The sequence below is a fragment of the Burkholderia pyrrocinia genome, from assembly GCF_022809715.1.
Lineage (GTDB): Bacteria > Pseudomonadota > Gammaproteobacteria > Burkholderiales > Burkholderiaceae > Burkholderia > Burkholderia pyrrocinia_C.
This window is the reverse complement of record NZ_CP094460.1, coordinates 2512178-2968397: the sequence shown is the minus strand read 5'-3', so window position 1 is coordinate 2968397 and position 456220 is coordinate 2512178. Positions and strand designations below refer to the sequence as shown.

The 456220-nt window shown below is 66.3% G+C and carries 424 protein-coding genes, 14 pseudogenes and 2 riboswitches (1 of these 440 only partly in view); of the genes and pseudogenes, 195 read left to right on the top strand and 243 right to left on the bottom strand.

Annotation, left to right across the window (positions count from 1 at the left end; genetic code table 11):
• Positions 1-166: 166 nt before the first annotated feature.
• Together MRS60_RS30240 and MRS60_RS30235 are read left to right on the top strand one after the other, a co-directional pair.
• Entirely contained in the window at positions 167-706 is a 540-nt protein-coding gene (locus tag MRS60_RS30240) for a GNAT family N-acetyltransferase (protein ID WP_105392316.1), read from the top strand.
• A gap of 242 nt (positions 707-948) precedes the next feature.
• Positions 949-1662 carry a riboflavin synthase gene (locus MRS60_RS30235; RefSeq protein WP_034185131.1) on the top strand — a complete coding sequence of 238 codons (714 nt, stop codon included), beginning with the start codon at positions 949-951 and terminating at the stop codon, positions 1660-1662.
• Positions 1663-2387: 725 nt separating this feature from the next.
• Here the strand turns inward: MRS60_RS30235 and MRS60_RS30230 are convergent.
• The 13 genes and pseudogenes from MRS60_RS30230 to MRS60_RS30170 form a co-directional block, all read right to left on the bottom strand.
• On the bottom strand, positions 2388-2906 hold the full coding sequence (locus MRS60_RS30230) for a GNAT family N-acetyltransferase (RefSeq protein WP_243566847.1): 519 nt from the start codon (positions 2904-2906) through the stop codon (positions 2388-2390).
• A complete protein-coding gene (locus MRS60_RS30225; RefSeq protein WP_243566222.1) occupies positions 2906-3523 on the bottom strand; it encodes a shikimate kinase in 618 nt (205 codons plus the stop codon). Before MRS60_RS30225 ends, MRS60_RS30230 begins: the two co-directional genes overlap by 1 nt.
• Positions 3524-3593: 70 nt before the next feature.
• Positions 3594-4834 (bottom strand): annotated as a pseudogene (locus tag MRS60_RS30220) (voltage-gated chloride channel family protein).
• 79 nt (positions 4835-4913) lie between these two features.
• Positions 4914-5016, bottom strand: a riboswitch (Fluoride riboswitch).
• 82 nt (positions 5017-5098) lie between these two features.
• Complete coding sequence (locus MRS60_RS30215; RefSeq protein WP_034185129.1) at positions 5099-6118, bottom strand: chemotaxis response regulator protein-glutamate methylesterase; 1020 nt, start codon at positions 6116-6118, stop codon at positions 5099-5101.
• A complete protein-coding gene (locus MRS60_RS30210) occupies positions 6115-8409 on the bottom strand; it encodes a hybrid sensor histidine kinase/response regulator (protein ID WP_243566221.1) in 2295 nt (764 codons plus the stop codon). The genes MRS60_RS30215 and MRS60_RS30210 overlap by 4 nt, the downstream gene beginning before the upstream one ends.
• On the bottom strand, positions 8406-9113 hold the full coding sequence (locus MRS60_RS30205; protein ID WP_034185127.1) for a chemotaxis protein CheW: 708 nt from the start codon (positions 9111-9113) through the stop codon (positions 8406-8408). Before MRS60_RS30205 ends, MRS60_RS30210 begins: the two co-directional genes overlap by 4 nt.
• 46 nt (positions 9114-9159) lie before the next feature.
• Positions 9160-10557, bottom strand: coding sequence for a CheR family methyltransferase (locus tag MRS60_RS30200; RefSeq protein ID WP_243566220.1), 1398 nt, complete (start codon positions 10555-10557; stop codon positions 9160-9162).
• Entirely contained in the window at positions 10554-11066 is a 513-nt protein-coding gene (locus tag MRS60_RS30195; RefSeq protein ID WP_243566219.1) for a chemotaxis protein CheW, read from the bottom strand. The genes MRS60_RS30200 and MRS60_RS30195 overlap by 4 nt, the downstream gene beginning before the upstream one ends.
• Positions 11063-12739: a methyl-accepting chemotaxis protein gene (locus tag MRS60_RS30190; protein ID WP_243566218.1), complete on the bottom strand. Its 1677-nt coding sequence runs from the start codon at positions 12737-12739 to the stop codon at positions 11063-11065. The genes MRS60_RS30195 and MRS60_RS30190 overlap by 4 nt, the downstream gene beginning before the upstream one ends.
• Before the next feature lie 126 nt (positions 12740-12865).
• Positions 12866-13999 (bottom strand): hybrid sensor histidine kinase/response regulator, encoded by a 1134-nt coding sequence (locus MRS60_RS30185; protein ID WP_279388972.1) that lies wholly within the window; start codon positions 13997-13999, stop codon positions 12866-12868.
• A gap of 475 nt (positions 14000-14474) precedes the next feature.
• Positions 14475-16058, bottom strand: coding sequence for a Na+/H+ antiporter (locus MRS60_RS30180; protein ID WP_175746400.1), 1584 nt, complete (start codon positions 16056-16058; stop codon positions 14475-14477).
• A 230-nt stretch (positions 16059-16288) separates the two neighbouring features.
• The gene (locus tag MRS60_RS30175; protein ID WP_034185121.1) at positions 16289-17722 is read right to left on the bottom strand and encodes an aldehyde dehydrogenase family protein; all 1434 of its coding nucleotides are present in this window, start codon (positions 17720-17722) and stop codon (positions 16289-16291) included.
• Between the two features lie 29 nt (positions 17723-17751).
• Positions 17752-19392: an acetolactate synthase large subunit gene (locus MRS60_RS30170; protein WP_243566216.1), complete on the bottom strand. Its 1641-nt coding sequence runs from the start codon at positions 19390-19392 to the stop codon at positions 17752-17754.
• Between the two features lie 349 nt (positions 19393-19741).
• On the opposite strand from MRS60_RS30170, the gene MRS60_RS30165 reads away from it, so the two are divergent.
• The 4 genes and pseudogenes from MRS60_RS30165 to MRS60_RS30150 all read left to right on the top strand — a co-directional run bounded on the left by MRS60_RS30165 (position 19742) and on the right by MRS60_RS30150 (position 21321).
• Positions 19742-20059: a type II toxin-antitoxin system RelE/ParE family toxin gene (locus MRS60_RS30165; RefSeq protein ID WP_243566214.1), complete on the top strand. Its 318-nt coding sequence runs from the start codon at positions 19742-19744 to the stop codon at positions 20057-20059.
• Between the two features lie 3 nt (positions 20060-20062).
• Complete coding sequence (locus MRS60_RS30160; protein ID WP_034185118.1) at positions 20063-20362, top strand: addiction module antidote protein; 300 nt, start codon at positions 20063-20065, stop codon at positions 20360-20362.
• 356 nt (positions 20363-20718) lie between these two features.
• Positions 20719-21006, top strand: a pseudogene (locus MRS60_RS30155) (type II toxin-antitoxin system RelE/ParE family toxin).
• A 12-nt stretch (positions 21007-21018) separates the two neighbouring features.
• Positions 21019-21321, top strand: coding sequence for a HigA family addiction module antitoxin (locus MRS60_RS30150; RefSeq protein WP_034185116.1), 303 nt, complete (start codon positions 21019-21021; stop codon positions 21319-21321).
• A gap of 33 nt (positions 21322-21354) precedes the next feature.
• Here the strand turns inward: MRS60_RS30150 and MRS60_RS30145 are convergent, their stop codons facing one another.
• The 5 genes and pseudogenes from MRS60_RS30145 to andAc all read right to left on the bottom strand — a co-directional run bounded on the left by MRS60_RS30145 (position 21355) and on the right by andAc (position 26048).
• Positions 21355-22641 (bottom strand): DUF445 domain-containing protein, encoded by a 1287-nt coding sequence (locus MRS60_RS30145; RefSeq protein ID WP_243566213.1) that lies wholly within the window; start codon positions 22639-22641, stop codon positions 21355-21357.
• A 91-nt stretch (positions 22642-22732) separates the two neighbouring features.
• Positions 22733-23952 (bottom strand): annotated as a pseudogene (gene andAa / locus MRS60_RS30140) (anthranilate 1,2-dioxygenase system ferredoxin--NAD(+) reductase).
• Positions 23942-24268 carry an anthranilate 1,2-dioxygenase ferredoxin subunit AndAb gene (andAb, locus tag MRS60_RS30135; RefSeq protein ID WP_034185113.1) on the bottom strand — a complete coding sequence of 109 codons (327 nt, stop codon included), beginning with the start codon at positions 24266-24268 and terminating at the stop codon, positions 23942-23944. The pseudogene andAa and the gene andAb overlap by 11 nt, the downstream one beginning before the upstream one ends.
• 17 nt (positions 24269-24285) lie before the next feature.
• Positions 24286-24762 carry an anthranilate 1,2-dioxygenase small subunit AndAd gene (gene andAd / locus MRS60_RS30130; RefSeq protein WP_014900133.1) on the bottom strand — a complete coding sequence of 159 codons (477 nt, stop codon included), beginning with the start codon at positions 24760-24762 and terminating at the stop codon, positions 24286-24288.
• Between the two features lie 14 nt (positions 24763-24776).
• Complete coding sequence (gene andAc / locus MRS60_RS30125; RefSeq protein ID WP_034185205.1) at positions 24777-26048, bottom strand: anthranilate 1,2-dioxygenase large subunit AndAc; 1272 nt, start codon at positions 26046-26048, stop codon at positions 24777-24779.
• Positions 26049-26259: 211 nt separating this feature from the next.
• On the opposite strand from andAc, the gene andR reads away from it, so the two are divergent.
• Complete coding sequence (gene andR / locus MRS60_RS30120) at positions 26260-27219, top strand: anthranilate 1,2-dioxygenase regulatory protein AndR (RefSeq protein WP_243566212.1); 960 nt, start codon at positions 26260-26262, stop codon at positions 27217-27219.
• A 150-nt stretch (positions 27220-27369) separates the two neighbouring features.
• Here the strand turns inward: andR and MRS60_RS30115 are convergent, their stop codons facing one another.
• The 3 genes from MRS60_RS30115 to MRS60_RS30105 form a co-directional block, all read right to left on the bottom strand.
• Entirely contained in the window at positions 27370-27681 is a 312-nt protein-coding gene (locus MRS60_RS30115; protein WP_131948026.1) for a hypothetical protein, read from the bottom strand.
• Between the two features lie 89 nt (positions 27682-27770).
• Entirely contained in the window at positions 27771-29411 is a 1641-nt protein-coding gene (locus tag MRS60_RS30110) for a methyl-accepting chemotaxis protein (protein ID WP_432207857.1), read from the bottom strand.
• A gap of 337 nt (positions 29412-29748) precedes the next feature.
• Positions 29749-30639, bottom strand: coding sequence for a LysR family transcriptional regulator (locus tag MRS60_RS30105; RefSeq protein WP_034185110.1), 891 nt, complete (start codon positions 30637-30639; stop codon positions 29749-29751).
• A gap of 91 nt (positions 30640-30730) precedes the next feature.
• On the opposite strand from MRS60_RS30105, the gene MRS60_RS30100 reads away from it, so the two are divergent.
• The 3 genes from MRS60_RS30100 to catC are packed head-to-tail and all read left to right on the top strand — an operon-like array spanning position 30731 to position 33133.
• Entirely contained in the window at positions 30731-31864 is a 1134-nt protein-coding gene (locus MRS60_RS30100; protein WP_243566211.1) for a muconate/chloromuconate family cycloisomerase, read from the top strand.
• A gap of 32 nt (positions 31865-31896) precedes the next feature.
• Positions 31897-32799: a catechol 1,2-dioxygenase gene (gene catA, locus MRS60_RS30095; RefSeq protein WP_131948029.1), complete on the top strand. Its 903-nt coding sequence runs from the start codon at positions 31897-31899 to the stop codon at positions 32797-32799.
• 43 nt (positions 32800-32842) lie between these two features.
• Positions 32843-33133, top strand: a complete 291-nt coding sequence (gene catC, locus MRS60_RS30090) for a muconolactone Delta-isomerase (RefSeq protein ID WP_034185107.1) — start codon at positions 32843-32845, stop codon at positions 33131-33133.
• Positions 33134-33270: 137 nt separating this feature from the next.
• Here catC and MRS60_RS30085 read toward each other — a convergent pair whose 3' ends face one another.
• Positions 33271-34050 (bottom strand): NAD(P)H-dependent oxidoreductase, encoded by a 780-nt coding sequence (locus MRS60_RS30085; RefSeq protein WP_243566210.1) that lies wholly within the window; start codon positions 34048-34050, stop codon positions 33271-33273.
• Positions 34051-34136: 86 nt separating this feature from the next.
• Here MRS60_RS30085 and MRS60_RS30080 point away from each other — a divergent pair, with 86 nt between their 5' ends.
• Positions 34137-35030: a LysR family transcriptional regulator gene (locus tag MRS60_RS30080; protein ID WP_243566209.1), complete on the top strand. Its 894-nt coding sequence runs from the start codon at positions 34137-34139 to the stop codon at positions 35028-35030.
• A gap of 220 nt (positions 35031-35250) precedes the next feature.
• Positions 35251-35661: a DUF2471 family protein gene (locus MRS60_RS30075; RefSeq protein ID WP_034185087.1), complete on the top strand. Its 411-nt coding sequence runs from the start codon at positions 35251-35253 to the stop codon at positions 35659-35661.
• A 105-nt stretch (positions 35662-35766) separates the two neighbouring features.
• Here the strand turns inward: MRS60_RS30075 and MRS60_RS30070 are convergent, their stop codons facing one another.
• Positions 35767-37800 carry an NADPH-dependent 2,4-dienoyl-CoA reductase gene (locus tag MRS60_RS30070; protein WP_243566208.1) on the bottom strand — a complete coding sequence of 678 codons (2034 nt, stop codon included), beginning with the start codon at positions 37798-37800 and terminating at the stop codon, positions 35767-35769.
• 74 nt (positions 37801-37874) lie between these two features.
• On the opposite strand from MRS60_RS30070, the gene MRS60_RS30065 reads away from it, so the two are divergent.
• On the top strand, positions 37875-38957 hold the full coding sequence (locus MRS60_RS30065; RefSeq protein WP_243566206.1) for an AraC family transcriptional regulator: 1083 nt from the start codon (positions 37875-37877) through the stop codon (positions 38955-38957).
• A 24-nt stretch (positions 38958-38981) separates the two neighbouring features.
• On the opposite strand, the gene MRS60_RS30060 is transcribed toward MRS60_RS30065, so the two are convergent.
• The 3 genes from MRS60_RS30060 to MRS60_RS30050 form a co-directional block, all read right to left on the bottom strand.
• A complete protein-coding gene (locus tag MRS60_RS30060) occupies positions 38982-39431 on the bottom strand; it encodes an aconitase X swivel domain-containing protein (RefSeq protein ID WP_243566204.1) in 450 nt (149 codons plus the stop codon).
• On the bottom strand, positions 39424-40671 hold the full coding sequence (locus tag MRS60_RS30055) for an aconitase X (RefSeq protein ID WP_217589867.1): 1248 nt from the start codon (positions 40669-40671) through the stop codon (positions 39424-39426). Before MRS60_RS30055 ends, MRS60_RS30060 begins: the two co-directional genes overlap by 8 nt.
• Positions 40672-40893: 222 nt before the next feature.
• On the bottom strand, positions 40894-41322 hold the full coding sequence (locus MRS60_RS30050; RefSeq protein WP_243566202.1) for a MarR family winged helix-turn-helix transcriptional regulator: 429 nt from the start codon (positions 41320-41322) through the stop codon (positions 40894-40896).
• 112 nt (positions 41323-41434) lie between these two features.
• On the opposite strand from MRS60_RS30050, the gene MRS60_RS30045 reads away from it, so the two are divergent.
• The 7 genes and pseudogenes from MRS60_RS30045 to MRS60_RS30015 all read left to right on the top strand — a co-directional run bounded on the left by MRS60_RS30045 (position 41435) and on the right by MRS60_RS30015 (position 48104).
• A complete protein-coding gene (locus MRS60_RS30045; protein ID WP_034185081.1) occupies positions 41435-42355 on the top strand; it encodes a LysR family transcriptional regulator in 921 nt (306 codons plus the stop codon).
• Between the two features lie 107 nt (positions 42356-42462).
• The gene (locus MRS60_RS30040; RefSeq protein ID WP_175746462.1) at positions 42463-42894 is read left to right on the top strand and encodes a MarR family winged helix-turn-helix transcriptional regulator; all 432 of its coding nucleotides are present in this window, start codon (positions 42463-42465) and stop codon (positions 42892-42894) included.
• Positions 42895-42958: 64 nt separating this feature from the next.
• On the top strand, positions 42959-44053 hold the full coding sequence (locus MRS60_RS30035) for an HlyD family secretion protein (protein WP_243566201.1): 1095 nt from the start codon (positions 42959-42961) through the stop codon (positions 44051-44053).
• A gap of 13 nt (positions 44054-44066) precedes the next feature.
• Positions 44067-45639 (top strand): annotated as a pseudogene (locus MRS60_RS30030) (DHA2 family efflux MFS transporter permease subunit).
• Between the two features lie 10 nt (positions 45640-45649).
• The gene (locus MRS60_RS30025) at positions 45650-47092 is read left to right on the top strand and encodes an efflux transporter outer membrane subunit (protein ID WP_243566199.1); all 1443 of its coding nucleotides are present in this window, start codon (positions 45650-45652) and stop codon (positions 47090-47092) included.
• 211 nt (positions 47093-47303) lie between these two features.
• The gene (locus tag MRS60_RS30020; RefSeq protein ID WP_131948055.1) at positions 47304-47735 is read left to right on the top strand and encodes an STM2901 family protein; all 432 of its coding nucleotides are present in this window, start codon (positions 47304-47306) and stop codon (positions 47733-47735) included.
• 3 nt (positions 47736-47738) lie between these two features.
• On the top strand, positions 47739-48104 hold the full coding sequence (locus MRS60_RS30015) for a DUF1493 family protein (RefSeq protein WP_131948056.1): 366 nt from the start codon (positions 47739-47741) through the stop codon (positions 48102-48104).
• Between the two features lie 58 nt (positions 48105-48162).
• Here the strand turns inward: MRS60_RS30015 and MRS60_RS30010 are convergent.
• The 3 genes and pseudogenes from MRS60_RS30010 to MRS60_RS30000 all read right to left on the bottom strand — a co-directional run.
• Positions 48163-48285, bottom strand: a pseudogene (locus tag MRS60_RS30010) (glutathione transferase); the annotation flags it as partial.
• A gap of 120 nt (positions 48286-48405) precedes the next feature.
• Positions 48406-48816, bottom strand: coding sequence for a TIGR02594 family protein (locus tag MRS60_RS30005; RefSeq protein ID WP_243566845.1), 411 nt, complete (start codon positions 48814-48816; stop codon positions 48406-48408).
• A 234-nt stretch (positions 48817-49050) separates the two neighbouring features.
• Positions 49051-50094: a hypothetical protein gene (locus tag MRS60_RS30000; protein ID WP_243566197.1), complete on the bottom strand. Its 1044-nt coding sequence runs from the start codon at positions 50092-50094 to the stop codon at positions 49051-49053.
• A gap of 338 nt (positions 50095-50432) precedes the next feature.
• Between MRS60_RS30000 and MRS60_RS29995 the strand changes: the two genes are divergently transcribed.
• The 3 genes from MRS60_RS29995 (at position 50433) to MRS60_RS29985 (ending at position 54038) form a co-directional block, all read left to right on the top strand.
• The gene (locus MRS60_RS29995; RefSeq protein WP_243566195.1) at positions 50433-51344 is read left to right on the top strand and encodes a LysR substrate-binding domain-containing protein; all 912 of its coding nucleotides are present in this window, start codon (positions 50433-50435) and stop codon (positions 51342-51344) included.
• 123 nt (positions 51345-51467) lie between these two features.
• Complete coding sequence (locus MRS60_RS29990) at positions 51468-52784, top strand: MFS transporter (protein ID WP_034182178.1); 1317 nt, start codon at positions 51468-51470, stop codon at positions 52782-52784.
• A 12-nt stretch (positions 52785-52796) separates the two neighbouring features.
• Positions 52797-54038 carry a metal-dependent hydrolase family protein gene (locus tag MRS60_RS29985; protein ID WP_243566194.1) on the top strand — a complete coding sequence of 414 codons (1242 nt, stop codon included), beginning with the start codon at positions 52797-52799 and terminating at the stop codon, positions 54036-54038.
• 244 nt (positions 54039-54282) lie between these two features.
• Here the strand turns inward: MRS60_RS29985 and MRS60_RS29980 are convergent, their stop codons facing one another.
• The gene (locus tag MRS60_RS29980; RefSeq protein WP_243566193.1) at positions 54283-54570 is read right to left on the bottom strand and encodes a hypothetical protein; all 288 of its coding nucleotides are present in this window, start codon (positions 54568-54570) and stop codon (positions 54283-54285) included.
• A 779-nt stretch (positions 54571-55349) separates the two neighbouring features.
• Here MRS60_RS29980 and MRS60_RS29975 point away from each other — a divergent pair.
• From MRS60_RS29975 to MRS60_RS29965, 3 genes are all read left to right on the top strand, one after another.
• Positions 55350-56300: a hypothetical protein gene (locus MRS60_RS29975; protein ID WP_243566192.1), complete on the top strand. Its 951-nt coding sequence runs from the start codon at positions 55350-55352 to the stop codon at positions 56298-56300.
• 6 nt (positions 56301-56306) lie between these two features.
• Positions 56307-56846, top strand: coding sequence for a hypothetical protein (locus MRS60_RS29970; protein WP_243566191.1), 540 nt, complete (start codon positions 56307-56309; stop codon positions 56844-56846).
• A gap of 158 nt (positions 56847-57004) precedes the next feature.
• Complete coding sequence (locus tag MRS60_RS29965) at positions 57005-58435, top strand: hypothetical protein (protein WP_243566190.1); 1431 nt, start codon at positions 57005-57007, stop codon at positions 58433-58435.
• 230 nt (positions 58436-58665) lie between these two features.
• Here the strand turns inward: MRS60_RS29965 and MRS60_RS29960 are convergent, their stop codons facing one another.
• The 6 genes from MRS60_RS29960 to MRS60_RS29935 form a co-directional block, all read right to left on the bottom strand.
• Complete coding sequence (locus MRS60_RS29960) at positions 58666-59454, bottom strand: hypothetical protein (protein ID WP_243566189.1); 789 nt, start codon at positions 59452-59454, stop codon at positions 58666-58668.
• Between the two features lie 104 nt (positions 59455-59558).
• Entirely contained in the window at positions 59559-61421 is a 1863-nt protein-coding gene (locus MRS60_RS29955; protein WP_243566188.1) for a methyl-accepting chemotaxis protein, read from the bottom strand.
• Between the two features lie 157 nt (positions 61422-61578).
• Positions 61579-62247: an OmpA/MotB family protein gene (locus MRS60_RS29950; RefSeq protein ID WP_243566187.1), complete on the bottom strand. Its 669-nt coding sequence runs from the start codon at positions 62245-62247 to the stop codon at positions 61579-61581.
• A gap of 39 nt (positions 62248-62286) precedes the next feature.
• Entirely contained in the window at positions 62287-63051 is a 765-nt protein-coding gene (locus tag MRS60_RS29945; RefSeq protein WP_175960529.1) for a flagellar motor protein, read from the bottom strand.
• Between the two features lie 13 nt (positions 63052-63064).
• Positions 63065-64303 carry a cyclic nucleotide-binding domain-containing protein gene (locus MRS60_RS29940; protein ID WP_243566186.1) on the bottom strand — a complete coding sequence of 413 codons (1239 nt, stop codon included), beginning with the start codon at positions 64301-64303 and terminating at the stop codon, positions 63065-63067.
• Between the two features lie 238 nt (positions 64304-64541).
• A complete protein-coding gene (locus MRS60_RS29935) occupies positions 64542-65204 on the bottom strand; it encodes a glutathione S-transferase family protein (RefSeq protein WP_243566185.1) in 663 nt (220 codons plus the stop codon).
• A gap of 289 nt (positions 65205-65493) precedes the next feature.
• On the opposite strand from MRS60_RS29935, the gene MRS60_RS29930 reads away from it, so the two are divergent.
• Positions 65494-66852, top strand: a complete 1359-nt coding sequence (locus MRS60_RS29930) for a polyhydroxyalkanoate depolymerase (RefSeq protein ID WP_243566184.1) — start codon at positions 65494-65496, stop codon at positions 66850-66852.
• A 121-nt stretch (positions 66853-66973) separates the two neighbouring features.
• On the opposite strand, the gene MRS60_RS29925 is transcribed toward MRS60_RS29930, so the two are convergent.
• The 13 genes from MRS60_RS29925 to kdpF form a co-directional block, all read right to left on the bottom strand.
• A complete protein-coding gene (locus MRS60_RS29925; protein WP_034182164.1) occupies positions 66974-67444 on the bottom strand; it encodes a DUF3761 domain-containing protein in 471 nt (156 codons plus the stop codon).
• A 62-nt stretch (positions 67445-67506) separates the two neighbouring features.
• Positions 67507-67644 carry an HHHH-motif protein gene (locus MRS60_RS29920; RefSeq protein ID WP_217588953.1) on the bottom strand — a complete coding sequence of 46 codons (138 nt, stop codon included), beginning with the start codon at positions 67642-67644 and terminating at the stop codon, positions 67507-67509.
• 344 nt (positions 67645-67988) lie between these two features.
• Positions 67989-68423: a cupin domain-containing protein gene (locus tag MRS60_RS29915; protein WP_034182163.1), complete on the bottom strand. Its 435-nt coding sequence runs from the start codon at positions 68421-68423 to the stop codon at positions 67989-67991.
• Between the two features lie 205 nt (positions 68424-68628).
• Positions 68629-69396 (bottom strand): ABC transporter ATP-binding protein, encoded by a 768-nt coding sequence (locus tag MRS60_RS29910; protein WP_217588952.1) that lies wholly within the window; start codon positions 69394-69396, stop codon positions 68629-68631.
• A 24-nt stretch (positions 69397-69420) separates the two neighbouring features.
• Positions 69421-70134, bottom strand: coding sequence for an ABC transporter permease (locus MRS60_RS29905; protein ID WP_243566183.1), 714 nt, complete (start codon positions 70132-70134; stop codon positions 69421-69423).
• Positions 70131-70820, bottom strand: a complete 690-nt coding sequence (locus tag MRS60_RS29900) for an ABC transporter permease (RefSeq protein ID WP_105389654.1) — start codon at positions 70818-70820, stop codon at positions 70131-70133. The genes MRS60_RS29905 and MRS60_RS29900 overlap by 4 nt, the downstream gene beginning before the upstream one ends.
• Before the next feature lie 175 nt (positions 70821-70995).
• Complete coding sequence (locus MRS60_RS29895) at positions 70996-71769, bottom strand: ABC transporter substrate-binding protein (RefSeq protein WP_034182159.1); 774 nt, start codon at positions 71767-71769, stop codon at positions 70996-70998.
• Between the two features lie 309 nt (positions 71770-72078).
• Positions 72079-72801, bottom strand: coding sequence for a response regulator (locus tag MRS60_RS29890; RefSeq protein WP_034182158.1), 723 nt, complete (start codon positions 72799-72801; stop codon positions 72079-72081).
• Complete coding sequence (locus tag MRS60_RS29885; protein ID WP_243566182.1) at positions 72798-74477, bottom strand: DUF4118 domain-containing protein; 1680 nt, start codon at positions 74475-74477, stop codon at positions 72798-72800. The genes MRS60_RS29890 and MRS60_RS29885 overlap by 4 nt, the downstream gene beginning before the upstream one ends.
• 80 nt (positions 74478-74557) lie before the next feature.
• The gene (gene kdpB, locus MRS60_RS29880) at positions 74558-76606 is read right to left on the bottom strand and encodes a potassium-transporting ATPase subunit KdpB (protein WP_243566844.1); all 2049 of its coding nucleotides are present in this window, start codon (positions 76604-76606) and stop codon (positions 74558-74560) included.
• A 47-nt stretch (positions 76607-76653) separates the two neighbouring features.
• Positions 76654-77364 carry a potassium-transporting ATPase subunit KdpC gene (gene kdpC, locus MRS60_RS29875; RefSeq protein WP_243566181.1) on the bottom strand — a complete coding sequence of 237 codons (711 nt, stop codon included), beginning with the start codon at positions 77362-77364 and terminating at the stop codon, positions 76654-76656.
• 10 nt (positions 77365-77374) lie between these two features.
• The gene (gene kdpA, locus MRS60_RS29870) at positions 77375-79078 is read right to left on the bottom strand and encodes a potassium-transporting ATPase subunit KdpA (RefSeq protein WP_105389658.1); all 1704 of its coding nucleotides are present in this window, start codon (positions 79076-79078) and stop codon (positions 77375-77377) included.
• Between the two features lie 138 nt (positions 79079-79216).
• Entirely contained in the window at positions 79217-79297 is an 81-nt protein-coding gene (gene kdpF / locus MRS60_RS35245; protein WP_063835069.1) for a K(+)-transporting ATPase subunit F, read from the bottom strand.
• A gap of 335 nt (positions 79298-79632) precedes the next feature.
• Between kdpF and MRS60_RS29865 the strand changes: the two genes are divergently transcribed.
• The 3 genes from MRS60_RS29865 (at position 79633) to hutC (ending at position 82115) form a co-directional block, all read left to right on the top strand.
• Entirely contained in the window at positions 79633-79947 is a 315-nt protein-coding gene (locus tag MRS60_RS29865) for a hypothetical protein (RefSeq protein ID WP_243566180.1), read from the top strand.
• Between the two features lie 162 nt (positions 79948-80109).
• The gene (locus MRS60_RS29860; protein WP_243566179.1) at positions 80110-81237 is read left to right on the top strand and encodes a porin; all 1128 of its coding nucleotides are present in this window, start codon (positions 80110-80112) and stop codon (positions 81235-81237) included.
• A gap of 182 nt (positions 81238-81419) precedes the next feature.
• Positions 81420-82115 carry a histidine utilization repressor gene (gene hutC, locus MRS60_RS29855; protein ID WP_011548284.1) on the top strand — a complete coding sequence of 232 codons (696 nt, stop codon included), beginning with the start codon at positions 81420-81422 and terminating at the stop codon, positions 82113-82115.
• A 9-nt stretch (positions 82116-82124) separates the two neighbouring features.
• Here hutC and MRS60_RS29850 read toward each other — a convergent pair whose 3' ends face one another.
• Entirely contained in the window at positions 82125-83366 is a 1242-nt protein-coding gene (locus MRS60_RS29850; RefSeq protein WP_243566178.1) for a glycosyltransferase, read from the bottom strand.
• 95 nt (positions 83367-83461) lie between these two features.
• On the opposite strand from MRS60_RS29850, the gene MRS60_RS29845 reads away from it, so the two are divergent.
• Entirely contained in the window at positions 83462-84082 is a 621-nt protein-coding gene (locus MRS60_RS29845) for a TetR/AcrR family transcriptional regulator (RefSeq protein ID WP_243566177.1), read from the top strand.
• A 139-nt stretch (positions 84083-84221) separates the two neighbouring features.
• On the opposite strand, the gene MRS60_RS29840 is transcribed toward MRS60_RS29845, so the two are convergent.
• On the bottom strand, positions 84222-84836 hold the full coding sequence (locus tag MRS60_RS29840) for a TetR family transcriptional regulator (RefSeq protein WP_034182152.1): 615 nt from the start codon (positions 84834-84836) through the stop codon (positions 84222-84224).
• A gap of 390 nt (positions 84837-85226) precedes the next feature.
• Here MRS60_RS29840 and MRS60_RS29835 point away from each other — a divergent pair, with 390 nt between their 5' ends.
• The 3 genes from MRS60_RS29835 (at position 85227) to MRS60_RS29825 (ending at position 88046) form a co-directional block, all read left to right on the top strand.
• A complete protein-coding gene (locus MRS60_RS29835; RefSeq protein WP_131945649.1) occupies positions 85227-85889 on the top strand; it encodes a DUF3313 domain-containing protein in 663 nt (220 codons plus the stop codon).
• A 34-nt stretch (positions 85890-85923) separates the two neighbouring features.
• Positions 85924-87516 carry an intermembrane transport protein PqiB gene (locus MRS60_RS29830; protein ID WP_243566176.1) on the top strand — a complete coding sequence of 531 codons (1593 nt, stop codon included), beginning with the start codon at positions 85924-85926 and terminating at the stop codon, positions 87514-87516.
• A 179-nt stretch (positions 87517-87695) separates the two neighbouring features.
• A complete protein-coding gene (locus MRS60_RS29825; protein WP_034182150.1) occupies positions 87696-88046 on the top strand; it encodes a hypothetical protein in 351 nt (116 codons plus the stop codon).
• Between the two features lie 37 nt (positions 88047-88083).
• Here the strand turns inward: MRS60_RS29825 and MRS60_RS29820 are convergent, their stop codons facing one another.
• From MRS60_RS29820 to MRS60_RS29805, 4 genes are all read right to left on the bottom strand, one after another.
• Positions 88084-88914, bottom strand: a complete 831-nt coding sequence (locus MRS60_RS29820; RefSeq protein ID WP_217588949.1) for an alpha/beta fold hydrolase — start codon at positions 88912-88914, stop codon at positions 88084-88086.
• A gap of 109 nt (positions 88915-89023) precedes the next feature.
• A complete protein-coding gene (locus tag MRS60_RS29815; RefSeq protein WP_034182148.1) occupies positions 89024-89941 on the bottom strand; it encodes a LysR family transcriptional regulator in 918 nt (305 codons plus the stop codon).
• Positions 89942-90125: 184 nt separating this feature from the next.
• On the bottom strand, positions 90126-90371 hold the full coding sequence (locus tag MRS60_RS29810; protein WP_034182147.1) for a DUF3717 domain-containing protein: 246 nt from the start codon (positions 90369-90371) through the stop codon (positions 90126-90128).
• Between the two features lie 262 nt (positions 90372-90633).
• On the bottom strand, positions 90634-92169 hold the full coding sequence (locus MRS60_RS29805) for an amino acid permease (RefSeq protein WP_243566175.1): 1536 nt from the start codon (positions 92167-92169) through the stop codon (positions 90634-90636).
• 586 nt (positions 92170-92755) lie between these two features.
• Here MRS60_RS29805 and MRS60_RS29800 point away from each other — a divergent pair.
• From MRS60_RS29800 to MRS60_RS29780, 5 genes are all read left to right on the top strand, one after another.
• Entirely contained in the window at positions 92756-94303 is a 1548-nt protein-coding gene (locus MRS60_RS29800; RefSeq protein ID WP_034182145.1) for a GGDEF domain-containing protein, read from the top strand.
• A gap of 155 nt (positions 94304-94458) precedes the next feature.
• Complete coding sequence (locus MRS60_RS29795) at positions 94459-95529, top strand: FUSC family protein (RefSeq protein ID WP_243566174.1); 1071 nt, start codon at positions 94459-94461, stop codon at positions 95527-95529.
• A gap of 329 nt (positions 95530-95858) precedes the next feature.
• Positions 95859-97193 carry an argininosuccinate synthase gene (gene argG, locus MRS60_RS29790; protein WP_243566173.1) on the top strand — a complete coding sequence of 445 codons (1335 nt, stop codon included), beginning with the start codon at positions 95859-95861 and terminating at the stop codon, positions 97191-97193.
• A 217-nt stretch (positions 97194-97410) separates the two neighbouring features.
• The gene (locus MRS60_RS29785) at positions 97411-97908 is read left to right on the top strand and encodes a shikimate kinase (protein ID WP_243566172.1); all 498 of its coding nucleotides are present in this window, start codon (positions 97411-97413) and stop codon (positions 97906-97908) included.
• Between the two features lie 97 nt (positions 97909-98005).
• Positions 98006-98302 (top strand): hypothetical protein, encoded by a 297-nt coding sequence (locus tag MRS60_RS29780; RefSeq protein WP_243566171.1) that lies wholly within the window; start codon positions 98006-98008, stop codon positions 98300-98302.
• Between the two features lie 91 nt (positions 98303-98393).
• Here MRS60_RS29780 and MRS60_RS29775 read toward each other — a convergent pair whose 3' ends face one another.
• Together MRS60_RS29775 and MRS60_RS29770 are read right to left on the bottom strand one after the other, a co-directional pair.
• On the bottom strand, positions 98394-99704 hold the full coding sequence (locus tag MRS60_RS29775; RefSeq protein ID WP_243566170.1) for an MFS transporter: 1311 nt from the start codon (positions 99702-99704) through the stop codon (positions 98394-98396).
• Positions 99705-99887: 183 nt separating this feature from the next.
• Positions 99888-100970, bottom strand: a complete 1083-nt coding sequence (locus MRS60_RS29770; RefSeq protein ID WP_243566169.1) for a tartrate dehydrogenase — start codon at positions 100968-100970, stop codon at positions 99888-99890.
• 108 nt (positions 100971-101078) lie between these two features.
• Between MRS60_RS29770 and MRS60_RS29765 the strand changes: the two genes are divergently transcribed.
• The gene (locus tag MRS60_RS29765) at positions 101079-101999 is read left to right on the top strand and encodes a LysR substrate-binding domain-containing protein (RefSeq protein WP_243566168.1); all 921 of its coding nucleotides are present in this window, start codon (positions 101079-101081) and stop codon (positions 101997-101999) included.
• A gap of 289 nt (positions 102000-102288) precedes the next feature.
• Here MRS60_RS29765 and MRS60_RS29760 read toward each other — a convergent pair whose 3' ends face one another.
• The 3 genes from MRS60_RS29760 to MRS60_RS29750 all read right to left on the bottom strand — a co-directional run bounded on the left by MRS60_RS29760 (position 102289) and on the right by MRS60_RS29750 (position 104741).
• Positions 102289-103281 carry a LysR family transcriptional regulator gene (locus tag MRS60_RS29760; protein WP_243566167.1) on the bottom strand — a complete coding sequence of 331 codons (993 nt, stop codon included), beginning with the start codon at positions 103279-103281 and terminating at the stop codon, positions 102289-102291.
• Positions 103282-103408: 127 nt separating this feature from the next.
• A complete protein-coding gene (locus MRS60_RS29755) occupies positions 103409-103828 on the bottom strand; it encodes an ATP--cob(I)alamin adenosyltransferase (RefSeq protein WP_243566166.1) in 420 nt (139 codons plus the stop codon).
• A gap of 112 nt (positions 103829-103940) precedes the next feature.
• Positions 103941-104741 (bottom strand): AraC family transcriptional regulator, encoded by an 801-nt coding sequence (locus MRS60_RS29750; protein ID WP_034182130.1) that lies wholly within the window; start codon positions 104739-104741, stop codon positions 103941-103943.
• Between the two features lie 169 nt (positions 104742-104910).
• Here MRS60_RS29750 and MRS60_RS29745 point away from each other — a divergent pair, with 169 nt between their 5' ends.
• From MRS60_RS29745 to MRS60_RS29735, 3 genes are all read left to right on the top strand, one after another.
• Positions 104911-105537 carry a LysE family translocator gene (locus MRS60_RS29745; protein ID WP_105389673.1) on the top strand — a complete coding sequence of 209 codons (627 nt, stop codon included), beginning with the start codon at positions 104911-104913 and terminating at the stop codon, positions 105535-105537.
• Between the two features lie 13 nt (positions 105538-105550).
• Entirely contained in the window at positions 105551-106312 is a 762-nt protein-coding gene (locus MRS60_RS29740) for a class I SAM-dependent methyltransferase (RefSeq protein ID WP_105389674.1), read from the top strand.
• A 98-nt stretch (positions 106313-106410) separates the two neighbouring features.
• Positions 106411-106992 (top strand): nuclear transport factor 2 family protein, encoded by a 582-nt coding sequence (locus MRS60_RS29735; protein ID WP_243566165.1) that lies wholly within the window; start codon positions 106411-106413, stop codon positions 106990-106992.
• A 51-nt stretch (positions 106993-107043) separates the two neighbouring features.
• Here MRS60_RS29735 and MRS60_RS29730 read toward each other — a convergent pair.
• Positions 107044-107220, bottom strand: a pseudogene (locus MRS60_RS29730) (sigma 54-dependent transcriptional regulator); the annotation flags it as partial.
• 122 nt (positions 107221-107342) lie between these two features.
• On the opposite strand from MRS60_RS29730, the gene MRS60_RS29725 reads away from it, so the two are divergent.
• The 5 genes and pseudogenes from MRS60_RS29725 to MRS60_RS34990 all read left to right on the top strand — a co-directional run bounded on the left by MRS60_RS29725 (position 107343) and on the right by MRS60_RS34990 (position 111419).
• Positions 107343-108566 carry an RtcB family protein gene (locus tag MRS60_RS29725; RefSeq protein ID WP_034182126.1) on the top strand — a complete coding sequence of 408 codons (1224 nt, stop codon included), beginning with the start codon at positions 107343-107345 and terminating at the stop codon, positions 108564-108566.
• A 2-nt stretch (positions 108567-108568) separates the two neighbouring features.
• Positions 108569-108697: pseudogene (locus MRS60_RS34995) on the top strand (nucleotidyltransferase); the annotation flags it as partial.
• Positions 108698-108955: 258 nt separating this feature from the next.
• Positions 108956-110104, top strand: a complete 1149-nt coding sequence (locus MRS60_RS29720) for a DUF1176 domain-containing protein (protein WP_243566164.1) — start codon at positions 108956-108958, stop codon at positions 110102-110104.
• 260 nt (positions 110105-110364) lie between these two features.
• The gene (locus MRS60_RS29715) at positions 110365-111315 is read left to right on the top strand and encodes an XAC2610-related protein (RefSeq protein WP_243566163.1); all 951 of its coding nucleotides are present in this window, start codon (positions 110365-110367) and stop codon (positions 111313-111315) included.
• On the top strand, positions 111294-111419 hold the full coding sequence (locus MRS60_RS34990) for a hypothetical protein (RefSeq protein WP_279388971.1): 126 nt from the start codon (positions 111294-111296) through the stop codon (positions 111417-111419). Before MRS60_RS29715 ends, MRS60_RS34990 begins: the two co-directional genes overlap by 22 nt.
• 15 nt (positions 111420-111434) lie before the next feature.
• On the opposite strand, the gene MRS60_RS29710 is transcribed toward MRS60_RS34990, so the two are convergent.
• The gene (locus tag MRS60_RS29710) at positions 111435-112103 is read right to left on the bottom strand and encodes an O-methyltransferase (RefSeq protein WP_131947100.1); all 669 of its coding nucleotides are present in this window, start codon (positions 112101-112103) and stop codon (positions 111435-111437) included.
• A gap of 148 nt (positions 112104-112251) precedes the next feature.
• Between MRS60_RS29710 and MRS60_RS29705 the strand changes: the two genes are divergently transcribed.
• The gene (locus tag MRS60_RS29705; RefSeq protein ID WP_243566162.1) at positions 112252-113547 is read left to right on the top strand and encodes an O-acetylhomoserine aminocarboxypropyltransferase/cysteine synthase family protein; all 1296 of its coding nucleotides are present in this window, start codon (positions 112252-112254) and stop codon (positions 113545-113547) included.
• Positions 113548-113565: 18 nt separating this feature from the next.
• Here MRS60_RS29705 and MRS60_RS29700 read toward each other — a convergent pair whose 3' ends face one another.
• On the bottom strand, positions 113566-114069 hold the full coding sequence (locus MRS60_RS29700; RefSeq protein WP_034182122.1) for a hypothetical protein: 504 nt from the start codon (positions 114067-114069) through the stop codon (positions 113566-113568).
• A 66-nt stretch (positions 114070-114135) separates the two neighbouring features.
• On the bottom strand, positions 114136-114411 hold the full coding sequence (locus tag MRS60_RS29695; protein WP_034182121.1) for a DUF4148 domain-containing protein: 276 nt from the start codon (positions 114409-114411) through the stop codon (positions 114136-114138).
• Positions 114412-114552: 141 nt separating this feature from the next.
• Between MRS60_RS29695 and MRS60_RS35090 the strand changes: the two are divergent.
• A pseudogene (locus MRS60_RS35090) lies at positions 114553-114723 on the top strand (porin); the annotation flags it as partial.
• A gap of 206 nt (positions 114724-114929) precedes the next feature.
• Here the strand turns inward: MRS60_RS35090 and MRS60_RS29690 are convergent.
• Entirely contained in the window at positions 114930-115337 is a 408-nt protein-coding gene (locus MRS60_RS29690) for a hypothetical protein (protein WP_243566161.1), read from the bottom strand.
• Between the two features lie 133 nt (positions 115338-115470).
• Between MRS60_RS29690 and MRS60_RS29685 the strand changes: the two genes are divergently transcribed.
• Positions 115471-115755, top strand: coding sequence for a DUF4148 domain-containing protein (locus MRS60_RS29685; RefSeq protein WP_105389681.1), 285 nt, complete (start codon positions 115471-115473; stop codon positions 115753-115755).
• Positions 115756-115837: 82 nt separating this feature from the next.
• Here the strand turns inward: MRS60_RS29685 and MRS60_RS29680 are convergent, their stop codons facing one another.
• The 5 genes from MRS60_RS29680 to MRS60_RS29660 form a co-directional block, all read right to left on the bottom strand.
• Positions 115838-117244, bottom strand: coding sequence for a heavy metal sensor histidine kinase (locus MRS60_RS29680; RefSeq protein ID WP_243566160.1), 1407 nt, complete (start codon positions 117242-117244; stop codon positions 115838-115840).
• Positions 117241-117924, bottom strand: a complete 684-nt coding sequence (gene irlR, locus MRS60_RS29675) for a heavy metal response regulator transcription factor IrlR (protein ID WP_006490455.1) — start codon at positions 117922-117924, stop codon at positions 117241-117243. Before irlR ends, MRS60_RS29680 begins: the two co-directional genes overlap by 4 nt.
• Entirely contained in the window at positions 117924-121145 is a 3222-nt protein-coding gene (locus tag MRS60_RS29670; protein ID WP_243566159.1) for an efflux RND transporter permease subunit, read from the bottom strand. Before MRS60_RS29670 ends, irlR begins: the two co-directional genes overlap by 1 nt.
• Before the next feature lie 149 nt (positions 121146-121294).
• Positions 121295-122764: an efflux RND transporter periplasmic adaptor subunit gene (locus MRS60_RS29665; RefSeq protein ID WP_243566158.1), complete on the bottom strand. Its 1470-nt coding sequence runs from the start codon at positions 122762-122764 to the stop codon at positions 121295-121297.
• Between the two features lie 26 nt (positions 122765-122790).
• Entirely contained in the window at positions 122791-124104 is a 1314-nt protein-coding gene (locus tag MRS60_RS29660; RefSeq protein WP_175746536.1) for a TolC family protein, read from the bottom strand.
• Positions 124105-124405: 301 nt separating this feature from the next.
• Between MRS60_RS29660 and MRS60_RS29655 the strand changes: the two genes are divergently transcribed.
• On the top strand, positions 124406-125122 hold the full coding sequence (locus MRS60_RS29655; RefSeq protein ID WP_217588929.1) for a M35 family metallo-endopeptidase: 717 nt from the start codon (positions 124406-124408) through the stop codon (positions 125120-125122).
• Between the two features lie 15 nt (positions 125123-125137).
• The gene (locus tag MRS60_RS29650) at positions 125138-125587 is read left to right on the top strand and encodes an OmpA family protein (RefSeq protein WP_175746538.1); all 450 of its coding nucleotides are present in this window, start codon (positions 125138-125140) and stop codon (positions 125585-125587) included.
• A 16-nt stretch (positions 125588-125603) separates the two neighbouring features.
• On the opposite strand, the gene MRS60_RS29645 is transcribed toward MRS60_RS29650, so the two are convergent.
• The 6 genes from MRS60_RS29645 to MRS60_RS29620 all read right to left on the bottom strand — a co-directional run bounded on the left by MRS60_RS29645 (position 125604) and on the right by MRS60_RS29620 (position 133448).
• A complete protein-coding gene (locus tag MRS60_RS29645) occupies positions 125604-126776 on the bottom strand; it encodes a phosphotransferase enzyme family protein (protein ID WP_243566157.1) in 1173 nt (390 codons plus the stop codon).
• 36 nt (positions 126777-126812) lie between these two features.
• A complete protein-coding gene (gene pnuC, locus MRS60_RS29640) occupies positions 126813-127445 on the bottom strand; it encodes a nicotinamide riboside transporter PnuC (RefSeq protein ID WP_034182113.1) in 633 nt (210 codons plus the stop codon).
• Between the two features lie 59 nt (positions 127446-127504).
• Positions 127505-129736, bottom strand: a complete 2232-nt coding sequence (locus MRS60_RS29635; protein ID WP_243566156.1) for a TonB-dependent siderophore receptor — start codon at positions 129734-129736, stop codon at positions 127505-127507.
• Positions 129737-130339: 603 nt separating this feature from the next.
• Positions 130340-130543, bottom strand: a complete 204-nt coding sequence (locus MRS60_RS29630; RefSeq protein WP_034182111.1) for a DUF2970 domain-containing protein — start codon at positions 130541-130543, stop codon at positions 130340-130342.
• Positions 130544-130664: 121 nt separating this feature from the next.
• On the bottom strand, positions 130665-132737 hold the full coding sequence (locus tag MRS60_RS29625) for a pyridoxamine 5'-phosphate oxidase family protein (RefSeq protein ID WP_243566155.1): 2073 nt from the start codon (positions 132735-132737) through the stop codon (positions 130665-130667).
• Positions 132738-132773: 36 nt separating this feature from the next.
• Positions 132774-133448, bottom strand: a complete 675-nt coding sequence (locus MRS60_RS29620; RefSeq protein ID WP_243566154.1) for a glutathione S-transferase family protein — start codon at positions 133446-133448, stop codon at positions 132774-132776.
• Positions 133449-133575: 127 nt separating this feature from the next.
• Between MRS60_RS29620 and MRS60_RS29615 the strand changes: the two genes are divergently transcribed.
• A complete protein-coding gene (locus tag MRS60_RS29615) occupies positions 133576-134541 on the top strand; it encodes a LysR family transcriptional regulator (RefSeq protein WP_243566153.1) in 966 nt (321 codons plus the stop codon).
• A 261-nt stretch (positions 134542-134802) separates the two neighbouring features.
• The gene (locus MRS60_RS29610) at positions 134803-135066 is read left to right on the top strand and encodes a fucose-binding lectin protein (protein WP_034182107.1); all 264 of its coding nucleotides are present in this window, start codon (positions 134803-134805) and stop codon (positions 135064-135066) included.
• A gap of 318 nt (positions 135067-135384) precedes the next feature.
• On the opposite strand, the gene MRS60_RS29605 is transcribed toward MRS60_RS29610, so the two are convergent.
• Complete coding sequence (locus MRS60_RS29605; RefSeq protein ID WP_105389692.1) at positions 135385-136041, bottom strand: TetR/AcrR family transcriptional regulator; 657 nt, start codon at positions 136039-136041, stop codon at positions 135385-135387.
• An 88-nt stretch (positions 136042-136129) separates the two neighbouring features.
• Here MRS60_RS29605 and MRS60_RS29600 point away from each other — a divergent pair, with 88 nt between their 5' ends.
• From MRS60_RS29600 to MRS60_RS29590, 3 genes are read left to right on the top strand one after another with little or no spacing between them, the layout of a single operon-like run.
• Positions 136130-137032 carry an SDR family NAD(P)-dependent oxidoreductase gene (locus MRS60_RS29600; RefSeq protein WP_243566152.1) on the top strand — a complete coding sequence of 301 codons (903 nt, stop codon included), beginning with the start codon at positions 136130-136132 and terminating at the stop codon, positions 137030-137032.
• Positions 137029-138612, top strand: coding sequence for a flavin-containing monooxygenase (locus MRS60_RS29595; RefSeq protein WP_243566151.1), 1584 nt, complete (start codon positions 137029-137031; stop codon positions 138610-138612). The genes MRS60_RS29600 and MRS60_RS29595 overlap by 4 nt, the downstream gene beginning before the upstream one ends.
• 7 nt (positions 138613-138619) lie before the next feature.
• The gene (locus MRS60_RS29590) at positions 138620-139606 is read left to right on the top strand and encodes an alpha/beta fold hydrolase (protein ID WP_175746552.1); all 987 of its coding nucleotides are present in this window, start codon (positions 138620-138622) and stop codon (positions 139604-139606) included.
• Positions 139607-139660: 54 nt separating this feature from the next.
• Here the strand turns inward: MRS60_RS29590 and MRS60_RS29585 are convergent, their stop codons facing one another.
• Positions 139661-140059 (bottom strand): carboxymuconolactone decarboxylase family protein, encoded by a 399-nt coding sequence (locus MRS60_RS29585; protein WP_034182102.1) that lies wholly within the window; start codon positions 140057-140059, stop codon positions 139661-139663.
• A gap of 365 nt (positions 140060-140424) precedes the next feature.
• On the opposite strand from MRS60_RS29585, the gene MRS60_RS29580 reads away from it, so the two are divergent.
• Together MRS60_RS29580 and MRS60_RS29575 are read left to right on the top strand one after the other, a co-directional pair.
• Positions 140425-142491 carry a collagen-like triple helix repeat-containing protein gene (locus MRS60_RS29580; protein WP_243566150.1) on the top strand — a complete coding sequence of 689 codons (2067 nt, stop codon included), beginning with the start codon at positions 140425-140427 and terminating at the stop codon, positions 142489-142491.
• Between the two features lie 120 nt (positions 142492-142611).
• A complete protein-coding gene (locus tag MRS60_RS29575; protein ID WP_034182100.1) occupies positions 142612-143895 on the top strand; it encodes an isoprenylcysteine carboxylmethyltransferase family protein in 1284 nt (427 codons plus the stop codon).
• Positions 143896-144234: 339 nt separating this feature from the next.
• Here the strand turns inward: MRS60_RS29575 and MRS60_RS29570 are convergent, their stop codons facing one another.
• A complete protein-coding gene (locus tag MRS60_RS29570; protein ID WP_146120793.1) occupies positions 144235-144483 on the bottom strand; it encodes a hypothetical protein in 249 nt (82 codons plus the stop codon).
• On the opposite strand from MRS60_RS29570, the gene MRS60_RS29565 reads away from it, so the two are divergent.
• On the top strand, positions 144482-145108 hold the full coding sequence (locus MRS60_RS29565; protein WP_243566149.1) for a histone acetyltransferase: 627 nt from the start codon (positions 144482-144484) through the stop codon (positions 145106-145108). The two genes, MRS60_RS29570 and MRS60_RS29565, sit on opposite strands and share 2 nt — an antisense overlap.
• 97 nt (positions 145109-145205) lie before the next feature.
• Positions 145206-145778 (top strand): NADPH-dependent FMN reductase, encoded by a 573-nt coding sequence (locus tag MRS60_RS29560; protein WP_243566148.1) that lies wholly within the window; start codon positions 145206-145208, stop codon positions 145776-145778.
• Positions 145779-145818: 40 nt separating this feature from the next.
• Here the strand turns inward: MRS60_RS29560 and MRS60_RS29555 are convergent, their stop codons facing one another.
• The 5 genes from MRS60_RS29555 to MRS60_RS29535 all read right to left on the bottom strand — a co-directional run bounded on the left by MRS60_RS29555 (position 145819) and on the right by MRS60_RS29535 (position 151954).
• Positions 145819-146445, bottom strand: coding sequence for a DUF2894 domain-containing protein (locus MRS60_RS29555; RefSeq protein WP_243566147.1), 627 nt, complete (start codon positions 146443-146445; stop codon positions 145819-145821).
• Complete coding sequence (locus tag MRS60_RS29550; RefSeq protein WP_175746564.1) at positions 146442-147086, bottom strand: OmpA family protein; 645 nt, start codon at positions 147084-147086, stop codon at positions 146442-146444. The genes MRS60_RS29555 and MRS60_RS29550 overlap by 4 nt, the downstream gene beginning before the upstream one ends.
• A gap of 3 nt (positions 147087-147089) precedes the next feature.
• Complete coding sequence (locus tag MRS60_RS29545; protein ID WP_243566146.1) at positions 147090-150137, bottom strand: DUF802 domain-containing protein; 3048 nt, start codon at positions 150135-150137, stop codon at positions 147090-147092.
• A 12-nt stretch (positions 150138-150149) separates the two neighbouring features.
• Positions 150150-150923: a DUF3348 domain-containing protein gene (locus MRS60_RS29540; RefSeq protein WP_243566145.1), complete on the bottom strand. Its 774-nt coding sequence runs from the start codon at positions 150921-150923 to the stop codon at positions 150150-150152.
• A 392-nt stretch (positions 150924-151315) separates the two neighbouring features.
• Positions 151316-151954: a LysE family translocator gene (locus tag MRS60_RS29535; RefSeq protein ID WP_034182094.1), complete on the bottom strand. Its 639-nt coding sequence runs from the start codon at positions 151952-151954 to the stop codon at positions 151316-151318.
• 248 nt (positions 151955-152202) lie between these two features.
• On the opposite strand from MRS60_RS29535, the gene MRS60_RS29530 reads away from it, so the two are divergent.
• Positions 152203-152781 (top strand): hypothetical protein, encoded by a 579-nt coding sequence (locus tag MRS60_RS29530; RefSeq protein WP_243566144.1) that lies wholly within the window; start codon positions 152203-152205, stop codon positions 152779-152781.
• Between the two features lie 300 nt (positions 152782-153081).
• Entirely contained in the window at positions 153082-154467 is a 1386-nt protein-coding gene (locus MRS60_RS29525) for an FAD-containing oxidoreductase (protein WP_243566143.1), read from the top strand.
• A gap of 124 nt (positions 154468-154591) precedes the next feature.
• Here MRS60_RS29525 and MRS60_RS29520 read toward each other — a convergent pair whose 3' ends face one another.
• On the bottom strand, positions 154592-155485 hold the full coding sequence (locus MRS60_RS29520) for an SDR family oxidoreductase (protein ID WP_034182225.1): 894 nt from the start codon (positions 155483-155485) through the stop codon (positions 154592-154594).
• Positions 155486-155580: 95 nt separating this feature from the next.
• Between MRS60_RS29520 and MRS60_RS29515 the strand changes: the two genes are divergently transcribed.
• Both MRS60_RS29515 and MRS60_RS29510 read left to right on the top strand, forming a co-directional pair.
• Positions 155581-156438 carry a helix-turn-helix transcriptional regulator gene (locus tag MRS60_RS29515; RefSeq protein WP_243566142.1) on the top strand — a complete coding sequence of 286 codons (858 nt, stop codon included), beginning with the start codon at positions 155581-155583 and terminating at the stop codon, positions 156436-156438.
• Positions 156439-156641: 203 nt separating this feature from the next.
• Positions 156642-157871 (top strand): cyanate transporter, encoded by a 1230-nt coding sequence (locus MRS60_RS29510; RefSeq protein ID WP_243566141.1) that lies wholly within the window; start codon positions 156642-156644, stop codon positions 157869-157871.
• Between the two features lie 244 nt (positions 157872-158115).
• Here the strand turns inward: MRS60_RS29510 and MRS60_RS29505 are convergent, their stop codons facing one another.
• Entirely contained in the window at positions 158116-159414 is a 1299-nt protein-coding gene (locus tag MRS60_RS29505; RefSeq protein ID WP_243566140.1) for an NAD(P)/FAD-dependent oxidoreductase, read from the bottom strand.
• Positions 159415-159818: 404 nt separating this feature from the next.
• On the opposite strand from MRS60_RS29505, the gene MRS60_RS29500 reads away from it, so the two are divergent.
• Complete coding sequence (locus tag MRS60_RS29500; protein ID WP_243566139.1) at positions 159819-160277, top strand: hypothetical protein; 459 nt, start codon at positions 159819-159821, stop codon at positions 160275-160277.
• A 162-nt stretch (positions 160278-160439) separates the two neighbouring features.
• On the opposite strand, the gene MRS60_RS29495 is transcribed toward MRS60_RS29500, so the two are convergent.
• The 3 genes from MRS60_RS29495 to MRS60_RS29485 form a co-directional block, all read right to left on the bottom strand.
• Positions 160440-160823, bottom strand: coding sequence for a hypothetical protein (locus MRS60_RS29495; RefSeq protein WP_034182088.1), 384 nt, complete (start codon positions 160821-160823; stop codon positions 160440-160442).
• 130 nt (positions 160824-160953) lie between these two features.
• Positions 160954-161157 (bottom strand): hypothetical protein, encoded by a 204-nt coding sequence (locus tag MRS60_RS29490; protein WP_243566138.1) that lies wholly within the window; start codon positions 161155-161157, stop codon positions 160954-160956.
• A gap of 97 nt (positions 161158-161254) precedes the next feature.
• On the bottom strand, positions 161255-162145 hold the full coding sequence (locus MRS60_RS29485) for an IclR family transcriptional regulator (RefSeq protein WP_243566137.1): 891 nt from the start codon (positions 162143-162145) through the stop codon (positions 161255-161257).
• Between the two features lie 294 nt (positions 162146-162439).
• Between MRS60_RS29485 and MRS60_RS29480 the strand changes: the two genes are divergently transcribed.
• The 8 genes from MRS60_RS29480 (at position 162440) to MRS60_RS29445 (ending at position 170738) form a co-directional block, all read left to right on the top strand.
• Positions 162440-163522: an ABC transporter ATP-binding protein gene (locus MRS60_RS29480; RefSeq protein WP_047901618.1), complete on the top strand. Its 1083-nt coding sequence runs from the start codon at positions 162440-162442 to the stop codon at positions 163520-163522.
• A complete protein-coding gene (locus MRS60_RS29475; protein WP_131946899.1) occupies positions 163523-164473 on the top strand; it encodes an ABC transporter permease in 951 nt (316 codons plus the stop codon).
• On the top strand, positions 164470-165264 hold the full coding sequence (locus MRS60_RS29470; protein ID WP_072442145.1) for an ABC transporter permease: 795 nt from the start codon (positions 164470-164472) through the stop codon (positions 165262-165264). The genes MRS60_RS29475 and MRS60_RS29470 overlap by 4 nt, the downstream gene beginning before the upstream one ends.
• Positions 165264-165611, top strand: coding sequence for a (2Fe-2S)-binding protein (locus MRS60_RS29465; RefSeq protein WP_131946900.1), 348 nt, complete (start codon positions 165264-165266; stop codon positions 165609-165611). Before MRS60_RS29470 ends, MRS60_RS29465 begins: the two co-directional genes overlap by 1 nt.
• Positions 165608-167041, top strand: a complete 1434-nt coding sequence (locus MRS60_RS29460; RefSeq protein WP_131946901.1) for an NAD(P)/FAD-dependent oxidoreductase — start codon at positions 165608-165610, stop codon at positions 167039-167041. The genes MRS60_RS29465 and MRS60_RS29460 overlap by 4 nt, the downstream gene beginning before the upstream one ends.
• On the top strand, positions 167034-168185 hold the full coding sequence (locus MRS60_RS29455) for an NAD(P)/FAD-dependent oxidoreductase (protein ID WP_243566136.1): 1152 nt from the start codon (positions 167034-167036) through the stop codon (positions 168183-168185). The genes MRS60_RS29460 and MRS60_RS29455 overlap by 8 nt, the downstream gene beginning before the upstream one ends.
• Positions 168182-169228, top strand: a complete 1047-nt coding sequence (locus MRS60_RS29450; RefSeq protein ID WP_131946903.1) for an ABC transporter substrate-binding protein — start codon at positions 168182-168184, stop codon at positions 169226-169228. Before MRS60_RS29455 ends, MRS60_RS29450 begins: the two co-directional genes overlap by 4 nt.
• A 166-nt stretch (positions 169229-169394) precedes the next feature.
• Positions 169395-170738 carry an MFS transporter gene (locus MRS60_RS29445; RefSeq protein ID WP_131946904.1) on the top strand — a complete coding sequence of 448 codons (1344 nt, stop codon included), beginning with the start codon at positions 169395-169397 and terminating at the stop codon, positions 170736-170738.
• Positions 170739-170860: 122 nt separating this feature from the next.
• On the opposite strand, the gene MRS60_RS29440 is transcribed toward MRS60_RS29445, so the two are convergent.
• Positions 170861-171871: a 3-hydroxybutyryl-CoA dehydrogenase gene (locus MRS60_RS29440; RefSeq protein ID WP_131946905.1), complete on the bottom strand. Its 1011-nt coding sequence runs from the start codon at positions 171869-171871 to the stop codon at positions 170861-170863.
• Positions 171868-172974 (bottom strand): NAD/NADP-dependent octopine/nopaline dehydrogenase family protein, encoded by a 1107-nt coding sequence (locus tag MRS60_RS29435; RefSeq protein WP_131946906.1) that lies wholly within the window; start codon positions 172972-172974, stop codon positions 171868-171870. Before MRS60_RS29435 ends, MRS60_RS29440 begins: the two co-directional genes overlap by 4 nt.
• 149 nt (positions 172975-173123) lie before the next feature.
• On the opposite strand from MRS60_RS29435, the gene MRS60_RS29430 reads away from it, so the two are divergent.
• On the top strand, positions 173124-174098 hold the full coding sequence (locus MRS60_RS29430; RefSeq protein ID WP_243566135.1) for an AraC family transcriptional regulator: 975 nt from the start codon (positions 173124-173126) through the stop codon (positions 174096-174098).
• Between the two features lie 46 nt (positions 174099-174144).
• Positions 174145-175131 carry a LysR family transcriptional regulator gene (locus MRS60_RS29425; protein ID WP_243566134.1) on the top strand — a complete coding sequence of 329 codons (987 nt, stop codon included), beginning with the start codon at positions 174145-174147 and terminating at the stop codon, positions 175129-175131.
• Between the two features lie 41 nt (positions 175132-175172).
• Here MRS60_RS29425 and MRS60_RS29420 read toward each other — a convergent pair whose 3' ends face one another.
• Entirely contained in the window at positions 175173-176291 is a 1119-nt protein-coding gene (locus tag MRS60_RS29420; protein WP_243566133.1) for a porin, read from the bottom strand.
• A 410-nt stretch (positions 176292-176701) separates the two neighbouring features.
• Here MRS60_RS29420 and MRS60_RS29415 point away from each other — a divergent pair, with 410 nt between their 5' ends.
• From MRS60_RS29415 to MRS60_RS29405, 3 genes are all read left to right on the top strand, one after another.
• Entirely contained in the window at positions 176702-178099 is a 1398-nt protein-coding gene (locus MRS60_RS29415) for a spinster family MFS transporter (RefSeq protein ID WP_131946910.1), read from the top strand.
• A 3-nt stretch (positions 178100-178102) separates the two neighbouring features.
• On the top strand, positions 178103-178279 hold the full coding sequence (locus MRS60_RS29410; protein WP_243566132.1) for a hypothetical protein: 177 nt from the start codon (positions 178103-178105) through the stop codon (positions 178277-178279).
• A gap of 94 nt (positions 178280-178373) precedes the next feature.
• The gene (locus MRS60_RS29405) at positions 178374-179366 is read left to right on the top strand and encodes a PDR/VanB family oxidoreductase (RefSeq protein ID WP_243566131.1); all 993 of its coding nucleotides are present in this window, start codon (positions 178374-178376) and stop codon (positions 179364-179366) included.
• Positions 179367-179399: 33 nt separating this feature from the next.
• On the opposite strand, the gene MRS60_RS29400 is transcribed toward MRS60_RS29405, so the two are convergent.
• Positions 179400-180320, bottom strand: a complete 921-nt coding sequence (locus MRS60_RS29400) for a LysR family transcriptional regulator (protein WP_243566130.1) — start codon at positions 180318-180320, stop codon at positions 179400-179402.
• A gap of 139 nt (positions 180321-180459) precedes the next feature.
• Here MRS60_RS29400 and MRS60_RS29395 point away from each other — a divergent pair, with 139 nt between their 5' ends.
• The 3 genes from MRS60_RS29395 (at position 180460) to MRS60_RS29385 (ending at position 182695) form a co-directional block, all read left to right on the top strand.
• The gene (locus tag MRS60_RS29395) at positions 180460-181743 is read left to right on the top strand and encodes an aromatic ring-hydroxylating oxygenase subunit alpha (RefSeq protein ID WP_131946913.1); all 1284 of its coding nucleotides are present in this window, start codon (positions 180460-180462) and stop codon (positions 181741-181743) included.
• Positions 181740-182243, top strand: coding sequence for an aromatic-ring-hydroxylating dioxygenase subunit beta (locus tag MRS60_RS29390; RefSeq protein WP_131946914.1), 504 nt, complete (start codon positions 181740-181742; stop codon positions 182241-182243). Before MRS60_RS29395 ends, MRS60_RS29390 begins: the two co-directional genes overlap by 4 nt.
• 65 nt (positions 182244-182308) lie before the next feature.
• A complete protein-coding gene (locus tag MRS60_RS29385; protein WP_131946915.1) occupies positions 182309-182695 on the top strand; it encodes a tautomerase family protein in 387 nt (128 codons plus the stop codon).
• An 89-nt stretch (positions 182696-182784) separates the two neighbouring features.
• Here the strand turns inward: MRS60_RS29385 and MRS60_RS29380 are convergent, their stop codons facing one another.
• On the bottom strand, positions 182785-184338 hold the full coding sequence (locus tag MRS60_RS29380) for a sensor histidine kinase (RefSeq protein ID WP_243566129.1): 1554 nt from the start codon (positions 184336-184338) through the stop codon (positions 182785-182787).
• 172 nt (positions 184339-184510) lie between these two features.
• Between MRS60_RS29380 and MRS60_RS29375 the strand changes: the two genes are divergently transcribed.
• The 5 genes from MRS60_RS29375 (at position 184511) to MRS60_RS29355 (ending at position 188673) form a co-directional block, all read left to right on the top strand.
• Complete coding sequence (locus MRS60_RS29375; protein WP_243566128.1) at positions 184511-185704, top strand: acyl-CoA dehydrogenase family protein; 1194 nt, start codon at positions 184511-184513, stop codon at positions 185702-185704.
• Between the two features lie 102 nt (positions 185705-185806).
• Positions 185807-186184, top strand: a complete 378-nt coding sequence (locus tag MRS60_RS29370; protein WP_011660268.1) for a hypothetical protein — start codon at positions 185807-185809, stop codon at positions 186182-186184.
• Positions 186185-186192: 8 nt separating this feature from the next.
• A complete protein-coding gene (locus tag MRS60_RS29365) occupies positions 186193-186714 on the top strand; it encodes a nuclear transport factor 2 family protein (RefSeq protein ID WP_243566127.1) in 522 nt (173 codons plus the stop codon).
• A gap of 31 nt (positions 186715-186745) precedes the next feature.
• The gene (locus MRS60_RS29360) at positions 186746-187870 is read left to right on the top strand and encodes an amidase (RefSeq protein ID WP_243566126.1); all 1125 of its coding nucleotides are present in this window, start codon (positions 186746-186748) and stop codon (positions 187868-187870) included.
• 59 nt (positions 187871-187929) lie between these two features.
• Positions 187930-188673, top strand: a complete 744-nt coding sequence (locus MRS60_RS29355) for an SDR family NAD(P)-dependent oxidoreductase (protein WP_131946920.1) — start codon at positions 187930-187932, stop codon at positions 188671-188673.
• Positions 188674-188761: 88 nt separating this feature from the next.
• Here MRS60_RS29355 and MRS60_RS29350 read toward each other — a convergent pair whose 3' ends face one another.
• Entirely contained in the window at positions 188762-189394 is a 633-nt protein-coding gene (locus MRS60_RS29350; protein WP_044845365.1) for a response regulator transcription factor, read from the bottom strand.
• Positions 189395-189745: 351 nt separating this feature from the next.
• On the opposite strand from MRS60_RS29350, the gene hpaC reads away from it, so the two are divergent.
• Positions 189746-190309, top strand: a complete 564-nt coding sequence (gene hpaC / locus MRS60_RS29345) for a 4-hydroxyphenylacetate 3-monooxygenase, reductase component (protein ID WP_243566125.1) — start codon at positions 189746-189748, stop codon at positions 190307-190309.
• Between the two features lie 11 nt (positions 190310-190320).
• Here hpaC and MRS60_RS29340 read toward each other — a convergent pair whose 3' ends face one another.
• Positions 190321-191571, bottom strand: a complete 1251-nt coding sequence (locus tag MRS60_RS29340) for a YbfB/YjiJ family MFS transporter (RefSeq protein WP_105389710.1) — start codon at positions 191569-191571, stop codon at positions 190321-190323.
• 479 nt (positions 191572-192050) lie between these two features.
• Between MRS60_RS29340 and MRS60_RS34985 the strand changes: the two genes are divergently transcribed.
• The gene (locus MRS60_RS34985) at positions 192051-192173 is read left to right on the top strand and encodes a hypothetical protein (protein WP_006479692.1); all 123 of its coding nucleotides are present in this window, start codon (positions 192051-192053) and stop codon (positions 192171-192173) included.
• A gap of 58 nt (positions 192174-192231) precedes the next feature.
• The gene (locus tag MRS60_RS29335) at positions 192232-193185 is read left to right on the top strand and encodes a leucyl aminopeptidase (aminopeptidase T) (protein WP_034182078.1); all 954 of its coding nucleotides are present in this window, start codon (positions 192232-192234) and stop codon (positions 193183-193185) included.
• 16 nt (positions 193186-193201) lie between these two features.
• Here MRS60_RS29335 and MRS60_RS29330 read toward each other — a convergent pair whose 3' ends face one another.
• On the bottom strand, positions 193202-193711 hold the full coding sequence (locus MRS60_RS29330) for a GNAT family N-acetyltransferase (RefSeq protein ID WP_243566124.1): 510 nt from the start codon (positions 193709-193711) through the stop codon (positions 193202-193204).
• Positions 193712-194204: 493 nt separating this feature from the next.
• On the opposite strand from MRS60_RS29330, the gene MRS60_RS29325 reads away from it, so the two are divergent.
• Both MRS60_RS29325 and MRS60_RS29320 read left to right on the top strand, forming a co-directional pair.
• The gene (locus MRS60_RS29325; RefSeq protein WP_243566123.1) at positions 194205-194537 is read left to right on the top strand and encodes a type II toxin-antitoxin system RelE/ParE family toxin; all 333 of its coding nucleotides are present in this window, start codon (positions 194205-194207) and stop codon (positions 194535-194537) included.
• Positions 194534-194863, top strand: a complete 330-nt coding sequence (locus tag MRS60_RS29320; RefSeq protein WP_006752118.1) for an addiction module antidote protein — start codon at positions 194534-194536, stop codon at positions 194861-194863. The genes MRS60_RS29325 and MRS60_RS29320 overlap by 4 nt, the downstream gene beginning before the upstream one ends.
• 24 nt (positions 194864-194887) lie before the next feature.
• Here the strand turns inward: MRS60_RS29320 and MRS60_RS29315 are convergent, their stop codons facing one another.
• Both MRS60_RS29315 and MRS60_RS29310 read right to left on the bottom strand, forming a co-directional pair.
• On the bottom strand, positions 194888-196906 hold the full coding sequence (locus MRS60_RS29315; RefSeq protein WP_243566122.1) for a VTT domain-containing protein: 2019 nt from the start codon (positions 196904-196906) through the stop codon (positions 194888-194890).
• A gap of 102 nt (positions 196907-197008) precedes the next feature.
• Positions 197009-197461, bottom strand: coding sequence for a hypothetical protein (locus MRS60_RS29310; RefSeq protein ID WP_034182074.1), 453 nt, complete (start codon positions 197459-197461; stop codon positions 197009-197011).
• Positions 197462-197784: 323 nt separating this feature from the next.
• Here MRS60_RS29310 and MRS60_RS29305 point away from each other — a divergent pair, with 323 nt between their 5' ends.
• Entirely contained in the window at positions 197785-198432 is a 648-nt protein-coding gene (locus MRS60_RS29305) for a response regulator (protein WP_243566121.1), read from the top strand.
• Positions 198429-200216 (top strand): sensor histidine kinase, encoded by a 1788-nt coding sequence (locus MRS60_RS29300; RefSeq protein ID WP_175746594.1) that lies wholly within the window; start codon positions 198429-198431, stop codon positions 200214-200216. The genes MRS60_RS29305 and MRS60_RS29300 overlap by 4 nt, the downstream gene beginning before the upstream one ends.
• Before the next feature lie 115 nt (positions 200217-200331).
• Here the strand turns inward: MRS60_RS29300 and MRS60_RS29295 are convergent, their stop codons facing one another.
• The 3 genes from MRS60_RS29295 to MRS60_RS29285 form a co-directional block, all read right to left on the bottom strand.
• Positions 200332-200607, bottom strand: coding sequence for a YlcI/YnfO family protein (locus MRS60_RS29295; protein ID WP_034182071.1), 276 nt, complete (start codon positions 200605-200607; stop codon positions 200332-200334).
• A gap of 93 nt (positions 200608-200700) precedes the next feature.
• A complete protein-coding gene (locus MRS60_RS29290; protein WP_243566120.1) occupies positions 200701-202011 on the bottom strand; it encodes an MFS transporter in 1311 nt (436 codons plus the stop codon).
• Between the two features lie 110 nt (positions 202012-202121).
• On the bottom strand, positions 202122-203138 hold the full coding sequence (locus MRS60_RS29285) for an ABC transporter substrate-binding protein (RefSeq protein WP_243566119.1): 1017 nt from the start codon (positions 203136-203138) through the stop codon (positions 202122-202124).
• Between the two features lie 238 nt (positions 203139-203376).
• On the opposite strand from MRS60_RS29285, the gene MRS60_RS29280 reads away from it, so the two are divergent.
• A complete protein-coding gene (locus MRS60_RS29280) occupies positions 203377-204042 on the top strand; it encodes a response regulator transcription factor (RefSeq protein WP_034182068.1) in 666 nt (221 codons plus the stop codon).
• Positions 204029-205450: a sensor histidine kinase gene (locus MRS60_RS29275; RefSeq protein ID WP_034182067.1), complete on the top strand. Its 1422-nt coding sequence runs from the start codon at positions 204029-204031 to the stop codon at positions 205448-205450. The genes MRS60_RS29280 and MRS60_RS29275 overlap by 14 nt, the downstream gene beginning before the upstream one ends.
• A 191-nt stretch (positions 205451-205641) precedes the next feature.
• On the opposite strand, the gene MRS60_RS29270 is transcribed toward MRS60_RS29275, so the two are convergent.
• From MRS60_RS29270 to MRS60_RS29255, 4 genes are read right to left on the bottom strand one after another with little or no spacing between them, the layout of a single operon-like run.
• Positions 205642-206406 (bottom strand): ABC transporter ATP-binding protein, encoded by a 765-nt coding sequence (locus MRS60_RS29270; protein ID WP_243566118.1) that lies wholly within the window; start codon positions 206404-206406, stop codon positions 205642-205644.
• Positions 206403-207260 (bottom strand): ABC transporter ATP-binding protein, encoded by an 858-nt coding sequence (locus tag MRS60_RS29265; RefSeq protein WP_243566117.1) that lies wholly within the window; start codon positions 207258-207260, stop codon positions 206403-206405. The genes MRS60_RS29270 and MRS60_RS29265 overlap by 4 nt, the downstream gene beginning before the upstream one ends.
• An 11-nt stretch (positions 207261-207271) precedes the next feature.
• Positions 207272-209083, bottom strand: coding sequence for an ABC transporter permease (locus tag MRS60_RS29260; protein ID WP_243566843.1), 1812 nt, complete (start codon positions 209081-209083; stop codon positions 207272-207274).
• A gap of 38 nt (positions 209084-209121) precedes the next feature.
• Positions 209122-210315 (bottom strand): ABC transporter substrate-binding protein, encoded by a 1194-nt coding sequence (locus MRS60_RS29255; protein ID WP_034182063.1) that lies wholly within the window; start codon positions 210313-210315, stop codon positions 209122-209124.
• A gap of 355 nt (positions 210316-210670) precedes the next feature.
• Here MRS60_RS29255 and MRS60_RS29250 point away from each other — a divergent pair, with 355 nt between their 5' ends.
• The 4 genes from MRS60_RS29250 to MRS60_RS29235 are packed head-to-tail and all read left to right on the top strand — an operon-like array spanning position 210671 to position 214271.
• Entirely contained in the window at positions 210671-211684 is a 1014-nt protein-coding gene (locus MRS60_RS29250) for a LysR family transcriptional regulator (protein WP_243566116.1), read from the top strand.
• Positions 211681-213105, top strand: coding sequence for an NAD(P)-binding domain-containing protein (locus MRS60_RS29245; RefSeq protein WP_243566115.1), 1425 nt, complete (start codon positions 211681-211683; stop codon positions 213103-213105). Before MRS60_RS29250 ends, MRS60_RS29245 begins: the two co-directional genes overlap by 4 nt.
• 45 nt (positions 213106-213150) lie before the next feature.
• A complete protein-coding gene (locus MRS60_RS29240) occupies positions 213151-213681 on the top strand; it encodes a CMD domain-containing protein (protein WP_243566114.1) in 531 nt (176 codons plus the stop codon).
• Positions 213678-214271 (top strand): peroxidase-related enzyme, encoded by a 594-nt coding sequence (locus tag MRS60_RS29235; protein WP_243566113.1) that lies wholly within the window; start codon positions 213678-213680, stop codon positions 214269-214271. Before MRS60_RS29240 ends, MRS60_RS29235 begins: the two co-directional genes overlap by 4 nt.
• Positions 214272-214310: 39 nt before the next feature.
• Here MRS60_RS29235 and MRS60_RS29230 read toward each other — a convergent pair whose 3' ends face one another.
• Entirely contained in the window at positions 214311-214742 is a 432-nt protein-coding gene (locus MRS60_RS29230) for an Lrp/AsnC family transcriptional regulator (RefSeq protein ID WP_006479718.1), read from the bottom strand.
• A gap of 295 nt (positions 214743-215037) precedes the next feature.
• On the opposite strand from MRS60_RS29230, the gene MRS60_RS29225 reads away from it, so the two are divergent.
• Together MRS60_RS29225 and ctlX are read left to right on the top strand one after the other, a co-directional pair.
• Entirely contained in the window at positions 215038-216117 is a 1080-nt protein-coding gene (locus MRS60_RS29225) for an ornithine cyclodeaminase (protein ID WP_105389726.1), read from the top strand.
• 59 nt (positions 216118-216176) lie between these two features.
• Complete coding sequence (gene ctlX / locus MRS60_RS29220) at positions 216177-217178, top strand: citrulline utilization hydrolase CtlX (protein WP_243566112.1); 1002 nt, start codon at positions 216177-216179, stop codon at positions 217176-217178.
• Between the two features lie 153 nt (positions 217179-217331).
• Here the strand turns inward: ctlX and MRS60_RS29215 are convergent, their stop codons facing one another.
• From MRS60_RS29215 to MRS60_RS29200, 4 genes are all read right to left on the bottom strand, one after another.
• Positions 217332-220133 (bottom strand): Hsp70 family protein, encoded by a 2802-nt coding sequence (locus MRS60_RS29215; protein WP_243566111.1) that lies wholly within the window; start codon positions 220131-220133, stop codon positions 217332-217334.
• Positions 220134-220138: 5 nt separating this feature from the next.
• Positions 220139-221980 carry an Hsp70 family protein gene (locus MRS60_RS29210; protein ID WP_243566110.1) on the bottom strand — a complete coding sequence of 614 codons (1842 nt, stop codon included), beginning with the start codon at positions 221978-221980 and terminating at the stop codon, positions 220139-220141.
• Positions 221977-222564, bottom strand: coding sequence for a DUF2760 domain-containing protein (locus tag MRS60_RS29205; protein ID WP_034182056.1), 588 nt, complete (start codon positions 222562-222564; stop codon positions 221977-221979). Before MRS60_RS29205 ends, MRS60_RS29210 begins: the two co-directional genes overlap by 4 nt.
• A 260-nt stretch (positions 222565-222824) precedes the next feature.
• Positions 222825-223265 (bottom strand): Rrf2 family transcriptional regulator, encoded by a 441-nt coding sequence (locus tag MRS60_RS29200; RefSeq protein ID WP_034182055.1) that lies wholly within the window; start codon positions 223263-223265, stop codon positions 222825-222827.
• A 141-nt stretch (positions 223266-223406) separates the two neighbouring features.
• Between MRS60_RS29200 and MRS60_RS29195 the strand changes: the two genes are divergently transcribed.
• Complete coding sequence (locus tag MRS60_RS29195; RefSeq protein WP_034182054.1) at positions 223407-224321, top strand: NAD(P)/FAD-dependent oxidoreductase; 915 nt, start codon at positions 223407-223409, stop codon at positions 224319-224321.
• A gap of 19 nt (positions 224322-224340) precedes the next feature.
• Here the strand turns inward: MRS60_RS29195 and MRS60_RS29190 are convergent, their stop codons facing one another.
• Positions 224341-224523 (bottom strand): hypothetical protein, encoded by a 183-nt coding sequence (locus MRS60_RS29190; RefSeq protein WP_243566109.1) that lies wholly within the window; start codon positions 224521-224523, stop codon positions 224341-224343.
• 91 nt (positions 224524-224614) lie between these two features.
• Between MRS60_RS29190 and MRS60_RS29185 the strand changes: the two genes are divergently transcribed.
• The 4 genes from MRS60_RS29185 (at position 224615) to MRS60_RS29170 (ending at position 228665) form a co-directional block, all read left to right on the top strand.
• The gene (locus tag MRS60_RS29185) at positions 224615-225574 is read left to right on the top strand and encodes a LysR substrate-binding domain-containing protein (RefSeq protein ID WP_131946321.1); all 960 of its coding nucleotides are present in this window, start codon (positions 224615-224617) and stop codon (positions 225572-225574) included.
• A 181-nt stretch (positions 225575-225755) separates the two neighbouring features.
• On the top strand, positions 225756-226835 hold the full coding sequence (locus tag MRS60_RS29180; RefSeq protein WP_432207856.1) for a DSD1 family PLP-dependent enzyme: 1080 nt from the start codon (positions 225756-225758) through the stop codon (positions 226833-226835).
• 111 nt (positions 226836-226946) lie between these two features.
• Entirely contained in the window at positions 226947-227918 is a 972-nt protein-coding gene (locus tag MRS60_RS29175) for an ornithine cyclodeaminase family protein (RefSeq protein WP_131946323.1), read from the top strand.
• Positions 227919-227942: 24 nt separating this feature from the next.
• A complete protein-coding gene (locus MRS60_RS29170) occupies positions 227943-228665 on the top strand; it encodes an HAD family hydrolase (protein ID WP_243566107.1) in 723 nt (240 codons plus the stop codon).
• Between the two features lie 127 nt (positions 228666-228792).
• Here MRS60_RS29170 and MRS60_RS29165 read toward each other — a convergent pair whose 3' ends face one another.
• Both MRS60_RS29165 and MRS60_RS29160 read right to left on the bottom strand, forming a co-directional pair.
• Complete coding sequence (locus MRS60_RS29165; RefSeq protein WP_243566106.1) at positions 228793-229410, bottom strand: glutathione S-transferase family protein; 618 nt, start codon at positions 229408-229410, stop codon at positions 228793-228795.
• A 104-nt stretch (positions 229411-229514) separates the two neighbouring features.
• Complete coding sequence (locus MRS60_RS29160; RefSeq protein ID WP_175746635.1) at positions 229515-229883, bottom strand: YciI family protein; 369 nt, start codon at positions 229881-229883, stop codon at positions 229515-229517.
• A gap of 81 nt (positions 229884-229964) precedes the next feature.
• Between MRS60_RS29160 and MRS60_RS29155 the strand changes: the two genes are divergently transcribed.
• A complete protein-coding gene (locus MRS60_RS29155; RefSeq protein WP_243566105.1) occupies positions 229965-230432 on the top strand; it encodes a MarR family winged helix-turn-helix transcriptional regulator in 468 nt (155 codons plus the stop codon).
• Positions 230433-230462: 30 nt separating this feature from the next.
• Here MRS60_RS29155 and MRS60_RS29150 read toward each other — a convergent pair whose 3' ends face one another.
• Positions 230463-231056, bottom strand: a complete 594-nt coding sequence (locus MRS60_RS29150; RefSeq protein WP_034182047.1) for a TetR/AcrR family transcriptional regulator — start codon at positions 231054-231056, stop codon at positions 230463-230465.
• 118 nt (positions 231057-231174) lie between these two features.
• On the opposite strand from MRS60_RS29150, the gene MRS60_RS29145 reads away from it, so the two are divergent.
• Positions 231175-232233, top strand: coding sequence for a saccharopine dehydrogenase family protein (locus tag MRS60_RS29145; RefSeq protein WP_243566104.1), 1059 nt, complete (start codon positions 231175-231177; stop codon positions 232231-232233).
• Complete coding sequence (locus MRS60_RS29140) at positions 232220-232981, top strand: isocitrate lyase/PEP mutase family protein (protein WP_034182045.1); 762 nt, start codon at positions 232220-232222, stop codon at positions 232979-232981. The genes MRS60_RS29145 and MRS60_RS29140 overlap by 14 nt, the downstream gene beginning before the upstream one ends.
• A 141-nt stretch (positions 232982-233122) precedes the next feature.
• Here MRS60_RS29140 and MRS60_RS29135 read toward each other — a convergent pair whose 3' ends face one another.
• Positions 233123-234022 (bottom strand): LysR family transcriptional regulator, encoded by a 900-nt coding sequence (locus MRS60_RS29135; RefSeq protein ID WP_175746640.1) that lies wholly within the window; start codon positions 234020-234022, stop codon positions 233123-233125.
• A gap of 104 nt (positions 234023-234126) precedes the next feature.
• Here MRS60_RS29135 and MRS60_RS29130 point away from each other — a divergent pair, with 104 nt between their 5' ends.
• Complete coding sequence (locus MRS60_RS29130) at positions 234127-235005, top strand: aldo/keto reductase family oxidoreductase (RefSeq protein ID WP_243566103.1); 879 nt, start codon at positions 234127-234129, stop codon at positions 235003-235005.
• A 49-nt stretch (positions 235006-235054) separates the two neighbouring features.
• Here MRS60_RS29130 and MRS60_RS29125 read toward each other — a convergent pair whose 3' ends face one another.
• Entirely contained in the window at positions 235055-236257 is a 1203-nt protein-coding gene (locus MRS60_RS29125; protein WP_243566102.1) for an MFS transporter, read from the bottom strand.
• Positions 236258-236327: 70 nt separating this feature from the next.
• Here MRS60_RS29125 and MRS60_RS29120 point away from each other — a divergent pair, with 70 nt between their 5' ends.
• Positions 236328-237377, top strand: a complete 1050-nt coding sequence (locus tag MRS60_RS29120; protein ID WP_034182041.1) for an AraC family transcriptional regulator — start codon at positions 236328-236330, stop codon at positions 237375-237377.
• A gap of 245 nt (positions 237378-237622) precedes the next feature.
• Here MRS60_RS29120 and MRS60_RS29115 read toward each other — a convergent pair whose 3' ends face one another.
• Entirely contained in the window at positions 237623-237790 is a 168-nt protein-coding gene (locus MRS60_RS29115) for a hypothetical protein (protein WP_165948046.1), read from the bottom strand.
• Positions 237791-237846: 56 nt separating this feature from the next.
• Entirely contained in the window at positions 237847-239733 is a 1887-nt protein-coding gene (locus MRS60_RS29110) for a DUF3857 domain-containing transglutaminase family protein (RefSeq protein ID WP_243566842.1), read from the bottom strand.
• 253 nt (positions 239734-239986) lie between these two features.
• On the opposite strand from MRS60_RS29110, the gene MRS60_RS29105 reads away from it, so the two are divergent.
• Complete coding sequence (locus tag MRS60_RS29105; protein WP_161785064.1) at positions 239987-240145, top strand: hypothetical protein; 159 nt, start codon at positions 239987-239989, stop codon at positions 240143-240145.
• A 6-nt stretch (positions 240146-240151) separates the two neighbouring features.
• Here MRS60_RS29105 and MRS60_RS34980 read toward each other — a convergent pair whose 3' ends face one another.
• A complete protein-coding gene (locus tag MRS60_RS34980; RefSeq protein WP_258170474.1) occupies positions 240152-240277 on the bottom strand; it encodes a hypothetical protein in 126 nt (41 codons plus the stop codon).
• Between the two features lie 21 nt (positions 240278-240298).
• Positions 240299-242269 carry an APC family permease gene (locus MRS60_RS29100; protein ID WP_243566101.1) on the bottom strand — a complete coding sequence of 657 codons (1971 nt, stop codon included), beginning with the start codon at positions 242267-242269 and terminating at the stop codon, positions 240299-240301.
• A gap of 457 nt (positions 242270-242726) precedes the next feature.
• Between MRS60_RS29100 and MRS60_RS29095 the strand changes: the two genes are divergently transcribed.
• Positions 242727-243590: a crotonase/enoyl-CoA hydratase family protein gene (locus MRS60_RS29095; RefSeq protein ID WP_034182038.1), complete on the top strand. Its 864-nt coding sequence runs from the start codon at positions 242727-242729 to the stop codon at positions 243588-243590.
• Positions 243591-243642: 52 nt separating this feature from the next.
• On the opposite strand, the gene pdeR is transcribed toward MRS60_RS29095, so the two are convergent.
• The 4 genes from pdeR to MRS60_RS29075 all read right to left on the bottom strand — a co-directional run bounded on the left by pdeR (position 243643) and on the right by MRS60_RS29075 (position 252241).
• Positions 243643-245646 (bottom strand): cyclic di-GMP phosphodiesterase, encoded by a 2004-nt coding sequence (gene pdeR, locus MRS60_RS29090; RefSeq protein ID WP_034182037.1) that lies wholly within the window; start codon positions 245644-245646, stop codon positions 243643-243645.
• Between the two features lie 686 nt (positions 245647-246332).
• On the bottom strand, positions 246333-249971 hold the full coding sequence (locus MRS60_RS29085) for a hydantoinase B/oxoprolinase family protein (RefSeq protein ID WP_243566100.1): 3639 nt from the start codon (positions 249969-249971) through the stop codon (positions 246333-246335).
• Positions 249972-250092: 121 nt separating this feature from the next.
• Complete coding sequence (locus MRS60_RS29080; protein WP_105389740.1) at positions 250093-251391, bottom strand: MFS transporter; 1299 nt, start codon at positions 251389-251391, stop codon at positions 250093-250095.
• A 76-nt stretch (positions 251392-251467) separates the two neighbouring features.
• A complete protein-coding gene (locus MRS60_RS29075; RefSeq protein ID WP_243566099.1) occupies positions 251468-252241 on the bottom strand; it encodes a putative hydro-lyase in 774 nt (257 codons plus the stop codon).
• 205 nt (positions 252242-252446) lie between these two features.
• On the opposite strand from MRS60_RS29075, the gene MRS60_RS29070 reads away from it, so the two are divergent.
• Positions 252447-253379, top strand: a complete 933-nt coding sequence (locus MRS60_RS29070; RefSeq protein WP_034182220.1) for a LysR family transcriptional regulator — start codon at positions 252447-252449, stop codon at positions 253377-253379.
• 72 nt (positions 253380-253451) lie between these two features.
• On the opposite strand, the gene MRS60_RS29065 is transcribed toward MRS60_RS29070, so the two are convergent.
• The 6 genes from MRS60_RS29065 to MRS60_RS29040 all read right to left on the bottom strand — a co-directional run bounded on the left by MRS60_RS29065 (position 253452) and on the right by MRS60_RS29040 (position 259602).
• Entirely contained in the window at positions 253452-253778 is a 327-nt protein-coding gene (locus MRS60_RS29065; RefSeq protein WP_034182033.1) for an antibiotic biosynthesis monooxygenase family protein, read from the bottom strand.
• A 66-nt stretch (positions 253779-253844) separates the two neighbouring features.
• Positions 253845-254819 (bottom strand): YkgJ family cysteine cluster protein, encoded by a 975-nt coding sequence (locus MRS60_RS29060; protein ID WP_034182032.1) that lies wholly within the window; start codon positions 254817-254819, stop codon positions 253845-253847.
• The gene (locus MRS60_RS29055) at positions 254813-255613 is read right to left on the bottom strand and encodes a MetQ/NlpA family lipoprotein (RefSeq protein ID WP_432207855.1); all 801 of its coding nucleotides are present in this window, start codon (positions 255611-255613) and stop codon (positions 254813-254815) included. Before MRS60_RS29055 ends, MRS60_RS29060 begins: the two co-directional genes overlap by 7 nt.
• 8 nt (positions 255614-255621) lie before the next feature.
• Positions 255622-256677: a formylglycine-generating enzyme family protein gene (locus tag MRS60_RS29050; RefSeq protein WP_175746650.1), complete on the bottom strand. Its 1056-nt coding sequence runs from the start codon at positions 256675-256677 to the stop codon at positions 255622-255624.
• Positions 256678-256776: 99 nt separating this feature from the next.
• Positions 256777-258735, bottom strand: coding sequence for an arylsulfatase (locus tag MRS60_RS29045; RefSeq protein ID WP_105389743.1), 1959 nt, complete (start codon positions 258733-258735; stop codon positions 256777-256779).
• 147 nt (positions 258736-258882) lie between these two features.
• A complete protein-coding gene (locus tag MRS60_RS29040) occupies positions 258883-259602 on the bottom strand; it encodes an SDR family oxidoreductase (RefSeq protein WP_034182218.1) in 720 nt (239 codons plus the stop codon).
• Positions 259603-260105: 503 nt separating this feature from the next.
• Here MRS60_RS29040 and MRS60_RS29035 point away from each other — a divergent pair.
• From MRS60_RS29035 to MRS60_RS29025, 3 genes are all read left to right on the top strand, one after another.
• Positions 260106-260570 (top strand): hypothetical protein, encoded by a 465-nt coding sequence (locus tag MRS60_RS29035; RefSeq protein ID WP_081938493.1) that lies wholly within the window; start codon positions 260106-260108, stop codon positions 260568-260570.
• Positions 260567-260770, top strand: a complete 204-nt coding sequence (locus MRS60_RS29030; RefSeq protein ID WP_243566098.1) for a hypothetical protein — start codon at positions 260567-260569, stop codon at positions 260768-260770. Before MRS60_RS29035 ends, MRS60_RS29030 begins: the two co-directional genes overlap by 4 nt.
• A 178-nt stretch (positions 260771-260948) precedes the next feature.
• Positions 260949-261695 (top strand): lysozyme inhibitor LprI family protein, encoded by a 747-nt coding sequence (locus MRS60_RS29025; RefSeq protein WP_235212516.1) that lies wholly within the window; start codon positions 260949-260951, stop codon positions 261693-261695.
• Positions 261696-261751: 56 nt separating this feature from the next.
• Here MRS60_RS29025 and MRS60_RS29020 read toward each other — a convergent pair.
• Positions 261752-261955, bottom strand: a pseudogene (locus MRS60_RS29020) (EamA family transporter); the annotation flags it as partial.
• 252 nt (positions 261956-262207) lie between these two features.
• Positions 262208-263119, bottom strand: a complete 912-nt coding sequence (locus MRS60_RS29015; RefSeq protein ID WP_034182028.1) for a LysR family transcriptional regulator — start codon at positions 263117-263119, stop codon at positions 262208-262210.
• Positions 263120-263246: 127 nt separating this feature from the next.
• Here MRS60_RS29015 and MRS60_RS29010 point away from each other — a divergent pair, with 127 nt between their 5' ends.
• Together MRS60_RS29010 and MRS60_RS29005 are read left to right on the top strand one after the other, a co-directional pair.
• Positions 263247-264266, top strand: coding sequence for a zinc-dependent alcohol dehydrogenase family protein (locus MRS60_RS29010; protein WP_243566097.1), 1020 nt, complete (start codon positions 263247-263249; stop codon positions 264264-264266).
• A gap of 8 nt (positions 264267-264274) precedes the next feature.
• Positions 264275-264673 (top strand): annotated as a pseudogene (locus tag MRS60_RS29005) (LysR substrate-binding domain-containing protein); the annotation flags it as partial.
• An 81-nt stretch (positions 264674-264754) separates the two neighbouring features.
• On the opposite strand, the gene MRS60_RS29000 reads toward MRS60_RS29005, so the two are convergent.
• The 8 genes from MRS60_RS29000 to MRS60_RS28965 all read right to left on the bottom strand — a co-directional run bounded on the left by MRS60_RS29000 (position 264755) and on the right by MRS60_RS28965 (position 273885).
• Complete coding sequence (locus tag MRS60_RS29000) at positions 264755-267070, bottom strand: TonB-dependent receptor (protein ID WP_243566095.1); 2316 nt, start codon at positions 267068-267070, stop codon at positions 264755-264757.
• A 212-nt stretch (positions 267071-267282) separates the two neighbouring features.
• Entirely contained in the window at positions 267283-268500 is a 1218-nt protein-coding gene (locus MRS60_RS28995) for an MFS transporter (protein ID WP_217588854.1), read from the bottom strand.
• The gene (locus tag MRS60_RS28990; RefSeq protein ID WP_243566094.1) at positions 268497-269573 is read right to left on the bottom strand and encodes an ABC transporter substrate-binding protein; all 1077 of its coding nucleotides are present in this window, start codon (positions 269571-269573) and stop codon (positions 268497-268499) included. The genes MRS60_RS28995 and MRS60_RS28990 overlap by 4 nt, the downstream gene beginning before the upstream one ends.
• A gap of 34 nt (positions 269574-269607) precedes the next feature.
• Positions 269608-270018 carry an ExbD/TolR family protein gene (locus MRS60_RS28985; RefSeq protein ID WP_243566093.1) on the bottom strand — a complete coding sequence of 137 codons (411 nt, stop codon included), beginning with the start codon at positions 270016-270018 and terminating at the stop codon, positions 269608-269610.
• The gene (locus tag MRS60_RS28980) at positions 270018-270734 is read right to left on the bottom strand and encodes a MotA/TolQ/ExbB proton channel family protein (protein ID WP_243566092.1); all 717 of its coding nucleotides are present in this window, start codon (positions 270732-270734) and stop codon (positions 270018-270020) included. Before MRS60_RS28980 ends, MRS60_RS28985 begins: the two co-directional genes overlap by 1 nt.
• A 41-nt stretch (positions 270735-270775) precedes the next feature.
• Positions 270776-271588: an energy transducer TonB gene (locus MRS60_RS28975; protein ID WP_243566091.1), complete on the bottom strand. Its 813-nt coding sequence runs from the start codon at positions 271586-271588 to the stop codon at positions 270776-270778.
• 33 nt (positions 271589-271621) lie between these two features.
• Positions 271622-272668: an ABC transporter substrate-binding protein gene (locus tag MRS60_RS28970; protein WP_217588844.1), complete on the bottom strand. Its 1047-nt coding sequence runs from the start codon at positions 272666-272668 to the stop codon at positions 271622-271624.
• Between the two features lie 44 nt (positions 272669-272712).
• Positions 272713-273885: an LLM class flavin-dependent oxidoreductase gene (locus MRS60_RS28965; RefSeq protein ID WP_243566090.1), complete on the bottom strand. Its 1173-nt coding sequence runs from the start codon at positions 273883-273885 to the stop codon at positions 272713-272715.
• Positions 273886-274337: 452 nt separating this feature from the next.
• Between MRS60_RS28965 and MRS60_RS28960 the strand changes: the two genes are divergently transcribed.
• Genes MRS60_RS28960 through MRS60_RS28945 form a run of 4 tightly spaced genes read left to right on the top strand, consistent with a single transcriptional unit; the run spans position 274338 to position 278178 of the window.
• Positions 274338-275414, top strand: coding sequence for an ABC transporter substrate-binding protein (locus MRS60_RS28960; protein WP_243566089.1), 1077 nt, complete (start codon positions 274338-274340; stop codon positions 275412-275414).
• A gap of 31 nt (positions 275415-275445) precedes the next feature.
• Positions 275446-276552 carry a PhnD/SsuA/transferrin family substrate-binding protein gene (locus MRS60_RS28955; RefSeq protein ID WP_217588839.1) on the top strand — a complete coding sequence of 369 codons (1107 nt, stop codon included), beginning with the start codon at positions 275446-275448 and terminating at the stop codon, positions 276550-276552.
• Positions 276552-277367 (top strand): ABC transporter permease, encoded by an 816-nt coding sequence (locus MRS60_RS28950; protein ID WP_243566088.1) that lies wholly within the window; start codon positions 276552-276554, stop codon positions 277365-277367. Before MRS60_RS28955 ends, MRS60_RS28950 begins: the two co-directional genes overlap by 1 nt.
• A 22-nt stretch (positions 277368-277389) precedes the next feature.
• Positions 277390-278178, top strand: a complete 789-nt coding sequence (locus MRS60_RS28945) for an ABC transporter permease (RefSeq protein ID WP_217588837.1) — start codon at positions 277390-277392, stop codon at positions 278176-278178.
• On the opposite strand, the gene MRS60_RS28940 is transcribed toward MRS60_RS28945, so the two are convergent.
• Both MRS60_RS28940 and MRS60_RS28935 read right to left on the bottom strand, forming a co-directional pair.
• The gene (locus tag MRS60_RS28940) at positions 278169-279287 is read right to left on the bottom strand and encodes a sigma-54 interaction domain-containing protein (RefSeq protein WP_217588836.1); all 1119 of its coding nucleotides are present in this window, start codon (positions 279285-279287) and stop codon (positions 278169-278171) included. The two genes, MRS60_RS28945 and MRS60_RS28940, sit on opposite strands and share 10 nt — an antisense overlap.
• 120 nt (positions 279288-279407) lie before the next feature.
• Positions 279408-280088: a class II aldolase/adducin family protein gene (locus tag MRS60_RS28935; RefSeq protein ID WP_217588835.1), complete on the bottom strand. Its 681-nt coding sequence runs from the start codon at positions 280086-280088 to the stop codon at positions 279408-279410.
• A 391-nt stretch (positions 280089-280479) separates the two neighbouring features.
• Between MRS60_RS28935 and MRS60_RS28930 the strand changes: the two genes are divergently transcribed.
• The 3 genes from MRS60_RS28930 (at position 280480) to groL (ending at position 283917) form a co-directional block, all read left to right on the top strand.
• Positions 280480-281763, top strand: a complete 1284-nt coding sequence (locus MRS60_RS28930) for an alpha/beta fold hydrolase (protein WP_217588834.1) — start codon at positions 280480-280482, stop codon at positions 281761-281763.
• 210 nt (positions 281764-281973) lie between these two features.
• The gene (locus MRS60_RS28925; protein WP_011694564.1) at positions 281974-282264 is read left to right on the top strand and encodes a co-chaperone GroES; all 291 of its coding nucleotides are present in this window, start codon (positions 281974-281976) and stop codon (positions 282262-282264) included.
• A 12-nt stretch (positions 282265-282276) separates the two neighbouring features.
• Complete coding sequence (gene groL / locus MRS60_RS28920) at positions 282277-283917, top strand: chaperonin GroEL (RefSeq protein WP_034182026.1); 1641 nt, start codon at positions 282277-282279, stop codon at positions 283915-283917.
• A gap of 149 nt (positions 283918-284066) precedes the next feature.
• Here the strand turns inward: groL and MRS60_RS28915 are convergent, their stop codons facing one another.
• A complete protein-coding gene (locus MRS60_RS28915; RefSeq protein WP_034182025.1) occupies positions 284067-285218 on the bottom strand; it encodes a porin in 1152 nt (383 codons plus the stop codon).
• A 768-nt stretch (positions 285219-285986) separates the two neighbouring features.
• On the opposite strand from MRS60_RS28915, the gene MRS60_RS28910 reads away from it, so the two are divergent.
• The 4 genes from MRS60_RS28910 (at position 285987) to MRS60_RS28895 (ending at position 288238) form a co-directional block, all read left to right on the top strand.
• On the top strand, positions 285987-286358 hold the full coding sequence (locus tag MRS60_RS28910) for a DUF6697 family protein (RefSeq protein ID WP_034182023.1): 372 nt from the start codon (positions 285987-285989) through the stop codon (positions 286356-286358).
• Positions 286359-286416: 58 nt separating this feature from the next.
• Entirely contained in the window at positions 286417-286635 is a 219-nt protein-coding gene (locus MRS60_RS28905; protein WP_235212515.1) for a hypothetical protein, read from the top strand.
• Between the two features lie 139 nt (positions 286636-286774).
• A complete protein-coding gene (locus tag MRS60_RS28900; protein WP_051983746.1) occupies positions 286775-287296 on the top strand; it encodes a PTS sugar transporter subunit IIA in 522 nt (173 codons plus the stop codon).
• 48 nt (positions 287297-287344) lie between these two features.
• Entirely contained in the window at positions 287345-288238 is an 894-nt protein-coding gene (locus tag MRS60_RS28895) for an acetylglutamate kinase (RefSeq protein ID WP_347814847.1), read from the top strand.
• A 64-nt stretch (positions 288239-288302) separates the two neighbouring features.
• On the opposite strand, the gene MRS60_RS28890 is transcribed toward MRS60_RS28895, so the two are convergent.
• The 13 genes from MRS60_RS28890 to MRS60_RS28830 all read right to left on the bottom strand — a co-directional run bounded on the left by MRS60_RS28890 (position 288303) and on the right by MRS60_RS28830 (position 301516).
• Complete coding sequence (locus tag MRS60_RS28890) at positions 288303-290315, bottom strand: family 2A encapsulin nanocompartment cargo protein cysteine desulfurase (protein WP_243566086.1); 2013 nt, start codon at positions 290313-290315, stop codon at positions 288303-288305.
• Positions 290290-291222 carry a family 2A encapsulin nanocompartment shell protein gene (locus MRS60_RS28885; RefSeq protein ID WP_006479760.1) on the bottom strand — a complete coding sequence of 311 codons (933 nt, stop codon included), beginning with the start codon at positions 291220-291222 and terminating at the stop codon, positions 290290-290292. Before MRS60_RS28885 ends, MRS60_RS28890 begins: the two co-directional genes overlap by 26 nt.
• A gap of 131 nt (positions 291223-291353) precedes the next feature.
• Positions 291354-291575 carry a helix-turn-helix domain-containing protein gene (locus MRS60_RS28880; protein ID WP_034182019.1) on the bottom strand — a complete coding sequence of 74 codons (222 nt, stop codon included), beginning with the start codon at positions 291573-291575 and terminating at the stop codon, positions 291354-291356.
• Positions 291576-291583: 8 nt separating this feature from the next.
• On the bottom strand, positions 291584-292522 hold the full coding sequence (gene epsC / locus MRS60_RS28875) for a serine O-acetyltransferase EpsC (RefSeq protein ID WP_034182018.1): 939 nt from the start codon (positions 292520-292522) through the stop codon (positions 291584-291586).
• A gap of 28 nt (positions 292523-292550) precedes the next feature.
• Positions 292551-293021, bottom strand: coding sequence for a rhodanese-like domain-containing protein (locus MRS60_RS28870; RefSeq protein WP_034182017.1), 471 nt, complete (start codon positions 293019-293021; stop codon positions 292551-292553).
• Between the two features lie 441 nt (positions 293022-293462).
• Positions 293463-294863, bottom strand: coding sequence for an amidase family protein (locus MRS60_RS28865; RefSeq protein WP_243566085.1), 1401 nt, complete (start codon positions 294861-294863; stop codon positions 293463-293465).
• Positions 294864-294937: 74 nt separating this feature from the next.
• A complete protein-coding gene (locus tag MRS60_RS28860; protein ID WP_243566084.1) occupies positions 294938-295729 on the bottom strand; it encodes an alpha/beta fold hydrolase in 792 nt (263 codons plus the stop codon).
• 88 nt (positions 295730-295817) lie between these two features.
• Positions 295818-296144: a DUF4148 domain-containing protein gene (locus tag MRS60_RS28855; protein WP_217588824.1), complete on the bottom strand. Its 327-nt coding sequence runs from the start codon at positions 296142-296144 to the stop codon at positions 295818-295820.
• Positions 296145-296423: 279 nt separating this feature from the next.
• Positions 296424-296960 (bottom strand): cytochrome P460 family protein, encoded by a 537-nt coding sequence (locus MRS60_RS28850; RefSeq protein WP_243566083.1) that lies wholly within the window; start codon positions 296958-296960, stop codon positions 296424-296426.
• Positions 296960-298003 carry an alpha/beta fold hydrolase gene (locus MRS60_RS28845; protein ID WP_243566082.1) on the bottom strand — a complete coding sequence of 348 codons (1044 nt, stop codon included), beginning with the start codon at positions 298001-298003 and terminating at the stop codon, positions 296960-296962. Before MRS60_RS28845 ends, MRS60_RS28850 begins: the two co-directional genes overlap by 1 nt.
• Positions 298004-298261: 258 nt before the next feature.
• The gene (locus MRS60_RS28840) at positions 298262-299641 is read right to left on the bottom strand and encodes a tripartite tricarboxylate transporter permease (RefSeq protein WP_105389756.1); all 1380 of its coding nucleotides are present in this window, start codon (positions 299639-299641) and stop codon (positions 298262-298264) included.
• On the bottom strand, positions 299641-300138 hold the full coding sequence (locus tag MRS60_RS28835; RefSeq protein WP_243566081.1) for a hypothetical protein: 498 nt from the start codon (positions 300136-300138) through the stop codon (positions 299641-299643). The genes MRS60_RS28840 and MRS60_RS28835 overlap by 1 nt, the downstream gene beginning before the upstream one ends.
• A gap of 91 nt (positions 300139-300229) precedes the next feature.
• Complete coding sequence (locus MRS60_RS28830) at positions 300230-301516, bottom strand: hydroxymethylglutaryl-CoA reductase, degradative (RefSeq protein WP_243566080.1); 1287 nt, start codon at positions 301514-301516, stop codon at positions 300230-300232.
• Between the two features lie 163 nt (positions 301517-301679).
• Between MRS60_RS28830 and MRS60_RS28825 the strand changes: the two genes are divergently transcribed.
• Positions 301680-303065: a PLP-dependent aminotransferase family protein gene (locus MRS60_RS28825; protein ID WP_243566079.1), complete on the top strand. Its 1386-nt coding sequence runs from the start codon at positions 301680-301682 to the stop codon at positions 303063-303065.
• 58 nt (positions 303066-303123) lie between these two features.
• On the opposite strand, the gene MRS60_RS28820 is transcribed toward MRS60_RS28825, so the two are convergent.
• Both MRS60_RS28820 and MRS60_RS28815 read right to left on the bottom strand, forming a co-directional pair.
• The gene (locus MRS60_RS28820) at positions 303124-304401 is read right to left on the bottom strand and encodes an epoxide hydrolase family protein (RefSeq protein WP_034182008.1); all 1278 of its coding nucleotides are present in this window, start codon (positions 304399-304401) and stop codon (positions 303124-303126) included.
• 198 nt (positions 304402-304599) lie between these two features.
• Positions 304600-305304 carry an SDR family oxidoreductase gene (locus MRS60_RS28815; RefSeq protein WP_105389760.1) on the bottom strand — a complete coding sequence of 235 codons (705 nt, stop codon included), beginning with the start codon at positions 305302-305304 and terminating at the stop codon, positions 304600-304602.
• A 135-nt stretch (positions 305305-305439) separates the two neighbouring features.
• Between MRS60_RS28815 and gcvA the strand changes: the two genes are divergently transcribed.
• On the top strand, positions 305440-306333 hold the full coding sequence (gene gcvA, locus MRS60_RS28810; RefSeq protein ID WP_243566078.1) for a transcriptional regulator GcvA: 894 nt from the start codon (positions 305440-305442) through the stop codon (positions 306331-306333).
• Positions 306334-306349: 16 nt separating this feature from the next.
• Here the strand turns inward: gcvA and MRS60_RS28805 are convergent, their stop codons facing one another.
• The 6 genes from MRS60_RS28805 to MRS60_RS28780 all read right to left on the bottom strand — a co-directional run bounded on the left by MRS60_RS28805 (position 306350) and on the right by MRS60_RS28780 (position 311733).
• The gene (locus MRS60_RS28805) at positions 306350-306946 is read right to left on the bottom strand and encodes a pyridoxamine 5'-phosphate oxidase family protein (RefSeq protein ID WP_243566077.1); all 597 of its coding nucleotides are present in this window, start codon (positions 306944-306946) and stop codon (positions 306350-306352) included.
• 97 nt (positions 306947-307043) lie between these two features.
• Entirely contained in the window at positions 307044-307235 is a 192-nt protein-coding gene (locus MRS60_RS28800; RefSeq protein WP_217588809.1) for a hypothetical protein, read from the bottom strand.
• A 12-nt stretch (positions 307236-307247) separates the two neighbouring features.
• Positions 307248-308447, bottom strand: coding sequence for a PLP-dependent aminotransferase family protein (locus MRS60_RS28795; protein ID WP_243566076.1), 1200 nt, complete (start codon positions 308445-308447; stop codon positions 307248-307250).
• Between the two features lie 249 nt (positions 308448-308696).
• Positions 308697-309665, bottom strand: a complete 969-nt coding sequence (locus MRS60_RS28790; RefSeq protein WP_243566075.1) for a hypothetical protein — start codon at positions 309663-309665, stop codon at positions 308697-308699.
• A gap of 106 nt (positions 309666-309771) precedes the next feature.
• The gene (locus MRS60_RS28785) at positions 309772-311415 is read right to left on the bottom strand and encodes a DUF2334 domain-containing protein (protein WP_243566074.1); all 1644 of its coding nucleotides are present in this window, start codon (positions 311413-311415) and stop codon (positions 309772-309774) included.
• A 12-nt stretch (positions 311416-311427) separates the two neighbouring features.
• Positions 311428-311733 carry a hypothetical protein gene (locus tag MRS60_RS28780; protein ID WP_243566073.1) on the bottom strand — a complete coding sequence of 102 codons (306 nt, stop codon included), beginning with the start codon at positions 311731-311733 and terminating at the stop codon, positions 311428-311430.
• A 953-nt stretch (positions 311734-312686) separates the two neighbouring features.
• On the opposite strand from MRS60_RS28780, the gene MRS60_RS28775 reads away from it, so the two are divergent.
• Together MRS60_RS28775 and MRS60_RS28770 are read left to right on the top strand one after the other, a co-directional pair.
• Positions 312687-314645 carry a glycosyl transferase family protein gene (locus tag MRS60_RS28775; protein WP_243566840.1) on the top strand — a complete coding sequence of 653 codons (1959 nt, stop codon included), beginning with the start codon at positions 312687-312689 and terminating at the stop codon, positions 314643-314645.
• Positions 314642-316336, top strand: a complete 1695-nt coding sequence (locus tag MRS60_RS28770) for a bacteriophage N4 adsorption protein A (protein WP_131947807.1) — start codon at positions 314642-314644, stop codon at positions 316334-316336. Before MRS60_RS28775 ends, MRS60_RS28770 begins: the two co-directional genes overlap by 4 nt.
• 35 nt (positions 316337-316371) lie before the next feature.
• Here MRS60_RS28770 and MRS60_RS28765 read toward each other — a convergent pair whose 3' ends face one another.
• Both MRS60_RS28765 and MRS60_RS28760 read right to left on the bottom strand, forming a co-directional pair.
• Complete coding sequence (locus MRS60_RS28765) at positions 316372-317319, bottom strand: hypothetical protein (protein WP_051983756.1); 948 nt, start codon at positions 317317-317319, stop codon at positions 316372-316374.
• A 324-nt stretch (positions 317320-317643) separates the two neighbouring features.
• Entirely contained in the window at positions 317644-317844 is a 201-nt protein-coding gene (locus MRS60_RS28760) for a hypothetical protein (RefSeq protein WP_243566072.1), read from the bottom strand.
• 374 nt (positions 317845-318218) lie between these two features.
• On the opposite strand from MRS60_RS28760, the gene MRS60_RS28755 reads away from it, so the two are divergent.
• The 8 genes from MRS60_RS28755 to MRS60_RS28720 all read left to right on the top strand — a co-directional run bounded on the left by MRS60_RS28755 (position 318219) and on the right by MRS60_RS28720 (position 325058).
• Entirely contained in the window at positions 318219-318728 is a 510-nt protein-coding gene (locus tag MRS60_RS28755; RefSeq protein WP_034181997.1) for a hypothetical protein, read from the top strand.
• A 517-nt stretch (positions 318729-319245) separates the two neighbouring features.
• Positions 319246-319758, top strand: coding sequence for a hypothetical protein (locus MRS60_RS28750; protein WP_034181996.1), 513 nt, complete (start codon positions 319246-319248; stop codon positions 319756-319758).
• 332 nt (positions 319759-320090) lie between these two features.
• Positions 320091-321239, top strand: coding sequence for a cytochrome c oxidase subunit II (locus MRS60_RS28745; protein ID WP_243566071.1), 1149 nt, complete (start codon positions 320091-320093; stop codon positions 321237-321239).
• Positions 321240-321261: 22 nt separating this feature from the next.
• Positions 321262-323019, top strand: coding sequence for a cytochrome c oxidase subunit I (gene ctaD / locus MRS60_RS28740; protein ID WP_243566070.1), 1758 nt, complete (start codon positions 321262-321264; stop codon positions 323017-323019).
• Positions 323016-323627 carry a cytochrome c oxidase subunit 3 gene (locus MRS60_RS28735; protein WP_105389770.1) on the top strand — a complete coding sequence of 204 codons (612 nt, stop codon included), beginning with the start codon at positions 323016-323018 and terminating at the stop codon, positions 323625-323627. Before ctaD ends, MRS60_RS28735 begins: the two co-directional genes overlap by 4 nt.
• Positions 323624-324331: a heme-copper oxidase subunit III family protein gene (locus tag MRS60_RS28730; protein WP_034181992.1), complete on the top strand. Its 708-nt coding sequence runs from the start codon at positions 323624-323626 to the stop codon at positions 324329-324331. Before MRS60_RS28735 ends, MRS60_RS28730 begins: the two co-directional genes overlap by 4 nt.
• A gap of 8 nt (positions 324332-324339) precedes the next feature.
• A complete protein-coding gene (locus tag MRS60_RS28725) occupies positions 324340-324681 on the top strand; it encodes a cytochrome C oxidase subunit IV family protein (RefSeq protein ID WP_034181991.1) in 342 nt (113 codons plus the stop codon).
• A gap of 56 nt (positions 324682-324737) precedes the next feature.
• Complete coding sequence (locus MRS60_RS28720; RefSeq protein WP_243566839.1) at positions 324738-325058, top strand: high-potential iron-sulfur protein; 321 nt, start codon at positions 324738-324740, stop codon at positions 325056-325058.
• Between the two features lie 182 nt (positions 325059-325240).
• On the opposite strand, the gene MRS60_RS28715 is transcribed toward MRS60_RS28720, so the two are convergent.
• Positions 325241-327541, bottom strand: coding sequence for an NADP-dependent malic enzyme (locus MRS60_RS28715; RefSeq protein WP_034181990.1), 2301 nt, complete (start codon positions 327539-327541; stop codon positions 325241-325243).
• 136 nt (positions 327542-327677) lie between these two features.
• Here MRS60_RS28715 and MRS60_RS28710 point away from each other — a divergent pair, with 136 nt between their 5' ends.
• Positions 327678-328649 (top strand): LysR substrate-binding domain-containing protein, encoded by a 972-nt coding sequence (locus MRS60_RS28710; protein WP_243566069.1) that lies wholly within the window; start codon positions 327678-327680, stop codon positions 328647-328649.
• A gap of 178 nt (positions 328650-328827) precedes the next feature.
• Here the strand turns inward: MRS60_RS28710 and MRS60_RS28705 are convergent, their stop codons facing one another.
• The 10 genes from MRS60_RS28705 to MRS60_RS28660 form a co-directional block, all read right to left on the bottom strand.
• A complete protein-coding gene (locus MRS60_RS28705; protein WP_034181988.1) occupies positions 328828-329322 on the bottom strand; it encodes a GNAT family N-acetyltransferase in 495 nt (164 codons plus the stop codon).
• Positions 329323-329409: 87 nt separating this feature from the next.
• Positions 329410-329853 carry a hypothetical protein gene (locus MRS60_RS28700; RefSeq protein ID WP_034181987.1) on the bottom strand — a complete coding sequence of 148 codons (444 nt, stop codon included), beginning with the start codon at positions 329851-329853 and terminating at the stop codon, positions 329410-329412.
• Between the two features lie 84 nt (positions 329854-329937).
• Positions 329938-330165, bottom strand: a complete 228-nt coding sequence (locus MRS60_RS28695; RefSeq protein ID WP_243566068.1) for a hypothetical protein — start codon at positions 330163-330165, stop codon at positions 329938-329940.
• A 126-nt stretch (positions 330166-330291) separates the two neighbouring features.
• The gene (locus MRS60_RS28690) at positions 330292-330672 is read right to left on the bottom strand and encodes a VOC family protein (RefSeq protein WP_105389774.1); all 381 of its coding nucleotides are present in this window, start codon (positions 330670-330672) and stop codon (positions 330292-330294) included.
• Positions 330673-330775: 103 nt separating this feature from the next.
• Positions 330776-331621 carry a GNAT family N-acetyltransferase gene (locus tag MRS60_RS28685; RefSeq protein ID WP_131947814.1) on the bottom strand — a complete coding sequence of 282 codons (846 nt, stop codon included), beginning with the start codon at positions 331619-331621 and terminating at the stop codon, positions 330776-330778.
• Between the two features lie 413 nt (positions 331622-332034).
• Positions 332035-333207 carry an NAD(P)/FAD-dependent oxidoreductase gene (locus tag MRS60_RS28680; protein WP_034181984.1) on the bottom strand — a complete coding sequence of 391 codons (1173 nt, stop codon included), beginning with the start codon at positions 333205-333207 and terminating at the stop codon, positions 332035-332037.
• A complete protein-coding gene (locus MRS60_RS28675) occupies positions 333204-333371 on the bottom strand; it encodes a hypothetical protein (protein WP_243566067.1) in 168 nt (55 codons plus the stop codon). The genes MRS60_RS28680 and MRS60_RS28675 overlap by 4 nt, the downstream gene beginning before the upstream one ends.
• A gap of 28 nt (positions 333372-333399) precedes the next feature.
• On the bottom strand, positions 333400-334551 hold the full coding sequence (locus MRS60_RS28670) for a branched-chain amino acid ABC transporter substrate-binding protein (RefSeq protein ID WP_175746688.1): 1152 nt from the start codon (positions 334549-334551) through the stop codon (positions 333400-333402).
• Between the two features lie 419 nt (positions 334552-334970).
• On the bottom strand, positions 334971-335162 hold the full coding sequence (locus tag MRS60_RS28665) for a CsbD family protein (protein WP_243566066.1): 192 nt from the start codon (positions 335160-335162) through the stop codon (positions 334971-334973).
• Between the two features lie 140 nt (positions 335163-335302).
• Positions 335303-336868 carry a helix-turn-helix transcriptional regulator gene (locus MRS60_RS28660; protein WP_243566065.1) on the bottom strand — a complete coding sequence of 522 codons (1566 nt, stop codon included), beginning with the start codon at positions 336866-336868 and terminating at the stop codon, positions 335303-335305.
• A gap of 360 nt (positions 336869-337228) precedes the next feature.
• On the opposite strand from MRS60_RS28660, the gene MRS60_RS28655 reads away from it, so the two are divergent.
• From MRS60_RS28655 to MRS60_RS28645, 3 genes are all read left to right on the top strand, one after another.
• Positions 337229-337393 (top strand): hypothetical protein, encoded by a 165-nt coding sequence (locus MRS60_RS28655; protein ID WP_165948116.1) that lies wholly within the window; start codon positions 337229-337231, stop codon positions 337391-337393.
• A gap of 55 nt (positions 337394-337448) precedes the next feature.
• Positions 337449-337808, top strand: coding sequence for a BON domain-containing protein (locus MRS60_RS28650; RefSeq protein WP_034181981.1), 360 nt, complete (start codon positions 337449-337451; stop codon positions 337806-337808).
• Positions 337809-337872: 64 nt separating this feature from the next.
• Positions 337873-338070: a CsbD family protein gene (locus tag MRS60_RS28645; RefSeq protein ID WP_034181980.1), complete on the top strand. Its 198-nt coding sequence runs from the start codon at positions 337873-337875 to the stop codon at positions 338068-338070.
• 339 nt (positions 338071-338409) lie between these two features.
• Here the strand turns inward: MRS60_RS28645 and MRS60_RS28640 are convergent, their stop codons facing one another.
• Complete coding sequence (locus MRS60_RS28640; RefSeq protein WP_034181979.1) at positions 338410-339438, bottom strand: DUF1338 domain-containing protein; 1029 nt, start codon at positions 339436-339438, stop codon at positions 338410-338412.
• A gap of 224 nt (positions 339439-339662) precedes the next feature.
• On the opposite strand from MRS60_RS28640, the gene MRS60_RS28635 reads away from it, so the two are divergent.
• Complete coding sequence (locus tag MRS60_RS28635; protein ID WP_072438447.1) at positions 339663-340610, top strand: LysR family transcriptional regulator; 948 nt, start codon at positions 339663-339665, stop codon at positions 340608-340610.
• Positions 340611-340636: 26 nt separating this feature from the next.
• On the opposite strand, the gene MRS60_RS28630 is transcribed toward MRS60_RS28635, so the two are convergent.
• Both MRS60_RS28630 and MRS60_RS28625 read right to left on the bottom strand, forming a co-directional pair.
• A complete protein-coding gene (locus MRS60_RS28630; protein WP_243566838.1) occupies positions 340637-341098 on the bottom strand; it encodes a hypothetical protein in 462 nt (153 codons plus the stop codon).
• Between the two features lie 87 nt (positions 341099-341185).
• Positions 341186-343315: a TonB-dependent receptor gene (locus MRS60_RS28625; protein WP_243566064.1), complete on the bottom strand. Its 2130-nt coding sequence runs from the start codon at positions 343313-343315 to the stop codon at positions 341186-341188.
• 938 nt (positions 343316-344253) lie between these two features.
• On the opposite strand from MRS60_RS28625, the gene MRS60_RS28620 reads away from it, so the two are divergent.
• Positions 344254-345882, top strand: a complete 1629-nt coding sequence (locus tag MRS60_RS28620) for an NADP-dependent glyceraldehyde-3-phosphate dehydrogenase (RefSeq protein WP_175746692.1) — start codon at positions 344254-344256, stop codon at positions 345880-345882.
• Between the two features lie 73 nt (positions 345883-345955).
• Here MRS60_RS28620 and MRS60_RS28615 read toward each other — a convergent pair whose 3' ends face one another.
• A complete protein-coding gene (locus MRS60_RS28615) occupies positions 345956-346588 on the bottom strand; it encodes a LysE family translocator (protein ID WP_243566063.1) in 633 nt (210 codons plus the stop codon).
• Between the two features lie 592 nt (positions 346589-347180).
• Here MRS60_RS28615 and MRS60_RS28610 point away from each other — a divergent pair.
• From MRS60_RS28610 to MRS60_RS28600, 3 genes are all read left to right on the top strand, one after another.
• Positions 347181-347504: a hypothetical protein gene (locus MRS60_RS28610; RefSeq protein WP_034181973.1), complete on the top strand. Its 324-nt coding sequence runs from the start codon at positions 347181-347183 to the stop codon at positions 347502-347504.
• Positions 347505-347716: 212 nt separating this feature from the next.
• Positions 347717-348202, top strand: a complete 486-nt coding sequence (locus MRS60_RS28605; protein ID WP_105389780.1) for a hypothetical protein — start codon at positions 347717-347719, stop codon at positions 348200-348202.
• Positions 348203-348444: 242 nt separating this feature from the next.
• On the top strand, positions 348445-349911 hold the full coding sequence (locus tag MRS60_RS28600) for a PepSY-associated TM helix domain-containing protein (RefSeq protein ID WP_243566062.1): 1467 nt from the start codon (positions 348445-348447) through the stop codon (positions 349909-349911).
• A 114-nt stretch (positions 349912-350025) separates the two neighbouring features.
• Here MRS60_RS28600 and MRS60_RS28595 read toward each other — a convergent pair whose 3' ends face one another.
• Entirely contained in the window at positions 350026-351270 is a 1245-nt protein-coding gene (locus MRS60_RS28595; RefSeq protein WP_243566061.1) for an NADH:flavin oxidoreductase/NADH oxidase family protein, read from the bottom strand.
• Positions 351271-351347: 77 nt separating this feature from the next.
• Between MRS60_RS28595 and MRS60_RS28590 the strand changes: the two genes are divergently transcribed.
• The 3 genes from MRS60_RS28590 (at position 351348) to MRS60_RS28580 (ending at position 352608) form a co-directional block, all read left to right on the top strand.
• Complete coding sequence (locus MRS60_RS28590) at positions 351348-351806, top strand: MerR family transcriptional regulator (RefSeq protein WP_243566060.1); 459 nt, start codon at positions 351348-351350, stop codon at positions 351804-351806.
• A gap of 104 nt (positions 351807-351910) precedes the next feature.
• Entirely contained in the window at positions 351911-352102 is a 192-nt protein-coding gene (locus MRS60_RS28585; protein ID WP_243566059.1) for a hypothetical protein, read from the top strand.
• A gap of 53 nt (positions 352103-352155) precedes the next feature.
• Positions 352156-352608 (top strand): hypothetical protein, encoded by a 453-nt coding sequence (locus MRS60_RS28580; RefSeq protein ID WP_243566058.1) that lies wholly within the window; start codon positions 352156-352158, stop codon positions 352606-352608.
• Between the two features lie 587 nt (positions 352609-353195).
• On the opposite strand, the gene MRS60_RS28575 is transcribed toward MRS60_RS28580, so the two are convergent.
• Both MRS60_RS28575 and MRS60_RS28570 read right to left on the bottom strand, forming a co-directional pair.
• Positions 353196-353870, bottom strand: coding sequence for a DUF7019 family protein (locus tag MRS60_RS28575; protein ID WP_243566057.1), 675 nt, complete (start codon positions 353868-353870; stop codon positions 353196-353198).
• 73 nt (positions 353871-353943) lie between these two features.
• A complete protein-coding gene (locus MRS60_RS28570; RefSeq protein WP_243566056.1) occupies positions 353944-355620 on the bottom strand; it encodes a hypothetical protein in 1677 nt (558 codons plus the stop codon).
• 705 nt (positions 355621-356325) lie between these two features.
• Between MRS60_RS28570 and MRS60_RS28565 the strand changes: the two genes are divergently transcribed.
• Complete coding sequence (locus tag MRS60_RS28565; RefSeq protein WP_243566055.1) at positions 356326-356646, top strand: DUF1330 domain-containing protein; 321 nt, start codon at positions 356326-356328, stop codon at positions 356644-356646.
• A 19-nt stretch (positions 356647-356665) separates the two neighbouring features.
• Here MRS60_RS28565 and MRS60_RS28560 read toward each other — a convergent pair whose 3' ends face one another.
• On the bottom strand, positions 356666-357502 hold the full coding sequence (locus tag MRS60_RS28560; protein ID WP_034181965.1) for an NAD-dependent epimerase/dehydratase family protein: 837 nt from the start codon (positions 357500-357502) through the stop codon (positions 356666-356668).
• 101 nt (positions 357503-357603) lie between these two features.
• Between MRS60_RS28560 and MRS60_RS28555 the strand changes: the two genes are divergently transcribed.
• Positions 357604-358707, top strand: coding sequence for a LacI family DNA-binding transcriptional regulator (locus tag MRS60_RS28555; RefSeq protein ID WP_105394013.1), 1104 nt, complete (start codon positions 357604-357606; stop codon positions 358705-358707).
• A 66-nt stretch (positions 358708-358773) separates the two neighbouring features.
• Here MRS60_RS28555 and MRS60_RS28550 read toward each other — a convergent pair whose 3' ends face one another.
• A complete protein-coding gene (locus MRS60_RS28550; protein WP_243566054.1) occupies positions 358774-360066 on the bottom strand; it encodes an MFS transporter in 1293 nt (430 codons plus the stop codon).
• Positions 360067-360386: 320 nt separating this feature from the next.
• Between MRS60_RS28550 and MRS60_RS28545 the strand changes: the two genes are divergently transcribed.
• Positions 360387-361880 carry a DNA-3-methyladenine glycosylase 2 family protein gene (locus MRS60_RS28545; RefSeq protein WP_243566053.1) on the top strand — a complete coding sequence of 498 codons (1494 nt, stop codon included), beginning with the start codon at positions 360387-360389 and terminating at the stop codon, positions 361878-361880.
• Positions 361877-362410 (top strand): methylated-DNA--[protein]-cysteine S-methyltransferase, encoded by a 534-nt coding sequence (locus MRS60_RS28540; protein WP_072438421.1) that lies wholly within the window; start codon positions 361877-361879, stop codon positions 362408-362410. The genes MRS60_RS28545 and MRS60_RS28540 overlap by 4 nt, the downstream gene beginning before the upstream one ends.
• Before the next feature lie 28 nt (positions 362411-362438).
• Here MRS60_RS28540 and MRS60_RS28535 read toward each other — a convergent pair whose 3' ends face one another.
• Positions 362439-363257 carry an AraC family transcriptional regulator gene (locus MRS60_RS28535; protein WP_034181961.1) on the bottom strand — a complete coding sequence of 273 codons (819 nt, stop codon included), beginning with the start codon at positions 363255-363257 and terminating at the stop codon, positions 362439-362441.
• Positions 363258-363334: 77 nt separating this feature from the next.
• On the opposite strand from MRS60_RS28535, the gene panB reads away from it, so the two are divergent.
• A complete protein-coding gene (gene panB, locus MRS60_RS28530) occupies positions 363335-364186 on the top strand; it encodes a 3-methyl-2-oxobutanoate hydroxymethyltransferase (RefSeq protein WP_105393339.1) in 852 nt (283 codons plus the stop codon).
• A gap of 10 nt (positions 364187-364196) precedes the next feature.
• On the opposite strand, the gene MRS60_RS28525 is transcribed toward panB, so the two are convergent.
• Positions 364197-364688, bottom strand: coding sequence for an Lrp/AsnC family transcriptional regulator (locus tag MRS60_RS28525; protein ID WP_034181959.1), 492 nt, complete (start codon positions 364686-364688; stop codon positions 364197-364199).
• A gap of 156 nt (positions 364689-364844) precedes the next feature.
• On the opposite strand from MRS60_RS28525, the gene glmS reads away from it, so the two are divergent.
• A complete protein-coding gene (glmS, locus tag MRS60_RS28520; protein ID WP_243566052.1) occupies positions 364845-366674 on the top strand; it encodes a glutamine--fructose-6-phosphate transaminase (isomerizing) in 1830 nt (609 codons plus the stop codon).
• Positions 366675-366909: 235 nt separating this feature from the next.
• Here glmS and MRS60_RS28515 read toward each other — a convergent pair whose 3' ends face one another.
• The 3 genes from MRS60_RS28515 to MRS60_RS28505 are packed head-to-tail and all read right to left on the bottom strand — an operon-like array spanning position 366910 to position 368923.
• The gene (locus tag MRS60_RS28515; RefSeq protein ID WP_152865529.1) at positions 366910-367407 is read right to left on the bottom strand and encodes a TPM domain-containing protein; all 498 of its coding nucleotides are present in this window, start codon (positions 367405-367407) and stop codon (positions 366910-366912) included.
• Between the two features lie 2 nt (positions 367408-367409).
• The gene (locus MRS60_RS28510) at positions 367410-368243 is read right to left on the bottom strand and encodes a TPM domain-containing protein (RefSeq protein WP_243566837.1); all 834 of its coding nucleotides are present in this window, start codon (positions 368241-368243) and stop codon (positions 367410-367412) included.
• 17 nt (positions 368244-368260) lie between these two features.
• On the bottom strand, positions 368261-368923 hold the full coding sequence (locus MRS60_RS28505) for a LemA family protein (RefSeq protein ID WP_034181955.1): 663 nt from the start codon (positions 368921-368923) through the stop codon (positions 368261-368263).
• Between the two features lie 398 nt (positions 368924-369321).
• On the opposite strand from MRS60_RS28505, the gene MRS60_RS28500 reads away from it, so the two are divergent.
• From MRS60_RS28500 to MRS60_RS28485, 4 genes are all read left to right on the top strand, one after another.
• Complete coding sequence (locus tag MRS60_RS28500) at positions 369322-369576, top strand: DUF2933 domain-containing protein (RefSeq protein WP_081938508.1); 255 nt, start codon at positions 369322-369324, stop codon at positions 369574-369576.
• A complete protein-coding gene (locus tag MRS60_RS28495; protein WP_034181954.1) occupies positions 369560-370216 on the top strand; it encodes a methyltransferase family protein in 657 nt (218 codons plus the stop codon). Before MRS60_RS28500 ends, MRS60_RS28495 begins: the two co-directional genes overlap by 17 nt.
• A gap of 72 nt (positions 370217-370288) precedes the next feature.
• Positions 370289-370543 (top strand): DUF5676 family membrane protein, encoded by a 255-nt coding sequence (locus MRS60_RS28490; protein ID WP_105393332.1) that lies wholly within the window; start codon positions 370289-370291, stop codon positions 370541-370543.
• A gap of 241 nt (positions 370544-370784) precedes the next feature.
• The gene (locus tag MRS60_RS28485) at positions 370785-373232 is read left to right on the top strand and encodes a heavy metal translocating P-type ATPase (RefSeq protein WP_414856213.1); all 2448 of its coding nucleotides are present in this window, start codon (positions 370785-370787) and stop codon (positions 373230-373232) included.
• 237 nt (positions 373233-373469) lie between these two features.
• On the opposite strand, the gene MRS60_RS28480 is transcribed toward MRS60_RS28485, so the two are convergent.
• From MRS60_RS28480 to MRS60_RS28430, 11 genes are all read right to left on the bottom strand, one after another.
• Positions 373470-374282: a hypothetical protein gene (locus MRS60_RS28480; protein WP_243566051.1), complete on the bottom strand. Its 813-nt coding sequence runs from the start codon at positions 374280-374282 to the stop codon at positions 373470-373472.
• A 279-nt stretch (positions 374283-374561) separates the two neighbouring features.
• Entirely contained in the window at positions 374562-375650 is a 1089-nt protein-coding gene (locus MRS60_RS28475; protein ID WP_243566050.1) for a porin, read from the bottom strand.
• Positions 375651-375848: 198 nt separating this feature from the next.
• On the bottom strand, positions 375849-376184 hold the full coding sequence (locus tag MRS60_RS28470; RefSeq protein ID WP_081938489.1) for a Rieske (2Fe-2S) protein: 336 nt from the start codon (positions 376182-376184) through the stop codon (positions 375849-375851).
• Between the two features lie 3 nt (positions 376185-376187).
• On the bottom strand, positions 376188-376499 hold the full coding sequence (locus MRS60_RS28465; protein WP_072438385.1) for a YciI family protein: 312 nt from the start codon (positions 376497-376499) through the stop codon (positions 376188-376190).
• 4 nt (positions 376500-376503) lie between these two features.
• Positions 376504-377373 carry an intradiol ring-cleavage dioxygenase gene (locus MRS60_RS28460; protein ID WP_243566049.1) on the bottom strand — a complete coding sequence of 290 codons (870 nt, stop codon included), beginning with the start codon at positions 377371-377373 and terminating at the stop codon, positions 376504-376506.
• A 34-nt stretch (positions 377374-377407) separates the two neighbouring features.
• Positions 377408-378475: a maleylacetate reductase gene (locus MRS60_RS28455; protein WP_243566048.1), complete on the bottom strand. Its 1068-nt coding sequence runs from the start codon at positions 378473-378475 to the stop codon at positions 377408-377410.
• Positions 378476-378482: 7 nt separating this feature from the next.
• The gene (locus MRS60_RS28450; RefSeq protein ID WP_217588758.1) at positions 378483-379949 is read right to left on the bottom strand and encodes an aldehyde dehydrogenase family protein; all 1467 of its coding nucleotides are present in this window, start codon (positions 379947-379949) and stop codon (positions 378483-378485) included.
• Positions 379950-379993: 44 nt separating this feature from the next.
• Complete coding sequence (locus tag MRS60_RS28445; RefSeq protein ID WP_034181947.1) at positions 379994-381013, bottom strand: hydroxyquinol 1,2-dioxygenase; 1020 nt, start codon at positions 381011-381013, stop codon at positions 379994-379996.
• 42 nt (positions 381014-381055) lie between these two features.
• On the bottom strand, positions 381056-381550 hold the full coding sequence (locus MRS60_RS28440; protein WP_034181946.1) for a hypothetical protein: 495 nt from the start codon (positions 381548-381550) through the stop codon (positions 381056-381058).
• Positions 381551-381664: 114 nt separating this feature from the next.
• On the bottom strand, positions 381665-382594 hold the full coding sequence (locus MRS60_RS28435; protein ID WP_175746732.1) for a LysR family transcriptional regulator: 930 nt from the start codon (positions 382592-382594) through the stop codon (positions 381665-381667).
• 148 nt (positions 382595-382742) lie between these two features.
• The gene (locus tag MRS60_RS28430) at positions 382743-383996 is read right to left on the bottom strand and encodes an MFS transporter (protein ID WP_243566047.1); all 1254 of its coding nucleotides are present in this window, start codon (positions 383994-383996) and stop codon (positions 382743-382745) included.
• 752 nt (positions 383997-384748) lie between these two features.
• Between MRS60_RS28430 and MRS60_RS28425 the strand changes: the two genes are divergently transcribed.
• The 6 genes from MRS60_RS28425 to MRS60_RS28400 all read left to right on the top strand — a co-directional run bounded on the left by MRS60_RS28425 (position 384749) and on the right by MRS60_RS28400 (position 393708).
• Positions 384749-387517 carry a type VI secretion system Vgr family protein gene (locus MRS60_RS28425; RefSeq protein WP_243566046.1) on the top strand — a complete coding sequence of 923 codons (2769 nt, stop codon included), beginning with the start codon at positions 384749-384751 and terminating at the stop codon, positions 387515-387517.
• A gap of 142 nt (positions 387518-387659) precedes the next feature.
• A complete protein-coding gene (locus MRS60_RS28420; protein WP_432207854.1) occupies positions 387660-389834 on the top strand; it encodes a T6SS effector phospholipase Tle3 domain-containing protein in 2175 nt (724 codons plus the stop codon).
• Positions 389831-391312, top strand: coding sequence for a virulence factor (locus MRS60_RS28415; protein WP_243566044.1), 1482 nt, complete (start codon positions 389831-389833; stop codon positions 391310-391312). Before MRS60_RS28420 ends, MRS60_RS28415 begins: the two co-directional genes overlap by 4 nt.
• Positions 391313-391383: 71 nt before the next feature.
• The gene (locus MRS60_RS28410) at positions 391384-391641 is read left to right on the top strand and encodes a PAAR domain-containing protein (RefSeq protein ID WP_081938507.1); all 258 of its coding nucleotides are present in this window, start codon (positions 391384-391386) and stop codon (positions 391639-391641) included.
• Positions 391642-391659: 18 nt separating this feature from the next.
• Complete coding sequence (locus MRS60_RS28405) at positions 391660-391965, top strand: TrfB-related DNA-binding protein (protein ID WP_034182204.1); 306 nt, start codon at positions 391660-391662, stop codon at positions 391963-391965.
• A 264-nt stretch (positions 391966-392229) separates the two neighbouring features.
• Positions 392230-393708: an aminotransferase class V-fold PLP-dependent enzyme gene (locus MRS60_RS28400; RefSeq protein ID WP_243566043.1), complete on the top strand. Its 1479-nt coding sequence runs from the start codon at positions 392230-392232 to the stop codon at positions 393706-393708.
• Positions 393709-393876: 168 nt separating this feature from the next.
• On the opposite strand, the gene MRS60_RS28395 is transcribed toward MRS60_RS28400, so the two are convergent.
• Positions 393877-394674, bottom strand: coding sequence for a helix-turn-helix transcriptional regulator (locus MRS60_RS28395; protein WP_131949073.1), 798 nt, complete (start codon positions 394672-394674; stop codon positions 393877-393879).
• 110 nt (positions 394675-394784) lie between these two features.
• Here MRS60_RS28395 and MRS60_RS28390 point away from each other — a divergent pair, with 110 nt between their 5' ends.
• Complete coding sequence (locus MRS60_RS28390) at positions 394785-395864, top strand: alcohol dehydrogenase catalytic domain-containing protein (protein ID WP_034181940.1); 1080 nt, start codon at positions 394785-394787, stop codon at positions 395862-395864.
• A gap of 83 nt (positions 395865-395947) precedes the next feature.
• On the opposite strand, the gene MRS60_RS28385 is transcribed toward MRS60_RS28390, so the two are convergent.
• The 10 genes from MRS60_RS28385 to MRS60_RS28340 form a co-directional block, all read right to left on the bottom strand.
• Positions 395948-396379 carry a hypothetical protein gene (locus tag MRS60_RS28385; RefSeq protein ID WP_063835067.1) on the bottom strand — a complete coding sequence of 144 codons (432 nt, stop codon included), beginning with the start codon at positions 396377-396379 and terminating at the stop codon, positions 395948-395950.
• Between the two features lie 43 nt (positions 396380-396422).
• Complete coding sequence (locus tag MRS60_RS28380) at positions 396423-398279, bottom strand: S10 family serine carboxypeptidase-like protein (RefSeq protein ID WP_131949074.1); 1857 nt, start codon at positions 398277-398279, stop codon at positions 396423-396425.
• A 704-nt stretch (positions 398280-398983) separates the two neighbouring features.
• Positions 398984-400795 carry an ExeM/NucH family extracellular endonuclease gene (locus tag MRS60_RS28375; protein WP_243566042.1) on the bottom strand — a complete coding sequence of 604 codons (1812 nt, stop codon included), beginning with the start codon at positions 400793-400795 and terminating at the stop codon, positions 398984-398986.
• Between the two features lie 216 nt (positions 400796-401011).
• Positions 401012-401953, bottom strand: a complete 942-nt coding sequence (locus tag MRS60_RS28370; RefSeq protein ID WP_243566041.1) for a CopD family protein — start codon at positions 401951-401953, stop codon at positions 401012-401014.
• Positions 401950-402330, bottom strand: coding sequence for a copper homeostasis periplasmic binding protein CopC (gene copC / locus MRS60_RS28365; protein WP_034182202.1), 381 nt, complete (start codon positions 402328-402330; stop codon positions 401950-401952). Before copC ends, MRS60_RS28370 begins: the two co-directional genes overlap by 4 nt.
• A gap of 14 nt (positions 402331-402344) precedes the next feature.
• The gene (locus tag MRS60_RS28360; protein ID WP_131949125.1) at positions 402345-402692 is read right to left on the bottom strand and encodes a copper-binding protein; all 348 of its coding nucleotides are present in this window, start codon (positions 402690-402692) and stop codon (positions 402345-402347) included.
• Positions 402693-402766: 74 nt separating this feature from the next.
• Entirely contained in the window at positions 402767-404062 is a 1296-nt protein-coding gene (locus MRS60_RS28355; protein ID WP_072438338.1) for a multicopper oxidase family protein, read from the bottom strand.
• A 1-nt stretch (position 404063) separates the two neighbouring features.
• On the bottom strand, positions 404064-405548 hold the full coding sequence (locus tag MRS60_RS28350) for a TolC family protein (RefSeq protein WP_243566040.1): 1485 nt from the start codon (positions 405546-405548) through the stop codon (positions 404064-404066).
• Complete coding sequence (locus tag MRS60_RS28345) at positions 405545-405841, bottom strand: hypothetical protein (RefSeq protein WP_243566039.1); 297 nt, start codon at positions 405839-405841, stop codon at positions 405545-405547. Before MRS60_RS28345 ends, MRS60_RS28350 begins: the two co-directional genes overlap by 4 nt.
• 88 nt (positions 405842-405929) lie before the next feature.
• Entirely contained in the window at positions 405930-406286 is a 357-nt protein-coding gene (locus tag MRS60_RS28340) for a hypothetical protein (RefSeq protein ID WP_034181933.1), read from the bottom strand.
• 267 nt (positions 406287-406553) lie between these two features.
• Here MRS60_RS28340 and MRS60_RS28335 point away from each other — a divergent pair, with 267 nt between their 5' ends.
• Together MRS60_RS28335 and MRS60_RS28330 are read left to right on the top strand one after the other, a co-directional pair.
• Positions 406554-407225 (top strand): heavy metal response regulator transcription factor, encoded by a 672-nt coding sequence (locus MRS60_RS28335; protein WP_034181932.1) that lies wholly within the window; start codon positions 406554-406556, stop codon positions 407223-407225.
• Positions 407222-408640: a heavy metal sensor histidine kinase gene (locus tag MRS60_RS28330; protein WP_243566038.1), complete on the top strand. Its 1419-nt coding sequence runs from the start codon at positions 407222-407224 to the stop codon at positions 408638-408640. Before MRS60_RS28335 ends, MRS60_RS28330 begins: the two co-directional genes overlap by 4 nt.
• 26 nt (positions 408641-408666) lie before the next feature.
• Here the strand turns inward: MRS60_RS28330 and MRS60_RS28325 are convergent, their stop codons facing one another.
• Positions 408667-409875, bottom strand: coding sequence for an MFS transporter (locus MRS60_RS28325; RefSeq protein WP_243566037.1), 1209 nt, complete (start codon positions 409873-409875; stop codon positions 408667-408669).
• 348 nt (positions 409876-410223) lie between these two features.
• On the opposite strand from MRS60_RS28325, the gene MRS60_RS28320 reads away from it, so the two are divergent.
• From MRS60_RS28320 to MRS60_RS28310, 3 genes are all read left to right on the top strand, one after another.
• Positions 410224-410970: an SDR family oxidoreductase gene (locus MRS60_RS28320; protein WP_105392745.1), complete on the top strand. Its 747-nt coding sequence runs from the start codon at positions 410224-410226 to the stop codon at positions 410968-410970.
• Between the two features lie 149 nt (positions 410971-411119).
• The gene (locus tag MRS60_RS28315) at positions 411120-411974 is read left to right on the top strand and encodes a DJ-1/PfpI family protein (RefSeq protein WP_217588727.1); all 855 of its coding nucleotides are present in this window, start codon (positions 411120-411122) and stop codon (positions 411972-411974) included.
• A 126-nt stretch (positions 411975-412100) separates the two neighbouring features.
• Complete coding sequence (locus MRS60_RS28310; protein ID WP_034181928.1) at positions 412101-412583, top strand: YybH family protein; 483 nt, start codon at positions 412101-412103, stop codon at positions 412581-412583.
• Between the two features lie 54 nt (positions 412584-412637).
• Here the strand turns inward: MRS60_RS28310 and MRS60_RS28305 are convergent, their stop codons facing one another.
• The 4 genes from MRS60_RS28305 to MRS60_RS28290 form a co-directional block, all read right to left on the bottom strand.
• On the bottom strand, positions 412638-413585 hold the full coding sequence (locus MRS60_RS28305; protein WP_243566035.1) for a GlxA family transcriptional regulator: 948 nt from the start codon (positions 413583-413585) through the stop codon (positions 412638-412640).
• Positions 413586-413818: 233 nt separating this feature from the next.
• Positions 413819-416332 carry an EAL domain-containing protein gene (locus MRS60_RS28300; RefSeq protein WP_243566034.1) on the bottom strand — a complete coding sequence of 838 codons (2514 nt, stop codon included), beginning with the start codon at positions 416330-416332 and terminating at the stop codon, positions 413819-413821.
• A 389-nt stretch (positions 416333-416721) separates the two neighbouring features.
• Entirely contained in the window at positions 416722-418035 is a 1314-nt protein-coding gene (locus tag MRS60_RS28295; RefSeq protein WP_243566033.1) for an EAL and HDOD domain-containing protein, read from the bottom strand.
• 216 nt (positions 418036-418251) lie between these two features.
• Positions 418252-419967 carry a methyl-accepting chemotaxis protein gene (locus tag MRS60_RS28290; RefSeq protein WP_243566032.1) on the bottom strand — a complete coding sequence of 572 codons (1716 nt, stop codon included), beginning with the start codon at positions 419965-419967 and terminating at the stop codon, positions 418252-418254.
• A 363-nt stretch (positions 419968-420330) separates the two neighbouring features.
• A riboswitch (yybP-ykoY riboswitch) is annotated at positions 420331-420507 on the top strand.
• Positions 420508-420580: 73 nt separating this feature from the next.
• On the opposite strand from MRS60_RS28290, the gene MRS60_RS28285 reads away from it, so the two are divergent.
• Positions 420581-421591, top strand: coding sequence for a sodium:calcium antiporter (locus MRS60_RS28285; protein ID WP_034181923.1), 1011 nt, complete (start codon positions 420581-420583; stop codon positions 421589-421591).
• A 121-nt stretch (positions 421592-421712) separates the two neighbouring features.
• Here MRS60_RS28285 and MRS60_RS28280 read toward each other — a convergent pair whose 3' ends face one another.
• The 6 genes from MRS60_RS28280 to MRS60_RS28255 all read right to left on the bottom strand — a co-directional run bounded on the left by MRS60_RS28280 (position 421713) and on the right by MRS60_RS28255 (position 429389).
• Positions 421713-422081, bottom strand: coding sequence for a copper-binding protein (locus tag MRS60_RS28280; RefSeq protein WP_243566835.1), 369 nt, complete (start codon positions 422079-422081; stop codon positions 421713-421715).
• Positions 422072-425278: an efflux RND transporter permease subunit gene (locus tag MRS60_RS28275; RefSeq protein WP_243566031.1), complete on the bottom strand. Its 3207-nt coding sequence runs from the start codon at positions 425276-425278 to the stop codon at positions 422072-422074. Before MRS60_RS28275 ends, MRS60_RS28280 begins: the two co-directional genes overlap by 10 nt.
• Positions 425275-426807 (bottom strand): efflux RND transporter periplasmic adaptor subunit, encoded by a 1533-nt coding sequence (locus MRS60_RS28270; protein WP_131949090.1) that lies wholly within the window; start codon positions 426805-426807, stop codon positions 425275-425277. Before MRS60_RS28270 ends, MRS60_RS28275 begins: the two co-directional genes overlap by 4 nt.
• Positions 426808-426818: 11 nt before the next feature.
• Positions 426819-428111, bottom strand: coding sequence for a TolC family protein (locus tag MRS60_RS28265; RefSeq protein WP_243566030.1), 1293 nt, complete (start codon positions 428109-428111; stop codon positions 426819-426821).
• Between the two features lie 92 nt (positions 428112-428203).
• Complete coding sequence (locus MRS60_RS28260; protein ID WP_243566029.1) at positions 428204-428596, bottom strand: hypothetical protein; 393 nt, start codon at positions 428594-428596, stop codon at positions 428204-428206.
• 160 nt (positions 428597-428756) lie between these two features.
• A complete protein-coding gene (locus MRS60_RS28255; RefSeq protein WP_034181918.1) occupies positions 428757-429389 on the bottom strand; it encodes a glutathione S-transferase C-terminal domain-containing protein in 633 nt (210 codons plus the stop codon).
• Positions 429390-429525: 136 nt separating this feature from the next.
• On the opposite strand from MRS60_RS28255, the gene MRS60_RS28250 reads away from it, so the two are divergent.
• The 4 genes and pseudogenes from MRS60_RS28250 to MRS60_RS28235 all read left to right on the top strand — a co-directional run.
• On the top strand, positions 429526-429918 hold the full coding sequence (locus MRS60_RS28250) for a winged helix-turn-helix transcriptional regulator (RefSeq protein WP_243566028.1): 393 nt from the start codon (positions 429526-429528) through the stop codon (positions 429916-429918).
• A 33-nt stretch (positions 429919-429951) separates the two neighbouring features.
• Positions 429952-430320 carry a hypothetical protein gene (locus MRS60_RS28245; protein ID WP_034181916.1) on the top strand — a complete coding sequence of 123 codons (369 nt, stop codon included), beginning with the start codon at positions 429952-429954 and terminating at the stop codon, positions 430318-430320.
• Between the two features lie 43 nt (positions 430321-430363).
• Positions 430364-431233: an XAC2610-related protein gene (locus MRS60_RS28240; protein WP_243566027.1), complete on the top strand. Its 870-nt coding sequence runs from the start codon at positions 430364-430366 to the stop codon at positions 431231-431233.
• A gap of 111 nt (positions 431234-431344) precedes the next feature.
• Positions 431345-431524 (top strand): annotated as a pseudogene (locus MRS60_RS28235) (MFS transporter); the annotation flags it as partial.
• 76 nt (positions 431525-431600) lie between these two features.
• Here the strand turns inward: MRS60_RS28235 and MRS60_RS35085 are convergent.
• Positions 431601-431681, bottom strand: a pseudogene (locus MRS60_RS35085) (cupin domain-containing protein); the annotation flags it as partial.
• 194 nt (positions 431682-431875) lie between these two features.
• Here MRS60_RS35085 and MRS60_RS28230 point away from each other — a divergent pair.
• Positions 431876-432742: pseudogene (locus MRS60_RS28230) on the top strand (helix-turn-helix transcriptional regulator); the annotation flags it as partial.
• A 206-nt stretch (positions 432743-432948) separates the two neighbouring features.
• Positions 432949-433160, top strand: a pseudogene (locus MRS60_RS28225) (arginase family protein); the annotation flags it as partial.
• On the opposite strand, the gene MRS60_RS28220 reads toward MRS60_RS28225, so the two are convergent.
• Positions 433161-433565, bottom strand: a complete 405-nt coding sequence (locus tag MRS60_RS28220) for a nuclear transport factor 2 family protein (protein ID WP_034181912.1) — start codon at positions 433563-433565, stop codon at positions 433161-433163. It abuts the pseudogene before it with no gap.
• Between the two features lie 219 nt (positions 433566-433784).
• Positions 433785-434570: a trans-aconitate 2-methyltransferase gene (tam, locus tag MRS60_RS28215; RefSeq protein WP_243566026.1), complete on the bottom strand. Its 786-nt coding sequence runs from the start codon at positions 434568-434570 to the stop codon at positions 433785-433787.
• Between the two features lie 138 nt (positions 434571-434708).
• Between tam and MRS60_RS28210 the strand changes: the two genes are divergently transcribed.
• The 3 genes from MRS60_RS28210 to MRS60_RS35235 all read left to right on the top strand — a co-directional run bounded on the left by MRS60_RS28210 (position 434709) and on the right by MRS60_RS35235 (position 436237).
• Positions 434709-435605 carry a LysR family transcriptional regulator gene (locus MRS60_RS28210; RefSeq protein WP_034181910.1) on the top strand — a complete coding sequence of 299 codons (897 nt, stop codon included), beginning with the start codon at positions 434709-434711 and terminating at the stop codon, positions 435603-435605.
• A gap of 192 nt (positions 435606-435797) precedes the next feature.
• Positions 435798-436022 carry an NUDIX hydrolase N-terminal domain-containing protein gene (locus MRS60_RS35240; RefSeq protein WP_207921146.1) on the top strand — a complete coding sequence of 75 codons (225 nt, stop codon included), beginning with the start codon at positions 435798-435800 and terminating at the stop codon, positions 436020-436022.
• 20 nt (positions 436023-436042) lie between these two features.
• Positions 436043-436237, top strand: a complete 195-nt coding sequence (locus MRS60_RS35235) for an NUDIX domain-containing protein (RefSeq protein ID WP_207921147.1) — start codon at positions 436043-436045, stop codon at positions 436235-436237.
• A 265-nt stretch (positions 436238-436502) separates the two neighbouring features.
• Here MRS60_RS35235 and MRS60_RS28205 read toward each other — a convergent pair whose 3' ends face one another.
• From MRS60_RS28205 to MRS60_RS28190, 4 genes are all read right to left on the bottom strand, one after another.
• Complete coding sequence (locus MRS60_RS28205; RefSeq protein ID WP_131949099.1) at positions 436503-437405, bottom strand: LysR family transcriptional regulator; 903 nt, start codon at positions 437403-437405, stop codon at positions 436503-436505.
• Between the two features lie 181 nt (positions 437406-437586).
• Positions 437587-438603, bottom strand: a complete 1017-nt coding sequence (locus tag MRS60_RS28200) for an NADP-dependent oxidoreductase (protein WP_243566025.1) — start codon at positions 438601-438603, stop codon at positions 437587-437589.
• Positions 438604-438660: 57 nt separating this feature from the next.
• Positions 438661-439092, bottom strand: a complete 432-nt coding sequence (locus MRS60_RS28195) for a DoxX family protein (protein WP_243566024.1) — start codon at positions 439090-439092, stop codon at positions 438661-438663.
• Between the two features lie 55 nt (positions 439093-439147).
• On the bottom strand, positions 439148-440101 hold the full coding sequence (locus tag MRS60_RS28190) for a pirin family protein (protein WP_243566023.1): 954 nt from the start codon (positions 440099-440101) through the stop codon (positions 439148-439150).
• On the opposite strand from MRS60_RS28190, the gene MRS60_RS28185 reads away from it, so the two are divergent.
• On the top strand, positions 440100-440993 hold the full coding sequence (locus MRS60_RS28185) for a LysR family transcriptional regulator (RefSeq protein ID WP_131949101.1): 894 nt from the start codon (positions 440100-440102) through the stop codon (positions 440991-440993). The two genes, MRS60_RS28190 and MRS60_RS28185, sit on opposite strands and share 2 nt — an antisense overlap.
• A gap of 86 nt (positions 440994-441079) precedes the next feature.
• Here MRS60_RS28185 and MRS60_RS28180 read toward each other — a convergent pair whose 3' ends face one another.
• Positions 441080-441682: an NADPH-dependent F420 reductase gene (locus MRS60_RS28180; protein ID WP_243566022.1), complete on the bottom strand. Its 603-nt coding sequence runs from the start codon at positions 441680-441682 to the stop codon at positions 441080-441082.
• Between the two features lie 381 nt (positions 441683-442063).
• Between MRS60_RS28180 and MRS60_RS28175 the strand changes: the two genes are divergently transcribed.
• Positions 442064-442675: an FMN-dependent NADH-azoreductase gene (locus tag MRS60_RS28175; protein WP_131949103.1), complete on the top strand. Its 612-nt coding sequence runs from the start codon at positions 442064-442066 to the stop codon at positions 442673-442675.
• 757 nt (positions 442676-443432) lie between these two features.
• Here the strand turns inward: MRS60_RS28175 and MRS60_RS28170 are convergent.
• From MRS60_RS28170 to MRS60_RS28160, 3 genes are all read right to left on the bottom strand, one after another.
• The gene (locus MRS60_RS28170; protein ID WP_034181908.1) at positions 443433-443900 is read right to left on the bottom strand and encodes a nucleoside deaminase; all 468 of its coding nucleotides are present in this window, start codon (positions 443898-443900) and stop codon (positions 443433-443435) included.
• A gap of 114 nt (positions 443901-444014) precedes the next feature.
• Positions 444015-444485, bottom strand: a complete 471-nt coding sequence (gene cynS, locus MRS60_RS28165) for a cyanase (RefSeq protein ID WP_072438272.1) — start codon at positions 444483-444485, stop codon at positions 444015-444017.
• A gap of 30 nt (positions 444486-444515) precedes the next feature.
• Entirely contained in the window at positions 444516-445175 is a 660-nt protein-coding gene (locus tag MRS60_RS28160) for a carbonic anhydrase (RefSeq protein ID WP_243566021.1), read from the bottom strand.
• A 113-nt stretch (positions 445176-445288) separates the two neighbouring features.
• Here MRS60_RS28160 and cynR point away from each other — a divergent pair, with 113 nt between their 5' ends.
• Entirely contained in the window at positions 445289-446221 is a 933-nt protein-coding gene (cynR, locus tag MRS60_RS28155; RefSeq protein WP_243566020.1) for a transcriptional regulator CynR, read from the top strand.
• A gap of 37 nt (positions 446222-446258) precedes the next feature.
• Here cynR and MRS60_RS28150 read toward each other — a convergent pair whose 3' ends face one another.
• Both MRS60_RS28150 and MRS60_RS28145 read right to left on the bottom strand, forming a co-directional pair.
• Entirely contained in the window at positions 446259-446459 is a 201-nt protein-coding gene (locus MRS60_RS28150) for a hypothetical protein (RefSeq protein ID WP_243566019.1), read from the bottom strand.
• Between the two features lie 29 nt (positions 446460-446488).
• Positions 446489-447808 (bottom strand): DUF3422 family protein, encoded by a 1320-nt coding sequence (locus MRS60_RS28145; protein WP_243566018.1) that lies wholly within the window; start codon positions 447806-447808, stop codon positions 446489-446491.
• A gap of 128 nt (positions 447809-447936) precedes the next feature.
• Between MRS60_RS28145 and MRS60_RS28140 the strand changes: the two genes are divergently transcribed.
• Positions 447937-448812: a LysR family transcriptional regulator gene (locus tag MRS60_RS28140; RefSeq protein ID WP_034181902.1), complete on the top strand. Its 876-nt coding sequence runs from the start codon at positions 447937-447939 to the stop codon at positions 448810-448812.
• Here MRS60_RS28140 and MRS60_RS28135 read toward each other — a convergent pair whose 3' ends face one another.
• On the bottom strand, positions 448813-449373 hold the full coding sequence (locus MRS60_RS28135; RefSeq protein WP_034182198.1) for a hypothetical protein: 561 nt from the start codon (positions 449371-449373) through the stop codon (positions 448813-448815).
• 145 nt (positions 449374-449518) lie between these two features.
• Positions 449519-449869 (bottom strand): hypothetical protein, encoded by a 351-nt coding sequence (locus MRS60_RS28130; RefSeq protein ID WP_131949106.1) that lies wholly within the window; start codon positions 449867-449869, stop codon positions 449519-449521.
• 326 nt (positions 449870-450195) lie between these two features.
• Here MRS60_RS28130 and blaOXA point away from each other — a divergent pair, with 326 nt between their 5' ends.
• Both blaOXA and MRS60_RS28120 read left to right on the top strand, forming a co-directional pair.
• Entirely contained in the window at positions 450196-451017 is an 822-nt protein-coding gene (gene blaOXA, locus MRS60_RS28125; RefSeq protein WP_432207842.1) for an OXA-1043 family class D beta-lactamase, read from the top strand.
• Entirely contained in the window at positions 451014-452153 is a 1140-nt protein-coding gene (locus MRS60_RS28120) for an acyltransferase family protein (RefSeq protein ID WP_243566016.1), read from the top strand. The genes blaOXA and MRS60_RS28120 overlap by 4 nt, the downstream gene beginning before the upstream one ends.
• Positions 452154-452285: 132 nt before the next feature.
• Here MRS60_RS28120 and MRS60_RS28115 read toward each other — a convergent pair whose 3' ends face one another.
• The 3 genes from MRS60_RS28115 to MRS60_RS28105 form a co-directional block, all read right to left on the bottom strand.
• A complete protein-coding gene (locus MRS60_RS28115; protein ID WP_034181898.1) occupies positions 452286-452876 on the bottom strand; it encodes a class I SAM-dependent methyltransferase in 591 nt (196 codons plus the stop codon).
• Between the two features lie 283 nt (positions 452877-453159).
• Positions 453160-454881 (bottom strand): ubiquinone-dependent pyruvate dehydrogenase, encoded by a 1722-nt coding sequence (gene poxB, locus MRS60_RS28110; protein ID WP_243566015.1) that lies wholly within the window; start codon positions 454879-454881, stop codon positions 453160-453162.
• Positions 454882-455118: 237 nt separating this feature from the next.
• The gene (locus MRS60_RS28105) at positions 455119-455646 is read right to left on the bottom strand and encodes an Lrp/AsnC family transcriptional regulator (protein ID WP_105392719.1); all 528 of its coding nucleotides are present in this window, start codon (positions 455644-455646) and stop codon (positions 455119-455121) included.
• 149 nt (positions 455647-455795) lie between these two features.
• Between MRS60_RS28105 and mdeB the strand changes: the two genes are divergently transcribed.
• Positions 455796-456220 carry the start of an alpha-ketoglutarate dehydrogenase gene (mdeB, locus tag MRS60_RS28100; RefSeq protein WP_243566014.1) on the top strand. It continues 2311 nt past the right edge of the window, so 425 of the gene's 2736 nt are visible here — the first part of the coding sequence; the start codon lies at positions 455796-455798; its stop codon lies beyond the right edge, outside the window.

Below are 456220 nucleotides of genomic sequence, written 5' to 3'. Positions count from 1 at the left end.
ACCGGATTCGGATCGAGGCCGTGCCGACGCACGGCCTTTTTCGATGATTCACGACCTTCCGGGGTCGCGGCAGCGACTGGCGGCATTCGGCCGGGAAGATGGATTCAACCGGGCGGCACAAATGGCCGACAATTCGATGGAAATGATGAACGCACAGAGGTGAACGATGCTATGTCCGCATGAGATTCATATCGAATCGGCCCGGCTTTCGATCAGGCCGTTCTCTTCCAACGACGCCGATGCGGCGTTTCAGTGCATCACGCCATCGCTTACTCGCTTTATGGCTTGGGAACCCCCGGCCGACAGGGAGAGCTTCGATCGCGTCTGGCAGACTTGGCTACCTGCAATAGTCGAAGGCTCGGACTACGTGTTCGCGATTCGTCAACGCGATAGTGGAGCGTTCCTGGGCTTGGTGGGGTTTCATCACGTCAACGATGTCAGCCCGGAATTAGGCGTTTGGATCCGCGAAGATCGGCATTACGAAGGTATCGGACGCGAGGCGGTCAGACTCGTCGTGGAATGGGCATGTCTTACGCTCGGCACTCAGTGCTTTACCTATCCCGTTGCCGAAGAAAACTACCCGAGCCGACGTATCGCCGAGTCTCTCGGCGGAACTGTAACAGGCCGTCGCGAGACTCCGAAATACCAGTCGGTCATTTACCAAATCCCGCCTCGATTGATACGCGAAAACACCAGAAATGCATAGTCGATCCACCATACGCGGTCGACTATGTTCGCGGCGATGCTGCCATGTGAAGCCGCTTCAAGAAAATTTGTCCGCCTCTCACGGGCCGCACAGCGACATCCATTGAAATCGGCGAAGAACCTTTGATCGACGGCAGGATTTCACGGATGTCGCTTGCCGTTCCGAAGCCGCCCCCTCGCGACGACGCCTCTCCCCGGATCACTTATCATGTCGACCAGGAAATTTGCGACGAGGGTTCGACCATGTTTACAGGCATTGTGCAGGGCGTTGGCGTCATCAAGGCCATCAAGGATCACGGGGAGCTGAGAACCTTCAGCATCGAATTCCCCGAGCGGTTTACCGACGACATCGAGATCGGCGCCAGCGTCTCGGTCGACGGCGTGTGCCTGACGGTGACGACCATCCATTCGCCGGAGCTGATCGACTTCGACGTGATGCTGCCGAGCCTGAAGATCACCACGCTGGCCGACCTGGCGACTGGCGCGCGGATCAACGTGGAGCGGGCCGCGAAGGACGGCGCGGAGATCGGCGGGCATCCGCTGTCCGGCCATGTCGACTTCCCGGGGACCATCCTGCACATCGCGTCGTCCGAGCACAACCGGATGATTCGCATCGGCGTGCCTGCCGAATTCAAACGATATGTGTTCGCGAAGGGCTATATCGCGATCAACGGCTGCAGCCTCACCGTTTCGGACGTCAATCGAGACGAAGGCTGGTTTGAAATCTGGCTGATTCCTGAAACGCGACGCGCGACGACCTTCGATGCGAAGGGCGTCAACGACAAGGTCAACATCGAGATCGAGCGCAGCACGCAGGTCGTCGTGGATACGATCCGGGAATCGGTCAAGGAAACGCTAGGCGAATTGACCGGCATCGTCACGACGCTGCTGGCGGAAAAAGGCGTCGATATCGAGGAACTGCTGGCGCGCAATGTCGCGCGACTGCCGAAGAAGTAACGTAAGCCGGCGTGCCAGGTGATCCGCTGGATCACCGAGTACCGGCTTCCGTCGGCAAACACCTCGACCCACGGTTCCGATTCCTCGAACGTCCAGCGTACGAGATCGAAGCCGAACGGTTCGTCCCCGTCGTCGTCGGGCCAGCACATGTTCCACCCGCCCGCGACGGCGACCACCCCGCCCGGGTAGAGCGGGCATTGCGCCATCCATTCACGCTCGTAGTCGTGCGCTGCGACGCCATTGAAGTTGCTGTTGAATCCCCAGTCGCGCTGCCAGCCGTGTGCGCTCAGGTATTCATCGAGCGAGGCAGAGCCGAAGCGGAACAACGCTTCGATCGGCGGGAGAGACGTTGCATCGGATCGGCACAGCGGGCCTTCGGAGCGGACGGGTTCAACGGAAGTCTCCACGCGACCTGATTGACCGTCCTCGTCGAGAGATACGTTCAACCATGTGCCGTCGCGCTCGAAGGACATGCACAACGCGCCCGCGTCGACGCCATGCCAGTATCCGGTGACGGGTTCTCCGCCATCCGCGAAACGGTATTGACGGCATGGCCTGGCGAGGCGATTCGCTTCGGTCAGAAAGTCGTCCAGTGTCATCGAATGTCTCTCACCCGGTTTCCGGCACCTTGTATACCGCATCGGCGCACGGTCGACGGGAATGAATGGCGGCCCTGTTCAATCGTATGCGCCCCCGGCACACGGCATCGGCCCGCCAGGCGAGCATCAACCGACGGCGCGCTCCATCACGATCGCCGCCCCAGTAAAGCCGGCGCTTGCTTTGCGATACAACTCGACAAATCCCTCTCGGCGCCAGAATGCCAGTGCGCGTGTATTGGTCTCGATGACGGCAATGCGCATGACGGAACAGCCCCACTCCGTCGCCATCGCCTCGAGCAAACGGAGGACTTGCGGCCCGTGCGACTGGCCTTGAGCCGTTTCGACCAGCAGCAAGAGCCCGATAAATGCCGTGCGCGCCTCAGGATAGCCGCGCACAAAATCCACGCAACCGATCGCGCCGGCTTGCGAGCGAATCTCGAATACAAATTTGTCGGCAGCGGATTTCGCGGGCGGCAGCGCCTCGAACATCTCCTGCGCCGCGGACGACGACGGCAACGCCCCTGATACCGTCACGCCGTATGCCGGCGCAGCCTCAAGGATGTGCTGCAGCGCAGCGACATCTGCTGCGTCGCAAGCCTCCAGTTGTCGAAGAACGTATTCCGTCATTTGAGGGTAGATCACCATCAATCCCCGGATTGCGGGCAGCCGTGATGCATCCAGCGACTGCGCGTAAGCGAATGCGAACGACATTCAATCGACGGCAAGGACGCCACGATAAAGCGTTCGATATCGGCCGCAATGTGTTCGAGTGCGCCGCTGCTCGCAAACCGCCTGCAGCTCAAGTGCATGAACTCAGGAAATCGATCTCGTATTTTTCGCATCTCGCTTGCCTCATCGGCGTTCAGATACGGCCTCGACATTTGACGGTCCACAATCAGTTTCGCGCAGCTTTCAAGATCGAACGCAGGTAACAGGAGTGCCGTGAGCATGTCCTCCTCGATACACCGACGAACTGCCGGATAGGTCGGCGTGACATCCTCCGGATACAGCATGAAACCGGACGAAACCGCGCAAATCGCGGGCGCTGAAATACCGCGTTTGAGTTGCTCGTATAGGTGGACGTTGCGTGCTGCGTATTCGACATATCCGTGGTTCCGGATGAAGTCGGCGATGTTCCCGTGCGACGCCAGGAAGCATTGATCCACATCGAGAAACCGCCAGTTCAAGCGATCTGCAATGATTGCCCCAACGGTTGTTTTGCCGGCGCCTCCCGGCCCGATGAGATGAGCAAGCAACGACACGTTCAACCTCCGACATCGCATGGTTCAAGTTTCCGGAAGATTCGCGACGAATCTACTTTCCACGCCCGCCTCACTCCCCCTCGGCCTGCGCTCCCTTCCCCACCGCCACGCGCTGCGCGCGATAAATCCCCGCGTGCCCCGAAAACAGATACGCGACGACGCACGCGACGATCGCATACACGCCGATATCCGCGCCGAACAGTTCGATCGCCATGATCGTCGACGCGATCGGCGTGTTGGCCGCGCCCGCGAACACCGCGACGAAACCGAGCCCCGCGAGCACGGGCACCGGCAGCGCCAGCACCTGGCCGAGCGCGTTGCCGAGCGTCGCGCCGATGTAGAACAGCGGCGTCACCTCGCCGCCCTTGAACCCCGACGCCAGCGTGACGACGGTGAACGCGAACTTGCCCGCGAAATCGTAGAGCGGCAGCGGGCCGTGAAACGCGGCCTCGATCGTCGGAATGCCGAGGCCGAGATACTGCGGCACGTTCAGCACGGTGGCCGCCGCCGCGACCAGCAGACCGCCGAGCACCGGCTGCAGCGGCGCATAGCAGATTACGCGCCGGAACCACGCGGTCAGCGCATGCGTCGCAAACGCGAACAGCCGGCCGACGACGCCGAACGCGATGCCCGCGACGACCGTCACGGCCAGCCCCGTCGCCGACACGGCCGGCACGAACGGAATCGCATAGGCCGTGTGATGCACGCCCCACGCGCGGCACACGACGTCCGCGACGATCGCCGACGCGACGCAGGTCAGCAGCGCGTCGTACCGCACGCGCCCGATCGCGAGCACCTCGAGCCCGAACACGGCGCCCGCGAGCGGCGTGCCGAACACCGACGCGAAACCGGCCGCGATGCCGCCCATCAGCAGCACGCGGCGATGCTCGCGATCGAGGCGGAACACCTGCGTGACGCGATCGGCGAGCGCGCCGCCCATCTGCACGGCGGTACCCTCGCGGCCGGCCGAGCCGCCGAACAGGTGCGTGACGACGGTCGCGACGAGCACGAGCGGCGCCATCCGCTTCGGCACGAGCGCCTTCGGGTCGTGGATCTCGTCGATCAGCAGGTTGTTGCCGCGCGCGACCGACTGGCCGAAACGATGATAGATCCACCCGGTCGCGAAACCGGCGGCCGGCAGCCCCACAGCAGCCACGGATGCGTCATGCGCGTGCCGGTCGCCCAGTCGAGCGCGATCAGGAACAGCGCGGAAGCCGTGCCGGCCAGCGCGCCGAGCAGGGCCGAAAGCGCGAGCCAGCGGCACACGTAGCGCACGGTCGCGAGCAGGTCGGCAGAAGTCGTGAAAAACATGATTTCCAGATTCGACAGAACATCAAAACCTGGGCGGCAGAATACCGCATGGACGGCCTGCGACCTCCTGACAACCCAGGAACACGCAGGCATCATCAGCCGGGCAAACCGGCGGTTGAGGGCCGCGCCGCGCGCAACGCGCCGCAACGACCGCAGGGAGGCATGCCATCTCCGCAGGCCGCAATTGTACGCGACGCCGCGCATCGCACGCAATGCAGCGCCGGCGCACCGGGCCGGAACGGCGTCGCGCTCCCCGGCGTGCCGTCAGTCGCGCGGCGCGCGCGCGATGCGCGAGATCAGTTGCGGCGCGATCCGCTCGAGCGGCAGGATCGCCGATGCCGCGCCGATCGCCGCGGCCGCTTTCGGCATCCCGTAGACGGCGCTGGTCGCCTCGTCCTGCGCGATCGTGTAGCAGCCTTTCGCGCGCATCGCCTTCAGGCCGAGCGCGCCATCGCGCCCCATGCCCGTCAGCAGCACGCCGAGCGCCTCGCCCTGCCAGCCGTCGGCGACGCTGTTGAAGAACACGTCGATCGACGGCCGGTACGGCGTCTCCACCGGATGCCGCGTATAGCCGAGCACCCCGCGCGGCGACAGGTACAGGTGATCGTTGGTCGCCGCGAGCAGCACCTCGCCGGCCTGCGGCACGCTGCCCTGCCGCGCGACGCGCACGGGAAGCCGCGTGTAGCCGTCGAGCCATTCGGCCATCCCGAGCGCGAACGCCTGGTCGACGTGCTGGACGATCACGATCGCAGCCGGGAAATCGGCCGGCAGCGCGCGCAGCAGCGCGGTGAGCGCGGTCGGCCCGCCCGCCGACGCGCCGATCGCGACGAGCGTCGGCTGGCCGCGCGCGGGCGTCGGCCCCGGCGGCACGAGCGCCGCGGTACGGCTTTCGAGCAGCCGGCCGATCTGGTCGATCTTCCCGAGCAGCGCCTGCGGCGATGCGTCGGTCGACAGCCCCAGCGCAAGCGTCGGCGTGTCGACCGCGTCGAGCGCGCCCGCGCCCATCGCCTCGTAGACCGACGACGTGTTCGCGCTGACGCTGACCGTCACGATCAGGATCGCGCACGGTGCGCGCGCCATGATCTGCCGCGTCGCCGCCACGCCGTCGACCTTCGGCATCACGAGATCCATCAGCACGAGATCGGGCGGATGGGCGATGCAGAAATCCACGGCCTCGTCGCCGTCGGTCGCGACCCACAGCACGCGGTGGTCCGGCCGCAGCGCAAGCACGCGGCGCAGCGCCTCCACGGCCAGCGGCAGGTCGTTGACGATGCCGATGTTCATCCGCGCGCACCCCCGATCAGGTCGTGCACGGCATCGAGCAGCGCCTCGTCGTGGAAGCTGCTCTTCGCGAGGTAGTAGTCGGCGCCGGCATCGAGCCCGCGGCGGCGATCCTCGTCGCGATCCTTGTACGACACGATCATCACCGGCACGCGCTTGAGCATCGGATCGCCCTTGATCAGCGTGACGAGCTCGATGCCGTCCATCCGCGGCATGTCGACATCAGTGACAACGAGATCGAATGCATCGCTGCGCACCGCGTTCCAGCCGTCCATCCCGTCGACCGCGACGGTCACGTCGTAGCCGCGCTTTTCCAGCAGCTTGCGTTCGAGCTCGCGCACCGTCAGCGAATCGTCGACGACGAGCACGCGGCGGCGCCGGTCGACGAGCGCGAACTGCGGGTCGCGCTTGAGCCGCGCGAGCTGCCCGCCGCGCACGAGCTTGTCGACCGAGCGGATCAGGTCCTCGACGTCGACGATCAGCACGGGGTCGCCGTTCTCGAGCAGCGCGCCGGCCGCGATGTTCTGGATCTTGTGCAGGCGGCTGTCGAGCGGCTGCACGACGAGCATCCGTTCGCCGAGGAAGCGGTCGACGGCGACGCCGTACAGCTCGGGCTCGCCGCCGACGACCACGACCGCCGTGCTCCCGCGCGCCCCGTTGGGTTCGCCCGCATCGAGCAACTGGTGCGCGGCGACGAGGCCCGCGCGCCGGCCGTCGAACGGAAAATGCGGCTGCCCTTCGAGTACGTCGATATCGTCGTGCGCGAGCTCGAGCGTGCGGCGCACGTGTGCGAGCGGGAACGCATACGGTTCGCCACCGACTTCGACGAGCAGGCTGCGGATCACCGACAGCGTGAGCGGCAACTGCAGCACGAAGCGCATGCCCGCGCCCGGCTCGTTGAAGATCCGCACCGCGCCGCGCACGCCGCGCACCATCTCCTGCACCGCGTCGAGGCCGACGCCGCGACCCGATACGTCGGTCACCGCATCGCGCATCGAGAAGCCCGGCAGCAGCAGGAATTCGAGCAGTTCGGGATCGGACAGCCGCGCGGCCGTCTCGTCGTCGGTCAGGCGCTGGCGCACGACGGCCGCGCGCAGCGCGTCCATGTCGACGCCCGGCCCGTCGTCGATCACGCTGACGAGCAGCGAGCCGGCGCTGTGGCGCGCCTCCAGCGTCACGCTCGCCTCGGCCGGCTTGCCGCGCGCGAGCCGCGCGTCGGGCGACTCGACGCCGTGGTCGATCGCGTTGCGCAGCAGGTGGCCGAGCGGCGCGTCGAGCAGGTCGAGGATGTCGCGGTCGACCTGGGTGCCCTCGCCGACGATCGAGAAGCGCACCTGCTTGCCGAGCGAGCGCGCGAGATCGCGGACGATGCGCGGATACGCGCGCGTCGCATCGCCGAACGGCCGCATCCGGCATTGCAGCGCCTCGTCGTAGAGCTGCTCGGCGATATGCGTGCTGCGCCGCTCGAAGCGATCGAATTCGTCCATGCGCTCGGCGAGCGAACGCTGCAGGTCATTGAGCATGTGCCGCACTTCGTTCATCGACGCGAGCATGCCCGCGTCGAGATCGTCGGCGAACTGTTCGTACATCAAATCGAGCGAACGGGCGGCGTCGCGCTGCGCACGCTTCACGCGCAGCATCGATTCGGCGAACGGCTTGAGCCAGCGCGATTCGACCAGCGATTCGCCGGACAGGCTCAGCAGCCGGTTCAGCGTATCGGCGCGCACGCGGCGCATCGCGCCGGCGCCGGCCACGCGGCCGGCCTGGACCGGATCGGGCACCGTGCCCGACACCGCGAGCGGCGGCACCGTGGCGCCGGCCCCGACGGACTCGTTCGCGGCGCCGTCGTGCTCGCGATACGGCACGGCCGACGGCGGCACGACGGCCGCCTGTATCGTCTGCGCGGCATCGGCGCCCGTCAGCGCCGCCGCGAACACGTCGATCTCGGTCGGCGACACGGGCGCCCCTTGCGGATCGCCGACGCGCACCAGCAGGTCGACGCCGGCGAGCAGCACGTCGACGTGCGTGGCCGTCAGCGCGATCGTGCCGGCCTGCGCGGCGACGAAGCATTCTTCCATCCGCCCCGCGATGTCGACGCCGAGCGGCACGCCGACGATGCGCGCGGCGCCCTTCAGCGAATGCGCGGCGCGCATGCACGCCTCGAGCGCGACGGCATCGGGTTCGCCCGATTCGAGCGCGAGCAGCCGCTCGGACAGCGCCTGGGTCTGCGTGCGCGTCTCCTCGCGATACAGCTCGAGCAGCGACAGGTGGCTCAGATCGTCGTCGCCGCTCATCGCATGCTCCGTGTCACGGCATCGAACAGGCGATCGTCGTCGAGCAGGCCCACCGACTTGCCGCGCCACGACAGCACGCCGCGCGACAGGCCGGCGCTCGCACGCCCGACCGTCGCCGGCACGGGCACCCAGTCGGATGCGCCGAAGCGCAGCACGCCTTCGACTTCGTCGACCGGAAACACGACCGGTTCGCCCTGGTGCGCAGCCACCAGCAGCCGCGTGAAACGGCCGTCGCCACCGCCGTTGCCGCCCTTGCCTGCGTCGAGGCCGAGCAGCGCGCCGATCGAGATCGCGATGCGCAGCGTGCCGCGGATGTTGACCACGCCGCGCACGGCCGAATTGCGGCGATGCGGCAGCGAATGGATCGGGCGCGTGCCGGCGATCTCGCGCAGCACGCCGATCGGCAGCGCGAGCCATTCGTCGGCCACGCGAAACGCCAGCGCCGCGTGGCGCGTATCGCCGTCGTCGTCGCGCACGCTCGTCGCGCGGAACGCGCTCATCCGGCGTGTCGCGTCGGCCATCTCGGCGTCGCCGAGCGGACGCTCGAGCAGCTTCGCCGCGTGATACGCGTAGACCGGGCAGTTCAGGCAGCGCTGGCAGTCGGCCAGCCGCTCGCACGAGCGGTCGCCGTGCGTGCCGATCCGGTTCCAGCAATCGTCGACGTCGATCGTCGTGTCGTCAGTGGCAGCGGCGTCGCGGTTCATGGGTTCCTCTGGTCATCGCGGTGTCGGTCCCGATCCCGTATTCGTGTCAGCCGGCCGAGCGCCGTGCGCGCTCGAGCAGCCATTGCGCGCCCGCGCGATCGCCGCCGACGTCGAGCAGCGTCGCGAGATGGGTCAGCGCCTCGTGGTGCGTGGGCCGCAGGTACAGCGCCTTCCGGTAGAAGTCGCCGGCTTCCGCCGCGCGCCCGCGCGCATCCGCGATCAGCCCGTTCAAGTAGAACGCGTCGGCATGCGGCCCGACGCGCGCCGAGAACTGCGCGAGCACGCGTTCGGCCTCGTCGAACGCGCCGGCGTTCGCGAGCGCCTGTGCCTCCTCGAGCGTCGGCGCGACGTCTTCGGCGACCGGCGCGGCCGCTTCGACCGTCGCCACCGACCGGTCGGCCCGTGCATCGAGCGCGGCCGTGCGCACCGCGGGCGACGGCGCCGCGAACGGCTGCGGCCTGCCGCCGAGCCAGACCGGCGGCGCGACGGCCAGCACCGGGCGCGTCGCCACGAGCGGCGCAACGGTAAAGCGCTCCGTGCGCCGGTCCGCCGCCGCGGACAACGGCGCCGCGGCCCGGGCCGCGCTCGCCTCGGCCGCCGCACCGGCAGACTCGCGATGAAATGCGAACGCGAGCGGCACGCGCGCCGAGCGCATCCCGTGCCGCATCGCGACGCCCGTTTCGGCCGGCCCGACGAACAGCATGCCGTCGTCGGCGAGGCACGCGTCGAGCGAGCGGATCACGCGATCCTGCGCGTCGCGGTCGAAGTAGATCAGCACGTTGCGGCAGAACACGAAATCGTAGCGAAAGCCCGTATCGGCGATCGGTTCGACGAGGTTCGCGTGCCGGAACTGCACGCACGCGCGCACGCGCTCGTCGAGCAGCCAGCCGTCGGCGGCCGGCGTGAAGTAGCGCGCGCGAAATTCCGTCGCGGTGCCGCGAAACGCATTGCGCCCGTAACAGCCGAGCCGCGCCTGTTCGATCGCGCGCGCGCTGAGGTCGATCGCGTCGATCGTGAAGCTGGCCGGTCCGAGCCCCGCGTCGAGCAGCGCCATCGCCGCCGAATACGGCTCCTCGCCCGTCGAGCACGGCGCGCTCAGTACGCGAATCACGCGGCCGGGCGTCGCGGCGAGCCGTTCGGCCGCCAGCCGCGCGAGCGTCGCGAAGGCCTCGCGGTCGCGGAAGAACCACGTCTCGGGCACGACGAACAGCTCGATCAGCGCACGCCGCTCGTCGGCCGACGCGTTGAGCTGCTGCCAGTACGCATCGAGCGCGTCCTGCGTCACGGGCGGCCGCGCCGCCGACGGCAGGCGCTCGCCGTCCGCCTGCAACGCATGCACACGCTCCGTCAGCGCACGGATCAGAAAATCGTTGCCGAGCGAATCGGGGTCGATGCCGGTCTCGCGCAGCAGCCAGCCGCGAAATCGCGATTCGGACTCTTTCATGCGGACTCCTTCCCGTGGCCCGGCAGGCCATCGAACAGATACAGGCGCGCAACGTCGTCGATCAGGTCGGCTACCGACACCTGCTGCACGACACCGGCGGGCGTGTTCGCGACGAGCCCGAGCCAGCGCGTGCGCGCGGTCGAGATGCCGCTCGCGCGGAATGCCGCGCGATCGATCCGCATCGTCTGCGTCGCGCGCTCGACGATCAGGCCGATCACGCGCTCGCCGTCCGCGTGGCCCGCGCGATAGCGCACCATCACGAGCCGCGTCGAGCGCAGCGCATGCGCACGCCGCCCGAGCGCGAGCATCGGCACGTCGATCACCGGCACCGGCTGGCCGCCGCGCATCAGCAGCCCGGCGATCCATTCGGGTGCGCCGGGCACGGCATTCGTGATCGCGAGCGGCAGCACCTCGTCGATGCCGGCCGCGTCGAGCGCATAGCGCCCGCCGTCGAGCTCGAACATCAGGAACAGCGCGTGTGCGCCGTTCTGCGGATCGGCGCGCGTCACGCGTCGACCTTGAAGCGCGACACGCTGGTGCGCAACTGGTTCGCGACGAGCGTCAGGTCGTCGATCGCCTGCGACGACTGGCGCAGCGACTCGGCGGTCTGCTGCGCGGCTTCCGACAGCTGCGACAGCGCCTGGGTGATCTGCTCGGCGCCGTTCGCCTGCGTCTGCATCCCTTCGTTGACCATCTGGAAGCGCGGCGCGAGCGTCTGCACCTCGGCGATGATCTGCGACAGCTGCCCGCCGACCTGCTGCACGTCGAGCATCCCGCGGCGCACTTCCTCGGAGAACTTGTCCATCCCCATCACGCCCGCCGACACGGCCGACTGGATTTCCTTCACCGTCTGCTCGATGTCGTAGGTCGCGACGGCCGTCTGGTCGGCGAGGCGGCGGATCTCCGTCGCGACGACCGCGAAGCCGCGGCCGTATTCGCCGGCCTTCTCGGCCTCGATCGCCGCGTTCAGCGACAGCAGGTTGGTCTGGTCGGCCACCTTGGTGATCGTCGCGACCACCTGGTTGATGTTCAGCGCCTTCTCGTTGAGGATCGCGAGCTTCGCGTTCACCGAACCGGCCGCGTCCATCACGCTGCGCATCGTCTCGCCCATCCGCGTGAGCCCGCTCTGGCTCACGCCCGCGAGCGTCGCCGACTGCTCGGCCACGCCGGCCACCTCGTTCATCGTGCGCAGCAGGTCGCGCGACGTCGCGAAGATCTCGCGCGAGGTCGCGCCGATCTCGGTCGTCGTCGCCGCGGTTTCGTTCGCGGTCGCCTGCTGCTCGCGCGACGTCGCCGCGATCTCGGCGACCGACGTCGTCACCTGCAGCGACGACTGCTGCGCGCGAGAGACGAGTTCGGTCAGCTCGTCGGCCATCCGGTTGAAGCCCGTCTCGAGCGTGCCGAATTCGTCGCGGCGGCGCAGGTCGAGGCGGCGCGTCAGGTTGCCGGTGCGCATCACGTCGTGCACCTCGACGAGCCGCGCCATCGGCACGGTGACCGAACGGTACAGCACGTAGCCGAGCCCGAGCGCGGACAGCAGCATGATCGCCAGCGCGGTCGCGAGCACGACCTCGGTATCCTGCACGGATTCGCGGATCAGCTTCGCGGACTGGTCGGCGAACTTGCGGTTTTCCTGCACCAGGACGTTCGCGTTGCGCACGACCTCGCCCCACACGGGCTGCACCTTCGCATAGGCCGCAACGGCCTCGTCGCGCGACATGCGGTGTTTCTGCACGGCTTCGTTCAGCAGCGGCAGGTAGCGGTCGTAGGAGCCGCGAAACGTCGCGAAGCGCTGACGGTCGTCGTCGCGGAACGTCGTGTTCTGGTATTCGACCGACAGCGACTCGACTTCCTTCAGCGCTTCGGAAATTTTCGCGAGATCGCGCTGCACGCCTTCGGGATCGGTGTCGACGAACGTTGCCTGCTGCAGCAGCGTGAACGATTCGTTCACCGAGCCGCGCAGCGACGACGCGAGGTAGACGCCGGGCAGCGAGTCGCGCTCGATGCTGACGGCTTCGCTGTTGATCGCGCGCAGGCGCTCGTACGACACGCCGGCTGTCACCAGCATCAGCACGAACAGCACGCCGAAGCTGAGCAGGATGCGATTGCCGAGCGTCAGCCGGGCAGCGCCGATCGTCGGATGCAGGCTTTCATTGGTCGCACGGGGCGTCACGGTGGCCATGTTCGTTATGGGCTTTCTAAAATCAGCGTTGAAAAAATCCACGCCCGCCAGCGCGCCGGACGGCGCGCCACGAGCGCCTCGTGGTCGGAGGCGGACGACGCGGCGCCGGCGGGCCGCGCCGCGAAATCACCGCTCCGCTTGCGCCGGCAGTCGAAGCGCGACCATGAAGCCGCGCGCCGTATTGCGCATCAAAATCTGGCCGCGATGCCGCGCCGCCGTCGCGCGGACGAACGCGAGCCCGAGGCCGAAGCCGCTGCGCGCCGCGCCATGCGTGGATTCGAGCTGCACGAACGACTCGGTCGCGGCCGTGCGCTGCTCCGGTGCGATGCCGGCGCCGGTATCCTCGACGCCGATCAGCCAGGCGCCGTCCTCGCCGCTCAGCGTGCAGTGCACGTCCGTGCCGGCCGGGCCGTACTTCAACCCGTTGTCGATCAGGTTCGCGACCGCGCGCGTGAGCATCATGCGGTCGCCCATCGTCACGCACTCGGTATCGGGCACGTGCGCGACGACCCGGCTGCCGCACCCGGCCGCCTTCTCCCAAAGCTGGTCGACGGCATCGAGCACGATCTCGTTGAGACTCACGACCTCGTGCGCGCGGCGCTCGGATTGTGCGCGGGTCAGGTGGATGAAACCGTCGGCGAGCGCAAGCGCACGCCGCGCATGGCCGGCGATGCGCTCCATGATCGCCGGCATGTCGCCGTATTCGGTCCGGTAGACGTCGAGCAGCGCGAGGATCGACGTCTGCGGCGAACGCATGTCGTGCGACAGGAAATCGAGCGCCTCGTCGCGCTGCCGCGACATCAGATACGAATTCGAGTGATAGCGGATCCGCGCGGTCAGCTCCATTGCGTCGGGGAGCTTCACCAGATAGTCGTTCGCGCCGGCGATGAACGCCTCGCGCTTGACGATCGGCTCCTCCTTCGCGGACAGCACGATGATCGGCACCCGTGCGGTGCCGGCGTTTGCGCGCCATGCGCGAACGAGATCGAGGCCGTCGATGTCCGGCATCACGAGATCCTGCAGGATGACCGTCGGCTTCACGTCGCGCGCGACCGTCATCGCCCGGTGCGCGTCGGTGCACACGTGCAGGTCGATGTCGTGTTCGCTGCGCAGCGCGCGGCGGATCACTTCGCCGACGAACGGTTGATCGTCGACGAGAAGGACCGAAAGCCCCGATTCAAGACAATCCGGGGCATTATCACCGCTCGATTCTTTCATAAATACAGTTTCAAACGCCGAATCTCCAATCGATTCTTTCATAGGAGTTGTTTATCCGACTTGGACACTATCTTATATTGGCGGCTGATAAACCCCGCCTGATTCTGCCGATTTGGCCTGTCGGCACTGCCTTGCGGGGCGTCGGGCGCCGATTTTCCCCGTCGACGACCGCATTACCTCCGCATTCTTTCTCTCAATAAACATAACCGGCTGATTCTAAATGAAATTAGAACACAGCATCTATCTCCTTCCGGTTTAGTTTTGCCAAATATGCGGAAAGAGCCGCAATCAGATAAATCGGATCATTTCCGGATTCGAAAGACGATAACGTTTGCGCGGCCGGCACGGCGAGGTTTGCATGCGCTGCAAGGCTCGGTCGCGACACGTATTGGGGCCCGATGCAAATGCATCGAATCGGCCGGAGGAAGGGAGAAAAAATGCGGCGCGCGGGCGAGGATCGCCCCGTACGCGCAGCGGGCCGGCGGAAGCCGGCCCGCGTGATGGCGGTGCGGCCCGCCTACCCGCGCGCGTGCTGCGCGGACACTTCCTGCAGGTCGAGATCGCGTTCGAGCATGTGCAGCATCTCGTCGTGGATGCGGCCCGAACGATGCAGACGCAACAGTTCCGCGCGCCCGGCCTTGATCGCGGCCAGCACCACGTCGTAGTGCGCAATGCGCACTTCCGCCGGATACGCGGGTTCGTTCTTCGTCCGCTCGGTCAGTTCCGCGCGATACGTGTATTGCTCGAGCAGGCGCGGATGGATCACCACGCCGTTCTCGTCGTGCACGAGCGGCTGGATCGCCGCGAGTTGCGCGGCCTCGACGTACGCCCACGTCTGCGGCTCGGTCAGGTGATGCGCGGCGCGCTCTTCGCGTTGCGGCAGGCGCAGCAGCCGGATCAGCGGCCCGATCGTCGTACCCTGCAGCAGCACCGTGACGAGGATCACCGCAAACGACGCGACCAGGATCACGTCGCGGCCGGGCATCGCCTCCGGCAGCGACAGCGCGATCGCCAGCGTGACGACGCCGCGCATCCCGGCCCAGCTCATGATCGTCGCGGCCTTCCAGTCGGGCGCGTCGCCGCGCCGCGCGATGCCGCGCACCGGCCACTTCAGCGCCTCGACCGCGTAGATCCACACGAAGCGCGACACGATCACCGCCGCCAGCACCGCGAGCACCGGCGGCACCATCGTGGCGAGCACCTGCTCGAAGCCGCCGAGCCGGTGCATCGCGCCGCGCAGCGACAGCCCGATCAGCACGAACACCATCGCTTCGAGCAGGAACACGATGACCTGCCAGAACGCGGTGCCGCGCGTGCGCACGGCCGCCGAGAACACCTCGTGCTGGTGCCAGCCGATGATCATGCCGGCCGTGACGGTCGCGATCACGCCCGACACCTCGACCATTTCGCCCGCGATATACGCGATCCAGCCGGCGATCACCGCGACGGTGATCACGAGATAGTCGTCGTCGAGCAGCTTCAGGAACCACACGACGAGCCTGCCGACCACGAAGCCGACCACCACGCCGCCGAGCCCGAGCTCCGCGAAACGCACGACCGCGTGCTCGAGGCTGAACGCGCCGGTCAGCGCGGCCGCGACCGCGAAGCGGAACAGCACGAGGCCGGCCGCGTCGTTCAGCAGGCTCTCGCCTTCGAGCAGCACCATCAGCCGGCGCGGCAGCGCGACACGTTCGAGCACGGCCTTCGCGGCGACCGCATCGGGCGGCGACACGATCGCGCCGAGCGCGAAGCACGCGGCCCACGGCAGCGCCGGCACGACCCAGTGCACGGCGAAGCCGACCGCGAACGTCGTGAATACGACCGCGCCGATCGCGAGCAGCAGGATGCCGCCGACGTTGCGCTTGAACTCCTCCCACACGGAGAAGTACGCGCCGTCCATCAGCAGCGGCGGCAGGAACACCAACAGCACCAGTTCGGGATCGAGGTCGATCGGCGGCAGGCCGGGAACGAACGCGATGCCGATGCCGCCGATCAGCAGCGCGGCCGCGGGCGGCAGCCGCAACCGCTTGGCGATGCATTCGAGCGCGACGATCGCCAGGAATGACAACAGAACCAGCTTGAATGCCGAGACGGGAGACATGAATCGACCTCGTGAAGAATGAATTCGCGCTTTCCGGCGTCGTACCCCGGTCGGCAGTTTGGCGCGATTACATCACGATGCGATGCCCGCAGTCGAGCGCGTTCGGGAGGCCCGCCACGCGGCACGGGCTCGATGCCGGCCCGGTGCGCGCGCCGCGATGGAAAACGGCACGCGGGCCGGCACGATCGCCCGCCCGCGTGCCGTCGCGGCACCGCGCTGCCCGCCCCGCGTTACCGGCGCCGCACGACCATCAGCCGCGGCTCGGTCATGTCCTCGATCGCGTAGCGGATCCCTTCGCGGCCGAGACCCGAATCCTTCACGCCGCCGTACGGCATGTTGTCGACGCGGAACGACGGCACGTCGTTGATCACGACCCCGCCGACCTCCAGCTCGTCCCACGCGCGCTGCGCATGCGTGAGCGAATCGGTGAACACGCCGGCCTGCAGCCCGAAATCGCTGTCGTTCACGCGCGCGAGCGCGTCGTCGAACCGGTCGAACTTCTCGAGGATCGCGACGGGGCCGAACGCCTCCTTCCGGTACAGGTCCTGCTCGCGCCCGACGTTTTCCAGCAGCGTCGCCTCGAACATCGCGCCGTCGACCTTGCCGCCCGCGACGATCTTCGCGCCCGCCGCGACGGCCGCATCCATCCAGCCCGACAGCCGGCGCGATTCGGATTCGGAAATCATCGGGCCGACGAACGTCGACGGATCCTTCGGATCGCCCATCTTCAGCGAACGCGTCTTCGCGATCAGCTTCTCGCGCAGCGCATCGTAAAGATCGGCATGCACGAGGATCCGCTGCACGCCGATGCAGCTCTGGCCCGACTGGTAGTACGCGCCGAACGCGAGACGCTCGACCACGTAGTCGAGCCGGTCGCGCTGGTCCGCATCGACGATCGCGGCCGCGTTGCCGCCGAGCTCCAGCACGACCTTCTTCTTGCCGGCCTTCTCCTTCAGCGCCCAGCCGACGGCCGGCGAGCCCGTGAACGACAGCAGCTTGAAGCGCTCGTCGGTCGTGAACAGATCGGCGCCGTCGCGATGCGCGGGCAGCACCGAGAACGCGCCCTTCGGCAGGTCGGTTTCCGCGAGCACCTCGCCGATGATCAGCGCGCCGATCGGCGTGCGGCTCGCGGGCTTCAGCACGAACGGGCAGCCGGCCGCTAGCGCGGGCGCGACCTTGTGCGCGGCGAGGTTCAGCGGGAAGTTGAACGGCGAGATGAACGAGCACGGGCCGACCGGCACGCGCTTCGTGTAGCCCGTATAGCCCTGCGCACGCGCGGAGATCTCGAGGTTGATGATCTCGCCGTCGATACGCACCGATTCCTCGGATGCGACGCGGAACGTATCGATCAGCCGCGTCACTTCGCCCTTCGAATCGTTGATCGGCTTGCCGGCCTCGATGCACAGCGCCTCGGCCAGCTCGTCGAAACGCTCGCGAAAGCGTGCGACGCAATGGTCGAGCACGGCCTGCCGCTTGAAGGCCGGCAGCTCGCGCATCGGCTTCGCGGCGTCGACCGCCGCGCCGATCGCCGCATCGATCGCCTTCGCGTCGGCCAGCGCGACGCGCGTTGCGACCTTGCCGCTGAACTTGTCCGTCACTTCCAGATCGGTGTTCGCGTAGACGGCCTCGTTGGCGAGGTAGTACGGATAGGTATCCTTCAACATGGAACGACTCCTTCCTGTGAACGGGGAATTCAGAGTTGCGCCGACAGCCGCTTGATCTCGCGGTTCAGCACGCGCTCGTTGTCCGAATAGTCGATCGGCACGTCGATCACGTGCACGCCCGGCGCCGAGAAGCACTCGCGCAGCAGCGGTTCGAGATCGTCGGCCGATTCGACGCGATGCCCGTGCGCGCCGTAGCTTTGCGCATACGACACGAAATCGGGGTTCTGCAGCGTCATCGCGAAATCGGGGAAGTTCATGTTCTCCTGCTTCCAGCGGATCATCCCGAATGCGTCGTCGCGCAGGATCATCACGACGATGTCGAGCTTCAGCCGCACGGCCGTTTCGAGCTCCTGCGAATTCATCATGAAGCCGCCGTCGCCGCACACGGCGATCACCTTGCGCTGCGGATGCACGATCTTCGTCGCGATCGCCGACGGCAGGCCCGCGCCCATCGATGCGAGCGCGTTGTCGAGCAGGAGCGAGTTCGGCTCGTGTGCGCGCCAGTAGCGCGCGAACCAGATCTTGTACATGCCGTTGTCGAGGCAGACGATCCCGTCGGCCGGCAGCGCGTCGTACAGGTCGTTGACGATGCGCACCGGGTACATCGGGAAGCGCGGGTCGCGCTGGCCCTTCTGCAGGTGCGCGTCGAAATGCTCCTTGATCATCGCGAAGCGCACGAAATCCCAGTGCGGCTGCGGGACGATCGCTTCCGTCATCTGCCACACCGCGTTCGCGATGTCGCCAACCACCTCGATCTGCGGAAAATAGACGGGATCGACCTGCGCACCGAGGAAGTTCACGTGGATCACGGTCTTGTCGTCCGCGTGCATGAAGAACGGCGGCTTCTCGATCACGTCGTGGCCGACGTTGATGATGCAGTCCGCATGCTCGATCGCGCGGTGCACGAAGTCGCCGTCGGACAGCGTAGCGTTGCCGAGCCACAGCGGGTGCGTCTCGTCGATCACGCCCTTGCCCATCTGCGTCGTGAAGAACGGGATACCCGTCTTGTCGACGAATTCGCCGAGGATCTTGCGGGTCGTCTTGCGATTGCCGCCCGCGCCGATCATCAGCAGTGGATGGCGCGCGGCCTGGATCGCGTCGACCGCGTGCGCGACCGCCTTCTCCTCGGCCACCGGCCGCCGGCTGTAGCTGCGCGGGATCGGCTTGCCGTCGCCTTCCTCGTGCGCGATGTCTTCCGGCAGCTCGAGGTGCGCGGCGCCCGGGCGCTCTTCCTCGGCGCGGCGGAACGCCTCGCGCACGGCCGACGGGATGTTGCCGATCGACACGATCTGCCGCGTGAACTTCGTGAGCGGCTGCATCATGCCGACCACGTCGACGATCTGGAAGTGACCCTGCTTGCTTGACTTGATCGGCTTCTGCCCGGTGATCATCAGCATCGGCATCCCGCCGAGCTGCGCATACGCGGCGGCCGTCACGAGGTTCGTCGCGCCGGGCCCGAGCGTCGCGAGACACACGCCGGTGCGGCCCGTCAGGCGGCCGTAGGTGGCGGCCATGAAGCCGGCCGCCTGCTCGTGCCGGGTCAGCACGAGCTTGATCTTCGATCGCCGCAGCGATTCGAGCAGATCGAGGTTCTCTTCGCCGGGAATGCCGAACACGTACTCGACGCCTTCGGCTTCCAGCGCCTTCACGAACAGATCCGATGCTTTCATGGGGGACTCTCGGTTATGCCGCCTGCCCGGCCTACGGACACGCGGCGTACATGACGCGCGCCGGCCTACGGCACGCGGACGCTTTACCTACTGGACACAGACCACGGCACTTCCCGCCGCGCAACACGCAACGCGCGGCGGTGCCTCCGGATACCGGAGGACGAACAGACCCGCCCGTATGCGGCAGGCGCGCACGGGCGGCAAAGACGTTTTTGATTGTAGACGGATTCGAAAGATTTCGACTTCGGCCGAACGGCCATTTGGCGCCCAAACGAAGCAGGCGGCCCTAATGTGGCGACTACGGAATAGCCCGATACATCTGTGAACCATGGTTGACATACTGCAATCAATGCCCTACAGTGCGCCTACGTATAGCATCCGGACCACCGACGTCTTCGACGCATGGTTTGCCGGCCTGCAGGATCGCGTCGCGAAGCGCCGCATCCAGGCGCGCATCGACCGCCTGTCGATGGGCAATCCGGGCGACTGGAAATCCGCCGGCTCGCCGGTCGTCGAGATGCGTATCGACCATGGCCCCGGTTATCGCGTCTACTACGTCCGGCGCGGAACGATCTGGGTCATCCTGCTCTGCGGCGGCGATAAATCGACGCAACCAGCCGACATACGCGCCGCGCACGCGATGCTTGCGCATCTCGACATGGAGTGATCGATGGACAAGATCAGCACCCGGCCATGGGATTCGGCCGACCATCTGCAAACCGAAGACGACATGGCCGATTACTTCGAGGCCTGCCTGCAAGAGGCCGGCGACGATCCGGCCTTCATCGCGCACGCGCTCGGCGTGATCGCACGCGCTCGCGGCATGTCGCAGGTCGCGCGCGATGCGGGCCTGTCGCGCGAAGGGCTGTACAAGGCGCTGTCGCACGACGGCAACCCGAGCTTCGGCACGATCCTGAAGGTCATCAAGGCGCTCGGCCTGCAACTGCACGGCTCGAAAGCGCGCGCGTGATGCACGGGCGCGCGGCATCGCGCCCTTTCCGCGATGTCCGTGGCCGCATCAATGCAGCCACCCGGCCGCCCAGCGCGGCACCAGCGACACCAGATACAACCCGAGCCCGATCAGCCGTCGACGCAATGGGTCGTCCGAATGGCATAGCGGCCCCGTAAAGACAATGTGCGCCCCTATACTCGTCGGGACGACAGAGACCAGCCCGCATGCATTGGCGATGCCTGTCATCACGCGTTGACCTCACCCATTCCCGATCATTCAGGTTTCCTATTGGTCGTTTCTCGCGACGGCGCTTCGACGTACGCATCGTCGAAACCATTTCACCCTTATTGACGTATTACGCAAAACGTAATACGATGCCCGTAATGATCAGATCGTTCCGATGCAAGGATACCCAGTTGTTGTTTGCTGGAGCATCGCCCAGGCATTTCCGCACGATCGAAACCGTTGCCACCCGGAAACTGCAAATGGTCGCCGCTGCGAAAGAACTGCGCGATTTACGGGCGCCTCCTGGCAACCGGCTCGAAGCGTTGCAAGGCGATCGGGAAGGCCAGCACAGCATCCGCATCAACGAGCAATAGCGGATCTGTTTCGAATGGAGCGACGATGGCCCCACCCAGGTCGAGATCGTCGACTATCACTGACTGGAGCCTCGCATGCTCAAGAATGGAATGCGCCCGATTCATCCGGGTGAAATCCTGCGGGAAGAGTTTCTCGTGCCGCTGGAAATGAGCGTCAACGCGCTGGCGCTCGCGTTGAACGTGCCGGCGACACGCTTGCACGAAATCGTCAAGGAACGGCGTGGAATCACGGCCGATACGGCTTACCGGCTCGCGCGCTACTTCGATACGTCGCCGGAATTCTGGCTGAACCTGCAAGCCGCTTACGATCTCAAGACGCTGCCAACGCGCAGCGAGATCGACCGCAAGGTCGAACCGCGCGAACGCACGCACGCGTAAGCACACCGGCCGTCGTTCGCGGGCGTGGCCGCATCAATGCAGCCACCCGGCCGCCCAGCGCGGCACCAGCGACACCAGATACAACCCGAGCCCGATCAGCCCGCCGACCAGCGTGCCGTTGATGCGGATGTACTGCAGATCCTTGCCGATGTTCAACTCGATCTGCCGCGACATCTCGCGCGCATCCCAGTTGCGCACCGTGTCGCGAATGTGACGCATCAGGAAATCGGCGAAATCCGGCGCCATCTCGTGCACGGCCTTCTCGATATGCTCGTTCAGCGACGCGCGCAGTGCCGGGCTCTCGGCGAGCCGCGCGCCGAGCCAGCCGCCGAGCGTCGCGGCCTGCCGGTGCAGCGTCGAATCGGGGCGTGCGAGATCGGCCTTCAGCCATGCGCGCAACTGGTCCCACAAGTCGCGCGCATACTCGTTGAACGCATCGCCGTCGCGGATGTAGCGCCTGATCTCCTCGCCCTTTTCGATGAACGCGGGATCGTGCTTCAGCCGCTCGGTCAGCCGCGCGACCGTCCGGTCGAAGCGCTGCCGCAACTCGTGCTCGGGATCGGCCGCCACGCCTTCCAGCACGCGGCTCACCGCACTGGCGAGCATCCGCGCGCCGTTCTCGCCGAACCACTGCGTCGGCATGATCTTCTCGACCTTCGGGTACTGCGTCTTCAGCCATTCGACGATGAAGCCCGCGATCACCTCGCGGTTCTCCTCCTTGTCGAGCACGTCGACCACCTGTTCGATCGCATCGTCGAGCAGCGCCTGGTGGCGGCCGTCCTTCGTCAGCGTGTCGAGGATCGCGCCAACCGATTGCGACAGGTCGACCCGGTCGATCACCGCGCGAAACGCGTCGTGGACGAACGACTGGATCCGCGCGTCGTCGGTCATGTCGAGTGCGAAGCTCATCAGCTTCGTCACATAACCGCCGAGCGCGTCGGTGTTCGCCGGCTCGCCGAGCCACGCGCCGAGTTTCTGCGCGGGATCGTGCTGGCGGATCTGCGCGGCAAGCGCGTCGGGGCCGAGGAACTTCTCGCGCACGAACACCGCGAGGTTGTCGGCGATCTTGTCCTTGTTCTTCGGGATGATCTCGGTATGGCGCGACACGAACGGGATCGGCACGCGGCGGAACAGCGCGACGACCGCGAACCAGTCGGCGAGCGCGCCGACCATCGCGGCCTCGGCCACGGCCTTGAAGCCGTCGACCCACGGGCCGCGCGGCAGCAGGATCGTCGTGACGAACACCGCGACCGCGGCCAGCAGCAGCCATAGCGCGCGGCGCTTGCTTCGTTTCAGTTCGAGGGCTTTGTCTGGCGGCATGGAGGACGGGCGGATCGGCGATGCCGCTAATATCCCCGATTTCGCGTCAACCGACAAACGCGCGAGCCGAGCCGGCCCGCGCGCCCGGCCGTTACAGGAACGTCTTCAGGTTCACCGCCGGATCGGCGAGTTTCACCGGATCGGGCACCGCCCCGCCGCGATCAGCCGGCGCGATGCGCCGATGTCGCGCCCCAGGTTCGCCGCGGCCACCGCGACGATCTTGCCGTCGTCGCCCAGCCCGAACACCGTGAACGGCCCGCTCGCCGGATCGCCGCGCACGACGGTCGTGCGTTCGCTGCCGAACAGCCCGAGCATCTGCAGGTTGCAGTCGTACTGATCGGACCACAGCCACGGCAACTCGGCATAGGCTTCGTCCGCGCCGAGCAGGTTCGCGGCCGCGACGGCCGGCTGGTTTTCGGCGACCTGCCACGATTCGATCCGCACGTGACGCCCGAGCAGCGGATTGAAGTGCATCGTCACCTCGCCCGCTGCGAAGATCGCGGGATCGGTCGTACGACAGCCCGCATCGACGCGTATCCCGTTGTCGACGTCGAGCCCGGCCGCCTGTGCAAGCTCGACATTGGGCACGACACCGATGCCGACCACGACGATATCGGCCTGCACGTCGCCGCGATCGGTCTCGACGATCGCACCGCCGGACGGCGCACGACGAATCGCACGCGGCAGCGTCGCCACCTGAAACACCACGCCGCGCGCGTCGTGCAACTGACGCGCATACGCGCCGACGACTTCCGGCAACGCACGTTGCAGCAATCGGGGAGCAGGATCGATCACCGTCACGTCGCAACCGAGCTGGCGCGCCGCTGCCGCGACCTCGAGGCCGATGAACCCGCCGCCGAGCACCGCGACGCGGCGGCCCGGCGCAAGCTTCGCGCGCAACGCACGCGCATCGTCGACGGTGCGGACGTAATGCGGCTCGACACCTTCGTCGATCGCGCCGCCGAACGTGCGCACCCGCGAACCCGTCGCGAGCACGAGCCGCGCGTACGGCAGCGTCGTACCATCATCGAGCCGCACGCGCTGTGCGTCGCGCTCGATCGCCTCGACACGTGTGCCGAGCCGCAGCTCGATGCGCTGCGTGTCGTACCACGCCGCGTCGCGCACGAACGCGCGCTGCTCGCCGCCGTCGCTCATCAGCGCATCCTTCGACAGCGCGGGCCGGTCGTACGGCAGCTCGCGCTCCGCGCCGATCATCACGATGCGCGCGGCGGCATCGCGTTCGCGCAGCGCTTCGGCCGTGCGCCGGGCCGCGTGGCCCGCGCCGACGATCACGAACGGATCAGCCGACATTGACTTCCACCTGCCCGTCGACGATCCGGAGCGGATAGGTCCGCACCGGCTCGGTGATCGGCGCGCATTTCGGCGCACCGGTGCGGATGTCGATCAGCCCCTGGTGCAGCGGGCATTCGACGCAACCGTCCTCCACATAACCTTCGGACAGCCGCGCATGGCCGTGCGTGCACAGGTCGTGCATCGCGAACAGTTCGTCGCCGATCCGGAACACGGCGATCGGCTTCTGGCCGGCGACACGCGCTGCCGGCTCGTCTTCGGAGAATTCGTCGAAAGCGCCGAGTGGATGCCACTCGGCGAGCGTTGCTTCGGTCATGTCGGTTCCTTGCTTCGTCAGATCGGGGTTGCGAGCAGCGTCTGCACGCGCGACGTGTCGTAGATCACGCGCTTGGTCTTGTAGCGCAGCCCGTCGGGCGTGCGCACGACCGTGTCGTAGTACTTGCCGGCCTGGTATACGTTCGACTCGCCGTTGCTGCGCGTCTGCACGACCACGTAGTTGCTCTCGGTGTCGATCTCGCCGTCGCGTTCCGCGACGATCGTCAGGCCCGACGTCATGTGCCGGTACGTGTGCTCCTCGAAGATGTTCGCGTGCCGCAGCGACACCACGCGGTCGCGCAGCATCCGCTGGTTCGTGCAGTGGACGATCCCGACCGGCAGCCCGAGATCCGCGTTCTCCTTCGGCACGATTTCGTATGTGCAGTCCTCGGTGAACATTTCCGGCCAGTGTTCGAGCCGGTCGTTGTCGAGGTGCCCGATGTAGCGGTTCTGGAGCATGTAAATCTCGAACCACGTCTTCATGTCTTCCGTCATTTCTCGCTCCCGCTTCAATAGCCCATCAGCTTCTGGTAGCCGACCCAGAACTTGCGGATCAGGCTTTCGGTGATCACCGTGTCCTGCTGGTCCGGATTGCCGCGCGACATCTCGATCACCGACGTCGCATCGCCGTCGCGCACGGTGCCGCGCTGCACGAGCTCGGTCGCCTCCGTATCCTCCATCGAGATATAGCCGGCCGGCCCGACGAGGTTCGCCTGCTTGATGCGCAGCGCGCGCAACTCGGGCGTGTCGTCCGCATAGCCGAAGAAATGGAAGATCAGCTCGAAGTTGTCGGGGCCCTTCGGCAGGATCTGTCGCGCGACCAGCGTGTTGTGGATCTGCTGGATCACGAGCTGCGGGAAGATCGGCTGGATATGGTTCGTGCAGTCCTCGTCGTATTCCGATACGAGATCGAGGATCGATTCGTCTTCGAGGTGGAAGCCCTCGTCGAACGAACGGATGTTCTGCTGCTTGTACGCGGCCGACGTGTCGTCGTTCGTCTTCGTCACCGTGATGATGCTGTGCAGCCCGTGGTTCGCGTCCGGAATCGAACGCGCCTTCATCCCGACGCGGAAGATGTTGAAGGTCGTATGGAACAGGTGCAGCATGCTCGCGTGATACGGGTCCTTCACGTTCTCCATGTACAGCTTCCAGTTCGACTTCGAATACTGGCGCGTGCAGCCGAGATACTCGATCGGCTTGTGGAAGATCCGGTCGATCCACGGGCGCATCTGTTCGCCGAGATAGTCGGGCAGCGGCATCACGTCGTCGCTGAAGGTCGCGAACACCAGCCCGCGATAGCTGTCGACGCGCAGCTTGCGCAGCCCGTGCTGCTTCGGATCGAAATCCGCCGGCATCCCGGTCATTCCCTTCTGGCCGCGCCGGAACGGCACGCCGAGCAGGTTGCCCGTGTTGTCGAAGCTCCACTGGTGATACACGCACGTGTGCGAGGTCGCGTTGCCGCGCGACTTGCGGCACACCTGCGCGCCGCGGTGCGCGCAGCGGTTCACCCATGCGGCAAGCGTGCCGTCCTCGGCACGCGTGACGACCACCGGCGTGTCGCCGACGAACGTGCTCTTGAAGTCGCCGGCGTTCGGGATTTCCGCCTCCAGTGCGACGAAGTTCCACGTCGGCCCGCGGAAGATGCGTTCCTGCTCGCGGTCGTAGACGGCACGCGAGCTGAACACCTTGTACGGCACGCGCGAGCCGTCGTCGTGCGGAAAGCTCACGTCGGATGCGTCGTCGCGCGCGGCGAACACGACGGGCGATTCTGTCTGCTCCATGTCGGACTCCTGGTCGTTCCGTTTCATTAACAAGATGGGGTCCATTTTTGGAAGGCTAATATTCGCCGTCTATCCGGAAAGTGCGATTGCGGCGATGCAATATCCACTTTCGGCGGATTTCTGAGCTAGCATGACGGCACATACGATGCGGCACTTGATCGAGACCCATTCGTCGGATCGAAGTGCGCCGTCCACAATCAGGCTGATGCCCATGTCCCCAACGTCGTTCGAGCCGCTCGCGCTGCGCGCGCACCGGCTGTTCGAATCCCGCGATCTCGACGAGACGCGCGAGCGGATCTCGCGCGTGATGCAGCCGCACGCGCTGCTGCCGAACGGCCGCGTGCACGGCGCGTCGCACATGGATTTCGTCAAGCTCGGCGGGCTCGGGATCGGCACGATCGCGTTCGGCGACGCGATGCGCGTGCAGGTCGACGCGGTCGATGGCTATTACCTGCTGATGTTCTGCCTGTCCGGCCAGGCCGAGGTGCGTGCGATGGGGCGGCAGCTCGGCGTCGACGGCCAGACCGGCGTGCTGTGCGCACCCGGCGAGCGCTTCGACGCGGTGCTGTCCGCCGATTGCGAGCAGTTCGTGCTGCGCATCGACGCGGCGACCGTCGGCTCGCTGACCGGCGACCCGCGCGCAATGCTCGACCCCGTGCTGCACATCAGCGACGCCGCGCTCGCCGCGTGGCGCCAGCAACTGATGCTCGTCGCGCGTTCGCCCGAACTGCTCGAACGCGCGAACGCGAACCCGCGCGTCGCGTCGCAGCTCGAGCACCTGCTGATCGACCTGCTGATCGAAGGCCACCCGCCGTCCGTGCTGCACGCGTCGCACCGCGACCCGGCGCCGGGCTTCGTGCGGCGCGCGCAGGAATTCGTGAACGCGCACTACGCACAGGCGCTGCAGCTCGCCGATATCGTCCGCGCCGCCAACGTGCCGGAACGGACGCTGCGCGACGCGTTCCTGCAGTTCCGCGGGATGAGCCCGATGCAATACCTGCGCGCGACGCGGCTCGACCATGCGCGCGAGCTGCTGCGCGGTGCGGCGTCCGACCGGCGGATTGCCGATGTCGCGCTCGATTGCGGGTTTACCCACCTCGGGCGGTTCGCGATCGCGTACCGGGAGAAGTTCGGGGAATCGCCGTCGGAGACGCTCGACGGGAAACGGTGACGCCGGAACCGCATCGGCACGCGCTCGTATCGCTCCACGCGGCTCGTTGTATTTCCCTGGACGTCTTGCCGATCGCCATCGGCACAACTCGCGTCTTCCACCCGCGCCGGAATTGACGGCCGGTTGCATGTTCTGCGGTAGCCCCGACGCTCACCCCGGCAGTCCGCGCCCCGGCGCGGCGTCGTACGCGGCATCCGCAGACGGCCGGCGCACGTTGTCGAGCCGGGCCGACGCGCACGCCAGCGCGCGTTCGACCTGCTCGATCATCGTACGGGTAGCCTCGCTGCACGGACTCGCGCGCAACAAAAGCCCCAACCACTCCAACCGCCGGGCGAGCATCGGCACGATCAGCGTTCGAACGATCAGCCGCTGATCCCGGTCCGACGGATTAAAACGCGCACATGCGTCGACGAGCGCATCGAGGGTGAGTGCGGCACGGGTCGGACACGTCAAGACGTTCATGGGTGGATACTCCCCGTCGCAGCAGGGTGCGGACCGCTATCCCGATCAAAAGGCATTCCATTCCGCGGACCCGCCCGGCATCTGTGCGGTCAGCGCCCCGCCAGTGGCGCAACCACGGGCGGTTTCGCGGGCACGGGCGAACGCGCCGGCGCGGACACCATCGTGGCGGTCGCATCGACGGGGTTCGGGGCGAGCTTGAACGCCGACATCGCGTCCTGCAGATGGCCGGCCTGCTCTTCGAGCGAATGCGCCGCCGCGGCCGCCTGCTCGACGAGCGCCGCGTTCTGCTGCGTCACCGTATCCATCTGCTCGATCGCCAGATTGACCTGCTCGATCCCCTGGCTCTGCTCCCGCGACGCGGCCGCGATTTCGGCGACGATATCGGACACCTGCTTGATCGCCAGCTTCACCTGCCCCATCGTCGCGCCAACGCCCGTGGCCTGCTGCGCGCTGTCCCGGATCATCGACACCGACGCGCCGATCAGCTCCTTGATCTCCTTCGCGGCCGCCGCCGAGCGCTGCGCGAGGCTGCGTACCTCGCTCGCGACCACCGCGAAGCCGCGCCCCTGCTCGCCTGCGCGCGCCGCTTCCACCGCGGCGTTGAGCGCGAGGATGTTGGTCTGGAACGCAATGCCCTCGATCACGCCCGTGATGTCGGAAACCTGGCTGGAGCTGCTGCTGATCTGCTCGATCGTCGCGACCATCTTCTGCATGGCATCGTTGCCGGCATCGGCCATCCCGGTCGCGCGCGTCGCGAGCGTATTGGCCTGCTGTGCGTTGTCGGCGTTCTGCTTCACGGTCTCGGTCAGTTGCGTCATGCTCGACGCGGTTTCCTCGAGCGACGCGGCCTGCTCTTCCGTGCGGGCCGACAGATCGGAATTGCCGCTCGCGATCTGGCGCGACGCGACCGCAACCGCTTCCGCGCTGCGCTTGATGCCGCGCACCGTCGTACCGAGCTGTCGATCCATCGTCGCCAGCGCACCGAGCAACCGGCCGAATTCGTCGTGCGAATCGATGTCGATCCGGTTGTCCAGCGTGCCGCCGGCGATTTCGTCGGCCACGCGTACGGCCTTTCCGAGCGGAGTCGAGATGTGCCGCAGCAGGTGCGCGGACACCCACACCGCGATCAGCACGCCGATGCCGATCAGGCCGATCGCAATCCATAAAATGATCCTGAATGTCGACGCGCTATCGTCGACGAACGATTTCGCCTGGTCGATGTTCAGTGCAATGTCGTCGTCGAGCGCCTGCTTGAGCGCGCCTGCGGCCGGCGACAGCCTGTCGATCGCCGCAGCGGCTGCGTCGTAGTCCCCGCCGCTCATAGCTGTGACCGCTTCGCCCACACCCGCTCCGAAGCGCGGCAGCACGCCACGGATCCGGTCCGCGATCTGACGCTCCTTGTCGCTCGTGATCGATTCGCCGTAGTAGCGGTTCCAGATCGTGTCGAGACGGCCTTGCTCGGCACGAATCTCGTCGATCCCTCTGCGGGTCCGCTCGGGATCGCGCGCGGCCTGCACCCGGCGCATCTGAAGCTGCATCCCGAATGTGGCGGCGCGGATTTCCGATAATTCGCTGATCGGCAGCGTATTGCCTGCATAAGCGCTATGGACGTTCGAATTCAGCCTCGACAGGCCGAATATGCCGAACACGCCGATTGCCGCCATTAACGCGACGCACGTAGCGAGCGCGAAAAAAATCCTGAACTTGATGCTTCTTTCAAATCGGCCCACGTTGCTCTCCTTGTAATGCTCCAGGTCGGTGCGGAACGGGAAACCCGTTCTCCAACCCTTGTTTACGGAAGGCAACACGGCCGATTTATCGGTCGATGATGGGATAGTAAAAACCATGCGCGGCAATAATCGAAATGCGCGCCGATAATCTTTTTCTCGTTAATCTGACCTCGAAGCATTCCGCGAGCACGCTTTTAAATTGATTCATGCAGGAAACAAACGCGGCCCGGCGTGCTGAATATCCTGAATAACGTGACATCGCGCCCCCTTCACCAAATTCGAATGGGGCATCGGGATAGACCGTTAGTTGCGGCAACTTGTGCCCGGACGGCAGCCCTTATGCCGCCGGCACGATCATCTCCCGCGCGATCGCGCAGAACGCGGCCGTCGCCGCGCTTTCGCCGTGCAGCCGGCGGCTCATGATGATCGGCGACGTCGCGGCCGGTTCCGGCAGCCGCCGGTAGACGACGCCCCTCACGCGCACGCCCTCCACGCTCTCCGGCACCAGCGACACGCCGACCTGCGCGGCGACGAGCCCGAGCGCCGTCTGCAATTCGCGCACCTCATGGACGGCCGCCGGCACCAGCCCGCCGTCGCGCAATGCGGATAACTGCTGATCGGCGAAGCTCGGCCGCGGCGTGCTCGGATAGACGATCAGCGTCTCGTTCGCGATATCCGCGAGCACGAGCGGCCGGTCGGGATCGGCAAGCGGATGCCCGGCCGGCAGCGCCGCGATCAGCTTTTCCTCGATCAGCGCCTCGCGCACGACCTGGTCGTCGTCGAAACGCAGGCGGCCGAACCCGACGTCGATCCGCCCGCCCTTCAGCGCACCGAGCTGCTCCAGCGTGAACATTTCGATCAGCGACAGCTCGACGTCCGGCTGCGCCTCGCGAAACGCGCGAATCACGTCCGGCAGCGCGCCGTACAGCGTCGACGGCACGAAGCCGATCACGATCCGCTCCGACAGCTGCGCGAGCCGCCGCGTCAGCGGCCCGAGCTCGTCGGCCTGGTCGACGAGGCGCTTCGCCTGCGTATAGAACACGCGCCCGGCGTCCGTCAGCTTCAGCGGCCGCGCGCCGCGCTCGAACAGCGGCAGCCCGATCTCGTCCTCGATCGCCTGGAGCTGCCGGCTCAGCGGCGGCTGCGTCATGTGCAGCCGCTCGGCAGCCCGCGTGATGTTCATTTCCTCGGCGACGGCGATGAAGTAGCGGAGCTGACGCAATTCCATTTCATGCCTCAAAGGTATGGAAGTAGTCGGAAAGAGTGTTGGACGACGCGGGGCGGGAATTCCTACCATGTGCACCAACAGGAGGAATCGCATGATAGCAACTGCCGCCACCATCGAACGCATCGAGACGCTGCTCGTCGACGTGCCGACGATCAGGCCCCACAAATTGTCGGTCGCCACGATGAATTGCCAGACCCTCGTATTGGTCCGAGTTCGATGCACGGACGGTATCGAAGGCGTCGGCGAGGCGACGACCATCGGCGGCCTCGCGTACGGCGAGGAGAGCCCCGAAAGCATCAAGGTCAACATCGACACCTACTTCGCGCCGCTGCTGCAAGGCATGGACGCGACGCGCCCGGGCGCCGCGATGGCGCGGGCGCGCAAGCTGTTCCAGGGCAACCGCTTCGCGAAGTGCGCGATCGAGACCGCGCTGTTCGACGCACAGGCGCAACGTCTCGGCGTGCCGCTGTCCGAGCTGTTCGGCGGCCGCAGGACCGATGCGGTGGACGTCGCCTGGACACTTGCGAGCGGCGACACGCAGCGCGACATCGCGGAAGCCGAAGCGATGCTCGAAGCGCGCCGCCACCGCGCGTTCAAGCTGAAGATCGGCTTGAACGCGGTCGCCGACGACGTCGCGCACGTGGTCGCGATCAAGCGCGTGCTCGGCGAGCGCGGCGACGTGCGGGTCGACGTGAACCAGGCGTGGAGCGAAACCGACGCGATCTGGGCCGGCGCACGGCTCGCGGAAGCCGGCGTGAGCCTGGTCGAGCAGCCGATCGCCGCGACCAACCGCGCGGGGCTGAAACGCCTCACGCAGCTCGCGCAGGTTCCGATCATGGCCGACGAGGCGCTGCACGGCCCCGTCGATGCATTCGCGCTCGCGCAGGATCGCGCGGCCGACGTGTTCGCGGTGAAGATCGCGCAATCGGGCGGCCTGCAGGGCGCGGCGAGCGTCGCGTCGATCGCGGCGGCGGCCGGCATCGAACTGTACGGCGGCACGATGCTCGAAGGCGCGGCCGGCACGATGGCGTCCGCGCAACTGTTCAGCACGTTCGACTCGCTGAAATGGGGCACCGAGCTGTTCGGCCCGCTGCTGCTCACCGAGGAAATCCTCGTCGAGCCGCTGCGCTACCAGGATTTCAAGCTGCACCTGCCGGCTGCGCCCGGCCTCGGCATCACCTTCGACTGGGCCCGCATCGAACGGATGCGACGCGACGCCCGCTGATCCCCACACGACAACCGAAACCGGAGACACAGATGAACAAGCAAGCCATCGACGCCCTGCTGAAGACCTTCGACGACGCTGCCGAGAAGCCCGGCAACCCGCGCGTGCGCGCGATCGTCAACCGGATCGTGAAGGACATCTGCTACACGATCGAGGACTTCGACGTGCAGCCGAGCGAGTTCTGGACGGCGCTGAACTACCTGAACGAAGCCGGCCGCGAATTCGGGCTGATCGCCGCGGGCCTCGGCCTCGAGCGCTTCCTCGACGTGCGGATGGACGAGGCCGAGGAAAAGGCCGGCATCCAGGGCGGTACGCCGCGCACGATCGAAGGGCCGCTGTATGTCGCCGGTGCGCCGGAGTCGGTCGGCCATGCGCGCCTCGACGACGGCACCGATCCGGGCCAGACGCTCATCATGCGCGGCCAGGTGCTCGGCACCGATGGCGCGCCGATCGCGAATGCGCTGGTCGAGGTATGGCACGCGAACCATCTCGGCAACTATTCGTACTTCGATCAATCGCAGCCCGCGTTCAACCTGCGCCGCTCGATCCGCACCGATGCCGAAGGCCGCTACAGCTTCCGCAGCGTGCTGCCGGTCGGCTACAGCGTGCCGCCGGGCAGCAAGACCGAGCAGCTGCTCGACCAGCTCGGCCGCCACGGCCATCGTCCGGCGCATATTCACTTCTTCGTTTCGGCGGACGGTTATCGTAAGCTGACGACGCAGATCAACATCGAAGGCGATCCGCACATCTGGGACGACTTCGCATTCGCGACGCGCGAAGGGCTGATCCCGAAGATCAAGCAGGCCGAAGGCGCGCAAGGCAAGCCGTACGGTGTCGACGGGCAGTTCGCGCTGATCGACTTCGATTTCTCGCTGCTCAAGGAAAAGCAGGACGTGCCGGCGAGCGAAGTCGAGCGGGCCCGCGCGCAAGCCTGAGCGGCCTTCCCGTTCGACGAATCGATAACGCAAGGAGTACAGGATGCTGTTTCATGTGGAAATGACGGTCCGTCTGCCGGCGGACATGGATCCGGTCAAGGCGGCGACGCTGAAGGCGGAAGAAAAGGCGATGTGCCAGCGGCTGATGAACGAAGGGATCTGGCGGCATCTGTGGCGGATCGCCGGGCGCTATGCGAACGTCAGCATTTTCGACGTCGAGAGCGTGCAGCAGCTGCATGATCTGCTCAGTCAATTGCCGCTGTTTCCGTATATGGAACTCGAGGTGCGGGCGCTGTGCCGGCATCCGTCTTCGGTGCGGGAAGACGATCGGTAAATCAAGGTGAATCGCGGCCGTTATCCACGACCGTGAGACGGGCGACACTGGCAGCCGGCGATTTCTCGCAGGGCACCCGTGTCGTTTTGCATTCGGCGGTTGCGGGTACCGCATCGCATCGGGATGCGCGGCTCCTGTCACGCGACCAGATGCGCCGCAAACCCCGCCTTTCCCGGCGCGACATCCTCCTTCAGCGTCAACGCCGGAATCTCGTAATCGCCCGCGTTCTGCCGCCGGAACGGAATCGGCTGCGTGGTCCACAGATCGTCGAGACGCCTGCCGAGCGCCGCGCGCGTTTCCTCGAAGCGCGCGTCGTTCATCTTTCCCGTCCGGTAGATCACGAACGGCGGCAGCACGTCGAAACCCGGGTAATACAGAATCCCGTGCTGGATCGGGAACAGCACGTCATCGATCGGCCCGTTGATGCCGCGCGGGCTGTAGTGCGATTCCCACCCGCCTGCCGTGACGATCACCATCGCCCGCTTGCCGGCAAGCGAACCTTCGCCGTAGCGGTTTCCCCAGCGCGTGTCCGAATGCTCGCCGACGCCGTAGGCAAAGCCGAACGCATATACGCGCTCGACCCAGCCCTTCATGATCGCCGGCATCGAGAACCACCACAGCGGAAACTGCAGGATCACCGCATCGGCCCACTTCAGCTTGTCTTGCTCGCGCGCAATGTCTTCACTTTGCGTGCCGGTCGCGAACGCGTGCTTCGAATCGAGCGACGGATCGAAACGCGCATCGGGCGCGCGATCGGTCACGTCGTTCGCGTCGAACGCCGCCTTCCAGTTCATCGCATACAGATCGGTCACCTGCACGCTGTGGCCGGCCGCTTCGAGATGCCCGACGGCAAGGTCGCGCAGCGCGCCGTTCAGCGAACGCGGTTCCGGATGGGCATAAACAATCAGCACATTCAAGTTCGTCACTCCGTTGATTGAATGACTGCAGGATGCCGCCTCCAAAGGTATATTTGAAATGAATTCCTGATATTCCAGGTATAGCCATGAATAATCTCAGGCGACTCGACCTGAACCTGCTCGTCACGCTGGACGTGCTGCTCGCCGAGCACAACGTCACGCGCGCGGCCGAGAAGCTGAACATGTCGCAGCCGTCGGTCAGCGTGCAGTTGCAGAAACTGCGCGACCTGTTCGGCGATCCGCTGCTGCTGCCGGGGCCGCGCGGGATGCGACCGACCGCGCGTGCGGAAGCGCTGCGCGAGCCGTTGCGGGACGCGCTCGAAGCCGTCGAACGCGCGGTGATTCCCGCCACGCCGTTCGATCCCGCGACCGCGACGAACACGTGGCGTGTGGCCGCGACCGACTACGGCGAATCGACGATCGTGCTGCCCGCGCTGAACACGCTGCGGGCCGCCGCGCCCGGTACGCGGCTGGCGGTCGTCGAGCTCGTGCCGCCGCGGATCGAGCAGGATGCCGAGCGGAACGGCATCGATCTGTCCTTCCATACGACCGAGGGTTCGCCGGCCGGCATGCGGCGCCTGCCGCTGTTCGTCGAGCGCTACGTGCTCATCGGCCGCGCCGGGCATCCGAAGCTGAAGCGGCGCCCGACGCTCGCGCAGTTCGGCACGCTCGAACACGTGATCGTGTCGCCCGACGGCGGCGGCTTCTTCGGCGTGACGGACGAAGCGCTCGCGAAAGTTGGCGCCACGCGGCGCGTCGTGCTGTCCGTGCCGCATTTCCTGTTCGTGATGTCGGCCGTCGCCAGCACCGATCTCGTCGCGATGCTGCCCGAGCGGCTGGTGCACGACGTGCCCGCGCTGCGTGTCGTGGAAGCGCCGGTCGAGGTGCCCGGCTATGAAATGTCGATGCTGTGGCACGAGCGCGTGCATCGCGATCCGGCGCATCGGTGGCTGCGGGAGACGATTGCAGCATCGGTATAAGCCAACGACGGCGGCCGGATTCGGCACGGCGGGGAACGGCGTGCCAGACGGCGCCCGATTGCCGGTTTCGGTCGCCTTCGCCAGGACCGCCCGGCCCTGCTGCAAGATTCTTCATTCGGGACTTGAAACCGCCTCGAACACTGTATATATTTACAGTGTTTTTGCACCATTTGACCCGAATTCCGTCACCCATCGACGGACGGATTTTTGTGAGGCGACCATGTTCCAGTCATCCGCATTCGATCCCGAGCAACCCGGTTTCAACCCGATCCACTTCGAGCGCGCCGCGCGGCAGGCGGTCGTCGATCTTCAACGCGTCGTCGGCGCCCCCGCGCAGCGGGCGCTCGGCCTGCGACGCCGCAGCCATCCGGCCGCGGTCCGCACGATGAGCTGGCAGGCGCTGTTGAATGTCGAGGAGCTGGCGTTCTCGAACGCCGGTTTCCTGAACCGCAACGATCCGACCGTCGTCGATGCATTCATCCGGCTGCGCGACAGCCGAATGGTCGCGGCGGACATCGAGGAAGCCGTCGACTGGAAGCGCGACGACGACGATCTACCTGCCGTCTATCTGATCGTCAAGGCGATGCTCGAGGCGGAAGAGACAGAGGCACAGCGCGTCGAGATGGAATGACCCCGGCGGCCGGCGCGGCCTTCCGGTCAGGCCGCGCCGGCGCAAGCGCCGCATCCTGGGACAGCGCATGCCATCGCGGTCACGCGCAGCCGCGCCATCGAGCAATCAGAGCCGCGCCGCGAGCCGCGCGCCCTGATCGATCGCGCGCTTCGCATCGAGTTCGGCGGCCAGTTCCGCACCGCCGATCAGGTGCACCGAGCGCCCGGCCGCCTGCAGCGGCGCGAGCAATGCGCGCTGCGGCTCCTGCCCCGTGCAGAGCACGATCGTGTCGGCTTCGATTACTTCGTGATCGGTGCGCTGCTCGCCGTACGACACGTGCAGCCCGCGCGCATCGATCAGCTCGTAGTTCACGCCGCCGATCATCTTCACCTGCTTCATCTTCAGCGTCGCGCGGTGAATCCAGCCGGTCGTCTTGCCGAGCCCCTTGCCGAGCGGCGCGGCCTTGCGCTGCAGCAGCGTCACTTCACGCGCGGGCGCCGCAACCTGCGCACGCGTCACGCCACCGCGCGTCGCGGCCGGGTCGGTCACGCCCCACTCGGCCTTCCATTCTTCCAGATCGAGCGCCGGTGACTCGCCGTCCTGCACCAGATACTCGGCGACATCGAAGCCGATCCCGCCCGCGCCGACCACCGCGACCCGCCGGCCGACCGGCTGCTTGCCGGCGAGCACGTCGATATAGCTGAGCACATTCGGGCCGTCCTGCCCGGGAATCTTCGGGTCGCGCGGCGCCACGCCGGTCGCGAGCACGATCTCGTCGTAACCGCCCGCGATCAGGTCGCTCGCGTCGACGCGGCGGTTCAGGTGCAGGTTCACGCCGGTCAGCTCGACCTGGCGGCCGAAGTAGCGCAGCGCTTCATGAAACTCTTCCTTGCCCGGAACCCGCTTCGCCATGTTGAACTGCCCGCCGATCTCGGCCGCGCCGTCGTACAGGTCGACCTGATGGCCGCGCTGCGCGAGCACGGTCGAGCACGCGAGCCCGGCCGGCCCCGCGCCGACCACCGCGATGCGCTTCGGCTGCGGCGCGGGCGTGTATTTCAGCTCCGTCTCGTGGCACGCACGCGGATTCAGCAGGCACGACGCGATCTGGTTCTTGAACGCGTGGTCGAGGCACGCCTGGTTGCAGCCGATGCAGGTGTTGATCTCGTCGGCGCGGCCCTGCGCGGCCTTGACGACGAACTCGGCATCCGCGAGCAGCGGGCGCGCCATCGACACCATGTCCGCGCAGCCATCCGCGAGAATCTGCTCGGCCACTTCCGGCCGGTTGATCCGGTTGGTCGTCACGAGCGGAATGCCGACCTCGCCCTTCATTTTCTTCGTCACCCACGCGAACGCGCCGCGCGGCACCGACGTCGCGATGGTCGGCACACGCGCCTCGTGCCAGCCGATCCCCGTGTTGATGATCGTCGCCCCCGCACGCTCGACGGCCTTCGCGAGCTGCACGGTTTCGCTCCAGTCGCTGCCGTCCGGAATCAGGTCGAGCATCGACAGCCGGTAGATCAGGATGAAATCGCGGCCGACCGCTTCGCGCGTGCGCTCGATGATCTCGATCGGCAAGCGGATGCGGTTCTCGTACGAACCGCCCCACTGGTCGGTGCGCTTGTTCGTATGCATCGAGATGAACTGGTTGATCAGGTAGCCCTCGGAGCCCATGATCTCGACGCCGTCGTAACCGGCTTCGCGCGCGAGCTTCGCGCAGCGGACGAACGCGCGAATCTGCCGCTCGACGCCGCCCGCGCTCAGTTCGTGCGGCGCGAACGGTGAAATCGGCGACTTGATCTTCGACGGCGCGACCGCGAACGGGTGATAGCCGTAGCGGCCGGTATGCAGGATCTGCAGCGCGATCTTGCCGTCCTCCGCATGCACGGCGCCGGTGATCTCGCGATGCCGCCGCGCAGCGGCCGACGTCATCAGCGTGCCGCCGAACGGCTTGGTCCAGCCGGCCACGTTCGGCGCGAAGCCGCCCGTCACGATCAGGCCCACGCCGCCGCGTGCGCGTTCGGCGAAATATTCGGCGAGCCGCGGCAGCGTCTTGCGGCTGTCCTCGAGGCCCGTGTGCATCGAGCCCATCAGCACGCGGTTCTTCAGCGTCGTGAAGCCGAGATCGAGCGGCGCGAGCAGGTGGGGAAAGGTGGTCGTCATGGTGATCCTGCCGGTAAGCGATGCCTGCATCGTAGGCGTGCGCCGCCTTGAACGTGAGGGGGCAAACAGCCATAATGCTTGTCATTTCCGGCCAAAATGACATGACCTCCCCACTCGCCAAGGACCGCCTCGGGCTGCGCCGGCCGACGATTCCGGTCGCCTATACGCGCCTGCTGCTGCAGGCGCTGGCCGCGCGCGGCGTCGACCTGGCCGCCGTGCGCGCCGGCACGGGCCTGCGCGACGCGGTGCTGGCCGAACCCGACGCGCGTGTCGCGCCGTCGCAATGGGGGCGGCTCGTGCTCAACGCGATCGAGATCGGCGGCGATCCGGGCATCGGGCTCGCGTTCGGGCTGTTGCTGAAGCCGACCGTGCACGGCTTTCTCGGTTACGCGACGCTGACCGCGCGGGACATCCGCGAAGCGCTGTCCGTCACGCAACGCTACTTCCGGATGCGCAACCGCCAATATCGGCTGACCTATGCAGAAGACGAACGCGGCGCGACGCTCGAACTGCACGGCGTTCAGGCCAGCCCCGTGTTGCAGCATCACGTGATGTTCGAATTCGTGCTGACCGGGCTCGCGCAGAACATCTCGCAATGGGCCGGACGCGCGTCGCCGCCGATCACGCTGCAATTCGCGTGGCCGGAGCCCGCGTATTTCGCGCGCTATCGCGACCAGTTGCCGCCGGTCGAATTCGGTTGCGCGGCAAACGCGCTGTGGATCGCGCGCGACGTACTCGACTGGCCGCTGCCGCTCGCCGACGAAGTCGCGCACCGGCAGGCGCTCGTGCAGGTCGAGCGCGAGTACGCGCAGGTGCGGCAGGAGGAAGGCGATCTGGTCGAGCGCGTGCGCGCGGAACTGGCGAAAGCAACCGGCGTTTATCCGGGGCCGGAAATGCTCGCCGACGCGCTGCTCGTGTCGACGCGCACGCTGCGGCGCCGCCTAGAGGAAGCCGGTTCGAGCTATCGGCTCTTGCTCGACGAAGCGCGGTTTCGTGACGCGAAGCAATTGCTGGCCGCATCGGATCTCGACCTGAAGACGATCGCCGAGCGGCTGCAATTCACCGATCCGGCGAATTTCACGCGCGCATTCCGGCGCTGGGCCGGGCAGACGCCAAGTGCGTATCGGGAAGCGGCCGGCGGCCCGTCACACGAGTAAATCGGCTGGCTGGCGCACGACGCGTCAGCCGCCGACGTAGATCCGCGCGCCGCCATCCCCGTCGCCCGCATCGATCCGCACCTCGCCGGTTGCGGCGACGATCGCGTCATACACGTCATCGGTCACGCACACCACCGGCACCGCGATCGCATACAGTTCGGCGGCGACGATCGCGCCGATCGAGATGATCAGGTCGCGCTCCTTCAGCACGATCGCGACGGGCCCCGTGCCGTTGCGCACGGCCTCCGCGAGCACGCTGCTGCTCGAGCTCGAACCCTTCGCGTGCGGCATCACCATCACCTTGCCGGCAAGACTCGCGCCGGCCTGCGGATGCCCGCGATCGACGATCCTGCCTGCGCCGGAATCGTAGCCGCCCCAGAAGCTGAGCGGCTTGTCGAGCACGAACGCGCTCGCGCATGCGCTGCCCGGCACGAGCGTGTCGCCCGTCAGTACTTTGCCCGTCGCGTCAGTCATCGAATCGCACCTTTCCTTCGTACGCCGAACGCACGCATTCGCGCATGCTGCCGTATGCGACCGTCACGCCGATGTTCGCGGGCGCATACGACGCCCATTTCCCCGAGTTGGTCATCACCAGCCCCGACAGTTGCTTCATCACCGGCGTGATGTACGTGCAGGTATCGACGACGATCTGAATGCCGCGCGCGGCGAACTTGTCCGCGAGGCCGGCTTCGCCCAGCTCCCACAAGATGAAGCGGCTCGTGTTCACGTAGAAATCGCAGGCCGGCTTGCCGTCGTACGCATCGAGCAACGCATCGAGCGTGCGGAATTCGGCCAGCGAGAAATGCGGCGTGCCGAGCGCCACCGCGACGAGCGCGTCGCCGGCCGCGCCGTGGTTCAGCGTGCGGCGAATCTCGTCGAGATCGGCCATCGCGACGTCGACCGTGCGCTGCGCCGCGCGCCCGTGCAATGCGGCGTCGAGCGTCGGCGCCTCGGGCGTCACGCCCACCGCATGGAACAGCGCGACGGCCCCGCTCGATGCGGCGGCCGCGCCAAGCGCCTTGAGTTCGTCTTCGGTGGTATCCGCCGGCAGCCCGACGATCGCCGGCACGATCGCGCCCGCGATTTTGCCAACAGCCAGGCCGAGTGCAGCGAAATAGATGTCGCGCGACGGCAGGCGGCTGAAGTCCGGCGCGTTGAACACGATCCGCGCGGCGCGGTTCGCTTCGACATGCAAACCCGCGTACGGCGCGCGCCCGGTAATCGCGGCGGCCAGATCGAGAAAATCGCCGTACCGGCTCGTACGCGCGCCGAGCACCGAGTTCGCGAACACGATCGCATTCGATTCGGCCCACGCGATCTGCTCGCCTTTGGCGGGACGGTTCTTCAACTGATACGGCGCGCACGTGAAGCTCGATTCGCAGCCGAGTTGCAGATGCGCATCCATCAGGCGCTGCGCATCGCGCTGGATCGTACGGTCGCCGTGGTACAGCTCGGGATGGATCAGGTCGAGCGACCCGACGTTCAACGTGGTCGGCACCGCGACCTTCGCGCCCGTGTCGACGAAATACTCGACGAAGTCGAGGCTCGTCTGGCCGTGATAAAGACAGCCGTCGATATGCGCTGACGTGATGTCGATCAGGTGCGGCGCGGACATCACTTCCGCCGTGCGCGCGACGATCCGCATCGCGCGGGCGACGCCGTCGCCGAAATCCCCGCGCAACATCGCGTCGTCGCGGTCGCTCAACTGCAGCATCGGTTGCTCCTCGTGACTCGTGCCGGCGGCGCCGGCGCGTGAAATCCGTCAGAGGACTCTACAACTGGAAATAAAAACTGTCCAGATCACCATCTATCCGGACAGCTTGAAAACCAATTTTCGGTAATGGAGGCCGTGCTTCCGCGCCTCAAGCTCTACCAACGCGGTCGATGGCTCGAAATCCGCTCCAGTTCGACGCAACGCGCCAGCCACCTGCCCCGCCTAGCGCTCCGCGGTCAGACTGAACAGTTCATCGCGCAGCGCCTTCGCGCGCCCCTCGCCGAACTGCGTCTCGAATTCGTCCTGCGCGGCCTGCCACGCGACCAACGCCCGCGCGAACGTGCGCTCGCCGAGCTTCGTGAGGCTCAGCGCATGCGCGCGCGCATCGTGCTCGGATGCGGCCGTCGCGACAAAGCCGTCGCGCTGCAGCGGCTTCAGCGCGCGCAGCAGCGTCGTGCGATCCATCACGAGCGATTCGGCGAGTTCGCTCATCAGCAGGCCGGGCCGACGCGTCAGGTTCGCCATGATCGAGAACTGCGCGGGCGTGACGCCGACCGGGGCCAGATGGCGTTCGTACAGTTGCGTGACGAAGCGCGCCGCCTGACGCAGCGCAAGGCAGTTGCACGCTAAGGCAATCGGGTTGTCGTTCATGCTCCGCAATTTATATGTGCATATGCATAAAGTCAATGTACACTCCGCCGTAACGGAGCCGGCGGCCGGCCAGGAGTGTCCGGCGCCCCGCCATCGCGTCAAGGAGACGGACATGGACTACATCGACAAGCTGCGGATTTTCCGGTCGGTGGTCGAGATGCGCAGCTTCACGCGCGCCGCCGACATGCACGGCCTCGCGCGGCCGGTCGTGTCGCGTGCTGTTGCCGATCTGGAGGCGCGCTTCGGCAGCCGGCTGCTGCACCGGACCACGCGCCAGGTGTCGCTGACCGAAACCGCCGAGCGCATCTACGAGCGCTGCGCGGCCGTGCTGGACGAACTCGACGCGCTCGAAGCGGACGCGCAGACGCAGACGCGCGAACCCGAGGGCCTGCTGCGTCTCGTCGCGCACACGACGGCCGCGCTGAACCGGCTCGTGCCGCTGATCGCCGGCTTCAAGAGCGCGCATCCGAAAGTGCGCCTCGACGTCACGCTGACCGAGCGCCCCGTCGATCTCGTCGGCGAAGGCTACGACATCGGCATCGTCGTGCCGTACATGCTGACGAGCGAGACGACCGTCGTGCGACTGGTCGAGCGCATTCCGGTCGTGATCGTCGCGACGCCCGCGTATCTGAGCGCACATTCGCGCCCCGAGACGCCGGCCGACCTGGCCGATCATCCGTTCGTGCCGATATCGCCGTCGCTGCGCCGGCCCGCGCTGTCGTTCCGCGTCGACGGCGACACGCTGACCGTGCCGTACCGCTTCGACATCTCGTCGAACAGCCCCGTCTTCAACCGCGAAATGGTGATGCACGACTTCGGCATCGGCGTCGTGCCGAGAACGCTCGTCGAAGCCGAACTCGCGTCGGGCGCGCTCGTGCAGTTGCTGGAGGGCGCCGACCTCGTCGACGCGTTCGTCGAGATCAAGCTCGCGTACGCGAACCGCGCGCTGCTGCCCGCGAAGGTGAAGGCGTTCATCGACTACACGGCCGCCTATTGCGACCGCGTAGGCGGGATTGTTCCTGCGGCAGCCTGACCCGGCGCGCGAACGCGCCGGCCTGACGCCGATTGGTACAGCCACGACACCAATCTGATCCTGCTCCGCCCATCGCTTCACCCCGCGCTGCACCCTAACATGTGCACATGCACAAGACCACGCTCACCGATGACGATTGCTTCGCGGTCCGGCAAGCCGCCCGCCGGCTCTCGCAGTTCTACGAGCGTTACCTGTCGCAGGCGGGCGTCACGCCGTCGCAATACAGCATCCTCGCGCTGCTGCGTGACCGTCCGGGCCTGACGATGGCGGCGCTGTCGGCCGTGCTGGTGATCGAACGCACCGCGCTGCTACGCGCGCTCAAGCCGCTCGTCGGCGCGGCGCTGGTGACGGGCCGGATCGAGCCGCCGTATCGCCGCCAGACGTTCGCGCTGACCGCGCACGGCGAAACGAAGGTCGCCGACGCGCACGTGCACTGGCTCGCCGCGCAGGAAGCGTTCGAGCAACGGTTCGGGCCGACCCAGGCGGCCCGCCTGAGAGACGAGCTGTTCCGGATCGCGCACAACCTGCCGGAGCGCTAACCCCTTCCCCGATCGACGCGACGTCGTCGGTCGTTTTGATAAGTGCATATACATAGGTGAATCGATGGAAACGACCCAAGAAGCCGCTGCTTCCCGCGAGGCAGCCACAATCGACCGGCCCGCGAAGCAGCGGCGCCGCGTGCCGTGGATGCGCATCGCGGTGATCGCCGTCGTCGTCGTGGTGGCCGCGGCCGCGCTCGACTGGCTGTTCGTGCTGCGCTTCCAGGAGAGCACCGACGACGCGTATGTCGGCGGCGACGTGACGGTGCTCGCGCCGAAGGTCAACGGCTTCGTCGACCGGATTCTCGTGACCGACAACCAGCGCGTGAAGGCCGGCGACGTGCTCGTGCAGCTCGATGCGCGCGACTACGATGCGAAGCTCGCGCAGGCCAGCGCCGAAGTCGACAGCGCGCGCTCCGCCGTGACCGAACTCGAAGCGAAGCAGCAACTGCAATTCGCGGTGATCGGCCAGCACGCGGCGGACAAGAACGCGTCGTCGGCCGAGCTGACGCGCGCCGCATCGGACCGCGTGCGCTATCGCGAGCTCGTCAAATCCGATGCCGTGTCGAACCAGATCGTCGAACGCGCGGACGCCGATTATTCGAAGGCCGGCGCGGCCGTCGAACGCAGCGACGCCGCGCTGCTCGCGTCGAAGCGGCAACTCGACGTGCTCGGCGCGCAGCTCGCCGATGCGCGGGCCCGCGTGAACACCGCGCTCGCCGCGCAGCGCGTTGCGGCGCTCAACGTCGAATACACGACGATCCGCTCGCCGGTCGACGGTTACGTCGGCAACCGCACCGGCCGCGTCGGGATGCTCGCGAACGTCGGCGTGCCGCTGCTGACGGTCGTGCCGGCGTCCGGGCTGTGGATCGACGCGAACTTCAAGGAAGACCAGCTTCGCAAGATGCGCGCGGGCGATCGTGTCGACGTGTCGCTCGATGCGTCGAGCACGCGCCTGCACGGCCGCGTCGACAGCGTCGCGCCCGCGACCGGCGCGACCTTCAGCGTGCTGCCGCCCGAGAACGCGACCGGCAACTTCACGAAGATCGTCCAGCGCGTGCCCGTGCGCGTGCATCTCGATCCGCAGCCGGGCCTCGATCACGTGCTGCGCCCCGGCCTGTCCGCGGTCGTGACCGTGCATACCGACCACGCGAACTGAGCGGGAGCCGACCATGACCACCGCGTTTTCCGGCGACCCCGCGTCGCAACCCACCAGGCAGCGCGTCTTCGCGTTCGCGCTGATGTGCGTCGGCTTCTTCATGGCGACGCTCGACATCCAGATCGTCGCGTCGTCGCTGCGCGACATCGGCGGCGGCTTGTCCGCGAGCCGACGAGCTGTCGTGGGTGCAGACCGCCTACCTGATCGCCGAGATCATCGTGATCCCGATGTCGGGCTGGCTGTCGAAGGTGATGTCGACGCGCTGGCTGTTCGTCGCATCGGCCGTCGGCTTCACGATCACCAGCATGCTGTGCGGGCTCGCGTGGGACATCAACTCGATGATCCTGTTTCGCGGGCTGCAGGGCGCGCTCGGCGCCGCGATGATCCCGACCGTGTTCACCACCGCGTTCGTGCTGTTCCCCGGCAAGCAGCGGCTGATCGCGTCGACCACCATCGGCGCGCTCGCGTCGCTCGCACCGGCGATCGGCCCCGTGATCGGCGGCTGGATCACCGACCAATGGTCGTGGCACTGGCTGTTCTACCTGAACCTCGTGCCGGGCATCGCGGTGGCCGCACTCGTGCCGCGCTACGTGCATATCGACGAACCCGACCTCAGCCTCATCAAGCGCGGCGACTATCTCGGCATCGCGCTGATGTCGGGCTTCCTCGGCTGCCTCGAATACGTGCTGGAAGAAGGCCCGCGCAAGAACTGGTTCGGCGACGATGCGATCGTCATCTGCGCATGGATCTCCGGCATCTGCGGCTTCCTGTTCATCGTGCATGCGCTGACCGCGGAAGATCCGATCGTCGACCTGCGCGCGCTCGCCGTGCGCAACTTCGGGATCGGCAGCCTGCTGTCGTTCGTGACCGGCATCGGGATCTTTGTGACCGTGTTCCTGACGCCGCTGTTTCTTGCGCAGGTGCGCGCGTTCAGCTCGCTGCAGATCGGCCTGGCGCTGCTGTCGGTCGGTGCGTTCCAGTTGCTCGCGCTTGGCGTGTATGCGTTCGCCGCGCGCTACTTCAGCATGCGCGCGCTGCTCGTGTTCGGGCTGATCTGCTTCGGCCTCGGCTGCTACCTGTACACGCCGATCACGCACGACTGGGGCTGGCGGGAACTGCTGCTGCCGCAGGCGCTGCGCGGCATCGGCCAACAGTTCAGCGTGCCGCCGATCGTGACGATGGCGCTCGGCTCGCTGCCGCAATCGCGGCTGAAATCGGCGAGCGGGTTGTTCAACCTGATGCGTAACCTCGGCGGGGCGATCGGCATCGCGGTAAGCGCGACGATGCTCAACGACCGGCTGAATTTTCACTACCTGCGGTTGAACGAGCATGTGAGCGCAGGCGAGCCGCAGATCGCGTCGCTGCTCGACCATCAGGCCGCGTACTGGACGGCTGTTGCGGGCAATACGCTGAATACCGCGCAGGCCGGGCTCTCGAACCTGCATCGGCTGATTTATCGCGAAGCGCTGACGCTCACCTACGCGGATGCGTACTACGCGCTGTCGCTGTGCTTCGTCGTCGCGCTGCTTGCCGTCGTGTTTTCCAAACCCATTACTTTGAACGCGCCGCCGCCGGACGCGCACTGAGATCTTCATCATGAAAAAGCTACTCGTCGCCGTTGCCGTCAGCGTGTTCGCCGCAGGGTGTGCGGTGCAGCCCGCGCAGCATCCCGCGCTGCACGAATCCGTTCAGACGCTCGCGCCCACTGCCTGGGATACCGACGTGCCGCGCGCGGACATCGACGCCGCCGCTTGGTGGGCGCAATTCCACGATCCCGTGCTCGACCGGCTGATCGCGACCGTGCTCGACGGCAACCTCGATCTGCAGGCCGCCGCCGAACGCGTGAAGCAGGCGCAGGCGTTGACCGTGCAGAAGCGCGCGGCGCTGCTGCCGGAACTCGACGCGACCGCGCATGCGGCCGACGCGCGGCAGAACACGCCGCCGCCGCTTGGGTATGTGCGGCAGGCCGGCGTTGGGCTCGCGCTGAGCTGGTCGCCCGATGTGTTCGGCGGCGAACGGCTCGATCTGCTCGCCGCGCAAGCCGAACTCGTCGGGCAGAAGCATGCGGAAGATGCGATGCGGCTCGCGCTTGCGGCCGATGCGGCATCCGCGTATGTCGACCTGCGCTGGGCGCAGCAGGAACTGAAGATCCTGCAGGACAACGCGAAGATCCGGCAGCACGCACTCGAACTCACGCGCAAGCGGCAGGCGTTCGGGCTGTCGACGGAACTCGACGTCACGCGCGCGCAAAACCAGCTCGATGCGCTCGAAGCGCGGATTCCGCCGACGCAGGCGCAGATTTCGCATCAGCTCAATCTGATTGCCGTGTATTCGGGGCGGACGCCGGAATCGGTCGATCGGCTCGTGTTGGCGCAGGCTGGGGAAATTCCGGCGCCGCCGGTTGGTGCGCCGGGGACGTTGCCTTCGCAGGCGTTGTTGCGGCGGCCTGATGTGTTGACTGCCTATGCGCAGGTGGAGCGGCGTGCGGCGCAAGTGGGCGTCGCGAAGGCCGAGCGGTATCCGAAGTTTTCGCTGAATTTGGCGGACGGGATTCTGGCGGCGTCGTATCTCGGGTTGCCTACGTTGACCGACAATTTGTTCAGTGCGGCGTTGAGTGCGACAAGCCCGATCTTCAATGCGGGGCGTATTACCGCCGATATCTCGCAGAGCGAAAGCCGGATGCGCGAGTCGGAACTCGGGTTAAGGCAGACGATGCTGCAAGCGTTGAGGGAGGTCGAGGATGCGCGTGCGAATCTCGTCAGTTCCGATGAGGCTACGCGGCGGCTCGATAGTGCGCTTTCTGCGTCGGACAAGGCGCTTGGGTTGGCGAATCAGCTCTATAAGGGGGGCGCGACGGATTTTCTCGACGTGCTGTCAGCGCAGGAGGTTTATCTAAGGGACTCGGATTCGCTCAATCAGGTCAAGCGCGAGCATGCGCTGGCGGCAGTCGCGCTTTATCGGTCGCTTGGGGGTGGGTGGAGCAGGAATGAGGCGGCGGGTGGGACGCAGACGGAAACCGAGGCTGTGGCGAAGAATTAGGGGGGATCACGACGCGGCGCCGGCTTCCATACTGCCGGCGCCCCGCTCCTCAGCCGCACGATGAGGATCGGTCCGAGCACATTCATCGCGAATCAGTTGGGACCGGTCAGCGGTACCGGCCAGGCTGTTCTGGGTGATGCGGTAAAGTATCGCCTTCGCGAGGGGCACACGCTGAGAGAGCAGCGCCCTTGCCGGATCAGGAGAACAATGAGTGAGTGAAAACCGGTACACCTACGGCACTTGGCAGAATCTACGGCCCGTCGACGTCTTTGCCCTGGTGGCGTTCGACGAGACGCGCAAGCAGTTGGGCCTGGACGATCTGGCAGCCGCGTCGGCAATGCTGCTCGGTCAGGCTGACGTCCCTGTCGCCGGCAAGTTCGCAGGGGCTACGCCGGGCACCTCCGTCGCCTCGCTTGCTGCCCGCAAGCTGTTCCCGCAGACGCTACCGTTTCGCCTGCCGATGATCATGGGCGTTGGGTTGTCCGGTATTCGAATCTCCTTCACCCACCGCCTCGGCGCATGGGTCGGCCGGACGATTCCCGTCGTAGGCGAGGTGTTTCTGGCTCGCGATGCCTTCCTGATCATGCGCAACACCGTGACGACCTACAACCGACTCGTGAAGCCCGAAGATCGGGTGCTCTGAGCCATGAAAGACGATACCTGGGAACGTTTCGAAGCCTTCACCCGTCAGGAGCTTGGCCGGCCGTTGTTCGGCGGCAAGCTGAACCTTCAGCCGGAATCACGGCTTGAGGAGGATCTCGGCATCACTGGCCTCGACGGGGTCGAGTTTATCGACAAGTGGGCCGAGACATTCAACGTCGACGCCAAAGGGTTCCCGTACCGACGCTACTTTGGCCCGGAAGGTCAGGAACTGCTGTCGTCACTCATGGGGCTATTCGTGAAACGACTCCGACCGCCAAAGCGCCACCCGCTGACGCTTGGTATGCTGGCCGAGGCAACGCGACGCGGGAAGTGGGACACAGACGCGATCGAGGCGGCTACAGGGGAATGATCGTAATTGGCTGGGTCGGTCCGCGGCGGCGGCGTTCAAATTACAGCGGCGGACGATTGCCGAGATCGACGGTTACCAGTTCGTACGGCAGCGATTTTTCCTCGAACGCGACGAAGACCGACATCGCGTAAGGGCTCGTGCATCGCGCATCCGCGTAGAGGCGGAGATTTCCGGTTGGCACTGCTGTCTCCTTGTGGGGACGGAGCCCGTCGCTGCGCAGGCGCGCACCGACGAGCTCCGGGTGGGTCAATGCGGCGGTAACGGCCGCGTTCTGGATTTTTTGTGTGCTTGCCGCCATGGGTCACTCGGCGGACGGCCAACGATAGCCGATCACTTCGTTCAGCGGATACGCGAGTTCGCGAACTTCTTCCAGTTGGTTGCCGCCGAACACGTGGACGTGCTTATCGTCGTGGCGCAGGTAGAAACCGACGTGCCCTTTCCAGCTCGCGGGATCATCGCGCGTCAGGATGGCGATGCAGCCGTAGACCGGGCGTTCCAGCGGGCGGCCCCATTCGAGCCACGAACGCGCGAGCGCGGAGCCCGTGCCGCGAATGCCGGCGTGTGTCATGCACCAGTTGACGAACGACGAACACCAGGAAATCTTGTCGTCATAGCCGACCAGGTTCGTCTGGTTGTTGTATTCGACGATGCGCGGGTTGATGCTGCCCGGCGGGTGGCGGCGGATGCCGAGTTCGGCCAGCGCGACGGACATCCACGGCGGATGGCCAGCTTTCGGTTTGCTCTCAGGGTTTGATAGGGTCACGTCGTTCTCGGGCGAGTGTCAGTGAGATTTCGCTCAATCTTCGCATGAATGCCGCGTAGCGACGAGTGTTCCCCGGTAAAGCGACGCCGCATGTCACGCGCTCCATGCGCTATACAAGACTGCTGGAAACTGGATGACCCGTGGTCGGTGGCATCTCCCATCCGAGAATCTGGGAGATTCGTATCACTGCTTGATCGCAAGTTGATCGGCCTTGATCCATCGAAGCAAGTGTTTCCCGGAAGCATTCGCGTAATCCACGTAGGCCCAACCAGCCGGAGACTGCTTCAATACGGCGACGACATCATCCTGGACGAGATAGGCTCGACTCGCGCCCGCTTCATCAGGGGCAGTGTAAAGCGTCGCTCTTTGCACAGATACGGTCGCGGTTCGACGTGTGGCTTCCGTTCCTTGCTGCGCTGGCGTACCAACGGAGTCGCCGACGGCTTTGGAAAGCGCGGCATCGATCAGTAGTGCATCAAAGCGCGCCCCTGCCGCCGTTAAGGCTCCCGCAATTTTACGATAGGACTCGCGATTGGCCGAGGAAAGCGGGTCACACCGCAAGAGATTGTCGGCCCCCGAATCATCGCGAATTACCAGGTCGGCTGGCTGCCCTGCGTTGATGTAACTTAAGAAGTTGCTTGCCGACGGGCGGTCGCGCTTCAGCATCGCCGCCGTTTGCGAGTCTGTTCCCCACTGCGCACTTTGACCTGGTTGCCAGCCCGCTCCACATATCGCGCCGGTTTGATCGGCGGTAATACAGCCTGTTCGTATCTCAATCATGGAACAGTACTCCCGGCTCAACACAGTCTCCGGTTGTCCTGATCCCATGAATACGGTTCCCCGATCGTTTCGCATAACGATCACATATTGACCGGACGGGGAAATATTCGCATCGTTCGGAGGTTCCATTTGCGTCCCACCACCGGCGTTCGACTCCCCAGCTCTTGGCAGCAGGCCAAATGTAGCTCCGTTCGGGAAATAGAAAACCGCCTTCTTCCAGGCACGATTGGACAATGAATCTCGAGGGTTCGCAGCATTGCTAAAGAGCACTGCTGCGCCACCCGGTAAAGCAAAGCGGAGAGTTGATTGTGGCGCAGCGGCTGCAAGACTAGCCCAAAGCATGGTCATCACGAGCACCGATCCGATACGCGCAATATGCGTGGAAGGCGAACCGATCCGAAACGACGGAGTACTTTGGTTCAGAACTTTTAAGGTAGAGGCTTTCAAGATTACATTCCCAAAGCTTGTGCCAATTTCTGATAACACGCAGGTGCGACCGATACCCCGTTTACCTTCGCAATATCGCGGGATGGCCCGTAGTCTTGCACAATACTCGTTTCGTATGTGTTCCTACCTGTCACGACCGCAACAACGCAATAGCCGTCCCTCAAATGTTAGGGGCAGCAAGCATGACTCGAGACATGAGGGCATGCTTAGTCGTCAGCGGGGAAAGCGCGCGAAAGTGATGAGATACCAATGCGGGGCTGGCAGCGCCCTTCCCGCCTTGTGATTTCCTTTCAATCCCCCCGTATCATGTCGGCAGCGCCATCGACTCCCTGCCCGCCATGCGCATCACGCCCCTGCCGCCCCTTCAGTGCCTCGTCGCGTTCGAAGCCGCCGTGCGGCACGCGAGCTTCACGAAAGCCGCCGCCGAACTGCACCTGACCCAAAGTGCGATCAGCCGCCAGATCCAGCAGCTCGAGGAATTCCTCGGCCGCTCGCTGTTCGTCCGCGAGCATCGTTCGTTGCGGCTGACGATCGCCGGCGAGCAATACGCAGCGCAGGTCCACCACCTGCTCACGCAATGCGCGGAAGCAACGCACGATGTGATGAAGCCGTACGGCGATCTCGAACTGACGATCGCGTGCTCGTCCGGTGTCGCGCTACTGTGGCTTACGCCACGCCTGCCCGAGTTTCGCACCGCGTATCCGAACATCAAGCTGCGCCTGATCGTGCGCGATGGTCTTGCGTCGATGTCGCCGGCGGAGTTCGATGTCGGCGTCTACTACGTGCGTCAGCAAGCGCCGGCCGAATACACCGCGCGCCGGCTGTTCGACGAGGAAGTGTTTCCCGTCTGCGCGCCCGGCTATCTGGCCGGCCGCACGCTCGACGCGGCCGATCTCGCGAACGAGACGCTATTGCGCCTCGAGGACGGGCAGCGCCAATGGATGTCCTGGTCCGAATGGTTCGACATGAATGACGTCGACCGGCAGAAGGCGCAGCCGCAGGACATCATGATCAACTCCTATCCGCAGATCGTGCAGATGACCATTCTCGGCCAGGGTGTGTCGCTCGGCTGGCGCTACATGATCGACGCATGCATCGAGGCCGGCCTGCTCGTGCGCGTGACGGAAGCGTCCGCGAGCCACGGCGGCGGCTATTACGTGATCTCGCCCAACGACCGCGCGCAGAACCAGGCCGCCCGCCTGTTCACGCGCTGGCTGTTCGAACAGGCGGAGAAGCAGACCGCGCCCTGAGCGCGATGCATGCGCGCAGCGCATGCGTGCATGCGAATCTTTCGTTTCAGAAAAAAATCCGGCTGTCCTTAGCATGGGATTCACGCGGGGCAGCCGTCCCGTCTTCTGACAGAGGAAGAGACCATGCAAGGAACGCTTTCCCCACGCGCCGCGCCTTCCGTCGATGCGGCAGTGCAGCAGCGCCGCCGCGCCATCGTGGCGACCGTGATCGGCAACGGCCTCGAATGGTTCGACTTCACCGTCTACAGCTTCTTCGCGGTGATCATCGCGAAGCTGTTCTTCCCGACCGGCAACGAACTGACGTCCGTGCTGCTCACCGTCGCGACGTTCGGCGTCGGCTTCTTCATGCGGCCGGTGGGTGGCATCGTGCTCGGCGTCTATGCCGACAAGGTCGGACGCAAGGCCGCGCTGTCGCTCACCATCCTGCTGATGGCCGCCGGCACCGCGCTCATCGGGATCGCGCCGACCTACGAACAGGCCGGCATCGCCGCGCCGCTGCTGATCGTCGTCGCGCGACTGCTGCAAGGCTTCTCGGCCGGCGGCGAGATGGGTGGCGCCACCGCGTTCCTCACCGAATACGCGCCGCCGGAGAAGCGCGCTTATTACTCGAGCTGGATCCAGTCGAGCATCGGTTTCGCGGTGCTGCTTGGTGCTGCGACCGGCACGTTCGTCACGACGTCGCTCGACGCGCAGGCGTTGCATAGCTGGGGCTGGCGTCTGCCGTTCCTGCTCGGGATCATCGTCGGGCCGGTCGGTTACTTCATCCGCAGCCATATCGACGAGACGCCCGCGTTCAGCGCCGTCGAAGCGCAAGCGAAGGAAAGCTCGCCGCTGAAGGAAGTGCTGTCCACCTACCCGCGCGAGACGTTTGCGAGCTTTTCGATGGTCATTCTGTGGACCGTCTGCACCTATGTGCTGCTGTTCTATATGCCGACGTATTCCGTGCGCACGCTGCATCTGCCGCAGTCGACAGGTTTCGCGGCCGGGATGGTCGGCGGGCTGATGATCATGTGCTGCTCGCCGATCGTCGGCCGACTCGCCGACGTGTGGGGACGGCGCGTGTTCCTGTCCGGCTCTGCGCTCGCAATCCTCGTGCTTGCGTGGCCGATGTTCGCGTGGATCAACCATGCGCCAGGGTTCACGTCGCTGATCGTGTTCCAGGCCGTGTTCGGCGTGCTGATTGCGACCTATACGGGGCCGATTCTCGCGGCGTTCGCCGAGTTGTTCCCGACCAAGGTGTTGTCGACCGGGCTTTCCGTTGCGTACAACTTCGCGGTCACGATCTTTGGCGGGTTCGCGCCGTTTTTGATTACGTGGCTCATCGCACGCACGGGCAGCAACATGGCGCCTGCCTTCTACGTGATCCTCGCGGCGGCAGTCAGTTTCGTCGGGACGCGTTTCGTGAAGGATGCGAAGCGTGGCGCCTCCATGACTCGATAAGGATATTTCCCCATGACCATTACCGTGCTTCAAGGCGGCAACGTCCTCGACCTCGAACGAGGCGTTTTGCTTGAACATCATCATGTCGTAATCGAAGGCGAGCGGATTGTCGAAGTCACCGATCGGCCGGTGGATTTGCCGAATGCGCAGGTAGTCGATGTGCGCGGCAAGACCGTGATGCCGGGGTTCATCGATTGCCACGTGCATGTGCTGGCTTCGAATGCGAATCTTGGTGCCAATGCGACGCAGCCGAATATTCTCGCGGCGATTCGGTCGTTGCCGATTCTCGATTCGATGTTGTCGCGTGGGTTTACGAGTGTGCGGGATGCGGGTGGCGCGGATTGGAGTTTGATGCAGGCTGTCGAGACGGGGCTGGTTTCAGGGCCGAGGATTTTTCCGTCGGGGAAGGCGTTGTCGCAGACCGGCGGGCATGGGGATTTTCGGCCTCGGGGGGATTTGCTGGAGCCCTGCTCTTGCTGTTTTAGGACGGGGGCGATTGCGCGGGTCGTGGATGGAGTTGAAGGTGTGCGGCTCGCCGTGCGTGAAGAGATTCAGAAAGGCGCGACGCAGATCAAGATCATGGCTTCTGGTGGGGTTGCTTCGCCGACTGATCCGATTGCGAACACGCAGTATTCGGAGGATGAGATTCGGGCCATCGTCGATGAAGCCGAGGCGGCGAATACTTATGTGATGGCGCATGCGTATACGGGGCGAGCGATTGCGCGGGCTGTGCGATGCGGCGTGCGGACGATCGAGCACGGGAATCTCGTGGATGAAGCGGCCGCGAAGCTCATGCATGAGCATGGAGCGTTTGTGGTGCCTACGCTCGTTACTTATGACGCGCTTGCCAAACATGGGGCGGAGTTCGGGATGCCGGCTGACTCCGTGGCGAAGGTGGCTTCCGTGCAGCAGAAAGGTCGCGAGTCGCTGGAGATCTATGCGAAGGCCGGCGTGAAAATGGGGTTTGGGTCGGATCTGCTTGGCGAGATGCACGCGTTTCAGTGTGGGGAGTTTCGGATTCGGGCGGAAGTGCTCGGGAATCTGGAAGCGCTCAGGTCAGCGACGACGGTGGCGGCGGAGATTGTCAATATGCCGGGGCAACTGGGCGTCGTGGCCGCCGGTGCGATTGCCGACATGGTCGTGCTCGACGGAAACCCGCTCGACGATATCGGCGTTGTGGCCGGTGAAGGCGAGCACATCGCCTATGTGCTGCAGCGTGGGCGGATCGTGAAGGCGCGGGACGGCGGACGTTGACGCGTCGTTTGTGCACGCACGTGGACATTCAAGGTCATCGCTTGAATCCGGATGCATCCGATCGTTTCGACACGCGCGGCGTGGCCTCACGGGCCTTGCGGTCGTGACAGTTGTTGACGGTGGTTGTGAGCGCGAATCGCACTATTCGAGACCATGGCCGGGGCAGTTGCGCCCCGGCAGTCAGTCGCGTTCGTGCAAAGCTTGCAATGCACCCGCGAGTGCCACGCAAAGCGGCCCTTGCTGTTTATGCCTCGTCGTCTTCCTGGGCAGCCTGACCGTAAGGCTGCTCTCGCCAGTTCAGCGCGCTGTGGTCAGGCGTGATGGTGACCTTTCGGAGATCGAAATTGAACTCGAGATAGACGTGATCGCCCGGTTTGAATCCGAACATCTCGAAATGCGCGTCGATGGCGCGCATCCATCGCATGTACGGTTGACCTTCCTGGGGAAGGTCAGGCTTGCTGTCGAGGGTCAGCTCAACCTCGGGGTACCGTTTGAGCTTCTTGGGACGTGACTTACTATAGGCGTTAGCCATTTCCGACTCCTTGTGCGAGTTGGTGGTGGTCAGCGGGTCGTATGGGTTGCCGCCCATGCGGCCCGCGCTTTTTTGTTGCCGTGGATTTCCCTTCTCTCTCCTCCCTTCGCTGCGTCTTGTTGGGCAAGACGGACTTTTTTCGACCATCGGTGCGAAGGGTGCTGCGATCTACTCCCGATGGCGAGAAGCAAGGCTTCATGACCAGTGTAGTCGCGCTGGCATCTCAGAAATGGAGAGTTGAAGGGGATTGGCCGTTAGGTATAGGGATGGGCGGGACGCTGGGCCGGTGTTGCGGGTAGGTCAATTTGCGATCTTTTGTACCTGTCGAATCGCTTAGCCGGCCGGTTCAGAGTCATTTCAATCGTGCGAAACGGCCTCGACCACCGCCCTTCTCAAGTCCTATAGCACGCGACCGCTAACGTTCTCCGCGTTGATGTCGATAGACCACTAGTGGTGCGAAAACTGACCGCTCTCATTCTCCAGAAGTTCAATGAACACAACGTCCAGCCACATGGGACCAACTTCTATTTCTTAGGCAGCGATATTTCTAAGTTGTTAGGGTTCCTTGACGATACCACAGAAGTGGAGTTCAAAAATTCCGGTGTATTGACCGAGTTGCACTATTCCGGTTCGCTGGCCATGGCACAATGCCTCCACGGATGAGTGTCGCCTGTTCCCGTTTGGAAAATATGACGACCAAGTGGATGACGCTGCACGGACGTTCAACAGTCTGCTGCAGCATCAGGCAGGGATATTTACATGATCCACGGAGGAGTTATATGGAAATAGATCAAGAGAAAGGGCCGCAGCGGGCGTACAAATATCGATATGAAGGCGCAAAATTTCCTGACAACTGCGCATACTGCGAATACAGCAAAGGCGAAATAAAACCTCTAAATCGGCGAGGGCACGTAATATCGGGGTTTGTATTCAAGGCAATCAGAGATGCACGAAAAGCAAGAAATCGAGAGATCAATAAATTTCACGTCTACGATGCTGATGGATATCGCATGCCAGCACAGGACGGCATGAAATTTAAGCATCTTTGCAATGATTGTGAGAATCGCTTCAGCGAATGGGAGACACATTTCAGAAAATTTCTCAACAATTCATATTCTGAAAATAAAACCACAAACCTAGATTTCATCGCTTTATCATTCGCCCTGAGCATAGCGTGGAGAATTATCTATAGCAATTCAATAAGATCAGGGGATGGAGCTGAATATTTCCGCCGGAGATTTTCTGGTTGGCTGGAGCACATACCTAGAAAGATTGACAATATCGACGAGCCAGGAGGATATGATACGTACTTCTTTTCTGGTGAATCGGTCGTGCAAACCGAGTCAGCCGTGCAAGCCGATGATGAGATGCTCTGGCGATTGGAGAATGATTACCTATTCAGCGTTATACAACACTTTTCCGAGCCCCAGCTTGTCGTTGGTATAAAAGGAAGTCAGCGGGGTTTCCGTTGTGGAGGGTCTCCGGTGCTTTATGTGCAGCTGGGTTCATATCATCTACTATTTGCACCCGCTGGATATTTTAAAGAATCAATTGTGCGCCTTGAGAAAATTTTAGAAAACCTTTACTCCATATCTGACGTTAGAGATATGAAGGCTCTGGGCGCAATTTACGGACGCATTGGTTCGGACAATTGGTGTAGAGATGCCTACTTAGAGCGCCATATCTATCCGGCTAGCGGCCCCAAGAATTTACCACTCAAATCAACTTGATATTAAATGATCACAATTTCGCCAGAGCTTCTATCCTGGGTGGATTTACTTGCCAAGATCGGACAATTTCTGTTTGGCCTTTGCACTCTCGCACTCGCCATTTGGGCTACCACAGTCAAGCGCAAGGATTTCTTTCGGTCAGAATTAAATAAAAAACAACTAGAGGAGCTTGGCAAAGTACGAGCTGATCTGCATTCAATATTTTTCGATCTCCACTACATTCCAATAACTACGGAGATGATGAAAAACATGGCGTGGAATACGGATAAATTAAAGGAAATTGACCCTGAATCCTGGGAACAAATTCAGCGATATAAACGAACATCATTGGACATTTTCTACAAATTTTCCGGAGAAAACTACTACCTATTCCCGGAATGGATTGATCGAAAGAGAATGAGACAGTTTGCAGAAGCAATGAAATCCTTTGCGCCATTCACACCGAATGCTACAACTTCAAAGAGTCAATCAGAGAGAGAAGCTTACGCAAATGAAATCCTGGGAATCAAGGATCACTTTGATGTTGTTCTCCGCGCGCATGCCTAACAACACATTCACGCCGCCGCGGCTTTGTTGGTCGGCTTAACTCACTTGCGGATTCAACTCGTCGATGCAACGGCAGTTTCCTAGGGTGTGACGATCATTCATCGGATAGGATAGACTTTTTTAGAAATTTAAGCGTCACTCACTAATGGAGACGAGCAATGAAAGTTTGGGAATGGGAGTGCTTGACTGCTTACTTGTCGACGTGCTCTGTTGTTGAATACGGGCCGCTCTACGGACCAATCAAACAATTCAAACTGACGCGCGACGAAGACCTGAAATTGGTCTTGGAGACTGTCTCGGCGACGGAAAGCAGCAGCAAGGCCCAGCCAATATTGACCGGAACAGTCCAAATGTCGGTTGAGGAAGTTCGGTTCGCCGGATACTCTGGCGATGCCGCCGTCGCTCGGGGTGTAGTGCCATACAGTCTCAGCCACTCCCATGGGACATCTCCGTCGGACTCGTTGAAAACTGAACAATCGCAAGTTCATATCGTGGAGTGGACGGCAGCGGGCGAACGGGGAACTGCGCACACTATACAGTGGCTCGAAAATATGCCAGATCACTTCATCTGGCCACATTCCGCCAATCGAAAAAGCACCGACGAGAAGACAGTAAAATATCGTGGCGATGGCCTCGATATTGAATTAAACGACTCTTCAGATTCCGAAGGATTTAGCCGTTCCTGCGTGCATCTTTCACTATCTGGATTGGAATTTTTTGTGGTTAAGGTGCAAGGCTTGGATATCGACGGTATTCGCTCACCTGGATTCGTCATATACAAAGGAAGTCCCAGCGATGAAGATCAGGCCAAGATTAAGGATATCCTATCGTTTTGCTTAGGTCAATTTCTTGTCGATCTTGGTTTCACGTATTTTGATTCACATTGGCGGCCAGTCTACTTCAAAGCTAGGAGTGCACACACGATGCATGGATCGGCATTCAAGTTGATTACTTTGCCGCCCACGTTACTGAGTAGTCGATCCTATAATGAGATCGACAAGGACATGCTTGAAGGCATGATGAAGGCGCTATGGAACATTTACGATTTATTCGACCTTCAGAGTGTTCTTTGGGCATACTGGCATGCTGTGGCAGCACCTGCGCACATTGCCGCCGTCCACTACGGCGCAGCGATTGAATCTCTTCAGCGAAAATACGCGGAGCAGCAGGGGACAAAATTCAGGACCACATTGCTTGACGCCAGCCCTTGGAAAACACTTTCAACTCAAATCGAAAATCTCATAAGCGATTCAAATAGTGACGACAAGACAAAGGCGTTGTTGATTCGAAAAATACAGTCTTTAAATTTTGCGCCGCAAAGTACGGTAATGGAGCGGTTTCTCGTCGAATTGGGAATCGAAGGAGGTGCGGTTGAATTGTCCGCATGGAATAAACGTAACCGAGCTGCTCATGGAAGCAAGATTCCAGAAGATAAGTTCGTCGAAATCATTCGAGACAATAAGGCGCTAATGATTCTATTGAATCGTATCTTGCTGGCGATTTCTGGCGCATCGGGGCAGTACTGTAACTACTATACCGTTGGGCATCCAGTCTCTGCATTGGCTGCACCTATACCGGTCGATGGTTAGCCGCTTCGCAACACTGCTTTCTGCTAGGCCCAACTTGCATTCCGGCGCAGGAGCTTGAACGAAGCCGACCTGAGTGCCAGTTCCGTTTCACCAACGAACAACTCTCCATGGCCGAATCCGGTCATCGAGACATCGCCTCCCCGTAATGCAACGAGCTGCGCAACTAGAGAGCCTATGGCAGCAATCAAGTGCATTCCCAACACGGGCTGCCGACGTCGGCGAACCGTTCCCTATTGAACGACTTCATCCACCATCGCCTGTGCCTCCATCACAAGTCGTGAATAGCTCTTCTGCGTGGGCAAGTGCTTCGCGAAACACTCCTGCTGCTTCTCCTCTGCCACCCGCCCCGCTCCACAAGCCACAATCCCCAGAACCATCACATCCCTCCAGAGGATATAAACTCTTTCCCCCTGCCTAACCGACACCGCCAACGTACGCGGCCCTTCCGGCACACCATCCTGACTTTCGCCTAGCAGCAACGCCTTCACCGCCACATCAGCCGGCTTCCGCTTCACCGGCAACTCGGCAAACCGGTACGCCGCGGCATCATCAGCAAACACGTCCGTATAAAACGTCTCGTTATCGAAGATAACGGCAACATCATCCGACGGCTTGAGCCCTGCATCCGCCGTCTTCGCCCAAGCCTTCAAAAGCGGAACCGTCGTAACAAGAAGATTCACCTTCCCGTCATCCGACTTGAGGAACAACCCGTTCGGCCCCGGCGTCATCCCGTCATCGGCGATAGCACTATGCAAGTTACTCCCCACCTTCCCGGAAAACCTTTTCGCCTTGACCGTCCCGACAAGCTTTACCAGGTTCGCATTCAACTCGGCGGTATATTTCTTGTCCAAATCCGCCCGATCTTCCATCGGAGTCGCATTCACTGCCTCGGCAGCTTTCTTCCGATCCGCGAGATAAGAATCAGTCGGCGTCGTAACCGCCTTCGCCCCGACAACAGCGATCAGAGCCAGGAGCGCGACCACTCCCATCCCGGCTTTCAGTTTGGAAATGATTTTCATTCTTGTATGACGTCCCCGAACCCAAGCCCGAATGCAAAACGGCTGCCGCGAACCCACGGCAGCCGTCCCTCAGAAACGCCTCGTTCTAAAACGCGACTCAGACCTTACTCATCCACCTTGAAAGCCGACACGAGCTTCGTCAATTCCGCCGCCTGCTGCTTCAAACTCTCTGCCGCCGCCGCGCTTTCCTCCACCAAAGCCGCATTCTGCTGCGTCATCTGATCCAAAGACTGCACCGCATCCCCAATCTGATCGATCCCGGCACTCTGCTCCAGGCTAGCCTCGGCAATCTCGCTCATCATCGCGCTGACGCCTTGAACCTGCGAGACAACATCACTCATCACCTTCCCCGCCTCGCTAACCAACCGCGACCCGGTATTCACCGTCCCCGCGCTGTGTTCGATCAGCGCCTTGATCTCCTTCGCAGCCTGCGCGCTTCGCTGCGCCAGATTCCGCACTTCCGAAGCAACAACAGCAAACCCACGCCCCTGCTCCCCCGCCCGCGCCGCCTCCACCGCCGCATTCAGCGCAAGAATATTCGTCTGAAATGAAATACTGTCGATCATCACGATGATCTCTGAGATCCGCTGCGACGCGTCGCTGATCTGCTGCATCGTGCTAACAACCTCACCCACCACCTGCCCGCCACGCGCCGCCGCATCCGACGCGCCAGTAATCATCTTCGCAGCAGTAGTCGCCGTCTCGGTGTTGTTCCGCACCACGGCCGTGATCTCTTCCATCGACGAAGCCGTCCGCTCCAGGTTGCTCGACTGCCCTTCGGTGCGTTCGCTCAAATCCGCATTCCCCGAAGCAATCTGCGCCGACCCGGTCGCAATCGAAGCAGAAGCCGCCCGAATCCGATGAACAAGCGTCGACAACGACGACACGAACCGGTTGAACGCATCCGACAACTGCCCGATCTCGTCCTGGCTCTCGACCGTCATCCGGCGCGTCAGGTCACCCTGGCCACTCGCAATCTCCGACAGCAACGTAGCCGCACGCCGAATCGGCGCGGCGATCGCACGCCCAACCAGCCAGATGACGATCAGCGCAACCCCAAGCCCCACCACCGCCGCAACCAGCGCCGCACTACGAATCGCACGCGTCACCGGCCCAAGCAGTTCCGCCTGCGGCACCTCGACGACGACATACGCATTCAGCTCCGGAATAAACGACGTCGCGATGAAGCGCGCGCCGCCGTCGCCGTTGTAGCTCAGGTACGCATACGGCTTGCCGGCCAGCAGCGTCGACGACGCATCGTCAGGCAGACCAAGCTGGTCCTTGAGAAAATGCTTGCCGTCGATCAGCGACGTATCGCGATGCATCATGATCGCGCCGTCCGGACGCACGAGATACGCGAACCCGGTCTCGCCGATCCGGTATGCCGAGATGCCCTTCGCGAGCGCATCGACGGACAGGCTCATGCTCGCCGCGCCGATCGGCACGCCGTCGAGTTCCACGCGGCTGTTGATGAACATCATGTAGCCGCCAACGGTCACCTCGCGATCCATGTTCACGTCGAACGCCTTGCCGGACGACAGGAAGCTGGTCAGCCACTGATCCTTGTCGGTGACCTTCCGCTGCAGGCCGGCTTCGTTGTAGTAGTTGCCGCTCTTCACCGACACCCACTGCACGGACGCGGCCTTCTGCTCGTCCTTCACGTTCTTCGCGAGCTGGATCCAGTTGCGCGTGCCGGCGTCCGGTTCGCCTTCGGCTTCCCATTGCAGCAGGAACGCATCGCGCGCGAGAATGCGCGACGCGGCGATCGGCCCGGCCATCTGCCGCTGCACGTCGGCGCGAATGCCGTTCACTGCGGTCGGCAACTCTTCGCGGACGACGCGATCGCTCACCGCGTTGCCGATCAGGCGAATGCTCAGCCCGCTCGAAATCGCGACGAACACGAGCAGGCAACTCGTCATGCTGAGAATCAGCTTGTTCTGAATGGAAAGCTTGCGCCAGAAATGCATGGGAACCCTCGGTAACCGCTCGGTCTGAGCCAGTTTGAGTTATCGGCATGCACGCACAGAAGCGCATCGCTGATTTCAGATATCTGTCATTCGAGATTCGTTATGTCGTTGACAGGCGGGCATATGCGGCCGCCTATACGCGCACGATCAGCGCAAATCAATACGCAACGAAGATCGTCACGCGCCGATTCCGCGCTCGCGCGGCAGCGTCGTCGCCCGCCACAAGCGGCTGCGTATCGGCCCGCCCGATCGCCGCAAGCCGATGCGGCGCCACGCCGCGCTCGGTCAGGTAGCGCACGACGCTCCCCGCGCGCGCCGACGAAAGCTCCCAGTTCGATTCGTATTTCGCGGTCGCAATCGGCACGTTGTCCGTATGCCCTTCGACGAGAATGTCGCCGGTCGCATGCTCGCTCAGTGCCTGCGCGATCTGGTTCAGCACGGGCGACGAATCGGGCAGCAAGCGCGCATCGCCGACGTTGAACAGGATCTTCGCGTCGATGCCGATCTCGACGCCATGCGGCGCCTTCACCAGCGAAATCCGCCCGTTCGTCTTCAACTTATCGAGCAACGCGAGCCAGGCCGGCGCGCGTTCGGGTGTTACGACATTGGCCGTACTCGCAGCGCCGCCGGCATGTCGCGCGAGCGTCTGGTATCGCGCGTCGAGCGCGTTGTATTTTGCGAGCTGGAGCACGTACAGCGCGAGAAACAGCACCATCAGCGTCGTGATGAGATCCGCGTACGAAATCAGCCAGCGTCCGGACTGCGTGCCTTCGAGTTCGTGGTCATCGCGATCCGCGGCGGTCGTACCGTCAGCTCGGGCTGTCATACCGAAGATCCCTGTTTGTCGTACCGCATACGCAGCACATCACGCGAGCGACTCGGCCGCACGCCCACGCACATCACCGGTCAGCCGCGTTTCGATCGTATGCGGCGACTCCTTGCGCGAGATCGCGAGCAAACCGTCGAGATACAGCTTGCGAAACCGCAGCTCGCTATCGATCTGCGCGCGCAGCTTGCCGTAAAGCGGCAGAAACACGAGGTTCGCAAACGCCAGCCCGTACAGCGTCGCGATGAATGCAACCGCGATGCCCGGCCCGAGCTGCGCCGGTTCGAGAATATGGCTCGTCACCTGCACGAGCCCGAGCACCGATCCGAGAATGCCGAACGTCGGCGCATACCCGCCCGCCTGCTGCCACACGCGCACGGCGGCCAGGCGGCTGCGCTCGTATGCGTCGAGTTCGCGCTGCAATGCATCCTCGAGCACGGCGGTCGACACGCCGTTCGCCAGCAGTTCGAGCCCGCGGCGCGCGAACGGATGGATGCCGCTCACGTCCATCGATTCGAACGCGAGCAGCCCGTCGAGCTTTGCACGATCGCCCCATTCGAGCAGGTCGGACAGGTGCTTGCGATCGACCTCTCTCGCGCGCACGAACGCAAGCCGCAACTGCTTCACCGCGTCGAAGAAGCGTGCCCAGGTGTTCTGGATCATCACCGCGCCGAGCGTGCCGCCGAGCACGATGACGAGCGCCTCGAACTGGAACAGCATCGAAAAATGCCCGCCTTCCAGCGCGAACCCGAACACGATCGCCGCGCCGCCCAGCACCACACCGGCCAAGGTCAACAGATCCATACACCTCCCCGTGTCACGCATCCGACGCGACGGACGCCGCACCCGTCGCCGGCGCCTTGGCCGCGCGCACGGCATCCAGCACGCGCTGCTCGATATCCTCGATCTCGATCGGATCGAGCTTGAGCTCGCGGCGCATCACCCACGACACCTCGTTGCGCCGCGCCTCGGTCATCACGGAAAACAGCTTGTCGGCCACCGCGCGATCGTCGAGGTTCGCGATCAGCTTCGCGAGATCGTACGTATCGAACGCGCTGATCACGTCGAACAGCGTGCGCTGGTCGACCCACACGAGATCCTCCAGCGAACGCACGTCGCCACCGCGACGCCCATTGCGCCGCGAGAAATACGCGACGCCCTTTTGCTCGACGTAACTGAGTACCTTCGATTTGCGGAACGCGAACACTTCGTCGGCTATCTCGCCGTTCGACAGCTTGTTGAGCAACAGCGTCTTCTCGACGCCGATCAGCGATTCGAGATCGGCCAGCTCGATGAGCTCGAGTTCGCTGTTGATCGACACGTCGAGATCGTGATCGGCAACCTGCTGCGCGCGATCGATCACGCGCGCGGCATCGAATGTGACGACCTGGCGCGCATCCGACGAAGCCACATAGTCGGCTGCGCCGCCGACATGGTCGGCCTGCGCGGCTTCGATCGTGACGAGATTGAGCTTCTCCATGCGTCGCAGCATCGCGAGCACGTGCGGCCGCGAGTGGCCGGCAATCGCGCGGCATTTGCGGATCACTTCGGCGAGCGGCACCGAGGTTTCGGTCGCATGGGCCTGCATCGGCCGGCGCGCCCACCCGTCGCCAGATTCGCGCGCATCGGCGCCGGCCATCAGCGACAGCACATGCGCATACGACAGCACGCCGGGCATGAAGTCCGCATGCGTGTAGGTCGCGAGCTGGTCGTCCTTGCGCTTCACGCGCCGGATCATCGTTCGCACGATATGGCGCAGCAGCGCCGACACGCGCTCGATTTCTTCATCGAGCATGCCGGCCGGCACGACCGTGAGCTGACAGAACGAAAGCGCCTTCGCGGTATGGGCGCGCGGCTCGGCGGCGAGCAGCGCCGATTCGCCGAAGAACTCGCCGCGGCCGAGCGTCGCGACGATGACGCGCTTGTCGTCGCACCGCGTGGACAGCTCGACCTTGCCGTCGGTGATCAGAAAGATCACGGGCTCGCCCGCGAAGCCCTCCGAGTAAATGATTTCTCCGGGCGCCGCTGTACGCGTCCACGATTGCTGACGATTCACGTCGATTCCCCTGCTGCGCTGGTTGTTGCAGACTGCGCGCCGCACGTCGAAAGCATGCGTGTCGCGAGTCGTCCCCGTGACTCGTTTACGTCATCGGGCTCAACATCCTTTAGGGAATTCGCACTCGGTTTAACCCGAAATCAAGGTAAAACGTTTGCGCATTGCGCAGCAGCATAGAGAACCCCATTTCGATGCTTGCGCGTGTAGTGCAATTGAAAGCACGCCGAGATCGCGCGCATCAAAACTCCATGTCGAGTTCATCGATGTCTTCCTGCTCCGCCTTCGCCGCGTCGATCCACTCGGCGACGAACGGATGCGCGAGCACGCGCATGCAGTATTCGGCAATTTCCGGCTCCAGCTTCACGTCGTAGGTCATGAAGCGCGTGACGACCGGCGCATACATCGCGTCGGCGACACCGATCTCCGCGCCGAACAGCCAGGGCCCGCCATACGCGGCCAGGCACTCGTGCCAGATCGTCACGATCCGCTGGATGTCGTGCTGCGCGCGCGACCAGATCCGGAAGCCGGGGAAATGCGCGCGCAGGTTCATCGGCAGCGCGGAGCGCAGCGCGCTGAAACCGGAATGCATCTCGCCGCAGATCGACCGGCAATGCGCGCGCGCACGCCGGCCTTCAGGCAGCAGCCGCGCCTGCGGCCGGATTTCGTTCAGGTATTCGGCGATCGCGAGCGTATCCCACACCTTGTTGCCGTCGTGCGTCAGGCATGGCACGAGAATCGACGGCGACAGCAGCAGCAGCTCCGCGCGCGACGCGGCATCGATCGGCACGCTGACGGTGTCGAACGCCAGGCCGCTGAGCTTCGCGAGCAGCCAGCCGCGCATCGACCACGACGAGTAATTGCGGCTGCTGATGGTCAGCGTCGTCTGTCCGGTTGATTCCATGTCGCTCCCCTGCTGAAAGCCGTTCGTGCCCCTGCACCGAAAGCGGACACCGCACCCGTCACCCGCACCATGTGCGTGCGGCGCATTCGCAGAACTGGCGCAGCGCCGCACCGTCTCGCGGCACGCGCCGCTCGCGACGACCGGCGCGGCAACGCATCGCGTTCGGCTGACGGTCGTGGCGTGCCGCCCAAGCCGCCACGCTCCCTGACCGCGTGCAACCTGCGTGCCAGCCGCATGCTGGCACACGGCTTGCCTTGTTCAATACAACGCAGCGCAACGAGCGACGGCCATGAACCTGTTTGCCTATCCGTTTTACCAATGGTCTGCCGAATGCCTGCGCCCGGCGCGCGCATGGGCCGCGACCACGCGCGCGACGATGTCGCTGTGGCCCCCATCCACGTCAACGCCGACGGGTCGCATGGTCGACGCGCTGTGCGAGCTGCTCGAATGCTGCGCGTTCTCGCATCGGCGTCCGCCGTTCGGGATCGCGTCGATCGTCGTCGACGGAGAAACGGTGCCGATCGTCGAGGAGGCTGCCGCGGCCACGCCGTTCGGCACGCTGCTGCATTTCCGCAAGGCGCTGCCGGTCGCGCGCCAGCCGCGCGTGCTGATCGTCGCGCCGATGTCCGGGCATTTCGCGACGCTGCTGCGCGGCACGGTGCACACGATGCTGGCCGACCACGACGTGTACATCACCGATTGGCACAACCCGCGCGACATCCCGCTAACGGCCGGGCGCTTCGGTTTCGACGAATACGTCGAGCATGTGATCGACTTCATCCGCCAGATCGGCCCGGACACGCATGTGCTCGCGATCTGCCAGCCGACCGTCGCCGCGCTCGCGGCGGTCGCGCTGATGGCCGCCGGCGGCGATCCGGCGCAGCCCGCGAGCCTGACGCTGATGGCGGGCCCGATCGACTGCCGCGTGAATCCGACGAAGGTCAACGCGCTCGCCACGAGCCAGACGATCGAATGGTTCGCGAAGAACCTGATCAGCGTGGTGCCGGCCGGCTTCGTCGGCGCGCAGCGGTGCGTGTATCCGGGCTTCGTGCAGGTCGGCGCCTTCATGTCGATGAACCCCGATCGGCATGCGGCTTCGTTTGCCGATATGTATTACCAGCGCGCGAAAGGCGATCCCGCGAAAGCCGACACGCTGCGGCATTTCTACGACGAATACTTCGCGACGGCCGACCTCACCGCGGAGTTCTATCTGGAAACGGTCGAGAAGGTGTTCCAGCAATACGCGCTCGCGCGCGGCGAACTGACGGTGGGCGACAGGCTCGTCGAACCGGCGGCGATTCACCGCACCGCGCTGCTGACGATCGAAGGCGAGAAGGACGATATCTGCGCAGTGGGCCAGACGGTGGCCGCGCAGGAGCTGTGTTCGGGGTTGCCGCCGTATCTGAAGACGCACCATGTGCAAACGGGTGCTGGCCACTACGGCGTGTTCAACGGCAGCCGCTGGGAAACGCAGATCTATCCGATCGTGCGCGCGACGATCCACGACAACGAACCGTACGATCGCATCGCGGATGCGGAAGGCAACGCGAGCGGCACGCACTACGTCACGCTGCGCGCGCTGCTCGATGCGCGCGCAACCGAACACGATGCGGGGACCGTCGAACCCTCATCGCATCACGCCCACTGAATCCGGGCAACGACGCAACGACCGGCATCGCAAATGAATCGCCCCGCCGGGATGGCGGGGCGTGATTTCCAGCAGCCTTCAGGCGACGCGCGAGCGAATGAACCCGCGCGCCCGGCTTGCGTTACGAACAGGCCTTGCCGTGCGACGCGTGGAAGCCTTTCGCCTTCGCATCCGCTTCCGACATGTAGCTGCCGTGCTTCGTCTTGCCGTAGTACTTGTCGGTCGAGCAGTGATAGACCTTCGTGCTGTCGTTGGCCCACACCTTGCCCGCGCCACCGCCCGGCGCAGCTGCGGCGGTCGTCGCGGGGGCGCTCTTCGCCGGCGCGGCACCGGATGCAGCGGCAGCGGACGCCGCCGTTGCCGGCGCCGTCGCGGCCGGCGCGCTGGCTGCTGCCGCCGAAGATGCGCCGTACCAGGTCTTCACGCCCTTGTGGCCCGCACATGCGCCCTTCTTCGATGCGCCCGAGTAGAACGAACCGTCCTTGCACAGACCGGTCGTGCCGGCCGGCGCGCTGGCCGGAACCTGCGCGAATGCACCGATCGACACACCCATGCCGGCGACGAGCGCGGCGATCAACATCGTCTTTTTCATAGTCCTCTCCTGATTTGCCTGAATGATCAATGCGTCCCGGGCGTACCCGAGGGAAATCCCGGTTACCGCACCCAGCGGCACATGCGATGGTGGTGATGGTCGTAGTGGCACACACGGTGCGAATGGGCTTCGGCAAGCGCCGGAGCGAGAATGGCGCATGCCACTGCGGTGGCCGTCAGGATCTTCGCGATGCGCTTCATGGATTTCTCCCGGGTAGGTCAGCCGGTGATCCGGCTGGTACCTCCTTAACGCCGGCCGTCGACAGGCCGTGCACCGCGCAGCCCGCAATTGACGATCTTTGACACCACGTAACAGTCCGTCACGCGAAGCTGACGAATATCTTTCCTTTCTTTCCGGATCTTCAGCTTCGCAACCCTTCGGAATTCGAATGAATGGATCGATAGGGAAAGCAGGTCGCGGGTATCAGAAGAGCACGCGGAGGATTCCGGGACGCATCAACGAAAAAACCGCCCGAAGGCGGTCTGTCGCAAACGTGCGCACGATGCGCGTCGGTCGGCACATTCGCACCTCGGGAAACCGCCAGCTACGCACCCGTCTCGCCCCACGGCGTCGGCGGTGGCACGGCGCAAGGCCCTTCAACATCGATCGACTTGAAATCGGCGGGCCCGACGATCTCCAGATACTCCATGTCCGGCGAGTAGTCGAACAGGTAGTGGACGATCCCCGGCGCCTGATGCACGCAGTCGCCGGCGGACACCAGCGTTTCCTGCTCGCCGTACATGAAGCGCGCCCACCCCTTCAGCATGTACACAATATGGAACTCGGCCTCGTGACGGTGCCAGCCGGTGCCCGCCGTCGGTGCATGATTCGCCCTGACGAGTTGCGCGACGACCTTGCCGTTCGTCGCGGCCGCGATGCCGAGATCGCGATACAGGAAGAAGTCGCGCAGGCCTTCGCCTTGATACGCGGTGTCCTGCGGCTTCACGTGGGAAAAATGGGTGGTTGTCGGTGTGCTCATCGTGGTGCTCCTTCATCGAAAGGATCAAGCCTGACAAGCACTTAGCGTTCCAGTTTGCGACGGCGCGAAGCCGTGCAGGTTACCGCTCGTGCGTGTCGCGCAGCGGCCTTTGACGGATGCGCTCGCGCAACTGTAAGCGTACTTCAATCTCCACATCGCCCGGGACGCCATTGCGGCTTCACGGGCGATGCGCAACGCTGCCTGCTTACTTCAACCGCCCCGACAAGAACTGCCCGAGCCGTTCGCTCTTCGGATTCACGAGAATCTCCTGCGGATTCCCTTCCTCCTCGATCTTCCCCTGATGCAGGAAGATCACGTGATTCGACACGTTGCGCGCGAAGCCCATCTCGTGCGTGACGACGACCATCGTGCGGCCCTCCTCGGCGAGCTTCTGCATCACCTTCAGCACTTCGCCCACCAGCTCCGGGTCGAGCGCCGACGTCGGCTCGTCGAACAGCATCACTTCCGGCTCCATCGCCAGTGCGCGCGCGATCGCAACACGCTGCTGCTGGCCGCCCGACAGGTGCGACGGATACATGCCCTCGACGCGCGGCGCGAGGCCGACCTTCTCCAGGTACTGGCGCGCCCGCGCGATGGCCTCGTCCTTGCCGATCCCGAGCACGGCCATCGGCGCCTCGATCACGTTCTCGAGCACCGTCATGTGCGCCCACAGGTTGAAGTGCTGGAACACCATCGCGAGCTTCGTGCGCATCCGCTGAAGCTGCTTCTGGTCGGCCACGCGCAGCGCCCCGTTGCGATCGCGCGTGGTCTGGATCGGCTCGCTGCCGATCGTGATCTGCCCCGAGCACGGCTGCTCGAGGAAGTTGATGCAGCGCAGGAACGTGCTCTTGCCGGAGCCGCTCGAGCCGATGATGCTGATCACGTCGCCGGCCTTCGCCTTCATCGACACGCCCTTCAACACCTCGTTGTCGCCGAATTTCTTGTGCAGGTTATCGACTGTGAGCTTGTACATGCTTGGTCCTTCGTTGCGAATGCATTAATGGCCGCGCGGCGAGAGGTACGCGAGCCAGCGCGTCTCGAGCTTGCGGAACGCCCAGATGAGTGCGAACACGACGGCGGCGTACAGCACGGCTGCGATGCCGTAGGCCTGGAACGACATGTACGTCGCCGAGTTGACGTCGCGCGTGACCTTCAGGATGTCGGGCACGGTCGCGGTGAACGCGAGCGTGGTCGCATGCAGCATCAGGATCACCTCGTTGCTGTAGCTCGGCAGCGAGCGGCGCAGCGCGGAAGGCAGGATGATCCGCGTATAGAGCTTGAAGCGCGACATCCCGTAGGCCTGCCCGGCCTCGATCTCGCCGGCCGACGTCGCCTTGATCGCGCCCGCGAAGATCTCCGTCGCATACGCGCATTCGTTCAGCACGAACGCGAGCAGCGTGCAGTTCATCGCGTTGCGGAAGAACGTGTCGAGCAGCACGTGGTTGTGCACGACCTGCAGGCTGTAGATGCCCGTGTAGCACATCAGCAGCTGCACGTAGAGCGGCGTGCCGCGGAACACATACGTATAGAGCCATACGGGGCCCGAGATCCAGCGGTTCGACGATGCGCGTGCGATCGCGAGCGGCACGGCGAGCGCGAAACCGAGCGCGATCGACACGACCAGCAGCCACAGCGTGATCGCGAGGCCGCTGAAGCGGTAACCGTCGGTATACAGATAGCTTTGCCAGTATTGGCCGATGAGTTCGATCACAGTGCGAGCCTCCGGACGCCGACGGAATAACGCTTCTCGAGGTGATGCAGCACGACGTTGGACACCGTCGTGATCGCGAGGTAGATCGCGCCCGCGGCCAGCGTGAAGAAGAAGAAATCGAGCGTGCTCTTGCCCGCGTCCTGCGACGCCTTGACCACGTCGGCGAGGCCGATGATCGACACGAGCGCGGTGGCTTTCACGAGCACCTGCCAGTTGTTGCCGATGCCGGGCAGCGCGAAGCGCATCATCTGCGGGAACAGGATGCGATGAAACACGCGCCAGCCGCCCATCCCGTACGCGAAGCCGGCTTCGAGCTGGCCGCGCGGCACCGCGAGGAACGCGCCGCGGAACGTCTCGGTGAAGTACGCGCCGTAGATGAAGCCGAGCGTCACGACGCCGGCCGCGAACGGGTCGATGTCGATCTGGTCCCAGCCGATCAGGTCGGTCGCGTTGTTCAGCAGGATCTGGATCCCGTAGAACAGCAGCAGCATCAGCACGAGGTCCGGCACCGCGCGGATCAGCGTCGTATAGAAGGTGCCGATCGACTTGAGCACGCGGTTGGTCGACAGTTTCGCGCCCGCGCCGGCGAGCCCCAGCACGAGCGACGCGGCAAGCGACAGCACCGCGAGCTTCACGGTCTCGACCGTGCCGGCCCACAGCAGCGGGCCAAATCCTTGGAAGATCATATAAGGGGTCCAGAACGATGTGGCTGGATTGTCAATAGCCATTAACCGCGCATCAAACGATATCTACGCACTACCTGATGCAACCTGCTCATCAAGCCCGACGCATCCCGTGACGCGGGCGGCGCCCGGCAACAGACGCGGCGCGCACCGCAGCCGATGCGCGCCGCATGGACGGTCAGCCGCCGTAGACGTCGAACGCGAAGTACTTCTTCTCGAGCTTCTTGTACGTGCCGTCCTTGATGATGTCGGCGATCGCGTGGTCGATCTTCGCCTTCAGGTCGGCATCGTCCTTGCGCAGGCCGATGCCCGCGCCGTTGCCGAGCGTCTTCGGATCGTCGATATCCTTGCCGGCGAAATCGAAGTTCGCGCCGCGCGGCGTCTTCAGGAAACCGATGTCGGCCTGCACCGCGTCCTGCAGCGCCGCGTCGAGGCGGCCGGACATCAGGTCCTGGTACACGCCGTCCTGGTTCTGGTAAGGCACGACCTGCACGCCCTTCGGCGCCCAGTACGCCTTCGCGTAGGTTTCCTGAATGGTTCCCTGCTCGACGCCGACCGACTTGCCCTTCAGCGATTCGGCCGTCGGCTGCAGGTTCGCGCCTTTCTTCGCGACGAGGCGCGTCGGCGTGTTGAACAGCTTGTCGGAGAACGCGATCTGCTCGGCGCGCGCCGGCGTCATCGACATCGACGACAGCACGCCGTCGAACTTCTTCGCCTTCAGCGCCGGGATCATCCCGTCGAAGTCGTTCTCGATCCACACGCATTTCGCCTTCAGGCGAGCGCAGATCTCGTTGCCGAGATCGACGTCGAAGCCGACCACCTTGCCGCTTGCGTCCTTCGATTCGAACGGCGGATAGCTGGCGTCGACGCCGAACCGGATCGTCGACCAATCCTTGGCGTGGGCACCGACCGCGATGCAGGCAAGGGCAATACTGAGCGCGAGTTTCTTCATGGAATTCCTGTCAGAGGCGAACTGGGCCGGGGTCACGTCGGGCGGCCCGCACCGGCGCTGCCGGCACGGCGACTCCGCCGCGAACCCTTCCAACCCGGAAATCGCGCTGCCTAGCGACGCTCCAAGTTGTACATACAACTTTGCCTTTTCAGAGGCGTCGCCAGCAATCCGTGTTTATCTCTAATTGTCGGATCATTAGGGTCGCCGGCCGAGATTTTCCTTAAATTTCAATTAACTATGGATTACACGACACTGAATCCCGGCTTTCTCGATGCGTAAGGGAGCGGCCGGAAGGCACGCAACACCTGTCTAGACCTCACGCGTCGCGCCGACCGTTTCCAGCCCGACCAGCCGGTAGCCGAACTGCAGCTCCGTCAGCAGGTGCCGCGGCCTCGCCGGCACCGGTTCGAGTTTCTGCCGCAGGTTCGTCATGTACACACGTACGTAGTGCGCGCGATCCGCGTCGTGAATGCCCCATACCTCGGCCAGCAGTTGCCGCGCGGCAATCACGCCGCCGCGCGCGCGGATCAGCGCGGCGAGCAGCCGGAATTCGAGGCGCGTCAGATGGACGGGCTCGCCGCCGCGCACGACTTCATGCCGGCCGAGATCGACGGTCACGTCGCCGAACCGCACGATCGACGACGCTTGCCCGTCGGCCGACACGAACGCCGCGCGCCGCAACAGCGCACGCGCCCGCGCGAGCAGTTCGGGCACGCCGAACGGCTTCGCGAGGTAATCGTCCGCGCCCGCGTCGAGCGCGGCGACCTTCTCCACTTCCTGCTGCCGCGCCGACAGCACGATCACAGGCACCGTCGACCACTCGCGCAGCTCGCGGATGAACGCCTTGCCGTCGCCGTCCGGCAGCCCGAGATCGACGATCACGAGATCGGGCTTGCTGCTCGACGCATACATCCGCGCCTCGCGGGCCGTCGACGCCTCGCAGGCGTCGAGCCCTTCCTGTTCCAGTGCCATCCTGACGAAACGGCGGATGTCGGATTCGTCTTCGACGATAAGTACGCGCGACCTGATCATGTGTGGCTCTCATGTTCGATATCGGGCGGCGCGCCCAACGGCAGGCGAATCTCGAACCGCGCGCCGTGCGGATCGAGCGGCACCGCGCGGATCGACCCGCCGTGCGCGTTGACGATGCTGCGGCACAGCGCGAGCCCGAGCCCCACGCCGCTGATCGACGACTCCTTGCGTTCGCGCTCGAACGGCTCGAACAGCGGCTCGGTATTGCGCGCGACGAATCCAGGCCCGTCGTCCTCGACGAACACGTACAGCGTTTCGCCGAACACGCGTGCGCGCACCGACACGGCCGCATCCGCGCCCGCATACTTCGCGGCGTTGTCGAGCAGGTTCATCAGCACGCGCTCGATCAGCAGCGCGTCGACGTCGATCAGCGGCAGGTCGGCGGGCAAGTCGGCGCTCACGTCGCGGCCGGCCAGCACGCCGGCCGAATGCGCGAGCGCGCTGCCGACGATCTCGTCGAGCATGTGCCACTCGCGATTCAGCCGTACGCCTTCGCTCTGCATCCGCGCGAGATCGAGCAGGTTCACGACGAGCCCGTGCAGTGCCTCGGCCTGGTTGCGGATGCCGTGCGCGAGCGCGGCCGGCTGCCCGTCCGCCAGACGTTCCGGCCGCTCCAGCGTCTCGGCGAGCCCGCGGATTGCGGTGAGCGGCGTCTTCAGGTCGTGCGACACGGCGGCCAGCAACGCGTTGCGCAACCGCTCGCCTTCGATCCGCACGAGCGTGTGCTGCGCGACGTCGACGTAGTGCACGCGTTCGAGCGCCATCGCGATCGACGAGCACAGCGCGTCGATCAGGCGGCGATCGTCGGGGTCCGTCGGCACCGGCTGCGCGTCGCCGAACAGCACGAGCACGCCGCGCACGCGCATCGGCGCCTTCAGCGGCAGGTACTGCGCGGCCGCGCGCTCGAACGGCGCCATCCCGCACCCGGCACCGCGCACCTGCTCGTATGCCCAGCGCGCGATCGGCGTTTCCACGAACCCTGCGTGTTGGGTCGGCATCAGCCGGTCGTTCTCGTCGGGCAGCACGAGCGCGATGCGCACGCCGAGCAGCGGCGCAATCGTGCCGGTGCAGATCGATGCGATCTGCTCGGTCCCGATCGCGGCCGACAGATCGTGTGCGACCCTCGCGAGCGCGGCCGAGCGTTTCTCGTTCGCGCGCGCGGCGCGGGCCTCCGCGCGCAGGCGCGCCGCGAGTTGGCCGATCGCGAGCGCGACGGCCAGCATCAGCGCGAACGTGAATACGTATTGCGTATCGGACACCGCGAACGACAGCCGCGGCTCGACGAAGAAGAAGTCGAAGCAGCCGACGCAGACGAACGCGGCCCACGCGCCGGCCAGCCGGCCGAGCCGCAGCGCGATCAGCACGACGGTCATCAGGAACAGCATCACGACGTTCGACAGGTCGAACACGCGCAGCAGCGCGCTCGCCGCAAGCGTCGCCAGCGCGCAGACGAGCGTGGCCCACAGCAGCGGCGCCGCGTACTGCGACATCCATACGTGCGCGCGCGGGTGCGCTTCCCGCACGGCGAGCGTCGGCCGCGTGTCGGGCCCGGCGCCCGCGATGCGCTCGGCGATGCCCGCGCACGCGCGCAGCAAGAGCTGCCAGCGGCCGCGGCTCGACGCGGTTTCCAGCGGCACCCTCGCCCGTCGATTCGCTTCGTTCACGTTCACATCCATGATCGCTTCCGGCAAATGAAACGCCGAACGGCCCCGCGCACGCCGCGAAAGCGTGAGCGGGGCCGCGACGGCGCGTTCGGTCAGATAAACGGCGTCAGCAGCATGTCGATCAGCTTGATGCCGATGAACGGCGCGACGATCCCGCCCACGCCGTAGATCAGCAGGTTGCGCCCCAGCAGCGTCCCGGCCGGCTCCGCGCGATACTTCACGCCCTTCAGCGCGAGCGGAATCAGCGCGACGATGATCAACGCATTGAAAATCACCGCCGACAGGATCGCCGACGTCGGGCTGTGCAGCCCCATCACGTTCAGCGCGCCGAGCGCCGGATACGTTGCGACGAACGCGGCCGGGATGATCGCGAAATACTTCGCGAGATCGTTCGCGACGCTGAACGTGGTCAGCGCGCCGCGCGTCATGATCATCTGCTTGCCGACCTCGACCACCTGCATCAGCTTCGTCGGGTTGCTGTCGAGGTCGACCATGTTGGCCGCTTCCTTCGCCGCCTGCGTGCCGCTGTGCATCGCGACGGCCACGTCGGCCTGCGCCAGCGCGGGCGCGTCGTTGGTGCCGTCGCCCGTCATCGCGACGAGATGGCCCTTCGCCTGGTGCTCGCGGATCAGCCGCAGCTTGTCCTCGGGCGTCGCTTCGGCAAGGTAATCGTCGACGCCTGCTTCCGCCGCGATCGCTGCCGCGGTCAGCCGGTTGTCGCCGGTGATCATCACGGTCTTCACGCCGACCTTGCGCAGCTCGGCGAAGCGCGCGGCGATCCCGTGCTTGACGATGTCCTTCAGCTCGATCGTGCCGAGCACGCGCAAGCCGTCGGCGACGACGAGCGGCGTGCCGCCGCGCCGCGCGATGTCGTTGACGGCCGTCTCGACCGCGTGCGGAAACGCGCCGCCGAGCGCATCGACGTGCGCGCGGATCGCGGACGCCGCACCCTTGCGCACCTGCCGCTCGCCGATATCGAGGCCGCTCATCCGCGTGCGTGCGCTGAACGGCACCGCGATGCTGCCGTCGCTCGCGGCCACCTCCAGCGAGAAGCGCTGCTTCGCGAGCGCGACGATCGAGCGCCCTTCGGGCGTCTCGTCGGCCAGCGACGACAGTTGCGCGGCCTCGGCCAGCGCACGCTCCTCCACGCCGGGAGCCGGCCGGAACTGCACGGCCTCGCGGTTGCCGAGCGTGATCGTGCCGGTCTTGTCGAGCAGCAGCACGTCGACGTCGCCGGCCGCTTCGATCGCGCGCCCCGACGTCGCGAGCACGTTCGCGCGCATCATGCGGCTCATCCCGGCGATGCCGATCGCCGACAGCAGCGCGCCGATCGTCGTCGGGATCAGGCAGACCAGCAGCGCGATCAGCACGGTCAGGCTCACGGCCGCGCCCGACGCGTTGAGCAGCACGCTGAACTGCGAGAACGGCAGCAGCGTCACGCACACGAGCAGGAAGATGATCGTCAGCGCGACGAGCAGGATCGTCAGCGCAATCTCGTTCGGCGTCTTGCCGCGTTTCGCGCCTTCGACCATCGCGATCATCCGGTCGAGAAACGCTTCGCCGGGTTGCGCGGTGATCTTCACGACGATCCAGTCGGACAGCACGCGCGTGCCGCCCGTCACCGACGAGAAATCCCCGCCGGATTCGCGGATCACCGGAGCCGATTCGCCGGTAATTGCCGATTCGTCGACCGACGCGACGCCGTCGATCACTTCGCCGTCGGCAGGAATCGTGTCGCCGGCCTCGACGAGCACGATGCTGCCGGCGGCGAGCTCGTCGCTCGGCACGCGATGGCTGGTGCTGCCGTATTGCTTCGGCTCGTCGAGCACCTTCGCGTACACGCGCTTGCGCGCCGCGCGCAGCGCGTCGGCCTGCGCCTTGCCGCGCCCTTCGGCCAGCGCCTCGGCCGCGTTCGCGAACAGCACGGTGAACCACAGCCAGCACGCGACCGCGAAGATGAAGCCGGCCGGCGCATCGCCGGTGCCGGTCAGCGCCTGCAGCCACAGCGCGGTCGTGACGATGCTGCCGAGATAGACGACGAACATCACCGGGTTTTTCAGCTGCACGCGCGGCGAGAGCTTGCGGACCGCCTCGCGCAGCACGGCGGTCCAGCGCATCGGCGGCACGCCGCCGATCGGCATGGCCGCGGGGTTGATCGGGGTTTCGATATGGGACATGAGTGACTCCGTTATTCCTGCTCTTTCTGCGCGCCGGCTGCGTGGCCGAATGCATGGTCGAGCGCGAGGTTCAGGTCGAGCACGCGCACGCGCGGTTCGCCGAGCACGCCGAGCTGGCGCGGTGCGGCGATGCGATCGACCAGCGCCGTGACCTTCGCGGCATCGATGCCGCGCGCATGGGCGACCCGCGCCGCCTGCAGCCGCGCGTTCGCGACCGAGATCTCCGGATCGAGCCCCGACGCGGACGCGGTGACGGCGTCCACCGGCACCGGCGTGCCGTCGGCGAGCGCGTTCTGCTGCCGGTACGCACGCACACGCTGCTCAATATCCGCGAGCAGCTTCTTGCTGGTTGCGCCCTGGTTGCTCGCGCCGCTGCCGGCCGCGTTGTACGGCTGGTCGACCGTCTTCGACGGATCGGCCGGATCGGTGCCGACCGTCGCGCTCGGCCGCGCATGGAAGTAGCCGGCGCGCGTGAAGTCCTGTCCGATCACCGCGGAGCCGATCGTCGTGCCGTCACGCTGGACGAGACTGCCGCGCGCCTGCGCCGGGAACAGCACGTTCGCGACGCCCGTGGTCAGCAGCGGATACGCGATGCCGGTGACGAGCATGAACAGCACCGACGATGCGATCACGGGCCGCACGAGGCCGCGCGTCGCCGCGCCGAACGAAGAACCGGGTGCCGGCGCGGCGACGGCCGCTGCCTGGCGATTGCGTTGCATCATGATGTTTCCCTCAGAACAGTTGGCCGCCCGACATCAGCAGGTGCTCGACGACCGGGCCGAGCGCGAGCGCGGGCAGGAACGTGAGACCGCCGACGACGAGGATCACGAAGATCAGCAGGCCGGCGAACAGGCCGGTCGACGTCGACAGCGTGCCGGCGCTTTCGGGCACGCTCTTCTTCGCGGCGAGGCTGCCCGCGACCGCGAGCATCGGCAGCAGCGTCAGGTAGCGGCCGATCAGCATCGCGAAACCGATCGTCGTATTGAAGAACGGCGTGTTCGCGTTCAGGCCCGCGAACGCGGAGCCGTTGTTCGCCGTGCCTGACGTGTACGCGTACAGCACTTCGCTGAAACCGTGCGGCCCGAGGTTCGCGAGGCTGTTCATCGTCGCAGGCAACATCGCGGCCAGCGCGGTGAAGCCGAGGATGCTGAACGGATGTGCGAGCACCGCGAGCATCACGAGCTTCATCTCGCGCGCCTCGATCTTCTTGCCGAGAAACTCCGGCGTGCGGCCGATCATCATCCCGACGAGGAACACCGTGAGGATTGCGAACGTGAACAGGTTGATCAACCCGACACCGTCGCCGCCGAACACGTTGTTCAGCATCATCTGCGCGATCGGCACGAGCCCGCCGAGCGGCGTCAACGAGTCGTGCATTGCGTCGACCGAGCCGGTGGTCGCGGCCGTCGTGACGGTCGCGAACAGGCTCGTCTGCGCGATGCCGAAGCGCATCTCCTTGCCTTCCATGTTGCCGCCCGGCTGCACGGCGCTCATCTGCTGGTCGACGCCGAGCCCGGTCAGCAGCGGATTGCCGTGCTGCTCGGCCTGGTAGATCACGGCGAGGAAGCCGACGAACATCACGACGAACGCGCCGAGGATCACCCAGCCCTGGCGGCGCCGGCCGATCATCGTGCCGAGCGTATAGGTCAGCGCGGACGGAATCAGCAGCATCGACAGCATATGCAGCGTGTTGGTGAGCGGCGTCGGGTTCTCGAACGGATGCGCGGCGTTCATGCTGAAGAAGCCGCCGCCGTTCGTGCCGATGTGCTTGATCGATTCGAGGCTCGCAACCGGCCCCATCACGATCTGCTGGCGCGCACCTTCGAGCGTGGTCGCCCACGCGTCGGACGCGAGCGTCTGCGGCATGCCCTGCCACACGTACACGAGCGCCATCACGAAGCTGAGCGGCAGCAGCACGCGGTAGGTCACGCGCGTGAAATCGACCCAGTAGTTGCCGATGTCGGCCGCGCTCTTGCGGCTCAGCCCGCGAATGAAGCCGCCCGCGGCCGCGATGCCGGTCGCGGCGCTGACCATCATCAGGAACGTGATGACGGCCATCTGCGAGAAGTTCGACAGGCTGCTCTCGCCCGCATACGCCTGCCAGTTCGTGTTCGTGATGAACGACGCGGCCGTGTTGAATGCGAGGTCGGGGCTTTGCGCGGCGCGCTGCAGCGCATCGAACGGCAGCGCGTCCTGGATGCGCAGCAGCAGATAGCCGAGCAGCATCATCGCGGCATTGCCGAGCAGCAGCACCATCCCGTAGCGCTGCCACGACATCGCTTCGTCGGGATTCACGCCGAGCAGCGCATAGGTGCGGCGTTCGACCCACGCGTGGCGCGGGCTCGTAAAGGCGTGCGCCAGCCATTTCCCGACGACGGGCACCAGCGCCAGCATGATCGCGAGAACGATCGCGAATTGAATCAGATTGTTGAACATGTCGACACTCGCTCAGATCCGGTCGAGACCGGTGATGAAACCGGCCGTCAATGCGAAGAACGCAAGCGTGAACAGTACGAAAAGCAGATCGCTCATGACATTCACCGATATTTTCGAATTCCTGTTGAATCGTGCCGATCAATACCGCTCGGGCTTGATCAATGCATGAAACAGATAGATAAAGAGCGCGATCGATACCGCGCCGGTGATCCACAACATGGCTTTCCCCTTTGTTCGTATGCGCGGAATATCCACGCGATCGTCTGCGTATCGGGCCTTGCCGCGTCGGCGCGGGCCCGAGTGACGCCCCCATGCTCATCTGGAGAATGGGATGCGACAGTGTAGAAATCCGCGTATCAAAGCGGTGTTCAATTTCCTTACGGGGAATAAAAAAGCTGTAAAGACGAAAGCCGGCTGGCGGAGTGTTTTTATGCGTTCTTTTCAGCGGCGGTGCGAGTCTATACACCGTATCGTCACGGCGATTCCTAGAATGAGAGCCATGTCCACACGAGATCTCCGCGGTGCGGAGCACGATGCGACCCGGGGATGAACGCATGAAACCGACCAGAACCGAATCCGCCGCCTCACGCGATCTGCCGCCGGTTCGTGCGCGGCGCCGGTGCCCCGCGGACGACCTCGTGCTGCTGTCGATCCGCGTCGAATCGGACAATCTCGCCGTCGTGCGGCGCCTGCTGCATCAGGCTGTCGGCGCCGCGCTCAATTTCTATACGGCCGCGCTCGACAAACGCACCGGGCGCGCGTGCATCGAGCTCGAAGTCGCGCGGTCGCAGGCATCGCCGGCGATCATGGCGATCCTCCGCCTGCTGCCGGCCGCCGAGTTCGGCACGATCCGCCTGTTGCAGCACTAGCCGGCAGCCGTTTCGGCCGCGCGACGCCTCCCTTTCATCGATTCGAACGCACGCATCCGGCACGAACGGGCGCGGTTCTTCACGAACCGAACGCGTTCGCGCCGGCGCGCGCGACGGATCGTCGTTCCCGTCGTTACGGGCCTTTCCCAGGAAGCACAAACAATGAAAAAAGCAGTCGTCGGTACCCTCTCCCTCGCGTTCTTCGGCGCCGCCGCGCATGCGCAAAGCAGCGTCACGCTCTACGGGATGCTGGATGCCGGTATCGCCTATACGAACAACCAGTCGGGCAAAAGCGTGTGGCAGCAAGGCAGCGGCCTGCTGTCGAATACGGTCTTCGGGCTGAGCGGCAACGAGGATCTCGGCGGCGGCCTGCATGCGCTGTTCCGCCTCGAGAACGGCTTCAACCTGAACAACGGCACGCAGTCCTACCGGAACACGATGTTCGGCCGCCGTGCGTACGTCGGCCTGCAAAGCGACCAATACGGCGCGCTGACGCTCGGCCGGCAATACGACTCCGTGGTCGACTATCTCGGCCCGCTGGCAATGGCGAACAACGGCGACGGCAACAACCTCGCGTCGCATCCGTTCGACAATGACAACATCGACGATTCGTTCTACATCGACAACGCGGTGAAATACACGAGCCCGACGCTCGCCGGCTGGCAGTTCGGCGGCCTGTACGGGTTCAGCAACGCGGCCGGTGGCTTCGCGAACAACCGCGCGTACAGCGCGGGCGTGTCGTATGCGAACGGGCCGGTCAGCCTCGGCGCGGCGTACCTGCAGCTCAACCGCGGCGGGCTGACGGCCGGCGGTGCGCTGTCGACGAACGATGCGCCGAACTTCCCCGCCGTGCGCCAGCGCGTGGTGGGCGCCGGCGGCAGCTATGCGTTCGACCGGCTGACGGTCGGTGCACTGTGGACGCATTCGATGTTCGACGAAACGGCCGCGTCGTCGCTGCCCGGCGCGCTGAACGCGCTGCGCTTCGACAACTACGAGATCAACGCGCGCTATGCGCTGACGCCGGCGGTCTCGTTCGCGGGCGCCTATACGTTCACCGAAGGCCGCTACGACGACGCGACCGGCAGCCACCGGCCGAAATGGCACCAGGTAACGCTGATGGCCGACTACGCGCTGAGCAAGCGCACCGACGTGTATGCGGAAACCGTGTACCAGCACCAGTTCGGCGTGCCGTCGGGCGCGCCGCTCGGGTTCGCGAACGTCACCGGGCTCGCGGCTTCGTCGACGAATACGCAGGTGGTCGCAACGGTCGGCATCCGGCATCGGTTCTGACCGCGCACAGGCCATCGAAGGCCGGCCGCCCTGTGCAATCCCGCATGGACGCGCGCCGGCCGAACAGGGATCATTCGGGGAATCCGGGCCCGCGCGCCCGCGAAACCGGTACACTCGGCGCCGGGCGCGCGCCGGATCGGCATTCGGCGGCGGGCCGCTGCCGACTCTCGAATCGCGATCCCATGACTACACCGATCTATCAGGAAATCAAGGACTTCATCCTCGCGCGGATTCATGCCGGCGAGTGGGCGGAAGGCGACCAGGTGCCGTCGGAGAACGAGCTCGCGCGCGAATTCAACGTCGCGCGGATGACCGTCAACCGCGCGCTGCGCGAGCTGACGGCCGAACAGGTGCTCACGCGCACGCGCGGCTCGGGCACGTATGTCGCATCGCCGAAGTACGAATCGACGCTCGTCGCGATCCGCAGCATCTCCGACGAAGTCGCCGCGCGCGGCCACGGCTATCGCGCGCAGGTGCTGCAGGTCGGCGCGGCCGTCGCCGATGCGAAGCTCGCCGACGAGCTGCAGCTCGACACCGGCAGCCCGATCTTCCATTCGCGCGTGTTGCATTTCGAGAACGACACGCCCGTGCAGCTCGAGGAGCGCTGGGTCAATCCGGCCTGCGCGCCCGAATACGCGTTGCAGGACTTCACGACGACGACGCCGAACCAGTACCTGACGCGCGTCGCGCCGTTGCAGCGCGTCGAATACCGGATCGAGGCCGCGATGCCCGACGCCGAAACGCGCCGCCATCTGACGATGGACGACCGCGAACCGTGCCTGCTGTTGCATCGGCGCACGTGGTCGCAAGGGTTGGTCGCGTCGGTCGCCAATCTGTGGCACCCGGGCAGCCGTTACCGGTTCACCGGGCATTTCTGACGCGCGACCTCACCGCGCGCCGGGGCGCGCCCATCGCTCGATCATGCCGACCGCCAGCTTCAAGCCGTCCTCTTGAGCGATGCGCTCGCCTAGTTCCATTGCACGCGCTTTCGTGTCGGCGCGCTCGGCAAACGCGATAGCCCGCGCAAGCGCGGCACCGTCCACGCGCCGCCCCGCGACCGGCGCATCCGCGACGCCGAGCCGCCGCAGCCGGTTCGCCCAGAAGAACTGATCGCCCGCGAACGGCACGACGATCGACGGAATGCCCGCCCGCGCGGCCGAATGCGTGGTGCCCGATCCGCCGTGATGGATCGCCATCGACACGCGCGGGAACAGCCAGTCGTGCGGCGTGTCGCCGATCACGCGGACGTGCGCCGGCAGCAGCGACGCATCGATGCCGCTCCAGCCCGGATAGAACAGCGCGCGCCGGCCGTCGAGCGCACGCACCAGCGCGTCGGCCATCGCCGCGCGGTCGAAGCCGGCCATGCTGCCGAAGCCGATGTACACCGGCGAATCGCCCGAATCGAGAAAGGTGGAAAGTTCAGGCGACGGCGCCCATGCACTTGCATCGATACGCCATTGCCCGCATGCAAGCACCTGCGACGGCCAGTCGGCCGGGCCGAATAGCAGCGCCGGCGATACGCCGTACAGCATCGGATGATCGGTCCACACCCGCTTGCGCGGCGGCAGCCCGCATACGCTTGCGCGCGCCGCATTCGTCGCTTTCCTGAATGCCTGCCACAGCAGTGCATTGACGAACCGGTGGCTCGCGCGGTTCAGCCAGCGCGGCAGCTTGCCCGGCGGCAGGAACGGCGACGCGAATTCGGCGGTCGGCGTGATCGGGATCATGCCGGTGCCGATCGCCGGCACGCGGCGATATTCGGCGACCGATAACCCGACGAACGACGCGAGCCCGGACACGAGGATCGCATCGCAACCGGCCGATGCGTCAGCGATTTCGCGCATCCATGCGGCCGTGTTCGCATTCGCGATCGCCGCGAGCGCCTTCGACGTGTCGTTGAAACCGCCGCGCCCGCGCACCGCGTCCGACAACGCGCCGTCCGGTGCGATCGCGCGGCGGATATCGCCGGACAACGGCGCCGACGGCACGCCGAGCGCGTCGGCCGAACCGAGCGTCGCGGCATCGGCCAGCAGCCGGACATCGTGGCCGGCATCCATCAGCGCGCGGCCGAGCGCCGCGAGCGGGCGCGTATCGCCTTCGGTGCCGTAGGTGGCGATGACAAGCTTCATGCGTGACTCCTCGTTCCATCGACGGGAACTGGTGGATCTCAAAAAATGCACGTCGTATACTAATGCAATTCATGCACTTTCAGCAGATCCCCATCATGCCGATTCCGACCGAAGATCCGGGCCGCCGCGCGCGCAAGCGCATCCAGATGCTCGCGCATCTCGCCGCCACCGGCGCGCGCCTGTTCGATGCGCACGGCTACGAAGCCGTCACGATGGAACAGATCGCCGCGCAGGCCGATGTCGCGAAGCGCACGCTATACAACCACTTTCCGACGAAGGAAGCCGTGCTCGCGCACTGGCTCGAAGGCGAGCTCGCGCGTGACCTCGCGCATCTGCAGCGCGACGTCGCGCGGCGCAAGACCTTTGCGTCGCGCATCGGCTGCGTGCTCGACGCGTCGGCCGCATGGTGCGAGCAGCATCCGGTGTACCTGCTCGCGTATCTGCGGCACCGCTTCCTGAGCATCGGTGCTGTCGAACCTGAAAACGGCGGGGAGAACGGCAGCGATATCGCACTGGTGTGGCAGCAACTGATCGCCGCGGGGCAGCAGTCCGGCGAACTGAACGCGACGCTGCGGGCCGACCAGCTTGCGACGTGGTTCCATCACCTGTATCTCGCGGCGATGCTGCGCTGGCTGACGGTGCCGGGGCTGTCGCTGAAACGGGAGTTTCAGTCGGTCGCGAAATTGTTTATTGAAGGCGCGCAAGCGCAACGCTGAGCGGTGCATGGCGCCGGTCGGGCGCTCACAAGCTCACCGGCTCACGACTCACCGGCGGCTCACAATCGCCCGAGCACGACCGCGAGCAGCGAGCGCCCGAAACGGGCGACCGCCGCACCGCATGCGACGAACGCGCGCTTCATTTCTTCCGCGACGCTTTCGCCGCCGGCGCACCGCGCTTCGCGGCATTACCGCCGCCCGACGGCCATTGCGTCTCGTCGAGCAGCCGGTCGAACAGCCGCGCGCGCTCGTCGGCCGACAGCGGGCACAGCCCGAACATCGCCGATAGCGCGAGCCCCCAGGCCGCTTTCCATCGCAGCAGCGCAAGATCGGGATCGTCGGATTCGGCCGCGATGCGCTTCGCGTTCTCGCCGTCGGTATCCCGAACCTGCTGCAGCGGCGCGGGATCCTCGACCAGCGCCGCCATGATCGCGAGCGCGGCCGACGGCTGCTGGTCGATCACTTCGCGCATCGTCGCGATCTGCGCGGACAGCGTCGGCTGCGCTTCGCGCGGATCGCGCGCGGCCAGATAGTCGCGCTGGAATCGTTGATAGTAGTCCTGCTGATGTTCCATCAGCGCATTCAGCACATCGCCTTTCGTGCGGAACTGATGCATCAGCCCGCCCTTGCTGATGCCGCTTTCGCGCGAGATCGCATCGAACGTGAGCTTGCCCGGGCCGTCGCGCTCGAGGATCGCGAGCGCCGCCTGGATCGCGGCAGTGCGCGTTCGCTCGGAACGCGTCGGGTTATCCATGAACTTTCCCCGGTATGAAGTGATGCAACACGGCCGCACCGGACCGGCACGATCGTATGAAGGAAGTGCGCGGAGTCTATCACAAACAAACCGCCTGGTCGGTTTACATCCGGAAATGGCGGTGCTACGATCGGCTCCCGCATCGGCCCCGGCCGGATGACGGGCCGCGTCGCGCACCGCATGGCGCGGCGCGAATGTCGCCTGTGGCACGGCTGTCCGGCCGATAAACGCTGCCGGCCGGTCTGCCGCTCCGTCGATTCATGCGGTGATTGCGCGTCAAAAACAAACCGTCTGGTTGGCTTTTTTCCAGAACCCCGAGCGGCGATGCCGCCCTGTTGCACCACCCTTCGCACCGGCTCTACCGGCGCGAACCCCGACCCGGAGCATCAAATGAACCGATCGATCAAGCCCAGCCACCTGCTCAACGCCGCGCTATGCGTCGCGCTCGCCGGATGTGCCGGCGTCCAGCCCGCCCGCTACAGCGGCATCGAATCGTCGCCCTACCTGCGCAGCGATCCGCAGGACAAGTCCGGGCGCGTGCCCTATCGCTACGCGCTGCCGGCGGACTGGCACAAGTACCGGAAGCTGATTCTCGACCCGGTGGCCGTCTATCGCGGCACCGACCATCAGTTCGGCAACCTGAACGACCAGGACAAGTCGACACTCGCGACATACATGGGCGACACGTTCGCGAAGAAGCTCGGCAAGCGCTTCGAGTTGACGAGCACGCCGGGCCCCGACACGCTGCGCGTAAAGCTGACGCTGACAGGCGCCGTGACGACGACGACATTTGCCGGCGCATTCGCGCATTTCGATCTCGCGGGCAACGTGTACAACGGCGTGCAGGCAATCCGCGGCCGCGAAGGCGCATTCACGGGCTCGGTCATCTACGCGGTGGAGATCCGCGATGCATCGACGAACCGGCTGATCAGCGCGTACGTGACGAAGCAGTATCCGAATGCGATGAACATCGGCGCGAGTTTCGGCGCGCTCAGCGCGGCAAAGACCGGGATCGACAAGGGTGCCGATGCACTCGTCGCGCAATTCGACTGACGACCTTCGGCGCACCCTGGCGCGTTTCAGGAGGGTGCGCACGCTCTGGCCGCGAGCGGCGATCTTCTGGGTCGCGCCGCTCGCGGCCGCCGCGTTCTGTATCGCGTGGGGCGTCTCGTCGGTCGACAGCCGCGGGCCGACGATCTCAATTGCGTTCGCGACAGCCGACGGGCTGGAAGCCGGCCGATCGACGCTGCGGCTGCGCAATGTCGAAATCGGTCGCGTCACGCGCGTTCGCGTATTGCGCGGGCAGCCCGGCGTGATGATCGATGTGCGACTGGACACCGACGCTCAAGCGCTGGCGGTTGCGGACACACGCTTCTGGATCGTGCGGCCGCGCATCGGGCCCGGCGGCCTCTCCGGTCTCGATTCGGTGCTGTCCGGTTCGTATATCGCGGCCGCACTCGGCAGTTCGCGCGAACCGCGCACGACGTTCACCGGGCTCGATGCGCCGCCCGTCAACGAAAGCGGCGGCCGTCACTACACGCTGCGCGCGACGTCGCTCGGCTCGGTCGCCATCGGTTCGCCGGTCTATCATCGGCGCGCACGTGTCGGTCAGGTCGCCGGTTATACGCTCGATGCCGACGGACGCAGCGTATCGATCGACGTGTTCGTCGCCGCGCCATTCGATCGATACGTCGACGTCGATGCGCGCTGGTGGCAGGCGGGCGGCCTCGGCCTGCGGCTCGATGCGGGCGGCATGAGGCTCGACACGCCGTCGATCACCGCGCTGCTCGCCGGCGCGCTCGCGTTCGCCGCGCCGCCCGGTCGCACCGCGAACGTCGCGGCGCCGGACGGTGCGCGCTTTCGCGTGGCCAACGACGAAATCGACGCAATGCGCACGCCGAATGCACCGGCCGCGCCGGTCGTGATGCATTTCGACCGTTCGCTGCGCGGGCTCGATGTCGGCGCGCCGGTGGATTTTCGCGGCGTCGAACTCGGCAACGTGACGGCCGTCGGCACCGAATACGACGCGGCACGCGGCAGCGTCACGATGCGCGTGACGGTCGCGCTTTACCCCGATCGCCTCGGGCAGCGCTATCGCAGCGCGCTCGGCAACGGCGACACCGATGCCGGCAAGGCGCTGCTGCGCACGCTCGTCGCGCGCGGTTTGCGCGGCCAGTTGCGCGTCGGCAATCCGGTCGCGAACCGCTCGTATGTCGCGCTCGACATGTTTCCGCACGCGCCGCCCGCCTCGGTCGATACGGATCGCATGCCGATCGTGTTGCCAACCGTGCCCGGCACGCTCGACGTGCTGCGCGTACGCATTGCCGATATCGCCGGAACACTTTCCCGGTTGCCGCTCGACCGCATGGGCACGGATCTGAACGCAACGCTCATGCGCACCAATGCGCTGTTCACGCAACTCGATACCGAACTCGCGCCGCATGCGCGCGATGCGCTCGGCACCGCGCGACAGGCGTTCACGGCCGCGCAGGCGATGCTCGCGCAACAGGGTGCGAACACATCGAACGTCCACCGTACGCTGACGCAAATCGCACGCACGTCGAGCGCACTGCGCGCATTGGCCGGGGACCTGGAACAGCATCCGGAGTGGTTGCTGCCGAATGCATCGGGCGCCACGCAACCGGCCGACATGCCGCATCCGGCGAGTGCCGCACGTTGAATGCGTCGCGCACCGCATACGGTTTTCCACGACGAATGCACGCACTGCATGCCAAATGTGCCGCGCAGCAGTATGCTGGTGTCGAACGGCTGCGCACGGTGCATCGGGTAATCCCGTAATTCGCACGTTGTCGCGCCGCCGTCGCGACCGCAACCCTGCGTTGCAAGGAGGGATTCGTGATGGCTACCACGCATCAGCACTTCCACCTCGAACTACGGCACGCCACCGCGCCGACCTATTTCATCAGCTACCTGTTTCCCGCCTTGCTGTTCATTTACGAACTGCTGCGCGTCGGCCAGTGGATCCGCGATCACGGGATGCAATTCGCCGCGTTCAAGCAGATGGGTTATGAGTATCTGCTGATGCTGCTGTTCGTCGGGCTGCAGATCGTCGTCGAGGCGATCTTCCTGCTCGGTGCCGCGATGCGTCGCGATCGCGACTTCGAGCATCGGCTGCCGAACGTGATCCTCGGCATCGGCTGCTCGATCGCGCTGCTCGCGATCGATCTCGCGATCCAGCTGGCGTTCTGACGGCCGGCGGGCACACGCCCGCCGGTTGCCCGCACACTCAGGCGTCCGCGTTGCGCAGGAACGTCGCCACCGCGGCCAGCACGTCGTCCGTGCGCTCGCGGTGCGGCATGTGCCCGCATTTGGCGAGCAACAGGAACGACGACGGCCCCGCGACGCGCGCGGCGATCCGCTTCGGATGCACGTCGGAGCCGTATTCGTCGTCTTCGCCGTGAATCGCGAGCGTCGCGCATTGCACGCGCGGCAAGTCGTCGTCGAGATTCCAGTCGCGAAACGCCGGCGACAGCCACGTGTCGACCCACGCGCGCAGTACCCACTCGGCCTTGTCGCCGTGATAGCGCGCGAGCCGGTCGAGCTGGCCCGGTTCGTCGAACAGCAGCCCAGCGTCGCGAATGCCGGCCAGCGTGCGATCCTCGACGAACGCCTGCGCGGCGACCGTCACGAGTGCGCGGCAACGCCCCGGATGCGCGGCGGCGCAGCCGACCGCCATTCCGCCGCCGACGCTGTGCCCGAACGCGACGAACGCGTCGACACGCAGTTGCTCGAGCACTGCATCGAACGATCGATCGGCCTCGTCGCGCACGAACGTCGTGCCGAGCTTCCCCGGATGACGATCCGAACGGCCGAAACCGAGGCGGTCGTATGCGATCACGTCGCGTTGCGTGGCGTTCGCGAGCTGCGCGGGAAAGTCGCGCCACAGGTCGACGCAGCCGAGCGAATCGTGCAGCAGCACGATGGGCGCGGCCGGCTTAGGCGCGGCCGCCACGGCCGTGCCCGTCTCATCTTGCACCGGACGAGCGCGCCAGCGTTTCGCGAAAAGACGCCCTTGCGGCGTCTCGACGATTGTCTCCTCGATCAGGCTATCGGTCATGTGTCGGTCGTCTGCATAAAAGCGGCCGCACGTCGGCGGCCCCATCGGATCCCCGCATGTTGGCCTGCCCGCGCGCGCAGCGTCAAGCAAGCCCCCACCGCCCGCGCGCTCATTCGGGCTGCGGCGGCAGATACTCCATCTGCGCTTCGTCGTACAACCGGTAGATCAGCGCCTGCATCGCGCGGATGTCCTCCGATTCGTCGAGCATCCGCATGCTCATGATGATCGGCGACACGAGGTTCGGATCGTCGAGCGGCTTGTAGCTGATGTCGTCGCGCTTCAGCCCGTACACGCTGTGCGGCACGACCGACACGCCCTCGCCCATCGCGACGAGGCCGAGCGCGATCTGCAGTTCGCGCGTCTCGTAGATCCGCCGCGGCTGCAACGCGCGATCGTGAAAGGCCGCGAGCACCTGGTCCGCATAGCTCGGGCGCGGCGCCTTCGGGAAGATGATCAGCGTGTCGTTCACGAGATCGTGCAGCGACAGCACGGGCTTCGCGCTGTCGAGCGGGTGGCCGACCGGCAGCGCGACGATCATCCGCTCTTCGCGCAGCACGACGCGCCGCACGCTCGGATCTTCATGGCGGATGCGCCCGAACCCGACGTCGATGCGCCCTTCCTTCAGCGCCTTGATCTGGTCCATCGTCGACATCTCGTGCAGGCTCAGCTCGACGGCCGGATACTCGCTGCGAAAGCGCCGGATGATCTTCGGCAGCATCCCGTACAGCGTCGAGCCGACGAAACCGACCGACATGCTGCGCTCGATCTTGCCGACCCGCTTCGTCATCGATTCGAGCTCGGCCGTCTGCGCGAGCAGCTGCACCGCGTGCGAATAGAAGAAGCGCCCCGCGTCGGTCAGCTTCAGCGGCCGTGCATTGCGCTCGAACAGCGGCACGCCGAGCGCCTCCTCGAGCTGCTGGATCTGCCGGCTCAGCGGCGGCTGCGCGATATGCAGCCGTTCCGCCGCACGCGTGAAATTCCGCTCCTCGGCAACCGCGACGAAGTAGCGGAGGTGTCTCAACTCCATTTTCGATGCCTCCCGGACAGCGCCCCGACGTCAAACCACGGCCGGACGATGTCGTCACGATACCGCAGGCGGCGCAAACCGCCACGCACACGGCCGCGCGCCGCCCAATGCAAAACGGGAAGCCTGAAGGCTTCCCGTTTCCCGATCGACGCCGGCCGTGTCGCGGCAGCGTCGCGACCGCCCGTCACACCTCGGTCGCGTAGAGCGCGTCGCGCTGCTCGTTACTCAGCGAGTCGAGCGGCACGTCCGGCAGCCGATAGCAGATCATCGTGCCGTACAGCTCGGCGAGGCAATTGCTGCCGGCGTCGAGCGCGTAGCCGTCCTCGCCGTCCGGTGCCGGCGGGTACACTTCGCGCCACGCGTTGATCGCGGCTTCGATTCGCACGATGGAAACGGGTCCGGCCTTCCGCTCGGCGGGTGATGCGCTCATGGATTCCTCTGGGTTGCGCGCTCCGCGGGCCGTGCCGGCCCGGATGGAACGATGAAAACGCCGGGCGCCGCCGGCCGCCGCGCGCCATGCGCGCCGGATGCCGATCCGCGCTGCGCGTGTCGCGCCGGCCGGGCCGTGGCCCGGTAGGGTCGGGCAATATAACCGGCTTTGACCCCGTGCAGGCAAAAGCCGGGCAAAAAAAACGGGAAGCGCAAGGCTTCCCGTTTCATCGCACGTCGCGCGGCCGCCTGCCGCACGCGCGTCAGCCCGCGGTTTCGCGATTCGCCACCGGCTGCGGCTGCGCGCCGCGGCTCGCGGCGATCCACGGCGCGATCTCCATGTCTTCGTAGCGCACGAAGCGGCTCTTGTTCAGGAGCCGGAAACCGAGCCACACGACGACGAACAGCGGAATACCGATATAGGTCGCGGTCACACCGGCCCAGTCGATCTTGTTCGCGAGGAACGCCTGATAGTCCTGCCCGAGCGCGATCACGAGGCACAGCACGAACGCGAACAGCGGGCCGAACGGGAACCACTTCGACTGGTACGGCAACTGGTCGAGAGAATAACCCTGCTTGACGTAGCCCTTGCGGAACCGGTAATGGCTGACCGCGATGCCGAGCCAGGCGATGAAGCCCGTCATCCCCGACGTGTTCAGCAGCCACAGGTACACCGTCTTGTCGCCGTACAGCGACGTGAAGAAGCACAGCGCGCCGACGGCGGTCGTCGCGTACAGCGCATTGCGCGGCACGCCGCCCGGCGACAGCTTCGCGAACAGCTTCGGCGCGCGGCCTTCGGTCGCGAGGTTGTAGAGCATCCGCGTCGACGCGTACATGCCCGAATTGCCGGCCGACAGCACGGCGGTCAGGATCACCGCGTTCATCACGCCGGCCGCGAATGCGAGGCCCGCGTGGCGGAACACCAGCGTAAACGGGCTCACGCCGATGTCGGTCACGTCCGTCTTCAGCAGGTTCGGGTCGGTGTACGGGATCAGCACGCCGATCACGAAGATCGCGAACACGTAGAACAGCAGGATCCGCCAGAACACCTGGCGCACCGCGCGCGGGATCGTCGTGCGCGGGTGCTCCGATTCGCCGGCCGCGACGCCGATCAGCTCGGTGCCCTGGAACGAGAAGCCCGCGATCATCGCGACGCCCATCAGCGCCGGCAGGCCGCCCGCGAACGGCGCGTCGCCAATCGTCAGGTTGCCCCAGCCGTTGCTCGGCGCGCCTTTCAGAATGCCGAAGATCATCAGCAGGCCGACGCCGATGAACGCGACCACGGTGACGACCTTGATCAGCGCGAACCAGTATTCGGCCTCACCGAACCCGCGCACGGTGAGCGCGTTGAGCAGGAACATCACGGCGAGGAAGGCCGCGCTCCACCATACGCCCGGCACGTCCGGAAACCAGTAGTGCATCACGAGCTGCGCGGCGACGAGCTCCACCGCGATCGTCACGGCCCAGTTGTACCAGTAGTTCCAGCCGAGCGCGAAGCCGAAGCCTTCGTCCACGTATTTCGCGCCGTAGGTCGCGAACGAACCCGACACGGGCATGAACGCGGCCATCTCGCCGAGGCTCGTCATCAGGAAGTACACCATCAGGCCGATCAGCATGTACGCGAGCATCGCGCCGCCGGGGCCGGCCTGCGAGATCGATGCGCCGGACGCGACGAACAGGCCCGTGCCGATCGAGCCGCCGATGGCGATCATCGTCAGGTGGCGCGCCTTCAGCGCGCGATGAAGCTTGGGTGGGTTCGCGGACGAACCGGGTTGGTCGGATTTCGGAATTGCGGACATAAACGAGACGAACGTTGAGCGGGCCGGCATCCGTAGCCGGCGCATGCGGAATCGGAGCGCGGTACGCGTCCTGCGATGCATTCGATGCGGCCCCGATACGCGTTGCGCGGCGGGCGCCTGCGGCGAAGCGCGGATTCTACCTGATTCGCCATGGGGGGAGCTCAGGCGCACACGCCCGCCGCGGCCGCAGAGATTTCGCAGAATCAAGGAGTTGGCCGCACCGGCGCAACCGCAGCCGCCTGCCGGCGCCAAAACCATGGGTATCCCGGGGTTATTCGGCTTTTCATTCCGACCGGTAAACGGGTAATCCTGTCTCGATCCGCCAAATACCGCGCCGATACGAAAAATCGACCGGTCATCGCACCATTAATCAGACAAAACGACCGATACTGATAATTGATTCAAATCAAATCACCCGCGCGCTATGCGGTAATGATGCGTAATCGTTTCGAATTGCTGTTTCCGCATGCATGTTTTGCATGCGCACACGAATTGCAGGAATTCGCGAGATAATGCGGGTTAATTCGAAATAATCAGCGCGCGGAACCGTCGCAACGCGAGTATCCGCCGCCCGTCGCCCCCGAGGATGAAGTCACTCCCGCTGCCCGCCACGCTGCGCCGCCATACCGCGTCGATCGTGGCACGCATTCTGTCGCCCCGCGGCGTACTCGTCGCGGGCATCGTCCTGCTGATGTTCAGTTGGGGACTTTCGACGTCGCTTTTAATCGAGGCGCGACGCGACGCGTATGAGCACGCGGTCGAAAATGCGCGCAACCTGATGCTGCTGATCGAACGCGATATCGCGCGCAATATCGAACTCTACGATTTGTCGCTGCAAAACGTCGTCGACGGCGTAGCCGATCCGGAACTGATGACATTGCCGCCGCGCCAGCGCCACCGGCTGCTGTTCGACCGCGCCGCCACCGGTGCGTATCTCGGGTCGCTTTTCGTGATGGATGCGCACGGCAATATCGTGATCGATTCGAGCGTGTCGCCCGCGCGGCAAGGCAACTATGCGGACCGCGACTATTTCACCGTGCACCGCAACGGGCTCGCGCAGGGCCTCTATATCAGCCGCCCCTACGCGTCCCGGCTGCGCGGCGGCGCGCTGACGATCGCGCTCAGCCGCCGGATCACGCTGTCCGACGGCACGTTCGGCGGCGTCGTCGTCGGCACGCTCAGCATCGACTACTTCCGCGCGCTGCTCGACGGCCTCGCGGTCGGCAAGCACGGCAGCGCGGCAATCGCCGAGCTCAACGGCATGCTCGTGAGCCGCCTGCCTTACGACGCGCGCGTGGTCGGCCTCGACCTGCGTAATTCGCAGCTGTTCATCGAGGCGCTGCGCCGCCGCGAAGGCGTGCTGTCGGGCATCGGCAGCATCGACGGCGTGCGGCGCATCTATGTTTACAAGCATCTGCCCGGCCTGCCGCTGATCGTCGACGTCGCGCCGGCCGAGATCGACGTCTACGCGCCGTGGCACCACCGCGCGATCTGGACCGTCGTGCTGATGTGCCTGTTCACCGGGTTCATCGCGTGGGGCTCGCTGGCGCTGTCGCGCGAACTGGGACGCCGGCAGATCGCCGAATCGAAGCTGTACCGGCTCGCGCACACCGATTCGCTGACGGGCCTCGACAACCGCGGCACGTTCGACACGGTGCTCGCGAAAGAGGCGCAGCGTGCGGCGCGCAGCGGCCGCCCGCTGTCCGTGCTGTTCGTCGACGTCGATCACTTCAAGGCGTTCAACGACTATTACGGCCACCCGGCCGGCGACGACGTGCTGCGCCGCGTCGCGCAATCCGCGTCGCGCTGCCTGCGCCGCGAAGGCGACCACGTCGCGCGCTACGGCGGCGAGGAATTCGTCGTCACGCTGCCCGACACCGACGCGCAAGGCGCGGCGACCGTTGCCGAAGGCATCCGGCACGCGATCGCGGAGCTCGGCATCGAGCACGTGAAGAGCCCGTACGGGCGCGTCACGGCCAGCATCGGCACGGCAACCGCCGCCGACGGCCGCACGAATGCCGCAACGCTGCTGCGGCGCGCCGACGAGGCGCTGTACCGCGCGAAGTCCGGCGGACGCAACCGCGTGTCGGACGCGCAGCCGAGCACGGCCGACGCATGGCGTGACATGGCGTGACGTGTCGTCGCGACACGATGCGGCAGCCGGCCACCCCGGACAGCCGCGCCGTGGACAGCCCGCGCGCGTTCGGCTAGCGTTACGTCTGCTGCGCATGCGGCGCGGCGCCGCCCCGCGCAAGCCGCCGTGCGCGTTCCGGCCACTCCAGCTCCGTCATGACCGCCTCGCTCCCTACCCGGCTGCCGCCACTCCTGCGCCACGCGCTCCGTCCGCTGCTCGATCCGTACCGCCGCTACCGGCACGCGAAGCTGATCCATGCAGCGCGCGTCGCGCTCGCGATTCTCGTGTCGATCGCCCTGTCCACCGGCCTGCGCGTGCCGCACGGCGAATGGTCGACGATCACCGTGCTGATCGTCGTCGGCGGGCTGCAGCATCACGGCAACATCCGCAAGAAGGCGGCCGAACGCGCGCTCGGCACGTCGATCGGCGCGCTCGCGGGGCTCGGGCTGATCCTGCTGTATTCCGCCGCGCACGCACCGATCGCGATCTACCTGCTGATGTCGGTTGCCTGCGGCATCTGCGCGTATCACGCGATCGGCAAGGCCGGCTATATCGCGCTGCTGTCGGCGATCACGATGGTGATCGTCGCCGGGCACGGCGACAACGAGATCGTCGACGGCCTGTGGCGCGCGGTGAACGTGCTGATCGGCATCGCGATCGCGCTGGCGTTCTCGTTCGCGCTGCCGCTCTATGCAACCTACTCGTGGCGCTACAAGCTCGCCGACGCGCTGCGCGCGTGCGCGGCCGTGCATGCGCGGGTCGCCGGCGACCGCCAGGTCGGCGACGACACGCACCTGAAGGAAATGGCCGCGCTGAGCGCGCTGCTCGTGCAGCTGCGTTCGCTGATGCCGTCGGTGTCGAAGGAATGCGAGACGTCGATGACGCAGCTCGAGGCGATCCAGCGCAGCCTGCGCCTGTGCATCGGCTATCTGGAGATCCTGTCGAGCGCGGTGCCGGCCCGCGACGACCTGGCGGCCCGCGAATACCTGCGCGTCGGGATGAAGGCCGTGAACCGGCGCATCCGCGACACTCTGGTCGGCGCGAGCCGCGCGCTCAAGTTCGGCAAGCCGAGCCGGCTCGCGCCGCGCCGCCGGCCGGCCGACCCGCCGCACGACGCGCCGCCGCCGCAGTTGTCCGGCTACGTGTCGATCACGGCCAAGCTGGCCGGCGAAGTCGATCAATTGCGCGAGAAGCTGCTCGACACCGCGCAGTCGTGGAATATCTGAGGTTCGCGGGATTCCGGGCTTCATCCGCCAGCCTTTCATATTCCTTTCGGATTGGCGGGCCGCTATCCTGACAGCGACGGGTACGCCGCTCGGCCGATCCGGCCCCGGAAGCACGGCCCGCGACGGCGCGCGTCCGAGCCCGTTTCGGCCGCCGCCCGGCGCCGGTTCGCGCCGCGTTCTCCGCCTGGTTAACCGCCCGCCGGGCCCGCCGCGACAGGCCGGACGACGTATCCGCGCGAAAATCAGCCCTTGCCCCAACTTCCCGGACAGCCGATACTCGCATATTCCGCGAAATACGATCCCACCGGACCCAATCCACGGTAATTCCTATGAGCACGATTCTCGAAAGCCTCCCGACCGGCCAGAAGGTCGGTATCGCCTTCTCCGGCGGCCTGGACACCAGCGCCGCGCTGCACTGGATGAAACTGAAGGGCGCCGTCCCGTACGCATACACGGCGAACCTCGGCCAGCCCGACGAAGACGATTACGACGCGATCCCGAAGCGTGCGATCGAATACGGCGCAGCCGGCGCCCGCCTGATCGACTGCCGCGCGCAGCTCGTCGCCGAAGGCATCGCAGCACTGCAAAGCGGCGCGTTCCACATCACGACGGCCGGCGTCACGTACTTCAACACGACGCCGATCGGCCGCGCCGTGACGGGCACGATGCTCGTCGCCGCGATGAAGGAAGACGGCGTCAACATCTGGGGCGACGGCAGCACGTACAAGGGCAACGACATCGAGCGCTTCTACCGCTACGGCCTGCTCGTGAACCCGGACCTGAAGATCTACAAGCCGTGGCTCGACCAGACCTTCATCGACGAGCTCGGCGGCCGCGCCGAAATGTCCGAATTCATGAACCAGGCCGGCTTCGCGTACAAGATGTCGGCCGAGAAGGCGTATTCGACCGATTCGAACCTGCTCGGCGCGACGCATGAGGCGAAGGATCTGGAAAGCCTCGAAAGCGGCATCAAGATCGTGAACCCGATCATGGGCGTCGCGTTCTGGCGCGACGACGTGAAGATCGCCGCGGAAGAAGTGACGGTGCGCTTCGAAGCCGGCCAGCCGGTCGCGCTGAACGGCGTCGAGTTCAAGGATCAGGTCGAGCTGCTGCTGGAAGCGAACCGCATCGGCGGCCGCCACGGCCTCGGCATGAGCGACCAGATCGAGAACCGGATCATCGAGGCGAAGAGCCGCGGCATCTACGAAGCCCCGGGCCTCGCGCTGCTGTACATCGCGTACGAGCGTCTCGTCACCGGCATCCACAACGAAGACACGATCGAGCAGTACCGCGAGAACGGTCGCCGCCTCGGCCGCCTGCTGTACCAGGGCCGCTGGTTCGATCCGCAGGCGATCATGCTGCGCGAAACCGCGCAACGCTGGGTCGCCCGTGCGATCACCGGCGAAGTGAAGATCGAACTGCGCCGCGGCAACGACTACTCGATCCTGAGCACGAAGTCGCCGAACCTCACGTACCAGCCGGAACGCCTGTCGATGGAGAAAGTGGCGTCGACGTTCTCGCCGCGCGACCGGATCGGCCAGCTGACGATGCGCAACCTCGACATCACCGATACGCGCGACAAGCTGCGCGTTTATACGCAAGTCGGCCTGCTCACGCCGGGTGAATCGTCGGCGCTGCCGCAGATCAAGGGCGACGACAAGTAAGTCGCTTCGTTCGACGCCGTGCCGCATCGCTGAATGCGGCACGGCCGGGCAGGCTGCGTGTACCGATCATCACGCACGCAGCCTGCCGCTCCTTCCGCCTCTCCCCGCTTTTTCGCTTTCCCTCCGCAATCGCTCGACGCTGCGCCTCGCGCAAACGGCACTGCAACGCCGCACCGATCATGGCAAGCTGCGAGTCGTTCGACTTCCGCCTTTCCTTATGACTGCCCTCACCGTCATCCACCTGAACGGGCCGATCAACAGCGGCAAGACGACGATCGGCCGCGCACTCGCGCGCACGCTGCCCGATGCGCGCTTCATCGACGGCGACGATCACGATGCGCCCGAAGACGCACCGTTCGACGTTCAGTGGGCGATCGCGCTGGAGCGTCTCGTCACGCAAATCACGCAGGCGTGCGAACGCCATCTGGTGATCGCCTATCCGATCGGCGACGCGGAATTCGAACGGCTGCGCGCCGCCTGCGACGCACGCGCTGCGCGCCTGTTCGTCGTGACGCTCGCGCCGCCCGAAGCGGTCGCGGCTTCGAATCGCGGCACGCGCGCACTGACGGATTGGGAGCGGCAGCGTATCGCCGAGATGTATCGCGAAGGGTATGCGGCGCGCGCGTTCAGCGATTGCGTGATCGATACGTCGAACGCGTCGGCCGATGCGTGTGCGACGGAGATCACACGCCGCGCGGCGCTTCCCGCACATTGACGCGGCCGCTTCGGCCATGCACCGTCGCGAAGAACCTCACCGCAGTCCCGTGTATCCTCGGGATTTTTCGCCAACCGGGAACGACACCGGAGACAACATGACGACACGATGCGGCTCTATCATCGCGTGGATCGCGGTCATTGAAATCATTGCGATGGTGATGTGCTACGGCTACGCCAGCTCGATGACCGATCCCTACGCAGGCGTCGGCGTTCTCGGCTTCGGCCTGCGGAGCATGGCCGCCGTCTCCGTCCTGGCGCTTGCCGTCGGCATCGGTTGCCTCGCGGCCGACGCGCCAAAACCTGACCAACCTCCACGAGCATCATTCCGTGTCGCGATCCCGCTGCACCTTCTGCTCTGCATTCCGGGCTTGTGGTTCTGGTTCCATGCGTAAGCAATGCCCCGGCCGGCGAATCCGCGCGCGCTCACCGTCGTGACCGCGCAGCCTGCGCGTCCGGATGCATGTTCGCGGACGCGCGCCGCCTTCAATGATGCGGCCGCGCCCCCGCCACGACCTGCTCCCGCGCCCCCTTCCGGCTCAGCATCAGCGTGACGACCGCCGACACCGCGAGCGTGCCCGCCACCACATAAAGCCCCGCCGCATACCCGCCCGTCACATGCTTCAGCCAGCCGATCGCGAACGGCCCGACGAACCCGCCGAGATTGCCGATCGAGTTGATCATCGCGATCCCCGCGGCCGCACCGGCGCCCGACAGGAACGCGCTCGGCATCGCCCACAGCGGCGCCTTCGCCGCGCTGATCCCGATGTTGACGACGACCAGCGCGAGCACGGTCAGTAGCGCGGTGCTCGCCTGCCCCGCGAACACGAAGCCGATGCACGCGAGCACGCACGGAATCACGACGTGCCACGTGCGCTCGCCGGTGCGATCCGAGTGCCGCGCCCACCCGATCATCGCGACGACTGCGGCGATGCTGGGGATGCCGGTCAGCAAGCCCGTCTGCAATGCGGTGAAGCCGAACTGCTTGACCATCAGCGGCGCCCACAGCCCGAGCGTATACAGCCCCGCCGACGTGCCGAAGTAGATCAGCGCGAGCGCCAGCACGCGCGGGTCGCGCAGCGCCTGCCACGCGCCGGCCGTATGCCCGGCATGCGTGTGACGCATATCCGCCTCGGCCTTCAGCTTCGCGATCAGCCAGTCGCGCTCGTCCTGCCGCAGCCATGCGGCCTTCGACGGCGCATCGGTCAGGCACTTCAGCACGACGAAGCCGAGCACGACCGCCGGCAGCGCTTCGACGATGTACAGCATCTGCCAGTCGGCAAGCCCGAACATCGGCGGCATCTGCATGATCGCGCCGGACAGCGGCGAACCGATCGCGGTCGAGATCGGCGCGGCCGCCATGAACCACGCGGCGGCCACCGCGCGCTGCTTCGCGGGGAACCACAGGCTGAGATACAGGATGATGCCGGGGAAGAATCCGGCTTCGGCCACGCCGAGCAGAAAGCGCAACACATAGAAGCTGGTCGGCCCGACAGCGAACGCGGACACCGCCGACACGAGGCCCCACGTGATCATCACGCGCGCGATCCAGATGCGCGCGCCGACGCGGTGGAGGATCAGGTTGGACGGCACTTCGAACAGAAAGTAGCCGATGAAGAACAGGCCGCCGCCGAACCCGAACGCGGTCGGCGACAGGCCGATCGCCTTGTTCATCGTCATCGCGGCAAAGCCGACGTTGACGCGATCGAGAAAGCTGACGAAGTAAAGCAGCATCACGAACGGAATGATGCGCCACATCAGTTTCCGCGCGACGCGGGTTTCCAGATCCGCTTGCATGTGTCTCCTCCTTCGAGGTCGAGCCGTGCTCTGTCCGTGAATACTCGCCGGCGCCGCGACGAAGCGCGCGGGCCGGCGCCCGGCTCGCGTCGGATGCGCGAGTCGCGGGCATAAGAAACCGATAGGATGACGAACGGGTGGCGGCCGGCTACCGGCTGCGCATACGCAGCGCCGCCCCGATCGTCAGGCCACGACCGCCGCGTTCGCGACGCGCTCGCAGACAGCCGCCGTCACCTGCGCGGTCGTCGCTCTGCCGCCGAGGTCCCGCGTATGCAGCGACGGGTCGGCCGTCACGGCCTCGATCGCCTGCATCACGCGCGCCGCGGCTTCCGCCTCGCCGAGATGCTCGAGCAGCATCACGACCGACCAGAACGTGCCGACCGGATTCGCGAGCCCCTGGCCCATGATGTCGAACGCGGAGCCGTGGATCGGCTCGAACATCGACGGATAACGGCGTTCGGGATCGATGTTGCCGGTCGGCGCGATGCCGAGGCTGCCGGCGAGCGCGGCGGCGAGATCGCTGAGGATGTCCGCGTGCAGGTTGGTCGCGACGATCGTGTCGAGCGACGCCGGCCGGTTGACCATGCGCGCGGTCGCCGCGTCGACGAGCTCCTTGTCCCACGTGACGTCGGGGAATTCCTGTGCGATCTGCTTCGCGATCTCGTCCCACATCACCATTGCGTGCCGCTGCGCGTTGCTCTTCGTGATCACGGTCAGCAGCTTGCGCGGACGCGACTGCGCGAGCCGGAACGCGAAGCGCATGATGCGTTCGACGCCGGCGCGCGTGAGGATCGACACGTCGGTCGCGGCTTCGATCGGATGGCCCTGGTGCACGCGGCCGCCGACGCCCGCGTATTCGCCTTCGGAGTTCTCGCGGACGATGACCCAGTTCAGGTCGTCCGGCCCGCAGCGCTTCAGCGGCGCGTCGATGCCGGGCAGGATGCGCGTCGGGCGCACGTTCGCGTACTGGTCGAAGCCCTGGCAGATCTTCAGGCGCAGCCCCCACAGCGTCACGTGGTCGGGCACGTCGGGGTCGCCCGCCGAGCCGAACAGGATCGCGTCCTTGCCGCGCAGCGCGTCGAGGCCGTCGGCCGGCATCATCGCGCCATGCAGGCGGTAGTAATCGGCGCCCCAGTCGAAATCCTCGAACTCGAACGCGAAGCGGTCGCTGCCGCGGGCCAGCGCTTCCAGCACCTGCTTGCCGGCCGGCACCACTTCCTTGCCGATGCCGTCGCCGGGAATCGTTGCGATACGGTAGGTCTTCATGCGGACATCCTCGATTGATCGTGAGCGTGAACGCACTTTACCGAACCAGGAGTGCAGGAACCGGCGCTAGAATCAAAGCATCTTTAACTTCAATTCACGAATCCCGTCATGACGGATACCGTCCAGCCGGCCGATCTCGGCTTCTTTTCGACGCTGGCCGCGTCGGGCAGCCTGAGCGCGGCCGCGCGCGAACTCGGGCTGACCGCGGCGGCCGTCAGCAAGCGGCTCACGCAGATGGAGCGGCGCGCGGGCGTGACGCTCGTCAACCGCACGACGCGGCGGATGATGCTGACGCCCGAAGGCGACGTGTATCTCGACTACGCGCGCCGGATCCTCGACCAGATGGACGAACTGGGCGAGCTGCTCGGCAGCGCGAAGCAGCGCCCGAAGGGGCTGCTGCGCGTGAACGCGACGCTCGGCTTCGGGCGCAGCCACGTCGGGCCCGCGATCTCGCGCTTCGTCGCGCGTTATCCGGAGGTGTCGGTGCAGTTGCAACTGTCTGTGATGCCGCCGCCGCTCACCGACGACGCGTTCGACGTGTGCATCCGCTTCGGCGAGCCGCCCGACACGCGCGTCGTCGCGCGGCGACTCGCGCCGAACTGCCGGCTGCTGTGCGCGGCGCCCGCGTATCTCGCGCGGCACGGGACGCCCGGCACGCCGCACGACCTGACACGGCACAACTGCATCGGCATTCGGCAAGGTGACGAGGGCTATGGCGTGTGGCGCCTGACGAGCGGACGCGGCGCGGCACGCCACACGGAAGCCGTGCGGATCAACGGCAACCTGACGACGAACGACGGCGAGATCGCCGTGAAGTGGGCGCTCGACGGGCACGGCATTCTGATGCGCGCGGAATGGGACCTCCGCGACTATCTCGCCGACGGCCGCCTCGTGGTCGTGCTGCCCGACTACGAAACGCCGAGCGCGGATATCTATGCGGTGTACGCGCAGCGTCACCAGATGTCCGCGCGGATTCGTGCGTTCGTCGATTTTCTGGCGGACGAACTGGGGCGGTTGAGGACGGTGTAGGGAAAACCGTAAGGCTGGGACAAGCCGCCGTCGCTACATGCGTCCGGCCCGGACAACGCTCGACGGCCGAATCGCTCTGTACCGGGTCACGCTTCGCTCCGGATGCACACGGGCTTGCCTCGCCTGGGCGGTTATCAGAATGAAAATATTCTGGCGAAACATCGCGAATAATCGCCAGAATATTTACATCCTGCGACGCGACTCGCGCTGCCTGCCCGCGAGCAAGAGCGCATGGCCGGCGCGTTCCATCTCGCGAACGATTGACCGCCCCTCGTTCAGCGCCCCTCGTTCACGCCATCGCCACCTGACTGCCCTCGCGATCGTTCATCTCGACGGCTTCCGGCGCCTGCTGTCGCGCCATGGCTCCCGCGACGACCACGCCTTCCCGGTCCTGCGCAAACCGCTCGGCGATCCAGTCGACGAACGCACGCACGCCGGGCGACACATGCGGGCGCTTCACGTAGACGGCCGACACGGCGACCGCATCGGGCCGCCATCGCGGCAGCACTTCCCGCAATCGTCCTGCGTCGATCAGCGGCTGCGCGACGACACGCGGCGGCTGGAGCAGCCCGAGGCCGTGCACGCCGCACGCGAGGTACGCGTGCTCGTCGTCCACGCTGACGATGCCGTCGAGCCGGACCTTGCGCACCGCACCATCCACCGTGAAATCGAGTTCGGCCGTGCGCTGACCGGAAGCGGACGTTCCGCATACCGCGCGATGCGCGGCGAGATCGTCGAGCGTGCGCGGGACGCCGTGGCGGTCGAGATAGGCAGGGCTCGCGCACGTCACGCGCTCGAACATGCCGAGCCGACGCGCGACGAGCGACGAATCGGGTAGCGCCCCAAGCCGGATGCTGCAGTCGACCGCGTCGCCGACCATGTCGGCCGCGCGCCCGGACACGCCGAGCATCAGCACGAGATCGGGATGCCTCGCATGAAATTCGCCGAGCGCCGGCAGCACGATCGCGCCCGCCACCGATCCCGGCAATTCGACGCGCAGCGGCCCGCTCGGATGCAGCGCGGCGCCGCGGATGCTGGCCTCGAGCTCGTCGACGTCAGCCGTGATGCGCAGGCAGCGCCGGTAATACGCGTCGCCTTCGGGCGTCGCACGCAGCGCGCGCGTCGTGCGCACCAGCAGCGGCATGCCGAGCGCCGCTTCGAGCTCCTGCACGGTCCGCGTCGCGGTCGCGCGCGAAATGCCGAGCGCCTGCGCGGCGCGCGTAAAGCTGTTCATTTCGACGATGCGCGTGAAGATGCGCATCGCGCGGATCGGATTGTCCACCGGACACCCCTGCGTGGTTGCAGCATGCCGCGGCGCGCATTCGTGCGCCGTGCATGCATGTCGAGTCGAGGAAAGCCGCGCCGCCGGCGCGGCGGCCGGTTCAGCCGGTTCAGCCGGTTCAGCCGGTTCAGCCGTTCGCAGCCGCGGCGCCGCGCGCCGGTTCGTCGAGCAGCCGTTGCGCCAGCGCGAGCGCGTCGTCGCGGGTCGCCGCCGCGTTCAGAGGATAGCCCCAGACTTTCTCGAACGCGCCCGAGAACGCGTCGAGCGCCGCGCACCGCAGCGCGTCAGGCTCGATCGCGATCATCGCGGGGATCCATTCGCGCGACTGCGCGCGGTTGGCCTTGCTCCACTTCGCGAGTTGCTTGCGCAGTTCGTGATCGCCGGCGCCGCGGTCGTCGCCGGACGGCGCGTCGTCGGTCAGAAAAACGAAGCGTTCGCGGCGCGCCAGCAACGCATCGAGTTCGGCAAGCAGGTGGGCGGGGTCGGTGTGCGTCGAACCGCTGTAACGCAACCAGACAAACGGAAATTCAGTCGTGACGATCTGCATGTCGACCTCCAGATGAGAACGATTCTCATTTTATGGATCGAGGCCGACCGCGTCATTTTTCATCCCGGCCAACTGCTTTTTCATTCCGGCCAAACGTGCGCGCAGCGGCCGTTCAGCGTTGCCGGTCGGTCAGGAATTGCGTCGGCGACTTGCCGGTCGCCTTGCGGAACATCGTCACGAAGCTGCTCGCGCTCTCGTAGCCGAGATCGATCGCGATCTGATGCACGCGGCGGCCGGTCGTCAGCATCCGCAGCGACAGCGCGACGTGCAGCCGCCGGCGCCAGTCGCCGAGGCTCATCCCGAGCTCCTTCGTCGCGAGCCGCGTCAGGCTGCGCTCGCTGATGCCCGCGCACCGCGCGAGTTCGGGCAGCGACGACTTGTCGGCCGGATCGTCGAGCAGATGGTCGATCAGCTTGCGCAGCCGTCGGTCGGTCGGCATCGGCAGGTACAGGTCCTCGACCGGCGCCGCGACGAGTTCGTCGAGCAGCGTGGCCATCAGCCGCCCTTGCGGACCGTCGACGTCGTACAGGTTCGGGAAGCTCGCCGCCTTCAGCAGCAGTTCGCGCAGCAGCGGCGACATCGACAGCGTGCAGCAGTGCGCGGGCAAATCCAGCGCGGCATCGGGTTCGACCAGCACCGCATAGAAGGTCGCGCCGGCCGAGCCCCGCGCCGCATGCGGGACGTCGCCCGGAATCCACACGGTGCATTGCGGCGGTGCGCTCCACACGCCGCCGTCGATCTCGCAATAGATGACGCCGCTCAGCGTATAGAGCAACTGCGCCTGGCGATGGCTGTGCCGCTCCAGCCGCCACTCGGGCTCGACGACCGAGCCGCCGAACACGACGAGCGGACGCGGCACGTGGTAGACGTCGGCGTCCGCGGCGGGATCGGTGGTCGGTGGAAGCTTGCGCATGAAACGGTAGGCAGTGGAGGAAGCGGACGCCGTGCCCGCGCGTCGTTTCGTGCTTATACCAGAAAGGCAGCGGCGCAGCCGGGCGGTCGCGGGCTGCGTCTGCGGCCGCGCGCCGAACCGAATACAATGCGCCGATCCCCCGCCGCTGCGCCAACCTGCCGGAGCCGCCATGTTCGACCTGACCACGCTGACCACCTTCACGGCCGTCGTTCTGGGCCTGTTCCTGATCCCCGGCCCCGCCGTGCTGCTCGTGCTGAGCCGCACCGTGCAGGGCGGCCGCAAGACCGGCATCCTGACCGGCCTCGGCGTCGCGAGCGGCGACTTCGTGCATACGCTGTTCGCGGCCGTGGGGCTGTCTGCGCTGCTGATGACGTCGGCACTCGCATTCAACGTCGTGAAGCTGATCGGCGCCGCATACCTGATCTATCTCGGCGTGCGCGCGCTGCTCGACAAACCGTCCGACCCGTCGCTGCCGGCGGTGCCGCCCGTCACGCCGCTCAACGCGTACCTGCAGGCGATTCCCGCCGAAGTGCTGAATCCGAAGACCGCGCTGTTCTTCCTCGCGTTCATGCCGCAGTTCGTGCATCCGGAACGCGGCTCGACGTTCGTGCAGTTCGCGGTGCTCGGGCTGATCTTCGTCGTGCTCAGCTCGCTCTATACGTCGCTGATCGCATGCTCGATCCGCCCGCTCGGCCGCATCGTGAAGCGGCTCACGTGGCTCACGCGCTGGCAGGGGAAGATCATCGGCTCGATCTTCATCGCGCTCGGGCTGCGCGTGGCCGTGCAGCAGCGCTGATGCACGCGGCCGCATGACGTCCCGCGCGGCGCCCGCCGGCGAAGCCCTCTACACCGACCCGCGCCTCGTCGCGGTCTACGACCTGTTCAACGCGGGCGATCGCGATTTTGCGTTCTACGCATCCGTGATCGGCGCCGCTCGGCAACGCATCCTCGATCTCGGCTGCGGCACCGGCACGTTCGCGCGCCGGCTCGCGGCGGCCGGACACGACGTCGTCGCGATCGATCCCGCGCCGGCGATGATCGAATACGCACGACGCCAGCCGGGCGCCGACGCGGTACGCTGGATCGCCTGCGATCTCGGCCATCTGCCGCCGGGCGCGCCGTTCGATGCGGTCGTGATGACCGGCCATGCATTCCAGTGCCTGCTGACCGACGACGACATCGACGCAACGTTGCGCGGCGTGCGACGCGTGCTCGCCGACAGCGGTTGCTTCCTGTTCGAGACCCGCAACCCGCGCGTCGAGCCGTGGCGTGCGTGGACGCCTGAGCATTCGGCACATAGCGTCGAATCGCACGAATCCGGCGTCGTCGATCTTCATCATGCGGTGCGTGCGGTAGACAACGCGATCGTGACGTTCGACACGTACTACCGTTTCCACCGCGACGACATGTTGCTGAAGAACACGAGCCGGCTGCGCTTCATCGCGCAGCCCGAACTGCGTGCACGCGTGGAGGCCGCCGGATTCTCGTCGGCCGACTGGTACGGCGACTGGCAACGCGCGCCGTTCGACGACGCGACCAGCGCGGAGATCATCGCGATCTGCCGCGTGTGAGTGCGTGTTCGATTACATCAGCCCGAAACGGGCAGTGCATCCACCGCATACGCATGCCGGAGCATGCGGCCCGATAACCCGCTACTGGAGACTCGACCATGCCCTCCCCGCTTCATCCCGCGCAGGTTCGCGCGCTGCTCGAATGCTATCTGCGCGCGAAGGACCTGAACCGGCCCGCGCTGATCGCCGACTGTTTCGCGGCCGATGCCGATCTGAGCTTTTCGCTCGCGAACGACGACATCGACTTTCCGCCGCGCGTGACGGGCGCGGCGGCCATTGCGCGCACGCTGGTCGAGGAATTCGGCGAGCGGTTCGAGCGGTGCCGGACCTATTACGTCTGCACGGAACCGGCCGTCGACGAACATGGCGAAAGCGGAATGCCGTGGCTCGTCGTGATGCGGCAGAAGGACAACGGCGCGTTGCGGATCGGGCACGGCACGTATCGCTGGCAGTTCGCGTGCGATGGCGAAGGCGTTGCGCGGGTTGCCGCGCTGCACATTCATATCGCGCGGATGGATACGATCGACGACCCGCAGTCGGTGAAACTCGATGAGCTGCACGCGGCGTTCGGGTATCCGTGGCTGCCGGTGCAGGCGTTCGCGCGCGGGCTGGCGGATGTGGCGGCGGCGCAGCCGGCTTGGGCGTTCATCGCGCCGTTCTGGGAGGCAGCAGCGGCGTGACCGAACCCGCCCGCGTGCTTGCGGGGCCGTGCGGCATCCACGCCGCCGCGCTCACCGCGCCAGTTCGAGCGCCTGCCGCACCCCCTCCCAATCCAGCCCGAACCGCGCGAGATACTTGCGCAGCCGATCCGCATCGTTCGGCTGCTTCTTGCTTTGCCGCGACACCGCGAACAGCGTGCGCCCGGCTTCCGACAGGCTCGCCGACACGCGGCACACGTCGAGCACGCGGTAACGCCGCGATCCGCACGATGCGCGTCACCCAGCGGCCATCGAAGAAAAGGACAAGAATATGTGGAAGCGTCATGCCCTGGTATGCCGCGCCGCACGAATGAACGAATCAGGTGAAGCAAATGGCCGACATGGATTATCAGTTGATGGAACTGGCGAACGGCAAGCCGGTGAAGATGTGGACGCAAGGCGTCGCCGTCGAGGACGAAGCGCGCGCGCAACTGCGCAACACCGCGCAGATGCCGTTCATCTTCCGCCACGTCGCGGTGATGCCGGACGTGCACCTCGGCAAGGGCTCGACGATCGGCAGCGTGATTCCGACGAAGGGCGCGATCATTCCGGCCGCGGTCGGCGTCGACATCGGCTGCGGGATGATGGCCGCGCGCACGACGCTGACGGCGTCCGACCTACCGGACTCGCTCGCCGGGCTGCGAAGCGCGATCGAACGCGCGGTGCCGCACGGCCGCGCGCCGGGCCGCCGCGATCCGGGCGCGTGGGGCGATCGCACGCCGGCCGCCGTGACCGAATCGTGGAAATCGCTGCTGCCGGGTTTCCAGCGGATCGTCGACAAGTATCCGAAGCTGGAAAAGACGAACCACTACGCGCATCTCGGCACGCTCGGCACCGGCAACCACTTCATCGAAGTGTGCGTCGACGAAGCGGACCACGTGTGGTTCATGCTGCACAGCGGTTCGCGCGGCGTCGGCAACGCGATCGGCAGCCTGTTCATCGAACTCGCGCAGGCCGACATGCGCCAGCACATCGCGAACCTGCCGGACCGCAACCTCGCGTATTTCACCGAGGGCAGCCGGCACTTCGACGATTACGTCGAAGCGGTCGGCTGGGCTCAGGACTACGCGCGGCGTAACCGGCAGGCGATGATGGACGCGGTGATCGGCGCGGCGCGCGGCGTGATCGGCAAGCCGTTCGCGGTCGACGAGCACGCGGTGAACTGCCACCACAACTACGTGCAGCGCGAACGCCACTTCGGCGAAGACGTGCTCGTGACGCGCAAGGGCGCGGTGTCCGCGCAGAAGGGGCAACTCGGGATCATTCCGGGTTCGATGGGCGCGAAGAGCTTCATCGTGCGCGGGCTCGGCAACCCGGAAAGCTTCTGCTCGTGCAGCCACGGCGCGGGACGAACGATGAGCCGCACCGAAGCGAAGCGCCGCTTCACGGCCGACGACCAGGCGAAGGCGACGCAAGGCGTCGAATGCCGGAAGGACGCGGGTGTCGTCGACGAAATCCCGATGGCCTACAAGGACATCGACGCGGTGATGGCGGCCCAGCGCAGCCTCGTGGAAGTGGTGCACACGCTGCGCCAGGTGGTGTGCGTGAAAGGATAGTGCGGCCCGCGATCCACGCGCTCGTCGAGACGATGCTCGCCGATGCCGAACACGATCGCGAATACAAGCGGCCGTGGGGCGACGTGGCGATGCTCGATACGTTCCTGCGCGACGTACTCGACGGTCGATGAAAGACGAACGGCGCGATGCCTGCGGGCATCGCGCCGTTTCCACGTCTGCACGCACCCGCCCGCTGCCGGTGAGCAACGTGCGTGCCCGCACACTACGCGTCGTCGCGCCGAACGCCATCCGTTGCGGCGGTATACTTGATCCCGTTCTGCAAAGCGCGCCGCGTCATGCGCCGCCGCACGCGACGTGCACCGCTTTCTGACGATGCGCTTGCAGTCCGACGTCTTCCGCCCGCCCGTTCACTGCCGATACGAACCGTCATGTCGCACCGCCTTTCGCTTGCCCTCGCCGCCCTCCTCGCCGCTTCTCCGCTCGCCGCACAGGCACGCCCGCTCGCGCGGCCGCCGGTCGAGCGCGACTTCAAGAGCTGGTCGGTCGTCTGCGACAACGGCAACCGCTGCATTGCCGAAAGCCACGCCGACGATATCGACGATGCACGCACCAGCCTGATCCTGCGCGTGACGCGCGATGCCGGCCCCGACGCGCAACCGTCGCTCGACATCTTCGCGTCGGCGCCATTGGATCTGCGCACGGCACGCACCGATGGTCGCCCGTTCGATGCGATGCCGGCCCAATGGCATGCGTTCGGCGACAAGCCGGACAGTGACGACCCGCACCCGTTCCGAATCCGGACGAGCGATCCGGCAACGGTTGCCGCATGGCTCGCCGCGTCGCGCAATGCGCAACTGCTGAGCTTCGGCGATCCGGCGTCGGCGCAAACGCCGCGCACGCCGCTGTCGGGATTGAATGCCGCGCTGCTGCTGATCGACGACACGCAGGGCCGCGTCGGCACGGTCACGGCGCTGCTGCGCCCCGGCAACCGGCCCGCTTCGTCGGTGCCGGCCGCGCCGGCATTACCGCCCGCCGTCGTTCCGGCGCCGCCCGTCGCCGGCCTGTCGGCCGCCGAACAGCGCCCGCTCGTCGATGCCGTGCTCGCGAAGTTCGGCACCGACGCGAAGCAATGCGCGGCCGATGTCGAAGACGAAATGTCGGCCGGCGACCGCAGGAAGGCGTCACGCGCCGTGGCGATCTCGGCCGACGAGGCGCTCGTCGCGATCCCGTGCCAGACCAGCAGCCTGTATAACCACACCGACCTTTGGTACCGCGTGCGACGGTCGGCGCCATATGCACCGACGGCGATGAACTTCGGCGAGAACGCGAATGCGGGCCTCGATTCCGCGTCGTTCGCGAACGAACTGACCGACGCCGGCTACGATCCCGCCAGCGCGATGCTGTCGAGCAAGGTCCGCCTGCGCAGTGCCGGCGATTGCGGCTCGACCGCGTCGTGGATCTTCGACGGCCGGCGCTTCCTGCTCGCCGACATCGCGACGCACGGCACCTGCAACGGCCTGTTGCAGGATCAATGGCCGCGCCTGTATCGCCGGGCCGATGCGTCGGGAAACCGCTGACGCGCGTGGCGTGCCGATGCACGCCAAAAAAACCATAACAAACCGAGGACCGACCCATGCATCTCCCGTCAATCGACACATCGCGCGGCTGGCGTTTCGCGCTTTCGTTCGCGCTGATCGCCGTCACCACATTCGCGTGTCTGCCTGCCCGTGCAGCGAACGCCGACGACCCAGTCGAATTCCCGTTCTAGTCGCGCAACTGGATCGGCACGATCGGCAACCGGCACGTCGAAGTCTCGCTTTCGCGCGTCGCCGATGCAATGTCCGGCTGGTATTGCTATGCGCCCTGCGCGGCCGACAAACGCTATCGGCTCGCGCTAAAGGGGTCGTTCGATTCGCACGGCACGACGCTGTCGGAACGCGACAACGGTGCGAAGACGAATGCTGACCGCGTGACGGGCACGTGGCACATCGGGTCGCCCGACGGCACCGTTGCCGGCACGTGGACCTCGCCTGACGGCAAGCGCACGCTGCCCGTCTCGCTCGCGCCGAAACGCGACGGCCGGCCGTTCCCCTACGACATCCACCTCGTCGCGGACAAGTTGCCCGACGACAGTGGTTCGTGTAACGACGTGCCGCACGTCAGTGCGATCCGCCTTTACGATCACGGCCGCCTCGTGCAAACGCTGCCGACCGATTCGCAAGGCACCTGCAGCGTGTTCACGCCTGAATTCGCCGACGTGAACTTCGACGGCTGGCCCGACCTGATGCTCGCGCAAGCGATGGGTGCCAGTCCGAACATTCCGTACCAGACATGGATCTTCAACCCGACGACGCGCCGCTTCGTCGATGCGCCGAAAGGACTACAGGAAATCACGTCGCCGGACTTCGACCCCGTGCACCGGATCGTCTGGACAAGCTGGCGCGCGAGTTGCTGCGAGCACGGCGTGACGACCTACCGCTGGCAGAGCAACGACGTGAAGGAGGTCGACTCGGCCAGCAGCTACATGCTGCCCGTGCTCGACGGGAACACGCGCCGCTATTGCTACGTCATGCCCGGTTACGGCGACGGGTATATCGAGTTTCCGCAGCGCATCGAGCAAACCGACACCGGGCTGCGTTCAACGCTGGGCGACCCGAAAGGCTGCGACGCGAGCGATTCGCCGTCCATGACGCGTGTATATATCGACATCTGGAAGCCGGGCACGCCCGGCCACGCGCCGACGCTCGTGCGCACCGAGAAGGTCGCGTGGAAACGCACGCCGGCATGAAGTTCTGCCCCGACGTGCCGTTCTACGACAACGGCCGCATCCGCCGCATCGTGCTGCGCGACGATCCCGACCAGTGCAGCGACAAGAATCCCGACACGAACTAGCGCACCGCCATCCCGTCACTCGCCGACGATCGAAATCGAGAACCCGTCCCAGCCCTTCTGCCCGACCGTCTGCACGGCCGTCGTCGTGAGCTTCGGCTCGGCCACGAGACGCGCGAAGCCTTCCCGCACGCCGACCACATCGGGCTCGCGATTGTCCGGATCGGCCACGCGCCCGCCGCGCACGACGTTGTCGACGACGATCACCGTACCGGGCCGCGACAGCTTCAGCGCCGCGTCGAGATAGACCGGGTTGTTGTCCTTGTCCGCATCGATGAAGATGAAATCGAACGGCGCGTCACCCGCATCGACGAGCCGCGCGAGGCTGTCCTTCGCGTTGCCGACGATCACCGACACGACCTCTGCGAACCCGGCGCGCGCGATGTTCCGCGTCGCGACCTTCGCATGCTCGGGGTTCAGTTCGAGCGTCACGAGCGTACCGCCCGGCGGCAACGCGCGCGCGAGCCAGATCGTGCTGTAGCCGCCGAGCGTGCCGACCTCGAGGATGCGCCGCGCGCCGCGTATCGTCGCGAGCAGTTGCAGCAGCTTGCCCTGGTTCGGCGCGACGTTGATCGCGGGCAGCCCGGCCGCATTGCTGGCCACCAGCGCGGCATCGAGCGCATCGTCGGACGGCACGAGCGTCGCGGAAAAATACGCATCCACCTGATTCCACTGGTCCTGATCCATCACGCGCCTCCTGTCTGCGGAAAAGACATTCTATGCGCGGCATCCCCATAAGCAACAAACCATTCGTTCTAAGGACAGCGGCAAACGTGCTCCTATAATCGCCGGACGGCCGTACCTCTCGAACTTCACAACAACAGACGGAGCACCCATGACCGATCAGGCCTCTTCGAACTGGCGCCTCGAAACCATCGCCGTGCACGGCGGTTATCGTCCCGACCCGACCACGCGCGCGGTCGCCGTACCGATCTACCAGACCGTTGCGTACGCATTCGACGACACGCAGCACGGTGCCGACCTGTTCGACCTGAAGGTCCAGGGCAACATCTATACGCGAATCATGAACCCGACGACGGACGTGCTCGAGCAGCGGATCGCCGCGCTCGAGGGCGGCATCGGCGCGCTTGCGCTCGCGTCGGGGCAATCCGCCGTCACGTATGCGATCCAGACGATCGCCGAGGCCGGCGACAACATCCTGTCCGCGAGTTCGCTGTACGGCGGCACCTACAACCTGTTCGCGCATACGCTGCCGCAATACGGGATCACGACGCGCTTCGCCGATCCGCGCGACCCCGCGTCGTTCGAGCCGCTGATCGACGCACGCACGAAGGCGATCTTCGCGGAATCGGTCGGCAACCCGCTCGGCAACGTCACCGACATCGCCGCGCTCGCGGAAGTCGCGCATCGCCACGGAATCCCGCTGATCGTCGACAACACGGTGCCGTCGCCGTACCTGTTGCGCCCGTTCGAGCACGGTGCGGACATCGTCGTGCACTCGCTGACGAAGTATCTCGGCGGGCACGGCACGAGCCTCGGCGGCGCGATCGTCGATTCGGGCAAGTTCCCGTGGGCCGAGCACGCGGACCGCTTCAAGCGGCTGAACGAACCGGACGTCAGCTATCACGGCGTCGTCTATACGGAAGCGTTCGGGCCGGCCGCCTATATCGGCCGCGCGCGCGTGGTACCGCTGCGCAACATGGGCGCGGCGATCTCGCCGTTCAACGCATTCCAGATCCTGCAGGGCATCGAAACGCTCGCGCTGCGCGTCGAGCGGATCAGCGACAACGCACTGAAGATCGCGCAGCATCTCGCGCGCCACGAGCAGGTCGAATGGGTGAACTACGCGGGGCTGCCCGATCATCCCGACCACCCGCTCGTCGCACGCTACCTGTCGGGCCGCGCGCCGGGCATCCTGACGTTCGGCGTGAAGGGCGGCCGCGACGGCGGCGCGAAGTTCCAGGACGCGTTGAAGCTGTTCACCCGGCTCGTCAACATCGGCGATACGAAGTCGCTCGCGACGCACCCGGCATCGACGACGCACCGGCAACTGTCGCCGGCCGAGCTCGCGAAGGCCGGCGTGAAGGAGGAAACGGTGCGGCTGTCGATCGGCATCGAGCATATCGACGACCTGCTCGCCGATCTCGACCAGGCGCTCGCGCAGCTTTGACCGGAACGGGCGCGCCGGCTACCAGGTCGTCGCGCCCGCCGGATACGTGTCGACGATGCGTGTGCCGTTCACAGGCGTGACGCCCTCGTTGCGCAGCGCGGCCCACAGGTCGATCGCATGCTCGCGCGATTTGCGGCTGCCGTCGTCGGTCAGCACGTTCAGCGCGATCACTTCGTCGCGTGTCGTCAGTTGCAGCTGTTCCTTCAACTTGCGCGACTGATACGACGCGGTACGGACATCGCCCAGCACGATCCGCTTCTCCGCGACCTTCACCTCGCCGCCCGCATCAGCTGGCACGAACGTCAGCCGGCCGTTGTCGATCTCGCATTGCCCGCGCGTGAACGTCGCGCTCCACTCGCCCGACCGCACGGCCGCGAACTCGCAGCGCATCCGCTCGTTCGCGCGGCGGCCGGCGTCATGCGCCGATGCATGCGACAGCGCACGTTCCGGCCAGCCGGCCGCCATCGCGGCCGTCGACATCAAACAGACAGCCAGCACGATTCCTGTTGCGATAGTGCGCATGGCGCGCTCCCTTTCAGAGGTGGAACCGGCCGAACCGCGTCGCCGCAGCCGGCCGTGGATGAACGCTCAACGCACCGCGAAGCGGTTGTCGTGCGCATCGACCGTCGGTGCCTTCTCGCCCCGGTGAACCGTCGAGCGATGGATTTCCTGATTGCGCGCGACGGCCGCCGGGCTCGCCGGATAGTCGTGATTCGGGCTCGGGATCACGCCGTCGTGCCGCGCGCGCACCAGTTCCCGACGCACTTCCTGCCGGGTCTTCGCTTGCGCTGCAAAGGCCTGCGAGAAGGCCGCGATCGACAGCGCGGCAACGGTCATGGCGATCATCGGCCGCGGAATGTTCATGGCGTTCGCTCCTTGCCGGAAATCCGTGACAGGAGCCTTCACTTTGATCCGGCGGCGGTGCGGCATCGTGATCCCGGCATGACGGTTTCGTCATGGTTCACGCATTCGCTGCGTCGCAGTGCGAATCAAATTCGTCATTGATTGCTGTCGAAGCGCACCGATCGCTATGCGGTCGGCGCGTGGTAACGCTCGAACGGGGAACAGCGCACGCTCGACGGCGGCACGCAACCGACGCAGGCGTCGATCGACTCCTATGGCTACGGCGGCACGCGCACGCAACGCATCGTCAATCTCGGGTTGCGCCACCGGTTCCGATCGCGACGGCGGCACACTCGCGCGTGCATGACAAAAATTTCATGTTCCGATCAGGCTCACGATGCGTCGTTTCGCTACGATCGGAACGGTAACGGGCCATGCCTGTTCCAATCCACGCAGCGGATCGCTGTCGTACGGCACGATCACGCGTTAGGCCCGGACTCATCGAGTACCGGGCCTTTTTTTGGTCGCGAGGCAGACGATCACGGCGCTGGATTGCGTTGCGGAAACAGGCACGGATGCGTCTTCACGTACAGGTTCGGATTGCCGCAGCGGTGCCCGGCATAGTCGATCTGCTCGCCGGGCATGAGGTCGGCCGGCACCGGCTTGCGTGCGGCGGCCGACGCGGCCGTGCCGGTGTCGGAACGTGGCGATGCGCAGCCCGCGAGCAACGGGACGATCAGGACTGCGATCAACGATAAACGGAGAGCGGGATGATGCACTTCTCGGTCCGGAATGAAAACCTGAACAGGACCGCCCGCTTTCGATGCTGCTGTCGCGAACGGCGCGAATGCCGTCGGCCGCACGAGCCATCGACAGACTTCATGTTCCGCTTCCCGCTCATCGCACCCATGACGCGAACATGACGATTGCGTCATGCCGCTCAGCACGCAAGGCGCGCCGCCGCCTTTCGCAATCTGACGTTTTTTTCATCTCCCGATCACGGTGGCGCACGGCTGCTTTCGCATACTGGGTCCATGGTTCGCCACCCGGCGACCCAGATCGAGTCAAGGAGAGCATTCAATGAAGACCGCAAAACTCGCAGCACTGTTCGTCACCGCCACGCTGTCGCTCGGCCTGGCCACGCAGGCCGCATTCGCGCAGACGCAAACGCAGGGCAAGACCCGCGCGCAGGTCGTCAACGAACTGAAGCAGGCGCAGCACGACGGCATCGTGCCGACGAGCAAGACGCAGTACCCGCCGACCGCCGAGATGATCGCGCGCAACAAGGAGCTTCACGGGATTTCGGCGCATGGCGGCGAGAAGGCACCGCAGGCCGATAACCACGACAACCTGGCGACGCGTTGATGCCGCTCGGTCGCATGACAACGGGCAACGTGCCGCGCGCAAACGCCTGGCGGCGAACGCGCGGGCGTGCCCGACCGCGATGTCAGGTGCCGATGGTGGCCGGCCGTCGTGGAAAGCGCAGCCAGAACGTCGTGCGCCGGCCGGGATCGCTGTCGACGCCGCATTCGCCGCCGTGGTTGTCCATGATCGACCGGACGATCGCGAGGCCGAGCCCCGTCCCCGACGCCGAATTGTGCCGCGACGGATCGACGCGATAGAAGCGCTCGAAGATCCGCCCGACATGCTCCGCGGCAATGCCAGGCCCCGTGTCCGACACGGCGATCGTCGTCGCCCCACCCTGCTCCACGCAGTCGATCGCCACGACGCTGCCGCGCGGCGCGTAGGCGAGCGCATTGGACAGCAAGTTGCTCAACGCGCGCTGGTACAGCGTGAGATCCGCATCGACCCACGCATGGCCGTCGACCTTCACCGATACGCTCGCATCCTCCGCAAGCGACTCGTAGTAGCCGGCGACACGCCCGGCCTCTTCCGCCGCATTCAGGCGCCGCACGCTGATCGACGTGCCGGCCTGTTCCGAGCGCGCGAGAAACAGCATGTCCTCGATCATCCGCGACAGCCGCTGATACTCGTCGATGCTCGACTCGATCACGTTGCGATATTCATCCGCGCTGCGCGGCTGCGACAGCACGACCTGCGCGGCTGCTTGCAGGTTCGTGAGCGGCGTGCGCATGTCGTGTGCGAGATTCGACGAGAACTGGCTCAGCCGCGTGAACGATTCGCTCAGCCTCGCGAGCATCCCGTTGAATGCGTGCTCGAGTTCCTTCAGCTCGCCCGACGTATCGAGTTCCGGCAGCGGATGCGCGAGCCGGCTCGACGACATCTGCTCGGCGCGCGCCGCGAAACGCCGCAGCGGGCTCAAGCCCAGCGCCGCGATGCCATACGCGATCGCGGCCGCGAGCACCACGCCGAACACCTCGATCACGACGATCGTATAAGCATGCGTACGCAACAGCAGCACGTCGGCGCTGCGGTCGTACTGCACCGCGACGCGCACCACCGGTGCGCCCATGCCCGCGAGCGGCACGGTCGTCACCAGGTACTGATGCCGCGTGCCGGGCGGCGCGACGCCGACCGGCACGCGCCCCGCGTCCAGCGACAGCAGCGTCGCGTACGGGCGGAATCCTGGCGTGCCGACGAGGCGCGTGCCCGACGCATCGTAGATCGCGAGATCCATGTTCGGATGGCCGTGCAGCTGGTCGATCCAGATGTCGGTGTTGCGCGCGACGTCGGCCGTCGTGCGCGCTTCGGCCAGATGCGTGCCCAGTGCGGCGGAAATGCCGGCCATCTGCTCGGCCGCCGTCGTTTCGACGCGGTTGCTCAGCGCCTCGTAGAGCGCGACGCCGCTCGACGCGAGGATCACCGACGTCGACAGGATGATCAGCGCGGTCAGGCGTCCGCGCAGCGTGCGCGGCAGCAGGCGCGCGATCATGCGGCCGCGCCGCCGCGCGCTTCGAGCACGTAGCCCATCCCGCGCACGGTGTGGATCAGCTTCGGTTCGTATGCGTCGTCGATCTTCGAGCGCAGCCGCCGGATCGCCGAATCGACGACGTTCGTGTCGCTGTTGAAGTTCATGTCCCACACCTGCGAGGCGATCGTCGCACGCGGCAGGATCTCGCCCTCGCGACGCATCAGCAGCCACAGCAGCGCGAACTCCTTCGCGGTCAACAGGATCGTGTCGCCCTGCCGCGTGGCCTTGCGGCGCGTCAGGTCGAGTTCGAGATCGGCCACGCGCAGCGTGTTCGAATCGCGCGGCTGGCCGCGCCGCAGGATCGACTTGATGCGCGCGGTCAGCTCGACGAAATCGAACGGCTTCGCGAGATAGTCGTCGGCGCCGAGCTCGAGTCCCTTCACGCGATCGCCGACGTCGTCGCGCGCGGTGAGGAACAGCACGGGCGTCGACTTGCTGCGCCGCAGGTTCTGCAACAGCGTCCAGCCGTCCTGCCCCGGCAGCATCACGTCGAGCACGAGCAGGTCGTATTCCTCGGTCTCGGCCTGGTGCTGGCCCGTGATGCCGTCCTCGACCCAGTCGACGACATAACCGGCCTCGGTCAGGCCCTTGCGCAAATAAGCGCCCGTCTTCGGTTCATCCTCGACAATCAGAATTCGCATTACGCATTACCCTTGAAGAAACCCAGCCGGCGCAGCACGCCCATGCCGAAGCCGCCGCCGATGCCCCAAAGCGCGGCGCACCACGACACCGCATGGCTGACGCGGTACAGCACGGGCAGCACCAGCAGCGTCAGCGCCGTGGACGACAGGATACCGCCGATCACGACCGTCGCAAGCGGACGCTGCACCTCGGCGCCGGTACCGGTCGCGAACGCCATCGGCAGGAAACCGAGCGACGCGACCAGCGCGGTCATCAGCACCGGCCGCAGCCGCGTGAGCGCGCCTTCGCGCACGGCGGCGTCGAGCGGCGTCCCTTCGTCGCGCAGGTTGCGGATGAACGAGATCATCACGAGACCGTTGAGCACGGCGACGCCCGACAGCGCGATGAAGCCGACCGCCGCCGTGATCGACAGCGGTATCCCGCGCAGCCACAGCGACACGACGCCGCCGCTCAGCGCGAACGGAATGCCGGTGAACACGAGCAGGCCGTCCTTCACGTTGTTGAACATCACGAACAGCAGCACGAACACCATGAACAACGCGAGCGGCACGACGAGCTTCAGGCGCTCGCTCGCGCTTTGCAGTTGCTCGAACTGCCCGCCCCACGACACCCAGTAGCCGGCCGGCACGCGCACGTCCTGCTGTAGCTGCTCGCGCGCATCGGCGACGAACGAGCCGACGTCGCGGCCGCGCACGTTCGCGCTGACGACCACGCGCCGCTTGCCGTCCTCGCGGCTGATCTGGTTCGGGCCCGGCGCGACGTCGATCGTTGCGAGCTCGGCGAGCGGCACGTACGGCGCCGCCGCGAGCGGCGCGCTGGCGCCGGCGGCCGGCGCGGGCAGCGCGATCGGCAGCCGCTTGATCGCGTCGATGTCCGAGCGCAGCTCGTCGGGCAGCCGCACGACGATGTCGAAGCGGCGGTCGCCCTGGAACAGCGTGCCGGCCTTCTGCCCGCCGACGGCCGCGGCCACCGTGTCCTGCAGGTCGGCGACGCTCACGCCGTAGCGCGCGAGCTTGTCGCGGTCGAGGTTGACCGTGAGCACCGGCAGCCCGGTCGTCTGCTCGACCTTCACCTCCGATGCGCCCGGCACCTTCTGCAGCGCGGCCGCGATCTGCTCGCCGGTCTGGTTCAGCACGGCCATGTCGTCGCCGAAGATCTTCACGGCGACGTCGCTGCGCACGCCCGAGATCAGTTCGTTGAAGCGCAGCTGGATCGGCTGCGAGAACTCGTACGCATTGCCCGGCAGCTCGGCGAGCGCTTCCTCGATCTCGCGCACGAGCGTGTCGCGCGGCTTCTTCGGGTCGGGCCACTGGTCGGCCGGCTTCAGCATGATGTAGCCGTCCGACAGGTTCGGCGGCATCGGGTCGGCCGCAATCTCGGCCGTGCCGGTGCGCGCGAACACGCGCTCGATTTCGGGGAAACGCGCCTTCAGCGTCTTCTCGATCGACTTCTGCATCTCCACAGACTGCGACAGGCTCGTGCCGGGAATCCGCAGCGCAGCGACGGCCAGGTCGCCTTCGTTGAGACTCGGGATGAACTCGCTGCCGAGCCGCGTGGCGAGCCCGAGCGTGACGAGCACGATCGCGCCCGCGCCGAGCATCACGCGCACCGGGCGCGTCATGAACGCGGCGAGCACCGGTTCGTACGCGCGTCGCGCCCAGCCCATCAGCCGGTTCTCCTTCTCCTCGACCCGCTCGCCGATGAACAGCGCGACGGCCGCCGGAATGAACGTGACGGTCAGCACCATCGCGGCCGCGAGCGCCATCACGACGGTGATAGCCATCGGGTGGAACATCTTGCCTTCGACGCCGGTCAGCGCAAAGATCGGCAGGTACACGACCATGATGATCAGTTGCCCGAAGATCAGCGCACGGCGCGCTTCCTGCGACGCGCCGAACACTTCGGCGAAGCGCTCGTCGCGCGTGAGCGGCCGCCCGGCCGCCGCCTGTGCATGCGCGAGCCGCCGCACGCAGTTCTCGACGATCACCACCGCGCCGTCGACGATGATCCCGAAGTCGAGCGCGCCGAGGCTCATCAGGTTCGCGCTCACCTTCGCGTTGACCATGCCGGTGAAGGTCATCAGCATCGACAGCGGAATCACGAGCGCGGTGATCAGCGCCGCGCGGATGTTGCCGAGGAACAGGAACAGCACGGCGATCACGAGGATTGCGCCTTCGAGCAGGTTCTTCTTCACCGTCGCGACGGCCTTCTCGACGAGCACCGTGCGGTCGTACACGGGAATCGCCTTCACGCCGGGCGGCAGCGTGCGGTTCACGTCTTCCATCTTTGCCGCGACGGCCTTCGAGACCGTCCGGCTGTTCTCGCCCATCAGCATGAAGACCGTGCCGAGCACGACCTCCTCGCCGTTCGACGTCGCGGCGCCGGTGCGCAGCTCGCGGCCGATGTCGACCAGCCCGACGTCCTTCATCCGCACCGGCACGCCGCCGACGTTGGTCAGCACGATGTTCGCGATGTCGTCGACGGTGCGGGCCTGGCCCGGCACGCGCACGAGATACTGCTCGCCGCGCTTTTCGATGTAGCCGGCGCCGACGTTGTCGTTGTTGCGTTCGAGCGCGCGCACGACGTCGGCGAGCGTCAGCCCGTACGACATCAGCTTGGCCGGGTTCGGCGCGACACGGTATTCCTTCACGTAGCCGCCAATCGAGTTGACCTCGGTCACGCCGCGCACGTTCCTGAGCTGCGGCCGCACGACCCAGTCCTGCAACTCGCGCAGGTCGGCCGCCGTATAGCGGGTGCCGTCGGGCTTGCGCGCGGCCGCGTCTGCTTCGACGGTCCACAGGTAGATTTCGCCGAGGCCCGTCGACGTCGGGCCCATCGCGGGCGCGATGCCGGGCGGCAGCTTGTCCTTCGCTTCCTGGATGCGCTCGTTGACGAGCTGACGCGCGAAGTAGATGTCGGTGCCGTCCTTGAAGATCACGGTGACCTGCGACAGCCCGTAGCGCGAGATCGAGCGCGTCTGCTCGAGGCCCGGCAGCCCGGCCATCACGGTCTCGATCGGGTAGGTGATGCGCTGCTCGGCCTCGAGCGGCGAATAACCGGGCACGGCCGTGTTGATCTGGACCTGCACGTTCGTGATGTCGGGCACCGCGTCGATCGGCAGCTTCTGGTAGCTGAAGACGCCCAGCGCGGCCACGGCCGCGATCGCCAGCATCACGAACCAGCGGTGCGCAATCGCAAAGCGGATCAGGCGCTCAAACATGGCGGGATTCCTTGAAACGGGGAACGGTCGCCCTCGCCGGACAGGCCGCGCGACCGGTCACTCGACGGGTCGCACATCGAACCTCAAATCGAGCCGCATATCGAGCCGCATATCGGGCCGCAAATCGTGCAATGGCACGCGCGTGACGCTCATTCATGTTCCGCGCTCCCCTTGCCGAGCTCGGCCTTCAGCACGAAGCTGTTCGACGCCGCGTATTCCTGGCCCGGCTTGAGCCCCTTCAGCACTTCGGTCGCGCGTTCGTCGCGCCGCCCCGTCTCGACCGCCTGCGCGACGAATCCCTTCGGCGAGCGCACGAACACGGAAGGTGCGCCGTCGACGTCCTGCAGCGCGTCGCTCGCCACCGCCAGCGGCACGCTCTGCTTGCCCGCGTCGACCGACACGTTCACGAACATCCCCGGGCGCCACACGCCGTCCGGGTTCGGCAACACGACGCGCGCCGGTGCGGTGCGCGTCTGTTCGCCGAGCAGCGAACCGACGTATGCGATCGGGCCGCTCGAACGCGATTCGAACGCGGTCGCGATCACGGTCGCGTCGCGGCCGACGCGCACGTCGTTGAGCCGCTGTGCCGGCACGGCCATCTCGGCCCACACGGTCGACAGGTCGGAGATCACGAACATGCTCGCATCGGCGGCGATCGCCTCGCCGGGCGTCGCATGCTTCTCGACGATCGTGCCCGCGAACGGTGCGCGCAGCTCGTAGCGGTTCAGCGCGCCCGCGCCGACCGGCGCGTTCAGCGCGGCGAGCTTCTGCCGCGCGTTCTGCGCGGCAATCTCGGCCTCGCGCAACTGCACCTGCGCCTGCTGGTAATCCTGCTCGGCCGAGATGCGCTCCTGCCACAGCGTGCGTTCGCGCTCGTAGGTTGCGCGCGCACCCGACAGCCGGCGCTCGGCCGTCAGCAGTTCGCTGCGCCGGTCCGCAAGATCGGTGCTCGCGATCACGGCCAGCACCTGCCCCTTCGTGACGTTCTGCCCGAGCGACACCGGTACCTGCTCGACGATGCCGGCCACCCGCGGCACGACGTGCGCGGTGCGATCCTCGTTGAACTTGATCTCGCCCGGCAACTGGAACGGCGTCGCGATCTGCGCGGGGCCGGCCTTCGCGAGCGCGATCCTCGAGGTCGCCAGCTGCGCGTCGGTCAGTGCGATCGCGCCGTCGGCGCTCGCGAACGGGAACGACGCGGCGTCGCTGCCCGCCTTGACGTCGATCGTCGCGTCGAACACATGCGGCTTGGCGATCGACTGCGCGGACACGAACTTCTGGCCGGCCGCATCGAAACGCATCGGTTCGTGCGTGCGGTCGTACCGGACCAGCGTGCCGGATACGGTCACGCCCTGGTCGGCCGGCTTGCCGTCGACGAACGGGTAGACGACGAGCCGCGCGTCACCGGGCTTTTCTGTCATGACGATCTCGACGGACAGCCTGCCGCGCTTCAGCACGACGCCGCCCCGCGCGCCGGCGCCATCGGCCGGCTGCGCGGCTTCGACAGCCGACGGCGTGGACGCACTGCTGCCGCCCCGCGTGACGGCGAGCGCACCGAGCACGATCCCGGCGCCGCCGAACACGGCCGCCGCAATGATGAAGATTCTGCTGCGTGACATGATGATCCTTCAGGTGAGAGGGGCGCTTATTGCGTAACGGCCGCGAGCGGCGTCCCGACGAGCCGGCCGATGTCGGCGCGGGCCGCGTGCGCGTCGGCGAGCGCGCGCACGTATTGCGATTGCCCCTGGAACAGCGTGCGCTGCGCGTCGAGCACGTCGAGGAAGCCGAACTTCCCGAGCTGGTAGCCGCGCGACATCGCGTCGAGCGCGGTGCGTGCGCCGGGCAGGATGTCGGTCTTCAGGCGCCGCGCCTCCTGCGCGGCGGCCTCGAAGTTCGCATAGGCCTGCGTCAGCTCCAGCCGCAGCCGTGCGCGTTCGCGATCGAGATCAGCGTTCGCGCGCTCGGCCTTGTGCGTCGCTTCGAGCAGCGCGCCCTTGTTCGTGTTGAACAGCGGAATCGGGATCGACACGCCGACGACGGCCTGGTTGTCGGGCACGCCGCCCGTGGTCACGCGCTTCACGCCCGCGCTGACCGTCACGTCCGGCATGCGCCGCGCGCGTTCGAGCGACACCGCCGCGTTCGAGCGCAGCATCTCGGCGCGCGCGATGCGCGTGAGCGGCGCATCGTCGAGCTGCGCGGTCAGCGCGGACAACGGCTCGACCGGCGGCACGGCTTCCAGGTCGCCGCGCACCGCGAGCCGGTCGCCGCGCGCTTCGCCCATCACCGCGTTGAGCTTCTCGCGCGCGACCTCGACACGGCCGCGCGCGGTCACGACTTCGATCTGCACGCCGGCCGCCGCCACCTGCGCCTTGGTCGCCTCGACCGGCGACACCTTGCCGGCCTGCGCGCGACGCGCCGCGAGATCCGCCGAGCGCGCGGCGATCGCAGCCGATTCCTCGGTAACCTGGAGCTGTCGCTGCGCGGCGAGCAGCCCGTAGAACGCGGAGATCACGTCGGCGCGCACGACGGCGCCCTGTTCGTCGAGCGATGCATTGGCCGCTTCGCGGCCGTAGGACGCGACGTCGAGCCGCGCGCGGCGCTTGCCCCCCAGTTCGATGGTCTGGTTGATCAGCGCGGTCGACGTGCGCTCCGCGCGGCGAAAGCCTTCCTGCAGGAACGAGAGCTCCGGGTTCGGGCGCGCGCCGGCCTGCATCAGCGCGCCCGCGGATGCATCGACGTCGGCGCGCGCGCCGCGCAGCGCCGGATTGTTTCGCGCCGCGACCGCGAGCGCATCGGACAGCGTCAATGACGATGCGGGAAGCGTATCGGACGGCGGCGCATCGATCGACGTCGCGCTGCCGGCTGCGATCGTGGCCGGCCCGGGCGACAGCGAAGGCTGCGCATGAGCCGTCGCGGCCATCGCGAAGACGATGGCCGCGGCGAGGGTGAGCTTGAGCATGTTCGGTTCTGCGTTGACGGTTCGCGACCGATGCTACGGACCGGCCGCAGTGCGAACATGAGGCGAAGATGATATTTCCGTCATGTTGGGCGCGGTGTACTCGCCGAATCGACGGGCATATCAGCTCGGATGGTCAGGTCAGCATAAAAATATCTTTCGAAATTTAGAACCAGTTCTATAGACGTATTCGCTCGAAAAGATGACTGTTCAAGGTCCCGGCAACACAAACGAAAGCATGCTGTTTTATGACCTAAAGGTCGTGCTGCCTCCTTGAAAACCTACGAATCGAGACCTTGAATCAATGAAAAACCTCTTCGATCACAACGAGTACGACTTTGACGCTGACGAAGACAAAGAATGGTTTCTCGTTCACTCCGGGGCCGTCACCAACACAAACCCGGGATCGATGGTTGACGTTTACATCAACACAACCCCCATCTGCCCCAACATGACCAATCGAGAATTTAGAATTATGGCATCGCGACTGCTTAAATGGTCCATAATTCTGGTTGAGCGCAGGATCACCGACCTGAAGCGGTATGACAAAACAACCAAAGACAGAATGATCTATTGGTTCAATCGATGCGATGAAAATACACGACAGTACCTTGTCGACGGCTTCTCACGACATCTCTCCGTTCTCAAAACGCTAACGCCACACCATTTCGTTCGAAGCGATCCGAATCTCGATAGAATGTTAGGTTGCGTTCCGAACATGATCGACATCGAGAATGAGGCCGCTCACGTTTGCGGGCCCAACACGGAGCGCAGGCTTATCAGTATTGCGATGAAGTTTTGTACCGGCTTACGCGATCAGAACATGTTCGGAGATTCCCGCCTATCCACGCTCATTCACGAAGTCACTCACTTCGTCGACACCTTCGGTAGCGGCGACCCTCGTTACGGGCTCGATCCCACGGCGGCCGCATGGGCAAGGGCCAATCCTGACCAGGCATTGAAGAACGCAGATACCCTCACAGGGTTTGTGATCTACGGCGAAGAATTATTTGCGGAGTAAGGAGCCGAATTCACCATGAGAATTTTTATCACGTCACTCATCGTGCCCATCGTCACGTCGCTCCTTTTCCCGGCAAGCTCCGCGGCGGAATGTCAGGGATCACAAAATCTCCCGTCACAGCAATTTTTCGTAGCCTTCCCCCACAACAGCCACGAGATCTCCGAATCCGAGCAAGTACGAATTGGACGATGGGTTTCAGCAATGAATTCCGATTATCCAATACAAAACTGGATCACTATAATTGGCAGCGCTTCCAAGCTTGAAGCCGATTCGGAACGTCTTGCAACGAAACGAGCTTCCGCGACGGCGAAAGTCGTCATAGACGACGGTCTGATCAACGCACCGTTTCAGATAAAAACGCAAATTTATCCGGCCAATCACACAACGGAATCGACGCCGGAAACCCGTGAGGTCACCATTCAAGTGAGCCCCGGCTGCCTCGACAACTGCTGTACTGGCCATTGACACGAAGTCGGCTCATTCACCGCCGCCGCTGCACGAGCCAGTCGAGCAATTGCCGCCCGTCGCGTTCACCAAACCAGCGCGCATGCCCGATCAGGTACCCGTCGTACGCGATATCGACGATGGCCGGCGCATCGATGATGCAACCGAAATACGCGACTTCCGACAGCGCGAACTCCGTATGCACGATCGGCAGCAGCGCGACCAGCGCCGCATACGCGTCGTCGCCCAGCGGTTCGAGCGATTCGTAGCCGTCGAGCAGCGCGTCGATCTGTTCGTATTCGATGCGCCGCGCGTCGGCTGGCGCCATCCAGTCGACCGTATTGCGCTCGATCGCGAGCGCGAGGTCCATCACCGCGCAGGTGCGATCCGACAATCCGAAATCGAGCACGGTCCGCACCTGCGCGCCGGGCCCCGCATCGGTCCACAGCAGGTTCGACGCATGCCAGTCGCCATGCGTCCACAGCGGCGGCAACGCGGTCAGCAGCGGCACGAGGCGCGCGTGATACGGGCCGATCGCGTCGGCAACGTCGCCGCGCCAGTCGCGCGCGCCGAGCGCACGCACGAGCAGCGGCTGCGATTCGACCCAGCGTTCGAGCGCCCCCGCCAGATCGGCGGACGACAGCACACGGAAACTCGACAGCAGCGTGCGCACGGGTCGCGCGGGCGCATCGTAGCCGGCCGACGCGCGATGCAGCTCGGCCAGCGCGCGGCCGGCCGCATACGCATGCGACGGATGCGTGAACGGCTGCCACGACATCACGCCGCGATACGGGTCGACGCCGGGCGCGAGCACATGCACCTCGTACGTCCATTCGCCGGAGGCGAACGCGGTCGCGCCGTCGCGACCGGCGAGCACGTCGACCACGGGCATGCCGCGTTCGCGCAGATGCGCGATGAAACGATGCTCTTCCTCGAGCCCCTCGACATCGCGCAGGCTCACGTGATGACGCTTGACGAACAACCCGCGCCCGTCCGCCATCCGCACCAGCACGGCCGCCGCGAACTGCCGCGGGCTGTGCCACGTCAGCCGGGCCGGCTCGCCGGCACCGTCGATCCGCGCGAGCACCGCCGCGACCTCGTCGTGCGTCATCAGCGGCCAGTCGCGTTCGGCCTGCTCGCCGTCGACGCCGAATTGCGGCGGCGCGACGTCGCGCGATACTGGCCCGTCCGGCTCGAGTGGGAATGACATGAACGAGGTTGCTCCGTAGTTGAATCGATGCGTGAATCAGCGCACGCCGCTGCCCGACGCGAGCGCGCCGCCGGCCGCCGCGCGCAGCGTCGCGGCCGTCCGGCTCCAGTCGCGCCAGCCGATGACGGCGAGCCCGATGAACAGCGCATAGAGTCCGGCCGTCAGATAAAGCTCCTTGAACACGAACATACCGACGTACACGACGTTCACGACGATCCACAGCCCCCACGACGCGATGTAGCGCCGCGCGGTCCAGTATTGCGCGACGAGGCTGAACGCGGTCAGCGACGCATCGACGAACGGCAGCGCCGCATCGGTCCAGCGCGCCATCATGCCGCCGAGCAGCGCGCTGCCGACGACGGCCGCGATCAGGTCGGGCAGCATCTGCCGCGGCCGCACGCCCGTGACGGGCGCCACGTCGCCGGCCGGCGCCGCGCCGCCGTCGGCTTCGCTCGCGCGCTGCGCGAGCCAGCGCTGCCAGCCGTACACCTGCAGCACCGCGAACGCGCCCTGCAGCAGCATGTCCGAGTACAGCTTCGCGTCGAAGAAAATCCATCCGTACAGCGCGACCGACGCGAGCCCGACCGGCCAGCACAGCATGCGCCGCTTCGCGGTCAGCCAGATCGCGAGCGCGCTGACGATCACGCCGGCGATTTCGAGTGGGGACATCGTCTGTGCTCTCCTGGGTAGCTGCCGGGGCCGCGCGTCACGCAGCCGGTTCCGGACGATCAGAAATCATAGGTCAACGACACGCGCGCGGTGCGCGGCGCACCCGGGAACAGGTACGCATCGCCCTGCTGCTCGCCCGCGTCGCGCCAGTAGAACTTGTTGAACAGATTGTCCACCGATACGCGCAGCACCGTGCGATGACCGCCGATCTTCGTCGTATAGCGTGCGCCGAGATTGAACACGAACCACGACGGCACGCGCGCGGTGCCTTCCTCGTTCGCGTTGCGGGCCGCGCTGTACTCGACGCCGCCGAGCACGTTCAGGCCCGCGACGCCCGGCACCGCATAGTCCGCATACAGCGACGCGCGCAGCGCGGGCACGTTGATGATCTGGTGTCCTTCGTACGCCGGCGAACCCGAATCGACCGCGCGGGCACGAATCGCCGCGACGCTGGCCGTCAGCGAAAGGCGCTCGGTCGCACGCCCGGCCGCACCGAGCTCGATCCCCTGGTGCCGCTGCGTGCCGCGCTGCACGAACGTGTAGGTCGTGCCCGACGCGTCCGGGTCGGCGAACTGGAACGGCTTGCTGATCGAGAACACCGCGGCCGTGAGGCTCAGCCGGTCGAGCCAGTCGTATTTCGCGCCGACCTCGATCTGGTGCGATTCGACGGGCGGCAGGAACGCATACGCGTTGGTCGCGCGCACGGGCGCCTGGTCGCCGAGCGACAGCGCCTTGCTGTACGACGCGTACAGCGACAGCACGTTCACCGGCTTGTAGACGAGCGCGACCTGCGGCAGGAACACCGAGCGGTCGGTGCGCGTATCCGCGCCGTCGAGGCTGCTCCAGCTACGCTGGCGCAGCAGCACTTCCTTGCCGCCCGCGAGCACCTGCCAGTGCTCGCCGATGCTGATGCGGTCGAGCCCGAACACGCCGTACTGCCACGCGTCGAGGCGCGGATACGACGGCCCGGGCGAATTCGGCGACGGCGGGAACGCCACGTCGGGCCCGTAGATATTTTCGCTGCCCACGTAGTCATACACGGCGTCGGCCATGTGCACGACGCGGCGCTGCACGCTCACGCCGAGCGTCAGCTCGTGCCGCAGCGGCCCCGTCGCGAACTTGCCCGTCGTGACCGCGCGCAGATCGTCGTTGCGCCGGTATTCGCCGGGGCTGCGGAAATCGTATACGTCGTAGTCGCCGTTCGCGCCGAAGAAGAACGGCGACGTCGCGCCGGCCGCGCAGCTCGCCGCGTACGAGCAGCCGTACGCGAACGCGCTGTTGTCGTCGATCATCGTGCGGCTGCGGCCCGCGGCAATGTACGCCTTCCAGTCGTCGTTGAACTGGTAGTCGAAGCGCGCGTTCAGGTTCAGCGCGTCGGTCGTCACCGGTTTCGCCCACGGCTGCGTGCCGAGCGCCTTCGACGTCGTCTTGACCGACGGCACGACGGTGCCGCCGAGCAGTTGGTAGCCGGGCGCGGAACGCTGGATCCACTGCTGGAATTCGGCGTTGAGCTGCAGGCTCGCGCGCGGGCTGATGTCCCAGTCGGCGGCGATCGAGCCGAACGTGCGCCGCCCGTTCGTGCCGTCGATATACGAGTGCATGTTCTCCTTCGCGGCATTGATCCGGAAGCCGAACTGGTTGTCGGGGCCGAAGCGGCGGCCGAGATCGACGGCCGCCGACGTCGAGCCGCGGCTGTCGACGCCGCCCGTCACGCTCGCGACGTTCGCGGAGCGCTTCGTCACGAAGTTGATCACGCCGCCGGGCGCGACGACGCCGCTGTCGATGCCGGCGAGCCCCTTCAGGATCTCGACGCGCTCCTTGTTCTCGAGCGGCACGTTCTGCTCGCCGGACACCGTCAGCCCGTCGATCCGGATCGCGCTCGCGAGATCGACCGGAAAACCGCGGATCGCGAAGCCTTCGAAATAGCCGACCGGCGCATAGTCGTTGACGACCGACGCGTCGTTGCGCACGACATCGCTGAGCCGCTTCGCCTGCTGGTCGTCGAGCTGCGCGCGCGTGACGACGCTCACCGACGCCGGCGTGTCGCGCAGCGGCGTGTCGTCGAGCCCCGCGACCGACGCGTTGCGCACGCGAAACCCGTTGCCGCGCTCGCCGCTCACCGTGATCGCCGGCAGCGTCGCGTTGCCGGCCGCATCGGCGTCCGGTGCCGGCGCGTCGCCCTGGGCTGCCGCAGCCTGCGCCGCGAAAAGCGTGATGCCGAGACCCACGCCGAGCCCGATCTTCGCGCGCCGCCGCCGTGCGGGCGACGCTGTTGTTTTATTCACCGTCATTGTTCTGGATGGAAAACTCGCCACTCGACCCTGTCGACACACGTTAAGAAGCTGCGAAGCGCCCGCTCGCGGACGAATCGTCACCCGCCGGCGCATCCGGCCGACACGACATTCATCGGACGAATCGGACGAGACGGCACGCATGCGTGCCGGTCGATCGATCGGGAAAACGCAGGATGGGACATCGGATTCGGGTGACGCACCGGGAGCCGACGCAGCCGTCGACGGGTTCGTCGGGTGCCTGTCGGGCGGCCGGCGGCCTCGCGCGGTCATGTCATGCGGGGGACGCTTCGAACGCCGCGGTGCGGGCGTCGGGCAGTTGTGCGCGCCGTTCGTCGGAACGGCGGCCAGCCCGTCGCACGCGACATCGCGGCGTGGCGCGCATTTTACCCCGGGCGGGGATCAGGACCGTGGAATCGGGCGGAACGGGAGGCGGGAAAGAACGGGAATGGGGAAACGCGATTCGTGCCACATCGCAACGGCGGCGATGTGGCAGCGATGCTCGGCGCGCACGGCAACCTCGAAGACCGGCGCAGTCATGCGCCGGTCATGCGGCTGGAAACCGAAGCGGGAATGATCTCCCGCTCGCAATTCACGCGCCGCTCAGAACCCCTGCATCGTCACGGTCGGATCGACGACCAGATGCACGACGCCGTAGATGACCGCGCCGACGAGCAGCGCGAGCAGAATCGCCACGAACGGCAGCAGCGTGAAGTTGACGTTAGCGAGATCGGCTGCGTGCGCCTTGCTGTTGCGTACGCCGAAGAAACTCCATAGGACCAGCTTGATCATGCCGAGCAATTTCATGATTGGCTCCTTTCATCGAATCGGTTGACGCTATCGTCGATCCGACCGGCATCCGAAAAAAGAAGCAGTTGCGCGTGCTTTTCGCGCAGCAGGCCGTCTGCGGCCGCATGTCGCAGGCGCGTCAGCGGTCGAGCACGAGCGGTTCCGTCGCGCCTTGCGCGGGCCGCGCGACGCACAGCAGCGCGCAGCCGGGTTCGACCGCCGCATCGGGCGCTTGCTCGTAGTCGACCGCGCCGGACAGCACGCGCGTCGCGCACGTGCCGCACGAACCGGAGCGGCATTCGGACGGCACGGCGACGCGCTGCCCTTCCGCGAAGTCGAGCAGCGTGCCGTCGGCGGGCGTCCATGCGGCTTCGCGCCCGGTGCGCCGGAACACGACGGGCACGCTCGCCGCCGGCACGCCTGCCGTGCCTGCCGCTCGGGTCACGCTGCGCGCCACGCTCGACGGCCCGAACGCCTCGAAACGGATGCGTTCGTCCGGCACGTTCAGCGCGCGCAGCCCGTCGTACAGGTCGCGCATGAACGCCGACGGCCCGCACAGGTAGAAGTCGTAGTCGTCGAACGGCAGGAGCCGCTTCAGTTGCGCGATGTCGATGCGGCCGGCCCGCGCTGACGTGTCGCCATGCGGACGGCTGTCGAACCAGTGCAGCGACAGCCGTGCATCGGCCGCCGCGATGCGCGCCAGTTCCGCCGCGAACGGCCGGTCGGCCGCTTCGCGCGCGCCGTGCACGAACAGCACGCGGCGCGACGGCGCGACGTCGGCCAGCGCGCGGCGCAGCATCGCGACCATCGGCGTGATGCCGATGCCGGCCGACACGAGCACGGCCGGGCGCGGACTCGCGAGATCGAACGTGAAGCGGCCGCGCGGCATCTGCGCGTCGAGCGTCATGCCCGCCTGCGCGTGATCGTGCAGCCATGCCGACACGCGCCCTTCGCGCTTCACCGTGATCCGGTAATGCGCGCCGCCCGGTGCATCGGAAAGCGTGTAGCTGCGTATCGACGGTGCATCGCTGCCCGGCAGCGCAACACGCAGCGTCAGATGCTGCCCGGCTTCGTATGCGGGCAACGCGCCGCCGTCCACCGGTTCGAAATGGATCGAGCGGATCGCGCGCGCTTCGTCGACGATCTTCGCGATGCGCAGCGATCGCCATGTGCTTGCCGATGCGGTTGCCGATGCGGACGGCACCGGCTCGACCGCCACCGTCACCGCTCCACCAGCGGCCGCCGCCATCGCCGCGAACTGCGGCGCGCGCTCGACCGCCGACCATCGGAACGGCAGCACCGCGCGCATGCGCCGCACCTCCCGCACATGAAACCGTACGACACGCTGCGCGCCGTCGAACGACGCGACGAGCGGCCCGTCCCACACGATCTCGGCGCGCGCGGCGACATACAGCAGGTCACCGCTGTCGAAATCGACGAACAGCAGCCCCGCGCGCGGATCGTGCTGCAAGTTGCCGAGCGTGTTGAAGAAACGGTTGCCGCTGAAATCCGGCGTCGTCAGCGTGTACGCATCGTCGACGCGCACGAAGCCCGGCATCCCGCCGCGATGCGACACGTCCGCGCCGCGCGCGGCGCCCGCGTCCGCCGACGTGTTCGCGCTCGCGACGAAGAACGTATCGGCCTGCGCGAGCAGCGCGCGATCCGCATCGCTCAGCCGGTCCGATACGTCGGGCTCGACCGGTGCATCGCCGTCGCGCGCGACGAACGTCGGCGTGCGGCCCTGGATGTACTTCGCGCAGTTGCCGAAGCTCTGCTCGACCGCGATCGTCAGCGCATCGCCATCGACCGTGCGCACGACGCCATTGACGCGATTGCGCCGCCGCGTATCGAATTCGATCCCGAGCCCGCCGAGCGGCGCGCCCGGCTGCCACGCGCCGTCCAGCGGATCGCCAGGCAGCGCGGGCGCCGCGATGCGCAGCGTGCGCGCATCCGGCGACGTGACGAACCCCGGCGCGCCGGCCCGCAGCGTCGCCCACGGCTGGCCGTGTGCATCGACGCCACCGAGCACGAAGAACGGCAGCTGCGCGAAAAACGTCCGGTGCTGGTCCGGCATGAAGCGCCGGATTCCGCGCCGGCCGGCCGCGCCCGCGGCTTCCGTCACGCCCGCGCGCTGCTGCACGGCGAGTTCGCCCGCGTGAAACGGCGCGGCGTCGAGTTCCCAGCCCGGTACGGCGGCGGTCGGAGCATTCATCGCGTTCTCCTTGAACAGGCGCGGCTTCGATCGGCGTTACGCGGCGAGCAGGCCCGCGCGCGTCGTCGGCATGCCGACGAAACCCGGCAGCGCCTCGACGCGCGCCAGCCATGCGCGCACGTGCGGATACGGTTCGAGCGACACGCCGCCTTCCGGCGCATGCGCGATGTACGTGTATGCGGCGATGTCCGCGATCGTCGGCTCGGCGCCGGCGGCGAACGGCTTGCCGGCCAGTTCGCGGTCGATCACGTCGAGCAGCTTCGCGGCCGTACGCTTGGCCGCTTCCTGGTCGAGCGGCGCGCCGAACACGGTCACGAGCCGTGCGGCGGCAGGCCCCGTCGCGATCGGCCCGGCCGCGTACGACAGCCAGCGCTGCACGAGCGCCGCGCCGGCCGGGTCGTCGGGCAGCCAGTGCGCGTCGCCGTAGCGCTTCGCGAGATACACGAGGATCGCGTTCGAATCGGCGAGCACGGTGCCGTCGTCGTCGATCACCGGCACCTGCCCGAGCGGATTGAGCGCGAGGAACGCCGGTTCGCGCTGCGCGCCGGCCGCGAGGTCGATGTCGACGATCTCGGCCGGCAGGCCGAGCAGCGACAGGAACAACCGGACGCGATGCGCGTGCCCGGACAACGGGAACGAATAGACGCGAATCGCGGCGACGGGCTTACCGGTGGCGGGCGGTGCGGAGGCAGGCTTGCTGGCGACGGACATGGAAAACACTCCGGAATCTCGCGTCGCCGGGAATCGGCGACGAACGGCCCCAGCGTAGCGCTCGCGGTTCGCGGCCAGAAGACGGATAATCGCTGAAACATTATCCGCTTTCATAGGACAATCAACGATGGCCGATCTGCGCGACGTGAACCTGAACCGGCTGGCGATCTTCGTCGCGGTGGTCGATGCCGGCTCGCTGACGGCCGCGGCCGAGCGGCTCGGCCTCGCGAAGACGGTCGTCAGCACGCACATGCAGCGCCTCGAATCCGAGGTCGGCGCGAACCTGCTCGTACGCACGACGCGGCGGCTCAGCGTGACCGACGCGGGGCGTACGTTCTACGACGCGTGCCGCGCCATCGTGCGCGCCACCGAAGCCGCGCTCGATGCGGTGTCGTCCGACGCGGGGCCGCTGCGCGGCACGCTGCGCGTGAGCGTGCCGATCGACTACGGCGCGCAGGTCGTCGCGCCGGCCGTCGTCGCGCTGCGCGACTTGCATCCGGGGCTCGACGTCGAGCTGGTCGCGAACGACCGCGTCGTCGATCTCGTCGCGGACAACCTCGACGTCGCGATCCGCATCGGCCGCCTCGCCGATTCGAACTATCGCGCGGTGCAGCTCGGCACGTACGAGAAATGGCTGGTCGCGAGCCCCGCGTTCGTCGCGCGCTACGGGCTGCCGCGCGATACGGATGCGCTTGCCGCACTGCCGTTCGTGATGCTGTCGACGCTGCCGCGCCCGCACACGTTCGAACTCGACGACGCGCGCGGCGGCAGCGTGTCGGTGCGCTGCGTCGCGCCGGTCGTGTCGAACACCGCAACCGCATGCCGCGCGATCGTGCTCGCGGGCGGCGGCTTCGGGCTGCTGACGGATTTCTCGACCGCCGACGACGTCGCGGCCGGCCGGCTCGTGCGGCTGCTGCCCGCATGGCGCTCGGCGCCGGCCGGGATTCATGCGGTGTATCCGTCGACGCGGCTGCCTTCGCCGAAGGTGCGGGCATTCATCGATGCGATGAAGCAAAGGATCGGAGACACGCCGCGGCGGCCGACCGCTGCCACACCCGCACGCGCGACACGCTCGAAGCGCGCGGCACACTGAATCGGCCGGCTCGCCGGCAACCTGTGCCGGCGAGCGGCACGAACCGTCTCGGCGACACCTGTTTCGAACCCGCGCACCATGATTTTTACATCCTTCCAACTTACTTTCAGATCGCTCGAAAATGTGAATAAACGCGATTATTGAAGCCAAACATTCGCATATCGTTTTTACGGTTTACCTTATAACCTTATTCCGGTAATACGCTGACGAGCGTTTACCAAATGCTTCAATTCTCCGATTCATTCAAATAAGGAGTTTGAAATGCAAACCGCCGCAATTTCATGGGGAACCACGCCGTCGATTCGTGTCTACACGGCCAACGGCAACAAGATCACCGAACGCTGCTACGACGGGTCGAACTGGTACACGGGCGCGTTCGCCCAGGCGGGCGACAACGTGTCCGCCACGTGCTGGCTGGTGGGAAGCGCCGTTCACATCCGCGTGTACGCGACGAGCGGCGGCACGACGACCGAGTATTGCTGGGATGGTGACGGCTGGACCCGGGGCGGATACACGGGTTCCTGATCAATCGTGCCTGGGGCGCGAAGGATTTCGCGCCACGATCGGCGCAATGCGAGCTGTTTTTTGCGTTGCGCCGCTTTTTTATTCGCTCCAGATTGTTTTCATCAATTCATCGCCACATGGAAGCGAAACAAAAAACAACGACGGTTTTTGAAAATAATTACCCACTTAAAAAAACGATCGCCTTTTAATTATTAAAAATACGACTAAATCGCACGAAAAGAAAAAATGGCGCCCCGTGCGCCGTGTGATTGCCGCATTCGTTTCATTTTCGGCCTGCAACTTTCCGGGGGGTAACAGGAACGGTGCGATGCCATCCGGTTAGCCAATCTCCCGCAATGTCCCCAGCAGCACCTTCCTGCAACTCGCGACCATCTGCGCTTCCGGATCGCGATAGTCGGTGAGCAGCCACGCCGCGCCGACGTTCGTCATCGCGCCGACGAGCGCGAGCCCGATCAGCCGCTGCTCGGTGCGCTCCACGGGCGTCGCGGCCTCGTGCGGTGCGCCGATCGCCATGATCAGCTTGCCGAAGTCGATCAGCATGCGCTGGTACGTCATGTCGGTATCCGCGCTCACGCCCATCACCTCGAGCAGCAGCACGCGCGCCGCACACGGATCGCGCAGGAACGCGAAGAACGCGGCGAGCCCCGCGTCGACGCTCTCGCGCAGATCGCCGCCGCGCGCGGCGACCGCCTGTGCGACCGCGTCATGCAGCTGCTCCGCGTGATGCAGGTAGGTGCAGCGCAGCAAATCCTCGGTGCTGTCGAACGCCGCATAGAAATAGCGATCGTTCAGCTTCGCTTCCTGGCAGATCGACCGCACGGTCGCCTTGCGGAACCCGACCGTGCCGAACACGTGCGTCGCTGCGCGGATCAGCGCGTCGCGCCGCTCGGCGGCACGCACCTCGGGCGCCACGCCGCCGTACGACCGGCCCCGTTTTTTCGTTTCGAGTGCTTTCTCCATTCCGCTATTTGACATCAGGACACCCGAAAACTAAAGTGGTGACGACCAACACCACAATAGACGTGCCGCCGGCGCAGCATAAGCGGAACGGGAGGAGCAACGGATGAACGGGTTTTCCGGCAAGGTCGCCGCGATCACGGGCGCCGGTTCGGGCATGGGCCGCAGCCTCGCGGTCGAGCTCGCGCGGCGCGGCTGCGAGGTCGCGCTCGCCGACGTCAGCGAAACCGGGCTCGCCGGTACGGCGGCCGCGTGCGCGCAGCACGGCGAGCGCGTGAGCACGCGGCGGCTCGACGTCGCCGACCGCGACGCGGTGTTCGCGTGGGCCGATTTCGTCCGCGCCGAACACGGCAAGGTCAACCTGATCTTCAACAATGCGGGCGTGTCGCTCGCCGCCAGCGCCGAAACCGCGCACATCGCCGATGTCGAATGGATCGTCGGCATCAATTTCTGGGGCGTCGTGCACGGCACGCAGGCGTTCCTGCCGCACCTGCGCGCGTCGGGCGACGGCCACGTCGTCAACACGTCGAGCCTGTTCGGGCTCGTCGCGATGCCGACGCAAAGCGCGTACAACGCAACCAAGTTCGCGGTGCGCGGCTTCACCGAGGCGCTGCGGATGGAGCTCGAACTCGACGGCGCGCCGGTGAGCGCGACCTGCGTGCATCCGGGCGGCGTCGCGACGAACATCGTCGATGCGGGCCGCGTCGATACCAGCATCCACGCGCTCACGGGCCAGGACGAAGCGACCCATCGCCGGCAGGCGAACCGCCTGATCAACGCGACGACCGCCGACGATGCCGCGCGGCAGATCCTCGCGGGCGTCGAGCGCAATGCGCGCCGCGTGCTCGTCGGCGCCGACGCGCGCCGGCTCGACCGGATCGCGCGCCTGCTCGGCGCCGGTTACCAGTGGCTGATGCTGCGCCATGTGCGCCGCGCCCGTGCACGCAATCTCGAACGCGCCCCCGCCCCGGCCGCACGCCCGGCCACGCCGACCAAGGACCCCGCATGACCTCGACGACGACCGACCGGCGCGACGCGCCGCCCGCCCCCGGCGCCCGCCATGACCGTGGCGACGGCAACGACCTCGACGTGCTGATCGTCGGCGCCGGCCTGTCCGGCATCGGCGCCGCGTATCACCTGAAGCAGCGCTGCCCGCATGCGAGCGTCGCGATCGTCGAGGCGCGCGACGCGATCGGCGGCACCTGGGATCTGTTCCGCTATCCGGGCGTTCGTTCGGATTCCGACATGTTCACGCTCGGCTACAGCTTCCGCCCGTGGCACAGCGACAAGGCGATCTCCGACGGCCAGACGATCCTCGACTACATCCGCGACACCGCGCGCACGTACGGGATCGACAAGACGATCCGCTACGGCCAGAAGGTCGTCGCGGCCGACTGGGACTCGAACCGCGCGCGCTGGACGGTGCGCATCGAGCGCACGCGCGACGGCGCCGCCGACACGCTCGTCTACACCTGCCGCTTCCTGTTCATGTGCAGCGGCTATTACGACTACGACGCCGGCTACCTGCCCGACTGGCCCGGCATGGACACGTTCGAGGGCAAGCTCGTGCATCCGCAGCACTGGCCGAAGGATCTGACCTACGCGAACCGGCGCGTCGTCGTGATCGGCAGCGGCGCGACGGCCGTCACGCTCGTGCCGTCGATGGCGGCCGACGCGCGGCACGTGACGATGCTGCAGCGCTCGCCGACCTACATCGTGTCGCTGCCCGCGCGCGACAGGATCGCGAACGCGTTGCGCCGCGTGCTGCCGTCGCGGCTCGCGCACCGGCTCGTGCGCGTGAAGAACGTGCTGCTGACGATGTACCTGTACAACGTATCGCGCCGCAAGCCCGACCAGACGAAGAAATTCATCATCCGCGCGGCCAGCAAGCAGCTCGGCCCCGGCTTCGACGTCGCGAAGCACCTGACGCCGCGCTACATGCCGTGGGACCAGCGCGTGTGCCTCGTGCCGAACGGCGACCTGTTCAAGTCGATCCGCGCGGGCCGCGCGTCGATCATCACCGACGAGATCGAGCGCTTCACGCCGACCGGCCTCCAGCTGAAGAGCGGCCAGCAGCTCGACGCGGACGTGATCGTCACCGCGACCGGGCTGAAGGTGAAACTGCTCGGCGGCGCGCGCGTCACGGTCGACGGCCGCGCGGTCGATCTGCCGGAGACCGTGTCGTACAAGGGCATGATGTACAGCGACGTGCCGAACCTCGCGTCGTCGTTCGGCTACACGAATGCGTCGTGGACGCTGAAGGCCGAGCTGATCGCGCGCTACGTGTGCCGGCTGCTCAACCACATGCGCGCGAACGGCTACGACACGTGCGTGCCGCGGCTCGGCGCCGGCGATCTCGGCGACGTGCCGGCCGTCAACCTGAGCTCGGGCTACATCCAGCGCGCGGCCGGCATCCTGCCGAAGCAGGGCCATCGCAAACCATGGAAATTCCACCAGAACTACGTGCTCGATCTCGCATCGCTGAAGTTCGGCGCGCTCGCCGATTCGGCGATGCATTTCGAACGCCGCGCGAAAACCGGCCCGGCCGCAACCGCGCCGGTTGCCGAACCCGCACTCGAAACCCGCTGAGGCCGACATGACCCCTACGCTCCATCTGATCCTGAACGTGCTGCTCGGCGTCGTCGCGGTGCTCGCCGCGCTCGCGCTGTTTTCCGGCTACGTCGCCAGCCGCGTGACGCGCGCGTTCCCGCCCGAAGGCCGCTTCGTCGACATCGGCGGCGACCGCATCCACTACGTCGAATACGGCAACGGCCCGCCGATCGTGTTCGTTCACGGGCTCGCGGGGCAGCTGCGCAACTTCGCGTACCTGCCGCTCGCGCGGCTCGCGCAGCGGCATCGCGTGATCCTGATCGACCGGCCCGGCGCCGGCCGCTCGACCCGCGGCGCGGGCTCGCAGGCGAACGTGTTCGCGCAGGCGCGCACGGTCGCCGCGTTCATCGACGCGCTGCGGCTCGACAAGCCCGTGCTGGTCGGCCATTCGCTCGGCGGCGCGATCGCGCTCGCGGTCGGCCTCAACCATCCTGATCGCGTGAGCCGGCTCGCGTTGATCGCGCCGCTGTCGCACGAGCAATCCGAGCCGCCGGCGCCGTTCCGGCCGCTGATGCTGCCGTCGCCGCTGGTGCGCCGCTTCGTGTCGTGGACCTTCGCAATCCCGCTGACGATCCTGACCGGCCGCAACGCCGTGCGCCAGGTGTTCGCACCGGAAGACGTGCCGCGCGACTTCCCCACCAAGGGCGGCGGGCTGCTCGGGATGCGGCCGCATGTGTTCTACGCGACCGCGACCGACCTGCTGTCGGCGCCCGTCGACCTGCCCGCGATGGTGCGCCGCTATGCGGAGCTCACGCTGCCGGTCGACGTGCTGTACGGCCACGCCGATCCGATCCTGAACTGGCGCGAGCACGGCGACGCGCTCGCGAAGAAATCGGCGCGCGTGCGGCTGAAGGTCGTCGAGGGCGGGCACATGCTGCCGGTCACGCTTCCGGATGCAACGGCCGACTGGCTGCTCGAAGTCGCCGCCGCGCCGGCCGACGCCGTCGCACGAGCTGCGCGTATCGAGTCCTGAGCGGGAACGACGCGGGGCCTGATTCAGTGCCGTGCAGCCGGTGCTGCGACGGAATCAGGCTTCGTCGTCGGGCACCGACAGCCCGAGATCCGCAATCACCTCGCGCGCGTTGCGGAATGCCTCGACCGCGGCCGGCGCGCCCGCGTACAGCGCGCTGTGCAGCAGCACCTCGCGGATCTCGACGAGGCTCGCGCCGTTGTTGAGCGCGCCGCGAATGTGACCCTTCAGCTCCGTGCCGCGGCCGAGCGCCGCCAGCATCGCGCAGGTGCACAGGCTGCGCGTCTTCAGGTCGATCCCGCCCCGGTGCCATGTGCTGCCCCACGCGTGTTCGTTCAGCCAGTCCTGCAACGGACGCGAAAATCCGTCGAGGTCACGCATCGCGCTCTCGACGAACGCCTCGCCCATCACGTCGATCCGCCGCGCCTTGCCGTATTCCCTGTCCTGTTCGCTCATGTCCGTGTCCTGGGTGAAGTCGTGGTCGTGGCCGCAGCGGCGTCGCCGGCGGCCGGGAGATTTCGCGCCATGTTCACGGGGCCGGCGCGTTGCGTCAAAGATGCGGCCCTCGGTTCGCGGCTGTTCGCGTGACGGGCGGTCGAACGCTACGTAACATCCGGCCGCGCGTTACGGCGGCTTACGGGAACATCGCAACCGTCGCATCAGTACACGGTACGTGCCCGTCGCGCAAAACCGCCATTCTCCGTTTAAATCGCGTTGATATTCCCGATTCCCGCAACAAAGCGCGACGCCGTTTCGATAAATCCATCATGGCGCGGAATTTGCAGTGGAGGCTTGGACACACTTCCAATGTCGAGGCCTACATGCACAATATATTCAAGAAGACGACGGTAACGATGGCCGTCGCGTCGCTGCTCGCGCTGTACGGTTGCGGCTCGGTCGACGGACCGACGACCCCGCCGACGATCAAGCCGAGCACGTCGGGGACGAGCGGCACTTCGGGGACGTCCGGTACGTCGGGCGGCGGTTCGTCGGGGACGTCGGGTGGCGGGAGTTCGGGTACGTCCGGTAGCTCGGGTACTTCCGGTACGTCGGGCACCTCCGGTACGTCGGGTACTTCCGGTACTTCGGGCACCTCCGGTACGTCGGGTACTTCCGGTACCTCGGGCACTTCCGGTACTTCGGGCACTTCCGGCACCTCGGGCACTTCCGGCACCTCGGGCACTTCCGGTACCTCGGGCACCTCCGGTACGTCAGGCACCTCCGGTACGTCGGGCACCTCCGGTACGTCGGGTACTTCCGGTACTTCGGGCACCTCCGGTACGTCGGGTACTTCCGGCACCTCGGGCACCTCCGGTACGTCGGGCACGTCGGGTACCTCGGGTACGTCGGGTACCTCGGGTACGTCGGGTACTTCGGGTACTTCGGGTACTTCGGGTACTTCGGGTACTTCGGGTACTTCGGGTACTTCGGGTACCTCGGGTACCTCGGGCACTTCGGGTACGTCGGGCACCTCCGGTACCTCGGGCACCTCGGGCACTTCCGGTACCTCGGGCACCTCGGGCACTTCCGGTACGTCAGGCACTTCCGGTACGTCGGGCACCAGCGTCACCCCGCTCGGCAATGTCCTCCAGCAATCCGGCAACCTCGTGACGGCACTCGGCACGACGGTCGCGAACGGCGGCGCGCAGATCGGCGGCGTGCAGATCCCCGGCACGAACCCGACGACGGCCACCAGCGTCGGCAACGCGGTCACGAGCCTCGGCAACGGCGTGCAGTCGCTCGGCAACGGTGTCGCTGCCGGCCTCGGCTCGATCGGCGTGTCGCCGAACCCGCTCGGCCCGACGCTCACGTCGACTACCGGCCTGCTGACCGGCGCCGGCGGCGCGGTCAACAACCTCGGCAACGCAGTGACGAGCCTCGGCACCGGTCCGCTGTCGCCGCTCGCGCCGGCGACGACCCTGGTCGGCAATCTCGTCAACACGGTCGGCAATGCGGTCAACTCGACAGCATCGGCGCTGAATACCGCGCTGAACAGCGCGCCGGTCCAGCAACTCGAGACGCAGCTCGGCAGCGTGATCAACCCGATCACGAACACGCTGACCGGCGGCGTCACGACACCTGGCGCCACGCAGATGCTCGGCGGCGCAACCATGCTCGGCGCCCCGCTCAGCGGACTGCTGAGCACGCTCGGCAGCGGCCTCGGCCTCGCCGGTTCGCAGGTCGGCAGCGCGACCGGCAACCCGGTCGGCACGAGCGCCGGCAACAGCGTGTCCCAGCTCGGCAACACGGTGGCGTCGGCCGGCGGCCTGCTGTCCAGCGGCAGCTCCAGCAGCGGCACCAACCCGCTCGCCCCGATTACCGGTCTGCTCGGTACGCTGACGGGCGGGCTCGGCGGCGGCAGCAGCTCCAGCGGTACGGGTGGTACCAGCGGCACGAGCGGCACCAGCGGCGGCCCGCTTGCACCGGTCACCGGCCTGCTCGGCACCGTGACCGGCGCGCTCGGCAGCCTCGGTTCGAGCGGCACCAGCGGAACCGGCGGCACGAGCGGCACCGGCGGCTCGGGTGTCGGCGGCCTGCTGGCGCCGGTCACCAACCTCGTCAACGCGCTGACGCCGCTCGGCGCAAGCCTCACCGGCACGGTCACGACGCCGGGAGGCAACGTGACGGGCACCGTCGGCGGCCTGCTGACGAGCGGCCCGGTCGGCACGCTGACGGGCGCGCTGACGACGCCGGCCGGCTCGGCGGGTGCCATCGGCACGGCCAGCCCCGGCGGCGCAACCGGCACGGCGACGACACCGGCCGGCAGCGGCACCGTGGCGGCCCTGACCGGCAGCTCGAACGGCGGTACCGCGGGCGGTGCAGCCAATCTGCTGTCGCCGGTGACGAACCTGCTCGGCGGTCTGCTGGGCGGCGGCACCAAGAAGTAACGCTTTAACTACCAGAACCACAGGCCAATGGCCGGGCACGCATCAATACAAAGCCCGGCCGACGGCCGGCGTCACCCGCCAAGCGGGGGCGCCGGCCGTCATCCCGACGAGGATCCGATCATGAATTCCACGCTCGACGGCATCGCCGCGGTCCAGGACCGCCCGCCCCGTTCCGCCACGCCCTTCCGCGCCGGCCTGCTCGGCATCGCGGCCGGGCTCCTCGCGCTGTGGTTCACGCGCGACCAGCCGGCCCTCGACGCTGCGACGCGCGCAATCATCGCAAGCCTCGCGATCATCGGCACGATCGCGCTGCACGAAATCCTCATCTCGCGCGTCTACCTGCGCCCGAGCGCCGGGCTGTCGCGCCAAGCCGTGCGGCCGCTCGGCCTCGCGCGCGTCGCGACGCGGCTCGGCGCGCTCACGTCGATCTATGCGGGCATCGGGATGCTGTACTGGCTGCTGCCCGAATATCACGGCGATTTCTACCGGCCGTTCTGGTCGCTGCTGCGCGCGCTCGCCCCGTACGTGATCGTCGCCGCGCCGTTCTATTTCATGTGGATGGACCGCCATCAGCGCGAAACCGACGACGCGTACCTGCTGTGGGGCCGCTTCCTGTTCCGCCGCGAGCGGCCCGCAAGCTGGCAGCCGGTGCGCGAGATGCTCGCCGGCTGGGGCGTGAAGACGTTCTTCCTGCCGCTGATGACCGTCTACCTGTCGAAGGACGCCGATCATCTGACCGCGTCGCTCGCGCACGCGATGAATGCGCCGATGTCGCTCGCGACGTTCTCGTTCCTGTACGACCTGTCGTTCACGATGGACCTGATGTTCGGCACCGTCGGCTACCTGTGCACGTTCCGCATCCTCGACAGTCACGTGCGCACGGTCGAGCCGACGGCGCTCGGCTGGGGCGCCGCGCTGATCTGCTATCAACCGTTCTGGTCGCTGATCTCGGGCCACTACATCCGCTACGAAGGCTCGCTGTTCTGGGACAACTGGCTGCTGTCCGCGCCGACGCTGCGCGTGATCTGGGGCGCCGTGATCATCCTGCTGCTGATGACCTACGCGCTGTCGACGATCTCGTTCGGGCTGCGCTTCTCGAACCTCACCAACCGCGGGATCATCACGTCGGGCCCGTACCGCTTCACGAAGCATCCGGCGTACATCACGAAGAACCTGTCGTACTGGATGGTGTCGGTGCCGTTCGTCGAGCCGCTCGGCTGGCAGGTCGGGCTCATGCACTGCGCCGCGCTCGTCGCGGTCAACCTGATCTATTACCTGCGCGCGAAAACGGAAGAACGCCACCTGATGCGCGATCCGGACTATCGTGCGTACGCCGAATGGATCGCGCAGCACGGGTTGTTTGCGCGGATCAGGCAGGCGTTCGGGGTGCAGCAGCCGGCGTGACGGAGCGGCCGGCGGCAGGGGCGGCGATGCGTTGCCGCTCCGGTCATCGAATGGACGTCGGCGTTTCACCGCTTCCGGATATACAAAGACAGTCGCCACGCACTTTCCCCAATCGCCAGCGATCCGTGTTCGCATGCATCGTTCGGCGCGAAGGCGCGCGGCCGCTTGCGGCCAATTGTCGCGAAACGCCACGATTCCCCGCTTTTCGTCGCTTTTCTCCGCCAGTCCGATTGCCCGCCCCCGGCACCTCGCGTATGGTGCTGGCCGTCCGCGCTCGAACCGTCGCGCGGACACCCGACCGTCGTCACGCACGACGGCCGTGCGGGCCGTGCCCGCCGCTCACCGTCTCCGCGATGCCGCCCGCCGGCACCGCGCATTGATGAGGAAAGAGGCGTGATCCACAAAGTCCTGATCCTGTTCGCACTCTGCATCGCGGGCCTCGCCGCGATCGCCGCCGGTTTCCAGCACATCCCCAGCTGATTCGCGGCCCCGGCTCGCTTCGCCGAGCCCGGGGGCCGCCCCCATTCCATTTCCCTTGTTGCGATGAACCTCTTTCTCGAACCGCCCGGGACGGGCGACCTTTGCCATGCGCATCGACGTACAGCATTCCCAGCACGACATCGACGATGAACTCGACACGCTCCACGCACGCCTCCACCAGCCGGGCCATCGCCTGCACGGCCTGCCGGCCGTCGCGCTCGGCCGCTCGGGCCTGATCGTCCGCCACCGCGAAGCGGACGGCGAATACTTCCTGTATGTCGAAGATCCGGCCGCGCGCCAGCTCGCCGGCTACACGGTGTTCAACCGCCTTCCCGAAATCCCGCGCCGCGCCGACCGCTACCTGCGCGCACCGCACACGCGGCTGCGCGGCTCGGCGCAACGCAAGGGCCTTGCGACGGCGCTGTATCGCTGGGGGCTCGACGCGGGCCTGTGCCTGATCAGCGGCGCGCGCCAGTCGGTCGGCGCCGCGCAGCTGTGGACGGCGCTCGCGCAGCATTACCGGCATGGCTTCGTCGATGTCGAAGGCCGCGCGCTGCGTTATCTCGGCGACACCGTTCCGGACGACGTGCACGGCGCGCTGCATACGCGGCGGCTGTTGCTCGGCAACGGGTGGACGATGACGGAATTCGCGCGGGTAGCCGGGATGAGCGACGCCGAACAGGTTCGATGCGATTCCGCGACCATGTTCAACACATCGGCGCGGACCGCGTAGCGTCGGCAACGCACACCACGCCGCCCGAACGCCGATGCGATAATCCGTCCGGTCCGCGCGACGCGGCAGCGCACCACGCCAACCGAAACGCTCATCGATGACCACCGATCCCCGAACCGACGCCGACCGCCGCATCGACATCGTCGCGCTATGCGGCAGCCTCCGGTCGCAGTCGTACAACGCCGCGCTGCTCGATGCAGCCGCGCTCGTCGCACCGCGCGGCATGCGCATCGCGCGCTTCGATCGCCTCGGCGAATTCCCGCTGTTCAATCCCGATACCGAATACCCGTCGCCCGCCGCCGTGCGCGACCTGATCGATCGCCTGAACGCGGCCGACGGCGTGCTGATCGCAAGCCCGGAATACGCGCACGGCGTGACCGGCGTGATGAAGAACGCGCTGGACTGGGTCGTCGGATGCGAAGCGGTCGTCTACAAGCCGGTCGCGGTGCTGAATGCGTCGCCGCGCGCAACGCACGCGGACGCGGCGCTGCGGGAAACGCTGTCGGTGATGTCGGCACGCATCGTCGAGCGCGCATCGATCGCGCTGCCGATCCTCGGGAGCCAGCTCGATGCGGCGGGCATCGCCGCGCATCCGCCGTTCGCGTCGGCGCTGGCCGATGCGTTGCACGCGCTGCGCGCGACGATCGATGACACACCGCCGGGCCGATAGCCGCCACGCAACCGATGTTCGTTCGTGAATGCGTGCGGCGTTACCGCGCCCTGGCGCGCGTCGCCTTTTTCGCCGGTTTCGACGCCTTCGCGCGCGGCGCCTCCTTCTCGGGCTGCGCGCCGCCGCCGGCGAGATCCTCGAGCCACGCGAGCGCATCGACGTATGACAGGAACTGCTGCAGATACTCCGGCGACAGCTCGCGCATCGTCGCCAGCGACCGGTGCACGAGGCTGTTCGAATTGAGCGGCCCCGCATTGCGCGGCACCTGGTCGAGCGACTGGCGGTACTGCTGTTCCGTGCGGACTTTCGACCACATCGTGCGGAAGTAGTCGACCAGCTCGGGATCGAGCCCGCGCCGGTCGGCCTGCGCATCGCGCGCGAGCCGGTCAACGAGTTCCGCAATCGCGCCGCGTACGGGCGCATCGGCCGTGGCTTGCGCACTGCCGCACGCGGCCTTCGCTTCATCGGCCCGCGCGACGATCTTCGAGTAGCCCTCGATCAGCGTCGCCAGCCGCGCGTCGAGCAGGCCGCGCGCGTCGCCGTCGAGCACGGCCGCGCGCCGTTCGAGCGCGTCGATCCGGTGAAAGCGCACGGGATCGAGCCGGTCGGCGCCCTGCTCGCGCCATGCGTCGAGCGTCGCGCGGGCGGGCGTCGCGTCGTCCGTCACTTCGCCTTCCCTCCATTCGATGCGCTCTTGCGCGGCACCGGCGCGATCTCCACGCGGCGGTTCTTCGCGCGGCCCTCATCGTCCGCATTCGAGCTGACCGGCTGTTCGGAGCCGAACGCGGCCGCGAACACCGATGCCGCCGGCACGCCGGCGTCGATCATCGCACGCGTGACCGTCAGCGCACGCTTGGCCGACAGTTCCCAGTTGTCCGCGAACTGGCGGTTGCCGGCATGCACCTGCTGGTCGTCGGCAAAGCCGCTGATCATCAGGATCTCGTCGCGCGTCTTCAGATAGGCGGCCAGCGGTGCGGCCAGCGTCTTCAGCAGGTCGCGGCCCGCGGGCTGCAACTGGTCGGAGTTCAGCGCGAACAGCACGTTGCCGCTGATGCCGATGCGCCCGTTCACGAGCGTCACGCGGCCGGCCGCGAGCGGCCCGGCAAGCGCCTGTTCGAGCGACTTGCGCTGCTGCGCTTCGAGCTGGCGCGCACGCACGGCTTCCTCGAGCTTCGACGTGAGCTGAAGCTGCATGCCGATCACGCCGACGAGGATCAGCACGAACGCACCGAGCAGCACCGACATCAGGTCGGCGAACGCAGGCCACACCGGCGCCGATTGCGCGCCGCCGTCGATTTCGTCGTGCATGCGTTACGCTCCGACGGGCGCCCGCCGGCCGGCGAGCTGCTGCAAGTCTTCGACGATCTGCTTCTGCGACATCATGCTCAGGTCGATCACCTCGCGCGCCTGCGCGACGTAGTACTCGAGCTGCTCGTCGCTGCGCGCGAGCGATTTCTCGAGCGCGGCCTCGATGCGCTGCAGATGGGTCAGCAGCTTGTCGTTCGATTCGCCGAACACCTGCACGGCCATCCCGAACGCATCGCCGAGGCTCGCGACCTCGACTGCGCCGGCAGTGACCTGCGCGGCCACCGCATCGAGCTTGCGCGTTTCGGCATCGACGGTGTCGTTGAAGCGCGCGCCGACGCGGTCGAGCAGGTCGGCCGACGTGCTGACGAGCGCGTCGATCGCGGTGCGCTGTTCGGTCGACGCGTGGTTGACCGCGCCGAGCAGCGTTTCGAGCGTCGCGAGCAGGCGGCTGCGTTCCTCGAGCGTCGCGGTATCGCGCACCATGCTGTCGGACAGACGCTGGCGCAGCTCGGCGACGACGTCGGCCGCGGCCTTCGGCGCTTCCGACGCGGCCTGCACGAGGCGCGCGATCTCGTTGATCGTGTCGCTCGCATGCACCTGCGCCTGCGCGGTGATGTCGTTCGCGGTGCGGGCCAGCGTGTCGCAGATGTCCTGCTGGCGCGTCGCGGCCTGTGCGCTCGTTTGCGCCCATTCGTGGCGCAGCGCGGCCGCCATCGCGGCGAGCGAATCGTTCCATGCCTTGAGGCGTTCTTCGTCGCGTGCGGCGAGTTGCGTCTGCAGGCCGGCGTGCGATTCGCGGATCGTCGACAGCAGGTCGTTCGAGCGTTGTTCGAACGTGGCGGCCTGCGTGGTGAGGTCGCGCGTCGTTTGTGCGAGTGCGTCGCAGATTTCCTGCTGACGGCCCGCGCTATGCACGCCCGCGCGTTGCCATTCGTCGCCGAGCTTCGTCGCCATCGCGGTCAGCGAGTCGTTCCACGCAGACAGGCGTGCTTCGTCGCGTGCGGCGAGTTGCGTTTGCAAGCCCGCGTGCGAATCGCGGATCGTCGACAGCAGGTCGTTCGAGCGTTGTTCGAACGTGGCGGCCTGCGTGGTGAGGTCGCGCGTCGTTTGTGCGAGTGCGTCGCAGATTTCCTGCTGACGGCCTGCGCTGTGTACGCCTGCGCGTTGCCATTCGTCGCCGAGCTTCGTCGCCATCGCGGTCAGCGAGTCGTTCCACGCAGACAGGCGTGCTTCGTCGCGTGCGGCGAGTTGCGTTTGCAGGCCCGCGTGCGAATCGCGGATCGTCGACAGCAGGTCGTTCGAGCGTTGTTCGAACGTGGCGGCCTGCGTGGTGAGATCGCGCGTCGTTTGTGCGAGCGCGTCGCAGATTTCCTGCTGACGGCCCGCGCTATGCACGCCCGCGCGCTGCCATTCGTCGCCGAGCTTCGCGGCCATCGCAGCCAGCGAGTCGTTCCAGGCAGACATGCGTGCTTCGTCGCGTGCGGCAAGCTGCGTTTGCAGGCCCGCGTGCGAATCGCGGATCGTCGTCAGCAGATCGTTCGAGCGCTGCTCGAAGGTCAAAGCCTGCGTAGTGAGATCGCGCGTCGTTTGTGCGAGCGCGTCGCAGATTTCCTGCTGACGGCCCGCGCTATGCACGCCCGCGCGCTGCCATTCGTCGCCGAGCTTCGCGGCCATCGCGGCCAGCGAGTCTTTCCACGCGGCGAGGCGCTGTTCGTCGCGCGCGGCCAGTTCGGTCTGCAACCCTGCGTGCGACTCGCGCATCGCGGCGAGCGTCGCGCCCGAATGCCGCTCGAACGTCGCGGCGGCTTCGCCCAGCGCGCGTGCGTGCTGGCCGGCCAGCGTCTCGCCCACCTGCTCCTGGCGCGACAGCGCTTCGCGCCATGCGTCCGACAGGCGGCCTTCGGTCGATTCGAGGCGTGTCGCGACGCCGTCGAGCAGGTCCGTCGAACGCTGCGCGAACGTGTCGGTGAACTGGCCGAGCGTCGTCTGCAATTGCTGCGCGACGGCGTCGCCCGCGCGGCGCTGCTCGTCGAGCGCGCGGTTCCAGACGGCCGTCACGTTGCCGGTGGTCTTTTCGAAGCCGTCCGTCAGCCCGTCGAGCTGGCGCTGCACGGCGCCCGTCACGGTGTCGCGCAGCGCGGCCATCTCCTGCGCAAGCCCCGTCATCGTCGCCGCGACGACCGGCTGCAGCGCGGCGCCGGCCACGCGCGCGCTTTCGGCGGCGCTTTCCTTCAACGCATCGCCGACGTTCGACGCGAGGCCCGCATACGCGCGCTCGGTCCGGTCGAAAAACGCCTGCTGGCTTTCGAGCTGGCGATCGTGCAGCGCGACGCTGCGCGCCTCGAGCGTCGTCATCATCGTCTGGAGCCGGTCGACCAGCGCCGGCATCACGTCGGCCTGCCGCTGCAGCAGCCGGAACGATTCGTCGCGCTGGTGCGCGGACGAATGCACGCGCAGCGTCGTCGCGATCTTCGCGTCGAGCTGCTGGGCCGCGTCGATCCGCTCGCCGCGCACGAGCGCGGACAGCAGCCCGAGCATCGCGGACGTCGCGACGCCGGCAATCGACGTGCCGAATGCGAAGCCGAGGCCCTTCACCGGCGCGATCAGCGATGCGCGGATCGCGTCGAGATCGGTCGCGCTTTCGAGCGCGGCGCCCGTGCCCTTCAGCGTCACGACCATCCCGAGCAGCGTGCCGAGCATGCCGAGCAGCACCAGCAGGCCGACGAGGTAAGGCGTGAGCGCCGGGCCCGGCAGCGCGACGCGCGCGCCTTCGACCCGTGCCCGCACGGCGCCGCGCAGGCCCGGATGCAGCGTGTCGAGCCACGCATCGAGCTTCGCCGGCGGCTCGGTCAGGCCAGCGACCGCACGCGACAGCGTGGCGGTCGCCTGCCGGTAGCGCAGCAGTTCCCATGCGCCGGCGACGTAGCACGCGCCGATCAGCAGCGTGACGGCCGTCGCCAGCGGGTTCGACGCGACATAGCCGACGCCGATCCAGCCCACTGCGAGCAGACCGGCGACAAAGACAACGAGATCAATGCGAATTCTGGACATAGAGCGTGTTGATTAGCAGGTGCGAAGGGCCGCGAGCAGCCCGTCTACCGTTTGAAACCGGACTTCGAGTTCGGCGAGCAGGATGCTCTGCATTTCGTCTCGAAACGTGTCGAGCCATGCGCCGGGCACGATCGCCGCGACGGGCGCGGCGTCGGCAAGCGCGCCGTCATCGGCCGCTTCGGCCGGGTCGGATGCAGCAGCGGATTCGGCATCGGCCAGCGCCTGCCGTTCCGCTTCGCGCAGCCGCCCGAAGCGCGTGCCGAGCAGCGCGGGCACGGCCGACAGCAGGCTGCGCTCGCGCGCGCCGAGCACGCGCTCCATGATCGTGTCGAGCGTCGCGAGCCGCGCCATCCCGGACGAACGCGCGGCGAGCGCGACCCGCAGGCGGCCGCGCAACTGGCCGATCGCCGTTTCCATCTCCTGCTGCAGCGACAGATAGCGCTGGCGGAAGTCCGCGAAATCGGCCGTGTCGGCGGCCGGCGGCGGCATGTCGCCGGGCCGGCGCCGCGTACGCGGCCGGTTGGTGGCCGTGATCGCCTGCGCGAGATCGTGGCGCACGCGCGCGCAGTCGCGCTCCGCGTCGTAGCCGCGCACGCCGGCCGCGACGCCGGGCGGGCTCGTGCTCAACGCAGACGACAGCGTGATCGCGTCGGTCCAGCCGAGCCACTGGCTCAGCCGGTCGGACAGCGTCTGCCGGGATTCCGCGACGTCGGCATCGGCCAGGCGCGCGAGCAGCCGGACGAGGGTCGGACCGCTCAATGCCGGGCGCGGAGGAGCTTGCACCATGCTGCAAACCGTCAAAAAAGGCAGCAGTTTACACGTCGTCGGGGAGGCGACCGCCAGAATCGGGGAAGCGGTGCCGTCCGGCGCACCGGGCGACACACGCGAACGCCCGTCGCGCAAGGCTCCGCGGGCGGTGGCGGGTGGCCGGGAATACCGTCGGCGGCGGGTCGGCTCGGGTCGGCTCGGCGCGCAGTCGGGACGGGACGGCTCGGGTCGGGTCGCTCGGGTCGAGTCTGGTCGCCGGGAGCCTCTCCCGGCGTGTCATGAGGAAGAAGAACGCGTTTCCGGGCGACTTGCGGTTCCCGAAAGCGCGGTGCGCGGTTCGGGCGGTTCGCTCCGGCGGCCGACCGGATGAACGGCCGCCCGCCGTGCATACGGATCGGGAGTCGAAGCGCTCAGATCCCCGCTTTCGGTGCGTTCAGGATCAGCCGCAGCCCGAGCAGCGTGATCGCGCCGGCCGCGATGCGGTCGACCCATTTCTTCGCGCGCAGGTAGAGCTCGCGCGGCCGGCGCGTGGAAAAGCACAGCGCGACGATCGTGTACCAGCCGAATTCGACGCCGAACACGAGCGGCGGCAGCGCGAGGTAGCACCACAGCGGCGGATGCTGCGGGAGCAGCGCCGCGAAGATGCTGCCGTACCAGATCGCCGTCTTCGGGTTGCTGAGCTGGGTCGTGAGGCCCGTCCAGAACGACTTGCGCGCGCTGCCGCCGGCCACGGCCTGCGGATCGTCCATCGCGATCGGCCGGTCGGCGCCGCGCCAGATCTTCGACGCCATGTAGATCAGGTACGCGCCGCCCGCCACCTTCAGGCCGACATACAGCCATTCGACGGCCTGCAGCAGCGTATAGAGCCCGGCCAGCGCGACGCCGCCGAACACGATGCCGCCCATGCCCATGCCGAGCGCGGTAGCGAGCCCGTCGCGGCGCGACAGCCCGATCGAATTGCGGGCAACCAGCACGAAGCTCGGGCCCGGAATCATTGCGCCGAGCCACAGCGCGGCCAGGATCGCGAGTACGGCAGCCGATGCGGTCATCGAAGTCTCCTTGATCAGCGACGCCGATTCGCCGGCGCCTGCGTGTCGTTTCCGACGGTCGAGCGGTCGATTCTGGCACGCTTCGCGCGTGGCCGAAAGCGGCCGTGCGCTGCTATGCTGGCCCTCTTTCCCGTCATCCCGCGCCGCCGCCCATGATCGAGATCCGCGCCGCCCGTTATCCCGACGACGCCAGCGTCGTCCGTCGCCTTCAATCCAGTGCCGGACACCGGCTTTCCCGGGCGGGATCCGTGATCGGTACGACAACACGCCGAACCCTCGTCCCGCTGCTCGCCGCACTCTCGTTCAACGCATGGGCCGGCGACCTGCCGAAGTCGATCGCCACGCAACTGCCGCCCGGCTACCAGCCGCTGCTCGCGCAAGCCGGGCCCGATCTCGGCAACGGCCGGCACAGCTTTCTGGTCGTCGTGCATCGCGCGGTCGATACGCGCGAGCAGCCGTCGCCGCGCCCGCTGCTGATCTACGAGGAACAGCCCGATCGCGCGTACCGGCTCGCCGCGCGCAACGACCAGGTCGTCCTGCGCGCGAACGAAGGCGGCCAGTGCGATCCGTTCGATCCCGAAGACGCCGCCGACAACGGCCTCTCGGTGAAAGGCCGCTATTTCACCGTGCAGAACGTCGTCGCGTGCGGGCAGCATTGGAGCGACTACGTGACGTTCCGCTACGACCCGCGCACGCACGGCTGGATATTTTCGAACCAGATCGTCACCGAATCGTTTCCGCTCGACGACAAGCCCGACCGCGTCACCGTCACGCGCGCCGATGCGCACCGGCCGATCACGTTGGGTCAATGGAAACGCAAGGAATGACGGCAGCGCAAAGCAACGCATGACGCGACCGGCGAAGCGGGCCGCGACCGATTGCGTCGCGCCAGCCGCGCCGCGCTCGCACCGGTGCGCGGCCCGTCCCTCGCGCTTGCCGACGCTTCGCCCTTCTCGCCCTTCTCGCCCTTCTCGCCCTTCTCGCACTTCTCGCACTTCTCGCACTTCACCCACTCGCAGCCGCACGCCAACAGGACTACCATAAGCGCTCGCCGTCGCGCGACCGTGCGCCGCCGTACGCGGCTCGCCCGCACGCCTTCCCTCGTTGCACCCACGCAGGAGGACGTCATGACGCAACACTTCGATGCGATTGTCATCGGCACCGGGCAAGCCGGCCCGCCGCTCGCCGCGCGGCTGTCCGCCGCCGGGATGAAAGTCGCGATCGTCGAACGCGGCCGCTTCGGCGGCACCTGCGTGAACACCGGCTGCATCCCGACCAAGACGCTGATCGCGAGCGCATATGCCGCGCAGCTCGCGCGGCGCGCCGGCGAATACGGCGTGTCGGTCGGCGGCCCCGTCACCGTCGACATGAAAGCCGTGAAGGCGCGCAAGGACCAGATCTCCGGCCGCTCGAACCACGGCGTCGAACAATGGGTGCGCGGCCTCGCGAACACGACCGTGTTTCAGGGTCATGCCCGCTTCGAGGGCGCCGACGCGGTGCGCGTGGGCGACGAACTGCTCGAAGCGGAACGCATCTTCATCAACGTCGGCGGACGCGCGCAGGTGCCGCCGATGCCGGGCCTCGACTCGGTGCCGTACCTGACCAACTCGACGATGATGGACGTCGATTTCCTGCCCGAGCATCTCGTGATCGTCGGCGGCAGTTATGTCGGGCTCGAATTCGGGCAGATGTATCGCCGTTTCGGCTCGAAGGTCACGATCGTCGAGAAAGGATCGCGCCTGATCCGCCGCGAAGACGACGACGTGTCGCAAGCCGTGCGCGAGATCCTCGAAAACGAAGGGATCGACGTGCAGCTCGACGCGAACTGCCTGAGCGCGCGACGCGACGGCGACGGCAACGGCATCGTAATCGGCCTCGACTGCGCGGGCGGCGGCCGCGAGGTCGCGGGCTCGCACCTGCTGCTCGCGGTCGGGCGCGTGCCGAACACCGACGAGCTCGGGCTCGACCGTGCGGGTGTGGAGACAGACGCGCGCGGCTATATCACCGTCGACGAGCAATTGCGCACGAACGTGCCCGGCATCTGGGCGCTCGGCGATTGCAACGGGCGCGGCGCGTTCACGCACACCGCGTACAACGACTACGAGATCGTCGCGGCCAACCTGCTCGACGCCGATCCGCGCAAGGTGTCCGACCGCATCGCGGCGTACGCGATGTATATCGATCCGCCGCTCGGCCGCGTCGGCATGACGCTCGCGGAAGCGAAGCAGACGGGCCGCAAACTGCTCGTCGGCACGCGCCCGATGACGCGTGTCGGCCGCGCGGTCGAAAAAGGCGAAAGCCAGGGTTTCATGAAGGTGATCGTCGACGCGGACAGCCACGCGATCCTCGGCGCGTCGATCCTCGGCGTGACGGGCGACGAGGTCGTGCACGGGATGCTCGACGTGATGGCCGCCGGCGCGCCGTACACGACGATCAGCCGCGCGATGCACATCCACCCGACCGTGTCGGAACTCGTGCCGACGCTGCTGCAGGATCTGCATCCGGTCGAATGACGCGCGGCGCCGAAGGGCCGGCTGCGCTTCGATATCGCGGCCGCGCTCGCGAAGACGGTGGTCATTCCGGCGCGGCCGCGCGCACGGTCGGCGCCGTGCCGATGGTCGCGAGCGCGCCGCCCGCTCAGCTTTCGAAATACCGCGGCCGGTCGATATCGGCAAGCAGCCCCGGCTGCGTCGGCGCCCAGTCGAGCCATGCACGCGTGCGCTCGCTGGTTGCGGGCGCATCCATCCCGACGAACATCGCGAACCAGCCGAAGTGCTCGCCGGCTTCCGCCGCCGGTTTCGCGACGACCGGCACGTTCAGCCGTCGGCCGATCACCGCCGCGATCTCGCGGAACGGCACCCCCGTATCGTCGACCGCGTGATAGCGCGCACCGGCCGCACCGCGTTCGATCGCGAGCCGGTACACGCGCGCCGCGTCGAGCCGGTGCACGGCCGGCCAGCGGTTGTCGCCATCGCCGATATAGGCCGATGCGCCCTTCTCCCGCGCGATGGCGATCAGACGCGGCACGAACGCGTGATCGCCGTCGCCATGCACGGACGGCGGCAGGCGCACGACCGATGCATGCACGCCGCGCGCTTCAAGCGCGACCGCAGTGGCTTCGGACGCACGCGGATAGGCCGCCGACACCGGCACGTGCGGATCGTCCTCGGTTGCCGCGCGGCCGGGTGCGACGAGCGCGAGGCCCGACGTGACGACGAGCGGCCGCGCCGAGCCTGCGAGCACTGCACCGATCGTCTCGATCGCACGGCGGTCGAGTTCGCAGTTCTCCGCGAAACGCGAGAAGTCGTGATTGAATCCCGTGTGGATCACGGCATCGGCGGCTTCGGCGCCGCGCTTCAGGCTGTCGAGATCCTCCAGCGATCCGCGGTGGACATCGGCGCCTGCGGCTGCAACCGACGCGGCAGCCGCGTCGGACCGTGCAAGCCCGAGTACCGAATGGCCAGCGGCAACGAGTTCGGCAACGACGGCGGAGCCGACGAATCCCGATGCTCCAGTGACAAAGACACGCATGTTCAGCACCTCCGGATGGAATGGAGGATTACTATCCGTCGACGGCCGCTCGCGGTGAAGACGTGACGGTTTACCGGTAAACGAACTAACAGGCTATGGCAGACGCACCCGACAACCTGCTCGGCGCGTACCTTCGGGATCGCCGCGAGAAACTCGACCCGGCCGCACTCGGCCTGCCCGTCACACGCCGCCGCACGCCGGGCCTGCGGCGCGAGGAAGTCGCGCAGCGCGCGCACGTGAGCGCCGCGTGGTACACGTGGCTCGAACAGGGGCGCGGCGGCGCGCCGTCGGCCGACGTGCTCGACCGGCTCGCGCGCGCGCTGATGCTGAACGAAGCGGAACGCGAGCACCTGTTCCTGATCGGCGTCGGCCATCCGCCCGAAGTGCGCTACCACGCGACCGACAGCGTGACGCCGCGCGTGCAGCACGTGCTCGATTCGCTAGAAGCGAGCCCCGCGATCGTACGTTCGGCGACATGGGACGTCATTGCATGGAACGACGCCGCGGCCGCGACGCTGACCGACTATGCAACGCTGCCACTGGAGCGGCGCAACATCCTGCGGCTGATCTTCGACGATCAGCGCGTGCGCGATGCGCAGTCGAACTGGAAACAGGTCGCGCGGTTCGCGGTAGGCGCGTTTCGCGCCGATGTCGCGCGCGGCGGCGCAACGCAAACCGTGCAGGCCTTCGTCGACGAAATGCGTGCAACGAGTGCCGAGTTCGACGCACTGTGGCGCGATCATGATATCCGCGCGAATGAGGAAGGCACCAAGGAGATCCGTCACCCGGCCGTCGGGCGGATCGCGCTCGAATACTCGGCGTTCGCGGTAAACGGCCGGCCCGACCTGACGCTCGTGATTTTCACGCCGGAGACGGCTACCGATCGCGCGCGCATCCGGACGCTGGTCGCGGCGCGCGAAAAAGCCGGCACGGAACAGGCGTCGGCCGCGTAACGACGCCCCCGCCGAAGCACGCGGCGACGAAGTGCCGATCCTGCGCCGCCTCGGCCGCGCCCATCCTTCCCCGCCATCCCGCGTCGTCCCATCGCAATTCGCACTGGTTCCCAGTCGAATATTTAATTTTCACCTGGCGTAGCGCGCGCTTACCCTTTCGGCATCGCATCACAGGGCCACCGGCCCCTTCCTGGAGCATCCCGATGACCGACCCCGGCACCGCGCAAGCCGTACACCGCCCGCACGCGGCTTCCGTGTCCTATGCCGCACTCGCACTGCTGGTGCTGGCCGGCCTCAACCTGCGTCCGTTCCTGACCGCGTTCGGCCCCGTGCTCGACGTCGTGCGCGCCGACACGGGCCTCGGCTTTCGCGCGGCCGCGCTGCTGACCACGCTGCCGTTCGTGCTGATGGGCGTCGTCGCCGGAGTCGGCGTCGGGCTCGCGCGGCGCTTCGGTGAGCAGCGCGCGCTGGCCGCCGCGCTGGTGCTGATCGCGGCCGGCTGCACGGCGCGCCTGTGGACCGGCGGCAGCGCGGGCCTGATCGCGACCGCGATCGTCGCGGGCGCCGGCGTCGCCGTCGTTCAGGCGCTCGTGCCGGGCCTCGCGAAACGCTGGTTCGTCGACCGGCTGCCGCTCGCGATGGGCCTCTATTCGGCCGCGCTGGTCGGCGGCGGCGCATTCGGCGCGGTCGCGGCGCCGTGGCTCGCCGCACACGGCGGCTGGCATCTCGCGCTCGCCGTGTGGGCCGTGCCCGCGTTCGTCACGCTCGCAATGTGGCGCGCGAAAGCGCCGCGCGACGTCGTGCACGCCATGGCCGCATCGGCGCCGATCACCGCGTTCGCACGCATGCCGCGCGCGTGGCAGCTCGCGCTGTTCTTCGGCCTCAGCAACAGCGGCTATGCGAGCCTCGTCGCATGGCTGCCCGCGTTCTACCGCAGCATCGGCATGGGCCCGCAGGCGAGCGGCAACCTGCTCGCGTGGATGGCGCTGTTCCAGGCGATCGGCGCGCTCGCGATGCCGATGTTCGCGAAACGTTCGCCCGACCGTCGCAATGTGCTGTGGCTCACGCTCGCGCTGCAGGCGGCCGGTTTCGCCGGGTTCGCGATACTGCCCGCGTTCGCGCCGTGGCTCTGGGTCGCGAGCGTCGGCCTCGGTCTCGGCGGCTTCTTCTCGATGAGCCTGATCGTCACGCTCGACCACCTGCCCGACGCGCGGCTCGCGGGCGCGCTCGCGGCCTTCGTGCAGGGCGTCGGCTTCCTGACCGTCGCGGCGAGCCCCTGGCTGATCGGCTGGCTGCGCGATGCGGGCGGCGGCTTCGCGATCGCGTGGTGGATGCATATCGCGGTGATCGTGGCGATGGCCGCGCTGAATGCGGTGTTCTCGCCGGCCGGCTATCGGCACGGCATGGCGCGCATCACCGGCGCCGTTCACTGAACCGCCTTCCCCGATCGGGACGATCGCCGGCCTCTTCCCGCGACCGTCCGACCACGTCGCGGCAGTCGTCGGTACAGGCGATCTCGGGTTCCTGAAGACCGCGAAGGGTACGAACTTCGAGTTCGCGAGAATTCTTCACGGATTGCTGCGGATGTCGCTTGACGACTGCGGATTCAACCCGTCGATGCTTTCATGCGCAATCGGCAAGCGGTCGCTACCGAGCGGGTCCGGGTATCCAGTCCGATCAGGTTCCAGTCGCGGGCATCTCCGGCAGCGCGATCTCGACTCCGCGGCGGTGCAGTGCCGAGAGCACGTGATACACGACCTTGAAGCACATCACCGGCAGTGCGGCACGCCAGCTCCCGCGGAGATTCCCTGCCAGCAGATTGACGATGCCGTCTCGCATCCACAAGCGATTGGACGGCGCCATGAAAAGCGTACGCATGACAGGATCGTTCACTCGATAGATCAGCCAGCTGATCCGATCCATTGCCTCCGACAGTTCCCGGTTGGCTGCTTGCGCAAGCTTCTTTCCTCGTACCGGATCGTCGAGCCAAACGTGGGCGGCCTGCGCGCCGAGTTCTCCGCCAGTCATTGCCATCAATACGCCTGTCGAGAACATCGGATCGACAAATCCGTAGGCATCGCCGATCATCAGAAAACCGTTGCCGTTGCCCTCGCGCGCGCGATAGCTGTAATTGGCCGTGCTGTAGACGTCCGATACGCGCTGTGCACCTTGCGTGCGAGCCGCGACGGTCGGGCTTGAAGCGATACGCTCGGTCAGCAGATCGGTCGGCGTTCCCTTGCGCCCTTTCCATGCCGATTGATCGCCGACAAAGCCGATGCTCATGGTGTGATCGGGTAGCGGGATCAGCCAGAACCAGCCGTCCTCCGCAAGATGAATGCTGATGTAGCCCGCGAGTTCGCCTTCACGACGCGCTACGCCAGTGAAATGCGCATAAACGGCCGCCGTATTGTTGTATTTGTTCGAGGTCTTGACCTTCATCCGCGACGCGAGAAACGTATCGCGGCCCGAAGCGTCGAGCACGTAGCGCGGATACCATTCGCGGGTGCCGCCCGATTCGTCCTGCGCGGACACGACGTGACGTCCGCCGGCATCGTCCAGCTTTATTGTCGTGACACGAGTACGCTCGACACACTCGGCCCCGCACGCGGCGGCGTGTCTGAACAACATGGCATCGAGGTCCGCACGCCGTACTTGCCACGCGTGCGTACGGTCCCGATTCAGTGCGTTTCCGAACGGAAACGCGCAGCTGCGGCCCGTACGGTCCGAGACGAACTCTGCGCCCGGCTTATGGACACCGATCTCTCGGACCTGATCCAGAACACCAAGCCGCCCGAATATGTCGAGGTTACGTGGCAACAGGCTTTCGCCGATATGGAAACGCGGATGGGCTTCCTTCTCCACGAGCACGACGTCGCGCCCTTTCATCGTCAGGAAGGCCGCCGCCGTCGCACCAGCGGGCCCGCCGCCGATAATCAGCACGTCAGGCCGGCTCGGATCGCTTTTCGATGAGTTCATTGCGCTGGCTTCAAAAAAAGGGCGTATTCATGGACCAAAGCAAATGCGATGGCTGATTGCGGGAATCATCGTGTTGTTGGACGGCGCTCGCCTGCCTGACGCGCGAAATCCGCCGGAGGGGCGCACGGAGATTCAGTGGTCCGACTCGGCAATTCTTGTTTCTGGTCGACGCAATTGCAAGCAGTCCGACAGGTTTCCGACTGCGTGCCCGGACCGATAGTACTATGCATGGCCACCACCACAACCCGGCGCTAAATCAGGCCGAACGCGATGCCGATGTCCCGCGACACGCAAATGCCACACAAACCGCAAGTGCGTGTAGATTAGAACGTCGCTGCGACCTGCCGCCGTGTCTTCGAATCGGTCGCCATCCGAGTCAGTCATGAAGTTGCACTGGAGCCGGCATGAACACGAAGCACAGCAAGAAAGGGCATCTGGAAGCCGCGGCGTCACATCACGAGCAGGCCGCGCGATATCACCGCGAGGCGTCGCGGCATTTCGAGGACGGCAAGGACTTCGCCCACGCCGCCCATCAGGCGATGATGGCCCATGGCCACACGTTGCATGCGATCGATCAGGCACACGACGCCGGCGCGCACGGTGCCAATACGCCATCGACAACGCCTTCATCGACCGGCTCGGCCGCAAGTGCCGCGGACGTGGCAAAACTTCATGCGGCGGCCGTCGAGCTTCACACGCAGGCCGCGCAGCACATGCGCCACGCCGTCAAGCTCTTCGAGCAGGATCGCAGCGCGGCCACCCACGACGCCCAGCTGGCGCTCGCCCTCGCACTGCGCGCTTTGTCTCATTGCAACGAAGCAGCCAGACTATTCGTCAAGCTCGCGGCCAGTGGTACTGCGTGAATCGAGGTTAGTCACCTCTTGTTCGACGAAGTATTCGGCGTGACGCGGCACCCGTGTGCGCACGCCGCACCGCACCGGGTAGTCGCGCGGACCCACGGTCGTGGGCCTCCCGTACCGATCCGCGCATGGCCAGGTTCGCGCAATCCGGCGCGCCGCTCGCGACTACGCAGTTCGTCCCAGCAGGTCCGTTGCGAACGACTTCGCATGCGCGACGGCCGCTTGCGGGTCCGGGAACACGCCGAGCTGCTCCCAATGCTCTTCGGCTGCGTACGTTCCCTTCACGCCGAGTGCCCGCTGAACGCGCAATTGCGCTGCGTATCCGCCGTCCTCCAATGGTCTGGCCGTCGCGATGACCTTGTGCGGAAGGCCTGATCTTTCCGGCTGAACCAATTCGACAGGACCGCCAGATGCACCGATATCCTTCAACTCGTTCCTCGCATTGCAGTCCGGGCAGTAGAAGCACCACCCGTCGTCCTCTTGCCTGGACCTGACCTGCCCGCGAGCCAGCACGGCACGACATTCAACGTTTTCGCAGATGAACGGCATAGCAGTCTCCGGAGTAGTTTGGAAGAAATCCTAGCATGTCCGTCGACGGCCAACCATCGGCATTGTCGCGTTGCCCGACGCTGACGAAACCCTCACGCGCGAGCCGCCGCCAGCGCAGCGACCGATCGGATCAATAGCGACTGCGCCCCCACAGCGTCGCTGGCTCGTCGAGCAGATGACGCAACCCGCTGCGTTCGATCATGCGTTCCGCGACTTCGTTCACACGCTCGAGAACCGCATTCTCATCGAACGACAGCACGCGCCCGCCGACCATCGTCATGTACACATCGGCCGCGTTCGCGAAGCACCTCACGCGATACACGGGCATGTTCATCGGCATCATGTGCGACCGGAACAGGTCGACGAGAAGACGCGAATGGCTCGCGTAAGCAAGCTGACGAAACGGCAACGCGCGGCGACGCGCGACGCCGCTATACGGTTTTCCCGGCTAGCCCGTGCATCGGCCGCCGCAGCGCGGCATCGAACGGGTTGGTGCGCGGCCCGATCGCGTCGGCCTGGCGCCGCAGCAGTTCGACGACCATCGGCATCCGGTCGTCGCCGAGCCGGGACGCGAGCGTGCCGACGCTCAGCGCGCCGACCGGGTACCCGGTGCGATCGAGGATCGGCACCGCGACGCCTGCCATCCCGTCGAGCACGCCGCTGTTGCGGCCCGCGTAGCCGAGCTGCCGCACGCGTTCGATCTCGGTGCGCAGGTACACCTCGTCGAGCACGCCGTAGCCGCGGATGCGCGGCACGTTGAAGCGGATCACTTCCTCGCGTTCGGCTTCGGGCAGGAACGCGAGGATCGCGAGGCTGCCCTGCCCGACGCCGAGCGCGATGCGCCCGCCGATGTCGCCGGTAAACGAGCGGATCGGGAACGGCCCTTCGCACAGGTCGAGACACACCGCGTCGAAGCCGCTCTTCACGAGCAGGAAGATCGTCTCGCCGAGGCTCGCGCACAGCCGCAGCAGCGCGGGACGACACAGCGTGCGCATGCTGCTCGGGTTGCCGGCCAGCGCGGCGAGCGCGAAGAAATCGACGCTCAGCCGGTACAGCTTCGACTGCTCGTCCTGCTCGACCATCCCTTCGGCGATCAGCGATTGCAGGATCCGGTGCGCGGTGCCCTGCGTGAGGCCGACGGCCTTCGCGAGATGCGTGACGCGCACGCCGTCCTGCTGCATGCCTGCCAGCGCACGCAGGATCGCGAACGCGCGCTGCAGCATGCCGGTGCCCGGCGCGCCGGCCGGATCGGCTTCGTCGTCGGCGCCGGGCGCGCGCCCGGCGGGCGTGCCGGGCATTCCGGACAAAAGGGGTTCCTGCATGCCGGCTCTCCTCGATGATTTCATTGAACGGAATACGGTAGCCGCCATTGTCGTCCGGCCGAAATTCCGCTGGCATCCGGGTGTGCACGGGATTGACGTGCGCATTTCGCGGTCCGGCCACCCTTCATCCATCGGAACGATTTGCACGCGATACGACGATCCGTTCCGCTCAACGGAATTTTTCTGAAATTCATCCCGTTCAGCAGAATTCGAAATTGACGCTCCGAAATATGGCTGGCTAGAGTCCGCGTCATCGGCACATCGGCCAGGCGGTGTGCAAACCCGGAGTTCCCCATGTCGTTTCTCACGCTTACGGATCTGACGAAAACCTTCGGCGAGCTCACCGCCGTCGCCGACGTCAACCTGTCGGTCGAACAAGGCGAATTCGTGTCGCTGCTCGGGCCGTCGGGCTGCGGCAAGACCACCACGCTGCAGATGATCGCCGGCTTCGTCGACGTCACGCGCGGCCGCATCGCGCTCGACGGGCAGGACATCACGCACCTGAAGCCGAACCGCCGCGGGCTGGGCATCGTGTTCCAGAGCTATGCGCTGTTTCCGCACATGAGCGTCGCGGAGAACGTCGGCTTCGGCCTCGACATGCGCGGCGTCGACAAGGCCGAGCGCGCGGAGCGCATCCGCGCGGCGCTCGCGCTCGTACGCCTCGATACGCTCGCGCACCGCTTTCCGCGCGAGCTGTCGGGCGGCCAGCGGCAGCGCGTCGCGATCGCGCGCGCGGTCGTGATCGAGCCGCCGGTGCTGCTGCTCGACGAACCGATGTCGAACCTCGACGCGAAGCTGCGCGAGGACATGCAGTTCGAGTTGCGCGCGATCCAGCGCAAGATCGGCACGACGACGATCATGGTCACGCACGATCAATCGGAAGCGCTGTCGATCAGCGATCGCGTGGTCGTGATGGAAGCCGGCCGCGTCACGCAGATCGACACGCCGTACCAGGCCTACGAGCGCCCGGAGAACCGCTTCGTGTCGCAGTTCATCGGCAAGGCGAACCTGCTGCCGGGCACCGTCGTCGCGCACGACGGCGACGCGATCCGCATCGACCTCGGTCACGACCTCGCCGAAACCGGGCGTACCGCGCACCTGCCGCCGCGCGAGCGCGACATGCGCGTCGGCGATGCGGTGTCGGTCTGCATCCGTCCCGAGAAGCTGCGGCTGTGCGCGCCCGATGCGGGCCGCTTCGCCGCGACCGTCACGAGCCGCTTCTTCCTCGGCAGCCAGTGGCTGTACCGCGTCGACAGCGCGCTCGGCGAAGTGCTCGTGTGCTGCCAGAACGAAGGCGCGGAGCCGCTCGCGGAAGGTGCGCCGGTCGGCATCGACTGGCACAGCGACGCGGTGCGCGTGATGCGCCGGGAGGCCTGAATGCGACAGCCTTCCCGCCCGCTGCCCGCCGACGGCGCGCCGGCCCTCGCCGTCGCACGCCGTGCGCCGCGTACGTCGGTGCGCGCAACCTGGCGCGCGCATGCACCGCTGTGGCTGATGTGCGCGCCCGCGTTCGTGCTGTTCGCCGCGCTCGTGCTCGTGCCGCTCGCGATGACGTTCGTGCTGACGTTCTACCGCTACGACCCGGCCACCGGGCCGATCGCCGCGCTCCAGTTCGGCAACTACGCGGAAGTGCTCGGCTCGTCGTACTTCCACACGATCTTCGCGCGCACGTTCGGCATCGCCGCGCTGACGACCGCGATCTGTGTCGCGATCGGCACACCGGAAGCGTACGTGCTGTCGAAAATGCGCGACCCGTGGCGCTCGCTGTTCCTGCTCGCGATCCTCGCGCCGCTGCTCGTGTCGGTCGTCGTGCGCGCGTTCGGCTGGAGCATGCTGCTGAACACGAGCGGGCTCGTGAACCAGGCGCTCGGGCTCGCCGGCCTCGGGCCGTACAAGCTCGAATACACGACCTTCGCGATCGTGATCGCGCTGGTGCACGTGATGCTGCCGTTCATGGTGATTCCGGTGTGGACCGCGCTGCAGCGGCTCGATCCGCAGACCGAGCATGCGGCGCTGTCGCTCGGTGCGTCGCCGTTCACGACGCTGCGCCGCATCGTGCTGCCGCAACTGATGCCGGGCGTGCTGTCGGGCAGCCTGATGGTGTTCGGGCTGTCGGCGAGCGCGTTCGCGATTCCCGGCCTGCTCGGCGGACGCCGGCTGAAGGTTGCGGCCACGGCCGTCTACGACGAATTCCTCGGCTCGCTGAACTGGCCGCTCGGCGCGACGATCGCGGTGCTGCTGCTGGTCGCGAACCTCGTCGTGATGCTCACTTACTACCGCGTGCTCGAACACCGCTACGCGCGCAGCCTCGGAGGCGCATCCCGATGAGAAAGAACGGCCCCTTCGCCCTCGCGTTCCACACGCTCGTGATGCTGTTCGTGCTCGCGCCGCTCGCGATCGTCGTGCTGGTCGCGTTCACGCCCGACGAGACGCTGACGCTGCCGACCCACGGGCTGTCGCTGCGCTGGTTCCGCGCGATCCTCGACTATCCCGACTTCGTCACCGCGTTCTTCAACAGCCTGAAGCTCGCGTTCGCGTCGGCGACGCTGTCGCTCGCGATCGGTTTGCCGGCGGGCCTTGCGATCGGCCGCGCGGCGTTTCCCGGCCGCGCGTTCCTGAACGGGCTGCTGCTGTCGCCGTTGGTGATCCCCGGCCTCGTGCTCGGCATCGCGCTGCTGCGCTTCTTCGCGCTGATCGGCGCGACCGGCTCGTTCGCGTGGCTCGTGCTCGCGCACATGATCGTCATCACGCCGTTCGTGATGCGGCTCGTGCTCGCGTCCGTCGCGGGCCTCGACCGCAGCATCGAGCAGGCCGCATGCTCGCTCGGCGCGGACCCGTGGACGACGTTCCGCCGCATCACGCTGCCGATGATCGTGCCCGGCATCACGGGCGGCTGGCTGCTCGCGTTCATCAACAGTTTCGACGAACTGACGATGTCGATCTTCGTCACGTCGCCGCAGACGGTCACGCTGCCCGTGCGCATGTACATGTATGCGACCGAATCGATCGACCCGATGATGGCGTCGGTGTCGGCGCTCGTCATCTTCATCACCGCCGGCGCGATGCTGCTGCTCGATCGCGTGTACGGCCTGAACCGCATCCTGATCGGTCAACACTGATGTCGACTCCCGTTTCCCGTTCCAAACACGATCCGGCCGACGGCGCGCAGTTCGTGCGCGTCGCCGAGCACGAGCGCGCCGCCGTTGCGTTCACGCTCGACGGCCGCCCCGCACAGGCACTCGCCGGCGACACCGTGCTCACCGCGATCCTCGTCGCTCAGCGCCGCGTGCGCGTCAGCGAATTCGGCGGCCAGCCGCGCGCAGGCTTCTGCCTGATCGGCGCGTGCCAGGACTGCTGGGTGCGCACCGAGGCCGGCGCACGCGTGCGCGCATGTTCGACGCAAATCGTCGAAGGCATGCGGATTCTCACTGCCGTTCAATCGGCCGCGACCGGAGACACGCAATGAGCGACGCATTGCAACCGGTCATCGTCGGCGCGGGGCCGGCCGGCGTGCGCGCGGCCGAGGCGCTGGTCGACGCGGGGCTGCGCCCCGTCGTGATCGACGAGAACGCGCGCTGGGGCGGGCAGATCTATCGTCAACCGCCGGCCGACGGCGGTTTCGCGCGCGGCAAAAGCGCGCTGTACGGATTCGAAGCCGCGAAGGCCGATGCCGTGCACCGGACGATGGCCGCGCTGCTGCCGCACGTCGACTACCGGCCGAACACGCTCGCGTGGGCATGCGGCGCGGGCCGCGTCGATACGCTGCAGGACGGGCGAGAAATTACCGTGCCGTACTCGCAGCTGATCATAGCGAGCGGCGCGACCGATCGCATGCTGCCCGTGCCGGGCTGGACGCTCGCAGGCGTCTATACGCTCGGCGGCGCGCAAGTCGCGCTGAAGGCGCAGGGCTGCGCGATCGGCCGGCGCATCGTGTTCGCGGGCACGGGGCCGTTGCTGTATCTCGTCGCGTACCAGTATGCGAAGGCCGGCGCGCAGGTCGCGGCCGTGCTCGACACGAGCCCGCTGCGCCGCCAGGCCGCCGCCGCGCCCGCGCTGCTGCGCATGCCGTCGACCTTCGCGAAAGGGCTCTATTACATCGGCTGGCTGCGCGCGCATGGCGTCGCGATCGAAACGGGCGTCACGCTCGAGCGCGTGCTCGGCGATCAACATGTAACAGGGCTCGCGTGGCGCGCGACCGGCGGCGACGCGCAGCCGCGCGTGCTCGATTGCGACGCGCTCGGCCTCGGCTTCGGCCTGCGTTCGGAAACGCAGCTCGCCGATCTCGCCGGCTGCCGGTTCGGTTTCGATCCGGTCAACCGCGCATGGCTGCCCGAGCGCGACGCGGCCGGCCGCACGTCGGTGCACGGCATCTACGTCGCGGGCGACGGCGCGGGCATCGCGGGCGCCGACGCGGCCGAAGCGGCGGGCCGGCGTGCGGCGCTTGCGTTGCTCGACGATGCCGGCATCGCGTCGCCATCGCCGTCCGGCAAACCTGACGCGGCGATGCTAGAACGCACGCTCGCCCGCATTGGCGCATTCCGCGCGGGCCTCGAAGCGGCATTCGCGCCGCCCGTCGAGCAGGCCGCAAGCTGCCCCGACGACACGATCGTGTGCCGCTGCGAGGAGATCGACGCGGGCACGCTGCGCACCTGTATCCGTGGCGGCGCTGCAACCGAACTCAACCGGCTGAAGGCGCTGACGCGCGTCGGGATGGGTCGCTGCCAGGGCCGCATGTGCGGCGACGCGGCCGCACTCGTGCTGGCCGCCGAAACCGGCCGGCCGCTCGCCGAGGTCGGCCGGTTGCGCGCGCAACCACCCGTGAAGCCGTTCCCGATCTCGGCCGCGCTCGCTGGCGACGACGTCGCGACGATTCCCGACGAGGCGCGCGATGAGTGAGAACCGGCATTACGACGTCGCGATCGTCGGCGGCGGCCTCGTCGGCGCATCTGCAGCGCTTGCACTGACGCGGCGCGGCCTGCGCGTCGGGCTGTTCGAGCGGCGCGACTGCGGCGCGCAGGCGAGCGGCGTGAACTACGGCGGCGTGCGCTGCCAGGGCCGCCCCGCCGAGCAATTGCCGCTCGCGCTGCGCGCACGGCGCATCTGGGATCGCCTGCCCGAGCTGATCGGCATCGATGGCGAATTCGTCGTGTCGGGGCACTTGCGGCTCGCGCGCAGCGACGCCGATCTCGACGCGCTCGACGCGTATGCCGCGCTTGCCGGCGAGCACGGCTTGCCGCTGCAGGTGATGCGCGGCGACGCATTCCGCCGTCGTTATCCGTGGCTCGGCCGCGCGGCGCTCGGCGGCTCGCTGTGCGAAACCGACGGCCATGCGAACCCGCGCCTCGTGTCGCCCGCGTTCGCGCGCGCGGCCCGCGCGGCGGGCGCGGACGTGTTCGAGCACACGCCGGTCGACGACGTCCGGCACGACGGCACGCGCTTCCACTTCCAAGCGGGCGGCCGCACATGCACCGCGACATGGCTGATCAATTCGGCCGGCGCGTGGGCGAACACAATCGCCGAACGCTTCGGCGAAGCCGTGCCGATGGAACCGATCTACCCGAACATGTGGGTGACCGAACCGCTGCCGCCGTTCATCGCGCACAACCTCGGCGTGTACGGCGGCGGCGTGTACGCGCGGCAGGTCGCGCGCGGCAATTGCGTGATCGGCGGCGGCCGCGGCCGCGGCGATGGCGAATTCGGCCAGCCGTCGGTCGATACGACGCGCGCGGTGATGCGCGACGCGTGCGCGCTGCTGCCCGCACTGCGCGACGCGCTGCTGATCCGCACGTGGAGCGGCGTCGAAGGCTGCACGCCCGACCACAACCCGATCATCGGCGCGAGCCGCACGACGCCGAACCTGCTGCATGCATTCGGTTTTTCCGGCGGAGGTTTCCTGCTCGCGCCCGGTGTCGGCGACGTGCTCGCCGATCTCGTCACGACCGGCGAAACCGCCACGCCACTCGATGCATTCTCGATCGGCCGCTTCTTCCGTCAAGCCGCGCCGACCGCCCCTTTCCCCCAAGAGGAGACCTCTCGATGAAACTGCTCGGTACGATCGCGGCCGCTGCCGCACTCTGCATCGCGGGCGCCAGCGCCCCCGCGTTCGCGCAAACGAAGACGATCTACATCGGCATGAACGGCGGGCCGATGGAAAAGGCCTATACGAGCCAGGTGCTGCCCGAGTTCGAGAAGGCGAACAACGTGAAGGTCGTCGTCGTGCCCGGCACGTCGTCGGACGTGCTCGCGAAGCTGCTTGCAAACCGCAACAAGCCGCAGATCCACGTCGCGTTCCTCGACGACGGCGTGATGGCGCGCGCGGTCAGCCTCGGCGTGTGCCAGAAGCTCGACGATTCGCCGGTGCTGAAGGAGCTGTACCCGTTCGCGCGGATGAAGGACGACGTCGGCGCGGGCGTGCAGCTCGGCATGACCGGCATCGCATACAACAAGAAGCTGTTCGCGGAGAAAGGCTGGGCGCCGCCGACGTCGTGGATGGATTTCGCCGATCCGAAATACAAGGGCAAGGTCGTGTTCCAGTCGGCGTCGAGCAGCACGTTCGGGCTGCACGGCTTCCTCGCGATCAACCGGCTGCTCGGCGGCAGCGAGCAGAACGTGGAGCCCGGCTTCAGCAAGTGGGCGAGCACGGTCGGGCCGAACGTCGTCGAGTACATCCCGAACTCCGCGAAGATCTCCGAGATGGTGCAGACCGGCGAGGCCGGCCTGTTCCCGCTCACGCCGACGGGCGTCGGCGACCTGCAGGACAAGGGCATTCCGGTCGCGTATGCGAACCCGAAGGAAGGCCCGGTGCTGCTGCTCGTCGACCTGTGCGTGGTCGCGAACAATCCCGATCCGCAGCTCGCGCAGAAGCTCGCGCAGTTCCTGCTGTCCGCGCCCGCGCAGACGAAGGCCGCCGAGGCCGGCAAGCAGATCCCCACCAACCGTCTCGCGAAGATGCCGGCCGGGATGCAGCAGAGCCTCGGCAATGTCGACGATCTGGTGCGCAAGGTGACGGTGGTCGACTGGGCCGCGATCAACGCGCGCCGCGCGCAGTGGGATACGCGCTGGAATCGGCAGATCGAGCGGTAACGGCGTGCCGGGCGCGCGGGCACGGCCGCACGCTGCATGACCATCATTTGCGGGAGTGATGACACTCCCCTTTTTCTGCGGATTTGACCGGGAAGGCGGTGCCGACAACACTAGCCCGCAGTGCTGCACAGACGGCACGCGCCCGCCTCCCCCTTCAGAGTCCGCCATGTACCCGACCGACACCGTGCAGTCCCCGAGCGCCGCCCGGCCGCTCGCCGACCGGCAGCTTCGCCGGATCGTCATCGCCTCCGTCGCCGGCAACGCGATGGAATGGTATGACTTTTTCGTGTACGGCACGGCCGCGGCGCTCGTGTTCGGCCATGTGTTCTTTCCGCCCGGCGCGTCGCCGCTCGCGGGCAGCCTCGCCGCGTTCGCGGCGTTCGCACTCGGCTTCGTCGCGCGCCCGCTCGGCGGGATCGTGTTCGGCCACGTCGGCGATCGTTACGGGCGCAAGGCGTCGCTCGTATGGACGCTGCTGATCATGGGCGCGTCGACCTTCGCGATCGGCCTGTTGCCGACCTATGCGCAGGTCGGCCTGTGGGCGCCCGCGGCGCTCGTCGTGCTGCGGCTGCTGCAAGGCATCGCGTCCGGCGGCGAATGGGGCGGCGGCGTGCTGATGATCAGCGAGAACGCGCCGCCCGAGCAGCGCGGGTATTACGCGGCGTGGAGCCAGCTCGGCGTGGGCGGCGGCTTCGTGCTGTCGTCGGCCGCGTTTCTCGCCGCACAGGCGCTGCCGGACGACGCGTTCCGCACGTGGGGCTGGCGGCTGCCGTTCCTCGCGAGCATCGCCATCTTCGCGATCGGCATCTATATCCGCCGCCATCTGCCGGAAAGCCGCGACTTCGAGCAGGCCGGTAAGCGCGGCGCGCACACGCATCTGCCGATCGTCGAGTGCATCCGCCGCCATCCGAAGGAAATCCTGCTCGCGATGGGGCTGCGCGTGGCCGAAAACGGCGGCGCGTACATCTTCCTCGCGTTCTCGCTCGTCTACGGCAAATACGTCGGCATCCCGAACGGCGTGATGCTGACCGGCGTGATGATCGCGATGATCGTCGAGATGGGCGCGATGCTCGCGTGGGGCCGGCTGTCCGACCGGATCGGCCGCAAGCCCGTGTACCTGATCGGCGCGCTGAGCCTCGTCGCGTGCGCGTTTCCGTTCTTCTGGCTGCTCGACACGCGTGCGACGCCGCTCGTATGGTTGGCGCTGACGGTCGGCACGGCCGTCAGCCACGGCGCGATGATCGGCACGCTGCCCGCGCTCGTCGGCGAGCTGTTCAGCACCGAGGTGCGCTACTCGGGCGTCGCGCTCGGGCACGAGGTCGCATCGATCTTCGCGGGCGGGATGTCGCCGCTGATCGCGACCGCGCTGCTCGCGCGCTATCACGCGTCGTGGCCGGTGTCGCTGTTTCTTGTCGCGCTCGGCCTCGTTACCGTCGCGACGCTGTGCGTGATGCGCGAGACTCGGATCGTGAAAGCCGCTCCTGCTGCCCCCGCTAGCGACACGGCGTGACCATGATGCTTCGTTCCGCGCGAGCGGGCCGATCCGCACCGGCGGGTGGTGAATACGCCGGCGGCCGGCACGGTCGTTCTCGACACGTGCCACCGCTCGCGCTCGCCGCCCCGACGCGCCGCCTAGTTGCCGCCCTCCCGCCGCGCACCGTCGAACGCCGGCGCAAACCCAAGGTGGTCGAGCAGCCGTGCGAATTCGCCGAGCCGCTGCCGCATGTACGCGGGCACATCCACGTTCGCATAGTCGTGGAACCCGGCGCCCGTACGCACGCCGTCGCGCCCGGCCTCCATGTTGCGCACGACGCTCGCGGCCGGCGCGAAGCGCTGGCCGATCTCGCCGGCCAGGTACTTCGACGCGTAGTACAGGATGTCGCAGCCGCCCCAGTCGATGAATTCGAGCAACCCGAGCACCGCGAAACGCGGGCCAAAGCCGGTGCGGATCGCCGCGTCGATGTCCTCGGCACTCGCGACGCCTTCCTCGACCATCCGCGCGGCCTCGTTCATCGCGAGTGCCTGGATGCGCGGCACGATATAGCCGGGCGCCGGCCCGCAGATCACCGGCTTCTTGCCGACGCGTTCGAGCAGCGCGGCGAGCCGGTCGACCACCAACTGATCGGTTGCATCGCTGCGGCTGATCTCGACGAGCGGCATCAGCAGCGCGGGGTTCAGCCAGTGCGCGTTCAGCATCCGTGCAGGATGCGCGACATGGCGCTGCAACTCGGTGACGACGAACGTCGACGTCGTCGACGCAATCGTTGCGTGCGCATCGACGTGCTCGCCGAGCCAGCGCAGCGCATCGGCCTTCGCATCGAGCACTTCGGGCAGCGCCTCGAACACGATATCCGCGCGGCGCACCGCATCCGCCGCGCCGTCCCGCGCAACGAGCGCGATGCGCGCGACGACGGCGTCGGCTTGCACGGCATCGATGCGGCCAAGCGCGACCTGCGCGTGCAGCGGCCGCGCGATCTCGTCGCGCGTGCGATCCTCGAATGCGCGCCATCCGGCCGCATCGCGCGGCTTGAAGTCGACCAGCGTCACGTCGAGGCCCGCGTACGCGAACACGAGCGCGATCCCCTGCCCCATGCGTCCCGCACCGAGCACATGCACGCGCGTCACATCGGCGGCCGCGCTCATGCCGCATACCCCGCGTCGAGCAGCGCGCGCATTGCGTCGGTCGACAACGCTGCGAGCCCGAGCCGCTCGAGCGTGCGGCCTTCCGCATACAGATCGCGCATCGCGACCGCGCTCGCGATACTAAGCAGCCCCTGCGCGACGGGCGTCGGCACGCCGGCCCAGCGCCCGCACGACACGATGAAGGACAACCCGAGCCGGGTGTCCTCGAGCATGTAGCGATGCGTGCGCAGATCGATCTTCTCGCGCCAGTCGCCGCTATCGGTCAGCTTGTCGTGCGCGCCGCGCCCGTACATCCATTCGTCGCCTTCGGCCGCGTAATGATCCGCGAGCGGGAAATGCGGCGCGCGGTAGCCGAGCGCTTCGCGCACCGCGATACGTTCGGCGTCGAGCGCGTTCGTCACGCGACGGATCGCCGGCTGCGTGCCTTCGTTGTGGATGTCCCACGCGTCGAAGTGTTCGAGCGGCCCGGCGTTCATCAGGATCAGCGGCGGATGGATCACGGGCCCCGCGTTCATCAGCGCGCCGGACAACGCATCCTCGACCGGCTCGACCGACGGATAGCCCGCGCGCAGCACGTCGAACGCCCAGCCGGCCGCGTTCGCTGGGAACACGCCGGTCGGCAGCCGCGTCGCATACGCGCTGATCACGACATCGTTGTCGCCGTGCTTGCGCACGAGGTACGGCAGCGTGCCCGTCTCGGCGAACGCGACCCGCGAACGGTTGCCGGCATCGGCCGCCGCACGCGCGAACACGAAGCTGCCGAACGTGCCGGGCGGCAGGAACACGACCTGGCCGTCCTCGAGCAGCGGTGCGACCTGTGCGGCGAGCGCGTCGTGCGACGTGGCCGGCAGCGGCACCACGACGAGCCGTGCGCCGCGCAGCGCGGCTTCGAGATCGTCGGTCAGGCGGATCGCGCCCGGCGCATCGCCGAGCTGCACTTGCCGCTTGCCGCGATAGTCGGTCACGTTCAACACGCCGAGTTCGCGCAGATGCGCGTGCGGTTCGCGGTCGCGCCGCCACCACGTCACGTCGTGCCCCTTCTCGAGCAGGTCGATGGCCGCCGCATGGCAGCCGTGGCCGCCGCCCAGTACACATACCTTCATCGTCGTCTCCGGTTGATCGAGTGTTTCCGAGACTACGCGGCTGCCCCCGCCGCGTCGCTTCAAAACGCGCAACGATGCGCCCGTTCGCGCAACGCAATCGCTGCGCTGCGCATGAATCCGCGCCAACGCAGCAGACACGAGGTCCATGAATGGACATTGCCCTTTCCCGACATGCGCCGAACCGGCTCGACACGCTGCAGGCGCCCGACGAAGTCGAACGCGCGGTTGCGCACCGGCTCGGGCCGCACCGGATGGCCGCGCGCGGCCGCGATCCGTTTCGCGCGGAGCTGTACGAAGTGCCGCTGCATCACGGCGCGCTGCTCGAACTCTGCTACGGCCGCGAAACGCGCATCGACTTCGGCGGCGACGCCGATCACTTCCTGTTCAGGCTGACGCTCGCCGGTGCTTGCGAGCTGCAGGCCGGCAGCGTCGTCGTGCGCGCCGGCCCAGGCGAGCTGACCGTGTCGTCGCCCGCGCTCGCGAGCCGCCTGAGCACGAGCCCCGATTGCCGCAACCTCGTGCTGCGGCTCGAACGCGGCGCGCTCGAACGCAAGCTGCAGGACATGCTGCAGGCGACGCTCACGCGCCCGCTGCAGTTCGAACTCGCGGCCGACAGCACCGGCACGGGCGCCGCGCTCGTGCTGCCGACGTTCGAATACCTGTGCCGGCTCGGTGCGCAACCGGGCATCGGCACGGCCGCGACAACCTTCGGCGCCGATCTCACCGCGTGGCTGATGTCGCTGCTGCTCACGCACCTGCCGCACTCGTACAGCGACACGCTCGCCCGCGGCACGCCGCCGCTGCCCGCGCATGTGCGCCGCGCCTGCGACCACGTCGACGCGCATCTCGGCGAACCGCTCGCGCTCGCCGCGCTGGCAGCCATCGCCGGCGTCGCGCCGCGCACGCTGCAGCACGCGTTCCGCGCGTTCCTGCACACCACGCCGGCCGCGTACGTGCGCGAGCGCCGGCTCGCCGCCGTGCACGCGGCGCTGCAACGCGGCGACGCGCGCAGCGTGACCGACGTGCTGATTGCGCACGGCATCCATGGCTTCGGCCATTTCGCGAAGGCGTATGCGCGACGTTACGGCCACGCGCCTTCCGTGACCGCGAGGAAACCACGATGATGCATCCCGCAACCGGCCGCCCCGCGGCCCGGCTCGCGCCGACCCCGTGCCGCACGACAGCGACGCACCCGACGGCCTGCGCGTGCAGGATCTCGATCTCAACCTGCTGAAGACGTTTCGCGCGGTCTACGAGGAGCGGCACGTCGGCCGCGCGGCGCTGCGGCTCGGCGTCACGCAGCCGTCCGTCAGCTACGCGCTCGGCCGGCTGCGGTTGATGTTCCGCGACGCGCTGTTCGTGCGCACCGGCACCGGCGTCGAGCCGACGCCGCGCGCTCAGCGGCTCGCGCTATCGGTCGACAAGGCGCTCGCGATCCTGCAGGACGTGCTCGACGAAGGCTCGCGCTTCACGCCCGACAGCACGCAGCGCGTGTTCCGCCTGCACATGAGCGATTTCGCGGCGAGCGCGTTCCTGCCGACGCTGCTCGCCGAATTCGACCGGCGCGCGCCGGGCGCCGTGATCGAGACGCTGCACGTCGACGAATGCCAGTTGAACGTCGCGCTCGAATCGGGGCGCATCGATTTCGCGCTCGGGCATTTCGCCGACGCGTCGAGCCACTTCCAGCGCACCGCGCTGCTGCACGAGCGCTGCGTGCTGCTGATGCCGCGCCGCACCGCGCAGCGCGTCGCTTTACCCGACGATTTCGTGCTCGACGGCGCGGCGCCCGACGCGCTGCGCTTCGTCGCGGTCACGTCGCATCCGCAGTCGATGCAATTGCTCGAACGGCACGGGCTGATGCCGCGCGTGCGCGCGGCGCTGCCCGATTTCATGGTGGTGCCCGCGCTGCTGCAGGACGGCGATTACGCGCTGATCCTGCCCGAGACGATCGCGATCACGTTCGCGGCGCGGCAGCCGTGCGTGCTGTACGAAATCGCCGGCGCCTGCGAATGGCCCGTCAACGCGTACTGGCATCGGCGTTTCGACGCGGACCCCGGCCATCGCTGGCTGCGCGCGTTGCTGCTCGAACTGTTCAAGATCGGCCGGCAGGCGCCGTTCGACGCATGGCTCGCGCCGCAGCCGCCGGCCTGCGCATGACGACACACGCCGGCGCGGGCCGGCCGGCGTGGCCGCGACGATCAGAACGACGTGAGGATGCCCGCGACGATCGAGCTGGCGGTCGCGCCCGGCTTGGCGACCGCGACGCCGCCGCCCGCCGCGCCGTTGACGACGAAGCGCGCATGCGCACCGTTACGCACCATCGCGGCGCCCGTGTACAGCACCGTGCGCTTCGACAGCGGATAGTCGAAGCGGATGCCATACGAATCGGCGTTGCCTTCGCTGTCCGCGACCTTCCGGTAGTGGCCGACGCTCAGCAGCAGCGACGCGCGCCCGATCGGCACCGTCGCGCTCAGTTCCATGATGTCGCTGTGCGGATACGCGCTCTGGCTGTCGATCGCGGTCGCGACGTCGGGCCCGCCGCGATGGCGCATATACAGCGCGGCGACCTTCACAACGTTGAAGTCGTACGAAATCGCACCGACCGTGTAGTTGCCGTTCGCGGCCGGGCTCGTGTCGCCGAGCTTGGACGCGGCAACCGGGCTGAACTTCTGCTGCATGTAGTCGACATCCACCGACAGCCCGCCGCGCGCGTAGTTGAGGCCCGCGCCGTAGGTATCGCCCAGCGTCGCCGGCTGGCCGGCCGCGCCGTTGGTGCCGCGCGCGGCCATCGCGCGCAGCATGAAGCCCGCATAGCGCGGCGACGTATAGCGCATCGAGTTGCGCACGCGCAGGAACGCGGGCCCGACGAAGTTGTTCGTCGCGTTGCCCCATGCAAGCCCCGCACCGAGGCCGGGCAGGCTGTAGGTAACGAGCGTCGTGTGCACGATCGTGTAGAGCTCGCCGAACTGCACGCCGCCGAACGGTCCCGTGATGCCGACCCACGCCTCGCGGCCGAACAGCGCGCTGCTGTTCGACAGCGCGCCGCTCGCCGCGTTGAAGCCGTCCTCGAGCTTGAAGATCGTCGCGTAGCCGCCGCCGAGATCCTCGACGCCCTTCAGCCCCCACTGCGTCGCGAACAGGTTGCCGCTGCCCATGCGCGTCACGTGGTTCGGCCCGGTGTTCGCGTATTCGATCGCGGTGTCGATGCGGCCGTAGAGCGTCACGCTCGATTGCGCGAACGCAGGCAGCGCGATGCAGGCGAGCAGCGCCGCAAGTGGTACGGCAAGCCGGTCGGCCCGCCCGTTCGGATGGTTCATGTTCGTCGTCCCGTAGAAGTGCCGGCGCCTGTCGACATCGCGCCGTGTGGTGTGAAGCGCGTTCGCCGCGAGCGACCAACGCTGCCAATGAAAAACGGGCCGAGTCTAGGAACGACAATTTCGGACGTCGACGCAATGCGATCTATATCGTTTATAGATGCGCCGCATGATGCGCGCGTGCCCCGCCGCACATGCGTTGCGCGGCGGCCCGCGCGCACGGCCCTGGTGTTTTCTTTATCCGGGTCGGTAGATGCCCGTGTGACGCGGCTGTCACTCCGGCTATGGCGGCCGAATTTGGCCGACTACGCTGCGTCTCCGATCGTGTCACCCGCACGCTTTCGCGCCGCGACGGCGCCCGGCCCGCAAGGCCGCTGCCGCGCTTTTCCACCGCCCGCTCCTGGAGAATCCGCATGTCCGCATTCACGACCCGCGCTGCCGACGGCAAGCGCTATACGTACGAATGGTATGTCGTCGTCATCTGCATGCTCGCGTACGTCTTTTCGTTCGTCGACCGTCAGGTCCTCGTGCTGATGATCGAACCGATCAAGCGCGACCTGCACCTTTCCGATACGCAGTTCAGCCTGCTGAACGGCTTCGCGTTCTCGCTGTTCTATGCGGTGATGGGGCTGCCCGTCGCGTATCTCGCCGACCGCTACGCGCGCCCGCGGATCATCTCGATCGGCATCGCGCTATGGAGCGTCGCGACCGCCGCGTGCGGGCTCAGCCAGCATTTCGTGCAGATGTTCATCGCGCGGATGGGCGTCGGCGTCGGCGAGGCCGCGCTGTCGCCCGGCGCGTATTCGATGCTCGCCGACTACTTCCCGAAGGAGAAGCTCGGGCGCGCGATCGCCGTGTATTCGCTCGGCTCGTTCATCGGCGGCGGCGTCGCGTTCCTGATCGGCGGCTACGTGATCGCGCTGCTCAAGCATGCGAGCGCGTTCACGCTGCCGGTCGTCGGGCAGGTGCATGCGTGGCAGGTCACGTTCCTGATCGTCGGGCTGCCGGGGCTGCTCGTCGCGCTGCTGTTCGCCGCGACCGTGCGCGACCCGCAGCGCAAGGGGCTCGCGCAGGATCGCTCGGGCGCCGTGCGGCGCGTGTCGATGCGCGATTCGCTGCGCTTCGTCGGCACGCACCGTGCGACCTTCGCGTGCCACTACCTCGGCTTCTCGTTCTACGCGATGACGCTGTACTGCCTGCTGAGCTGGACGCCCGCGTTCTATATCCGCCGCTTCGGGATGACGGCCGTCGAAGCCGGCTACACGCTCGGCATCGTGCTGCTGGTCGCGAACACGGCCGGCGTGTTCTGCGGCGGCTGGCTCAACGACTGGCTGCTGCGTCGCGGCCGCAGCGATGCGCCGATGCGCGCCGGCGCGATCGGCGCCGCGTGCATGGTGATCCCCGCGACGCTGTTCACGCAGCTCGACCACCTGCCGTCGTCGCTCGCGATGCTCGTCGTCGCGATGTTCTTTGCGTCGTTCCCGATGCCGACGTCGACCGCCGCGATGCAGACGCTCGCGCCGAACCAGATGCGCGCGCAGATTTCCGCTCTGTTCCTGCTCGTGTCGAACCTGATCGCGCTCGGGATCGGCACGACCGTCGTCGCGCTGTTTACCGATCGCGTGTTCGGCGCACCGGCGGCGGTCGGCCATTCGATGTCGATCGTCAACGTCGCGGCGGCCACGCTCGCGGCGCTGCTGCTCGCCGCCGGGTGCCGGCACTATCGCCGCAGCCTCGATCGCGAACGCGGTCATGCATCGGTGGAGGCGCCGCAGGCGGCCGATGCTGGTGAAGCGATCGCTGCGCGCTGATCGTTGATCGCCGACGCTGATCTCCGACCGCTGATCGCTGATCACAACCGGAAATCGGAAATCGGCGGCTGGCGGCTGGCAATCGGCAACCAGCAACCAGCAACCAGCAACCAGCAACCAGCAACCAGCAACCAGCAACCAGCAATTATTTACCCCACTGATTCCGGCATCACTTTTTAATCGATTTGATTTATGCGATGCCCATCCCTATTCTCGATTGCATGACGGCGCGGTATCTGCCGCGCCGCCTTCCTCTTACCCCACGGAATTTTTCATGCAAGCGAACCGCCACCAGGTCCGGATCGACGCGCTGATCGACGCGGCGCAGGACATCCGCTGTTTCCGGGTTTCGCGCGTCGACGGCCAGCCGTTCGACGCGTACGAACCGGGCGCCCATATCGACGTCACCGCGCCGTCCGGCTTCACGCGGCAATACTCGCTGTGCGGCAACCCCGACGAGCGCGGCAGCTACCTGTTCGCGGTAAAGAAGGAAGCGCAGTCGCGCGGCGGCTCGCGTTCGCTGCACGACGACGTGACGGTCGGCGCCGAGCTGTCGATCGGCACGCCGCGCAACCTGTTTCGTCTGACGGACGACGCGAGCGAACACGTGCTGATCGCGGCCGGCATCGGCATCACGCCGCTGCTGTCGATGGCGTATGCGCTGCACAAGCGCGGCTCGCGCTACCGGCTGCATTACTTCGCGCGCAGCCGCGAGCACGCGGCATTCGTCGACGAACTGTCGGCCGAGCCGTTCGCGTCGCACGTGACGTTCCACTACGGCGTCGAGCCCGACGCGCTCACGACCGAACTCCGCCGCTGCGTCGAATCGATCGATGCGCATGCGCATGTGTACACGTGCGGCCCGGGGCCGTTCATGGATGCGGTCGTCGCAGCGGCTGCGACGCACATTCCCGAGGATTCGATTCATCTCGAACGCTTCGCGGCAGCCGCCACACCCGCCGATGCGAATGCAGATGCCAACGCGAGCACCGGCCCGGCCGACGGCTTCGAAGTGCGCCTTCAACGCAGCGGGCAATCGGTGCGCGTCACGCCGGACACGTCGATCGTCGACGCGCTCGCGCGGATCGGCATCGAGGTCGACACGTCATGCGGCGAAGGCGTGTGCGGCACCTGCATGGTGCCCGTCGTCGACGGCGAGCCCGATCATCGCGACCACTGCCTCAGCAAGGCCGAACGCGCGAGCAACACGGTGATCTGCTGCTGCGTGTCGCGCGCGCGCTCGGCGGTGCTCGTCCTCGATCTCTGACGCACGCGGCAGCTACCGCGCGCGGCCCGGCCGTCACGCGTCGTCGAAACGCTCGACGATCTCGGCCAGCAGCGCGCGCATCCACGCGTTGCCCTCGTCGTCGTGGAAGTGCTCGTGCCAGTGCATCGTCACCGGCGCGGGCGGCAGCGTCACGGGCAGCTCGTAAAGCCGGAACGCGTTGTCGCGGTTCAGGATCTGCGCGAGCCGCTTCGGCAGCGTCGCATAGAGATCCGTGACCGACAGCACGCTCGGCAGCGCAACGAAGTGCGGCACTTCGAGCGCGATGTTGCGGCCCACGCCCTGCGCGCGCAATGCGTCGTCGAGCGCGTGGTGGCTGTGCTCGACCGATTTCACGTTGACGTGCGCGGCGCGCACGAACTGGTCGAGACTCAGCGCGGCGCCGGCCGGCAACCCGCGCCGGCGGCCCGTCATGCACACGTAGGTTTCCTCGAACAGCACCTGGTGGCGCGTGCGCGGCATCAGTTCCGGCAGGTTGCCGATCGCGAAATCCAGCCGGCTCGCGCGCAGCGCTTCCTCGATCTCCTCCACCGGCATCGGCTGCACGCTCAGCGTCGCGCGCGGCGCGCGCTCGCGCAGCGCCTGGCAGATCGCCGGCAGGTACGCCATCTCGCCCGCGTCCGACAGCGACAGCCGGAACGTGCGCGTGCTGCTGGCCGGATCGAAGCGCTCCGCGTAGCGGAGCGCCACGCGCACCATGTCGAGCGCCTTGCCGACGATGCCCGCGAGCTCGAGCGCGACGGGCGTCGGCTGCATGCCGGAGCGCGTGCGCACGAACAGCGGATCGTCGAACAACGTGCGCAGCCGGCCGAGCGAATAGCTGACGGCCGGCTGCGACAGCGCGAGCCGCTCGCCGGCCTTCGTCAGGCTGCGTTCCTCGACGATCGCCTGGAACACGCGCAACAGGTTCAGATCGAGATGATCGACCGACGTCATCGTAGCCTCCATCATTTGCCGTATTTATTGACTCGCCAATTTTAGATCAATTTGACGGATATGTAGCGAAAGACGAGACTGATCTCTCGATACCGCGCCCCGCGCGGCCCGATTTCGCGACTCTTCCCCCACGACAACGATGAGCGACATTCCCTACCAGACGATCGACACCCGCGCGTTGCACGGCCTCGCGCAGCCCGACCGCATCGCGCCCGCGATGTATCACGATCCCGCGCTGTTCGAAGCCGAGCTCGACCGCATCTTCTACCGCACCTGGATCTGGGTCGCGCACGAGAGCGAGCTGCCGCAGCCCGGCGACTTCATCACGACGACGATCGGCCGCCAGCCGGTGATCGTCGTGCGCGACAGGACCGGCGAGATCAACGTGCTGCAGAACCGCTGCCGCCATCGCGGCGCGACCGTGTGCGAATCGCACAAGGGCAACGCGAAGGGCTTCACGTGCCCGTATCACAGCTGGTCGTACGCGCTCGACGGCACGCTGCGCGCGCTGCCGTACGGCGACGGCTACGAAGGCGTGTGCGAGAAAGGCGACCTGCCGCTCGTGAAGCTGCGCGTCGGCGTGTACCAGGGGCTGATCTTCGCGAGCTTCAACGACGCGATCGAACCGCTCGAGGATTTCCTCGGCGGCGCGAAGCCGTGGATCGACCTGTTCATGAAGCAGGGCGCCGGCTACCCGATCAAGGCGAACGGCGAGCACAAGTTCAAATTCAAGGGCAACTGGAAGATCCAGCTCGAGAACACGACCGACCTCTATCACTTCCCGGTCGTGCACAAGTCGTGGATGAAGTCGATCGACGACGAGACGGCCGCCGCGATCACGAGCTTCATGACGAGCGAGGACGCGTTCTGCCGCGGGCTCGGCAATGGCCACAGCCTCGCGGTGCTGATGCCCGAGCTGATCGATCTCGACGAGGACGACGGCGCGCCGCTGCCCGAGCGCTTCGCGCCGCTCGCGGCGAAGCTCGCCGAGCGCCACGCGCCGGACGAAGTGCGCCGCATCGTGCGTTCGCTGATGGGCGTCGGCTTCAACCTGAACCTGTTCCCGAACCTCGCGCTGTCGATGGCGTTCTTCCGCGTGCTGCGGCCGATCTCCGCGAACGAAACCGAGATTCGCCACGTCGCGCTCGCGATGGACGGCGGCCCCGACGAAGCGAACCGCGAGCGGCTGCGCATCCACGAGCACTTCCAGGGCCCGTTCGGCTTCGGCAGCCCCGACGACGCGGAAGCGTGGGAGCGCGTGCAACGCGGCGCGCATGCGGGCCCCGACGTGCCGATCCTCGTGAACCGCGGGCTGAACCGCGAGACGACCGCCGCGAACGGCGAAAAGACCGCGCATGCGACCGACGAGACCGGCATGCGCGAGGCCTACCGGCAATGGCGCACGATGATGGAGCAGCAATGATGGACGACCGCAACGCCCTTTTCTCGCAGCAGACCTTCGCCCGCGCGGTCGAATTCGTGTGGCGCGAAGCCGAGATGCTCGATCGCCGCGACTATCGCGCGTGGCTCGACCTGTGGGATCCGGCCGGCCACTACGTGGTGCCGATCGATCCCGACGCGACCGACTTCGCGGCCACGCTGAACTACGTGTTCGACGATCAGGACATGCGCGAGAAGCGCGTGCAGCGGATGGTTTCCGGTTACTCGGCGTCGGCGACCGACGCCGCGCGCACGGTGCGCACCGTGTCGCGCTTCACGCTGGAAAGCGGCGGCGCCGATAGCGTCGCGCTGAAATCCGCGCAGGTCGTCGTCGCGTACAAGCGCGGCGTCGCGACGCTGTTCGCGGCCGACGTCACGCACCGGCTGCACGTCGATGCCGAAGGCGAAATGCGGATCGCCGAGAAGGTCGTGCGCCTGATCGACTCGACCGAAGCGCTCAGCGCGATCGGCTTCCTGCTGTAAGCCGTGGCCGGTTCGCCGCTGCAAGTGCAACGGTGAACCGGCAACCTTCACCTTTCCGGACGACCATGCCCACACTCGAAGTTTTCCTGCCGGCCGGCCATGACGACGCCCGCAAGGCCGAACTGATCGCGCGGCTCACCCGCGCGACCGTCGACGCGATCGGCGCGCCGATCGAATCCGTGCGCGTGCTGCTCACCGAATTGCCCGCGACGCACATCGGCCTCGGCGGCCGCAGCGCCGCGGACGGCGCACCGCCGTCGCTGCCCGTGATCGTCGCGATCCTGATCGCCGGGCGCACCGATGAACAAAAACGCGCGCTGATCGCCGCGTTGTCCGATGCCGGCGCGAACGTGCTCGACGCGCCGCTGCAGGCGACGCGCGTGATCATCAAGGACATTCCGAACACCGACTTCGGCATCGGCGGGCAAACCGCGCGGGCGCTGGGACGCTGACGATGGGTCGGGTGTTGGTACGTCCTGTGTCGCTACGCCGGGCCTCGCCACGTCGCGCATCACCGCCCTGCCGTAACGCGTCGCAGCCGCTACGCGTGCTCACCGGCGAGCGGCAGCGTCACGCGGCAATCGAGCCCGCCGCCATCGGCCGGGCTCGCGCCGATCCTGCCGCCGTGGCGCGTGACGATGCTCTTGCACAGCGACAGTCCGATCCCGTTACCGCCCGCCTTCGACGACGAGAAGCCGTCGAACAGCCGGTCATGCGCGCCTTCCGCGATACCCGGGCCGTTGTCGATCGCACGCAGCTCGGCATACCCGTCCACGTTAGCGGTGCCGAGCGTCAGCGTGCGCGGCACGCGCTCGCAGCCGGCGAACGCTTCGATCGCGTTGAACGCGAGATTGAGAATTACCTGCCCGATCAACACGCGCTCGCAGCGAATCGGCAACGGCGTATCGGCCTGCACGATCGCGACGGTCACGCCGGCCTCCTTCGCGCGCAGCTCGATGAAATACGCGACATCGGCGAGGATGTCGCGCAGGTCCGCAACCGCGACGACCGTCTCGCGCTTCACGATGAATTCGCGCACACTCTTGATGATCAGCGCCGCATGCTCGGCCTGCCGATCCGCGCTGCGCAGCCCCCAGATCGCATCGTCGATGGCGCCGCCGCCGTTCAGCCGCCGCACCGCGCCCTCGATGAAGTTGCGCACGGCAGCGAGCGGCTGGCTCAGCTCGTGCGCGATCACCGTCGCCATCTCGCCCATCGCGTTGTAGCGGCCCGCGTATTCGAGCATCCGCGCTTCAGCGCGCCGCGCGTCCTCGATCGCGACCTCGTCGCTGACGTCGCGGAATTGCACGAGCAGACCGACGAGGTCGCCTTCGATCTCGACCTGCCGGCACGTGATGCGCAGCCAGCACGTCGAGCCGTCGCGCCGCACGATCCGGTAGCGCTGCGGCTCCGACGGACACGTCGACGGCGCATCGCGCAACTGCGCGACGAGCCGGTCGCGATCGGCCTCGGTGCAGTAGTCGAGCACCTCGCCGAGCGCTTCGTCGGGCGCGAGCCCGAGCACGCGGCGCCCCGATTCGCTGATGAACTGCGCGCCGCCGTGCGGCGACACGACCGCGACGCCTTCGTCGAGATCCTGCATGAACTCGCGCAGCCGCGCCTCGTAGCGGCGCAACTGCTGGCGAATCGCTTCTTCCGCGCTGATGTCGCGGAACTGCACCATCACGACATCGCGCCCGCGCAGCGGCACGTAGGTGGCGATCGCCTCCGACAGCATGTCGACGCCCGTGCGCGACCGGTAGCACCACTCGTACACCTGCGGGCCGTCGACCATCGCGCGATCCATCGCACCTATGCCGATCTCGCGCCGGTACTTCGGTTCCGGGCGCGTCATGTCCGGCGCCTTCAGCGGCAGCAGTTCCTCGACGGAAAAGCCGAGCGCGATGCACGCGGCGCGATTGGCCCACACGATCGCCTTGGTCTGCGCGTCGTGCAGCAGCACGCAGGTGGTGAGCGCATCGAGCAGCCGGTGGAAATCGTCTTCGTCGGGAAAACTCATGATCGGATTCGAATGAAGGCGCGCGGCATCGCGCGGCCGGAAACCCAACATAGCACCGGCGCGCGCCGATCGCATCTGAAGATTTCTTTAGTCCGGCACGGAACCTCACCAGTCGCACGGCCCAACGCACCAATTGCTGCGTGTTTTCGGCGTTTCTAGACTGGCTGCATCGTCGTGCCGCGCGTTGAAACGCCGCACAGCACGCATGCCGCCCCGCAATCGAACCCCATCCGCCCAGGAGACAGCCATGCCCCAAGCCGCCCTCGCCATCGAACCTGCGCCGACCTCGCCACCCGTGGCGGGCGACCCGGCCGGGCGGCTGTCGCCGCTCGACGCCGTGATCGAGACCGTCGCCGCGCGACGCGAAGAATTCGATCGCCTGTCGCACGTGCCGCGCGACGTGGTCGCGCTGTTCAAGCAGGCCGGCATCTATCGCGCGGGCACGCCGCGCCGCTTCGGCGGCGATGCGCTCGCGCCGACCGAGTTCCTCGACATGATCGAACGGATCGCGACCGCCGACGGTTCTGCCGCGTGGGTCGCGAGCTTCGGCTCCGCGAACGTGTATCTCGCCGCGCTGCCGCTCGAGACCCAGGCCGAGCTGTACGCGAGCGGCGCCGACCAGGTGTTCGCGGGCGGCCTGTTCCCGGTGCAGCCGGCGCAGCCCGCGCCGGGCGGCTGGCGCGTGAACGGCACGTGGAAATTCGCGAGCGGCTGCAAGGGCGCCGACTGGCTCGGCGTCGGCATCGTCGTGCCGGGCGCGCAGGATGCCGCGCCGAACAAGCCGCGCACGGCCGTATTCCGCGCCGCCGACGTCGAGATCGTCGAAAACTGGAGCGTGGTCGGCATGCAGGGCACCGGCAGCCACGACCTGCGCATCGACGACCGTTTCGTGCCCGAAGCGTGGACCTTCGTGCGCGGCGGCGAGCCGACCGTCGACGAGCCGCTGTACCGCTATCCGACCGTCGCGTACGCGGCGCAGGTGCTGGCCGTCGTCAACCTCGGCCTTGCGCGCGCGGCGCTCGACGTCGTGAACCGGATGTCGGGTGGACGCCAGACGACGACCGGCGCGCCGCGCCTCGCCGATCGCGCGTATTTCCGCATCGAGCTTGCGAAAGCAGAGGCGCAACTGCGCTCGACGCGCGCGTTCTTCTACGACGCGACCGACACGGTCTGGCAATCGATCCTCGCGGGCAACCCGGTGACGCCCGACCAGGTCAGCCTGCTGCGGCTCGCGGCCACGCAGATCGCGCGCGAAGGTGCAAGCGTCGTCGAACGCGCATACCGGCTCGGCGGCACGGCCGCGATCTACCGGTCGCATCCGTTGCAGCGGCTGCTGCGCGACGCGATGGTCGTCACGCAGCACGCGTTTCTCGCCGAAGGCAACTTCGACGGCGCCGGCGCGGTGTTTACCGGCGTCACGCCGTTTCCCGGCTATCTGTAACCCGCATCGACCGAAGCTTTTTTTGAACGTGCATGAAGCCGATGCCGAAGCGCCGCCGCCGGCTAGCTCATACACTCGACCGATTCCTCTGGAGAACCTGACATGTCCGATTCGAATCCGCTGCCGCTGCGCGTGCTGTTCTGCTGCGGCGTGTCGCAAAACTTCTTCGACCTGCCGCGCGAGAAGATCGGCGAAGTGTGGCAGGCGTACGGCGCGATGCTCGCCGCCGTCGAAGCGATGCCGGGCGTGCGCGTGCTCGGCGTGATGGACGACGATCGCCTCGTGGTCGGCCAGGCCGACGGCGCGCCGTGGACGTTCTACATCATGGCCGACGTCGCCGATTTCGATACGACGGTCGCCGTGTGCAACCTGTATCGCACGACGCCCGTCGGCGAATACAACCTGTGGCGCTACGGCAAGATCGAGGCGCGGGTCGGCCGTGCGCTGACCGTGCCGCCGGCCGCGCGGCCCGCGTCGTGAGGCACGCGATGACCGACCTGTCACCCGGCCTGATCGAAACGCTCGTTCAACGTGTCGCGGCGCTCGACGCCGAGCACGCGGTGCGCGCGACGATCACGCGCTACATGGCGCTGTGCGACGTGCCCGAGGATGCCGGCGACGGCCCGCCACTCGCCGACCTGTTCACGGCCGACGCCGTGTGGGAAGGCATCGGTCCGCAGTACGCGCGCAAGTTCGGCCGCCTCGAAGGCACGGCCGCGATCGTCGCGATGCTGCGCCACTATCTGCCGCCCGATCCGCACTTCTCGGCGAACCTGCATTTCCTGACGTCGGAAGCGATCGAGGTCGGCGCAGGCAACGTGAGCGCGCGCGGCCGCTGGATCATGCTGCAGGCGTCGCGCTACGCGGACGGCACGGCCGAGTTGATCGCCGCGCGGCTGACCGTCGATTTCGCGCCGGCCGCCGACGGTTCCGCCTGGCTGATCCGTCATTTCCGCACCGAGCGCGTGCTCGACGGCCCATGGCCGCTCGCCGCCGCGCCACGGTCCTGATGCCTCCTACTGCTGCTTCACGACACCGACCATGACAGGCTTCATCGACACCTTCACGCTCGGCGGCCCCGGCCCGACGATCGCGATCAAGGACACGATCGACATCGCCGGCCATCCGACCCGCGCGGCGAGCCGCGCGCTCGCCGATGCGCCGCCGGCAGCGCAGCATGCGGACGTGGTCCGCCTGCTGCTCGACGCGGGCTGGCAGATCGCCGGCAAGGCGAACATGCACGAACTCGCGTTCGGCATGACCGGCATCAACGACTACACGGGCACGCCCGTCAATCCGCAGGACGCATCGCGCATTCCGGGCGGCTCGTCGAGCGGCTCCGCATCGCTGGTCGGGCTCGGCGCAGTCGATGCGGCGCTCGGCACCGATACGGGCGGCTCGATTCGCGGGCCGGCCGCGTGCTGCGGTGTAGTCGGGCTGAAGCCGACGTTCGGTCGCGTGTCGCGGCGCGGCGTGGCGCCCGTCGACACCACGCTCGATTGCGTCGGGCCGTTCGCACGCGATATCCGCATGCTGGCCGCGGTGATGGCCGCAATCGCGCCGGGCTTCGATCGTGCGCGTGCGGCCGCATCGTCGGCGAACTGCACGATCGCGCAAATCACCGTCGATGCCGATCCGGCGATCGCCGCCGCGCTCGATGCGGCAGTACGTACATCGGGCCTGCGCTCGCATGCGATCGTGCTCGACGAGATGCCGGCCGCGTTCGCCGCGGGGCTCGCCGTGATCAACGCGGAAACGTCGCGCGCGTTCGGCCATCTGGTCGCGACGGCCAAGCTCGGCGCCGATCTCGATGCGCGGCTGCGCACGGCCGCGACGACGACTCCGGCCGCACTCGCCGAAGCCGAAGCCGTCCGCGTGCGTTTCACCGCTCAGGTCGACGCCGCGCTCGAACACGCCGACGTGCTGGTCCTGCCGACACTGCCCGCGTTGCCGATCACGCTGCGGCAGGCGCGCGACGGCGTATCGGTCATCGCGATGTCGTCGCTGATCCGGCCGTTCAACCTGAGCGGCCATCCGGCGCTGAGCATGCCGCTTCCGCTCGCCGGTTCACCGCTGAAGGCCGGCTTGCAGATCGTCGGGCGCAACGGCGCTGACGAACAGGTATGCGCGATCGCGGCACACTTCGAAGCGGCGCTCGCCGCATGAACCACGATGCGGGCGCGGCTTCGATAAGCGCGCGCCCGCGAACCAGGGAATCACGCACCATGTCAGAGCGAATCGTCCTCGTCACCGGCGCCGCGCGCGGGCTCGGCGCCGTCATTGCCGAACGCTTTCATGCGGCCGGCTACCGCGTCGCGCTGGCCGATATCGCCGCCGACGCGATTCATGCGCATGCACGCGCACTCGACCCGAGCGGCGAACGCGCGATCGCGTTGCCGCTCGACGTCACGTCGAAGCGCGATTTCGAAGCGGCGCGCGATGCGCTCGTCGCACGCTGGGGCACGGTCGACGTGCTCGTCAACAACGCGGGTGCATCGAAGGTCGTGCCGGCGATGGAGATCACGGCCGAGCAGTTCGACCAGGTGATCGACGTGAACCTGCGCAGCGTGCTGTTCGGCTGCCAGGTGTTCGGCCAGTACTTCGCGACGCGCGGCGCGGGCCGCATCGTCAACATCGCGTCGCTCGCCGGACAGAACGGCGGCTCGGCGACGGGCGCACACTACGCGGCCGCGAAAGGCGGCACGCTGACGCTGACCAAGGTGTTCGCGCGCGACCTCGCTTCGCAGGGCGTGACCGTCAACGCGATCTCGCCGGGCCCGCTCGATCTGCCGATCGTGTATGAAAGCGTCGCGCCGGAAAAGCTTCGTCAGGTGCTCGCGAGCCTGCCGGGCGGCAAGCTCGGGTCGGCCGGCTTCGTTGCGGACGCAGCCGTGCTGCTCGCGTCGGGCGACGCGCATTTCGCGAACGGTGCGTGCTGGGATATCAACGGCGGGTTGTACATGCGCTGAGCGGCGGTACGCATCGATCGCGCGGTGCCGACCGGTGCCACGCACGCGGCACGTTCGGGTGCGGCCGCGTCAGCATGCATGCGAACCGCTAGCGCGACGACTCTCCGTCGTCGCCCCACACGACCATCACGTCGCGCACGAGCGCGGCGATCGATGTCGCGCCGAGCTTCTCCTTGATGCTCGCGCGATGCACGTCGACGGTCTTCACGCTGATCGACAGGTCCGACGCGATCTGCTTGCTGCCCTTGCCGTCGACCACGCCGCGCAGCACTTCCTTCTCGCGCGCGGTCAGCGCATCGAGCCGCTGGCGCAGCTCGCGGTGGCGCTGGCCGACCGCATGCCGCTGCTGCGCGAGCCGCAGCGCGCGCTGCACGCGCTCGAGCATCTGCTGCGAGTTGTACGGCTTCTCGACGAAATCGATCGCGCCGTTCTGCAGCGCACGCACCGACATCGGGATATCGCCGTGCCCGCTGACGAAGATCACCGGCAGCGTCGCGCCGCGCGCATTCAGTTCCGCCTGCACGTCGAAGCCGCTTTTCTCCGGCATCCGCACGTCGAGCACCAGGCACGCGGGCAGGTTCACGTCGAAGCGCGCGAGAAAGTCGGCGGCGTTCGCGAACCCTTCGGACGCGATGCCGACCGATTCGAGCAACCACGCGAGCGACGTGCGCATGCCGCTGTCGTCGTCGACGATGTATACGATCGGTGCGGGTGACGTCATCGCGGGTGTCTCGCAAAATATCGGTATGGGTATCGCACGCGCCGCGCATGGGGCCGGTTGCCGGCTCGTCGCGAGCGTCGTTCGCTGGGGGTGTGCGGTACATCATAACGAGCCGAAAACCCGCTGAACACCCTTTTACGTGCCGCACGAACGCACAATCGCGCTTTTTTCGCGCAGCGCGCCGCGCATCTAGGTAGAACCTTTAGACGCGTTGGCGAGAACGCCATCTTCATCGTCAATCGTGCGAATGGTCGTCCGCATTTTCGCGACGTACGCTTGGGTCATCGTCGACGATCGAACGCTGCACCGGCAGCGCGAACGATCGCCGCCTTCGTCCACCCGGGAGCGCCCATGTCCGCCTCATCCTCCACGATCTCCACGCCCGCTGGCGCGCGACCTGCACGCGTCGAACCGACCGACGCGCAGAAAGCGTTCCGGCAAGCGATGGCCCACCTCGGCGCGGCCGTCAACGTGATCACCACCGCCGGGCCGCACGGCCGCTGCGGGATCACCGCGAGCGCCGTCTGCTCCGTCACCGACGCGCCGCCGACGCTGCTGGTATGCCTGAACCGGTCGAGTGCGATGCACGCGACCTTCGAGCGCAACCGCCATGTCTGCATCAACGTGCTGCCGGCCGAGCACGAACTGCTCGCGCGGCATTTCGCGGGGCTCACCGACCTGCCGATGGAGCGGCGCTTCGAACTGCCCGTGTGGGATCGCGGCGAGCAGGACGTGCCCGTGCTGCGCGACGCACTCGCGAGCCTGCAGGGCACGATCGCCGAGATGAAGGAAGTCGGCTCGCATTCGGTGATGTTCATCGAGGCGACGTCGATCCGCGTACGCGACGACGGCGACAGCCTCATCTATTTCAGCCGCGCGTTTCATCGCGTGTCTCGCACGGCGTGCGTGCGGTGACCTTCGCTTGACTACGCGGACGTCCGCAACGCACGCTGCCCGGCCGCGAGCGCGGCGCCCGCGAACAGCGTCAGCGCCGAATACACGAGCCCGCGCGCGAGCCCCGCGCTGTCCGACACCCAGCCGATCGCGACAGGCCCGGCAATCTGACCGAACGCGAAGACCGTCGTAAACGCGCTGATCCCCTTCGCCCAGCCGTCAGGCGGCAGGTTGTGCCGCACGAACGCGGTCGTCGATGCAACGGCCGACAGGAACGTCGCGCCGAACAGCACGCCCGACGCAAACGCGGCGGCCGGATGTACGAATATCGCGGGCATCAGCGTCGCGATGCCGAGCAGCGCGTTGAGCACGGCCAGCGCCTGGCCGCCGCGCATCCGGTCGAGCAAGCGCGACCACAGCCGCGCCGAGACGACGGTCGCGATGCCGAGCATCACGTAGAACGCCGATACCACCGTGCCGCTCATCCCCGCGCCGCGCAGCAGCGCGACGATGAACGTCATATAGCCGATGTAGCCGACACCGAACAGGCCGTAGCCGGCCAGCGCGAGCGCGAAGCGGGCCGGGCTCGCGGTGACGGCCGGCACCGCGCCGTCGCGTGGCGCAGCCTGCGCCGCGTGCGCGCGCTCGATACGACGCGCGGCCGACACGGCCATCGCCGAGAACAGCACGCAGGCAACCGCGAGCGCGAACCATGCGGGCTGCCAGCCGTGCACACCATGCGTGAGCGTGGCCGGCACGAGCAGCGACGACGCGACGATGCCCCACCCCGTGCCGCCGTAATAGAGACCGAGCAGCAACCCCGCATCGCGCGGCGACGCCGACGCGAGCCGCGCGGCCAGCACGCCGCCGCTGATGAAGATCAGCGCGCTGCCGACGCCGGTCGCGAGCCGCTGCACGAGCAGCGTGTGCATGTCCGACGTGAACCCGCATGCGGCCATCAGCAACGCGGTCAACGCGCAGCCGGCCGCGAGCAGCGTGCCCGCGCGCCGGCGCCGCGACAGCATCGGAAACGCGAGTGCGCCGATCAGGTAGCCCGCAGCGTTCGCGGTGTTCAGCGCGCCGGCCTGTGCGAACGTCCAGCCGAGATCGGCCTTCATCGGCGGCAGCAGCAGCGCATACGAAAAGCGCGCGAGGCCGAGCGCGATCGCGCTGCCGAGCGACAGGCAGATCGCGAGCCGCCACGCGGCCATGCGGTCGGAGTCGATTGCGCCGGCGTCCGGCCGCGATGGGTCGGCACGCTCCGGTTGCAGCACCGTGGGCATCAGGTTGTCTCCATCGTTGTTCGAGTCGTGCCGCCGGGACAGCGGCGTGCGCGGCCGCGTCCGTCGCACAGGATCGTCAGATGGTGCCAGAAAACCGGGGGCGCCGTCGCGCCCGGCCAGGCGCGCGGTTGCCGTGCGCGATCGTCTTTCATTAATGACGCGATTCGAAATGATCGGCGCCATTACATTTCCGATTTAAAAGAATCGCCGAAATCATTTAATCGGCCGCGATCCCGATAATTGGAAAATCAGATCGCCCCCATTATTCTATTTATCCGCCTTTTTCTCGCATCGCTTGCCGGAATTTCCCGTGTTTAGCAGGCTTTCGCTAAAAATCTTGCAACGCATTGCATTCGCAAATTCGTCAGACTATTATCGACGCCACTCGTCCGGCATTCACGAAATGCCGGATGAGGAGCGGCGATCTTTTAGCCACGCTTTCATGTTGAATCACTCATGTTCACCACAGGAGAATTGACATGCAGGAAACCCAGCAGATCGAATTGCTTGACTGGATGCAGGAAGACACGCACCCCGAGGCCGTCGACATGATGGTCGAGGACGCCGTGGTGCCGTTCGGCACCGCGCTCTGGCCGGTCTGAGCGGGCCACCCGTTCTCGCGGAAGGGCCGCGGCCCTTCCGCCGCTTCCGGAGACACGCATGCTGAACCTGCACCGCGCGCTGGGCTTTCACCCCGCGCTGCGCGACAAGCTCGCGCGCGGCGAGTCGGGAAAACTGCTGGTCGGTTATGACACCCGCAACCGCGACATCGCGTTGCGCGCATTTGCCGCCCTGCCCGATTCGCTCGACGCGACCACCCTCTGCCTCGAAACCACCCCGCCCGCCGACATCGCCGCCGCGCTCGATCGCGCCGACCTGTTCGTGCTGCTGTACGACTCGTCGTGCCTGCCGACGCCGTCGCCGAGCGGGCCGCCGTTCCTCGCGGCGATCCGCCCTGCGATCGTCGAGCACTGGGGCAAGTCGGTCTTGTTCAAGGATTACGGCCCGCATCTGGACGAGGCATTCGCCGAATCGCTCGACGACATCGCGGCACGCAACGGCCGGCTGATCGAAGCGGCCGCGCGCGCGTCGCAGATCCGCTTCATCGACGAAGCCGGCAACACGCTGACGGGCTCGCTCGCGCCGGACCAGAAATGGACGAGCGTGGACGGGATGGGCAATCTCGACATCGTGCCCGGCGAGATCGCGACGCACGTCACCGACCTGAACGGCTCGGTCGTGTTCAGCGGCACGTTTCTCGGCACCGTGCCGTTCGCGATCAAGTACAAGGTGGCCGAGCGGCTCGCGACGCTGCATGTCGAAGGCAGCACGATCGTCGATTTCGACAGCGACGACGCGGGCTTCCGGCGCGACTTCTCGACCTATCTCGACCGGCACGCGAATCACCGGCGGATCGAGGAATTCGGCATCGGCACGAACCTCGGGATCCGCGGGCTGTACGGCCGCAATGCAGGATTCGAGGAACGCCATCCGGGCCTGCATCTCGGGCTCGGCGGCGGCGAAAACGGCAGCCATCATCTCGACCTGATCTTCGCGCGCGGCACGCTCGCGCTCGACGAGCGGATCGTGTTCGACGGCGCATTCGCCGTCTGACGAAGCAGCGGCATGCTCAGGCTTCGGCGGCCACCGCGTCGCCGAGCCACTTGAACATCACGTAGCAATCGACGAACCCGAGCCGCGCGTGACGGTACGCGCGCGGCAAGCGGCCGACGATCTCGAACCCCAGCTTCTGCCACAGCGCGACCGCGATCTCGTTCGTCGCGACCACCGAGTTGAACTGCATCGCGAGGAAACCGCGCTCGCGTGCAACCTGCTGCGAGTGCTCGCACATCAGGCGCGCGACGCCGCGGCCGCGCGCGGCCTCGCTCACCATGTAGCCGCAGTTGCATACGTGATTGCCGGGCCCGGCCGCGTTCGCCTTCAGGTAGTACGAACCGAGCAGCACGCCGTCCTCTTCGGCGATCCACGTGCAGAGCGGTGCGTCGAGCCACAGTGCGCGCGCGGCCTCCGGCGTCGGTGCGGGATCGAATGCATAGGTTTCCTGAGCAGCGACGATGGCGCGGTAGGTCGGCCAGAAGCGCGGAAAATCGTCCTCGGTCATCGGGCGAAGCGTGATCATGCGGGTTCTCTCGTGAAGGCGATGTTGGCCGGAAGGCAATCGATCGTACCGCGATTCGTCGATGGCTGACGTCCCGCGGCACGCCGCTGCGGTGCGCGGCCGGCGGCATGCGGTACCGGCGCTCAAGCGCCGGCGAGAAACCCGACAGGCGCTCGTCGCCGCGACGCCGGCAGGTTTGCCGTTCACGTCATTCCCTCCGGACACTCCACACCCGGCGCATGCCTCGTCATCGCGCCATCGACACAGGCCATTCGGCCGAATCGCCGCCGTACGCACCGGATGAAAGAATGATCGTCGTCCGGGAAGCCGGCTTCGCTGCCTGAAACCCCGAACCATGAAGGCGCCGCATGCGCTCCGGCCGCGGCGCCGCTGCGTTGCATGCCGTCTCGATCCGACGACCGGCGCCACGTGCATTGCACCCCGCTCACACCACCTGTGGCAGGCCGCATGGCAGCCTCGTTTCCCTCACCGCCTCTGTAGCTTATAAGTTACAATGCTATCCAAGTTCGAACTGCTTCGCTATCAGCGCGACGACGGTCGCGAGCCTTTCACCGAATGGCTGAACGCCGTGCGCGACAAGCTCGCCCAGGCACGGATTCGCGAACGCCTGCGCCGCGTGCAGACGGGCAACTTCGGCGATTGCGTGCCTGTCGGCGAAGGCGTGATCGAACTGCGCATCCACGTCGGTGCCGGCTATCGCGTGTACTTCGGCCGGCACGGCGGTGCACTGGTGCTGCTGCTGTCCGGCGGCGACAAGGGCGGTCAACCCGACGACATCAGGCGCGCAAAGGAACACTGGTCGAACTGGAAACGGAGGCAAACATGAACAAGCTCAAAGGCGCGGTATCGCACCACGACGCGGAAGTCGCCGAGCTCGGCGCCGATCGCGAACTCGCGGTGGCCTATCTGCGCGTCGCAATGGAATCGCTCGACGATCCCGACAACCGCGCGGCCGCCCTGCTCGCGCTGCGCACGGTCGCGGAAGCGTACGGCGGGCTCGGTGCCGTCGCGGCCGAAGCCGGCATCAGCCGCGAATCGTTGTATCGCACGCTGTCCCCCAACGGCAACCCGACGCTGAAAACCCTGCTCGCGGTGCTCAAGACGGTCGGCCTGCGCCTGTCCGTCGTCCCCGCGCAGCCGGCGCACGCGTAAGCGGCGCACGGCCCGCCTGCCCGCTCACGGCCTGGTCATCCACACCAGCAGCATCCCGGCCGGCGCGGCATTCATCCCCGTCGGCGGATGCTCGATCGTCGGCTCGACCGCCAGCGCCTGCGCGATCGCCGCCGCATCGTCGATCGGCGTCGTCCTCACGATCGTTATCAGCCTCGCCGGCCGGTGCAGCGTTTCGCGATACAGTGCACCGTACCACAGCGGCCGCGTGCCGAGCGCATCCTGCAGCGCGTACGGATAGCGCCACAGCCGCAGCACGACACGGCTTTCCGGGTGGCCCGGGTCGACGCGGACGAACACGCGGCGCGTGCTCTCGCCGTGCGTGTAGCGCGGCAGCACGGGCAGCGTGTCGGCCGGCGCCTGCGGCAACAGCCAGCGCAGCGCGGTGGCAGGCGACCACGGCGTCGCGCGCTGCCAGCCGGCCTGAGCGAGATGGCGATCGAGCGTGTCCGACGTCGCGCTCCATTGCAGCGGCAGATATTCCTCGCGATCGCCGCCGATCTCGGTGCGCCGCGTCGGCACGCGCTGCCACCCGCCGCGCATCCACTGATCGACGGTCATCGCAACCACGTCGCCGACATGCGGGCGCGCCGCGCGGTCGAGCTGCCATTGCGCGGGAACCGTCCATACGCCGGCCGTCGCGAGCACCACGACCACCGCGACGAGCGCCCCCCTCGACTGCACATGCTCGCGCACGCGCCAGTACGCATAAGCGCCGGCGAGCACCGCGAACCACGCCAGCCCGAGGCTCCAGCCGCCGAGCAAACCCGACAGCCACGTGTCGCCGACATACAACCGCGCGAAGCCGCCGAGCACGATCCACAGCACGACCGCCGTCACGACCGGGATGCGCCACCGCGCGGGTCCGTCGTGCGCGAGCACCCAGCCGAGGCCGCTGCTCGCGAGAATCGCGAACGCGGCATCGGCATCGGGCAGCGGCATGTGCGGTGCGCCGGGCGGCAGGCTCGCGGGCGTCGCGCCGGGCACGCCCGCGCCGAACACCGGTACGAGCACGACGGCGATGCCGATCGTCGCGAGCCACCACGCGGACGTCAGCCAGCAGCGATGAATCATCAGCCAGACGAGAAACGCGGCCGCGACGATCAGCCCCGTATCGTGCCCGTGCAGCACCGCGAGCGCGCTCATCGCGGCATCGACGGGCGGCGTGCGCAGGTTCTGCAGGAACGCGTACAGCGCGATGTCCGCCTGCATCAGCGGATCGTTCGCGACGACATCCTGCACGAGCCCCGCGAACAGCCACACGCAGCCGACGAACAGCAGCGCAAGCACGGGCACCGCGCCCGGCAGGCGGCGCACGTGCGCGATCGTGTCGTGCAGCCGCGCGCCGAAGCGCGGCCAGCGGCGCGCGCAGGCGTGCACGACTTCGACGAGCGCGCGACGCAGCAGCGGCCAGCCGCGCCGCAGCGCGACGCGCACGCCGATCCACACCAGCGCGACCAGCGCGGCGACGACCGCCAGGATTGCGGCGACCCGCACGCTGATCGCCGCGGCCAGGACGGCCGATGCGCCGAACAGGATGCCCGGCGCCACATGCACGGGCGCCCACACGAGTGCCGATATCACGTTGACCGGATAGAACGACCGGCGCGGCAGCATCGCGCAGCCGACGACGACCGGCACCACCGCGCGCACCGGCGCGAGGAAGCGCGCGAGCACGATGCTCTTCATGCCGTGACGCAGCACGAACTCCTCGCCGCGCGCGTAAGCGGCTGCATAGCCGAAGCGCGCCCACGCGTTGCGGATCACCCCGCCATAGTGCCGCCCGAGCTCGTAGCTGATCCCGTCGCCGACCACGGCGCCGACGGCCGCGACGCCGATCGTCGTCCACCCGTCGAGCGCGCCCGCGCCGATCAGCGCGCCGGCCGCGAACATCACGGCACCGGCCGGCACGACCGTGCCGACCAGCGCGATCGCCTCGGCGCAGGCGGTCAAGAACACGATCGCCAGCACGAGCAGCGGATGCGCGCCGATCGCGCCGATCCACGCGTGGATCGTGTCGCTCATCGCGCACTCCAAAGCGGTGCGGCCCGGTGTGCGAACACCGGGCCGGCAGTGGCGTGGGAAACGTTCATCGCGAGGTGCGCGCGGTCGCGCCGGCGTCGGAAGTCAATCGAACTCGTACTGCCGCGCATCGGCCTCGAGCGGCGCATCGTGGTATCCGACCGTCGCGATCTCGTGCAGATAGCGCGCGAGAAACGCGCCGATCGACCCGGCGGCCTCGAATTGATGCACGTGACGGAATTCGTGGGTCAGCAGGCGGCGCGTGTCTTGCCCGCGCAGCACGAACACCGCATGGCCGAGCGTGAGCCCGATCGTCCCCGGCGACAGCAGCCCCGTGTCGCGGGCGATCGCGGCAAGCGTTGGCGTTTCGGGGAACGGCATGCGGTCGACGATCACGACGCGGATCCGCTCCGGCTGCGCGACGCCCACGGTGCGCGCGTCGTCGGCCTGCGCCGGCGTCAGCGGCGCGCCCTGCGCGATCCCGCGCGCCGCTTCCGCTTCGGCCCATGCGACGGCGGCAGGCAGTGCGGACGGAAGGATATCGGCAAGGTCGATCATCGCGGGGCTCCTCGGTTGTCGCGGTGGCATCGGGCACCAGTTTAGTCCCGAATCGGGGCCGTTCGCGGGGCGCTTCGCGTGACGCCGCGCTGGTCCGCCCCGGGCGCACCAGCCATCAGGGAATACCCTATTCCACAAGCGGTCCACGCTACTCTCCTTTCCGTCGATTGCTTCGGTTCAGTACACATTCCAGGGTCGGATATCTCGAAAATTTCCCGGATGTGTACCGTTTTGGGATTCGGCGGAATATATTGATCGGAAGAACAGTCGCGGCGGCAACCGGACGGCAGGGTCCGCGGCGTCATCCCGAAGAGGGTCGCTCGATGATCAGGGTAATTCTGGCTGACGATCACGCAGTCATGCGGGACGGACTGCGTCATATCCTGGAAAGGGCCGGCGGTTTCGAAATCGTCGGCGAGGCGAGCGACGGCCGGGCCACGCTCGCGCTGGCCGAGCGCAGCGCCGCGGACGTGCTGCTGCTCGACCTGTCGATGCCCGCGCCGACCGGCATCGAGCTGATCCGGCTGGTCAAGAGCCATGCGCCGTCGCTGCGCACGCTCGTGCTGACGATGCACGCCGAGGCGCAGTACGCGGCGCGCGCGTTCAAGGCCGGCGCAACCGGCTACCTGACGAAGGACAGCGCGACCGCCGAGCTCGTCGAGGCCGTCGGCAAGGTCGCGGCGGGCGGCGTCTACGTGAGCCCGTCGGCGGCCGAAAGCCTCGCGCGCACGCTGCGCACGCCAGCCGAGATGCTGCCGCACGAACGGCTGTCCGCGCGCGAGCTCGACGTGATGCACCGCATCGTCGCGGGCCAGACCGTCACGCAGATCGCGTCCGAACTCGCGCTGAGCGCGAAGACGGTCAGCACGTACAAGACGCGGATCCTCGAGAAGATGGAACTGCCGCACGAAGCCGCGCTGGTCCGCTACGCGATGCGCCACGATCTCGACCCCGGCGTCGACGACGCATGACGACCACCCTCCACTTACCGCCTGCCCCCGCGGACGACGCCGATCCGGACGCGTCGCGCCTGTTCATGTCGTCGCTGCCGCCCGGGCGGCGCGAGCGGCGGCTCGCGATCGCGACCGTGCTCGTGTCGGCCGTGATCTTCGCCACGCTCGCGCCGTTCGCGGGCATGCCGCTCGCGCCGGGCTGGGCGTTCATCCCCGTGTACCAGTCGGCGATCGTCGTCAACGACATGGTGACGGCCGGCCTCCTGCTCGGCCAGTACGCGATCCTCCGCGAGAAAGCACTGCTCGCGCTAGCGGGCGGCTACCTGTTCACGGGCTTCATGGCCGGCACGCACATGCTGACCTTCCCTGGGCTGTTCGCGCCGACGGGCCTGCTCGGCGCCGGCGAACAGACCACCGCGTGGCTGTACCTGTTCTGGCACGGCGGCTTTCCGCTCGCGGTCGCCGCGTACGCACTGCTGCGCGCGGCGTCGCGCACGCGCCCGATCCCGGCCCCGCAGCGCCGCGCGGCGATTCCGGTGGTGCTCTGCATCGCCGCGGCGGTCGCCGCGACGGCCGCGCTCGCGGTGCTCGCGACCGCCGGCCACGACCTGCTGCCGCGCATCATGCACGGCAACCGGATGGCCGCGACGATGAAGAACGCGATCACAGTCGTCTGGGGGCTGAACCTGGTTGCGCTGATGCTGATGTGGCGGCAGCGGCGCCGCCATTCCGTGCTCGACCTTTGGGTGATGACCGTGCTCGTTGCCTGGCTGTTCGACATCGCGCTGTCGTCGATGCTGAATCACGGGCGCTTCGATCTCGGCTTCTACGCGGGCCGCGCATACGGCCTCGTCGCGTCCGGCGTCGTGCTGTTCGCGATGCTGTTCGAGAACGGCCGGCTGCATGCGCAGACGGTGCGCGCACTGGCCGGCGCGCGCTACCAGCATCTGCTCGTCGTGCAGAAGAGCGCGCAGTTGAACGAGGCGAACGAACGGCTCGAACAGCGCGTCGCCGCGCGCACCGCGCAACTGAGCGCATCGAACCGCGACCTGCGGCGCGAAGTCGAGGAGCGCGTGCGCGCGGAGCGGGCGCTGCAGGCGTCACGCGAGGAACTGCGCGAGATCGCCGCGATCAGCGCGACCGCGCGCGAGGCCGAGCAGCGCCGCATCGCCCGCGAGCTGCACGACGAACTCGCGCAAACGCTCGCGGCGCTGAAGAACGATCTCGAATGGCTGATCGACCGCGTGCCGCAGGACGACGCGCCGCTGGCGCGCAAGATCGCGGCGATGCACACGATGGCACGCGGCGCGGTGGCCGCGACGCGGCGCATCGCGTCGGACCTGCGCCCGCTGATGCTCGACGATCTCGGCTTCGCCGCGGCGATGCAATGGCTCGTGGAGGATTTCCGGCACCGTCACGGGATCGCGTGCGCGCTGCACGTCGAGCCGCCCGAACTGCAGCTCGACGAACCGTATGCGACGGCCGTGTTCCGCATCGCGCAGGAAGCGCTCGCGAACATCGCGCGGCATGCGGCCGCGTCGCATGCGGACGTGGACCTCGTGCACCGGGACGATGCGATCGCGCTGACGATTCGCGACGACGGCGCGGGGTTCGATCCCGGTGCGCCGCGCAAGTCGAGTTCGTTCGGGCTGGTCGGCTTGCGCGAGCGTGCGTATCTCGTCGGCGGCACGCTGCAGATTACGACGACGCTCGGTGAAGGTACGACGGTCGAGGTGGAGATTCCGCTGTCGCATCCGCAGGTGGCGGTTGCGCATGGCGGGGATGGGGCTTCGGGCGGGTAGGTCGGCGGGATGCGATGGCGCGGCGTCGCTGACGCGGTCAGTGGTAGTCGTCTTCTAGTTGATGGCGGACGGCGAGGATCGTGACTTGCTCCGCGATCCTCGCTGTCCCGATGGCTTACTCGACCGCTTTTGTCGCCCGTGCCGCTTTCAGCATGCGCTCGAGTTCTGCCTGAACGTTTGCAGCATCGATGTATTCGCCGGTCCGCCGCGCCTCGTCGCGCGATGCCAGGCCATGCGCGACAAACTCGCGCTGCACGCGCCGGCGTGCAATGCGAGCGCGCAACGCCGATTCGATGAATGCGGAAAGCGTCTCGTTTTTCGCCAGAACGGATTCAGCGGCTTCAAGCAATTGCGGATCGATCCGGAACGCGGACTTCGTCGCAGAATTCATTGCATTCCCCACGTGTGCCAATAGACCGCACGGTAGCACACCGGCACGCGCCAGGAGCGTGAACCGGTTGGGGCAGCCACGCATCCATGCGCGTCACACCCGCGCCGCCACCATCCCCCGCTCCGACCGCGTCCACGCGACCAGCGCGCCGATCCCGAGCAGCGCGAGGCACACGATCGGCACGATCATCGGCCCGAACGCGGTGCCCGTCACCTTGCCCGCGAACGGCATCAGGTTCTGGCTGAAGAAGCCGCCGAGGTTGCCGATCGAGTTGATCGCCGCGACGCTCGCCGCCGCCCGCGCACCGGTGAAATAACGCGGCGGCATCGACCAGAAGCACGGATACAGCAGCGGGATGCATGCGCCGCCGAACACGAGCGCGATGAAGCGCAGCGGCGTCGACGGCAGCACGAGGCTCAGCAGGAAGCCGAGCGCGCCGAGCGCCGCGACGATCGCAATCGTGCGCAGGATGCTCTTCGCGCGGCGCAGCTTCGCCGGCAGCCACACCAGCAGCAGCACCGCGAGCGCCCACGGCAGCATGCTCAGGAAGCCGTTCGTGCTGCTCGACACGCCGAACGATTTCACGAGCGTCGGCAGCCAGTACGTGACGCCGTACAGCGACGTCGACATCAGCATGTAGGTCGCCGCGAACAGCATCACGCGCGGATCGAGCAGCGCCTTCCACGGCTGGCCGTGCTCGGCCTGCGCGGGCTTCTCGCGCTCCAGCGCGGCCGCGACGATCTGCTTCTCGCGCTCGTCGAGGAACGGTGCCTCGCGAAACGACGCGGGCAGCACGCGGAACACGACGATCGCGACGATCACGGCCGGGATGCCGGTTGCAATGAACACCCACTGCCAGCCCGCCAGCCCCCATACGCCGTTCAGGCTCAGCAGCACGCCGCCGACCAGCGAGCCGAGCATGTTCGCGAGCGCGCTGCCGAGCGTGAAGATGCCGAGCACCTTCGCGCGGTAGCTTTGCGGAAACCACAGCGTCAGGTAGTAGATCACGCCCGGATAGAAACCGGCCTCGGCGATGCCGAGCAGGAAGCGCAGCGTGCAGAATGCGGGCATCGACGTCGTGAAGCCCATCAGCACGGTGATGAGGCCCCACGTCAGCATGATCCGCGCGAGCCATACGCGTGCGCCGTAACGATGCAGCGCGAGCGTGCTCGGCACCTCGAACAGCAGGTAGCCGATGAAGAACAGCGACGACGCGAGCCCGAACGCGGCCTCCGTCATCCCGAGGCTGTGCACCATCTGCAGTTTCGCGAAGCCGACGTTCTGCCGGTCGATGAACGCGATCAGGAACATCACGACGAGGATGGGCAGCAGGCGCCGCGCCACCTTCGACATGATGCGCTGTTCTTCGGCGGACGCGGGGTCCAGGGTTTCGGTAGCGTTCACTACGGGCTCCTTGCGTGAATCGGTTGCGTATCGGTTGAATCGGCGCCGCGCAACGAAGGCGCAAGCGCGGAATGTTTCGATGAATATCGTTTGAGAGCGGCCGCCGGCGCTCAACCCGACCGGTAGTCGTCGAGCATCGGCGCAAACATCTCGTGCCACGCGCGCGGCTTCGCCTTGATCGTGCCGGCCAGGTACAGGAATTCGACGTAGTCCATCAACTGGTTCGGTCGCACCGAGAAGCGCGTGTCGGGCGCGGCGAGCATCCGCATCACGTCGTCGTGCGACACGCCGACGCCCGACGACGCCGCATAGAGCGCGGCCGCGGCGCGCGGGTCCTGCGCGATCAGGCGGTTCGCTTCGTCGAGCGCGCCGAGAAACGCGGCGGCCAGCGCGGGCTCCGTATCGACGAGCCGCTTCGGCGCGAACACGACGTCGAGCGTCAGCGGGCCGAGCACGTCGACCGAACTCACGACGCGGTGGATGCCCGGCTGCCGCAACTCGAGCGTCGAGAACGGCGGCGACGTGAAGTGCGCGGTGACGCCGTTCTCGCGGCGAATCAGCGCCTGCATCGCCTGCGGATGCGGCAGGTTCACGGTGATCGAATCGAGCTGCGCGAAATGCTTCGGACCGAGCTGCCGGCTCGCGACCATCTGCAGCACGACGGCCGACAGCGACGTGCGGATGCCGGGCACCGCGATCCGGTCGGACGACGTGAAGTCGCGCAGCGACATGAGGCCCGGACGGTTCGCGTTCAGCGACAGCGACGTGGTCGACAGCCCGCTGATGCCGATCACCTCGACGTTCGGGATGCCGCGCGCCCGCGCCCACAGCTCGATGAAGCCCGGCGCGCCGGCGCCCGCGAAATCGAGCGTGCCGGCCATCATCGCGTCGTTGACGGAATTGCCGCCGTCGAGCAGCACCCAGTCGACCGCGACGTCGCGCACGCCATGCCGCGCCGCGTGCCGCTCGAACAGCCGCTGCTTCTCCATCACGAGCAGCGGCAGGTACAGCACGCCATAGCCTTTCGAGATTCGCACGGTGCGCGGCTTCGCGCGCACGAGCGACGGCGCGGCGAGCACGCCGAGCCCGGCGGCGATCAACGCGCGGCGACGCGACGACGTCGTCATGCGCGCGCCGCCGTGCGACGGGCGGCAAACGGCCACGCGAAGGCCGGCGGCGCGCTGCGCCGCGCGTGCGTCGTGCCCGTGACTTGCTGCATGTTGCCGTCTCCTTGAATATTTCTGGTATTAATGCCGTCCTTGCGTGCTTCTTCCGGCTCGACACAGGTTATCGACCGAGTCTGAGAAAATGCTGACATCCCGGCCCCGGGAAAACCCCTAATCCATCCACCTGCAAAACGGCACCATGCGCATTCTCGTCGTGGAGGACGATGCCGAAATCGGCGCGGCGATCCGCAGCCGCCTGGCGCGGCTCGGCCACGCGGTCGATCTCGAAACCGACGGCGCGACCGCGAACGGGCTGCTGCGCGTCGAGCGTTTCGACCTCGTCGTGCTCGACGCGAACCTGCCCGGCATGGACGGATTCTCGGTGCTGCGCAACCTGCGCGCGTCGGGCAGCACGACGCCCGTGCTGCTCGTCACCGCGCGCTCGGCGATCGACGACCGCGTGAGCGGCCTCGGCCTCGGCGCCGACGACTATCTGGTGAAGCCGTTCGACTACCGCGAACTCGACGCGCGCGTGCAGGCGCTCCTGCGCCGCAACAGCGGCCACGCGAACGACGTGCTGACGCTCGGCGGCCTCGTGATCGACCGCAGCAGCCGCCTCGCCGAGCTCGACGGCCAGCCGCTGTCGCTGTCGCGCCAGGAATTCGCGCTGCTCGAAATCCTCGCGAGCCGCCCGCAGCGCATCTTCTCGAAGGAAGAACTGCTGAACCAGCTGTTCAGCTTCGGCAACGAGCCGACCGCGAACGCGGTCGAGCAGTACGTGACGCGCGTGCGCAGAAAGCTGCAGGGCAGCTCGGTCGAGATTCGCACCGCGCGCGGGATGGGGTATCAGATTGCCGCGCATTGACTGGTTCCCGAAGACGCTGTTCGGACGCACGCTGCTCTTCATCGCACTCGTCGTCGCGACCGGCGCGCTCGCGCTCGCGGCGATCGCGCGCTACTACGCGGGGGTAGCTGCCGAACGCGCGTACGACCAGTTGCTCGCCGGCGCGTCGATCCAGGTCGCGGAGAACCTCTACGTGCAGGGCGGCGTGCTCGCACTGAATCCGCCGGTGGCCGCGCTGTCGACGCTGTCGCGCTACGACCTCGTCTACTACAAGGTCGTCGATTCGCGCGGCATCGTCGTGGCCGGCTACAACGATCTCGCGAGCTCCGCGACGCTCGCCGCCGCGAAACAGGGCCCCGCATTCGCGAACGCCGTCTACCAGGGGCACCGGATCCGCACCGCGACCATCGCGCGCTACATGCCCGAGGAAAGCACGCCGGGCTGGGCGCTCGTGACCGTTGCGCAAACAACCAACGCGCGCCAGCAGCTCACGAACGACATGAGCATCAAGGTGTGGACGCTGATCCTGCTGATGAGCGTGCTCGCGATCGGCGCAAGCGGCCTCGCGATCCGGCGCGGCCTGCGCCCGCTCGCGCAGATCGGCACCATCATCGCCGCGCGCGACCCGGCCGACCTGCGGCCGGTGGCCGTCGACACGCCGAGCGAGATCGACGCGATCATCGGCTCGATCAACGGGTTGATACACCGCCTGGCCGAACGCATCAACGCGATGCAGCGCTTCATCGCCGACGCCGCGCACCAGATGCGCACGCCGCTCGCGCGGCTCGACGCGCAGATCGAACTGCTCGACGGCGAATCCGATCCCGCGCGCCATGCGGCGCGCCTCGACGCGCTGCGCGCGACCAGCGCGGACGTCGGCCGCCTGACCGGCCAGTTGCTCAATCACGCGATGGTAATCCATCGCATCGAGGCCGTGCCGCTGCAACCGGTCGAACTCGTCGCGCTCGCGAAGGACGTGCTCGGCCGCGTGATTCCGCTCGCGGGCGAGCGTGATGTTGCGGTCGCGTTCGCGAGCGACGCACCGCTTGCATGGATCGACGGCGATGCGATCAGCCTGCAGGAAGCGCTGTCGAACGTGCTGCACAACGCGCTGCTGCACGGTCATGCGGACGACATCGTCGTATCGGTCGCGACCACGGGCAACGCCGACGGCGCGGTCACGCTGACCGTCACCGACAACGGCCGCGGGATTCCGCGCGAGCACTGGGCCGCCGCATTGCAGCCGTTCGTGCGAATCGCGCCGGACGGCAGCGAGCGGCGCACGGGGTCGGGCCTCGGGCTCGCGATCGTTCAGGAAGTGATGAAGGCGCACGGCGGGCGCGTCGGGTTCGCGTTTCCGGATGCGGGCGGGTTCGCGGTGGTGCTGACGTTTCCGCGGGCGGCGGGGATCGGTGCGGGCGAAGCGTAGGCCAGTGGAATCGGGCGTGTGGTCAATCAAATGCGGGTGAGCCGCAGCCGTCAATCGTCGCTGTCGTCGGCAGCATCAGCGGCGCTGCGCTTCCATCGCGGTGATGGCGACTGAGCGACAATCTGCCCGACATTTCGGAATGCATCGCAATTTTTCGCGATGCACACCGGAGGCGACACGAGCCACGCCGACTACACCGCCACCGCCTCCCCGCCCAGATACGCATCGCGCACGCGCTCATCGTCGAGCAGCGCCTTCGCGGGCCCTTCGAGCACGACGCGCCCCGTCTGCAGCACATACCCGTAGTGCGCGATCTCCAGCGCGAGGCTCGCGTTCTGCTCGACCATGAACACCGTCACGCCCTGCTTGTTGATCGCATCGATCAGTTCGAGCACCTTGTCGACGTAAAGCGGCGACAGCCCCATCGTCGGCTCGTCCATGCAGATCAGTTTCGGCCGCGCCATCAGTGCACGTGCCATCGCGAGCATCTGCTGCTCGCCGCCCGACAGCGTGCCTGCGCGCTGCGCGAGCCGCTCGCGCACGCGCGGGAACAGGTCGAGCACGCGTTCGTAATCTTCCGCCACCGCCGTGCGGTCGCCGCGCGTATACGCGCCCATCAGCAGGTTCTCGCGCACGCTCATGTCGCCGAACAGCCGCCGCGCCTCGGGCACGGCCGCGATCCCGCGTCGCACACGCTGCGGCGTCGCGAGCGCCGTCACGTCGTCGCCGTCGAAACGCACGACGCCGCGACGCGGCCGCATCAGCCCGAGAATCAGCTTCATCGTCGTCGACTTGCCGCTCGCGTTGCCGCCGAGCAGGCTCACGATCTGCCCGCGGCCCACTTCGAAGTTCACGTCGAAGTGCACCTGCACCGGCCCGTAGAACGTATCGAGGTGTTCGAGTTTCAGCAGTGTGTCGGTCATGGTCGTGTCGGGTCCGGAAGAAAGCGTGTTCATGCGGCCGCCTGCGTCGTGCGCTCCGCGGTAGCACCACCCGCATGACGCCGGCCGAGGTACGCCTCGATCACGCGCGGATCGTGCCGCACGTCGCGCGGCGCGCCTTCGGCGATCTTCACGCCGTTGTCGAGCACCATCACGCGGTCGGACACGCGCATCACGAGTTCGAGCTTGTGCTCGATCAGCAGGATCGTCAGGCCGCGCGCCTTCAGCGACTGGATCAGTTGCAGCATCTCGGCCGTTTCCGTCTCGTTCATCCCGGCCGTCGGTTCGTCGAGCAGCAGCAGGCGCGGATGCAGCGCGAGCGCGCGGCCGATCTCCACGCGCCGCCGGTTCGCGTACGACAGGCTGTGCGCCGGATGATCGATGCGCGGCGTGAGCCGTTCGCCGAACCCGGCGACGATCGCGCGCGCCTCGTCGCGCAGCGCCGCTTCCTCGCGCCGCACCGATGCGGGCCGCACGAGCGCGCGCAGCACTTCGGCCGCCGCGCCGAGCGCGGGCCAGCCGGGCCGCGCCGCGCGCAGCCGCGCATGCGCGCCGATCAGCACGTTGTCGAGCACGCTCAGGTTGCCGAACACGCGGCCGTGCTGGAACGTGCGTGCAATGCCGAGCGCCGCGAGCCGTTCGGGCGCCGTGCCCGTGATGTCGCGGCCATCGAACGTCACGCGGCCGGCATCGGGCCGGTCGGCGCCCGCGATCAGGTTGAACAGCGTGGACTTGCCGGCGCCGTTCGGCCCGATCACGCTCAGCAGTTCGCCGTCGGCAAGCGTCAGGCTTGCGCCGTCGAGCGCGGTCACGCCGTCGAAGCGGCGCGTCAAACCCTGCACGTCGAGCAAGGGTCGGGTGGTGGTCATCGCATTCCTCCTCACACCGTGCCGAGCAGGCCCTGCGGCCGAAACCGGACGAGCAGCAGCAACACGACGCCGTAGATCAGCATCCGGTAGTCGGCCGCCCAGCGGAACAGCTCCGGCAGCCCGATCAGCGCGACCGCGCCGGCGATGCCGCCGAGCACGTTGCCGAGCCCGCCGAGGATCACCATCGTCAGCGCGAGGATCGACACCTGCGAATCGAAGGTCTGGTGATTGATGTAGCTGTACAGGTGTGCGGCGATGCCGCCGCTCACGCCGGCCGCCACGCCGCCGACCGCGAACGCGATCGCCTTGTAGCGGTTCGGCGCGATGCCGTGCGCGCGAGCGGCAACGTCGTCCTCGCGCACCGCGCGCAGCGTGCGGCCGAGATGCGAGCGCAGCAGCCGAACCTGCACGAGCGCGAACACCACGAGCACCGCGAACGTGAACCAGTACGCGGCGCGCGCGGTCGCTGCCCACGGCAGCGGCGCGATGCCGGTGATGCCGAGCGGGCCGCGCGTGAGGCCGTCCCAGTTCAGGATCACGAGGCTCACCACTTCGCCGATGCCGAGCGTCGCGATCGACACGTAATGCCCGCGCAGCCGGAACGCCGGATAGACGAGCAGCGTGCCGAGCACGGCCGTGATCGCGCCCGCGCACGGGATCGTCACGGCCGGCGACCAGCCGAGATCCGACGACAGCAGCGCCGACGCATACGCGCCGATCACGAGCAGCGCCGCGTGCCCGAGCGAGATCTGCCCGACCGTGCCCGCGACGAGCGTGAGGCTCAGCGCGAGCAGGCCGTACAGCCATGCGTTGGTCAGCGTCTGCAGCACGTACGGCGACGCACCGAGCCACGGCAGCACGGCCGCGAGCGCGACCAGTACGACGAGCACCGGGCGCGGCACGCGCACGGCTTTCGCGGCCGCGAGGAAGGTGCCCGTCATCGGCTCGGGCGGCAGCGCGCGGTTCGCGCTGAACAAGCCGTTCGGCCGCCACACGAGGAACACGATCAGCAGCCCGAACGCGAACAGGTCGCGATAGCTCGTGCCGAACAGCGCGACGCCGTAGCTTTCGACGAGACCGAGCAGCAGGCTGCCCGCGATCGCGCCCGGTACGTTGCCGAGCCCGCCGATCAGCAGTGCGACGACGCCCTTCAGCGTCGCCTGGAAGCCCATCGCCGGATCGATGCTGTTGTAGTACATGCCGACCAGCAGCCCGCTCACGCCGCCGAGCGCGCACGCGATCGCGAACACCGTCTGGTTCACGCGATCGACGTCGACGCCCATCTGCAGCGCCGCGTCGCGATCCTGCGCGGTCGCGCGCACCGCCCAGCCGAGCCGCGTGAAACGCAGGAAGCCGTACAGCAGCGCGGCCGCCGCGATGCCGATGCCCGCGATCAGCAGGTCGAGCGAGCCGAGCGTCGCGCCGGCGATCCGCAGGTGCCAGTCGGGCAGCGGCGTCGGCACCGCGCGCGGGTCCGCGCCGAATGCGAGCTGCGCGAGCTGGTCGAGGATGAAGCTGATGCCGATCGTCGCGAGCAGCGGCGCGATCCGCGCCGCGTGGCGCAGCGGCCGCAGCCCGATCCGCTCGATCGCGATGCCGAGCGCGCCGCAACCGATGACGACCGCCGCGAGCGCGACCGGCAGCGGCAGCCCGAAGCGCGTCAGGCACAGCCAGCCGATGAATGCGCCGACCATGTAGACCGAGCCGTGCGCGAAGTTGATCAGGTGCGACACGCCGAAGATCAGCGCGAGCCCGACCGCGAGCAGCGCGTAGATATTGCCGACGATGAGGCCGTTGAGCGTGTAGTCGAGCCAGGAAGCCATCACGATGCGTCCGTCACTTGCATGCGGTTGATTCGGAATCAGCGCGCGGCGAGCTGCGGCTTCGCGCCGTCCCACAGCGCCCACTGCCCCTGCTTCACGACGAGATACACGGTACGCGCGCCCGCGACGCGGCGCGTCTGCGGATCGAAGCGCACCTTGCCGAAGATCACGCTCGGCACGTCGCTCACTTTCGCGAAACCGTCGTGCGCGGCCTGGCGCGTCGTGCCGTAGCGGCGCAGCACCTCGGCCGACAGGATCAGCGCGTCGTATGCGCGCGCAACGAACGAATCGGGATCGGCGTGGAATTTCGCGCGATAGCGCTGCACGAACGCCTGCACCTCGGGGCGCGGCTCGGCCGGGAAGAAGTTCGATTCCGTATAGACGCCTTCGACGGCCGCGCCGCCCAGTTCGAGGAATTTCGGCGAATACACGGAGCCGACCGCCGCGATCGGCAGCGAGACGCCCGACGTGCGTGCCTGTCGCACGATCTGCGCGCCGTCCGCGTAGTACGAGATCAGCACGATCGAATCGGGCTTCGACGCGCCGATCCGCACGAGCGTCGAGCGGAAATCCTTCTCCGCCGGCTGGTAGCCCTCGGCCGCGACGACCTGCGCGCCGAGCCCGGCCACTGCCTTCGCGAAGATGTCCTTGCTGGTGCGGCCCCAGTCGGTGTTCAGGTACAGCACCGCGATCCGCTTGAAGCCGAGTTCCTTCACCGCGTAGCGCGCGAGCAGCGGCTGCTCCTCGGCCTGGCTCAGCGCGGTGCTCCACAGGTAATCGCCGCCCTTCGTGAAATCCGGATGCGAGTTCGTGAAGCCGAACTGGATCAGTTGCCCACGCTGGTAAATCGGCGACGCGGCCATCGACGTCGCGCTGGAAAAATCGCCGAGCTCGATCGCGATGCGCGGATCGGCGACGAACTTCTGCGCGATCGCCACCGCCTGGCGCGGGTCGCTGCGGCTGTCCTGGAAATCGATCGCGAGCGGCCGGCCGTGAATGCCGCCGCTGCCGTTGATCTCGTCGAGTGCGAGATCGAAGCCGCGCTTCCATTGCTCGCCGTATTGCGCGTCCTGGCCCGTGAGCGGCCCGCTTACGCCAACCACGACCGGCTCACCCGACACGCCCGCCGCGAGCGCACCGCCCGTCGACAAGCCCCATGCGGCAGCGAGCGCCGCCACCGTGCCCAGCACGCGCCGCCATGCGCCGCGTGCGTCGTTTCCCGAAACGTTCATGCCGCCCCCACCTTCAGTCAATCGAAAAGAGTGAGGGCATGTAACCATCCGGTTCAGGGCGATCCAACGAAGTTTTGCGCATATCGATATCGCGCGCGGCGCGAAGCGGATGACGCGCGCGGGCGGCCATTCGCATGCGGCGCATCGTGCTGTGCATCTGCGTGCATCGCATCGCGTTGATTCGATTGCGGTTTCCCGCACGGCTCCCCTCTCAGCCGAGGCGCACGTACGCGCCGCCGGCCATCGCGAAGATCACACTCTTCGCAGTTTTCGCGCTGTCGATAGCAAAAATCATTATATGAATTGCGCATGCTCGCACTCCTACAATGCGCAAATCGCATCATCGGAACGCGTCATGGAGCTGCATCAACTCGAAGCCTTTTCCGCAGTCATGTCGGCCGGCAGCGTGACCGGCGCGGGCGAACTGCTCGGCCGCTCGCAGCCGGCCGTCACGCGGCAGATCCAGGAGCTCGAAGCCGATCTCGGCTACGCGCTGTTCGACCGGCACGGCCCGCGCGTCACGCCGACGCGGCGCGCGTTCCTGCTGTACGAGGAAGTCGAGCGCTCGCTGGTCGGCCTGCGCGCGATCGAGGCGCGGGCACGCGCGCTCGGCGACGAAACGGCCGAACCCGTGCGCATCGCGGCGACGCCGTCGCTCGCGGCCACGCTCGTGCCGGCCGCGCTCGCCGCGCTGCCCGACTGCGCACACGCCCCGCACTACCAGTTGCGCAGCGAATCGGCCGAGCATGTCGTGCATGAAGTGCTGGCCGGCACGGCGGATATCGGCGTCGTCACGCTGCCGATGGCGCACGCGGGGCTCGACGTGCACTGGATCGCGCAGACGCCATGCGTCGCCGTGCTGCCCGCCGGCGATCCGCTCGCGGCGAAGCCGCGCATCGCGCTGCGCGATCTCGCGCGCCGCCGCATCGTGACGGTCGCGAACCGGCACCGGCTGCGCCAGCGGATCGATGCGGCATTCGCGGCCGCGCGCGTCGATGCGCGCGTGTTCATCGAAACCAATGCGTCGTTGAATGCGGTGATGACCGCGCGCGCGGGCATCGGGATCGGCATCGTCGATCCGGCCACGGGCGTCGCGCTGCCGGTGGACGGCGTCGTCGCGCGCCCGCTCGACGTCGACATCCCGTTCGCGTTCGGCGTCGCGACGCCGGCCGGCAAGGCGCGCACCGCGGCCGTCGATGCGCTGCTCGACGCGCTGCACCGCACGACGCGCGCGCTGCTCGACGACGTGACCTTTCACGACGCCGCCGCGCACGACGCGCTGCTGCGCGGCGACCGGCTGCGCAGCGAGCGCGCGCCACACCCGCCTCGCACGACACGTGCACGCCGCACCCGCCCGGAGGCCGCATGACGACGCCGCTCGACGCACTTGAAGCGCGGCTCGCGCAGGACTTGCGCTGGCTCGACCTGCCCGCGCCGTCGTGGGTGCCGCCGCGCGAGGCCGACGGCACGCGCGTGCTCGACGTCGCGATCGTCGGCGGCGGCATGGCGGGGCTCGCGGCTTCCGCCGAACTGCGCCTGCTCGGCATCGACAACCAGTGCGTGATCGACCGCGCGCCGGCCGGCTACGAAGGGCCGTGGGTCACGTTCGCGCGGATGGACACGCTGCGCTCGCCGAAGCAGCTCGCGGGCCCCGCGCTCGGCCTGCCCGCGCTGACGTTCCGCGCGTGGTTCGAGGCGCAATACGGCCGCGACGCGTGGGATGCGCTCTACAAGATTCCACGCACGCAATGGATGGATTACCTGCGCTGGTATCGGCGCGTGCTCGACCTGCAGGTACGCAACGACACCACGCTCGTCGCGCTGCGCCCGCGCGACGACGGGCTGCTCGCGCTCGATGTGCGCGGCAACGGCGAAGCGCAGACCCTGCTCGCGCGGCACGTCGTGCTCGCGACCGGCCGCGACGGCCTCGGCGGCCCGTACGTGCCGCCCGTCGTACAACGAGCACCGCGCACGCGCTGGGCCCACTCGTCCGAGCCGATCGACTTCGCGGCGCTTGCGGGCAAGCGCGTCGGCGTGGTCGGCGCGGGCGCATCCGCATTCGACAACGCGGGCACCGCGCTCGAAGCCGGCGCCGCGCGCGTCGATCTGTTCTTCCGCCGCGCGGACATTCCGCGCATCAACAAGCTGACCGGCATCGGCAGCCCGGGCCTCGTGCACGGCTACGCCGATCTCGACGATGAGACGAAGTGGCGCTTCATGCACTACGCGTTGACGTCGCAGACGCCGCCGCCGCGCGACAGCGTGCTGCGCGTGTCGCGCCACGAGCACGCGCATTTTCACGCGGGCAGCCCGATCGAGACGCTCGCCGAACGTGCGGACGGCCTCGACGTGACGACGACGCGCGGACGCTACACCGTCGACTTCCTGATCTTCGCGACGGGCTTTCATTCGGACTGGACGACGCGCGCGGAATTCGCGTCGTTCGGGCAGCACGTGCGGCGCTGGAAGGACCGCTATCGACCCGAACCGGGTGCATGGCTCGACGAGCTCGCCGAATCGCCCGATCTCGGCCCCGCGTTTGCGTTCCAGGAGCGCGAGCGCGGTGCGTGCCCTGCCGTCACGCGGATTCATTGCTTCAACCATGCGGCGAGCCTGAGCCACGGCAAGCTGTCCGGCGATATCCCGGCCATCAGCGCGGGTGCTCAACGGCTCGCGCGCGGCATCGCGAGCCGGCTGTTCGACGCCGACCGCGACCGGCATTACGACGCGCTCGTCGCGTATGCGAATGCGGAGCTGCAAGGCGACGAATGGCGCGACGACGACGCATGAGCGCACGTTCATCGATCACATAAACGACGAAGGGAACCTGAAACGATGACTGAATCCATCACGCCGGCCGCTGCGCCGGATACGATCGACGCAGTAGCCGGCCTGCGCGACGGCGATGCCGTGACCGCGCTGCGCCGCGCGCGCGACAAGGTGCTGCTCCATACGCGGCTGAGCGAAGCCGCGCTATTCGATCCGGCGTTGCCCGATCTTTCGTTGGTCGAAAGACTGCATGCGGCACGATACGTCGCGCAGAAATCGAACGCGCACGCACTGGCCTCGACGTATCGCACGCGGCTGCTCGATGCGGGCGGCACCGCCGAGGACATCGTGCGCGCCGACGCCGATGCGTTCGACACGCTTGCCCCGCGACTTGGCGCGATCCTCGCTCATGCGCGGCTATTGACACAGGCGCCCGTCGACGCACGCACGTCCGATCTCGATGCACTGAAGTCGGCCGGACTCACGACGCCCGCGATCGTCGCGCTGTCGCAGCTGGTTGCGTTCGTCGCGTATCAGTTGCGCGTCGCGGCTGCCGCGCAAGCGCTTCAGGCACGCGCCGCAAAGGAGGCCGCATGACGACGGCCGCCCACGGCTTCACGTCCGAAACGCTCGGCTGGCGCGCGTGGCTCGACACGGTATCGCTCGATGCCGCGACGCCCGATCAGCTTGCGGTGCTCGAAGCGAGCCACCCGCACGCGAAAACATCCGACTACTACCTGCTGCTCGTCCACCTGCCCGAAATCCTGCGGCAGCGCTCGGGCGTGTTCAACGCGATCATGTACGGCCCCGGCGGGCTGTCGCGCGCGGAGCGCGAACTCGCCAGCACGGCCGTGTCGCGCGTGAACGGCTGCGTGTATTGCGCGTCGGTGCATGCGCAGCGCTTCGCACAGCTCGCGAAACGCACCGATGCGATCGAGCAGGTGTTCGACGATCCGGCGACGGCCGGCACGACGGCACGCGAACGCGCGATCGTGCGTTATGCGATCGCGCTGACCGAACGGCCCGATACGATCGACGCGGACGATATCGCCGCGCTTGAAGCCGAAGGGCTGACACATGAGGAGATTCTCGACCTGTCGCACGCGGTCGCGATCTTCGCGTGGGCAAACCGGTTGATGCTGACGCTGGGGGAGCCGGTGTTTCCGGAGTCGGCAGCAAGCGCCTGACGCGCTTGCGAGCACGCCTGCACGCGGGCCATGCCCGCGTCACGCCTTGTGCGTCGACAACAAAATACTCGTCTCGGTATTCGCAATCCCGTCGATCAACCGGATCGCGCCGAGCACGCGATCGAAATGCTCGAGCGAATCGGCATGCAATTCGGCGACGAGATCCCAGCGCCCATTGGTGCTGTGGATCGATGCGACGTTCGGATGCCCGCGCAGCACCTTCACCACTTCCGCGCCGCGATTGCCCTGCACCGCGATCGACATCAGCGCGCGGATCCGGTGCCGTTCGGCCGCCGGCTTGAGCCGCACCGTATAACCGACGATCACGCCGTTTTTCTCCAGCCGAGTCAGCCGGTTCTGCACGGTCGCGCGCGCGACGCGCAATTCCTTCGCCAGCGCGACGACGGGTAGTCGCGCGTTGTCGCGCAGCAGTGCGATGAGCTGCCGGTCGACGTCGTCGAGCGTGATCATGTGCGGGCCTTCCTGTTGAGCGTGAACCGGCCGCCAGCGTGCCGGAGGCTGCGCATTCCGACCAGCACAGACCTGACAAACTGCCGGATATGGCTGGCAATTTGCCAAGTCTATCGATAAATCTGCCACTTTTGCCGTCTTTTTGTTGGCTCGACTCCCGGAAATAATGACTCCATCGACCGGCCGAATGAGCCGCGCCGCCGCTTTTCAGCAAGCCCGCGCCCGAGCCCAAGCACCGCCCGGTCGACCGGAATGCCAGAACACCCGTACCGGCAAAGACAATGGAGACAGACCGATGACTCGCTTCCTCGACGTTCCCGCCACCGCCCGACTGATCGCCAGGACCGGCGTCACGACGTTCCTGCGCGAACTCGTCGACACGCTGCGCGCCGATTACCTGCACTGGGCCGATTTCGACAAGTCGCCGCGCGTCGCGTGCCACTCGCGCGACGGCGTGATCGAACTGATGCCCGTCGCGAACGCGTCGCTGTTCGCGTTCAAGTACGTAAACGGCCACCCCGTCAACGCGGCGCGTGGAATGCACACGGTGATGGCATTCGGCGCGCTCGCCGAAGTCGATACCGGCTACCCGCTGCTGCTCGCCGAACTCACGCTGACGACCGCGCTGCGCACGGCCGCCACGTCGGTGCTCGCCGCACAGGTACTCGCACGGCCCGACGCGCGCACGATGGCGCTGATCGGCAACGGCGCGCAGAGCGAATTCCAGGCAATCGCGTTCCATACGCTGCTCGGCATCGACGAAATCCGCGTGTTCGACGTCGATCCGCTCGCGACCGACAAGCTCGTGCAGAACCTCGCCGCGTATCCGAAGTTGCGCGTTGTGCGCGCCGCGTCGACCGCCGATGCCGTGCGCGGCGCCGACATCGTGACAACCGTCACCGCCGACAAGGCGTACGCGACGATCGTCACGGCCGACATGGTCGAGCCCGGCATGCACCTGAACGCCGTGGGCGGCGATTGCCCCGGCAAGACCGAGCTCGAAGCGGGCGTGCTGCACGCGGGCCGCGTGTTCGTCGAATTCGAGCCGCAGTCCCGCATCGAGGGCGAGATCCAGCAGATGCCGGCCGACTTCCCCGTCACCGAGCTGTGGCGCGTGCTGCAGCGCGAAACGACCGGCCGCGAACGCGCGGACGAGGTCACGGTGTTCGACTCGGTCGGCTTCGCGCTCGAGGATTATTCGGCGCTGCGCTACCTGTACGCACTCGCGCAGCAGCACAACGCGGGCGTCGAGATCGCGCTGATTCCGCCGGCCGTCGACCCGAAGAACCTGTTCGCGCTGATCGACGATCCGGCAGCGATCGCGCAGGGTCACGCGGCATTCGTCACCGAAGCCGTCGCCGCATTCGCGCGCTGACCGTCATCGCCGGGTGGCCTGTGCGCCGCCCGGTTCCCTGCCTTTCGCTCCTGCCTTCCATGAATCTCGTATCGATCCAGGCGCCGGCCGCCGTCGTGATGATCCGGCCGCACCGCTTCCTGCCGAACCCGCAGACCGTGGCCGACAACGCGTTCCAGCGCACGGCCGGCAGCGGCGCAGCTGACACGTCGTCGGTATCCGCCGCCGCGCTCGACGAAGTCACGGCCGCCGCGCAGACGCTCGCCGACGCGGGCGTGCGCGTGCACGTGTTCGACGACCACGGCGAGCGCGACACGCCCGACTCCGTGTTCCCGAACAACTGGTTCTCGACGCATCCGGGCGGTCACGTCGCGCTGTATCCGATGCACAGCCCGAACCGCCGCCGCGAGCGGCGTGCGGACATCGTCGAGATGCTGAAGGCCGAGTATCGCGTGCAGGACGTGATCGACTATTCGGGTCTCGAATACGACGACGTGTTCCTGGAAGGCACGGGCGCGATGGTGCTCGACCACGTTGCGCGGATCGCGTACGCCGCGCGTTCGCGCCGCGCCGATCCGGTCGCGCTCGAACGCTTCTGCGCGCACTTCAATTTCGAGCCGATCTGCTTCGATACGGCCGATGCCGACGGGCGCCCGATCTATCACACGAACGTGATGATGAGCGTCGCGACGGAGTTCGCGATGGTCGGCCTCGACCTGATCGCCGACGGCCGGCGCCGCGCCGAGATCGCGCAACGCCTGACCGAAACGGGGCGCGCGGTGATCGCGCTCGATCAGTCGCAGATCGCGAACTTCGCGGGCAATACGCTGGAATTGTCGGGAACAAACGGGCGCGTGCTCGCGCTGTCGCGGCGTGCGTTCGATTGCCTCACACCCGACCAGCGCGCGACGATCGAGCGCTCCGCGCGGCTGCTGCCGCTCGACGTGCCGACGATCGAACTGGCCGGCGGGTCGGTGCGCTGCATGCTCGCGGGAATTCATCTCGCGCGGCGGGCAAGCGTGCCGGATGCGATCGCCGTGGAATCGGCCTCATTGCCACGCGAGACGACGTCGCAGATCTGACCGGCAGGCTCACAAAGCGCAAACGGCTGCCGATGCGATGCAACGGCAGCCGTTTTCTTGTTCTGACGACATCGAATCGGCGAGCGTCAGCCCGCATCGGCAACGCCGCGGAATGCTCCGGAATCCGAACGATACCGGAGCACATCTCGCCACTTATCCGGCCAGCAGCTTCAACCCGGCCGGCAGCGTCTCGCCGAACACGCGCACTGTGTCGGCTTCGTCGAACGCGATCGCTTCGCGCACCATGTCGATCCACGCAGCCGACGCATTCGCGGCCGACAGACGCTTGATCACCGCGTCGCGCGTATCGTCCGGCAGGTCGCGCGAACGGTCGCCGGTCATACGCGCAATCTGCGCGGCCGCGAACGCGGCCGGCTCGACCTGCTTCCAGTCGAGCGCGAACAGCGCGTCGAGCCAGCCGTTCGCGACTTCCGCAGGCACGACACTGTGCGCGCTGCCGTAGAACGGCCGGCGCGCCCCAATGCGCCCGAGCGCCCACGCGCACAGCGCACGGTCCGCCGGCTTCTGCAATTGCGCGATCATGCGTTCGGCCAGCTCGACCTTGCGCTCGACGGGCAGCCGTTCGAGCGACGCGGACAGCCGCGTCATGTCGGCAGGGCCGACCTTGCCCGGATCGAAGGGCAGTTTGCGCCGCCTGTCGTCGGACGGTTCGAGGAACGCGATCGCGTCGCGCACCTGCGTCTGCGCATCGTCGTCGAGACCGCCGGCCACGCGCCGCCACAGCGTCCACCACTCGGACCACACCTGCCCGTCGTTCACGTATTGAATCCCGTCGTCGAACAGCGGCCACAGCTGTTCGATGCGCCACGCATCGAGCGGATGGCCGAAGCCCGGACGCAGGCAATAACCGGCGAGGTTCAGCCACGCGCGTTCGTGATCGGCCGAGCGCCGGCGCCGCCGCGCTCGCGCGAGCAACGCGTCGAACAGTTCGCGTGCGAGCGCGACGTCCCATTCTTCGCGCGCGCCGAGCACCTGTTCGAGCTGCGCGCGCAGTCGGCGCGTGTCCTTTGGCGTGACGTCCGCGGCCTTGCTGCCGAACGAGCGCTCGATCAGCTCGATCGCTTGGTCAAGCCGCGGATGCCGCGCGGGCGCATCGTCGCCACCGTGCGCCGTCGCATCGCCGCGCAACTGGAATTCGAGCCGCCAGCGGCGTGCCGCGTCGTCGGTCGCGATGCAATGCATTTCGAGCGTGCCGACCTCGGTCAGCGACGCGGTGAGCTTCACCGGCGTTTCGCGCGCATCGCTGCCCGCCTGTCGCTCGACGACCGTCGCGATCGGCGGCAGCCGCACGAAATCGCCGTCCTTCAATTCAACGAGATCGCCAGGGCGATACGCGGTCTCGGCCACCGTCGACACGAGGTGGAAACGCACCGGCTGCCCGAGCTGCAGCGCGAACGTACGATCCTCGAGCCGGATCTCGCGGCCCTCTTCCGCGCCACGCGGCAGCAGGCAGACGCCGCGCGCGGCTGCGTCGCCGGCGCCATCGTCGAGTACGAGGAAATAGCTGCGCGCGGAACCGCCGCCGATGCGCGGCGCATGCCCGGCGCGCGCAAGCCCGTAGGCCACCGTGCCGCGCGCAACGGCCACGTCCGGATGCGCGTTGTGCAGCACGTCGAGCGGCGCGCCGCGCCACGCGCCGAGCGTCTGCGCGAGACGGCCGGCGAGCGCGCCCGCGCGGAACACGCCGCCGTTGAGCAGCAGCGTGTCGGGCAGCGGGCCTTCCGCATGACGGCTCAGGAACGCGGCGACGTGCCGCGTGACGGCCGGGTCGCTCGCATACGGCAGCCCGAATTCGACGATCGCGGCCCGTGCACGGCGCGGCAGTTCGCCGGCCTCGACCTGCGGAAAGAAACCGTCGACGACGATCTGTTCGACTTCCTGCCGCGTCAGCTCGGCCGAACGCGCGCCGCCGACGAGCTTGCTGCCCGCGCCGAGCAGCGTCACGGTGACGGACGCCGGTGCGTCGTCGCCGAGCAGCCGCTCCTTCGCCGCACGGCAGCGCTCGACGAGCTGCGACAGGCTCGCGGCCGACAGCCGCGTGCCGGGCTCCGTCAGCCGCGTCTCGACCAGGCGCGCGAGCGCGAGGTCCATGTTGTCGCCGCCGAGCATCAGGTGGTTGCCGACACCGACGCGCGTAAAGGTCGGCTCGCCGTCGTCGCCCGGTGCGACATCGACGAGCGTGAGGTCGGTCGTGCCGCCGCCGACGTCGCAGATCAGCACCCGCCGCGCATTGGCGAAGGTGTCGCGCAACGTCGCGCGCTGACCGTACAGCCAGTCGTAGAACGCGGCCTGCGGCTCTTCCAGCAGCCGCAGCGCGGGCAGCCGCGCGCGCCGCGCGGCCTCGACCGTCAACGCGCGCGCGCCGTCGTCGAACGACGCGGGCACCGTCAGGATCACGTCCTGCTTCGCGAGCGGCGCGTCGGGAAAACGGGTATCCCACGCGTCGCGCACATGCGCGAGATAGCTCGCGCTCGCGTCGACCGGCGATACCTTGTCGACGCCGTCGGCCGCGCCCCACGGCAGGATCGCCGCGAGCCGGTCGACCGATGCGTGCGACAGCCAGCTCTTCGCGCTCGTCACGAGGCGGCCCGGCACCTGCGCGCCGAGCGTGCGTGCATAGCGGCCGATCACGGGCGGCAGCGCGTCACCGGCGCCGCCGTCACGACCGGCTGACCCGCCGTCACGGCCGCCGCCCGAACGGGCGGCCGCATCGCGCGCGCCGGCCGCCTGCCACGGCAACCTCAACGCGTCCGCCGCGAGCTCACCGGCCGCCGGGTGATAGCGCACCGACGGCAGCAGCGGCTGCGCGGCCACCGCGCCGGGGCCGACCAGCTGCTCGACGTCGAACACGCGGATCGCGTCGGAGCCGGCCTCGACGTATGCGACGACCGTATTGCTCGTGCCGAGGTCGATGCCGACCGTATAGCGCTTCATCGCGCTCAGGCGGCGCCGCGCACGTCGAACTCGACCTTCCAGCGCTCGTTCGTGCCGCTCGGGATCGCCTCGAGTTCGAGCGTGCCGGCTTCGGTCACGCGCGCATGCAGCTTCACCGGCACGATCTCGCCGGTCGTGCGCCCTTCGGCAGGCAGCGTCGCCTGGATTTCCTCGAGCTCCTGCAATTCTTCCGGCGACCAGTAGTCGAGCAGCGTGCCGACCTGATCCTGGCGGCGCACCGACGAACCGAAGAAGCGGAACTGCACCGGCTCGCCGACGACGAGGCCGAACTCCTGCGGCGGCAGCGCCGCGTCCGAGCCTTCCTCCATCCCGAACGGTGCGACGCACAGCGCCTGCACCGGCGGTTCGAGCCCCGGCACCGCGGGCATCGCCGATTCGATCGCGACGTAGTACGCACGCGCCGTGCCGCCGCGAATGCGCACGCCGCGGCCGCGCTTCACGAAGCCGTAGTAAGCCGCGCCGCGCGCGACCGCGAGATCGAGATCGGCGCCTTCGAGCAGGCGCGCGGGCGGCGCGCCTTCGGCGGCCAGCCAGCTATTGAGCGTATCGAGCACGCGCTGCGTGAGCAGCGCCGACTTGAACACGCCGCCGTTGAACAGCACGGCCGTCGGATGCAGGAACGTCGCGCCCTGCGGCAGCGTGCGCTGCACGCCTTCGAGCGTGTCGAGCGCCGCGACCTGGCGGCCGAGGAACGCCGCGAGGTGGCGCGTGATGCCCGCATCCTGCGCATACGGCAGGCCGAGCTGCGTCAGGCCGACGCGCGCGCGGCTCACCGGGCGCGCGGCCGCATCGACCTGCGGGAAAAAGCCTTCGAGGATCGTCTGCGTGAGTTCCGCGCGCGTGAGCTCCGTGCGGATCGAACCGCCGATCAGCTTCGAGCCGCGGCTCGGCACGACGAGCGGCACCGCGTCGGTGGTCGGGTCGGACAGCAGCGTTTCCTTCGCCGAGCGGCACGCATAGGTCAGCGCGCGCAGCTGCCACGGATCGGCCTGCGTGCCCTGCTGCGCGAGCTTGCGCGCGACCACGTGCGCGAGCGCGAGGTCCATGTTGTCGCCGCCGAGCAGGATGTGCTCGCCGACCGCCACGCGATGCAGTTCGAGATTGCCGTCGCGCTCGACCACCGCGATCAGCGACAGGTCGGTCGTGCCGCCGCCGACGTCGACGCACAGGATCAGGTCGCCGACCTGCACCTGCTTGCGCCAGCCGCCTTCGCTCTTCTGGATCCAGCTGTACAGCGCGGCCTGCGGCTCCTCGAGCAGCGTCATCCGCGTGTAGCCGGCGGCGCGCGCGGCCTCGGCCGTCAGTTCGCGCGCGGCCGGATCGAACGATGCGGGGATCGTCACGGTCACGTCCTGGTCGGCGAACGGTGCATCCGGATGCGCGTGGTCCCACGCTTCGCGCAGGTGCGTCAGGTAGCGGATCGAGCTTTCCAGCGGCGACACGCGTGACACTTCGGGCGGCGCATCGCTCGGCAGGATCGCCGCGCGGCGATCGACGCCCGGGTGGCACAGCCAGCTTTTCGCGCTCGACACGAGGCGGATCGGCGTGCCGGCGCCGCGCGTGCGCGCCATCTCGCCGACCGCGAAGCCGCGCGAGGCCGTCCACGGCAGCGTCAGGTCGCCCTGCGTCAGTTCGCTTTCATGCGGCAGATAGAGGAACGACGGCAACAGGTCGCGCGATTCCAGCGCGCCGGGCGCGGTGAGCTGCGCGATCGGCAGCACCTGCTGCGTGATGTTTTCGCCGTCGCTGGCAGTGCTGTCGACGTACGACAGCGCGCAGTGGGTCGTACCGAGGTCGATACCGATCGAATAGCGCGGATCGCTCACAGTTCCACCTCCGCCGGTGCGACCACCGATGCGTCGTGGCTGCCCGTCAGCTTCGGCAGGCGCACGTCGGCGACGCGCCAGCCGCGATGGCTGACCGTGCCCGTGAACGGCGCCGAACCGACCACGTTGCCCGTCACGCGCACGGCCGTCGCGTCGAAACCGGCCGGCAGCGTCACACGGCTGCCTTCGGCTTCGTCGCGCACCGGCACGATCGTGAAGTGTTCGCGCAGCGCCGCACGGCAACCGTCGTGCACGAGGCGCGCGGCCGCGCCGATGTCGGCGTCCGCGTAGCCGGCGATGTCTTCCTCGACGAAGTCGATGAAGCGCGCATCGCGCTGCAGTAGGCCGAGCAGTTGCAGCGCGGCCTGCGGGCTCGCTTCGCGCAGCTCGGGCGCCGGGGCCTTCACGGGCGCAGGTGCGGGCGCCGGGGCCGGTGCGGCCGCGGGTGCCGGCGCGACCGGTGCCGGGGCGCCATCGCGCACGCGCAGCACGCCGGCCGCGAACTCGCGGTTGCCGAGCACGGAGAAGAACGTGCCGACGGCAAGCGACAGCCGGCCGAAGAAGGACAGGTTGGATTCGGGCATGGGGTCTGGACTCCTGTGGGCTCGCGACTGGGCGAGCAATCTTGCCTGGGCGCCCGGTGGCGGCGTGCGCGATGCGCACTGCCGCCGCCCGGCGCGTGATTCGGACGCGCCCTCGCGGGTGCGGAAAACCCGTATTTTGCCCTGTGGCGGGCGAACCGGGCAGAAGTCGGGGGACAGAACATCTCGGCGCGACGGTTTGGGCCGCGCCGGATCGCGCCGGATTGCACGTCAGGCGCGATCGATCGGGATGCTGCGGCGCGTCAGCGCGTGTAGCCCCGCAGCGCAGCCTTCGCTTCGAAATCGCGCGACAGCATGCCGAGCGTGACTTCGCCGAAGCGCGCCAGCAACGATGCTTCGGCATCCTTCAACGTCGCCGACAGATGCGCGTTGACGGCCTGTTCGACCAGGCATTCGGGCTCGTCCTCGGGCACCAGATCGGAGAACAGCGGCGGCTCGCCCACCGCGCGATAGACGTCAAGCAGCGTGATGTCGTCGAGCGCGACGCTCAGCACCCAGCCGCCGCCGTGCCCTTTCTCCGACTGCACGTAGCCGCAGTCGCGCAGGCCGCCGAGCAGGCGCCGCACGACGACCGGATTCGTGCACAGCATCGTCGCGATCGCCTCCGACGTCAGCGGGCCGTCGGCCTGGTCCATGTGGATCAGCGCATGCAGCATGCGCGACAAACGGCTGTCGGTTCTCACGGGCGGCGCCCCCTTTCTCGAAACTTCTGAAGTTGCATGAATGATACCATCGCCCTATCATGCAACTTCACGTGTTTCATGAGTTGGCCGCCATCGGGACACGTCCGTCATTCACGCAGGTTCAGGAACAGGAGCGGATGCATGCATAACCATCATGAAGTGATCGTGGTCGGCGGCAGCTTTGCGGGGCTGTCGGCCGCGATGCAGCTGGCGCGGGCGCGACGCCGCGTGCTCGTGATCGACGCAGGCCGGCCGCGCAACCGCTTTGCCGAACACGCGCACGGCTTTTTCGGGCAGGACGGCAAGCCGCCCGCGCAGATCGTTGCCGAAGCCGTCACGCAACTCGACGCGTATCCGACCGTGCAGCGGTTCGACGGCGAAGTGAGCACGGCCGAGCGCGATGCCGACGGCCGCTTCCACGTGACGCTGTCGGACGGCCGCCGCGCGAGCGCCGACCGGCTGATTCTCGCGACCGGCATCCGCGACGAACTGCCCGCGCTGCCGGGGCTCGCGGAACGCTGGGGCATCAGCGTGCTGCATTGTCCGTATTGCCATGGGTACGAGGTAAGTGGCCAGCGGCTCGGCGTGCTCGCCACGCATCCGCTTTCCGTGCATCAGGCGATCCTGATTCCGGACTGGGGCCCGACGACATGGTTCACGCAGGGCGTGGTCGATCCGAATGAAGAAGAATCCGCGTTGCTCGACGCGCGCGGCGTGCGCATCGAGCGGTCGCCGATCGTTGAAATTCTTGGCGACGCACCGCGTATCGAAGCGCTGCGGCTCGCCGACGGGCAGGTCGTGCCGATCGATGCGCTGTTCGTCGGCGCGCGCACGGTAATGGCGAGCGATCTCGCGCAGCAGCTCGGTTGCGCGTTCGACGAAGGGCCGCTTGGCCCGGTCGTCCGAGTCGATACGTGGAAGCAGACGAGCGTCGCAGGGGTATTCGCGGCCGGCGACGCGTCGACGCCGATGACCAACGCGACGTTCGCGTCGGCATCCGGTGTGACGGCGGGGATCGCCGCGCATCGGTCGCTGATTTTCGGGCTGCACGCGTGACGCGGCGTGCAGCCGGAGATCACGAGACGCGCGCCGCCGCGTCCGCCGCCGGTTCCGCACCACCCTCCGTGCTGCACTCCTCCAGCGAAATCCGCTGCGTCTCGCGCCCGTTGATCCGCCACCGGCCCCGGCACGCGAGCAAAAGCAGCACGATCAACGCGGCCGACGACGAGCCGGCCATCGTATAGACGTTCGTGAGCATCAGCGGCGCGATCACGGCGTCGAGCCCCGTTGCCCGAATCCGCGCCGGCATTTCGCCGCATCGATGGATTCGCGGCGTGATGTGCGGTTTAATGCTCGGCAACACCAGCATTAAGGGACATGAAATGCTCGATCTCGACGACCTTCGACTCGTTCGCGCGATCGGCGCGTCGCGTTCATTGGCCGCTGCGGCGCGCCTGCTCGATCTCACGCCGCCCGCGGTCACGATTCGCCTGCAGCGAATGGAGGCGCGATTGAACGCACGGCTCGCCGTGCGGCAGTCGCAAGGGATCGCGTTGACCGACGAAGGACAACGGCTGTACCAGGAAGCCGTCGATATCCTCGAGCGCGTGGAGGCGCTGCCGGTCAGCATCTCGGGCGACCACGGCGACGTGCAAGGCACGCTGCGCGTCGTCGCCCCGTTCGGTTTCGGGCGTAAGTACGTCGCGCGGATCGTGCGCGACGTGCAACGCGCGCATCCGAAGCTCGAAATTTCGCTCCACCTGTCGGAGAGCCCGTTGACGAGCGCATCGGCTGCCGACGTGGTCGTGCACGTCGGCAGCCTCAAGTCCTCGTCGTGGATCGGCTATCCGCTCGCGCCCAACGAGCGTTTCCTGTGTGCAAGCCCCGGCTACGCGCGTCGCATCAAGGAGCTGAATCATCCTTCCGACCTGGCCCGATACGACTGCCTGTGCCTGCGCGAGAACGACGAGGACATTCCGCGATGGCGCTTCTCGCCGAGCGGCGACGATCGACACGAGTCCCGACGGTCGACCGTGATCCGCGTCACGGGCGCGCTGTCCTCCAACGACGGCACCGTCATCACCGATTGGGCCTTGGCCGGGCTCGGGATCGTGGAACGCTCGGAATGGGACGTCGCCCCGCTGCTGGCGAACGGCAAGCTCGTCCGGTTGCTGCCCGACTGGAGCCTGCCGCCCGCACCTGTCACGGCGCTGTTGCCGTCGCGCACCGGCCGATCCGCGCGGCAACGGGTTTTTCTCGAAGCCGCGCGGCAGTTCCTCGATCCGCCGCCGTGGCGCGGCAAGGCATGAGCCGCGCCACGGTCCGGGAGATTCATTCTCAATTAAACGTCGCTTAATGATGGATTAGTCACGCGTTAAACATCGTGACCGTCGGTTGCCCTACAGTGTTCGCGTCGGCAACACTCAGAGGCAACGCATCGTGGACATTCAAACCCTCAACACCCCGGCCGCATTGATCGATGTCGGCCGCATGCGTCGCAACATCGATCGCATGCAGGCGCATCTGGACGCACTCGGCGTCAAGTTCCGGCCGCACGTCAAGACCACCAAATGCCGGCAAGTCGTCGACGCGCAAATCGCAGCGGGTGCGCAGGGCATCACGGTGTCGACGCTCAAGGAAGCCGAGCAGTTCTTCGCGGGCGGCGTCCGGGACATCGTCTATGCGGTCGGCATGGTGCCCGCGAAGCTGGGCCAGGCGCTTGCGCTGCGCCGGCAGGGCTGCGACCTGAAGATCGTCGCCGACAGTCTGCAGGCCGCGCACGCAATCGCCGCATTCGGGCGCGAGCACGGCGAGCGCTTCGAAGTCTGGATCGAAGTCGACGTCGACGGCCATCGCTCGGGCGTCCCGCCCGAAGACGACCTGCTGATCGACGTGGGCCGCGCACTGGTCGACGGCGGGATGGAGCTTGGCGGGGTGCTCGCTCACGCGGGCTCCAGCTACGACTACAACACACGGGACGCGCTGGTGGCGATCGCCGAACAGGAGCGCAGCCGCACCGTGAGGGCCGCGGAGCGACTCAGGGCCGCCGGGTTGCCCTGCCCGGTCGTCAGTATCGGGTCGACGCCGACTGCACTGTCTGCAGAAAACCTCGACGGTGTCACCGAGGTTCGCGCCGGCGTGTATGTGCTGTTCGACCTCGTCATGCACAACGTCGGCGTGTGCGAGCTGTCCGACATCGCGTTGTCGGTGCTGACGACCGTCATCGGGCATCAGGAAGAGAAAGGCTGGGCGATCGTCGACGCGGGCTGGATGGCGATGAGCCGCGACCGCGGCACGCAGCGCCAGGCCCGCGATTTCGGCTACGGGCAGGTCTGCACCGAAGACGGCGACGTGCTCGGCGACTACGTCGTGAGCGCAGCGAACCAGGAGCATGGCATCGTGTCGCGCGCGGGCTCGCCCGACACGGGCATCGCGCAGCGGCTTCCGATCGGAACGCGCCTGCGCATCCTGCCGAACCACGCGTGCGCCACCGGCGCGCAACATCCCGAGTATCAGGCCGTCGGTGAAGACGGCACCGCACACGTGTGGCCGCGCTTCTACGGATGGTGAGCGGCGCCCCCTCCCATCGAAGCCATCTCGCCCACACATTGACTATTTGTCTAAATCTGGACACACTTTAAACCTTCCCGATTCGCCTTGCGGCGGAAAGCCTGACCCGACATGCCGACAGACGCCCGACTCCTTCTTCTCGACCGCGATGCCGTCGAACCCGCCCTTCAGGCCGAGCAAGTGATGGCCGCGGTGCGGGAAGCTTTCGTGCTGCACAGCCAAAGGGCCGGACGCGTGTTCCCGGTGGTCCGCGAGAAGCTGCACACCGGTGGCGTATTCGGCATCAAGTCCGGCGACGTCGCGAGCCAGGATCTGCTCGGGTTCAAGGCGGCCGGATTCTGGCCCGGCAACCGGGCCCGCGGCGGCGAGCCGCATCAGGCAACCGTCGCGCTGTTCGATCCGGCCACGGGCCGCCCGCTCTGCATCATGGACGGCAACGCGATCACCACTGCGCGGACTGGTGCCGCTGGCGGACTCGGGCTGCAACTGCTGGCCCGCCGCGACAGCACGCGGATCTGCGTGTTCGGCACCGGCGTGCAGGCGCGCGTCCAGCTCGAATACGCGCTCAGGCTGCTGCCGCAACGTTGCACGGTGCAGTACGTGAACGTCGGCGGCGAGCCGGACCCGGTGTTCGAATCGGCATTCCGCGAACGATGCGCGATCCGCGTCGCTCTCGACCGGAACGACGCGGTGGCCAGCAGCGACGTGGTCATCACGGCAACGCCAGGCGGCGGCGCATTGTTCGATGCGGATGCGGTTCAGCCGGGTACCCATCTGACCTGCGTGGGCGCAGACACGGCGGGCAAGCGCGAACTTCCGGCCGGCGTGCTGGAACGCGCGCGTATTTTCGTCGACGATCACGATCAGGCGCGCAGCATCGGCGAGTGTCAGTGGGCACCGGATCTGCCGCGCACCGAAATCGGCGACCTGCTCGCCGGAACGGCGTCGATCGACCGCTTGCCGAGCGACGTCACCGTATTCGACATGACCGGACTCGCGCTTCAGGATTTGACTGTCGCGCGTTTCCTGTATGAGCAGGCCGCCGAGAACGGAACCGGAATCTCCGTTCCGTGGCCGTGGTAATCGACCTCCGCCCCTTCAATCATCATGCGCCTCGCCAAGGTATCCGCCCTCTCGTTCGACCTCGACGACACCCTGTGGCCGTTCGGGCCGTCCGTCGAACGCGCCGAAGCGACACTTCGCGCGTGGCTGATCGAGCACGCGCCCGATACCGCGAGCGTGCTGCCCACGCAACAGGCACTGAGCGAGCTACGTGAGGAATACGAACGTTTGTGTCCTGACCTCGTCAGCGACTATCGTGCGTTGAGAATCGGATCGATCAGGCTTGCGCTGGAACGCGCAAACGAAGATGTCGCGCTTACCGAACGTGCGTACGAAGTCTTCTATGCCGCCCGGAACCGGGTCGAGTTCTATGAAGACGCGTTGCCGGCACTGGCATGGCTGAGCGCGCGGTTTCCGTTGATCGCAGTGACCAACGGCAATGCGGACCTCCGGCTGACCGGCGGCGGCGAATTCTTTCGGGAAACGCTCAGCGCGCGTGCGTTCGGGATCGCGAAGCCGGAACCCGAAATATTCCATGCGGCGGCGGAGGCGCTCGACGTGCGTCCGGCGGAATTGCTGCATGTGGGGGACGACTTCCACCTCGATGTCGTCGGTGCATTGAATGCCGGGCTACAGGCGGCATGGGTGGTGCGTGACCATCAGTTGGAAGTGGAACGCGATCCGCAGCATGCCGCGACGCCGCACCTCACGCTCCGCGACCTGTCGATGCTGTGTCGCGCGCTCGGCGGGCCCGACAACGTATCGTGACCGCATGCGCGCGCCGCGCTCACGCTGCATGCCGCACCGCTGTGAAACGCGTCTGACCGCCGGTTGCCCCTTGCGCAAACATCGCGGTCGGCCATGCCGATGCAGCGCATGACCGACCGCCGCCCCGTCACGCCGCCTTGCGCGCCTCCGCAATCCGCTGCGGCGCCTTCGGCCGCGCATACAGCCGGTCGAGATACGCCCGCAGTTGCGGAAACGGTTCGATCAGGTTGCATTCGCTGGCCCAGTCGATCAGGTAGGCCGTCACGCAATCGGCCACCGTCAGCGTGTCGCCGACGATGAACTCGCGCCCTTCGAGATGCTCGTCGAGGATCGCGGCCATCGTCGCGAAATCCTCGCGCGCCAGTTCGATGTCGGCCGGCGAGCGCTTCTCCGGCGGATAAAGGAACGTGTGCCGCGTGATCCGCCACAGCGGCTGCTCGAGCTCCGTCACCGCGAACATGACCCACCGATAGGCCTGGGCGCGCAGCGCCGGATCGATCGGCAGCAGCGCCTTCTCCGGGTACTTGTCCGCGAGATACAGCACGATCGCGGCCGACTCGGGAATCACGCGGTCGCCGTCCACCAGCACGGGCACCTTGCCGGCCGGATTGACGCGCAGGAATTCGGGCCGCTTGTGCTCGCCCGCGAGCAAGTTGACCGACACGAATTCGAAATCCGCATCCAGTTCCTTCAGCCCCCACAGCGCACGTTGCGAGCGGGTGCCGGCAAATCCGTAAAGCTTCATCGCATGTCTCCATCCAGAATGTCGGGGAAATCTCCGCATGCAGGCCACGGCGCATCGACGCATCGACGCATCGACGCAACGCGACACGCTGCGACCGGCGTCGCTCACACGCCGGGAATCGGCAGCACCGGCATCACGTCGATCTTCTCGCCCGGGAAAATCGTGAAATGCGGATGGCCTTCGAACATCGCGGCCGCCGCGTCGTGCGAAGCAGCACGCACGACCGAAAACGCGCCCATCGCGTTGGCCGTGTCCTTCACGCCGCCGGCGTCGACGGTCTTGGTCTTGCCGAGCGGCCCGCCCAGCTCGACGACCGCGTCGCGATGGCGTTCGACCCACGCCTTCCATGCCGCGATGCCTTCCTGCTCTTTCGTGCGCCGCTCCTGGTCCGAAAGCGCGACCCACGCCTTCATCTGCGGGCTGTCCTTGCTGCCGAGGAATACGGCGAGATACAACTGCTGTTGAGCACTCATGCTTTCTCCTCCGGTGACGGGCGCGGCGGGCTGCCGCACCTCGACCTTGACAAGATAGGTTGATATCAACACAATTGCAACATGGCACGAAAAGAAAAGCTCCCTTTCGAAACGACGCTGATGGTGCGCGATTGCTGCCTGTGCCTGCACATGCAGCGCGCGGCGCGCAACCTTGCGCGCATCTTCGACGATGTGTTGCGCCCGCTGGATCTGACCAACGGCCAGTTTTCTCTGCTGATGTCGCTGAACCGGCCGCAGCCGGCCCCGATGAAATCGGTCGCGTCGCTGCTCGCGATGGACCGCACGACGCTGACCGCCGCGCTCAAGCCGCTCGAGCGGCGCGGGCTCGTCACGATCGCGCAGGATCCGGACGACGGGCGCAGCCGCCTGCTCGAACTGACGCCGGCCGGCCATGACCTGCTGACCGAAGCGTTTCCGCTGTGGCAGCAGACGCATGCCGATATCGAACGGCACTTCGCGCCGGGGGAAGTCGATCTGTTGCGCGGTCAGTTGCGCGCGCTGTCGGAAGATCCGGCTGCGCGCGGCTGAACCGGCGCACGGATCGCGACGCGTGCCGCGTTACTTCCTGCCCTTCTTCGGCAGCAGCAGTTGCGCGAATTCCTGCAGGAAATGCACGGGGCCGTGCTCGTGCAGCGCACGCCCGCTGCTCAGCGCGCCGTCGATGACGGTCGCGAGCCGCAGCGCGAAAATTTCCGGTTCGTCGACTCGCATCGCGCTCGCCAGCTCGGTCAGCCGGCGCCGCAGTTCCTGCTTGTGCGCAACGGCGACCTTGCGGGCCGGATGGTTGTCGTCCGCATATTCGGCGGCGATGTTGATCTGCGGGCAGCCGCGATAGCCGGGGCGCGCAATGCGCTCGCCGATCCATTGAAGCTGCGCATCCAGTTCCTCGCGCGGCGTGCGCTTGTACTGCTGCGCCACCGCATCCCAATGCGCCCAGAAGTCCGCGTCCTCGCGCAGCAGGAACGCCTCGATCAGGTCGTCCTTCGTCGTGAAGTGACGATAGAGGCTCGTCTTCGCGACGCCCGCCTGCGCGACGATCAGGTCCACGCCGACCGCGCGTGTGCCTTCCCGGTAGAACAGCTCGCTGGCCGTTTGCAGAATGCGCTCGCGTGTATCGAGCGCGCCGCCTTGTGTGTCTATTCCCTTTTTCATCCCGACTCGGCCTTCCAGGGCCGCCCGTACCGCAACAGTGGACCGATCATAGCACCGCGGGGTTGACGACGCTACAGGTCTGTACTATAAAACAGACCGTTCTGTAGCGGAGTTGATCATGGACGATCGAAAGACGGTTGCGGTCTATGGCGCCACGGGTCACACCGGGCGGTTTGTCGTCGCAGAACTGGCCCGGCGCGGCGTTGGCGCGATCCGCATCGGCCGCGATGCCGCGCGGCTCGCGGAAAGCGGCACACGCGACGTCGCGCCTTCGCGCGTCGCGGCGATCGACGATCCGGCCGCGCTCGACGCTGCGTTGCGCGGCGCGGACGCCGTGATCAACTGCGCGGGCCCGTACCTCGATACCGCGCTGCCGCTGGCCGATGCCGCGCTGCGGGCCGGCATCCCCTATCTCGACCTGACGGCCGAACAGCCGTCGGTGCTGGCGCTGGCCGAACATGCCGATGCTCGTGCGCGCGCCGCGGGCGTGACCGTCGTTCCCGCCGCGGCGTTCTACGGCGGCCTGGCCGACCTGCTCGTCACGGCCGTCGTCGACCAACGCAAGCCGATCGATCGCGTCGATATCGCGACCGGCCTCGACAGCTGGCACCCGACGCGCGGCACGCGCGTGACGGGCGAACGCAATCGCGCGGTGCGGCTCGTTCATAAGGATGGCAAACCGACGCCCGTGCCGTCGACGGCACGCGAACGCGTGTGGCCGTTCCCGTCGCCGATCGGCAGCGTCGGCGTGACGCTGCTGCCGTTTTCGGAAGTGATGACACTGTCGCGTCATCTGCGCATCGATACGATCGAGTCGTGGCTCGCGACGCTCGCGCTGCGCGACGTGCGCGATGCCGCCACGCCGCCGCCCGAGCCGACCGATGCGCTGGGCCGCTCGGCGCAGCAGTTCGCGATGGACGCGATCGTCGTGCAGGACGGCACGACGCATCGCGTCACGGCGTCGGGACGCGACATCTACGCGGTCAGCGCACCGATCATCGTCGAGGCGGCCGTACGCCTGATGACGGGCAAGGCCGCGGTTTCAGGCGGCGTGCGCAGCCTCGGCGAATTGTTCGATGCGCGCGATTTCCTCGCGGCGCTCGATACGGTGGCAGTATCGTTCGGCACGACCACCGATCCGGTTTTCACAAGGAGAGACAAGCATGAGCAGCAATGAGAAAGGCGCGTATTTCCGGTCGCTTCACCGCGCGGGCCAGCCGCTGGCGCTGTTCAACGTGTGGGACGCCGGCAGCGCGCGCACTGCGGCCGACGCGGGTGCCGTCGCGCTGGCGACCGGAAGCTGGTCGGTAGCCGCGGCCAATGGTTTCGGCGATGGTGAGCAAATGCCGCGCGCGCTCATGATGGAAGTGCTCGAGCGGATCGCGCGTGCGACGGACCTGCCCGTCACCGTCGATCTCGAAAGCGGCTACGGCGAGCGGCCCGAGGATGTCGCCGAGACGATCGCGCTCAGCATCGAGGCCGGCGCAGTGGGCTGCAATCTCGAAGACAGTTTTCCGGCCACAGGCGAATTGCGCGACGTCGAAGCAGCGGCAGCGCGTCTCGCGGCGGCACGGCAGGCGGCCGATCGCGCGGGCGCCGACTACTTCATCAATGCACGCACCGACGTGTTCTTCAAGGCGCCGGCCGACACGCACGACGAACGCCTGCTCGACGAAACGCTGGCCCGCGCACGCGCTTATGCGGCGGCCGGCGCCGACGGTCTCTTCGTACCGGGCCTTCAGTCGCCCGCGCTCATTCGCAAGCTGACGGCCGCATCGCCGCTGCCCGTGAACGTGATGCGCGTCGCGGAAACGCCGACGCTGGCCGAACTCGCGGAATACGGCGTGGCCCGTATCAGCCACGGGCCGTATCCGTATCTGCAGGCGATGAAGGCGCTTGCGGCGATGGTCAAGCAAGGCAGCTAGCGGATTCACGGGACGGCCGGGCGCCGAACGATTACATCGAATGTAATCGGAGCACGGCCCGACCGTCCCTTCGCTTCCGGTATCGCGCTGCCATTCCGGCGGCGCTCGTCGCCCGGCAGACATCACGTCCGCCCGCAACGCTCAGGATGCCTTGATGAAATCGATGAACGCGCGCAGCGCCGGCGGCACGAGCCGGCGCCCGGGGTAATAGAGGAAGGGCCCTGAAAACGGCCGCCACCACGGTTCGAGCACGCGTTCGAGTGCGCCGCTGTCGAATTGCGGGCGCAGCCACTCTTCGAAGAGATGCACGATACCCGTGCCGGCGATCGCCGCGTCGACCAGCAGGTCCGTCGCACCGCCGATCTGCACCAGCAGCGGCCCGGGGGCCGGCTCGACCCGCACGACCTCGCCGTCGCGCTCGAACTCCCACGGCGGCATCGCGCCGCTCGCGAAGCGTCCGCGCAGGCAGCGATGGTCGAGCAATTCGCGCGGATGCCGCGGCCGGCCGTGACGGTCGAGATAGCCGGGGGCGGCCGCGGTCGCGAACCGCTGAATGCGCGGGCCGATCGGCACCGCGATCATGTCCTGTTCGAGCCGTTCGTCGTAGCGGATGCCCGCGTCGCAGCCGGCCGCCAGCACGTCGACGAAATTTTCGTCGGCGATCACCTCCAGCCGTATTTCGGGGTACGCATCGAGAAAGCGCGGCACGATCGCGGGCAGCACGAGCCGGGCCGCGCTAAGCGGCACGTTGAGCTTCAGCGTGCCGGCCGGTCTGTCGCGGAATTCGCCGATACCGTCGAGCGCCGCCGCCACTTCGGTCAACGCGGGCCCGAGACGCGCGAGCAGGCGCTCGCCCGCTTCGGTGGGCACGACGCTGCGCGTCGTGCGATGCAGCAGCCGCACGCCAAGCTGCGCCTCCAGCCGGCGCACGGCCTCGCTCAGCCCCGACGCACTGAGGCCCGTCATGCGTGCGGCGTCGCGGAATCCGCCGGCGCGCGCCACGGCCATGAACGCATTCAGATCGCCCAGATCGGTTTGCATTGTTCGCCTTTTCGTACAACCCGTGCGGATTATGACGGCTTATCGCGCAGGCGGCCAATGCCTATGCTGGGCGCATTCATCCACGGATTCACAGGAGCACAGTCATGTCCGACATTCGGCACACCACCGCCTTCAGGCTCGGCGACCGCAACGTCAAGCGGATCGGCTACGGCGCGATGCAGCTCGCGGGGCCCGGCGTATTCGGCCCGCCGAAGGACCGCGACGCGGCATTGAACGTGTTGCGCGAGGCCGTCGCGTCCGGCGTCGACCATATCGACACCAGCGACTTCTACGGCCCGCACGTCACCAACCGGCTGATCCGCGATGCATTGCATCCGTATCCGGACAATCTCGCGATCGTCACCAAGATCGGCGCGCGACGCGGCGGCGACGCAGCGTGGCTGCCCGCGTTCGCACCCGACGAACTCGAACGGGCCGTGCACGACAACCTGCGCAACCTCGGCCTCGATGTGCTCGACGTCGTCAACCTGCGCATCATGTTCGACACGCACGGGCCGGCCGAAGGATCGATCGAGGCGCCGCTGAGCGCGCTCGCCGAACTGCAGCGGCGCGGGCTCGTCCGCCATATCGGCCTGAGCAACGTCACGCCCGCGCAGGTCGCGCAAGGCCGGCGGATCTGCGAAATCGTCTGCGTGCAGAATCACTACAACATCGCGCATCGCGGCGACGATGCGCTGATCGACGCGCTGGCCCGCGACGGCATCGCATACGTGCCGTACTTTCCGCTCGGCGGCTTCTCGCCGCTGCAGTCGTCGACGCTGTCCGGCGTGGCCGCACGCGTCGGCGCGACGCCGATGCAGGTCGCGCTGGCGTGGCTGCTGCGCCGTGCGCCGAACATCCTGCTGATTCCCGGCACCTCGTCGGTCGCGCATCTGCGCGAGAATCTCGCGGCGGCCGATCTCGATCTGCCGGACGATGCGCTCGCGGAACTCGACCGCATTGCGGACGCCGGAGCCGCCTGACGGACAGGCGACCGCCGGCGGGCCCGCGAAGCGCGGGCCGCCCGGCCGGTCAGGACACCGCCACGCCCACCCGCTTCGGCACGCCGGTCACGATCGTCGCGACCGCGACGGCCAGCACGACCGCCGCAGCGACGAACACGCCGGCCGCGCCGTTCGCGTCGAACACGACGCCGCCGGCCGCCGCGCCGGTCGCGATCGCGAGCTGGATCGCCGCGACGATCAGCCCGCCCGCGCTCTCGGCCTCGTCGGGCACGGTGCGCGTGACCCACGTCGACCACGCGACGGGCACGCCGCCGAACGCCATCCCCCACAACGCGACGAGCACCGCGTCGAGCATCGGCGCGCGGCCGAGCGCGACGAGCGCGATGCCGAGCACGACCATCAGCGCGGGCATCCCGATCAGCATCGGCCGCAACCGGTGTTCGAGCACGCGGCCCGCGAGCGACGTGCCGACGAAGTTCGCAATGCCGTAGCCGAGCAGGATCGCCGACAGCCCGTTCACGCCGACGCCCGCAACCTGTTCGAGGAACGGCCGCAGATACGTGAAGAACGCGAAATGCCCGGTGAACACGAGGATCGTCGCGAACATCCCGAGGCCGACGGTCGGCCGGCGCAGCACGTCGATCAGCGTGCGCAGCCGCGTCGTGCCGCTCGGCGGCATCGACGGCAGCGTCATCACCTGCGACACGAACGCGACGCCGCCGAGCCCGGCCGCGATCAGGAACACGTTGCGCCAGCCGATCAGGTGACCGAAGTAGCTGCCCATCGGCGCGGATGCGATCGTCGCGACCGCCACGCCGCTGAAGATGATCGACAGCGCGCGCGGCACCATCGCCGTCGGCACGAGCCGCATCGCGGTGGCCGTCGCCATCGTCCAGAAGCCGCCGAGCGCGACGCCGAGCACGACGCGGCCGATCAGCAGCGTCGTCAGGTCGGGCGCGAACGCGACCGCCAGATTCGATGCGACGAGCAGCACCGAGAACGCGAGCAGCACGCGCCGCCGGTCGATCGTGCGCGTCAGCGCGGAGATCAGCAGGCTCGTGACGAGCGCGACCGTCGCGGTGGCCGTGACGGCCTGCCCGGCCACGCCTTCGGTCACGCCGAGGCTGTCGGCCATCGGCGTGAGCAGGCTGGCGGGAAGAAATTCGGCCGTGACGAGCCCGAAGACGCCGAGCGTCATCGCGAATACCGCGCCCCAGGCCGGTTCGCGGGTGGCCGCCGTCGAGGCGGCCGGGGAAATTCCGGGATTCATGTGCGTTCCGTTTTCGTCTAGGGAAAGTACTGATGACGGCGTATCGTAAGGACCGGCAGCAGGACGGTCTATGACATACAATCCGTTCTTGTTGATCGATCGTCCGAATCTCGCCATGTCCGAGCCGCTGCTTCCCCCCGTCCCCGACGTGCACGACCTCGTCAGCGAGCTGCTGCTGGGGATGCGCCTGAGCGGCGTGCAGTACCGCCGCATCCAGGTCGCGCGGCCGTTCGGGCTGAATTTCGGCCAGGCGCCGGGCCGCGCGCAATTCCATTTCGTCGGACGCGGGCCCGTGCTGCTGCGCGATGCGTCCGGCGCAACGATGCGGCTCGAGGCCGGCGACGCTATCCTGCTGCCGCACGGGCGCATGCATGCGCTGGTGTCCGATCCGGATGCGCCGTGCCGCGAGATCAACGGCTTCGAAGTCGCGAAGATCTGCGATACGGTCGCGTCGGTGGCGTCGGCCGGCACGTCGCCCGCGGCCTGCGCGACGACGGAGCCGGGCGCCGGCGATGCGCTGATCTTCAGCGCATGCATGGAGCTCGATCTCGGCGGCATGCAGCCGCTGGTCGGCACGATGCCCGAGTTCATGCACGTCGGCACGCTGCTCGCACGCTACCCCGAGATTCGCCCGATGCTCGACGCGATGGAGCGCGAATCCTGTTCGGCGCGCGCGGGCTTCGCGGGCATCCTCGCGCGGCTCGCGGACGTGGTCGCGGCATTCATCGTGCGCGGCTGGGTCGAGTGCGGATGCGGCGACGCGGCGGGCTGGGTGCAGGCGCTGCGCGAGCCGAAGCTCGGCCGCGCGATCGTCGCGCTGCATCGCGACCCGGGCCGCAACTGGAGCGTCGCGGAGCTGGCCGCCGAAGCAGGCGTGTCGCGCTCGGTGTTCGCCGAGCGCTTTCTCGCGGCGACCGGGATGACGCCCGTGCGCTACCTGACCGAGCTGCGGATGCGGCTCGCCGCGCAGTGGATCGCGCGCGACCACGAGGCGATCGAAGCCGTCGCGTACCGGCTCGGCTACGGTTCGCTGGCGGCGTTCAGCCGCGCGTTCAAGCGCGTGGTCGGAAAGCCGCCGGGCGCGGTGCGCGCGGACGGCGACGTGCGCGTCGAAGCGTAATGCCTGACGCTCGACGCTCGACGTGCGACGCTGGCCGGGGGCCGCTACGCGCCGCTTCACGTCGAAGTCGCACACTCACCGGCGTCGCTCACGCCACCACCGCCGCGCGCGAGGGTGCGCGTCGAAGCGTAATGCCTGACGCTTGACGTTCGACGCTGACCGGAAGCCGCTACGCGCCACTCCGACGTCACACGGTCGCCGGCCTCGCTCGAGCCACCGCCGCCGCGCGTGACGCCTTTCCGCGTTCAGCCGCTGAGCGCTTCGAGCTTGTCGACCAGCGCCGTCGCGCACTGCACGGCGAGCGCCGCGCAGTGCTCCGCATCCACGGCCGCACCGCTCGCGATGGCGCCCTGCACGATCCGGCCCAGCAAATCCTTCGAGAGATCGGCGATCTCGTAGTCCCGTTCCGTCATGATGTCGCTCCTGCGCGTCGGCCGACGATGGCGACACGCTCATTGCCCCTGCCCGTTCAACGCCCTTTCGCGCGCACGACGATCTGCGCCTGCGTGTCGCGCTCGATGCGTTCGAGCGACGCGCGCAGCGCCGTGAATTCGTCGGGCGTGCACACCTGCCGGCCGAACTCCGCCTTCATCCGCCGCGTGACCTGCACCACGCGCGCGGCCGCGTCGAACACGTAATGCGACGTGAAGTCGACGAAGCGGTCGTGCACGGCCGCATCGGCCGGCAGGTCGGTCACGACGACGTCGGCCGGCAGCGCGATCTGGCCGGTTTCGTCGAACGCGCCGCCGATGCAGCCCCACGGCTGCGTGCGCACGGGCTCGGCCAGCCAGTTCTCGACCTGCGTCGCGATGCCGCCCGTGAGGCTCGACAGCGCGGGCAACGCGGTCGTGCCGTCGGGCCACACGAAATGATCGAGCGTGCCCGACACCGTCACGTCGAACGGCCCGTCGGTCACGCGCCGGTCGCTGGTCGACAGTTGCGCGCGGCCGCGCAAGCCGCTTTGCCGCAGGCGTTCGGTCGCGAGCTGCTCGATGCGGTCGTGCGTCGCGCGGCGAAACAGGTTGCGTTCGAGTTCGGCCGTCCAGCCGTCGTCCTCGATGTACGCATGAAACCGCGCGGCGCCGGGCTGCGCGGCATCGATCGCGAGCCGCGCGATGCGGCGGCGCGGCTGCGTGGCCGGCGTGCGCGACAGCGCGCCCGTATCGACCAGCAGCGCGGGGCGATCCATCACGATCGGCGGCAGGTAGCCGAACGCGATGCCGGCCGTCGTCGTATCGGCGTAAAGCGCGAGATCGGGCAGCCACGTGATCGCATGATTGATCGCGCCGCCGCCGTAACCGGGCACGGACGGCAGCGTGTACACCGAACCGAGATTGATCAGCACCGGTTCGCTGCGGATGCCGACCGCCGCGAGCAGCGCGCCGAACAGCGCGACATGGTCCTTGCAGTCGCCGTAGCGGTTGCGCAGGATGTCGGTCGCGCGATGCGGCGCGGCGGCCGTTTCGCCCAGGAACAGCCCGACGTAGCGCACGTTCGCCTGCACCCAGTCGTACAGGATGCGCGCCTTGTCGCGCGGCGCGGCAGCACCCGCGGTGAGCGCGCGCGCCAGTTGCACGACGGCCGGATCGTCCACGCTCGGGTCGACGGCCGCGTTGCGGTAGCGCGCGGCGAACGCCGCGTAGTCGGGCAGCGTCGACACGACGAGCCGGTCGCCGTAGGTCGGGTAGCCGACCGCGCCGTTCTCGATGCGGTCGTACGGGCCGTGCCGGTAGTCGAATTCGTAGCGCGTGCGGCCGTTCGCCGTGACCGGCGGCAGCGCGACATAGCCGCGCGCGTCCGCATACAGCGGCATGTCGGCCGGCACGTCGAAGATCAGCCGCTGATTGTCGACGGGCTCGCGCGACGGCTCGACGGTGTAGCCGAAGTAGCCGCGATTGACGGGCTTCGTGCGCGTCTTGCGGAACGCCACGCGCGTGCTCGACCCGGCTTCGACGCCGGGAAACACGACAGTGCGCAACAGCCCGTCCTGGAACGTCGGCGCGCCGGCCGAGCGCGGCTCCTGCACGTCGCGGATGCCGTCCGCGCCGACCGGATGCGCGACACCGTCGCGGTCGATCGTCTCGGCCGCGAGCAGGTCGACCTGCTCGAGATTCTTGTCGAACCACACGTAGCGCTGCGCAACCGCGTCGATGCCATTCGCGTTGTTCGCGCGCAGCGTCGAATCGTCGTGCTCGTCGAGCGAACCGTCGTGCCGGATCACGAATTCGTGGACATCGCTGACCAGCGTGACGGGTGCTTCGTCGGCAACGCCGTTCGCGCCGTCCGCCGCCGGGCCCATGCCCGGCGCCGCACCGACGGCGCTCGATGCGCCGAACGCGGCAGCGCATGCCAGCATCCAGCCGGCCAGGCCGACAGAAAAGCGCACCACATCGCACCTCGTCGCGGTTCACGGAAAGCGCGGCCGCGCAGCGGACAGGGTCAACCGCGCGGCTCCCGTGTCGGCCAGTGTGGGCGACGCATACGCAAGCGTCAAGCCGGTGCACGCCGGCCTACAATGAAACATGGAAGCATCGTCGCGTGCGGCCGCCGGCATACGCTCGAACGCCTGACGCCGGCGAAAAATCGTCCGCCCGCGACCGGGAGGCACCATGGAAAACGGAATCGTGGAAGTCGTCGTGCTGCTGGCGTTTGTCGCGCTCGTCGTGCTGTTCTTCGTCAAGCGCCCGGGGCGCGACCGGCTGAGGGCCAAATTCCATCATCCGCCGCTGCGGCGGCCCAACCGCCCGCACCGGCACCATCAGCCGTGACGGCTGCTACCGGCAGTCGCCCACGCGCTTGCCGCGCCGCGTCCACGCGAGCGTGTACGCGCCGGCCTGCGCATGCTGCCCGCGCAATTGCCCCTTCAGGTCGTAGCGCGTCGGCGTGACGGCGCCCGTCACGGTACCGTTGCAACGCCACCGCTAGCCGACGTTCATCGGCAGCAGCACCATCTGCTTGCCCTCGACATGCAGGCGCGCCTGCAGTTCGACGGGCGTCTGGTTGTGCAGCCACGCGGTCAGGAAATTCACGCGCCGGAAAATCAGCTTGCTCGCGAAGCACACGGCGTTCGGATACGCGTCGAGCGTCGACGACGCGAGGTTCATGAATTCCACGACGGGATTCGTGCCGAACGCGATCCGGTAGTCGGCCGCGATGCCGTTGCGGCGGCAATGCGCGACATAGTAGTCGAGCGCTTCGGTGATCGAGTGACGCAGCCGTTCGAGATGTTCGTGCCCGTCGTACGCCTTCGCATCGACCTCGCCGACCGCGAGGAAGATCACGTTGCGGAAGTGCCCGGGAAACAGCCGGTTGACCCACAGCAGCGCGTGCATGCTCGCGCCGCGATGCTTGCCGACCAGCAGCACGGCGGTCGGTGCCTGCGGATCGGGCTTGCCCGGTGCGGTAGCCTCGTCGACTTCGGGCGGCTTCCCCGAGAACAGCGCGTCCTCTTTCGCGAGCTGCGCGCGCGTGTACGCGTAGTGGCGGTTGATCATGAAGCACAGCGCGATCACCGCGCTCGTCACGAGCACCGTGAGCCAGCCGCCTGCCGTGAACTTCTCGACCAGCGTGATGACGAGCACGGTCGCCGTCACGCTCAGCCCGAGCGCCGACAGGAAGAAGTGCTTGAACCAGCCGCGCTCGCTGCGATGGCGCCACCAGTACGTGCACAGCCCGAGCAGCGACATGCTGAACGTGAGGAACACGTTGATGCTGTACAGCACGACGAGCACGTCGACGCTGCCGTGCGTCCACAGCAGGATCAGCAGGCTCGACAGGCCGACGACGATGATGCCGTTCTGCCGCACGAGGCGTGTCGACAGGTCGCGGAAATGGCGCGGCACCCACGAATCCGACGCCATGTTCGACAGCACGGCCGGCCCGTCGAGAAACCCCGTCTGCGCGCCGACCATCAGCAGCCCGGCCTCGAACGCGAGCACGGCCGCGAGCAGCGCATGCCGCGCGAACGCCGAGCCGAGCCCGAGATGGTCGATCACGCTGCCGAACACCACCGCGTTGAGCGTCTCGCCTTCGACGGGATGCGCGTGCCACAGCATGTACAGCAGGATGATGCCGCCGGCCGTGAACGCGAGCGACGTCGACATGTACCACATCGTCACCTTGCCGTTCGGCACGCGCGGATCGGCGAGCATGTTCACGTTGTTCGACACGGCCTCGAGGCCCGTATAGGTGCCGCCGCCGAGCGAGAACGCGCGCATCAGCAACGCGAGCATCACGAACACGCCGAGCGACTGCGACATCCCGTGCGCCTCGTGCACGGCGTCGGGCACGATCATCGCGAGGTTGTTGCCATGTACGGCGACGCCATACACGATCAGCCCGAAGTGCAGCACGACGAAGCCGATGAAGATCGGCAGCAGCACCATGATCGATTCGCGCATCCCGCGGAAGTTGAGCCCCGTCATCAGCAGGATCAGCACGATCTCGGTCGTGAGCTTGAACGCCTGCGCGCTGACCGGCAGCAGGCTGAAGAACGCGTCGACGCCGCTCGCGAGCGAGGTCGCGACGGTCAGCACGTAGTCGACCAGCAGCGCCGCGCCCGACACGAGCCCCGGCTTCGCGCCGAGCAGCGCGGTCGCGATGCGGTAGCCGCCGCCGCCCGTCGGGAACAGCTCGATCACCTGGTTGTAGCCGAGCGCGATGATGAAGACCGTGGCCGCGGTCGCGAGCGCGAGAAACAGCGCGAGCGGCGTATGGTGCGCCAGCGCGAGGAACGCCTCTTCCGGGCCGTAGCACGACGACGACAACCCGTCGGCGCCGAGCCCGACCCAGGCCAGCAACGGCGTCACGGCGATCGCATGGCGCGTGCGCGGATCGAGCGGGTCCAGCGGTTTTCCGACCAGCAACTGCCACACCTTCCGGAATGCGGTCATGGTCCCCTCCCGGCACGCCCGGCGCGGCGGCGCGATCCCCTAAAGCTAATCGACGCGCGCTTGCGGCGCCAGTCCGCATATTCCATAGGAGCCGCCCGCCGGCCCGGCGCCGCTTTCAACGCGTAAGCGACCGACGCCGGCGCCCGTGCGCGGGAGCGGCCGCCTGCGCGCGATTGCGCGACGCGGCGACCTTGCTCCGGCCGCGTCGCGACCCACCTTCCCGCCCGCATCGGCCACGCCCGGCGCGCAGGTTTCCGCACCCGCTCCCCCTCTCCTCGCCCGTCGCCACGCGCTGCATCCGCGCCCGCGTCCCGGTCGTGCGTTGTTCCCCGCAATTCGGCATTTGTGCGCGCGCAACAATGGCGATGCCTCGCGCCCGGCGCCAGGCGGGCAACCCGATTCCCGCATGGCACCGGGCGCGATGGTCTTCGAAAACCACAACTCACGAGGACATACCATGCAACTCCAATCCCATCCGGCGTGCCGCCCGTTTTATGAAGCCGGCGAACTCACGCAACTGACTGCCTTTTACGAAGAAGGACGCAACGTCATGTGGATGATGCTGCGATCGGAGCCGCGGCCGTGCTTCAACCAGCAACTCGTCACCGAAATCATCCATCTCGCGCGCGTCGCACGCGACTCGGGCCTGCCGTTCGACTTCTGGGTGACGGGCTCGCTCGTCCCCGAGCTGTTCAACGTCGGCGGCGACCTGAGTTTCTTCGTCGACGCGATCCGCAGCGGCCGGCGCGACCAGCTGATGGCCTATGCGCGCTCGTGCATCGACGGCGTGTACGAGATCTACACGGGCTTCGGCACCGGGTCGATCTCGATCGCGATGGTCGAGGGCAGCGCGCTCGGCGGCGGCTTCGAAGCGGCGCTCGCGCATCACTACGTGCTCGCGCAGAAGGGCGTGAAGCTCGGGTTCCCCGAGATCGCGTTCAACCTGTTCCCGGGCATGGGCGGCTATTCGCTCGTTACGCGCAAGGCGGACCGCGGAATCGCGGAATCGCTGATCTCGACCGGCGAAACGCATGCGGCCGAGTGGTACGAGGATCGCGGGCTGGTCGACGAGACGTTCGACGCCGGTGACGCGTATCTCGCGACACGCACCTTCATCGACGTGACGAAGCCGAAGCTGAACGGCGTGCGCGCGATGCTGCGCGCACGCGAGCGCGTGTTCCAGTTGTCGCGCTCGGAGCTGATGGACATCACGGAAGCGTGGGTGCATGCGGCGTTCACGATCGAGCCGAAGGACCTCGCGTACATGGAACGCCTGGTGATGCTGCAGAACCGGCGCGTGTCGAAGCTGCGCACGGTGTAATGCGGCAGGGCGCCGCCGGTTGCCGGCGGCGCCCCGCTCCCCGGAACGAAGCTCAGGCGATCAGCCTGAGCTTTCTCGTCTCGGCGAGCCACGCCTCGAAGGCCTGCGCCGGCATCGGCCGTGCGTAGTAGTAGCCCTGCGCGTGATCGACGTCGAGCTGCTTGAGGAAATCGGCTTCCGCATGCGTCTCGACGCCTTCGGCGATCACCGCGAAATTCAGCGCCCTCGCGAGCGACACGACCGAGCGCACCAGCGCCTGCGAGCGTGGATTGCGGTCGATGCCCGTGATGAAGGTGCGGTCGAGCTTGATCGCGTCGAGCGGCAGCCGCGACAACTGCGACAGCGACGAATAGCCGGTGCCGAAATCGTCGAGATGGATCTCCGCGCCGATCTGGCGGAACTGCCGCATCAGCCCGTTGGCGGAATCCTCGTCCTCGATGAAGCAGCTCTCGGTCAGTTCGATGTCGAGCAGGCCGGGCTTGAGCCCCGCGCCGTCGAGAATCGATGCGAACTGATGCACGATGTTCGTGTCCTGCAACTGCCGCGCGGACACGTTCACCGCGATCCGGATGCCGAGCCCCTTCGCCTTCCACGCGGCGGCCTGCGCGGCCGCGGTGCGCATCACCCAGCGCCCGAGCGGCGCGATCAGCCCCGACTCCTCCGCGAAGCGGATGAACTCGATCGGCGCGACGAGCCCGCGATCGGGCGACTGCCAGCGGATCAGCGCCTCGACGCCGCGCACGTCGCCGGTCGCGATATCGACGACCGGCTGGTAGTGCAGCACGAACTGCTCTTCCTCGAGCGCCTTGCGCAGGTTCGTGTCGAGCCACATGTACTTCGCGACCTTCTGGTTCATCTCCAGCGAGAACACGCGGTACGTATGCTTGCCTTCTTCCTTCGCGACGTACATCGCGGTGTCCGCGCTGCGGATCAGCGTCTCGAGCGAATCGCCGTGCTGCGGGTGCATCGCGATGCCGATCGAGCAGCTCGTATAGACCTCCATCAGCCCGAGGTGGATCGGCGTGCGCATCCGTTCGAGGATGATCTGCGCGGTCGCTTCGAGCAGCGGCCGCGTGCCGTGCTCGAACAGCACGAGGAATTCGTCGCCGCCGAGCCGCGCGAGCGTCGCGCCGGACGGCAGGCAGCCGCTGATGATCTTCGACACGTCCTGCAGCAGGCGGTCGCCGGTGATGTGGCCGTAGTGATCGTTGACGCGCTTGAAGTTGTCGAGATCGAGGAACAGGATGCCGACCTGGCCGCGCGACGCGGCGCTCTCCGCGGCGATCGCCGCATGGATGCGCTCGCTGATTGCATGGCGGTTCGGCAGCCCGGTCAGCACGTCGGTGTTCGCGAGTTCGGTGAGCCGCTGCTGCGCGTTGCGCTCCTCGGTGATGTCGATGCCCGAGCAGATCAGGAACTGCTCTTCGACGCCGCTGCCGCTCTGCACGAACTTGTTGCGGAACTGGAACAGGCGCGGCCCGTTGACCGTGTTGATGTAGCGCTCGACCGCGAACGAGCGGTTGCTCGCGAAAAAGCCCGTGATGTTGCTGCGCGACTGCGCGCCCTGCTCGGGGCTCATGAACAGTTCGAACGCGCTGCGGCCGATCACGTCGACCTCGCGCTTGCCCGTCACTTCCTCGCACAGGTGGTTGAAACGCTGCACCATCCCGTTGCGGTCGAGGATCACGACCAGCGAATTCACTTCGGACACGACCTGCTCGGCGAACGCGAGCCCGTGCGACAGATCTTCCGCGACGGACACGGCATCGGAATACGCGGAGGCCGTGCCGGCCCAGTCGGTCGTGTTGACCTTCCTGCCGACGAGATGAAGGCTGACCGGCTCGCCGAACAGGGCGATGTCGAGCACGAGGTGCGACGTGACGCCCGTCAGCGCGCGAATGCGCGCAGCCTGCTCGACCGTCAGCGCGACGGCGACGTTGGTCAGGCCGCGGACGGCGGCCAGTTCGAGCGCATTGCTGTCGCTGCCGAGACGCCAGCAGGGGCTGCGCGTACCGACATGCGCCTCGAGCACCGCGCTATCGTTTTCGTCATCCATGGACACGCCCCGATCCAGAAAAAAACGCATAGTGTAGACGGAGGCGAGCTGGCCGCCCGCCTTCCCGGGCCGCGCAGCGCGCGTCCCGGCAGGGCAGCCGTGATTGCCGTGACAACGGCCCTCGTCTCGTACTTGTTTCCAGCTAATGCGACCGGCGTTCGCGCGTAAAGCGCGCAGGTTCTGCCTAACGAATGATGAGAGCCATCTTATCAAATGACGATGAGGATTGGCACTCACATTTAGAGCAGAGTGTCAAGGAATTGGGACTCGATTGGCAAGCCGGACTTTTCATGATTGGCGGCATGTTCGAGAGCAGGCAAGGGAGTGCGAAACGGGGCTGGCCGGATGGGCGGAGATCCTTTATCCGTAAGGGTTTCCGGGAAATATCAGAATATGGGGACGGATAACCTTCAGAACCACCGCAGCAGGGTCGGATCGTGTTCCGGCAACGCGAAATCCGGCCAATTTTGTTTCCGTTCGAGTGTGAATGCGCCGCTTTATTCCACAGTCGGTTGCAATATCGCGACGCCTGCAGAAACGACGTGTTTTATCGGATCCCGGCAGCGGGCCGACAACGCGGGTGGAACCGGTACGGCCGCCGTCGCAACCGGTGCGCGAGACACACGGCGAGCGTCCGCAGTTCCGCACGAACGCCCGCCGTCGCCGCTGCCGCGCGTGGTCGCGGCTCAGCCCGCGGCGCCGTACCCGCCGCCGCCCGGCGTTTCGACGACGAACACGTCGCCCGGCGCCATCTGCGCGCGGCCGATATGCTCGAGCGCCTCGACCGTGCCGTCCGCGCGCTCGATCGTGTTGCGGCCGAGCGCGCCGGCCGCGCCGCCCGCCGCGCCGAACGGCGCGTGGATCCGGTTGTTCGACAGGATCGACGCGGTCATCGGCTCGAGGAAGCGGATCCGCCGCACCGCGCCGTCGCCGCCGCGCCAGCGCCCGCCGCCGCCCGAGCCGGCGCGGATCCGGTGCGAATCGAGCCGCACCGGGTAGCGCCATTCGAGCACCTCCGGATCGGTGAGCCGCGAGTTCGTCATGTGCGTCTGCACCGCGCCGACGCCCGCGAAGCCGTCGCCCGCGCCGCTGCCGCCCGCGATCGTCTCGTAGTACTGGTAGCGATCGTTACCGAATGTGAAGTTATTCATCGTCCCCTGGCTCGACGCGACGCAGCCGAGCGCACCGTACAGCGCGTTGGTGATCGCCGACGACGTCTCGACGTTGCCCGACACGACCGCGGCCGGATACTCGGGGTTCAGCATCGAGCGCGCGGGCACGATCACCGTGAGCGGCTTCAGGCAGCCGGCGTTCAGCGGGATGTCGTCGCCGACCAGCGTGCGGAACACGTACAGCACGGCGGCCATGCAGACGGCCTTCGGCGCGTTGAAGTTGTTGTCGAGCTGCGCGGACGTGCCGGTGAAATCGATCTCCGCGCACCGCGCCGCGCGGTCGACGCGGATCGCGACGCGAATCTCCGCGCCGTTGTCGAGCGGATAGCGGTACGCGCCGTCCTGCAGCGCGCCGATCACGCGCCGCACCGCCTCTTCCGCGTTGTCCTGCACGTGCCCCATGAACGCGAGCACGACGTCGCGGCCGAACTGCGCGACCATCCGGCGCAACTCGTCGACGCCCTTCTGGTTCGCGGCGACCTGCGCGCGCAGGTCGGCCATGTTCTGCTCGACGTTGCGCGCCGGGTAGCGGCCCGATGCGAGCAGCGCGCGCGTGTCGGCGTCGCGCAGCACGCCGGCCGACACGAGCTGCCAGTTGTCGATCAGCACGCCTTCCTCGTCGATATGCGTCGAATCGGGCGGCATCGAGCCCGGCGTCGTGCCGCCGATGTCCGCGTGGTGGCCGCGCGAGCCGACGTAGAACAGCGGCGCGTCCGAGCCGTCCGCGAACACCGGCGTGATGACCGTCACGTCCGGCAGGTGCGTGCCGCCGTGATACGGGTCGTTCAGCATGAACACGTCGCCGTCGCGCATGCGGCCGCGGTTGCGCTCGATCACCGTGCGGATGCTCTCGCCCATCGAGCCGAGGTGCACGGGCATGTGCGGCGCGTTCGCGATCAGGTTGCCGTCGCCGTCGAAGATCGCGCACGAGAAGTCGAGCCGCTCCTTGATGTTCACCGAGTACGCGGTGTTCTGCAGCCGCAGCCCCATCTGCTCGGCGATCGACATGAACAGGTTGTTGAAGATCTCGAGCCGCACCGGATCGGCATCGGTGCCGAGCGAGCGGCGCGTCGGCAGCGGCGTCGTGCGCGTCAGCACGAGATTGCCCTGCGCGGTCATCCGCGCGCGCCAGCCGGGCTCGACGACGGTCGTGCCGTTCTTTTCCGCGACGATCGCCGGGCCGTCGATCGCGTCGCCGGCCAGCAGCGTGTCGCGCACGTACAGCGCCGCGTCGTGCCACTGGCCGCCGGAATAAAAGCGCACGGCGGAATCGGCACGCGGCGCAGCGCCTTCCCCGCGCGAGGCCAGCGGCGCGATATCCACCGGCGCGTCGGAGCGGCCGATCGCCTCGACCGACGCCAGTTCGGCGACGAGCGGCGTGCCGGGCATCAGGAACGCGTAGCGCTGCCGGTACGCGGCCTCGAACGCCTGCTGCATCGCGTCGACGCTGCCGGCCGGCACGTCGAGCGCCGAATCGGTGCCCTGGTAGCGCAGGTGCACGCGCCGCTCGGTTGCGATCCGCTCCGGCGGCACGCCCTGTTCGAGCAGCGCGCCGACGGCCTCGTCGGCCAGCCGGTCGAGCGCCGCGTTCAAGGCCGGCAGCGACGCATCGGACAGCACGGCCTCGACCGCGCGCTCGCGCATCGCGGTCTGGTCGGCCAAGCCCATCCCGTATGCGGACAGCACGCCCGCGAGCGGATGCGCGAACACCTGCGTCATCCCGAGCGCATCGGCCACGCCGCACGCGTGCTGGCCGCCCGCGCCGCCGAACGTCGTCAGCACATAGCGCGACACGTCGTGGCCGCGCTGCACGGAGATCTTCTTGATCGCGTTCGCCATGCTGCCGATCGCGATTTCCAGGAAACCTTCGGCGAGCGCTTCGGGCGTCTCGCGCCGCCCCGTCGCCGCATGGATTTCATCGGCGAGCGCCGCGAACTTCGCGACCACGCCGTCGCGGTCGAGCGGCTCGTTTGCATGCGGGCCGAACACGCGCGGGAAATGATCGGGCTGGATCTTGCCGAGCATCACGTTGCAGTCGGTCACCGTCAGCGGGCCGCCGCGCCGGTACGCGGCCGGCCCCGGGTTCGCGCCGGCCGATTCGGGTCCGACGCGCAGCCGCGCGCCGTCGAAGCCGAGCACCGAGCCGCCGCCCGCGGCGACCGTGTGGATGCTCATCATCGGCGCACGCATCCGCACGCCGGCCACCTGCGTCTCGAACACGCGCTCGAATTCGCCGTTGTAATGCGACACGTCGGTCGACGTGCCGCCCATGTCGAAGCCGATCACCTGGCCGAAGCCGGCCGCGCGCGCGGCGCGCACCATCCCGACGATGCCGCCGGCCGGACCCGACAGGATCGCGTCCTTGCCCTGGAACGCATCGGCGCGCGTCAGCCCGCCGCTGCTCTGCATGAACTGCAGGTTCACGCCCGGCATCTCGTGCGCGACCTGCTCGACGTAGCGGCGCAGGATCGGCGACAGGTACGCGTCGACGACGGTCGTATCGCCGCGCGACACCATCTTCATCAGCGGCGACACCTCGTGCGACACCGATACCTGCGTGAAGCCGATGCGGCGCGCGAGCTCCGCGAGCGCGCGTTCATGCGCGGTGTAGCGGTAGCCGTGGATCAGCACGATCGCGAGCGCACGCACGCCCGAGTCGAACACGCGGCGCAGCGACGCTTCGGCATCCTGTGCATCGAGCGGCACGACGACGTCGCCATGCGCACCGATGCGCTCGTCGATCTCGACGACGGTCTCGTACAGCGCATCGGGCAGCACGATGTCGAGATCGAACAGCCGAGGCCGGTTCTGGTACGCGATGCGCAGCACGTCGCGAAAGCCGCGCGTCGTCGCGAGCGCGGTGCGTTCGCCCTTGCGTTCGAGCAGCGCGTTGGTCGCGACCGTCGTGCCCATCTTCACCATGTCGACGCGCTCGGGCGTGATCGGCTCGCCGTCGGCGAGGCCGAGCAGGTGGCGGATGCCGGCCACGGCCGCGTCGCGGTATTGCTCGGGGTTCTCCGACAGCAGCTTGTGCGTGACGAGCCTGCCGTCGGGCCGGCGCGCGACGATGTCGGTGAACGTGCCGCCGCGGTCGATCCAGAATTGCCAGCGTGCGGCGTCGGAGGGAACGGGAGAAAGGTGTCGGTCGGTCATGATGGTCGATGCGTCGTGAAATCTCGGGACGAGCGCCGCCGCACGGCGCGCGTCGCGCGCCGCGTGGTGGTGCCGGTAAAAAGGGGAAAAAGGGAGAAAGCGCCGCGCGGGCCGCTGCCGCTTACGCGGCGTCGAGTTCGCGGCCGCGCGTCTCGGGCAGCGTCAGCGCGGCGACGATCACCACGCCGTATGCGGCGACCGCGAAGATCCCGATGCTCGTGCCGAGCCCGTATTGCTTCGACAGCGCGCCGATCAGGAACGGGAACAGTGCGCCGATCGCGCGGCCCACGTTGTAGCAGAAGCCCTGGCCCGAGCCGCGCACGCGGGTCGGGAAGAGTTCGGTGAGGAACGCGCCCATCCCCGAGAAGATGCCCGATGCGAAGAAGCCGAGCGGGAAGCCGAGCCACAGCATCGACGCGTTGGTCAGGTTCAGCGACGTGTACGCGAACGCGATCACCATCGAGCCGATCGCGAACAGGATGAAGTTCGGCTTGCGGCCGAGGCGGTCGGTCAGGTATGCGCTCGTCAGGTAGCCGATCCACGAGCCGAAGATGATCATCGCGAGATAACCGCCGGTGCCCATCACGGTCAGGTGCCGCTCGGTCTTCAGGAAGGTCGGCAGCCATGTCGTGATCGCGTAGTAGCCGCCCTGAGCACCGGTCGTCAGCAGCGCCGCGCGCAGCGTCGTCGTGATCAGCTTCGGCGCGAAGATCTCGGTGAGGCGCGGCGCGTCGGCCACCTTCGCCTGCGCGGCCTTCTCCTTCTCGTAGACGTCCGGCTCCTTCACGTAACGGCGGATCGCGACGACCAGCAGCGCGGGCGCCAGCCCGACGAGGAACAGCGCGCGCCACGCCTGCTCGGCCGGCAGCACCGAGAACAGCAGCGCATACAGCAGCGCGCACAGCCCCCAGCCGATCGCCCAGCCCGACTGCACCAGGCCGACCGCCCTGCCGCGATCGCGCGCACGGATCACCTCGCCGATCAGCACCGCGCCGGCCGTCCATTCGCCGCCGAAGCCGAAGCCCATCAGCGCGCGCGCCGCGAGCAACTGGTGATAGTTCTGCGCGAGCCCGCACAGCGCGGTGAACACCGCGAACCACAGCACCGTGAGCTGCAGCGTGCGCACGCGGCCGATCCGGTCGGACAGGATGCCGGCGATCCAGCCGCCGAGCGCCGATGCGAGCAGCGTGACCGTGCCGATGAAGCCGGCATCCGCGAGCGAGATGCCCCAGGTCGCGACGAGCGTCGGGATCACGAACGACAGCATCTGCGTGTCCATCCCGTCGAGCATGTAGCCGACCTTGCAGCTCCAGAAGGCGCGGCGCTCGCGCGGCTGCGCGTACGCGTACCACGAGAACAGGCCGCTGCGCTCGGGGCTCGCGGGCTCGGCGGCGGGTGCCGCGAGGGTCTTGCTTTCCATGGTGGTGCTCCTGTCGTTATGCGCCGTCAAATGTGTGCGTGTGCGTGTGTCGTGTGTGCGTCGCCGCGAGGCCGGATCAGAACACGGCCAGCGACGCGTTCGTGATGTCGGTCATCAGCATGTGGCCGGGCGTATGCGCGATCGCGATCGGCAGCTTCGCGTCCATCAGCGCGGTTTGCGGCGTCACGCCGCACGCCCAGAACACCGGCAGTTCGCCGTCGCGGATCGTCACCGCGTCGCCGAATTCGGGTGCGTTCAGATCCGCGATGCCCAGTTCCTGCGGGTGGCCGATATGGATCGGCGCGCCGTGCACGCCCGGGAACCGGCTCGTGATCTGCACCGCGCGGATCGCATCGGCGCCGCGCATCGGCCGCATCGACACGACGAGCCGGCCGCCGAAGATGCCTGCGCGGCGATTCGGAATCGACGTGCGGTACATCGGCACGTTGCGGCCCTCCTCGACGTGGCGCAGCCCGATCCCTTCGCGGACGAGCATCTCCTCGAACGAGAACGAGCAGCCGATCGCGAATACGACGAAATCGTCGCGCCACAGCGCTTCCAGCGACTCGACGCGTTCGGTCAGGCGACCGTCGCGGTACACGTTGTAGCTCGGCACGTCGGTGCGGATGTCGAGATCCTCGCCGAGCGCGTCGATCCGGAACGCGCCCGGTTCGCCGACGCCGAGCAGCGGGCACGCTTTCGGGTTCGCCTGACAAAAGCGCAGGAAATCGTGCGCGTACGCATCGGGCAGGATCGCGAGATTCGCTTGCGCGAACGGGCCGCAATGGCCAGCGGTCGGGCCTCGGAACGCGCCGCGGCGCACGGACTGGCGAAATTCGGAAGGCGTCATGAGATTCAATGGCAGATCGGGATGTGGTCGGGATGACGGTGTCGCGTCATCGGATACGGCGAAGAATAGGAAAGAAAAAATTTTGTCGCCAACGAGTTTTTTTGCGCTGCGTGTATAGAATTTCTTAACGCATCTTCGGGTTTTCCCCGGTCCCGTTCATTTTTTCAGCGGGGCAAGCTGCGCGCCCAATGCCTTGCCGACCGCCATGAACACGCGTTTTCTCGAAACCTTCGTCACGCTCGCGAAGCTGCGCAACTTCCGCACGACGGCCGCCGCGCTGCACGCGACGCCGGCCGCGATCTCGCAGCGCCTGAAGGCGCTCGAGGACGAATTGCAGACGGTACTCGTCGACCGCGACAGCCGCGAATTCCGGCTCACGCCGAACGGCGAGTACCTGCTCGGCTATGCGAAAGCCGTGGTCGAGGCGACGCAGGAGCTGCAGGCCGCCGCGTCCGGCGAGAGCGCGCTGCGCGGCAAGCTGCGGCTCGGTGTGATCGAGACGGTCGTGCATAGCTGGCTGCCGCACTATATGCGCCGCCTCGCGGCCGACTATCCGCAGCTCGAGATCGACCTGACCGTCGACGTGAGCGTCGTGTTGCAGCGCCGGCTGATGGCCGGCGAGCTCGACCTGATCATCCGCGTCGAGGGCAGCGACGAGACGTCGGTCGTCTGCGACGCGCTAGCGAACTATCCGGTGCGCTGGATCGCGCGCGCGGGGCTGCTGCCGAACACGCGCACGGGCCTTGCGCGGCAGGTGCTGCGCCAACCGATCCTGACTTACGGGCGCGGCACCGCACCCCACCGCGCGCTGGAAGACATCGTCCGTACGCTCGCGCATGCGCATGGCGTGCCGCTGTCGGACACGCGCATCACCGGATCGCCGTCGATCTCGGTGATCGTGCAGCTCGTGCGCGACGGCTTCGGCGTCGCCGCGATTCCGGTGCTGTTCGTGGATGCGTTGATCGAGAGTGGTGAGGTTGTCGAGCTGCCGCTGCAGCCGTCGCCGCCGTCGATCGTCGTGTCGATGTCGCGGCGCGCGGATGCGCCGCGGTTCGTGCACGGCGCGTCGATTGCAGCGCGGGCTGCGTGCCATGAGTACTGCGAGAAGAGTACGCGGCGGTTGGTCGAGGCGCTTTGACCTGAGGCGGACCGGCGGGTGCGGTTTCTGTTCACTTATCCGTAATACGAAAGAAATGAATCAGACAGACAGTCACGCGGACTGCCCCGCGTGCGGCTGCGTCAGCTTGCCGTCGCCGTACTCGCGGAGCACCTTCGAGATCACGACGCGATAGCCGTCGAGCCAGCGCGCCTGCTTCGCCTTCGCTTCGAGGTGCGCCGGATGCTGCATCAATTGCTGCAGCGCCGCTTCCGATTCCCAGTAGTAGACGTTCTGGATCAGCCCCGCTTCGGCGTTCTCCCACGTCTCCTCGCCGAGATAACCGGGCGTCGCGCGCGCCATGTCGGCGATCTGCCGGTCGAGCCGGTGGAATTCGTCGTCATATTGCCCGGCACGAAAAATGAAGGTCGACGCGTACATGCCCGCTCCGTCGGAAACGATTGAAAGAGCGCCAAGTGTAAGGCACGCGCGGCGGCGCCGCGATCGTTACGCGGCGAGCGGATCGGCGTCGAGCCACGCGTCGATGCGTGGCGCGTCTTCACGCGCTCCGGCCGCGGGCGCCGGCATCGCAGCAAGCGCATGCCGTGCACGTTCGAGCGCCTGCGCGAAGCCGCGCAACTCGCGTGTCGCGGGCCGGTCGTCGGCACGCCGGCGCGCGAGCGCTGCTTCGACGTTCGCGCCGATCAACGCGAGTTGCGCGTCGATGAAGTCGAGGCACCGCGCGCGGCAATGCGCGGAGACCGGCGCGACGGCCAGCAGGACGGGCACGATCGACACGGTCAGGTAGCCGCCCGGCGCGACCCGCGACAACGCATCGCGTACGTGCTGCCCGCCACCGACCAGCGACGTGAACACGGCATCGCGCCACACCGCACGCTCGAACGCGAGCGCGTCGCGATACGTATCGAGCGCCGCTCGATCTGCGACCTGTCCGGCCGTCACCAGCGGAACCGGAAACGAGGGTTCGACGGCAGGCTGCTCGCCCTCCACCTCGACAATGCAGTTCGCGCCAAGCCATGCCGTTTCGTCTCGACGCGCAGCGAGCACGCGAGACTGCAACCGGTCCGGCAGCATCGGATCGAGCGGCACAGCACCGCAGATCGACGGCTTCTCCGCATGCACGCTGCAGCGCCCGTCGTCGGCAAGCGCCGCGCAGCGGCCGAGCGACGGATAGTCGTAACCCTGCAGCGTCAGCACGACCCATTCGCCATTCTCGCCGCCGATGCGATGGAACAACCGCTCCGCCAGCACTTCGGACGCCGCAACATCGTCCGCGTCGAATGCATGCTCGCGCCCGCCCGCACGCCAGCGTTCGCCGATTCGCCGCTTCGGCACGCGACGGATCGTCAGCGCGCCGACGAAGCGGTGCCGATGCCGGAACAATTCGCGCAGCGACAGCGTCGGCGCGCTGTTGCAGCAGCGTCCGCATGCATTGCACGCGAGCAGGTACGTGTCTACCACGGCCGCCGCACCGAATCCTGGTAACGCGTGAGGATGAAGCGCGCGACGTCGTCCGAGTGATATGCGGCGACGAGCTGCGCGACCCATGGTTTCGCGCGATCGGCGTTGCGCACCGTCAGCACGTTCGCGTACGGCGAACGCGCATCTTCGAGGCTGATGCTGTCGCGTGCTGGCTGCAGCCCGACGCGGGCGGCATCGTCGCTGTCGATCGCAACGAACGCGGCCGTGTCGAGCGCGGCGTAAAGGCGATCGCGGCGCAGCGCGACGAGTTTCAGCCCGAGCCGGTTGCCGGTCACGTCGCGCAGCGTCGCATGCAGGCCGGCCTGCTCGCGCAGCGTCACCAGCGTGTCGTTCTGCATCAGCACGAGCGCGCGCGCCATCCCGCGCGGATCGGCGGGAATCGCGACCGTTGCGCCGGGCTGCAGTTCGTTCAGGTTTTTCAGCTTGCGCGAATAGAACGCCATCGGGAGCGTGACGGTCGGCGCGACTTCGGTCAGTGCATAGCGTTTCCGCGCGCGCGTCGCGGCAAGCTGTTGCGCATCCTCGAAGCTGGCCGCGTCGATCCGGCCGTCGGCGAGCGCCGCGTCGATGCGCGACGCGTCGTCGAATTCGACGACGTCGACGCCCAAGCCGCGTGCAGCGGCGACCCGCTTCACTTCGTCCAGGATCTGCGCATGCACGCCACGCGTCACGCCGACGCGCACGGCCGGGGCAGCCGATTCGGCCGCAACTGCCGATCCCTGATGGATGACACCGCACGCGGCCAGCAGCCACACGGAAACGAATCGCACGATGCCGTTCCTCACGATACATCCCTCAGGATCGTGCGAAAGCCGATGTGCGATGCGCCGAGATCGGCTTCCTGCTGTTCGCGCGACGACGCGCGATAGCGCACGCAGTAATCGCGCGAACACAGGAACGACCCGCCCTTGATGACCATCGGCGTATCGTGCCGGCGCGTCGGCGGTGCGACGGCCGCCGTGTCGCCGTTGGCGTGCGGCTGGTGCGGGCCCGCGTACGCGTCCTTCGTCCATTCCCAGGCATTGCCGATCATGTCGTAGAGGCGAAAGCCGTTCGCCGCATAACAACCGACGGGCGCGAGACCCGCGTGACCGTCCTCGGCCGTATCGAGCACCGGGAACGCGCCCTGCCAGTAGTTCGCGGCCGGCTTGCCCTGTGCATCGCGCGGCGCCGCATCGAGCGACGCATCGTCGCGGCCGGCCTTGCCCGCGTATTCCCATTCGGCCTCGGTCGGCAAATCGCGGCCGAGCCAGCGCGCATAGGCCAGCGCATCGCGCTGCGTGACGAGCGTGACGGGCAGGTTGCCGAGCCCGTCGACGCCGCTGCCGGGCCCGCGCGGATGGCGCCACGATGCCCCCTTCACCCACGACCACCATGCGAGGTCGCGCGCATTCATCTCGTCGCGCGTCGGCACGTTGAACACCGCCGCGCCGCCCTGCTGCTCGGCCTCGGTCACGTAGCCGGTCGCCTGCACGAAGGCGGCAAACTGCGCGATCGTCACGTCGGTCTGGTCGATCCAGAAACCGCCGACGCGCGTGCGGCCATCACCGACCGGACGCTCGTCCGCATAACCGCGCGTGCTGCCGAACACGAACGCGCCGCCGCGCAGATGCACCATCCCGGCCTTCGGGTCGTCGCGCCACTTGGCCGGCAGCCCCGAATAGCGCTCGCACTGTCGCTCGGAGCCGAGCGGCGCGAGCGCGCGGCCGCGATTCGCGTCGTCGAATGCACCGCCCGCCGGCGCTACGGGATTCGCATAGCCCGCCGCGAATGCAGTGGCGAACAGTGTGGCGACGAGCGCCGTGCCGATCGTCCAGAACCGGAACCGAAACCGCATCGTGTCGTCCTTTCAAGAAAACGCCTGCCCGCTCCAGGTTTTCCGCCCCGAAGGAAATTCCTCGTGAGGCCTGGAGCGAAGCGACAGGTCTGGGGGCGCTCAGTAATATCCACGCGGACGCAGCGGCTCGACGCCGCCGACGTTGCTCATATAGGTCTTCCACTGGTCGACGAGCGTGCCGATCACCGACGGGTTCTGCGCCGACACGTCGGTCGTCTCGCCGCGATCCGACGCGAGGTCGTAAAGCTGCCAATGGCCGTCGAGCGGCCCGAGCGGCGGCTCGGTCCACAGCGCCTTCCAGCGGCCGTCGGCGCTGCGCAGGTACGCGCGGCCGTACGCTTCGTCGCCGAACGGCGCCGTATGCACCTCGCCCGTCGCCGAGCCGGTGAGCACCGGCAGCAGCGACTGGCCCGTGACCGGGTACACGTAGCGGTTGTTGTAGATCACCTTGCCCTTGTTCTGGTCGACGCCCGTCAGCGTGTTGACGAGCGGCGGCGCCGGCTGCGACGGCGGCGTGACGCCCGCGACCGCGAGGAAGGTCGCCGTGTTGTCGGTCACATGGGTGAACGCGCGCAGCGTCGGCAGTTGCTGCGACTGGCCGGGCAGGCGCACGATCGTCGGCGTCGATACGCCGCCTTCGGCCGAGTAGCCCTTCGTGTGCCGGAACGGCGACGCGCTCACTTCGGCCCAGCGCAGCCCGTACTGCAGGCGTTGCGCGTTCTGCTTGCCGTTGTCGGTGCCGAGCGCCGAATAGGTCGGCTCCTGCGCGTTCGCGGTATCGGTCGCCGTCGGGTCCGCGCCGGAATCGATCGGCCAGCCTTCCGCGCCGTTGTCCGACTGGAACATGATGAACGTGTTGTCGTATTCGCCGATGTCCTTCAGGTGCTGGATCAGCAGGCCGATGTTGTAGTCGAGGTTCTCGACCATCCCCGCGTAGATCTCCATGTAGCGCGCCTGCGCACGGCGCTCGGCCGGCGACAGGCTCGACCACAGCTTGTCGACCTTGCCGGTGCCGTAGTCGCTGTAGCCGTCCGCGGCCGAATGCACCGCGCTGATGTATTTCGCGCTCGCGGTGCCGTTGTTCGCGGTCGCGGGCGACGCCGCCGTCGTTTCAGGCACGCCGTCGAACGGCTTGAAGTCGGCGGGAATCAGGCCGAGCGCTTTCTGCCGCGCGATCCGCGCGTTGCGGATCGCGTCGTAGCCGGCGTCATAGACGCCCGCGTACTTGTGCAGCCACGGTTCGGGCACCTGCAGCGGCCAGTGCGGCGACGTGTACGCCGCGTACGCGAAGAACGGCTTGCCGTCGCGCTGGTTCGAATCGATGTACGAGATCAGCTTCTGCGTATAGAAATCGGTCGAATAGAACACGGCCGGGCTGCCGCCCGTGCCGCCAGGCTGCCCGGGCTGGCCAGGCTGCACGTAGCGGCCGTCCTCCGTGTAGTTCGACGAGCCTGCCGGCTCGTGCGCGAAGTGGTTGGTCGCCGCACCGCCGAGCAGCACGTAGCTGCGCTCGAAGCCCCACTGGTCGGGCGTCTGCCCGCTGCCCGTCGCACTGCCGACGATCCCCGAGCCGATGTGCCACTTGCCCGCGATATACGTGTGGTAGCCGGCGTCCTTCAGCAGTTGTGCGAACGACAGCGCGCGGTCGTTCAGGTAGCCCTCGTAGCCGGGCAGCCCGCGCCGCTCGTCGGTCGGCACGCCCATCGTGCCTTCGCCGACGAGATGGTGATCGGTGCCGGACACCAGCATCGCACGCGTGATCGCGCAGACAGTGCCGGTGTGATGGTTCGACAGGATGCGGCCCGATGCAACGAGCGCGTCGAGGTTCGGCGTGTTGATCTCGCCGCCGAATGCATGGATGTCGGAATAGCCGAGATCGTCGGCCATGATGTACAGGATGTTCGGGCGTTTCGCGGCCTGCGGCGGTGTTGTATTGGCCGGCGGAGGCGGCGAGTCGCTGTCGACGCCGCCGCACGATGCGAGCGACAACGCGCCGGCGATCGCGGCGCAGACGACACGGAAACGGAAAGCATGCAACGGCGACGCGGACTTTTTCATTAGCGTGAACGCTCGATCTACGGGACCGGCGATCTTAGCGTCGCGCGCGCGGCGCCCAAAGTCGGATTCGTCACATGCTAACGGGGTGCGGGAATATGCGATGCGGGCCCGATGCAGGTCGTTTTTCGCGACCCGCGCCGCGATGCGTCAGCTGCGCCCGCCGAGGCTGCCGCCGCCGTCCACGGCCAGCACCTGCCCCGTGACGAAACCGGCTTCGTCGGACAGGAAGAACGCGATCGCGGCCGCCACGTCGTCGGGCGTACCGAGCCGGCGCGCGGGAATCGTCGCGAGCACCTTGCGCTCGGCTTCGCTGCCGACCGGCCGCGTCTGCCGGAACAGTTCGGTCTCGATCGGGCCCGGCGCAACTGCATTGACGGTCACGCCATGCTCGGCAAGTTCGAGCGCCCACGTGCGCGTGCAGCCGACGAGCGCGTTTTTCGCGGCCGAATACGCGGTGCGATCGAGGCTGCCGAAAATCGCGCGGCTGCATATGTTGACGATGCGCCCGTGGCCGCGCGCCTTCATCGCGTCCGCGAAGTGCTGAGTGACCTGGATCGCGGCACGCACGTTCAGATCGAACACGATCTGCAGCGACTGGAAATCGATCTGCCCGAGCGGCTGCGGCAACACGATGCCGGCGTTGTTGACGATGCCGTCGACGTCGTGCCGCTCGCTGATGTGCGCAAGGGTTGCCGCCGTCTGTTCGATGTCGGCAAGATCGCATGCGAGCAATTCGCCGGGGAAGTCGATGCCCTGCGCATGCCGCGCGAGGCCGATGACGCGATGGCCGCGCTGCGCAAGTGTTGCGCTGATCGCGAGGCCGATGCCGCGTGACGCGCCGGTGACGAGATAGGTGCGGGATGACATGTGTGTCCCTTCGGCGACGAGTCCGGAACGGCGCGGCACGTGCGTGGTCGCCTGGCGCGCACGTGCTCCGCTCGATTGTGCCGCAGCGGCGCAAAACGCGTACGGTCGTCACCTTCGATTCGTCTACGTCACATGCCCGTCGGTCAACCGGCCCGCCCCGCCGCGGCCGGCATTGCGCGCGGACCGTCGAGCGGCCGGTACGACGCTCCCCATACCCTCGCCATACTTGGTACGGAAACGTTAGGAAAAGTCCTAAGACGGTAAAGAAGGGCTGCGAAATTATTCGGATCACAACACTCGGGGAATTTAGGCGACTGGTCGGCATATCGACATCGTCGCTACCCTGAACACTTGAGGGAAGCAAAAAAAGAAAAGAAGTCTGTGCTCGACGAGCGCACGCCGATCTAAACTCGATCGATCTGCTCGACAACCTGATAGAGTTGTCGGGTAAGCCGGAGCAGGGAGTATGTAAGAATTTCACGACCGATCCGGAGAAAGACCAGATGTCGAAATGCCCGAGTTTTTTCGAAGCCTTCCAAGCAAACATGACCGCGTTGCATATGCCCGTTCCAACGACACTTTTCGCAACACTGCAAACGTCCGTCGCAAGCGTAGCCGCAATGATGGGTGTCTTAAAGACGTTAGGTGCAGATGCAACGGTCGGGGAACTGATTAGCGCAACAACGAAGTTGGAAGTGGTCACCATCGGCAGTTCGATTCTTGGCAGCATCTACCTGGGCGCGGTTATTGGTAGCTTGATGGTCGCAACCGATACCGCACTGGCATGCGGAGTCGGCAAGCACGGAAACAATATGTCTTTGGCGGTCGCTCAATGGGGCACACGCTACGGACTCGCAGTTCATCCTTTGGTTATGGCTCAAATCCTGCGCCATCCTGAAGTGCTTGTACCGGGCCCGCATAGCTATCTCGGTTTGAAGGCGAACACGGCGATCCGGGGTGTGCGATGAAGTGGATCGCAGATCGATTGCTTCTCATCGTTACGGCGTTGATTTTCACGGCCGTAGGCTGGACGATCATCAGCGCGACCGGCGAATGGTTTCCGATCTTGATGATGTTGACTGCGTTCGCTTCGCTGTGGATCGATAACACGCGCCTGCGCAAGCTACTCGAACAAAACGGTATCGATCCGCGACGATGCAAGCGTTAGTCGCTCGCGCAGAAAAGCCCGCTACGCGCGGGCTTTTCTTCATCCGTATGGATCACGCACACGACTCCGGAAGTGTGCACCACCACGGCACATGTGCGTAGCCAAGTATCATGATCCTTGCCGGCATATCTTCGATACGCGAAAACAACGCACGTCATTCTTCCTCATCGAATTCGACATGAAGACAACGCTTGCCCTCAGGATGCTGGTCCGCACTGCACTTCTGGCAGCTTCCTTCTGGATCGCCGGGGCGGTACACGCCGCCTCCTTCAATTGCCATCTGGCTAAACACCCGGCGGAGCAAACGATATGTGCCGTCCCCGAGTTGTCGAAACTCGATGATCAGCTTGCGATCGCGTGGTCGCTCGCGCCACAACGCATCGACAGGGGGCGCGGTGACTCCGGCCTCAATGAATTGAAGAACTATCAGCGCGGCTGGCGAATCCAACGGGATGCCTGCGGACATGACGTCGACTGCCTGCGCACTAGTTATCTCCGGCGGCTGCAGCAGCTTTCCGTGCCGGATCCCGAAACCGTGCTCGACATCAACGACTTCCATTGGTCGCAAACCTGGACGCTCATCGAGATTTCGTCCAAGCCGCTCCCACGCAAGCGCGGCGGAATGATCATGATTCTTGTCAACCCGTATGCCGATGCAGCACGGCTGACATTCGACGCATCATCATGGAACGGTGAAAACAGCGGACGAGAATACAAGGCCGATGCAGTTGTACGGGCCGACGGCAAGGCATTCCACGTTGGCTCCGACGGCTGCCAGCTCGATTTCGCCATTCACGGCGCGCAGATGGAGGTCAAGCAGCGCGGTCAATGCGGGAAAGTGCTCGGCCACGGCAGTGACGTCGATTTTCAAGGCACGTATATCGACGAAGCGCACGCTCCGAACAAGGGCTTCGAATTTGAATGATCGTCTAAACCGCACGTCGGCAGGCCGTTGTCACACGATCGACAGCGGCAACGCGAGGCGAGGCGCAGCCACAGGAACGGGCCGGCGAGCAACGCGACGACGCACGCATAGTGCAGCGCGAGAGAGGTAAGCGGATCGGCATAACGCAAGCCGAGCTTCAGGAACACGAAGCCGCTGGCCCACAGCAGCAGGAACAGCGCGGGGGCGATTCGCAACCAGCCGGGTTGCCGCGCGGTCATCGGAGTATCGATCGCTGTCATGCGCGCTCGAGTTGCGTCGTCGGATGGGCGCCTGCCCCGCTCGCGCCGGGGCTGTGTGCGAGCCGGCGCATCATCGGCGGATCAGGTGGTAGTGACATTCAGCACGGTCACCGCGATGCCGATGACGATCACGACCTGCAGCTTCCTGTTCATGACAGCGTGCCCCCGGATAGGCGTTGTGCGGTGATCACACGCAGCGTCAGTCGATCATGCGTGACGGGTTCAGGTCGCAATCGCGGCGCCGTGCGCCTCTCAGTCGTCCGACGCCAGCATCCGCGGAATCTCGTCGACCAACGCATCGATGACGACACGCACCTTCGACGGCACGTGGCGCGACGACGGCCGCACCGCGAACACCTCGGCGCCCGACACGCTGTTGCTGTCCATCACGAGCGCGAGGCGGCCGTCGCGCAGGTAAGGCGCCATCAGCCAGCATGGCAGCCACGCGAGGCCCGCGCCGGCAGCGGCCGCATCGGCGATCGCCTGCAGGTCGTCGAACCGCAGGCGGCCGGCCGCGCGATGGTCGTGCACCGCGCCGTCCGCACCGATGATCCGCCATGGTGCCGGCTGCCCGCCGCGCGAATACGCGATGCCGACGTGCGACGCGAGTTCGTCGAGCCCCGTCGGCCGGCCGTGACGTTCGAGATACGCGGGCGATGCGCAAATGCCCATCGTCTGTACGCCAAGCCGCCGCCCGACGAGCGTGCTCGTATCCGCAAGCTCGCCGATGCGCACCGCGACGTCGAAACCGTCGTTGATCAGGTCGGCCAGGCGATCGCTGAACGACACGTCGATCTCGAGCCGCGGATGACGCTCGACGAGGCGCCGCATGACGGGTGCCACGCATTGCCGCCCGAACAGCACGGGTACGCTGATGCGCAGCCGCCCCGACGGCTCGCGCCGGCCCGCGTCGAGCGCGGCCTCCGTTTCGCCGAGATCGGCCAGCAGCCGCCGGCACTGCTCGTAATAGACGAGCCCTTCGTCGGTCAGGCTGAGCTGGCGCGTCGTGCGCTGCAGCAGCCGCGCGCCGAGACGGCGTTCGAGCCGCGCGACGACCTTCGCGACGGCCGAACGCGTGACGCCGATGCGCAGCGCCGCCGCCGCGAAGCTGCCCGACTCCACGACGTCGACGAATTCGGCGACGCCTCTCAGACGCTCGTCCATACGATTCCGCTCCGGTTGGATGACAGGTTTGTGTCCATGACGGCGACAGTCAGTGGCCGAATTCTCGCCAATGCATCCCCGTGCGCAACACTATGATAGTTCGACCTATCTCGAAAAAGGAGTCGACATGCACGCATGGCAAGTCAAACCCGGCGACGGCGCGGCCGGGCTCCGGCGCATCGACGCGACACGCCGGCCCGTCGGGCCGACCGACGTCGTCGTGAAGATCCACTCGGCAGGACTGAACTACCGCGACCTGATGTTCGCGCGCGGCGACTATCTCGGCATCGGCACGGACGCGCTGATTCCTGTCGCCGACGGCGCCGGCGAAGTCGTCGAAACCGGTCGCGACGTCACGCGCTTCAAGCCGGGCGATCGCGTGATCAACACGTACTTCCCGCGCTGGATCGACGGGCCGCCGACGCCGCAGAAAGTCTCGGGGTCGCCCGGCGCGCAATTCGACGGCGTGCTGGCCGAGCACTTCGTGTCCGACGAAGCAGCGCTGGTCGCGATCCCCGCGCATCTCGACTACGACGAAGCGGCGACGCTGTCGTGCGCGGGCATCACCGCGTGGAATGCGCTGTTCGCCGACGGCGGCGCGGGGCCTGGCTCGACCGTCGTGCTGCTCGGCACGGGCGGCGTCTCGATCGTCGCGCTGCAGCTTGCGCACGCGGCGGGGCTGCGCACGATCGTCACGTCGTCGAGCGACGCGAAGCTCGAACGCGCCCGCGCACTCGGTGCGGACGCAACGATCAACTATCGCGCGACGCCCGAGTGGGAGCACGAAGTGCTGCGGCTCACCGGCGGCTCGGGCGCGGATCTCGTCCTGGAAGTCGGTGGACACGACACGCTGCCGCGTTCGGTCGCCGCGACCAAGCTGGGCGGCGTCGTGTCGGTGATCGGCGGCGTCAGCGGCTTCGGCGGCCCCGAACTCGGGCTGCTTTCGCTGATCGGCGGCATTCGGCAATTGCACGGGATCATGGTCGGCAGCCGCGCGATGCTCGACGACGTCGTGCGGTTCGTCGATGCGAAGCGGATCAAGCCGGTAGTCGATCGCGTGTTCGGCTTCGACGAGGCACCGCAAGCGTATGCGTATCTGCAGTCGGGGCAGCATTTCGGCAAGGTCGTGATTCGCGTCGCGTCGTGATGGCCGGCCTGCTCGACCACGACTGGGTGCTGAATTTAGCGGCCGACGGGCAGGCCGCGCGCGTCGACTACCTGTTCACGCGCCACGGCGCACGGATCGACGAACGGCGCATCGTGCGGGCGCAGTCGGTCGCGATGTTGCAGACGATGCTCGAGCAGGCCGACATGTGCACGTGGTGCCCGACGATTCTCGCGGCCGTGCCACCGTTCGGCGAACGGATGCGACCGTTGCAACTGAAGGAGACGTTCGAGCCGCACGACCTCGGGATCGTCACACGCCGCAGCAGCACGCTGAGCGACGCCGCGCGCTGCTTCATCGACTGTTTGCTGCAAGTAATCCGCAAGCATGCGCGATCTGCGCGCAAGGAGGATCTTGCGATGTTCAGGACGGTTTCGCTGCTGATCTGACGGCCAGCGCCGCAACGGCCGATTGCGCGACCTGCCGCGGCCCGGCGCACCATGCGCCCGCGCCGCGGCATGCGTCGCGCGTCAGATCTTCGCGGTCAGCGTGATCCCGACCGTGCGCGGATCGCCGTACAGCACCGGATACGCGCCATACGACGGCAGCAGCTCGAGCTTCTTGTAAACCTTGTTCGTAAGGTTCGTCATGTAGCCCGTCACGATGTACTTCTGGTTCGGCGTCGTGTACGACACATGCGCATTCAGCACCGTATAACCGCCCTGCCAGAGCTGCGGCATCGTCTGCCGCGTCGCGCTGAAGTATTCGCGGCTGCGGTAGTTCACGTCGCCACCTGCCGTCAACGTGCCGAATGGCACCGGAACGCGATAGTCGAAGCCCGCGTTCAGCGTCGTATGCGGCGAGCGCGCGAACGAGTTGCCGACGGCGGTCGGCACGTAGCGGAACTCCGTGAAGCGCGTGTTCAGCATCCCGAGGTTCGCGAACAGGTAGAGGCTGTTGACCGGCTGTGCCTTCAGCTCCAGCTCGAAGCCGTCCGCGCGACCCTGCCCCGCGTTCGACAGCGTCGACACCGGCGGCCCGCCGAACGGGTTCGGCGCGAGCGCGAACACCTGGATGTCGCGATAGTCGTAGTGGAACACGCTCGCGTTGACGATCAGCCGCTTGTCGAACCACTCGCTCTTGATGCCGACCTCGTAGTCGGTCAGGTACTCGGGCGAAACGGTCGACACCGTGCTCTGCGTATATGCGTTGCCGTTGTAACCGCCCGAGCGGAAGCCGCGCGCATAGCGGAAATACGCGCGCACGTTGTTGCTGAGCGCGTATTCGGGCGTAAGATCCCAGGTCGGCGCGCGCCACGTGTTCGTCTGGTTCTGCTGCGCGCTGACCGCGAGCGGCGACGACACCGACGACGGCGACCACCAGCTGTTCGGATCGCTGAACGTCACATTGCCCGCTCCCTGCAGCCCCGTCAGGTTGATGGTCTTGCGCTCGATCGTGTAACGCAGCCCGCCCGTCACGTTGAAGCGGTCGGTGAACCGGTACTTGATGCTGCCGAAGATCGCCACGCTCTGCGTGTGCTGCGTGAGGTCGGTCAGATGGTAGAACGCGGGCGACGGCGAGCCCGGCAGGCCGCCGCCGGCGCCCTGCTCGGCCAGTTGCTCGGTGAACAGATGCGTGCCGACGAGCCAGCTCAGCCGGTCGTTCTGCGGCGATTCGAGCCGGAACTCCTGCGAGAACTGGCGGCTCGACAGGCGGTCATGCGAACGTGCCGCATCGAACGGCGAATAGTCCTCGTCGTCCTGGTACCAGCGGTGCAGCCCTTCGAACGCGGTGATCGACGTCAGCGACACCGCCGGGTTGATGCGCCAGTGCGCGGTGAGCGACGTGCCCCACGACGAGATGTGATCGCTCGACGGCGCATTGAGCGACACCGTGTACGGATCGGTCGATCCGACGAAGCCGAACTGGTTCGCGCCGCCCCGCCCCGCGCCTTCCGCGTGCCACGCATTGCCGCCGCCCGTGTAGTTGCGGCCGTGGATGTTGAACAGGAAATCGGTGTCCGGAGTCGGCACGGCCAGCACCTGGAAACGCACCGCGTTGTCGTGAAAGCCGCCGAAGCGCCCCTGCTGCGCGGTGTTCGTGTAGAAGCTGTCGGCATTCTCGTGATACACCGACACGCGCGCGGCCAGCACGTCGTTCTTGCCGATCGGCCCGCCGATCGCGGCTTCCGCAAGCCGGCTGTTGTACTGGCCGAGGCCGAGCTTGCCGTAGCCGCTCACGTCGAAGGTCGGCTTCTGCGACGTGATGCTGAGCGCGCCGCCGACGGTATTCTTGCCCCACAGCGTGCCCTGCGGCCCGCGCAGCACCTCGATGCGATCGAGGTCGAACAGCGGAAAGCCCTGCCCGAACACGCTGTTGATGTACACGTCGTCGAAGTACACACCGATCGGGCTCAGCGACAGGTCCGACGGATCGTTGCTGCCGACACCGCGCAGGAACCAGCGCGGCCGCTCGCGGCCCTCGGTCGATTGCCCGGTGAAGTTCGGCACGTACTTCGTCACGTCGTTGATCACGCGCAACTCGTTGTTCTTGATCGCGTCGCCACTCAGCGCGCTCACCGCGACCGGCACGTCCTGGATGCTTTCCTTGCGCCGGCGCGCGGTCACGGTCACCGTGCCGAGATTCGTTTCGCGTGCGGCCGCGCCGCGATTCGCATGGGTCGCCTTCGGCGCGGCCGCAGTTGCATCATCCGACGCCTGTGGTGCCGGCTTCGCGTCCGGCACCTCCGCTGCCGCCACGCCGTCCTCTGCCCACGCGGGCAACGATACGGTGCCGCCCGTCAGCAGTCCCCCCAGCGCGGTGACGATTAGTTTTTTCCTGAACATCGATGAGTCATCCTGTTTGATCGGTTGAACGCACGTGCGTGCGCGACGCACGGGTTCTGTATTGCAATTCGGATGCCAGCATCGAAAAGACCGTCGCGCGGGGCTTCCGGCGCCCGTGCGGCTCGCGTGTTGCTGCATACGCATCTGTGAGGAGCGGCGAACTGTTTGCCACGCAACACCGCCGCAGCGCGCGACATCCGCCCCGAAGGCGATCAGGACAGTTTCGCGGGCAACGGTCGCAGCGCGCCGCGACGCACGTGCGCAAGCCGCAGCGCGAACGCAACCAGCACGACCACGGGCAGCCAGCACAGAAACACGACCGGCAATCCGACGAACGGCGCGAGCGCGCTACCGGCCAGCGGGCCGCAGAACGCGCCGGTCATCGACGCGAGGTTGTAGAGGCTCGACACCTGGCTCTTGTCGGCAGGATGGCGGCCCAGATGCTGCATGTTGACGAGATGCAGCATCGACGAACCGGCGCACAGCGCGGCGAGCCCCGCGCCGACGATCCACGCGTCGCGCGCGAGGCCGAGTGCGAGCAGCCCGGCGATGCCGCCCGCGAGACTGAGGGCATGGCAACGACGCTCCGTCATCCGTTGCGCGACATGTCCGAGCCCGAACAGGGCAATCACCGCAACGGCACCCTGCAATGTCAGCAGCGCGACGGCGCGCGTCTGCGACAGTCCGAGTGACTGAATCGCGAGCACCACCGTATACGTGCCGGCGAGCGAGCGTGTCGCGCTGTTCACGGCCTCCAGCACAAGCTGCTCGCGTACATCGTGGCTCCAGGCAAGCGCAAGCAACTTGCGCAGCCCGCCAGTTTCGTGCCGCGCACGGCGCGGCGGCTGCTCCGCGTCGCCGAGCAGCATTCGGCTGAACAGCGCCATGCCCGCGAAGCTCGCCGACGCCGCGCAAAACGTCGCGACCGCGCCGTGCGCGCCGGTTAGCCAGCTCGCGAGCCACGGCCCAACCATGCCCGTCCCGACCGACATGGCCGCGCGATACCAGCCCGCGCGCGCCAGGCCGATCTGCGCGAGACGCGCGAGGAACACGCCGTTGATCGACACGATCCGGAACGGGATGCACAGCCCGATCAACCCTTGCGTGAGTGCGATCAGCGACCACGCGCCGGTGAACGGCACGACGAGATTGAGCAGCATCGGCCCCAAGCTCGCGGCGAAGTACACGCGCCGCGCACCGTAGCGTGCGACGAGCAGCCCGGCCGGCAACGTCATCAACGCGATGCCGAGCGGCTCCATCGCGGCGATGACGCCGAGCCGCGTGCTGTCGACGCCGAGCGCCAACGCGTACAGCGTCGTCGCGAGCTGCGCCATGCTGATCGTCGTGCCGCTCGCGAGCGCCAGCAGCATGAAGCCGCCGGTGAAACGCTCGCGCCGCCATGCGTCGACGACGCGTGCCGGCACGCTCACCGCGCGGCGTCGCGAGACAGCGTCGCGATGCCGTCGAGTGCGCGCCGGTCGATCCATGCGTGCACGTCGAAGTCGGCAGGCAGGAACTGCCAGTCGACCAGGAAGCGCTTGAAATCGTCGATCGCGGCGATCGACGCGTCGTCGAGATCCGTGCGCAGCCGCCGATGGACGTCGGCGCCGTAGGCAAGCCGCAGCCAGTCGTGACCCGACCCCGTCTCGCGGCCGAGATAGCCGAGCACTTCCTGCTCATGCTCGCGCGCCCAGTCTTCGACATCGGTCACGCGCGCAAGGAAGCGGCTGACGATGTCGGGATGGCGCTCGAGCGTCGACGCATTGACGGTCAGCGGCCGCGGCGAGCCGTTGTTGATGCGGATCTGCGGATCGGGATGAAAACCGATGTCGACGACCGCTTGTGCGCCGATCAGGTGCGCGGTTTCCAGCCCGAGCGAACCCTTCACGTAGATCGCGTCGACGTCACCGCGCACGAGCGCCGCCGCCTCGGCCGCATAGAGCCGCCGGCTCGACAGGCTCGCGGGATGGTTGAATGCCGCGTCGCGGCTGACCGGTGTCGATACGGGCACGCGCAGGTTCGACGCGGGCACGTCGACCCATTCGACGTCGCCGGGGCCAAGCCCGTCGAGCGACAGTGCGCTGACGAAGCCGCGCAGCGCCGCCGCGCGGAAGATGTCGATGCGCTCGCCGTCGCGGCGCGGCAGGCCGATGCGGCGTCCGCGCAGGTCCTTCGGCTGCTTCAGGCCGGTTTCCGGCAGCGCGACGATCGCCTGCGCCTCGTCGACCCAGGTCAGCGCGACCATGCGCGTGTCCGCGCCGGCCGCGCGTGCCCACAGCGCGGGAATGCTGCCGCCCTGCCGGAACGCGTTGTCGAGCGAATGATCGACATGCGCATGATGCAGCGCCGCGTGCTGGTTCTCCTGCAGCGCGTGCACGGTGATGCCGTCGCCGGCGAATTCGCTGTCGAGCCAGCCTAGATGCGCGGCGATGCCGAGCGGCGTCGGCACCGGACAGCGCGTGTACCAGATCGAACGGACGTTGTGTGAAGCCGTGGTGCTCATGGATGCGTTCGGAAAAAGAGTCGTGAAAGGCCCATCAGCCGCGCGGCGCGGTAAGCACCGACAGCCGCGTGATCCCCGCATGCTCGATCGCGGCCATCAGCTTCGCGACGGTGCCGTACGGCACGTGCTCGTCGGCCTGCAGGTCGAGCGCGACGTCGGGCCGGCCGGCCTTCAGCGCGGCCAGCTCGGCGGGTACCTCGGCGAGCGCGACCACGCGCTTGTCGAGATACACGACACCCTTGTCGTCGACGCTCACGGTGACGTTCGGCTTGCGGTCGGCCGGCGAAGTAGCGACGGTGTTCGGGAGATTCACGTGCACCGCGTTGTTGAGCAGCGGCGCCGTGACGATGAACGCGACGAGCAGTACGAGCATCACGTCGACGAGCGGCGTGATGTTGATTTCGCTAAGCACGTCGTCGTTGTCGGAAGAGGACGAGAAAGCCATTATGCGAACGCCTCCTGACGGGTTTCGCCGGCACGGTGTACCGGCGTGGCGGCAGGTGCGGCGGCCGGCACGCGGAAGCCGGCCTTCTGCGCGAGCGTGACGAAGTCGGTTGCGAACGCATCGAGATCGGCCGACGCGGCCTTCACGCGGCGCACGAAGAAGTTGTACGCGAGCACGGCCGGCACGGCGACCGCGATGCCGATCCCGGTCGCGACGAGCGCCTCGCCGATCGGCCCGGCGACGACGTCGATGCTCGCCGACGCGCTGTGCGTGATCGCGGTCAGCGCGTGGATGATGCCGAACACGGTGCCGAACAGCCCGACGAACGGCGCGGTGCTGCCGATCGACGCGAGCACCGCGAGTCCCGCCTCCTCGCGCCGGCGCGCGTTGTGGATCTGCTGCCGCAGATGGCGTTCGAGCAGGTCGTGGCGGCTCCAGCTGTGTTCGAGATCGTGCGCGCTGCTCTCGTCGGCGCGACGCAACGCGTCGAAGCCGGTCGCGGCGAGTTCGCCTACCGGGCTGTTCGCGCCGTCGAGCGCGGCCGCCTCGTGGAAGCTGTTCGCGGCCCAGAACGCGCTGACGTAACGCCGGTTGCGCGCGCTCGCCCGCAGGCTCTGGATCGCCTTCACAACGATCAGCGTCCACGTGACGACGGAAAAGACGGCGAGCAGCCAGAGCGCGCCCTGAACGATGAAGGTGGTCGGAATACCGTTCATGATGTGAGTTCCTTGAAAAATGTGGCAGGCTGCCCGGCGGGTCAGCCCAGCTTGAAATCGATCGGCACGTTGACCCAGCCGTCGACAGCCTCGTCGCCGCGCTTCGCGGGCACGAACGTCCAGCGCTTCACGGCGTTCACCGCCGCGTTGTCGAGCATGCGGCGGCCGCTGCTCGTACGAACGTCGACGGAATCGGGCGTGCCGTTCGCGAGCACATGCACGCGCAGCACGACGCGCCCTTCCCAGCCCTGGTCCTGCGCGAACGCCGGATAGTCGGGCGCCGGGTTGCGCAGGTAAGCCGCGTCGCCGATCGGCGCGATTTCGCGCACCGGTGCGGCAGGCGCGGGGACCTGCGCTGGGGTGGTCGGCGCGGCAGCGGTCGGTGCCAGTGCGGGCGCCGCGGCCGCTGCTTCTCGCGCCACCCGTGGCACGGCAGCCGGCGCGACCGCCTGATGCGGAACGGCCGCGCGTGGCTTCGGCGGGGTCGGCGCCTGCTGCAGCGGCTTCGGCTGCACGGTCGGCGGCGGCGGATGCGCGGCCTGCGGCAACGGTTCAGGCGGTCGCGTCAGCTCGACCGTCATCGGCAACGGCCTCGGCGGTTGCACGGGCGGTTCGGCGGGCGCACGCGCCGCCAATAAGGCGATACCTGCATGCAGCGTCGCGACGGCGAGTGCCACTGCGCCCGCGCCACGCCACCCGTTCGTCTGCGCGGGCCGCGCGTCCGTGCGCGCAGACGGCACCGCCGACGGCGGTCGTACCGCAGCCACCGCAACCGCGGCAGCCGCACGCGGCGCGGCGCGCGCCGCGTGCCGGCGCGCGGGCGGCACGCCGTATTCGATCGTCAGCCCTGTCATGTTCGACTCCTTGCAATGACGCGCCGCGGCACGCTACGCGACCCACGCATGACGATGCCGGTCGATCTGCGTGAACGGCGCCGGATCGACCCATGCGCGCGCATCGAAATCGCGCTCGAGAAACCCCCACTCGACGAGGAAATCCTTGAACGCGACCAGTCCGTCGATCGACGTCGGCGCGAGCCCGGTTTCCAGATGCCGGTGCACGTCCGCGCCGTATGCGTAGCGCACCCACTCGTCGGACGCGCGCGTTTCGCGGCCGATGTAGGCCACCGTCTCTGCCGGATGGCGCGTGGCCCAGTCGCCCGCGCCGACCACGACCGACAGGAAGCGGCTCACGAGATCGGGGCGCGCGTCGATCAGTGCGCGATCGACGGTCAGCGTGCGCGGCGTGCCGTTGCCGATCCGCACGAGCGGATCGGGGTGCGCGCCGAGATCGATGACGACCTGTGCGTCGATCAGGTGCACGGTTTCGAGACCCGCGACGCCTTTCACGAACACCGCGTCGACGTCGCCGCGCACGAGCGCCGCGATCTCGAGCCCGTACTCGTGCGGGCCGCGCGCAAACGATGCTGGCCCGGTGCGGCGCTCGCGTGTGTCTGGCAAGTCGACCCATTCGGCGTCGCCATGGCCGAGCCCTTCCAGTTCGAGCGCACTCAGGAAGCCCTTCAACGCGGCCGCGCGCCAGAAGTCGATGCTGATCGGATGGCGCGGCAGCCCGAGCCGCCGGCCGCGCAGATCACGCGCGGTGCGGATGCCGCGCTCGGGCAGCGTGACGATCGCCTGGAATTCGTTGGTCCACGACAGGCCGATCACGCACGTATCCGCGCCGCGTGCCCGCGCCCATAGCGCGGGAATGTTGCCGCCCTGCCGGAACGAGTGCGGCAGGCTGTGATCGAAATGCGATTCGCGCTTGTTGGCGTCGGCCGTCTCCTGCAGCGAATGAAGCGCGATGCCGTCCGGCCCGAACTCCTCGTCGAACCAGCCGCGATGCACGGCGATGCCGAGCGCGGTCGGCACCGGGCAGCGCGTGTACCAGAGTGCGTCGCAGGCCGTGGCCTGCGCAGCGAGTGTCGTCATGGTGAGTGTCCTTGTCGTTGGAATGCGGAGGATTGCCGCCGCGCTCAGGCGCCGGCCACGCGCAGCGCCGCATGCGTGCCGCGCGCGTTCAGCGCGCCGTCGACGAGCGGCAGCACTTCCTCGCCCACGCGGTACGCCTCCTCGAGATGCGGGTTGCTGGCGAGAATGAACGTCGATACGCCGATGTCCACGTATTCCGCGAGCCGTTCGGCCACCTGTTCGTGGCTGCCGACGATCACGCAACCGGGGCCGCCGCGGATCTGCGACATCCCGGCCCACAGGTTCGGGCCGACGATCAGGTCGTCGAAGTGCTGCGTATTGCCCTGGTGCAGCGCGAACTGGCGTTTCGCGCCGACCGATTCCGACGATTCGCCGCGCCCGCCGAAGCCGTTGCGCGTCGACGCGCCCACCGTCGCGAACATCTGCCGCAGCTCGGCCCACGCCTGTTCCTCGGTCTCGCGCGCCAGAACGTCGATGCGCATGCCGAAGCGTAGGTCGCGCTCGGCGTTCTGCCGGTCGAGCGCGCGGCGCGCCGCATCGATCACCTCCTTCTGTTTCGCGAGCGGCTCGCCCCAGCTCAGGTGCACGTCGCCGTGTTTCGCGGCGACCGCGAGCGCGGCATCGCTCGCGCCGGCCAGATAGAGACGCGGCGGCTTCTGGCCGCTCAGCGGCGGCAGCAGGCCGCCGGCTTCGACGCGGTAGAAGCGGCCGTCGAACGTGAACGGCTCGCCGGCCGCCACGCCCTTCACGACATCGAGGAATTCGTCGGTGCGCGCATAACGACTGTCGTGATCGATGAAGTCGCCGTACGCGCGCTGGTCGGGGCCGCCGCCGCCCGTGACGACGTTCCACTCGACGCGGCCGCGGCTGATCCGCTGCAGGCTCGCGGCCATCTGCGCCGCATAGACGGGATGCACGAAGTGCGGCTGCAGCGCGATCAGCAGCCGCAGCCGGCGCGTCTCGCGCGCCAGCGCGGCCGCGACGACCCAAGGCTCCTCGGTAAAGCGGAAAATCGGAATCAGCGCGCCGTGGAAGCCGGCGATGTCGGCCGCGCGCGCGACCTGCGACAGATAGTCGATGTAGCCGAAATCGTCGTCGCCAACTTTCGGCGCGACGCGCGATGCGTGCTGGCGGTTCCATTCGCCGCGCGTATGCAGGTCGTGCGCGCGCCGGCCGTCGCCGTGCATCGGCAGGCGCCACAGAAATTCAACAGCCATCGGGATTCTCCTTGTCGGCCCGTTCGGATTGCGTGCGGCACCTGCGTGCCGCGCGTGTGCTGCGCTGTAAAGCACGCGGTGTGCCAACGCGCTCGCCACTGCGCGTGCGTGGCCGCCGATCAATGCACACGGCGCCTTACGGGTCGGGCGTCCACGGCAATCGGGCGGCGCGCGCCGATCGTCGCCGTTCACGCCGAAGCAGGCCCGTGCCGCGCTGCTGCATCGGCCGCACCGGTGCTGCATGCGCAACAGCGGCCGACGCGACTGTTGCTGACGCAACAGGCGATGCGCCGGCTCGCGCACCGCGCATCGCACGCGATGCCCGCGCCGTCTGCGACCTCGCCGTTTCCATTCGCTGGCCCGGAACTTGCAACGTTGACCGGCCCGCGCGGGCGACACCACCGTGCGCGACCGTGCATCGACCACGCTTACCCAGACAGGGAATCTCACACATGACAGACAGGCCCGATTCGTCATCGGACAAGCAGCAGACGTTCTGGTACGCGCGATCGCCCGTGCCGACCCCGCTCGGCATCGCCGTGCATCTCGGCTGGCTCAACGGCGAGACGTCGGCCGACGGCGTCGCGATCCGCTCGTCGCGCGGCGCCACGCGTCACGACGTGTCGTCGATCAGCGACCACACGCTGGCGCAGTCGTTTCGCCAGGGCGGCAGCATCCCCGCGATGTGGGCGCGCTCGAACGACGCGAACACGCGCGTGATCGGGCTGTCGTGGGTCGACGAATCGCAACTGATCCTCGCGCGGCCCGAGTCGGGCATCCGTTCCGTGAAAGCGCTGCGCGGGCGCCGGATCGCGATCCCGAGCCGCCCCGACGATCGCATCGACATCTTTCGCGCGTCGGCGCTGCGCGGCTTCGTCAACGCGCTGAGCCTCGACGGGCTGACCACGCGCGACGTCGAGCTCGTCGACGTATGCGCGCGCACGCTGCAGACCGTCGGGCCCCCGCGCGCGGCGAGCCTGTTCGCATCGCCGCACGGCTTTTCGAGCCGCGCGCTGTACGCGGCCGAAGCCGGCGCGCTGCTGCGCGGCGAGGTCGACGCGATCTACGTGAAGGGCTCGACGGGCCTCGAGATCGCGCAACTGATCGGCGCGCACGTCGTGATCGACATCGGCTTTCATCCGGAACGTTCGATCCGCAACAACAACGGCACGCCGCGTCCGCTGACCGTAAACGCGGACGTGCTCGCGAACCACCCGGACATCGTCGCCGGCTTCCTGAAGCTCGTCGTCGCCGCCGGCGACTGGGCGAGCACGCATCCCGACGAAACCACGCACTACGTGGCCGGCGAAACCGCGTCGTCGGTCGACTGGGTCCGCGCCGCGTACGGTAACCAGTTGCACCGGCACCTCGGCGTCAACCTCGACGACGAATCGGTCGCCGCGCTCGACGAGTTCAAGACGTTCCTGCACGACTGGGGTTTTCTGGAAGCCGACTTCGATGTCGCCGACTGGATCGACCCGCGTCCGCTCGCCGACGTGTTGCGGCCATCGCTGCAGAAACGTGCGTGAGCCCTTCTTCCGCCAACTCATCCGGATCATCATGAAGCACACGCTCTCCCTCGCCTCGCTGCGCCGCCCGCTGCGCGCGCTGCTCGCCGCGCTGCCGCTTGCCGCGGCCTCGCTTGCCGCACCGGCCGCACACGCGGAAGACGCGCCCAAGGTCGTGCGGATCGCCGTCGTGGCCTATTCGAGCGGCGGCAAGACGCAATATGCTGGCGCGTCCGCGCTGATCGACGCCGACAAGTCGCTCGAGAAGGCGCTCGCCGCGCGGCACGTGAAGCTGCAATGGGTGCCCGTGTCGACCGCGGCGGTCGGCACGCTCGTCAACGAAGCGTTCACGAACGGCAGCATCGATTTCGCGGGCTACGGCGATCTGCCGTCGGTCGTCGTCAATGCATCGGGCACGCATACGCGCCTGATCGTGCCGGGCGGCGTCGGCAGCAACACGTATCTGGTCGTGCCGGCCGGCTCGACCGCAAAGTCGATCGTCGATCTCAAGGGCAAGCGCATCGCGCTCAATCGCGGCCGGCCGTGGGAAGTCACGTTCAGCAAGCTGCTCGCCGAGAACGGGCTGAAGCTGTCCGACTTCAGGATCTACAACCTCGATCCGCAGGCCGGTGCGGCGGCCGTCGCGGCCGGCCGCGTCGACGGCTTCTTCACGCTGTCCGACGCGTATTCGCTCGTCGACAAGAACGTCGGCAAGATCATCTGGTCGACCAAGACCGCGCCCGACGACTGGAAGATGCGCGCGGAACTGTGGGCGTCCGACGATTTCGTGAAGCGCTACCCCGACATCACGCAGCTCGTCGCGACGGCCTATGTGCGCGCCGCGCACTGGATCTCGCAGCCGCAGAATCGCGACGCGTACGTGAAGATCCTGAGCGCATCCGGCCAGCCGGAAAGCATCGTGCGCCGCGAGTACGCGGACGAATCGACGCCGTGGAAGGAGCAATGGACGCCGCTCTTCACGCCGGCGCTGACCGGTCACTACCGCGACGTCATCGCGTACAGCCGGCAGGCCGGCCTGACGTCCACGCCGGTCGACGTGAACGCGCTGCTCGCGCCGACCTTCGTGTCGACCGCGCTCAAGCAGCTCGGCCTCGACGGCTACTGGCGCGCCGACGCATCGCGCGTCGCGAGCCGCTGATGCCGATGCGCGCGCTCGCGTCGAACGGCCCGCACGCGGTCCGCCTGCCCGGCATCGCACGGCTCGGCGGGCAGGCGATGTGGTGGGTCACGCCCGTCGCGTTCGCCGCGTTGTGGTGGCTCGCGAGCGTGCAGCGCTGGTTTCCGCCGCAGCTCGTCGTGCCACCCGGCCGTCTCGCGGCGACGCTGCGCACGCTGATCGACACCGGCGAACTGCGGGACAACCTGCTGATCACGCTGCATCGCCTCGCACTCGGCTTCGCGATCGGTGCGACGGGCGGCGCCGCGTTCGGCATCCTGCTCGCGCGCAGCCGGCTGTTCTCCGACTACCTGCGGCCGACGTTCGACCTGCTGCGGCAAGTGCCGACGCTCACGCTGATCCCGCTGCTGATCCTGCTGATCGGCGTCGACGAACCGCTGAAGCTCGTCGTCGTCGGCAAGGCCGTGTTCTTCCCGGTCGCGTTGGCCGCATACACGGGCGTGCACGACGCACCGCGCGATCTCGTCGAGATGGCGCGCCACTACGGGCTCGGCCGCTTCGCGCTGCTGCGCGACGTGCTGCTGCCGGCCGCATTGCCGCCGCTGCTGACCGGCATCCGGATCGCGCTCGCGCGCGCGTGGCTCGCACTCGTCGCGGTCGAGCTGCTCGCCGCGGACAGCGGGATCGGCCAGATGATGGAACTGGCCCGGCAGATGCTGCGGCTCGACGTGGTGCTCGTCGACGTCGCCGCGATCGGGTTGATCGGCTTCGCGCTCGACCGCTCGATCGCCCTCGCGCAACGCTACGCATTGCGCTGGCAGACGCCGGCGCGCTGACCCTGACTGGATACGCTTCGGCATGCCCCTCGCTACACGCGCCCTCTCGCTCGCCCCGCTGCGCCGCCGCGCGCGCGGCCTCGTCGTGCCGGCCCTGCTGGTTGCCGCCTGGCAGTTCGCGTCGTCCGGCGATGCGGCCCATCAATATGCGTTCGTGCCGTTGCAGCAAGTCGGCGCCGCGCTGGTCGAACTCGCCCGCAGCGGCGAACTCGCGACCGATCTCGGTGCGAGCCTGCGCCGCACGACGCTCGGGCTGGGGTTCGGCGTCGCGTTTGGGCTCCTGTTCGGTGCGGCAATGGCGCGCTCGACGCTCGCGCGCAAGCTGGGCGAACCGGCGTTCCAGGCGCTGCGCTACGTGCCGCTGCTCGGGCTGATTCCGTTGCTGAGCCTGTGGGCCGGCACCGGCGAATTCGCGAAGGTGTTCATCATCGCGCTCGCCGCGTTCTACCCGATGACTACCGCCAGCTTCGACGGGCTGCGCCGCGTCGATCCGCGCTATGTCGAACTGGCGCAGTCGTATCGCCTGACGCGCATCGGCCTGTGGCGCGACGTGCTGATTCCGGGCGCGCTGCCCGACCTGTTCGCCGGCGTGCTGCAGGCCGTGCCGTTCGCGTGGATCACGGCGACCAGCAGCGAGCTGCTGTTCAACGCGGGTGCGGGCGTCGGCAGCCTGATGCAGAACGCGCAGGCCGGCGCGCGTGCCGACGTGCTGCTCGTGTGCGTGCTGGGCGTAACGGCGCTGGCCGTCGGTATGAGTGCGTTATGCGAGCGGATCGCGCAGCGCGCGCTGCGCTGGCGCGATCACGCCTGACGGCGCAGCCGCGCGTCGGCGTCGCCCGCGTCGCGCGGCTTCAGGATGCCGAGCTGCGCGAGCCGTGCGCGGACGATGTTGCGCGACTGGTCGAGCAGGCGCGACATGCGCAGCTGGTTGTGCTCGCTGTAGTCGAACACGCTGCGGTACACGGTGTCCTCGATGTGCTGCCACAGCGCCGGCGTGCCGAGATCCAGCAGTTCGACCACTGCATGGCGCAGCGCATCGGTCGCTTCGGCCACGTCGCGTGCGCGGCGCGGCGGCGCGGCAGCCGCGCCGTGCGCGTCGGCTGTATCGGGTGCAAGCGACAGCGCGGAGAACTGCAGGTCGCCGACGTCGATCGCGCCGCCCGCGCAGATCAGCACCGCATGGTGGATCACGTTCTCGAGTTCGCGGATGTTGCCCGGCCACGCGTGCGCATGCAGGCGCGCACGCGCGGCGTCCGTCAGCGTCGGCGCGGTCACGCGCAGCCGCTTCGCATAGATGTCGATGAAGTGTTCGATCAGCGGCGCAATGTCGCCGGGCCGCTCACGCAGCGGCAGCAGGCTCAGTTTCACGACGTTGAGCCGGTAGTACAGGTCTTCGCGGAAATTTCCCGCACGCACCGCGGCTTCGAGATTCACGTTGGTCGCCGCAACGAGCCGCACGTCGATCTTGACGGTCTTGCGCGAGCCGACTGGCGTCACCTCGCGCTCCTGCAGCACGCGCAGTAGCTTGACCTGCGCGGATAGCGGCAGGTCGCCGACCTCGTCGAGAAAGAGCGTGCCGCGATTCGCGGATTCGAACCAGCCCGGCTGGCTGTTGATGGCGCCGGTAAACGCGCCGCGCTCGTGGCCGAACAGCTCGCTTTCGATCAGCGTCTCCGAAAACGCGCCGCAGTTGACTGCGACGAACGGGCCTTCATGGCGCTCGCTCAGCGAATGCACGAGGCGCGCGATCAGCTCCTTGCCTGTGCCGCTCTCGCCGGTGACGAGCACCGTCGCATCGCTCGGCGCGACGAGCTGGATGCGTTCGAGCAGCACCCGCGATTTGGGATCGTCGAACGTCAGCGCCTTCGCACGAATCGTGATCGCGTGCGAAGTCGGGTCCGGCAAGCTGAAGATGGCCATGGCACGACCGGCGTGTTGAACGGGGAAGGTTCGACGATAGCAAGGCGCGCGCCGGCCACGAACCAATTCATCGAGCTATCGGTATGACGGCGGCCGGATTGCGCCGCCCGCTGCGCAGCGTCACGCGAGGCCGGTCATTTTCCATTGCTGCTCGAGCGCGCCCGGCCCGAATTCGAGCGAGCCGCCGAGCGGCTCCGCGAGCGCCTGGAAATACGCGGCTTCCTCGAGGATCAGGATGTACTTCGACACGTCGAGGATCGACTTGCCCCAGAACGTCGCGCCGCCGTTCGCCTCGATGATCGCCGGCACCTCGGGGGCGCGCCGGATCGTGTCGACGATGAAGCGCGGCTCGCCCGGACGGCGATCGACATAGACCGGGATCTCGCGGGCCCGCGTGTAGCGCGCGGCCGGCGCGTAGCGGATCGGCAGCGGACGATGCGCACTCGCCCATGCGCCGAGATACGGGCCGTGCACGTGAATCACGACGTCGACTTCCGGCACTTCGCGGAATACACCCGCGTAGCGCGGCCCGTTGCCGCCCGCGCGCGCGTCTCCGTGCAGCACGTCGCCGTCGAGCGTAACGACGACGGGCTGGATCTCCTGCGACGCGGCCCACGGGCTCGGCGCCGACAGCGCGACGACGAGTTCCGTGCCTGGCACGCGCTGGAACGCCTGGAACGTGTTGGTCGCGGACAGCGTGCGCGTTTCCTTCAGCACGCGCGCGGCTTGCGCGAATTCGCGCGTGGCGCGCTCGACGAATGCCACGAGTTCGCCGCTGTCGATGGCTTGGGTGACTGACATGAGTTCGGTTTCCTTGATCGGGTGAACGGATGGGCTCGCGTCGCAACGCCGCGACGCACGGCAACCGGATCAGCAGCAATCGTGCCAGCCGGGTACGCGTGCATCGCATGCCTGCACCACCGCGTGTACGCACCGTGCGCGATTCGCTCGGCGCGATTCATGTGCTTGCGTCTGTTGCGGGAGCAACAGCAAACCGGCCCGGATTGCTGCGCGAGACGCAGCCGGCGCATGCGCGTGCTGCACGCCGCGCGCAGGCATTGCCCGTCATGCCGCGCGCAGCGCGTGCCCCACCCGCGCTGCACCCGCGCTGGTTCAAAACTTGCGTCGTGGTCGGCCCGCGCCGGACACAACCCGGCGCGTCCGATCCGATCTCACCGACATCCATCCGACCATGACGCTCTTCCCCCTGCGCGGCTTCGCTGCGCGCACGCTGCTGGTTTCGGCGCTCGCCGCGCCATCTCTCGTTTCGCACGCGGCTTCGCCCGGCCGCACTCCAGCGCCCGATCCGTTGCAGGGCGACGGTCGCGTGTCCGCGTTCTACACGTGGGACCGCGACATTCCGGCGACGCCCGGCGTGCTGCTACGTTCCGAAGCGCTGCCCGCGACGCTCGGGCTCGCGAGCGCCGCACGGCAACTGCGCATCCTGTATGCATCGACCGACGGCGTCGGCGGCCGCACGCCGATCGCCGTGTCGGGTGCGCTGTTCGTGCCGCGCGGCACGCCGCCGGCCGGCGGCTGGCCGATCGTCGCGTGGGCGCACGGCACGTTCGGGATGGCCGACATCTGCGCGCCGTCGTGGTTCGGCCGCTCGTATCGCGACGTGCGTTACCTGAACGCATGGCTTCAACAGGGATTCGCGGTCGTCGCGACCGACTATCAAGGGCTCGGCACGCCCGGCCCGAATCCGCAGCTCAACAACCGCTCGAACAGCTACACGCTGCTCGACAGCGTGCGCGCGGTGCTGGGCGGCGTGCCGGGCCTCGCGAACGAGGTCGTGCTCGTCGGTCAGTCGCAAGGCGGCTCGGCCGTATTCGCGGCGGCCGGCTACGCGCCCGCCTACGCGCCGGAACTCGCGATCCGCGCGACCGTCGCGACCGGGACGATCTACAACGCGTCGCGCGCCACGCTCGCGTCGCTGCCGAAGTTCGAGACCACCTACCGGCGCGATCCCGACCGCGTCGATCCGACGCTTGCGTACCAGTTCTACTCGGTGCTGTCCGCGCAGCAGATCGCCCCGTCGCTGCGTGCGGACGAAGTGCTGACCGACAACGCGCTGCCGATCCTCGAACAGGCACGCATCGGTTGCCTCGCGTCGCTCGAGGACGATGCAGCGCTCGCGCACCTCACGCACGCGAACACCGTGAAGCCGGGCGCCGATGCGCGACTAAGGGCATGGTGGGACGAATACCTGAAGTATCCGACACTGAGGATCGCCACGCCCGTCTTCATCGGCGCGGGCGCGGACGACGGGCTCGCGCCGCTCGAACTCGCGCTCGCGAAAGATGCGTGCGCGGCGGGCACGACGGTCGAGGCGCACCTGTATGCGGGCCGTGAACACAACGGCACCGTGAACGCATCGCTCGCCGATTCGATTCCGTTCGTGAAGCGCGTGCTCGCCGGCGAGACGATCCGCCCGGTCTGCACGCCTGCCGCGCAGCAGGCCGTGCCGCAATAACCGGCTGCACGTGCTTTGCACGACGGCGCGAATGCTTTCCCGCAATCGCCGGGTTTGCCGAATCGGCATGGCAAACGCGTCCATAGCGCATCCGCGCAAATGCTTTTCCGAATCCGTTATTGGATCGCGCCGTCGTGCGTTTTTATACTCGTCAGCACTCTCTGATGAAGAGTGCCAGCCAATTTCGACAGAACAGCACAGGACGAAAAGATGAGCCTACGCCCCTTGCACGACCGCGTCATCGTGAAGCGACTCGATCAGGAAACCACCACCGCGTCGGGCATCGTGATCCCCGACAGCGCCGCAGAGAAACCCGACCAGGGCGAAGTGATCGCCGTCGGCCCCGGCCGCAAGGACACGGACGGCCAGCGCATCGTGCCCGACCTGCAGGTCGGCGAACGCGTGCTGTTCGGCAAGTACGCGGGCCAGGCCGTCAAGGTGGACGGCAATGAGTTCCTCGTGCTGCGCGAGGAAGACATCGTCGCGGTCGTCAATCAATAACGGAGCGCAATCATGGCAGCGAAGGAAATCATTTTCAGCGACGTCGCACGTGCGAAGCTGACCGAAGGCGTGAACATTCTCGCGAACGCGGTGAAGGTCACGCTCGGGCCGAAGGGCCGCAACGTGGTGCTCGAACGCAGCTTCGGCGCGCCGGTCGTCACGAAGGACGGCGTGTCGGTCGCGAAGGAAATCGAACTCGCGGACAAGCTGCAGAACATCGGCGCGCAGCTCGTGAAGGAAGTCGCGTCGCGCACCAGCGACGCAGCCGGCGACGGCACGACGACGGCCACCGTGCTCGCACAGGCGATCGTGCGCGAAGGCCAGAAATACGTCGCGGCCGGGCTCAACCCGCTCGACCTGAAGCGCGGTATCGACAAGGCCGTCGCAGCGGCCGTCGACGAGCTGAAGAAGATCAGCAGGCCGACCACCACCAGCAAGGAAATCGCGCAGGTCGCGACGATCTCCGCGAACGGCGAGGAATCGATCGGCCAGCGCATCGCCGAAGCGATCGACCGCGTCGGCAAGGAAGGCGTGATCACCGTCGAGGACGGCAAGTCGCTCGCCGACGAGCTCGACGTCGTCGAGGGGCTGCAGTTCGATCGCGGCTACCTGTCGCCGTACTTCATCAACAATCCCGACAAGCAGATCGCCGAGATCGAGAACCCGTACATCCTGCTGCACGACAAGAAGATCTCGAACATCCGCGACCTGCTGCCGGTGCTCGAACAGGTCGCGAAGTCGGGCCGGCCGCTGCTGATCATCGCGGAGGACGTCGAAGGCGAAGCGCTCGCGACGCTCGTCGTGAACAACATCCGCGGAATCCTCAAGACGGTCGCGGTCAAGGCGCCGGGCTTCGGCGATCGCCGCAAGGCGCTGCTCGAGGACATCGCGATCCTCACCGGCGGGCAGGTCGTCGCCGAGGAAACGGGCCTGACGCTCGAGAAGGCGACGCTCGCCGAACTCGGCCAGGCGAAGCGCATCGAGGTCGGCAAGGAAAACACGACCGTGATCGACGGCGCGGGCGATGCGAAGAACATCGAAGCACGCGTGAAGCAGATCCGCGTGCAGATCGAAGAAGCGACGTCGGACTACGACCGCGAAAAGCTGCAGGAACGCGTCGCGAAGCTCGCGGGCGGCGTCGCGGTGATCAAGGTCGGCGGTGCGACCGAGATCGAGGTGAAGGAGAAGAAGGATCGCGTCGACGACGCGCTGCACGCGACGCGCGCGGCCGTCGAGGAAGGCATCGTACCGGGCGGCGGTGTCGCGCTGATCCGCGTGCGGCAGGCGATCCGCGAACTGAAGGGCGTAAACGCCGATCAGGATGCGGGCATCAAGATCGTGCTGCGCGCGCTCGAGGAACCGCTGCGCCAGATCGTCGCGAACGCGGGCGAGGAAGCGAGCGTCGTCGTCGCGAAGGTCGCGGAAGGCTCGGGCAACTTCGGCTACAACGCGCAGACGGGCGAGTACGGCGACCTCGTCGAATCGGGCGTGCTCGATCCGACCAAGGTCACGCGCACGGCGCTGCAGAACGCGGCATCGGTCGCCGGGCTGCTGCTGACGACCGATGCAACCGTGTTCGAAGCGCCGAAGGATGCAGCGCCGGCCGCGGCGCCGGGCGGCCCGGGCGCGGGCGGGCCGGGGTTCGACTTCTGACGATAGACGCAGCGTGCCGCCCGAACCGGGCGGCGATACGCTCGGCATGCAACGCGTGGCGGCCTCGGTCGCCGCGTTTTTTTTTCGTGCGCACCGCGGTTGCGGACGCGCCGCCCGCCTCCGGCCGCACCGCAACGTGCGAACCTTCTTCAGAACATCTGCCGCAGACCGATCGCCGCCCCGACGTTGTTGGTCCGGCCGATCTGGTCGACCTTGCCCGTGAGCCGGTTGGTGGCGCCCGGATAGTCGGCGGCGAACGCGCCGTTGCCGCGCGCGAAGTCCACCGTGCCGTAAACCTCGGTGTGCTTCGACAGCGCATATTCGGCCAGCACGGTCGCCGAGTAGTTGATCCCCGAGCCGAGCGTGCCGTCGAGCCGCGCCGCGTTGCGCGCGTGGCCGTAATAGCCGGCCACCGTGATCAGCAGCGGCGCGGTGGCTTGCCAGTTCGCGCCGACGTAGAACGTATCGTCGATGCGGTTCGGGCTGCCGCCGCTCAGCGCCGGCGCACCGGCCTGCTGCATGTTGAAGTCCGTCGTGCCCGTCTTGTCCTGGCCGTGCAGCCAGCCGGCCAGCAGCCGCACGGTCGGCGTGACCTGATACGCGCCGCTCACGTGCACGAAGCTCACCTTCGCGCCGTTGACCGAACTGCCGTTCACGGACGACACGGAAGTCTGCTGATAGCCCGCGTTGATCGACGCGGGCCCCTGTGCATAGGTCAGTTCCACACCGTACGTGCTGTCGAGCCCCATCGCGCCGGCATGGTTGCCGAAGCCGTAGATCGCGTCGACGCTCAGGCCGCTGTAGGAAAACTTGTACTTCACCGAGTTCGGCACCGTCAGGTAGTTGCCGATGCCGTTGTACGCCCAGCTGTCCTGCCAGTAGTCGCCGACGGTCATCGGGTCGAAGATGTCGCCCATCGTGTCGTACAGCGGCGCGTACTGGTTGCCGAACGTCAGCGACCCGTAGCGGTTGCTCGACAGGCCGACGTATGCCTGGCGGCTGAACAGCGTATTCGCGACGTGCAGCTTGCCGTCGCCGAGCTCGAAGCCGTTCTCGAGGCGGAAGATCGCCGACAACCCGCCGCCGAGATCCTCGCTGCCGCGCAAGCCCCAGCGGCTGTGCGTTTCCGGGCCGACCGTCATCCCGATCAGGTCCTTGCCGTCCGGGCCGGCATTGGTCTGATACCGGATCGCCGTATCGACGAGGCCATACAACGTGACGGAACTCTGGGCAAATGCCGACGACGTTGCTGTTACGGCGAATACCGCGCCGATACCACCGGATACGACGATGCGTTTCATGAAAGGCCTCCCCTGAGCGATTGATTTTGTAAGCAGTCCGATAGCACTCGCATCCGGAGGCCGGTACTGCGATCGGGAGAATAATCGGTCATTTTCCCGGAACCTATTGCCGGTTCTGGATTGGACCTTTCCAATATCGTCAACAATGGCGGTCGCGGCCGCGCGGCTTCCATCGTGTTGCATCGACCGATCGAGTCCGCACCGGATCGCGGCTGCAAGATGCGCTTCGTGATGCAGCTCGATTCCGGCCTGCCGCAAGCGGCCGGCGGCGAATGGCCATGGAGCGGCGGCGCGAACGACACGTTCCGGTGTGCGCCGTGCCGCGCCCGTGCACCCCTCCGGCAATGCACGTAGAGGGCGCCGCCTTTACGACCTTTTTACTTGCGGCCGCGTGTGCGTTCACTAGAATGTGTTCGCAATCCACCACCGAGCACGCGACATGCGCATCCGAAGTCCTCGTCCCCCGAGTTGCTTTTCTGCCTGACAGGCAGGACGCCTGCGTCTCTCTTTCCCGAGCCACCGTCCTGCCGACAGGCGGACGGTGCGCGCCGTAGTCACACCCGTGCACGCTTGAATACGACGTCGATGCGGTAATCGCGCATCGTGTGCTCAAGCGCGTGCTCGCGGCAAATTCCCTGCAACGACGCGCCAACGATCCGCCGCCAAAGCGACGACCGATCGCTTGCCCGCGTCCCGCATGCCGATCCGGTCAAACAATTTTGCATACCTGAGTTCATTCACGGAAATTTCCGATACCGGAGCCCGAGCATGTTCGAGATCGACAAGCAGTACACCCGCGAATTCATCCACACCGCATGCGGCGGCAGCAAACAGGCATTCCTGCCGACGAAGAACGGCAAGGTCGTGGCCGCGTGCCTGCGCACGGACCTCAACCCGCACGCCCCCGACGTGATCCTCTGCGACGGCAGCGCGTCCGCGCGTGCGGCCGGCAGGACGCTCGCCGCGCAGCGCGATGCGATTCCGGTGTTCATCAAGATGGAAACGGATGCGTTCCGCTTCGTCGGCCGGTACGTCGTCAGCGAATCGCTCACCGCGCCGCTCGACTGCGCGCCTTACGTGCGCAACAGCGGCTTCACGTCCGGGCAGATCTCGCGCGTGCTGAAGCTCAGGCGCTGCTGACACGTTTGCACGGCGCATCGCGCGCCGCGTCTCGGTCGTCTTTCATACAGGAGCAATCATGCTTGGCTTGACGTTCTGGAAACACGTGATCGGCGCGCGGGCCGATGCCGTCCGCGAAGACAAGGCAACTGCGCACGACCGGCACCGCCGCCGGTCGAGAACGCTCGTGCTGACCAGCGCCGCGGTGGCGTTCGCGGCGATCGCGTTCGGCGCGCCGGTCGTCGGCATTTCGGTCTTTCTGCTGACGACGCTGCCGTTCGTGCTGTCGGGCACGTGAAGACGTCCGTATCGGGCGTGCGGCGCGAGCCGCGCCGCAATCGATACGAAATTTTAATACCGGGCCCCCGCGTATCTGACACCGTCTTTACACGGATGTGTCTAGGATTTCCCTGTCATCACGACACGGAGAGATCCGCATGCAAACGCAGCAGGCCGCCGTCGGCGGCCACCCCGACCTTCCCCGCCGACGCGGCGGCTTGCCGCTCGCGGCCCGGCTGGCGGACGCCTGTCCGCCTGACAACATTCTGCTCGACGTGCCGGTCGAAAGCGCGATCCAGTTGTTCGACCTCGCCGCGCGATACGTCGCGCGCAACAGCGGGGTTCCTGCGGAACGGATCCGGACCGAACTGACGAAGCGCGAACAGCTCGGTTCGACCGGCCTCGGCCAGGGCGTCGCGATTCCGCATGCGCGGGTCGACGGGCTCGGCTCGGCCGTCGCGCTGTTCGTTCGTGCGCTGTATCCGTTCGCGTTCAATGCGCCGGACCGCAAGCCCGTGCGCGAATTCATCGTGCTGGTCCTGCCGAAACAGGACGACCGCGCGCATCTCGAACTGCTCGCCGACGCGGCGCGGTGTTTCAGCGAACGCCCGTTCCGGCAGGCGTCGCGCGACGCGCTGACGCCCGGCGAGATTCATCGGCTCATGCAACGCACGCACTGACACCGCGTCGTGCGGCGACAGGCACTTTCCTCATTCTTTCGGATTCCCATGTTCCCAGACCCTGAAAGTCCCACTCTTACGTCACGGCGCGTGGCCGGCCTGGCTCGCTCGCTGCCGTTCATGCAGGCCTTGCACGGGCAGACCGTCGTTATCGTCGATAACGGCGTGGCGAGCGATACGCACGCTCGTCACGCGTTCGCTCAGGACGTCGCACTGCTCGCGCTCACCGGCATTCGTCCGGTGGTCGTCCAGGGCGGGCCGGCCGCGTCCGGCGCGCAGTCCGTCCAGGCGGCACGTGCCGCGATGGCCGACATCAACCACGAGCTGGTACGCCTGATCGGCAGTCACGGCGTCAAGGCGATCGGCATCGACGGTCACGACGGCGGCCTGCTGGTCGCCGGCGCCGAATCCGATCGCGCGAACACGAGCCCGGTCGCGCAATTCGACGGCACCGCATTGAACGCGTTTCTCGGGAACGGGCTGGTGCCCGTGGTGATGCCCGTCGCGCCGGACGATGCAGGCCAGGATCGCCTGCTGCGCCCCGAACGGGTCGGCAGCCTCTTCGCGCAGCGCACCGGCGCCGTCACGCTGGTGATGATGGTCGAAAGCGCGCTGCTGCGCGAACTCGGCGAACTCGCGGGGCTGTACGGCATCACGGAACTCGAGCAATGGCTCGCCGAGCGTCCGGCCGCCGATGCGGCGCCCTGCGTACGGGAGGCGCTCGATGCGCTCGCGCACGGCGTGCAGAACGTCCATCTCGCCGATATCGGGCAACCCGAATCGCTGATCGACGAACTGCTGACCGAGGAAGGGTCGGGCGTGGTGTTCTGCCGTCGCGGCAATACCGACCTGCTGTCGGAAACGCGCCGCTACTTCGCCGATTCCGCGTGCGTGCTGCGCGACGGCTTCAGCGTCGAGCAGAAGCAGGTCGTGCGGTTCTGATCGGGTAGCGGGAAATCGCTTGCGGCGACCCGCAAGGGCCGCCGCAAGCGAACGACGTCAGCGATCAACGCCGTGTCGCGAGACGCCGCACCACACGGACGAGCGCATCGACCTCGTCGCACGTGTTGTAGAACGCGAGCGACGGCCGCACCGTTGCCTCGAGCCCGAAACGCCGCAGGATCGGCTGCGCGCAGTGATGCCCCGAGCGCACCGCGATGCCCTCTTCGTTCAACGCCTGTCCGACTTCCTCGGTCTCATAGCCCTTCAGCACGAACGACAGCACGCTCGCCTTGTCGCGCGCGGTGCCGACGAGCCGCACGCCCGGCACCGGCGCGAGCACGCTCGTCGCATACGCGAGCAGGTCGTGCTCGTAGCGAGCGATGTTCTCGATGCCGACACGGTTCACATAGTCGAGCGCCGCGCCGAGCCCGACCGCATCCGCGATGTTGCCGGTGCCGGCCTCGAAGCGGTTCGGCGGCGGCTGGAACACCGTACGCTCGAACGTCACGTCAGCAATCATGTTGCCGCCGCCCTGCCACGGCGGCATGTCGTCGAGGATCGCGCGCTTGCCGTACACGACGCCGATCCCGGTCGGCCCGTAGATCTTGTGCCCGGAGAACACGAAGAAATCCGCATCGAGCGCCTGCACGTCGACGCGCATGTGCGAGATCGACTGCGCGCCGTCGACGAGCGCCTTCGCGCCCGCGCGATGCGCGAGCTCGACGATCTCCTTCACCGGCACGACCGTGCCTAGCGCATTCGACACCTGCGTGACGGACACGATCTTCGTGCGGTCGTTGAGCAGCTTCCGGTATTCGTCGAGCAGCACCTGCCCCGAATCGTCGACCGGAATCACGCGGAGCTTCGCGCCCTTCTGCGCGGCAAGCTGCTGCCACGGCACGATGTTCGCGTGATGCTCGAGATGCGACACGACGATCTCGTCGCCTTCGCCGACGTTCTGCACGCCCCACGTCTTCGCGATCAGGTTGATCGCCTCGGTCGTGCCGCGCACGAACACGATCTCGTCGGGCGACGATGCGCCGATGAAGCGCTGCACCGTTTCCCGCGCATGCTCGTAAGCATCCGTCGCGCGACCGGCCAGCGCATGCGCGGCGCGGTGGATGTTCGAGTTCTCGTGCGCGTAGAAATACGCGAGGCGGTCGATTACGGCCTGCGGCTTGTGCGTCGTCGCCGCATTGTCGAACCAGATCAACTGCTTGCCGTTCACGCGCTCCTGCAGCATCGGGAAATCGCGGCGGATCGCGTTCACGTCGAACGGCGGGTGCGCGCCGCGGTGCAACTGGCCTTGCGGCTCGGCTGCATGCGTATCGTCGATGAAGTAGCGCGGCACGTCCGTGCCCGATGCGCGCGACACCGGCACGTCGCGCTGCACGGCGAGCAGGTCACGCAGCGCAGCGTCGCCCGGCAGCCCGAACGCTTCCGGCGACGCGAGGCCGTTCGACGGCACGACGATGTCCTGCGGCGTCGCCTGCCAGCCTTGCAGCGAGCCGTCGGTGAAGTAGTACGGCGACGCGGCCGGCGCTGCCTTCACCGCGCCCTCCGACGACGCCGCATTCCCCTGCGGCACGCCGAGCGCCGCGCCGCCGATGCGCGGCTCGAGCGCGGGCGCGATCGACACGGCGTTGTCGGGCAGCCCGTTCTGCGCGGCCGCATGCGGCGCGAGCGCGGGCACGCGGTTGCCGAGCGACAGCACGTGCGTCGGCGCGGACGGCGCGAGGTTCGTGCCGGGCACCTTGCCCTGCGGCAACGCGAAACCCGGCATGCCGGTGCCGGTGCCGCCGGGCCCCGCGAGCGGCGAGCCGGCCGGCGCCGGGTTGCTCACCGACGCGAGGATCGGCGCGGCGGCCGGCAACGCCGACGGCACGCCGCCGACCGCGCCGCTGCCCGCCGACAGCCCGGGCGCGGCGGCCTGCCCGGGCGGCGTCGAGAAGAATTCGGACGCGAGCCGCGCCAGTGTCGCGGGATCGGGCAAGCCGGCCGGCAGCGGCGCGTGCGGCAGCGCGTGCGCGTCGCCGCCGGCCAGGCCGGGATTAACGGTAGGTGTCGGGATAGTCATGGAACTTGGCGATTTCGACGTCATCGAGGACAGCCAGCGCATCCGGCGAATGGACCGCGAGCGAGCAATACAGCGAGATCAGGTACGACGCGATCGCCTGGTTGTTGATCCCCATGAAACGCACCGACAGGCCCGGCCCCTGCTCGCCCGCGACGCCCGGCTGATAGAGGCCGACGACGCCCTGCCGCTTGTCGCCGACGCGCAGCAGCAGGATCTTGGTCTTGCCGTCCGCGACCGGCACCTTGTCCGACGGGATCAGCGGAATGCCGCGCCACGTGAGGAACTGCGAGCCGAACAGGCTGACCGTCGGCGGCGGCACGCCGCGCCGCGTGCATTCGCGGCCGAACGCGGCGATCGCGAGCGGGTGCGTGAGGAAGAACGCGGGCTCCTTCCACACCTTGGTCAGCAGCTCGTCGAGATCGTCCGGCGTCGGCGCGCCCGTCAGCGGGAAGATCCGCTGTTCGTCGGTCACGTTTGCCAGCAGCCCGTAGTCGGGGTTGTTGATCAGCTGGCTTTCCTGCAGCTCCTTGATCGTCTCGATCGTCAGGCGCAGCTGTTCCTTGATCTGGTCGTGAGGACTGCTGTAAAGATCGGAGATCCGAGTATGCACATCGAGCACCGTGCTCACCGCGTTCAGGAAGTATTCGCGCGGTTGCTCTTCGTAAGGCACGAAGGTCTGCGGCAGCACGCTTTCGTCCTCGAGCTGCGTGCATGCGGCACGCACGGCTTCCGGGTTCTTCACCTGGTTCAGGCGGTAGATGCCGGCCTCGACCGGCACCCATTGCAGCAGATGGGTCAGCCAGCGCGGCGTGATCGTGGAAAGCTGGGGGACGGTCTTGGTAGCGTTCGCTAGTTGGCGGGCGGCGTGATCGCTCAGCGCGGCCGTGCCGCTTGCAACGGTCGACATGTGTGGCTCCGGGTTCTTAAGATGGAAAACGGGATTGCTTATGACGCTGGGTGATTATCGGAAGCACGCACCTGCCGGCTCAACATGCTATAGCCGTCATGTCGTGCAACCGAAAGGGAAACGGGGCGGCCTCAGGTGACGTACGCGCCCGGCAGCAGCATCGAGATCGACACGTCGAACGCGCGCGCGATCTTGTCGGCCGTGACGATCGACGCGATCGCCTCGCCGCGCTCGATCTCACCGACATACGAGCGGTTCAGCCCCGCATGCTCGGCGAGCTGCTCCTGCGACCACGTGCGCGCTTCGCGCAGCCTGCGCACGTTGGCGCCGAAGTGATGAATGAGGTCGCTCATCGCGCCTCCTAGGCGACACGCGCCGCCGCGCGCGGCGCGGCGTTCGCTTCGCTGCGCAGCACGGCCTGCGTGACGTTCGCGCCGGCCGGCACGTCCTGCGTGAGCCACACGTTGCCGCCGATCACCGCGCCGCGCCCGATCGTCACGCGGCCGAGGATCGTCGCACCCGCGTAGATCACCACGTCGTCCTCGACGATCGGATGGCGTGCAAGCCCTTTCTCCAGATGGCCGGCCGCATCGCGCGGAAAGCGCTTCGCGCCGAGCGTGACGGCCTGGTACACGCGTACGCGCTCGCCGATGATTGCCGTCTCGCCGATCACGACACCCGTGCCGTGGTCGATGAAGAAACCCGCGCCGATGCGCGCGCCCGGATGAATGTCGATGCCCGTTTCCGCATGCGCCTGCTCGGCGATGATCCGCGCGAGCAGCGGCAGGCCGAGCCCGTACAGCTCATGCGCGAGCCGGTGGTGGATCATCGCGAGGATGCCCGGGTAGCACAGCAGCACTTCGTCGACGCTGCCGGCCGCCGGATCGCCGTGAAAGGCAGCAAGCACGTCGCTGTCGAGCAGCCGGCGAATCTCGGGCAGCCGCGCGGCGAACGCCTGCACCGCCGTCGAAGCGACTCCTTCGACGTTGTCGAGCGGCCCGTCGGCGTTGCGCTGCCGCGCCGCGTAGCGCAATTCGAGCGTCACCTGCGCGAGCAGCGCGTTCAGCGCCGCGTCGAGCGCGTGGGCCACATGGAAGTTCTCGCTCTCCTGGCGCAGGTCGGGCGGCCCGAGCCGCATCGGGAACAGCACGCCCTTCAGCGCGCCGACGATCTGCGCGAGCGCCTCGCGTGCCGGCAGGTCGCGCCCGCCCGGCTCGAGCGAGCGACGCTGCTTCTCGCGCCATGCGCGGCGGACCGTCTGCAGCGATTGAACGATGTCGTCGATGTCGAATGCGGCCATGCTGACTTCTCCCCTTGTCGGCCGTGAATCAATCCTGCGCCCACGGCAGGCCGCGAAAGCGCCAGCCGTTGCGGCCGCCGCGATGCTGCCCTTCGTCGAGATCACCCTCGAACCCTTCGAGCACGTTGAATACCTGCGTGAAGCCGCCCTTCGTCGCGGCTTCGGCCGCTTGTGCGGAACGGTTGCCGCTGCGGCACAGGAGCAGCACCACCGCGTCCTTGCCGGTCTTCGCTTCCAGTTCGCGCACGAAACGCGGGTTGCGCGTCAGGCTCGTGCCGGTCGCCCACGGCACATGCAGCGACTCCGGCACGTGGCCGACGAATTTCCGTTCTTCGGCGGTGCGCACGTCCACCAGCAACGCGTCGCCGGCCGAGAACAGTGCCCATGCAGCTTGCGGTGCGACGCCGCCCGCGTAGGGCGTGCCGGCCGCCGCGGCCGCCGCACGGGCGTCTTCGAGCGCCTGCTGCGCAGCGGTTCGTTCTTCCAATGCAACCGTCATGACACTTCCTCGTTTTCGCAGATTCGTATGATCAAAAAAACACCGGGAATGCGGCCGTTGCAGCTTGCGTGCTGTCTATAGCCGTCAGCGCCACTATGCGAGTGCGGCCGGGCAAGCAGAACCAATAAAAATTCATTTCCTAATCAGCGGCGCGCGAAATGCAATAGCAGACGCGCGCTATCGGCGCGGATTCGGATTCGTGCGGGAAATGCGGGACGATGACCGTTCGATGTCACGCGTCGAAGGGCTTTGAAAGGAACGGCGGGAAGCGAGCAACGCGGCGTGCAGCGCGTTGTCATGGAATCCGAAATGGAGCGCATGCGGCGCCGCGCATGCGTGGATGATTCGAAGGGATGATTCGAAGGGATGCAACCGGCAGGCGACACGCATCGGCGTGATGCCGAACGGCATCGCCGATGCACTCGCTTGCCCGTCAGTCCATCACTGCACCGGATCGACCGGCGCGACCGGTACGCCGCGCGCTTCGATGTCGCGCCCCGCGAGCAAACACAGATCCTCGCGATGATGCGCGGCGACCACCTGCACGCCTACCGGCACGCCATCCACGAGCGCCGTCGTCACCGCCAGCCCCGGCAGCCCCATCGCGGGCAGCGCGCGCAGCGTGAGCTGCGCCTCCCACACACGCTCGAACCCGTCCGGTCCCTGCCGGTCGAGATCGTCGGGGAACGGCAGTTCCGACGACACGGGCAGCAGCACGACCGCATGCGCGTCGAGAAACAGCCGCCACTGCCGTGTCAGCGTGGTGCGCCGGACCAGCGCGCGGCCGATCACGTCGGCCGGCAGGTCGCGCACCTTGCCGCGCACCGCGGCGATCACCGCCGCCGCACCCGGATCGCCGTCGTTCGCGGCCGCGTTCGACAATGCATCGAAACCGTCGCCGAGCCAAAGCTGTTCCTGCAACAGCGCGGCCTCGCGCATCGGCGGCGTATCGTCGATCTCGTCGACGGTCCAGCCCGCATCGACGAGCCGGCGCGCGGCATCGCGCAACGCGGCCTCGACTTCGGGCACGACCTGCAAGCCGCCCGGGCGCACGCACAGCGCCGCGCGCTTCGGCACTTCGCGCCCGTCGAACGGCACGTGTACGTGCCACGGATCGCGCGGGTCCGGCGCGGCAAACGCACGCAGCGCGAGCGCGAGATCGTCGATCGTGCGTGCGATCGGCCCCGCCGATGACATCAGTTGCGCGCCGATCGCACGTTCGGGCGACGACGCGTTGAACGCCGGCACGCGCCCGAGCGACGGCCGGATTCCGTGCACGCCGCACGCATAGGCCGGGTAACGGACCGAACCACCGATGTCGGTGCCGAGTGCGAGCGGGCCGATCCCGGCGGCAACGGCCGCTGCCGCGCCGCCGCTCGACCCGCCCGGCGTCAGCGACGGATTGCGCGGATTGCGCGTGTGGCCGTGTACGAGATTCGACGTGAACCAGCGCAACGCGAACGTCGGCGAATTGGTGCGGCCGAGCAGGATCGCGCCGGCCTTCCTGATGTTGCCGACCACCGGGCTGTCGGCACGCGCGATCAGGTTCTCCTGCAGGCGCGTGCCGTTGGTCGTCGCGAAATCCGCCTGGTCGATGTTGATCTTCACGGTCACGGGCACGCCCGCGAGCGGGCCCGGATCGTCGCCGCGTGCGATCGCTCGGTCGACTTCGTCGGCCTGCCGCCGCACGTCGTCGGACCGGTGTTCGATCACCGCGTTGATCGCCGGATTCACCGCGTCGAGACGATCGAGCACGGCGTCCGCCACTTCGCGCGCGGACACTTCGCGCTGCCGCACAAGTTTCGCGAGTGCGGTTGCCGACAGTTGCCAGAGATGCGTCATCACTTCTCCTTGTGGAAGGACATCACAATCACTCGCGGCGCCACGCTTCAGCGATAACGTGGCGCCTCATCCGCTTACTGTGCGTCGTGCTTTGCACGTTCCGCGGCCGCGATGATCGCGTCGGCCACGGCCTTCGGCTGGCTCAGCATCGCGACATGGCTGCCGTTCACGCGCGTGACCGTCGCGCCGATCCGCTTCGCCATCGCTTCCTGCAGCTTCGGATCGATCATCCGGTCCTGCGTCGCGACGACGAATGTCGACGGCTTTGCATGCCACGCGGCCTGCGCGACTTTCTCCGAAATGCAACCGCCATACCACGGCCCCTGCGTCGCCGCAACGATGCGCTGCTGCGCGGGCGGGAGGTCCGGCGCGAAATCCTGCGCGATCGCCTTGTCCGACAGCCGCGCGAAGCCGCCTGCGTCCTTGCGCAGTTCACCGGCCCATGCCGGTGCCGGCAGCCCTTTCGTGACGTCGGCAATCGACTGGCCGTTGTCGGGCGCGAATGCCGCGACGTAGACGAGCGACTTCACCTTGTCGTCGTTACCCGCATCGCTGATCACGACGCCGGCCCACGAATGACCGACCAGCACGACCGGCCCCTTCTGCTCGTCGATCGTGCGCTTCGTCGCGGCCGCATCGTCGGCGAGCGAGCTCAGCGGATTCTGCACCGACACCACGTGCAGCCCGCGTGCCTCGAGCAGCGGAATCACGCGGTTCCAGCTCGACCCGTCGGCAAACGCACCGTGCACGAGCACGACATTCGTGCCCTTCAGGTCGTCCTTCGGCGCGGCCTGCGCCGCGACCGCACCGAACAGTCCGCCGATCACCGCGGCGGATACCAGAACCCGTTTCATCGAACCGGCCATCGTCATGCTCCTTTCTCTGTTGTGTTGCGACATGAAGTGAAGTGCTGCAGTGACGGCCGCGCCTGCATGCGGCAGGCGCGGCAACGGATCACGAATGTGCGTACAGGTCGTCGGCCGCGTTCCGCGCGGCGCGCGCCGGTGCCGCGTCGCGATGGCTGGCGGGCGTCGACGCATCGGCCATGTTGTCGTCCTGCGACTTCGACGGGCCGTTCTGGTCGGAACGCGCGACCTGCAGCGCGGCGGCGACATCTTCCGGGTAATGCGGATCGCTGCGGGCCGGGTTGTAGCCGGCTTGTTCCAGCCGGATGAGTTCGGCGCGCACGTCGGCACGCGTCAGGCCGTGGCCGGTATCGGCGAACGACAATGCGGGGATGGCGGCGAGGACGGCAACAGCGAGGATTCGGGCGGCTTTCATGAGTGTTCTCCTGGACGGAAGTTGGGGTGTCGATCACTTGGCATCCGATGCAAACGTCTGGCATCGAACGCTTCCTGCATGTCGACAGTAGAACCCGCCCACGTATCCGGCATGTTTCCGAAACCGGTGCTTTCTGCATGCCAGTTTTTCCGGAACGGCCGCAGATACAGTGCGATACAAACCCGCCTGCCGAAAAAGTGCTCGCCGACACACACGCACCACGAGAAAAGGCGTGCCTCGCGGCACGCCTTTTCGTCAAACCCGTCGCTTCGTGTCACGTCACGGCGCAAGCCGCGTGAACACGTAGTCATGATTCTTCACAAGCGCCTGGTGACACGCGAAGCACGTCTGATGCTGACCGATATCGGCCGGCACGCCGTTGATGAAGCGCCCGAAGCCCCAGCCGCCCGTCGACGCATAACGACGCGAGTCCTTCACCATCACCTGCACCGTCGTCGCCTTGCCCGGCACCGTCGCCGACGCGAACTCGTCGGACTGCTTGCGCTTGTATGCGAGCTTCACGAGGATCGTGCCGTCCGGAAACGGCAGCGTCGCCTGTTCGAGCGCACGGATCGCGACGGGGTTGCCGAGCACCACGCGCAGCTCGTCGAGCGGCGCGGCCTCTTCGGCCGGCGCGACCATTTCCCACTTCCGGTAGCCGGGCGGGATCGTCACGCCGTAGATCGGCGACGCGGCCGGTTTCGGCTGTTCCGCGAACGCGGCCGGGCCGCTGGCCGACAGCGAGCCGGCCAGCAACGCGCCCGCGACGAGCGCGCGGCCCGTGCCGCGACGCAGGATGCCACTGCGTGCCGTCATCACAGATGCTCCACTTGCAGGATCGCGTCGGCAAACGCCTGCGGCGCTTCCTGCGGCAGGTTGTGGCCGATGCCGCCGTTGATCGTCCGGTGCTGGTACTTGCCCGTGAATCTCTTCGCGTACGCGGCCGGGTCCGGATGCGGCGCACCGTTCGCGTCGCCTTCCATCGTGATCGTCGGCACGGTGATCGCGGGCCCGGCGGCGAGACGCCGCTCGATGTCGTCGTATTGCGCCTCACCCTTCGCGAGCCCGAGGCGCCAGCGATAGTTGTGGATCACGACGGCCACGTGATCGGGGTTCTGGAACGATGCGGCCGTGCGCGCATAGGTTTCGTCGGAGAACTGCCACTTCGGGGACGCGAGCTGCCAGATCAGCTTGTTGAACGCATCGCGGTTCGCCGCGTAACCGAGCTCGCCGCGCTCGGTCGTGAAATAGAACTGATACCACCACTGCAGTTCCGCCTGCGGCGGCAATGGCTTGCGGTTCGCCTCCTGGCTGCCGATCAGGTAGCCGCTCACCGACACCAACGCCTTCACGCGCTGCGGCCACAGCGCCGCGATGACGTCGGCCGTGCGCGCGCCCCAGTCGTAACCGCCGAACACCGCGCGGTCGATCTTCAGCGCATCCATCAACGCGACGATGTCGACGGCCGTCACCGCCTGCTGGCCGTTGCGCACCGTGTCGGCCGAGCGGAACGTCGTCGACCCGTAGCCGCGCAGGTACGGCACGATCACGCGATAGCCGGCCGCAACCAGCAGCGGCGCGACTTCCGCATAGCTGTAGATGTCGTACGGCCAGCCGTGCAGCAGGAACACGACGGGGCCCTTCTTCGGCCCGAGGTCCGCATACCCGACGTTGAGCACGCCCGCGTCGATCTGGTGGATCGTGCCCAGCGACGCAACGCCGGCCGCGCGCTTCGCAGCCGGTGCATCGGGCGTCGACTGCGCGCGCGCCAGGTTGCCGAACCCGAGGTCGGCGAGGCTCAGGCCCGCAAGCGCCGTACCCAGGATCAGGCGGCGGCGGGTGTTCACGGTATCAGGCATGACTCGTTCTCCATTGTCGATCGCTAAGGAAGGGGCCCGCGGCACGTGCGGGCACTCCGGTATCGCCGTTCGCAGCGGCAGCGCATGACACCGCGCAGCCGTGTGAATCGCTTCACCGGTTTTATATCCGAACCATCCGGAGGCTTTGTATCCCAACGTATCTGTGTGCGAACACGACACACAGCGATTCAAAAATCGCCCGAGAAACGACGCTTTCGGCGGGCCGCGCGGCACACGCGGCCCCCGTGCGCCGGTGGGTCAGAACAGCTTGGCGATCGCGGGCACGCTGAGCACCGCGACGTAGTACCCCATGAACTGCACGCCCGTGTTGAACGCGAACAGGCGCGACAGCATCCCGCCGAACAGGCCGATCGTCACGATCACGGCGAGCCCCAGCAACTGCCCTTCCCATACGCCGATCACGACGATCAACCCCGCGAAGGTCGCGATGATCGCTTCGTGGCTCAGCTTTCTCGCGACGAACGATGCCGCGCGGTGCGCGTGGTGCATCGCGAGCGGATACGCGATCAGCGCGGCCAGCAGGATCGACAGCAGCCCGTAGCCGAGGAACTCGGGCCAGCTCATCAGCGTATGGAGGTTGTGGATCTGCCCGCTCGCCGCGTCGACCGTGAAGCGCGGCGGCGCATTGAACAACGGCGCGGCCGGGCCGGCCGCGACCGGGCTCAGCGGCAAACCGAACGCGATCAGCGGGATCAGCGCCTCGGCGATGTAGGTCGCCTCGGTCACGCCGTTACGCGCGGCGATCACGGTCGTCAGGCGCTGGTACGCATGACGCACGCGCGCGCCGACGATCTCGCCCATCAGCACCGTCATCGCGACCGGGCTGAACACGAACGTCGCGCTCGACACCGCGGCCGTCCCGACCGTCCACGCGACCTGCTCGCGGTCGAGCACCTTCAGCGGATTCGGGAAATAGCCGCGCCAGCTTTTCACGTCGGGCGCGAGCACGAACGTCGACGGCCCGTCGCGCCGCATGCGCCGCCGCTCGGCCGGCGACAGGATCGAGAACAGGTCGGCAACCAGCGGCCCGATCGCGATCCCGAGGAAGTAGCTGACGCTCAGCTTCACGCCGTAATGGCCCGTCAGCGCCTGCAGCCCGACCACCAGCATCACGAACGGCACCAGCAGCAGCACCGACGCCCAGCGCCCGGCGGAGAAATACGCGATGCCGACGGCCGCCGCGAGGAACACCCACGGCGCGGCCTTCGCGATCGCCGCGCCGAACGGCGCGAGCAGCGACGCGAACAGCACGGCGAGCGGCAGCGCGACGAACGCGGCGACGATCGCGCCGGAGATCATCTTGCGCAGCGCGATGTGCGGCACGCCGAGCGCGCGCAGCAGCGTTGCCTGCTGCAGCAGCGGCGCGGCCATCGTGTCGCCGGGAATGCCGAGCAGCGCGGTCGGGATCGAATGCGTGATGTGCTTGGCCACCGCGCCCGCGAGGAAGAACGTGAACACGCCGGCGGGCGGCACGCCGAGCAGCGCGACGAGCAGCGTGAGCGGCGCGATCGTCGTCGTTTCGTCGGTACCGGAAATCAGCCCGATGCCGGAGAACACGATCGCGCCGAGCAGCCCCATCGCGAACGCGGCCGGCAATGCATGCAGCAGCGCATCCATCAGCGACCTCCCGCGCGTGCGCGATCGGGCGACGCATCGTATGACGCAAACAGGTCGAGCAGGCCGACCTCCTCCATCTCGGCGCGCGCGCTGGCCGACAGGTCGCTCGCCGACCCGAGCCCGCCCGATGCTTCGGCAAGCTGCCGGAGCGCTTCGTCGCGTTCGGCGCCGCCCGCCGCATGTTCGATCACCGTGCGCTTCGGCTTGAACAGCACCGCGCAGATCGCGCCCGCCAGCAGGCAGCCGCCGAGGCCGATCAGCATCGCGTATGCCCGCGCGATCGCCGCGTCGTGCACGAACGACGCGAGCACGAGCCGGCCGATCTCGAACGCGCCGAGGCTGATCGAGATGCCGAGCAGGACCGACCACGCGAGGTGCTTCGTGGCTACGGTGTCGCCCCACACCTCGACGAGCGTCGCGGCCGACGCATCGGCGCCCGCGAACGGCCGCACGCGATGCGGCGCGGGTGCGACGGCGCTTGAACCGGTCTGTTCCATGTGTCTCCTCCTTGATTGATATGTCGCCGGCCGCGCCGGCGCGGCACGCCACGCACGCCACATACGGCGCGCGTACCGCGCTTCAGCCGCATCAGCCGCCGCTGCGGCCCGCCAGCAGCTCGACCGCGAAATCCGCGCGCACGTCTTTCGCCGCGACCATCTGCTGCGCGACCCGGTCGATCTCCGCACCGGTCGCGCCGGCCGCAACGGCGATGTTCCGTGCATGCAGCGCCATGTGGCCGCGCTGGATGCCTTCGGTCGCGAGCGCGCGCAGCGCACCGAGATTCTGCGCAAGCCCGACCGCAACCGCAATTTCGCCGAGTTCCTGCGCGGAGGTCACGCTCATGATCTTCAGCGCGAGACGCGCGAGCGGATGCGTCTTCGTCGCGCCGCCGACGAGCCCCACCGGCATCGGCATCTCGATCGTGCCGACGAGGTCGCCGTTGGCGGCCTTCTCCCACGTCGTCAGCGACGTATAGCGGCCGCTGCGGCTCGCGTACGCGTGCGCGCCGGCTTCGACCGCGCGCCAGTCGTTGCCGGTCGCGACCACGACCGGATCGATGCCGTTCATGATGCCCTTGTTGTGCGTCGCCGCGCGGTACGGGTCGGTCGCCGCGAACACGTACGCATCGATCACGCGATCGATCACCGCCTCGCCCGGATAGTCGTCGGTCGCGAGCGTGTCGGCCGCGTACCGTACCTCCGCGCGTGCCAGCCGCAGATCCGCGAGGTTGGACAGTATCCGCAACCGTACCTGGCCGCCGGTAATCGCCTCGATGCGCGTCGCGACGGTTTCGGCCATCGTGTTGACCGTATTCGCGCCCATTGCGTCGCGTACGTCGACGATCAGGTGAGCGACCACCATCGCGCCGCGCGGCGTATCGGGGAACACGTGGACCTCGATGTCGCGGCAGCCGCCGCCGAGGCCGACGAGCACCTTGTCGCGGCTGTTCGCGAGTTCGATCAGCTCGGCCGCGTGCCGCAGGATCGCGAGCCGCGCGCCGTACGGGTCGCCGACGCCGATCACCTGTACCTGTGCGCGCATCAGCGGCCCGCTGCTCGACGTGCGGAAGCCGCCGGCCGCGCGGGAAAGCTTCGCCATATACGATGCGGCCGCAACGATCGACGGCTCCTCGACGGCCATCGGCACGATCACGTCGCGGCCGTTGATCCGGAAGTAGCCGGCCACCGCCATCGGCAGCTCGAACGTGCCGATCACGTTCTCGATCATCCCGTTCGCCGTATCGAGCGGCAGTGCGCCGGGCTTCGCGAGCAGCGCGTGCTCGACATCGTCGAGCCCGACGGTACGGGACAGGTGGGACAGGCGTTGCTCGGGCGTGAGCGAGCGGAAGTTCGGCAAGGCGGAATCGATGGGCATGATGTCGTTCTGTTTGGGGGTGGCGCTGTGTCTCCGTCCGCGCTTGCGGCAGGCAGCGGATAGCCGAATAATAGTCACGCCGTACCCATTGAAAAGGTACAGACGAAGCAGACAGCCACCTATCCGTACCCATGACAGTGGGCCGGCCCGACGGAACATTGCGATGAAACAGCGTGCGAAAGCCAGCCTGTCTGGCGCGATGGCGGACAATCTCGCCAGACAGATCGAGGAAGGCGTGTTGCCGGCCGGCGCGAAGCTGCCTTCGATCAGGGAATACGCCGAGGCGTCCGGCTGTTCGAAGAACACCGTGATCAGCGCGTTCGAGATGCTCGCGGCCGACGGCCTGATCGAGCCGCGCCGCGGCTCGGGCTTCTTCGTCACGCGGCGCGCGGCGGCCACGCCCGAGGTCGACGAGCCGAGTTCGCTCGACCGCGCGATGGACATCGTGTGGCTGATGCGCGAGCAATTGCACGTGAAGCCCGATGTGCTCAATCTCGGCGAAGGGTTTCCGCCGATCGAGTGGCTCGAGGAAACCCGGCTGAACCAGTACCAGCAGCGCATCATGCGCACGAGTGCCGCATCGCTGTTCCGCTACGGCAGCCGCTTCGGCTACCTGCCGCTGCGCCAGTCGCTGCAGCAGAAGCTCGCCGGCTACGAAATCGAGGCACCGCCCGCGCAGATCGTGCTCACGCACGGCGCGAACCAGGCGATGGACCTCGTGCTGCGCTACTTCGTGCGCCCCGGCGACACCGTGCTCGTCGACGATCCCGGCTACTACCCGCTGTTCGGCAAGCTGAAGCTGAGCGGCGCGAACATCGTCGGCGTGCCGCGCGAGATCGACGGCCCCGACGTCGCGAAGCTGGCCGAACACATCGCCGCGTACCGGCCGAAGCTGTTCTTCACGCAGTCGGTCGGCCACAACCCGACCGCGACCGATACGAGCGCGGCCAAGGCGCACCGCATCCTGCAGCTCGCCGACGCGCACGACCTGATCGTCGTCGAGGACGACGCGCTGGCCGACTTGCGGCCGCGCTCGCTCACACGCATTGCGACGCTCGACCAGCTGCGCCGGACCATCTATATCGGCAGCTTCTCGAAATCGGTGTCGGCCGCGCTGCGCGTCGGCTTCCTCGCGTGCAACGCGGCGCTCGCGAGCGATCTCGCCGACGTGAAGATGCTGACCCACGTCAGCAGCTCCGAATACTGCGAACGCACGCTCGACGCGATCGTCAGCGACGGCCACTTTCTCAGGCATACGAATCATCTTCAGGAGAAGCTGCGGCGTGCGACCGGCACTGCGCTCGCTGCGCTCGATCGTCTCGGCGCGCAAGTCTACCGGCCGTGCGAGCAGAGCCTGTATCTGTGGGCCGCGCTGCCCGGCTGGCCCGATTCGATGCAGCTCGCGCAGGCGATGCTGGAGCGCGGCGTGATCCTCGCACCGGGCGCCGTGTTCTCGCCGCAAGCCGATCGTCCGTCTGCGTATTGCCGGTTCAACGTCGCGTATCTGGCGGACAAGCGGTTTGCGCAGGCGTTGCAGGCGATTGCGTAGAAACGAAGCGACCGTGGGCCGAAGTGCAACCGACCCGCGGTCGCCGCTCAACCCACGCTTACCCGCGACGCAGCGGCCGGAACCCGGCACGCACTTCGCGTGCGAACAATTCCGGCTCCTCCCATGCCGCGAAATGCCCGCCCTTGTCGACTTCGTTGAAGTAGATCAGGTTGTGATAGCTGCGCTCGGCCCAGCTGCGCGGCGCCTGGTAGATCTCGCCCGGAAACACCGTGATCGCGGCCGGCAGCGAAATATCCACCGCATTGAAGTTGTTCGAGTGATCCTCCCAGTAGATCTGCGCGGCCGACGTCGCGGTGTTCGTCAGCCAGTACAGCGAGATGTCGTCGAGAATCTCGTCGCGCGGGATCGAGCGTTCGGGCACGCCGCCGCTGTACGTCCACTGCGAGATCTTGTCGTACATCCACGCGGCCTGACCGGACGGCGAATCGGCGAGCGCATAACCGACCGTCTGCGGACGCGTGACCATCATCGCCGAGTAGCCGCAGTTGTCGCGATAGAACGTCGCGAGCTTCTCGTACGCAGCCTTCTCCTTCGGCGACAGCGAAGCCGGCGCGGGCGAATCGGTCGCGAGCAGCGTCGCGATATCCGGCGGCACCGTCGCCGGCATGTTCACGTGAATCCCGGCCAGGCCCTGCACGCGCTGCATCGCCATCCGGTGCGAGATCACCGAGCCGCAGTCGCCGCCCTGCGACACGAAGCGCGTATAGCCGAGCCGCGCCATCAGCTCGCCCCACGCGCGCGCGATGTGGTCGGAACCCCATCCCGTCTGCGTCGGCCGGCCGGAAAAACCGAAACCCGGCAGCGACGGCACGACCACATGAAACGCGTCGTCCGCGCTCGCGCCGTGCGCGGTCGGGTCGGTCAGCGGGCCGATCGCCTTCAGCAGCTCGAAGATCGAACCGGGCCAGCCGTGCGTCATGATCATCGGCATCGCGTTCGCGTGCCGTGAGCGCACGTGGATGAAATGAATATCGAGCCCGTCGATTTCCGTGATGAACATCGGGAAACCGTTCAGGCGCGCTTCGCCCTTGCGCCAGTCGTAGTCGGTGCCCCAGTAGCGCAGCAGCGCCTGCATGCGCGCGAGCCGCACGCCCTGCGATTCGTCGGCGACGGTCTCGCGGCCCGGCCAGCGCGTCGCCGCAATGCGGCGGCGCAGGTCGGCCACGGCTTCATCGGGAATGTGCGCGGTGAACGGGCGTATGCCGCTGCCGCCGGTCGCGGCATGCAGCGCGGTGGGTAGCATCGCCGATACCCCGGCGGCCACGGAAGTGGCCAGCAGGTGGCGACGCATCGGGGAAAACGGTGTGGAAGACATCGTTCGGCATCTCCTTTCGTGAAGTGGAAAGTGAACATGCCGCGCGCTCGCTCGCGCCCTGGCTTTCAATCCGGCGCGCCCCGGTCACGCGGCGTCGCCCATTTGAAAGGTCTGATGTATCCGTGATTTGTCTGATTTGTACGCGTTTGTATTTGCGGCGCGGCGAGCGGCCCGCGCCGCCGCTCGCCCGCATGACGCTCAGAGCGCGTTGACGATCGCACCGTCGACGCGAATGTTCTGCCCGGTGATGTAGCCCGCGCCGTCGGACAGCAGGAACGCAACCGTCTTCGCGATCTCGCCGGTCTTGCCGAAGCGGCCGGCCGGAATGCGCGCGACGATCTCCGGCGTTTCCGGCCAGCTGTCGATGAAGCCCGGCAGCACCGCGTTCATCCGGATGTTCTCGGCCGCGTAGCGTTCCGCGTAAAGACGCGTCCACGCGCTCAGCGCCGCACGCAGCGCCGACGACACCGGCATCGGCTGCTCGGGCGCGTCCGCCGCGAAGCTCGAGATGTTGACCACCGCGCCGCCGCCCTGTTTCTGGAAAATCGGCGTCACGCGGCGCATCACGCGCACCACGTTCAGCAGGATCAGGTCGAGCCCCGCGTGCCAGTTGTCGTCGGTGATCTCCAGCAGTTCGCCCTTCGGCGGATGCCCGGTGTTGTTCACGACCGCGTCGATCCGGCCGTAGCGCGCGACCGTCTCCTGCACGAGCCGGTCGATATCGGCTTCTTCGGTGACCGAGCCCTGGATGCCGAACCCGCCCAGCTCCTCGCCGAGCGCCACCGCGCTGCCCGACGGCGACATCAGCGCGACGCGGTAACCCGTCGCCGCCAGTTCGCGCGCGATCGCCGCGCCCATGCCCTTGCCCGCTGCCGTGATCAACGCCACTTTTTCTACAGTCACGATCTGCTCCCTCGCTCGAAACCTGCCGCCGCGCAGCCGCCATTCGGCGCGCCATGGTGGTAATGTAGGCGCATCGCAGACGACTGTCGAACCAGTATTTCTGCCTCCAGACGATAGTTTTTCTACAGCCTGACAATGCCGCCCCGCCCTTCCCGCCTGCCGCCGCTGAATGCGCTTCGTGCATTCGAAGTGTCCGCGCGGCACCTCAATTTCCGCGCCGCGGCCGACGAGATCGGCGTCACGCAAGGCGCGGTCGCGCAACAGGTGCGCCACCTCGAGGACGTGCTCGGCCTGAAGCTGTTCGAGCGCCTGCCGCGCGGCCTCGCGCTGACGCACGACGGCGCCGCGTATTTCTCCGACGTGCAGCGCGCGCTGCACGCGATCGCCGATGCAACCGACAAGCTCGTGAAGCGGCGCGCGGCGCTGACGATCAGCACGACGCCGTCGTTCGCGTCGAAGTGGCTGATCCCGCGGCTCGCGCGGTTCACCGACGCGCATCCCGACTACGACGTGCGCGTGATCGCCGACCAGCAGCTCGCGACGTTCCGCCACGACGGCGTCGATCTCGCGATCCGCTACGGCAAGCCGCCGTTCGGCAAGCATCTCGCCGCGCATGCGCTGTTTCCGCTCGATGTATGCGCCGTGTGCAGCCCCGCGCTGCTGGCCGCGCCCGCGTCGCCGCGTGCGCTCGCGGGCCACGTGCTGCTGCACGATGCGCACGACCTGTGGCCCGAGTTCATCGAAGCGATGCCCGAGCCGGTCGATATCGATCCGCACAAGGGGCTGCGCTTCAACCAGACGTCGCTCGCGATCGATGCGGCCGTCGCCGGCCAGGGCATCGCGCTCGCAACCGATCCCTTGGTCGAGCGCGATATCGAGGCAGGCCGGCTGTGCAAGCCGTTCGATTTCGCGTTTCCGCTGTCGGTGGGGTTCTATCTCGTGTATCCGGCCGAGCGCCGCGACGACGATGCGATCGTGATGATGCGCGACTGGATGATCGGGCAGGCGGTGGCGGACGAGCGGCCTTGAGCGGCCATCGCCCGGATCAGGGGACGATCCAGCGGCCTTCGCAGCCGCTTTCTTGCAGATCGAATACCGCTCGGCGATGGCCCGCGCGTGCGAGTTCGAGCCAATCGATGCGCGTGACGGTCATGTGGATCACGCAGAAATTTTCGTAGCCGTCGCCGGAAGGCGCGGTGTCTTGCCTCGCCGAGACATGCGCTGCTTCAGGCGACTCGACCGGCGTGCCGGGCGGCAACGGTGCGCGATACAGCAGCAGCGTATGCGGACGGCTCGATTGCCAGATCGCGCGCCGCTGCGCTTCGTCGTCGCAGATCGACGCAACGCCTTCCGCGCGAATCTGCACGAGCGCATCGAGATCGCTCGCGACGATCGCGATACGCGGATCGCGGCGCAGCTCCGCGACCTTCTCCGAACGCACATCGGTATGAAACGACAGCATGCGATCGGCGCGGCTCGCCTGGCGCAGCACGATCGTACGCACCTTCGGCGCGCCGTCGAGGCCGAGCGTGGCCGCCTGCAGCATCGTGAACGGCGAGCGCTGCACGCCGACGCCGGATTCGAGGCAGGACCACAGGCGGTCGTACGTTTGCGCGAGCGATTCGGAAGTTGAGTCGGACATGACGGGCAGCGGCGATCGCACGTGTTTCGATCGCGCAAGCTTAACCGTTTGCTCCGGTGACGGCTCGCGTGCGATGCGGCCGCCGCCTGCGTGCCGTTCAGTTGTAGCCGAGCACGACCGGCGCCGCATCGCCGGCATCGGTCGTCGGCTCCGCACCGAACCGGCCCAGCACGTCGGCCACATACTGCGGTCCCGCACTGATCTGCGACGAGCGATGCTTTGCCGGTCGGTTATCGCCAGCACCCGGCGCCGCGCCCATCGATATTGTGTCGTTGACGGTGATAGTCACGTTCACGTCTCCTCACGCGGCCAGCGCCGCACCATACGCGCGCACGAGGCGCGCGACGCCTTCCCGGATCGCGTCGACGTCCGGCGCGGCGAACGACAGGCGCAGCGATGCCGCGTCGACGTTGTCCGCGAAGAACGCGTTGCCGGGTACGAACACGATCTTGTTTGTAATTGCGTGTTGCAGCAGCACGTCCGACGACACCGCGCCGATCCGCGCCCACACGAACATCCCGCCTTCGGGGCGATGGAATTCGATCGCATCGCCGAAACCGTCGCGCAGCGCGTCGCACATCGCGTCGCATTTGCGCTGGTACGCGGCCGTGATGCGCGGCAGATGGCGTTCGAGCGCGCCGTCGGCCAGGTATTCGGCGGCGGCCGCCTGCGTCCATGGCGAGCTGCACAGATCGACCGTCTGCTTCGCGATCACGCAGCGCCGCGCGATTTCGGCCGGCGCGATCGTCCAGCCCACGCGCAGCCCGGGCGCGACGATCTTCGACAGGCTCGCGAAATGCACGATCCAGTCGCGCGCGCCGTCCACTTCGCCGGCGAGCGCGAGCATCGACGGCACGGCTTCGCCCGCGAAGCGCAGGTCGCCGTACGGATCGTCTTCGACGATCAGGAAACGGTATTGCACCGCGAGACGCAGCAGCTTCAGCCGGCGTTCGCGCGTGAGCGTCGCGCCCGTCGGGTTCGCGAAGGTCGGGACGGTATAGAGCAGTTTCGGCTGCGCGATCGCGCCGGACGCGAGTTGTTCGCCGAGACGATCGACGTCGACGCCTTCGCCGTCGACCGGAATCGTCACGATGCGCGCCTGCTGCAGACGCAGCGCCTGCAGCGTTGCCGGGTAAGCCGGCTGTTCGGTCAGCACGACGTCGCCGGGCGACACCATCACGCGCAGCAGCAGGTCGAGGCCCTGCTGCGAGCCGGTCGTGACGAGCAGTTCGGCCGGCGTGCACGCGACGCCGCGACGCGCCATCAACGCGATCAGTTGCTGCTTCAGTTCGGCGAGGCCGTCGGTCGGGCCGTATTGCAGGCAGCGCACGGGCTGCGCGTATGCGCGTTCGGCGGCCTTGTTCAGGCCGTCGACGTCGAACAGGTCGCTGGCCGGATAGCCGCCAGCGAACGAAATCATGCCCGGTTCGGACAGGTACTTGAACAACTCGCGGATCGGCGAGCCGGCGGGATTCTGGAATGAGGGCGTGAACGCGTACATGTCGTCGTGAGCAGGATGGCGCGGACGGCCGGGATAGCCGCCAGGTGCCTGCCGCCGGGGCGCTTCTGGCGCCACGGCGGCGAATTCGAGCCACGATTGTCGATAGTCATTAAGGCCGCGGCAAACGATATCTATGCACTAGGTCTTGCGGTTTGGTCATCAAATGGGGTTGTCGCGGCGATCCAGTCCGGCCGATTGTTTCGGCGCGCGCGCCCCTTGCCCGCCGCTGTTTACCGGGGTGAAGCAGGCTCAGCGCTCCGTACCGCCAGGTCCGACCGGGTGCGGCTTGGCCGTCCGGTTTTTGAGTTCGCGCATGAGGTCGTCCGACACATAGTGGGGACCATCGAACAGATAGACCGGATAGCCGCGATAAACCTGGAGCTGCCTGCTCAATTCCTCGGCGCTGGCTGAACGGAATCCGCCATGCTCGGCCGGCCGAAAGGCCTCGGCGATGACCCGCACGCGCCGTTTGCCCAGGCGTGAAGCCAGCTCGTCGAGGTAGGTGCGAGCGACCTGCGGCTCGCGGGCATAGACGCCGCAGCCGTCCTGGAAGAACACCCCGACATCCGCGGGCAGCCACGTTGCGAGCCAGTCCGCCAGCGTTTTTCCGCCGACGTTGGTCTGGTCGTAGACGCTCACCCAAAGCGGACGAGGCAGTCGCTGCAGAATCTCGGCAAGCTTGGGCGCCTCCTGCCAGGTCGGATCGATTTCGACCGGGAAGTAGTAGCCGGTGACATGCAGCGGCAGATGCACGCGCGCCACCTCCGCGGACTGGTCCGCGAGCGTCGACAGGTGGGTGCGCGCGCGTTTTTCGTCCTGGTAGCCGGCCAGGCCCAGGATCACGTTTCTGGCCCACGGCGCACGACCGATGCGTTCCCAGTCGGGAAGGCGCGCCGCGGTAGGGATGCGGGTGTTGGCAACGAACGCGGTATCGTCCACGACGGTCCATTGGATCAACAGATCGTGTACGCCGAGCATCTGCCAGTTTCCGACGGGATTCGTCGTCGTGTTGTCCACCTGCCACACGATTCCGTCGGCGTGAACGTCGTGCGACGTCCAGCTGCATGCGGCCACGACGAACGATGCGCCAATCGCCGCGAGCGTCGCCGCGCGGTGCGAACGCGGTGCGCTGGAGAGCCGACGCGGTCGGCCTGCCAGTCGAAACCGGCCCATACGCTGTTGAATTTTGCGCACGGCCGGGATGGCGGACGTGGTCATCGCTGGCTCCCCCCAAGCATTGTCGCGCGTCATCGTAGCGGATCAAACGCAAACGTGCGACCCGCATTTCCGATGCGGATCGCACGAGGTTACCACCACACTTGCCTCACTTGGCAGTCGTGCCGTCTACCCACTTGTAGCCGAGATTCGTAATGCCGGTGATCAGGCTCTGGAAGTCCTGGAAGGCCGGTAATCCGAGATCGGGTTCAAGCCAGTACGGGTGGAAGAAGAAGGACGCGAAACCGTCCCGCACCGCCAGACCGTATTGAGCATTGGTAACGAGTTGCTGCCATGTGTACGTGATACACGAGAACGGGTCGATATTGCAGATGTTGTACTGCATGCTGCCCAGGTTCTCCGGGATGATCCGCTGCCCGTAGTAATCGGCGTTGATGATGTACGGGAAGAACTGCCCGGCCGAAAAGTCCTGGTTGGGCGCCCCCGTTCCGAGTTGCGGCTTGGTCGCGGTGTAGTAGACGGCCCGCTGGAACGTCGTCGGGAACGTGAGGGCGGTGGCCGCGGCTGCCAACGGCGACATCTGGTACTGCGGCGCAGCCCAGCCGACGACCTTGTAGCCGTTGGTCGTGAACTCGAGGATGCCCTCGGCCATTCTGCCTTCCGCCCATTGAACGGAGTCCTCATCGACTGGACGATTCTGGACCGCATACCAGAACTCATAATCGCTGCCGCTGACCGCGGTGAGCAGGTTCGGCGTCGAATCGTACTGGTGCGTAAGGCCGTGCACCACGATCGAACCGCCGCGCGCGACCGCGTAGTTCAGCGAACTCTTGAGGCCCGTTGCCTGCGCAAGATGGATCGTCTCCGGCACGCCGCCGGTGTAATAGCCGTTCGGATCCGTATACACGGGGATGGTGGCCATCGTGAACGGAATCCTCTTGAAGTACAGGTAGTCCGTGAGCCTTTTCATCGAACTCGTCGTCGTATACGCGTCGAGATCCTCCAGACGTACGAGAGCACGGTGATTCACCGGCGCATTGGTCTGCAGGATGTCGTGCAGGATGTCGCATATCACCAGGTACCGATCCGTCGGGCCGATGTAGGAAAACGGCATATCCGCGAAATACCAGAACTTGCCCGAGCGCATGACGTATGGCGTGGTCGCCCCGCTCTTGCTGTTCTTGATGGTGACGAGTGCCTGCGCCTTGGTGGCATCGACGATCTGGGTCAGCCCGATATCCGGGTCCGCACTGATGGCACCGGTCGACGCGTCATACGCGTAGTACTTGACCATCGGCAGGTTCTTGTACGTGACCGTGTCGTAGAAGCCGGGGTTCGGATTGCTCGACGAAGGCGGCGCGTTCAACCCGGCAATGCCGAGAAAGCTGAACCCGAAGGTCTGGTTGAAGGTGTAGGCCGTGTTCCATGCAAGCTGCCACAAGTTGTATTTGAACCAGACCACGGTCTTCGTGGTGGTCATCACGTCGCTCATGAACGCCGTCGGAATCGGGTTGTTGTAGTAATCGCCGATGTAGAACGTGACGTCGTGATTCGTGACCATTCCGGACGTGTAGTTCTGTATCGGCACCAGATCGACCGTCGCGTTGAAATGGCCAAGCAGGTTCCTCAACATGATGCTGTACATCAGGCCAAGCTTCGAATACGGGTCGTTGGCCGGGTTATCGTATAGCACGAGCGTACGTGCCGTGGTGACCTGCGCGTGCGCCGTGCTCGGCAACGTCATTTGCGCGAGTCCGGCAAGCAGGGCTATGACAAGCAAGATCTTTTTCATGGCCGTTTCTCCCTAGTCGCGTTGCACGTTGCCACCGGCTTTCTTGACGGACTTCAAGTTGAACTTGGGGCGCCCCGTCTCCTTGTATGCCTTCTCCCATTCCTCGTCGGACATACCCGGCTTCACCTTGACCTGCGCGGACCCGTTGGGTAACGGAGGCGGCTTGATCTTTACGGCAGACGAATTGCCCTGCTCCTGCGCATTCGCATCCTGAACAGAGACGGCGAAGGCGAGCGCAGAGATTAATGTGACGAGTGATCCAACGGTGCTCAGTCCGTTCTGAAAATATCGATTGCGATGAGAAATCATGATTTTCATCCTTTGATATGCAAAATAAATTCATCTCGTTAACGAAACGAGCACGGCTGGTGCCATTTAATAATCAGGGCGTTATGTCTTTATTTTTTCCTGCGCGCTTGATGCCAGACAAAAATACAGGACGGGATTGCTTTCCTTTCAAGCTAGAAACGTACCATCGGTCGCAAATGGGCACGGGATCTAGGCACCCAAATCGGCGCGCAATGGCAACCCGAAATTGTTTAGAAAAAACGTTTCAGGCGTGCAACGTATCCGCTTTCGAGGCTGTCATCTGACAAACAAGTGAAGCCTGTTCGGACGATTCAGGGAAAACCAGTTCCCTCAACGCTTCGCGCACGGCAACGCGGTAATCGACTCGCGCGGCTCACACATGTCATGGCGACCGGAGAGGCCGGTGATCGCCGGAATCGCGTGACGATTTCCCGGCGGAGGCAGCCGGGGAGCGGCAGCAGGTCTGCAGATTACGTTTCATCAGATCAATTGACCTTGTGTTTCAGCATTGAAACGTTTGGCTCGGATTCGGTGGGTCGATCTTGTGCGACGCCCCGCAGAGGCCCGGACGGTCAAGGGCGGCGCGGCAATGGCGCGCGACTTGCTTTATGAACTGCGTATTGAAACGACTGAAACGACGGTGCGCAGGGAGCGCTGCGGGGAGCTGGATCGAGAGTGGATGCAAGCATTAATGGTGCAGGATCCATCCCGGCGGGAGACGGAAGTATGCAAGGCAAATACCAACTTTCAAAAGTCACCCACTGAACACGTTTCATCTTTAACGATACTACGTGGCCGCATCGAGAAAGCTCCAGGCTGACGGAGTCTTTTTCGAGTGACAGGATTTTTTGCGGCGCAAGCCGAGAAGTGGGAGTGACGGGGTCGACGAGGGCGAAGAGATATTCGTCTTGCGTTGGTGCGAGGGAGAAGAATCACATACAAGACAAAATCGCGGGGAGATGATGGATAACACAATATGGATTGCATATTTATATGCACTTAACATTATCACCATTTTTACCGCGATCGTCATCCTGGTAAGTACACTGGATGACCTTACGCTCGACGCCTGCTATTGGTCATTCGAAATCGGGCGGTTTCTGCGTCACGAAAAAACGCAGACTATCGATATCGGCATGCTGCGCGCCGAGGAAGAGCGCTATCTGGCACTCATGGTGCCGGCGTGGAAAGAGTATGACGTGATTGCCAAAATGATTGAAAACACATTGGCGACCATGGAATACGAGCGGTATGTGATCTTCGTCGGAACCTATCACAACGACGCCGAAACCACGGCGGAGGTCGAGCGCATGGTCCGCCGTTATCCGGGCAGGGTGACGCGCGCAACGGTCATGAACGATGGGCCGACCTGCAAGGCGGACTGCCTGAACTGGATCATCGAAGCGATCCTGCGCTACGAAGAAACGCATCATATTCAGTTCGCGGGCGTCGTCATGCACGACTGCGAAGATGTCATCCATCCGATCGAACTCAAGTACCTCAGCCATGCAGTTGCGGATAGCGACCTGGTCCAGCTCCCCGTTCTGTCATTGCCGCGGAAATGGAACGAGTTCGTGGCCGGATGCTATATGGACGACTTCAGCGAAACGCACCAGAAGGACGTACCGGCGCGAGCCCGTCTGACCGGCGTCGTCCCCGGCGCGGGTGTTGCGTCCTGCTACAGCAGGCGCGCCATCGAAGCGGCGATGAAGGAGAGCGGCGGCTGCCCGTTCAACACCAGTTCGCTGACCGAGGACTACGACTTCAGCTTTCGGTTGAGAGACCTGGGCATGAAGGAAACCTTTGCCCGCTTTCCGCTTTCGGATATCCCGCAGGATGCAGGGGCCAAGCGCGCAAAAGGCAGTGCCGCCAATCGAAACCTGCTGGCCACCCGCGAGTATTTTCCAAAGACATTTCGCACCGCATATCGACAGCGTGCGCGCTGGATCCTCGGCATCGCCTTTCAGGGGTGGGAGCAACTCGGCTGGAAGGGCGATTTCCTCACCCGCTACATGTTCTTCCATGACCGCAAGGGTATCGTCACCTCACTTTTTTCAGTGATTGCTTACGGTGTACTGATCAATTTCCTGGCGATAGCCGCCCTTCAGAAATTCGGTCATGCCTTCCCCGTCAGCGCCCCGCTCGTCACGGCGAGCGAATGGATGGTTCCGCTGCTCTGGGTGAACACCGTCATGCTGTTTGCCCGTGCCGGGCAGCGCTACTACTTTGTCAGCAAGCTGAACGGTCCGGTCCAGGGGCTGCTCTCGATTCCGCGGATGTTCGTCAACAACCTGATCAATTTCTACGCGGTTTGCCGCGCGTGGCGCATCTATCTCGGCCACCTCGCAAGCGGCAAGCCGATCGCATGGGACAAGACCAGCCATACCTACCTGTCGAACGAACAGCTCGGAAAAGTACGCCGCAAGATTGGCGAGATCCTGGTCGGTTGGGGCGTGGTCTCACTGGAGCAATTGCAGGCAAGCCTGGAGAGACAGCTGACATGCGGCAAGCGGCTCGGCGAACTGTTGATCGAAGGCAGTGCGATCTCCACCGAATCGCTGGCGGATGCGATCGCGGAACAGGCGGAACTCCCGCGGGTAAGCCTCGGCAATGTGGCGGTCGGCCATTTCGCGGATTCGCTGGCATTCGAACTGCAGTACACGTATCGGGCCGTACCGTTTTCGACCGCGGACGACGGAACGTTGAATGTGGCGGTCGGGCGGCCGCTCACGCAAGACGAACAGGATGTCGTGCGGCGCGGCGCCAGGACGAACGTTGCGTATTTCATTGCCTGCGATACGGAGATTGCGGCCGAACTCGCCCGACACTCGCGCTTCGTCGAACTCGCGCGAGCACGCGACGGCGACGATGCAACGTCGCAGGTTTCTCCAATGCAAAAGCCGTCGGGAGAACAGGCATGAAACGCTCCAGACTCCCGATCGCGGTTGGCCTCGCGCGCTGCGCGCGATTGAGCGCATTGGCGATCGCCGTATCGTTGGCCTGGCAGGCCCCCGCATACGCCACGCAGCCGCTCGCTCCCAAGGCTTATCGGCTCGCCGATGGCGCATACAAGGCAATCAGTGCCGGCGACCTGCCCCGCGCGGAAGAGTATGCACAGCGCGCCATCAAGATTCAGCCCGGAAGCGAACAGCTCGGGTTGCTGCTCCTCGATGTATTCAAGCGTGAAGGAAAAATCGACGAAGCGGACGCCATGGTGGAATCGCTAAGCGTTCGTTTTCCGAGAAGCGCCGCGGTACGGGCCGAGCATGGCTACCTGGCGCAGCGGCAACAGCGCTACGACGTGGCGTGCAGCGATTTCTCGGCCGCCGTCGCGACGGGAAAATGGAGCAAGGAGCAACAGCGCAACCTGCGTCTCGCATGGTCGGACAGTGCGCTCGCGGCGCATCGCCCGCATGACGCCGGCATTGCACTGGCGCCGCTGGCAGATGAAAAATCGGCCGCGGTTCAGTTGCGTATCGCGCAGTTGAGCTTGATGTCGGGCGATCGCGAAAGCGCGATCCGCGTGGCGGATCTTGCCGCCCGCGACGCGACGACGGACGCCGAGCGGAAGATGGCCGCGTCGATCGTGACGCAGGCCCAGCAACCCGAGCAGGCGCCGCAAATACCGGTGGACGATACCGCGACACAGAAGTTGCAGCAGGCCTATGACCTGCTGCGGGAACACAAGGATCGCGAGGCGCTCGACGCGTTCCAGGAGGGTTTCGACGGCGGAGCCGGCAACGCGATGAACTACGCGGACGCAGGTTATGCCGCCAAGCGTATCGGCTTGAACGAGCAGTCCGTCGAGCTGTTCGAGCACAGTCTCGACGCCGATGAAAACGAACACAAGTTCGATGCGCAGCACAAGTTCGGCTATCGGCGAGAAGTCGAGCAACTTCAGCGCACCTGGGGCTTCGTGCTGAGCGCGCCCTACCAGTCGGCCGCGTTCGGCCCGCAAGGCACCATCAGCGTGTTGCAGCCGGGTATCGAAGCGTACTGGCAGCCACCGAAGATCGGCTACCAGAACGGACGCATTCTCCAGTTCTTCGTGCGCGGATACGGCACGGCATACGACGGAAGCGGCAACGTGACCGGCATGCCGACCGTGCAGGGTTCGGTGGGGGTGCGCTACAAGCCGATACCCGACCAGAACGTGGTGATGACCGCCGAGCGGCTGTTCCACGTCGGCAGCCTGTCGATGACGGACTGGCTGATGCGCCTGGGCTATTCGTCGGAAGCGGGGACCGACCTGCGGGTCACCGAACCGAGCTGGCGTAGCTGGCAGGCCTATGTCGAAGGTGCGTACTTCATCAAGGCAGGCCGATACATCATCTATTCGGAGTTGCGTTACGGGCACACCTGGCGTTTGACGGCGCTCAGCGATCGGCTGACCGTCTATCCGCATGCCGCGGTGGCCGGCGATCACGACAACCGCCAGCCGGACAAGACGGCGATCGGTGTGGGGCCCGGCATCCAGTTCCGGTACTGGTTTCGCGAAGGCAGGTATAGCGCGCCGGCAAGCTATCTGGATGTCACCGTGCAATACAGGTTTGCGTTGACGTCAGCGGTACGCGCACGTGGTCTCGTGGTACGCGCAACTTTGTGGTTTTAACCTGCGACGCTGACGCTTACGCGCGGATGGCGCAGTTAGCTGGGTGACTTAAGCGTGATGATCGTTTGACGCAGCAGCTGGAAATACGAACTCGTCGAGTACGGGAGCATTTGTTCGACGTAGTTCCACCAGAAGAAACCGCCGATGAAACGCGGGTCGTTCATGGTGTTGACCATCGGGTAATAGGTTTTGATCAGGTTCTGCTGCACCGACGCCGGCGCGGCGGTATCCGACGTACCGATTTCGCCGAAGCCGACCTTCGCGTTCGGGAAAATGCTTTCCAGTGCCGCGAAATCGTTCTTCCACGACGGGCTCAGCCCCGGGCAATCCTGGTACGGGTAGTAGCTGAACAACGCGTAGTCGGCCTGCTGGCGAACCGTCGACGACAGGAAGTTCATCGGCCAGGTCTTCCAGTAATCCTGGGGTTTCTCCCAGCAGTTGGTACCCTTGCTGTCGTCGTTGTAGTACAGCGTGATCGCAGTCTTGCCGCCGTTCGATTTCACGATCGTGTTGGCCGCGGCGACCATCTGGCCGATCTGCTGTTCTTGCGAATTGACCACCGAGTTCGTACCGCTCGGGTTGTTGCGCAGCCATTCGCCGTTGATTTCGTTGGCGATCTCCCACACGTCGACGGTGTTCTTCAGTTGCGACACCAATTCCTGCGTTCTCGCTTGATACGTGGAAAGCGTCGTCGGGAAATAGTAAGAATCGTAGATCTCGCCCATCACATACGCGACCGAGTGCAGGCGCAGCAGCGGTGCGTAGTAGTCCGAGGCCGGCGTATCCGGATCGAACACGACGCGCACCGTCGGCCGATACGGCAGGTTCTGCAGCGACGCGATGATCGCATCGAGTTTCGTCAGATCATCGAGCGTCACGCCGTAGACCGGATTCTTCAGGGGTTCGACCTGAGCTTGGGCGGACTGGGATAAAGGCAAGAGCCCAGCATAAGCAATGCACGCGGCAACGGCCGTGCGCGAGATGTTTTTCGTCAGTCTTTTCAAAACGTCCTTCCGTCCTAAAGTAAGAAGAAGCGCGATTTTAGACGAAAATAAAAGCTAATTATCGGACGATATCGACAGAAATGGCTCCGGAACATCGCAGGGCGATGCATCACGCAGGAGAAGTTGCGACGCGATGCCTCCGGAAGAAATGTCCAGCATCCCTAAACGAATACCCAACAACATTGGTTCACAAGGCGGCCGAATAGTGAAACCCGTCACCAGCGGGATTCGGCTATGGATGCCTCGCGAACCCGTCGCCGCCCTGCTTCCGACGCTCGATCACGCAAACGTATGCGGCTGGTTTCAATCACCGTCAACGCCGCCATAGTCCCCGTCCGACGCACCGGCGAACGCCTCAGTCCGTTCCGCGTTCGGATCATCGTTGATATGCGTATCCGCCACCGCCACCGCCCGCCGATCGAGCAGCAGAATGTTCGTTGCCGGGTAGGTGGAAACACCAAGCTTCTTGCCGATGACTGCGTAGACGAATCCGTGCGCGTTCATGCGAAGCCCGGGACAACCCGCAGTCGACCTTTGCCGTGCGCGAGCCGTTCCCGAGCCGGGCCTCGAAGACAGCGCTCGTCGTTGGCAAGGTCGGCACACATCGACCGCCGAAGCCGCGCTCGCATAGGCCCGAGAACGGCGTGATTTTTCCGATGACGTGGAGACCGGCTACCCGCGATTCATCGCGCGCATGGAAGCAACGATCACCGCAGGAGCGACCCAGGGTCGCCTGGCCGTGCAACGCACTCGCTGCGGCAGATAATGAGTTGGGGTATGCGGCGCATACGCTCGCACGTACTGCGCGGCCGATGCTGACATAAAATGGAAAATGCTCTGTTGAAGATGAGCTGATGGCAAAAAAAAGGAGTGCCAACATGAGACGCCTTTATTTCCTCGTACCCGATACGCAGATGGCGAAGGCGATCGTCGACGACTTGCTGCGCGCGCGCATCATCTGGCGCCATATCCACGTCCTCGCCAATCACAGCGTCACGCTCGATCAGTTACCCGAAGCATCCTTGCTGCAAAGCAGCGATGTCGTGCACGCGCTCGAGCGCGGCGTCGCACTCGGCGGCGCGACGGGCGCGCTTATCGGTCTCGTCGCGCTTGTGTTCCCCCCTGCGGAGCTCGTGATCGCGGGCGGCGCCGTCGTCGCATTGACGTTGGCGGGAGCGGGCTTCGGGGCGTGGTCGGCCGCGATGATCGGCATCGCCGAGCCGAACGCGCGACTCCAGCGATTTCGTGAAGCTATCCGGGAAGGCCAGATCCTGATCATGGCCGACGTGCCGGGATTACGAGAGCAGGAAATCGAGGAGATGGTCGCCCAGCATTTTCCGAAGGCGGATCTGGAAGGCGGCGAGCCTACGACACCGATCTTCCCCTGAAACTCGAAAACCGGCATACGCAACACTCGAGGCTGTCTCCACATCGAGCGTGCTGGCGTCACGCCGGTGTGAAATCGGCATACGTCCAAGCGGGAGAATTTTCGGGGTGCTCCCGCTGCCCCCGGCACGCCGGTACAAGGGGCTGTTCCGTGACATCCAGTGCCTATTTGCGCTGCATCAAATCAGACGCCCGCAATCGCGCGGCGCCACACTCTCCGTTCCCTTTCCCGACACCCGCCGGTGCCCTCGCCAGAACGCATCGATGCGTATCGCCGAGCGCGTTATCGCATGACCGCGGCCACGGGCGGCATGCTGCCGCGCGCCAACTGCGCGCCTGCCGACACACCGATGCCGAACTCCGAGCGGAACGCCGTCGTGCCACCCATCGCGCAGGGTTTTTGTACCTTGCGTTGGCACCCATATCTGCCATTCTGAATCGAATAAAGGACGTACTTTTGACGCGAGTGGCGCCTTCTGAACCTGAGTGCTGAAGCTGAACCGTCGGCAAGGAGGTCGTATGGAACTGAACATTCAATCGCACCATTGGCAACGGCGCAGGCCCGACTGGCTCGCTGCTGCCGTGGCCGGTCTTGCGGGCGGCGCCCTGGTGATCGTGCTCGAATTCTTCTGGTCGACCATGGTGCTCGACGAAAGCCCGTGGCAACCGACCCACAAGATCGCGGCAATGGTGATGGGCCGCAGTGCGCTCGAACAGATGTCGGTCTTCAGCTTCGGCATCGTGGGGACGGCGCTGTTACTGCACTACGTGCTCGGCGCCATCATGGGGATGATGCTCGCCGCGATCATTGCGCCGTTCCGCTTCGATTCGAGCGTGGGCATGGAGGCCGTCATCGGGCTGGCTTTCGGGATCGTCGCGTATGTGTGGAACTTCTATGTGATGACAGCCGTGTTCCCATGGTTCATCTCCGAGCGGGGCTCCGGACCCTTGTTGGCAAACCTGCTGTTCGGTGTGGTCACCGCCGTCGTCTACGGCATGCTCGAACGGCGCAAGCAGGACGCGATGCACTGACACGCCGTTTTTTCTGCCGTGCTTAAAGACCCGGCGCCCTCGCGGGACGGCCGCCTCGACAACCGATGCGGAAGGCGGCCGTTTTGCATTGCATCGCAGCGAGCGGCTCCTCCATTCGCGCGATGTGCGTATGGCGCGCGCCGCCCCGTTGCGCTGCCTTGCACGATGCAAAGGAGAGGACTACCTTTTCTTTAGCGCCGCTTGCAACGCTTGGCGAATCGGACCTGGCAGACTGCCGGCGAAAACAACCATACGAAGTACGGCAAGGCGGCACAACGACGCCAGGAGCGCTTGTCGGCGGCTCCGGCGAGTGACACGCAGCGAGGCGGCCCATGGCCCTTGCGATTGCCCTGATCCTGATCATCGTATTGGCGGTGGGGTTTCACTTTGCCAGTCCCTGGTGGATCACGCCGATCGCGTCGAACTGGGTGCGCATGGACGACATGCTGACGATCACGCTCGTCATTACCGGCGCGTTCTTCATCGCGATCAACCTGTTCATCGTGATCGCACTGGTGCGCTACCGCCACCGCAGCGGGCATCGCGCGGCCTACGAGCCGCACAACCGGCGGCTGGAATGGTGGCTGATCGGCCTGACCGCTGTCGGCGTGGCGGCGTTGCTGGCACCGGGGCTCTTCGTCTACGCGGACTACATCCGGCCGCCGCGCAACGTGCTGCAGATGGAGGTGCTCGGCCAGCAATGGCAATGGCGCTTCCGCTTCGCCGGCCCCGGCGGCAAGCTGGGCACGACGGACGTACGCTACATCGGCAACGACAACCCCTTCGGCCTGAACCCCGGCGACCCCAACGGCCGTGACAACTACCTGATCGAGGCGCCCGAGGTACACCTGCCGCTCAACCGGCCGATCCAGGTCCTGGCACGGTCGCGCGACGTGCTGCACGACTTCTACGTCCCGCCGTTCCGTGCGCGCATGAACATGGTGCCCGGCATGGTGACCACCTTCTGGTTCACGCCGACCAAGGCGGGGCGTTACGACATCCTGTGCGCACAGCTTTGCGGTATCGGGCACTCCGGCATGCGCGGTGTGGTGGTGGTGGAAGACGAAGCGTCGTTCTCGCGCTGGCTCGCGCAGCAGACCACGTTCGCGCAGCGGCAGCAGGCCAGGGTGCAGGCAGCAGCAGCCGCTACCGGCGGCAGCGCCCAGGCGCTTGCCGACCAGGGCAAGACGCTCGCGGCGGCCAAGGGCTGCGTCGCCTGCCATACCGTGGACGGCAGTCCGCGCGTGGGCCCCACCTGGAAAGGCCTGTACGGCAAGACCGAAACGATGGCCGACGGCAGCACCGCGAAGGTGGACGAAGCCTATCTGCGCGCCTTCATCCGCGACCCGAAGGCCCGCGTCGTGAAGGGCTTCTCGCCCGTCATGCCGACCTTCGACCTGAGCGAGCAGGAACTGACCGCGCTGGTGGCCTACATCGAGTCGCTAGGCGGTCCGGCCGCCAGCAGCGCAACGAATCCCTAGCGAATCCCCAGCGGAGCACGCAATGCCCTACGCGCACACCGACCACGTCCCGCAAAGCTTCTGGACCCGCTATGTCTGGAGCCAGGACCACAAGGTCATCGCCGTGCAGTATGCGCTGACCGCCATCGCCATCGGCCTGGTCGGCATGGTGTTGTCGGACCTGATGCGGCTGCAGCTCGGCTTTCCCGGCAAGTTCAGCTTCATCGACGCCAACCATTACTACCAGTTCGTCACCATGCACGGGATGATCATGGTGATCTACCTGCTGACGGCGCTGTTTCTGGGCGGCTTCGGCAACTACCTGATCCCGTTGATGCTGGGCGCGCGCGACATGGTGTTCCCGTTTCTCAACATGCTGAGCTACTGGGTCTACCTGCTGGCCGTGCTGGTGCTGACGGCGAGCTTCTTCGTGCCGGGCGGGCCGACCGGCGCGGGCTGGACGCTGTATCCGCCGCAGGCCATCCTGCCGGGCACGCCGGGCGTGGAATGGGGCATCGTGCTGATGCTCGTGTCGCTGGCGATCTTCATCGTCGCGGCAACGATGGGCGGCCTGAATTACGTCACCACCACGCTGCAGGCGCGCACCCGCGGCATGACGCTCATGCGCATGCCGCTCACGGTGTGGGGCATCTTCATCGCGACCATCATGGCGCTGCTGGCGTTTCCGGCGCTGTTCGTGTCGGCGGTGATGATGCTGCTCGACAGGATACTCGGCACCAGCTTCTTCATACCGGCCGTGGTGTCGATGGGGCAGACGCTCAAGCATGCCGGCGGCAGCCCGCTGCTGTTCCAGCACCTGTTCTGGTTCTTCGGGCATCCGGAGGTCTACATCGTCGCGCTGCCGGCCTTCGGCATCGCGTCGGACCTCATCAGCACGCACGCGCGCAAGAGCATCTTCGGCTACCGGATGATGGTGTGGGCCATCGTCGTCATCGGCGCGCTGAGCTTCGTGGTCTGGGCTCACCACATGTTCGTCGCCGGCATGAATCCGTACTTCGGCTTCTTCTTTGCCACGACCACGCTCGTCATCGCCATCCCGACCGCGCTCAAGGTCTACAACTGGGTGCTGACGCTGTGGCGCGGCGATATCCACCTGACCGTGCCGATGCTGTTTGCCATCGGCTTCATCAGCACCTTCGTGCTGGGTGGGCTGACCGGGCTCTATCTCGGCAACGTGAGCGTGGACATTCCGCTGTCGAACACGTATTTCGTGGTCGCGCACTTCCATATGGTGATGGCCGTGTCGCCGATCCTGGTGGTGTTCGGCGGCATCTACCACTGGTATCCGAAGGTGACGGGCCGCATGCTGAACGATACGCTCGGGCGCGCGCACTTCTGGATCACCTTCGTCGGCACCTATGCGATCTACTTCCCGATGCACTATCTCGGCGTCCTGGGCATGCCGCGGCGGTATTACGCGTACGAGGGCTACAGCTTCATTCCCCATTCGGCGCAGACGCTCAACACGTTCATCACCGTCGTGGCGCTGATCGTTGCGGCGGCGCAGCTGCTGTTCCTGTACAACCTGGCGTGGAGCCTCGTGCGCGGCAAGCGCGCCGACGGCAATCCGTGGCGGGCCACCACGCTCGAATGGCAGACGCCGCAAACGCCGCCCGTGCACGGCAACTGGGGCGCCGCGCTGCCCGTCGTCTACCGCTGGGCTTACGAATACAGCCCGCCGGGGCACAAGGAAGACTTCGTCCCGCAAAACCAGCCGCCTGCGACGGCGCCCGAGCCGGCGGCCCATCCGACGCTTCAACCCGGAGAGGCACGCGAATGACCACACTGCCCCGCCCTTACGTTCCCGACGCGCCACCGGTCCTGCCGAATGCGAGCCGCATCGGCCTGATGGTCTTCATGGCGGTGGCGACGACCTTGTTTTCGCTGCTGCTGCTCGCTTATGGCATGCGCATGCGCGAGCCCGACTGGCAGCCGATCCCGCATCCGGCGCTGCTGTGGTGGAACACCGGTGCGCTGGTGCTGGCAAGCGTCGCCATGCAGCGTGCCCGGCAGCTGACCTTGCACCGCGTCGCGTGGCTCGCGTCCGGCGGCGTGCTGGCGGCCGTGTTCGTGATCGGGCAACTGATCGCCTGGCGCATGCTGTCGGAAGCCGGGCAGACCGTCACCGTCAATCCTTCCAACAGCTTCCTCTACCTGCTCACCGGCCTGCACGGATTGCATGTGCTGGGCGGGCTGGCGGCCTGGGCCGTGACGATCGCGCGTCTCCGGCGCGCGGACCCGTTCCGGGCCCAGCGCGCCATCGCGCTGTGCGCGATCTACTGGCATTTCCTGCTGGCTGTCTGGCTCGTGCTGCTGGCGGCGATGTGGTGGCTCACCCCTGCGTTCGTCGCGGCCATCTGCGGGCCGCTGTATGGAGCCGCGCCATGACCGCACCCACGCTTCCCACCGAATCCGCCGACACCCCGCCCACCGACGCCGGGCCCGACGGCTGGCGCGGCATCGTCACGGACTGGTCGGCCGACCGCGAAGCCTTCAAGGTGCCGTGGGGCAAGGCGATGATGTGGATCTTCCTGCTGTCGGACACCTTCGTCTTCAGCAGCTTCCTGATCGGCTACATGTCGGTGCGCATGTCGACCACGGTGCCGTGGCCCGATCCCTCCAAGGTATTCGGGCTCACGGTGGGCGGCGTGGACGTGCCGTTGCTGCTGATCGCCATCATGACGTTCACGCTGATCACCAGCAGCGGCACCATGGCGATGGCCGTCAACTTCGGCTACCGGCGCAACGCCAGGCGCGCCGCCGCCCTGTTGCTGGCCACCGCGCTGCTGGGCGCGACCTTCGTGTCGATGCAGGCCTTCGAATGGACCAAGCTGATCGTCCATGAAGGGATCCGCCCGTGGGGCAACCCGCTGGGCGCGGCGCAGTTTGGCGCGTGCTTCTTCATGATCACCGGGTTCCACGGGTTTCACGTGACCTGCGGCGTGATCTACCTGCTGCTGATCGCGCGCAAGATCCTGCAGCCGGGGTTTACCGAGCACGGCAACTTCCAGATCGTCGAGATTGCCGGCTTGTACTGGCACTTCGTCGACCTGGTGTGGGTGTTCATCTTCGCGCTGTTCTATTTGTGGTGAGGCACGCCATGGACCACACCGATCCCGCCGATCGACCCGACGCCGCGCACGGCCAGCAGCATCCGATCGGCCTTTACCTGAAGATCTGGGGCCTGCTGTTCGTGCTGAGCACGTTGTCGTACATGGTGGATTACTTCCACGTGCAGGGCCTGCTGCGCTGGGTGCTGATCGTCGTGCTCATGATCGCCAAGGCCGGGCTGATCGTATCGATTTTCATGCACATGATGTGGGAGCGGCTGGCGCTGGTGTACGCCATCCTGATACCGCCCCTGTGCCTGCTGGTGCTGATGGTGCTGATGGCGGCCGAAGCGCATCACACGTTCGGCATGCGGGAGCTCTTCTTCCACTGATCCCTTCGCCGCCCGTTCGTCACGCGACGAGCGCTTCGCACATGAAGGAGGACGCCATGAAATTTTCACGCCGACGTTTTATTGCAACCACCACCGTTCTGGCATCCGCGCTGACATTCGGACGCCGCGCGGCGGCGGCAGATGCCGGTGCCGGCGCCGTTCAGGAATCCGATGCAAATGCCCTGGCTCTCGGTTACAAGACCGATGCAAGCCGGGTCGACCATGCGAAGTTCCCTCAATTCCAGGCGGGCCAGGCTTGTGCGAGCTGCCAGTTCTTCCAGGGCAAGACCGGCGCCGCGATGGCGCCGTGCACCATTTTCAGCGGCAAGCAGGTCAATGCCAAAGGCTGGTGCAGCGCCTATGCGAAAAAGGCGTAGCAGCGGCGGCGTGGCGGCCGCGCTGCCGGCGGCCTGAAACGGCATCGGCGTGCCAAAGTGGAATTGCGTCTCAGGTGCGCGTTGGAGCGGCCGCTCGCCGATGCGTCTCGAGCGGCAGCAACCGGCCGGGCACCGACAAACGCGGGGGATGGCCGCAGCCCTCCCCCACGAGCGCCGATCGATCAGGCAGAAGCACTCCGATTGGCCTCGATCACCGTCAACGCCGCCATATTCACGATCCGCCGCACCGTCGAGCTCGAAGTGAGGATGTTCACCGGCGCGTTGACTCCGAGCAGGAACGGCCCCACCGCCACATTGCTGCCCGCCTCGGTCTTGAGCAGGTTGTACGCAATGTTCCCCGCATCGACGTTCGGACAAACGAGCAGATTGGCCGCGCCCTTGAGCGGCGACATCGGCAGCAGCCGCGACCGCAGCCCTTCATCGAGCGCACAGTCGCCGTGCATCTCGCCATCCGCCTCGATATCAGGCGCCTGCTCCCGGACGATCTCCAGCGCCCGGCGCATCTTCACACCCGAAGCCGCGCTGCCTGACCCGAAGTTCGAGCGCGACAGCAACGCGGCCTTCGGCGTCAGGTTCAGCCACTCCATCTGCCGGGCCGCGGCAATCGTGAATTCCGCGATCTGCTCGGCATCGGGGTTATCGTTCACGTGCGTATCCACCAGCGCCACCGTCCGCTGGTCGAGCAACAGAATGTTCATCGCCGCATAGGTGGACGCACCGGGCTTCTTGCCGATCACTTCGTCGACGAACCGCAGGTGATTGTGATACTCGCCAACCGTCCCGCAGATCATCCCGTCCGCATCGCCGAGCCGCACCATCATCGCGCCGATCAAGGTCAGGCGACGCCGCATTTCGACGCGCGCCATCTCCTTCGAAATGCCGTCCCGGCAGCGCAGTTCCCAATACGTCGTCCAGTATTGCGGGAACCGCTCGTCATATTCCGGATTGGTCACTTCGACATCCTGACCGAGCCGAATACGCAGGCCAAACCGCTCGATCCGAGCCAGCAGCACCTCCGGACGCCCCACCAGGATCGGACGCGCAAGCTTCTCGTCGACGATCACCTGCACGGCGCGAAGCACGCGCTCGTCCTCGCCTTCGGTGAAGACGATCCGTGCCTTGCCGCCGTCACGCACAAGCTGACGCGCCGTCGCGAACAGCGGCTTCATGAACGCGCCGGAGTGGTAGACGAATTGCTGCAACTGCTCGACATACGCGTCGAGATCCGTCAGCGGGCGCGTCGCCACGCCGCCTTCCATCGCCGCCCTGGCCACGGCCGGCGCGATACGCACGATCAGGCGCGGATCGAACGGCTTCGGAATCAGGTATTGCGGGCCGAACGCCACGTCGTACGCACCATAGGCCGCCGCCACGACTTCGTTCTGCTCCTCCTCGGCAAGACCCGCGATCGCGTGAACAGCGGCGATCTCCATTTCGCGGGTGATCGTCGTCGCGCCCACGTCCAGTGCGCCGCGGAAAATGTACGGGAAACAGAGGACGTTGTTGACCTGGTTCGGGTAGTCCGAGCGGCCCGTCGCGATGACGACATCGTCGCGCGTCGCATGCGCCAGTTCCGGGAAGATTTCCGGCGTCGGGTTGGCCAGCGCGAGAATCAGCGGACGCGCCGCCATCTGCTTCAGCATCTCCGCGCTCAGAATGCCGCCGACCGACAGGCCGAGGAACACGTCCGCGCCGCCGATGACTTCGGACAGCTTGCGCGCATCGGTTTCCTGCGCGAAGCGCGACTTTGCCGGGTCCATCAGCGTGGTACGGCCGCGATAGACGACGCCTTCGATGTCGGTCACCCAGATGTTTTCGACCGGCAACCCGAGGTCGACCAGCAGGTCCAGGCAGGCCAGCGCGGCCGCACCGGCCCCCGACGTCACGACCTTCACCTCCGAAATCGACTTCCCGACGACCTTCAGCCCGTTGATGAACGCGGCCGATACGGTGATGGCGGTGCCGTGCTGATCGTCGTGGAAGACGGGAATCTTCATGCGTTCGCGCAGCTTCTGCTCGACCGTGAAGCACTCCGGCGCCTTGATGTCCTCGAGATTGATGCCGCCGAACGTGGGTTCGAGGCCGGCGATGATGTCGACCAGCTTGTCCGGATCGGTCTCGTTGATCTCGATGTCGAAGACGTCGATCCCGGCGAACTTCTTGAACAGGACGGCCTTGCCTTCCATGACCGGCTTCGATGCGAGCGGGCCGATGTTGCCCAGACCGAGCACCGCGGTGCCGTTGGTGATCACGCCCACCAGGTTGCCGCGGCTCGTGAAGCGGTGCGCCTGCAGCGGATCGGCCGCGATCGACTCGCACACGCCTGCCACGCCCGGCGTATAGGCCAGCGCGAGATCGCGCTGGGTCACGAGCGGCTTGCTGGCGACGACCGAGATCTTCCCCGGGGTCGGAAACTCGTGATAGTCGAACGCTGCCTGCTGCTGTGTCTCTGTCTGTTTCATGTTTTTCGGTCCGGGCACGGGCGCCAGGCCAGTCCCGGCGCGATCCATGGAGGTGATTCTAGGGATCTGCCATAAGGAGATGATTCTGTTTTAATATCGGTCCATCACTTTTTCATGATGAATGCATGACCAGTCAATGACTTTTGACGCAAACGACGTGGTCAGGCGGCTGGGCGCTCGTCTGAAGATTCGGCATCTGGTGCTGTTGTTGCAGATCCAGCAGCACGGGTCGCTGACGCGCGTCGCGGAGCACATGGCCAGCAGCCAGCCCGCCGTGACGAACGCGCTGTCCGAGCTGGAGAGCATGTTCGGCACGCCGCTGTTCGAGCGCTCGTCGCGCGGCATGCGGCCGACCGCGCTCGGCGCGGTCGTGCTCGAACGGGCGAAGGCGATGATCAAGGATCTCGACCACCTCGCCCGCGAGATGGAGGCCGTCGCCGCCGGGCATGCGGCCCACCTGCACATCGGCGTGATTCCGTTCATCTCCGGCCAGATGCTGTCGGCGGCGCTGAAGCAGCTGCAAGCGCGCATGGAACGGCGCCTGACCGTGACGATTCACGAAGGCACCAGCGATCAGCTGCTGCTGCAGCTCAAGGACCACAGCGTCGACATCGTGATCGGGCGGGCGTCGGCGGCGGTCGATCTGGGCCGGGTTTCCTTCGAGGTGCTGTACCAGCAGCAGCCGCGCATGATCGCGAGCCGCCGTCTTGCCGCGAAACTGGCCCGCACGACGCTGGACTGGAACAAGCTGCACGCGCTCGACTGGATTCTCGGCGCGCCGCATACGCCGATGCGGGAGCAGGTGACAGACCTGTTTCTGTCGGCCGGCATCCCGCCGCCTGTTCCGATCGTCGAAAGCTACTCGTCCAAGCTGATCGGCGAAATGATCGCGTCGAGCGACGAGGCCGTGTCGATCGTGCCGGCCGATATCGCGGAGGAACTGGTGCGGATTGCCGGCGTGGCGATCGTGCCTTACTCGCTGGTGTGGACGCTTCCGCCGATTGCGCTGTTTACCCGCTCCGCCGACGCGCGCTCGCCGGCGCGGGATTTGCTCGTCGAGGCGCTACGGGAGGTGTGTAAGGAGACGTATGGGGAAGCGCGGAGATGAGGTCAAGATCACGCCGAGCGTCTTGCAGGTCCAGCGCATGCCCTCTCCCTCCCTGATTCATTAAGTTCCGCAGATTGTCGACGATGCGGCCGCCGCCGTCGAACGGATGGTTGCGGCCAACTACGTGCGGCAATCTGGCCAGGCATGTACGAAACGCCTGTCGGCGTTCCGATCGAAGCTAGTCAGCCGGTTTCTCGTACAGTGACCAGACACAGCCGTCTGATTTCAGTCCTGCGCGGATAAAACCGAGCGACTCGTAGTACGCACATAGCTTCGTGTTTTCGGTGGCGCAGTCGAGTCGAACAAGGCGTCGGTTCAAACCGCTCACCTTGAGAGCGCACCAATCAAGCATGAAGCTGCCGAGCCCGAGCCCGTTAAAGCCTTGCCGCACACACAGCCCATGCACATAACCGGCGATCGGCTCTTGAGGCCCCCAGTGTTTGTCATCGTCCAGACCGAACGAAAACGTTCCGGCCGGCGTGCCATCCAGTTCGACGACATACACTTCTTTTTCGGAGACGTTGTTTCGCACCCATCGCTCGGAAAAACCGTCACCGTCCTTGCCCCACGCGTAGTCACCGTGCGCAACCTTCTTCGCGTGCGCGTCGTTCCGGATCTGTGTAAGAGCCGGCACATCGTCTGCCGTCGCTCTGCGGACGCCTTTCGAGGTCATCGCTTGTCTCTCCGTTGAATCTTCATTTCGTGCTCAAACGCCGCTATCGCGCACGTCTGCATTCGCGATGGCAACGGCGCGGCGATCTTACGAAGCCGTCCCCTGAAACCAACGCGAACACGGCCCCGAGTAAATGAGTACGGTTGCAATCGCATTGGCGAAAAAGGCCACTTCGAACAGGTTCACATTGAATGGCAACGCCATCGCGAGAAAGGCAACTGTCGTGACAAGCGTGAGCAGCAATTCCAGCATTCGCGCCAGCTTTTGTCGCTGGCAGAGGCCCACGATCAGGCTGGCGTTCAGGAAAAGCCAGAAAGCCTGAATCATCACGACCGCGACGAGCCCTTGACGCATGTCGGTCAACTTCGCCGCGGGTACTTCGTCAATCTGACTGAAACCGATAATCAGGAGCATGACGGCATAACCAACCTCAATGAGCCAGACAACGGTGAAGAGCGCGATGGCGTGACGGATCTGCGGAGGTGCGTCGGCGCGAAACGCCGGCATAGCCTTCAACTTGCTTATTAACATCGTCTTATCGGGTAGCCAGTGGCCCCCGCCCCGGAATTTGTTTGTCTCTTCCCCGCCGCTTGCAGGTATCGCGCAGCGACGAGATCAATGTCGAGTACTTAAACCCTGCCGGAGCGACTCATAAATCCCCGCGCCGGCATCAACGATGAACAAAAGTGCAATGACGTTGCAGACAACGCGCCAGATACCGCGCAGACGAGTCGCACCGAAATACAAACCGACAACACCGACACACAGCGTCGCGGGCCAGTAGATGGCGCCAAACAGAATCACGATGACCGGAAAAGGTATATCGATGGCGACGTCACTCATCCCGGAACGCTCCGTCGCTTGCGTGGCGCACACGCCCACTGACGGTTTCGAAGACATCCGTCGGCCGCCGCCCCTCGACACGTGACGTGCGACTCGATCCCGCGGCCTGCCTCGCGCGCCTGAGAATCACCCCTCCGCCTTCTGACAAACCACCTCGATATTGTGCCCATCCGGCCCGATGACGAACGCCGCGTAGTAATTCGCGCTATAACGCGGCCTCAACCCCGGCGCGCCATTATCTTTCCCGCCCGCCTCCAGCGCCGCACGATAAAACTCGTCGACTTGCCGCCGATTCTCGGCCTTGAATGCGATGTGAAGATGCGCGGGCTTCTCCGAAGTCTGGAACAGGCACAACGAAGGCTGCCACGGCCCCGGCGGACAAAGCTCGACGCCGTACGAAGGCTCCCCCTCCGCCGCGACTACTACGCCAAGCGGCTCGAGTGCCTTGAGGAAGAACGCCTTGCTCGCTGCGAAATCGCTGACTCCGAATTTGACGTGGTCAAACATGAGTTCCCTCTCGGATAGTTGGGCCCGCCCGCACCCCGGTGTGATGTACGGATCACCGCGATGTTGCCACATGCAGCCGTCGACGGCTGCCCCGCCCGCCCCATCACCCCAGCTCGAACGACGTCACCCCGAACACGCGATCGATCGCGATCGCGGGCGCTTCTTTCGTGTACATCCGCGCGGTTTCGAACACGCTCGTCATCCCGTGCCGCTCCGCCAGCGCGACGGCCGCAGGATTCGTTTCCGGCACGTCGAGCACGATGACCTCGCCGGGCATGCTCGCCGCCAGCGCGCGAAACAGCCCGGTAGCGACGCCTGCATCATCGGCGAAGAGCGGGCCGATCTTGCACCCCTCGTTGCAGCGGCGAACGACACCGTATCCGGCGACACGGCCGGCGTCGACCGTTGCGAGCGCAACGGCATCCGGCTGCGCGATCCACGCGGAGACGAAACGCTCGCGCGCCGCGGGGAAACACTGGCGATCGTAGGCAAGCAACTGCTCGAACGGCACATCGGCCGCTGCCGCTACATGCGCGCATCCGATGCCGTCCACGCGGCCCTGATAGCGAATGTTGCGGTACGCGACCCGGAACCCGGACTTCCCGTAGTTTGCCTGCTGGGCGACGACACCATCGAGGCCGACGTTGCGGTCTCCAAGATAACGCATGCCGTGCTGCCAGATTCGCATACCGAAGCCTTTGCCGCGAAACCCGGGCTTCACGATGTAAAGACCGATGAAGCCGAAGTGTTCGTCATAGGCGACGGCGGAAAGGCACGCGACCGGCTCGCCGCGCCAAATACCGACGAAGAACCCGGCCGGGTCCGCTTCCCTGAAGCAGCGCGGGTCATGCCAGCCGGGATTCCACCCTTCCGCAGCCGCCCATTCGACCGCCATGACTACCTCGTCGGCCGACATGGTGCGCACGATAAAGTCACCGCCTTGATCCATGGTTCCCCTCACTCGCGGCTCTAAGGATTGCCGCCTCGTGCTACGGAAAATGCATCGGGAAAGTGTCGGCAAGCGAGCGCCGGCCAACCGACAGAACAGACCGCACAATCATGCCCCAAGCCACCGCTGCCGATCGCGTCATCATAATCCCAAGGGCGAGCATCGGAGTGGAGCGGTCATCGCAGTTGTTCCGGTTCGATAGGCACCGCAATTGACGCGTATCAGCGACCCGGACGACCGGGCCACCAGGTTAGCTGTCCTCGAATGTCCGAACGGGCGACCGGCAGCAACGAGTCGCCAAGCACCCCTCCACCGAAATCCGCGATAAACAAAAAAAGCCCGACAAAGTCGGGCCAATAGGTTTGAGACACAAGGAGAATACCGCCCACCCCACACCGGGCGGTCACGCCGCGCTACACGACGTTCTTTTCGACGATCGGCCGGTTTTCCAGCACTCGCGCCCAGCCGAGCGACGACAGGTCGAGCGTTTCGTAACGCCCGCCCAGAATGAGTTCACTGACGCCGCGCCCCGTCGCCGGCCCCTGCTGCAGCCCGTGGCCGCTGTAGCCGTTCGCGAACACGACGTTGTCGAGTTCCGGGTGATACCCGATGATCGCGTTGTGATCGAACACGTTGTACTCGTAGTACCCGGACCAGCAGTTCTCCACGCGCAGCGCCTCGAACTCCGGCACGCGATTCGCGAGCGTCGGCCAGATCACGTCGTCGAACAGGTCGTGATCGACTTCGTCGAGCGGCAGATCGTCCGGGTCGCGATCCGGGCTCGGCGACGTGCCGCAGATATACGTGCGCCCTTCCGGCCGGAAATACACGCCCGTCGGATCGATCAGCAGCGGGCAATCCGCGAGCTTCGCCGGCGACGACACATTGAAGATGCTGCGGCGCCGCGCATACACGGGAATGTCGATGCCCATCATCGACGACAGCGTGCGCGTCCACGCACCGGCCGCATTGACCAGCGTGTCGCACGCATAACGCTCGCCGTCGCCCGTCACGACATGCGTGATCTTCCGTCCATCGCGCTCGACCGACTTCACGTCGGCGGCTACATAACGCGCCCCGAGCGCCTGCGCTTTCTTGCGCAGCGCCTGCACGAGCCCGTAGCCGTCGAACCAGCCTTCACCGCTCACGCCGTACGCGCCCGATACGAGATCGTCGACGTTCAGCCACGGAAACTTCGCGCGCAGTGCATCGCAATCCATCAACCGGATATCGGCGCCGAGGCTGATCTGCAGCGCATGGTTCTCGCGCAGCGTCGCATCGCCGGCCGCCGTCGCGAGGAACAGGTAACCACCTTCGTGCAAATCGATCGACGGCCGGTTGCCGTCCACTTCGAGCCGTTCGCCGATCGTGCGCAGGAAGTCGATGCCGAACAGCGACATCTCGATCGACAGCGGCGTCGAGAACTGCTGGCGAATCGACGCGGCCGACAGCGCCGACGACGATCGCGCATAGGTGGGGTCGCGTTCGATGACGGTCACGGCGACCGTCGGATCGGTGGCGCGCAGGAAATAAGCGATCGAGCTGCCGATCACACCACCGCCGACGATAACGACTTGAGAACTCACGACTGACTCCAGTTGCACATAAAAAGCGCGGCCAGCCGGCCACGCCCGTTGGTTGTTCGTGCCGCGTCGCACGCGGCGTCGCGTCCGCAGACTTCCCGGGCGATCGCCCCGGCGTGCGCCGCGATCGCAACCGAACGCTCTCGGTATTTCAGCACGTCCGGCATCGCCGCGAAAGTCCGCGCACGCTTGCGTTCAATCCGCCGATTTCGTCGTGACGGGCTGCCACGCGGCGTTCTTCACTTCGTACAGCGTCGAGCTCGGGTTCTTCAGGTCGCCCGTGTTCGTGAACGCGATCGTGCCCGTGATGCCGTCGTAGCGCGTGTCCTTCAGCGCGCCGTTGAAATCGGCCGGCTTCGTCGAATTGGCCTTCTGCATCGCGTTGATCGCGATCCACGTCGCGTCGTACGCGAACGGCGCATACGCGAGCATGTCGACGCCGTACTTCTGCCTGAATTTCGTTTCGAACAGCTTGCCCTTCGCGAGGCGCGACAGCGGCTGCCCGTATTCCCACACGGCCGCGCCTTCCGCCGCGTTGCCGGCCAGCCTGATGAAGTTCGCGTTCATCACGCCGCCGCCCGCGAGAAACTGCGCGCGAATGCCGAGCTGGCGCATGCGCTTGACCAGCATCGCGGCCTGCGCGTCGAGGCCGCCGAAGAACACGAGATCGGCATTCGTGCTCTTGATCTTCGTGAGCTGCGCGCTGAAGTCGACGGCCTTGTCGTTCGTGAATTCGCGCGCGACGATCGTGCCGCCGTTCGCCTTCACGGACTTCTCGAATTCGTCGGCTTCGCCCTGGCCGAACGCGGTGCGATCGTCGATGATCGCGATGCGCTTCGCCTTGGTCACGCTCGCCGCATACGCGCCTGCGTTGCCGGCGTTCTGCGTGTCGGTCGCGATCACGCGGTACACGGTGCCGAGCCCGGCGCGCGTGATGTCGGGATTGGTCGCCGACGGCGTGATCATCGGAATGCCGGCCTTCGCGTAGATCTTCGACGCGGGCAGCGTCGTGCCCGAATTGAAATGGCCGATCACGACCGCCACCTGCGCGTCGGCAAGCTGCTGCGCGGCCTGCACGCCGGTGCGCGGATCGCTCTGGTCGTCCTGCGACGCGACGACGAACTTCACGGGCTTGCCGCCCACCGTCGTGCGCGCGGCATTCGCTTCGTCGACGGCCATGCGCACGCCGTTCTCGATGTCCTTGCCGTATGCGGCGCCGCCGCCCGTCAGCGGGCCGGCCACGCCGACCTTGACGACCGTCTCCTGCGCATGGGCCGCGCCCGTCTGGAACGCGAGGATCGCGGCGGTCAATGCGACGCCGGAAAGCGAACGAATGCGGAACGTCATGGCAGTCCTTGTTCTGTGGGTCGGGATGCAACGCGCGACCGCCGCGCGTCGGCAACCTCCTGCGTGCCGGTGATGCTGCCCGCCGCCGGAGCGCCATTCGACGAAGGCGTCAAACCGGTCGGCCGATCACTGAGGTTCCGTCTCCGAAGAACCTTTCACCGCGAAAGAGGTGAATGGATTGTGGGTAGCCAATACCTGTGCAGCAAACGAATTATCGGAACTACGTTGTGAGGATTTGTCATCAAGTTCCGTGCGCACGAACGGCTCACGGCCCGCGCGACGGCGGGCCGTGAGCCGAATGCGTCAGTGGGATACGTGCCGGCGCCCGTCCGTCAACGCCGGCCGCGGTAATGCCGATGAGGCATCATTGCTTCGACAACGGCACGCGATCGAGATGCCCGCCGCATCGCATCGTCCGCTCAGTGCCGATCCGTGCCCGTCTGCCTGCGCACCGCATCGGTCGCCTTGCCGCCCTTCTCCTGGATCTTGCCGGCCTGCTGTTCGGCGATGCCTTCCGCTTCCGTCTTGCGGTCGCCCGTCACCTTGCCGAGCGCTTCCTTGAGCGAACCCTTGAGCTGCTTGAGCCTGCCTTCGACGCGATTGCTGTCCATGGTCGTCTCCTGCGATGGTTGGGGAGAGCCGGCGATGTGACGGCCCGCGCCGCACCGCCGAGTGGACAGGTTCGCAAGCCTCCGCCGCGCGCGGCAGATGCGGATGCACCAGCACGCATGGTGCATTCGTACCGATGGCGTCAGTCCTTGCCCTTCGCGCCGCCCTTCGCGCCGCCCTTCTCCCCGCCTTTCTCCCCACCCTTCTCGCGCACGCCGTTCGCATCGGCCGCGCCGACGATGCCGCGCTCGCGCGCCCACACGATCGCCTCGCCGCGGCTGTGCACGTCGAGCTTCGCGTAGATCGTCGCGACGTGATTGCGCACCGTGTTCGGCGCGAGCCCGAGACGGCCGGCGATCTCCTTGTCCGCGAGGCCGTGGCACAGCAGGTCGAACACGTCGCGCTCGCGCGCGGTCAGGTCCGACAGTTGCGCGCCCGCGTCCGGCGCATTCGCGTGCCGCACGTTCGCGAGCTTTTCGATCAGCGTGCGGCTGAACCACGACGCATCCTGCATCGCGGTTTCGATCGCGTAGACGAGCTCCATCTCGGTGCGCTTGCGATCGCTGATATCGAGCAGCGCGACGAGCAGGCAGTCGCGCCCGTGAATCGCAACGGGGTCCGCCGACACGACGCAATCGCGCACGTCGCCATCGAGCGTGCGGATCTGCACGTCGGCGTTGCGTACGCTGCCGTCGCGCGCGAGCCGGGCCTCGATGCGCTGCCACGCACCGCGTTCGGCCCACAGCCCGATCTCGTCCGCGGATTTGCCGAGCAGGTCGTCCTGCGAATGGCCCGTCATCGCGGCAAACGCATCGTTGACGTCGAGAAGCTCGAAGCGGTCGGCCGTGACGATCGCGGTCGCGACCGGCGCCATCCGGAATGCCGTCGCGAAGCGCTCCTCGCTTTGCCGCAGCGCGCGCTCGGCCTGCTTGCGCGGTTCGAGATCCATGAACGTGAACAGCATGCACGCTTCGCCGTTCATGTCGATCGGCTGCCCGGCGACGATCACCGCCTTCGTGCCGCCGTCCGCGAGTTTCAGCACGGCTTCCATCTGCGGAATCGTCGCACCTTCGCCGAGCCGCTCGACCGCGAGCTCGCGCCGCTCGGCCTGTTCGAGCACGTCAATCTCGTATACCGAGCGGCCGAGCACGTCGTCGCGTGCGTGGCCCGACATGTCGAGAAAGCCCTGGTTGACCTTCACGTAGCGCAGATCGTCGAGCCGGCAGATCACGGCCGGCGCAGGGTTCGCGTTGAAGGTGCGCTCGAAGCGCTCCTCCGCGCTCGCCCATTCGGTTGCATCGTGCAGCACGAGCGCAAGGCAGTCGGGCTCGCCGGCTGCGTTCGTCAGCACGAGGCTGCGGATCCGGTGAACCCAGCTCACGGTTTCGTCGGCGGCCGATTCGACTTCGACCGTCACGTCGCTGAACTCCTCGCCCGCGATCACGCGATCCATCGGATAGTGGCCGTCGCGCACCGGATGGTTGTTCCGGTAGCGCAGCCGGAAACGCTCGCGGTATTCGGTCACGGTCGCGCCGAGCGCCTTCAGCTCGGTCACGCCATGCATCGCGAGCGCAGCCTCGTTCGCCCAGACGATCCGCTGGTCGGGCTCGATCAGGATCACGCCCTCGGTGAGCCCCGCGATGATCTGGTGCAACTGGCGCCGATCGGTATGCGATTTGAGCGCCCGTTCGTTTAGCTGTTCGTTCATCGAATGGTTGTCCATGTCGTCAACATGACTGCCGGCCCGGCCACACCTCGCTTCGACACGCGCCGGCCGGCGCGTGCGGCGATGATCGCTTGCCGCACCTCGGCACGACAGGCGCGATTGCACTATCCGTCATAGTACATTCGCACGGCCCGCCGCAACCGTACGGCATCCCGCCATCCGCCGCGCCCGCCGCTCCCCGCGCTGCAGGCGACCGACGCACCCCAACCCCATCACTGCCCCCCGTGCAAACGCACTAGCCGATCAGGTGAATTTGCGCGATGCCCACACGCGTTCGCATCGGTACGCTGGTACTGCATCGGCGCTCATGCGCTGCCTTCCAACCCGCAGAGGAGAAGCACGATGAAGCTGCATCAGACACCCGATCCGACGCGGCCCGAACCGCCTCCGGACAGTCCGCCCGAACCGTCGCCCGGCACCGATCCGCCGGTTCCGCCGCCGCCCGACGTGCCGCGCCCGGACATCCCGCCGCGCGAGCCCGGCTACGACACGCCGATCGTCCGGTGACCGGCAACGCCGATCGCACTCCCTTATCCAACACGTCAATCGATGGAGAACTTCAATGAACAAGACCCGGCATCTTTCGACGCTGCTCGCCGCCGGCGCGGCCTTCCTGCTGAGTGCCGCGCCGCTCATGAACGCCCATGCACAGGAAAAAACATCGACCGACAACGGCAACGGCATGCAGGCCGAATCGAACCAGCCCGTCACCGACACGTGGATCACGACCAAGGTGAAGAGCCAGCTGGCCGCCACCGACGGCCTGAAGAGTCTCGACATCGGCGTGAAGACGATCGACGGCGTCGTCACGCTGACGGGCGTGCTGCCGAACAAGATCGCCGTGAAGAAGGCGATCGCTGTATCGCGCGCGGTCAAGGGCGTGAAGCACGTCGACGCATCCGGCCTGAAGGCGAAGGCCTGACCTCCCGCGCGGCCGACGCCGCGCAGTTATCCCGCAGTTATCCCATTGCGACAAGGAGCACACCATGAACGAAGACAAGATCAAGGGCCAGTGGAAGCAGCTCACCGGCAAGCTGAAGGCCAAGTGGGGCAAGCTGACCGACGACGATCTCGCAGTCGCGGAAGGCGATCGCGAGTATCTGGCCGGGAAGATCCAGGAACGTTACGGAATCGCCCGCGATGCGGCCGAGAAGCAGTTGAAGGAATTCGATCGCGAGCTGTAACGCAACCGGCAAACTCACCCCGCCGCGGCGCCGCCGGCGTCGCGGCCATCAGGACAACGACATGGGCAAATATCTGATCGCCTGGCTGCTCGGCGTGCCGGTCGGGCTGCTGGTGCTGTTCTATCTGATCACGCACATCCTGTGACGGCGCGGCGCCCGACGCATCTGCACGTTCCCCCTACACCATCGGCTGCGACTCCGTAGTCCATCGCTCGAACGAGCGCACGCATTCCGCTGCATCGCAGCCACCCAACGCAAATCGGGCAGGACGCGTGCGCGCCCTGCCCGATAGGCTTGCCCGTTCGGAAGCGAAGCGCGACGCGCCCCGCTTCACGTTCGTTACTTCGCCGCGTTCGCCGTCATCTTGAAGATGCCCTGCGCGTTGCCCGCGTCGAAACGCAGGTCGGTCACCCAGCGGCGCGCCGCCTGATCGAACGTGCGCTTGCGCGTGATGAACTCGTAGAACGAGCCCGGCACGTTGCGCTTCACCGTGCCGCCGTCGCGCGTGCGGAACTCGCGCTCGACGGTATCCGCGCGATACGCGGTCTGGAACACGCGGCCCGAGCGCGAGCGCTCGACTTCCGGCTTCATCGGCCGGCCCTTTGCCTTCTCGTCGTCGGACAGCTTGAACACGTCGGCGACGCGGTCGGTCGCATGGTTGAACGCGTTGCCTTCGGTCGAGATCCACGCCATTTCCGCCGATTCCATCAGCAGCGTTTCGTAGTCGAGTTCGTTCGGCAGATCGTGCTGGCGCGCGAACGCGCCGACGATTTCCGGCAGCAGCGCGTGCGCGGCGTCGAGCGACAGCCAGCCTTCGCGTTCGACTTCCCACAGCAGCGCAACGGCCGCCGGCGACAGCGGATCGCGCGACGAGCTCACGACGTTCGTCACGGCCTGCTGGAATTCCTTCGAGAAACGTTCCGGATGCAGTTCGCTGACGAAGAACTGCGCGATTTCGTCCGGCGCATCCTCGTGCGCATACGCGCGGCCGGTCATGCCGAGCTTGTCGAGCGGATAACGGCCGTTCAGGCGGAAGCCGAGCGGACGCAGGATGCGCGTGAACGCGGCCTCGCCCGGCGGCAGCGCGCCCGTGTGCGGCCAGCGCACCGTGCGCAGCGCGCCGTGATCGAAGTAGACCGAGCCGCCGCTTTCGATCGCGTCGGCCGTGTATGCGCGGCCGTTCGCCGAACGCTCGAGCAGCCCTTCGAACAGCGCCATGTTCATCGCCTGCGCGATCTCCGCGCGCGTCACGATGCCGTCCTCCCATTCTTCAAGGATGGCCGGCATGTTCAGGGTCGAGAACAGGGCGTCGGTCTTCGCCTGTCCCAGCAGCTTCGTCAGCAAGCTCTCGATATTCGGATTGCGCATCAGGATTCTCGTCTCGGGGGACCGCCGGCAAACGTGCCGGCAACTCGTCGGCCGGCCGCCCATCGGGCGCCTGACCTTGCGTGGGGAGCATTATTCAAAGGGTTGCAGCCGGGCGTAAAGCGAGATTAAATTGACACGTGATGAGTTTTTGGAATTATCGACCGTCCCCGACCCGCTCGCCGGCCCGCGCCGCGCGGGTTCGTTCGTCAGACAAATAGAGCATCATGCGCAAATTCAAGATCCCCAACATGGGCGCACTGGTGGCTTTCGAAGCCGCCGCGCGCCACGAGAGCTTCACGCACGCGGCGAAGGAGCTGTTCCTGACCGAAAGCGCGGTATCGCGGCAGATCGCGACGCTCGAGGCAAGCCTCGGCGTGCGGCTGTTCGCGCGCGTGAAGCAGCGCGTCGTGCTGACGCGCGCCGGCAAGCTGTACGGCACGCAGGTGCGGCGCGCGCTGGAAGCGCTCGACCGCGACACGCTGTCGATCATCGCGCACGGCAGCGGCGGCGGCTACCTGGAGCTCGCGGTGCTGCCGACGTTCGCGTCGCACTGGCTGATCCCGCGCATCAAGAGCTTCTACGACCGCACGCCCGACGTGCGCGTGAACATGGGCAGCCGCACCGACCTGTTCTCGTTCGAGGACACGCACTTCGAGGCCGCGATCCACTACGGCAAGCCGACCTGGCCCGGCACGTCGTCCGACTACCTGTTCGGCGAGGAAGTCGTGCCGATCTGCTCGCCCGCGCTGCTCGACGGGCCGGTCGAGCGTGTCGAGGATCTGCTCGCGTATCCGCTGCTGCACTCGACGACGCGCCCCGGCGCGTGGGCGCAGTGGTTCGAGACGCATGGCGTCGAGGACATCCGCACGATGCAGGGCGTGCGCTACGAACTGCACACGATGCTGATCAGCGCGGCCGCGGCCGGGCTCGGGATCGCGCTCGTGCCGAAGTTCTTCGTCGAGGAACAGTTGCAGCAGCTCGGCCTCGTAGTGCCGTGCGACGCGGCGACGGTCGGCGATTCCGCGTACTACCTCGTATATCCGACGGAATTCAGCCACAGCAAGCCGCTGGAGCTGTTTCGCGGCTGGCTGCTCGAGCAGGCGAGCGCGTATGCGGCGCCGGACGGAGATGCGGATGGCGCCGACGCGGAGGATGACGAGGACGTCGAGTAGCGCGCTCGCTTCAGGTCACGTTCAAGTCACGGCGCGGCGGCGTCGCACGCGTACCGCGTCGGCACATCGGCCGCGACGACCTTCACCAGCCGCGCGCGATCGGGCGTTTCCAGCCCCGGGCACGCGGTATCCAGATCGCGGATCACGATCGTCGCGCGCCCGTCGAACCGGCACACGCCGTTCGGCTGCGCGGCGGGCAGCCGCAGCCCGCGCGTCGCATCGCGCTGGTTCGTGAAAACGATCACGCCCGCGCGTTGCGAACGGTCCGGCAAGCGCCGCGCCGATGCGTCGTCCTCTTCGAACCACACGTCCGATCCGATCGATTCGTCGCCGTAGTCGAGCGCGTAACGGCCCGTCAACGTGATCGCCCGCCCGGCATGCACCGCGCGGCAGTCCGGCTCGGCGTCGGCCGGCACCGGCTGCGCGCCCGCCGCAGCCGAACCGCACGCCAGCAATACCAGACACAGCACGCGGGCGCGGCCGTGCATGCTCGACACATCAAACGCTTTCCGGATCATGGGCAGTGAGGTGCGGGTCATCGAAACGAAGACCCGCATTGTCGCGCAGCGCGAGCGTTACATGTGCCACTTCACCGTCGCGGTCAACGTGCGCGGATCGCCGGGCATGTTGTACAGGTCCGCATTGCCGTGCGCGGCAATGAAGTAGCGGCGATTGAACAGATTGTCGAGCGTGAGCGTCACGTCGACCTTCTTGCTGCGATAGCCGGCACCCAGGTTGAACACCGTGAACGACGGCAGCGTGACGAGATCGCTGGCCGACGTGTAACGCGCCGACTGGAACTGCATGCCGGCCGCCGCATAGAAGCCGTACGGCAGTTCGCGCTTCAGCCACAGGTTCGCGCTGTGACGCGGCATCAGCCCCGGCGTGTTGCTCGACAGCGCGAGGCCGGCCGCCGTCGATTGCGGCGAACCGTCGACCGTGCCGTTCATGTAAGCGTAACCGGCGTACACCGACCACTTCGGCGCGATCTCGCCGGTGAAGCCCAGCTCCATCCCGCGCACGTGCTGCGTGCCGATCGGCAGCGCATAACCGGGATTCGCGGGGTCACCGATCTGCTGGTTGGTCTGGCGCATGTCGAACAGCGCGACGCTGGCCGTCGCCTTGCCGCCGAGGTCGAAGCGCGAGCCGAGCTCATACGCGGTGGTCTTCTGCGGCGCGAGCGCGGCGCCGTTCGAGTACGCGCCGGAACTGATCAGCGTATCGGCGAGCGGCGAGAACGACTGGCTGAACGAGCCGTACAGCGTCAGCCAGTCGAGCGGTTCGTAGATCAGGCCGACGCGCGGGCTCCACGCGTGATCGGTGCGGTCGAGATTGACGTTCGACGACGTGTAGTCGTGGCGGATCTGGTTCAGGTAGTCGAAGCGCAGGCCGGCGAGCACCTTCCAGTGCTCGGTCAGCGAGATCAGGTCCTGCGCGTAGACGCCCGCGAGCCCGACGACGGTCGACGCGTTCGTCTTCGCACGCGCGCCGGTCGGCACGCCGGGCAGGATCACCTGCTGCGGATTGAAGAGGTCGTAGGTGGCGACCTTCGTCACGTTGTAGACCGTGTCGAACTTCTGCTGCTGCGACAGCTCCAGCCCATACAGCAGCTCGTGGCGCATGCCGAACAGCGACGTCTTCTGCGTGAGCTCGAACAGGCCGTCGATGCCGTGGTCGGTGCGCTGGCGCGTCGACTGGTCGAGCGTCACGACCGGGTGCGCGGCCGTCTTGATCGGCTCGAACGTCACGTAGTTCTTGCGTTCGAGCGAGAAGTCGTACGCGCGGATCGCGCCATGGAACGACAGCGTATCGCTGAAGCGGTGATCGAGCGACACCGTCGCGCTCTTCGCGGAGACGTCGTTGTACGAGCTGTTCGCCGCATCGGCCGAGCCGTAATACGTGTTGATCGGCACGTCGACCGGCCGGCCGCGATACGCGGGCAGGCCCTGGTCGGACGTGCGGCGGTCGTGCAGGTAGTCGAATTCGACGTTCAGCACCGTGTTGCTGTCCAGCTTGAACTGCGCGGACGGCGCGATCGCCTGGCGGTTGAGCTGGAACTGGTCGCGAAAGCTGTTCGAGTTCTCGGCCGCGCCGGTGATGCGGAAGCGCGCCGCGTCGTTCGCATTCCAGCCGAGGTCGAATTCGCCGCGCCGCTCGCCGCGCGTGCCGAGCGTCACGCCCACGTCGCGCACCGGGTTCGCGTCCGGCCGCTTCAGCACGCGATTCACGATGCCGCCCGCCGAGCCGCGCCCGTACAGCACCGCCGCCGGCCCCTTCAGCACCTCGACGCGCTCGACGTTCGACAGGTCGCGATAGTAGAGCGCGTCGTCGCGAATGCCGTCGACGTACTGGTCCGTGATGCTGTTGAAACCGCGGATCGTGATCTGGTCGCGCTGGCCGTCGCCGACCGAGAAGCCGACGCCCGGCACGTTGCGCAACGCGTCCTGCATCGACGACGCGTTCTGGTCCTCGATCACCGCGTGCGGGACGACGTTCACCGTCTGCGGCACGTCCATCAGCGACATGTCGGTCTTGGTCGCCGCGCGCGACCGGCCCGCGTCGTACGACGCATGCTCGGCGGCCGCATTGACGGAAATCGCGGGCAAGGTCGCCGCGGCGTCGCTCGCCTGCGCGAACGAAGTGCGGGCGCCGGCCAGCGACGTGACGATCAGAAGCGCATGGCAAGCGCTCGTGTTGAGTTTCATCGTGAACGTAGGGGGTGAAGGAAAAACGGCGAACGGAAACGCGTCCGGTCGACGCGCGAATCGCGCAGCGACCGACGAAGCCTTTCCGTGAACTGGATGGCGCGCGGGGGATCGCCCCGTCGCGCATGCCGGCGGCGAACGGCCGGCGCGGGTGGATGCCGGCCGGCACGACCGGCACGAAAAAAGCCGTGACGTCCCGTCACGGCTCGTAATGGTGCGAAATAATAAACGAGAATGATTCGTGTTTTCGATTAATTTTTAACGTGTCGCCTGCCCGCAACGTGCATGCGCATTGCGCCCTGCATTCCCGACGAATGCCTTTCATTTTCAGGCGCTAATCCGCGCATCGCCGAAAGCAAATAGAAAGAAATCGATCGACCGCATCAAGTGGATCGTGCGGAAACGGTCAGGCAGAAGGTGGGGTTCGGGATACGACGACGAAAAACTTGAAGAGGATCACGAAGGATCAAGTAAAGCAGGAGCGGCACGTATTCAACGGTCCGGTGCGCGCCGGACCGGGCAACCCCGACCCGGCGCTCCGGGCAGCCGACCTCGCATCGGCAGCGCGGCGGACCTTCTTCTGTTGTTCACTACATCTGCTCTCTCAGGCTCGCTTCATTTTTTTTCTTCGTCGCGCTGCGCCATTATCCGCCCAAACCAGCCGGAGTGAAACGTTTGCGGTTGCAACAAACGCGTTATACCGGCCATTCGGAAACAGTCTTTCTGAATGCTTACGATGCATGTGCCGCGATCCGGCAATTCTTGCATTCGCGTCGGCGTTCCTTTTTAATGGAACTGGTTCCAATCGCTGATTCAGCCATGTTCCAGCGTGACGTGTCGTCGTCCGCGCGTCATCATGCCGATTCAGGATCGAGGATCATTCAGCTCAGGATTCGCATCGCCCGTCCTTCCCGGACACCTAGTCAAACGAGACCGTCATGCCCGATTCCGCCTCCCTGCAGCAACTGTTTCCCGCGTATCAAGACATCCCCGCCGAGTTCCGGCTCGCTTCACCGATTCACCAGCGCGTATCGCTCGTCGACGGCGAACTTCGACCGTGGGACGGCGCGACCAAGACCGTGCTGTCGCCCGTGTGCGTGCGGCAGGCCGACGGCAGCGTCGAGCAGGTCGAGATCGGCAGCTATCCGGTGATGGGCGAAACGGAGAGCGACGCGGCGCTCGACGCCGCGGTGCGCGCGTACGACTCGGGCCGCGGCGAGTGGCCGACGATGAAGGTCGAGCAGCGCATCGCGTGCATGCAGGACTTCATCAAGCGGATGGTCGCGCAGCGCGAGCTGGTCGTGAACCTGATCATGTGGGAGATCGGCAAGAGCCTCGCCGATTCGCAGAAGGAATTCGACCGTACCGTCACGTACATGACGCAGACGATCGATGCGCTGAAGGAGCTCGACAACGCAAACTCGCGCTTCGTGATCGCGGAAGGCACGATCGGCCAGATCCGCCGCACGCCGCTCGGCGTCGTGCTGTGCATGGGCCCGTACAACTATCCGCTGAACGAGACCTTCGCAACGCTGATCCCCGCGCTGCTGATGGGCAACACCGTGGTGTTCAAGCCGCCTCAGTACGGCACGCTGCTGTTCGAGCCGCTGCTCGAAGCATTCCGCGACGCGTTCCCGCACGGCGTGATCAACACGATCTACGCGCCGGGCGCGGTGGTCGTGCCGCACATGCTCGCGTCGGGCAAGATCAACGTGCTCGCGCTGATCGGGTCGAGCAAGGTGGCCGATCACCTGAAGAAGCAGCACCCGAAGTCGCACCGGCTGCGCGCGATCCTCGGCCTCGACGCGAAGAACGCGGCGATCGTGCTGCCCGACGCCGATCTCGACCTCACCGTGAAGGAATGCCTGCTCGGTGCGCTGTCGTTCAACGGCCAGCGCTGCACCGCGCTGAAGATGCTGCTCGTGCACCGCTCGATCGTCGACGAATTCCTGAAGCGCTTCACCGCCGCGCTCGAACAGCTGAAGATCGGCATGCCGTGGGAAAAAGGCGTCAGCATCACGCCGCTGCCCGGCATGCATCGCACGGCCTACATGACCGACGCGATCGACGACGCGAACGCCAAGGGCGCGCAAGTCGTCAACCACTCGGGCGGCGAATTCAGCAAGACGCTGTTCTATCCGGCCGTCGTGTATCCGGTATCAGAAGGAATGAAGCTGTACCGCGAGGAACAGTTCGGGCCGATCATTCCGGTCGCGCCGTTCGACGACGTCGACACCGCGCTCGACTACGTGACGACGTCGGAGCACGGCCAGCAGGTCAGCATCTTCGGTTCCGATCCGGTGCAGATCGGCGCGCTCGTCGATCCGCTCGTGAACCAGGTGTGCCGCGTGAACATCAACTGCCAGTGCCAGCGCGGGCCCGACGTGTTCCCGTTCGCGGGCCGCAAGGATTCGGCCGAAGGCACGCTGTCGGTGAGCGACGCGCTGCGCGCGTTCTCGATCCGCTCGATGGTCGCGGCGAAGCAGACCGACAGCAGCAAGCAGTTGCTCGACTCGATCGTGTCGGATCACACGTCGAAGTTCATCAATACGGGCTTCATTTTCTGAAGCCGTCGTGAAGCGGGAACCTTCCGCCGCGCATCGATGCGGCGGAGGGTTTCAGCGAGCACCGCGCCGTTTGTCATGCGTTCGACGCCAGCAGCCTGATCCCCGCCACGCCGAACACGACCGCAAGACACGCTTCCATCGCGCGACGGCCGCGCACGTACAGCCGGCGTGCGCCGTCCATCGAGAACACGAGCGCATAACCGCCGAACACCAGGCACCCGATCACGACACAGCCCGGCACGACGGCGCCGTGCGACGCGCCCGTGCCGTTCGACGACAGCGCGACGATCGACACCCACACGAGAATGGCTTTCGGATTGGTCAGGTGCAGCGTCGCGCCGCGCGCGTAGAAGCGCGACAGCCGCTGCTCGCGCGCCGCGTTCAACGACGCCGCCACCGTGCCCGACAGCGCCGTGCGCCCCGACTTGAATGCGAGCCACAGCAGGTACAGCCCGCCGAAGATCTTGATCGCGACCAGCAGCTTCGACCATGCGAGCAGCGTGGCCGACACGCCGAGCGCCGCCACCGTCGCCCAGAACATCGACCCCGAAATGACGCCGAGCGCAAACGCGAGCGCCGCCTTGCGGCCCTGGTTCGCGGCGACCGACATGATCGCGAGATTGCTCGGCCCCGGGCTGGCCGTACCGATGAAATAGGCCGTGTAGGCCAGCAGCAGGTTGGCCGAGAAGAAGACGTGGACGCTCATGTCGAATCTCGCAGGGGTAATGCGGAGATTGTTGGCAAACGCGCGCCGTCTGCCCATGGACAATTGCGCGGCCAATCGCTGGGCCAGTTCGACGGCCACGCCAATCGAATCGCCGTTCGTGAAACCGTCTCGGATATGAAACACCCGGCGCATTCACCACCCGTTTCCCCATGCAACGGAGCTCGTCCCGTTTCAACGTTTGCCGCCAGCGAACGCACGGCAGACACGGGCGGAACGCGTGGATCGGCACGTTTCGGCCGTTCGCCGGCAGAAACGCACCGCGCGTTCCGCCCGCGTTACGTTACATCCGTGAAGCATTTCGCGTCGCCGAGCCCCTTCGTGCGCCTGACGTCCACCACGCCCCGCCTGTAGACACTCTCCTCGACCGCCTGCGCAACCCACTACCGACGGGACTCGCCGGCCGGCGCCGGATCGCCGCTCGACGTTGCTCGACAATCGGATCGCGGCGCTGGTACGGAACCTGCATTCCGTTCCGGTAAAAGCCGCGCCGACGACCCGCGCGGACACAAATTCAACCTCGGGCGCATCCACGAATACGCCCGAACGATCCGCGCAAGCAACGAGGCCCCTCATGGATGCGCTGCCCAATTCGTCCGACACGGCGTTCCAGCTCTTTCTCGCGAAGGTGCTCGAACAGCCGCTGCCCGACTGGACCGAAAAACAGCAGATGGAACTCGAGATGGCACGCACGCTGTCGACCGAAATGGTCCACATCGCCGAAGAGATGCGCGGCCGCGCGCCCGATCTCCCGCGCTGCCTCGTGCTGCTCCGTTACGCGAAAGTGCTCGACTTCATGCTGACGTCGCTCGCCGCGCGCCGCGACATTCATCCGCAGACGCTGCGCACGCTGTTCCGGCTCGCGAACCTGAAGGTCGACGATTCGTATCCGGCGTGACGCGGCCCGGCGAGGCGGCTTGACGAACCGGCTGCCGTAGAAAGCCAGCTCCCGATACGAGCGAATGCGCGCATCGATCGCCGCTGCGATCACGAAGCCGAGCGACGCATGACGCGGTAACGCCGCGCACACGTGCGCTCGCGCGCCGGCTTATCCCGATCATCAGCGCTGCGGCCGGCCCCTCCCCGCAAACGGATGTACAATCGCGCGCCATGAACGCACTTCGCCGCTTCCTGCTCCGGCAAGGTGTCGCGCGACAGCTTCTGTGGGGGTTCCTCCTCGTGACGCTGCTGTCCCGCGCGCTGATGTCGGGTGCCGTGATGCTCGATCCGGACGGTCCGGATGCGGGCTCGGTGGTGCTGTGTTCGGGCCGTGGCCCGCTGATCGTCGACGTGGCCGCACTGGCCGCCCGCTTCGACGCCAGCGCGCCGATCACGCCGGCCAACGACGCGCTGGCGCTCGTCGATGCGCTCAAACACGACGCGCATGCCGACAAGACGGCGCCCTCAGGAAACGGCGACAGCCTCTGCGCATTCGGCGCCGCGCTATTTACGGCCCTCGCGTCGTTCGTGCTGCTGGTGCTGCTGTTTCCCGCCGCGGTTCCGCGGCGTTTCCGGATTCCTCCCGATTTCCTTCCTGTCGTGCGGTCGATATTCGACGATCGCCCGCCCTCCCGCGCCCCTCCTCTGTTCTGCTGAACGTTCCGCCCAACGGCTCGTGCACGTCGATGTGCATGGGCCTTCATGCCGTTCGTTTCACCACACCTGATTCAAGCGTTCACCCGACTGCCCGCGTCGCGCGGGCGACGCCGCCTTGCGCATGGCCTGCGCATCGGGCCGCGCTGCCCATTACGTCGACGCTCGCATGCCGGTGTGTGACGCGTTGACGGCGGCCGGCCCGCGCCGGCCTCGCCGATCGACGATCACGAGGAGCTGACACCATGTCGACCACCACCGTCGAGCAGGCGATCTCGCCCGCCCATTCCGCAAGCGCCGGTTACCGGACGCTCTGGCGCTGGCATTTCTATGCCGGCCTGTTCGTGATGCCGTTCCTGGTGATCCTCGCGATCACGGGAACGCTTTATTGCCTCCAGCCGCAGATCGAGCCGCTGCTGTATCCGCACCGGCTGCTCGTCGAGCCGCGCGCCACGCCGAGGCTCGACCCGGACGCGCTGCTCGCCCGCGCACGTACCGCGATGCCGGCCGGTGCGACGCCGGTTTCCGTCCAGGTCTCCACCGCGCCGGACCGCAGCGCCGAATATGTATTCCGGCTGCGCGACGGCAGCCGCGAGAGCGTCTACGTGAACCCGTACGACGGCAGCGTACTCGGCACGCTGAGCGTCGAGCGACGCTTCATGCAGGTCGACCGGATGCTGCATCGCAAGCTGCTGCTCGGCAAGACGGGCGAATTGCTGATGGAGCTCGCCGCGTGCTGGACGTTCGTGATGATCGGCACCGGCATCGCGCTGTGGTGGCCGCGTGGCGCAGCGCGCGTCGGGCGCGCGCTGCGGCCCGACCTGTCGCTGCGCGGCCGGCCGCTGTGGAAAAGCATTCACGCAACGGCGGGCATCTGGCTCGCGGCCGGCACCGTGGCGTTCATCCTGACGGGGCTGCCGTGGTCGGGCTCGTGGGGCAAGAACTTCAAGGCGCTCGCCGCGACCGTGAACCTCGGCGCGCCGGAGGGCGCATGGGGCGGCGCGGCGGTGCGCTCGACGCGCCCGGGCGCAGCGGCGGAACCTGCACATGCGCAGGCCGCCGCGCCGTCCGGCCATCACCACGAATCGGGCGAGTCGATGCCGGGAATGGTGATGGACGACCTGCCGCTGCCGCAAACGCCGTGGGCGGTCGGCAACGTGCCCATTCCGCATTCGCCGTCGGCACCGACGCCGGCGCCGCTGCCGCTGGCACGCGCGATCGCGATCGTCGCGGGGCTCGGCGTGACGAGTGGCTACACGCTCGCGCTGCCGTCGGGCGCGGACGGCGTGTTCACCGCGTCGTACTTCCCGGCCGACCCGAAGGCGGAGCGGACGATCTACATCGACCAGTACAGCGGCGCGGTGCTGAAGGACATCCGCTATGACGACTACGGCGCTGTGTCGAAAGCCGTGTCGTACGGCACGTCGCTGCATATGGGTCGCTACTTCGGGCTCGCGAACCAGATCATCTGTGCGGTGCTGTCGCTCGGGCTCGCCGCGATGGCCGTCACGGGTGCGGTGATGTGGTGGAAGCGCCGCCCTGTCGGCAAGCTGGGCGCGCCGTCGCGCGAACGCGGCACGCCGCCGATGCGCGGCTGGATTGCAGGGCTCGTGCTGCTCGGGATCGTATTCCCGCTGATGGGGATGACGATCGTCGCGGTCTGGTTGATCGATCGTTTGCTGTTCGGCCGTGCGGCGCGCGCGACAGCATGACCGCGAAGCGATTCCACTGATTCAAAGGATTCCGAAGCATGAAGTTCAGATTGATGCTGCCCGCTGCGTTGCTCGCGGCCTTCGCGCCCGCCGGGCAGGCCCAGGAAAGCGCCGTCACGCGCGCGGGCTCGCCGCGCGCACCGCCATCCACTTCCGATAGCGCCGCGTCTGGCATTGCGCGGCCAGTTGCTGCCCGACCAGCGCGCGCAGCGGCGACACCTGCGGGTTCGTGCGGCGCCCTTCGCTGAGCCGCGTGAGCTGGAACTTGACGACGGCCATGTTGGCCAGCGCGCCCAGCGCCTTGCTCTTCCACCGGATCGGCTGCAGCACCGGCGCGCTGTCCTTGCCGGCCCGCCAGTCGCGCGGCAGGTTCGGATCGATCGACAGCGCGGTCGCGATACCGACCATCGCCACGCCGCTTTCGACCACCTGTTCTGCGACCGCACGGCGCCGGATGCCGCCCGTAACCATCAGCGGCATCCGAGCGACGGCCGTGATGTCGCGCGCGAATTCGAGGAAATACGCTTCGCGGGCAAGCGTGCGCCCGTCGCGCGCCTCGCCCTGCATCGCCGGCACTTCGTAGCTGCCGCCCGACAGTTCGACGAGATCGACGTCGAGCGGGTTCAGCAACTCGACCACGCGCTTCGCGTCGTCCGCGCTGAAACCGCCGCGCTGGAAGTCGGCCGAGTTCAGCTTGACCGCGACGACGAACGCGGGCGACACCGTCGCGCGCACGGCCCGCACGATGTCGAGCAGCAGGCGCGCGCGATTTTCGATGCTGCCGCCCCACTGGTCCTGCCGGCGGTTCGTCAGCGGCGACAGGAACTGGCTCAGCAGATAGCCGTGCGCCGCATGAATCTGCACGCCGGTGAAACCGCTTTGCTCCGCGAGCTGCGCCGCGCGCACGAAACGCTGCTGCACATCGGCGATATCGGCTTGCGTCATTTCCTTCGGCACCGGGAACTGCTTCGACAGCGCGCCGAGCGCGAGCGGCACGGCCGACGGCGCGAGCGTCGTCTGGCCGAGCGCCGCCTGCATCTGGCGCCCCGGGTGATTGATCTGCATCCACACGTGCGCGCCGCCCGAGCGCGCGATCTGCGCCCAGCGGCGGAAACGGTCGAGATGCGCGTCGCTCTCGAGCACGACACCGTTCGGCCCGGTCATCGCGCGGCCGTCCACCATCACGTTGCCGGTCAGGATCAGCCCGGCCTGGCCGTCGGCCCAGGCCTGGTACAGGCGCAGCAACGCGTCGGACGGCGCGTGATCCGCATCGGCCATGTTCTCTTCCATCGCGGCCTTGGCCAGCCGGTTCGGGATCACCGCACCGTTGGGCAGTGTCAGGGGCGTAAACAGGTTCATGGAGCGCATCCTCGATTGACGATGCCCAACGATAACTTTAAAGTCAACTTTAAGGTCAAGCCCCTTTGGAGCACCGCATGAAAATCGGCGAACTGGCGCGTGCCAGCGGCCTCGCGGCGTCGCGCATCCGCTTCTACGAAGCGAGCGGCCTGCTCGAACCGGCCCGCCGGCAGGCGAACGGCTATCGGGAATACGGGCCGGAAGCGTTGACGCGGCTCGCGATCATCGACCGTGCGCAGCGCGCGGGTTTCGCGCTCGACGAAATCCGCGCGGTGCTGCCGCCCGATCTCGGCGCGTGGCCGCGCGACGAACTGCTGGTCGCGCTGCGGCACAAGGTCGACGAGATCGCGCTGCTCGAACAGCGTCTCGCGCAGAACCGGCGCCATCTGGAGACGCTGATCGACGAGATCGAGAACAAGCCGGCGGGCGAGAATTGCGCGGGCGCCGCGCAACGCATGCTCGACCGGCTGTGCGAGCAGGCCGGCGAACCGCTGGCGCCGGCGCCCGTCGCACGGCCGACGCGCAAGCGTGCGTGACTGAGTGCACTGCGTCACCTGACGATCCATCAACCCGCACTGCGACGACACGATCCGACGCATGCGCGCCGGCTTCCGCACTGCGTTCTCCTGACCTTATTTGCATGACGATCCCCCACTTCAGAGGAATCCTCATCGCCGCGCTGCTGACGTTCGGCATCGGCATGCATACGCCACGCAGTGCGGCGACACGCCTGCGTCGCTCACTTGCCCGGATACGTCCGATCTTCCCGCTGACATCGTCGCGCAGCTTCCTGCCGGCTACGAAGCGCTGGATGCCGCGTCCGGGCGCCTGACCGACAGCCCGCGCACCGGCTATCTCGTCGTCGCGCATCGGCCCGGCGATTCGATGCGCGAGCCGGCGCCACGTCCGCTGCTGATCTTCCTGCAGGGCACCGACGGGCACTATCGGCTGGCGGCACGCAACGACACCGTCATCATGAAAGCCGATGAAGGCGGCATGGGCGATCCGTATCTCGATGGCGTCGCCGAGAACGCGCTCACGATCGAGCCGCGCGCGTTCACGGTCGAACAGGGCGTATTCGCGGGCCGGGACCACTGGCGCGACCGCGTGACCTTTCGCTACGACGCCGCGCATCGCACGTGGGTGTTTCATCGCGAAGTGTTCCGCAACTGGCGCTTCAACGACGACCCGGATGGCGATGCGCTGAAGGCCGACCCGGTTCGCGTCACGCGCGCCAATGCTTCTAACGCCGTCGCGTTCGAAGCGTGGCGGCCGGGTTACTGGTGCGAATCGAGCGCGTGGCGCGAGAGCGATCCGGTTTGCCGCAAGCAGCATTGACGGCGGCACGGCTGACGACGACGGAGGCGGGTACTGTCGAGATTCACGTAACGCTGAACTCGGCGTAGCGCACACTGGCGACCGAAAGTGATTGGGCGCAGGCGTAGCAACCGAAGCCATCGAGCACGGGGCTGGGCGGGGCCTGCCATAGGGAGCGACGCGGACGTCGGGTCATCCGACTCGGTTCGGCCAGGAAGCGGCATTCGCTAGCACTGTCGTCCAGACATTCAGGCGTCGGTTCTACTCAGGAACCGGCCATTCGACCGCTACGCGGCGAACGGGTGGATCTGTGGTCCTCGCTTGAGGGGCGTTTCTGTCAAAAAAGGCTGCGAGGGAGCACCACGCGCTAGCGCGATTCATCGGCGACCGACTCTGCTGAGCGGTTCGCGCCTGCCACGCTCCCCTGCCGATAACCCATCATTTCGAACCAGCTTCCCGGGGTCACTATTGGCGTCGTTGAGAAGTGAGGTTGTCGTCTCAGTTCATTACGCATCGACGGGGGCAACACTGGATCGCTCTAGCCTAACTAAGGATTCGGGCGCTATGAGCCGTGTTCCTTAACGGAGCTCGGCTGAGAATTCTCACAATCAGTCGACAAGTGCAACATACAGTGGGCTCCCGAGCAACACGCCTTTGCCTTCCCGATTGGGCCATTCGTCGGCAGATCGTGCCTGTCCCGGCGCGAACAGCAGCTTTTTAGCGAGGAACTCGACTTCTTGTTCTGGACCGTCGAACAATTGCGCTGCGAGATATGTAGCGTCGAGCGCAGACAGCTTCATTTGTTCCTTCGACATCCCTTGAAGTTCAAGGTCTTCACCTCGAGCTAACTTAAGTTCGTCGCACAGGACCGCATGCAGATACGGCGTCGCGGAATAGCTATGGATTTCGGATGTACTCTTGGCGCCAGTAACGTACTGGCCAGAACCGCCCAGCCCGAAGATCGTGTTGGAGGTTGCGTCGCAAAAGTATACGAGCCGGTCGTCAGATCCGTACGGTCCCCAGCGCACCGTGGTTCGGCCGCGAAAGTATGCTGCTGGTGAATCAATTTCGCCCACGTCGAAGTGCTTATCGATATATCGACACACAACGTCCAGTTTCGAGAATCTCGTATCCGGATACTCGCTTTGTTTAAGCGAAACAGACGGCAGCTTCAGATCTACTTTGAGTTCTCTCGACACTCCGTCAAGAAACGCTCGTGGAATCTGTGCATACAGCATATCTACTTTGGTGTCGGAAATGTACAGAAAGTATTTCGGCGACATATCGACTACCTCGATTCGAGGAAATCTGTAGACAGCACGAACGTCTCAGAGTAGCGCGATTTTCAACATGACCTCATGAAATCTCTTTCTTCCGGCCCACGCTTCGAAGCTGGCGTTCCAGAGTCGGAATTTCAACTGTCAGCGAACGTGTGAAGCTGTCTGCCAGCTCCGCCGGTAACGTGGCGTACGCCGCTCGCATCGCCTTCGCGGATTCGCGAATCTGGTTGTACTCGTTTGGCCGTACATAGGACGGTAATTCATTGATCTGTGTCAGAAAGTTAATGGGATCGCTTGGACCGGGTTTGCCGGTCGGCTTGTACTGAACCGCGTAGCGCTTCACCATCGCGGTTAGACAATTGGACCGCTGCTTGATGTAGGCATCTTCCAGCAGGACTTCCGCACCGACAAAGTCGACGATGAGTTGCGGAGTGGCGATAACATTGGTGGTGAGGTTGCCGGTGATCGAGCCGTCTGTCACCGAGCATGCGACCAGGATATCGAAATTACCATCAACGCCGGCAGCGGAGATGTCGATGCCGTTAGGCTTCACCTCGAAGTGAACCTTGAACGACTTTGTCGTCGATATCGGGGTACGTCCGCTGAATCCGTCTACGTTGACGTTGAGTGGGAGGTCGCCTACTCCTGATACGGCCGTACCGTTAATCGTCCATGTCATATCAGGCGATCGGTAGCGTTGTGTCTGCACTCGTACCTGGGCGGTCTCTGCTATCGAATATAGGCGCCATTGATAGTCTCGATCCTCGATGCAACACTCAGGCAACTCTGGGGAGCAAGCCGCACTATCTGAAGCGTCTGGCCGGAATGTCCCTTCGTCGATGACGCGCCGCGATGATTCGCTGATCTTCGCAGTGAGTCTCGCCTCGTAATCATTGTCGATCGGAATGACCATCGCTCCATGTCGGTTGGACCAGTAAGACTGGACCATCACACCATTAACAAAGGCTGATTGCCACGTGGAGCCTCCATCGGAAAAGCAGGTGTCGGCTATTTCAGTGTTAGAGCCAATCACGGGATTCCATCGCCAGGCGTCGCTCTCTGGGTCGGTCAGGATCTCGACCAGTTCGTGTCCTAGGGTTCTCATCGTCGCCTCAGGATCCGATGGCTCCGGACGAACCCATCCTGCCCAATAACGGTCAGTGTCAAAGGGGAAATCCCAGTCATAGTCGCTCTTGTGAGCACCGAGTACATTTGAGTCTATTACAGTGAAACCATCGGGCATCAAAACGATGAATACGATGCGGGGACCATCGTCAGGATCGGGGAACACACCGTCGTCAAGCAAGTCGTCGACGAGGTCAAGAACGCTCTGGGTTGTGTCGGTCGACTTCAATCGTGTCGGCGGCTCGGGCTTGGTAACGATAGTCGATCCACGCCAAACCGGTGCATGCACTACTCCATACTGCACGAGCTCTGTGAAATACGGACTAGCTAGCAGGCTTTGAGCGCGTTCCTCAATGAGAGTTTTTCTTTGCGCACCAACCTGGCTAGTCCACCATGCGCCCCAAAAGATCAACTGCAGCGGGCTTCCGCCGGCGGCGCCCGCAATCGGACCGTTTGAATACTGGAGAGTGGCGCCACCGACTGTATTGTCACTGAAAATCAACAAAGGCACGTTCGGTTTTGACCAGACACCTTGTCTGGTGTGCTCGTCCCGCTGGTAGGTCACCACCGGAAGCGTTAGAAGGTCGCCGAGATTCAAGCGAGACACTACGGTGCGTTCGACAGTCATGACTTGCTCCGTTTCTCAAAGAAATGCGGGACGACACGAGTCGGAAGCGCTGATAGGAGACGTCTGTTTTAGACGCGCCGCTAATCATTGTTTGATTGTTTTGATGCGCGAATGGGTGCGACGAACAGCGAACAACGAGTGAAACAATCGGCGAAAAGTGACGCAGTTCTTGTTGTTCGCCGGATGGGGCGTGTTTGCTCAAATCTAGCTGATTGCCGCTAGTTTGCAAGGCAAATGTAACGGCAATGGGACGGCCGTCGGCTGATAAGAGTCGCCTCCGATAGCGTATGACCGTTCCACTCTGATACCTGCCGTAGGAGCCGCGACGCCTCGACCGTCGGCAACGGGTCGACAGCGGCCTGCCGTGCTATTTCTGACGTTGGCAGCGCGTGGGTTCTCGCCACGGAAAGTTCAGACTAAAGTGAACCGCACCATTGATCGTTCAAAGCTGAATGAACTACGAGTTCAGCGTTCCGTGAACAAGCTTCCGGAAACTCGTTGCTCGACAGCCTTCACCGGTTCAGAGTGGGCTGGACATCGACACGTACGCGTGAATGCCGTCGCGCCATGCGAGCGGTGTACAGGTCGGCACGCTTGCGCGCCGCTGCGCGGATTCGCTTACGTCGCAGGTAATCGACGCGCGCCGCACGCGCCGCGATCATGGCTCCATCGACCGACGAACCGCGTCACGCCAAGGAGCCCGCCATGACCGCCTACGCCATCGCCCACCTGCACGACGTCGACATGTGCGACGACATCGTCGAATACCTCGAACGCATCGACGGCACGCTCGCGCCGTTCGACGGCCGGTTCGTCATTCACGGCGCACGGCCGGAGGTACGCGAAGGCGTGTGGCGCGGCGACCTGATCGCGATCGCGTTTCCCGATCTCGGTACGGCGCGCGCGTGGTACGAATCGGATGCGTACCGGCAGATCCAGCCGCTGCGCGCACGGCACGCGAGCGGACCGCTGATCCTGATCGACGGCGTCGATGAACGACACAGGGCGACCGACATCCTGCGCTGAATCACGACGCCGGCGACGCTTACGAAGCCTTCCGCTCCATCGGCTCGCCGACGACGAAGCCGCCGCCCTGGAACCGCTGCGCCGGATCGTCGTAGTCGGCGGTTGGCGCCGCGACCGGGAACAGCCCCGCGAACTGCTCGGAGCTGTCGCGCGGGCGAAAGCCGAGGAAACCGGCCTTCGTGTTGTCCCACCATTTCACCGGGTTGTCCGACGCGCCGTAAACGATCGCGTGCCCGACGCGGTTCGTCAGCAGCGAGCAGCGCACGAGCTCGATGAAGTCGCGATAGCTGAGGAACGTCACGAGCATGCGCGGGTTCTTCGGTACTTCGAACGACGAGCCGATGCGCAGGCACACGGTCTCGATCCCGAAGCGGTCGAAGTAGTAGCGCGACAGCGATTCGCCGAAGCATTTCGTCACGCCGTACAGGCTGTCGGGGCGCAGCGGCGAATCGGCGTCGAGCACTTCCGTGACCGGATGGAAACCGATCGCATGGTTCGAGCTCGCGAACACGACGCGCTTCACGCCGTGCTTGCGCGCGGCTTCGTACAGGTTGTACGTGCCGGTGATGTTCGCGCCGACGAGATCGTCGAACGGCGCGTCGACCGAAATGCCGCCGAGATGGACGATCGCGTCCACGCCGTCGACGAGCTGCATCACCGCCGGCCGGTCGGCCAGGTCGACGACACGGGTTTCTTCATGCGCGGCCGCGTCGCCGAGCGCCGCGATGTCGCTGACGCGCACGACGTCGGCCCATTGCGCGAGTGCGCCGCGCAACTGGCGGCCGAGGTTGCCGGCCGCGCCCGTCAGCAACAGGCGCCCGAACGGTTTGCGCGCGCCGGTGGATGAGGCGTTCATCGAATCTCCTTCTCCTTGAATCTGACCTGGACTCCGATCCGGTTTTTACCTCGAATCGGAAAACGTTTTCCAACTATACGCGGGACCGCGACCGAACGTCAATGGTCGAACCCGTCAGCAGCCATCCGCACTTTCCCGATATCGACGCGTGGCCGCGTGCCGGCTTTTTCTGCCACAATCCGGCGTTATCGAACGAAAACGTTACCCTGCCGATGAAAAAAGTTTCCCCGACGATCCGCGACGTGGCCGCGGAAGCCGGCGTGTCGGTCGCGACGGTATCGAAATACGTGAACGGCACGCAGCGCTTCTCGCCGGCGGTCGAAGCGCGGCTCAAGGAGGCGATCGAGCGGCTCGGCTACCGTTCGAACCCGCTCGCGCGTTCGATGATCACCGGGCGCACGCGCACGATCGGCCTCGTGATCCTCGACATCAGCAACCCGCACTTCACGAACGTGGTCAAGGGCGCGAACCGGATCGCGCTGCAGCACGACTACACGCTGCTGCTCGTCGATACCGAAGAGAACCAGGCGCGCGAACGCTCGCTGATCGAGGCGCTCGCGCAGCGCGTCGACGGGCTGATCGTCAGCACGCGGATGCCCGACGACGAAGCCGGCTGGATGCTCGATCTGAACAAGCCGCTCGTGCTGCTGCGCCGCAGCCCCGGCCTGCCGATTCCGAGCGTCGGCATCGACAACCGGCTGTCGACCTACATGCTCGCACGCCACCTGCTCAATCTCGGGCACACGCGCATCGCGTATCTCGGCTTCGGCACCGCACGCGTGAACGACGAACGGATCCAGGGTGCGCGCGACTGCCTCGCCGAAGCGGGGCTCACGCTCGACGTGCACGACGCGCACGCGCCGACGGCCGAAGCCGGCGAACGCGCGTGCTCGCGCGTGATGCTCGGGCCGCAGCGCCCGCAGGCCGTGATCTGCTACAACGACCTGATCGCGCTCGGCTTCATGAAGGAAGCCGCGTCGCTCGGCTTCCGGCTGCCGCAGGACGTATCGGTCGCGGGCATCGACAACGTGCCGTACGGCGAATACGCGGCGCCCGCGCTGACCACCGTCGACATCCAGAGCGAGAACATGGGCGAACTCGCGATGCAGAAGCTGATCGACGCGCTCGCGGGCCGTACCGATGCGAGTTATTCGACGTTCGAGCCGCGGCTGATCATGCGCGCGTCGACGGCCGCGGCCGGTTGAGTCACCTGCCCCGCGCACAAAGAAAACGCGCCGCACTAAGCGGCGCGTTCGTTTTCCGAACTACGATCAAGCGTCGAGTTTCGCGGGCTTCATCTTCGGCGTGAGCACATGCATGACCGCCAGCGCGAGCAGGTATGCGAGCGCGCCGATCGCGAACAGCACCCAGTAGTGGCCCGTGCGCTGCAGCACCTGGCCGATCACTTCCGAGAACAGCACGCCGCCGATCGAACCGGCCATCCCGCCGATGCCGACCACCGACGCGACCGCGCGGCGCGGGAACAGGTCGGAGGCCGTCGTGAACAGGTTCGCCGACCAGCCCTGGTGCGCGGCGGCGGCGAGACCGACGATCAGTACTGCGATCCACAGGCTTTGCACCTGCGACACGAACGCGATCGGCAGCACGCAGCACGCGCAGATCAGCATCGCCGACTTGCGCGCGCGGTTCACGCTCCAGCCCGCGCGCAGCAGCATCGACGACAGCCAGCCGCCGCCGATGCTGCCGACCGTCGTCAGCGCGTAGATGCAGACGAGCGGCAGGCCGATGTGCTGCATGTCCATCCCGCGCGACTCGTTGAGCCACTTCGGCAGCCAGAACAGGTAGAACCACCACACCGGATCGGTCAGGAACTTGCCGACCAGGAACGCCCACGTCTCGCGTTTGCGGATCAGTTCGCCCCAGCGCGGCGCTCCGGCGTCCGCGTTCGCTGCATCCATCGCTTCGGCTTCGTCGCGCGGCTCGTCGTATTCCGCAGCGAGCGCGCGCGTGTCGGCCTGGCGATAGAGCACGAGCCACACCGCGAGCCACACGATGCCGATCGCGCCGATGATCACGAACGCCGCGCGCCAGCCGTAGGCCACCGCGATCGCCGGGATGATCGCCGGCGCGAACACCGCGCCGATGTTCGCGCCCGAATTGAAGATGCCGGTGGCGAGCGCGCGTTCGCGGCGCGGGAACCACTCGGCCGTCGTCTTGATCGCGGCCGGGAAGTTGCCGCCCTCGCCGATCCCGAGCAGCGCACGCACGAATGCGAAGCCCATGACCGAGCCGACCGCCGCGTGCAGCATCGCGGCGATGCTCCATACCAGCATCGCCACCGCATACGACACGCGCGTGCCGAGCCAGTCGACGATGCGCCCGAAGCCGAGCAACCCGAGCGCATAGAACGCGGAAAACGCCATCACGATGCGGCCGTACTGCACCTGGCTCCAGCCGATGTCGTGCTGGAGCATCGGCGCGAGCAGGCCGAGGATCTGCCGATCCATGTAGTTGATGACGGTCGCGAAAAACAGCAGCGCACAGACGGTCCAGCGGTAGCGGCTGGCGACGGCGCGCACCGTGCCGACGACGGCAGATTGCATGAATGTCTCCGATGCGCGGCCGCGCCCGTCGCGCCGCACGATATTCGTTGACCGGCGACCGGCGCCGGGGCGGACGGCCATGACGCGCTGTCGCGCACGGCCGATCGCCAATCCTTCTGGAAAACGTTTTTCAAAGGATAGGGCGTCGGCCGGCACGCTGTCAGTCGGGGATTTCGATGAGTCATCTCAAATTGGTCGCGGCAAAAGAGACGACTGTTTCGAAGAGTGGTATTAACCGTTTTTCCCGGATTTTCCAACGCGCGAATCGGGGCACGGACGCCGAGACACATGTCCGATTCCAGCCAGAATCGATGACGGGGATGGTTTACAGTCGTTTCATGCGCCTCGATCCCGACACCTGCTACGACGCCCTGCTTTCGCGGAACCGCCGCTTCGACGGCTGGTTCTTCGTCGGCGTCGCGACGACGGGCGTGTATTGCCGCCCCGTCTGCCCGGTGAAGCCGCCGAAAGCGCAGAACTGCAGCTATTACCCGACCGCCGCGGCCGCCGAGAAAGCCGGCTTCCGGCCGTGCATGCGCTGCCGCCCCGAGCTCGCGCCCGGTCACGGCTTGCTCGACCTCTCAGGCAATCTCGCCGATGCGGCCGCCACGCTGATCGAGGACGGTTTCCTGAACACGCATTCCGTCGACGCGCTCGCGCAGCGCGTCGGCGTGACCGAACGTCATCTGCGCCGGATCTTCGCCGCGCAGTTCGGCGTATCGCCGGTCGAGTTCGCGCAGACGCACCGGCTGCTGATGGCCAAGCGGCTGCTGACCGACACCGCGCTGCCGGTGGCCGTCGTCGCATCGACGGCCGGGTTCGGCAGCGTGCGGCGCTTCAACGACCTGTTCCGGCAACGCTACGGCCTCAATCCGCTGCGGCTTCGCAAAGGGACCGGCGCGTCCGCCGATGGCGACATGACGTTCCCGCTGCCGTACCGGCCGCCGTTCGCGTGGGCCGACCTGATGCGCTTTCTCGCGCAGCGGCAGATCGACGGTGTCGAGCGGATCGACGCGCAAGACTATGCGCGTGTCGTCGAATTGCCGAATCGAAACGATGGTGGCCGCCTGACCGGATGGTTATCCGTCGCGCACGTGCCGCAGCGCTTCGCGCTGGCCGTCACCGTATCGCCCGCGCTGACGCCGGTCGTGCCGGCCGTGCTCGCGCGCGTGCGGCGGCTGTTCGATCTCGACAGCCGCCCCGACGTGATCGACGCGCATCTCGGCGCACTTGCGAGCGGCTCGCCCGGCTTGCGCGTGCCCGGCGCGTTCGACGGCCTCGAAATCGCCCTTCGCGCGATCGCGGGCGAACGGCTCGCGGCAGCGCATGCGGGTGCGGTGCTCGCGCGCATCGCCGAACGCTTCGGCACAAAGCTGGAAGGCGCGCCGCCGGGGCTGACGCATGCACTGCCTTCCTCGGCGACGCTGGCCGCCCTGCCACCGGCGGCGCTCGAAGCGCTCGGCCTTGCGCGCGAAACGTCGCAGGCGATCGTGTCGCTCACACGCGCGGTCGCAGACGGCATGCTCGCACTCGAGCCGATGGCGCCGCTCGACGCGACGCTCGCCGCGCTGCGCGAGATGGCCTGCTTCGACGAACGCGCGGTGCAGTACGTCGCGATGCGTGCGATGGCCTGGCCGAATGCGTTCCCGGCCGACGATGCGTCGCTTCCCGCACGCATCGAACGCGGCGAACATATCGAACACATCGAACGCCCGCGCATGTCATCATCCGCGCCACATGCCGCGCGCTGGGCGCCGTGGCGCGCGTATGCCGCACTGCATGTGTGGCGCCTACATGGAGATGTATCGCGATGACTCCCGCTCATCTGATTCCGAGCCCGCTCGGCGACATCGCCGTGCGCATCGAGGACGATGCGCTGACGGGCCTGTTCTTCGTCGGCCAGAAATACTTTCCGTCGCTTTCGATCGCGCAGGAAGCAAACGCGCTCGTCACTTCGCCGATCGCGCGCAAGGTCGCGGAAGAAATCGCCGAATACTTCACCGGCATGCGCGAAACGTTCTCGGTGCCGATCCACCTGCGCGGCACGACGTTTCAACGGCGTGTATGGAAGGAACTGCTCGCGATTCCGTTCGGCGAGCTCGTGTCGTATGGCGACATCACCGAACGCGTCGGGTTGCCGATGAGCGCCGCGCGCGCCGTGGGCGGTGCGGTCGGCCGCAACCCGGTGTCGATCATGGTGCCGTGCCATCGCGTGGTCGGCGCGTCGGGCAGCCTGACCGGTTATGCGGGCGGCATCGACCGCAAGCGCGCGCTGCTGTCGCTAGAAGGTGCCGGGTTCGAGCGTGGCGCACATCATCCGGTGCAGACAGCGCTCGCGTTCTGAGTGACGGCGCGCGGCACGCGTAGCCGTATCACGCGTTCAATACCGGCCGGCGCGCTTCACGCTTCGCATACGCACCGGGCGTCATGCGGAATTTCGCCTGGAACAGCGCGATGAACGACGAAGTCGAGTCGTAGCCCAGTTGCGCGGCCACCGCGCCGATCGGCTCGCCGGCATCGAGCAGCGGCAGCGACGCGAGCAGCCGCACGGCCTGCCGCCATTCGGTGAACGACAGCCCCGTGTCCTGCCGGAACAGCCGTGACAGCGTGCGCCGCGTCGCGCCGACCTGATGGCCCCATTCGTCGAGACTGCGCGTATCGCCCGGATGCGCATGCAACGCGCGCGCGATTTTCAGCAGGCGCGGATCGCGCGGCAGCGGCACCGTCAGCGGCGCAGGTCGCATCCGTGCGATCCGGTCGGCGATCAGGCATACGAGCGCGCCGTCCGGCCCCGCTTCGTCGTAGTTCACCGGCAATTCGGCCGTGGCAATCACCAGCTCGCGCAGCAGCGGCGTCATGCAGAGGATCGTGCAATCGTCGTTCGCATCGCTGCGTGCGATCGCTTCGTCGAGATACAGGCTGTGGAACGCGACGCACTCGCGCGTCGTCACCGCATGCGGCACGTGCGGCGGAATCCACATCGCGTAGTGCGGCGGCAGCAGCTGCCGGCCCGACGGCGTCGACACCTCGAGCACGCCGCTCGTCGCATACATCAGCTGAGCCCACGGATGACTGTGCGCGTCGACACTCACGTTGCCGGGAATCCCGAACGCACGCACGTACAGCGGCCTCGGCAGGCGCGCCATCGGCGGCGCCGCGTAAGGGTCACCCGATTGTCCCGCCAGCAACATAAGACGTCCTCCGAAGGTCATTGCACGAACGAGCGCGATGCTACCGTCACGGCTCTTCTTTCACACGGCTTCCGAACATGAGCGCTCATACCCGCACCACCCGCAAGACCGTCACCGCGATCCGTTCGACCAAAGGCATCGGCAGCCTCGTGTCGCTGACCGCGTATTCCGCGCCGATGGCGAAGCTCGTCGACGACGTGGCCGACGTGATCATCGTCGGCGACTCCGTCGGCATGGTGCTGTACGGGATGCCCGATACGCTGCGCGTCACGCTCGACATGATGATTGCACACGGCGCGGCCGTCGTGCGCGGCGCCGCACAGGCGTGCGTCGTCGTCGACCTGCCGTTCTCGACGTACCAGGAATCGCCCGCGCAGGCCTATCGCTCCGCCGCGCGGCTGCTCGCCGAAACCGGCGCGCAGGCCGTGAAGCTCGAAGGCGGCAGCGAGATGGCCGACACCATCCGCTTCCTGACCGAGCGCGGCATTCCGGTGATGGCGCACGTCGGCCTGATGCCGCAGCAGGCCAACGCGACGGGCGGCTTCCGCGCGCAGGGCATGGACCCGCGTTCGGCCGCGCAGGTGTTCGACGCCGCGTGTGCGGCCGAGCGGGCCGGCGCGTTCAGCGTCGTCATCGAAGGCACCGCCGAAGCGCTCGCGCGCCACCTGACCGAAACGCTGACGATCCCGACGATCGGCATCGGCGCATCGCCCGCGTGCGACGGACAAGTGCTCGTGACCGAGGACATGATCGGCGCGTTCGATGCATACACGCCGCGCTTCGTGAAGCGTTACGCCGATGCGAATGCGGTGATGCGCGACGCGATCCGTCAGTATGCGCACGACGTGCGGCAGCGCGTGTTTCCCGAGCCGGCGCATTGCTTCGGGTACGGCAAGCCGCTGCAATTGGCGGACGCGGCCACTGCGTGATGCGACGCGATCACGCGCGTTTGCGCATCGCATGCGCGACTCGCGCGTTCGCCTCGAATTTCGCGCGATGCGTCGAGAAAAACGTCCGCACGTTGCGGACGTTCGATGCGCCGGTGAACAACCGCCGCGCGAACTCATCGTATTCGGCGACGTCGGCCAGATCCGCCACCACGACGAAATCGGGCCCCGGCGACACGCGGTAGCACTGCGTGACGGCCGGCTCCGCGCACACGTACGCCTCGAACGCGTCGTAGTCTTCGGCCGTCTGCCGGTCGAGACTGATCTCGATCAGCGCCGTGACGGCCGTGCCGATCGCGACCGGATCGAGCACCGCAACCTGCCGGCGGATCACGCCGGCTTCCGTCAGCCGGCGCACGCGACGCATGCAGGTCGGCGGCGACGACAGCGCGCGCTCGGCCAGTTGCAGGTTCGACACCGACGCGTCGTCCTGCAGGATCGCGAGGATGCGCAGGTCGAGATCGTCGAGGGTGATGCCGGCCATCGGCGGCTCCTTCCGGTCAGGATGTGAAATTTAATTTCAACATGATAGACGATCCACGTCTCGTTTCATTTATATCGATATTTTGAAATTTAATTCCATTCTACCGCCTCTACCATCGCTCTCACTGATCCAGACAGGACATTTACGGAGCGCGATATGTGTGGAATTGTCGGGGCGGTCGCCCAGCGGGACATCCTGCCGAACCTTGTCGACGGCCTGAAGCGGCTCGAATACCGCGGCTACGACTCGTGCGGCGTCGTGGTCTACCGAGACCGTGCGCTGGCGCGTGCCCGCAGCGTCGATCGCGTGGCCAACCTGCAGCGTGAGATCGCCGCGCATGCGCTGTCGGGTTACACCGGCATCGCGCATACGCGCTGGGCCACACATGGCGCACCCGTCACGCTCAACGCGCATCCGCACTTCTCGCCGAGCGACGCCAACGCGCGCATCGCGCTGTCGCACAACGGGATCATCGAGAACTGCGACCAGTTGCGCGCGGAATTGCAGGCGCACGGCTACGTGTTCGCGAGCCAGACCGACAGCGAGGCGATCGCGCACCTGATCGACCATCTGTACGACGGCGACCTGTTCGACGCGGTGCGGCGCGCGGTCGCGCGACTGCGCGGCAGCTACGCGATCGCGGTGATGTGCCGCGACGAGCCGCACCGGATCGTCGGCGCGCGCGACGGGATGCCGCTCGTGGTCGGCGTCGGCGAAGGCGAGAATTTCCTGGCGTCCGATGCGATCGCGCTGTCGGGCATCACCGACCGCATCGCGTATCTGGAGAACGGCGACGTCGCCGATATCCAGCTGCATCGCTACTGGATCGTCGATGCGGCCGGCCAGCGCGTCGAGCGCGCGGTGCAGCGGGTCGCCGCGCATAGCGGCGCGGCCGATCTCGGGTCGTACCGCTATTACATGCAGAAGGAGATTTTCGAGCAGCCGCAGGCGGTGGCCGATACGCTGCTCGACGTCGCGTCGATCATGCCCGAGCTGTTTGGTGACGGTGCGTGGCGCGTGTTCAACGAAGTCGATTCGGTGCTGCTGCTCGCGTGCGGCGGCAGCTATCACGCGGCGCTGACCGCGAAGTACTGGATCGAGAGTATTGCGAAGCTGCCGGCGAGCGTTGAAATTGCGAGCGAGTTTCGTTATCGCGACAGCGTGCCGAATCCGCGCACGCTGGTTGTCGCGGTGTCGCAGAGCGGCGAGACGGCCGATGTGCTCGGTGCGGTGCATGTCGCGAAGCAGCGCGGGATGACGCATACGCTCGCGATCTGCAACGTCGCGACGAGTGCGTTGATGCGTGAATGTGCGCTGCAGTTCGTGACGCGTGCGGGGATCGAGATCGGGGTGGCTTCGACGAAGGCATTTACGACGCAGCTGGTTGCGTTGTTCCTGCTCACGTTGTCGCTTGCTCAGGTGCGCGGGCGGTTGAGTGATGAAGAAGAGAAGGAGCATCTGCGTGCGCTGCGGCACCTGCCCGACGCGATGTCGAAGGTGCTCGCGCTGGAGCCGCAGATCATGGCGTGGTCGGAACTGCTCGCGCGACGCGACAACATGCTGTTTCTCGGGCGCGGGATGCATTACCCGATCGCGCTCGAGGGTGCGTTGAAGATGAAGGAGATTTCTTATATTCACGCGGAGGCTTATCCGGCGGGTGAGTTGAAGCATGGGCCGCTTGCGCTCGTTAGTAACGAGATGCCGGTGATCGCGGTTGCGCCGAATGACATGCTGCTCGAGAAGCTCAGGTCGAACATGCATGAGGTCAGTGCGCGGAACGGGCGGCTTTTTGTCTTTGCGGATGTGGATTGCGGGCTGGTGCCGAGTGAGGGGATCGAGGTGATTCGGCTCAATGAGTACTACGGGCCGCTTTCGCCGATTCTGCATACCGTGCCGATGCAATTGCTGGCGTATCACGCTGCGCTGGCAAGGGGGACGGATATTGATAAGCCTAGGAATTTGGCTAAATCGGTGACTGTGGAGTGATGACATCCACGAGCCGCCAGGGCGTTCCGCTCGCGACGCTCCCGGGCGAGTTCCTCTCGGTCCGGGAGGTAATTCGCGGGCTTGATGGAGATTCCGTGGTATTGCAAATCGAGGCTGCATGGCATCACGTAAGTAACGATAGCGCCACTCATTACCTAGATTCGTATCATCGAATTACGACTCGCGTCAGCCAGAATTTCCGCTCGAGGAAAGGACCAATGTCAAGCTTCGGAGCTCATATCACAACGGGCGAGCTCGAAAGATCATCGAGCCGCGGACCATGAAGCGGAAAGTGTTTTTGCAACAGCTCGGTAACTTGCTCGATACCTCGCAGAACACCGGACCGATAATCGCCTTGCCGGAAATGAGCCTCCATGGCCTGGCAAATCGCCTCCCATTCGCGGCCATCCACCTTGGCGTGTATGCCTCGGTCCGCAACAATTTCGACGTCACGGTCCGCAAGAAGCAGATAGATAAGAATGCCGTTGTTGTGCTCCGTGTCCCAAACCCGGAGGTCCGAGAAAACCTCGATGGCACGGTCCCTCGCAGATGTGCCCTTCAGCAAGGCGCGGATGTGCAGCGCACCCTCTACAGCAAACCTGACTTGACCCACGTGCGCGCGATGACTGGTACGTACAGCCTCTTCGATAGCGATAAGCTCCCGCCGTGAGAATGCGCTGTTGACCCGCCAATGGGTCGTGAAAAGATGCCGGAAGAGGCGTTTCAGGTCCATGCTCACCACCGTCCCGATGCGCCACCGCCGCCGAAGCCTCCGCCGCCTCCGCGAAAGATGTCGCGATTTGAATCGCGGCCGGAACTACCGCCGCTGCCGCCAATGAAGCGCCCGCCAGCTGCTCCCATCCCGCCCCCCAGCAACGTGAAGAGCAGCGCCATCAGTCCTGCCGCGATGGCGACAAAAAGCGCCCCCGACAAAACCCATGCGAGTACCCCAACGACTCCGCCTGTAACGGCCGCCCCCGGCAGTCTCCCAAGCATGGCGCGCAGAAGGCCGCCGGCCATGACCGTCAGGAGGAAGAGGACGGGAAGTAACCGTCCGGCGCCATCGCCTGCCCCGCGTTGTCGCCGCGGCGGAGGCAACTGTTCGCCGCTAGCGACTCGCATCATGCCGTCGAGGCCGGCAGTGATGCCGCCGTAGAAATCCCCGTTTCGGAACCGCGGAACTATCGCCTCGTTGATGATGCGATTGCTCGTCGCGTCGGTGAGCACGCCTTCGAGGCCGTATCCGACCTCAATTCGAAGCGTTCGGTCGTTTTTGGCGACAATCAGGAGCGCGCCGTCGTCGACATTCTTGCGCCCAAGCTTCCATTGCTCGACGACTCGCATCGAATACTGTTCGATGGTTTCGGGCTCCGTGGTCGGAACAACGAGAACTGAAATCTGCGCGCCTCTTTTCGCCTCAAACTCTCTCAACGCCTTCTCAAGGCTGGCCATCTGGTCGCTCGTCAGGGTTCCAGTCTCATCGGTTACTCTCGATGTCAGCGGCGGGACAACGACGTCCGCGTGGACGCAGGCTCCCCCCAGGACAAAGAAGGCTAAGACGACGGCCATCGCCAGTCGGAACATGTTCAATTGGGGGCCTTGCCTGCAGATGCCGGCGTCGAGCCGAAGTCGACCCGCGGCGGTTTGGAAATCTCGGCTTCGTTGCTCACCGAGAAGTTGGGGCGCTCCAGATAGCCAAATGCCTTTGCAGTCAAATTATTCGGGAACGAACGTATCGTCGTGTTGTACGCCTGGACGGAGCGAATGTATCGATTGCGGGCTACGGCAATGCGATTTTCCGTACCCTCGAGCTGCGCCTGCAGGTCGCGGAAGTTCGCATCCGACTTCAATTGCGGATAGTTCTCCGATACCACGAGCAGACGTGACAGAGACGACGTGAGCTGTCCCTGCGCCGCTTCAAATTTTGCGAACGCCTGCGGGTCGCCAATGAGTTCGGGCGTGGCGCGAATCGAGCCGACTTGCGCCCGGGCCTCCGTCACACTTACGAGCACTTCCTTTTCCTGGTTCGCATACCCCTTCACCGTGTTGACGAGATTGGGAACAAGGTCGGCTCGCCGTTGATACTGATTTAGAACTTCCGACCAGCTGGCCTTTACCTGCTCATCTTCGGTCTGGATGGCGTTATAGCCGCACCCAGGGAGAGGAAGCAGGCTCACCGCCAGTGCTGCCGTCAGAAGTGCTCGGGCCAGACGGCGCCGCGCGGAGATTGCTGCAGAATTTGCCGACATGGATGCGCCTCTGTTCGATATTCCGCGGCATTCTGCCGCTCACGGGTGCACTGCCTATCGTAAGGAGCTGGGCGGTCGCAGCGTTGATGCACATCAATGCTGCATTGTCGAGCACGTCCGGACCGATACACCCGCCCGATCGCATGTTCGCTCCGCGGCCGCGCTACGTATGAAGAATTCGGTTCGTGATTCGTTGAGCCACGTCAAGCCATCGAAGGAGCGTCAGCATAGAGTGATTTTTGGGGTTCAACCGGCTCGCGAGAACTATGTTCGTGGAGAACAAGATGGCATTCCCGCAAAAACCCGCAATCGCAATTGCAACGCTCGGCATGGTCAGTGCCGTTGCAATCGCTGGTACGCCGGCGGCCGCCGACAAGTGATTCAGGATGGAGACAGGCATGGATGACAACTCACATGGCGCTCGGCCGTTCTGGAAATCACGGTCAGCCATTGCACTCGTCGCGTTCGCTGCAATAGCACTATTCCTCCTGCTTTCCGAACACCGCGCCCACTTCCTTGGGGTGTTGCCATATCTGCTGTTGCTCTCGTGCCCGCTGATGCATCTGTTTATGCACCATGGGCACGGGCACCACGGGACGAAAACGATCGACGGGCGTCCTGATTCGGGAGACGGTCATGACCAGCATCGGTGACGGTTACGGGCTATGGAGCCTCGTAGCTATCAATTCCCTTGTCTTCATCATCTTCGCGTTCAGCTTCTTCAAGCCGGCGACAAAGCGGGACTGGCGAACGTTCGGTGGATTCTCCGCCTTCATCGTCGCGCTATTCGCGGAAATGTATGGGTTTCCACTCACCATCTATTTGCTATCGGGCTGGTTGCAGACGCGCTTTCCGCAAACAAATTTTCTATCGCACGATGCAGGACACCTCTGGTGGACTTTGACTGGCAGGCACGGCGACCCGCATGGCGGACTTCCGCATCTTCTCAGCTTCTTCTTGATATTGGGCGGCTTCTACTTGCTGTCCACGGCGTGGCACGTACTGTATGAAGCTCAGCGTGGCAAGGAGTTGGCGACCACCGGGCCCTACGCGAAAATCCGACACCCTCAGTACGTCGGGTTCGTCGTCATCATGCTGGGTTTCCTGCTCCAATGGCCCACGCTCGTTACTTTGGCAATGTTCCCTATTCTAGTTTTCATGTACGTTCGACTAGCGATACAAGAGGAGCGCGATTCGGACGCGCAGTTCGGCGAGGCGTGGCGTGAATACGCGGCACACACGCCGCGCTTTGTACCCAACTTGGTTGGAAAACGCCCGGCCCAAGTACATTGAATTCAGGCGGCTCACCCATAGCTGGCACTGCTGCTGAACTCCATCGTAATCTTCCGGGATGAGGAGGCTGCCATGAGGCCCTTCAAGACTGGTGTGACGCTTTCAGTCACGGTTGTGCTCTTCTATGTCCTATGCACGCTTGTATGGATGGCACTTCCTGAACCGTTCATGAACTTCATGAACGCTCTTTTTCACGGACTCGATTTCCGCCGCCTTCAGACGGGCGAGCCACTGTCCTGGTGGTTTGTTATCTACCCGGCCTTTGTGTTTGCGGTCTGGTTCTTTGCAGCCGGCGCCTTCTTCGCATGGTTACACAACCGCCTCTGAGGGCCGAACTGACGCATTCCCGTATGCCTATACGTCTCTCCCGGACCGCATGTTGCCGGTGTCGGTCTCTGGGATCAGAAGATTGAGGTCACTGGTAGAACGGGAACGCGCGGAATCAACGTTGCTCCTGCGCTCTTGCTCAATACATCGGCACGCGGTAGCACCGTCATCACGGCAATATCGAATGCGCAGGGCGACGAGTCCCAATGGGAGCTGAACGGATGAGCAAAGGAGCGTCAAAATGAGCGGTCAACCCGGCGAAGACAGGCTTAATCGCCAACGGATTCTGGAGCACTCGTCGCCGGACGGGCATCCTGCAGATGGGGTGGACAAGCACGTCCATTCCGCTGAGCATGGACGCGATGCACATGCTCATCATCATGAGGGGTATGGCGAGCATGTTCGCACCCGGGATTCACTTCACGACCCAGTCTGTGGAATGAAAGTATCCGATGATTCAGGATTCCGTAGCGAATACAACGGCAAGTGGTACTTGTTCTGCAGCCAGGCATGCTTGGCGAAATTTCAGGCGGCACCGTCCAAATACGCCGAGCCCTCGACCGTTCAGCTGTCACAAGCAGCATCCGAGGGCACCATCTACACGTGCCCGATGCACCCGGAAATTCGCCAGAACCACCCCGGGCAATGCCCGAAGTGCGGCATGACGCTGGAACCGGTTCTGCCCAGCGTCGACGAAGGCGAAAATCCGGAACTGGTCGATTTCCGACGCCGATTCTGGTGGACGTTGCCACTGACCGTCGTCGTTTTCGTCCTGGCGATGTTTGGCCATCGCCTCGAATTGATGGACGCCGGCACCGAAAGCTGGGTTGAGTTCATCATCTCTACGCCGGTCATCCTGTGGGCAGGCCTGCCGTTTTTCGCGCGGTGCGTGCGCTCATTCATGAACCGCAGCCCTAACATGTGGACGCTCATCGGACTGGGGACAGGCGCGGCCTATATCTACAGTGTCATCGCCACCATCTTCCCCGGGGTGTTTCCAGAAACGTACAGTGCGCACGGCCGAGTCAGCGTGTATTTCGAAGCGGCGGCAGTCATCATTTCGCTGACGCTTCTCGGGCAGTTGCTCGAACTGAAGGCCCGCTCGCAAACGTCCGCCGCCATCAAGGCACTACTGGGTCTCGCACCCAAGACTGCTCGACGCATCAACCCGGACGGTTCCGAGGAAGACATTCCGTTGTCCCATGTTCACGTGGGAGACCTGCTTCGTGTGCGGCCGGGCGAGAAAGTCCCCACGGACGGCGTGGTGACCGATGGCTCGAGTTCGCTGGACGAGTCCATGATTACTGGCGAACCCATTCCCGTCACGAAGCGCGTTGGCAACCACGTCATTGGCGCAACGATGAACGCAACAGGCAGTCTCGTCATCCGCTCCGAAAAGGTCGGCTCGCAGACCGTGCTGTCGCAAATCGTGCAGATGGTCGCGCAGGCGCAGCGGTCTCGGGCCCCCATGCAGCGTATGGCCGACAAGGTGGCCGGCGTGTTTGTCGTCGGGGTCGTCAGCGTCGCTCTTCTGACGTTCTTCGTGTGGGGCATCTTTGGGCCGGAGCCCAGCTGGGTGTTCGGCCTCATCAATGCGGTGGCGGTGCTCATCATCGCGTGCCCCTGCGCGCTGGGGCTTGCGACGCCAATGTCCATCATGGTCGCAAGCGGCAAAGGAGCCGCGACCGGGATTCTCTTTCGAGATGCGGCTGCGATTGAAAATCTGCGCAAGGTCGATGTGCTCATTGTCGACAAGACGGGGACGCTGACCGAGGGGCGTCCAGCGTTCGAGCAAGCCGTGGGCGCAAACGGATACACGACCGACGAAGTGCTTCGTCTGGCGGCGAGTCTCGACCAAGGTAGTGAGCATCCGCTTGCTGCAGCCATCGTTGCGGCTGCCCGTGAGAAGAAGCTCATTTTGGACCGCACGGAAAATTTTGAATCCGCCACGGGTATTGGCGTGCGAGGACTGGTCGCCGGCAGGAAACTCGCGCTTGGCAACACCGCGCTGATGCAGACTGACGCCGTCTCCGTCGAATCGCTTGCCAAGGAGGCGGACGGCATGCGTGCGCAAGGCGCCAGTGTCATGTACTTGGCAGTCGATGGCGGCTTGGCCGGACTGCTGGCAGTCGCTGACCCGATAAAGGCGACGACGCCGGAAGCGCTTTCGACATTGAAGGAGAACGGTATTCGAGTCGTGATGGCGACCGGTGACGGCGTGGTCACTGCCAAGGCCGTGGCCGAGAAGCTCGGCGTCGACGAATTCCATGGCGAGGTGAAGCCCGCCGACAAGCTCAATCTGGTGACACAGCTTCAGCAAGCCCGGCATGTCGTGGCGATGGCTGGAGACGGCATCAACGACGCTCCGGCACTCGCGAAAGCCGATGTCGGCGTTGCCATGGGAACGGGCACGGATGTGGCGATGAGCAGCGCTCAGGTGACGCTTGTCAAGGGCGACTTGCGCGGTATCGCCCGTGCTCGAGAGCTGTCCGTGGCGACGGTCGCAAACATGAAGCAAAATCTTGGCTTCGCGTTCGTATACAACGCACTTGGCGTTCCGCTGGCGGCTGGGGTGCTTTATCCATTCACCGGTTTGCTGCTCTCGCCGATGATTGCCGCACTTGCAATGAGTCTAAGCTCCGCTTCAGTCATTTCGAACGCGCTGCGACTGCGCAACGCGAAGATTTAGCTTGTCACGCAGCTTGCGGCGGTCGCATAACGACCGTACAACTTCCGCCGCAGCGGGAAAGGCCTCGGGTGGGCGTGGTCCACATCCATGCAGCTCAGCGACGCAACGCCCCCTCGACATCGACATACCGAAACGTTGGTGCATTTCGCGCACGGCTGTATTGTTTCGAGCGGACGCCGACTACACCGCGGTCGCACGCAATCGTGCAGAGGATCGGCGCCTCATACAGGAAAAACGCTACTTCGACAGACGCAGCTTCTTCGACAGCACGACACCGCTCGACGGACTCACCAGCCAGATGCCATTGATATCCATGTGCAACCTGGAGATCCTGGTCGTAATGTCCGTCGGCTCGTCAATGCTCGGATCGACATGCTCGATTTTTTCGGTCAGGTAAGGCCGAACCAGGCGCCCGGAAAAAACGAGTGCGAAGTCGCCATGCGTTTGGGCGTACACGGCGGGCGAAAGCCGCATGCGGCTACGAACCGTGGTCATTTTGCCTTTCCCGGACTCGAGTTCGATGATGTCGACCCGCTGGATGTACCCTTTTGCCTTCGCTTCGGGTGCAATCACGAGCCCTCGCCCTCGCGGCCCCGTCGTGACCTTTTTGAGCAGGATGCCCGTCCGGTCGTCGCGCTCTACGTCGAACAGGTCGACATCCAGCGTCAATAGGTGCCGCTGTGACCGGTACCTCAGCCCGTACCGCACCGGCACCACGAACGTCACGTCACGATCCAGATCGACGGCCGCCAGGTCGGGATTCGGGCCGTGCCGGTCGGCAGCGCCGGGGACCAGGCCGCGAACCCGGTCGCTCAACGAAGGTGGGATGGTGCTGATGTGCTGCTTCTTCAGGGCATCCCGAATTGCAACCGGGTCGTCGCCGACAATCGGTCGTGCGGGTGACGTGTCGTGACTGACAGCGGGCGCGATGCGCGTCGTGCCGTCGACAGCCTCCGCCTCTGCATGCGCCGCGACTGGCGCCAGCATCATCGTCAGGGCGACGACGTACACGAAGTGCGGACGACCCAACTTGGATTTCCGGTGAAACACGGCGAACTCCTGATTTTCTTGCCGATCGGTCAACGACGGGCACTATAGGGCGGAATCACCGGCCACGCATCCCCTGTTTGAAATTCACCGATGGCCGGCGCACCTTATCGTAGGCTCTTTGTCGGCCCGGCAGCAGGTCAACGGGCACACTACCGTGTTGTCCGGGCGACAACAACCGACCGGACGAGAGCGGCGGCGCGCATGTCGGCATGTCGCCGCGCGACTAGTCCGGTGCCGGGCGGACCTTGACGCAAGTTCCGCCCGCCGCCGCACCCCCAATCAAAATATCGTATGCAACCCCACCCGCGCCACCGCCTGGCTCGCCGAACTTGAAGCCCCATTCGGATCCAGCACGCCATTAACCTGCGCATTCGCACCACTATTCGCCCGCTGATAGTCAGCCGACACATAAACCATCGTCCGTTTCGACAACAGATATTGAAGCGCCACGCTGAGCTGATGAGCATGGTTGTTGTTCACTGCTTCATTACCCTTCATGTACATGTATTTCGCCCCCAGCACGACATCCGGCCTGACGCGCCACACCCCACCGCCTTCGGCCATCCACACCGCGGCATCGTTGAACGAATTCCGCACGGTGGTCACCAGCGCACTCGCGGTAACGACGCCAAAGTCGTAATGCATCCCGACGCCCCAGTTCCGAACACTCGTCGACGGCACACCGAGCGCCGGGCCGTACTTCTCATTCGTATAGGCCGCACCCACACCGAAAGCCCCCACCTCATAGTTCAGTCCGGCGCTGACAGCATTGTCCGCGCCGATCGAACCGGCCACGCCGCCGAACGCATACATCACGCCGCCGGACAAACCCGCGACCGTCGGCGACGTGTATTTGACCGAATTCGCGATCGGCTTGCTACCCGCCGTGCGATCCCAATCGAACGCACCGGTCGGATTACCCGGCAGCGCGAGACGCTGGAACGGGCCATTCCTGAAACCGTACAGCCCCGAGATGTCCCTCGCAATCGCATTCCCCTTCGAAAAGAGGGAATCCACCATGAAGTCGTACTGATTGCCCAGCGTGATGCGGCCGAACCGGTCGCTCTCGAGGCCTACGTAGGCATTGCGCCCGAAAATTCCGGACCCGATGATGGCGCCGTTCGCCATCGAGAACTGGTTCACGAGCGCGAACGTGGCGCGATACCCGCCGCCGAGGTCTTCCGTGCCGCGCAAACCGAAGAGGTTGGGCGCGAATATCCCGTCGTCGAATTTGACGTTCTTTCCGCCGCCCTCGTTGCTGACATACGTGATGCCGCTGTCGATAAGACCGAACATCGTCACGCTGCTCTGCGCCCATGCGCCCTGCGCTACGGCAAGAATCGCCACTGCTCCAAACCTGAGTTTCATCACGTCTCCGTCTTTTTATGGAAATGCGAGCCTGCTACCCGCTACGTGGCGGGTTCTCGCTCAATGCTTCGTAAAACAACGCCTTTATCCCGGCAGATATAACGACGCCGAAAATATGATTAGTTTTACTGATTTATAAATTCGAAGATCGCCGCATGGAAAATGGACTGCCCACACGTACCGATCAAAACACTCGAATCAAGCGCCTCGCCAGACAACCCATGCGGCAGAATCCACCTCGACAGCCACGGCTTCCAACGCCGAACCCGAGCACGGCCCGTCGATACATACACCGTCATCGAACCGGAACAACGCGCTGTGGTGCGCACACATCAACACCTGCGACCGGTAGCAGGAAACATTGCCCGGCACAAAATCGAGCGGCACCGAGAAATGCGGGCATCGATTCACATACGCCCACACCCGCTCGCCCCGCCGCACCACGATCACGGGGCGTCCGATGCACGCTTCGTCGACCACCCGCGCGCCGCCATCAGGCACATCGGAAAAGCGGCAGAGTTGCGTTGCGTCCATGATTCACACTCTCTGCTCGGGGTTTCCCAGGCTCCAGTCCCAAGGACGCACTTCCACACGCGAAAACAACCCCTCCTTCACATACGGATCGTTTCCGACAAACTGCATCACCGCATGAATATCGTCGGCCTCCACGACAAGCAGCGTTCCGTTCATTGCGTCGCCCTGCGGGTCCAGCGTCGGGCCGCCGAGCCGCACATACACGCCGTGCTGCGAAGCCGCGCGCAGGTAACTCCGATGACTGGGCCGCACACGGTCGCGCACGTCTCGCATACCGGGCTGGTCCGTCGCAAACACCGCGAAAAATCGAGCCATTCGATCAGCTCCGGTCGAGGACGAAGTCGTACGTCGCTTCGCGGTACGGGCCGTTCAGTCCGAACTGACGGGCGAGCTCGTCATGCGCGGCACGCTGACGATACGCGACCATCAACGACGGCTTCACGCCGAAGACGGCATCCGACTTCAGGTACGGGTCGTCCTCGTCGAAAAGATGCGTAACGAGCGTACGGAAGCCCGGCGCGTCGATCATGAAGTGCAGATGCGCGGGCCGCCACGGATGGCGGCCGGTGGCGTCGAGCATCTTCCCGACCGGGCCGTCGGTCGGAATGGGATAGCTGACCGGCAAAATCGTCGTGATCGCGTAACGGCCTTCGGCATCGGTCCGGTAGCGGCCGCGCAGGTTGCCGTGCGGCTGCGCCGTGTCCTGCCCGGAATACATGCCGTTCTCCGCGGTTTGCCACACGTCGAGCACGGCGTCCTTCACGGGATCACCGTCGGTGGTCAGCACGCGCCCATGCACGACGACCGGTGCGCCCGGCGTGAGCGCCATGTTCTCGCCATACGCACGCTCGGGCATCCCCTTGATGTAGAACGGGCCGAATACCGTCGTCTCCGTTGCGCCGGTTGCGAAGCGATGGTTGATCGCATCGACGAGCATCGAAACGCCCAGCGTGTCGGACAACAGGATGAACTCCTGGCGCACCACGTCGTCGCACATCTGCCCCGTCTCGGTCAGGAAGCGGATCGCCGCCATCCACTCGGCTTCCGTCAGTTCCGTCTCGCGTACGAACGCATGAAGATGCCGCACGAGGCTCTGCATCAGCACGCGCAAGCGCGGGTTCGGCGTGCCTTCGAAGCTGGCGACAACCTGCTCGGTCAGCCTCGTGTCGCTGTCATGGTGCTCATTCATGTCTGTCTCCCTTTCCCTTTGCACGTCAGGCCGTTCAATGCGGCGCGCGCCCTTCCCACGCGTCCTGAAGCAGCGCACGAATCGCCGAGCGTTCGATCGGCCGCGGATTTGCATACGGATTCCGGCATGCGAGATCGGCCGCTTCGTCGAGGCCTTCCTGCGGCATCCCGATGTCGGCGAGCGCCGGCGCGATGCCGAGCTGCTCGTTCAGCCTGAACAGCAGCGGGCCGGCGTCAGCTGCATCGTTCCCGCCCAGCGCCCGCGCGACGCGGCGCAGCGCGCCGGGCGCAGCGGCGTGGTTGTAGTGCGCGGTATGCGGCAACATGGCCGCGTGCGTCTGCGCATGCGGCAGGTTGAAGGTGCCGCCGAGCGTATGACAAAGCTTGTGGTGCAGCGCCATGCCGACCGCGCCCAGGCAGGTTCCCGCGAGCCACGCGCCATACAACGCGCGGCTGCGCATCTCCCGGTTTTCCGGATCGCGCACCACGACGGGCAGCGCTTCGCCGAGCGCGCGAATCGATTCCTCGGCCATCAAACTGATCACCGGGTTCGCGTCTTCCGAATAGAGCGCCTCGACGGCATGCGCCATCGCATTGACACCGGACGCCGCCGAAATGCCCGGCGGCAGCGACAACGTCAACGACGGGTCGTAGAGCACGGTACGCGGCAGCACGCGTGCATCGCGCCCGGTGCGCTTCAGCCGGCCTTCGGTGAGCCCGTAGATCGGCGTCATCTCCGAGCCGGCGTAAGTCGTCGGCACGGCCAGGATCGGCAGCGACGATTCGAGCGCAATGGCCTTGCCCAGTCCGATCGTGGAGCCGCCGCCGATCGCAATGCAACAGTCCGCGCCCAGCTCGGCGGCCATCTCGCGCGCGGCACGCGCGACTTCGACCGGAACGTGCATGACCGCCTGTGCGCACACGCCGGCCGCACGCTCGCCCAGTACCGCCTTCACGCGGTCGGCGAGCGGCCGCTGCTCGGGCGTGGACAGGATGAGCGCGCGCTGCGCGCCGAGCGCCGACAGCTCGTCCGGCAGCCTGGCGAGCGCCCCCCATTCGAACACCACGCGGGAAGGCGTGCCCTGATAGACGAAACGTTCCATGAAAGCCTCAGCGCTTGAAGTGCGGCGGCACGTTGCCGTCGACATTGACCCAAACCGACCGAGCTTCAGTGTAGTCGTGCATGGCTTCGAAGCCCATCTCGCGGCCGTAGCCCGACTTGCCCACGCCGCCGAACGGACTGCCCGGATTGACGCGCTTGTAGCAGTTGATCCAGCACATGCCCGCGTTGATCTGCGACGCCATCTTGTGTGCACGCGAGAGGTTCTGGGTCCACAGGCCGCTGCCCAGCCCGTATTCCGTCGCGTTGGCGATGGCCAGCGCTTCTTCGTCGCTGCCGAAGCGCAGCACGGTGACGAACGGGCCGAACACTTCCTCCTGCGCGATGCGGTCGGTCGCGCTCTTCGCTTCGATGACCGTCGGGCGCACATAGTAGCCGTTGGCCAGTGCCGGATCTTGCGGCACGCTGCCGCCGGTGAGCACGCGGCCGCCCTGCTCGCGCGCGACGTCGACGAACGACAGCACGCGCTCGAGGTGCTGCTTCGACGTCAGCGGGCCCATCTCGGTATCGGCGTCGAACGGGTTGCCGATCCGGATCGACGATGCGAGCGCAACGAATCGCTCGAGGAACGCGTCCGCAATGCGCTCGTGCAGCACGAGGCGCGACCCCGCGATACACGCCTGCCCCTGGTTGTGAAAGATCGCCCATGCGGCGCCGTTGATGGCCGCGTCGAGCTCGGCATCGTCGAAGACGATGTTGGCGCCCTTGCCGCCCAGCTCCAGTTGAACGCGCTTCAGGTTGCCCTGCGACGCTTCGACGATCCGGCGGCCGGTTGCGGTCGAACCCGTGAACGCGATCTTGCCGACGCCCGGGTGTTCGGCGAGACGCTGGCCGGCCGTATGTCCGTAACCGGGAACGATATTGACGACGCCTGCGGGGAACCCGACCTCGGCCATCAGCTCGACGATGCGCAACGTCGACAGCGGCGTGATTTCGGACGGCTTGAGCACCACCGTGTTGCCGGCGGCCAGCGCCGGGCCCATCTTCCAGCTCGTGAACATCAGCGGGAAATTCCACGGCACGATCTGGCCGACGACGCCGATCGGCGCGCGCTGCACATAGTTCAGGAAGCCGGTTTCGACGGGAATCACCGAGCCTTGCAGCTTGTCGGCCATGCCTCCGAAGTAGCGGAAGCACGCCGCCGTGCGCGGCACGTCGAGCGCGCGCGAATCGCGAATCGGGTGGCCGGTGTCGAGCGATTCGAGCTGCGCCAGCTCCTCCGCATGCGCCTCGATCGCATCGGCGAGGCGCAGCAGCAGCCGGCCGCGTTCGGCTGCCGGCATGGCCGACCATTTCGGGAACGCGCGGGTCGCCGCTTCGACGGCCAGGTCCACGTCCGCCGCGGTGGCCGCGGCGATCTTCGTGATGACGGAGCCGTCGTGAGGATTCAGCACGTCGATCGTGCCGCGGTCGACGGCGTCAACGAAGCGCCCGTCGATGAAGAGTTGGGTTTGCATGAATCGTCCTCGGTGTATTGCTGAAGCGAAATCTGAAGCGCTGCTCAGAACGCGATCGGATACGGCGCGAGCTCGCCGCTCTCGTAGCGTTGCGGCAGGTCCGGTGTCGCGTTTTCCCAGACCAGCAGCATCGAACGCTTCGTGGAATAGCCCTGGTGCCGGATGTCGGCGGGCATCGCGCATATGTCGCCGGCGCGCATCGTGACGCGTGCCCGCGGTGCGCCGGTGTTCTTGTCGCCGATGTCCCACACGATTTCGTCGGACAGTTGCAGGAACCATTCGACGCGGTCGTTGCCGTGGAAGACCGGCAGGATGAATTCCTCGGTGGTCGGGCAGAACAGGCTGCGCCCGCACACCGACGTGACCGACGGATTCCACGTCACGTCCGAGCGCGACAGGTACTTGAACAGGTTGAACGCGTGCAGCTCGCCTTCGAAGCCCGGCTCGACATGCACTTCCGGCTCGTCCTGCGCGACGTCGAGGAACGCGCGGTTGACCGGCAGTTCGTCGCGCAGCGGCGAGTCGCCTTCGAGGCCCGGCATGCGGCGCGTCGCGATCCGCGTGCGCTCGATGGCCGAGCCGTTGTCGCCGTGCTTGCGACCGAATGCCGTGCCCGTTTCCTCGGGCGCCGCGAACGGGTCGAAGCCTTCGTTCGTCCAGTCGTGCAGCATCGCCTTGAAGGTCGCCATGATCGTCGGCGTTTCGAAGGTCTCGGTGTAGTCGACCCCGGCGTCTTTCAGGATGCCGTTGAAGGTGCCCGCATACATGTCCACCTTGCCGTAGTGATTGCGCGTGCCGAACACGTGATCGAAATTCACCCAGCCGTAGAAGAAGCCCCACGCCACGTCGCGCATCATCGCGCGCAGGAACGCGTCGGCCGGCATCGCATGCGTGCGGGTCTGGCCTTTCGCGGGCCAGCTGATCTTCACGAAATACTCATCGCGCTGGAACGCGAACTCGCCGAGCTGGAAGCGGCGGTAGCCGGTAACGGCATCGGCTTGCGTGGATCGCACCAGATCGGCGGCAAAACCGGCGGAAGGGTCGAGGGTCTCGAGGGTGGCCATAACGTGTCTCCTGGAATAGTCGAATGTGAGCGGTCGGAACGGTCAGTGCAGGCAGATCTCGGCCCACTTCTCGACGGACAGCTCGCCGAGGATGGTCTGCACGAGCGCGACACCCGGCTTGCCGGCGACGAAGCGGTATGCACAGCCGGCCGGCAGCAGCGCTTGATGTCCCTTGCGCAGGACGACGTACCCCATCTTGCGGCCGGCCGGTTGTGCGCCGGCGCTGACGGTGCCGCGGCCCGATGCCGGCGGCGTGTCGAGCTTGATGAATTCGATCCGGACTTCGCCGTCCATCTGGATCGTGAACTCGTCATGGGCGCATGCGAACCATGGCGACTGGCCCTCGGTCCTCAGCACTTCGATCACGTATTCGAGATTCTTGCCGGCGACGACCTTTTCGTAAGGGGCCGACTTCGAGGCCACCTCGAAGACGTTCGAGAAGGCGTAGTGCTGGGCGCTGCCGCTGGTGATTTCGATCTCGCCCTTCCTGTAGCTGTCGAGCGAGCCAAAGACGGTGTGGAATGCCGTGTCGGTCATTGCTGTCTCCTGAGTTGAACTGCTTGTTGGATTCAACTCTAGGGGCAAGAGACAGCGGCAACAAGGCAACGGATGGCGATTACGGCATTTGCGTTTCGCGAATAATCGCGCGGGTCACCGCACCCAGCCATGCTCCAGAAGCGGAAGATCCCACGGGGGCTCGTCGCCGATATATTCGGCGAGGAATTCGACCAGCGCCTTCACCTTCAACGCCTGTCGCTGCGTTGCGGGATAAACGGCGGCAAAGCTCAGCGGCGCGAGCTGGTAGTCGGTCAGGATCGGCACCAGCCGCCCCGCGACGAGCGCGTCGCTCGCCACGAGCGTGGGCAGGCAAACGACGCCGCCGCCGGTCAGCGCGTACTCGCGCAGCAGGTGAACGGAGTTCGAGCGAATCATGCCCGGCAGCTCCATTTCGACGACCTCGTCGTCGCGCGTCATCGTCCAGCGATTGCGCGACGGATAGCCCGAATACAGCGCGGTGGTGTGCTGCAGCAAATCGCGCGGATGTTGTGGCGCACCATGCGCTTCGAGGTAAGCGGGCGACGCGCAGAAGAGACGCCTGACCGTGAACAGCCGCCGCTCGATCAGCGATTCTGAAATCGGCGGAAAGATCTGGAACGCGATGTCGAACCCTTCTTCGACGGGGTCGACCACACGGTCATTGACGATGACGTCGAGCTGGATGCCCGGGTAGCGCCGATTGAATTCGACCAGCGGCGCACCGAAGTGATCGAGCGCGAAGCCGGGCAGCATCTGGATGCGCAACCGCCCGGTCGGCGTCGCGCGCAGCTCGCGCATCTGGTCCGTCAACTCGTTGACGCGCCCCACCACCTCCGCGCACTCGCGATAAAACGCCTCGCCCACTTCGGACAAGCGCACGTGGCGCGTGCTGCGATGGAACAGCGGCGCATTGACGAACTTCTCCAGTTGCTGGATGCGGTTCGTCACGACCGAACTCGTCACACCAAGCTGCCGCGCGGCCTCGGCGAAGCTGCTCGCCTCCGCGACTCTTACGAATGCCTCGATGCTGAGGAACCGGTCCATACCGCGCCTTTTTTTCGACAGCGAAACCGGCAGTCTACCTGCACCGGGCAACGGGCTGTGTCATGCGAAAAGCGTCACTGTGTCGCCGAATCGATGTCAATCGCGGAGCGCACCGGCACGGGCGAACGCCTGCGCGCTCGCGCGGGCATTACCTCGGCTGCTTGCCGGCCGCCAGCTCCGGTTGAACGACCACGCGACGCTGCAGCACGGCGGGCGCGGTTTCCTTCAACAGCATGCTGACCACGATGCCCAGCATGACCGCGCACATCGGCAACCACAGAATGTTCTGGATGCCGAAGTGTGCAGCGACGTAGCCGCCCATCGCCGGCGCGATGCCGCCGCCGAAGATCTCGCCGACGCCGACCACCACGCCGATCGACGTCGACACGAGGCCGACGGGCGCAGCCTCGGTCGCGACCGGGCCGGACAGCAGCGACACCAGCCCGAGCGTGAAGAACGACGCGACGAACAGGATCCCGAACAACGCGAGCGGCTGCGGGCCGAGGCCGCGGAAGATATAGAGCATCACGGCCGTTCCCGCGAAGCCGACGATGCTCGCGAGGCGGCGCCCGACCAGGTCGGAGAGGCCGGGCAACCCGAACTGCCCGAGAAAGCCGCCGAAGCCGATCGCCGACACCACGAGGCCCATCTTCTGCGTGCCGAGCGACAGGTAATCGGTCAGGTACAGCGGCAGCAGCGCGCCGAGCACGAAGACGCCGGTCATCGCGCAGCACAGTGCGGCCATCGCCACGAGGATGTTGCGGCTCTTGAGCACGTGGCCGAGCGAAGCCGGCGCGTGTTCCGACGCGACCTCCTTCACGACCTTCGGCTCGCGGATGACGAAGAACATGATCGCACCGAGGATCAGGCCGGGAATCGCCACCAGCGCAAAGACCCAGCGCCACGACACGAAGCCGAGCAGCTGCGTGGCGATGATCGGCGAAAGCGCCAGCCCGAACAGCGCGAAGCCGCTTTGCTGCAGGCCGAGGTTCAGGCCGCGCCGCCGCGGATGCGATGCGTCGGCCGTCGCCGCGAAACTCGTCGGGCAGAACGAACCTTCCGCGACGCCCATCAACCCGCGAATCGCCATCAGCCCGAGCAGGCCGCCCGCGAGCCCCGAAAAGCCCGACAGCAGCGAGAACGCGATGATGGCGGGAATCAGCACCTTCCTGCGGCCGATCTTGTCCGAGATGCCGCCCATCAGCGCCGCGAAGACGCCCCACGACAGGCCGAGCACGCCGATGCAGTTGCCGACGTCCTGCGCGGTCAGGTTGAGGTCCTTCATGATCGAAGGGAACAGCGGCGCGATGAGCCAGCGGTCGAGGCCGACCAGCCCGAAGCCGAGCGCCAGCAGCGTCACCGCCTTCCACTCATAGGAGGTATCCCACTCGTTTGCTTTCATTTCCGTCTCCGAGGACGCTGGTTCGCCTGCGCGCGCCGCAGCGCCTGCGCATGAGCCAGGTCCGATGTTTTTTGTGTGGTGTGCGACGCGAATCGCAACGAAGTGCCGGCCGCCTTTCCGGTTCGACGCATCGAATCCAGCCAGCCGACGCCACCACGATAGGTGCAAGGCTGCGGATCGGGTATGGAACAACCGGCGAACGCGCCATTCGCGAAATGCAAATAATCGGGAGCGAGGGGGCGGGAAGTGTCTACGGGGAAGCGCGGAGCGAATGGACGCGGCGTTGAAATGACGCTCACGCATGCGTCACGGGGAAATCCCTCATGGACATCGAAGAATCGGCGTACCGCTCCGTTTACGCCCCGCATGCAGACGATCCGGCATGCTCGGCTCCCTTCCGACACCGCAATGTGTCGCTATCCATTCCGAATTGGGAAAAGTCTGATTTTTTGAATTTTGCAACCCAATTCAGTTCGACGAAAAGTCAGTCACCACGGCGCGGCTGACCCGCAAAGATCAGACATGAATATCACCAAATATGCTCCACATAGGACTTTTATTAAAAAATCGAACGCCGAAAAACGTCAAACACTGTTTCTTAATGAGTTATTTTTCATCTCGAAATATCGATATCCATTGAAATCGATATAAGTTTGATATTCTCCGCATCGAAATTACGAGTTCCGCTTTATTAAACAGAGAGTCCAATTCGAACAAGTCCGAATCCGGAAAATAATAACGAGATTGCCGTTATGTCGATAGCAGCAACATTTCGAAACTTTGCATCCGGTCTTGTCGACTGGAACAAGCGGCCGGTCGCCCTTCATTTCGGGCAGGCGCAACGCGCAGTCGGCCATCTGCTGGCGCTCCATCACGCCGATATCCGCGAAGGGTTGATGTCGGGCATCGACGGGTACCTGACCTGCGTTTCCACACGCGATCATCTATCCCCCACGCTGTTTCTCGGCCTGCCTGTATCGGTCCGCCTGACGACCGACCGGGGCGACGTGCGGACGATCAATGCAATCGTGCGGGACGTGCATATCGGTCAATCCGACGGCGAGCTGACGGTGTACCAGTTGCACGTCTGCGATGCGCTTTCGTTGATGGACTACCGCACCAACTCCCGCGTATTCCGATCGATGAGCGTTATCGAGATTCTTGCCACGCTGATGAACGAATGGCGACAACGCAGCGCCGCACTCGCGCGTGCATTCGATTTCGATCTGTCCGGATTGCGAACCGAGCGCTATCCGGCACGCGAACTGACGCGGCAGGTCAACGAGTCGGACGCTCGTTTTGTGCGTCGACTGCTGCGGCGCGAAGGCATCACGGTTTTTGCGAAGGCCGGGCCGATCGGAGGGGCGCGTAGCACGACCGAAGAGCGGCCGATTCATACGCTCGCATTCTGCGATGACCCGCTTCGATTGGCGGAATCACCCGCCGGTACCGTGCGTCTTCACCCGCGCGATGCAGGAACCGAACTACGCGATACGGTGACGCTGTTCGCTCGTTATCAAAGCCTGTCTCCCGGCAAAGCCAGCCGTCCGTCGTGGGACTACAAGAAGGCCCGCATGGACGTCTCTGCTATCGCAAGCAGCATCGATCAGGGCGACGCCGGCAACGACCTTGCCCAATTGCTGACCGATGTGGCGATCGATATTCCGCACGTGGGCGATTCGTGGAACGATCACGGCCGCATCACACACGACCGGATACTCGCCCACCAGTTCGAGGCTGAGCGCTACGACGGTATCGGTAGCGTGCGCGATATGCCGGTCGGTTACTGGTTCACGCTGACGGGCGACCCCGAACTGGACATGAAGCTGGCCGAACGGCGGCAGTTCGTCATGACGTCGGTTCGGCACGATATCTGGAACAACCTGCCGAAAGACCTGACGAGCCGCGTGAACGCGCTGTTCGCGGCGAGCCGGAACCTCACGCGAACCACACCGTTCCTGCCGGCCGATGCGTCGGACCAAACGGACACGCGTTACGAGAACAGTTTCACGTGCGTGCGTCGCGGTGTGCCGCTCAAGCCGTCCTACGATCCGGAAATCGACCTCCCGCCGGCTCACCTGCTGACCGGCACGATCGTCGGCACGCAGGGAGAAGAAGTGTTCTGCGACAAAGCCGGCCGCGTGCGCGTGCGGATTCACGGCTTCGATCCGGCGGATCACGCGCACGCGCAAGGTGCCGGAACGAACGGGTCGGCCGGTGACAGTGCGCCGATACGTGTCGCGGCGAGTCTGGCAGGCAAGTACTTCGGTGCGCTCTTCCTGCCTCGGGTCGGGATGGAAGTCTTGCTCGGGTGCCTGTCTGGCGATCCGGACCGTCTGGTCATCATCGGGGTTTTGAGCAACGGCGCAAACCCGCCTGCGACTTTCACGCATACCGGCGCGCTACCCGGCAACCGCTACGTGTCCGGGATCAAAACCAAGGAAATCAACGGCGATCGGTACAACCAGCTTCGCCTGGACGATACGCCATCGCAAATCTCGGCGCAGTTGGCGAGCGAACACGCGCATACCCAATTGAATCTGGGGTACCTGACGCAGCCCCGGAAAGACGGACACGGAAGCGATCGGGGCGAAGGTGCGGAACTGCGCACCGACGCCGCCGCGGCGTTGCGCGCCGCCCAGGGCATTCTATTGTCGACCTATGCGCGCACACGCGCGACCGGTGGTCAGATCGATCGCGACGAGCTGATTCACTTGCTCGACCAGTGCGCCGAACTGTTCAAATCGCTCGGCGACTATGCCGGCCAGCATGGCGGACAGTCCGCCGATACCGTCGGCCAGGACAAGATCGCCGATGCGTTCCGCAACTGGACACCCGGCAGCGCGGAATCCGGTGCAGCCGGTGACGCATCCGCATTGCTGGCGTTCGGCGCGCAGGCAGGATCGCTGCATGTCACCCCCAAAACGCATGTCATGTATGCGGGCGAGAACATCGATCAGATCGCACGGCAGCACGTGCAACTCGCCAGCGGCGAGCGCATCAGTCTGCATGGCGGTCATGGCATCGCGATGTTCGCGCATAGCGACGGCGTGTCGGCAATCGCGAATCAGGGGAAGGTGACGATCCAGTCGCAGAACGACGACACGCAGGTGGATTCGGCGAAGAACATCCAGTTGACTGCGGCGGGCGGCACGCTTGCCGGCATGGCAAACGATCAGGTGGTTCTCGTCACATCGGGCGGCGCGTATCTCAAGCTTGACGGCGGCAACATCGAACTTGGCTGCCCCGGCATCTTCACCGTGAAGTCGGCGGGCCATGCGTGGGATGGTCCGGCCAGCATGAACGCCGATATGCCGAAGTTCGACAAAGCCCCGCTTGGCCGCGTGCCGAAACTCGTTCGCGCGACCGATGGCGATGCGGTGGCGGGCTTCGACGGGCAAATTCAGAAGGCGTCCGGGGCACTGTCGAACCTCACGACCGACACGGCCGGCGAACTGCCGGCGGTCCATGCCGACCAGTTCGAGAAGCTGGCGGTGCAGTTCATCAAGAAAAACGTTTAAAACGATGGCCGCCTCGATTCTCGATCCCCGACCGGTAGCGGACGCGCGCACCGACGAGCCCGCCGCAAAGGCCGACGCGCCCGACACGGCTGCATCGCGTTCCGAATCGCCGCCTATCGTCGTCGGCCGAACCGAAGGGCCGATGTTGTTCGACAAGAACAACCGGCTTGTCTGCGTCAAGCAACTTCCGTTGCCTGGGGTCGTCATCTTCGTCCACGGTGTCAACTCTGAGGGCGAATGGTTCGAAGCGTCCGAAGAAGGACTGTGCGAAGGCCTGAATCGACGACTCGGGCGCCTGGACGATCAGATGAAGTATCAAGGCGTCGATGCCGGACAGTTGACGCCCGCGAAGTACACCGAAGGCGTGACGCCGGACGGGTTTCTGAACCCGCAGCTTTGGGCGGGAACCTATGTCAAACCCGATCCGTCGTTCTCACCCGTCATCCATTTCCGGTGGGGCTACAAGGCGACACTGGAAGAGCTGAAGGAATACGGCGACAAGATCTTTCTGAACGAGAAGGACTATTGGGGCGGCGGTCCGTTCACCAACGGCTGTTCGAGCCTGCCCGATCTTTGGCACGGCGGCCTCGACGACCGGGCATTCGGATGGACGTCCGTGCAGGGTATCAACCCGACCAACCGGCCACTATATCGCGCGCCGCCGCGTGCGTATGGCGTGCTTGCCGCGTTGCGGCTCGCCAGGTTGATCGAGTCGATCCGCAAGATGCAGGCCAATGTACCGATCACGGTTGTGTGTCACAGCCAAGGGAATATCGTCGGCCTCACAGGCGCGTTCTTTGGTGATGCGTTACCGGAAGTCGAAGATCCTTGGGGGCGTAAGGGACGGTGCGTTGCGGACGCCTACGTGCTGGCGAATGCCCCGTACAGTTTCGCTCAGGGCGAAGGTCAGCAAAAATCCAGCATATTCATGGACACGTGGTCACAGCGCGGAACGAAGGACGACAAGGGCAATCGCGGACGACAGACTTACGCGGCACGCACGCAGACGTTCGGAAAATTCCTGTCGATCATCGGCGCCCGCGCCGCATACGAGCCGTCGCCCGACAAGGTCGATGAAGACATGGCAAATGACCGCGTATCGCCGACGAGCAACAAGTCCTATGCCGCGCAGGATGACCGCGCGCGTCACGGCCTGAACGGTTCGACGTACGGGCGCGTCACGTCGTATTGCTGTCCGCACGATCAGGTGATCTCGGCCGTAACTGTGCAGGGTATCGGCTGGCGCGGTATCGGCAAGCACGAACTCGACGACATCCGCGTATCCGGCGTCCTGACGCAGCGCGTGTTCGCGTCCGGCTTCGATGTCGGCGTGCAGAAACCTTATCGATATTGGGAAGACGACTGGCGGCATGGCGAGAAAGGGACGACATCGGGCTTCTGGTATCCCCCGTCGCCGCCGGCAAAATTCGGTCTGATCGGTGCGCTCAAAGGAAACGAATCCATCTTCGGGATGATGGGGACATTGATCACTGCGCCGGTCATGTATGCGGCGACCGCTGCGACTTCCGCACTAAAGATGTTTCGTGTGAACGAAGATCCGCCGAAGGGGTGGACGATCGTTGCGGATGCACCTGCATTGGACGAAACATTTCCGCCGAAGGCGCTGCGGTTCGGCAAGCCGGTCGAAACGCGGGACGGCGACGCAGTAAGCGACTTCAACGAAGGTAACGATCCGCCGTCCGCATGGCGCGATGCGAGCAAGAGCGATGTGGACAAACAGGCAGATGACCCTTATGACCAGTACAAGGCGAAGAACAAGGACGGCGACGCCCAGGGGACGGCCGAGAGTGAAGCCGGGCAGCGTTACGAGGACCGTGCACTGATGCGGATGGAGGCGCGCCGAACGTTGAACACCGAGTGGGTCGACGGTGACGGTCATGTTATCGGAGAGGATGGGAAAAGTGATTTACCTGACGGCTACAAGGACTGGCGAGACAAGCAGATCACGGATTGGCTGGATCATGGCCAGACCAATAGCCCGACGAACCACTCAACGACGATGACCAACCCGGACCATGCGAGAAAGGCGCTTGCTTATGATGTGGCGATTGGCCCGTGTTACCTGACGTCCGATCAACTCTACGACCTGCGTATTGAGGCCGATTGGCGCATGGGTGACGGCATAGAACGAGACAGTCCGAACAAAAAATATTCGGATTACTTTTCGTCCGGAAAAATTGATGACTTGCCAATGCACAAATGGGCGAACGCCGAAGGTAGTGAAGCTAACATGCCCGACAAGATCATGGATGAACGCGAAGGCCAGATCTATCTGAAAGCCGGGAGTGTGATATGAAGGCACTGATCGCTACATGGCCGCGTCGTGTTTTCCTCACCATCACGATATGGCTGATCGCCACCTTGCTGATGCTCATGCTGGTGGCGCATTTAGATGAACCGCATCCAGCATTGCTGGAAACTGGAGACTGGATGAAACGACTTGTCATCGTGCCCGGCTTGGCGGCACTCATGGTGTTTCTATTCACCACGGCTATGACGCGTCCAACGCAAGCTGCTCACCCCACGGAGCCGGCAGGGAATGCCGCGTCAGCAGCCAACGAACCGGCAAAGCCATTGGTTGCGCAGGTTGTTGGCCTGATTTGGCTGAATCCGTTGCAACGCATGGACTACTCGACCGAATGGCAATTATTGTGGACGCAAGGGCTTGCCACACCAAACAAGAACGACGACATGGTGCGCACGGATCCGAAATCATTCGCCACGCTGCAATCAGTCGCAGGTGTTGCCTATGGAAATCGTGGGAAAGAGACGTTTTACGGTTTCTATACCAAGTACATCGATAAGTTTCTCTTGTTGATGCGCACGCGTTATGCAGCGAATGCACAATACTTCTATACGGTAAAGTCCGAGAATCAGAAGGATTGGCGTGAACTTGGCGGCCAGCACATTGAACTTGCAGTTCCGAAGCGACTTGAGCCGCGTGAAGCTCAGGAGTGGTTGCGGAAACGCATGATGAGTTTCTTTGAAATCGGCCCGCCGTCCCCCAAGACTCTGTGGAGCCGCGACACGCCCCCTGACGTGCAGGTCACGCAAGGTGGCGCAAACGCCGGCTTCACATCGCTGAACAGGGCATTGAGCTACCTACAGGCCAACCCCGACAAGAGCGTGTGGGTGATGAATTGGGACGCACCGAATTTCCCGCCGACCGATGCGCAGATCAACGAAAACCTCGTTGTGCTGTTCCTCGCCGGCCCGACCTTCAACACCGAGCGCGAACCGCTCGCATGGATCGGCAAGGCCGCGACCGGCAACACCGACGAGTTTTCGCAGAAGGTCGGCACGACACGAACGGTGCAAGCGTGGAAGGCGACCATCGATCAAGCGGCACAAAACGCAGGGATTGCGGTCCCGGATATCAAGTACATCGTTCACGATGCGGGTGCCGGTAGCGATGCGGCGTCGAAGCGCCTTGTCGGCCTGTCGCAGTCGCTTACCGAAGTCCTGCCCGAATACGACCACCAGAAGCAGACGTTCAACACGGCGGCGCTGCTCGGCGACATGGGAACCGGTAGCGCATTGACCGACGTTGCGCTGGCCATCGGCCGCGTCAATCACTACGGCGGCAACGCACTGGTCGCCGGCACGACCGACCCGGCGCATCCCGTCGCCGTCGTGGTGATGCCGCCATCGAAACTCACGACGATCGATCCGGACAAGGACTGGTTCCGCGCGCGCGGCGGGAACAACGCCTATCTGCCGTGGTGGGGCCGTCGTCACGACACGAACTACGGAACGCAGGGCTATTCGTGGTGATGCAAACCGACGCGGCAGCGCGTTTCGAGCGAACGCGGCCACCGCGACAAGTCATTCAGGAGATTGGTTATATGCGAGGAATTATTCGAGTAGGCGACGTACACACCCACGGCGGCCGGGTCGAGTCCGGAGCCGGAAGGAGCAAGGTAATGGGACGCGCGGTCGCCCGCATTGGCGACGCGTGTTCATGTCCGATTCACGGAACCGGCGTGATTGCCGAAGGTGACATGGCGTTTGATGTCGAAGGCAGCGCCGCCGCATTCGACGGCCACAAGACTTCCTGCGGCGCGGCGTTGATTTCTTCCCTGCAAACTTCCGGGCGTGTCTGAATGCGGCAAAGCCGACGCATGAGCGCCGAACAGTTCCGACTGTTGAAGCTCCAAGATACCCGGATCAAGCCCATCAACCATTGGGCGTTGTTTGAAATCTTCGTGAAGGGCCGGTCACAGCGTGCGCTTGCCGCCGAACTCGGCATGACGTGTTCCGCCATGTCGCAACTTGTGCGGAAGGCCTGGCAAAGGTATCTGGAGCTGCCGGGCAACGATACGCGCCTGACCACACTGACGATTACGATCCCGGCAAAGTACGAAAGCGCATTGCATGCATGGGTTCGGGACGCTCACCGACTGGCCAAGCCATCCGATCCACAGTAACGACTTGATCGAACCCGTGGAACAGTAGCGACCGCCCCCGAATACGAAACGACGCGGGAAGGCACCGCTCGCCCATCGTTTCACGGCAACCCGGCGATGGGGGCACGTCGCGCACGGCTCCGCCCACCAAGAAACAAATTCCACCATTCCACATTAAAAGAAAACGTTATTCCATATCAAGCTGGATCACCGACCTATTTTGGATCCATTTTCCCTCCTGTCCCCCGTATCATTTCTCCCATTCAGAATCAGCAAGAAACGGACATGAGCGACACCACCACGCTGCACTACCTCGACTACGCGGCGACGACGCCCGCGGATCCCCGCGTGATCGAAGCGATGACGGCCTGCCTCGGCTTCGACGGCATCTTCGGCAATCCCGCATCGAGCTCGCATGCCGCCGGCCGGCTGGCGCGGGAACAGGTCGAGCGCGCACGCGCGCAAGTCGCCGCGCTGATCGGCGCGGACGCCGACGAGATCGTCTGGACGTCGGGCGCCACCGAATCGAACAACCTCGCGCTGAAGGGTTATGCGGACACCGCGACCGACAAGCGCCACCTGATCACGAGCCGCCTCGAGCACAAGGCCATTCTCGATACGATGGCGAACCTGTCGAAGCGCGGGATGTCGGTCAGCTTCCTGACGCCCACGCACGACGGCGAAATCACCGCCGACGCGGTCGCCGCGGCGATCGGCCCCGATACCGGCCTGGTGTCGCTGATGCTCGTGAACAACGAGATCGGCACGCTGACCGACATCGCCGCGATCGCGCGGATCGTGCACGCCGCGGGCGCGCTGCTCCACGTCGACGCCGCGCAAGCGCTCGGCAAGACGCCGATCGACGTGCGTGCGCTCGGCATCGACATGATGTCGATGTCCGCGCACAAGGTTTACGGCCCCAAGGGCATCGGCGCGCTGTTCGTGCGCCGCGACATCGCCGACCGGATCGCCCCGCAGATTCATGGCGGCGGACACGAGCGCGGGCTGCGCTCGGGCACGCTCGCGACGCATCAGATCGTCGGCATGGGTGTCGCGTGCGAACTCGCCGCCGAAAAACTCGACGGCGAAGCCATGCGGATTGCTGCGCTCGGCACACGCCTGACGGACGCGCTGTTCGCGCTCGGCGATGTCACGCAGAACGCCGCTGCTGCGCGCCGCATCCCGCACACGTTGAGTCTGACGGTGAATGCGCCCGGCTTTTTCCCGTTCGTGCTCGGCGAAGCGCTCGCCGTGTCGTCTACATCCGCATGCAACTCGACCAGCGGTGCACCGTCGCACGTGCTGACCGCGATCGGCCTCGATGCGGAAACTGCCGGCCGCACCGTGCGCGTGAGCTTCGGTCGCTTTACGACGGAGCAGGACGTCGATTTCGCGATCGCCTGTTTCCGGAAAGCGATCGAGCAATGTCGGGCGACGGCTGCGAACGGGTTTTCCGCTTCGCGGCAGATCACGCCGGCCGATCTGAAGGCGATCCGGAATGCGGGCTTCCGCTCGGTCATCTGCAACCGCCCGGACGGCGAAGGCGACGATCAGCCTGCGTTCGACGAGATCGCTGCAGCTGCCCGCGAACTGGGCCTCGAAGCGCGCTACCTGCCGGTCGAGCGCGATCATATCGGCGACGCGGAAGTCGATGCGTTCGGTGCGTTGGTCGATTCGCTGCAAAAGCCGGTGCTCGCGTATTGTCGAAGCGGGAGCCGCTCCGGCATGCTGTGGAATCGTTTGTCGAGCCGGCGTACGGCCTGACGCGGAACACTGCCCGAACACGCCGCCGCACCACCCGCCTTCGCACGCAAAGAATGCCGATGCATTGAGACGTCGCCGGGTGGTGACGCAGGCCAACCAATCAAGCCTCGGTCACCCGGCTGAGGACTGCCTTTGCATGACCCGCCGGCAATCCTGTCGCGCGCGCCCCTATTCGCCGCCGCCCCCATCGCCATTCACCGGCGAATAAATCGCCAGCTTCAACGCGGGATCGTCGTTCGCCTGAAACGTCGCGTATTCGTAACGCTGCGTGCCGCGTTGCGCATGCACGAGCACCTTCTGGCCCGACGCCCCGCTGCGCACGTCGTGCGCATCCCACCATTTCGCGAACTCGTCGCTGCTCGCGCGCAGGCGCTCCACCAGCGCAATGAACGCCGGATCGTTCGCATGGAGATCATGGTTCGTGCGAAACAGCGCGATCATCCGGCGCGCTTCGTCGGCCCAACTCCCGGCGAAGAGCCGACGCGCGTGCGGCTCGACGAACATGTAGACCAGGATATTGCGGTCGGCTTCCGCGAGCCGATCGAAGCCGAGCAGGTCGGCCGCGGCGGCATTCCACGCGAGGATGTCCCAGCGCCGCCCGGTCACGTACGCAGGCAGGTGAAGATTCGCGACGAGCTGCGCGACGGTGGGCGGCACGCACTCCGGCACGAACGCACGCGACGTATCGCGCCGCGCGAGCGCGCGCAGATGGGCAGCCTCGGCCTTGTCCAGCCGCAATGCGCGTGCCAGCGCGTCGAGCGTCGCGTCCGACGGGCTGACGTCGCGCCCCTGCTCCAGCCGCACATACCAGTCGACGCCGATGCCCGCCAGTTCCGCGACTTCCTCTCGCCGCAGGCCGGGCGTGCGCCGGCGCGGGCCGTCGTGCAGGCCGACGGCATCCGGCCGCAGCTTCTTGCGCCGCGAGCGCAGAAAATCGCCGAACGGGGTTCGCGTCGTAACGGTCATCGGGGTCGCTCCGTGCAGGGTGGTATCGGTCGATCCTGGGCTCGTGCCGGGCCTTGTTGCGGATTCTAAGCCTGCCAGAATCGGCGCGTCCCCCACCCTCTGGAACAGTCATGAAAGCTGCGATTCTGAAGTCGCTCGGCATGCCGCTCGCGATCGAGACGATGCCGGATCCCGTGCTCGGCACCGGCGAGGTCATCGTGGATGTCGTTGCTGCACCGGTGCTGTCCTATGCACGGGAAGTGTTCAGCGGCGAGCGCCGGTATCCGATCGAACTGCCGATGGTGCCCGGCTGCGGCGCAATCGGCCGTGTCAGGCAAACCGGCCCCGACGCGACGAGGTTGCAGCCGGGCGACTGGGTGTTCTGCGATCCGACCGTGCGCGCGCGCGACGATGCGCTGATGCCCGATATCGTGCTGCAGGGCTGGAGCGCGCGCGGCGAAGGCGGCAAGCAATTGCAGCGCCATTTCCACGACGGCCCGTTTGCCGAACGACTGCGGGTGCCGACCGAGAACGCCGTGCGCATCGGCGACATCCCGCCGGCCGACGCCGCACGCTGGTGCGCGCTCAATACGCTGCTCGTGCCGTACGGCGGGCTGCTCGCGTCCGATCTGCGCGCGGGCGAAATCGTGCTCGTCAGCGGCGCAACCGGCAACTTCGGCAGCGCAGGCATCGCGGTGGCACTGGCGATGGGCGCGCGGTGCGTGGTCGCGCCCGGCCGCAATGCGCGCACGCTCGCGGATCTCGAACGCCGCTTCGGCGAACGCGTGCGCACCGTCGCGCTGACCGGCGACGAAGCCGCGGATCGCGCACGCATGCAGCAGGCGGCGCCGGGGCCGATCGACTGCGTGATCGACCTGATGCCGCCGTCGGTGCCCGCGACGACGGTGCGTGCCGCAGTGATGGCGGTGCGCCCGTATGGGCGCGTGGTGCTGATGGGCGGCGTCGGCATGCTCGGCGGTGCAGGGCTCGAACTGCCGTATCCGTGGATCATGCGCAACGACATCACGCTGCGCGGCAAGTGGATGTGCCCGACGGAAGCCGTGACGCTGATGACGGGGCTCGTCCGCGGCGGGCTGCTCGACCTCGGGCATTTCGACGTGACGGTGTTCGCGCTCGACGATGCGAACGAAGCGGTCGCGCATGCGGCGGCGAACGGCGGGCCGTTCAGGATGACCGTGATCGCGCCATAGCCTCGACGCACGGCATTCGTGAGTGCCGGGTGCCGACGCACACTCCGCGCCAGCACCCGGCCGTCAGGCCATACACCGCTACATCACTCGTCCTGCTGTTCCTGCTGCGCCTGCACCTGCCGCTGCTGGATGAACTGCCGTACATCGCTCATCGTCACGCGGCCCGTGTGCTTCGCATCGATCTCGTCGAAGTGCTTCGACACGAAACCGAGCCCGCTGCTCTGCGCCTGCGCCTTCGTCACGGCCGCGCCGTTGCTCAGCACCGTATTGGCGCCGAGCCTCGCGTCGACACGCCGCTGCGCCTGCTGCTGCAGCGTCGTGCCGGTCGACGGCAACACCGGCGCCGCACGCGTGGCAGGAAAGAACGGACCGTCGACACCGCGCCCGCCATGCGGCAGCTTCACCGGCGCCACCGCCTGCGGCGGCAATGCGTAGGCGCTGCTCATCGCGGCACCGAGGACGATCAACGCAGACGTACGCCGAATCAATTTGATTAGGGACATGATCACTCGCATTCAATGGATGAATAGAGGGTTCCTTTGACAAGGAGTCCGTCGCTCAAGGGGCCGCCGCCAGCGTCGTCGCGGCCGTCGCGCCCGGGACGCTGCCGGTCGGCACGCTGGGCGGGTTCTCGTCCGGCCACGGCGGCGGCAGCGTATGCAGCGTCAGCGCCGTCGGAATCCGCTTGCCGCGATAGAACGTCGTCAGGTCTCGCTTCATCTGCGGGCGCGCGACATCGTCCAGATACGTCATGTGACCGCCCTGGAAGAAGTTCACCTGCAGCTTCGGGTTCAGCCCCTTCACCGTCTGCAGCCGCGCGAGTTGCTTCTCGGTGTTGAAGAACGGCGTCGCGAGATCGTGGAAGCCATTCTCCGCGAGCACGCGAAGCTTCGGGTTGAGCTGCAGCGCACCGAGCAGATCGGGGATCGTGTCGGGCATCGGCTGGCCGTCGTGCGAGAAGTCCCATACGCCGATGATGTTGTCGTTCAGCGGCAGGTAGGTCGCATTCGGCGCGGTATAGCCGAGGTAGTCCGGCATCTGCGTCGCGAGCGCGTTCGTGAACGGCTGCGAGATCAGGATGTCGGACGGGTCGCCGTCGGTTTGCAGACGCGGATCGGAGTTCGGCAGCGACACGCGTCCGTCATAGCGGCCGACCGTCGTTCCGGGCAGCAGGCTCGTGCCGAACGGGTTCGCATTGAAGTAGCCGCGCAGCGCCTGTTGCGTCAGGCTCGACGGGATCGACCACAGCTGGAGCGTCGCATCGCTCGGGAACACCGGCGTGCCGAGCGCATCCGGAATGCCGAGCTGGCTCAACACCCACGACTGCGAATACTTCTGCAGCTGGTTGTAGATCAGCGTCGTGAACAGTTCCGTCTGCAGTGCGTACAAAGCCTGGTTCACCGGCGCCGGCGAGACCTGGTTGAAGTACGCCGCGACCGCCGCGTAACCTGGCAGATAACCTGCCACCGTATCGGTTTCGAGCAGCAGCCCTTCCGTCGACTGCGTGATCGCCACCGCTTCCACTGCATCCGCGAAGTAGTTCAGGATTGCCGACTGCAGCACGATGCCCGTCAGGTGCACGCCGGCCGATTCGAGCGCGAGCGCCAGCATGTCGGTGCGCGGCGTGCCGTACGATTCGCCGTACAGGTAGATCGGCGAGCTGCCGCGGCTGTTGACGTTCAGGTAGCGCTGGATGAAGTCGCGCATGATGTTCACGTCCGCATCGGAACCCCAGTACTTCTGGTTGGTGTTCGGCAACACGGCTTCCGACAGCCCGGTTCCCGGCGGGTCGATGAACACGAGGTCGGTGGTGTCGATCAGGCTTTCCGCGTTGTCGACGAGCGGATAGTTCGGCCAGTTGCTGCCGAACAGCGGATCGGGCGTGGCGACGCGGGTCGGCGCGAACGAGCCGAGACGCAGCCAGATCGACGACGAGCCGGGGCCGCCGTTATACACGAACGTGACGGGCCGCGGCTTGCCGTTCGTGCTCGGCGCGGTGTACGCGACATACGACATCGACGCTTCCGCATTGCCGTTCGCGTCCTGCGCGGTCAGGTGGCCGGTGGTGGTCGTGTAGTTGATGGTCGTGCCGCCGGACTTCCACTGGTAATGCATGACCGCCGCTTTCTCGGACACTTGCGCGGCGGCGAGGCCGTCGGTCGCATTCATCGAATACGCGACCTGATCGACGTAAGGCTGGTTGGCCGCCGGCGCCTGGCTGGCGGCCGCTTGCACGCTGGCCTGCTGGCTGGCGGTCGCCTGCGCGAGGCTCGACGCGCCGACGGACGACGAATCGTCGCCGCCGCATGCCGCGAGCGCCAGTGTCATGACGGTCAATGCGCCTAGCCCGGCCAATCGGCCGTGACGACCACGGCGACCTTGGCGGCTGCCGGTACAGCTCCTGTCTGGTTTCATCTCTGCCCTTTGATTTGGTTCGGATACCGCTTCACAAAGGCCGCCTTCGCCGGCGAGACGCGCAGCAACACCCGCCACTCGCGCAAAAGGCGGTTGGGATCGGACTGCTTCAAGAGACTGAACGTGATACAGACACAGCAAACTGCCGGCGAGAATCGTGCTTGAACCGCCCCCTGCAGTTTGGACTTCTTTTCTGATTACCGAAATTTACGACATCGACAAAATAGGCGGTGCTGCGCCGCGTTGTCAAAGATCATTCCGATATTAAAAATCCCGTAATGATGCGAACGGCGGCCAGTGTCTGGAATTTGAAAGAAAACGGGATTATTCGTGCGAGGTGCGCCTTGTCGGCAAGGCTTCGCCGAATATTTTACTTTTCTCGCACAACGCAGAAGCGCCTTCTGTATTGACGAAGCGCTTCAAAGTTAGCCTTCAGATCGACAGGATTTTTCTTTCATTTTTATTATCACCAATCGATTAAAGCGGCGTAGCTTCATGCATACGTGATTCGATGACTCTATTCACTTCTACAATTTTTCAATCCGCGGGGCTTATGCGCGCCTCGCCATCCACAAAATACCGATTCCGCTAATTCGCCTCGGTTGCAGTGGAATTATTTACCCGATATCCGACCGGATTTTCCGCGGTGCGAGCGGCGCGCGATACACACGCGCCGTCGCCCGCCACAAACAATCAACCCGCGATCAACGCCCGCCGCCCGGCAGCGCGATATCGATCAGCACCGGATCGTGATCCGACGACCGATACGCATCCGGCGCGTAGTACGTCTTCTGCTGCTCGGCCGACTTGTACGCCATCGTGTATTGCAGCGCGAGCGGCTCGTCCGCGTTGATGTGCCATTCGTGCACGGCCTTCACGTGCGACGCGAGCGGCAGCGTCGCGAGCGCGTGATCGAGATAACCGGCCTCGCCGTTGTACACGTAGCTGTACGCGTTCGCGCCGATCCAGCGCGCGACGAGGTTGCGGTAGCCGCGCGATTCGAGCGCGCGGATCGGGTCTTCATGCGTATAGCTGTTGAAGTCGCCGATCAGCAGCACGCCCTGGCCCGCGACACCGGTCGGCGTGCCGGCGAGCCAGTCGGCAACCTTCGCCGCCGCACGCGTGCGCGTCGGGTTCCAGCAGCCCTGGCCGTCGCCCTGGTCGAGATCGTCGTTCGCGGCGTCCGGGCAGTTCTTCGACTTCAGGTGGTTCACCGCGACCGTCAGCGCCTGCTTGCCGCCGATACGGCGGAACGACTGCGCGAGCGGCTGGCGGTTCTTGTCGTCGATCGCGAGCGTGGCCGCGCGGCCGACCGGCTCGACCTTGCGGCTGTCGTAGATCATCGCGACCGCGATCGCGTCGCCGCCGAGGCGCGACGTGCCCGGATCGACGACGCGCCAGGTGTCGCCGAGCTTCGCCGCGAGCTGGCGCACCGCGCTCAGTTCGCCGTAGCCGTTGTTCTGGATTTCCATCAGGCCGATCACGTCGGCGTCGAGCGCCTTCAGCGCGCTGACGATCTTCGCTTCCTGACGCTGGAATTCCTGGTAGTTCTTCGCGCCGCGGTTGTTCGGATCGTCGAAGCCGCCGCCGAGACCGTTGCCGTTGAAGTAGTTGAGGACGTTGAACGACGCGACGCGCAGGTTCGATTTCGGATCGCGCGCGGGCGCGTTGGTGCGCGGGTTCGTGCGTGCGTCGAACGCCGGCACCGCCGCGCCGGGCAGCGGCTGCACGCGCCACGCGCCGTAACGCACTTCGAGCACGCCTTCGACGTCGCGCACCGTGTAGCCCGCGCGCAGCGTGTTCGCAGCCGACAGGCCCGGCGCCGGATACGGCACGGTCGCGGGGTTCTGCTTGTTCGAGCCGTCGTCGAGAACCAGCCGGTTGCGTGCGTTCGCATCGATCTGCGTCTGCGCCTGCGCGGGCGGCACGACGCTCGTCGGCGTGCGCAGGCGGCCGTTGCTGAGCAACACGCTGCCGTAGCGGCCGAGTTCGTAGTTGTCGGTGACGTTCAGCGTCTGCGGCAGGCGCACGAGCATCCCTTCATACGCGGCGAATGCGTTCGGGCTGTCCACCGGCAGCGTGAGCGTCGCGGGCGTGACGGTCTGGCCGTTCGCGCACACCGCGATCGCACCCGACTGCGTGAGCTGCGTCTGCCCGTATTTCTCCTCGACCTTGCCCGTCACGTGCACGAGATCGCCGGCCTTCGCACGCACTTTCGGCGCATAGACGAACAAGCCTTCTGACACGCCCGGCTGGTTGCGGCGCTGCGCGTCGGCCTGCTGGACGAAGAAGCCGCCGAAGCCGTCGGTGCCGCCGAAATCGGCGGTGACGACGGCTTCGATCGACACGTTCTGGCCGGCGAGCGGCGACGGCGCGCCCGGCCCCTGGATATCGGCGATCGGCGTCGCGCTGCCGCCGCAGTTCGGGCTGACGGGCGCGGCGGTGGCGGCGAGCGCCGGCGCGGCGAGCGTGGGCAGAAGCAATAACGGGGCAAACAGGCGGATTGTCGAGCGCATGGCGGGGAATCCCGGTTGTGAGGGTGGCGAAAGCTTAGCGGCGCTCAATGACAGTTTTTGGTAATCGGCAGACAGGCCGATGTAATTTCCGTCATCGCGCTGCGATCACAACCAGCCGCACGGGTTGTGCCGGAAAACGCAGGGGGGATCGTCCGACAAAAATCCGCCGTCCGCGTGACGATTCCCCTGCGTGACCTGCAGCACCGCACCGCCGCGCTAGACCGTCCCCGGCAACGCACTCGATACGAGCACGGCCGCCACCATCAGCACGCCGGCCAGCACCACCGCCTCGATCCGCAACACCGCGCCGAACCGGCGCAACGGGCCGGCCGGCATCGCGGCGGCCGGGTCCTTCAGCGCGGCCAGCAGCTTCGGCATCCCGAAGAACCGGTTGTGTCCGCCGAGCGCCGCTGCAATCAGCACGAGCGCGAGCTTCAGCAGCAGGATCTGTCCGTACGTCGACGCGAGCAGGTTGGCGGGCGTATCGACACCGCGCCATCCGTTGTACGCGCCAGTCGCGAACAGCACGATCAACGCATAGGTCGACGCATCGGAAAGCGACTGCACGAACGACGCGCCGGTCGCGCGTTCGCCCGCAGGCATGCCAACGAGTCGCGGCATCACGCCGAACGCCGTCACGAGCACGAGCCCGACCCACGCGCTGATCGCCAGCAGATGCAGCCAGTCGACCCACACCGGCACGCTGAACAGCCCCGCGTCGACCGGATGGCCGCCGTTGCTGCGCGCGAGCGCGACGCATGCGAGCGCGGCCCACATCGCGAACGGAAAGCGTGTGTCGTTCGCATGCCTGACGAACGACAGCAGCACGACGGCGACCATGAACACGGCACCGGCCAGCCACGCATGGCCGAAGCCGGTGCCCACGAGCATCGCGCGGACGGACGGCCCGGCGTCGAGCATCGACACTTCGCTCATCAGCGCGCAATGCGCCCAGAACGCGGTGATGCTCGCGAGCAGCGACGCGACCGACGCAATGCGCAGCGTCGCGACGAGACGCCGCCCGATGCCGTGCTGCCACGCCGACACACCGCGCGCGAGCCAGTGGCTGCCGAGCAGCGCGCCGACGATCACCGCGAACCCGGCGTTCTGGATCGCCACCGATACGAGCCGCAGCAGGCCGACGAAGCCCTCGTTCACCCTTTCACCTTGAACGTATAGGTGCCCTTGGTGCGATGCGCGTCGGCCGTCATCGCCGCCCACTGCACCGTGTACGCGCCCGGCGCGAGCTTCGGCATCGCGACGGTCATCACGCGCGGGTTCGACGCATCGACCTTCGCCTTTTCCTGCGTGACGGCGTTGCCGTTCGCGTCCGACACCTTCACCGAACTGAACGTCGGTTCGAGGTCTTCGTTGAACGTAAGCCGCAACGTGTCGGGCGCCGTGTCGACGGTACTGCCTGTCGCCGGTGCTGCGCTTTCCAGCTTGCCGTGCGCCGATGCCGCGACCGGCGCGGCCGCGAGAATCGCGCCGGCCGCGGCGAAGGCGGCCAGCCGCGTAAGAGTCGTGATCTTCATGTTCATGCCCGGCGTCACGGCTTCTTCAGTTCGACGACGGTCAGCGCGCCGCCCACGTCCTCGGCGACGAAGTCGATCTTGTCGCCCACCTTCACCTGCGACAGCATCGCAGGGTCCTTCACCTTGAACACCATCGTCATCGCGTCCATCCCGAGGTTGTCCAGCGGGCCGTGCTTGATCGTCAGCCTGCCCGCGGCCGTGTCGACCTTGCGGATCTCGCCGTGCGACATCCCGTGCTTCGCGTCGGCGCCCTGCATCGCGCCGCCGCTCATGTCCATGCCGGCCATGTCGCCGGCCGCATACGACGCGGCGGAAAATGCCAGCGCGCAACCCATTGCAATCGAAACCAGTCCCTTCTTCATCGTGCTTGCTCCCGAGTGAGTGAATCGAAACCGGCGGCCGCATCGGCACGGCCGCCGCGTGCTGCTACTGCTGCTCAGCCGTCCGGCAATTCGCCGGTGTATTCGTATGCGACGGTGCCCTTCGGATGCCGGAACCAGCCCGGGTCGCGATAGTCGTTGCGGCCGAGCCCCTGCCGCACCTTGAGCACCGTGAACATGCCGCCCATCTCCAGCGGCCCGAACGGGCCCGTGCCCGTCATCATCGGCAGCGTGTTGTCGGGCAGCGGCATCTCCATGTTGCCCATCGCGCCGCCCGTGCTGCCCATCGCCATGTAGTCCGGCACGAGCTTGCCGATCTTTTTCGCGAGATCCTTCTGCGGCACGCCGATCAGGTTCGGCACCTGGTGGCCCATCGCATTCATCGTGTGATGCGATTTGTGGCAATGGAACGCCCAGTCGCCCGGGCGATCGGCGGTGAACTCGATCGCGCGCATCTGGCCCACCGCGACATCGGCCGTCACTTCCGGCCAGCGCGCCGCCGGCGGAATCCAGCCGCCGTCGGTGCCCGCGACTTCGAAGCTGTAGCCGTGCAGGTGGATCGGATGGTTCGTCATCGTCAGGTTGCCGAAACGAATCCGCACGCGGTCGCCCGCGCGCACCGGCAGCGGATCGATGCCGGGGAACACGCGCGAGTTGAAGGTCCACATGTTGAAATCCGTCATCTCGTTCACGCGCGGCGTGTAGCTGCCCGGATCGATGTCGTACGCGGCGAGCAGGAACACGAAGTCGCGATCGACCGGCATCGTGCCGCGATCCTTCGGGTGCACGATGAACATGCCCATCATCCCCATCGCCATCTGCACCATCTCGTCGGCGTGCGGGTGATACATGAACGTGCCGTGCGATTCGAGCTGGAACTCGTAGACGAAGGTCTTGCCGGGCGGGATATGCGGCTGCGTGAGGCCGCCGACGCCGTCCATCCCGTTCGGCAGCCGCAGCCCGTGCCAGTGGATCGTCGTGTGCTCGGGCAGCCGGTTGGTCACGAAGATGCGGACCTTGTCGCCTTCGACGGCCTCGATCGTCGGGCCCGGCGACTGGCCGTTGTAGCCCCACAGGTTCGCGTTCATGCCGGGCGCCATCTCGCGCACGACGGGCTCGGCCGTCAGGTGGAATTCCTTCCAGCCGTTCTTCATCCGCCACGGCAGCGTCCAGCCGTTCAGCGTCGCGACGGGCGTGTACGGGCGGCCGTTCGGCGGCACGAGCGGCGGCTGCGTGGCGGTTTTCGCCATCGTGGGCGCTTCGGGCAGCGACGCGGCGCCGGCCTTGCTGACCATCGCGGCGCCCAGCAGCGCGGCGCCCGAGCCGCTGAGAAATTGTCGACGGGACACCATGTCAATGACCTTCAGGATGCGTTGCGGGCGCCGGTTGCGCCGCGGGTGAGGAAGCCGGCTGCGGCGCAGCGTCGGTTCCGGGTTCGGGTTCGGCGGCAGCCGCCGCGCGCGGTGCGGGGCCCGTAGTCGGCAGCCGGCCGCCGACGGCCATCTGCAGATCGGTTTCGGCGAGCCAGTAGTCCTTCAGCGAATCGATGTAGCCGTTCACCGCGCCGACCTGTTCGCGCGCATCGGTCAGCAGCTCGAACACGCTCGCGAGCATCCCGTTGTAGCGCAGCAGCAGTTCGTCCGAGATCGTCTTGCGCAGCGGCACGACTTCGTCTCGATAGTGCTTCGCGACGTCATAGCTCGTCACGTATGCCACGTAGGACTCGCGCACTTCGGAGCGCGCATCGATGGCCGTCTTCGCGAGCCGGTTCGCCGACTGCATGTAGACGGCCTCGGCCCGCGCGACCTTCGCGCCGCCCCAGTCGAACAGCGGAATCTCGACGCTGATCTCGTAACCGTGCTCGTGCCCCTTGCCGGTCTCGTAGTTGTTCACGTAGCCGAGATCGACCGCGTTGACGAAGCGCGTGGCCTTGCTGAGCCCGAGCGACGACGCGACGCCCTGCGTCTGCAGCTTCGCCGCCTGGATGTCGAGGCGGTTGCTCATCGCGAAGCGTTCGAGATCGGGCAGGTCCGGGCGCGCTTTCGGCAGGTCGGGCAAGCGGTCGGGCAGCGCGTACTGCGTGCGCTCGCCCCACAAGCCCATCGCGCGCGTGAGCTTTTCGCGCGCGGCCACGGCCTGCTGGCGCGCCTTCGCGTGCTGTGCGACCGCATCGGCATGGAACGCCTGTTCGCGCGCGTAGTCGAGCCGGCTGAAGTTGCCGGCCTGCCGCATGCGCTGTGCGAGTTCGGCGGCCGCGCTCGCCGCATCGCGCACTTGCTGCGCGTAGTTCGCGGCCTGCTCGGCGGCGACGGCCTCGACATACGCGCGGCGCGCGTCGGCCGCGACCTTCAGCATCGAATCGGCCGTTTCGAGCTTGGTCTGCTCGAAGCGGCGACGCTCGATGTTCGTTGCGAGCGGCATCGCCAGCAGCGCGAACACGTTCGCCGAGAACGTGCGGCCGAGCGTCAGCTCGCCGTCGCCGGCGCGCGTGCGGCTGAACGAGAAGCGCGGGTTCGGCAGCCGGCCTGCCTGCACGAGGTCGGCTTCCGACAGCCCTAGCTCCGCGTACGACGCCTGCAGGCCGCGGTTGTTCAGCAGCGCAACCTGAACCGCGTCGTCCATCGACAGCGGTTTCGCAAGCAATTCCGTGGTCCGCTTGTCGACGGCTTCGCGGTCGGCGTCGGTGCGGACGACGACGGCGTCTTTCCCGATCCGTTCCGACGCGGTGGACGACACGGCGCCAAAGCCGCCGTCCTTCGAAAACGTCGTGCAGCCCGCGAGGAACGCCAGCACGACCGCGGCCGCGCCGATCCTCGGCGATATCGTGAGGTGCTTCATCGCGCGGCCCCTCCGTGCGTCGAATGGGCGCCACCGTCGCCCGCCGGGTTGCCGGGCTTCGCGTCGGCGGTCGTGCGCCCCTTCGCGGGCCGCTCCAGTACGTCCCGGTTCAGTTGCTTCCAGCCCGGGCCTTCGTCGTCCCGATACGGCCGGTAGCCGTCGAACGCGGACGTCACGGCGACGTCCGGCACCGTCGCGGCGGCATCCGCCGGATCGGGAAACGGGGTTTGCGCAGGCGCGAGCGACGGCACGATGGCCGCCGCGCTCAACAGCGCCGCAGTGATCAATCGCATGAACAAGTCTCGTCGTAAGTCGTCCGGCGGACCGCGTACGGCCGCCAGCGTGGATTGCGGGTCGCGGCCGGTCGGCCGCGTGCAGGGACTAGACGGGAATCCGCCGAGGCGGCCGCTCGATGCCGCCGGTCAGGAACGACACGACGACGGCCGAAAGCGGATACGACGCGATCGCGATGCTGGCGTCCGCCGCAGCCGGCACCGCCGGCACACCCGACATGCCCGTGCCGAAGCAGCAGGACACACAGGCGGCACACGACGCCGCGTGGCTGTCGTGATCCCCATGGTTCCCCCGCGTGCCCGGTGCGGTCGACATCGTGTGCGGCGCCTCTTCCGCATGCGGCACCGCAGCGCCCGCGCACTGCATCGAAACGGTCGCGAACGACTGCATCGGCAGGCTCAGCGCCAGCAGCACGACGAGGATGAATTTGCGCCAGTACGACATGGAAACGGAATCAGGCAGGCAACGATCGGATCGGCCGGCGCAGCGCCGCGACGGCGCGCTCCGGGGACAACACGGCTGCAGCTTATCGCCGCCGCCGTGACGACGACATGGTCGAAACATGACGGGATTTTCATGAAACGCGGGCGGAGTGGCGAGTCAGCACTTCATGAAAATTCCGTCATCCGGCGGTCATCTTTCGCGCACGCACGGCGCCGTAAGCTCAGGCGTTACACTGACCGGCTGGAACCACGGACAGCCTGCCTCACCATGCGGATACTGATAGTCGAAGACGAACCCAAGATGGCGTCGTACCTCCGGAAGGGGCTGATGGAGGCGAGCTACACGGTCGACATCGCGGAGAACGGCAAGGACGGGCTGTTCCTCGCGCTGCACGAGGATTTCGATCTCGTCGTGCTCGACGTGATGCTGCCGGAGATGGACGGCTTCGAGGTGCTCCGGCGGCTGCGCGCGCAGAAGCAGACGCCCGTGCTGCTGCTCACGGCCCGCGAGGCGATCGAGGACAAGGTCACCGGCCTCGAACTGGGCGCCGACGACTACCTGCTCAAGCCGTTCGCGTATGCCGAGTTCCTCGCACGCATCCGCTCGCTGCTGCGGCGCGCACCGCGCAACGTGCGCGACATCCTGTATGTGGCCGATCTCGAAGTCGACCTGATCAAGCGCCGCGTGCGGCGCGCCGACAACCGCATCGACCTGACCGCACAGGAATTCGCGTTGCTGCAACTGCTCGCGGAACGCGAGGGCGAGGTGCTGACGCGCACCTTCATCACGTCGCAGATCTGGGACATGAATTTCGACAGCGACACGAACGTCGTCGATGCGGCGATCAAGCGGCTGCGCGCGAAGATCGACAACGCGTACGACAAGAAGCTGATCCACACGATCCGCGGCATGGGTTACGTGCTCGAGGATCGTTCGTGACCGCCAGCCCGGCTTCGTATTCGCTGCTGCGGCGCCTGACGCTCGCGTTCGCCGTCGTCGCCGCGCTCGTGTTCGCGCTGACCGGCGCGTACCTCTATCGTTCGTTGTCCGCCGAACTGACGCGGCGCGACGACATCGAGATCTCCGGCAAGCTCAACCAGTTCCTGCAGCTCGCGCACGCGAGCGGATCGACAGCCGCGCTGCGCGCCGATCCGGCCGTGTTCCATGAAGTTCTGCTGTCGCATCCGGGCGTCTATCTCGGCATCTACGACGGGCAGAACCGCCCGCTCGTCGAGCACACCGACGAAGCCGGCAACACGCTCGCCACGGTGATCGCCGCGCCGCATGCGTCCGGCGGAACCGGTAAAACCGGCGACCCGTTCACCTGCTCGCCGCCCGGCATCGGCACATCACGCTGCGTCTATGCGCGCGCCACGCTGCCGTCCGGCGAGGCAATCCAGGTCGCGCTCGCACGCACGGCGACGGATCGCCAGTCGCTGCTCGAAAGCTATCGCGTCGACATCTGGCTCGCGGCGGCCGTCGGCGCGCTACTGGTCGGCGCGCTCGGCTATGCGGTCGCGTCGCGCGGCCTGCGCCCGGTCGAGAGCCTCGGCCGGCAGACGTCGCTCATCGAGGCGCACAACCTGAACGCGCGCCTCGACGCGCGCGGCGGCCCGGTCGAGCTGCGCGAGCTCGCGACCTCGGTCAACCGGATGCTCGACCGCCTCGAACGCGCGTTCGTGCGGCTGTCGCAGTTCTCGTCCGATCTCGCGCACGACATGCGCACGCCGCTCGCCAACGTGATCAGCTCGTCGCAGATCACGCTGTCGCGCGCACGCACGACCGAAGAATACGAAGCGCTGATCGATTCGAATATCGAGGAATGCGAACGGCTGCAGCGGATGATCGAGAACATGCTGTTTCTCGCGCGCACCGACAATGCGCGGCAGCACCTGAAAACCGCCGAGCTCGACGCGGGCAGCGAATTGCGCCGGCTCGCGTCGTATTTCCAGGCACTGGCCGACGAGGCCGGCGTGCGCATCGACGTCCGCGGCGATGCGCCGGTCGTTGCGGACGCAACGCTGTTCCGGCGCGCCGTCAGCAACCTTGCATCGAACGCGCTCGAACATGCGGAAGCCGAGTCGACGATCGAGCTGGCCGTTTCCGTGCAGGCCGGTTACGCGGTCGTCGAGGTCACGAATCGCGGTGTCACGATTCCGCCCGAACAGGTCGACCGGATCTTCGAGCGCTTCTACCGCATCGATTCGTCGCGGCATGGTGCGGCGCGGAACGCGGGGCTCGGGCTCGCGATCGTCAAGTCGATCATGGAGCTGCATCGCGGCAAGGTCGAGGTCGTGAGCCGCGACGGACGCACGACGTTCGCGCTTTACTTTCCGCGCGGCACCGATAGTTAGTCAGGCAGTTCGCTGCCGGCTCGCGATCACCGGGCGTGCTCGGTGCCGAACGATCCGCGCAAGCGGACGAGCAACGCAATGGTCGCCGCGCTGAACACCGCCCCCGCGTAGAACGTCGCCGCGGCGCCCGCCCTGTCCCACAGGATGCCGGCGACGACACTCGATACGAGCGTCACGACGCCGCTGAGCAGGTTGAAAACGCCGAACGCCGTGCCTCTCAATTCGGACGGCGCGGCTTGCGCGACCATCGTGGCGAGCAACCCTTGCGTCATCCCCATATGGAGCCCCCACAGCGCCACGCCGACGAGTACGGTTCCCCAGTGCGTGCCGTGCGCGAGCACGAGGTCGGCTGCGATCAGCATGACGAGTCCGGCCACCATCAGCTTCGTGTGGCTCGTCGTGTCGGCGAGCTTGCCGAACGGATAGGCCGACAACGCGTACACGACGTTCATCGCCACCATCACGAGCGGAACGAGCGCGACGGGTACGCCGCTGCCCATCGCGCGCAGCACCAGGAAAGCCTCGCTGAAGCGGGCCAGCGCGAACACGGCACCGACCACGACGACCCACCAGTAACGCGCGCCGAGTTGCTTCACGACGTCGCGGCGGATCGGGTTGACGCGCTTGTCGCCCGGCGCGCGCGCCGGCTCGTCGATACCGAACGCGAGCAGCGCCACGGCCAGCATGCCCGGAATCACGGCCAGCCAGAACGCGAGGCGGAAGTCGTCGCGCCACATCAGCATGATGGCGACGGCCAGCAGCGGCCCGAGAAACGCACCCACCGTGTCAAGCGCCTGCCGCAGCCCGTACGCGGCGCCGCGCAGGTGGACCGGCGTGACGTCGGCCACGAGCGCATCGCGCGGCGCGCCGCGGATTCCCTTGCCGATCCGGTCGACGATCCGCGCCGTCACCACGACGCCGATCGTCGGCGCGATGGCGAACAGCGGCTTGCTGAGCGCGCCGAGCCCGTATCCGGCAACCGCCAGCCACTTGCGATTGCGCAGATAGTCGCTCAACGTGCCGGAGAACACCTTGACGACCGGCGCCGTCGCCTCGGCGATCCCCTCGATGACGCCGATCGCGGTCGCGCTCGCGCCGAGCCCCGCCATCAGGAACATCGGCAACAGGCTGTGGATGATTTCCGACGATACGTCCATCAACAGGCTGACGCAGCCCAGCACCCAGACGCTGCGCGGAATCTGACGAAGAATGCGGGTCGACGCTTCGGTCTGCATGGGTCGCTCTCGATTCGGGAATCCTGACACGGGATGCCACCGATACTACTGCGGGCCGGTGACACACACCACACGGACGCGTCGACGTTAATAGAAAGTCAGAGGCTTCGCTTGGTTTTCGGATCAGCCGCCCGGCCCGCCATTGTTGCGCGCGGCCGCCAGTAGCCCCCAAAAGCGGGTTCGTCATCAGGTTGAATTGAGTGGCGTATTTTGAGGGTTATACGACCTTTGAGCCATTCACTTCCGGTTCCATAATTTGCGCAGGAATCAAGCCGGAACACGAGCACAAACGCGATTGCGGCTTGTGCGTCCGGTTTGACCAATCTCGAGCAAAGAAAGGAACGGAAGATGAGGCTTAAGAACAAGTCAGCTTTGATTACGGGCGGTACCAGCGGCATCGGTCTCGCGACCGCCAGGCTTTTCATTGCAGAAGGCGCCCGAGTTGCGGTTACCGGTCGCGACGATGCAGTGTTCGAGCGCGTGAAGGCCGAGCTTGGCGAGAATGCGTTGGTTCTCAAGGGCGATGTCCGTTCGATCGAGGACATGCGAGCGATTGCCGCAGAGGTAAAAGCGAAGTTCGGCGGGCTGGATGTCGTGTTCGCCAACGCTGGTTGGGCTTTCCCGTCCGCGGTCAACGACATCGACGACCACCTCTACAACGAGATCATGGACATCAACGTCAAGGGCGTGGTGTTCACGCTTCAAGCGGTGCTGCCGGACTTGCGAGATGGCTCGTCAGTCATCCTCAACACATCGTTCGTCGCCCAGACCGGCAAGCATGGCATCTCGTTGACGGCGGCGGCGAAGGCCGCCGTGAGATCGCTGGCCCGTAGCTGGTCCTACGAGTTTCTCGATCGCAAGATTCGGTTCAACGCGATCGCGCCGGGCGGCATGGACACGCCCCTGCTCGGCAAGTGGGGGATGTCGGACGAGGATGTCCGCAACTTCAAGAGCGAGTTCGCGAAGACCATCCCGGTAGGCCATCTCGGCAAGGCAGAGGACATTGCCTACGCGGCGCTCTATCTCGCCAGCGACGAATCCTCGTACGTCGTCGGCAGCGAGCTGATTGTCGATGGCGGTGCCTCGCAGCTTTAAGCCCGCGCGTTCCGATTCAAGAGCCCTGCACGTTCTTCCGGCTCATCCACACCTTGATCACACGTCCACCCGCATGCCTGTCGTGGTGGTTTTCAATCCGGCCCAACCCGGTTGCGCACGGAGGGGCCGAAGCGCAAGGAGAAATGATCTTGACCGACAGCAACGATAACAATGCCTACGGAAAGGCACTCACAGGAGCAGGTCGCTCGCGCCGCGATATGCTCAAGCTCGGCAGCATCGCCACGCTGGGCGCCGTGCTGGGTGGCGGAGCCCTGCTTGGCCGCACCACGCCTGCTCTTGCGCAGGCAGCCAGCAAAGGAGAACGCGCTCCGGATGCCCCGCTCGACATTTTGATTGTCAATTACGACGGCGGGACACTTCTCGACTTCGCCGGCCCCAGCGAAATTTTCCACCGCTTACCGAATACGAACGTTCGCTATGCGAGCCTCAATGGGGGCAACGTGACTCTCGAATTCGGGGTCGTGTATGGCAAGACCGAACGACTGGCCGATATCGAAAAGACCGACCTGATTCTGGTGCCCGGCGGGTCCGATTTGACGGCGCCGATGCGGCCCGAGTATCAAGCGCAGATCCGGCGTTTGGCGGAAAGCGCCAAACATGTCACGTCGGTTTGCAACGGATCGCTGGTGCTCGCTGCGACGGGCATTCTCAAGGGCAAGCGAAGCGCCTGCCATTGGGCCTTCGTCAACAAGCTGTCCGAATATGGCGCGATCCCCGTGCCGGATCGGTTCGTGGAAGACGACAACGGCCGCTTCATGAGCGGCGGCGGCGTGACGGCGGGCATCGATTTCGCCCTTCGCGTCGCAGAGAAGCTGCGCGGTCGGCAGGCCGCCGAATTCACGCAACTCGTGATCGAATACGATCCCGCTCCGCCGTTCCATTCCGGTCATCCCAGAGACGCACGGCCGGAACTCGTCGCGATGGTCGACAAGGAACTGCCTGGTGCATCCAGGGGGCTCGCACGCATCCCTGGCGTTCGCTGAGATGCCCGCGGCCAATGTCTGCGAGGACTCGCACGCGTTTCGATGAAGCCGCGGCCGACCTCGCTTGCCTCACCTGCGCAAGCTGGCGCAGCCCCTTCGATTCAAACCCTGACCGGAAATCCTGAAATGCAACAGATTCGTCGTTTTACTGCAGCCGTTGCAGCCTGCTTTTCATTTTTCGCGTTTGCGGCGCCAGCCATTGCCGGCGGCCCGCAGCCTCAAACCGAAGCGGCCATCAAAGCCGAGAACGCGCGATGGGCGGATGCCTTTGCGCGAGGGGACTATGACGCGATAGGCCGTCTATATACGAAAGACGGCGCACTCCTGCCGCCCGGCGGCGACAGGGTGACGGGGGGCAGCGCGATTGCCGCGCACTTCGCCAACGGGTATGCCGGGGCAAAACCCGACACCGTATCGTTCAGCAATTACGAGTTCTACGGTAACGACCGGACCGTGACGGAGGTTTCGGATGCGGAAATCCGTGACCCTGCTGGAAACCTCAAATACCGCGGCAAGCAGATCCTCCTCTTTCTGAAGGAGGGCGGCGCGTGGAAATTGCATCGCGACATCTGGAATGATTACGCTGCCCGGAAATCCGATGGCCATTGAGCGCCCCGCGATCCAGTAGTCACGTACCGCGAGCGCCATTAGCCCGGCGCTCGATCAGCGCGCACTGTTCAATCTGCTCTCGCGGCGGATCGCCTGCGGAGGGTGGCCATACAGTTTGATGAAGGCCCTCCGCATGCGTTCCGGATCAGTGAATCCCACGGCCAGCGCAATTTGTTCGATGGGTTCACTACCGTCCTGCAGGCGCAGCCTCGCAGCTTCGACGCGCAAACGCTCGACCGCCCTGGCAGGTGTTTCCCCGGTTTCCCGACGAAACGCTCGTCCGAACTGCCTCGGGCTCAATCTTGCCGCGTCGGCGAGTCGTTCCACTGGTAGCGGTTCAGCGAGATGCTCTCTCGCGAAGTTCAGCGCGATGCGGATACGATCCGATTCAGGCTCCATTTGCGACATCGCGGAGAATTGGGACTGCCCGCCCGGTCGACGGTACGGAACGACCAGAAGCCTGGAAACGGCGCGCGCGACTTCCGCACCCATGTCTCTTTCGATCAAGCCGAGCGCCAGGTCAATTCCGGAGGCAATGCCCGCCGACGTCCAGATGCGGCCGTCCACGATATAGATGCTGTCGCCCTCGACCCGGGCGCGAGGGAAGCGGGACTGCAACAGCGCAGCGTATCGCCAGTGCGTGGTTGCTCTCAAGCCGTCCAGCAAGCCGGTTTCCGCAAGCAGAAACGCACCCGTACACACGCTCGCCACCCGCGACGCCCTGGCGCACAATTTTTTTGCAGCGGCGATGTTCTCCGGTGTCTGCATCGGGCCGATATCACCGCCCACGAAAACGACGGTGTCGAACATGCGCCTTCCGATCGGCTTGGTCTCGATCGAAAGGCCGGTATTGCCACGTACCGGGCCTCCGGACTGCGAGATGACATGAAGATCGTACGGAGTATGGCCAGCGGCTCCGGCCACCTGATTAAAAGCCGACAGTGGCCCGCCAAGATCGAGCGCGTCGTGGCCACTGCAAACAAAGAACCCGATTCGATGCATGACGGAGTCGTTAGCCGAATACCCTGAGAAGGCGTATTTTACGGAAATCCCTCAAATCGTGTCATGCAGGCCGAAATGACGGCAAATCGTCATTTGCCCCTCATCCACCCGCTGAAGTGTCATTGGAACGGGAACGACTTCGACCGGTTACGTGCCGCGCGGCAGCCGGTCCGCGCCGCATGCGTCAGTCGTCGACCCGCCGGCGCGTGAACGCGGCGCGCCCCGCGACCGGCTCACTCTGCCAGCAATTCAGCGCCGCGGCGCGACGAGATGCCGACCAGCTGATCGGCGGGCTGCGGCCGCGCGAACAGGAAGCCCTGCCCCTGGTGGCAACCGATCTCCTGCAGGAAGGCCAGCTGCTTTGCCGTCTCGACGCCCTCCATCACGACATCGAGCCCCAGCGCACGCCCCATCGCAACGATCGCGCGCACGATCGCGTCGTCCGTGCTGCCCGAACCGCAGTCCGCGAGGAACGACTGATCGATCTTCAGCGTATCGACGGGCAGGTCCTTCAGATACACCAGCGACGAATAGCCCGTACCGAAATCGTCGATCGCCAGGCTGATCCCTCGCGTCGCCAGTTCGCGCAGCAGGATGCCCATTTCCTCGCGGGTGTTCATCGCCATGCTTTCGAGCAACTCGAGCTGCAGGCATTCGGCCGGCAATGCGGTTTCGCTGAGAATGGTCGTCAGGTCGCTGAGGAAATGATCGGTAAAGCACTGCCGTGCCGACACGTTCACCGACACACGCCCGAACTCGAAGCCCTCGTCGAGCCAGCGGCGCGCCTGCCGGCAGGCTTCGTGCAGCACCCACCTGCCGATCGGGACGATCAGCGCGGACCGCTCCGCCAGCCCGATGAAGTCGCCCGGCGGCACCAGGCCCCTGCGTGGATGCAACCAGCGCAGCAGCGCCTCCACGCCGACGATCCGGCCGCTGGCCAGATCGTATTGCGGCTGGTAGAACAGGCGGAATTCATTCTGCTCGAGCGCGCGGTGCAACTCGCCGAGCGTCTCCAGCTGCTCGATCGCCGACGACGTCATCTTGCTCTCGAAGAACTGGAACACGTTCCTGCCGCGGCTCTTCGCGCCGTACATCGCCTGGTCCGCGAGCAGGATCAGGTCCTCCGCCTCGGTGCCGTCGTCCGGATAGATGCTGATGCCGATGCTCGGCGTCACGAAGATCTCGCGACCACCGATATCGATCGCCCGCCCCACTTCGTCCAGCAGCTTGCGCGCAACTCGCCCGACGTCGCGGACATCGTCGACCTCCTCGAGCACGAGCGCGAATTCGTCGCCGCCCATGCGCGCCACCGTGTCGTTCGCGCGCACTTTCGCGACGATGCGCTCCGCGACCATCTTCAGCACCTCGTCGCCGGCGTTGTGGCCGAGCGTATCGTTGACCAGCTTGAAGCGGTCGAGATCGAGGTACATCACCGCGACCTTGCGACCGAGCCGCTTCGCGTGGACGATCGCGTGCGCGAGCCGCTCCTCGAACAGCATCCGGTTCGCGAGATTGGTGAGCACGTCGTGCGTGGCGAGATAGCCCAGCCGCTCCTCCGCCTGGCGCCGCTGCGTGATGTCGGAAAAGATCGCCGCGTAGTGAGAGATCTCGCCTTCGCTGTCGCGAATGCTGGTGATCGTCAGGTATTCGAGAAACAGCTCGCCGGTCTTGCGGCGATTCCAGATTTCGCCTTGCCAGTGGCCATCGGTCGTCAGCGAATGCCACAGCTGCTTGTAGAAATCGGGCGTCTGGCGCCCGGAACTCAGCAGGCCCGGGTTGCGCCCGATCACTTCGTCCTCGGTGTATCCGGTCAGGCGCGTGAAGGCCTGGTTGACGCGCTCGATCTTCGCGTGCCGGTCGGTCACCATGATGCCTTCGAGTGCCGATTCGAACACCCGATCCGCCATGCGCAGGTTGAAGCGCGCGAGGCCCAGCGCTTCGTCGCGCTCGCGCAGGGCGCTGCGCAGCTCGTTCGCGTATTCGTGCTCGATGCTCTGCAGCACGTCCGCGAAACAGAGCAGCCCGGTCAGCCTGCCATCGTCGTCCTGGATGCCGACATGCCGCATATTGTGCTCGGTCATGAAGCGCTGCGCCGCATACAGGCTCTGCTTGGCGGTCAGCATCTGCAGCGGCTTGCTCGCGTGGGCCCCGACCGCGCCGTGGGCCCCGCCGTCCGCCAGGAGCCGGACGATGTCCCGTTCGGTCAGGATGCCGTGCTCGCCGTCGTCGTAGCCGACGAGGATCGCATCGAGCCGTTGCGCGCGCATCCGCGCGATGACTTCGTGCAGTGCGGCCTGCTCGGGCACCACAACGGGCGGATGGACGCAGATCGATTCGATCGGCTTCAGGTGCAGGAAAAATTCCGGCCCCTGGTTCACGACGACGTCGGTCTGCGTCAGCACGCCGATCGCGGCGCCATCCCGGACCACCACGAAGTGCCGCACGCCCGACTGCTTGAACTTCATCGCGGCTTCACCCAGCGGCGTATCGGCCTCGAGCGTCAGCACCGGATGGCTCATCACCTCGCTGACCGGCCGATCGAGTTCGCGCGAACTGTCGCCGGCCGACAGTGCATCATGCTCGGTCCAGATCCCGACGACCTGTTCATCCTGCATCACGACGATCGAGCTGCAACGTTCGGCGAACATGCGTCGCGCGACTTCCCGCACCGGCGTGGCGGGCGCGCAGGACAGAATCTGACGCGCGACGAGGCGCGCAATCGGAACATCGTAGCTGTTCGGATACATTCTCTAACCAAGACGAAAAATCCTCGCCGGCGCACGTCGATCCGGCAACCTTCGGGCTCGCCCGCGGCGGCAGGCAAGATGCGATCTCACTTGCCTCGAATGGTTGCGTACTCATCGAACTCGCAAACGGGGAATTGACCCATCGCTCGAGGCGTCGTGGCGACGAGCGCGGCACTTTGGCCCCGTGACCACGGTCGACGCCCCCTTGTCCGGCGGATCCACATGCCGGAGCACCGCCCTCACCGCCCTCACCGCCCTCTCAGGGGCAGCCGCCCTGAGTTAACGGCAGATTCGGGCAAGAGTTGAGTGCCACGACGACATCCGGGTTGCGCGGCGGCAAGTCGAGCGGCTGCGGGCAGGGTGAGGTCGACGGCGCGGCCGTCGCTCCCTTATTGCGAGGCTCGCTGCGGGCGGTGTGCGGGTAGCCCACGCACCTGATCGTCGTACCACGCGGCGGCGGCAAGCCAGAGCATGGTCAGGTCGTTGGGGGTGAAGATCGTCAATTCATTGCACGCTGCGCGGATTGCGTTGAACTCCCCCGATTCGGCTGCCTCACTGGCGTTCAATAGCAGACCCAGCTCGCCACGCCGTTCGAGCAGTGCCCGCCGGATATCGGCGTGGATCGGCAGCGTAGTCACGACGTCCTCGATCGTGTTGCCGAACAGCACATGAACCAGCGAGAACACGCCCGCAATGAACGCGGTCTCGGCAATCCGATCGTCATCGGGCCGCAGCCGGCTGGCGGCAAGTTCCATGAATCGCGCACGCGTGCCACACAGCTGCGCCAGCGGATCGGAGCGCAGCGCGTCCAGACGTTCATCTGCAAACAGGAGCAACTGTGCCCAGCGCGTGATTTGCCGCGTGCCGACCAGCATGATCGCCTCACGCAGCGATGAAACTGCCTGGCTAAGCCCGACCGCGCTCGAATTGAGCAGCATCAGAAGTTGAATGACGAGGTTCGGAATCCGCTCGAGTTCGGCTTCGAGTTCGACAATCTCCGGTTCGCCGCCCAGAAGCACGAGCAGGCGCAGCAGCGCGTCGCGCGATGGCTTGATGCGCCGCGATGTCAGCACCTGCGGCTTCGCAAAGTAGTAGCCCTGAAACAGGTCGAAGCCGGCGCGCATGGCCGCAGCATGGTCCTCCGGTGTTTCGACTTTCTCGGCGATCGACACCTTGCCGTGCTGCCTGACGGCGTCGATCAGTTCGCCAAGGTGTTCGCGCGGGCATTCGAGAAAATCGATCTTGACGATATCGACGTAAGGCAGAAACTCGAGCAGGCGCGGGGAAACCCGAGAAACGTCATCCAGCGCGAGCCGGTAGCCCGCGCGCCGCAGTTCGTTACAGCGTCTGCAGAGCGCCTCGTCGAACGTCACGGTTTCGAGGATTTCGAGTACGACGCGTTCACGCGGCAACAACCGGACGATGTCGGACATCAGCACCGTCCGGTCGACGTTCACATAGCCGGTGCGATCGCCCAGTGCAGCGTCGAGGCCAATATCGCCGATGAGTCTCTCGATGACCTGCGCAGTGGCAGCAGCGTCATCCGTGATTCGGGCAAGATTGGCTGTCCCGGAGCGGAACAGCAGTTCGAATGCGTTCAATACTCCGCTGCGGTCCAGAATCGGCTGCCGCCCGAGGTAGACGTATTCCGGTGTGGCGGCTTTGCTGTCCGACGTCGGTTGATCGTCGGCGGGGCCGGGCATCGGTGCTCTTGTATTCAATCTTGAACGATCCCCTTAGAGTTGAGGTCTCGCGGATGCCAAGCGGGTATCCGTCGCATCCGGGGAGTTCGTTGCGCTGATGACTGGCGTCGTCTCCGGCTTCTTCAACGCTCACGTAGACGCATGATAACCCTCCGTGCCGGCGTCGACCCGCGCGGTTTGCTCCGCCTGTTGGTCACTCGTGACGCGGATGGCCGCCTAAAAGCTGTCCCATTCTCCCGCCGCGGCGGTTTGCGCCGCCAGAACGGGCTGCGGTGCGGGCCGATCCGGGGCTGACCTGGCCGGGGTCCGGGCGCGCGTCGGAGCCGCAGTCGTGTGCGTTTGCGTTTGCTTTTGCGTGACAGGGCGGCTGGCTTCGGCGTCGCGTGAGGCGTTCAGTCTGAACATCGAAACGGACGCTTTCAGATCGTCCGCCTGCGACTCGAGCGAGCTGGCGGCGGCCGCCGCCTGTTCGACCAGCGCCGCGTTCTGCTGCGTGACTTCGTCCATCTGCGTGACGGCCTGGTTGACCTGGCCGATACCCTTGCTCTGTTCCTGCGATGCGGCGGTGATTTCCCCCATGATGTCCGTCACGCGCCTGATCTCGTACGTAATCTCCCGCATCTTCGCACCCGCTTCCCGTACATGGCCGGCGCCTGCCTGCACGCGCTCCACGGAATCGTGGATCAGCTCCTTGATTTCCTTGGACGCCGCCGAAGAGCGCTGTGCCAGCGAACGTACTTCCGACGCGACCACCGCGAAACCCCGTCCCTGCTCGCCCGCCCGCGCCGCTTCGACAGCCGCATTCAGCGCGAGGATATTGGTCTGGAACGCGATGCTCTCGATGATACCGACAATGTTGGCGATCTTGTCCGAGCTGGCGTTGATGCCATCCATGGTTTCCACCACGCGTGACACGACGGCGCCGCCCTGCTCCGCCACCTGGGCAGCCTGCGCGGCGAGTTGGCTGGCCTGGCTGGCATTGTCGGCATTCTGGGTGACGGTAGAGGTCAATTGCTCCATGCTGGCCGCCGTTTCCTCGAGCGAGGCGGCCTGCTCTTCGGTGCGCTGCGACAGGTCCTGGTTGCCCGCCGCAATCTGGTGCGTGGCGGTAGCGATCGAGTCGGCCGAAACCTTGATCGTACCGATCGTCTGCGTGAGCTGCTCCTGCATGCGCTTCATCGAAAAAAGCAGGCTCGAGCGGTCCTCCGGTGCGGTCTTCACCACGGCGGTCAGATCGTTGCCGGCGATCCGGTTTGCAATCTCGGCGGCATAGGACGGCTCACCGCCCAGCGAGCGCAAGATGCCGCGGTTGAGCAGCAACACGACAACCGACAGCGCGCCGGCCAGTACCACCAGAATCCCGAGGCTCTGGTACAGCGTCGAGCGGAATGCAGCATCGAGGTCGTCGACATAAAGCCCCGTCATGAGAATCCAGTCCCACGGCTGATATGTCACGTTGTAGACGACTTTCGGAGAGGCTTCGGTTCTCCCCAGTTTCGGAAAGGAATATGCGGTAAAACCCCGACCGGCATGCTTGATGACGGCGACCGTGTCCCTGAAGAAGTAGACGCCGTTCGGATCCTTGAAATCGCCGACGTCCTTGCCTTCCAGTTCCGGTCTTGCAGGGTTCATCAGCGCCATCGGCTGCGAATTGAGGATCACGAAATAACCGTCTTCGCCGTACCGCATGTTCCGGACGCTGTCCAAGGCCCGCTTCTGGGCGTCCGCTACCGGCATGGCACCGGCGGCAGCCTGATCGCCAAGGGTCTTGACCGCACTCAGCGCGATCTCCGCTGCATGTTTCAGGTCCGCCTTGCGCTCCTCCAGCCGCATTTCTCGAGTCTGGTAAGCGTTGTAGACCGATATGCCGGCGAGACACAGCAGGCTCAGGATGAGTGGCAACCAGAGTTTCTGCGCAAATGACAGCTTCATGTGCTTACCGACCTTGCAGATTGACCAGCGGGGAGGAGAAGATACGAAGCTCACTCTGCAGAGTGAGCTTCGACGGAATACTTGCAGCAGATAACGGCCCGAGATCGATCGCGATTAGCAGTCGATTCTGGAGCAGTCCCTTACGGAAATTGCCAAAATGATGGCTGCCGATATGTGATAGGAGCAGGCGCGGGCGCCAAGGACCAAGAGACGTGTCAACGGCCGCTTACGATCAGGTAACGGTCATACACGATAGTTGGCATGAAGGGCGGCTCATGGTCGGACAGCGGCATCCACGGAAATCCGCGAAGAAACACTTTTCGAGGCGAAGGCTTGTCGAAAGAAATCCGCTCCGCTAGACTGCCCTTCGTCTTTGGGGAGTAGCCTGCTTTCCGCCCCGCGGAAAGCGAACGCGTCAACACACTCGGCTTTCGGCCGTGGCGCGTTCGGCCGATTCGGTCTGGCGAGACCATGGGCACATCGCGTCGTTCCTGGTCGGACGTCGGCGGTTGTGCCATGGTTCGTCAGCGTCCGACCACGGAGTCCCCATGTTCCTCCCAGCCGTTCCCCCGCGCCCCATCGACCTCTACGCACCAGCCTGCGGAGGTGCCGCATGACTTTCATGTTCGTCGAACTGGCGTTCATGCTGCTCGTGATCCTCGTGGCCGCCGAAGTCTTCACCAATGCGCTCGAACATCTCGGCGAACGTCTGAAGATTTCCGAAGGCGTGACCGGTTCGCTGTTCGCGGCCGTCGGCACCGCGCTGCCCGAAACGATGGTGCCGCTGCTCGCGCTGGCCGGCGGCACGGCGAACCAGGCCGTGAACGAGGAAATCGGCGTCGGCGCGATTCTCGGCGCGCCGCTGATGCTCGCGACGCTGACCACCTTCCTGATGACGCTCGCCGTGATCCGCTCGCGCGGGCTGCGCGGCACGATCGCGCCCGAGCGCACGGGCTTCGTGCGCGACATGAACTACTTCCTGGCCGCGTTCTCGCTGGCGACCGTGGCGATGTTCGTCCCGCATCACAACTGGGCCGTGCGCGCGCTGCTTTCCGCGATGCTGGTCGGCATCTACGCGATGTACGTCGTGATGACGTTCCGCGCGTCGAGCCAGCTCGTCGATGCCGGGCACGGCACCGAGGCGCCGCATACGATGTTCCTGGCGCGCACGGGCCTGCCGACCAACCTGGCGACCATCGCGCTGCAGTTGCTGCTCGGCGTCGCGCTGCTGGTCGGCGGTGCGAAGGGCTTCATTCACGGCGTGGAAGGCGTGTCGCACGTGCTCGGCATATCGGCGCTGCTGCTGTCGCTGATCATCGTGCCGATTGCCACGGAATTGCCGGAGAAGGTCAACAGCGTGCTGTGGATCCGCCGCAAGAAGGACACGCTCGCGTTCGGCAACATCACCGGCGCGATGGTGTTCCAGGGCACGCTGCTGCCGGCGATCGGCATCATGCTGACGCCGTGGGAGCCGCGCCCCGAAGTGCTGACCGGCGTGATCGTCACGCTCGCGGCGGCGGCCTGGCTGCGCGTCAATGCGCGCAAGCGCGGGCTCGCGATCTGGGCGTTGCTGGCGAACGGCGCGGGTTATGTGGTGTATCTGTTCCTGACGCTGGCGCGCTGAAGTCGGGATCGGGCGCATTGCCCGACACGCGCACGCGCGCGGACGCGGCAACGTCCGCCGCGTCCGCGCGATGCGGTTCACTGCATTGACGCGGGCGAAAACGACACCCGCGTCTAGACGATCAGGATGCCTTGACGAGCTTGACGATCGTCATCGTGCCGTTGACGTTCTCGATCCGGACCTTGACCTTGTCGCCCACATGCACCTGCTCGAGCATGGCCGCATCCTTCGCCTTGAACGCCATCGTCATCGGCGGCATCCCGACGTTGTCGAGCGCGCCGTGCTTCAGCGTGACCTTGCCGGTCGCGCCATCGACCTTCTTCACTTCCGCATCGGTCAGCGCGGCGTGCGATGCGGCCGAACCGTCGGACGACATCTTCATGCCGGACATCTCCATGCCCGACATGTCGCCGGCGGCAAAGGCCGGCGTTGCAAGAGCGCCGATCGCGAGAACGGCAGCGGTGGTAGCAATCAATTTCTTCATCGTGATTCTCCGGTTTGGGTGGATGGCACGTTCATGCCGTGAGGAACTGCATCGGAATGCCGCGCATCGCTCGCGCTTCGCACACGACGGCGCTGAAGCAGAAGCCACGCGGCGGGAATGACGAACATCGACAGCAGCGGCGCGGTGACCATGCCGCCGACCATCGGCGCGGCGATGCGCTGCATGACTTCGGAGCCGGCGCCGTGCCCGACCATGATCGGCACGAGGCCGGCGAGTACGACGGCGACCGTCATCGCCTTCGGCCGCACGCGCAGCACCGCGCCTTCGCGAATCGCGTCGAGCAGCAGCGCTTCGGTCAGCGGTTCGCCGGCGTCGAGCCGGCGCGTCAGTGCGCCCTTCAGGTACAGCAGCATCACGACGCCGAATTCGGCGGCCACGCCCGCGAGCGCGATGAAACCCACCGACGTCGCAACGGACACTGCATGGCCGAGCCCCCACACGAGCCAGAAGCCGCCGACCAGCGCGAACGGCACCGTCGACATCAGCAGCAGCGCGTCGGCCGCCGAGCCGAACGTGAGAAACAGCAGCACGAAGATCACGACGAGCGTCACCGGCACGACGGTGCGCAGCGTCGCCGCCGCGCGTTCGAGATACTCGAACTGCCCGGACCACGCGATCGAATAGCCGGGCGGCAACGCGACCTGTTGCGCGACCGCCCACTGCATCGCGCGAACCGCCGTGCTCAGATCCGTACCGCGAAGGTCGACATACACGTAGCCGGACAGCCGCGCGTTCTCGCTTCGGATCATCGGCGGGCCGTCGGCGATCGCGATGCGCGCGACGTCGCCGAGGCGGATCTGCGCGCCGCGCGCCGTGACGATCGGCAGTTGCCGCAGGTTCTCGAGCGAATCGCGAATCTCGCGCGGATAACGGATGTTGATCGGAAAGCGCTCGCGCCCCGCGATCACTTCGCCGATATCGTCGCCGCCGACCGCCGACGACACGACCGACTGGATATCGGCGACCGACAGCCCGTAGCGCGCGGCGGCGAGCCGGTCGATGTCGACGTCGATGTAGCGGCCGCCGTTCAGCCGTTCCGCGAGTGCGGACGTGACGCCCGGCACGTGCTTCACGGCCGCCTCGACCTGCGTCGCGATCGCGTCGATCCCCTTCAGGTCCGGCCCGGATATCTTCACGCCGACCGGCGTCTTGATGCCGGTGGACAGCATGTCGAGCCGGTTGCGGATCGGCGGCACCCACACGTTCGACAGGCCCGGCACCTTCACCGTGCGATCGAGTTCGTCGACGAGCTTCTCCGGCGTCATGCCGGGCCGCCATGCGCTGCGCGGCTTGAAGCGGATCGTCGTCTCGAACATCTCGAGCGGCGCAGGATCGGTCGCGGTATCGGCGCGGCCAGATTTGCCGAACACGGTATCGACCTCGGGCACGGTCTTGATCAGCCGGTCGGTCTGCTGCAGCAGCTCGCTCGCCTTGTCGGCCGAGATGCCCGGCAGCGCGGTCGGCATGTACAGCAGGTCGCCTTCGTCGAGCGGCGGCATGAATTCGCCGCCGAGCCGCGACAACGGCACGGCCGTCAGCACGAGCGCGGCAACCGCGACGCCGATCGCGAACCACGGGCGCCGCAGCGTCGCTTCGAGCAGCGGCCGGTACACGCGGATCAGCACGCGGTTGATCGGATTCGCGTGCTCGTGCGGAATGCGGCCGCGCACGAGATAGCCCATCAGCACCGGCACCAGCGTGACCGACAACCCTGCGGCGGCGGCGATCGTGTAGGTCTTCGTGAACGCCAGCGGCGCGAACAGCTTGCCCTCCTGCCCTTCCAGCGAAAACACCGGAATGAACGACAGCGTGATGATCAGCAGCGAGAAGAACAGCGCCGGCCCGACTTCCGCGGCCGACGCCGCGACGAGTTCCCAGCGGCGCGCGGCCGTGATCGGCTCGCCGGGATGCGCGTGGTCGTATGCTTCCAGATGCTTGTGCGCGTTCTCGATCATCACGATCGCCGCGTCGATCATCGCGCCGATCGCGATCGCGATCCCGCCGAGCGACATCAGGTTCGCGTTCACGCCCTGGTAGCGCATCACGATGAACGCGGCCAGCACACCGAGCGGCAGCGACAGGATCGCGACGAACGCGCTGCGAAGATGGAACAGGAACACCGCGCAGACGATGCCGACGATCACGAATTCCTCGATCAGCTTGTCCGTCAGGTTATCCACCGCGCGCTCGATCAGTTGCGAACGATCGTAGGTCGTGACGATTTCGACGCCGGGCGGCAGCGAGCGCTTCAGGTCGGCGAGCTTCGCCTTCACCGCGTCGATCGTCGTCAGCGCGTTCTTGCCCGAGCGCATCACGATCACGCCGCCCGTCACCTCGCCCTGCCCGTTCAGCTCCGCGATCCCGCGCCGCATCGCCGGGCCGACCTGGATCCGCGCGACGTCGCCGAGCAACACCGGCGTGCCCGCGTCGTCGGTGCGCAGCACGACGTGCCGGAAATCGTCGAGCGTGCGCAGGTAGCCGGACGAACGCACCATGTACTCCGACTCGGCCAGCTCGACGACCGATCCGCCGGACTCCTGATTGGCCTGGCGAAGCGCGTCCGCAACCGCCGCCTGCGTGATCCCGTACGCGCGCAGCTTGTCGGGATCGAGAACGACCTGGTACTGGCGCACCATGCCGCCGATGCTCGCGACTTCGGATACGTCCGGCACGGCCTTCAGCTCGAACTTCAGGAACCAGTCGTTGAGCGCGCGCAGTTGCCCGAGATCGTGATGGCCGGTGCGGTCGACCAGCGCGTACTCGTACACCCAGCCGACGCCGGTTGCATCCGGCCCGAGCGACACCGTCGCGCCTGCCGGCAGCCGGCTCTGCACCTGGCTCAGGTATTCGAGCACGCGCGAACGCGCCCAGTACGGATCGGTGCGATCGTCGAACAGCACATAGACGAACGCATCGCCGAACGACGAGTACGCGCGGACGGTTTTCGCGCCGGGCACGCCGAGCAGCGTCGTCGTCAGCGGATAGGTGACCTGATCCTCGACGACCTGCGGCGCCTTGCCCGGATACGACGCCTTCACGATCACCTGCGTGTCCGACAGGTCGGGCAACGCATCGAGCGGCGTCTGCCGCAGCGAATGAACGCCCCATGCGGCGATCAGCACCGTAGCGAGGAGCACCAGGAAGCGATTGTGGACGGACCAGCGAATGATGCGCGCGATCATCGTTCGCCTCCCTGCGGCTCGACCTTCGTCAGCCGGTAGCCGTCGTCAGTCTGCGTAAACGCGAAGCGCACCGTCTGGCCCGGCTTCACATCCGGGAACGCCTTCGCCGACGGCTTGCCGAACGCCATCGTCATCGCGCCCCAGCCGAGCGCCGGAACGGGCTGATGCGAGAACGTGATGTCGTCGGCCGTGACCTTCTCGACCTTGCCGGTGGTTTCGTAGATCGGTGCCGCCGCTGCTGCGGACGATGCCGGCGTGCTTGCTCCCGCGGCCCGCTCCAGCTTCGGCAGCACGCTTTTCAGGCTGGCCTCGGAATCGATCAGGAACTGCCCCGATGCGACGACCGTATCGCCTTCGTTCAACCCGTCGAGCACTTCCGTGTCGCCGCCGACGTCGTTGCCGACCGTCACCGACACCGGCTGAAGCCGGCCGTCGCCGTTCTTCACGATGACGATCGTGCGCTTGCCGGTCGCGATCACCGTTTCGGACGGCACGAGCAGGCGCGACACCGTCTGTTTCGCTTCGACGCGCACGCGCATCAGCATGCCGGGCGTGAGCTTCAGCGCTGCGTTGTCGATCTCCACGCGCGCCTGCAGCGTGCGGCTGCCCGTGCTGATGCCGGGCAGCACTTCGCGGATGCGCCCGGTGAAGTGCCGCGCCGGATCGCCCGCGAACGTCGCGTCGACCGACATCCCCGGCTGCACGTTCAGCGCGAGCGCTTCGGGTACCTCGACGATGAGCCACAGCGTCGACAGCCCGGCGATCTTCGCAAGCGTCTGCCCGGGCGCGACCATCGCGCCGTCGCGTACGTTCAGCTCGCTGACGACGCCGGTTTCCGGCGCGCTCAGCACGACGTGCGTCTGCGCACGGCCGGTGCGATCGAGATTCGCGATCATGCCGTCGGGAATCGACAGCGCCCGCATCCGTGCACGTGACGCATCGAGCAGGCTGCCGTCCATCCCGCCGCGCTTGAGCGCGAGATATTCCTCCTGCGGCGCGAGCCAGTCCGGCACGAACAGTGACGCGACCGGCGCGCCCTTCGCGATGCGCTGCATCGGCGCGCGCGCATACAGACGGTCGATATAGCCGGTGACGCGCGACTGAACGACGTCCGCGCGCGATTCGTCGAACTGCGTGGTGCCCACCGCATCGAATCCCGCTGCCGTCTGCTGCCGGCGTACGGTCGCGTAGCGGATACCGAGGTTCTGCTGCAGGCCCGGATCGATCCGGATGCCTGACGAACCGCCACCTTCGTCCGCATAGACAGGTTGCAACTGCATGTCCATGAACGGCGATTTGCCCGGTTTGTCGAAGTGCTGGTTCGGCACCATCGGGTCGTGCCAGTACAGCACCTTGCGTCCCGTCTTCGGATCGGTCGCGCCTGCAGGTGCGGCAGGGGATGCTGCAGCCGCTGCGTCCATCCCCGCGCCGCCCGCCGCATGGCGGACGCCAGCGAAATAGCCGGCGCCGAGCAGCGCCGCGGCGGCGAACGTCAACAGCGCCGCGCGCGCCAGTGATTGCTTCGTCATGAGGTTCTCCTTCACTGCGCGGCGGCCAGCGTCGCCGGCACGACCTGATATTCGAGCTGCGCCCAGGTCTGCGACACGTCGCGCCTGAGATCGAGCACCTGCAACTGCGCTTCCAGTTGCGCACGCCGCGCGGCGAACGTGTCGGCAAGCGAACCCGTACCGGCCCGGTAGGCGGCATTGGCGAGCTGCACGCGCTGATCGGCGGCAGGCAGCAGCGCCGCGCTCAGGTTCGCGATGCGTTCGCGGCCGCTCGCCAGCGTTTCGGACTGCGTGCGGATATCGGCCTGCACCTGACGCAGCGTGTCCTCGTACATCAGCCGCGCCTTCGTCGCGAGTGCGGCCTTCTCGGCGACGTCGCGGTTCTGGCGGTTCTTGCGGTTGATCGGCAGCGGGATCGAGACGCCGACCGACACCATGTTCGAATACGCGCCGCCGCGCTGCTGGTACGCGATTTCCCACGTCCAGTTCGGGCTGCGCTCGCTGTTCGCGACCGCGGTGTCGGCTTCGGCGACCGCGATGTCGCCTGCAGCGGCGACGAGCGCCGGTTGCGACAGACGCAGTTCGTCCGGCGGCAGCGACGACACGAAGGATTCGGGCGCGGGCGGCGTGCCTGTCACATCCGCGACCGGCGTGGCCGTCCAGCGGGCAAGCGCGATGAGTGCGGAACGATACGTCTGCTGCGCCTTGAGCACCTGATCCTGCGTTTGCGCGAGCATCGCGCGGGCCTGCACGACGTCGCCCGCGCTCGCCTTCGCGCCGCGATACGACGCCTGCGTCGCGTCGAGTTCATGGTTCATGTGCGCGAGCAGCGCCTGCTGAAGCGCGAGCGCCTGCTTCGCATAGACGGCGTCGAGCCAGGCCGTCGCGGTCTGCCGGCGCACGGCGGCGAGCTGCACGAGATACCCCGCGCGTTCGCGGCCGACCTGCTCGCCGGCCAGCGCGGTGCGCAACCTCCGCTTGTCGCCGGACACCCATTCCTGCTCGATGCCGATGCGGCGCATCGTCATGAAGTCCTGGCCGACGGTGAAGCGTTGCCCGCCGTTGACCGGCAGGTTGTCGATGCCGGCCTTGAGCATCGGGTCCGGCAACTGGCCGGCCTTGACGGCCGCTTCCGAACTCGCGTGCACCGAAGCCTGCGCGGCCTGCATCGAAGCGGAATGATCGGTAGCGGACTGCAGCGCGGCGTCCAGCGTGAATGGCGACTGCTGCGCGTGAACGGCGCCCGTCACCAGCAGCGCGGCCCACAGCACGGGCGCGCGCCGACACGCACGCCGCGTGCGCGGCGTGCCGAAATCGAATGACATGGTTTAACCCCAACGTCGGAATCCATAGGGATTCCACGTCCTGAGCACAGGACGAACCTCACCGCCTGGGCGGTGAACCGGTCGGATCGGGATCAGCTAATGCGTGGAGGGCGCCACAACCCGCTCGGGTCGCGGACCGGGACGGACTGCGTGTAGTGGAAGACGATCGTGCTGGCGAATGCAGCGGGACGGGTGACGTCGACGCGGGCGGCCGGGTGATAGAGACTGCCGAACTGGCATTGGGCCGTCACCTTGCAGGCCATGGCCTTGGCTTTGGCCTTCGCTTTCGCGCTGCTGGCGGAGGGCGACTTCATCGAATCGCAATCGCTCATGTCGGCGGACATGGTCATGCTCATGCCCGTATCCGCTTCCATCGACATCGTGTGCTGCATCGGACATTCACCGGTCAGGCCGCTGGCTGCCAGCCCGCTGATGGGCAGCACCGCGCAAAGCAGCAGCAGGATGAAGGTCCGAAGCAGTTTCATGGCGGCGATTATAGCGCGGCATTTTGCTGCGTGGAGGCGCCGCGATAGCGCGAAACGGCCGCGGTGCGACGGGATGACGCGCCGTATCCGCGACCGTCGCAGTCGCAGTCGCAGTCGCAGTCGCCATCGCCATCGCCGTCGCCGTCGCCGTCGCCGCGCGCTACCGCGACAGGCCGTCCGCCGCCAGCACGGCCTGCACCGCCGGCCGTTCCCGCACGCGCTCGTACCACGCCCTCAGATGCGCATACCGGCTCAGGTCGATATCCGCGTTGTACACGGAGCGCATCCAGTCGGCCTTGCCCCAGCCGGTCAGCGCGAACAGGTACGCATCCGCAACCGTGAACGTGTCGCCCGTGACGAACGTCTTGCCGTCGAGCTGACGGTCGATCCATGCAAAGCGGCTGTCGAGCTTCTGCCGCGCCGGCTCCACGTACTTCCCCGCCTGCACCGCATACAGCAGCGGGATGAAACCCTTGTGGATCTCGGTGCCGAGGAAGTTGAGCCATTCCATCAGCCGGTAGCGCGCGAGTGTGCCGTAGGCGGGCGCGAGCGCGGCTTCCGGGCGCAGATCCGCGAGATACTGCGCGATCACCGGCCCTTCGCGCAGCATCGTGCCGTCGTCGAGTTCGAGCAGCGGCACGTAGCCGAGTTCGGTCACGTCGTAGTAGTTGCGTCCGCCTTCGACGACATGCTTGCGCGCGTCGACGTTGACGATCTGCGCGTCGATGTCGCCTTCGTGCAGCACGATGCGGATCGCCTGCGAACAGCTGCCGGGAGCGTGATAGAGCTTCATGCGTTTCCTTCGTTGGTTGTCCGTGTATCGATTTGCCGCGACGCGGGCGCTAATATCTCGCATCGGCGCATGGGTGGGAAGACGGCAGTCATTTGTGCCGTAGTCACAAAAAATTTACCGACCAGGGTTCAGCAGGATGAAAACGAGTGCGACAGGATGTTCCGTTGAAGAAGCGATGCGCATGCTCGGCGGCCGCTGGCGGCTGTTGCTGGTGTCGTATCTGCTCGACGGGCCGCGGCGCTTCAGCGACCTGCGCCGCGACATGCCGGGCATCTCGCAGCGCATGCTGACGCTCGACCTGCGCGCGCTCGAAGACGCGGGGCTCGTGCGGCGGACCATCTATCCGGAAGTGCCGGTGCGCGTCGAGTACGATCTGACCACGGACGGCGACCGGCTGCGGCCGGTGGTCGACGTGATGCGCGAATTCGGGCTGTGGCTGAAGGCGCGCGATGCCGATGCGTCGTGCGATACCGGCATGGCGCCCGAAGCGGCGGAGGCGATCGAAACGGCAAGCCGCTCACCCCGATAACCTCGACAACCTATTACGCAGGAACCTACGTTCATGGACCTTCACGCTACCGTCGGCGCGGCAACGTCCGACCTCGACGACGACGAAAGCTTCGCCAACATCTACTGTCACGACGCGGAGCAGGACTATTGCTTCGCGCTGTCGCGCTTTCCGGACGACACGCTGATCGAAGTGATGGTGCGCGACCAGATCAACTGGCGCGTCAAGGATCTGTCGGTGCGCCTGACAGACAACACGATCGACGTCGAGATCGAACCGGGCATCGCTGCGCGTCTCGACGGCCAGACGCGTTACGTGATCCATCTCGCACCCGGCCAGTACGATCCGGTCGCGCTGCGCGCCGCACTGAAGGAGATCTTCGTCGGCAAGAGCGGGTATCGCGACGACAGCGCGGGTGGCTGACCGATCACCTGCACGCTCATCCCCTTCGCGCCAACGCCCGCTCATGACGCACTCCCTGCAATTCCGACCGTTTCCGCGCGTCGCCGCGCTGCTGCTCGCTGCGTGCGCATCGATGCCCTTCGCCGCGCACGCGGCCAAACCGCTGCTCACGTTCAAGGTCGACGACACCGTCACAGCGCGCATCGAGCGCGCCGACAGCGCGCACATCACGGTCCGCTTCCTGCCAAGCGGGAAAACGCAGACGCTCGGCGTCACCGCCGCCGACGAGGAAGGCCACTACCACCTCGCATCGGACGACTACAACTTCGACGGCCACCGCGATCTCGCGGCGCACGCGCTGCTCGGCATGGTTAACGAAAACTACGGCATCTATCTGTACAACGCCGCGCGCCAGCAGTTCGAGCCACTGCAAATGCCGGCGAACGACATGCCGCACGGCAGTTGCGACGACCTGATCAATGTCGAGGCGAAGCCGAAGGAGCACACGCTTTACAGCTCGTGCCGCGGCGGCCCGATCTGGTACACCGATGCGTATCGCTTCGACGCCAACGGCAGGATGTATCTGTATCAGTCGAGCGAAGCGATACCGGACGACCTGCGCGACTTGCTCGACGACGATGCGGGTCCGTCGTCGATGCTGCTGACCTACGACGAGCACGGCAAACGCGTGTCGCGCCGCCCGCAGGCCTACGGCGGCGGCAAGGTCACTTTCAAGGTGCGCGCGACGCGCGTGCCGCTGCACGAGACCATGAACGATGCGCCGACGCGGCGCTACGTCGTCGCGGGCGACACGCTCGAACTGGTCGACGCGGCTGCCGACTTCCAGTGGCTGAAAGTCGTCTATCGCAATCCGCGCACAGGCGCCGTGACGGGCTGGATCAGCGCGAAGGACACCACGCCCGCAGGCGGCTGACACGCGCCGCATCTGGGCCGCGCGCCTCTCGCAGCTTTCCCACATATTGAGCGCGCAACTTCCCATTAACAGGAATGCCTGTTCAAATGTCGACGCGATTCGCTCCAAGGCTCTAACGGCGTATTCAACCTGATCGGCAACCTGTCCGCGATCGCGACGCCGATCGTGATCGGGCTGCTCGTGAACGGCGCGGACTTCTCGCGGGCGATCACCTACATCGCCGCGATGGCGCTCGCGGGCAGCCTGTCGTACGGGCTGCTGGTCGGCAAGGTCGAGCGCATCGACGCTTGACCGTTACGCGGACGGCACGGGCGTGCCGCCCTGCGCGTCAGAACCGCAAAAAAACGTCGCGCCGGGTCGTTCGGATTTCGTCCATCCCGAAGTCGAGCTTCGTGAATTCGCCGATGCCTGCGCCGGGCGGCAGGATGTCCTTGATCAGTTTGGTCATCTGAATCTTTCGTCTATTGATCGAAAAAAGCAGAGACAAAGTTACTCATTTACACTGCCCCGGTATGCCCCCTTCCGGGGGACAAGCGATGTCTTGCGGAGCATGAAGTCGCAAGGACACCCGCCGGTGTTTCCCCTTAATGACGTTTTTCACCGCAATCGCTACAATCCCGCCGCTTCTCACCGGGGAACCGCATGCCGCTGAACGTGAACCCCTCCCACCGCGACAACGACCGCTTCAACGTGTCGTTCAAGGCGCTGGGCGAGCTGATCGAGACGGTCGGCACGCCGCACTTCGTGCCGCGCCTCACGCAACTGCTGAACGACGTGGTGCCGCTCGACGTCGCGCACGTCGAACGCTCGCGCGTCGACGGCACGATGCCCACAGGCTATCGATGCGAATGGATCGGCAGCAGCGGCATCGGCACCGCGACGTCGGACATCTCGGACGTGATGACGCTCTACTACGAGCGCTTTCTCGACAGCGACCCGCTGTTCGCGGGGCTGCGCGGCAAGACGGGCACGATGCTCGTCGTGCGCGACATCGCGGCGATCCCGCCCGGCGAATTCCGCCAGCGGCTGTTCGACGACGTGCATATCGGCCACGAATGCGTGCTCGCGCGCGGCACACGCTACTCGCAGCATTCGATCGCGCTGGAGCGCGGCCGCGACCGGCCGCCGTTCACGCTGGCCGAGATGAATCGCTTTCGCAGCATCAGCGACGTGCTGTTCCCGCTGCTCGAACTGCATGCGTCGACCACCGCCGTGCGGCGCGTCGCGCACCCGACGCCCGAAGTCCATCCGCTCGCGCAGTTCGATGCGCGGATCGCGGCCGACGGCGTGAAGCTGTCGAAGCGCGAATACGAAACCTGCAAGCACCTGATCTCCGGCAAGACGGTGCCGGAAACCGCCGGGATCCTCGGCGTGCGCGTCGCGTCGGCCGAGTCGTACGTGAAACGCGCGTTCGCGAAGCTCGGCGTGCGCACGAAACGCGAACTCGCTGCGTGGGGTTCGGCCACCACCGCGTTCCCTTCCGCCGGATCGCAAGACGGCGCCGCGCCGCCCCGCGATCGCGCGCTGACCTGGCCAGGCCGCGCGACCGCCTATGGTTGCGCCGTGTCGATGCGGCGGCGCCACTCGCATCGAGACCCGTCGATGTAAGCGTTGCGACTTCAAGATCTTCGCGCAGGCGTTCTCCTCTACCAGCAGCCGATCGCTTCACACCAGAAAGAAGATACGGCCCCAAGCCCCACGAACTGAACCAGCCGATGGGCGGCAACGAGATGCCGCGCTTTGGCGGCATCGCCACGGTATGCGGTTGCCGCAGGCCGCGACGACCGACGGCCTCGACGTGTGCTTCGTCGGCGTGCCGCTCGACCTCGGCACGTCGAACCGCTCGGGTTCGCGCTTCGGCCCGCGCCAGATCCGCACCGAATCCGTGCTGCTGCGCCCGTACAACATTGCCACGCGCGCAGCGCCGTCACTGTCGATGTGCCGCCGCTTCCGCCTCGGTATCGTGATACTCGGTAAACGCCGTGATCTTGCCGTTTTCGATCGTGATCAGATGCACCCACTCGTCCTCGTACGTGCGCCCGGTCGAGTGGACATACCAGCGTTGTGCGCCGAGCACGACGACCCGGTTGCCGCTGGCGATGAACTCGAGCGGCTCGAACCGTTCCACGGTCTGCGTCGACGCAAGCGCCCCGAAGAACGCCGCGACCTCTTGAGGCCCATGTCGTCTGCCTGCGAACGGAATGATGCCGGTCGGCCCTGGTATGAACCAGTCGACGCTTTCGGATAACGTCTGCAGGATGCCGTCGATATCGGCCCTGCCGAACGCCGCGTACGCCTGCTGCACCAGTTGAACGTTGCTTTGCTCGGTCATCGTGACCTCCCGTCATCGCCGGTTGCAGCGTTGCGGCGCGATGCCCGGGCTGCAGTCATTTCAGCATAGTCGAACCGCAGCGCGACACACTTAGGGTTGGCGAGCAATCGAGCGGCGCCGATTTGATATGAGCAATCCGGGGCGCCACTATCCCGCCGCTACGATGACATGCGTCAGCATCTTGCCGGCCACCGGCCCGTCGCCGGCGGCATTGCCGCGTCACTTCCGCGTCGCCACGACGAACAGGCGCGGAAACGGCAGCAGCACGGTGCCGTCGCCGAGTGCCGGATAACCGTTCGGACCGGCGAGCGCCTCGCGATAACGCGCGAGGAACGCACGCTGTTCGCCGTCGTCGAGCGCCGCGAGGAACGGCCGCAACGCACTACCCTTGAACCATTCGACGACTGCGTCCGCGCCGCCGCGCAGCGGGTGGTAGTAGGTCGTGCGCCATACGTCCACGCGCGAACACAGCGGCGACAGCAGCGCGTAGTAGTAGCGCGCGTCGAACCGTTCGGTGCGCGCCGCGCCTTTCAGCTTGTCCGCCCACGGCCCGGCCGCGGCGACTTCGCGCATCAGCCGGTGCGCGGGTTCGTCGAGGTTGTCGGGCATCTGCACCGCGAGATGGCCGCCCGGCGCAAGCCGGCCGACGAGCATCGGAAACAGCGTGTCGTGCGCGGGCACCCATTGCAGCACCGCGTTCGACAGGATCAGGTCGTAGCCGCCCGGATCGTCCCACGCGGCCACATCGGCGATATCGAAGCGCAGTGCCGGCAGGCGCTTGCGCGCGGCCGCGATCATGTCCGCCGATGCGTCGATTCCGTGGATCGTCGCGTCGGGTGCGCGTGCGATCAGCGCTTCCGTCGAATTGCCGGGCCCGCAGCCGATGTCGATCGCGGTGCGGATCGGCGTGCGCGGCACGGCGGCCAGCAGGTCGCGCACCGGCCGCGTGCGCTCGTCCTCGAATTGCACGTACTGGCTCGCGTATTGATCGAGTGGGGTCGTCACGATGGTTCTCCTTGTCGGCATGGGCGGCGCCGCTGCATCCGGGCGCGGGATGCATGCGGCCGCCGATGCAGCGCATTCTGCGACTGACGCCGCACTTCAGTAAAATGAATTTAATATCGTTATTGATTCAAATTTCTGATGAAAATCGATACGCTCGGTGTACAGGCTTTCGTCGCGATCGCCGACGGCGGCAGCTTCAGGCAGGCGGCCGACACGCTGCACGTGACGCAAACGGCGATCACGCAGCGGCTGCGCAAGCTCGAGTCGTTTCTCGGCGTCGCGCTGGTCGAACGCACGACGCGCCGCACCACGCTGACCGAGATCGGCCGGCGTTTCCTGCCGCAAGCGCGGCGGCTGCTGAACGAACTATCCGATGCGCTGACCGAAATCCGCGAGACGGGCCTGAGCCAGCGCGGCGACGTCACGATCGCGTGCGTGCCGACGGTCGGCGTGCAATACCTGCCGCGCATCCTGCGCGCGTTCTCCGGGCACCGGCCGCACGATCGCGTGAAGATCCTCGATCACGCATCGGCATCGGTGCTGCAGGCCGTGCTGCGCCGCGAAGCCGAATTCGGCATCAGCATCGCCGGCGACCAGCACCCCGAACTTGTCAGCGTGCCGCTCACGCACGACCCGTATGTGCTTGTCTGCCGCGACGATCATCCGCTCGCGAAGCGGCGGCGCATCCGCTGGGCGGCACTGCAGCCGCATCCGCTGATCTTCGCCGGCGAAGTGAGCGGCAATCGCGGGCTGCTCGAAGGCGCGCTGAAAACCAGCGGCGTGTCGCTGCACTCGTTCTACGAAGTGCAGCGCAGCTCGACCGCGCTCGGGCTCGTCGCCGAAGGGCTCGGTGCGGCCGTGGTGCCGAAGCTCGCGATCCAGAAGAACGCGTATCCGATGATCCGCACGATCGAGCTCGTCGAGCCGTCGGTGTCGCGCACGCTCGTGCTCGTCACGCGCAAGAGCGCGCAACTGTCGCCCGCGGCGCGGGCGCTCTACGACATGATCGTCGAGCGCGCGACGCCGGGGCGGTGATTCGCGAGCGCGATGGGCATTGCGCTTGCCGCCACCCAGAGCCTGAAGCTTGGTTCGAAGTACTCCAAGCCATACACGCGGCCACGAAGTGCCATGACGTCCTTGTCGAGCCATCGTATGCCCCTCTGAGGCAACCGGAGGCGTAGCGCGACCACCTTAGCTAACGTCCACTTTGATCAAGAATTCGTACCCATGGCGACAACCGCTCTACTCCAATATCTGGAGCTCGCCCTATCCACAGCCCAGGCAGGACTCGCCTTCTCGAAAGATCGATTCGACATCGAACGTTTCCACAAACTTCGGCAAGCCACCGCCGATCTCATTGCCGATCATTCGACCTGTCGGTCGAACACATTTCGGACTGGATCAATCTTGATCGAGACTACCCGACGCCAAAGCTCGACGTTCGCGCGCTGATTCTCGATGACGATCGCCATGTGCTGCTGGCCCAAGAAAGCACGAACGGCCGACAGACGCTTCCCGGCAACTGGTGCGACATCAATGAATCACCCGCCGACGCAATCGTTCGCGACGTCGCGGAGAAAACGGGACTCAAGTTCTCACCTTCCGGACTTCTCGCGCTGATGAACCGAAAAAAACATCCGCATCCCCTCGGATGCCCAACGCGCTAAAGGCCTTTTTTATTGCTCGAATCGAGGCAGCGCGTTATTACGGGGGACGGACGAGGCCATCGCGTCCGGCTACCTCCCGCCGAACGCCTTGCCTCCGCTCTCTGAGCATCGCATTCTGGAATCACAAATCCGCCTGTTGCACCAGCGGACGAGCGACGACGTGGCAAGCAGTCATTTCGACTGGTGAACGCACGATAGATGCGTCCGGAACATGGTTTGCGGGTTTAAATCGACCAGAATCGATCGATCAACGATGATACTTGTCTCACATACCCGACGATGTATCGAAAGTAGCCAGAAGGTGCTCAACGAATGTCCTCACCTTGGCCGGCAAGTGACGACGGCTCGGGTATACAATGCCGATAACGGGAGCAGGAGACGAATATCCAGTCAACACTGACTTCAACTCCCCATTTTTAAGCTCCGACTCAATCAATGCCGGCGGAACAAAACCGACCCCAGTTCCAGCCAGGATCATCTGCACAAGAAAATCCACGTTATTGACTACCAGCACTGGTTTGCAATCCAACCTTACTGTACCGCCATGGCCGGTGATTTTCAGTCCAGGCCCACTGGAATGCAAACCAGAAGCCTTGATATACGAATGGCCTATCAGTTGCTCAGGATGCAGCGGCTCACCACATCGCTCTAGGTATGCGGGCGATGCGCAAGCGATTAATGGGTCATGACAGATAGGGCGCGCGATGAAGCTCATATTCGACAACGTCGACAGATCGATAATACCGACATCGTATCCGTCGCGGACAAGGTCGAACGGGCGATCTAGAAGGATTGGAGAAATCGATACGTCGGGGTATGTGTTGTGATAGCTGCACAAACACGAGGCAAGGTATCGAAGCGAGAAGAAAGACGAAACCGCAACGCGCAATGTCCCAATCGGTTTCAGTGAAGGCTCCGATATGGAGCGCTCAAGTTCGTCTAGCTTCACCAGAATGTTCCGCATTCTCGCATAGTAGGTCCGCCCGAATTCCGTAACCGACACACTTCGCGCCTTGCGAACAAGAAGTTGTGCTCCTATTTGCTTTTCGAGCCAAACCACATTGCGGCTGATCGCCACATCAGAGATGCCTAATCGGTTGGCAACCCGCACAAAACTCTCGTCTTCCACGACCTGCAAGAAGAAACGTACGGATTGAATTTTGTCCATCTTGCATCTGATCCACTTAGGTTTCCCGGACCAGGTATAGAGCGAGTTTTCCGTCGTTTCGATCGCGGCCGTAAGACTCAATCAACGTCCGCAAGTCATCGTCGGTGATTGCCGCTTCCATCCTTAAGATATTCCGCGAGAGGGGCGCCTTATGCGCTTGCGCGTACCGTTCACGGCAAATTCAGGAAAGCAGAACGATTTTTCCGATCGTCCGCCCGCTCATGATCGAGCGATGGGCATCTGCGGCGCGATTCAGCGGAAACGTTTCGCTAACGATGACGCGCAGTGTGCCGGTCGCTGCTGCGATGATCAGCCTCAGGCGCGCCGCGTAACGGATATCCTGCCCGGGATCGGCGCCAGGAACGCCGCCAAGCAGCTTCACGCCCGCACGGCTTCCCCGGGCAAACCCGGCGATCGTCGCAATGCGTGAGCGATCGGAAACTACCTCCAGCGACGTGTCGATTGCTTCGTCGGATCCCACCATATCCGCAGCCGCATTGACACCTTGAGGGGCTGCAGCCCTGACTCGATCCGCCAAGCCTGGTCCATATGCGACCGGGATCGCGCCGAGTTCGCGCAACACGTCGTGCTTGCCGGGACTCGCGGTCCCAATCACCGTCGCGCCCCGCGTCACGGCCAATTGCACTGCGAGATGACCTACGCCGCCAGCCGCGCCGTGAATCAACACGGTCTCGCCCTCCTCAAGCGCGACGGCCTCCAACGCATGAACCGCGGTAGTACCCGCGGCAAGCGACCCGCCGGCCTGATCCCACGGTAGATTCGCGGGCTTGGCCAGCACCGACGACGCGGGAACGACTAACTGCGTTGCATATGCGCCCGGCGCACGATACACCAGCACCTCGTCGCCCACTGATATCGGGCCGGTTGGCCCCACGGCCTCTTCCCCCGTGGCCGTCACGACACCGGCCGCTTCGAAGCCGATTCGGAGCGGTAGATTTGCCGGATTGGTGCCGAATCCACCGCCATAGAGTTTGTAATCGATCGGATTCACCCCTGACGCGCGAATCGCGACACTCACCTGACCATGGCCAACTTTCGGTACCGGAACCTCACGCAGGGCAAGAACCTCGGGGCCGCCGTAAGCCATCGCGACGACAATCCTCACACTCTCGGAGGTCTGGTTTTCATATGCTTCGGAGCTCATCGTTTTTGCCTTGTCATCATCTTCGAATTTCAAGCCGCAACACCTGACCGGGATATCGATGCGATCTCGACGTCATTTCATTGGGCCGCGTTATCGAGACACCCCAAGCTTTCCGCTCCCCCTGGCAATACGCTGATCGATACTGAACACGCCCGCACCATTTGCAACGATCTGCAGCAGCCCGCCAGCAATGGCCACATCCTTGAAGAAATGGAAAAGCTGATTCTGATCGCCTAGCGCATGGTGGAAGATCAGCGCGGTGACCACCGAATAAACGGCGAGTAACGCAGCCACAAGGCGGACTCGATAGCCGGCGACGAGAAGACCGCCTCCGGCCAGCTCGAGAATCAGTGCCCCCAAAAAGCCGAGCGTAGGCGCCGGCAGGCCGAGCGACGAGATATAGCCGATCGTCGCCCCGGGGGCCGCGAGCTTGCCCAGTCCGCTGATCAGGAAGAGGAGTGCGATCAAGACACGCCCTACCAGCGGAAGGGCCAGCGTGAGATTCGAGTTCTTCGTTTCCATGAAATGCAATCCCAATCAAATTTAAAAAATATGAACTGCTCGAACTTCCCTTATCTCAGCGCGCTCGCCAATCCGACGCGCTGCCGATTCGATCGATTTCGGCCTCGCCCTTTCGGAGTGCGTCGACCGACGTGTGAACAGAGTAATTGCCGACCACGAGATCGTACGGATGAGGAACAGCGGAGCCCACGAGAATGTCCGCGTCGCTTCCGGCCGTGAATACGATCGTGCCGTCGGATTCATCGAACACGACCAGATCGCTACCGATCGACATGCCGTTGGCCGCCACCGAACCGGATCCCGCATGTGCCCACGCGACCGTCTGCCCAGACGGCGGCTGAAATCGCCAGGTTTTGCCGGCCCGCAACCGGACATGCAGCAAGGTGATGCCTTCCGTCGATGCAACGGGACTCCGAACGCCGGCGAGATCGCCAAAAAGCACGCGCGCTGGGCCGACACCGGGAATCGATCCAGCGGGCACTTGTTGACTGAACGCGGAACCGTTCTCCTGATCGGGCGGCAATGCAATCCAGACTTGATAGCCTCGGAGGCGTTCGTTTCCGACGGCGCTTCCGTCATGCCAGACGCCATTCCCGGCCTGCAACCATTCCACGTCGCCTTTCCGCATGATTCCCGATGCACCGGTCGTATCCTGGTATCGTGCCTCGCCGTTCAACACTATGCTGGCGGTCGCGATGCCCGAGTGAGGATGAATCCTGAACAGTTCGTCGCGTGTCGGCGCGAAATCGAAGTAATCGACGAAGACGAACGGCTTGATTCGCCGCCCGATATCCGTCGGGCTGACCAGCCTCAGGATGGAACCCAGCTGGTAGCCAGCAGTGCGCAGCGTGATCCTGCGCACCCGAGGGGCGGCGACCGGCTGCTCGATACTGTCGACGAGTGAACTCATCATGTCCTCCCGCAATTGCGATACGGTCAGATTAAGTCGTTGACCTCGGAACGGATAGTCGATATTTTTCGATGAAACCCATCCGATTCCCAGATACATGCTCGAAGCCCTCTCGCTCGACCAGTTGAGGACCTTTATTGCCGCGGCTGACGAAGGCAGCTTTTCGGCTGCGGGCCGAAAGCTGCGGCGCGCCCAGTCGGTCGTGAGCCAAACGCTCGCGAACCTCGAAGCGCAGCTCGACATTCAGTTATTCGACCGCAGCAGCCGCTATCCACGGCTGACGGAAGAAGGCAGAGCGTTGCTCGCGCAGGCGCGTCTCGTGGTCGGCAGCATGGATTCGTTCAAATCGCAGGCACGCGCGATCGCGGAAGGGCTGGAGCCCGAACTCTCGGTCGTCATGGACGTGATGTTTCCGATGGAGAAGCTGACTCATGCCGTCGGCGGATTTCGCATCGCATTTCCCGACACGCCGCTGCGCCTCTACGTGGAAGCATTGGGCGCGGTGGTGCAACCCGTGCTCGACGGCACGTGCAGACTCGGCATCAGCGGCTCGATGCCCGACGTACCCGAGACCGTCGGCGCCGAACACCTGCTCGAAGTACCCATGGTCACGGTCGCTGCCCCGACTCATCCGCTCTCGCGGCATGAACACGTGATCCAGTCCGACGAGCTGGACGAGCATGTTCAACTCGTCTTGACCGATCGCAGTGCTCTGACCGACGGGAAATTGTTTGGTGTCTATTCATCGCTCACGTGGCGGCTGGCCGATCTGGGTGCCAAGCACGCATTCCTGAAGGCGGGGTTCGGCTGGGGGCACATGCCGGAAGCGATGGTGCGGGACGATATCGACGCCGGACGTCTCGTCAGATTAAGCCTCGGCATCCTGTTTCCTCGCATCCATGCAATGCCGATGCTGGGGATATACCGCAAAGACACGCCACCGGGGCCAGCGGGTCGATGGCTGCTCGAACAGCTCAAAGTTCCCTGCTAGCAGGCCCGGCGCGTCGCGAATCGAACGCGATACGGCGTGTGCGTGATCTTCGTTGCGGCCTTCCTTGGCATATCCCGCCCATGAAGCTAGGGATATCGAACGAGATTGCGCGAAGGAAGCGGCCCTCCTGGAAATTGGAAGAGCCGTCCACCGGTGACAAGCGTGCCGAGATCGATCCCGAAAAAGTCCAACCGCTCGATCAACTGAGCGACGGTGGCCTTCGCGGCCACGTCGTCGCCTGCATAGAACAAAACGCGCTGCCCGCCCTCCGCACGAGGATCGCTGGACAGTAATATCGGCTTCAAGTGATTGAAGGCTTTCACCACTTTGGCGCCGGGAACCCATTCCCGAAACACCTCGCTCGATGTGCGCCCACCCAAATCAGCTACGTTGAGCGGCATCCCCTCCAGTGGGTTGTTGGTGTCGATCACAGTGCGGCCGGCAAAATTGGGCAATCCCGCCAACGCCGTGGATAGCTTTGACCAATTTACCGCCACGAAAACAATTTCCTGAGCAGCAGCTTCTTCACGAGTACCGGCTTGGATGGTCGGACCAAACCTGTCGACCAGTTTCTGGAGTGATGCCGGTCCGCGGCTATTGGCGACGACGGCGTGTATTCCTTTTCGCGAGAGCGCTTCGGCAATCGCGGATCCGATTGCACCGGCACCGATTATTCCAATCTTATTCATCAGGATTCTCTATTCCTTACATCACTATTTACAGAGGTTAATTTCGTCGTCGGCGCGTCGCCAATCATTCGACGAGGTCTTCGTCGATGCGTTTGCGCCACCCGTCGATGGACATCTCAGTCTATGCAGACGCATGGATCATGAGCAACTCTGATTTCTCGATGGTTTCCATCGAGAAATCAGATGCCCCCAAAAATGTTGACGGTCTGGTCACAAACAACGATCCGTCCCGATTAATCGGGCTCATCCATCGTATTCCGAGATAGGCTGCATCGATATATTGTGGATACCTCAGCAAGCTGGCATGTGAGATAAGTATCACCGTTGATCGATCGATTCCGGTCGATTGAACCCTGTCAACCTTGTTCCGGGCTATCTATCGTGAATCTACTGCACATTGATTCAAGCATCCTCGGCGGCCATTCGGTTAGCCGCATCCTTTCCGCCGACATCGTCGACCGCCTGATCGTCCTGCATCCCCGAATTCGTGTCACGTATCGCGATCTTGAAAAGGACCCCGCGCTTCACCTGTCCTCGACGCATATATCCGCATCCCAGGGGAACGCCAACAGCGACGAAGCTTTGGCTAAAGACATCGCGCTTGGCGCTCAGTATCTGGACGATCTCTTCTCGGCGGATTTCATCGTGATCGGATCGCCGATGTACAACTTCTCCATTTCGTCCCAGCTCAAGGCATGGATCGACCGTATCGTCGTGGCCGGGAAGACGTTCCGTTATGGTCCGAACGGACCGGAAAGCCTTCTTCCGGAGGGGAAGAAAGTCTTCATCGCATCTTCCCGCGGTGGGCAATATACCGGCAACAGCCCGTCACGCGTACTGGATCACCAGGAAAGCTATCTCACCGGCATTCTGTCATTTATCGGACTGACCGATGTCACGATCGTCCGTGCGGAAGGATTGGCGCTCGGCGATGAAGCGAAGAATGCCGCAATTACGAAAGCTAAAAAAGAGATCTCTGAGTTCGCTTTCTGATTGAAACCGAACGGCTTTTTCATAGACTGATTATCATTTTCTACAAACAACTTACTCACAATATTTTTTAAAACACTGCATCATCTTAGTGAAATCAGGCTTCCCTCCCGCTTCGTTTCGATGTATTGCATCAATTTTCCCCGGTGCCTCGGTTGTTGGTTTCCCCTTGGGGCCTGTTTTAACAATGCTTGATCGCCCTCGGAACCACAACCTTTTCCGACCGGCTTGCCGGTCGGTTTTTCTATGACTCGCGCGACACACATCTCCGGTGTCCTTCGGTACAGCGTCGTCGCTCGACTCGTCGATGCACTCCAGCGTGATCTCACCGCCTCCGCCGCGTACGTAATGGAGACGACCCGCTTTCGTGGACACGGACTATTCTGACAAGGAGGAGGTACGGATCAACTCACGGCACGGTTAGCCTGGCGCTGGCTCACCGAGGTGGCCCAAAATCCGTTCACCGCCTGCTGATCGATTGTCTCATCGGACCCCGATTCGTCGGCCGGACCGACAACGTGACAGTGCCGTCTCCGGTGCGAATTTTTAAACCCGTCAAAAACTGTATGGATCACGGATTTCCGGTCCGGACATTGAACGGGATCGGTGTTTGTGCACGCGGGAAAACGGGAGCACGACACGACCCCGAGCGGCAACGCGGACACCCGGCTGCACGAAAGCCGCCGGGCGGAGCAAAGAATGGAGAAAACGAGCAGCCGGGGCCGCTGCATCGCGCAACCTGCGCGCCGCGCGGATCACGTCACTTCGCGTTCAGTTCCTGCCAGCGCCGGTAGACACCGATCGCGTCGCCGTGCTTCTGCTGCACCATCGGCAGCCGCCGCTCGCCGATCGGCTTCGCATATTCTGCATAAAACGTGTCGAGCTCGAAGTACTTGCGGTCGTCGCGGTAGAACGGCGCGTAGTCCTCGCGCGTCGTGATGTAGATCACGCGCTTCGGGCTGCAGTAGTACAGCGATCCGAGGCACATCGGGCACGGGCTCGCGAGGATGTAGATCTCGCAATCGGTCAGGTGTTCGGTGCCGAGCTTGCGGCATGCATCGCGCACCGCGAGGATCTCCGCATGCGCGGTCGGGTCGCTGGTCTGCGCGACGAGGTTCGGGCTCTCCGCAACGATCTCGCCGTCGCGGACGATCACCGTCGCGAACGGGCGTCCGCCCTCTTCCACGTTCTTCATCGCGAGATCGATCGTGCGTTTCACAAAATCCATGGCTGTGTCCTCGTAGAAACGGAATGGCCGGAACGTGCACCGGCCTGCGGCCGACGCACGTCGAGCGAACCTGTGCGGCGGCGCCGTTGCGGCGCCGCGCCTGCGTCGGTTCGGTCAGAACGGCTTGGTCGGCAGGTACTTGCCGTCGAGCGTAATCACCGCGCGCGAACCGCCTTCGGGATCGTCGACCTTCTTCACGTCGAGCCGGAAATTGATCGCGCTGATGATGCCGTCACCGAACTTCTCGTGAACCAGCGCCTTCAGCGTCGTGCCGTACACCTGCAGCATTTCGTAGAAGCGGTAAATGGTCGGATCGGTCGGCACGCGATCGTCGATGCTGCCGCGCAGCGGGATCGTCTGCAGCAGCAGCACCGCGTCGTCGTCGAGGCCGAGCTTGTCGGCAACGACGCGCGCGGCGCCGGCCGGCAGCGCGTGCTGGCCGAGCAGCGCGGCCGTGACGAACGCTTCGCTCAGGCCCGTGCCTTCGGTGAGCTGCGCGAACGACAGGTTCTTGCGCGCCTTCGCGAGAACGACGGTCTCCGCAAGCGCGTGGCGGGCGGTCTGGCTGTGCTGGGACTGGATCATGGCAATACCTCGTGGTTGGGTGGGAGCGATTCAGGCCGCGACGGGAAGCGTCGCGGGCGTGGCGCGGACGTCGGGATGGTCCGCCAGGGAGACGAACCGGCCGGTCGCGCCGTCATGGGCGTCGATGCAGCCGGATTCGATGTCGTAGACCCAGCCGTGCAGCACGAGACGCCCTTCTTCGAGCGCGAGCCGCACGGCAGGGTGCGTCTTCAGGTTCGCGAGTTGCGCGACGACGTTCTCGCGCACCATCGAGTCGATCCGCTCGCGTTCGCTGCGATGCGTGCGCGCCTCGTTCACGACGCGCGCCGAATCGGCGTAGCGCAGCCAGTGGCCGACGGCAGGCATGTGGTCCATGCACTGGCAGGTCGCGATCGCGGTCATCGCGCCGCAATCGGAATGCCCGCAGATCACGACGTCGGTCACGCGCAGCGCGGCCACCGCGTATTCGACCGAGGCCGACACGCCGCCCGGCTCGGGGCCGTACGACGGCACGATGTTGCCGGCGTTTCGGATCACGAACAGATCGCCCGGCTCGCGCTGCGTGACGAGCTCTGGTACCAGCCGACTGTCCGAGCACGAGATGAACAGCGCACGCGGGTTCTGGCTGCGCGCGAGATCGCGGAACAGCGCGGCACGCTCCGGATAGGCGTCGCGCTGGAACTTCAGAAAGCCTTCAATGATGTCCTTCATCGCGTGTCCTCCGGTGTGGGTGAAATCGATGAAGGGCAGGTTACGCCGGACTTCCAATAACGTAAAAGACTGATTTATGATCCATCGGATAAGCAAAACTTATAGGAATCGCGATGCTGCTGCGCCATATCAACTACTTCCTGGCCGTCGCCGAACACCGCAGCTTCACGCGCGCGGCCGCCGCGCTGCACGTATCGCAGCCCGCGCTGTCGCAGCAGATCCGTCAGCTCGAGGAGACACTCGGCGCGCAACTGTTCGACCGCACCGGGCGTGTCACGCGATTGACTGACGCCGGCAACGTGTATTTCCGCTATGCGCGGCAGGCGCTGCACGATCTCGCGGAAGGCCGGCGCGCCATTCACGACGTGCAGGATCTCAGCCGCGGCTCGCTGCGGATCGCGGTCACGCCGACCTTCACGAGCTATCTCGTCGGGCCGCTCGTCGAGGCGTTTCACGGCCGTTATCCGGAAGTGTCGCTGTCGGTACGCGAGATGTCGCAGGAACGCATCGAGGCGCTGCTCGTCGATGACGAACTCGATGTCGGCATCGCGTTCGAAGAGGTGAATACGGCGGATATCGAAGCGGAAACGCTGCTGGTCGAGACGCTCGCGCTCGTCGTGAACCGTCGGCACGCGCTCGCCGGGAAACGCAGGGCCGGCCTGCGCGCGCTGCACGACGCGCCGCTGGTGCTGCTCACGGCCGAGTTCGCGACGCGCGTGCAGATCGACCGTTATTTCCGCGAGCACGACGTGCGGCCGCGTGTGCTGATGGAAGCGAATTCGCTTGGTGCGGTGATCGAGATCGTGCGCCGCACGAATCTCGCGACGCTGCTGCCCGCGACGATCGCGACCGGGCACGACGATCTCGTTGCCGTCGCGCTCGATCCGGCCGTGCTGCGGCGCACGGCGGTGCTGCTGCAGCGCAAGGGCGCGTACCGGAGCGCGGCCGCGCGTGCGTTCGTCGAGCTGGCGCTCGCGCAGGGGGCGGGGAAAGCGAAGGGAAAAGGCAATTCACGCCCGGCGCGCCAAAAGGCGGCCGGAAAATGAACGCCTGCGTCGAATCGAATCGACGCGAAGAAACGCGTCAGTTGTAGCCGAGAATCGCCACCGCCGCGACGTCCGGCCGATCGTGCGTATTCCCGACGAGCGATGTCATCGGCTCCTGCAACACGGCCTGATACGACGTCACGCGCGCCTCTTCCGCTACGCCCGCTTCGTCCGGTGCCGGTTCGTCGAACGCGTCGAAACCGCTGAAGAACCCCGATTGCTTCTGCGAAAAAGTCATCTCCACTCCTTTGATATGTCGTTGATGTTCTAGCCGACCTGCTTCAACGCCGCCGCCTGCACAGGCGCGCCGTCATGCACGGCCTCCGATCGCGCAAGCTGCGCGCGCGTGCGCCGCGTGATGTGAATCACCGCGAATACCACCGGCGCGATCAGCAGGCCTTCCGCCAGCTCCGGATCGACCGGCAGGTTCATCACGTGCAACGCCTTGAACGCCGCCGTCGCGAGCGACAGCACGTAGTACGAAATGGCTGCCACCGACAGCCCTTCGACCGCGTGCTGCAGATGAAGCTGATTGCGCGCGGTGCGCTCCATGCCCGCCAGCAGGCGCGTCACGTCCTTTTCCTGCGCGAGGTTCACGCGCGTGCGCAACAGGTCGACCGCGCGCGCGATCCGCGCGGCGATCTGCTCGTGGCGCGCCCATACGCTGCGGCACGTCTCCATCGCCGGCGCAAAACGCCGCTCCATGAATTCGGCGATCGTCGGCATCCCTTCGATACGCTCCTCGCGCAATTCCTGGATGCGCGCCAGCACGAGTTTTTCGTACGCTCGCGACGCACTGAAACGCGCGCCCGATCCCGACAGCGATTCGACCCGCACCGCGAGATGCGTGAGCTTGACGAGCAGCGCCGCGTCGTCGCCGTCGGCGCCGCTCGCGTCCATCCGCTGCATCAGCGCATGCAGTGCCGCGTGGATCTCGTCGAGTTCGCGGCTCATCCGGCGCGCGACCGGCAGCGCGAGCAGCGCCATCATCCGGTACGTTTCGATTTCGTACAGACGCTGCAGCAGGCGGCCGCCCTGCTCCTCGCGGAAATCCTCGTCGACGACGAGAAAACGCATGAAGCCGTCGTCGCGCACATGCCAGTCGCAGAACACCTTGCCGCCGCCGAGCACGTTGCTGCCGACGAGCGCGGGCCCGTCGATCCAGCGACGCAGGTCGCCGCAGACGAGCCGCGCGGCATCGCCCGACAGCAGTTCCATCCGCACCGCGACGAAGCGGATGCCGGCCAGCCGCGCGAACCATGCGGCCGGAATGCCTTCGATCGCGAGATCGTCGAAATAGCCGGTGTCGCGACGCGGCGCGACGAACGTAAAGGTCGAGAATTCAGTGTGACGTTCCCACTTCAGGTGCCAGCCGCACGGCGACTGCACCGCATAGTGCGTCGCGCCTTCGTGCGGCGCGGCAATGCCGGTGTCGCGGCACAGTGCGTGCAGCAGCGTTTCGTGGATGTCGGGCTCGCCGTCCGCATAGATCGCGTAATGCGTGAGCGACACGGCTTCGGCAAGCCGCAGGAACGGCCGCGCATGCAATTCCGCGGCCAGTGCGGCGCGCAACGGATGGTCCATCATCGATACACCACTCTTCCTGTTCAAGCCTGCGTGCCGGGCAAAACGCCAGCGTGATTGCACTATGGCAGACACACAGCAACAATAAAAACGCATAATGCTGATCGTTACGTTCAGTTTTCCTGATACCCATGAAGATGCTCGATCACGACGTGCTGGCCACCGTCGTCGCCGTCGCGGAAACCGGCAACATGACCCGCGCCGCCGAAGCCGTGAACCGCTCGCAGTCGGCCGTGAGCATGCAGATCAAGAGCCTGGAAGACGCGATCGGCCGGCCGCTGTTCGTGCGCAAGCCGCGCAGCATCGTGCTGACGCGCGAGGGCGAGGTGCTGCTGGGATTCGCCAGACGAATGCTGGCGCTGCGCGACGAGGCGTGGGCGGCCGTGGTGCGGCCGGAAGTGACCGGTAAAGTGGTGATCGGCGTGCCGGACGACTATGCGTCGTCGCTGCTGCCGTCGGTTCTGAAGAAATTCTCGGCGACCTACCCGAAGGTCGAGATCCAGGTGATGGGGCTGCCGAGCAGCGCGCTCGCGCCGCTGATCAAGGACGGCACCGTCGATCTCGTGTGCGGCACACGCATCAAGGGGCTGACCGGCGACTTCATCCGCCACGAGCCAATGGCGTGGGCCGCGATGACGAACGGGCCGCGCGTGTGGGAAGAGCGGCCGCTGCCGATCGCGGTGTTCATGCCGGGCAGCGTCGCGCGCGAGAACGCGATCCGCAGCCTCGAACGCGCGAAGGTGCCGTATCGCACCTCGTATGAAAGCCCGAGCCTGCTCGGGCTGCTCAGCATGGTCGAGGCCGGCCTCGCGGTCGCGCCGCTCGCGCGCTGCGCGATTCCCGCGCAACTGTCGATGCTCGGCCGCTCGCACGGGCTGCCCGACCTGCCGCCGCTCGAACTGATTCTCGCGCGCAGCACGAAATCGAAGCGGCCGCCGTGCGACTTTCTCGCGGAACAGTTGATGGAAGACCTTCAGCGGCAGACCGGGCAAACCGGCGACGCGTGATCAGCGCGTCGCGCGAAACCCGGCCGCGGCCAGCGCCGCGTTGACGTTCGCCGCGACCGCATCGACGAGTGCCTCGAGCGTATCGCCGCGCACCTGCGCGTGTTCCGGCGCGACATGCTCGATGCGTCGCCAGCCCCACTGCGCACCCGACGCGACCGACAGCGTCGCGCCGAACCGGTTGCCGTGACGGCGGCCGAAGATGCTCACGCGCCGCTCGTCCAGATACGCCTGCTCGGGCAGACAAAGGCCGATCTCGACTGCGACCTGATCGGAGTCGTTGACCCGTGCGGCCGGGTTGACCGCCGGCGCGAACACCTTGCCGATCCGCAACGTCACGCAGGTTTCCCACGCCGCGAGCGGCCCGCCGGCCGCGTCGACGCGCTCGGTGTCGACCGACCACTGATGCCCGTCGGGCACGACGATCGCCTGATGCAGCAACATTTCGGCCACGCGCACCGTCGTCACGAGCTGCCGCGCGAGCTGCCGGCCCGACGGCAGCGACGCCGTCCGCGCGCGGCGGCTTGCCGGCCGCGCGCTATGCACTTCTTCCGTGAGGTACATGGACACTCCATATTCAGGATCGGCGCCGCACGCGACGCGGCGCACGAACATCCGCCGCCCGGCGGGCGGACAGCACCGCGACCGACGATCCGGCGGCGAATCAAACGATCAACAAGCAACCGACGCGCAATAATCGTTCCCCGATTCACCGGGGCTGCGGCCCGACGCGCAGCCGGCGCGCGACGGGCCCGATCACCGCATCGGCCTGCTGCGCGATCAGCATGTGCAGCGTGAAATCCAGATCCTCCGGCGCGATCTCGAAGTGCACATGGATCACGTCGCGCACGGTGCGCGCGCTGACGACATACACGCCGAGCGGCGAATGCAGCAGCGCCGCGAGGCGGGCGCGCGCGAGTTCGCCGGAGTCGGCCGTCAGCGTGACGGGCAACTGCAGGCGCAGGCGCGGCGGCGGGAACGGAAGGACGGTGTTGCGTGCGCCGGCGCGCACCTGGCGGCCGGCGACATCGAAGGCGGGAACGGGATGGATGAAGGTCATGGAGCGGACGGAAGCCGTCTCGGCTGTTCGACACATACCCAGCTTAGAAGACCGCGCATAAACGCCGTGCAAAAAAACGGCGCGGTAGTGCAAAAAACGGCATGCGGGGTGCAGGCCGCGTCATCGTCACCTTCGCTCTGCCCATCCTCACCGCTACCGCCGACGACCACGTCCCGTCACAACCGCCCCGCCTCCGATACACTGTGCGCGGCCTAGACAGTCGGCTCCGGCAATCGCCGCCGCCCCGGCACCTGCCCCATTGAACGCGCCCCCGGCGACACGATCCGCCGGCCGGCCCGCACGGCGCACCTCCCGATCACGATCCGATGGAGTCTCGCTTGAAAACCTGGCGCCGCACGCTGCTTGTCCTTGCCGCCGGCCTCCTCGCCGCCGCCTCCACATCCGCCCGTCCTGTCTGCACCGTCGTCGCCGATGCCGCCACCGGCCGGATGCTCGTCCAGCAAGGCGATTGCGCGACCCGCGTCACACCGGCGTCGACCTTCAAGGTGGCGATCAGCCTGATGGGCTTCGACGCCGGCTTCCTGAAGGACGAACACACGCCGACCCTCGACTTCCACGCAGGCTATCCCGATTGGGGCGGCGCCCCGTGGCGCGAGCCGACCGACCCGGCGCGCTGGATCAAGCTGTCGATCTTCTGGTACTCGGAACAGGTCGCACAAGCGCTCGGGCCGGCACGCTTCCAGCAGTACACGAACGCATTCGGTTACGGCAATACGGACGTGACCGGCAAGCAGGGCGAACTCAGCGGCGCGATGGGCGCATGGGTCAATTCATCGCTGCAGATTTCGCCGCTCGAACAGGTCGCGTTCATGCGCAAGATCGTGCACCGGACGCTGCCCGTCAGCACGCACGCGTACGACATGACCGAGCGCATCACGCTGATCGACGCGCAGCCGGACGGCTGGACCGTGCACGGCAAGACGGGCACGGGCTCGCCGGGCCTCAAGTACGACGCCGCGCACGCGTACGGCTGGTTCGTCGGCTGGGCGACGAAGGGGCCGCGCACGCTCGTGTTCGCGAACCTGATCCAGGACGACAAGCGGCAGACGCCGAATGCGGGCTTGCGCTCGCGCGATACGTTCCTGGCCGCGCTGCCGGCGCTCGCCGAACCAGCCCGGCCGCAATGAGCGCCGGCCCGCGCAACGCGCGGATCGACCTGCTGCGCGGCGTGTCGATCGTGCTCGTCCTGCTGCATCACTTCAACATCGCGTATCCGCTGCGCGACACGGCGCTCGCGCGCGTGCTCGGCTGGGACACGGTCCATGCGATCGTGCGCAACGGCAACTACGGCGTGACGATGTTCTTCGCGATCTCGGGCTACCTGATCACGTCGAATGCGCGCCGCCGCTGGGGCAGCCTCGGCGCGCTCGACGTGCGCGCGTTCTACGTGTCGCGCATCGCGCGCATCGTCCCGTGCCTGCTCCTGCTGCTCGCGCTCGTCAACGGCCTCGCGGCGGCCGGCGTGCCGATTTTCACGAACCATGCGCCGCAGGGCGTCGCCGTGTCGTTCTGGCTCGTGAATCTCGCGTCGCTCACGTTCTGGATGAACGTGCTGATCGGCGCATACGGATGGGTCAACTACGCGCTCGGCGTGCTGTGGTCGCTGTCGGTCGAAGAGGTGTTCTACCTGTCGTTTCCGCTGCTGTGCATCGCGCTGCGCCGCGACGCGCGGCTGTTCGCGTTCTGGCTGCTGATTGCCGCGATCGGCCCCGTGTACCGCTTCACGCATCCGGGCGACGAAGGGGGCTTCCTCTATGCGTACTTCGCGTGCTTCGACGGCATCGCGATCGGCTGCTGCACTGCATTGCTCGCCGAACGCGCGCGCTGGCAGGCGCTCGCGGCAGCGCCCGTGCAATGGCTCGCGGCAGCGGCGATGACGGCGCTCTATCTCGCGTGGCCGATCGCGCAAAGCCATGTGATCGGGGTATCCGCGATGGCGCTCGGCACGGCCGTGCTGCTGATCGGCGCGCAGGCGGAACGCGAACGCGCGCACGGCCGCGCGCTCGCGCCGCTGTGCTGGAGCGGCCGGCTCAGCTACGAGCTGTATCTGTTCCACCTGATCGTGCTCGGCACGCTGCGCACGTTCTGGCCGCCGTCTGCCACGCATGGCGACGGCAAGCTGGCGTTGCTCGTCGCGTATCTGGTGCTGTCGGCCGGGTTAAGCGCGGTCATCGCGCGCGGCTATGCGATACCGCTCGATCGTTTCATCAAACGGGTCGCGTCGCGGCCCGCGGTGCGCGTGCCGGACGGCGCGCGCTTCTAGCGCTTCGTCGGCGATCCCTGTCGGACACGGCTGGAAAAGGAAAAACCAGCCGGCCTGACCGCAAGCCCCACTTGCGAAGAATGGAAATTGGAAGGATCAGTATGACTTATGAAAGAAACCGGCGCGGCCGCGTCAACCGGCGTGTTCGGCGGCAACGCCGCGCACGGTCACGATGCGCGCAGGCGGAATATTTGCCCAGACGATTCGACTGCCGCAGGCAACGAATGCCGAATCGCCCAGCGGATGACGGCCGGGCGAGCGCAAGTCGTATGTAAATTGAATCATCACGCCGTCGGCCGACAGCACGTGATGGCATTGCTCGACGATGGCCGTCACGTCCTCGCGCGGCAGCGTGCGCAGCGGCAGGCACGACACGATCGCATCGACCCGCGCGGCGGGCGGCAGCAGCCGTTCGAGCTGCCGCGCATCGCCCCACACGATCGACACGTCCGGAAAGCGTCGCCGCAGGTGCTGCACGAACGCCGGCGAACGCTCGACCACGACGAGGCGCCGTGGCGCGACGCCGCGTTCGAGCAACGCCGCGGTGATCGCGCCGGTGCCGCCGCCGAGTTCGACGACCAGCCCGTCGCCGTCCGGCACCGCGTCGGCCATCCCGCGCGCCAGATGCCGCGAACTCGGGCACAACGCGCCCACCGCGGCCGGGCGGCCGACCCACTCGCGCACGAACAGTGCGGAGACACGCCACGCGTTCGGCCAGATCATTGGCCGGCCTTGAGCGGTTGCGCCTTCGGCTTCGACGTGCCGACGACTGCGTGGAACGGGGCTACGGCGTCACGGGGCTTGTTCACTGGCATCCTCCTGGACGAAGCGGTCCGCCGCAGGAAGAGCGACGATCCAATCGATTCTAGGAAACGCAAACTTAAGGCGACGTGAAGATTGTCCCTAATTGCCCGCGCCGCCGCATCCGTGAGTGGGCCGCCGACGGGAGCGAAGCAGCGTGACCGATCGGGAACGAACGGCACGCCGCATCGCGCGCGGCACCGCCTCACCGCAGGTTGGTTCTCGCCAGCTCGACGATCTCGTCGCCGCGCCCGCTCAGGATCGCGCGCAGCATGAACAGGCTGAAGCCCTTCGCATGCGCGATCTCGATCTTAGGCGGCATCGCGAGCTCGTATTTCGACGTGACGACGTCGACCACCGCCGGCCCGTCATGCGCGAACGCCGTGCGCAATGCCTGCTCGACGTTCTCCGAATGCTCGACGCGTACGCTGAAGATACCCGCGCCCTTCGCGATCGCCGCGAAATCGGTCGGGCTCAGGTCGACGTTGGTGTCGAGATAGCCGGCCGCCTTCAGCTCCATCGACACGAAGCCGAGCAGGCTGTTGTTGTACACGACGATCTTGATCGGCAGGTTGAGCTGGCGCGCGCTCAGCAGATCGCCGAGCAGCATCGACAGCCCGCCGTCGCCGGACAGCGACACCACCTGCCGCCCCGGATACGCACCCTGCGCGCCGAGCGCCTGCGGCATCGCGTTCGCCATCGACCCGTGGTTGAACGAGCCGTGCAGTTGCCGCTTGCCGTTCATCGTCAGGTAGCGCGCGGCCCACAGCGTCGGCGTGCCGACGTCGGCCGTGAAGATCGCGTCGTCGGCCGCGACTTCGTCGACGATCTTCGTCAGGTATTGCGGATGGATCGCGCGGCCCGGCGGCTCGGCCACCGCGAGATCGTCGAGCCCCTTGCGCGCGGCCGCGTAATGCTTCAGCGCATTCTCGAGGAAGCGCCGCTGGGTCTTGCGCGTCAGCCGCGGCAGCAGCGCCGCGATCGTCTCCTTCACGGTGCCGACGAGGCCGAGCGCGAGCGGCGCACGATGGCCGAGCTGCGAGCCCTTCCAGTCGATCTGCGCGATCTTCGCGTTCGACGGATAGAACGGCCGGTACGGGAAATCCGTGCCGAGCATCAGCAGCGTGTCGCACGATTCCATCGCGTGATAACCGGAGCTGAAGCCGATCAGCCCGGTCATCCCGACGTCGAACGGGTTGTCCCATTCGACGAACTGCTTGCCGCGCAGCGCATGCACGACCGGCGCGCCGAGCGTGTCGGCCAGCGCGACCACTTCGTCGTGCGCGCCCTGCGTGCCGCTGCCGCACAGCAGCGTGACCGCGTCGGAGCCGTTCAGCAATGCCGCGAGCCGGTCGAGATCGGCCTCGGCCGGCAGGATCGACGGCGGCGCCGATGCGCTCCACGCCGGCGCCTCTTCCGGGCCGTCGCCGAGCGCGATGTCGCCCGGCAGCACGATCACCGCGACGCCGCGCTCCTCGATCGCGGTGCGCATCGCGCGCGCGAGCACGCGCGGGAACTGCGACGCGTTGGTCACGAGCTCCGCGAAGTGGCTGCACTCGCGGAACAGTTCCTGCGGATGGGTTTCCTGGAAGTAGCCGAGCCCGATTTCGGTCGACGGGATGTGCGCGGCGATCGCGAGCACCGGCTGGTGATTGCGGTGGCAGTCGTACAGCCCGTTGATCAGGTGCAGGTTGCCGGGGCCGCAGCTGCCCGCGCACACCGCGAGCCGCCCGGTCGACGCGGCATCCGCGCCGGCCGCGAACGCGGCGCTTTCCTCGTGCCGCGTGTGCATCCAGCGGATCGCCCCGATCTGGGCGAGGCTGAACGACAGGCCGTTCAGGCTGTCGCCCGTCACGCCCCAGATGCGCTCGACGCCCGCCGCCGCCAGCGTCTTCGCCAGATATTCCGCCATCGTCTGTCTTGCCATCACGCCCTCACTCGTTGGTTGATCGAGACATGCATGAACCGGCCGTGCGCTCGCACGCATCGCCGACCGGACGAGCATACGCGACTGGCCCGCGCCGCGTCGCGACGGTGCAACCGGGCCGACTGCCGTATGAGGCGCACGCACACGATTGGTTCGATCCGGCGCAGCGCCGCGCGGCCGGTGTCATCGTTTCGTCAGCGTCGCGCAGGCGAACGGACCGGCTGGCAGCCGCCGCGCTCAACCCCAGTCGGATGCCGACTCGTCCGGATCGACGAGCGTGAGCCCTGCCGGCGGCAGCGGCAGCGCGGTCTTGTAGCGCACCTGCTTCAGCGCGAAGCTCGACCGGATGTTCGACACGCCGGGAATCGTCGTCAGCCGCTCGATGATGAAACGCTCGAGCGTGCGCATGTCGGGCATCACGACGCGCAACAGATAGTCGGCGTCGCCCGACATCAAATAGCACTCCATCACCTCGGGCCGCTGCGAGATCGCTTCCTCGAAGCGCTGCAGCGCGTCCTCGACCTGCTTCTCGAGGCTGACCTGGATGAACACGTTGATCCGCAGCCCGAGCGGCTCGGGATCGAGCAGCGTGACCTGCTGCCGGAACAGCCCGAGCTTCTCCAGCGCGCGCACGCGGTTGAAGCACGGCGTGGTCGACAGGTTCACCGCGCGCGCGAGTTCCGCGTTCGTGATCCGCGCGTTCTGCTGAAGCTGGTTCAGGATGCCGATGTCGATGCGGTCGAGCCGCTTGGGGGAGGCGCTCATGGTCTGAATATTCCTTCTATCACGACAATTTCGGAATATTTACACTATCTGGCGGCAAATTCCCAATGAATTCAGACGCATATTTTGTGGATCGACGCGTAGCATGAGTCCCATTGGTGCGTGCCGCCGCCGGCGCGCGGGAGACTCATATGACGGATCTGTCGAACGGTATCGAACACGCGCAGCGCGCGGCCCTCGCGCGCGCCGATGCGGACCCGGAAGAAACCGCCGAATGGCTCGACGCGCTCGACGCGGTGGTCGCGCACGTCGGCCGCGACCGCGCGCAATACCTGTTCGACCGGCTCGCCGAGCATGCGCGCGCAACCGGCCTCGCGTCGCCGCGCACGCCCGTCACGCGCTACCTGAACACGATTGAGCTCGCCGAGCAGCCGCCGTATCCGGGCGACCTCGACCTGGAGGAACGGCTGTCGGCCGCGCTGCGCTGGAACGCGCTCGCGATGGTCGTGCGCGCGAACCGCGCGTACGGCGAACTCGGCGGCCACATCGCGAGCTATGCATCGGCGTCCGACCTGTTCGAGACCGGCTTCAACCATTTCTTCCGCGCGGCGGCGGC

Bases quoted from the DNA above. Each gene is read 5' to 3' on its own strand.
- MRS60_RS29800 (WP_034182145.1), top strand. From the start codon at position 92,756: ATGAAGTCACTCCCGCTGCCCGCCACGCTGCGCCGCCATACCGCGTCG.
- MRS60_RS28340 (WP_034181933.1), bottom strand. From the start codon at position 406,286: ATGTCGTACTGGCGCAAATTCATCCTCGTCGTGCTGCTGGCGCTGAGC.
- kdpA (WP_105389658.1), bottom strand. From the start codon at position 79,078: ATGTTCAACAATCTGATTCAATTCGCGATCGTTCTCGCGATCATGCTG.
- MRS60_RS30035 (WP_243566201.1), top strand. From the start codon at position 42,959: ATGGAAACGACCCAAGAAGCCGCTGCTTCCCGCGAGGCAGCCACAATC.
- MRS60_RS29370 (WP_011660268.1), top strand. From the start codon at position 185,807: ATGTCCGATTCGAATCCGCTGCCGCTGCGCGTGCTGTTCTGCTGCGGC.
- MRS60_RS30105 (WP_034185110.1), bottom strand. From the start codon at position 30,639: ATGGAATTGCGTCAGCTCCGCTACTTCATCGCCGTCGCCGAGGAAATG.
- MRS60_RS28615 (WP_243566063.1), bottom strand. From the start codon at position 346,588: ATGAGCGTCCACGTCTTCTTCTCGGCCAACCTGCTGCTGGCCTACACG.
- MRS60_RS28290 (WP_243566032.1), bottom strand. From the start codon at position 419,967: ATGAAGCTGTCATTTGCGCAGAAACTCTGGTTGCCACTCATCCTGAGC.
- MRS60_RS29930 (WP_243566184.1), top strand. From the start codon at position 65,494: ATGAACCTGTTTGCCTATCCGTTTTACCAATGGTCTGCCGAATGCCTG.
- MRS60_RS29725 (WP_034182126.1), top strand. From the start codon at position 107,343: ATGGCCGACATGGATTATCAGTTGATGGAACTGGCGAACGGCAAGCCG.
- MRS60_RS30025 (WP_243566199.1), top strand. From the start codon at position 45,650: ATGAAAAAGCTACTCGTCGCCGTTGCCGTCAGCGTGTTCGCCGCAGGG.
- MRS60_RS29775 (WP_243566170.1), bottom strand. From the start codon at position 99,704: ATGCAAGCGGATCTGGAAACCCGCGTCGCGCGGAAACTGATGTGGCGC.
- MRS60_RS29400 (WP_243566130.1), bottom strand. From the start codon at position 180,320: ATGACGTCGGTCGATCATCTCGATCTGAACCTGTTGCGCGTGTTCCAG.
- MRS60_RS29355 (WP_131946920.1), top strand. From the start codon at position 187,930: ATGTCAGAGCGAATCGTCCTCGTCACCGGCGCCGCGCGCGGGCTCGGC.
- MRS60_RS28180 (WP_243566022.1), bottom strand. From the start codon at position 441,682: ATGAATAAGATTGGAATAATCGGTGCCGGTGCAATCGGATCCGCGATT.
- MRS60_RS29885 (WP_243566182.1), bottom strand. From the start codon at position 74,477: ATGGATGTGAACGTGAACGAAGCGAATCGACGGGCGAGGGTGCCGCTG.
- MRS60_RS28890 (WP_243566086.1), bottom strand. From the start codon at position 290,315: ATGACTATCCCGACACCTACCGTTAATCCCGGCCTGGCCGGCGGCGAC.
- MRS60_RS28475 (WP_243566050.1), bottom strand. From the start codon at position 375,650: ATGAAACTCAGGTTTGGAGCAGTGGCGATTCTTGCCGTAGCGCAGGGC.
- MRS60_RS30005 (WP_243566845.1), bottom strand. From the start codon at position 48,816: ATGTCCGTCGCGCTGGCCGAACTCGGCATCCGCCGCCACCCGCCGGGC.
- MRS60_RS29545 (WP_243566146.1), bottom strand. From the start codon at position 150,137: ATGTCCAGAATTCGCATTGATCTCGTTGTCTTTGTCGCCGGTCTGCTC.
- MRS60_RS28455 (WP_243566048.1), bottom strand. From the start codon at position 378,475: ATGGAACGTTTCGTCTATCAGGGCACGCCTTCCCGCGTGGTGTTCGAA.
- MRS60_RS28640 (WP_034181979.1), bottom strand. From the start codon at position 339,438: ATGCGCAATCCGAATATCGAGAGCTTGCTGACGAAGCTGCTGGGACAG.
- MRS60_RS28350 (WP_243566040.1), bottom strand. From the start codon at position 405,548: ATGAAGCACCTCACGATATCGCCGAGGATCGGCGCGGCCGCGGTCGTG.
- MRS60_RS28725 (WP_034181991.1), top strand. From the start codon at position 324,340: ATGGACCACACCGATCCCGCCGATCGACCCGACGCCGCGCACGGCCAG.
- MRS60_RS28645 (WP_034181980.1), top strand. From the start codon at position 337,873: ATGAACGAAGACAAGATCAAGGGCCAGTGGAAGCAGCTCACCGGCAAG.
- MRS60_RS28205 (WP_131949099.1), bottom strand. From the start codon at position 437,405: ATGGACAAAATTCAATCCGTACGTTTCTTCTTGCAGGTCGTGGAAGAC.
- MRS60_RS29025 (WP_235212516.1), top strand. From the start codon at position 260,949: ATGAAGACAACGCTTGCCCTCAGGATGCTGGTCCGCACTGCACTTCTG.
- MRS60_RS29500 (WP_243566139.1), top strand. From the start codon at position 159,819: ATGAACACGAAGCACAGCAAGAAAGGGCATCTGGAAGCCGCGGCGTCA.
- MRS60_RS28245 (WP_034181916.1), top strand. From the start codon at position 429,952: ATGGACCTTCACGCTACCGTCGGCGCGGCAACGTCCGACCTCGACGAC.
- MRS60_RS29960 (WP_243566189.1), bottom strand. From the start codon at position 59,454: ATGAAAATCATTTCCAAACTGAAAGCCGGGATGGGAGTGGTCGCGCTC.
- MRS60_RS30240 (WP_105392316.1), top strand. From the start codon at position 167: ATGCTATGTCCGCATGAGATTCATATCGAATCGGCCCGGCTTTCGATC.
- MRS60_RS28595 (WP_243566061.1), bottom strand. From the start codon at position 351,270: ATGAACCTGTTTACGCCCCTGACACTGCCCAACGGTGCGGTGATCCCG.
- MRS60_RS28910 (WP_034182023.1), top strand. From the start codon at position 285,987: ATGTTCGAGATCGACAAGCAGTACACCCGCGAATTCATCCACACCGCA.
- MRS60_RS28865 (WP_243566085.1), bottom strand. From the start codon at position 294,863: ATGACGCATCTCTGGCAACTGTCGGCAACCGCACTCGCGAAACTTGTG.
- cynR (WP_243566020.1), top strand. From the start codon at position 445,289: ATGCTGCTGCGCCATATCAACTACTTCCTGGCCGTCGCCGAACACCGC.
- MRS60_RS29740 (WP_105389674.1), top strand. From the start codon at position 105,551: ATGACGTCCCGCGCGGCGCCCGCCGGCGAAGCCCTCTACACCGACCCG.
- MRS60_RS28145 (WP_243566018.1), bottom strand. From the start codon at position 447,808: ATGATGGACCATCCGTTGCGCGCCGCACTGGCCGCGGAATTGCATGCG.
- MRS60_RS28985 (WP_243566093.1), bottom strand. From the start codon at position 270,018: ATGGCTTTCTCGTCCTCTTCCGACAACGACGACGTGCTTAGCGAAATC.
- MRS60_RS28400 (WP_243566043.1), top strand. From the start codon at position 392,230: ATGAGCGACACCACCACGCTGCACTACCTCGACTACGCGGCGACGACG.
- MRS60_RS29770 (WP_243566169.1), bottom strand. From the start codon at position 100,970: ATGAAGACCTACCGTATCGCAACGATTCCCGGCGACGGCATCGGCAAG.
- MRS60_RS29180 (WP_432207856.1), top strand. From the start codon at position 225,756: ATGCGTCGCAACATCGATCGCATGCAGGCGCATCTGGACGCACTCGGC.
- MRS60_RS29330 (WP_243566124.1), bottom strand. From the start codon at position 193,711: ATGATCACGCTTCGCCCGATGACCGAGGACGATTTTCCGCGCTTCTGG.
- MRS60_RS28790 (WP_243566075.1), bottom strand. From the start codon at position 309,665: ATGACCACGTCCGCCATCCCGGCCGTGCGCAAAATTCAACAGCGTATG.
- MRS60_RS29915 (WP_034182163.1), bottom strand. From the start codon at position 68,423: ATGAGCACACCGACAACCACCCATTTTTCCCACGTGAAGCCGCAGGAC.
- MRS60_RS28720 (WP_243566839.1), top strand. From the start codon at position 324,738: ATGAAATTTTCACGCCGACGTTTTATTGCAACCACCACCGTTCTGGCA.
- MRS60_RS29010 (WP_243566097.1), top strand. From the start codon at position 263,247: ATGCACGCATGGCAAGTCAAACCCGGCGACGGCGCGGCCGGGCTCCGG.
- MRS60_RS29195 (WP_034182054.1), top strand. From the start codon at position 223,407: ATGCATAACCATCATGAAGTGATCGTGGTCGGCGGCAGCTTTGCGGGG.
- copC (WP_034182202.1), bottom strand. From the start codon at position 402,330: ATGAAGATCACGACTCTTACGCGGCTGGCCGCCTTCGCCGCGGCCGGC.
- MRS60_RS29045 (WP_105389743.1), bottom strand. From the start codon at position 258,735: ATGAAAAAGTCCGCGTCGCCGTTGCATGCTTTCCGTTTCCGTGTCGTC.
- MRS60_RS28550 (WP_243566054.1), bottom strand. From the start codon at position 360,066: ATGCAATCTGCCGTCGTCGGCACGGTGCGCGCCGTCGCCAGCCGCTAC.
- MRS60_RS29835 (WP_131945649.1), top strand. From the start codon at position 85,227: ATGAACCGATCGATCAAGCCCAGCCACCTGCTCAACGCCGCGCTATGC.
- MRS60_RS29470 (WP_072442145.1), top strand. From the start codon at position 164,470: ATGAGAAAGAACGGCCCCTTCGCCCTCGCGTTCCACACGCTCGTGATG.
- MRS60_RS30015 (WP_131948056.1), top strand. From the start codon at position 47,739: ATGAAAGACGATACCTGGGAACGTTTCGAAGCCTTCACCCGTCAGGAG.
- MRS60_RS29710 (WP_131947100.1), bottom strand. From the start codon at position 112,103: ATGGATCAGGACCAGTGGAATCAGGTGGATGCGTATTTTTCCGCGACG.
- MRS60_RS28820 (WP_034182008.1), bottom strand. From the start codon at position 304,401: ATGTCTTCCACACCGTTTTCCCCGATGCGTCGCCACCTGCTGGCCACT.
- MRS60_RS28825 (WP_243566079.1), top strand. From the start codon at position 301,680: ATGAAACAGCGTGCGAAAGCCAGCCTGTCTGGCGCGATGGCGGACAAT.
- MRS60_RS29685 (WP_105389681.1), top strand. From the start codon at position 115,471: ATGAAGACCGCAAAACTCGCAGCACTGTTCGTCACCGCCACGCTGTCG.
- MRS60_RS30205 (WP_034185127.1), bottom strand. From the start codon at position 9,113: ATGAACCGCGACGCCGCTGCCACTGACGACACGACGATCGACGTCGAC.
- MRS60_RS28450 (WP_217588758.1), bottom strand. From the start codon at position 379,949: ATGCAAACCCAACTCTTCATCGACGGGCGCTTCGTTGACGCCGTCGAC.
- MRS60_RS28655 (WP_165948116.1), top strand. From the start codon at position 337,229: ATGAAGCTGCATCAGACACCCGATCCGACGCGGCCCGAACCGCCTCCG.
- MRS60_RS29965 (WP_243566190.1), top strand. From the start codon at position 57,005: ATGAAAGTTTGGGAATGGGAGTGCTTGACTGCTTACTTGTCGACGTGC.
- MRS60_RS28425 (WP_243566046.1), top strand. From the start codon at position 384,749: ATGTCGATAGCAGCAACATTTCGAAACTTTGCATCCGGTCTTGTCGAC.
- MRS60_RS28670 (WP_175746688.1), bottom strand. From the start codon at position 334,551: ATGACGTTCCGCATTCGTTCGCTTTCCGGCGTCGCATTGACCGCCGCG.
- MRS60_RS28240 (WP_243566027.1), top strand. From the start codon at position 430,364: ATGACGCACTCCCTGCAATTCCGACCGTTTCCGCGCGTCGCCGCGCTG.
- MRS60_RS29610 (WP_034182107.1), top strand. From the start codon at position 134,803: ATGCAAACCGCCGCAATTTCATGGGGAACCACGCCGTCGATTCGTGTC.
- MRS60_RS30150 (WP_034185116.1), top strand. From the start codon at position 21,019: ATGCTCAAGAATGGAATGCGCCCGATTCATCCGGGTGAAATCCTGCGG.
- MRS60_RS29165 (WP_243566106.1), bottom strand. From the start codon at position 229,410: ATGAAGCTTTACGGATTTGCCGGCACCCGCTCGCAACGTGCGCTGTGG.
- MRS60_RS29755 (WP_243566166.1), bottom strand. From the start codon at position 103,828: ATGCAGATCGTCACGACTGAATTTCCGTTTGTCTGGTTGCGTTACAGC.
- MRS60_RS29285 (WP_243566119.1), bottom strand. From the start codon at position 203,138: ATGACGACGTCGTCGCGTCGCCGCGCGTTGATCGCCGCCGGGCTCGGC.
- MRS60_RS29520 (WP_034182225.1), bottom strand. From the start codon at position 155,485: ATGCGTGTCTTTGTCACTGGAGCATCGGGATTCGTCGGCTCCGCCGTC.
- MRS60_RS29365 (WP_243566127.1), top strand. From the start codon at position 186,193: ATGACCGACCTGTCACCCGGCCTGATCGAAACGCTCGTTCAACGTGTC.
- MRS60_RS30185 (WP_279388972.1), bottom strand. From the start codon at position 13,999: ATGAAAGAATCGATTGGAGATTCGGCGTTTGAAACTGTATTTATGAAA.
- MRS60_RS28345 (WP_243566039.1), bottom strand. From the start codon at position 405,841: ATGCGATTGATCACTGCGGCGCTGTTGAGCGCGGCGGCCATCGTGCCG.
- MRS60_RS28135 (WP_034182198.1), bottom strand. From the start codon at position 449,373: ATGTACCTCACGGAAGAAGTGCATAGCGCGCGGCCGGCAAGCCGCCGC.
- MRS60_RS28960 (WP_243566089.1), top strand. From the start codon at position 274,338: ATGACAGACAGGCCCGATTCGTCATCGGACAAGCAGCAGACGTTCTGG.
- MRS60_RS29785 (WP_243566172.1), top strand. From the start codon at position 97,411: ATGACTGCCCTCACCGTCATCCACCTGAACGGGCCGATCAACAGCGGC.
- MRS60_RS28780 (WP_243566073.1), bottom strand. From the start codon at position 311,733: ATGAAAATCATGATTTCTCATCGCAATCGATATTTTCAGAACGGACTG.
- MRS60_RS28270 (WP_131949090.1), bottom strand. From the start codon at position 426,807: ATGACGAAGCAATCACTGGCGCGCGCGGCGCTGTTGACGTTCGCCGCC.
- MRS60_RS29980 (WP_243566193.1), bottom strand. From the start codon at position 54,570: ATGGCTAACGCCTATAGTAAGTCACGTCCCAAGAAGCTCAAACGGTAC.
- MRS60_RS29650 (WP_175746538.1), top strand. From the start codon at position 125,138: ATGAGAATTTTTATCACGTCACTCATCGTGCCCATCGTCACGTCGCTC.
- MRS60_RS28705 (WP_034181988.1), bottom strand. From the start codon at position 329,322: ATGACCTCGAAAGGCGTCCGCAGAGCGACGGCAGACGATGTGCCGGCT.
- MRS60_RS29310 (WP_034182074.1), bottom strand. From the start codon at position 197,461: ATGATCGACCTTGCCGATATCCTTCCGTCCGCACTGCCTGCCGCCGTC.
- MRS60_RS29475 (WP_131946899.1), top strand. From the start codon at position 163,523: ATGCGACAGCCTTCCCGCCCGCTGCCCGCCGACGGCGCGCCGGCCCTC.
- MRS60_RS29535 (WP_034182094.1), bottom strand. From the start codon at position 151,954: ATGACCGCATCGGCTGCCGTACTCGCGATCCTGGCCGCGCTGTGGCTC.
- MRS60_RS30070 (WP_243566208.1), bottom strand. From the start codon at position 37,800: ATGACGACCACCTTTCCCCACCTGCTCGCGCCGCTCGATCTCGGCTTC.
- MRS60_RS29145 (WP_243566104.1), top strand. From the start codon at position 231,175: ATGGACGATCGAAAGACGGTTGCGGTCTATGGCGCCACGGGTCACACC.
- MRS60_RS28415 (WP_243566044.1), top strand. From the start codon at position 389,831: ATGAAGGCACTGATCGCTACATGGCCGCGTCGTGTTTTCCTCACCATC.
- MRS60_RS28555 (WP_105394013.1), top strand. From the start codon at position 357,604: ATGGTCGAACCCGTCAGCAGCCATCCGCACTTTCCCGATATCGACGCG.
- MRS60_RS28300 (WP_243566034.1), bottom strand. From the start codon at position 416,332: ATGTATCCGAACAGCTACGATGTTCCGATTGCGCGCCTCGTCGCGCGT.
- MRS60_RS28795 (WP_243566076.1), bottom strand. From the start codon at position 308,447: ATGTACGCGTTCACGCCCTCATTCCAGAATCCCGCCGGCTCGCCGATC.
- MRS60_RS28485 (WP_414856213.1), top strand. From the start codon at position 370,785: ATGAGCGGTCAACCCGGCGAAGACAGGCTTAATCGCCAACGGATTCTG.
- MRS60_RS29390 (WP_131946914.1), top strand. From the start codon at position 181,740: ATGATGGACGACCGCAACGCCCTTTTCTCGCAGCAGACCTTCGCCCGC.
- MRS60_RS29105 (WP_161785064.1), top strand. From the start codon at position 239,987: ATGGAAAACGGAATCGTGGAAGTCGTCGTGCTGCTGGCGTTTGTCGCG.
- MRS60_RS29850 (WP_243566178.1), bottom strand. From the start codon at position 83,366: ATGAAGCTTGTCATCGCCACCTACGGCACCGAAGGCGATACGCGCCCG.
- MRS60_RS29595 (WP_243566151.1), top strand. From the start codon at position 137,029: ATGACCTCGACGACGACCGACCGGCGCGACGCGCCGCCCGCCCCCGGC.
- MRS60_RS29430 (WP_243566135.1), top strand. From the start codon at position 173,124: ATGGACATTGCCCTTTCCCGACATGCGCCGAACCGGCTCGACACGCTG.
- MRS60_RS28570 (WP_243566056.1), bottom strand. From the start codon at position 355,620: ATGACTGTCGAACGCACCGTAGTGTCTCGCTTGAATCTCGGCGACCTT.
- MRS60_RS29615 (WP_243566153.1), top strand. From the start codon at position 133,576: ATGGCCGATCTGCGCGACGTGAACCTGAACCGGCTGGCGATCTTCGTC.
- MRS60_RS29465 (WP_131946900.1), top strand. From the start codon at position 165,264: ATGTCGACTCCCGTTTCCCGTTCCAAACACGATCCGGCCGACGGCGCG.
- MRS60_RS29580 (WP_243566150.1), top strand. From the start codon at position 140,425: ATGCACAATATATTCAAGAAGACGACGGTAACGATGGCCGTCGCGTCG.
- groL (WP_034182026.1), top strand. From the start codon at position 282,277: ATGGCAGCGAAGGAAATCATTTTCAGCGACGTCGCACGTGCGAAGCTG.
- MRS60_RS29515 (WP_243566142.1), top strand. From the start codon at position 155,581: ATGGCAGACGCACCCGACAACCTGCTCGGCGCGTACCTTCGGGATCGC.
- MRS60_RS29190 (WP_243566109.1), bottom strand. From the start codon at position 224,523: ATGCTCACGAACGTCTATACGATGGCCGGCTCGTCGTCGGCCGCGTTG.
- MRS60_RS30200 (WP_243566220.1), bottom strand. From the start codon at position 10,557: ATGAAAGAGTCCGAATCGCGATTTCGCGGCTGGCTGCTGCGCGAGACC.
- MRS60_RS29865 (WP_243566180.1), top strand. From the start codon at position 79,633: ATGAAACCGACCAGAACCGAATCCGCCGCCTCACGCGATCTGCCGCCG.
- MRS60_RS28900 (WP_051983746.1), top strand. From the start codon at position 286,775: ATGCAAACGCAGCAGGCCGCCGTCGGCGGCCACCCCGACCTTCCCCGC.
- kdpF (WP_063835069.1), bottom strand. From the start codon at position 79,297: ATGTTGTGGATCACCGGCGCGGTATCGATCGCGCTCTTTATCTATCTG.
- MRS60_RS28905 (WP_235212515.1), top strand. From the start codon at position 286,417: ATGCTTGGCTTGACGTTCTGGAAACACGTGATCGGCGCGCGGGCCGAT.
- MRS60_RS29070 (WP_034182220.1), top strand. From the start codon at position 252,447: ATGAACACGCGTTTTCTCGAAACCTTCGTCACGCTCGCGAAGCTGCGC.
- MRS60_RS28755 (WP_034181997.1), top strand. From the start codon at position 318,219: ATGAGACGCCTTTATTTCCTCGTACCCGATACGCAGATGGCGAAGGCG.
- MRS60_RS28460 (WP_243566049.1), bottom strand. From the start codon at position 377,373: ATGAATGAGCACCATGACAGCGACACGAGGCTGACCGAGCAGGTTGTC.
- MRS60_RS28130 (WP_131949106.1), bottom strand. From the start codon at position 449,869: ATGACCTTCATCCATCCCGTTCCCGCCTTCGATGTCGCCGGCCGCCAG.
- MRS60_RS29840 (WP_034182152.1), bottom strand. From the start codon at position 84,836: ATGGATAACCCGACGCGTTCCGAGCGAACGCGCACTGCCGCGATCCAG.
- MRS60_RS29825 (WP_034182150.1), top strand. From the start codon at position 87,696: ATGGCTACCACGCATCAGCACTTCCACCTCGAACTACGGCACGCCACC.
- MRS60_RS29745 (WP_105389673.1), top strand. From the start codon at position 104,911: ATGTTCGACCTGACCACGCTGACCACCTTCACGGCCGTCGTTCTGGGC.
- MRS60_RS30065 (WP_243566206.1), top strand. From the start codon at position 37,875: ATGCTTGTCATTTCCGGCCAAAATGACATGACCTCCCCACTCGCCAAG.
- MRS60_RS29600 (WP_243566152.1), top strand. From the start codon at position 136,130: ATGAACGGGTTTTCCGGCAAGGTCGCCGCGATCACGGGCGCCGGTTCG.
- MRS60_RS28430 (WP_243566047.1), bottom strand. From the start codon at position 383,996: ATGAAAGCAAACGAGTGGGATACCTCCTATGAGTGGAAGGCGGTGACG.
- MRS60_RS30100 (WP_243566211.1), top strand. From the start codon at position 30,731: ATGATAGCAACTGCCGCCACCATCGAACGCATCGAGACGCTGCTCGTC.
- gcvA (WP_243566078.1), top strand. From the start codon at position 305,440: ATGCCGCCCCGCCCTTCCCGCCTGCCGCCGCTGAATGCGCTTCGTGCA.
- MRS60_RS29130 (WP_243566103.1), top strand. From the start codon at position 234,127: ATGTCCGACATTCGGCACACCACCGCCTTCAGGCTCGGCGACCGCAAC.
- MRS60_RS28650 (WP_034181981.1), top strand. From the start codon at position 337,449: ATGAACAAGACCCGGCATCTTTCGACGCTGCTCGCCGCCGGCGCGGCC.
- irlR (WP_006490455.1), bottom strand. From the start codon at position 117,924: ATGCGAATTCTGATTGTCGAGGATGAACCGAAGACGGGCGCTTATTTG.
- MRS60_RS29550 (WP_175746564.1), bottom strand. From the start codon at position 147,086: ATGCACGACGAAATCGACGGCGGCGCGCAATCGGCGCCGGTGTGGCCT.
- MRS60_RS29765 (WP_243566168.1), top strand. From the start codon at position 101,079: ATGACGGATACCGTCCAGCCGGCCGATCTCGGCTTCTTTTCGACGCTG.
- MRS60_RS29000 (WP_243566095.1), bottom strand. From the start codon at position 267,070: ATGTTCAGGAAAAAACTAATCGTCACCGCGCTGGGGGGACTGCTGACG.
- MRS60_RS28950 (WP_243566088.1), top strand. From the start codon at position 276,552: ATGCCGATGCGCGCGCTCGCGTCGAACGGCCCGCACGCGGTCCGCCTG.
- MRS60_RS29030 (WP_243566098.1), top strand. From the start codon at position 260,567: ATGAAGTGGATCGCAGATCGATTGCTTCTCATCGTTACGGCGTTGATT.
- MRS60_RS28510 (WP_243566837.1), bottom strand. From the start codon at position 368,243: ATGGCCGTCGTCTTAGCCTTCTTTGTCCTGGGGGGAGCCTGCGTCCAC.
- MRS60_RS28310 (WP_034181928.1), top strand. From the start codon at position 412,101: ATGCAACAGATTCGTCGTTTTACTGCAGCCGTTGCAGCCTGCTTTTCA.
- MRS60_RS28285 (WP_034181923.1), top strand. From the start codon at position 420,581: ATGACTTTCATGTTCGTCGAACTGGCGTTCATGCTGCTCGTGATCCTC.
- MRS60_RS29125 (WP_243566102.1), bottom strand. From the start codon at position 236,257: ATGAATCCCGGAATTTCCCCGGCCGCCTCGACGGCGGCCACCCGCGAA.
- MRS60_RS28965 (WP_243566090.1), bottom strand. From the start codon at position 273,885: ATGGCTGTTGAATTTCTGTGGCGCCTGCCGATGCACGGCGACGGCCGG.
- MRS60_RS29445 (WP_131946904.1), top strand. From the start codon at position 169,395: ATGTACCCGACCGACACCGTGCAGTCCCCGAGCGCCGCCCGGCCGCTC.
- MRS60_RS29925 (WP_034182164.1), bottom strand. From the start codon at position 67,444: ATGAAAAAGACGATGTTGATCGCCGCGCTCGTCGCCGGCATGGGTGTG.
- MRS60_RS28265 (WP_243566030.1), bottom strand. From the start codon at position 428,111: ATGTCATTCGATTTCGGCACGCCGCGCACGCGGCGTGCGTGTCGGCGC.
- MRS60_RS29920 (WP_217588953.1), bottom strand. From the start codon at position 67,644: ATGAAGCGCATCGCGAAGATCCTGACGGCCACCGCAGTGGCATGCGCC.
- MRS60_RS28375 (WP_243566042.1), bottom strand. From the start codon at position 400,795: ATGCGCTCGACAATCCGCCTGTTTGCCCCGTTATTGCTTCTGCCCACG.
- MRS60_RS28695 (WP_243566068.1), bottom strand. From the start codon at position 330,165: ATGAGTGACGTCGCCATCGATATACCTTTTCCGGTCATCGTGATTCTG.
- MRS60_RS28470 (WP_081938489.1), bottom strand. From the start codon at position 376,184: ATGGACGCAACGCAACTCTGCCGCTTTTCCGATGTGCCTGATGGCGGC.
- MRS60_RS29325 (WP_243566123.1), top strand. From the start codon at position 194,205: ATGCTATCCAAGTTCGAACTGCTTCGCTATCAGCGCGACGACGGTCGC.
- MRS60_RS28560 (WP_034181965.1), bottom strand. From the start codon at position 357,502: ATGAACGCCTCATCCACCGGCGCGCGCAAACCGTTCGGGCGCCTGTTG.
- MRS60_RS29820 (WP_217588949.1), bottom strand. From the start codon at position 88,914: ATGACCGATAGCCTGATCGAGGAGACAATCGTCGAGACGCCGCAAGGG.
- MRS60_RS29910 (WP_217588952.1), bottom strand. From the start codon at position 69,396: ATGTACAAGCTCACAGTCGATAACCTGCACAAGAAATTCGGCGACAAC.
- MRS60_RS28715 (WP_034181990.1), bottom strand. From the start codon at position 327,541: ATGAAACAGACAGAGACACAGCAGCAGGCAGCGTTCGACTATCACGAG.
- MRS60_RS29205 (WP_034182056.1), bottom strand. From the start codon at position 222,564: ATGCCCGAATCCAACCTGTCCTTCTTCGGCCGGCTGTCGCTTGCCGTC.
- MRS60_RS28880 (WP_034182019.1), bottom strand. From the start codon at position 291,575: ATGAGCGACCTCATTCATCACTTCGGCGCCAACGTGCGCAGGCTGCGC.
- MRS60_RS29815 (WP_034182148.1), bottom strand. From the start codon at position 89,941: ATGGAGTTGAGACACCTCCGCTACTTCGTCGCGGTTGCCGAGGAGCGG.
- andAc (WP_034185205.1), bottom strand. From the start codon at position 26,048: ATGGAGCAGACAGAATCGCCCGTCGTGTTCGCCGCGCGCGACGACGCA.
- MRS60_RS29050 (WP_175746650.1), bottom strand. From the start codon at position 256,677: ATGCGGTTTCGGTTCCGGTTCTGGACGATCGGCACGGCGCTCGTCGCC.
- MRS60_RS28750 (WP_034181996.1), top strand. From the start codon at position 319,246: ATGGAACTGAACATTCAATCGCACCATTGGCAACGGCGCAGGCCCGAC.
- MRS60_RS28665 (WP_243566066.1), bottom strand. From the start codon at position 335,162: ATGGACAGCAATCGCGTCGAAGGCAGGCTCAAGCAGCTCAAGGGTTCG.
- MRS60_RS28275 (WP_243566031.1), bottom strand. From the start codon at position 425,278: ATGATCGCGCGCATCATTCGCTGGTCCGTCCACAATCGCTTCCTGGTG.
- MRS60_RS29620 (WP_243566154.1), bottom strand. From the start codon at position 133,448: ATGTCCGTCGCCAGCAAGCCTGCCTCCGCACCGCCCGCCACCGGTAAG.
- MRS60_RS28685 (WP_131947814.1), bottom strand. From the start codon at position 331,621: ATGGATCAAGGCGGTGACTTTATCGTGCGCACCATGTCGGCCGACGAG.
- MRS60_RS28610 (WP_034181973.1), top strand. From the start codon at position 347,181: ATGGATGCGCTGCCCAATTCGTCCGACACGGCGTTCCAGCTCTTTCTC.
- MRS60_RS28940 (WP_217588836.1), bottom strand. From the start codon at position 279,287: ATGGCCATCTTCAGCTTGCCGGACCCGACTTCGCACGCGATCACGATT.
- MRS60_RS29305 (WP_243566121.1), top strand. From the start codon at position 197,785: ATGATCAGGGTAATTCTGGCTGACGATCACGCAGTCATGCGGGACGGA.
- MRS60_RS29590 (WP_175746552.1), top strand. From the start codon at position 138,620: ATGACCCCTACGCTCCATCTGATCCTGAACGTGCTGCTCGGCGTCGTC.
- MRS60_RS28150 (WP_243566019.1), bottom strand. From the start codon at position 446,459: ATGACTTTTTCGCAGAAGCAATCGGGGTTCTTCAGCGGTTTCGACGCG.
- MRS60_RS30040 (WP_175746462.1), top strand. From the start codon at position 42,463: ATGCACAAGACCACGCTCACCGATGACGATTGCTTCGCGGTCCGGCAA.
- MRS60_RS29750 (WP_034182130.1), bottom strand. From the start codon at position 104,741: ATGCGCAAGCTTCCACCGACCACCGATCCCGCCGCGGACGCCGACGTC.
- MRS60_RS29995 (WP_243566195.1), top strand. From the start codon at position 50,433: ATGCGCATCACGCCCCTGCCGCCCCTTCAGTGCCTCGTCGCGTTCGAA.
- MRS60_RS29440 (WP_131946905.1), bottom strand. From the start codon at position 171,871: ATGAGCGCGGCCGCCGATGTGACGCGCGTGCATGTGCTCGGTGCGGGA.
- MRS60_RS29155 (WP_243566105.1), top strand. From the start codon at position 229,965: ATGGCACGAAAAGAAAAGCTCCCTTTCGAAACGACGCTGATGGTGCGC.
- MRS60_RS28500 (WP_081938508.1), top strand. From the start codon at position 369,322: ATGGATGACAACTCACATGGCGCTCGGCCGTTCTGGAAATCACGGTCA.
- MRS60_RS29420 (WP_243566133.1), bottom strand. From the start codon at position 176,291: ATGAACCATCCGAACGGGCGGGCCGACCGGCTTGCCGTACCACTTGCG.
- MRS60_RS29320 (WP_006752118.1), top strand. From the start codon at position 194,534: ATGAACAAGCTCAAAGGCGCGGTATCGCACCACGACGCGGAAGTCGCC.
- MRS60_RS30230 (WP_243566847.1), bottom strand. From the start codon at position 2,906: ATGGTGATCTACCCTCAAATGACGGAATACGTTCTTCGACAACTGGAG.
- MRS60_RS28360 (WP_131949125.1), bottom strand. From the start codon at position 402,692: ATGAAGAAGGGACTGGTTTCGATTGCAATGGGTTGCGCGCTGGCATTT.
- MRS60_RS29245 (WP_243566115.1), top strand. From the start codon at position 211,681: ATGACGACGCCGCTCGACGCACTTGAAGCGCGGCTCGCGCAGGACTTG.
- MRS60_RS29895 (WP_034182159.1), bottom strand. From the start codon at position 71,769: ATGAAGAAACTCGCGCTCAGTATTGCCCTTGCCTGCATCGCGGTCGGT.
- MRS60_RS28295 (WP_243566033.1), bottom strand. From the start codon at position 418,035: ATGCCCGGCCCCGCCGACGATCAACCGACGTCGGACAGCAAAGCCGCC.
- MRS60_RS29810 (WP_034182147.1), bottom strand. From the start codon at position 90,371: ATGAGCGCATCACCCGCCGAGCGGAAGGCCGGACCCGTTTCCATCGTG.
- MRS60_RS28190 (WP_243566023.1), bottom strand. From the start codon at position 440,101: ATGTATCTGGGAATCGGATGGGTTTCATCGAAAAATATCGACTATCCG.
- MRS60_RS28730 (WP_034181992.1), top strand. From the start codon at position 323,624: ATGACCGCACCCACGCTTCCCACCGAATCCGCCGACACCCCGCCCACC.
- MRS60_RS29735 (WP_243566165.1), top strand. From the start codon at position 106,411: ATGCCCTCCCCGCTTCATCCCGCGCAGGTTCGCGCGCTGCTCGAATGC.
- MRS60_RS30160 (WP_034185118.1), top strand. From the start codon at position 20,063: ATGGACAAGATCAGCACCCGGCCATGGGATTCGGCCGACCATCTGCAA.
- MRS60_RS28970 (WP_217588844.1), bottom strand. From the start codon at position 272,668: ATGACGACACTCGCTGCGCAGGCCACGGCCTGCGACGCACTCTGGTAC.
- MRS60_RS28735 (WP_105389770.1), top strand. From the start codon at position 323,016: ATGACCACACTGCCCCGCCCTTACGTTCCCGACGCGCCACCGGTCCTG.
- MRS60_RS29945 (WP_175960529.1), bottom strand. From the start codon at position 63,051: ATGGATCTGTTGACCTTGGCCGGTGTGGTGCTGGGCGGCGCGGCGATC.
- MRS60_RS29115 (WP_165948046.1), bottom strand. From the start codon at position 237,790: ATGACGGAACGGGACTACGAGATCGCCGATCTCTCGAAGGATTTGCTG.
- MRS60_RS28895 (WP_347814847.1), top strand. From the start codon at position 287,345: ATGTTCCCAGACCCTGAAAGTCCCACTCTTACGTCACGGCGCGTGGCC.
- MRS60_RS28840 (WP_105389756.1), bottom strand. From the start codon at position 299,641: ATGGATGCGCTGCTGCATGCATTGCCGGCCGCGTTCGCGATGGGGCTG.
- MRS60_RS29645 (WP_243566157.1), bottom strand. From the start codon at position 126,776: ATGTCATTCCCACTCGAGCCGGACGGGCCAGTATCGCGCGACGTCGCG.
- MRS60_RS28435 (WP_175746732.1), bottom strand. From the start codon at position 382,594: ATGGACCGGTTCCTCAGCATCGAGGCATTCGTAAGAGTCGCGGAGGCG.
- MRS60_RS28255 (WP_034181918.1), bottom strand. From the start codon at position 429,389: ATGAAGCTCTATCACGCTCCCGGCAGCTGTTCGCAGGCGATCCGCATC.
- MRS60_RS28210 (WP_034181910.1), top strand. From the start codon at position 434,709: ATGAAAATCGATACGCTCGGTGTACAGGCTTTCGTCGCGATCGCCGAC.
- MRS60_RS29605 (WP_105389692.1), bottom strand. From the start codon at position 136,041: ATGTCAAATAGCGGAATGGAGAAAGCACTCGAAACGAAAAAACGGGGC.
- MRS60_RS29120 (WP_034182041.1), top strand. From the start codon at position 236,328: ATGACATACAATCCGTTCTTGTTGATCGATCGTCCGAATCTCGCCATG.
- hutC (WP_011548284.1), top strand. From the start codon at position 81,420: ATGACTACACCGATCTATCAGGAAATCAAGGACTTCATCCTCGCGCGG.
- MRS60_RS29845 (WP_243566177.1), top strand. From the start codon at position 83,462: ATGCCGATTCCGACCGAAGATCCGGGCCGCCGCGCGCGCAAGCGCATC.
- MRS60_RS29240 (WP_243566114.1), top strand. From the start codon at position 213,151: ATGACTGAATCCATCACGCCGGCCGCTGCGCCGGATACGATCGACGCA.
- MRS60_RS28320 (WP_105392745.1), top strand. From the start codon at position 410,224: ATGAGGCTTAAGAACAAGTCAGCTTTGATTACGGGCGGTACCAGCGGC.
- MRS60_RS29990 (WP_034182178.1), top strand. From the start codon at position 51,468: ATGCAAGGAACGCTTTCCCCACGCGCCGCGCCTTCCGTCGATGCGGCA.
- MRS60_RS28120 (WP_243566016.1), top strand. From the start codon at position 451,014: ATGAGCGCCGGCCCGCGCAACGCGCGGATCGACCTGCTGCGCGGCGTG.
- MRS60_RS28915 (WP_034182025.1), bottom strand. From the start codon at position 285,218: ATGAAACGCATCGTCGTATCCGGTGGTATCGGCGCGGTATTCGCCGTA.
- pdeR (WP_034182037.1), bottom strand. From the start codon at position 245,646: ATGGATGACGAAAACGATAGCGCGGTGCTCGAGGCGCATGTCGGTACG.
- MRS60_RS28625 (WP_243566064.1), bottom strand. From the start codon at position 343,315: ATGAAACTCAACACGAGCGCTTGCCATGCGCTTCTGATCGTCACGTCG.
- MRS60_RS30215 (WP_034185129.1), bottom strand. From the start codon at position 6,118: ATGAACATCGGCATCGTCAACGACCTGCCGCTGGCCGTGGAGGCGCTG.
- MRS60_RS28410 (WP_081938507.1), top strand. From the start codon at position 391,384: ATGCGAGGAATTATTCGAGTAGGCGACGTACACACCCACGGCGGCCGG.
- MRS60_RS28620 (WP_175746692.1), top strand. From the start codon at position 344,254: ATGCCCGATTCCGCCTCCCTGCAGCAACTGTTTCCCGCGTATCAAGAC.
- MRS60_RS29505 (WP_243566140.1), bottom strand. From the start codon at position 159,414: ATGAACTCATCGAAAAGCGATCCGAGCCGGCCTGACGTGCTGATTATC.
- MRS60_RS29560 (WP_243566148.1), top strand. From the start codon at position 145,206: ATGACCACCGATCCCCGAACCGACGCCGACCGCCGCATCGACATCGTC.
- MRS60_RS28385 (WP_063835067.1), bottom strand. From the start codon at position 396,379: ATGCGAGTGATCATGTCCCTAATCAAATTGATTCGGCGTACGTCTGCG.
- MRS60_RS30145 (WP_243566213.1), bottom strand. From the start codon at position 22,641: ATGCCGCCAGACAAAGCCCTCGAACTGAAACGAAGCAAGCGCCGCGCG.
- MRS60_RS28220 (WP_034181912.1), bottom strand. From the start codon at position 433,565: ATGACCGAGCAAAGCAACGTTCAACTGGTGCAGCAGGCGTACGCGGCG.
- MRS60_RS28760 (WP_243566072.1), bottom strand. From the start codon at position 317,844: ATGAACGCGCACGGATTCGTCTACGCAGTCATCGGCAAGAAGCTTGGT.
- MRS60_RS28710 (WP_243566069.1), top strand. From the start codon at position 327,678: ATGACTTTTGACGCAAACGACGTGGTCAGGCGGCTGGGCGCTCGTCTG.
- MRS60_RS29460 (WP_131946901.1), top strand. From the start codon at position 165,608: ATGAGCGACGCATTGCAACCGGTCATCGTCGGCGCGGGGCCGGCCGGC.
- MRS60_RS28955 (WP_217588839.1), top strand. From the start codon at position 275,446: ATGAAGCACACGCTCTCCCTCGCCTCGCTGCGCCGCCCGCTGCGCGCG.
- MRS60_RS29215 (WP_243566111.1), bottom strand. From the start codon at position 220,133: ATGAAGCGCTATACGGTCGGCATCGACCTCGGCACGAGCAATACGGTC.
- MRS60_RS29670 (WP_243566159.1), bottom strand. From the start codon at position 121,145: ATGTTTGAGCGCCTGATCCGCTTTGCGATTGCGCACCGCTGGTTCGTG.
- MRS60_RS34985 (WP_006479692.1), top strand. From the start codon at position 192,051: ATGCAGGAAACCCAGCAGATCGAATTGCTTGACTGGATGCAGGAAGAC.
- MRS60_RS28545 (WP_243566053.1), top strand. From the start codon at position 360,387: ATGGTTTACAGTCGTTTCATGCGCCTCGATCCCGACACCTGCTACGAC.
- MRS60_RS28700 (WP_034181987.1), bottom strand. From the start codon at position 329,853: ATGTTAATAAGCAAGTTGAAGGCTATGCCGGCGTTTCGCGCCGACGCA.
- MRS60_RS29360 (WP_243566126.1), top strand. From the start codon at position 186,746: ATGACAGGCTTCATCGACACCTTCACGCTCGGCGGCCCCGGCCCGACG.
- MRS60_RS30180 (WP_175746400.1), bottom strand. From the start codon at position 16,058: ATGTCTCCCGTCTCGGCATTCAAGCTGGTTCTGTTGTCATTCCTGGCG.
- MRS60_RS29335 (WP_034182078.1), top strand. From the start codon at position 192,232: ATGCTGAACCTGCACCGCGCGCTGGGCTTTCACCCCGCGCTGCGCGAC.
- MRS60_RS29295 (WP_034182071.1), bottom strand. From the start codon at position 200,607: ATGAATTCTGCGACGAAGTCCGCGTTCCGGATCGATCCGCAATTGCTT.
- MRS60_RS28250 (WP_243566028.1), top strand. From the start codon at position 429,526: ATGAAAACGAGTGCGACAGGATGTTCCGTTGAAGAAGCGATGCGCATG.
- MRS60_RS29680 (WP_243566160.1), bottom strand. From the start codon at position 117,244: ATGATCGCGCGCCTGCTGCCGCGCACGCTGCGCGGACGCCTGACCGCG.
- MRS60_RS28585 (WP_243566059.1), top strand. From the start codon at position 351,911: ATGACGATCCCCCACTTCAGAGGAATCCTCATCGCCGCGCTGCTGACG.
- MRS60_RS28495 (WP_034181954.1), top strand. From the start codon at position 369,560: ATGACCAGCATCGGTGACGGTTACGGGCTATGGAGCCTCGTAGCTATC.
- MRS60_RS29040 (WP_034182218.1), bottom strand. From the start codon at position 259,602: ATGTCATCCCGCACCTATCTCGTCACCGGCGCGTCACGCGGCATCGGC.
- MRS60_RS29795 (WP_243566174.1), top strand. From the start codon at position 94,459: ATGACCGCCTCGCTCCCTACCCGGCTGCCGCCACTCCTGCGCCACGCG.
- MRS60_RS28605 (WP_105389780.1), top strand. From the start codon at position 347,717: ATGAACGCACTTCGCCGCTTCCTGCTCCGGCAAGGTGTCGCGCGACAG.
- MRS60_RS29095 (WP_034182038.1), top strand. From the start codon at position 242,727: ATGCAACTCCAATCCCATCCGGCGTGCCGCCCGTTTTATGAAGCCGGC.
- MRS60_RS29630 (WP_034182111.1), bottom strand. From the start codon at position 130,543: ATGAAATTGCTCGGCATGATCAAGCTGGTCCTATGGAGTTTCTTCGGC.
- MRS60_RS29435 (WP_131946906.1), bottom strand. From the start codon at position 172,974: ATGAAGGTATGTGTACTGGGCGGCGGCCACGGCTGCCATGCGGCGGCC.
- pnuC (WP_034182113.1), bottom strand. From the start codon at position 127,445: ATGTCCCCACTCGAAATCGCCGGCGTGATCGTCAGCGCGCTCGCGATC.
- MRS60_RS28115 (WP_034181898.1), bottom strand. From the start codon at position 452,876: ATGATCTGGCCGAACGCGTGGCGTGTCTCCGCACTGTTCGTGCGCGAG.
- MRS60_RS28675 (WP_243566067.1), bottom strand. From the start codon at position 333,371: ATGCCGGACGTGCTGAAATACCGAGAGCGTTCGGTTGCGATCGCGGCG.
- MRS60_RS28775 (WP_243566840.1), top strand. From the start codon at position 312,687: ATGGATAACACAATATGGATTGCATATTTATATGCACTTAACATTATC.
- MRS60_RS29175 (WP_131946323.1), top strand. From the start codon at position 226,947: ATGCCGACAGACGCCCGACTCCTTCTTCTCGACCGCGATGCCGTCGAA.
- MRS60_RS29860 (WP_243566179.1), top strand. From the start codon at position 80,110: ATGAAAAAAGCAGTCGTCGGTACCCTCTCCCTCGCGTTCTTCGGCGCC.
- MRS60_RS29935 (WP_243566185.1), bottom strand. From the start codon at position 65,204: ATGGAATCAACCGGACAGACGACGCTGACCATCAGCAGCCGCAATTAC.
- MRS60_RS28355 (WP_072438338.1), bottom strand. From the start codon at position 404,062: ATGGTGTCCCGTCGACAATTTCTCAGCGGCTCGGGCGCCGCGCTGCTG.
- MRS60_RS30055 (WP_217589867.1), bottom strand. From the start codon at position 40,671: ATGCTGCAGTTGAGCGACCGCGACGACGCGATGTTGCGCGGGGATTTC.
- MRS60_RS29495 (WP_034182088.1), bottom strand. From the start codon at position 160,823: ATGCCGTTCATCTGCGAAAACGTTGAATGTCGTGCCGTGCTGGCTCGC.
- MRS60_RS29300 (WP_175746594.1), top strand. From the start codon at position 198,429: ATGACGACCACCCTCCACTTACCGCCTGCCCCCGCGGACGACGCCGAT.
- MRS60_RS28635 (WP_072438447.1), top strand. From the start codon at position 339,663: ATGCGCAAATTCAAGATCCCCAACATGGGCGCACTGGTGGCTTTCGAA.
- MRS60_RS28380 (WP_131949074.1), bottom strand. From the start codon at position 398,279: ATGAAACCAGACAGGAGCTGTACCGGCAGCCGCCAAGGTCGCCGTGGT.
- MRS60_RS29780 (WP_243566171.1), top strand. From the start codon at position 98,006: ATGACGACACGATGCGGCTCTATCATCGCGTGGATCGCGGTCATTGAA.
- MRS60_RS30170 (WP_243566216.1), bottom strand. From the start codon at position 19,392: ATGAAAGCATCGGATCTGTTCGTGAAGGCGCTGGAAGCCGAAGGCGTC.
- cynS (WP_072438272.1), bottom strand. From the start codon at position 444,485: ATGATCCAGTCCCAGCACAGCCAGACCGCCCGCCACGCGCTTGCGGAG.
- MRS60_RS29510 (WP_243566141.1), top strand. From the start codon at position 156,642: ATGACCGACCCCGGCACCGCGCAAGCCGTACACCGCCCGCACGCGGCT.
- MRS60_RS30235 (WP_034185131.1), top strand. From the start codon at position 949: ATGTTTACAGGCATTGTGCAGGGCGTTGGCGTCATCAAGGCCATCAAG.
- MRS60_RS29695 (WP_034182121.1), bottom strand. From the start codon at position 114,411: ATGAACATTCCGCGGCCGATGATCGCCATGACCGTTGCCGCGCTGTCG.
- MRS60_RS28535 (WP_034181961.1), bottom strand. From the start codon at position 363,257: ATGTTGCTGGCGGGACAATCGGGTGACCCTTACGCGGCGCCGCCGATG.
- MRS60_RS29185 (WP_131946321.1), top strand. From the start codon at position 224,615: ATGCTCGGCAACACCAGCATTAAGGGACATGAAATGCTCGATCTCGAC.
- MRS60_RS29340 (WP_105389710.1), bottom strand. From the start codon at position 191,571: ATGCCCACGGTGCTGCAACCGGAGCGTGCCGACCCATCGCGGCCGGAC.
- argG (WP_243566173.1), top strand. From the start codon at position 95,859: ATGAGCACGATTCTCGAAAGCCTCCCGACCGGCCAGAAGGTCGGTATC.
- MRS60_RS29485 (WP_243566137.1), bottom strand. From the start codon at position 162,145: ATGCAGGAACCCCTTTTGTCCGGAATGCCCGGCACGCCCGCCGGGCGC.
- MRS60_RS28980 (WP_243566092.1), bottom strand. From the start codon at position 270,734: ATGAACGGTATTCCGACCACCTTCATCGTTCAGGGCGCGCTCTGGCTG.
- MRS60_RS28525 (WP_034181959.1), bottom strand. From the start codon at position 364,688: ATGGCCGGCATCACCCTCGACGATCTCGACCTGCGCATCCTCGCGATC.
- MRS60_RS29255 (WP_034182063.1), bottom strand. From the start codon at position 210,315: ATGAACGTTTCGGGAAACGACGCACGCGGCGCATGGCGGCGCGTGCTG.
- MRS60_RS35240 (WP_207921146.1), top strand. From the start codon at position 435,798: ATGGCGACAACCGCTCTACTCCAATATCTGGAGCTCGCCCTATCCACA.
- MRS60_RS29655 (WP_217588929.1), top strand. From the start codon at position 124,406: ATGAAAAACCTCTTCGATCACAACGAGTACGACTTTGACGCTGACGAA.
- MRS60_RS29975 (WP_243566192.1), top strand. From the start codon at position 55,350: ATGGAAATAGATCAAGAGAAAGGGCCGCAGCGGGCGTACAAATATCGA.
- MRS60_RS30080 (WP_243566209.1), top strand. From the start codon at position 34,137: ATGAATAATCTCAGGCGACTCGACCTGAACCTGCTCGTCACGCTGGAC.
- MRS60_RS29375 (WP_243566128.1), top strand. From the start codon at position 184,511: ATGCCCCAAGCCGCCCTCGCCATCGAACCTGCGCCGACCTCGCCACCC.
- MRS60_RS28860 (WP_243566084.1), bottom strand. From the start codon at position 295,729: ATGGCCGGTTCGATGAAACGGGTTCTGGTATCCGCCGCGGTGATCGGC.
- glmS (WP_243566052.1), top strand. From the start codon at position 364,845: ATGTGTGGAATTGTCGGGGCGGTCGCCCAGCGGGACATCCTGCCGAAC.
- MRS60_RS28405 (WP_034182204.1), top strand. From the start codon at position 391,660: ATGAGCGCCGAACAGTTCCGACTGTTGAAGCTCCAAGATACCCGGATC.
- MRS60_RS28925 (WP_011694564.1), top strand. From the start codon at position 281,974: ATGAGCCTACGCCCCTTGCACGACCGCGTCATCGTGAAGCGACTCGAT.
- MRS60_RS29565 (WP_243566149.1), top strand. From the start codon at position 144,482: ATGCGCATCGACGTACAGCATTCCCAGCACGACATCGACGATGAACTC.
- MRS60_RS28170 (WP_034181908.1), bottom strand. From the start codon at position 443,900: ATGGATTTTGTGAAACGCACGATCGATCTCGCGATGAAGAACGTGGAA.
- MRS60_RS29380 (WP_243566129.1), bottom strand. From the start codon at position 184,338: ATGCGATCGGCGCGCGCCGGTGCTATGTTGGGTTTCCGGCCGCGCGAT.
- MRS60_RS29230 (WP_006479718.1), bottom strand. From the start codon at position 214,742: ATGATCACGCTCGACGACGTCGACCGGCAGCTCATCGCACTGCTGCGC.
- MRS60_RS29570 (WP_146120793.1), bottom strand. From the start codon at position 144,483: ATGGCAAAGGTCGCCCGTCCCGGGCGGTTCGAGAAAGAGGTTCATCGC.
- MRS60_RS29265 (WP_243566117.1), bottom strand. From the start codon at position 207,260: ATGACCACCACCCGACCCTTGCTCGACGTGCAGGGTTTGACGCGCCGC.
- MRS60_RS30175 (WP_034185121.1), bottom strand. From the start codon at position 17,722: ATGTTGAAGGATACCTATCCGTACTACCTCGCCAACGAGGCCGTCTAC.
- MRS60_RS29900 (WP_105389654.1), bottom strand. From the start codon at position 70,820: ATGATCTTCCAAGGATTTGGCCCGCTGCTGTGGGCCGGCACGGTCGAG.
- MRS60_RS28745 (WP_243566071.1), top strand. From the start codon at position 320,091: ATGGCCCTTGCGATTGCCCTGATCCTGATCATCGTATTGGCGGTGGGG.
- catC (WP_034185107.1), top strand. From the start codon at position 32,843: ATGCTGTTTCATGTGGAAATGACGGTCCGTCTGCCGGCGGACATGGAT.
- MRS60_RS28850 (WP_243566083.1), bottom strand. From the start codon at position 296,960: ATGACGGCACGCAGTGGCATCCTGCGTCGCGGCACGGGCCGCGCGCTC.
- MRS60_RS29350 (WP_044845365.1), bottom strand. From the start codon at position 189,394: ATGACGTCACCCGCACCGATCGTATACATCGTCGACGACGACAGCGGC.
- MRS60_RS28580 (WP_243566058.1), top strand. From the start codon at position 352,156: ATGCGCGAGCCGGCGCCACGTCCGCTGCTGATCTTCCTGCAGGGCACC.
- MRS60_RS28105 (WP_105392719.1), bottom strand. From the start codon at position 455,646: ATGAGCGCCTCCCCCAAGCGGCTCGACCGCATCGACATCGGCATCCTG.
- MRS60_RS29100 (WP_243566101.1), bottom strand. From the start codon at position 242,269: ATGACCGCATTCCGGAAGGTGTGGCAGTTGCTGGTCGGAAAACCGCTG.
- MRS60_RS28140 (WP_034181902.1), top strand. From the start codon at position 447,937: ATGAAGATGCTCGATCACGACGTGCTGGCCACCGTCGTCGCCGTCGCG.
- MRS60_RS28540 (WP_072438421.1), top strand. From the start codon at position 361,877: ATGACTCCCGCTCATCTGATTCCGAGCCCGCTCGGCGACATCGCCGTG.
- MRS60_RS29160 (WP_175746635.1), bottom strand. From the start codon at position 229,883: ATGAGTGCTCAACAGCAGTTGTATCTCGCCGTATTCCTCGGCAGCAAG.
- MRS60_RS29955 (WP_243566188.1), bottom strand. From the start codon at position 61,421: ATGCATTTCTGGCGCAAGCTTTCCATTCAGAACAAGCTGATTCTCAGC.
- MRS60_RS28515 (WP_152865529.1), bottom strand. From the start codon at position 367,407: ATGGACCTGAAACGCCTCTTCCGGCATCTTTTCACGACCCATTGGCGG.
- MRS60_RS30045 (WP_034185081.1), top strand. From the start codon at position 41,435: ATGGACTACATCGACAAGCTGCGGATTTTCCGGTCGGTGGTCGAGATG.
- MRS60_RS29540 (WP_243566145.1), bottom strand. From the start codon at position 150,923: ATGGTGCAAGCTCCTCCGCGCCCGGCATTGAGCGGTCCGACCCTCGTC.
- MRS60_RS29805 (WP_243566175.1), bottom strand. From the start codon at position 92,169: ATGTCCGCAATTCCGAAATCCGACCAACCCGGTTCGTCCGCGAACCCA.
- MRS60_RS28870 (WP_034182017.1), bottom strand. From the start codon at position 293,021: ATGACGGTTGCATTGGAAGAACGAACCGCTGCGCAGCAGGCGCTCGAA.
- MRS60_RS29415 (WP_131946910.1), top strand. From the start codon at position 176,702: ATGTCCGCATTCACGACCCGCGCTGCCGACGGCAAGCGCTATACGTAC.
- kdpB (WP_243566844.1), bottom strand. From the start codon at position 76,606: ATGCCGATCGGCGGCGTGCCGCCGATGCGCTGGACCGCCGTGCTGCGC.
- MRS60_RS29170 (WP_243566107.1), top strand. From the start codon at position 227,943: ATGCGCCTCGCCAAGGTATCCGCCCTCTCGTTCGACCTCGACGACACC.
- MRS60_RS28935 (WP_217588835.1), bottom strand. From the start codon at position 280,088: ATGTCAGTCACCCAAGCCATCGACAGCGGCGAACTCGTGGCATTCGTC.
- MRS60_RS30075 (WP_034185087.1), top strand. From the start codon at position 35,251: ATGTTCCAGTCATCCGCATTCGATCCCGAGCAACCCGGTTTCAACCCG.
- MRS60_RS29015 (WP_034182028.1), bottom strand. From the start codon at position 263,119: ATGGACGAGCGTCTGAGAGGCGTCGCCGAATTCGTCGACGTCGTGGAG.
- MRS60_RS29065 (WP_034182033.1), bottom strand. From the start codon at position 253,778: ATGTACGCGTCGACCTTCATTTTTCGTGCCGGGCAATATGACGACGAA.
- MRS60_RS28490 (WP_105393332.1), top strand. From the start codon at position 370,289: ATGAGGCCCTTCAAGACTGGTGTGACGCTTTCAGTCACGGTTGTGCTC.
- MRS60_RS29705 (WP_243566162.1), top strand. From the start codon at position 112,252: ATGACCGATCAGGCCTCTTCGAACTGGCGCCTCGAAACCATCGCCGTG.
- MRS60_RS29225 (WP_105389726.1), top strand. From the start codon at position 215,038: ATGACTCGCTTCCTCGACGTTCCCGCCACCGCCCGACTGATCGCCAGG.
- MRS60_RS28855 (WP_217588824.1), bottom strand. From the start codon at position 296,144: ATGAAAGCCGCCCGAATCCTCGCTGTTGCCGTCCTCGCCGCCATCCCC.
- MRS60_RS28600 (WP_243566062.1), top strand. From the start codon at position 348,445: ATGTCGACCACCACCGTCGAGCAGGCGATCTCGCCCGCCCATTCCGCA.
- MRS60_RS29635 (WP_243566156.1), bottom strand. From the start codon at position 129,736: ATGACGGTGAATAAAACAACAGCGTCGCCCGCACGGCGGCGGCGCGCG.
- MRS60_RS28930 (WP_217588834.1), top strand. From the start codon at position 280,480: ATGACGCTCTTCCCCCTGCGCGGCTTCGCTGCGCGCACGCTGCTGGTT.
- MRS60_RS29575 (WP_034182100.1), top strand. From the start codon at position 142,612: ATGAATTCCACGCTCGACGGCATCGCCGCGGTCCAGGACCGCCCGCCC.
- epsC (WP_034182018.1), bottom strand. From the start codon at position 292,522: ATGGCCGCATTCGACATCGACGACATCGTTCAATCGCTGCAGACGGTC.
- andAb (WP_034185113.1), bottom strand. From the start codon at position 24,268: ATGACCGAAGCAACGCTCGCCGAGTGGCATCCACTCGGCGCTTTCGAC.
- MRS60_RS29985 (WP_243566194.1), top strand. From the start codon at position 52,797: ATGACCATTACCGTGCTTCAAGGCGGCAACGTCCTCGACCTCGAACGA.
- catA (WP_131948029.1), top strand. From the start codon at position 31,897: ATGAACAAGCAAGCCATCGACGCCCTGCTGAAGACCTTCGACGACGCT.
- panB (WP_105393339.1), top strand. From the start codon at position 363,335: ATGAGCGCTCATACCCGCACCACCCGCAAGACCGTCACCGCGATCCGT.
- MRS60_RS30210 (WP_243566221.1), bottom strand. From the start codon at position 8,409: ATGAGCGGCGACGACGATCTGAGCCACCTGTCGCTGCTCGAGCTGTAT.
- MRS60_RS29455 (WP_243566136.1), top strand. From the start codon at position 167,034: ATGAGTGAGAACCGGCATTACGACGTCGCGATCGTCGGCGGCGGCCTC.
- blaOXA (WP_432207842.1), top strand. From the start codon at position 450,196: ATGGAGTCTCGCTTGAAAACCTGGCGCCGCACGCTGCTTGTCCTTGCC.
- MRS60_RS28990 (WP_243566094.1), bottom strand. From the start codon at position 269,573: ATGAGCACCACGGCTTCACACAACGTCCGTTCGATCTGGTACACGCGC.
- MRS60_RS29715 (WP_243566163.1), top strand. From the start codon at position 110,365: ATGTCCGGCTGGTATTGCTATGCGCCCTGCGCGGCCGACAAACGCTAT.
- MRS60_RS28305 (WP_243566035.1), bottom strand. From the start codon at position 413,585: ATGCATCGAATCGGGTTCTTTGTTTGCAGTGGCCACGACGCGCTCGAT.
- ctlX (WP_243566112.1), top strand. From the start codon at position 216,177: ATGAATCTCGTATCGATCCAGGCGCCGGCCGCCGTCGTGATGATCCGG.
- MRS60_RS29525 (WP_243566143.1), top strand. From the start codon at position 153,082: ATGACGCAACACTTCGATGCGATTGTCATCGGCACCGGGCAAGCCGGC.
- MRS60_RS29150 (WP_034182047.1), bottom strand. From the start codon at position 231,056: ATGAAAAAGGGAATAGACACACAAGGCGGCGCGCTCGATACACGCGAG.
- MRS60_RS29950 (WP_243566187.1), bottom strand. From the start codon at position 62,247: ATGACAGCCCGAGCTGACGGTACGACCGCCGCGGATCGCGATGACCAC.
- MRS60_RS28590 (WP_243566060.1), top strand. From the start codon at position 351,348: ATGAAAATCGGCGAACTGGCGCGTGCCAGCGGCCTCGCGGCGTCGCGC.
- MRS60_RS29585 (WP_034182102.1), bottom strand. From the start codon at position 140,059: ATGAGCGAACAGGACAGGGAATACGGCAAGGCGCGGCGGATCGACGTG.
- MRS60_RS30050 (WP_243566202.1), bottom strand. From the start codon at position 41,322: ATGAACGACAACCCGATTGCCTTAGCGTGCAACTGCCTTGCGCTGCGT.
- MRS60_RS28445 (WP_034181947.1), bottom strand. From the start codon at position 381,013: ATGGCCACCCTCGAGACCCTCGACCCTTCCGCCGGTTTTGCCGCCGAT.
- MRS60_RS29665 (WP_243566158.1), bottom strand. From the start codon at position 122,764: ATGTCACGCAGCAGAATCTTCATCATTGCGGCGGCCGTGTTCGGCGGC.
- MRS60_RS28160 (WP_243566021.1), bottom strand. From the start codon at position 445,175: ATGAAGGACATCATTGAAGGCTTTCTGAAGTTCCAGCGCGACGCCTAT.
- MRS60_RS29035 (WP_081938493.1), top strand. From the start codon at position 260,106: ATGTCGAAATGCCCGAGTTTTTTCGAAGCCTTCCAAGCAAACATGACC.
- andAd (WP_014900133.1), bottom strand. From the start codon at position 24,762: ATGACGGAAGACATGAAGACGTGGTTCGAGATTTACATGCTCCAGAAC.
- MRS60_RS29450 (WP_131946903.1), top strand. From the start codon at position 168,182: ATGAAACTGCTCGGTACGATCGCGGCCGCTGCCGCACTCTGCATCGCG.
- MRS60_RS28785 (WP_243566074.1), bottom strand. From the start codon at position 311,415: ATGAAAAAGATCTTGCTTGTCATAGCCCTGCTTGCCGGACTCGCGCAA.
- MRS60_RS30190 (WP_243566218.1), bottom strand. From the start codon at position 12,739: ATGGCCACCGTGACGCCCCGTGCGACCAATGAAAGCCTGCATCCGACG.
- MRS60_RS29490 (WP_243566138.1), bottom strand. From the start codon at position 161,157: ATGAACATGCCCGTGTATCGCGTGAGGTGCTTCGCGAACGCGGCCGAT.
- MRS60_RS28395 (WP_131949073.1), bottom strand. From the start codon at position 394,674: ATGACCGTTACGACGCGAACCCCGTTCGGCGATTTTCTGCGCTCGCGG.
- MRS60_RS29890 (WP_034182158.1), bottom strand. From the start codon at position 72,801: ATGATCAGGTCGCGCGTACTTATCGTCGAAGACGAATCCGACATCCGC.
- MRS60_RS29135 (WP_175746640.1), bottom strand. From the start codon at position 234,022: ATGCAAACCGATCTGGGCGATCTGAATGCGTTCATGGCCGTGGCGCGC.
- MRS60_RS30165 (WP_243566214.1), top strand. From the start codon at position 19,742: ATGCCCTACAGTGCGCCTACGTATAGCATCCGGACCACCGACGTCTTC.
- MRS60_RS28565 (WP_243566055.1), top strand. From the start codon at position 356,326: ATGACCGCCTACGCCATCGCCCACCTGCACGACGTCGACATGTGCGAC.
- MRS60_RS28835 (WP_243566081.1), bottom strand. From the start codon at position 300,138: ATGGAACAGACCGGTTCAAGCGCCGTCGCACCCGCGCCGCATCGCGTG.
- MRS60_RS28975 (WP_243566091.1), bottom strand. From the start codon at position 271,588: ATGACAGGGCTGACGATCGAATACGGCGTGCCGCCCGCGCGCCGGCAC.
- MRS60_RS28505 (WP_034181955.1), bottom strand. From the start codon at position 368,923: ATGTCGGCAAATTCTGCAGCAATCTCCGCGCGGCGCCGTCTGGCCCGA.
- ctaD (WP_243566070.1), top strand. From the start codon at position 321,262: ATGCCCTACGCGCACACCGACCACGTCCCGCAAAGCTTCTGGACCCGC.
- MRS60_RS29085 (WP_243566100.1), bottom strand. From the start codon at position 249,971: ATGACCGACCGACACCTTTCTCCCGTTCCCTCCGACGCCGCACGCTGG.
- MRS60_RS29110 (WP_243566842.1), bottom strand. From the start codon at position 239,733: ATGCTGGCATGCGCTGCCGCGTTCGGCGCATCGAGCGCCGTCGGTGCG.
- MRS60_RS29250 (WP_243566116.1), top strand. From the start codon at position 210,671: ATGGAGCTGCATCAACTCGAAGCCTTTTCCGCAGTCATGTCGGCCGGC.
- MRS60_RS29235 (WP_243566113.1), top strand. From the start codon at position 213,678: ATGACGACGGCCGCCCACGGCTTCACGTCCGAAACGCTCGGCTGGCGC.
- MRS60_RS28690 (WP_105389774.1), bottom strand. From the start codon at position 330,672: ATGTTTGACCACGTCAAATTCGGAGTCAGCGATTTCGCAGCGAGCAAG.
- MRS60_RS28185 (WP_131949101.1), top strand. From the start codon at position 440,100: ATGCTCGAAGCCCTCTCGCTCGACCAGTTGAGGACCTTTATTGCCGCG.
- MRS60_RS29140 (WP_034182045.1), top strand. From the start codon at position 232,220: ATGAGCAGCAATGAGAAAGGCGCGTATTTCCGGTCGCTTCACCGCGCG.
- MRS60_RS29970 (WP_243566191.1), top strand. From the start codon at position 56,307: ATGATCACAATTTCGCCAGAGCTTCTATCCTGGGTGGATTTACTTGCC.
- MRS60_RS29405 (WP_243566131.1), top strand. From the start codon at position 178,374: ATGCAAGCGAACCGCCACCAGGTCCGGATCGACGCGCTGATCGACGCG.
- MRS60_RS28260 (WP_243566029.1), bottom strand. From the start codon at position 428,596: ATGAAACTGCTTCGGACCTTCATCCTGCTGCTGCTTTGCGCGGTGCTG.
- kdpC (WP_243566181.1), bottom strand. From the start codon at position 77,364: ATGATGCAACGCAATCGCCAGGCAGCGGCCGTCGCCGCGCCGGCACCC.
- MRS60_RS28440 (WP_034181946.1), bottom strand. From the start codon at position 381,550: ATGACCGACACGGCATTCCACACCGTCTTTGGCTCGCTCGACAGCTAC.
- MRS60_RS28830 (WP_243566080.1), bottom strand. From the start codon at position 301,516: ATGCCCATCGATTCCGCCTTGCCGAACTTCCGCTCGCTCACGCCCGAG.
- MRS60_RS28465 (WP_072438385.1), bottom strand. From the start codon at position 376,499: ATGGCTCGATTTTTCGCGGTGTTTGCGACGGACCAGCCCGGTATGCGA.
- MRS60_RS29080 (WP_105389740.1), bottom strand. From the start codon at position 251,391: ATGGAAAGCAAGACCCTCGCGGCACCCGCCGCCGAGCCCGCGAGCCCC.
- MRS60_RS28885 (WP_006479760.1), bottom strand. From the start codon at position 291,222: ATGTCGACCGTTGCAAGCGGCACGGCCGCGCTGAGCGATCACGCCGCC.
- MRS60_RS28845 (WP_243566082.1), bottom strand. From the start codon at position 298,003: ATGCCTGATACCGTGAACACCCGCCGCCGCCTGATCCTGGGTACGGCG.
- MRS60_RS28325 (WP_243566037.1), bottom strand. From the start codon at position 409,875: ATGCAGACCGAAGCGTCGACCCGCATTCTTCGTCAGATTCCGCGCAGC.
- MRS60_RS29385 (WP_131946915.1), top strand. From the start codon at position 182,309: ATGCCCACACTCGAAGTTTTCCTGCCGGCCGGCCATGACGACGCCCGC.
- MRS60_RS29480 (WP_047901618.1), top strand. From the start codon at position 162,440: ATGTCGTTTCTCACGCTTACGGATCTGACGAAAACCTTCGGCGAGCTC.
- MRS60_RS29280 (WP_034182068.1), top strand. From the start codon at position 203,377: ATGCGCATTCTCGTCGTGGAGGACGATGCCGAAATCGGCGCGGCGATC.
- MRS60_RS28335 (WP_034181932.1), top strand. From the start codon at position 406,554: ATGCGGATACTGATAGTCGAAGACGAACCCAAGATGGCGTCGTACCTC.
- MRS60_RS29700 (WP_034182122.1), bottom strand. From the start codon at position 114,069: ATGCGCACTATCGCAACAGGAATCGTGCTGGCTGTCTGTTTGATGTCG.
- MRS60_RS28945 (WP_217588837.1), top strand. From the start codon at position 277,390: ATGCCCCTCGCTACACGCGCCCTCTCGCTCGCCCCGCTGCGCCGCCGC.
- MRS60_RS28390 (WP_034181940.1), top strand. From the start codon at position 394,785: ATGAAAGCTGCGATTCTGAAGTCGCTCGGCATGCCGCTCGCGATCGAG.
- MRS60_RS30060 (WP_243566204.1), bottom strand. From the start codon at position 39,431: ATGACTGACGCGACGGGCAAAGTACTGACGGGCGACACGCTCGTGCCG.
- MRS60_RS29075 (WP_243566099.1), bottom strand. From the start codon at position 252,241: ATGACGCCTTCCGAATTTCGCCAGTCCGTGCGCCGCGGCGCGTTCCGA.
- MRS60_RS28770 (WP_131947807.1), top strand. From the start codon at position 314,642: ATGAAACGCTCCAGACTCCCGATCGCGGTTGGCCTCGCGCGCTGCGCG.
- MRS60_RS29315 (WP_243566122.1), bottom strand. From the start codon at position 196,906: ATGAGCGACACGATCCACGCGTGGATCGGCGCGATCGGCGCGCATCCG.
- MRS60_RS29395 (WP_131946913.1), top strand. From the start codon at position 180,460: ATGAGCGACATTCCCTACCAGACGATCGACACCCGCGCGTTGCACGGC.
- MRS60_RS30115 (WP_131948026.1), bottom strand. From the start codon at position 27,681: ATGAACGTCTTGACGTGTCCGACCCGTGCCGCACTCACCCTCGATGCG.
- MRS60_RS28660 (WP_243566065.1), bottom strand. From the start codon at position 336,868: ATGAACGAACAGCTAAACGAACGGGCGCTCAAATCGCATACCGATCGG.
- poxB (WP_243566015.1), bottom strand. From the start codon at position 454,881: ATGGCAAGACAGACGATGGCGGAATATCTGGCGAAGACGCTGGCGGCG.
- hpaC (WP_243566125.1), top strand. From the start codon at position 189,746: ATGTCCGCCTCATCCTCCACGATCTCCACGCCCGCTGGCGCGCGACCT.
- MRS60_RS28805 (WP_243566077.1), bottom strand. From the start codon at position 306,946: ATGTCCGACTCAACTTCCGAATCGCTCGCGCAAACGTACGACCGCCTG.
- MRS60_RS28575 (WP_243566057.1), bottom strand. From the start codon at position 353,870: ATGTCGCCGAAATACTTTCTGTACATTTCCGACACCAAAGTAGATATG.
- MRS60_RS29720 (WP_243566164.1), top strand. From the start codon at position 108,956: ATGTCGCACCGCCTTTCGCTTGCCCTCGCCGCCCTCCTCGCCGCTTCT.
- MRS60_RS28195 (WP_243566024.1), bottom strand. From the start codon at position 439,092: ATGGAAACGAAGAACTCGAATCTCACGCTGGCCCTTCCGCTGGTAGGG.
- MRS60_RS29260 (WP_243566843.1), bottom strand. From the start codon at position 209,083: ATGGCTTCCTGGCTCGACTACACGCTCAACGGCCTCATCGTCGGCAAT.
- MRS60_RS29270 (WP_243566118.1), bottom strand. From the start codon at position 206,406: ATGAACACGCTTTCTTCCGGACCCGACACGACCATGACCGACACACTG.
- andR (WP_243566212.1), top strand. From the start codon at position 26,260: ATGTCCCCAACGTCGTTCGAGCCGCTCGCGCTGCGCGCGCACCGGCTG.
- MRS60_RS29660 (WP_175746536.1), bottom strand. From the start codon at position 124,104: ATGCTCAAGCTCACCCTCGCCGCGGCCATCGTCTTCGCGATGGCCGCG.
- MRS60_RS29625 (WP_243566155.1), bottom strand. From the start codon at position 132,737: ATGAATGCTCCGACCGCCGCCGTACCGGGCTGGGAACTCGACGCCGCG.
- MRS60_RS28420 (WP_432207854.1), top strand. From the start codon at position 387,660: ATGTTGTTCGACAAGAACAACCGGCTTGTCTGCGTCAAGCAACTTCCG.
- MRS60_RS28630 (WP_243566838.1), bottom strand. From the start codon at position 341,098: ATGCACGGCCGCGCCCGCGTGCTGTGTCTGGTATTGCTGGCGTGCGGT.